Consider the following 451,163-nt stretch of genomic DNA (forward strand, 5'->3'; position numbering starts at 1 on the left):
GGTTGTCGTGGATTTGCGGCAGGGAAGCCGCGCGAAAGGACGTCCCCCAGGAACTCCGCAGGGCCAGGCCGTCGACGGGAGACCAGGTGATCCCGACCTTGGGATTGGTGGTCGTCCCGAAGTCGCTGTAGTCCTCGAACCGTCCCGCCAACGATAGTTCGAGACTGCGCACGCCAGGTCTCGCATTTTCGGCCCCGACGATCGGGATGCGGGCTTCAGCGAAGACGGCCTCGATATTGCGCGCCCGCTCTGGCGTGGAGGTGGAGACCGGAGCCGACGTCGAGGAGAACGTCGTGCTGCTAACCTGGAACGTCTCGCGCCGCGCCTGGGCGCCGACGGCGAACTGAACGTCGCCGCCCGGCAAGGCGAAGATCGGCCCTTGGACCAGAAGATTGGCGGACGACGCCCGACTGCGATCGTGCGTTTCCGAAAACCCGCTCGAGATGAAGTCGAGCACGGTCGCGGAGTTCGCGCTGCCGGCGCCGTAGGGATTGAAATAGCCGTCCCTTGCCGCGCGATAGGCGGTTACGGGATCGTCCGGTGTGACCCCGAGCGCCTCATTCAGGAACCGGGTGTTGACCCGTTCCGGAACCCGAACGGACCCCTCCTCGCCCGCGAAGGCGACGTACCCCTCGAGCGACCATCGCGCGCCGAGATCGTAGTTCGCCCCGGCCGTGACACCGAAGCTTTCCGAACCCAGAGACTGACGCGGATTCCCCAAGTCCCGGACGAAAGAGTATCCGACCATCTGGGACGCCGCGCCCGTCGGAGAGATGAAATACGGGTTGGCGGCCGTGACCGTCATCAAGCCGATGCTTGCAGGCCCGGCGTATTCGATGTCGCGCTTGTTGTACCGCGCATCGGCCGTCAGCTCGAGCCGGTCGCCGATCTGTTGGCGCACCGCGCCATAGGCCGCCTGGCGTTCGACCCCCGGCAGAAGATCAGCGCCCAAGGACGGCGCTTGAAGGTTTGCGGCGCCGGCGACGAAGTCCGCCGCGCTCTGCGCCGAGCCTGACGCATTCGGTCGGATGGCGAACTGGGAGACATAGGAGGCGGTGGCGGCGTTGAAGACGACAAGATTGCCTGGGGCCGAGAAGGTAAGGCGGCGATCCGTCCCCCCGAAGGGCCGCAGATTTCCGTCGGCGGTGTAGGGTCGGTCCTGCGAGTTCAACGCATTGATCGTCTGAACCTCATAGGCAAGATAGGCTGACCCGGAAGACCAGGAGCGACCGCCGACGACGGAGGCGACAAGATCCTCCGCTCCGCCTTCGGCCGCGGACGCCCGCAGGCGGGTTTCCAATCCGTCGAACGACCGGCGCATGATGACGTTCACGACGCCGGCGACCGCGTCCGCGCCGTAGAGGGCGGAGGCGCCGTCGAGCAGGACATCGACACGCTCCACAGCCGCCGAGGGCATGGCCGAAATGTCGGAGAAGTCGCCCCGGAAACCGGTTCCCGCCATCCGCCTGCCGTTCACCAGAACAAGCGTGGATGCGGGGCCCAGACCACGCAGGTTCACCCCCGTGGCGGCCACCCGGTTTGAGCCCTGGGTGTCGGAGTTGGCGAGCTGCACGCCGGGCGTCGCCGACCCCGCGTAGTTTTGTGGAAGGGCCGTCACGGCTTCCGCAACCGTCGCGAATCCGCGCGCGTCCAGCGCCTCGCGGTCGAGCGTCACCACCGGCGAAGACATCGGCCCGGACGACTTGAGCAGGGAGCCGGTGACGACGACGTCTTCGACCTGGGTGGTGACCTCCGCGCGCGGGCCGGCCGTGTCGGCGCGCCTCAGGAAGATGACGCCGGGGCGGACCTCGGACGGGCTCAGACCAGTCCCGGACAGAAGCCTTGCGAGCGCATCGTGCGCTGTAAATCGCCCGCTCAGTCCCTCCGTCCGAAGGCCCACGACCAAATCGCCGGAGAAGAAGATTTGCCTATCGGACTGGGTCGCGAACAAGTTCAGCGCGTCCCGCAGCGAACCCGCCGGAATGGTGAACTGGCGCGCGTCCTGGGCGCAGGCCGTCGCGCTGATGGATACGGCGCAGGCGACGATCGCGCTGCAGGACAATAGACTCAAGCGACTCATATTCAGGGCTCCCCTCGACGTCACGCGACGTCGAAGAGGAGGTGATCGAGGCCCCGGGCGACCCCGGAGCCTCGACGGATTTATTTTCCGCGTTCCGACAATCGGATCGAGCCGTTCGGCCCGGCCGACGGCTCCAGACCGAAAACGCCCGAGGCCGCTGCGACAAAGGCTTCACGATCCCCCGTCTTGAACACGCCGTTGACTGGCACGGTCGCGAGATCCTTCGCTTCCAGAACAACCTTTGCGGTGAGGTACCTGTTCACCTCGGCAACCGCTTCGTTCATCGGCGTGTCTCGGAACACGATCCGCCCCTCGGTCCAACTGGTGGCCGTGGGCACATCAACCGAGCGACTGGCTGTGCCGGCCGGGGACACTCGCGCCTCTTGGCCCGCCGCAAGTCGTAACGGCCTTTCCGGCCCGGACAAACGGGTGACATCCACCGCGCCGCTGACCAGAGTGACGCTGACGCCGGCGCCTTGCCGCTGGACGTCGAACACCGTCCCTATGGCCGTCACGCGCGCGTCGCCCGCCGCGACGACAAATGGTCGCTGAGCGTCATGGGCCACGGAAAACATCGCCTGTCCGCGTTCAAGATCGACGAGACGCTGGCCGTCGCTGAACCTGACCCTCATCCGGGAATCTGTGTCGAGGCGAACCGACGACCCGTCCGCCAACTGTACGACCCATTGCTCGCCCACGCCGGTCGTGAAGGTGGATCGCCCCTGCCACCACGTCCATCCGCCGATCACCAGTGCCGCAGCTGCGCCGAGGGCGGCCAAGCCCAGCAGTCTTCTGGTCGATCGATCCTCTGACGTCTTGCGGAGTCGACGCGACATGGCGTCGTTGAGCGCCTCGTTAATCTCCGGCCGGCCGGCGAGCTTCCGGCTTTCCGTCCAGATCAGCTCGACCCGACGATACGCGTCCGCGTTGGCCGGAGATTTCCGCCAGTCGAAAAACTCCCGGATCGTCTCTGTCGCGACGCTGCGCGCGCCGAGGCGTTCGTGCCACTCGGCCGCTTCCCGGTCCGCGGTTTCAACCCGTGCTTTCGGGTTGCCCATGATACGCCCCATTCCCTAGCGCCGAAGCTCTGCCGCGCATTGAGCCAAGGCCTTGGTCATGCGCCATTCGACGGTCTTCGGACTGATGTCCAGTTGCTCGGCGATCTGGTTGTTCGTCAAACCGCCAAATCTAGATAACACAAAGACATCCCGGAGAGGTTGTGGCAAGGCGAGCACGATTTCCTGAATCTGCACCGCCGCGTTCTGGGTCGGCTCCAGGGCCATTGTTCCCAACGGAGCGGCGCTGTCGAGTATCTGCCGCCGCCGCCGATGCTGACGATCCCCGCTGAGACCGATGTTAAAGGCGACCTTCAACAGGAATGCCCGGGGGTGACGGATGTCCATATCCGCCTCGATCGCTGCCACTCGTAGCCAGATTTCCTGGACCAGATCCTCAGTGTCCGCGCCGAACCGGCGACGAAGTCGCGCGACAAGCCAAGGTGAGTAGCGGCGGTAAAACCCCTCAAGCCGAGTGTGGCGGCGCGAGCCTGAACTAGTGGACACTCCGACGGGCTTCACATCCGACACGGCTACCTCCGCCCCACAACAAATCAAATGGCCTGCGGCTGAATCCTATCGGATGGGTTGAATGGTTACTATAGTGACTGGCAGAGTTTGCCGATTTACAGCCGCCTGTGGCGATGGAGCTGCGGGAGAAATTTGGGCTGAATGTCCGCCGCAGCCGGAAAGCCAAACGGATGACCATCGAGATTCTGGCCCACCAGAGCGAGCTTTCCTACAGTTATGTCGGAGAGATCGAGCGGGGACTTCGAAACCCAACTCTCGATGTCGTAGAGGCCTTGGCAAGAGGCTTGGACATAGACGTTGCCACTCTGTTTGAAAGCTAGGCCATCGGCAGGGCGCCAAACCTTTGAAGCATTCGGCTAAAAGGTAAATCAAAGAGCGTCTGGTTACTATAGTAACTGGCCTTGGCCTCCTGGCTGGTTGTGTTAACCCGATGGGGTTAGCCGTTATATTTGGACGAAACGTGCGTAAGCGGCGGGTGTCTAAAGGGATTACCTTAGAAGCGCTCGCTCACGATGTTGGTCTGTCCTACAGCTACGTTGGTGAGTTGGAACGCGGCAGACGCAATCCCACACTGAAGGTTATTGAACAGATCGCACGAGCGCTCGAAGTGGATGCTTTGGCCCTCCTGCAGGCAGAAGTCAGCCAGAGTCAGTAGCCGCAGTACCACCACAAACCCACATGCCTGATCCGACACCATCGCCCGCCCAGCCTCGATCAGTTCGGGCAGGCCGACCTGCAGGGGATCTAACTCCCGCGGCTCAGGTCCGCCCCCTTGCCTGCGACAAGCTGCGCGACGCCGTACGTCGATGGAAGCAGAGTCACGCTCTGATCTGGACGAACCCCAGCGTGCCCCGTTCGAAGTCTCGCGTAATGCTCGACTCCGTCCCCGTCGCGCACCACCGCCCAGGGCGAAGCACCTGCCTCATCATGAAACCCGGTCTTCACGACCACGCCCCGTACCCTGTCCTTCCCTAGAACCCGTACATCCCTAGCGCCCTCCAGCCGCCGCTGATTGAGGGTGCGGATGATGTCGCGCCGAACCTGAAGGGTCCGCAGTTTCGTCTCCATCTCGCCGTCGAGCCGATACCGCCGCCCGGACCGCGTCGCGAGCCCAAGCCGTTCCAGATGTCTCAGCCGCCCCCGTGTCAGAGCCGCCCAGGCATCGGTCGATCCGACCCCGTCATCGACCATCCCCATCTTGTCCGTCTCAGCGATCAGCCGCCGGTCGAAACCGGTGAAGCGGTCCGCCTCCGTCTCCTTCCAGATGCGTCGTTCGGCCTCGACCCGAGAGAGGTCCCCTAGGCGCTCCTGGGCCACCTCCTGGGCCCGCGCGCGGAATCCATAGCCAATGTAGTCGCGCGGAATGACGAGGTCTCGTCCATCCTCGCGACGACCCCGAACGAGCACATGGGCGTGGGGTTGATCGGTGTCGAAATGGCAGGTCGCCACCCATTTCAGGTTCGGCTCTCCGAGGTCCGCCGAGACCCGGCCCATGACCTCGCGGACATAGGATTTCATGTCGAGCCGATCGCCATGTTCCGGCGAGATGATGAACCGGAAATGATGCCGGTCCTGGCTCCACCCTTCCGTTTCAAAACCGGGTTGAACGCCATCGAGACTAGGGTCGAAAAACTCCGGCCGCGAGCCTTCCGCCCCGGCGCCCGCTCGCCCGAGGTAGGCCACATGCTTGGCGAGCGCGGCTGCCCGATCGGCGCCCTTGCCCATGTGCCGCGAGACCAGCGCCTTGACGATGACCTTCTGGCGAACGTCCAGACGAAAGGCGCGACCTGACCGGTTCTGAGCCGCCTTGAGCACCCCTGACCGGTTTCCCAGCGTAAAGGCCCTCGAACTCGCCAGACGCTTGAGCATGCCGCTTTTGACATCCATCCGCTCGGTCTTGAGGGAAAGGGGAAGGCCGACGTGCACCGCGTCGACGGTCCGCTCGGAACGGGCTGAGACCCGCCCCTCGATCGCGTCCCGGATCAGCATTCGCAGTCCTCCTGCACCGGCGCCGAGGCCTGGGAATACGACAACTCAGGACAAGTCGCCAATCACGGATCACGGCGTTTCTAACTATCGGACAGAATAGAAGAAAACAGCGCAGCCCAAAACATGCTTTTATCTTGCCCTCCGACCTCTTTTGCAGATTGTCATACATTCCGATCATCTCTCGACATGCCCGATCAATAGAAACCGCTTGGTTCGCTCCTGCGCCGGGATGTTCTCGTCGAGACCGCTCCGGAAGTCGGACGCCACCGGATGACAAACAAAAATCCGCCCGGCCGAAGCCGAGCGGGTCGTTGATCTCAGTCCGGATCTGTCAGGCTGCACGCGCCTTGATGGAGACGTGTCGCAGCCCGTTCTCCATCGCCTTCTGCCCGAGGTTGAGCGCCGGTCCGAACGGCCGCTGATCCTCCCGCATCCCCGCCACCGAATGGACCAGGGTCAGGCAAACTTCCGGCTCGAGCGCGATCAGCTCTTCGTTCGCCCGGAAGGGAGCCGCCTTGCCGTGCGCATCGAAATCCGCCCGAGCCAGGATGAGTTTCACCCCCTTCTGCTGGGCCCATCTGATCGCCAATTTCTCGGACCCCTTCGCCCCAGTCGTCGCCAGGGCCATGTCGGGCCACTCCTGCTTCGCCCAGTTGAGAGCGTCGAAGATCCGCCCCGCATCCTCCGCCGTGTCGGCCGTCGGCGCGCCCCGGAAGGCGATCACCGGACCGCCTGGATCGGCCTCTCCGGACTTCCGGTTGCGGATCGCCCGGATCGCCTGTTTGGCCTCGAGCTGCGCCGCCGTCAGATGGGTGCCGCGGCGCGAACCCCGCCAGGCCGTCCAGACCTCGCCGGTCGCGACTGTCCAGGTTTCGGAGGCTGCGTCCCGGATCAGTTCGCAGGCCTGCGTCGCGGCATCGCCCGCCTTGGCCTTCGCCGTCGCTTCCTGAAGCTCGGTGTCGGCCGCCTCCGATCCGTCGAAGTGTCGGTCGAGCGTTCTCATCGTGTCGCGCGCCCGATCCGCATCGCGTTCGATCCGTCCGGCCGCCGAGTGGAAGGCTCCGATCAACGCCTCCCCCAGAATGGTCTGATAGTCTTCCAGCGCGGTGTCAGAGATCACATCCACCAACTCGGTCATGAGCGCTCGCCCGAGCAGGACCAGGGCATCCTCCGTCGGGTGCGGACGATCCTCACCCAGGGACGCGGTCAGGTCGTCGAAGGCGGAGTCGGACTTCTGTGCAGCGGAGGCGATGAAGGGATGGTTGTAGAAGGTCATTGGAACATTCCTTGAGAATGCCGTGCGCCCCATGCGCAACGACCCCGGTCTTGGCCACAGTGGGGTCCCCGGCAGTCACCGGAGCGGAGGGCCGCTTGCCCTCCGTGGAGGGAATAAGGCGAAGCCGTTGACTTCCGGGGTGCTGTGACAAGATCGGAGGGCGTTGTGTGGGGGCAAGTCGTCGTCGCTCTTCGCGACGACGACACAACTCGGCGCCGTCGCGCCGATGCGGACGAATGGACATCGATCTTCCTGCCCGTCGACGTCGGCGAGCCGACGACGCTGCCCGGTCGACCGGAACGCAATCAGCTTCCTCGATGCCTACGACATCGGCATGTCCGTCAGCCTAGCGCCGCAGACCGTCCGCCGGTCTGCTTGTCCTAAACGGGCTCTACCCATCCGGCCGGCCGCCAGCCGCTGAGGAAGGCCTCGATCGCGACCTTGACCGGCCCGCTGATGTCGCGCTTTCCGGCCTCCATGTCCTGGATGCGCGCCTCCAGCTTCTCCGGCGTGCCGACCAGACGTAGTGCGCGCGCCATCGTCAGCGCATCCCAGCCCAGGATCTGGCGGGCGACCTTCAGTTCAGCGGAGGGGGACGCCATGATGTACCTTGTGCGGCCGGGGCCGAAAAGCGGGCGGCTTGATGGGGTCGGCCGGACAAATGACAAACGGCGACCTCGTCGAGGCCGCCGTTCGGGCTTGTGTAGACGTGGATTGCAGCGGCCACATGGCCAGGACGGCAGTCAGACCAGACCCGCCAGCCGCTCAAGGCTGCGGGTCGTCTCAAGCGCAGGCCGATACGCGATCTGGGCGTGCGGCGCGCAATAGGCCCCGCGGACGGCGGGCCGTCCGCAGAGACTGAAGCTGCGAGAGCCCGGATCTCCCAGAGGCCAGCGACAGTCGTGGCGGCGGACGGTCAGGAGGGACGCCCGGCCGGTCTCCGGGGGCTCCGGACAATCATCGGCCGGGCCCTCCTGTGGCGAAGGGGCCGGCAGGGTCGGAGCGCGGGAGGTCAAAGCCCGGGCGGGCTGCGGTTTCATCGTCGGCGGCGCGGCGGCGCGTCCGGCCGACAGGCCCATGCGATAGACCTTGCCCAGCACGGCGCTTCGACTGATGCCGTGCGCAAGCTCGTGAGCAATGTACTCGGCGGTCTTTCCTTCTCTCCAAAGGATCTTCAAGCGTTCGATACGGTCCTGGGTCCAGGCGGAGGCGGTCATTGGGGGGACTCCCGATGCGACGAGCCCGATCGGCTCGCCCCTCCCACCCTTCCTTTTTCTCCGGCAGACGAAGAACGGCCCGACGCTTGCGCGCCGGGCCGTTCAGGGAGGGAGCCGCTCCGATCAGAACGGGATGTCGTCGTTCAAATCGTAGCCGCCGGCCGGTTCCTGGACCTGGCGGCTTTCCGCCGCGTCGTCCTCGCCGTCGCGCTCCCGCCGATTCTTGAGGCGAATGTCGCCGACGATCAGGCGAAGGTCGTAGTGTTCGACCCCGTCCTTGCCGGTCCAGGTGTCGTTCTCGACATGGCCCTGGATCACGACCCGGCTGCCCTTCCTGGCGTACTGCTCGATGTAGCGTTCGGCGGTCGCTTCGTTGAAGCAGACGCAGTTGAAGCCGGTGGTGCGTTCGCCCGGCGTGCCGTCGCCGCGCCGGAAGCGGGTGGTCTCCAGCACGCGGAAGCTCGCGCGCTTCTTGCCCGAGCCCTGGGCGGAGAGGATGGAGGGGTCGGCGGCCAGATAGCCTTCGATGACGAGGGTCTGCATGGTCAGTCTCCTGTTGAATGTAGGGGGTTGAAAGGATCAGGCGGCGGCGCGGTCGGGCGAGCCGACCGAGGCGTCGCGGCCTTCGGCCCAGTCGAGGACGGTCAGCCGGTTGATCACCAACTCCTTGGCCGCCCGCTCCTTGCCGTCCCGGGCCGTGTAGGTGGTGTCGATGAAGGCGCCGATGACCACGGCCTCGCAGCCCTGGGCCAGTCCGCGAGCGATGACCTTCTCGTTCAGACCCTTGGACCAGCTGACGCAGTTGACCCCGACCAGCCGGTCCTTGCCGGCTGCGTCGACGCCACGCTTCTCGAGCAGCCGGAACACGGCCTTGCCGAAGTCGTCGCTGATCTGGGGATCCGCTGCGAGACGCCCGGTGAACATCATGGATTGCATGTCAGTCTCCTGTCGATCCGAAGCGCCGGGGAGCCGATCTCCCTCATCCCGCTTCACCCATGGCCTCCCTTCCTCCGTTACTTTCCGGTTCGGGCCTCCGCCCGGACGGTCTGCTCTGTCAGGTGATGCCCGTGCCAAGCCCCCCCGTGCTAGACTGACGCTTTGGGATCGACCCAGGAGGGACGGCATGGATCGGGAGCCTTTGTCGGCCAAGGACGCGCGCGACCTGGCGCGGATGTCCAAGGCGATCGTGGAGATCTGCGTCCGGAACACCGAACTCGAGACGCTCCACGCCGGACGGTTTCCGGTCTCGCGCACGGGCGACTTCAGCGACGTCGTGGTCATCACGCCGGACGGCGAGATTCCATGGGCCGAGCTCAGCCGGATTTCCGATCCGGAAATGAAGGCCCTGATGATCGAGATCGTCGACAGGGTCTTCACCTACATGCGTTTCCCCGAAGCCCTGGCCACGATCCCGGGCGGCCGCGCCTGGGATCCGCCCAAGTTGAACGAAGACCTGATGAAGACCGTGCGTCGCCGACAGCCCCTGCGAGACGCCGAAGGCTAGCTCAGGCCGGCGCTCAGGCTGCGGCGCCGTCGAGCATGGTCTGCACGGGGTGACGCCGGAGCACCGCCTCGACCACCCGCGGCCGATCTACGGGCACGAACACTCGCGGCGTGAAGGCGATGATTTCGACGAAGCAGCCCAACGAGACCAGGGCGTCGCGATCGGCGCGCGCCCCGACGATCTCCAGGCGCCAGCGGTCCATGACGCGAGCCCGCTTTAGCCAGAGGCCGCCTTCCAGCGAGAGCTGGACGCCTCGGTCGAGCACTGCTGCCCCGGTCGTCGAGCCGTCGGCCCAGGCTTCGCTCACGTCCGTCAGGCCGAGAGCGGCCTTCAGAGCGCGGGCCTGGACGGCGTTGAGGACACGGCCGAGCCAGCGCCGCCCATCGGGCGCGCGGACGCGACGAACGGAACAGCCCCTGGCTGGCAGCCGGCCCCAGATTGGCAGAAGCAGGCCGGTCGCCAGGGTCAGCTCGCGCCGACGCCACGGGTCCGTACCGGCGACCTCCTCGTCCCACGCCCGCCGCCAGTCCTCGACGATCGCAGGCTTCCAGGACGACTCCTCGAAGGCCTTCTCGGCCAGGGTCTGGCGGTCGTCGGGACGAATGAGCCGCACTGCCGTGACCAGGCGATCGTCGTCCGTGGCCGTCGTCAGGCCGAGCTCGGCTATCGCCGCCCGGCCCGACCTCTCGTTGACCACCAGCCGGTGAGCGATGTCACCCGCCAGGTTCAGGGCGTCGTCGGCGTTGAGGATCTCGCGCCGCACCTTCAGTGCGAAGGTGACCAGGGCCGTCTCGGCGCCGGTGGCGACATCGGTGCGGATCCTCTCCTGATCGACGACTTCCAGCTCCTCGGCCTCGATGTCCTCCAGGCCGCGATCCAGGTCCCCCGAGGCGGCCGCTCGCTCCAGGATGCCGGAGAGGATGCGGTCGAAATCGTCGAAGAGGGCGTTTTGATCGGCGATGCGCAGGGCCAGCAGCCGGTTCAGGAAGGTGTGGATGGGAGGCAGGTCGTCGGAAGGTTTGAGGCCGCCGTCCTCGTCCAGGAGCTTCAGGCTCGTCTTGGCCATAAAGGTCTCCAGCGTCATGGACGACAGCTCGCCGAAGGCCAGAGCTCCGTAGAAGACCAGCAGGGCGCGGCGCGCCCAGGGGCTTTCGAGGTTGTCCTCGGCCCGGAAAAGACCAGCCCCGGCGGTCCGGCGCTCTCCGCGCGTCAACGCGCCCAGGGAATCGAGGCGCCGGGCGATCGTGGAGGTGAAACGCTTTTCGCCCTGGATGTCGGTGGTCACGGGCCGAAACAGGGGCGCCGAGGCCTGGTGGGTCCGGTGGCTGCGGCCCAGCCCCTGGATGGCGGCGTCCGCCCGCCAGCCGGGCTCGACCAGGTAGTGGACGCGACGCTGGCGGTTCTCCGCCGACAGGTCGGCATGGTAGCTGCGGCCCGTCCCGCCCGCGTCCGAGAAGATCAGCACCCGCTTGCGTCCGGACATGAAGGCGTCCGTCTCGGCGCGGGCGGCGGAGGCGCCGCGCCGTTCCACCACGCGTCGGCCGTCCCGCACCACCACCCGGCGCGAGCGGCCGGTGATCTCGGCGACGGCGTCCGTGCCGAAGGCTTCCAGGAGGGCGTCGAGCACGCCGGGCACCGCGGGCAGGCAGGCCATACGCGTGATAAGGACCTGTCGGCGTTCGACGGCTTCCCGGCTGACGGCCGGTCGTCCGTCGACCATGACCGGGACCATGGTGACCCCGCCCCTGTCGTCCTCAATCGCTTCCATCAGATGGATCGGGAAGGCCTCGCGCAGATAGTCGAGGACGTATTCGCGGGGGGTCAGGTCGATCGACAGATTGTTCCACTCTTCGGGCGGGATGGAGGAGAGCCGGCGTTCCATCACCGCCTCATTGGTCGAGACGATCTGGACCACGGCCGAGCGGTTGGCAGCGAGGTCGTCACGGATGGAGGCGATCAGGCTGGGGGCCTTCAGCCCGGCGAGGAGATGGCCGAAGAAGCGCAACTTGGCGCCCTCGAAGGCGGAATGGACGGCGGAGGCCGCCTGTCCGCTCCTGGGCTTGCCCTCCGGGTCATTCAAACCGGTGGCCTTCAGCGCCTCGGCCAGGTTGGCGTGGATGACTTGGAACGCGTCGGCCCAGGCGTCCCAGATGGCGATGTCGTCGGGCGTCAGCGGATGGGCGAGCGGCTCGTATTCGACGCCCTCGAACGAAAGCGATCGCGCCACATAGAGGCCGAGCGCCTTGAGCTCGCGCGCCACCAATTCCATCGCCGCGACACCGCCTCGGTCCATGGCGTCGAGGAAGTCGGCGCGGGTCATGAACGGCGCCTCCGGCCCGCCCCACAGGCCGAGACGCCCCGCATAGGCGAGGTTCTCGGCCGTGGTGGCCCCGGTCGCCGAGACGTAGAGGATCCGGGCGTTCGGCAGACGGTTCTGCAGGGCGAGACCCGCCATGCCCTGCAGCGAAGCCTTCTTCGCCCCACGCGCGCCCTTGCCACCCCCGGCGGCGTTGGCCATGGCGTGCGCCTCGTCGAACGCGATGACGCCGTCAAAGTCCTCCCCTAGCCAGGCGACGATCTGGTCCAGACGCGACGGGCGCGCGGCCCGCGCGGGCTGGCGAAGGGTCGCATAGGTCGTGAACAGGATCCCGCGATCCAGCCGGATCCCGTCGCCCTGTTTCCAGCTCGAAAGCGGCACGATGTCATGGGCCCCGCCGCCGATCGCGCCCCAGTCGCGGCGAGCGTCCTCCAGAAGGGCGTCGTTCCGCGACAGCCAGACGGCCCGCATGCGGCCCTGGCCCATGTTGTCGGCGATGACGGCCGCGATCTGGCGGCCCTTGCCGCAGCCCGTTCCGTCGCCGAGGAAGAAGCCGCGGCGAAACCGGATCGCGTCCTCCGCATCGTCCCGGACGAGCACGACCTCGTGCGGCGCCTCGGCCGGGCGGAATCGCCCAGGCAGATGCCCGCCGTGGGCCTCGCCGGCGTAGATGACGCTCTCTGTCTGGGCGTCCGAGAGGCGAGCCTCGACCCGCATCGCCGGCGGCAAGACCGGACGATAGGTCGGCGCCGGGGGCGCGACCGAGGCCATTGGCCCGGACTCCACCAGAGGGGACGGATGCGGCCTCGGGTCCGGCAGGTCGATCCGCGCCAGGGCGTGGGCCTGGTAGAGGCCGACGTCGCGGCCCTCCCCGCTCCACGCCTTGACCGCATAGGCGAGCGGCGCCGCGCCCGCGAGGAAGCCAAGCCGGCCGGAGGGCAGAGCCAGGCCACGGTCCCTGGGCGTGAGGAGGGAGGTCGCGGCGAGCTCGATCCGGACGCGCGGCCTGGCTGAGGCGCGCGGAGACAGGCCGCGGATCAGGCCCGTCATCGCGTCCCAGTCGTCCGGCTGGTGCAAGAGCCCATCCCAGGTCCGCACCGGCGTGCGATCAACGACCAACAATCCGGTTTCGACGGATGTGCCATGTTTGGCGAAGGCGCGGCCCGGAAAGGCGATCGCCCCGACGACGGCGCCATGCGCCTCGAGCGCGCGGCGCATCACCGTGTCCGCCAGGGCCGTCAGGGGCACGATGGCCGCCATCCTCCCCCCGTCCGCCAGAGCCTTGAGACCGGTGACGAGGTGAGCCTCCAGGTCGGAGAAGGGTGGGTTGACGAGAACCACGTCGAACCGGCCGGCCTCGGGCAGCACGTCGGCGAGGTGGCGACCATCATGCCGCGTCCGCGCGGCCTGGGGGAACAGGCCGTCGAGGAGGCCGGCGCGGCCCGGCGCCCTCTCGTTCAAGGTCAGTGCGCCTCCGCAGACCTCGGCCAACACCGCGAGCAGCCCTGTGCCCGCCGAGGGCTCCAGCACACGGTCGCCGGGCCGCACCTGGGCGGCCAGGACCGCCATGGCCGCGAGCGGCGGCGGGGTCGAGAACTGGTCCAGCGCGACCTGTTCCTCGCTGCGACGGCTGTGGGTGAGGCCCAGTGCGGATACGCCGGCAAGGAGGGCGGCGATCTCGGCCGGTGCGTCTTCCAGCCTCGCGACCTGGGGGGCCAGGCGCCGGATCTGCATCACGGTCCCGGCCTCGATGGCGTCGTAGGCGTCGCGCCAGGTCCAGGCCCCGTCCGCGTCCGACGCGCCGAATGCGGTGGTCATGACATCGGCGACGAGACGCCGGTCGAGCGGCCGGGACCGCGCAAGGGCGATGGCGAGCGCCCGCGCCGCGGCGAGGACATTGGCCGATCGGTCGGACCGCGAAGGCGTGGCGAACAGGGACGGGGTGGTCGAGGCGGCAGGCATGGCGGGCATCCGGATCACCTGGAGCGGAGGGCGCCTCCCTCACGGTCCTCCAGGCTCGCCTCGCCCCGCCCTTCCCCCGCCTTTCCGGGTCCGCACGACAACGCCGCCCCGACCGAGGTCGAGGCGGCGCGTTCGTCGTGTGCGAAGGTTTAGGCTGCGGCGGGGTCGAGCGCGGCTTCGCCAGCGGCGGTGACGGCGAAGGCGCCGACGCCATCGTCATCGTCATCGGCCTCGTCGTTCAGCGCATCGGAAGGACCGTCCTCCGCCCCCTGACTATCCTCCGCGACCGCGCCTCCATCATCGACGGAGGACCGCCAGGACAGGCTCGCGGGGGCCCAGGTCCGCGTGGCCGCCTGTTCGACCACCCAATCGACCAGTTCCGTCTTCTTCAGGGTCCGGGCGCGCTCGTCCTCGGAGCCCATGGTCTCGAGCATGCCCAGCAGGAAGCCCTTGGAATGGGACTGCAGGAAGGGCGCATCGGGCGTCCAGTGCAGGCTGATGTCCGCATCGCACAGCGCGGCGAGTTCCGCCGCCTCGGCCCGGGCTGCCCGGCGGATCTGGAAAGTCTTCTCCTCCCGGACGTCGAGGCTGACGGCGGTGAGTTCGGCCAGCAGTCCCATCTTTTCGCCATGCGGCAGCCCATGGATCCAGGCGATCACGGTCTCGCCCGAGGCCTGCCAGTCGGCGCGACGATCGTCGAGGCGCTGGCGGACGTCGCCGTCGAGGGCCTCGATGACCCTCCCGGCCGAAGGGTTGAACCCCGTGGCCACGATCGCCAGGGCCGACTCCGACCGGGCCACGCGGCTGCGCAGGACGATCACCGTGAACAGGCGCGAGATCAGCGCCGTCAGGGCGGCGGACGGATCATCGGCCAGGGCCCGGATCAGGCCTCGCGTGGCGACGTCGGTGCGCGCCGCATGGAGGGCGTGGTTGACCCCTTCGGTCTCAGGTTCGGGCGCCTCGACCTCGGGCGAGATGTAGGCCGGCGGGGCGGCCGCACGCGGGACCGGATCGCCCCCGCCTCTCTCATCGTCGTCGGTCTCGGGCTCCTCCGGCGTGTAGCAGCGCACCTCCACGCCCGTGTCCGCCGCCGGCCACATCACCATCGTCGTCACGACGCGGCCGCCGCAGCCGGTCTGGTCGGAGGCGATCCGCGCGCGGATCATGTCCATGATGGCGAGATCGGCGATGTCCGGTCGGGCCGGGTCGGCCAAGGCCAGGCGCGCAGCCTCGACACGATCGTTGAAGACCTCGCGCTGGGCGCGATATCGCGCCATCTCCTCGGCCGGGAGGGATCCGCCATAGACATAGCCGAGCGCCTCCAGGTCCTCGGGCAGGTCCGGCTCCGGGCCAGCGGTGACGTGGACGGCGACGCCTTCCGCCTCGAACACGGCTGCGATGCCACGGGCGCGCCTCAGCCAGAGATCGGTCAGGATGTCAGGGTCGAGCAGGACGGGGACGAGTTCGCCGAAGAGATCGGTCTCGGTGCGGCCCCCGGCCTCGCCGTAGGTGGTCGGATGGACGAGGGCGCAACGGCGGTCGCGGGCGGTGACGCGAGCGTCGTCGAGCCGCTCGAGAACGCGCCAGTCCTGGAAGCCGTGACCGTCCAAGGCCGCCTCGGCGAGTTCCTCCTGCTCGGCCTTGTCCGGCAACCGCGCCAGCAGCCGCGCCTGCTTCAGGCTCATGCGGCCGCTCTTCAGGGCGACGAGCGCTGCGGACGGCAGGCCGGCGAGCGCCGCCAGACGCTTGATCTCGATCTCGGCATAGCCCAACGCCCTGGCGATCACCGCGACCGTCAGCTTCGACTTCAGCATCCGGCCGATCGCCGCGATGATGTCGGCGACATGGACGGGAACCGCAGTGTTGGTGAGAAGCACCGCCGCGGCCTGACGGGCCGGGTCGGTCTCGACGAAGACATCGACGGGATGGTCGTCGCCGATCTCGCCGGCCTCGAGGAGGAGGCCGAGCGCGAGCCGGCGCCGGCGCCCGTCGAGCGCCATCCACGGCTCTTCCTTCCTGCCGCGACCCGGGCGGACGGTCAGGGGCTGAAGCTGGCCGGCGGCCCGCATCGTCGCGGCGAGCGTGGGGATGTCGTCGTCAGGCGGCTCGTCGTGACGAAGGTTTTCCCGGGCGATGCCCAGATCGCCGAGACGGACTGTGCGTCGGTCGCGCTCGACGACAACGACAGGGGTGATAACGGGAGCGAGGTCGGTCATGGGATCATCTCCGCAGGGCGACGGGGCCCATCCCCGCCGCTCCGGCGCCCCCGAGCGCCCTCGCTCCTCCTTTCGCGACGCCGCGGGCGATCGCGTTCCAGTCCTCAAACGGCGGGTTGGGGCACCAGACCCGAACCTGGATTCCCAGCGTCCTGAGGCGATGGCTAAGGCGGGCGGCGGCGTCCTCGCCGACCATGCCCCGGTCTGCGGCGACCAGCACGCGACGGACGTCCGGGGGCGGGGTCCAGGCCGCGAGATTGTTCGCCGACATCAGGGCCCAGCCGGGAAGGCGGAAGCGGTCGATGGCGGACAGGGTGGTGACCACCCCTTCGCCGACCAGCATCTCCTCGGCCGCCGGCGACAGGCGAACCGCCGCGCTAGGCGGCACGACCCCCACCGTCTTGCGCGGCACGGCGAGGCCGACGACGCCCAGGCCGTTCGGCTCGAGATAGGTCACCTCGACGGCCGTCAGGCCCCCGTCCGCCGCGACGATTCGCGCGACGAGGGCCGGTCGCGTACGCCCGCCGGGCCGGTAGATGGAGACGGGGACGGCGGGATGGAAGCGCAGGTCGAGCGCCCCATCGCCGCCGTGGACGGCGCGGCGTCGCAGGTAGAGGGACGCGGGATCGGAGGGGCTTAACGGTCGAGCGTCATGCCACAGACGAGAGGCGGTCTCGATGCGCCGCCGGCGGTCCGGCGCCGGGGCCGACACCGGGGCGCGCCCCGCCCCCGTGAGACGCCCGGTATCGTCGATGAAACCCGAACTACGCAGGTGGTCGCGGATGGCCCTCCAGTCCGCCGCGCCGAACCCGTGGATGATGACCCGACCCTGGGAAAGGAGGAGCGAGACCGATCGATCGGCCTGGCTGTGGCCCGGCGCGGGCACATTGGCGCGCAGCCCGCTCTGGTAGAGGTCGCCGCCCAGGGCGGCGACGATGGGGTGAAGGGTCATGACGGCCTCAGAACAGGCCGAGTTGCTTGAAGCTCGCCGTCCCCTGACGCCCCAGGACCAGATGGTCGTGGACCTGGATGCCGAACAGTTTCGCAGCGTCGATGATCTGGCGGGTGACGACGATGTCCGCCTGGGACGGGGTCGGATCGCCGGAAGGGTGGTTGTGCACCACCCTAATGGCCGCTGTAACCAATTGATATTGCTCGTAAAAAGCGCCCCGTGGATGCAAGTGGAGCCGCTTATTGGGGGCGGTCCAAGGTGACCGATCGTGATCATCACGCCTGATCACCCGCAGGCTCGCTGAGTCGCTCAGAGGCACTGCAAGGCACTCTATTCCTTTTGTCCAAATCCTCAAGCTCCTCCACCGGGTAGAGGACGGCCTTTCCGATCTTGATGAACGAGGGGCCAATACGCTTCGTTCGCCAGTTTCGTAGGGTGCCAAGCGACACACCGCCGCGATAGCGGTCCACCACTTCCTCCGGCGTCAGAAACCTGCTGTCTGTCATATTCGCCTCCTGCGGCTCGTTGTGCGCGAGGCGGTTCTGATCGAAACGTTCCGCACTCCGGAGCACTCTCGGGATCGTTCAAGCGCGATGTCTCACGCTACTGCCCGCAAGAGGTTGCATTGAGTTTGTAGCGAGAAAAGCCCCCACGCTCGGGCGTCGATAGCCGAACCGCCGACGCTCCTGGGCCAGGGCCTTCAGCCGATCGCGCAGGGTGCCGTCGTCCGGTCGCGTCGCCTGATAGCGCACGCTCGTCCGGTCCACGCCCAGCACCCGGCAGGCCCGCCGTTCGCTCATCCCGTAAGCCGACTGCAGGTGCGCCGCCGCCGCTCGATGCGCAGCGGGCGTCACCACTTTTTTCCCAGCAGATCCTTCAGCGCGACGTTGTCCAGCATCGAGTCCGCCAGCATCCGCTTCAGCTTGGCGTTCTCCTCTTCCAGCGCCTTCAGCCGCCGGGCCTCCGACACGTCCATGCCGCCATACTTGGCCTTCCATTTGTAGAAGGTCGGCGAGCTCAGCCCGTGCTTCCTGCACAGGTCCGCCACCGGAACACCGGCCTCCTGCTCGCGCAGGATCCCGATGATCTGCTCTTCCGTAAACCGTGATCGCTTCATTCTGTCCGTCCTTTCGAGGGGCGGACTCTAGCTATTCGTGGAGGAGTTTCAGGGGGTCACGTCACGTATCATGAACGAAGCCTCGCACGGCGTGGACGTCGACCCTGACGCGGCCAAGCGAGCGGTGGAGGTTGGAACAGTCTTTCTCACCGAACTGAGAGCCATGGACACCCATAACTGAGGCATCAGGTTCGGCAGGCATTGAGTGACTTCAAAAGTTTCATGGAGAGCGACGCCGGCGCATCCGCACGATACCAATCACGGCTCGGGCGACGCATCCACATAAATCGAGCCGCAGTCAAAGAAGATGTCCCCCCGCGGATCGCACCGCCTTTCAAGCCGCTGTCGCCGAACAGCTTGGTTCCATTAAGCGTAGCACCTTTAGCGGTCAGGACCATGCGTGTGGCTATGGTGGGAATGATCGCCATGGGCGGCAGCACCCTCATGGTGATGTGCGGCATGCGCTGCCAGTGCCGCATAATGCACGGGGTCGGCGTCGAACTTCGCCTTGCAGCCGGCCGAGCAGAAGACGTAGCGCTCGCCTTCATACTCAGCCTTGTGAGCGGTCCTGGCGGGATCGACCACCATGCCGCAGACCGGATCATGGTCGACGTGACCGGACGGCGTTTCGCCGTCCGGCTCATGATGGTGATGATGGCCGTGCGCCCCAGTCACCTCGGCGGCGCGTTCGCTCTTCTGATCGTCGTCGGCCATTCATCACCTTTCACACGCCGCGCGTGCCTTCCGGTCTCTGTTCACTCCTCGATCAGATGGAACTCTTCGAGCAGCTTGGCGATCTCGGTGCCTTCGAGCTTCTTCATCAGCAGCTTGCGCAGGAAGGCCGGTCCGGGAAGGTCGATGCCCTTGCCGTCCCGCAGCGGACCGATCGCTGCCAGCAGCGTACGGATATCGTAGGTCGAGTTGAAGACTTCCGGCACGCCGCGCTCGACATTCATCAGGGTGTAGACGGCCTCCATCGGGGTCCTCACCGAATATTCCGTGGTGAAGATGCAGTCCCGCTGTTTCGATTCCGCGAACTGTCCGATGAAGGCGAAATTGACCGCGCCCTCCGGCACCACGTCCGGCCGGTCACCCGCCTGGCGCGGCATGAAGAAGGCGGTGATATAGGGCATCATCGTGGGCACGGTGCTGGCGCCGGAGGCTGCGAGCTCCGGAATGTCCTCGACCGGTACACCGAGATGGTAGAGCCACTCCTGGGTGATTTCCTCGCCGGTGCATTCCTGCATTGGCTTCTTCACATAGTCGCCGGGCTTGTCGACAAAGAGCGCGTAGAACCAGGCGATCATCTGGTCCTTGGGCTGCTTCTTGAAATGCGGCTGGCGATGAACCGTCCAGCTCAGCAGCCACGCCGAGTCCTTCACCGTGACGATACCCGCCGAGACGATCTTGCCGGTGAAGGGGTTGCGCTTGGTGATCTTCTCGACATAGGCCGGAATACGGGCATCGAGGGCGGTAATCGATGCCGAGGCCCATTTCGTTTCCGGGATATGGGCCCCGAATACGTCCGGGCGGCCGAAGGCCGGATCCTTCGCCGCGATCCGCCGCCACAGGTCCCAGGCCGGCGCCGGTCCTTCGTTGAGCTTCGCCGGCGTCTTGTGATCGCCATTGTCGGAATTCTCGGTCAATGAGCCGATGGTTATGAAGACGAGATCGTCTGGCGCGAGATCGACGCCGCCTTCGACGCCGCGCTCTTTCCAGTGAATGCGGGTCGCTTGCTTGCGGCCGGGCTGGATGTCGAAATCGACGTCGGTGACCTCGACGCCGTAGCGGAACGTGACGCCGTGATCGGTCAGCCACTTCACCAGCGGCAGGACCATGGATTCATACTGATTGTAGCGATTGAACTTGAGCGAGGAGAAGTCGGCGAGACTGCCGATATGATGGATGAAGCGGTGCAGGTAGAGCTTCATTTCCAGCGCCGAATGCCATTCCTCGAAGGCGAACATGGTGCGCCAATAGAGCCAGAAATTGCTCTTCAGGAAATCTTCGCCGAAGACCTCGTTGATGCGCTTGTTCTCCATCTCCTCGCGTGTCGCCAGGAAAACGGAGAGCAGGTCCTTCTGGGCCTTGTCGTTCAACGTCAGCAGCGCCTTGTCGGGCACGTCCTGGCCCTGGTTCTGCGTCGTACGCTGGAGCGAAAAGTTGGGGTCGTCCTTGTTGAGCCGGTAGAATTCGTCGAGGACGCTGGCATCCTCGATCTCCAGCGAGGGGATCGAGCGATAGAGGTCCCACAGGCACTCGAAATGCTCCTCCATCTCGCGGCCGCCGCGAATGACGAAGCCCTTCTCCGGCACATCAAGACCATCGAGCGCGCCGCCGGGGATTCCCAGCTCTTCCAATATGGTGATGCGATCGCCCGAAACGCCGCCGTCGCGGATCAGGAAGGCGGCGCCGGCGAGCCCCGCCAGCCCCGAGCCGACGAACCAGGCCGTCTTCTTGTCGGCCCCCTCGGGCTTGCGGGGACGCACGAAGGCTTCATAGTTTCCACTGCTATAGTGCATGGCGAACTCCTGTTCTTCTTGTTGGGATCAGTCTGCGGAGGGTTTGTAGCTGTAGAAGCCTTCGCCCGAGGCGATGCCGAGCCTGCCCTTGTCGATGTAGTTTTCCTTCAGCCATGCCGCGAGCGACTGGGCGTGCTCATCGCCATGCGACAGAATGTTGTAGGGGGTGTTCAAGCCGATGATGTCGTAGATCTGGAACGGCCCCATCGGCGCGCCGGTGGCGATCCGCCAGACCTTGTCGACATCTTCCGGCTCGGCATAGCCGCCGGCGGCGAGATCGGCCGCCGCGTTCAGGAACGGCACCAGCAGGGAATTGAGGACATAGCCTGCCTTTTCCTTGCGCACCGGGATCGGCACCATGCCGATGGCCGAGGCGAAGGCGATCAGGGCATCGAACACGGCCGGATCGGTGTCGTCGGTGCCCATCACCTCGGCGGTGTTGAACTTCCAGATGCTGTTGGCGAAGTGCAACGCCAGAAACCGGTCCGGGCGGCCGGTGAAGGCCTTGAGGTCGCTCGGCAACAGGGTCGAGCTATTGGTAGCGAAGATCGCCCTTTCCGGCGCAAGCCCCGCGAGCTTCTCGTAGAGCGCCTGCTTGATCGAGAGAAGCTCCGGAACCGCTTCGATCACGAGGTCCGCGTCCGCGACGGCCGAACCGAGATCGGCGGACAGGGTGATGCGCTGCAGGGACTCGGCGGCCTTGCCGTCGGCCGCACCGGCCACCTCCTTGCCATAGGTCTCGACGAGCATGGCAAAACGCTGCCTTGCCTGTTCAAGCGCCTCCTCGCTGGTGTCGTAGGCGGTAACGTCGAAGCCGCTATAGGCGGTCTGGAAGGCTATCTGGCTCCCGAGGACGCCCGTGCCGAGAACCGCCACTTTCCTGATATCGCTCATTCAATCTCCTTCTGCGCGGTATCGTCACCAAGAAACGGAGCCGCCACCTCCACCGGGACGCGGGCCAGCTTGCCGGTTTCCCGATCGACAAGGGCCCACTGGGTCAGCGAGGCGACGAGCGTCCGCCCGTCTTCATCATGGAATTCGACGCATCGTGCATAGCGCGCACCGCGCGGCACTCCGACGACCCAGGTGATCGCGCTGACCGCGTCTCCCGCCCGGACATTGCCGCGATAGTCGACCTCATGGCGCAGCACGACCGCGACGAACCGGTCGCGATCTTGCGGACGCGCGGCCGTCAGCCAGTGCGCCACCGACGCATCCTGGATCCAGGTCACCCAGACAGCATTGTTGACATGGCCGAGTTCGTCGATGTCGGCGTCCTGGGCGCGGAAGCGGATATGGAAGCGCCGATGCTCATCCACCTCGCCGACGAGCGGGTGTCCGTGCTCATCGCAGCCGATGCGTCGACGATCTGACACGATCCCGCTCACGAATACGCCTGCTCCTCATGCGACGAACCCAGTCCAGCCATGGCGCGGAAGAAGCCGACGAGCATCTCGTCGCGCGGCATGGCGCCTTCGACATCGCCCTGGACCGCCAGTCCCATCCAGAGCGCGTATAGACCGATGCCCGTCTGCATCGGCGGCAAGGCCGGACGCAGTGCGAAGCGTTGCGTTAGATCGGCAACGAGTTCACCGAACATCCGATAGCAGGCCGCCTTGCCCTCCCGGTGCCGCTCGGCGAAAGCCGGATCGCGCCGCGCGTGAAGCTGCAATTCGATCGAGAGGAGCGACCATTGCGCTTCACCGGCCAGCTTCGCGAGCCGGGCGGCCAGCACCTGGAGCGTTGCCTCGATATCATCGCCGGAGCAGTGCGCGACCAGGTCGCGAAGCAGTGTGACCTCATCCTGGATATGGCTCTGCAGGATCTCGACCAGCAGATCGTCCTTGCTGGCGAAGTTCGAGTAGAAGGCACCCTGCGAATGGCCGGCCGCGCTGCAGATGTTGCGGATCGACATGGCGGCGACCCCCTCCTCGATGATCGAGGTATGTGCGGCGGCGATCAGCCGGTCCCGCGTCTGGCGCTGCGTGTCCTTGCGCGTAAGCGGCATGGGTTCGTTCTCCAACCAACGGGCGAGACGTGCGAAACCTTTTCGGCGGTTCCGCGTTCTCAGTAAAACCAGATATCAAGTGATCTCCGAAATCAACGGCGATTTCGACCCGAAATCGTCCGCAGTATCGAAATTAAAACGCGAAGGAGTGCCCTTGGCTGAAACCTACATTGGCTATTCCCCGGACGTGGAGGTTCTCGGCGAAGACGAGGAGCGGCTGACCGCCGAAATCCTCGAGATCATGGCGAGCACTAACCGTAAGGCCTTCGAACGCCACCGCCATGCGGTGCGCGACGCCCATGCCAAGAGCCACGGGTTCCTGAAGGGTGAGTTGGTCATCCCGGAACTGCCGGAGCATCTGCGCCAGGGGCTTTTCGCTCGTCCCGCCACCTATTCCGTGGTGATCCGCCTCTCATCAGCGCCCGGAGATATTCACTCCGATACGATACCGGCTCCGCGCGGCATGGCGATCAAGGTCATTGGCGTGGCGGGGGAGCGGCTTCTCCCCGAAGACCAGGGCCGCAACCAGGATTTCCTGCTGGTCAATATCCCGACCCTGAGCTTCGGCACGATCGGTAAATATCGCCAGCTCATCGGCCTTCTGGAAAAGAATGCCCAGAACCCGGCCGTTCTCCAGCGCGCCATGGCCGGGGTGGCGCGGGGAGTGGAAGCCGCGGTCGAAGCGGTCGGCGTCGAGCCCGGCGCCACGCTGCGCGGTCTCGCGCGCGACAATGACCATCTGCTTGGCGAGACCTATCACTCGATGGCGGCGATCCGCTTCGGCGACTACATCGCCAAGATCAGCGCCGCACCGCTCTCCGACAATGTCCGGGCACTCGCCGGCAAGGATGTCGGCGCGGTGGAGGACGCCACCATGCGCGATCTGGTGGTCGAGCATTTCCGCGATCAGAGCGCGGAGTATCAACTGCGCGCCCAGCTCTGTACCGATCTCGAAAGGATGCCGGTCGAGGATGCGGCGGTGCTCTGGCCGGAAGATCTCTCGCCGCACCAGCCGATCGCCACGCTGCGCATTCCCCCTCAGGACGCCTATTCGCCAGCGCGGCGGGTCTATGGCGATGACGTGCTGTCCTTCAACCCCTGGCACGGCATCCGCGATCATCAGCCGCTCGGCTCGATCATGCGGGTGCGCATCGCCGCTTATGAACGTTCCGCCCGCTACCGCCACGAAATGAACGCGCAGCCGCGCGTCGAGCCGACGAACATCGACGCCATTCCGGACTGACGATCCGATCGTCAACCAAACTTACGAAAGGAGGCCAGCCATGGCCGAGACCGAAGAAACCCCTCAGATCGACGAAACCCGCCTTCAGGCCATCCGCCGCCGGATCGAGGAAGTGGCCGGCGACGCGCCGCAGCTCGCCAAGCTCGCCCTCGAGCAGATGGTGACGAAGCATAATCCAGACCTCAAGGGCACCGCCGGCTCCGCCGGCCGTGTCGGCGCTCAGTCCGGCAATGTCTCGGAGCTTACCGCCATCGCCAACCTCAAGCCAGGCGGCGCGGACCGGCTGAAACGCATCTTCGGGCTGGTGAACGGCAATTTCGACGGAGCACAGAAGGTCGGCACACTGCACAATATGCGCTTCGTCTTCTTCGACAACGACACGCGCATCCTGTTCGCCACCGCCTATGATGGCGACTGGGACACCTATATCAACGACTTCGCCACCAAGATCCCCGACCTGATGGACCTGCTCTTCGCCTCGGTCGAGGGCTGGCCGGGCATTGCGAGCCCCAAGGTCAAGGACTTCATCGCCGAGCATCAGATCACCGCCGCCGGCTGGTTCGTCGCCAACCCGCAGGTGACCGTCGTCGATGTGCGCCGGCTCCAGCGCATGGAGCATGCCGTCAACGAATTTCTCGACAAGGTGGGCTGAGCAATGGCGATCCTTCAGAAACTGAAAGAGCGCTTCCGGCGCGACAGCGTCACGCTCGACCTGCACGACATCCAGGCGCTGATTCTGCGAAGCCGGCCGGAGCCCTATGTCGGCATCCACGCCATGCTCCATTTCGACGAGGCCGAGGGCGCGCGCGACCTCCTCGGCCGGCTCGCGCCGCATGTCGCCTCGGCCGACAACTGGAGCGACGATCTCGATTTCTGGATCGGGGCCGCACTCAGCTTCGAGGGGCTGAAGGCGCTCGGCCTGCCGGAAGCACAACTCAAGACCTTCCCGCTCCCCTTCCAGCAGGGCATGCCCGCACGCGCGGAGCAGCTTCGCGACTTCGGGCCCAACGCGCCTGAAAAGTGGGAAGAGGTCTTCAAGCCGGGCAACTGCCATCTCGCGCTGACCATCTATGCCGTGAATGATGCGGCGCTCGACAAAGCGCTGGCGACAGCGCGCGCCGAACTCGACCGGAGCAGCGGCGTGACCCTGCTCGGCGAGCATCGCTTCGGTGCGCCGGATGGCGCGAAAAACCCGTTCGGCTTCCGGGATTCGATCTCCCAGCCCGCAGTGGAGGGCAGCGGCGTTGATCCGCTGCCAGGCGAGGAGCGGCCGATCAAGGCCGGCGAATTCATCCTCGGCTATGAGAGCGAGAACGGCCAGCCTCTCGGCATGCCGGAGCCCGCCGCGCTCGGCAAGAACGGCACCTTCGTCGTTATGCGCAAGTACAACAGCCGGGTCGGCTGCTTCAACGCCTTCCTCAAGGCGCATGGCGAGACGCCGGAGGAACGCGAGCTATTAGCCGCCAAGATGTTCGGGCGCTGGCGCTCCGGCGCGCCCTTGACGCTGTCGCCCGACCATGACGATCCCGACCTCGGCGCCGATCCGCAGCGCAACAATGACTTCACGTTCAAGGAAGACCCCAAAGGCCGCGTTGTGCCGCTCGGCTGCCATATGCGTCGACTCAATCCCCGCGATTCCGAGCTGACGCTGCTTACCGACGTCAACATCCACCGGATCATCCGCCGCTCCTCGACCTTCGGACCGGTCTATTCCGAGGATGTCGCGCCGGAAGACGATGCCGAAGGCGATCGCGGCCTGTTCTTCATCTTCATCAGCGCGCGTGCCTATGACACGATCGAGTTCATGCAGCAGGAGTGGATCAACCGAGGCAATTTCGTCGACCTTGGCGAAGAGCGCGATCCGATCGTTGGCCTGCATGAGGATGACGGCCGGTTCACGATCCCGCAGGCGTCGGCGCGCAAGCGCATCGACGGTGTGCAGACTTTCAATGTCATGAAGGGCGGCGAATATCTGTTCATGCCAAGCCTGTCCGCGCTCAAATGGCTGGCGGCCGGGAGCTGGGGTTAGGAACCCGCCGGTCAGTCGTTGGCCTTTGTGAAGATGAACGTGCAATTCATCAGGATCGCTGCGCTCGGCCTCACCATGATCTTTGCCAGTCGCGTCTGGCCCGATCGGTAATCCTGACGTCTGCAAAAACTGCCTCTAACGCATGATCGGCGAGGACGCTTCGGTCATCCGGACCGCTTGAGCGCAGGCCTTTCGGATCCCGGGTGGCTTTTGCTCTTCATAAGAGCTTGTCCTTCAGCAGCGTCTCAAGCCAATCGGCAAATACCTGCAGCCGGTGTGAAAGGTGCTGGCGGTGGGGATAGAGTAACGTCATAGGCATCAGCTCGGCTCGATGGCCGGGCATCACCTCGACCAATTCTCCCGCCTCAAGATGCTGTTTCACGTCATAGGCTGGGATCTGGATCATGCCGAGGCCTGCGAGGCAACAGGCGATGTAAAGCCCGTTGCTCGTGGCGGTCTCGACCTCGCGGTCGGTCATCCGCGTATGATGCCAGGCCCGGATCGTTCGGGTCTGCGTGACTGCCATCAAGTCCTCGGCGAAGCGATAATAGGCGCTGGCATGAGGGTTGGACGGTATCGGACCCCTATGGTCCGAGGCTTCACGCTCCAGGTAGTTTGTCCGATCTGTCGCGAAATAGTCGATGAGGAGCTGCTGCTGATCGCGCAACTCGCCCATCAAGGCTGCGTCGAAGGTGTCGAGGTTCCAGACGTCGATCAGCGTCGTCATTGCTCGGCCGACGCTTCCGCCAATGGCTCGGGCGCGAGAATGTCGGTCGACTCCCATGCCTCTCCCTGGGGCGTGGTGACAAACTCGCGATCCCAGACGCCCCAGTTCGTCGGAAGCGGGACCTGTGCGAGGGGATTGTGGACGTAGGTGAGTGGTCTGCCTTGGCGCGAAAGGTTGCCGAGCCCGACGCGCGACCAGAGAACGCCGGAGATGTCGGCGAACCGTTCGTCAAGAAATGCGGTCCGCGGTATGGGCTCGCGTTCGCGGTCGATGAAGGGCGCTGAATGGAATCCTTCCTCGACAACATTACCGGTCTCTCGATCGATCGTGATGAAGGCATCGCCGATCGGGAACAGCGAGGTCATGATGAGCGGCAGGGGCCTTTCGGCGACATACACACCGAAGCGGCTTGCGCTGATGGCGATGATCCGCACGTCGTCAGGGCCGATAACGCCCTGAGCAAGGTAGCGTGCGATCTGCTGCGCCTTCGTCCAGAACGCGCTCGTCGTGCGCAATTGCGCCTGTCGGATCGGCGCGGCGGAAAGACCACCACCTTCATTCATTGGGACAGGTCGCACAATCTGATCGGGACCGGGGTCGCCCTCGTCGGGCGTGATCGCTTCGATCCAGATGCGCCGTCCCTCTTCGACGACGCACAGATCCGGCTGACCGCCGGCGCGCTGACGCTCAACGACAGGCAGCAGCGCTCGGCCCGCTTCGAGCAGCGTGCAGCCAAGATACATTTCCCAGAACCGGCCATCGACGTCGCGCGCGAAGCCTTGGCGGAAGTCCGGATCAGCATAAGGCTCATAGGTCGCCCACAGCGATTCGATCAGCTCGTGAAGCTGCTGCTCGTGGCGGGATTCCGCCGCCCTGAGGTTCACGAAGCCGCGGTCGAGATTCTCTCCATTGACATCAAACAAGTGCGTCATCGGAGCTTCTACCGCAAGCCAACGACCTTGCGCCGAGCGACGGTGGGCTTGCCGGCTGGCGCGGCGACATCACCGAGATGGTGGATCGTGAATGCCGGACGAGCCGGCAGCTTCACGGTTAGTTCCAGCTTTCCGCCTATCGCCTCGACATAACTGCGAAGCGTCGAGAGATACATGTCCGCCTGCTTCTCAATCTTCGAGACCGAGGGCTGCTTGATGTTCAGCGCCGTCGCGATGTCGGCCTGAGCTTTGCCGGCGATCTGCCGCAGCTCGCGGAGGCCCTCGACCTCCTGCTTCATCTCTTCGTAGCGCGCCTCGATCTGCTCCTGCTGGTCGCGGGGTAGGGAAGCGATGATTTCGTCCAGGCTCCGGCCCATCGGATCAGTCCTTCTTTGCGGATTTCAGGTTTTCCAGATGTGCGGAAAACCGGCTGTCCGCCTTTGCAATAAGCTGCTTATAGAAGCGCTTCTGGCTGCCGCCCGATTTGTCGCCCGCGACGAGAAGGATGGCCTTCCGTTCGGGATCAAAGGCGAAGGCAGCACGCCATTCGCCATCGGCGGCCGAGAAACGCATCTCCTTCATGTTGGCGTGTTTCGAGCCTTTGAGCGTGTCAGCATACGGCCGACTGAGCTGCGGGCCGTATTCGCCTAGCAGCTTCGCGACCGCCAGCAATTCGGTCTGGACCTCGCGCTCGAAAGCCAGAAACTCCGCCTCGAAGGCATCATGCAGTCTGACGTTCCAAGTCATATAGCCTCCAAGCTATGTGGAGTCAATGGCGAGTTGGATCGCATCAGTTGCCGCCCTCAGCTACGCCGGCCTGGCGCAGCAGGTCGCCAAGACTGGCTGCACCGATGCGGCATCGCGCGATAACGCGATCAAAGGAGCGGACATGACCGCCGCGACCGCGCTCGGAGGTGCATACGACCTCACGTTGGAGAACCAGGCGTTCGAGCACCGCCTTCGCTGTGGGACCGCCGGGAGCGTGCAGCTCCGGGGCGTTGAAATCGGCGAGGCGGACTTCAATCCACTCATTGGGATCCGCCGTTCGCCCGACACAGAGGCCGTCGCCGTCCCCCACGTATCGGACGAGTCCCGAAAACTGGACGCCGGCCCGCGACGGGAGAGGGCCTTCGCACGGATCTGCGTGGGCGGGCGCGGCGTAGCAGAACGTCGCGGTCGCGGCGGCCAACACGAAAAGCCGACCGCTCACGCTGCCTTCTTCAAGGCGCCGGTGCCTTTCTTCTTCGCCAGCATCGCGCGAACGAACTTGTCCCACTTCGCCATGCCGGCGCGCTTCTCGGGCATGTAGTTCCAGCGGTCGTAGTTCTTGGAGCTGACGTCCTGAAGCGCGTGGTTCTGGAGACGGTCGCGGATTTCCTTGGAGACACCGGCCTTGCCGGCGAGCGTCTTGAAGGTGCGACGGAGATCGCGGTTCGTCACGTAGGGGATCACACCGCGATCGCGCTGGCGCCACATGAACGAGTAAAGCGTGCCATGGCTGACCGGCTTCGACGGGTCCGTCGCTGAGGGGAAGAACCAGCCATATTCGTTCACGTTGATGGATTGGAGCAACTCGGCGGCTAGCGACGGCACGGGGACGGCATGCGGCTGAAGGTTCTTGGTCTTCGACCAGTCAATGATCCGCTCCTTGGCATCCCATTGGTCGATATGGAGGCGAGCGATTTCCTGGACCCGCTGGCCGGTCAGCATGAGAAGTCGGACGGCGCGGGTGTAGGGCGGGTGGATGGGCGTGTCGGGGCTTTCCAGCCAGCGATAGAGCCGGACGAACTCGTCCTCGTCGAGCCAGCGCGTGCCCTGGACCTTAGGTTCGGTCGGAATGTCCGTGGCCGGATTGAAGGGAATTCGAAAGCGGCGCGGCGAAGTGTTCCGATAGTCGTTGTCGGACTTCATGCCCCAGCCATAGGCCGCGTGGAGATAGCCACGGACATGGTCGGCCATCGCGCGCGCGCCTCGGTCGTAGATTGGTCGGATGACTTCGACGATCTCTTCGGGATCGATCTCGCGGGCGAGACGATTGCGGCCAAGCGTGTCGGCGATCTTGTTCAGGCCCTTCTCCGTCTCCTTCCATGACGGCTTGCCTGCGGCTTTGAGCGACGCGACATAGCCTTCGAAAAGGTCGGCGACGGTGCCGGGACGGGTGTCCGTCGCGATCCTGATGCTTCGGCCCTTCTGGATAACGTCGGCATAGTCGCGCTTGTAGATTTCGCGCGCCTCGGCGAGGGACATGGAAGGGTAGGCGCCGATCTTCTTCTTGGAGCGCTTGCCGTCACGCCATTGCTGCGCCATCCAGTCGGCGGTCACGCGTTTGGGCATCGGCTTCAGGACGAGGACGAGCCGCCCGGTCCCGCGCCCTTCGCCATCGGCGAGGTTTTCTTGTTTCTGGCTCGCTTCGACACGCTTCAACGCATGTCGGATCGCGGTATCGGTCAGGCTTGGCATCACGTTTCTCCTGTCCCGCAACTGGGATCGGTCAAGGAGAAAGGGGATCGCTTGCTGGGAGCGGAATGCCGTTTCCTACCCCTTAAACCGCCCCCAATTTGACAAAACCGCCCCCACTACGCAAGGCTAAAAATTCGCGAATTTCCTAGTGATTCAGCATGCTTGTGCGTGATCCAACGTGATCGATTTGAGCGAGTGGGGTGGTTGTGCACCAGGATCAGGGACGAGGCGGACAGTTCGAGCGCCCGCCGGATGATTTCCCGCGGATAGACGGGCGCGTGGTCCACCGTGCCGTCGGCGACCAGTTCGTCGCGCAAGAGGTGATTGCGGCGGTCGAGAAAGAGGGTTCGGAACTGTTCCCGGGGCAGATGGGCCAGGGTCGTCCGGGCATAGGCTGTGAGCGCGTTCCAGGATGACAGGACCGGGCGGGCGCACGCCGTGGTCCGCGACAGCCGCACGCTCAGTTCGCGCAACAGCTTGAGATCCAGAATGGCCGCCGGACCCATCCCGGGCAGCCGGCCGAGTTCGGCGACCTCGGCGGCGGCGATATCGCCGAGCGACCCGAACCGATCGACGAGGGCCTCAGCGGTGGCGCCGACCATAGGCGCCGACAGGCATCGCCCAAGCAGCAGGCCGAGCAGGGCCAGGTCGTCCAGACTTGAGAGAGTTGACGGCTCGGCGGCGAAGGAGGGTGTAGCCGCAAGGGCCGGATATGCCGGCGCGCGGTCGGGAAGCGATCTCATGGCGACCTCCTGGTCTGCGCTCCCTGATCGGAGCGCCCGCCGCCGCCCTCGCTTTCCCTTTCGATCGACGGCGTCTTGGCGAAGCGGCGGACACGCTTCACCCTGTGCCCATGAAATGGCTCCTCGTTGTCGCCGGCCTCCTCCTCACCCCCGCCGCTGCCCGCGCCGACCCGTGCGAGGGCCGCCTGCCTGACCGGGCCGGCGAAACCTTCTCCGGGGTGGTCCGCTATGTCGGGGACGGCGACGGCCTGTGCCTTGGCTCCACGGCGGACCCGGCGACCTGGATCGAGGTGCGGCTGTCGGACTTTGACGCCCCGGAACTCAACAGCCCGGCCGGTCGCGGCGCCCGGGATCGTCTGGCCAGTCTGGTGCGGGGGCGCAGGCTAACCTGCGTCGCGGTCAGGGGCAGAAGCGGCCGGGTCGTCGTCTACGATCGCGTCGTCGCCGCCTGTCGCCTGAACGGGCGAGGGATTGGCGACCTGCTGCGGGAAGCCGGCGGCCGCGAAGGCGGCAACTAGGACCGACGGCGCGTTCGCTCGGCCTAGGCGCGATCCTCCAGGATCGAGTCCGACCGGCCCCCTATAGCTGACAACCGGGCGGGTGACCGGCCTTTCCGACGTCACGAAAACCATTGCAACTCCAGCCAAGCGACTATCATCGCAGGGCTAGATCGCGGCGCCCGAGCCACTCCTCAACATCGTCTGAAGCGTCGATTCTCCCTTGCCGACTGGCGCTCAAGGCGCTCAGCCATAACTCAGGTTCGACGCTGGCCGGTCGGCCCGGGCGACCGACTGTACAGCGCCAAGTTCACCACGAGCTGCCTGTGTATCGCCGCTCCGTCGAGCAGGAAGTTCTGCTCGTAGAACCGACCGTCCCGGATTTTGTGAAAACATGTTCGGCGCATTTCACGGTCGCGCCGTTGGGTTCGGCCCCCAACCACGTGGAGATGGGAACACCCGTGTGAAGAATATTGCCGCAATCCGATCGTCGTCCATGGCGACATCCTGCAGGTGAAGGTCCTGATGACGGCCTGCATGCGCGCCCACCTCTCTTCTCGCCGACCGGCGGGAAGAGAGACCAAGGCGTCGCGCCCGCGCCCTCGGAAGGGCGCGGGAGCGGTAGAACTCTTAGACGTGGGCGTTCTTTTCGGGGTTGAACCCGTCCCAACTCTCGAACACGTCCATGAAGCCCGGGACCGTATCCTTGCGGGACCAGTCGCGCTGGAGCTCGCACCACAGCTGAGTTTTGCTGATGAGCTTGCCGCCGGCCTGCTCGACGCGGCGCAGCCCGAGCTCATGCGCCGCCACGGAGGTGCCGCCGATCGCGTCGGCCACGACGTAGACGTCGAACCCTTCGCGCAGTGCGTCGAGTGCGGGGAAGGCAAGGCAGACCTCGGTCCACAGCGCGGTCATGATCAGCTTCTTGCGGCCCGTGGCGAGGACGGCTTGCTTGAATTCCACATCTTCCCACGCATTCACCGTCGTGCGGTCGATGACCGGCGTGTCAGGCAGCAGGTCCATGAGGGGTTGAATCGGCGCTTTGTTGAGGCCCGTCGCCACGTTCACCGACGAGTGGATGACCGGGACGTTGTAATTCACGACCGCCTTGACGGTGTGGACGATGTTGAAGAGCAGTTCCTCCTGGCCGATGGACCGGATCGAGCTGACCTGGATCGGCTGATAGTCGATCAGAAGAAAAGCGCAGTTTTGCGGCGTGAGGAGGTGATCGGTTTTCGGATCACGGATGGGTTCGCTAGCCATTACAGATACTCCTGGCGTTGAGATCGGGATGCGCCTGCGCGCAAGCACGCAGGCTGACGACGCCCGGCCGGGTCGGGGGATTGGGGGGAAGCCCGGCCAAGGCGACGATGGGGTCAAGGTAGCCCCCTCGCCTGTCGCCGTCCGCCTGGACCGGGAGAACTCAGTGTTCTCCAGTCCGGCGCCGCCGCTGGTCAGCCGACGGGCTAGACCTTCCCGGGGGCCCGCCCCTGGCAACCCCGTCACGAGCGGAAACCTGACACGGCGGCGCCGTGCGGACATCGCCCGAGCACCGGTCGCCAAGAAGGCTTCGGCGCGACAACACGAGACCAGAGACCGTCATGACGCTTCAGCGCCCCCGCTCCGCCCCGCCCCCCTCCTCAGCCCCGGCCGCCGCCTGGCTGGCGAAGGCGGGCGCGGTCGCCTACGTGATCTGGGGCCTGCTCCACGTTCAGGCGGCGTGGAAGGTCTACAGTCTCGGACAGCAGATGGCGGACGGCATGGAACGCGCGCGAGTTCTGCAGAACGCCTGGAACCTGCTCTGCTTCGCCCTGATAGCGATCGTAGCCGCGGTGGTCCTGAACTGGCGGAACAGTTCACGGGGCTGGTGGATCAACCTCGTGGCCGTGAGCGCCACCGATATCGGCTTCATCGCCGTCGTCCTGGCCCCGGGCTATATGCCGCTATTGGCGCTGCGATTGCTCAGGCCTTGGCCGAGCGCGGCGCGGACGTCGCCATCACCTACCAAAACTCCCCGCAGCGCGCGGACAGCGTCGTCGCTGCGATCCAGAAGGTCGGGCGCCGCGGCCTCGCCGTGAAGGCCGACAGCGCCGACACCGACGCCATCGAGAGCGCCGTAGCTGAGACGGTCAATGCGCTCGGCGGCTTGGACATCCTGGTCAATAGCGCGGCCATCGGACTAGCCGGTCCCGTCGCGGATCTGGACCTCGCTCAATTCCAGACCCTGATGGACGTGAATGTTCGCGGACCCGTCGCCTTTTCCAAGGCCGCGATCCCGCACCTCGGTCAGGGCGGGCGGATCATCTCGATCGGCTCCGCCTTGGGTGATCGGGTCCCCTTCCCTGGGGTGACGGCCTACGCCATGACGAAATCGGCTCTACTGTCCTTCACGCGCGGCCTTTCGCGGGAGCTTGGTCCGCTCGGCGTCACCGTGAACCTCGTCTCGCCAGGATCGACCGATACCGAGGCCAATCCGGCTGACGGCGAAGGCGCCGATTTTCAGCGCGGTCTGTCGTCCGTGGGACGCTATGCGGACCCGCGCGAAATCGCCGACGCCGTCGCCTTCCTGGCCAGCCCGGCGGCCAGCATGATCAACGGCACGGTTATAACGGTCGACGGCGGCGCGAACGCCTAGCCTGTCAAAGACGCCCGCATCGGCGCATTGCCGATGCGGGCGTTGACACGGGCGACGCCGTCGGTAGCGGCGCAGAGCAGCGGTTTATAACGTCGATCTGGCGTTGGAAGGCTCGCGGGTTCTGGGATCGAATCCCTACCGGTCGCTCCATGCCTCAAGGACTGAGAACGGCGCTTCACGACGTCTGCTTTGGAGCAGCAAGCAAGGCTGTGGCTTTCTGCGGCCAACCGAGCAGGCCGCGAAGCGTGATCCGATCATTCAGCAAACGGCGCGCGCTATCCGCCAAGCCGCCACCGTTAGGCTTCAGGGATCAGGGGTCCTTATTGACGCCGACCACACAGCTAACGGGATCCCTTTTCTACGCCGGTCCACACTTCAGCGCCTATCTCGCTACTTTCGAGACGGTATAACCACCTGATCGGCCAGCAGTCGGTCGAGCTTCAGGGCGACCGCGCCACCGTTCGCCAGCTACAGGATCAATCGCGCGTCGGTTGACCGCCCCATCGTTGATCCACCTACGCCCGGCCCCCCAGTCCGGGAGTTGATCGTCACCTGACCCCGGAGTTTCCATGACCAAGGCGTCTGATCTGTTCGTCGCATGCCTCGAACAGGAGGGTGTCGAATACGTATTCGGCGTGCCGGGCGAGGAGAATCTCGACCTTCTGGACAGCCTGTCCCGATCAAAACAGATCCGGCTGATCCTCACGCGCCACGAACAGGGCGCAGGATTCATGGCGGCGACCTATGGCCGGCACACGGGCAAGGTCGGCGTCTGCCTGGCGACGCTGGGTCCAGGCGCGACCAATCTCGTCACCACGGCCGCCTATGCGCAGCTGGGCGGCATGCCAATGATGATGATCACCGGCCAGAAGCCGATCAAGTCCTCCAAACAGGGACGATTCCAGATTCTGGATGTGGTCGACATGATGCGGCCGATCACCAAATACACGCATCAACTGGCCTCGGCCGACAACATCCCCGCCCGGGTGCGCGAGGCCGTGCGCCTGGCCCAGGAGGAAAAGCCCGGCGCGACGCATCTGGAACTGCCCGAAGACGTCGCCCGCGAACAGACCGACAACGGCCCGATCCCCGCGAGCCAGGTGCGCCGTCCCATTCCAGACCCCAAGTCGATCCAGATCGCGGCCGACCGGATTGCGCGGGCCAAATCCCCGCTTCTGATCGTCGGGGCGGGCGCCAACCGCAAGATGACCAGCCGGATGCTTACCGAGTTCGTCGAGAAAACCGGCATCCCCTTCATCACCACCCAACTGGGCAAAGGCGTCATCGACGAGCGCAATCCGAAATATCTCGGCTGCGCCGCTCTTTCGTCAGGCGACTTCGTTCATCGCGTCGTCGATGCGGCGGACGTCATCATCAATGTCGGCCATGATGTCATCGAGAAGCCGCCCTTCTTCATGACTGCCGAGGGTTGCGACGTGATCCACATCGGCTTCCGCACAGCCGAGGTGGATCCTGTCTATTTCCCCCAGATCGAGGTGGTCGGCGACATAGCCAACGCCATCTGGCAGCTGAAGGAAGCCCTTGACCCGCAGGCCGACTGGACATTCGCGGACATGGAGCGGTTCCGGCGCGCCGAGATCGCGCATTCCGCCGCCTCGGTGGGTGACACGCGCTATCCGGTCTATCCGCAATACCTGGTCGACCAGATCCGGCAGGTGATGCCGGACGACGGCATCGTCTGCCTCGACAACGGCGTCTACAAAATCTGGTTCACCCGGAACTACCCGGCCTACATGCCCAACACCATGCTGGTGGACAACGCGCTGGCCACCATGGGCGCCGGCCTGCCCTCGGCGATGGCGTCGGCCATGATCTGCCCGGGGCGAAAGGTCATGGCCGTCTGCGGCGACGGCGGCTTCATGATGAACAGCCAGGAGATGGAAACCGCCGTCAGGCTGGGGCTCAACCTGGTCGTTCTGGTTCTCAACGACAACAGTTACGGCATGATCCGCTGGAAACAGGCGCATATGGGTTTTGCCGACTGGGGTCTGACCTACGGCAATCCGGACTTCGTCAAATACGCCGAGTCCTACGGAGCACACGGGCACCGCGCGACCAGCGCGGAAGGCCTGCCAGACCTCTTGCGGGCCTGCCTCGATACGCCGGGCGTCCATCTGGTGGAGGTTCCGGTCGACTATGCCGACAACGACCGTATTCTGAACACTGACATTCGTGACCTGAGCGCCGCGCTCTAGGTCAACCGCCAGCCTATGCCGGAGCGATCCTTTGCCCTCCCTGAAGACGTCCTATCCGCTCTACCTGGCCAATGAGGCGCTGAGCCCGAACCAGGACCTCGAGGTCACCAACAAATACTCCGGCGAGGTGGCGACAAGGGTCGCCCTGGCCGACGCGGCGACGATCGACAAGGCCATCGGCGCGGCGGTTCAGGCCACGCGTCCGATGGCCGAGATGGCGGCCTACGAACGCCAGGCGGTCCTCGCCCATTGCGTGACTCGGTTCCAGGAACGGGCGGACGAACTGGCCTATGCCCTGTGCATCGAGGCCGGTAAGCCGATCCGGGACTCGCGCGGCGAGGTCAGCCGACTGATCGACACCTTCCGCATCGCGGCCGAGGAATCCGTGCGCATGACCGGCGAGGTCCAGCCGCTGGACATCTCCGCCCGCGCCAAAGGATATCAAGGCATGTGGAAGCGCGTTCCGATCGGCCCCTGCTCCTTCATCTCACCGTTCAACTTCCCTCTGAACCTTGCGGCGCACAAGATCGCCCCGGCGCTGGCCGTCGGCTGCCCCTTCGTGATGAAACCTGCGTCGAGGACGCCGCTGGGCGCCTTGATCATCGGCGAGGTGCTGGCCGAGACCGACCTTCCCAAAGGCGCTTTCTCCATCCTGCCGGCGACCCGCGACGGCGCGGATCTATTCACCACCGACGACCGGTTGAAGCTGCTTTCGTTCACGGGCTCGCCCGAGGTGGGCTGGGCCCTCAAGGCCAGATCCGGCAAGAAGAAGGTGGTGCTGGAGCTCGGCGGCAATGCTGCGGTGATCGTCGATCGCGATACCGATCTGGCGGACGCCACGGACCGGATCATCTTCGGGGCCTTTTACCAGTCGGGGCAGTCGTGCATCGGCGTGCAGCGCATCCTGATCCACGAGGACATCTACGAGGCCTTGCGGGACATGCTGGTCACCAAGGTCCGCGCGCTCGTCTCTGGCGATCCTCTGGACGAGAACGTCTTCATCGGCCCCATGATTGACGAGGGGGAGGCGCGCCGGCTTGAGAGCTGGATCGCCGAGGCTACCGCTGCGGGCGCGACCCTACTGTGCGGCGGCGGCCGTCAGGGCGCGATGTTGGAAGCGACGCTGCTGGAGGGCGTAGGTCGGGGCCTGAAGATCCGCGACGAGGAGGCGTTCGGGCCGGTCGCGATCCTGTCCCGTTTCTCCGATTTCGAGGTTGCGCTGGAAGAGGTCAACGACAGCCGGTTCGGCCTGCAGGCCGGTATCTTCACTCGCGACATCCACAAGGCGATGCGGGCCTGGGAGGTGCTGGAGGTCGGCGGCGTGCTCATCGGCGACGTTCCCAGCTATCGCGTGGACAACATGCCGTATGGCGGGGTCAAGGATTCAGGGCTGGGACGCGAGGGGGTCAAGTTCGCCATGGAAGACATGACCGAAATCCGCAACCTGGTGATCAGAAGGCACGGGTAGTCGCCATCGCTCCACATCCGGCGTTGAAGTCCGGAAGCCAGGGGCAGAGACGCTTTGGCCGACGACTGGATGATCGGATCGTGGCTGGCGGCCTCTTCGGATAAGCTCGCTCTTGCGACTCCGAAGTATGGTGGAGCGCATCACCATACGAGGACGGAACATGGGGCGGTTTACGTTGGCTGTCGAAGACATGCCTGAGGACCACTGGGATCTTCTGCTCGCTTTTACGGACCTTATCGAAACCGCGTTGCTCGAACCAAGCGTCAATCTCGAGCCCGCCTACGCATTTCTCCGGCGTCATTTTACGCGCGACACCGGTATGTCCGACCTTGTGCCAGACTTCGTCGAAGACAGCGCGGACCTGCCGGCGCTCACGCGATATCTGGCCAGAACTGGCCTTTCGATTGATGAGCAGATCGCCCACGTGCATGAGGCATTTGAACCCCTCGGCGAATACATGGAGCTCGTTTTTCGCCCGAGATCAACAAACTACGCTCGCACCTTTTGGCCCGACAAACCCAAAGACACGCCATTTGCACCCCTCCCAGGCAGTCTTCCTGTAGCGATCGAGCCAACTCCTTCTTCCTCAGAGGATGAGCCGTTCGATAACTTTGACATGCCGCTTACAGCGCGAGCGCAACGAGTGGTCCGGCTAGCGCCGATTGCTCTTGAAGGTCTGGAACGGCTGATCCGTGATCGGAGCATTCCGGGAGCCTCAAACGCATCTCAACCGCTTCTGTGGGAGGAGATCGACGCTCTCCACAGGCTCCATCGGGAACTCGGCGACCTGCTGCGTTTGGCCCGCGCAGGACGCCCTTTTGAAACCCAATGGGCTGCGGTTAGTGAGCTTTTCCAAGGCGTATTTCGTCTTGGAAAGGAAACTGGAGAACTCTTCGTCAATGGGCTCCCCCCGCTCGCGGCATCCGCCCTCCCCGCGCTAGGTACTTTAAAGGCGTGCGAGGCGATGCTCCATCTGGACACAACTTCTAGCGCGACCATTGCTGCGGGCGTGGTTGCCGGAACCTTTGCCTTGAAACCAGGAACGAAGAAAACATCGACCTAGGTGCGCGCTCATACGATCCGCATCCCCGGTCAGAACCGAAGACCAGGACTCGACTCGGCCTCCTCGCTTACTAAGAGATGATCCGGAAGCGGCCACGGCGTCGCGTGCCGGCCGATACGGTAGGGCGCCATCGACTCCGTCAGCGCCCAGGTCTCATTTCGATCCGTGGTCAGTTCAGGGCGCAAGTAGTTGGCGTATACCCAGCGGAAGCGCGGATTGTCGGGCGTGAACTGGTGGGCCTCTACCATGTTTCGAACGTGCCTGACGGTGTTCACGTCGCGTCCGCCCATGGTCTCGACGCCGACGTGGACGACACCAGGCCGGTCGGCCGGCAGCTGCCGCTCGGCCTTCGCAACCACCTGCCGGAAGTGCTTGGCCTTGTGCCGGATGGCGGCGGGCGAGGAACTTGTCCAGGTCACAACGCTCACACGGTAGATGGTATGGGCGTAGATTGGCCGCTTCTTCGCCGGGCGCCACCGGGCCGAGAAGCTGTGGTCGGCTTCGTGATCGTAGTTGCCGGAGACCAGTTCGATCATCCGGCTCGACCCGTAGAACACGTCGTCATGGGCCATGACCCGGCGCGCCAGATGCCAGGTCGGCGCGGCGATCGCACCGTCCGAGACCTGATCGGACCAGACTGCCCGCTTTTCGCGAAGGGCCGTCTCCACCCGGTTTACGAGATAGTCGGGCGGGACGTCCTGAAGTTCGACCTTGAAGTCGATTGTCAGGATGAAGGACGTGTCCAGGCGCTCCCTCAGGCGATGGACGGGCGCAGCGAGCGCCAAGCCAAGCTGACGCTCTTTGATGGCGTAGGCCGATGGCATGAGGCGCTTGCATTCGATGGCCCAGCGACGAGTGCCCCGGGAGGCATGCAAGTCCGGGGTCGGCGGTCCGCCACGGATTTCTTGTACGAACCGGGTGTCCCAGCCATGCCTGTTCCAGGCTAGGGCGACCAGCAGTTCATAAATGCCGGGCTCGGGCTGGCGCCGATCGCCCGTCATCAGGCGCGCGGCCCGGTCCTCGGCACCCGGTATCGCCCGCAATCGCCCCAACTCCAGGCCGAGGCGCTTCAGGTAGGGAACAGACCGAACCATGGCGTCCGGCACGAAGCTCTCGCGGTTGGCGGCGAAGGCCTCGCCCTGGACGATCCACCACGCCGCGGCGTCGGATGGATCAAAGGGATCGGCGTGTTGGCCTCGCTTCCAAGCTTCGAGCGCCGACGCAAGGTGAGCGCGCTGGACCTCAAGCCGGCCCTCCATTTCACTGACCGGCACGAAGCCTTTCAGCCAATCGACCGCGGCGCGCACGTCTTCGTCACGCCAATCGTGGCCCGTGCGCGGCGCGATCCAGTTTGGGTCGGGGAAAGGCATAGCCCACCATCAACGTTAAAGCTGTGGCGGGGCAAGAGGCCTCTCGTTGGCGGAGGGTGAGTGGCCTGTTGCCTCCGGGCCGCGACCGTCTAACTGTCGGCTGGGAGCTGTAAGGGAGGGTGCTTAAGCGGCAATGATAGAGCAGCGGCTAGAACCTCATGGCCTGGCTCAGTCTCGCTGCCGTCTTGTTCGCCACAAGCTTCAGCGGATCATCGCTCAGGTGCGCGTAGATCTCGGTCGTCCTCGCCTGCTTATGGCCGAGAACCTTTCCGACGAGGAACAGTGACGCGCCATCCGCGATGGCGAAGCTCGCGAAACTGTGCCGGAGGTCATGGAGTCGGACGGTCGTTAATGACCGGACTTCGCGAAGGTCGCCGCCCAGGTCGTGGATCCGCCGATGCAGGATCGCATCCGCTCTTGCCTTGACCTTGGTCCACAGATTGGGGAGGCCGACGAAGTGGCCGTCTCCCTTCAGGGCGGGCAGCACCCAGGGCGATCCCGTGCCAAGCGCCGGCGTCGTGTCCCCCGAGTTGTGGCCCCTCGACGCCTCGGGAGCTCGGGTCTCGTCCCAACGACGCCGGAGCACCGCGATCGCATCGTCGGCCAGCGGCACGACCTTGGCCCCAGTCTTTGACTCGGGGAGGCGCAGGCAGCCCTTGGACCAGTCGACGAAGTCCCATTGCAGCGTCAGGATTTCCGATTTGCGGCACCCGGTCAGCATCAGCAGGCGCACCGAGTCGGCCATGACGGCGTAGCGCTCGTCCTCGCGCTCAAACTCCGCCAAGGCCTCGGCGAGCGCGGCAATTTCCCGCTCGGATAGGTATCGCTCCTTTCGGATCGTTTTGAACCTTTCGACGCCTTTGGTCGGGTTCTTCTGGAGATACTCGGCCTTAATCGCGAACTCGTAGACCGCCCCGAGCGTGATCACCGCCATCGCGGCCACGCGCTTGCCGCCCCTCACCTTCGACCGACGACGGTGTCCAAGCATGACGTTTCTGGCCGTCTTGCCCTGAGAGATGTCGAACTGCATCCGCGACACATCCATCGCGGTGACGTCGCGGGCGAGATGCCGGCCGAGCAGCGGCTTGATGTGGCAATCGAACATGATGCGGTTCGTCTCCCAGCTTGAGTCCTTCTTATTCGGCTTCAGCGCGGGTCCCTGCTCGAGATAGAGGTCGGTCAGCGCTTCCACGGTCAGCGCGTTCCTGTCGGCGACCTTCTGGGCTTGGGGATCGACCCCGTCCCTCACGTCCTGAAGTTTCTCGATCGCCCGGTCACGCGCCTCATCAAGACCATACCCTCCGTCGGCCTTGCCAAGGGTGAGCTTCCGGAACCGGCCTCCCAGTCGATAAAAGAGGACATAGCTGCGTCCGCCTCCGGGCCTGACGCGAACTCCAAAGCCTGTGACCTGGGTGTCCCACACGCAGAACTCGGCGGCTGCGGGTTCTAGGTTTTCAATCAGTTTCTTCGTCAGTTTCGGCATCGAACGGCCCAAAAAAGGTAGCGTATGGGTAGCAGAAAGTGCGATTTGCTACCTGTTTCCGCGATTTGCACATCGTACCGGAAAACAGGATTTCTACAATCTTTTCCGTAAGTTGGAACAGAATGAGATGACCTGAAAAGGCATGAAATAGGAACATTATCCTAATGTCAGTCTCCTGGATATCCGAAGCCGTCGGGGAGCCGATCTCCCCAATCCCGCTTCACCCGGAAACTCCCTTCCTCCGCTCCTTTGGACGGTGTTCGGTCGCGCACGCGATCCTGGGTCTCACCGACATTGCCGAACCCACAATGTGATCCTATATTGGATCATATTAGGAGGCTTGTTCGATGTCCGATCCCCAGTGGACTCTGCCCGAAGCGGCGTTCGTCCTTGATCAACCGCTCGACGCGATCAAACGCGACGTCAACCGCCGACCGCTCAAGCCAGAGGCCTCAGGTCCGGCCAAGCGCGCCGTGCGATGCGTCGGCCTGACCGATCTCGTCTATCTCGACATGGTGGCCACCTATCGCCACACCCTGACGCCGTCCGCGCTCGACGACCTCTACGTCGCCGTGGCCAAGGAGCCCGCGCAGTCCGCCAGCGTCTCTGTCGGGCCGCTCATCGTGCAGTTGAAGCGGCATCGGACAAATGTCGCGCAACGCCTGAAGGCGCTGGAGGCCGTGGATCGCGCCATCGAGATCAAACACGGCGCTCCCGTCGTAAGAGGCACCGACATCGAGGTCCATCGCCTGGCGGCGCTCTCGGCAGGCGGAGCCACCGATGAGGAGATCCTCGAGGACTACCCGTCGCTGTCGCTCGCCAAGATCAAGGCGGCGACCGCTTATGCGCGCGCCCATCCCAAATCCGGTCGCCCTTACCCGGCGACGTCGGCGAAGCGCGCGATGCAGGGAGCCGACCTTGGCGGGCTCGAGCCGTTCATGCGGCCGAGGGGATGATCTATCTGCTTGACACCAACGTCGTCAGCCAGAGCAGCAAGCCCAAACCGTCCGCCAACATCCTGGCCTGGCTCCGGTCGGTCGATGACCACGAGCTCTGCATCAGCGCCATGACTGTCCGCGAGTTGCGATACGGAGCGGAGCGGGCGACAGCCGCTGACCATCCTGCCGCCGCGGCGATCACACAGGGCGTGGACGCGGTCATCGCCGCCTATGCGGGCCGCATCCTGCCCATCGACGAAGCCGTGGCCGCCGTCTGGGGCCGGATGCTGGCCGAGCGCGACGGCGACGAGGAGGATACCGCCCTGGCCGCGACCGCGCTGGTCCACGGTCTGACGCTCGTCACCGCCAATATCAAGGATGTGACGGGTCGCGGCGTCCCCCTTCTGAACCCGTCCCGGTCCCCGCCGAAGGCGACGCCGGTCTGACCCGCTCAGGCGGCCTGCCCGTCGAGGACGGTCTGAACCGGATGGCGGCGCAGCACCACCTCCAACACGGTCGGCCGCTCAACCGGGACGAAGACCCGAGCCGTGTAGGCGATGATCTCCACGAAACAGCCCGAGGCGACCAGGGCGTCGCGATCCGTCCGGCCTCCCACCACCTCGATGCGCCAGCGGTCCATAACGCGGGACCGCTTCAGCCACAGCCCGCCCTCCAGCGATAGCTGGACGTTGCGGTCCAGGATCGTGGCGGCGGTTCTCGCGCCGTCCGCCCAAACCTCGGCGACGTCGGTCAGACCCAGGCTCGTCTTCAGAGTTCGAGCCTGAACCTGGTCCAGAACCCGCCCCAGCCAGCGGCGTCCGTCCGGCGCCCGGACCCGGCGAACCGAGCAACCCCGCGCCGGCAACCGGCCCCAAATCGGCAACAGCAATCCCGTGGCAAGCGTCAGTTCGCGCGTCCGCCAAGGGTCGGTCCCGGCGACCTCTTGGTCCCAGACCCGCCGCCAGGTCGAAACCTCCGCTGGCTTCCACGCCGACTCCTCGAACGTCTTCTCGGCCATCGTCTGGCGATCGTCGGGCCGAACCAGCCGCACGGCGGTGATCAGGCGGTTCTCGTCCGTCGAGGTGGTCAAGCCGAGTTCCGCAATCGCGGCGCGGCCCGACTTCTCGTTGACGACCAGCTGGTGGGCGACATCCTTCGCCCAAGTCAGGGCGGCGTCGGCGACGAGGATCTCGCGCCTTACCTTGAGCGAGAAGGTCACCAGAGCCGTCTCGGCGCCGGTCGAGACATCGGTCCGGATCACTTCCTGATCCGTGACCTCCAGTTCCTCGGCCTCGATGTCCTCCAGCCCCCGGTCCAGTTCACCGGAGGCGGCGGCTCGATCGAGGATGCCGGACAGGATGCGGTCGAAGTCCGCGAACAAGGCGTTCTGGTCGGCGATGCGCAGCGCCAGAAGCCGGTTCAGGAAGGTATGGATCGGCGGCAGGTCGTCGGAGGGTTTGAGGCCGCCGTCGTCGTCGAGCAGCTTCAAGCTCGTCTTGGCCACGAAGGTCTCAAGCGTCATCGAGTCCAGCTCCCCGAAGGCCAGTGCGCCGTAGAAGACCAGCAATGCCCGGCGCGCCCAAGGGCTCTCCAGATTGTCCTCGGCGCGGAACAGGCCGGCTCCGGCGGTGCGCCGTTCGCCGCGCGTGAGCGCGCCCAGAGAGTCCAGCCGGCGCGCGATCGTCGAGGTGAACCGCTTCTCGCCCTGGATGTCGGTGGTGACGGGCCGGAACAGGGGCGCGGATGCCTGATGCGTCCGGTGGGAGCGGCCAAGGCCCTGGATGGCGGCGTCGGCCCGCCAGCCCGGTTCGACCAGATAGTGGACCCGCCGCTGCTGGTTCGGAGCCGACAGGTCGGCATGGTAGCTGCGGCCGGTTCCGCCGGCGTCGGAGAAGATCAGCACCCGCTTGCGGCCCGACATGAAAGCGTCGGTCTCGGCGCGGGCCGCGGAGGCGCCCCGCCGCTCCACGACGCGACGACCGTCCCTCACCACCACCCGGCGCGACCGGCCCGTGATCTCGGCGACCGCGTCGGTCCCGAAAGCTTCCAGCAGGGCGTCGAGCACGCCCGGCACAGCGGGCAGCAAGGCCATCTTCTCGATCAGGGCCTCGCGTCGGGCCAACGCCTCCTGACTGAGGGCGGGACGACCGTCGTCTATGACCGGGACCATGGTGACATTGCCGTCATCGTCCTCGACCGCCTCCATCAGATGCACGGGAAAGGCCTCGCGCAAATAGTCGAGGACGTATTCTCGCGGCGTCAGGTCGATGGAGAGGTTGTTCCATTCCTCGGGCGGGATCGAGGACAGCCGCCGCTCCATCACCGCCTCGTTTGTGGAGACAATCTGGACCACGGCCGAGCGCTCCGAGGCGAGGTCGTCGCGGATTGACGCGATCAGGCTCGGCGCCTTCAGGCCAGCCAGAAGGTGACCGAAGAAGCGCAGTTTAGCGCCCTCGAAAGCGGAGTGGACCGCGGAAGCCGCCATCGCGCTCTTCGGCTTGCCAGCCTCGTCGCTGAGACCGGTCGCCTTCAGCGCCTCTGCCAGATTGGCGTGGATCAGCTGGAAGGCGTCGGCCCACTGGTCCCATACGCCGACGTCGTCTGGCGTCAGCGGATGGACCAGGGGTTCGTACTCGACGCCCTCGAACGACAGCGATCGCGCCACATAAAGCCCGAGCGCCTTGAGCTCGCGTGCGACCAGCTCCATGGCCGCGACCCCGCCCCGGTCCATGGCGTCCAGGAAGTCGGCGCGGGACATGAACGGCGCTTCGGGCCCGCCCCACAGGCCAAGACGTGCGGCATAGGCGAGGTTCTCGGCCGTGGTGGCGCCCGTGGCCGAGACATAAAGTATCCTGGCGTTCGGCAGACGGTTCTGCAGCGCCAGCCCCGCCATGCCCTGCAGCGAGGCCTTCTTCGTCCCCCGCGCGCCCTTGCCGCCACCGGCCGCGTTGGCCATGGCGTGGGCTTCATCGAAGGCGATGACGCCGTCGAAGTCCTCGCCCAGCCAGGCGACGATCTGGTCGAGGCGGGAGGGACGGACGCCCCGCGCCGGCTGACGCAGGGTCGCGTAGGTGGTGAACAGAATACCCCGGTCCAGCCGGACCCCGTCTCCCTGCTTCCAGCTCGACAGCGGCACGATGTCGTGGGCCCCGCCGCCGATGGCGCCCCAGTCGCGCCGGGCGTCCTCCAGCAGGGCGTCATTGCGGGAGAGCCAGACTGCGCGCACGCGCCCCTGGCTCATGTTGTCTGCGACGATGGCGGCGATCTGCCGCCCCTTGCCGCAGCCGGTGCCGTCGCCGAGGAAGAAACCCCGACGGAAGGCGAACGCTTCGCTTTGATCATCGCGCACGAGCGCCACCTCATGCGGTGCTTCGCCGAGGCGGAACCGGCCGGGCAGGAAGGCCGCATGGGCCTCGCCGGCGTAGATCACCGTCTCCGTTTGGGCGTCGGAGATCCGGCCCTGGTTGAGCACCGCCGGCGGCAACACCGGCCGGTAGGTCGGCGCGGGCGGCGCGACTGAGGCCATGGGCCCGGATTCGACCAGGGGTGAAGGGTGAGGCCGGGGATCGGGCAGGACGATCCGCGCCAGGGCATGCGCCTGATAGAGGCCGACGTCCCGGCCCTCTCCAGCCCAGGGCCGCGCCTCATAGGCCAGGGGTGTTGCTCCGGCCAGGAAGGCCAGTCGGCCTGCGGGAAGGGCCAGCCCGCGGTCGCGCGGCGCGAGGAAGGCGGCGGCGTCCAACGTCAACCGCACGCGCGGGCGGGCGGTGCCGCGATTCGGAAGGCTCGCGAGAATCCGGGCGGTCGCCTCCAGATCCTCGGGTTGGTGAAGAAGGCCGTCCCAGACGGCTGTCCCGCCGCGATCCATAACCAGCAGGCCGGTCTCGACCGAGGTGCCGTGTTTGGCGAAAGCGCGCGCGGGAAACGCCACGGCGGCCACCATGACGCCGTGGCCTTCGAGCACCCGCCTCAGATCGGTGTCGGCAAGGGCGGTGAGGGGCACGATCGCCGCCATCCGGCCGCCGTCCGCCAGAACCTTGACCGACGCGATAAGATGGGCCTGAAGATCCGAGAACGGCGGGTTGCAGACCACGACGTCGAACGCCCCGGCGTCCCCGAGGAGGTCGGGTAGATGGCGGCCATCGTGCCGCCGGCGCGTCGCCTTGGCGAACAGTCCGTCGAGGAGCGCGGCGCGCGTGGGCGCAAGCTCGTTTAACGTCAGGCTCGCCCCGCACGCTTCGGCCACTACGGCCAGCAATCCGGTCCCGGCCGAGGGCTCCAGCACGAGGTCGCCCGGCCGAACCTGCGACGCCAGCACCGCGAGGGCGGCGAGTTGGGGCGGGGTGGAGAACTGGTCCAGCGCGACCTGTTCCTCACTGCGCCGGCTGTGGGTCAGGCCAAGCGCTGAGACCGCGGCGAGCAGAGCGGCGATCTCGGCCGGGGCGTCCTCGAGCCGGGCGATCTGCGGCGCGAGGCGGCGGATCTGAAGCACCGTCGCGCCCTCGATAGCGTCATAGGCGTCGCGCCAGGTCCAGCCGCCCTCGGCGTCGGACGCTCCGAACGCGGTGGTCATCACCTCGGCCACGAGACGTCGATCCAGCGGGCGGGAGCGGGCAAGATGGATGGCCAATGCACGGGCAGCGGCCAGGATGTTGGCGGGGAGATTCCCGACGGCGAGGTCGGCGAACAGCGACAGGTTGCGGATCGTTGACATGGAAGGCTCCGATCGCCTGGAGCGGAGGGCTCCTCCCTCTCGGTCCTCCAGGCTCGCTTCGCCCCGCCCTCCCTTCGTCTCCCCGACAGTCGCGTCGACGCGCACGACGACAGAGAAACACCGTCCCGGCAGGTCGCCGGGGCGGTGTTTCCGTGTGCGGATAATCAGGCGGCGGCGACGTCCAAGGCCGCCTTGCCCGCCGGAGTGACGACGAAGGCGCCGGCCCCTTCGTCGTCCTCATCGACGCCATCGCCGGCGGCTTGGTCCTCGATGTCCGGGGCATCCTGATCGGCGTCGATCGGGGCGGCCCATGACAGGGCGGCCGGAGCCCAGGTCCGTTGCGCGGCCTGTTCGGCCACCCAGTCGACCAGCTCGGTCTTGCGGAGCGTCTTCGCCCGCTCGTCCTCGGCGCCCATGGTGTCGAGCATGCCGGTCAGCAGGCCCTTGGAGTGGGGCTGCAGGAAGGGGGCGTCGGGCGTCCAGTGGAGAGTGATGTCCGCTTGGCAGAGAGCGGCCAGCTCCGCCGCCTCGGCCCGGGCGCTGCGGCGGATGGAGAAGGTCTTCTCCTCCCGGACGTCGAGGCTGATGGCGGTCAACTCCGCCAGCAATCCCATCTTCTCGCCGTGGGCAAGGCCGTGGACCCAGGCGATGACGGTCTCGCCGGACGCTTCCCAGGCCGTGCGACGATCCTCGAGCCGTCGACGAACGTCACCATCCAGAGCCTCGATGACCCGGCTGTTCGCGGGATTGAACCCGCTGGCGGTGATGGCCAAGGCCGAGTCCGACCGCGCGACGTGCGCGCGTCGAACGAGGACGGTGAACAGCCGCGCGATCAAGGCTGTAAGCGCCGCCCCGGGATCGTCGGCCAGCGCGCGGATCAGACCCCGCGTCGCCACATCGGTCCGCACGGCGTGAAGGGCATGGTTGACGCCTTCTGTCTCCGGCTCCGGAGCCTCGACTTCCGGCGGAACATAGGCCGGTGGCGCCGCGGTCCGACGCGCGGCCTCCGGCGCGGCGTCCTGATCCTCTTCGTCGATCTCGGGTTCCTCCGGCGTGTAGCAGCGGACTTCGACGCCTGCCTCCGCGGCCGGCCACAGGACCATCGTGGTCACGACCCGGCCCCCGCATCCAGTCTGGTCTGATGCAATCTTGGCGTGGATCATGTCGACGATCGCCAGATCAGCCACGTCGGGGTGCTCGACGTCTACCAGGGCGATGCGGGCCTTCTCGGTCCGGTCGTTGAACACCTCCCTCTGCGCCCGGTAGCGCGCCATCTCTTCGGCGGGGAGTGAACCGCCATACACATAGCCGAGCGCCTCCAGATCGTCGGGAAGCTCTGGCTCCGGGCCGGCGGTCACGTGAACCGAGATCCCTTCGGCCTCGAACACGGCCGCGATCCCACGTGCGCGACGGGTCCAGACCTCGGTCAGGATGTCGGGGTCGAGCAGGACCGGCGGCAGTTCACCGAACAGATCGCTCTCCGTCCGCCCCCCGGCGTCAGCATAGGCCTGAGGATCGACCAGGGCGCAGCGGCGATCGCGCGTGGTGACCCGGCTGTCGTCGAGCCGCTCCTTCACCCGCCATTCCTGGAAGCCCTGGCCGTCCAGCGTCATCTGGGCGATGTCTTTCTGCTCCTGAAGGTCCGGCAGGCGCGCCAGCAGCCGGGTCTGGCGAAGCGTGATCCGGCCCGCTTTCAGCGCCACCAGAGCGGCCGGCGCGACCCCGGACAAGGCGGCCAGCCGTTTGATCTCGATCTCGTCATAACCGAGCGCCCGCGCCATGGCGGTGATCGTCAGTTTCGACTTCAGCATCCGGCCAATGGCGGCGATGACATCGGCCACATGGACCGGCACGGCGGTGTTGGTCAAAAGCACCGCCGCCGCCTGGCGCGCCGGATCGGTCTCGACATAGGTCCGGACAGGATAGTCCTCGTCGATGTCGCCGGCCTCCAGCAGGCTCGCCAGCGCCAGACGACGACGACGACCGTCTAGGGCCATGAACGGCTGCTCCTTTTTGCCGCGACCGGGCCTGACGGTCACGGGCTGCAACTGACCGGCCGCCTTCAGGGTGGCGGCCAGGGTCGGAATATCGTCGTCGGGCGGTTCGCCATAGCGCAGGTTCTCTCGCGCGATGCCGAGATCCCCGAGGCGGACGATGCGTTCCACGGGCGTGAAGATGACGGCCGGGGTTGGGGTTTCAGGAACAGAGGTTGTTGAGGTGATGACGGGAACGAGGTCGGTCATGAGGTCTCTCCTGCCGGGCGACGGGGGCCATCCCCGTCACTCCGGCGCCCCTCAGAGCCCTCGCTCCCCCTTTGCGACGCCGCCGCGACCGCGACCTCGTTCCAGTCGCCGAACGGCGGCTCGGGCCATGACACCTCAACCTTGAGACCGTCATTCACCAGGCGGCGGCGGAGCCGGGCAGCCGCCGCCTCACCGGCCTCGCCACGGTCAGCGGCGATCAGGACCCGGCGCACCCAGGCGGGCGGGCTCCAGGCGACGAGGTTATTGGCGGCCATAAGAGCCCAGCCGGGAAGACCGAAGCGGTCGATGGCCGACAGGGTCGTGACCACCCCTTCGCCCACCAACATCTCTTCGGCCGCAGGCGAGAGGCGAACGGCCGCGCCGGGCGGGACCTGACCCACAGTCTTTCGGGCCAGGCGCAGACCGCCGGCGGGCAGACCATTGGTCTCGAGATAGGTCAGCTCGACCGCCGTCAGACGATCCTCGGCGTCGCTGACCCGGGCGATCAGAGCGGGACGCACGCGCCTACCACTCTGATAGACCGAGAGTGGCGCGGCCGGGTGCAGCCGAAGATTGGAGACCGCGTCCCCGGCCAGAACGGCGCGCCGCTGTAGATAGAGAGCGGCCGGACCGTGGGGCGGTCGCTCCGTCGTCGCGGTCCACAGACGCGATGCGGTCTCGACGCGAAGGCGCCGGTCCGGTCTCGGCGATGAGGACCGTCCGCGCCCGCCGCCGGTGAGCCGACCGGCGTCATCGATAAAGCCGCGAAGGCGAAGATCATCCCGTGCGGTGCGCCAATCGGCGCCGCCGAATCCGTGGATGATGACCCGATCATCGGCCAGCATCAACGAAACCGAACGGTCCGCCGTGCTGTGGCCGGGTGCGGGGATGCTGGCGCGCGAACCTCCGGCATAGAGGTCGCCGCCCAGGGCGGCGACAATCGCGTGAAGGGTCATGGCCGCCTCAGATCAGGCCGAGCTGTTTGAAGCTCGCCGTACCCTGACGGCCGATGACGAGATGGTCGTGCACTTGCAGGCCGAAAACGCCGGCGGCGTCCACGATCCTGCGGGTCATCTCGATATCGGCCCGTGACGGGGCCGGGTCGCCGGACGGATGATTGTGGACAAGGATGAGCGCCGAAGCCGAGAGTTCCAGCGCCCGCCGGACGACTTCACGGGGGTAGACCGGGGCGTGATCGACCGTGCCTTCGGCCCGGAATTCGTCCCGAAGCAGGATGTTCTTCTTGTCGAGATACAGGGCGCGGAACTGCTCTCTCGGTTCGTGGGCCAGGGCCGAGCGAACATAGGCGACCAGGGCGGACCATGATGACAGGACGGGGCGGCGGCAGGCCTCCGATCGGGCCAACCTGATACTCAGCCGGCGCAACATCTTGAGATCCGTGATCGTGGTCGCGTCGAGCGTGGCGGCCCGCGCCAGCTCGTGCGGATCCGCCGCGACGACGGCGGCGACCGTGCCGAACACCGCCAGCAAGGTCGCTGCAGCCTGCGCGATGTCACGCTCCGGCATGGTGCGTGTCATCAGCAGGGAAAGAAGGGTGGCGTCGTCCATCTCCTGCTCAAGGCCCGGCGACGCCGCGAACAGGTCTCCCGAACGCAGGCCGGAAGGCCTGAATGTTGATGAGGACAAGGGTCGCATCGCGGGGCTCCAGGGGCTGCTGGCCCCGGATCGGGGCGACCACCCCCCGCCCTTCCTTTTTCTCCAATGCCCGTTGGCTAAGAGGGGCGATGGCTTCAGGCTGCGCCCATGAAATGGCTCCTGATCCTCACTGGTCTTCTCCTCGCTCCCGCCGTCGCCCACGCGGATCCGTGCGAGGGCCGTTTGCCTGACCGCGCGGGCGCGTCCTTCTCCGGTCTGGTGCGCTACATCGGTGACGGTGACAGCCTGTGTGCGGGCCCCAACAGTGACCCCTCGACCTGGATTGAGGTCCGGCTGTCGGATTTTAACGCCCCCGAGCTCCACAGTCCGACCGGACGCGCTGACCGGGACCGATTGTCGGGCTTGGTTCGCGGACGTGTCCTGACGTGCGTGGCGGTTCGCGGTCGTAACGGTCGCGTCATCGTCTATGATCGGGTGATTGCCTCATGCCGCCTTAATGGTCGAAGGGTCGGCGACCTGCTGCGTGCCGCCGGTGGACGCGAAGGGGGAGATTAGGACGCGAGCCTGCTGGACCCCGCAAGCCCTGCCGAAATCCAACTTGGAGTGGCAGTCCCCTCGTCCATCCGCGCGCATGTCGGACCCCTTGGCCACTTCCCTTCCGAGTTCCCTGCGAGCCATCAGCTAGGAGGAAGTCGTCGGCTCGCGGGGGCCCAAGGTCATAGGCGGATCGCTGCGGCAAGTATGTGGATGCGAGGCGCCCTACGAGCGTCCCGTCAGGCGACGTCGCAAGTCGCGTTCGATGGTTTTCCTCTGATGCGGAGTGAGTTTGCGCCACCCCGCGACTTCCAACCGCGTGCGTCCACAGCCTGCGCAAAAACCGGAGCGGGCGTCGAAAGTGCAGACATCGATACAGGGTGTCTTGGCCATCCCACCTGTCTACCGGGCCAGGGAGACGACGGCCTGCCAGGTCAAGACCAGGCCGACGACAGCGATCAGAACCCCTGAAAAATAGGGCGCCTTTCGTGCAAAAGCCGCGAAACCTCCCGACCAGCGCTTCTCCGCATGCCGCATCCCGATCGCCGCTGCGACACCGACGGTGACCATGGTCGCCGCCAATCCGATCGAAAAGCACAGGACGAGGGTCGCACCCAAGGCCACCTGCTTCAGCTGCAGGCAGAGCAGCAGGACGGTGATCGAGGCCGGGCACGGGATCAGGCCGCCTGTCAGGCCGAAGAGCATGATCTGCCAAGTGGTCACCTTGCGGTTGGCGAACCGCTTCTTGATGTCGTTGGCGTGGGCGCGTTCGTGGGCGTCCTGATAGCCGGGGTCCGAGACATCAAGCCCGCCGTGGTCATGAGCGTGTTCGTGATCGTGTTCGGCGAACTCGACATCGAACTCGTGGGTGTGATTGCCGTGGCCCAGGACCAGCCTTGCGGTGAACGCATGGGGTTCAGGAATGACGTCTGCCGATTCGAGATAACCGTCGCGTGTCTCGAAGTGGAATGTCTGGACGGAGCCGTCCGCCCGGGTGGTTGCGACGATGACGTCGTCGGCCCTCGGAACCGGCCCTTTCTCCGGAGCGAACCGGAACCGTGGGGGCACGCCGTCCTCGAAGATACTCAGGCTGACGACGCCATGGCCGGTGTCGATCCAGCGCGTCTCGTCGTGGTCATGGTCGTGGTCACGATCATGCTCGTTGTGGACGGCGTTCTGCTCGCGCCATGTGGCGAAGAGCATCCATGCGGCGACACCGAGGATGATCACGGCCGAGGCCAGCTGGAACCAGCCCTCCGAGGCTTCGATGTCGAAAAACTGGCCGAAGTAGAGCCCGGTCAGGGCGATGGCCCAGACGATGGCCGTATGGGACAGCGTCGCCGACAAACCCAGCAGGATCGCCTGCCAGACCGTACCGCGCACCGCGACGATGAAGGCCGCCATCATCGTCTTGGAGTGGCCGGGCTCCAGCCCGTGCAAGGCTCCCAGCAGCAGGGCGGAAGGAATGAACAGCCAGGCATGGGCCGAGCCCTGCGCGAGCAGGTCTGCAAACGGGGTCATCGGCGTCTCACAGGTATTTGGTGATGTCTTTGAACTCGGCCATGGCCCGACGGGCCTCGGCCGGGTCGCCCTCGGCCGCATGGGCGAGGCAATGGTCGATGTGATCGTGGATCAGGGTCTTCTTGGCCGCCGCCACGGCCTTCTCGATCGCATGAAGCTGCTGGGCGAGATCCAGACACGTTCGCCCACCCTCGATCATGGCGATGGTCTTGCGCAGATGACCCTCGGCGCGCTTCAGCCGATTGATGATCTCGGGGTGGGATTCGTGGACGACGTGAGCCATGAGGCTATGCTATCCCCCTGGAGGGGATAAGACCAGCCTCTCTTGGTTACCCGCCGCAGGACGACGTTCGATGTTTTCACCGCTTCGCCATGCCGGTTACCGGCATCTGTTCATCGCCCAGGTCGCGGCCCTGCTCGGCACGGGCATGGCGACGGTGGCGCTGGGTCTGCTGGCGCATGATCTGGCCGGGGCCAATGCCGGCGAAGTCTTGGGGATGGCCCTGGCCATCAAGATGATCGCCTATATCGGCGTCGCGCCCTTCGCGAGCGCCCTGGCGGCCAGGCTTCCCCGCAAGGCCCTGCTGGTCTCGCTGGATGTCGTCCGGGCCTGTGTCGCCGGCGCCTTGCCGTTCGTTGGCGAGGCCTGGGAGGTCTATGCCCTGATGACGGTGCTGTACGTCGCCTCGGCGGCCTTCACCCCGGCGTTCCAGGCGATGATCCCCGACCTGCTGCCTGACGAGGCGGAATACACCAAGGCCCTGTCGCTCTCGCGCCTCGCGGCCGATCTCGAGAGCGTGGCCAGTCCCGTGCTGGCGGCCGTGCTCCTCGCCTTCATGAGCTACAACAATCTGTTCGCCGGGACGTCCCTCGGCTTCGTTATCTCGGCCCTTTTCGTCGTCACGGCTGCACTGCCGGTACTGACGCAGACGGCTCAGAAACCCTTCATCCAGCGGCTCACGGGCGGGGTTCGCCTGTTCGCTTTGACGCCACGTCTGCGCGGTCTGATCGCCATCAGCATCGCCGAGGCCGCCGGCGGGGCCATGGTGTTCGTCAACACGGTCGTCCTGGTGCAGTCCCGCTTCGCCATGTCCGGCCAAGCCGCCGCCTGGGCGCTAGCGGCTTTCGGGGCGGGGTCGATGGCGGCGGCGATCGCCCTGCCTCGCCTGCTGGACCGGGTCGCAGACCGGACCGCCATGTTGTGGGGCGCCGCGATCATGACCCTGGTGCTGCTTGGGGGATCGGTGCTGGCGACCACCTATGTCGCCCTGCTCATCCTCTGGGCCGTCATGGGCGTCGGCTATTCGCTGACCCTCACACCGGCGGGTCGCGCCTTGCGTCGGTCTTCCAACGCACAGGATCGTCCGGCCCTGTTCGCGGCGCAGTTCGCCCTGTCCCACGCCGCCTGGCTGATCGCCTATCCGGTCGCCGGTCTGGTCAGCGCGGCTGCGGACCCCAGCGCGGCCTTTCTGGTGCTGGCCGCCCTGTGCGCGTTCGGAACGGTCCTAGGATTTGTAGTCTGGCCTGCGAACGACCCGACGGACCTGCCGCATCGGCATGACGCACCGGCCGAAGACGATCCGCATCTGGACGGTCAATCCGGAGAGGCGTTGCACAGCCATCCCTTCGTCATCGACGAGCGCCACCCGCGATGGCCGACGACGAAGGAGTGAGCCCAAGGCGGGAGACATCCGACCGTAAGCCTCAGTCGACGAAATCGACGCTCTCGTAGTCGCCCGAGGTTTGAAGCGTGATGGTGACACGCTCGCCGCTGCGGTTACGCCAGAACCAGCCGTGATGACCCGCGAAAGCGGCCGTTAGCACCCCCGTCTCGCGGGCGGAGGTTCCCTTGCTATAGCCGTGATAGGTGATCCCTTGGCCGTCACCATGGGTGTCATAGTTCACCGCCGGGCCACTGGTGGACCAGGTGAAGTTCGCCTTCGCGCCGTCCCCCATGGCCATTTTGATCTCGGCCCCCTCGTCAGGCTCAAGGGTCAGGGACGTGCGATGGCTGCGACCCGCCGATGCGCCATTGGTTGTCGTAGCTGCGGCTGCCGTCTGGGTCGTGACCGCTGGCGGGACGGCTTCGGTCTTGGCAGACCTGGCCGGCTCCTGAGTTGCGGTGTCTGGTGAGCCCACTGGTGCGGCTGCCGGCAAGGCAGGCGCGGTCCTCGTGGATGTAATGACCGCCGCCGTTGAGGCCGCTTCAGCCGCAGCTTCAACGGCGAGTTGGCGCTTGATCCGGCCCATCTCGGTCAGCCCGAAGACCGAGCCGATGCGGGTAGGATCGACGCCGTACTCGGCTGGAAGGACCACGGTGACCAGCAGGGCCGAGGCGATGACGACGGCGACGCCGGTAGACTTGAGCAGCTTGGCCGTCGACGGCAGTTCGGCGGGATCGGGTTGATTGAGATTTTGCATGGAAGGTCTCCCGTCAGGCGACGAAGAAGCCGACGAGCTGATAGCCCGTCAGGATGAAACCGAGGATCATGAGGATGACGTTGGCCAGATAGGCGTGGCGCCCGAAGCTGGCGGTCCGGCGCCAGAATCCCATGGCGATCAGGATGGCTCCGAGCGCCAGAAGCTGGCCGATCTCCACGCCGATGTTGAAGGCGATCAGGTTGACCAAGAGGCCGTCTGAAGACAGCTGGAAGTCCTGCAGTTTGGTCGCCAGACCCAGGCCGTGGAACAGACCGAACGCCAGGGTCGCGGCCCTGGCGTCCGGCTGGACACCGAACCAGCGTCGGTAGGCCCCCATGTTGTCGAGCGCCTTGTAGACGACGGACAGGCCGATGATGGCGTCGATCAGATAACTGGAGACGTTGACGTTCAGCATCACGCCCAGCAGCAGGGTCGTCGAATGCCCGACGGCGAACATGGTGACGTAGAGGCTGATATCCTTGAGGCGGTAGAGGTAGAAGATCACCCCGAACAGGAACAGCAGATGGTCGTAACCGGTGACCATGTGCTTGGCCCCCAGATAGACGAAGGGCCAGAAGACGATGCCGGACGTCTCCTGGATGTAGCCCTTGTCCCCTGCCGCCACCCCGTGCGCCAGGGTGGCGGTGAACAGGTCGTTGAGGAAGAGCACCAACAGGCCTGCGCTCAGCAGGCCGATGGGCGTTCGCAACCAGGCGGTCGCGCGCTGGAGACGCGGGTTCATGAAGTCCTCCGGGAGTATGCGAAGGGAAGCCGCTCACGCCACGACCGTCTGACGCCGTTCGGCGAAGACGGGCGGCCGTGGACGAGGCTGTAGAGGGCGGGGAGCACGAGCAGGGTCAGCAGGGTCGAGGAGATGATCCCGCCGATGACGACCGTGGCCAGCGGGCGCTGGACCTCGGCGCCGGCTCCGACGTTCAAGGCCATGGGCACGAAGCCGAGGCTGGCGACGAGCGCCGTCATCAGCACCGGGCGAAGACGGGTCAGCGCCCCCTCCCGGATTGCCTCGCCAAGAGGCTTCCCTTCGGCGATCAAGCTGCGGATGAAGGTGACCATGACGACACCGTTGAGCACGGCGACCCCGGACAGGGCGATGAATCCGACCCCCGCCGAGATCGACAGAGGCAGCCCACGCAGCATCAGGGCGGCCACCCCTCCGGTCAGGGCCAGAGGCACGCCGGAGAAAACGATGGCCGAGTCCTTGACCGAGCGGAACAAGGCGAACAGCAGGCCGAAGATCAGCAGCAACACCGCGGGAACCACGAGTTGCAATCGTTTGGCGGCCGAGATCAACTGCTCGAACGTTCCGCCATAGGTGACCCAATAGCCGGCCGGTATGGCGACCTCAGCATCGACCCGGTCCTGAACCTCGCGGATGAACGAACCCAGGTCGCGGTCGCGGACATTGGCCGTGGTCACGATGCGGCGTTTGCCGTTCTCTCGGCTGATCTGGTTCGGACCCTTTGTGAGTTCGATCGTGGCGACCTCATTCAGGGGCACGAACTGACGCGGCTGTCCTTCGCCCGCCGGGAGCGGGACCTGGAGACGACCGATGGCGTTGGTGTCGGCGCGCAGACGCTCGGGCAGGCGGACAACGACGTCGAAACGACGGTCACCCTCGAAGATTTGCCCGGCGGTCGTGCCGCCCATCGAGGTGGAGATAACCGACTGGACGTCTTCGATGCTCAGGCCAAGGCGCGCCATGGCGGGTCGGTTGGGTGTGATCTGGAGCACCGGCAGGCCGGTGATCTGTTCGGTCTGGGGATCGGCGGCCCCGTCCACCGAGGCCACGATGGCTTCGATCTCGGCGCCGAGGCGCAGCAGTTCGTCGAGATCGTCGCCATAGACCTTGATGGCGACGTCGGCCCGCACCCCGCTCAGCAGTTCGTTGAACCGCATCTGGATCGGCTGGGTGAACTCGTATTTGCTGCCGGGAATCTCATTCACGGCCTCTTCCATCTCGGCGACGAGGTCGCCGCGAGACTTGCGAGGGTTCGGCCAATCCTTCCTGTCCTTCAGCATGATGAAGGTGTCGGCGACCGAGGGCGGCACCGGATCGGTGGCGACCTCGGCGGTGCCGATCTTGGCCACGACCCGCTCCACCTCGGGGAAGCGGGCGATGCGGGCTTCCAACGCAGTCTGCATCTGCACGGCCTGGGTCAGGCTGGTGCCCGGGATGCGCAGGGCGTGCATGGCGATGTCGCCTTCGTCGAGATTGGGCACGAACTCCGAGCCCATCCGCGACGCCCCGAACCCGGCGAGCAGCACCAGCACGACCGCAATGCCGATCATCAGGCTGCGGGTCCTGAGCGCGAAGTCGAGCGCCGGCTGATAACCCACCCGGGCCCAGCGCATCAGGAAGCTGTCCTTCTCCTCGACCTTGCCGGTGACGAACATGGCGACGGCGGCGGGTACGAAGGTCAGGGACAGCAGGAGCGCTGCCGTCAGGGCGATGACGACGGTGATCGCCATCGGGTGGAAGGTCTTCCCCTCCACCCCGGTCAGGGCGAAGATGGGGACATAGACCAGGGTGATGATCATGACCCCGAATAGCGAGGGCCGGATTACCTCGCTGGAGGCGGTCGCCGCCAGATCGAACCGTTCCTCGCGGGTCAGGATACGACCCAGGCGATGCTGGGCCTCGCCGTAGCGCCTGAGGCAGTTCTCGACGATGATGACGGCGCCGTCCACGATCAGGCCGAAGTCGAGCGCGCCGAGGCTCATCAGATTGCCGGAGGTTCCGGTCCGCACCATGCCGGTGATGGTCATCAGCATGGTGACGGGAATGACCGCCGCCGTGATCAGGGCCGCGCGGATGTTGCCGAGCAGCAGGAACAGCACGACGATGACCAGCAGGGCGCCCTCGACGAGGTTCTTTTCGACGGTGTGGATGGCGCGTTCCACCAGTTCGGTGCGGTCGTAGACCGGCGTGGCGACGACACCGGGCGGCAGGGCCTTGGCGGCTTCCTGCAGGCTGGCGGCGGCGGCCTGGGCGACGATACGGCTGTTCTCGCCAGCCAGCATGAGAACCGTCGCAAGGACCGTCTCCTTGCCGTTCTCGGTCGCGGCGCCGGTGCGAAGTTCCTGGCCCATTCCGATGTCGGCGACGTCCAGGATGCGGATCGGAACGCCCCCACGCGTGGCGATCACGATGTTGCCCAGGTCTTCACTCGTCGAAGCCTGCCCCGGCACCCGGATCAGATACTGTTCGCCGAAGCGCTCGACATAGCCCGCGCCGACGTTGGCGTTGTTGTTGTCCAGCGCTTCGACCACCTCGGCCATGGTCACCCCGTAGGCCGCCAGCCGCTGCGGATCGGGTGTGACGTGATACTGACGCTCGTAGCCGCCGACGGTGTTGACCTCGGTGACACCGCGCGTGTTGCGAAGCTGGGGCCGGATGACCCAGTCCTGAAGCGTGCGCAGGTCTTCGGTCGTATAGGGCTGGCCGTCGGGACGTCGTGCACCCGGCTCGGCCTCGACCGTATACATGAAGATCTCCCCGAGGCCGGTGGCGATAGGGCCAAGTTCAGGGGTGACGCCGGGGGGAAGCTGACCGAGGGCGCTTTGGAGGCGCTCATTCACCAGTTGGCGTGCGAAATAGATGTCGGTGCCGTCGTCGAAGATGACGGTCACCTGGCTCAACCCGTATCGCGAAACCGAGCGGGTGTATTGAAGGCCCGGAACGCCTGCGACGGCGGTCTCGACGGGGAAGGTGATGCGCTGTTCGGCCTCCAGCGGCGAATAGCCGGGGGCTTCGGTGTTGATCTGAATCTGGACGTTGGTGATGTCCGGAGTGGCGTCGATCGGCAGGCGCTGGAAGCTCCAGACGCCGATGGCGCAGGCCAGGAGGACGAGCCCCATGACCGCCCATCGGAAGCGGATCGACAGGGCGATGATGCGTGCAAGCATGGTTCTCGCGCCCCCTAGTGATCATGGCTCGCGCCGGACTTTTCGATGTCCGCGCGAATGAGGAAGGCGCCGTCCACGACGTATTCGGTTCGGGGTTCGAGCCCGCCAAGCACCTCGGTCCACTCGTCGGTCCTTCGGCCCAGTTCGAGCATCCGCACCTCATAGGTGTTGCCGACCTTGGCGTAGACGACCTGGAAATCGCGGAACGGCTGGATGGCCTTGGTCTGGACGGCGAGAGGCACTGCACCCTCACCGACCTGAACGGTGCCCTGTACTCCCAGGCCCGGCCGCCAGACGCCGCCCTGATAGGCCAGTTCGACATGGGCGATCAGGGTCTGGCTCATCGGATCAGAGCCGGGCAGGATGGTTTCGATGACGCCATTGAAACGGTGGTCACCTGCCAGACTGGTGACCTCGACCCGCTGGCCCCGGCGGACACGTTCTGCATCGCGCGGATAGAGGGCGAACTCGGCATGGAGGCGGGTTGGGTCGCCGATCACCAGCATCGGCTCGCCGCCCGCGCCGGTGATGGCCCCGGCGTTGACGTTCTTGGCCATGATGACGCCGGAGATCGGCGCGGTGACGGAATAGGTCTGGAGGCTCTCGCTGGACTCGACCCGCGCCACAACCTGGCCTCGCGATACGCGCTGGCCCAGTTCGACGTTCAACGCCATCACCCGACCCGGATAGCGGGCGAAGACATCGCTCTGGCCCTCAGGCGTGATCTCGACCCGACCGCTCAACGGCAGAGACTCGCCCAGGACTGCGGAACCGGCGCGCTGCGTGGTGACGCCACCGGCGCGGGCGGCGTCGGCTGAGATGACGGTGCGACCCTCATAGGACTGGTAGGCCCAGGTCGATCGCTTGCCGTTCTGGGTCGCCGCGACCGCCACGTCGAAGGAGTGCGGCTCGGAGACGACACCGGGGCTGGCGAGATAGTCCTCGGTCGGGATGAAGGTGAACCGATCGACCTTCGGCCCGAGACGGGTCAGGGCCATGGTCGCCTGGACCTGACGTGGATCGAGCGGCTTGTCCTTCAGATAGGGATAGAGCCGGAACAGGGGCTCTGGTCCTTCCTCGAAGATGGTGATCTCAAGGGCGAAGTCTCCGTCGCGGAGCATCCGGCCTCGGTGAGGGCCACGCTCATAGTCGGCGGCGGCAGCCTCGCCGTTTTCGCCTGCCTTTTCGGCGGGCTTGTCTCCGCAAGCGGCGGCGGCGAAGGCGAGGACGATCGCGGACGCAACGAGCCAGCGCCGCGAAGGTGTCAGGCGGATCATGGTTGAGTCTCCAGGGCGAGGATCAGGGCGCCGTGCGCGCCGGTCAGTCTGTCGAGGCGGGCGCGATCGATATGGAATTGCTTGAGCACCGCGACGCGGCGGGCGCGGGTCTGCAGCAGGGCGGTCTGGGCGGAGATGACGTCGTTGTAGGTGAAGCCGCCCCTGTTGAAGCCGTCGCGCACCAGAACGACGGCGCGCTCGGCCTGGGGAAGGGTTTCCTGCCCGATCCTGCGAGCTTCGCTGGCTCGGGCCATGACCTGAACCTGCAGGCGCGCGATCTCACGTTCACGGTCGATGCGGGCGGCGGCGAGATCACCCTCGGCGGCCAGCCCCTCCGCTCGGGCGCGGTCGATGGCCCCGAGGTTCTGGTCGTAGCGACCAAGGGGAATCGACGCGCCGACGACAAAGCCGAGGTCGTTGCCGTCCCCGAAGTGACGGACGCCGGCGCTGACCGTGGCGTCCGACCGGGCGCGGGCCGTCTCCACCGCCACCCGGGCGACGGCGATGTCGCGCTGTGCGACGAAGATGTCCAGGTCCGCCTGGGCGACCCCATCCGTGACGTCGAGCGCCGACCGGGTGTCGGCGAAGGTCTCGGCGCCAAGGGTGAAGTCCGATGACCCATCCCAGAACCGGGCCAGCGAAATGTTGGCGACCCGGACGGTAATCCCGGCCTGATCGAAGTCGATCTGGGCCTGAGCCAGTTCGGCCTCGGCGCGCGCCCCGGCGAACAGAGGATCGCGCGCCATGTCCACGCGGCGACCGACCTCGGTCTGGAACCGTTCGGCGAGGTCAAGGCGCTCGCGGGCGATCTCCAACTCGGCCTGAGCCGCCAGAGCTTCCGCCCAGGCGCGCTGCACCTGTTCGAGCCGGTCCAACTGGCGAATGCGCGCGGTGGCGTCGACCAGCAGCCCTTCGGCTTCGGCGAGAGAGACACGGGCGGACCTGTCACCGCCCCGCTCGAACCGTTGCTCGACTGTGAGCGTGGTCTCGGTCCGACGGAACAGGTCGCCTCCGCCGATGGTCGGAAAGTTCTCGACCATCACCCCAAGCGTGGGGTTGGGACGAACGTCCGCCTGACGCACGGCTGCCCGCGACGCCTGTCGCCGGGCCTGGGTCGGTGCCAGTGAGGGATCGACCAGGGCGGCTCGACGCAGCGCCTCGTCCAGCGACAGTACAGGCGCGGTGGACGTGGCCGCCGCATCCTGTGCGACAGCAAGGGTCGGCGGCAGCGAGGCCGCCAGAATGAGCGCGAGGGCCGACACGGCCGTCAGTCGCGCCCACGGCCCGGCAATGCCGGACGATGGGGTCTTCAAGGGATTCTCTCCGGGAAACGGGGGTGCACGCGCGACCGATTGGCCGCGTCGGATCAGATGATCGTGCGCGTCCGTCTGGGAGGGTATTCAGGCCCGTCGCCGTCGTGGGCCGGACGTGCGCCATCGCCCGCCGGCTGGATCAGCACGGCGTTCATGGCGACGAGGGGGCTCAGATCGCGGTTGAGGATCGGGATGGCGGTGTGGCTGTCGCCGCTCGTATGGTGGTGATGGCTTGCTGGACGCCCGGCCTCGCCCTCGTCTTCGCCGTCTTCGGCTTGATCCAGTGGATCCTCGGCCGGCGCGTCGGGGGCGATATGGACGTGCAGCGAGCCATGATCGACGTCCGCGATCTCTGCGTGATCACCGTGGCCGATCGCGACTGCCGGCCAATCCGACGCATGGGCAATCTGGTGCCGCCCTTCCTGAACCCCATGCAGGCTCAACGTCGCCACGAGGGCGGCGCACAGGCTGACGCAAATGGTGCGAAACAGGCGAGACAAGATTGAACGGCTCCTTCATCCGCCATAGTGCGACCCGATCCCAATGGCAACGGTCGAGGTTGCCGCATCACGATATGGCTAGGATTCGTCCTTCAGGTGGATACGTGATGGCGGAGGTCGGGAGCTCCGTTGACGGCTGCGACGATGCGAACATTGATCGATCCGCCAGTCGTGGTAAGGGGCGGCATGGGAGTGACTCACTATCATTCTCAAAATGTTTTCTTGGTGGGCTGCGGGTCGCTGCGGCGCCAGTGCGGCGCCGACCGGTCGGGATTGACCGACGCCGAGGCAGTACCCACGTCTCGTGGCCCGGGGTCAGGCCGGCGCTGCGGGCCGGGCTCGCCGGCTTTCGAACCGGCGTCGGATCCAGGTTCGCCCAGGTTTCTCAACGAGCAGATGCAGGGCCGCCGCGATCAGCGCCGTGACGACGAACAACCCTGCCAGTTCGACTGGCGTGATGCGGAAGGCGCTGTCGATGCCGCGCAGTTCGGCGACCACGCCCTTGAAGGCGACGAGGACGGGCATGTGCACGAGATAGAGGGCGAAGGAGGCTTCACCGGCGAAAACCAGCGCAGGGGCGGCGAGAGGCCCCTCGCAGTCCGCGCGTGCGAGCAGGGACCAGGTCAGGATAACGGGGGCTGAGAGGGCGACGATGATCCGGTCGTCCAACGACAGCTGCATAGCGCCGAGCAACACGAGGGTAGCAGCCAGGGCGGCGGCGATGGCGACGGGCCGGCTCCAGCGCCAGCGATGGCCCAAGCCGTAGAGCGCCATGCCGATCAGAAAGGCCGGCGCTATGCGCAAGATGCCCATGTCGTCCTCGGCCCGAGGCAGAACCTTGCCGAAGGTTGAGACGTAGGCCGCGTCGATGACAACATAGCTGACGATGCCCAAGCCGAGCAGGAACCAAGGACGATGTCTCATCCGGATGGAGAGAAGGGCGTAGGCCGGGAACAGCAGATAGGCGAACCATTCCGCCGAGAGCGACCAGGACGGGCCGCTCCAATTGTATCCGATTTCGCTTGGAAACCACGCCTGTACCAGGAACAGGGTCTTGAAGAAGCCCTCTGTCGTGTAGGTCGAGAGATCGAACGGAACGCCAGAGATTGAAGCTCCGAGCACCATGATCAGAACACCGCCTAAAATCGCCAGATGGAGGGGATAGAGCCGAGCCAAGCGGGCCACGAGGAAGCGCCTGTAGCTGAACGTTCCTGCGGCGAAAGCGGGGCCGTAGACGTGGGCCAGAATGAAGCCCGACAGCATGAAGAAGGCGTCGACCCCCAGCCGGCTTCGCTCGATGATCGGGCTGTAGCCCAGGGCCGGATCCCACTGAAGCTGGTAGTGGAACAGCACCACGCCCATGGCCAGGAAGGCCCGCAGGCTGGTCAGGGCCCTCAGATCAGCCGGGTAGCCTTCGTGAGTCGGAGAAACGGACGTCATGAACGATGGCCCCCACGGCGGGCGGCACAGGACGGACCGCTTAATTGGTATACGCATCGGTCGCCGCCATCCCTCATCCTCTCGCATCCGGGGGTCAGGCCTGCCGCGCTGGAGAAAAGGCCATGATCTGATCCTGCGCCGCTCGCGGGCTCATGGCGGTCGGCTTGCAGGTTTCATCGGAAGGCGGGATGACGCGTGCCACCGGCTCAGCCCACAGTTCAGCGCGGGCCGTGGTGAACGATGGCCTGGATCTCATCGAGCGCGGTTTTCTCCATGGGCGATGGATGGGCCGTCTATGCGGGCGCGCACGAAGACCACGTCGCCCACCCATGTCGCAATCCAGCTGACCGTGGCTCGCGCGGGCTCGGTCCGCGTGGTTCTGGACGACCGTCCGCCCTGAGCCGTCAGGCGATCGTCATCGGGCCTTCTGGCGCTGATCGGCCGGCCCTCGCCTCGTCATTCCGCCCTCTCCGACGGCCCTGTCGAGCCCTGAGGCCCAGCCGGACCGCATCGTGGCGGGCTTCAAAGAACAGCTCGGCGTCAAGGTATGTAAGCTGGATGCACGCCTTGAAGGGGCGCTCCTCAAGCCGTCTGAGGACCCGGCGCCCGGAGCCGTCGCCCGGGAGCCTGGGCGGTCGGCGCCTCAAGGTCCTGGCCTAGGCGCAGATGCAGGCTCCACGTCTTTGCTACGCGCCCGTGATTTTCCGTGGGTTTTTCGGCCTGTTCACCAGCCTGTGGGATCATCTCTTGGGCAAGTTTCCGGTCCGGGGTCCACACGCCCCGGGCAGGCCAGATCGGCGGTCGGCCCGACTACCCGAGAGGATATTTTAAGACGCTCGCCGAACCAATCCGACGGGATGTCTAGGGAAATGTCCTGCGCTACCGCGAGGCGCGTCCGAGAAGGTCGATCAGTTCTGTGGCCTTGGCCTTGCGATCGGAGAGATCGTCGCCGGTCATCGCCCCCATGACGCAGTGGTCAAGGTGGTCTCTGAGCACCTCGCTCTCGACGCGCAGCAGGGCCGCCCGTACGGCCTGGAGCTGGGTGAGGACCTCCACGCAGTAGCGGTCCTCCTCGACCATCCGGGCGATGCCGCGCACCTGGCCCTCGATCCGGTTCAGGCGGTTCAACACCTTGGGTTTTGTTTCCGTCTGCATCCAATTCCTCGCTCTGACCGTTCGACCATACCCCAGGACAGCGCCTTGCGCGATACCCCCTTAGGGTATATATGGCGTCCAGCTGTTTCAAGGAGCCCGCCATGTCCATGCCCTCCCCTTCGCATCCGCCCGACCACAGCTGCTGTTCGGCCAAATCGGCGGACAGCGGCGCGAAGGCGGTCGATCCGGTCTGCGGCATGACCGTCGATCCGGCGACCACAGCGCATCGGGCGGCCCACGACGATAAGGACTATTTCTTCTGTTCGGCGGGCTGCCGGACCAAATTCATCGCCGATCCGGACCGCTATCTCGGCGAGGCCCGGCAACCGGCGCCTGTCATCCCGGGCGCCATCTACACCTGCCCGATGCATCCGGAGGTGCGCCAGGAGGGCCCGGGCTCCTGCCCGATCTGCGGCATGGCGCTGGAGCCGGAGACCGTCACCGCCGAGGCGCCGGTCAATCACGAACTGATCGACTTCACCCGCCGCCTCTGGGTTGCCGCGGTCCTGACCCTGCCCGTCTTCGCGCTCGAGATGGGCGGCCATCTGACCGGACTGGCGATGCGGATTTCGGGCCAAACCTCCAACTGGATCCAGTTCGCGCTGGCGACGCCCGTGGTGCTGTGGGCCGGCTGGCCGTTCTTCCAGCGGGGCTGGGCTTCCCTCCGCAACCGCAGCCTCAACATGTTCACCCTGATCGCCATCGGCGTCGGCGCGGCCTGGATCTACAGCGTGGTCGCGGTGCTGGCGCCGGCTCTGTTCCCGGCGGCGGTCCGCCGGATGGACGGCAGCGCGCCGGTCTATTTCGAGGCAGCGGCCATCATCACCGTCCTGGTTCTGGTGGGCCAGATTCTTGAGCTGCGCGCCCGCGAACAGACGTCCGGCGCCATCCGGGCGCTGCTTGATTTGGCGCCCAAGACTGCGCGGCGGCTCCGTGACGACGGCGGCGACGAGGACGTCACGCTCGACATGGTCGCCGTCGGAGACCGGCTGCGCGTCCGCCCCGGCGAGAAGGTGGCGGTCGATGGCGAGATTCTGGACGGTCGGGTGACCATCGACGAGTCCCTCGTCACGGGTGAATCCATGCCGGTGACCAAGGACGTCGGCGACAAGGTCGTCGCCGGATCGCTCAACAAGACCGGCTCGTTCGTGATGCGGGCCGACAAGGTGGGCGCCGACACCCTTCTGGCGCAGATCGTCCAGATGGTGGCCCAGGCCCAGCGCAGCCGCGCGCCGATCCAGCGGCTGGCCGACAAGGTGTCCGGCTGGTTCGTGCCGGCCGTGATCGCCATCGCGGTTCTCGCCGCCGTCGTCTGGGGCCTGATCGGTCCGGAGCCGCGCCTGTCCTACGCCCTCGTCGCCGCGGTGTCGGTGCTGATCATCGCCTGTCCCTGCGCCCTGGGCCTGGCCACGCCGATCTCGATCATGGTCGGGGTGGGGCGCGGCGCCCACGCCGGGGTGCTGATCAAGAACGCCGAGGCGCTGGAGCGTTTCGAAAAGGTCGACACCTTGGTGCTCGACAAGACCGGTACCCTGACGGAGGGGCGACCGTCGGTGACGGCCATCCGGCCCGCCGCCGGGTTCGACGAGACCGAGCTTCTGAGACTCTCCGCCAGTCTGGAGCGGGCCAGCGAACATCCGCTGGCCGACGCCGTCGTCCGCGCCGCGACGGATCGCAAGCTCGCGCTGTCGGAGGCCTCGGAGTTCGACAGCCCGGTCGGGCGTGGCGTCACCGGGGTGGTCGACGGCCGCCGCGTGGCGCTCGGCAACGGCCGCTACCTCGGCGAGATCGGCGTCGATGTCGCCGCCCTCGAGGCCGAGGCCGAGGCGCTACGCCAGGACGGCGCCACCGCGATCTTCGTGGCCGTGGACGGGGCCGCGGCCGGCGTCCTCGGCATCGCCGACCCGGTCAAGGCGACGACCGCCGGGGCCATTCGCGATCTGAAGGCCGCGGGCCTGCGCCTGGTGATGATGACCGGGGATAACCGGACCACGGCCGAGGCGGTGGCGCGCCGGCTCGGCATAGACGACGTCCAGGCCGAGGTCCTGCCGCAGGACAAGGCGGCGGTCGTCGAGCGGCTGCGCGCCGAGGGCCGGATCGTCGCCATGGCTGGCGACGGGGTCAACGATGCCCCGGCCCTGGCCGCCGCCGATGTTGGTGTGGCCATGGGCGCAGGTTCCGACGTGGCGATCGAGAGCGCCGGCGTCACCCTGCTGGGGGGCGACCTCCAGGGCATCGTCCGGGCCCGCAAGCTGTCGAAGGCGGTGATGAGCAACATTCGCCAGAATCTCGTCTTCGCCTTCGGGTACAACGCCCTGGGCATCCCGGTCGCGGCGGGGCTGCTGTACCCGGTCTTCGGCCTCCTGCTGTCGCCGGCTCTGGCGGCGTTGGCGATGGCCCTGTCCTCCGTGAGCGTCATCGGCAATGCGCTGCGGCTTCGTGCGGTCAGACTTTAACGGGGGCGGCATGGGGGACCGGGGCCAGGAGAAGGCGACGACCGGCGTTTGCGCCATTACGCACTCCGGCAGCCGATCCCTCGCCTGATCCAACAGCGTTCGGGTATATTTGATCAAGGCGGAACCGTGTCGGAGGACCCGGATTTAACTGGCGTTCATGTCCGGTTGCGCAACGGCGCCGAGATCCCGGTTCAAGTCCGCGTCCCGCCGCCGCCCCGCGGCGCTTTCGTCAACTAGCCGCCGGCCGATTCGCCGGCGCCGCCCCACGCCGGAGACACCCGATGTTCAACCTGACCTTCACACGCTCGTCCGTTCTGCTCGCCGGCTGTTCCGCTCTCCTCGTGGCGGCGTGCAGCCCGGCCGCCGAGCCGCCGGCGGCCTCCAAGGCCGACGAGTCGGCGCAGACTCCGGAGCCCATGGCGATGGCGCAGACGCCCTTCTCCGCCGCCGAGGCGAGGATGCACGAGGCCATGAGGTCGGCGACGGGAGCCAGCGCCGGAGAGGCATGGGCCCGCAAGATGATCCCCCATCACCAAGGCGCCCTCGATATGTCCCAGATCGTGCTGCGCGACACGCGGGATGCCGACATTCGCCGGATGGCGCAGAAGACCGTCGAGATGCAGACCGGGGACATCGCCGAGCTCCAGCGTTGGCTCGAAACAAACGTGGGGGCCGCAGCCGGTGCGGCAGCGCCGGGCGGAGGCGGTGAGCCGCCGTTCGCGCCGGCCGAAGCGAAAATGATGGAGGCCATGATGGCCGCGACCGGGGTCGACACGGACCAGACCTGGGCTCGCAAGATGATCGCGCATCACCAGGGCGCCCTCGACATGGCCCAGGTGGTGCTGCGCGAAAGCCAGGACGCCGACATCCGGCGCATGGCGCAGAAGACGATCGAGATGCAGACCGCGGACATCGCGGAGCTGCGCGCCTGGCTGGAGGCTCATCCCGCCAGCGCAGGATGATCCGGCGTCGGCGAGAAGTCCCGTTGCAGATTTGCGAGTAGAGGAAGAACAATCGATGGAAAACATGAAGACCATGCACGCCATGAAGGGGAGCTACCGTTCCTTCGGCTTCGAGCTCGTCTTGGATTTCATCATCATGTACCTGGTGATGTACACGATGATCGCGTCCCTCAATCACTTCTATTTCAACCTCAACAACGTCTACATGACGCTGATGATGGTCTCGCCTATGGCGATCCTCATGCTGGTGTTCATGCGGTCGATGTATCCGTCGAAACGGACGAATCTGCTGATCGGCGGGGCTGCCGCCCTGGTGTTTGCGGTCAGCTTCTGGGGTATGCGGACCCAGGCGGCGGTGGGAGACACGGAGTTCCTGCGTTCGATGATCCCGCACCACTCCGGCGCCATCCTGATGTGCCAGCAAGCCTCGCTGACGGATCCGGAAGTGCTCGGTCTGTGCGAGGAAATCGTCCGCTCCCAGGAACAGGAGATCGCCCAGATGAAGGCTCTTCTGGCGCGGCGCTGATCCAGCGCTAGGCGACGGGAGTTTCCGGCCCGGTCGGCTCTGCGGCAGCGTGTCGCGAGGGGCGACCGGGTCGCCTGCGTAAAACCATATAGATCGTCGCCTCGCCGAGGCGCGGTTCTGACTTTAAGGAGTATCTTATGAAGCTGGATCGTCGACTGCTGCTGCGCGGCGCCGTCGCGGGCGGCGGTCTCGCCGCCTTGCAGGGCCTGATGCCCGCCTGGGCGCAGACGGGCTCGCCGGGGCTGCGGTCGGACCTGCCTACCCTGACTGGGCCGAATATCGATCTGACCATCGGTCAGACGCCCTTCACCGTGAACGGGCGCACCGCGACGGCCACGACCATCAACGGCGTGCTGCCGGCGCCGGTGTTGCGGCTGCGCGAAGGCCAGAACGTCCGTCTGGCGGTGACGAACACCCTGGACGAAGACACCTCGATCCACTGGCATGGGTTTCTTCTACCCTTCCAGATGGACGGGGTGCCCGGGATCAGCTTCCCAGGCATCAAGCCGCGCGAGACCTTCGTCTACGAGTTTCCGATCAGGCAGTCCGGCACCTTCTGGTATCACAGCCACTCCGGCCTGCAGGAGGCGCTCGGCCACTACGGGCCGATCGTCATCGATCCGGCCGGCGCCGATCCGGTCGCCTACGACCGCGAGCATGTGCTGGTCCTGTCGGACTGGAGTTTCATGCATCCGCACGAAATCCTCGACAAGCTGAAGAAGAGCCCCGGCTACTTCAACCGGCAGCGCACGACCCTGGCGGGCCTCTTCTCCGGCGAGGACCGCATGAGCCTGGAAGAACGGCGCATGTGGGGCCAGATGCGGATGGACCCGCGCGACATCCTCGACGTGAATGGGACGACCTACACCTATCTGATCAATGGACACGGCCCGCAGGAGAACTGGACCGGCCTGTTCCGACCCGGCGAACGGGTGCGACTGCGCATCATCAACGCCTCGGCCATGTCGATCTTCAACGTCCGCATCCCCGGCCTGCCGATGACGGTGGTCCAGGCCGACGGCGAGAACGTGCGTCCGGTCGAGACCGACGAGTTCCAGATCTCCGTCGCCGAGACCTATGACGTTATCGTCCGGCCGACCGAGGACCGGGCCTACACCATCGTGTCGGAAGCCATTGACCGTTCCGGCATGGGGCGGGCGACCCTTGCTCCGCGCCTGGGGATGACCGCCGAGGTTCCGCCGCTCCGCGAGGTTCCCAACCTGACCATGAAGGACATGGGCATGGGGGACATGGGCGGCATGGGCGGCATGGACCACGGCTCGATGGGGGGCCAGCCGGGCGGCGCCATGGCGGGGATGGATCATAGCGCCATGACCGGCGCCTCCGGCGGCACCATGGCCGGGATGGATCACGGCGCCATGGCGCCCCAGTCCACGGGTGCGATGACCGGGATGGACCACGGCTCCATGGCCGGCATGAACATGCGCGATCCCGCCAACGCCCCGCCGGACATGGCGGTGGGGGTCGGCGTGGACGCCATCGCCATGGCGCCGGCCAACCGCATGGGCGAGCGCCCGACGGGACTGGCCGACGTACCCCACCGCGTGCTGGTCTACACCGACCTGGTCTCGCTGACGCCCAACAAGGACCAGCGTCCCCCGTCGCGGACCATGGAGATCCACCTGACCGGCAACATGGAGCGGTTCATGTGGGGCTTCGACGGGAGGAAGTTCAGCGAACTGGTCGAGCCGATCCGCTTTGAGCGGAACGAGCGGGTGAGGGTGACCCTGGTCAACGACACCATGATGGCCCACCCCATCCATCTGCACGGCCACTTCTTCGAACTGGTGACCGGCGGACCGGCGGGCCACCAACCGCTGAAGCATACGGTCAACGTTCTCCCCGGCGGCAAGGTCACCTTTGACCTGACCGCCGACAATCCCGGGGACTGGGCCTTCCACTGTCACATGCTGATGCACATGCACGCGGGCATGTTCAACGTCGTCACCGTCCGCCCGATGTCAGGAGCCTCGTCATGATCCGTCGGTCCGTGGGTCTCGTCCCTCTGCTCCTCGCGGCCTCGGCCGGCCCGGTGTTCGCCCAGAGCCACGCCGGGCACGGCGCGGCGGCTAACGCCGTCCAGACCGCCGTCCAGCTGCCCGCCGGTTGCGTCCGGCGCGGCGCGCCGACGGCGGATCCGTCCCGCGTCGGAACGCCCGGGGCGCCGGTCTGCCCGACCGGCGCCGTGCCCGAGCGCGCGCCGGCGTCGGCGGATCCCCACGCCGGGCACGACATGTCGACGATGAGCCAGACCGCGCCCGCGCCGGCCATGCCGGCGGGACATGACATGTCGACCATGCAGAGCGGCCAACAGCCGGCCGCCGCCGGTCAGCCGGATCCCCACGCCGGGCACGACATGTCGACGATGCGGCAGACCGCGCCCGCGCCGGCCACGCCGGCGGGCCACGACATGTCGACCATGCAGAGCGGCCAGCGGCCGGCCGCCGCCGGTCAGCCGGATCCCCACGCCGGACATGACATGTCGACGATGGGCCAGACCGCGCCGGCGCCGGCCATGCCGGCGGGACATGACATGTCGACCATGCAGAGCGGCCAGCAGCCGGCCGCCGCCGCTCAGCCGGATCCCCACGCCGGGCACGACATGTCAACGATGCGGCAGACCGCGCCCGCGTCGGCCATGCCGGCGGGACATGACATGTCGACCATGGGGCAGATGCCCCCGGGTCATGACATGTCGGCCATGGCGATGCCGCCCGACGTGCCGACCAGCGCGGACAACCCGGGACGCCCTCCGGAAATGCCCCTTCCGCCCGGGGCGACCAGCGGCCCCGCTCACGCCGCCGATACCCTGTTCGATCCCGCGGAGATGGCGGCGGCCCGCGAACAGCTTCGCGTCGAGAATGGCGACGTGCGGACCACCGCGGTGATCATCGACCAGCTCGAAGCGACCTTCGCCGACGGCGAAGAAGCCTACGCCTGGGACGCCCAGGGCTGGACCGGCGGCGACATCAATCGCTTCTGGTGGAAGTCCGAAGGGGAGGGAGCCTTCGACGGCGAGGTCGAGGAGGCCGAGATCCAGGCCCTCTATAGCCGGGCGTTCCGACCCTTCTTCGACTTCCAGACCGGCCTGAGGCAGACCTACCGGCCCGAAGGCGACCGGACCGACCTGGTCGTCGGCATCCAGGGTCTGGCGCCCTACTGGTTCGAGGTCGACGCGGCGGCCTTCCTGTCCAACAAGGGCGAACTCACGGCGAGGGCCGAGGCCGAATACGATCAGCGCATCACCAATCGCTGGATCGTCCAGCCCCGGGCCGAGGTGGTGCTGTCGGCGGAGGACATCCCCGAACTCCGGATCGGGTCCGGCCTGTCGACGCTCCAGATCGGGGCCCGCTTGCGCTACGAGTTCCGCAAGGAATTCGCACCCTATGTCGGCGTCGAATGGACCAAGAGCTTCGGCAATACGGCGGACTTCCTGGAAGCTGACGGGCGAAGCTCGGAAGACACCCGGCTGGTCGTCGGCATTCGGGCGTGGTTCTAGCGAAGCGGCGGCGGGTCTTGTCTTGACGCCGGCGCCCCCACAGGCACGCAACGGGTCGGTTGTCAGGACGCCCCCGCCGGGGCCAGGGCCTCGCTACAGCCTGTGCCTTGCGCCGGCCGGTGACCGGCCCGGTGTTGTCCAATGACAGCGGGGCGGCGGATCCGGGCCGTCGTGATCGATCTGGATGACACCCTGCTCTCAGCCTATCGCCGCCCTGATCTGGCGTGGCGCAGCGTCTGTCAGGTATACCAGACCGAGCTTGGCGACCTCGCTCCGGACGTTGCAGCGCGCGCCCTGACGGAGGCGGGGCGGGCCTTCTGGAGCGATCCGGACAGCCACGCCGTGGGCCGCGCAGACCCGAAGCAGGCCCGGCGCGTCATCGCAGCCAAAGCCTTCGAGGCCTTGCGGCGCGACAGTAGTCCAACGGTATCTCCCGAGATCGCAGAGCGCATCGCCGACGCCTTCAGCCTCCATCGCGACCGGCAGATGCGGCTCGAACCCAAGGCGGACGCCGTGTTGGTCCAACTGCGGGACGCTGGATACCGGCTCGCGCTGCTCACCAACGGCGCCGGTCCACTGCAGCGCGCCAAGATCGAGCGTTTCGGTCTGGCTTCGCGTTTCCATCATATCCAGATTGAAGGCGAGGTCGGCGTTGGCAAGCCCGATCCGGGCGCGTTCAGGCGAGTGTTTGCCGCCTTGAACGTCGATCCGCCCGAGGTCTGTGTCGTCGGAGACAGTCTGGAATGGGACATTCGCCCGGCCAAGGCGCTGGGCTGTTTCACCATTCTGTACGACCCGGAGGCTGGCCAAGCTGTAGGACGCGGTTTCGGCGACGCCCACGTTGTGACCCGGACATTGGCGAGCTTGGCGCCCCACCTTCAGGAGCGTAGTTCGCCCCCCGGCCGGATGGATCGCGCCGGCCGGCGATCACGGCGCGCCGACTGAGCCCAGGGCTGAAAGACCATCGCGAGGGGTCAGCCGGGGAGCCGACCGCTGATCGACGACGGAAAAACGCCGCGCGGCAGGTCGCGCGGCGTTCCTTCCACATCCGGCTTCGGCCCCTCAGGAGGCGGGAGGCCGATCCCTCAGTGAACCATGAAACGGACGAGGCCGTTCATCTGGTGGCCGTCGGCGCCCTTCGCGGCCCAGGCGGCGGAATAGGATCCGGGGGCCAGGATGGGGAGGGGCGCGCTGACCGTGGTGACCGGCGCCGCGTCGTCGACCACAGCCACGTCGATGGACCGGGCGTCAGGGCCCGTCAGCCTGAGAGAGGTCAGGGTCATGGCGTGCGGGAACGTCGCCGAGAAGGTCGTCGGCGCGACCGCTAGCATGGCGTTGTCCGCGGGCGCGGTGACGACGCCGTTGGCGGGGGCCTGCATGGCGGCGTGATCCTGCGCCGACATGCCCGCGTGCGAATGGCTCTGGGCCTGGGCGAGGGAGACGGGAGCCAGCGCCGCCAGAGCGGCCAGGCTGGTGAGGATTGAACGGTTCATGAGAGACTTCCTGATGCTTACGTGGACTACTGGTTGGGCGGCATGGTCATGCCGTCCATCTTCGACATGTCATGGCCGGCCATCGGATCGGCCGGCGGCGGCGTCGGGGCGGGTGCTGGCGCCGGCGCGGGGCGGGTCGGTCGGGGCGTCGAGGCCCGGGGGGACGGCGCCGGGGCTGATGCGGCGGCCTGCGGCTGCGGGGTCGGCTCGGGCGTGGCGACCGGCGCGGCCTCCATCGGGGTCGTCGCCGAGGCGCCCGGCGCCGTCTGGGCCTCGACCGGTTGAGGGTCGGCGGCCGGCTGGCAGGCGCCCAAGGTGATCGCCGCTGCGGCGGCTAGGATCGGGACTCTCATGTGACAAGCTCCTGAAAGAAAAGGGCGATGATCGGGTCGATTTCCCGCGACGCCCTCATACTAGAATACGCGGACGGGCGCCGCATCCCTCGCCGCCTGGAGGTCGATCGACGGAGCGCCGCTGCGGCCCGAGCGGGGCTAAGGCGCGACGAAGGTTCCGAGGACCCTCGAGCTGATCACTCAAGAGCGGCCCGGACAGCGGGCGTGTCGTCCAGCGCCTCGGACAGCTTGCGACGAGCCCGCGCCACGCGGGTCTCCACGGTCTTGATGGAGACACCCAGCATCCCGGCCGTTTCCGCCTGACTGCGCCCCTCGATCGCCGTCAGCAGAAGCGGAGCCTTGAGGTGCGGCGGCAGATGGCTCACAGCCTCGTTCAACCGCGCCAGCCTTGCGCTGGCATCCATCCGGTCATCCACCGCCTCGGCCCCGTCCGGCACGGACATGGCTTCCGGCGACGACAGGTCGACGCCGCCCCGGATGAGCCGCCGAACGAAGCGGCGACGGCTCCAGTCCCGGCATTTATTGAGTGCGATGGTCCGGATCCAGGCCTCGAAGGGTCGGACCGGGTCGTAGCGGCGAATGTTGATCCAGGCCGCCGCATAGGTGTCCTGCAACAGGTCCCAGGCGTCCTGTTCATCGCCGACATAGCGCCGGACGAAACGGAACAGAGAAGTCTTGGTCTGCCGCATCAACTCGCTGAAGGCCGCCCGGTCCCCGCCGGCGGCGCGGGCTGACAGGTCGTTGGGGCTGTCCACGCGGAACGCTAGCCTTCGTCGGGCGCGAGGGCCTCGACGATACGGTCGTCGAATACCTCGGCCTGGGCCGGCGTCAGAACGGACCGCATCTCGAAGACGTGGGCGATCGTCTCCTTCTGCAAGGCGTCCATGGCGACGTGGAAATGGTCCACCGCCGCCTGGACCTGGGGACCGTCGCCGTCGCTCCGTGCGATCGCGCGCGCCAGTTCCTGATTGGCCGCGCGGACGTCCGCTTCGAGCGCGGGCCGGCGCGCGGCGAACCGGGCTTCGACTGCGTCGATGCGGGTCAGCTGGTCGGGCGAGAGCTTCAGGTCGTGGTGCACGATGTCGTGCAGGGATGGCGGTTCGCGCCGGCTCAGCACCCAGCTGGCGCTGATCCAAGTGCCCGCGCCGCTGGCGACCGCCGCCAGGACGGCCGTCAGGGCGATGGCCTGCCAGCCGCGCTTCATCGGCCGGTTTCCAGTCTCACCAGAGGCGACAGGCCCGCGTCGACCGTGAAAATGGCCATCTCCCCGGCCGGTCTGGGGGCGGCGACCGCGCCGACGCCGCCTGCCGTCAGGCCGGTGACCAGGGCCATGGCGACGGCCCCCAAACGCAGTTGCGACGCGAGCCTTTCGCCGCGAAGCGCGTCGACCCGGCTCCAGACGAGCGGTTCGAGCCCGTCGAGCGACCGGCCCAAGGGCGTCGCCGCCGATCCGGCCAAAAGATCATCCAAATTACGCGCCATCGAACACTCTCCTTGCGCCCCTAATCCCTACTACGCCGAAACAAGCCAAATCCCTCAAACGAGGGGACGGCCTCCCCGGTGCGTAGTTAGCAGAAGGGACGGGATGGGAGAGAACAATGTCGATACGCAAACTTCTGTCGGGGATCGCCCTGGTGGTGGCGCTGTCTGTCAGCGCGCCCGCGTTCGCGCACGAGGATCATGACAAGCAGGCCGCGGCCCGTGCCCAGGCCGCCGCGCCGGCGGGCGCCGTGCCAGAAGGCGGCGTGATGGCCATGCCGGGGATGGCTATGGACATGGACCACGGGGCCATGACGGCGGACGAGGGTCCCAAGCCAATGCCCCAGCGCCTGTATCGCTGGCTCGGCGCCATGCATCCCGCCGCCGTCCATTTCCCGATCGCGCTGTTCCTCGTCGCCGCGCTCCTCGAGATCGCCGCCCTGACGCTGCGTCGGCCGGTCCTGACCCAGGGCACGCGGGTGATCATCGCCCTGGCGGCGATCTCCGCGGTCGCCGCGGTGGCGCTGGGATGGTTCGCTATGGGGCTGCCCGGGAAGGACGATGTGACTCACCTCTACCATCGGTGGCTCGGCACCTCGATCGCCGCGCTCGGCCTGCTGAGCTGGTGGGCGAAGGAACAATGGGTCCGCCGGCCGGGGCGCGGGCGCGAGCTGATCTACATCGGTCTTTTGACCGTGACCGCCGCCGCCGTGGTGGTCAACGGCCTGCTGGGCGGGATGCTGACCCATGGCATGAGGCATCTGATGTTCTGACGGCCTTGGGGTCCGTCGTCGCCCGAACGCCTCGTTCTTCATCTACTTCGCCGGACCGGGTTCTACTGCGGCCGCGGCAAACCAGGAGACTGCACCATGATGTTCCGTTCAGCACTCGCCGGATCGGCGGTCGCCGCCCTCCTCGCGACCTCCGGCCAAGCGCAAGCTCAATCACAGGCGCCGGCCCGCTCCCACGCCCCCGGCTCGGCCCATACGCCAGGCTCGGCGCACGCCCCCGGCGATGCGCAATCCGCTGACGAGGCCCAGGTCCGAGCGGTCGTCACCGCCTACAAGGACGCCATCGAGCGGATGGACGTGTCGCAGACGCCGGCCCTGTTCTGGACCGACTCGGAGATCTTCGAGAACGGCGGCGTGGAGGGATCGTTCGCCTATTATCTGGAGCACCATCTCGGGCCCGAATTCGCCGATCTGGCCGGCTTCGACTTCCGCAACCACGAAATGAAAGTCGAGGTTGACGGCGACACCGCCTTCGTGAGCGAGACCTACACCTTCCACATCACCTTCAAGTACGGAGCCCGGGCCCCCATAGAGCGCCGCGGCGCCGCCACGAGCGTCCTGCGCAAGCGGGGTGACGAGTGGAGGTTCGACGTCTATCACTCCTCGGCCCGGCCCTTCCGCCCCGCCGCCTGATCGCGGCGGCGACCGTCATCGGCGGCCTCCAGATATCGCTCGCCAGAGGGACCCATGAGATCGATGCCCACCCTTTCACGCCGTGCGTTTCTGGCCGCGGGGGCCGGCTCCGTCGCCGTCGCGGCCTGCGCTCCGGGCGCCCGTTCATCGACCGAGCTCGCGGTCTACAAGACCCCGACCTGCGCCTGTTGCACGGCCTGGGTGGATCACATGCGCGCCGCCGGCTTCAAGGCGCGGGTCAACGAACTCCCGAGCCTTCGCTCTATACGCAGCACCCAAGGCGTGCCCGAGGCGCTCGCCTCCTGCCACACGGCCATGATCGGCGGCTATGTCCTCGAGGGCCATGTGCCGGCCGAGGATGTCCGCAAGCTTCTGGCCGAACGTCCCGAGGCCGTGGGCCTCGCAGTGCCGGCGATGCCGCTGGGGTCTCCCGGCATGGAGACGCCAGACGGCCAACGTGAGCCCTATGAGACCCTGCTGATCCTCAAGGGCGGCGGTACGCGCGTCTTCGCGCGTCACGGCTAGGCGAGGCCCAGGGATGAAGGTTCTCAAGCTCTCCACCCAGCTGCACAAATGGATTGCGCTCGTCGTCGGCCTTCAGGTGCTGTTCTGGGTCGGCGGCGGTCTGGTGATGACGGCCATTCCGATCGAGACGGTGCGCGGCGAACATCGGGCGGTTGACCTCAAGCCGAGCCCGCTGGAGCTCGGCGCGCTTCCGGCACTGAGCGAGATCGCGCGCCGAGCGGGCGTCGCGCCTGTCCAGGCGGAGCTTCACACGACGCCGCGGGGGGCGGCCTGGACCTTGAAGCCGGCGTCGGGCGAGCCAGTCGTCGTGTCCGCCGCGACCGGCCGGCCGTTCGGACCGATGTCGGCCGCCGACGCCTCGGCCTTCGCCAAGGGCGCGTACAAGGGCGAGGCGCGGGTTTCCGGCGCGGTTCTTCTGGCGACGGCGCCCGAGGAGACGGGACGCACCGGACCGCTGTGGCGGGTAGACTTCGCCGACCGCGAAAAGACGGCCTTCTACCTGTCGCCAGCGACAGGCGAAGTGGTGACGCGCCGCTCGGGCGTGTGGCGGATCTTCGACTTCTTCTGGCGACTGCACGTCATGGACTGGAACGACGGCGAGGACTTCAATCACCCCCTGATCATCATCACTACCGCCTTGACCCTGAGCATTGTGATTTCGGGCTTCATCCTGCTGTGGATACGGATCTCCCGCGACCTGAAAATGGCGCGTGCGGTTCGCAAGCGGGAGCCATGAGGCAGGCGACGGCTCGATCACAGGAAGCTCTGCCAAGAGACAACGACCGGACTTCACCACCGCGTCTCGCCGCCCTGACCACCGCCTGGCCGCCGCACATCCTGCGGCAAGAGGACGTCGCGGCCAACGGGGCCGAAATGTTCGCCACGACCCACGGCGGTTTCGAGCGGCTGGCGCCTATCTATCGAAACGCCTTGATCGACACACGGCATTCGTGCGTCCCAATGGACTGGTATCTGCAGCCGCACAGCTTCGCGGAGCGGAACGACCTGTTCCTGGAACACGCAGTCGCCCTGATGGCCGAGAGCACGACGAGCGCGCTGGAGCAAGCGGGGTGATCGCGACCTTGGCCGGTTTTGGACCACTCGGATCATCACCTGCCCGGCGCGCCGCTAGTCCGATCCGGCCCTTCCGGGTCATTCGTCATCCCAACTACTGGATCGCATCTCTTGAGATCGCCATCCTGCCGCTGGTTTTCGGCCAGGTCTGGATAGCAGTGGTGTTCACCGCGCTTAATGCCATGCTGATCACCTGGCGGGTGCGGCTGGAGGATCGCGCTCTTGCCTATCAGGCCTGTGAGCCAGAACGACCTGGATGCGAGGCGGGCCAGTCACCGACGATCAGGTCACGCGGTGCGAAATCTCGGTCAGAGCCCTGAGACCGGTTCCGAAGCGGGCGATTGATGCCCGGTGCCGTTCCAGTTCTCCGTAGGGCAGATAGCGCACATTGAGATCGGCGATCCGGCTGAAGGCCGGACGTTGCAACTGCGCCCGCACATCGTTTTCGCGGCTGTCGGGAGCGACCAGGAAAAGGCCGGCGGAGATGTTTAGTTCGCCTGACAGGGCGAGGTCCAGCATTCGCACGACACCGGAGTAGATCGTGGTGGAATGCTCGACCTCGAAGGCGGCCGCCACGCGGTCCGCGTCTCCCTCCAGCCAGAGTACGTCGATCAGCCGGATGGACTCGGCGCCTGGACCGTTCGCCAGCGACGGCGGTAGTTGTTCTAGGCAGCCCTCGCTCAGGCGTGCGCCCTCGTGCTGGCGCCCGCGGTCATTGGACGCGATCCAGACCCTGTAGCCCAGCGCGCGACCCAGATCACGGACCCAGGCCTGGATCTCTGTGTGGGTCCGGTCCGTCTCGCCCTGCTGGAGCGCGGTCTTCTCGAACTTGACCGCTTCGGCGCGCGCTTCGGCCAGCCGCGCGTCCCAGCCGCTGGCGGACAGACTCTCGTCGTCCAGGGGCGGCGCGGGATAACGGCCGGAGCCCACGTCGAACAGGAAGCCCGCGATCGCCCCGAGATCGTTGGACAGAAGATCGCTGTAGCGAGCGTTGAGGGCCAAAATTCCTTGCCGCATCGCAAGGTAGTGCTCCCAGCTCCCGAGCTTGACCTTTGATCCGGTGATCGCGTTGTAGCCGTTGACGATCGCGGTATTGAACGGCGAAACGTGGGTGGGATGGAGAAAATAGATCAGGTTGGCCACTGCAGGCCCGAGTCCCTTGATTCGGAGTTGGTCGATCGTGCGGATGCCCGCGAGAATTTCCGTTGCTGTCGAACAACAGCTGCAGTGATGCAGGAGCCGGCCGAAAGCGCGTTGATTGGCCGGGTTTTCGTAGATGTCCGGGATGCGAAGTTTGGGCTTCCAGAGGAAGGCATGGTCCGCGCCCTTGAAGATCTGCCGTTGTTCGGCCACCGAATGAACGATCGTCTCCAGCGACGACCCGCGATAGGCCACGCCGAACCGGCCTGCTTCGATCTCCTTGACGACCTGGCCGATGCCGCGACGGATGGAGCGGAAATTCTTCAGACGCTCGTCCCACAAGAACCAGGTCTGGTAGGTCGCAGCCGGGTCGCGCCGCCACTGTTCAATAAGATCACGAACTCGATCTGACACGGCGCGCCCCCCGATTTCTGACCAGTCTAGGCGGTTCCCGACGGCCGGGACAACGGCCATTTGCCGGTCCCCAAGCCGACACGCAGCTCCAGCGAAGTCGGCGCGCGCCAACGGCTACATCGCCATTTCCATGGCCGAGACCGGAGCCAGGGTTCCCATGATGGACACCAGGGCCAGCAGCCCCAGGGCGAGGAGGGTCTCCATCACCAAGCTGCGTTTCAGCCGTGAAATGGCGGGGCCAAGATACTCGGGATCGTCCAGGGCGCTGCCGAGGTGGGGCGTCAGATAAAAGCGGTTCGCGGCCGCCAGAACCAGCATGAGCGCGAAGAGCACGAGCTTGCCCGTCAACAGCAGACCGTAGGGCGTGCTCAAGAGGCCAGCGATACGATCGGGTCCGACCATGAACCAGCTGTTCACCAGTCCGCTCAGAACCAGGACGGCGACCGATGCGGATCCGACGCCGGCGAATCCGTGAAGGGCTCGATAGAGGATCCTATCGCCATCGACCGTTTCTGACCGCCGCCGCAACGTCAGGATCAGCAAGGCCGCGAGCGCGCCGAGCCACACCGCCGCCGCCCAGCTGTGCAGGATCGCGGCCGTCAGATGAACATAGCGCCCCGCGCCTTCGGTGGCCGCGCCGTGTCCCGTCCAGGCGAAGCTGGCGCCGACGATAAGACCGGCGACAGCGACGAATTTCCACAGGCCGCGGGACGGCTTGTCTTGAATGAGCGCAAGAAGCGCGAGCAACGCGGCCAGCGTCCGGACGAGAAAGGCGGGTCCGAGGCTCGTGCCCGTGAGCATGAAGCCGAGCGTCGCCGGCTTGAGACCTTCAGTCAGCGAGCCCGCCATCACAGCGGTCTGGGCCGCGAAGGCGGCGGCGGAGCCTATGGCGACCACGGCCGCCGCGCTGACCAGCAAGGATCTCGTCCAGCCGAGGGCCACCGCGTCCGACCCGCGCAACCCGTAGAGGAGGAACAGCGGCGTCCCGAGCAGGACGACCGCGCCGCCGTACTGCGCGAGCCGGAGCAGGATGACCAGAACGTCGAGCACGATGGGTCAGCGGACCGTGAAGGCGATGGCGCCGGTCATACGGTGGCCGTCGGCGGAGGCGGCATGCCAGTTGAGGCTGTAGGCGCCGGCCGCGAGCGGTCGCGCCGTCCGTCCCGAAACGGTCATGCCGTCATCGGAGACGGTGGTCGCGACCGGGAATTTGGCACCGGCGGCGTTCACGACCTCGAGGCCCGAGAAAGCGGGAACGACGCGTTCGCTGAAGGTGACCGTCAGCGAACGCGGCGAGGCGATGCTCGCGCTCGCCGCCGGGTTGGAGGCGACGACGCGCGCGTGGGCGGCAGCCTGCGTCGCCCCCAACAGCAGGGCGCCGACGGCGCCGACGACGGAAAGGATTTTGCGAGTGGTCATAGGGAGGCTCCGAAACCAGAGGGGTTCAATGAGTTATACGGGCGCCGGGGTTGAATCCCTCGTTCGAACTGCGGGCGGGCGCGCGCTGATCCGGAGCATTGCGTTGCGCGCGCCCGACGCCAGCCCGTCGGTCGCTTGACACGGCCGGCCGACGGGCGTGGGATGAACGCGCATGTGGAACCTCGTCCGCACCCTTCTGTTCGCCCTGGCGGTGGCCGGCTTCGTCGGCCAGTCGTCCGCGCACGCCACGCCGTTCCAGGTATTCGAAGCGACGGGCGGCATGGCGGACATGGATTGCGCCGAGATGATGGTGATGGCGGACGGGCCTTCCGGCGGCGCTACTAGCCCTTGCGACGAGATGACGCCCGACTGCATCGCCAAGATGGGCTGCGCCGCCGTCGCGGCGCCCATGCCGCCGGCGCCGACCGTTCAACGGCCTTCGGCTCCGCGGGGACTCCGGTTCGCAGCCGTCGATGTCGTGCGAGAGGGCGCAGGCCCGCTTCCACTGAAGAATCCGCCGAAACGGCTGGCTTAGAACGCTTTCGCTGAACGGTAGGCCGTGCGCGACGTTACGCCGCGGTAACCGATCGATCTGAGCCCTTCGCCGGTGTCCTGCCCTCACGGCGGGTCCGATGGTTTCGAGGAATTTCATGACCATTCGTTTGAGGACGGCGACACGCGCGTCTGCTTGTCAGCCGCCCCGTGTCCGCCTGCCGCGCGTCACGACGCGGCGAGCCGAGGCTTCGGCGCCCACCCGGTGCCGTGAGCTAACCGCAAGCTGGGCGATCCTTCCCGCTTCCGTTCTGCTCCTGAGCGTCTGGACCGCGCCGGCCCAGGCTGACCCCCAGACGTTCGACGAGGCCCTGGCCCGCGCGGCGTTCAGCGCACCCAGTCTGCGCGCCAGCGCATTGGGTGTCGACGCCGCTCGTGCGGCCGTTCCGGCAGCGGGGCTTCTGCCGGACCCCCGGCTCTCCGTCGGTCTCGACGGATATCCGGTGACCGGGCCGTTCGCGGGGCAATTCGATGAAGACTTCACCATGCTCAGGATCGGCGTCGAGCAGGAGGTGCCCAGCCGCGCGCGTCGTCGCGCCGAGCGAGACATCGCCGAGGCGGCGATCGGCGTCGCCGGCGCTGAGGAGTCCGTCGCGCGACGAGAGGTCCGGGTCGCCGTGGGCCTTGCGTGGATCGACCTGTTCTATGCCGAACGCCGCTTTGCGGCGTTGGAAGAGCTGCTGGCGACGTTGCAACCCCTGTGGGACGCCGCCCCGGCCGGAGTCGCGTCCGGCGCCTATCGGCCCGCCAACGCTCTCGGGCCCGTTCAGCTCAAAGCCGATCTTGACGATCGCCGCAGCAGTCTCGCCGCCGACATCGAGAAGGCGCGAGCCGAACTCGCCCGGTGGACGGGCGACGCCGATCCCGAGACGGTTGGCCCGCCGCCGCAGGACGATCTCGACCTGACCGCCTTGCGGAACGGCATCGCCCAGCTGCCGACCGTGCGGGCCTATGGAGCCGCCGCGCGCCGCGCCGAAGCCGAGGTCGACCTGGCCCGCGCCGGACGTCGCCCGGACTGGTCGTTCCAAGCCAGCTACGCCCGCCGCGATGAGCGGTTCGGCGATCTGTTCTCCGTCGGAGCGAGCGTGCGGCTGCCGATCTTTCCGGGGCAGAGGCAGGATCCCGTCATCGCCGCGCGCGCCGCTGATGCGCTGCGGGTCACCGCCGAGCGTGAGGACGCTGAGCGCGTGTTGACCGCGTCGCTGCGAAGCGCCCTGGCCGAATACGCGACCGCTCACGATCAATGGGTCCGGTCGCGCGACGTCGTTCTGCCCAGTGTCCTTCAGCGTTCCGATCTCGAAACCGCGAGCTATGCGGCGGGTCGGGCGGGCATCGTTGAAGTTCTCGAAGCCTTCACCGCCGTGGCCAACGCCCGGCTCGACACGCTCGATCGCGAGGCCGCCGTGATGCGTCAAGTGGTCGAGATCACTCTCACCTATGGGAACGACGACCGATGAACGCCCTTCGCAACAAACGCCTGGGCATCGCCATGGGCGCGCTTCTTTTGGTCGGGGTCGGCGTCGGGGCCGGCATCGTCGTCGCTCCGCGGCTGGATGGGGCCGGCGGTGAGACCGCCGAGGGGGGAGGGGAGCGCGAGATCCTCTATTGGTACGATCCCATGGTTCCAAACGAACGCTACCCGGGGCCGGGGAAGTCGTCCATGAACATGGAGACCATCCCCAAATATGCCGATGAGGGGGGAACGACCGCCACCCCCGGCGTTCGAATCGATCCGGCGCTGGCCCAGAATTTGGGGGTCCGGTATGCCACGGCTCGCCGTGGCGACCTTGAGGGCGATCTGAGCGCCACGGCGGTGGTCGATTACAATGAACGCGACATCGCCGTGGTCCAGTCGCGGGCCGACGGCTTCGTGCAGCGAGTCTACAACCGCGCGCCGGGCGATGTCATCGCTGCGGGCGCGCCTCTGGTCGATTTGCTCATCCCGACCTGGGGCGGCGCCCAGACGGAATATCTGGCCGTACGGCGCACCGGCAACACGCCCCTGATCCAGGCGGCGCGGCAGCGACTGGTGCTGATGGGCATGTCCGAGAGCCTGATCGCCTCGGTGGAGCGCAGCGGGCGGGCGCGAAACACGATCACGATCTCAACGCCCACTGGCGGCGTGATCAAGACCCTGGGCGTGCGCGCCGGCATGAGCGTGACCCAAGGCATGACCTTGGCCGAGATCAACGGCCTGGCCACCGTCTGGGTCAATGCCGCCATCCCGGAGGCGCTGGGGAGCCGGCTAAGGGTCGGACAGTCCGTCGAGGTGGCTTTGACCGCGTTCCCGGGAGAGCGGTTCACGGGTCGTCTGACCGCCCTGTTGCCGGAACTCGTCGGCGACAGCCGCACGGTCACGGGACGGATCGAAATGGCCAATCGCGGGGGCCGTTTGCGCCCCGGCATGTTCGGCCGGATCACCTTCGGCGGCGGTTCGACGACGGCGTTGCTCGTGCCGACCGAGGCGGTGATCCGAACGGGTGAACGGGACATTGTCATGCTCGCCCGGCCGGAAGGCCGGTATCAACCGGCCGAGGTCCGTGTCGGGCGAGAAGCCGGGGGGCAAACCGAGATCCTCGCCGGTCTCAGGGAAGGCGAACGGATCGTCGCGTCGGGGCAGTTCCTGATCGATTCCGAAGCCAGCCTGTCAGGCGTAACGGCGCGGCCGATCGGCCCGACGTCCCGGCCCGCCACCGCCGCCCCAACGGGCGCATCCATGGCCGCGCCCGCCTCGCGCGGGAGGTCGAGCCAATGATCGCCGCGGTCATTCGCGCCTCGGTCAAGGGGCGCTTCCTCGTCCTTATGGCCGCCGTCGCCCTGCTCGCCGCCGGCCTGTTCGCGGTTCGCAGCACGCCGGTCGACGCCTTGCCGGACCTGTCGGACGTGCAGGTCATCATTCGCACCAGCTACCCGGGGCAGGCGCCCCAGATCGTCGAGAACCAGGTCACCTATCCTCTGGCGACCACCATGCTGTCCGTACCCGGCGCGCGAACGGTTCGAGGCTATTCCTTCTTCGGCGACAGCTTCGTCTATGTGCTGTTCGAAGATGGGACGGACCTCTACTGGGCGCGTTCCCGGGTCCTCGAATACCTCAGCCAGGTGCAGGCGCGGCTTCCCGCGACCGCCCAACCGGCACTTGGTCCGGACGCCACCGGCGTAGGCTGGGTCTATGAATACGCCCTGGTCGATCGCACAGGCCGCAACGATCTGGCGCAATTGCGAAGCCTGCAGGATTGGTTCCTCCGCTACGAGCTGAAGACCGTGCCGGGGGTCGCCGAGGTCGCCAGCCTGGGCGGCATGGTGCGGCAATACCAGGTGGTGCTCGACCCCGTCAGGCTCGCGTCCTACGGCGTCACCCATCAGGCGGTGGTGGACGCTCTCCAGCGCGCCAACGGCGAGACGGGCGGCTCGGTGCTCCAGCTCGCCGAAGCCGAATACATGATCCGCGCCAACGGCTATCTGACCGAGCTCGACGACTTCCGGGCCGTGCCGCTCCGCACGGCGGCTGGAGGCGTGCCGATCAGCCTCGGGGATGTCGCGACCATCCAGATCGGCCCGGAGATGAGACGCGGCATAGCCGAGCTCAACGGCGAAGGCGAGGTCGCGGGCGGCGTCGTCATCCTTCGATCCGGCGCAAACGCCCGCGCCACGATCGCGGCCGTGACCGAGAAACTCGAGACGCTCAAAGCCGGACTGCCCCCGGGAGTCGAAGTGGTGACGACCTACGATCGCTCGCAGCTCATCGACCGGGCGATCGACAATCTGAGCGGCAAGCTGATCGAGGAGTTCATAGTCGTCGCCCTGGTCTGCGGCCTGTTCCTCTGGCACGCCCGGTCGGCGCTGGTCGCCATCCTGACCCTGCCGCTGGGCGTCCTGGCGGCCTTCCTGATCATGAATCTTCAGGGCGTGAACGCCAACATCATGTCGCTGGGCGGCATCGCCATCGCCATCGGCGCCATGGTGGATGCGGCGGTGGTCATGATCGAGAACGCCCACAAACACATCGAACGATGGGAACACGATCACCCGGATGAAAAGCTGGCGGGCGAAGATCGCTGGAAGGTCATCACCGAGGCGGCCGTGGAGGTCGGCCCCGCGCTGTTCCTGAGCCTGCTGATCATCACCCTGTCGTTCATCCCGGTGTTCAGCCTGCAGGCCCAGGAGGGCCGGCTGTTCGCGCCCCTAGCCTTTACCAAGAGCTATGCGATGGCGGCGGCGGCGATCCTGTCCATCACTCTCGTGCCGGTTCTGATGGGCTATCTGATCCGCGGACGGATCCCGGCCGAACAGAGCAATCCGATCAATCGCTGGCTCACGCGCATCTATCGCGGGCCATTGGACTGGGTGCTGCATCATCCCAGAAAGACCTTGGTGGCAGCCTTGCTGATCTTCGCCACCACCGCCTGGCCTCTTAGCCAGCTCGGCGGCGAATTCATGCCGGCGATGGACGAGGGCGACCTGCTGTATATGCCTTCGGCCCAGCCGGGTCTCTCCCCGGCCAAGGCCGCGGAACTGCTGCAACAGACGGACCGGATGATCCGCACCGTGCCCGAAGTGGCGACCGTGTTCGGCAAGGCGGGCCGGGCGGAAACCGCCACGGATCCGGCTCCGCTGGAGATGTTCGAGACCACCATCCAGTTCAAGCCGCGCGATGAATGGCGGCCGGGCATGACCCCGGAAAAACTGATCGAAGAACTCGATCGCGCGGTTCAGGTCCCCGGACTGTCCAACGTCTGGGTCCCTCCCATCCGAAATCGCATCGACATGCTGGCGACGGGCATCAAGAGCCCCGTCGGCGTCAAGGTGTCCGGCTCTGACCTGGCCGCGATGGACCGTATCGCGGCCCAGGTGGCCGATGTCGCCAGGACCGTACCGGGCGTGACCTCCGCCTTGGCCGAACGCCTGACCGGCGGGCGTTATGTCGACATCGACATCGACCGGCGCGCGGCGGCCCGCTACGGCCTGAACATCGCCGATGTCCAATCGATCGTATCGGGCGCCGTGGGCGGCGAGACGATCGGACAGACGGTGGAGGGGCTCGCCCGCTATCCGATCAGCGTCCGTTACCCGAGAGAATTGCGCGACAGTCTGGAGCAACTGCGCGCCCTGCCGATGCTGACGCCGTCGGGCCAGCAGATCACCCTTGGCACGGTCACCAATATCCAGATCGCGGACGGCCCGCCGATGCTCAAGTCCGAGAACGGCAGGCTGACCACCTGGGTCTATGTCGACACTCGGGGGCGCGACCTCGCGTCTGTCGTCGCCGATCTGCGTCAGGCGGTCGCCAGCGAGGTGGATCTCGCGCCGGGCGTCAGCATCGCCTACTCCGGCCAGTTCGAATATCTGGAACGGGCGGCCGAGCGGCTAAAGATCGTGGTTCCGGCCACGCTCGTGATCATCTTCATCCTGCTCTATCTGACCTTCGGGCGCTTCGACGAAGCCCTCCTCATCATGGGCACCCTGCCATTCGCCCTGACCGGCGGCTTCTGGTTGCTCTATCTGATGGGCTTCGATCAGTCGGTCGCGACCGGGGTTGGCTTCATCGCCCTCGCTGGCCTGTCGGCGGAGTTCGGCGTCGTGATGCTGATCTATCTCAAACATGCGCTGAAGGATCGAGGACCTGATCCCGACCGGGAGCAGGTCGAGGAGGCCGTTCGCGAGGGCGCCCTTCTGCGGGTCCGGCCCAAGGCGATGACGGTCGCCGTGATCTTGGGCGGTCTGTTCCCGATCCTGATCGGCCACGGCGCGGGGTCGGAGATCATGACCCGGATCGCGGCGCCAGTCATTGGCGGCATGATCACCGCGCCCCTCCTGTCGATGCTCGTCATCCCAGCCGGCTATCTCCTCCTGAGACGCCGGAAATCACGTCCCACCCAAACCCCCACCCAAGGAGCTACCCTATGAAAAACCTGTTCGTGAAGTCGGCCAGGCTCGCCCTCGGCCTGAGCCTGTCAGCCGGGGCGGTCATTGCCCTGGCGGCCTGCAGTCAGCAGCCGGCGACGGAGACGGAAACCCCAGCCGCCACCGGTTCCGCCGTTGCCCCCGCGGCGCCGGCGGAGATGGACGCCATGTCGTCGGCGGCCGGAGAGGAGTCCGCGACCGCGCGCGGGGTGATTTCGGCCATCGACGCGGAGGGCGGCAAGATCACGATCGAGCACGAGCCGATCGCCAGTCTGGAATGGCCCGCGATGACCATGGGCTTCGCGGCGTCACCCGCCCTGATTGACCAGGCGAAGGTCGGCGACCGGGTCGAGTTTGATCTGGTCGTTACAGGCAGCGCGGGCGAAGTGAAGGCGATTCGGCCGCAGTAATCCCCTGCTGCCGGACTGTCGTCGCACGGGGCGGCGGCGTCCGGGTTGACGACGCGGCGGGGAACCTTTGGCTTCTCCGCCGCGTCGAGCCTTTATGGGTTCAGCAGACGGCTTCAAAGCGGCGTGAAGATGGACAGTGCCGACTGTCCGAGTTGTTTCGGTCCGAACCCGAATGGGCTTCGAGGCGGCGCTCGGCGCGGGGATGTCGTGCGAACAAGCCGAACCGTGGACTGAGGGACCGCAGCGTTGGAACTCGCCTTGGAGTACCCGAGTTCGATCTTGAAGGAGGTGGGTGACATGAGCGACATGAACGGAATGCCCTCAAGGTCGGGCGAGGCACGCCTGTCGTGCCTGCTGAGGTCCATCGATCTGACTCCTCAACGACGGGCGCCCGCGTCGGATCTTCTTGGGCGGTCCCGCCGGGGCTCGGTGGCCGCCGCCCTGCTGCTGGTGCTCCTGGTGGTCGCCGTCGTGAGCTGGCGAATCGGTCCCGCCGGCGTGGCGTCCGGGGCGCGGGAAGAGCGCCTCGAGGACGACGCCGACGAGCCCGCGCGATCCGACCGCCGCGACGAGCGAGATCGCCGCGGCCGATCCGGGGGCCGGGACCGTGACTGACCCCATCCGGCGTCGTTTCCCGCCTGTGGCGCGCCGGTGAGCCCTGACGGCGCCTGGCGCGGGGGTCTGCAGATCGGCCCGGGCTGGGCGCGGTGGCGCGGCGCGGTCGGCGACAACGCGCTTCACCGGCACCTCGCGGCGCAGGCGGTGTTCGCCGACCGGCCGATCGCCGTCGAGACTGCGGGCGGCCGCGTCCTTCGCGCCACGGCGTTTCTCGTCGATCCGCTCGTGGGCCATCGGCTCGGCGCCGCGGCGCAGGCCGAGATCCTGTTTTTCGAGCCGGGAAGTCTGGGCGTGGAGGCGCGCGCGGCGCTTCGGGCCGTGCTCGTCCGCGCGTCCAGCGCCCACGTGCTGGCGGCCGAGGGCCGTCGGCGGTTCTGGTCGGACCAGGCGGGCGGAGCCGGAGGCGAGCCGGCCGCGCCCGCGGTGTCCTGGATGGCCGGCGTCCTGACGTTCATCGACGCCGCGCTCTCGGAAGGCCCCGTGCGGCTCGATGCGGCTGCGGGCCGCGCGGGTTTGTCGGCCGACCGGTTCCGTCACGTCTTCGCCGAAGCGCAAGGCTTGTCGTTCAAGCGGTTCGTCCTCTGGCGGCGGCTGCAGCTTGCGGCGACACTGCTGGCGGGCGGGGTCGACGTGACCACCGCCGCCCATGAGGCCGGCTTCTCCGACGGCGCGCACCTCGCGCGGACGATGAAGGCGATGTTCGGGGTGCAGCCGCGGCGCCTGGTCCCCTCCGGCTGAGCAGCCGCTTCGTTCAAGCGGCGAGCCCGAATCCAGGCGATGCTCGTCGCCATGAACCAGGACAGAGACTTCGTCCCCGCGCTCGGTCGCCACGAGCTCACCGGCGCCTACGACAGGGTGCTGGCCGTCATGACCCGGGAGCGTCGCTGGCGGTGCGCCCTGCTGTCGGAAGCCGATCCGCAGCCTGGCGAGACAATCCTCGACGTCGGCTGCGGCACCGGGACCTTCGCGATCCAGCTCAAGACGGCGTCGCCGGGATCGCGCCTCATCGGCGTCGATCCCGACAAGGCGGTGCTGGAGATCGCGCGCGACAAGGCTCGCCGGGCCGGGGTCCACGTGGAATGGCGAGCCGGCTACGGGGACGCGCTGACCGCGATCCTGCCGGGCGCGGCCGCGGACAAGGTGGTCTCGAGCCTGGTGCTGCATCAATGCCCGATGCCCGTGAAGCGGGCGATCCTCGCCGCCTGCCTGGGCGCGCTTCGACCCGGCGGCCGGCTGCATATGGCCGACGCCGGCCGCCAGGCGAATCCCTTGATGCGCCTGCTCTTCCGGCAGGTTCAGATGCTGGACGGCTTCGAGCACACCGAGCCCAATGCGCTCGGCGTGCTCCCGGACCTCATGCGCGAAGCCGGCTTCGAGGCCGTGAGCGAGACGCGGCGGATTCCCACCCCGACCGGGTCGATCTCCCTCTACGCGGCCGTGCGGCCGTAGGCCGCCGTCGGGGGCGCCGCGACGCCCTCGACAGCGAGCTCCGCCTGCCCGCGATGACGGCGGGCCCGAGCTCGGGCGGCCGCGGCGCGCGACGGAGGGCGCAACTTGCCGGGCGCCGGGCCGCTCCTGTACCGGTCGACGCCAAAGGAGGCCGAGCGCATGAACTCTATTCCAACCGGGTGCAGGGGTTCGTGCGTGTGGCGGTTTGCACGCCGCGCATCGCCGTGGCCGATCCGGCGGCCAACCTCCTCGAGACCCTGAAACTGGCGCGGGAGGGACACGCCCGCGGCGCCGACCTCATGCTGTTTCCGGAGCTGGGCCTGTCCGCCTATGCGATCGACGACCTCCTGCTCCAGGACGCCCTCCTTCAGGCGGTGAACGCCGCGCTCGCCGAGCTCGTGCAGGCGAGCCGGGACCTGCAGCCGGTGCTGGTGGTGGGAGCGCCCCTCGTCCGCAACGGACGGCTCTACAATTGCGCCGTCGCCCTCGCCCGGGGCCGCGTCCTGGGGGTCGTGCCCAAGAGCTTCCTTCCGAACTATCGGGAGTATTACGAGAACCGCTGGTTCGCCCCCGGCGCCGGCGTGCGCGGCCTGGACATCGCCGTCGCCGGGCAGAGGGCGCCGTTCGGGACCGACCTGATCATCGAGGCCAGCGACGTCCCGGACTTCGTCTTCCACATGGAGCTCTGCGAGGACTTCTGGGCCGCCACCCCGCCCTCGACCCTGGCGGCGCTGGCGGGAGCCACCCTGCTCTGCAACCTGTCGGCGTCCAACATCGTGGTCGGCAAGGCCGACGAGCGCGCGCTGCTCTGCGCCTCGCAGTCGATGCGATGCCAGGCCGCCTACCTCTACGCCGCGGCCGGGCCCGGCGAGAGCACCACCGACCTGGCCTGGGACGGGCAGGCGACCATCCACGAGCTCGGCCGTCTGCTGGCCGCGACCCGCCGCTTCCCGGACGTCGCCCAGATGGCCGTGGCGGACGTGGACGTCGAACGCATGCGCCTCGAGCGGCTGCGGACGCCCACCTTCAACAACGCCGCCGCCGCCGCCGGCCACCCCGAGCACGCTTTCCGGCGGATCGCCTTCGAGCATGCGGCGGAGCACGTCGATATCGGGCTGCTGCGGCCGCACGACCGGTTTCCGTTCGTGCCGGACGATCCGGCCCGGCTGGACCAGGATTGCTATGAAGCCTTCAACATCCAGGTGCAGGGCCTCGCCAAGCGCCTCGACGCGGCGGGCGTCAGGCGCGTCGTGGTCGGCGTCTCCGGCGGCCTCGACTCCACCCACGCCCTGATGGTCGCGGCGAAGGCCTTCGACGCCCTGGGCCGTCCGCGCACGGACATCCTGGGCTTCACCATGCCCGGCTTCGCCACCAGCGAGGGCACCAAGCGCAACGCCTGGGCCCTGATGCGAAGCCTCGGGGTGACGGGCGAAGAGATCGACATCCGGCCCGCGGCGCGGACGATGCTGGAGGCGATCGGCCACCCGTTCGCCCGCGGCGAACCGGTCTACGACGTCACCTTCGAAAACGTCCAGGCCGGGCTGAGGAGCGACTTCCTGTTCCGGCTCGCCAACCAGCGCGAGGGCCTGGTGCTCGGCACAGGCAACCTGTCCGAGTCGGCGCTGGGCTGGCAGACCTACGGCGTCGGCGATCACATGAGCCACTACAACGTCAACGGCTCGGTCCCCAAGACCCTCATCCAGCACCTGATCCGCTGGGTCGCGGCCACCGGGCAGTTGGACGAGGCGGCCTCGGCGACCTTGCTTGGCGTGCTGGGCACGGAGATCTCGCCCGAGCTGGTGCCGCAGGCCGCCGCGGACGCGCTTCAGAGCACGCAGTCCAGGATCGGGCCCTACGAACTGCAGGATTTCAACCTGTTCTACCTGACGCGCTACGGCCTGCGTCCCTCCAAGGTCGCCTTCCTGGCCTGGCACGCTTGGCGGGATCTCGAGGCGGGGGCGTGGCCGGCCCACTTCCCGGCCGCCTCGCGCGCCGCCTATGATCTGCCGACGATCAAGCAATGGCTGGAGGTGTTTGTCACCCGGTTTTTCGCCCTCAGCCAGTTCAAGCGCTCCGCCATGCCGAACGGCCCCAAGGTGATTTCGGGCGGCAACCTTTCGCCGCGCGGCGACTGGCGGGCGCCCTCGGACGCGAGCGCCCGGGTCTGGCTGGACGACCTGAAGCGCAATGTCCCATAGTTCGCCCCGCACGACGCCCCGCCGGTTTTCGGGCCAGGGCGGTCTGCTCGCGTCCTGGGGGCGCCAGGCCTGACGGCGGCCCGCGACATCGTCAGCGTCGTCAACGCCCGGCGATCCGGCTAGGATCGTCGCCTCGCTCGCCAGGATGCCGTCATGCCCGCCTCTTCGCCCTCCCCCTCCCGACGCGCCCTTCTGACGGCGCTGCCGGCCCTCGCCTTCGCCGGCCCGGCCCTCGCCGCGCCGCCGAAGCGGATGACCGCCTACAAGACGCCCTGGTGCGGCTGCTGCGGCGGCTGGATCGCGCACATGCGCCAGGCCGGCTGGACCGTCGAGGTCGTCGAGCGCGAGGATCTGGCTCCGATCCGGGCGCAGCACGGCGTTCCGGACCGGCTGGCCTCGTGTCACACGGCGGTGGTCGGCGCCTACGCCATCGAAGGCCACGTCCCCGCCGGCGATGTCGATCGGCTGCTCAGCGAACGCCCCGCCGCCAGGGCCTTGAGCGCGCCCGGCATGCCGGCGGGCTCGCCGGGCATGGAGGCCGCCGGCCGCGAACCCTATACGACGGTGCTGATCCTCAACGACGGCTCGACCCGCGTGTTCGGCCGACACAACGGCACCTGACCGCCGACCCGCGGCCGGAGGGCGTCAGGCGACCGGTTCACGGCCTGTCGGGTTGGCCCGCCCCAGCCGCTTCCGCCGGGTCGTCGCCGCCATCGGCGCCTCGCGAAAAGTCAGCCTGATGCGGGTGACCGCCGTGCTGGGCGCGATACTCGGCCGGGCTGAGACCCCTGCCCGTCATATGGAGCTTCGGCGGCGTCGCGGGAGCGTCCGGATCAGTCTCGCCGCGGGTCCTCGCGGTGTCGGGGCGCTCGCCATCGACATCCGGTTGATCGCCAGTCTGTTCGCCCATGACACCCTGCGCTCCGCTCCGGCGTCGCTTGCCGTGTCGGGATGCAATCCGCGAGCGGAGGCAGGGTTGCGCGGCGCCGGATAATCCCTGACCTTCGCTGGCCAGGGGCTGACCCGGATCCCTCCCGGCGCGGCCCTTCGAGCCCGGCTCTCTCCCGTCAGGCCTGTCGACGCGGCGTCCAGCGCAGCAGGCGCATGGCGTTGGCCGTGACCAGGACCGTGGCTCCGGTGTCGGCGAGGATGGCGGGCCACAGGCCCGTCACTCCGATCACGGTGGTGACCAGGAAGACGGCCTTCAATCCCAAGGCGATGGTTATGTTTTGCCGGATATTGCCCATCACCCCGCGGGACAGGGCGATCATGTCGGGAATGTCCCTGACCCGGCCGCGCAGGACGGCGGCGTCCGCGGTCTCCAGGGCCACGTCGGTGCCGCCGCCCATGGCGATGCCGACATCCGCCTGGGCCAGGGCCGGGGCGTCGTTGATGCCGTCCCCGACCTTGGCGACCACCAGACCTTCGGCCTGGAGCGCCTTGACGATCACCAGCTTGTCCTGCGGCAGCAGTTCGGCCCGGGGCTCGATGCCCAGCCCGGCGGCGACCGCCTCCGCCGTGCGGCGATTGTCGCCCGTCAGCATGACGGTGCGGATGCCCCGCGCCTTCAGGTCGGCCAGACCCTGGACCGCATCGGGCCGCGCCTCGTCACGCATGGCGAGGAACCCGGCCACCCCGCCTGCGGCGACAAGGACGGACACCGTCTTGCCCTCGGCGTTGAGGGCGGCGATGGCTGCGTCCTGGGCTGGCGAGATCGGCGCGCGCCGGGCCGCGGCCTGCGGCGAGCCGAGGAATATGCGTTCGCCGCCGACCTCGCCTTCGACGCCCTCCCCCGCAATGGCCTGGGTGGCCGACGCCGGCGGCGCCGTGATCTCATCCGCCTCGGCTCGGGCCAGGATGGCGAGGGCCAGCGGATGGCTTGATCCCGTCTCCAGCGCGGCCGCCAGGGTCAGCAGGGCGGAGGCGTCCCGCGTCCCGGCGACGACGTCGGTGACGACGGGCTTGCCGGCGGTCAAGGTCCCCGTCTTGTCGAAGGCGATCGCGGTGATCTTGCCGAGCGTTTCCAGCACGGCCCCGCCCTTCATTAGCAGGCCGCGCCGGGCGCCCGCCGACAGGCCGGCGGCGATGGCGGCCGGCGTGGATATGACCAGGGCGCAGGGGCAGCCGATCAGCAGCACGGCGAGGCCCTTGTAGATCCATTCGCTCCACGTTCCGCCGAACAGCAGCGGCGGCGTGACCGCGACGAGGGCGGCGAACACGAGCACGCCCGGCGTGTAGATTTTCGAGAAGCGGTCGATGAACCGTTCGGTCGGAGATTTCGATTCCTGCGCCTCCTCGACGAGACGCACCACCCGGGCGATGGTGTTGTCCGAGGCCGAGGCCGTCACGCGCACCCGCAGGACGCTGCCGCCGTTGATCGTGCCGGCGAACACAGGATCGCCCACGACCTTGCGTTTGGGCACGCTCTCGCCCGTCACCGGGGCCTCGTCGAGGTCTCCCGCGCCCTCGATGATCTCGCCATCCGCGGGAACGCGGTCTCCGGGCCGGACCAGGATGACCGCGCCCACCGCCACGGTCTCGGCGGCGACTTCCGTGGTCACGCCGTCCACCTCGACGAAGGCGGTCTTGGGCACGAGGGCGGCGAGCCCCTGGATGCTCTTGCGCGCGCGTCCGGCCGCCACCCCTTCCAGCATTTCGCCGACGAGGAACAGCAGGACGACGGCGGCGGCCTCTTCCGCGGCCCCGATGAAGACGGCGCCGACGGCGGCGATGGTCATCAGCATTTCGATGGAGAAGGGCGTGCCGTGGCGCGCCGCCGAAAAGGCGCGCGACGCGATCGGAATCAACCCCACGGCCAGGGCGGCGAGGAAGGCGTATCGTTCGAGGGAGGGGAACAGCGTGCCCAGTCCATAGGCGGACAGCAGCGCCAGGCCGCAGAGCGCGGTGAGGCGCGCCTTCCCGGTCCACCACCACGGGGCGCCCCCGGCCCCGGCGGCCGCCGGAGGCGGGCCGGCCGGCGCCGCAACGGATCCGGACGTCGGCGAGGCCGCTTCCCCGCTGTAGCCCAGGTTGCGCAGTTGCTGCAGGACCGCTTCGTCAGCGAGGTCTCCGTCATGCCTGATCTTCAGCACGCCGGTCTGCACCGCCACCGACACGTCCTCGACGCCCGGCAGCCTGCGGATCGCCGTGTCGATCTTGCGGCCGCAGCTGGCGCAATCCATCCCGGTCACCCGGTATCGGCTTTCGAGGGTTTGCGCCGTCATGTCTGTTCCTTGTGATCTCTACAGGGCAAGGCTACCTCCTCCAGCGACTGTAGATGCAAGCTAAAAATGAGCGCGCCGTTCGGTTGGAGTGAAGGGCGCCGTCCGCTGAACCTGGAGGCCGGGCCCAGCCCGTTGATGACCTCGCCTTGTCCGCACGACCGGGAGACCGCGCCGCCGACGGCGGCACAGGTGGAACGCGCTTTGGGCGCAGCCGCCGCCCGCGTGGCCGCCGCTGGGGACAGGCTGACGCGCCCCCGGCGCAGGGTGCTGGAGCTCCTGCTTATCGCGGGCTCTCCGGCCAAGGCCTATGATCTCGTGGCGACGTATCACCGGGAGGCCCGCGTCGCGAAGCCTGCGACGGTCTATCGGGCGCTGCAGTTCCTCGAGACCCGAGGACTGGTTCATCGTCTTTCCACCCTCAAATCCTACGTGGCCTGCGATCCCGAGCGGCCCGGCGCGCCGGCCCTTTACCTGCTGTGCGACTGCTGCGGCTCCTGTCGCGAGGTTCCCGCGCCCGACCTGGCTGCGCTGAACGCGGCCGCGACAGCGGCGGGCTACGAGATCGAACGGATCACGCTCGAAGGCCAGGGTCTGTGTTCGGCTTGCCGCCCGCCGCGCCCCGGCGCCGCCCGGGATCCGGTCCTCCAGACGGAGCCGGAGGCGGCCGCGGGGTCCGGGCCCGCAAGCATTGAGCCGCGCCCCTGATCAAGCCCGCGGCGGGTCGATGACGGCCTGGCCCGGGCGCCCGGCCGCGGCGACGCCGGGGCCCGCGGCCAGTTCCATGGCCCGTTCGGTGGCGGCGGCCGACATTCGGGTCGCCCCCCCCCGTCGGGACGGACTAAGCCAGGTCTGGACCGGTCGGTCGAAGCCGTAGCGAAACACGGCGGCGGCCACGAACGCCCCGACCAAGCCGATCGCCCACAGGACCCAGCGAACGCCGGACGACCACGCCTCCTGTCCAAGGGCGTCGAGCAGGCCGAACCAGACGATGCGGCTCACCTCATTCGTGAGGAACATCGAGAACGACATTAGGGCCAGATGCTCGATCAGCCGTGAAGGACTGCGCACCGGCACGGCGCCGGCGGCCCAGATGATCACGGTCATCAGGCCGAGCGACACCAGGCTGAAGGCGCCGAAGGCCTGCAGCCCCACGAGCGCGAAGGCGGCGGCGAGGCCGATCGCCCTGGCCCGGTGCGGCGCGACACAGACCCGCGAACCGTAGAAGGCCGCCGCGACTCCGAGCAGGAAGAGCGGCAGGGCGCGCAGGATGCCGTAGCGCATCGGCAGGCGGTAGATCGGATCGCCGAGCCACAGCGAGGCGGCGATATCGGCGGCGACGACGAGGAGCGTCGCGCCGATCACCATTGCGACCGGCGGCCAGCGCCACAGGGCGCGGCAGATCCAGGGCAGCAGGAGATAGCAGCCGATCAGGGCCGAGAGGGTCCAGGTCGGGGCGTTCCACCCCTGCCCGCCCGGCACGCCATAGGCCTGGACCAGTAGCACCTGCGCGGGCAGTTGCGACCAGTCGAACCAGCGCGGATTGCTGGGCGCGATCCCGGCCAGGGCGGCGCCGCCGACGAGCAGCACCAGGACGAGGCTGACCGCCAGGTGGGCCGGAATGACCCGCAGCAGGCGCTGGCGCGCATAGGCGCGCAGCGAGGCCTGTCCGGACGCGAGGCGATCACCGTAGATGCGGGCCAGGACATAGCCGGAGTCGATGATGAAGAAGTCGGTGAGCAGATAGCCGCGCTCGAAGACTGGATGCAATTGTCCGAGAGGCACAGGCGCGGCCTCGCGGAAATGGTAGAGGATGATCAGCGCCCCTACGATAAAACGCAGCGCGTCCAGCCAGCCGCCGCGCGCGATCCGGACGGGGCGAGGCGATGGCTCGGTCAGCGCGGCTTCGGGCATTCAGTCAGCCTTCCGTGGCGCAGACTTGGCGGCGGCGCTGCGGTGCTCATGTGGACGCAGGACGATCTGGTCTCGCGAAGCGTAGAGGACGGCCGTTCCCAAAACCCAAACGACGACCAAGCCTCCGACGACCATCAGTCCGGGCCTATCGCGGGGTCCAAACACAAACGAGCAGCCGATCACGCCGCCCAGAATGGCCCCGTAACCAAAATGCAGCGGCACCTTGTGTGCGCCCAGCAGCAGAAGGGCCATGCAGAAGACCAGGCCTCCTGCGAACAGGCTGACCCCGATGGCGACGAGCGTATCGAGCACGGGCCGTGGCTTCAGCGGGCGCGCCTGGAGCCGCCGCCTACCTCGTTGGCGATAGCGGCCTTCCCGCCAACGAATGCTCCGGCCGCGCACGGTGAAGCGTTTGCCGGCCATGCGTCAGGGCCTTGCGTTGGGCGCGGGCGTGTCCTCATGGCGCGCAAGAAGGATTCTCATCCGGACAATTTCGGATTCCTGGGCCGCAATGATCTCATCGGCCAGATTACGCACGTCGCGGGCTTCGCCATGCTCGACGGCGACCTTGGCCATTGCGAGCGCACCCTCGTGGTGGGCGATCATTCCGCGCAGGAAGTCGATGTCGGCGTCGCCCGTGTAGTTGATGCTCATGGCCTGGTGCATCTTCGCGCTGGCCTCGCGATAGGCGCGAGTCGATGGGCTGTCCGTGGTCTCGCCAGCGTGGCTTGCCTCGGTGTCGCTCGGGCGAGAGTCAGCCGCCGACGGCGCCGCAGGGACCTCGCGGGTTTGCCGCGAGATCATCCCGAAGGCGAAGACCGACAGGGCGAGAAAGACGGCGATGACGGAAATCCATCCGAAACGCTTCATGACGATGTCCTCGAGAGAGCCGGCGGGGCCACGGGGGCGGCCGGGATTGCACTGGGAAGGATGGGCGCCGTTCGGTCGCGGTAGCCGAGCAGGCGCAGAGCGTTGAACACCACCAGCAGGGTCGACCCCTCGTGGAGCGCCACGGCAGGGCCGATGCCAAGGCCGAGGATCGTCGCCGGCACAAGGAAGGCGACGATTCCGAGACTGACGTAGAGATTCTGGAGAATGATGCGCCGCGTCTGTCGGCTGAGACCGACGGTGAAGGGCAGCTGCGACAGGTCGTCGGACATCAAGGCGACGTCGGCGGTCTCAAGCGCAACATCGGAGCCAGCCGCGCCCATCGCGATACCGACGGTCGCCGTGGCCATGGCCGGGGCGTCGTTCACCCCGTCGCCGACCATGGCAATCTTGCCGTCAGCGCGAAGGCGTTTGATGGCGTCGACCTTGTCCTCGGGCATGAGGTCGCCCCAAGCCTCTGTCAGGCCGACCTGTCCGGCGATCGCCTGTGCGGCCTTCTGGTGATCGCCCGAGATCATGATCATTCGCCCGATGCCGAGGGCGCGAAGAGCGGTCAGCGTCGGCCGCGCTGCTGGGCGAGGCGTATCAAGAAGCCCAATGACACCGAGATCGCGCGTGCCGCGTCGCACCACCATCAGGGTTCGCCCCTGCAGTCGCAACTGAGCGACGACAGAGGTTGTTTCGTCGCCGAGCGGCGCTACGCCGTCGACGCCGAACATCTCCGGCTTCCCTATCCAGATCGTCTCGCCGTGCAGCTGGGCGGTCACGCCCTTGCCCGTCAGGCTCTTGAGGTCGATCGCGGCCGGGATGATCGTATCGCGCAAGCGTGCGCCACCGTCGCGCGCGATGGCCTCCGCCAACGGGTGGTCGCTGAGCCGTTCGACCGCCACAGCGACCGCCAGAAGATCGCCCTCCTTCGTCCCGCGCACCGTCATGACGTCGGTGATCCGCGGCCGTCCCTCGGTCAGGGTGCCGGTCTTGTCGAAGGCGATGGCGTTGAGCGAGCCGAGGTTCTCCAACGGCGCGCCGCCCTTGATCAGGACACCGGCGCGCGCCGCACGGGCGACGCCCGAGAGGACGGCGCTCGGGGTGGCGATGGCGAGCGCGCAAGGACTCGCGGCGACCAGCACGGCCATGGCGCGATAGAAGCTGTCGCGGAACGGCTCATCGACGACGACCCAGGCGAACAGCAGGACAAAGGCGAGCGCCAGCACCACAGGCACGAAGATGCGTTCGAACCTGTCCGTGAAGCGCTGGGTCGGCGACTTCTGCGTCTCGGCCTCACTCACCATCCGAACCACCTTGGCCAGGGTGGTGTCGCTCGATGTGCGGGTCGTCTCAATCTCGATGGCGCCTGAGCCATTGATGGTGCCCGCGAAGACGAGAGACGGCGATCCGACCTGGGCCGGTCTCGCCCGCGCCGCCTCGGGATCCGCGACGGGCTGCTTGTCGACAGGCATGCTTTCGCCGGTCACGGGGGCTTGGTTGATGCTTGTGGTGCCGACCACGACAAAGCCATCAGCGGGCAGTCGTTCGTTTGGACGCACCACCACGGTGTCGCCGACGACCAAATCTTCGACAGGCAATTCGACGACCTGCCCGTCGCGTCGCACATGGGCTGTCCGGGGGGCAAGCTCGGCCAGGGCCTCGATCGCGCGTTTGGCGCGGCCCATGGCGTAGTGTTCGAGCGCGTGGCCGATGCTGAACAGAAACAGCAGGAGAGCGCCTTCGGCCCAGGCCCCGAGCGCCGCCGCACCTGCGGCTGCGACGAGCATCAAGGTATCGATCTCGAAGCGCTTCTGGCGGAGGTTCTCGAACGCTTCTCGCACCGTAAAAAAGCCGCCGAAGATGTAGGCGATCAGGAAGAGGGCGAGGGGAATCCAAGCGGGAAGGCCCGTTGCGAGTTTCTCGAGGGCGAATCCAAGGCCCAGAGCAAGGCCACTTGTCAGGGCGAAGATCAGCTCCGTATTGGAGCCTAGAACGCCACCGTGATCGTGCTCCTCGGACTTGGTGTGGAGATGGTCCGGCAGTGTTGTGCTGGTCATAAATAGGGTCCCGTTGCGGGTTGGGAATCGCGGCTGCTTGCGGCGACCGCCGCGATCGAGGGGGCGGGATAGCGACACGGGCGAAGGCGCGCCGGGCCAGCGGGTTCCAGCGCGATCCGCTCGCAGGTGGTCATCCCGGTTCTCCCGACCTCAGGGCACGGGCACGACGGCATTAAAGCCCCCGAGCCGCTGGAGCTGCTCAATCGCTTCGAAAAGCGGAAGCGCTAGGAGAAAGACGAAGCCGTCGCGCACCGTGCGGACGAAGAATACCGGCCGGATCATGATTTCCGCCTCGTCGCGCCATAGGGAGAGCTTGGGCAGGAACCGAGGGGTGCGCTCACGGTAAGCTTGGTAGTCGTGTCCAAAGGCGTCGGAGAGGAAGCGTTCTTCGCGGCCGACCACGATGCGAAACACCACCCAGCAGGCTAATCCGAAGACCAAACCGACGCTAAGGCTGCCGGACTGGGCGCCGATGCCAAACGCGCCGATGAAGCTGAAGACGTACAGCGGATTGCGGCTGACCGAATACGGTCCTGCGGATATGATCTCCTGTTTCTTGCGGCCACCGATGTAAAGGGAACACCAAGCCCGACCGATGATGCAAACCATGATGGCGATCAGGCCCAGATGCTCGACAGGATGTTCGAGCAAGGGCCAGGATGTGACGAGCGCCGCGCAGACGACAAGAAGCAGGCCCCCGACGAGAATGCCCGCCTTGCGCCATCGTTGAACGGATTGGATATCGACCGCTGATCGACAGGCGTCATCAGGGGGCGAGGAGCCGGACAAAGCGGGGCTTGCGGGCTTGGAGACGCTGTCGGAGGGCTCGAGCGGCATCATTGCCCCTCCCCCTCAGCCGGACGATCCTTAGCCGCATCGCGCAGGATATCCACGCCGCCCTTCAACGCGATGGCGGCCACGAGGACGCCGACGACGAGGTCCGGCCACGCCTGGCCGAGCCAGAGCACCAGGGCCCCGGCGACGAGGATTCCCCCGTTGGAGGCGAAGTCGTTAAAGCTGAACGTCTCGGCAGCCTTCATGTTGACGTCGCCGCTGTGCTGACGGCGGATCAACTGCAGGCAGATCAGGTTGATGATCGCTGCGACGACCGAGAGTCCCATCATGGTCGGGCCGATCGGTTCGGTCCCGATGAGGAATCGACGACCCGCGTCCAGAAGGACGCCAGCGCCGAAGATAAGGAGCATGACGCCCGAGAGGCGCGCCGCCCCCCGCTTCCACGAACCAGGCCGACCGATCGCGAGAAAGCTGATCAGATAGACAGCAGCGTCCGAGGCGTTGTCCACTGCATTGGCCAGCAGAGCGCTGGAATCGGCGGACAAGCCGCCGATCCCGAGCGCTAATGCCAGGCCCGCGTTGAGCGCGAGAACCGTCAGCAACGTGCGTCGCTGCTGACGGTCATCCTGAGTGCGAGCAATCAATCCTCAACCCCCTCGTCCTTGCGATGACGCACCGCCTTGGCCGCGAAGGTCGGCAGGACCAGCAGGGTCAGGGCCGTCGCGGTCAGAAGGCCGCCGATGACGACCGTCGCCAGAGGCTTCTGAACCTCGGCCCCCGCGCCGTGGGCGAGCGCCATCGGGATGAAGCCGACAATGGCGACCAAGGCTGTCGTCAACACCGCACGCAATCGGCTGGACGCCCCTTCGATCGCCGCGTCCCGGGGCGCGAGCCCCGCCTGCAATCGCTCGCGAATGGCCTGCATCAAAACAAGTCCGTTCAGGGTCGCCACACCCGAGACGGCGATGAAGCCAACGGCCGCAGACACCGAGAACGGCATCCCTCGCATGAGAAGCGCCAAGGCGCCGCCGATCAAGGCCAAGGGCACGCAGGCGAAGACCAGCCCAGCCTCGGAGAACGACCCCAGAGCCATAAACAGCAGCACACCGATCAGGACGAAGACGATCGGAATAACCAGGCCCAGCCGTTGTTCGGCCCGTTTGAGGTTCTCGAACTGACCGCCCCAGGTCAGGCGGACGCCCGGCGGGAGCTGGATTTGGTCCACCTTGGTTTGTGCGTCGGTGACGAAGCCGCCCAGATCCCGGCCGCGAACGTTGGCCTGGACCACCATCCGTCGGCTACCGTCGTTGCGGCTGATCTGGTTCGGCCCCTCGGCGCTTTGGATACGGGCTACCGAAGACAGCGGCACGGTTACGCCTGTCGAAGAGACGATCGGCAGGGCCGCGAGCGCCGCCGGATCGTTGCGCGCATCGTCCGGAAGACGGACGACGACGTCGAAGCGACGGTCGCCCTCGAAAATCCGGCCGGCCTCCGCGCCGCCGATGGCGGCCGAGACCGCTTCAGAAACGTCGGCTGCGGACAGGCCGTAGCTGGCCGCCGCGAACCGATCGACGCTGACCGTGAGCGTCGGCAAGCCCGACGCTTGTTCGACGCGAACGTCGGCGGAGCCGGTGGTCTGCCGCAGTACGCCGGCCACCTCATCAGCGACCCGCTGCATGGTGTCGAAGTCATCGCCGTAGACCATGACCGCGAGGTCGGTCCGGACCCCGGAAATGAGTTCGTTGAAGCGGAGCTCGATGGGTTGGCTGAACTCGAAATTATTCCCGATCTGTTGGTTGGCGAGCTCTTCGAACCGCTCGAGCAAGGCTTCCTTCTCGAGACCTGAATCCGGCCAGTCCTTGCGGTCCTTCAGAACGATGACGCTGTCCGAAATGTTGGGCGGCATCGGGTCGACGGCAGCCTCGGCGGTGCCGGTCCTGGAGAACATGGTCTCGACTTCCGGCTGGGCGGTGATGACCCGTTCCAACGCCATCTGCATGGCGAGGGACTGTTCCAGCGACGCCGAGGGAACACGCAGCGCCTGCATGGCGATGTCGCCCTCGTCCAGAGTGGGGATGAACTCCCGTCCCAGGGACGAGAAGGCCAGACCACCGACAACAACCGCGCCGAGTGCCGAGATCAGCACGATCTTAGGACGATCGACGGCGGCGCGGATGGCCGGCTGGATCCAACGCCGCGCGTGGCGGAGCAGGAAGGTCTCATGTTCGTGGGCTTGGCCGTGTTCGTCGGTCTCGACCTTCTTGGGGTCCCGCACCAGCAGGGCCGTCATGGCCGGAACGAAGGTGAAGGAGAAGATGAAGGCGCCGACGAGCGCCAGCATGACCGTTGCGCCCATGGGGACGAACGTCTTGCCCTCGACGCCCTCGAGCATCAGCAAGGGGGTGAAGACGAGCAGGATAATCAGCTGACCGAAGGCGGCTGGCTTGACCATCTTGCGAGCTGCGGCCACGGCGACATCAAGGCGTTCCCGACGGGTCAGAGCCCGTCCCAGATCGATCCGCCGCTGCGACAGCATCAACAAGGTGCTTTCCACGACGATGACCGCCCCATCGACCAGAAGGCCGAAGTCCAGCGCGCCCAAGCTCATCAGGTTTCCACTGATGCCGAACCGGTTCATGCCGATGACGGCGAACAGGAAGCTGATCGGGATCATCAGCGCTGTGATGCTGGCCGCACGAATGTTGCCGAGCAGCAGGAACAGAACGACGATGACCAAAAGCGCGCCCTCGGTGAGGTTGCGCGCCACCGTCGAAATTGTCGAGTTGACCAGGGCGCTACGGTCGAGAACCGTTACCGCCTCGATCCCCGCGGGCAGCGTCTTGCGAACTTCCTCAAGACGCTCCCCGGCCGCCTGGGCCACGGTGCGGCTGTTGCCGCCCGCGATCATCAGCGCCGTACCGAGCACGGCCTCGTGGCCGTCACGGCTGGCGCCGCCCAGGCGCGGAGCCTGGCCGATCTCGACCGTGGCGACATCGGCGACCCGCACGATCAGGCCGTTCCGGTTGACGACCGGCGCCTGAGCCAGGTCCTCCACGGTTGAGGCCAGGGCGTCGGTGCGGACCGTCAGAGCTTCGCCAGCGCGTTGGATATAGCCCGCGCCGGCCTGGGTGTTGGCGCGATCAAGAGCCTGGATAAGGTCGCCCATGCCCAGGCCGTAGGCGGAAAGGCGCGCCGCGTCCGGACGGACCGCATACTCCTTCACATAGCCGCCGACGGTGTCGACGCCCGCGAGACCGGGGGCGGTCCGCATTTGCGGCGCGACGATCCAGTCCTGTACGGTACGCAGATAGGTGGCGCGCTGCTGCGGGGTCGAGAGCAGATCGCCTTCGGGCGTCAGATAGGCTCCGCCGGCCTGCCAGCCCGGCTCGCCAGGCTTGGCGAGGTTCTGACTGTTGAACGGCTTGTAGTCGATCGTCCACATCAGCACTTCACCGAGGCCCGTGGTGATCGGGGCCATGGTCGGCTCCACCCCGTCAGGCATGGCCTCCCGGGCGCCCGCGAGCCGTTCGGCGACCTGCTGGCGCGCGAAATAGATGTCGGTCTGGTCGGTAAAGATGACTGTGACCTGGCTGAAGCCGTTTCGGCTCAGGGATCGGGTCGTGGTCAGGCCGGGAATGCCGGCCATGGCGGTTTCAATCGGGTAGGTGACCTGCCGTTCGATCTGTTCAGGCGCGAGCGCCGGAGCGACCGTGGTCACCTGGACCTGGCGATTGGTGATATCCGGCACGGCGTCGATGGGAAGCCGTGTCAGCTCGAGGAGTCCGTAGGCCGCGACAAGCGCCGTGGCGAGAACCACGAACCATCGGAATTTGACCGAGAGTTCGATGATGAATTTGAACATGCGGTGCGCCCCTAGTGACCGTGCTCGGCCTCGCCCTTGGCGAGCTCGGCTTTGAGGAGGAAGGCGTTCGTGCCGGCGACCCGTTCAGCCCCGGTGAGGCCACGCAGGATTTCAGTCCGCCCCCCGGCCTGACGACCGGCGAGCACCGGACGGGCCTGGAAGCCGTTCGGGACCTGAACGAAGACGACGGTGTTGCCGTCGACGGTCTGGACGGACTCGGTCGGCACGGTGAGACCGCCCGTCGTCTCGCCCGTCACGATCGCCCCCGTGACGGCGGAACCGGCCGGCGGGAGGACAGAGCCCGTCGGCCGGGCCCGAATGACCGTGGCGCCGCTTTCGCCGCCCGCGCCTGCGGCCACGCCGGTGACGATGGCGTCGAAGTCGCCGCTGGGGCTGCTGACCCGCAGAGGCGCCCCGGCCCTTACATTGGCGGCCAAAGCAGGCGGCGCGTTGAAGACGAGCTCAACCCTGGCCGGGTTGGTGACCTCGGCGACAACGCCGCCAGGGGCGACGAAGCCGCCCGGTCCGACCTGGACGCTGGTCACGACTCCGGTGATGGGGCTGGTGACGCTGAGGCGGCCCGAAGCGTTGGGCGAGCCCGCCGCGCTGGACCGCGCGCGAGCCGCGCGGGCGCCGGCTTCGGCGCTGAGCAGTTGCGCGCGGGACGCCTCGACCTCCTGTCGGGCGACAACGCCCTGGTCCGCCAGATTGCGGTTGCGTTGATAAGCCTGGCGCGCCACTTCAGTTTCGGCGGCCGCCGCGTCTGCGTCCGCGCGGAACGTCGCCGCTTCACCGCTGACGACGCTCGCCAGGGGCTGACCGATCCGGACCGACTGGCCCGGAGCTACGAGAACCCGCTCGACCCGCCCGCCGACGGACGCCGCCACAGCGGCGCGCGCGTCGACCATGGGCTCGACCCGCCCGGAGAGCCGGGTTTCGGCGCCCCCTCCCCGACCGACGCCGACCACGATCAGGTTGGCGGCCTGGGCCTGGGCCGCGCTCAGAGCGACGAAGCCTTCCGGCGCTTCGGCCTCGCCTTCGTGGCCGGCTTCGCCCTCGGCATGGGCGCCCTCTTCTTCAGCGTGACCCGCCTCACCCTCGGCGGCGGCTGGAGCGGCGTCCGGCCCGCGCGTGAGCAGGAACAGCCCGCCTCCGCCAAGCAGAACGACGGCGGCGGCGCCGCCGATCAGCAACGTCTTGTTGGATGTGCGCTTGCGCATCATTGGGCTCCTTGGAAGGGGGCGCGGCCGTCCTGGCGCGCAAGTTCAATCTCGGCCTGGACGCGTGCAAGGCGCGCATCGACGGCCGAAGTTCGGGCAGAGATCAGGGCTGCACGGGTGACCCGCAGCTCGAGTTGGGAGATGCGCCCCGCTTCGGATCCGATCCGCGACAGACGGTAGGCCTCCTCGGCAGACGCCACCCCTGCATCGGCGGCGGAGACCCGGCTCACAGAGGCCGCGAGGCGCGCCCGCGCCGCGGCGCGATCGGCCTGGGCCTCCTGGCGGGCGCCCAGGAGCCGCGCATCCGCAGCCCGGAAGTCGGCCTGCGCCGCGTCGATGTTCCCGCGGTTGCGGTCGAACAGGGGCAGCGGCATGCTGACGCCGAAAGTCAGCGCCGTCGCGTCCTCCATCTCGTAGCGACGGACACCGACGCTGGCGTTGATGTCAGGACGCGAGCGGATCCGCTCGACGTCGATCCGGCGTTCGGCGGCCGCGCGCTGAGCCTCGGCGACGCGAACGGCCGGCGCCTCCGCCGGGGCCGCGAAGGTCGCGGCAGGCGCGAGGTCCAGCAGGCTGGTGTCGATCGTCGTGACCGGAGCCGCCAACATGGCGACTGCGGTCAGCCGCGCGAAGGCCGCGTCGCGCTCCGCGACGGCTTCATCGCGAGAGGCACGCGCCGCAGCCGCTTCGCTTTCCCCCTGGATGCCGCGCAGCAGCGGCTCACGGCCTTCCTCGACAAGAACAAGGGCGGCCCTCGCATCGGCGATGGTCAGGGTGAGGCTTTCCTCCGCGAGAGCAGCCCGCCTTTGGGCGGCTTCCGCATCGGCATAGACCTGAGCGAGCCTTCCGGCGGCGTCGATGATGGCGAGATCCCGCTGCAGCGCCGCGGTTCCGGCTTCCGCGCGGGCGACATTGACCCGCGCGGTCCGACGTCCCCACAGCTCGAGGTCCTGGCTGATCGACAAGGTGGTTTCGGCATTGGCGTAGCCCGAGAAGGGCCCCGTGCCGAAAGCGTTCTCGGCGTCGAGAGCGATCGTCGGATTAGGCCTCGCACGGGCCTGGCGGACACGTGCTTCGGCGGCGTCCGACAGGGCGCCGGCTTCAAGGGTGGCCGGGGTTTGACCCAGCTGGGCGAGCAGCTCGGCGAAGGACGGCGCGGGGTCAGCCCAAGCGGGACTGGCCAGCACGGCCGCGAATGCGGCCAACGCGCAGCCGACCGCGAAACGCGGCGGCCTGCGATATGAGGGAGGCATGATTCATCTTCCAGAAATTTGACACGAGTTCGCGCGCACGGCGGCGCAGACGTCCGGTCAGACTCTGGGAGGGCGCTTCAGGCCGTCGGGAGAGATCGACGACGGAAAATCACTCGAGGGGAAGGCGTGAACAGGCCGCGCGTGGATCTGCATCGCGATGTGGTCGGCGACATCCGCACGGGCAGTTCCGTTGTGGTGGCAGTGGCCGTGGGTGCAGACTCCGTGCCCAGCGCCAAGGTCGACCTGGTCGCCATCGCCCGCATCTTCAACGACCATGGCGTGAGCCGATGCCGTCTCCGGGACGCAGGTCGCGGCGTCAGCGATCGGGGCGACGAAAAACACGGCGGAGACCAGGGTCACCGCCAGTATCAGTCTTGCCCATGTCGCAATTGGCCACGCCATCGCGTGGTGGATACTTTCATTCGGGCGATCAAGCAATCTGTTACAGTGTTCGGGGGCTGCGACTGTTTCGAGTGACCACCAATCCGCGGTGAGGGAGAGGGAAAGTCGACATGCAAGGCCGAGAGTGGCGCGTCGTCGGCCATCTCGACCTATTCAGCAAAGTCGAGCGATCTTTAAGCGAGCGCACGCTGATCGCGTCCGATTCTTTCGCTGCGTCTGCAGGTGGATCGAGATTGCAGAATGCGCAATCTTCACCTGAGTAGCGCTCCCGCTATCAGGTCGGGCCATCGTGAACCGGTCAGCCAGACCGCTCCGCCGGTCGCCGCGACGCCAGGCTCTGGGTAAGGTCGTTGCGCGCGCATAGCCAGAGCGAGCGGACGTTGGCGTCGCCTGCGCAGTGGCTTACCAGCAGTAAGCCGGCCAGGGCGTTGGCGAAGAAGCCCAGAGGGCCCAGTCCGGTGATGCCACGGGACGGCGCCCCGGAGGTGGCTCGCGAGATCGCGTAGCTGAGGAATAACAGCACCAACGCAACGAGGCTGGCGCCTTGGCCATTGGCCGCCCCGGACTGCACGGCGACCGAACGTCCGATCACGGCCAGGCTGATGCCGTAGGTGGCGCGTCGGCCAGGAAGTTGAGCACATTGGCGCCCAGGGGGCGCCGAGCCTTGCAGGGACACGCCGCTGGCTATGGCCATAAAGGCGGCGCAGTTGACGGCGATCACCGCGATCATGATGCGCCGGTAGGCGGGGTGGCGCTGTCGAACCTGGAGGCCACGCCGCAACTGCAGCCGGGCGAGGAAGTGCACAGGACGAGAGGGGGTTCAGTCATCGGATTACCCTTTCGCGAGAAGCATGCATCTCCCAATGGCTAGACGATCATGCCGAGAATGCATGGCTTCCATGAAAGAAACGCCTGTCAGATAAAACCAGCTTGATCCTCTAGTAACTAGAGGGCCCAAAATCAGTTGAAATCCATTGGAGGCTTCATGATCACCATGCACCCGACGCGACGCGTTCCCGGCCGCCTGCAGACGATCGCCTTCGCGCTCGCGGCGCTGATCGCCGTCGTGGATCAGGCCGCCAAGGCCGCGGCGCGCGCTCAGCTGGACGCTCCGATCAACCTCACGCCGTTTCTCGCGCTGCGTCTCGGGTTCAACCCCGGCGTCACCTTCGGCCTGTTCGCCGGCTCAGGCGCCGTCGGCCGCTGGGCGCTGAGCGCCGTGGCCTCCCTGATCATCGGCGCCCTGCTGGCGTGGATCTGGCGCACGCGCAGCGCCGTGACGGCGGCCGCCGCAGGCCTCATCGCCGGTGGAGCGATCGGGAACCTCGTCGACCGGCTACGCTTTGGCGCGGTCACCGATTTTATCGATCTTCATTGGGGGGCGGCGCACTGGCCGACCTTCAACCTCGCCGATGCGGCCATTGTCTGCGGCGTCGCGCTGCTCCTCCTCACCGTCCGGGGCTCGGACAGCCGCGCGGCGTCCTCGACCCTGGGACGGGCGGCGCGATGAGGCTTCCCGCCGAACAGAGGGCGATCGCCGTCCGCTCGGCGCCGGCGATTCTCATCACCGCCTCAGCGGCGGCCTCCGCCTGGCTGCGGCTTTCCCCGCCCCTTCTCGGCGCGGCGCGCGACATGGCGACGGCCGATAGGCTGGCCTATGCCCTGCAGGCGAATCTCCCGGTCTTCCTGTGGCTCGCGGGGTGTTTGAGGGTGGTGGCCAGCATCCGGTTCCGGTCCGACGCCGACCGGCCGGGTCCGCCGATGCGGCGCCCGGCGCCAGGCTCGCCCTACCCGCCGCCGTGCTACAGAACTCGCTTGAACAGACCGTTCTGGCGGTGAGCGCCCACCTGGTGCTCGCCACCGTGCTGCGCGGCGAGGAGATGATCCTGCTGCCGGTGTTGGTCCCTCTTTATCTGGTTGGTCGGGGTTTCTTCGCCCTGGGTTACGCGCAGGGCGCGGCGGCCCCGGCCTTCGGCATGGCGCTCACCGGCGCCTCCACGATTGCCGCCTTCGGCATCGCCGTCGTCCTGATGGGGCTGGGCCGATGATCCCTCCCCGCCCCAGATGCCTTTCACCCGCCGTTACGAGCTGACGCGATGCCCCTCCCCTCTCCCGCCTCGTCCGGGTTGCGCCCCATCGGCAAACTGGCCGCCGCCACGGGCGTCAAGGTTCCGACCATCCGCTTCTATGAAGAAATCGGCTTGCTTCCGCCGCCGCCGCGCACCGCCAGCGACCGGCGCATGTATGACGACGCGGCGGAGCGCCGCCTGTCATTCATCCGGCATGCCCGCCAGCTGGGCTTCGATCTGGATTCGATCCGCTCCTTGCTTGATCTGTCGGATCACCCCGATCGGCCCTGCGCCGAGGCCAGCACCCTGGCCGAACGTCATCTCGCCGATGTGAAACAGAAGATCGCCCGGCTCCGCGCCCTCCAGCGCGAACTGTCGCGGATGACGACGGAATGCGCCGGGGGCCGGGTCTCCGCCTGCAAGGTGATCGAGGCGTTGCACGATCCATCCGCGCCGCTTTGACCCTGTGGAAGATCCGGAAGGCGCAAAGACCCCGGAGCCATTAGCCCACCGCGACGTTTGGAGGCGATTGGCGGCTCCCGTCGCGGACCGCCCGTCCTTCTGGAGGATTTCGATGACGCATCGGCCGACCTCGCGACACGGCGACCAGACCCTGGCCCTGCTGACAGACCCTTATCGGCGCCTTTCCCACCTGTTCGAGCAGGCCGGCGCCGACGTCGTCGAGACCCGCCTGGCGCTGAAGGAGACGACCTGTCTGAGAGGCCGCGAGGCGGCGCGGATCTTCTATGACGAGACCCGCATCGTGCGGGCGGGCGCCATGCCGGCGCCGGTCCGCCGCACGCTGCTCGGCGAGGGCGGCGTCCAGGGGCTGGACGGCGAGGCCCACCGCGCCCGCAAGGGCGTGTTCATGTCCCTGATGTCGCCAGCCCGTGTCGCGCGACTGGGCGAACTGTTCGAAGCGGAGTGGCGGCGCGCGGCCGTCGAATGGGCCGGCGAGGACGACATCGTGCTGTATGACGCCTTGCAGCCGGTGCTAACGCGGGCCGTCTGCGCCTGGGCCGGCGTGCCGCTCGAGCCGCACGAAGAGGCGAAACGGGTCCGTCACCTGAGGGCGCTGTTCGACGCGGCGGGATCGCGGGGCCCCCGGCATCTGTGGTCGAGGCACGCGCGTCGCCGCGTCGACGCCTGGCTGGGCTCGATCATTGAAGACATTCGCGCCGGCCGTCTGTCGCCGGATCCGGACACGGCCGCCCACGCCTGGGCCTGGACCCGCGCCGCGGACGGCGAACCGTTGCCGATCCACACGGCGGCGGTCGAACTGGCCAATGTATTGCGGCCGACTGTCGCGACCTCGGTCTACATCGTGTTTGTGGCGCACGCGATGCAGGCTCACCCGGATGCGGCCCGTCTGGCCGACGCCGACGCCGGACGTCGCCGCGCCTTCGTCCAGGAAGTCCGACGCTTCTATCCGTTCTTCCCGGCAGTGATCGGGCGTGTGCGCGCGCCGTTTCGCTGGCGCGACCTGGTCTTCCCGGAGGGCCGTCAGGTGGTCCTCGACCTCTATGGCTCCAATCACGATCCCGCACACTGGACTGATCCCGAGGCGTTCCGGCCGGAGCGGTTCAGCGACGGCTCCGGAGATCCGTTCGGTCTCATCCCCCAGGGCGGTGGGGATGCGGCGACCGGTCACCGTTGCCCTGGCGAAGGGATCGTCGTGGAGCTGATGGAGCGCGCCGTCGGCCTGCTCGCCGACCTGAACTACCGGCTGCCGGATCAGGATCTGGAGATCGACTTCCGCCGCCTGCCGGCCCTCCCCGGAAGCGGGTTCCGAATGGAGACGCGCGACGCGGCCCTCAATGAGGGGGGCGCCTGATGCCGCTTCCTCGGGCTGGCCGGGGCCCTTCTCTCCCATCCACTCGCAGCAAAGGCTGACGCCATGAGCCGTTCGACGACCTCCTACGACCTGGTGATCATCGGCGGCGGGCCGGGCGGATACCCGTGTGCGATCCGGGCGAGCCAGCTCGGCCTGTCGGTGGCGGTCATCGACGACCGCGAACTGCTCGGGGGGACCTGCCTGAACATCGGGTGCATTCCGTCCAAGGCGCTGCTCCAGGCCACCGAGCGGCTGGAGATGGCGCGCAATCTCGAAGCGTTCGGCGTCATGGTAGACAATGTGCGGGCCGATCTTGACGGTGTCATGCGGCACAAGGGCAAGGTGGTGACCGAGCTTGGCGAAGGGGTCGCCTACCTCCTGCGCAAGCACAAGGTCGCCCGCTTCCAGGGCCGCGGGCGGCTGCTGGCGCGCGACCGGGTGGAGGTGCGCGCCGCGGACGGCGCTTTCGAGGTGCAGGCCAGCAAGGCGGTGGTCATCGCCAGCGGATCGGAAGCGGCGACCTTGCCCGACCTGCCCATCGACGAGCGGCGAATCGTCACCTCCGCCGGCGCCCTGAGCCTGACGGCGGCGCCGCGCCATCTGGCGGTGATCGGCGGCGGCTACGTCGGACTGGAGCTGGGGTCGGTCTGGCGTCGGCTCGGCAGCGAGGTCACGGTCATCGAGGTGCTCGACCGGATCGCCTCCGGCGTCGACTCGGAGATGTCGGCGGCGCTGCACAAGGTGCTCGAGGCCCAGGGCTTCCAGTTCTGCCTTGGGCATAAGGTGGTCGGATCGCGGATGGAGGGCGACGACGTCGTCCTCGACGTCGAGCCCATGGGCGATGGCGCGCGAGGAACCATCAAGGCCGATGTCGTGCTGGTCTCCATCGGCCGACGGCCCGCAACCGCCAGGCTCGATCTGGAAACGGTCGGCATTGCGCCCGACCGCAGGGGCTTTATTCCGGTGGACGAAGGGTTCCGGACCAGCGCCGACGGGGTCTACGCCATCGGCGACGTCATCGGCGGCGCCATGCTGGCCCACAAGGCGGAGGAGGAAGGGATCGCCCTGGCCGAACGCCTGGCGGGGGGCGCGGGCCATGTGGACTACGGAACGATTCCGGCGGTCGTCTATACCTGGCCGGAACTGGCCTCAGTCGGGCGCACCGAGGACGACCTCAAGGCGGCCGGCGTGGCCTATCGCGTCGGGCGCTTTCCGTTCTCGGCAAACGCCATGGCCAAGGCGCGGTTGGAGAAGAACGGGTTGGTCAAGGTGTTGGCGGACGCCAGGACGGACAAGATTCTCGGCGTGCACATCCTGGGGCCGGACGCCGGCAGTCTGATCCATGAAGCGGTCGCCGTCATGCAATTCGGCGCGGCGGCCGAGGACGTGGCGCGGACGAGCCATGCGCATCCGACGCTTCCGGAAGCCTTGCGCGAGGCATGCCTGGCTGTGGCCGACCGCACGATCCACCTGTAACGAGCGCCGCGCCGCGTAGCTGCCCGGGCTGGCCACGCAGCGCCGTGGCGTCTCGGCGGACGGGGAGCCGTCGCCGCCTGCGAGCCCGGCCGCGTCGCGAATAAAGCGCGACAGTGCCGTCGCCTGAATGCTATTGCGAGCCGCTCACAACTAGGTCTCCCATGCGCCCTCTGCTCCGCCTTTTCGCCCTGATGCTTGCGATGGGGCTGTCCGCACCCGCCCTGGCCCAGGCGCCGTCCGCCTCCGAGGCCCAGGTCGCCTGGCGACTGCTCGACTATGTGGCGGTCGACTATGCCGGCGCGGTTGCCAATGGTCAGGTGACCAATCCGGCCGAATACGGCGAGATGATCGAGTTCGGCGGCCAGATCCGGACCCGCCTGGACGCCCTGCCGCCGAACCCGGCCAAGGCCGGCCTGATCCGTGACGCGGAGGCCCTGCAGGCGGCCATCCTCGACAAGGCCGACCCGGGGGTCGTCGGGGCCCGGGCCAAGGCGCTGGCCGGCGCGGTGCTGGCGGCCTATCCGAGCCCGCTCGCGCCTTCGTTCCCGCCTGATCTGGCCCGCGGCGCGACCCTCTATGCCGAGCAATGCTCGGTCTGCCATGGCGTGACCGGACGCGCCGACGGCCCGGGCGCCGAGGGGCTCGACCCGCCTGCGATCGCCTTCGCGGATGTGGAGCGCGCCCGTCAGCGCAGCGTGTTCGGCCTCTACCAGGTGATCGATCAGGGGCTCGAGGGCACGGCCATGGCCAGCTTCGCCCATCTGCCGGCCGAGGATCGCTGGGCCTTGGCCTTCTACGTGGGCCGGTTCGCCTTCACCGACGCCGAAGCCGCCGAAGGTCGACGCCTCTGGGAGAGCGACGCGGCGATCCGCGCCGCGTTCCCTGACCTGGCCGCCCTCACCCAGGCCACCCCGGCGGAGCTGGCGACAAGGATCGGCGAGACGAAGGCGCGGGCGGTCATCGCTCACCTGCGTCGCCATCCCGAGGCGACGGTTCGCGCCGAGGGATCGACCCTGACCCTGGCCCGGACGCGACTGGCCGAAAGCGAGGCCGCCTATCGCCGGGGCGACCGCAAGGCCGCGACCGACCTCGCCCTCTCGGCCTATCTCGACGGCGTCGAACCGGTGGAGCCGGCGCTCGGCGCTCGTGACGGCGCCTTGCTGCGGCGGGTCGAGACGGCCATGACCGACCTGCGCATCTCGATCAGCAGGCGCGCGCCGACCCAGGAGGTCGCGGACCGGGTCGCCCGCGCGAACGCCCTGCTGGACACGGCCGAACGCGCCCTCGCGCCCCAGGAGGCGGACAATCTCGCCAGCTTCCTCGGCGCTTTCACCATCCTGCTGCGCGAAGGGCTGGAAGCCATCCTCATCGTGGTGGCGATGATCGCCTTCCTGAGGAAGGCCGAACGGCCCGAGGTGCTGCGCTACGTCCACGGCGGCTGGGTGGCCGCGCTGGTCGCCGGCGGCGCCACCTGGGCGGCCGCGACCTTCTTCATCTCCATCAGCGGCGCCAGCCGGGAGCTCACCGAAGGATTCGGCTCGCTCCTGGCGGCCGTGGTGCTCGTCTCGGTCGGCATCTGGATGCATGGGAAGTCGCACGCCGACGCCTGGCAGACCTATATCCGCGACAAGCTCTCCCACGCGCTGTCGAAGCGGTCGGCCTGGTTCCTGTTCCTGCTGGCCTTCATCGTCGTCTATCGCGAGGTGTTCGAGACCATCCTCTTCTATGCGGCGATCTGGAGCCAGGGCGGCCATCTCGGCATGCTGGCCGGCGCCCTGACGGCGGTGGCCATCCTGGCCGTGGTGGCCTGGGCCTTGCTGGCCTACAGCATGCGCCTCCCGATCGGCCGGTTCTTCTCGCTGAGCTCGATCCTCATGGCCATCCTGTCGGTCGTCCTCGTCGGCAAGGGCGTGGCTGCGCTGCAGGAGGCGGGCTGGCTCGATGTCCATCCGCTGGAGTGGATCCCCCGCATCGAGATCCTCGGTCTTTATCCGACGGTCGAGGGCGTCGCCGTTCAGCTTCTGACGATTGCTATCCTCGTGGTCGGCTTCTCCCGGCATGCGGCGCCGAAGGGCGCGCGCCCAGCCTCTTGAGCGGGCGTCTCCGCCTGAGGCCCAACTGCGGCCCGCGGGTTTCGGAGCTCCTTGGGCGCCGATAGCCGCGCAGTCCGCGGATACCCAGGGTGCGGGGGCCGCCTATAGTGTGCGAGGCCTCCCTTGGTGCGGAGATTAGGCGTCCTATTCTCCGCACTTCACGCGGAGAACAGCCTTGCTCCTGCGGCGCATAACGCCCATATTCCCCGCAAGGAGTGCGGGGAATGGCGCAATACATCCATGAGATCGAAGGCTGGCCGCGTCTGGAATGGCGCGCTGACGCGCTTGCCGATCGCCTCCCAGCCGTCCGTCATCGCCAAGGCCTTCTGCTTGGCCGGATGCACACGCTCGGCTTCGACCTCCGCGCTGAAGCCGTCCTCGAGACCCTTACCGAAGATGTCCTGAAATCCAGCGAAATCGAAGGCGAGCTGCTCGACAAGGATCAGGTGCGATCCTCCATCGCCCGCCGCCTCGGCATGGATATCGGGGCCCTCGCCCCCGCGGATCGCAACGTCGAAGGCGTCGTCGAAATGATGCTCGACGCGACCCAGAACTTTGCGTCTCCGCTCACCGAGGAACGGCTGTTCGGCTGGCACGCCGCCCTGTTTCCGACCGGACGCAGCGGCATGACGAAGATCGTCGTCGGCGCCTGGCGCAACGAGAGCTCCGGCCCGATGCAGGTCGTCTCGGGCCCCTTCGGACGAGAGCGCGTGCACTATGAAGCGCCGCCCGCCGCCCGTCTGCAGGACGAGATGCGCGCGTTCCTCGACTGGTTCACTGACGAGCCGCGGACGGATCCGGTCCTCAAGGCCGCGATCGCCCACCTGTGGTTCGTGACCATCCACCCGTTCGACGACGGGAACGGCCGGATCGCCCGGGCGATCGCCGACATGGCGCTCGCCCGTTCCGAGAAAAGCGCCCAGCGGTTCTACAGCATGTCCGCCCAGATCCGGCTGGAGCGCAAGGACTACTACGCGACCCTGGAGACGACCCAGAAAGGCGCGCTGGACGTGACCCTCTGGCTGGACTGGTTCCTCGGCTGCCTCGATCGCGCATTCGACGGCGCGGAAACCACCCTGACCCATGTGATGCGCAAGGCGCGCTTCTGGGAGGCGCTCGCAGGTCAGACGTTGAGCGAGCGCCAGAGCACGGTCATCAACCGGCTGCTCGACGGCTTCGAAGGCAAGCTCACCTCGACCAAATGGGCGGCGCTGACGAAGTCCTCGCCCGACACGGCCTTGCGCGACATCAAAGATCTGGTGGACCGGGGCATCCTCGTGAAGGATGACGGCGGGGGACGCAGCACAAGCTATTCTCTGGTCGATCGAGGATAAGCGCCTCCCCATGGCGCCGGCGAGGCTCTGCGCCGTGCGGCTCCACTGAAGACCCTGCCTCGACAGGGAGGATCGCAATTAGCCAGTTCTGGCGCGTTACCGCCAAAAACGCAGCCTCAGGCCTGGCGTGCGATAGCAATGGCCGAGAGGTCGGACGCGGCATCCACCAAAACTCCGGCCGCCTTGCGCTCCGAATAGCGGTCCACGAGCTGAACGGCGTGGGGCCGGACCAGGATGGTGAAGCGCACCAGTTCCTCCATCACATCGACAATCCGCTCATAGTAGGCCGAGGGTTTCATCCGGCCGGCCTCGTCGAATTCCTGGAAGGCCTTGGCCACGCTCGACTGGTTGGGGATGGTGACCATCCGCATCCAGCGGCCCAGAAGGCGCAGAGTGTTGACGGCGTTGAAGCTCTGGGACCCGCCCGACACCTGCATGACGGCGAGCGTCCGGCCCTGGGTCGGGCGCATGCCGCCCAGGCTCAACGGCAGGTGATCGATCTGCAGCTTCATCAGTCCGGAGACCTGGCCGTGCCGCTCCGGGCTGCACCAGACCATGCCCTCCGACCACAAGGCGTGTTCGCGCAACTCGCGCACCGCCGGGTGGTCGTCGTCGCCGGGCGCGCCCGGCAGGGGCAGGTCGGTGGGGTCGAAGATGCGGGTCTCGCATCCCATTTGCTGCAGCAGGCGGGCCGCTTCCTCGACGCAGAACCGCGAATACGACCGCTCGCGCAGCGATCCGTACAGGAGAAGGATACGCGGCGCCGGCTCGGTCGGGCCCAGTCCACGGGCGGGATCGGCGGACAGATAGGCCGCGTCCAGAGCCGGCAGATGATCCGGGTCCGGCAGCGAGCGCAGGCGGGTGAAGGTCATCACAGGTCCTTGGTCAGACAGGCGGCCGACGCCGGCCAGACGTCCGCGAAGTCCGACGTGCGGACGAGCGATAGACCGGGCCGGTCCTATTAAGGTCACTACAGGACGGTGAACAGCAATCGCTCGGGACCGCGCCGAGACCGCGACACCCTGACCGTCGCCAAACCCCGCGGGATCCTTCAGAGAGTCAAAGGCGGCGGTTGACGGATACGAGGCAAGAAGCTGCGGGCAACAACATTCCAAGGCACTATTTTCCCGTGACCTGCTCGCGGGTCGATCTCCGCAAAAATTAGTTCGGTGTTTTCAGCAGATTTCAGGGGCCTTCACCGCAATGCGCCATGCCAATGGACAGGCGAGCGCTCGCCAGCAAAAGATTTTTGGTAGCGGTGTGGTAGCGGCGTAAAAAATAGGGTGGGCGATCCCGTTGGGATCGCCCTGCCATAACCTATTGATTGCCTTGGCAATCTCGACTGGAGCGGGCGAAGAGATTCGAACTCTCGACCCCAACCTTGGCAAGGTTGTGCTCTACCCCTGAGCTACGCCCGCAATCCGTAAGGCGCTACGTGTGCGCCCCGTCGAGGAGGGGGCGTATAGCGGAGGGTTGATCGGTCCTGCAAGAGTGAATTTGCAAAAAACGACCAGCCCCTGCGCTCGCCCCCTGCGCCTCAGCGCGGCGCCAGTCGGATGGCCCCGTCCAGGCGGATGCATTCGCCGTTGATATAGACGTTGCGGGCCAGCTCCAGCACCAGAGACGCATAGTCGGCCGGCGTGCCCAGGCGGCTGGGGAAGGGGATGGCGGCGGCCAGGCTGTCCTGAACCTTCTGGTCCATGCCAGCCATCATCGGCGTCCACATGATGCCGGGCAGGATGGTGTTGCAGCGCACCCCTTCCTGGGCCAGGTCGCGCGCGACCGGCAGGGTCATGGCGTACACCCCGCCCTTGGACGCCGAATAGGCCGCCTGGCCGATCTGGCCGTCCTGAGCCGCCACCGAGGCGGTGTTGACGATCAGGCCGCGCTCCCCGTCCGTCATCGGCTCCAGCGTGACCATGCCCGCCGCCGACTGCGACAGGACGCGGAAGGTGCCGAACAGATTGACGCGAACCGTGCGCTCGAACGCCGCCATGTCGTGAGCGCGGATCTCGCCGGTGTCCTTCTTGCGCGACACGGTCTTCTGGCCGGTGGCGATGCCGGCGCAGTTGACGGTCAGACGCTCCTGGCCGTGGGCGGCGCGCGCCTTTTCGAAGGCGGCCGCGACCGAGGCGTCGTCGGTCACGTCCACCTTGCAGAAGACGCCGCCGATTTCCTTGGCGACCTCCTCGCCACGCTCTTCGTTCAGGTCGAACAGGGCGACCTTGGCGCCGGTGGCGGCGATGGCGCGGGCCGTGCCCTCGCCAAGTCCAGAGGCCCCGCCCGTGACCACCGCGGCGATGCTGCTGTCGAGTTTCATCCTGATCGTTCCTATATTAGGTTGAACCTGAGTTTCGTTTGAGGATTTAGCGGCCATGACCGCCAAAGCCAAACCCGCCGATCCCGCCGACGCCATCGACCCGAACAAGGCGCTGGTCCCGTCCGTCGTGAAGGTCAACGAAATGCGTGTGACGCGCGGCTTCTGGCCCAAGATCCGGCGCACGGCCGCCCGCATCCCCTTCGCGGACCAGGCCCTGGCCGCCTGGTATGCGGCGCGCGATCCCGAGACCCCCCTGCCCGCCAAGGGCATGATCTTCGCCGGCCTGGCCTATTTCGTCATGCCCATCGACGCCATTCCCGATGTCTTCGCCGGCATCGGCTATACGGACGACGCTGCGGTGATCGCCGCCATCATCGCCACCCTGGGCGCCAACATCAAACGCCGCCACCGCGACCAGGCCGAAGACGCCCTGCAGCGGTTGAAGGCGAAATAGGCGGTCTGAAACGCCGGCGGTCATCCTCGCCCTTGTGGCCAGCATCCATACCGGGATGGCGACAACGGGTGGAAGTCGCCTGTCAGCTCTCCACCGTCACCACGATCTTGCCCATGGCCTTGCGGTCGCCGAGCGCCTGGATCGCCTCGCCGGCCTTTTCCAGCGGATAGGTCTTGGACACGTGCGGCTTGATCTTGCCATCGGCGTACATCTGCATCAGTTCGGCCATGTTGGCGGCGTGGCCCTTGGGATCGCGCGCGACGGCCGCGCCCCAGAAGACCCCGATCACCGACACTGACTTCAGCAGCGTCAGGTTCAGCGGCAGGGACGGAATGCCCGCCGGGAAGCCGACCACCAGATAGCGCCCGTTCCAGTCCATGGCCCTGAGCGCCGGATCGGCGTAGTCGCCCCCCACCGCGTCATAGACCACGTCGGCCCCGTCGCGGCCGGCGGCCAGCTTGAACTCGCCCGACAACTCCTTCTGCGCCGCCTTGTCCATCGGTCCCGACGGATAGATCAGGCCGTTGTCGGCCCCCAGGTCCAGGGCGAACTGCACCTTGTCGTTGGTCGAGGCCGCCGCGACAACCCGCGCGCCCATCGCCTTGCCCAGTTCCACGGCGGCGGCGCCCACGCCCCCGGCCGCGCCCAGCACCAGAAGCGTCTCGCCGGCCTTCAGCTGCGCCCGGTCCTTCAGCGCGTAATAGCTGGTGCCATAGGTCATGATCAGGGCCGCCGCCTCTTCGAAGCTCATGGCCTCGGGGATGGGGACGACCGTCCCGGCCCGCACCGCCAGCCGTTCGACCAGGCCGCCCCAGCCCGGCACGGCGATGACGCGGTCGCCCTTGCGCACGCCCTTGACGCCCTCGCCCACCGCCTCGATCACGCCCGCCACCTCGCCGCCCGGCGAGAAGGGGCGTTCGGGCCGGAACTGGTATTTGTCCGCGATGATCAGGGTGTCCGGGAAGTTGATCCCCACCGCCTTGACCTCGATGACGACCTCGCCGGGCTTGGGCGTGGGATCCAGCACCTCCTCCACGACCAGGGTTTCGGGACCGCCAGGCGTCTTGGACAGAACAGCGCGCATCTTTCCTCCTTGGCCGACATGGCGCGGCCTTCATCGCGACGCTAAACAGCGCCACGCCCGATTGAAAGAGGCGACGAAAGCAGGATCAGAAAGCCCCCATGACCGCCCTCATCCTCCACGGCGGCGCCGGCGCCCGGCGCGAACGCAACTACGACGCCGAGGTCGTGCATATGCGCGAAGTGGTCGAGGCCATGAAGGTCCGGCTGGACGCGGGCGACAGCGCCCTGGACGTCGCCACGGCCGCCGTGGTCATGCTGGAGGATTCGGGCCTCTATGTCGCCGGCAAGGGCGCCTCGCCCAACCTGGCCGGGGCCTATGAGCTGGACGCCAGCATCATGGACGGATCGACGCGCCGCGCCGGATCGGTCGCCGCGCTTCAGGGCTTCCGCAACCCGGTCGTCGCCGCCCGCGCGGTGATGGACAAGACCCCTCACGTCATGCTGGCGGGCGAAGGGGCGGCCCTGTTCGCCCACGAGCAGGGGCTGGAGATGATCGCCGACGAGGCCGGCTGGTTCACCGGCGCCGGCAAGGGCGAGGACAATCATCCGCCCGGAACCCTCAGCCACGGCACGGTCGGCGCCTGCGTGCTGGACAGCCAGGGCCGTCTCGCCGCCGCCACCTCCACCGCTGGCGTCTTCGGGAAGATGCCGGGCCGCGTGGGCGACACGCCGATCCCCGCCGCCGGAACCTGGGCTGACGACCGGGCCGCCGCCTCCTGCACGGGCCAGGGCGAGTATTTCATCCGCGTCGCCGCCGCCGCCCAGGCGGCCTGGCGCGTCGCCGCCGGCCAGACCCTGGCCGACGCGACCCAGGCCGTGATCGACCAGATCGGCGGCATGGGCGGCGACGGCGGCATGATCGCCCTGGACGCCGCTGGAAACATCGCCGCCCCCTTCAACAGCCAGGGCATGAAGCACGCCTGGCTGACCCCCGCCGGCGAGATCGGCGTGCGGGTCTTCCCCGACTGATCGGGCAGGCTGCTTCATTACATCTCAGTAAGGTGCAAGACGGCCAATCGCTGGTAGGGTCGGCGCGCCCGGCGTTCCGGGCTTCGGAGCCCCCCATGAAATTCCGCCTGACCGCCACGCTCAAAGCCGGGGCCGCCGCCTCGGCCCTCCTTCTCGGCCTCGCAGCCCCCGCCTTGGCCGAGACCGCCCCCGCCCTCGCCCCAGCGACGATGCAGGCGCCGCAGGGCGTGACCGTGCCCCCGCTGGGCTTCACCAAGCGCGTGCTGCCCAATGGGCTAGAGGTCTATACGGCGCGCGACGCCGACACCTCCAACGTGACGGTCCAGGTCTGGTACAAGGTCGGCTCCAAGGACGATCCGGCTGGCCGTTCGGGCTTCGCTCACCTGTTCGAACACCTGATGTTCAAGTCCACCAAGAACCTGCCGCCCGAGACCTTCGACCGGCTGACCGAGGACGTGGGCGGCTCCAACAACGCCTTCACCGCCGACGACACCACCGCCTATTTCGAGACCGTGCCCGCCAACCATCTGGAGCGGATGCTATTCGCCGAGGCCGAGCGCATGGGCTCGCTGGTCGTGGACGAACCAACCTTCGTCGCCGAGCGCGACGTGGTGAAGGAGGAATATCGCCAGCGCATCCTGGCCAATCCCTATGGCCGGCTGTTCGGCCTGTTCGTGCCGGAGACCATCTATCAGGACAGCCCCTATCGCCGTCCCGGCATAGGCTCGATCGAGGAGCTGGAGGCCTCGTCGCTGGACGACGTTCGCCGCTTCCACGCCACCTATTATCGGCCGGACAACGCCTATCTGATCGTGGCGGGCAACTTCGACCAGGCCCAGCTGGACCGCTGGGTCGACCAGTATTTCACCCCGCTGAAGAACCCGACCACGCCGATCCCGGCCAACCATGTGGTCGAGCCCGAGCCAACCGCGCCGCGCAACGTGACCTATTATGCGCCGAACGTGCCGCTGCCGGCCGCCGTCATCGCCTGGCCGACCGTCAAATACGCCGACGCCGACCGCGCGGCCCTGACCGTTCTGGACGGCGTGCTCTCGACCGGCGAATCCAGCCGTCTTTATCGCTCGCTGGTCTATGACAAGCAGATCGCGGCCCAGATCGGCTCCACCCCCGACTTCGCCCAGCAAGCCGGCAATCTGTCGGCCCTGGCGATCATGGCCCAGGGCCACACGGCCGAGGAAGGCGTCGCCGCCCTGAACGAAGAAATCGCCAAGCTGCGGGACGCCCCCGTCACCGCCGAGGAGCTGGCCGAGGCCAAGAACGAGATCGTCGCCAACACCCTGCGCAGCCGCGAAACGGTGGACGACCGCGCCACAGCGCTGGGCTTCTCGCTGATCAACACCGGATCGGCCGAGGCCGCCGACCAGGAGGTGGCCCAGATCCAGGCCGTCACCGCCGCCGACATCCAGCGCGTCGCCCGCAAATATCTGACGCCGCAACGCCAGTCGACGATCACCTTCCTGGCCGCCGACGACAAGAACCCGGCCTCGGTCCAGAAGATGAACGTGGATGCGCCGGTCAAGGTCGCCGACCTGGCCCCCGCCGGCGAGCCCGCCGTCCTGCTGCCCGAGGCCGAGCGCGCCCGCCTGCCCCAGCCGGGACCCGAGGTTGCGCCCACCACCCCGGCCGTGGCCGACTTCCGCCTGTCCAACGGCCTGCGCGTCCTGGTCGCCCCGACCGACGGCCTGCCGCTGGTCTCGGCCCGCCTCGGCTTCAAGGCCGGGTCGTCCGACGACCCGGCGGGCAAGGCCGGGGTCGCCGCCCTGACCGCCTCCCTGCTGACCCAGGGCACCAAGACCAAGACGGCGCCCCAGATCGCCACCCAGATCGAACAGCTGGGCGCGGCTGTCGGCGCCTCGGCCGGCGTGGACTTCTCGAACGTCTACGCCAATGCGCCGTCGAACGCCTTCCCCGCGACCGTCGCCCTTATGGCCGACCTGGTGAAGAACCCCGCCTTCGCCGGCGAAGAGCTGGAGCGCCAGCAGGCCCAGACGCTGGACGGCCTGCGCGTCGCCCTCAGCCAGCCGGCCGCCATCGCCGGCATGACCGTGGGCCGCGTCATCTATGGCGACGCCCCCTATGGGGCGCCGGGATCGGGCACGCCCCAGACGGTGCCGACCATCACGCCCGCCGACGTCGCCGCCTTCCACGCGGCTCGCTATCGCCCGTCGGACGCGACCCTGGTCTTCTCGGGCGACATCACGCCTGACGCCGCCCGCGCCCTGGCCCAGCAGGCGTTCGGCGACTGGCGCCCCAGCGGGGCCGCCCCGGCCGCCGCCGCCGATCCGGCCGGCCAGCCGCTTGCGCCGCGCATCGTCGTGGTGGATCAGCCCGGCGCCGGCCAGGCCGCCGTGGTCGCCGCCGTTCGCGGCGTCGCCCGCACCGATGCGGACTTCTTCCCCCTGACCCTGGGCAACAGCCTGCTGGGCGGCGGCTTCTCGTCGCGGCTGAACCAGGAAATCCGCATCAAGCGCGGCCTGTCCTACGGCGCCTCCTCGTCGCTGGGCGCGCGGGCCGATGCGGGCGTCTTCACCGCCTCGACCCAGACCAAGAACGAGACCGCCGACGAGGTCGCCGACCTGATCCTGGCCGAAATCGCCAAGCTGGGAACCGAGACCCCGACCCCGGCCGACCTGGCCCCGCGCCGCGCCACCCTGATCGGCGGCTTCGGCCGCTCGCTGGAGACGGTGGACGGCCTGGGGACCCTGGTCGCCAACCTGGCCCTCTACGACCTGCCGATGAGCGATCTGGCCGACTACGCCGGCCGGGTTCGCGCCGTCACCCCGGATCAGGTCCAGGCCGCCTTCGCCGAACACCTGCCGGCCAATCGCGCCAGCCTGGTCATCGTCGGCGACGGCTCCAAATTCCTGGACGCCCTGCGGGCCAAACACCCGAACCTGGAAGTCATCGAGGCCGGCGCCCTGAACCTGAACACCGGCGCGTTGAAGTAAGGGGCGCCAGAAGCAAACAGATCTCCCTCCCCCTTTGGGGAGGGTGATCGTAAAACGAACGGGCGGGGGCGGCCCGGCAAGGCCGCACCTTCCCGGTTGCAATACAGGACGGCGAGGCGTCCACCTGCCCTCCCCACCCGACCGCGCTTCACTCGCCCCCTACCCCTGTCGGGGAGGGCGAGGCGCCGTCTATTCGCCAACCATCGCAATCCGCCCCCCGCCGCCTCGCCTTTTCAAAGGCTTGCCCGCCAGCAGCGTCATTCGACCATACCCCGTCCGAAACGGGGTTATGATGGCCCGTGGTCTTTGACATCGCGATGCGCCGACTTGGACTCGTTGGACTGTTTTTTTCCGAGACCGACTTTCCCTTTCAAACGCGACCGAATTGCACGGTGCAATTTCGACCCGGCATTTTAAGCTTTAGTCTCAACGACTAAGGCCGAATTGCACGGCGTTGCACTGTTTTCGCCGAGTGCAATTTCACCATCTATACCGCCAGGCAAACCACCTGGGCCACGCGCAGGTCGCGCCGCAGGGCGTTCGACACCTGACCATAGTCCTCGGTCGTCACCGCCGGTCCGCGCGCCGCCTCCGCCAGGGTCTGTTCGCCCCGGATGGCGCGACCGAAGGTTTCGGGCGCGGTCGTATAGATCCGGCCCCGACGCGGCGCCTCGGCGATGGTCACCCCCACGACGCGCCCTTGGGAATCCAGCGCCGGCGCCCCCGACAGGCCCGACAGCGTCCCCTCCAGTCCATCGGTGCGCCCCACCTCGGCCCAGGCCAGCACCGGCTCCTCGCGCGCGCCGCGCCCGAACACCTTCAGCGTCTCGCGGCCCAGCAGGCGCGACGTCACCTCGCCCGGCCGCCCCTGAGGAAAGCCGGGGTGGAAGGCCCTCTGACCCTTTCTCAGCGGATCGCGCACCGCCACGGGCAGGGCCGCCGGTCCCCCGTCGGTGATCAGCAACGCCACGTCCGCGCGCGGCGCCAGGCGCACATCCGCCGCCACCGCCCGCCCCGGCCCGACCACCAGCGCCGGCTTGCGACAGCCCTCGACCACATGGCGCGCGGTTATCCAGCGTCCGCGCCCGGCGATGGAGAAGGCGGTGCCGGACGACGGCTGGAACGGCGTCTCGCCCGCCTCGATGGTCACGGCCGTGTCGAACGGCGTGATCGGCCCCAGAAGCGGTCCCTCCTCGACGTCCGTCGCCGCGGGCGCGGGCGGGGCATCGGCGTTCTCGCGCCGGCCCAGCGACACGGCCAGGAAGACGGCCGCCACCGCCCCGTAGATGGCCCAGTCCGGCAGGCGCGGAAACTGCATGATCGTCGGCCGGCCGATCAGCCGGTCAGGGCGGCGGACAGGATCACCGCCGTCGCCAGCTTGGCGCCCAGCAGCACCACCGCCGCCGAAATCTCTCCGTGCCGGATCCGTTCGGGCAGGCCGGTCAGCAACAGGTCCACGACCCGGAAAGCCAGAAGCTGCAGCACCACCGTCGCCACGCCCCAGATGGCGATGTCGCGCACCGAGGTCGACACCGCCAGCGACACCGCCAGCGGCACGGCCAGGCCCACCAATATGCCCGCAAAGGCGATGGCCGCCGCCGTATTGCCCTGACGGATCAGCGCCACCTCCTTCCACGGCGTCAGCATCGCATAGACCGACGCCCCCGCCGCCAGCAGCAGCAGGGTCACGATCAGGTGCACCACCATGACCGGAAAGCCCGAGGCGAAGGCCTGCACCTCGGCGCTAGACAGGACGTTCGACAGGGACGGATCCATATCCAGACGCCTTGCCCGATTGCCGCCCCAATCCGCAAGCGCGGCCGGGACACACTGGGTGACAATATGTATCCAATGGTTGTGTCCCTCCCATTCACAGAGAGGGGCGCAAACAGAAAAGGGCGGAGCCTTGCGGCCCCGCCCTTCTGCAGTTCAGCAGTGGTCAGCTCGGACTTAGAAGTCCATGCCGCCCATGCCGCCCATGCCGCCCATGTCGGGAGCCGCAGCGCCGCCCGACTTCTTGGGGGCGTCGGCGACAGCGGCTTCCGTCGTGATCAGAATGCCGGCGACCGAAGCGGCGTCTTGCAGAGCCGTGCGGACAACCTTGGCCGGGTCGATGACGCCCATCTGCACCAGGTCGCCGTATTCTTCGGTCTGGGCGTTGAAGCCGAACGACGCCTGATCGTTCTCCAGCACCTTGCCGACGACGATCGAACCTTCGACGCCCGCGTTTTCCGAGATCTGACGGATCGGAGCCTGCAGGGCGCGACGGATGATGGCGATGCCGGCGTTCTGGTCGGCGTTGTCGCCCTTGACCTCGGCCAGGATCTTCGACGCCTTCAGCAGCGCGATGCCGCCGCCGGGAACGATGCCTTCGTCAGCCGCGGCGCGCGTGGCGTTCAGGGCGTCGTCGACGCGATCCTTCTTTTCCTTGACTTCGACTTCGGTCGAACCGCCGACGCGCAGAACCGCGACGCCGCCGGCCAGCTTGGCCAGACGTTCCTGCAGCTTTTCCTTGTCGTAGTCGGACGTGGTGTCTTCGATCTGGCGCTTGATCTGGGCCACGCGGGCTTCGATCTCTTCCTTGCCGCCAACGCCTTCGACGATGGTGGTGTCTTCCTTGGTGATCGAGACCTTCTTGGCCTTGCCGAGCATGTCGAGCGTGACGCTCTCCAGCTTGATGCCCAGGTCTTCCGAGATGACCTGGCCGCCCGTCAGGATGGCGATGTCTTCCAGCATGGCCTTGCGGCGGTCGCCGAAGCCCGGAGCCTTGACGGCGGCGACGCGCAGGCCGCCGCGCAGCTTGTTGACGACCAGGGTCGCCAGGGCTTCGCCTTCGATGTCCTCGGCGATGATCAGCAGCGGACGGCCCGACTGCACCACGGCTTCAAGGATCGGCAGCATGGCCTGCAGCGAGGTCAGCTTCTTCTCGAACAGCAGGATGAGCGGCTCTTCGAGTTGAACCTCCATCTTGTCGGCGTTGGTGATGAAGTAGGGCGACAGGTAGCCGCGGTCGAACTGCATGCCTTCGACGACGTCGACGGTGGTGTCGGCGGTCTTGGCTTCTTCGACGGTGATGACGCCTTCGTTGCCGACCTTGGCCATGGCCTGGGCGATCAGCTCGCCGATTTCGCTATCGCCGTTGGCCGAGATGGTGCCGACTTGCGCGATTTCCGAGTTGTTCGAGACCGGCTTGGACTTGTCCTTGATCTCTTGCAGGACCAGGCCGACAGCCTTGTCGATGCCGCGCTTCAGGTCCATCGGGTTCATGCCGGCGGCGACGGCCTTCAGGCCCTCTTGCACGATGGCTTGAGCCAGAACGGTTGCGGTGGTGGTGCCGTCGCCCGCCTTGTCGTTCGTCTTCGAGGCGACTTCGCGGATCATCTGGGCGCCCATGTTCTCGAAGGCGTCTTCCAGCTCGATCTCTTTGGCGACCGACACGCCGTCCTTGGTCGAGCGCGGGGCGCCGAAGGACTTCTGGATCACGACGTTGCGGCCCTTGGGACCCAGGGTCACCTTGACGGCGTTAGCCAGGACGTTGACGCCCTTGAGCATCTTGTCGCGGGCGTCGGTGTTGAACTGTACGATTTTAGCGGCCATGCGGGCTGCTCCTATCTAGATTTTATTGAAGAAGGTCGTCGACGCGGGTGCTTAGGACAGCACGCCCAGAACGTCGGATTCCTTCATGATGATCAGGTCTTCGCCGTCGATCTTCACTTCCGTGCCCGACCACTTGCCGAACAGGATGCGGTCGCCGGCCTTCAGCTCAAGAGCATTGACCACGCCCTTGTCGTCGCGGGCGCCGGGGCCGACGGAGACGACTTCGCCTTCCTGCGGCTTTTCCTTGGCGGTGTCGGGGATGATGATCCCACCCTTGGTCTTGGATTCTTCTTCAACGCGCTTGACCAGCACGCGGTCGCCGAGCGGACGGAACGCCATCGGACTTCTCCCTTAAAACCCCCGGATCGGGGCGTTCTGAAACGGTTTGCGGCGCTCTCGCCATCGCCGTTTTGGCAGCCGACCAGCGAGAGTGCTAACGCGAGCGGGAGTTAGGCAGAGGTGGTGCGACCGTCAAGCGGTGCCGCCCGTTCGTCGCGCGAATTGTCTGTGACAAATGAACCGAAAATGAATGCCGACCTACAGGGTCGTTCAATTTGGGAGCGGTACAAACCATCCAACGCTGGATGCCTTCCCGCCCCGGAACGCAGATCGGCAAGCGAAAGGAGACCAAAATGTCCAAGCTGCTGAAGATCACCGCCGTCGTCGCCGCCCCGGTCGTGGCCATGACCCTGATGGCGGCTCCCGCCTCGGCCCAGTCGCGGGATCGCGACAACACCGGCCGCAACGCCCTGATCGGCGCGGCGGTGGGCGGCCTGGCCGGCGCCATCTACGGCAACGGCGACGGCAACTATATCGCGGGCGGCGCACTGGCTGGCGCGGCGGTGGGGGCTGTGGCCTCGAACCGAGGCTCCAGCTGCGAATACTATCGCGGCGGCCAGTGCTACCGGAACCAGGGTCACTGGGAGCGTGAACACGGCATCGACCGCAACCGCTCGGGCTATGACTACCGCTACGACGGCCGCCGCTACGACTCGCGTTACGACCGTCGCGATTATCGTCGGGACGACCGCCGCGACTATCGCTACGACCGTCGCTGGTAAGCGATCGTCAAATCGAGCTGAAGGCCCGACCGCCCGGTCGGGCCTTTTTCGCATCAGCCCATCAAACGCGTCATCAAGGCCGCCGTGGACGGGTCCAGATCGGCGGACGGACCGCCCGCATCAACGTCCTTCAAGATGGCCTTGGCCAGCACCTTGCCCAGTTCGACGCCCCACTGGTCGAAGCTGTTGATGTCCCAGATCACGCCCTCGACGAAGGTCTTGTGCTCATAGAGGGCCAGCAGGGCGCCCAGCGTATCGGGCGTCAGCCGGTCCATGACGATGGCCGTCGAGGGGCGGTTTCCGGTGAAGGTGCGGTGGGGCGCCAGGCGCGCGGCCTCCTCCTCCGACAAGCCCTGGGCCAGCCCTTCGGCCCTGGCCGCCTCGGTCGTCTTGCCCAGCATCAGGGCCTGCCCTTGCGCCAGGGCGTTGGACCAGAGCGGCGATTCCGGCGCGTCCTCATGGGTGCGGGCTACGATCACGAACTCGGCCGGCACGACGTCCGGCCCCTGATGGATCTGCTGGAAGAAGGCGTGCTGACCGTTGGTGCCGGGTTCGCCGAACACCACCGGGCAGGTCTGGCGCGTGACGGGGCTTCCGTCCCGGTGCACCCGCTTGCCGTTCGATTCCATCTCCAGCTGTTGCAGGAAGGACGGCAGGCGGCGAAGCGCATGGGCATAGGGCGCGACCGTGCGCGCCGGGCGGTTCAACCCATCGACGTTGAACACCTGGGCCAGGGCCAGGAGGATCGGCGCGTTCCGCTCCGGCGGCGCCTTGACGAAATGATCGTCCATCTCGGCGGCGCCGGCCAGCATCTGTTCGAACACGTCCCAGCCCAGGGCGATGGCGCACGACAGGCTGACCGCCGACCACAGCGAATAGCGCCCTCCGACCCAGTCGCGGAAGGCGAAGGTGCGGCCGCAGCCGAAGGCCGCCGCCCGATCCGGCGCCGCCGTCACCCCGATGAAGTGTTTCGTCATGCCTTCAGAAGGCAGGGAAGCGGCCAGCCAGGTCTTGGCCGCCTCGGCGTTGGCCAGGGTCTCTTGCGTCGTGAAGGTCTTGGACACCACCACGACCAGGGTCGTCTCGGGGTCCAGGCCGGTCAGGGCCTCGGCCATGTCGCGCGGGTCGATATTGGCCACGAACCGCAGGTCGATGGCCGGGTCCAGCGGACGCAGCGCATCCCATACCACGCGCGGCCCCAGGTCCGATCCGCCGATGCCGACATGGACGATGGCCTCGAACCTTCTTCCCGTCGCGCCCCCCTCGGCGCCCGACCGCACAGCCTCGGCATAGGCCCTCATGTCCGCCCGCACCGCATCCACCTCGGCCGAGACCGGCTCGCCCAGGGCCTTGAAGCCGGCGCCGGGCGCGGCGCGCAACGCCGGGTGAAGCACGGCCCGCCCCTCGGTCAGGTTGACGGCCTCTCCGGCGAACAGGGCCGCGCGCCGCCCCTCGACGTCGCTGGCGCGCGCCAGGTCCAGACAGGCTTCGAACGCCGCGCGGGTCCAGCTCTGCTTGGACAGATCGACATAAAGCCCCGCCGCCTCGACCGACATCCGCCCCAACCGGTCGGGATCGGCGGCGAACTGATCCACGATCCGCGCAGAGGCGGCCTCGGCGGCGGCTTGGTCGAAGGCGGTCCAGGCGGCGTCGCGGGTCATCGTCGTCTCCATCGGGAATGACAGGGTAAACACTCGTTTACGGCTGGGGCGTATTCAGGTTCAACGTCCCAGCGGACGCTGAAACAGGAAGTCACCTCAATGTCCTGCGGCCTTGCTCTCACGATCGCCCTGGCGATGTCCAATCCTGCCGTCGCCCTGGCCGCCGAACAGCCGGCGGCGGTTCCCGGCGCGCCGATCTCTGTGGCGGGCGAGCCGCTGTTCGCCGACATCATCTCGCGCTCGACCAGCCTGAAGGCCGTGGTGGACGGCTGGGCCGCCGCCAAGTCCGCCGACGACGCCGCCTTCTTCACCAGCCAGGCCTTCACCGGCTTCAAAGCGCAAACGGACCAACTGGCTGCGCTGGATATGCAGGGCCACCTGATCCTCAAGGAGCGCGGCACCGACGGCGACCTGAAATGCATCCTGCGCGGCATTTCCGAGGACATGCCCCGCAAGGTTCTGGCGGTGCAGGCCGCCGCCACCCCGGCGGACCGCGCGGTCGCCCTGTCGGAACTATCCTATCTGCTGAACGACAACGTCGAAGTCATCACCGCCCCGCCGAAACCGGCCGTCTGACCCGACCACGACAGTCGTGATTCCGCCCACGGAACGACGACGAGAGACTGTCGCTACAGAGCGTTCAGCGCCTGCAGCACGCCCTTGCCGTAGCGGTCCAGTTTCGACTGGCCGACGCCGGAAATGGCGCCCAGACTGTTCAGGTCGCCCGGCTCTGCATAAGCGATCTCCAGCAGGGTCTTGTCCTGGAAGATGACATAGGGCGGGACATGCTGCTCCGAGGCGCGGTCGCGGCGCCAGGCGCGCAGGGCCTCGAACCGGGCGCGCACGTCGGCGTCCATCGTCTCCAGCGCCGCATTGCGCCCCTCGCCGGAACGGTCGCGACGGCGCGGCGCCGTATCGGCTCTCAACGGCGCGCGACGCACCTCGATCTGACGTTCGCCCCGATAGACGGCGCGCACCGCCTCGGGATCGCCCAGCCCGACCAGAGGCTTGCCATCATTGGGATCCTCGGCCAGCAGACCTTCGAACAGCAGATGGTCGACGATCTCGCGCCATGAGGTCAGGGAGATGTCGCGCCCGATGCCCCAGGTGGACAGCTGCTGCTCCCAGGGCTGCACGTCCTTGGTGCGGGCGGTCAGGTGATCGACCACCCGGTTGCGCCCGAACCGACCGCCCAGCCGCTGCACCGCCGCCAGGGCCTTCTGGGCCGGGACGGTCGCGTCATAAAGCTGGGGCGGGTCGCCGCAGATGTCGCAGACGCCGCAGGGCTGGGCGTCATGCTCGCCGAAGTATCGCCGCACGGCCTGGGCCCGACAGACGGCGCCGTCCAGCATGGCGAACAGCTGGCGGGTCTTGCGCACCTGAACCTGTTTGACCTCTTCCGCCATCGGGCGGCTGTCCAGCCGACGCAGCGACCAGGCGATGTCGGACGGGCCATACAGGGTGATGCCCTCGGCCGGTTCGCCGTCGCGCCCGCCCCGCCCGATCTCCTGCCAATAGGCCTCCAGCGAACCGGGCGGATCGGCGTGGATGACGAAGCGGACGTCGGCCTTGTCCACCCCCATGCCGAAGGCGATGGTGGCGACCATAACGGCGCCCTCCTCGGCTAAAAACCGCTCCAGCCGCCTGTCGCGTTCGCGCGTTTCCATGCCGGCGTGATAGGCGATGGCCTTGGTTCCGGCGTCACGCAGCGCCTGGGCCACGCGGTCGCAGCCGTCGCGGCTGCCGCAATAGACCACGCCCGACTTGCCGCGCCGCTCGCGTACAAGTTCGATGACCCGCGCATCGGTCTTGGCGCGCGACGCGCTCTCCTTGCGTTCGGCCGAAAGCTGCAGGTTCGGACGCGCGAAACTGTCGACGAAGACCTGCGCCTCCTCCAGCCGCAGCGAGCGAAGGATGTCGTCGCGGGTGCGGGCGTCGGCGGTCGCCGTCACCGCGATGCGGGGCGTGTTCGGGAACCGCTCGGCCAGCAGGCCCAGATTGCGATAGTCGGGGCGGAAGTCGTGGCCCCACTGAGACACGCAGTGGGCTTCGTCGATGGCGATCAGGCTCAGCGGCAGTTCGGCCAGGCGATCCATCATGGCCCCCGCCGCCAGACCTTCCGGCGAGACGTACAGCAGGTCCAGTTCACCGGACCGCGCGGCCGCCCAAATGGCCGAACGCTCGTCCAGCGACACCCCCGAATCCAGCCGGGCCGCCGCCACGCCCTGCTGTTTCAGCGCCTCGACCTGATCGGTCATCAGGGCGATCAGGGGCGAGACCACCAGCCCCAGGCCGGGCCGCAGTATGGCGGGGATCTGATAACAGACGCTCTTTCCGCCGCCGGTCGGCAGGACGGCCAGCACATCGCCGCCGGACAGGATCTGTTCGACCACCTGACCCTGCAGCCCCCGGAAATCGGCGTGACCCCAGACGCGCGACAGCAGGGCCCGCGCGTCGTTCAGGTCAGGCGTCTGCATCGGGAAGAATTGGGGCTGCGTGGCCGGCATCCTTAAGCTGTGCACTCTTTGTTCCCGCACGCGAAGTCCCGCAGGCGGCGAAACGCGGCCTGCGGCCCCATCGGATGGGGATTGATCCGCAGTCCGCTCAGTGCGCCGGGGCTTCGGCGAACTGGCCGCCGACGCGGTAGCGCCACAGATAGGAGGGGGCGATGGCCGCCATGCCGGTGGCGTGATCCACGCCCAGCGCCGCCAGCCCCAGAGCCTCGGGCGCCACGACATTGTCGCGCTCCAGCATCAGCACCTGATCGCGCGTCAGCGGCGGCGTGACGCCGACGAACCGGCTCAGCTGCAGCAGCGAACCCAGAGGTTTGGCGACCGCGAAGGGCAAAGAGACCAGCATCCGGTCACGGCCCGTCTCGCGCCGCACCAGCTCCAACACCTCGCGGAAGGTGAAGACGCTCGGCCCGCCCAGTTCATAGGTGCGGCCGGCGGCGTCCGCGCGGGTCACGCCGCGCGCGATCGCCTCGGCGACATCGCCGACATAGACCGGCTGGAACCGGGTGTCGCCGCCGCCGATCAACGGCAGGAAGGGCGACATCGTCGCCATGGACGCAAAGCGGTTCAGGAAGCCGTCGCCGGCGCCGAACACCAGCGACGGACGCAGGATCACCGCATCGGGATAAACGGCGCGCACCGCCTGCTCGGCCTGGGCCTTGGTGCGGCCATAGGCCGAGGGGCTGGCGGCGTCGGCGCCGATGGCCGACATCTGGACCAGACGCTGAACGCCCGCCGCCTTGGCCGCCTCGGCGATGGTCTTGGCCGCCTGGGTGTGGACGGCGTCGAAGCCGCGCTTGCCGCCCGCGTCATGCAGGACGCCGACCAGATTGACCACGGCGTCCGCGCCGCGCACGGCGGCGGCCACCTCCGCCGGGTTGGTGACGTCGCAGCGCATGAACTGAATCTGGCCGGGATCGCCCAGCGGCTGGATCTCGATGGCCAGGACCGGGTTGCGCACGGCGATGCGGATGCGCCAGCCGCGCCGCGCCAGGGCGCGCACCGCCTGCGACCCGATGAAGCCCGACCCTCCGAAGAGAGTCACGACGCCGGGGGCGAGGTCAGCCATGGGAAAAGCTCCTGTCGAAATCCGTGTCGGCGGGATAGACGATAGGGCGCCGCACCGCAACGCGGGCCTTCACGGCCACGCTGGCGTTCTACCGGCGGCCGCCCATCTGAGGCCGATGAAGCTTTTCACCATTGGTTACGAGGGCGCGACCCAGGCGGAGGTGATCGCGCGGCTGAAAGCGGCCGGGGTCCAGACCCTGATCGATGTCCGCGCCGTCGCCGCCTCGCGCCGCGCCGGTTTTTCCAAGACGATCCTGGGCGAAAGCCTGAAGGCCGAAGGGATCGACTACCTCCACCTGCGCGGCCTGGGCACGCCCAAGGCCGGACGAGATGCGGCGCGCAAGGGCCGTGTCGACGAGATGCGCGCCATCTTCGCCGGTCACCTCGCCGAGCCGCAGGCCCAGATCGAGTACGAGCGGCTGAAGGCGCTGGCGGCCGACAAACCCGTCGCCCTGCTGTGCTTCGAGGCCGACCACGCCGGCTGCCACCGCGCCGTCCTGGCGGAACGGCTGGCGGAGGAAACCGGCGTGGCGGTCGTGGACCTCTAGGCTTACGGACGACCGACCAGCTGGTCGACAGAGCCGCTGGTGACCGGGTGATACAGCGGACGGGCCTCGGCGTAGATGCGGCGGGCGATCGGGCGGCCCCAGTCGCCTTCGTTCCACAGGGTCTGGAACAGCGGCAGGACGAACTTGCGGCGGCCCTGGCTGGTCAGGAACGTCTCGGCCGTGGCGACCGACGGCTGATAGCGATGGGCCAGGGCGATCTGCAGCCAGGCGAAGGTCAGTTCGGCATTGCCCTCGTTCGACAGGTTCAGCGTCCGCTCAAGATCGGCCAGCTGTGCATTAGTCAGCCAGTCAGCGCCGGTTCGCAGGCCGTCGGGACGCCAGCCCAGGAAGCGCTGGCGCTGCTGGGTGTTCCAGTCCGTCCACGGAATGGCCGAGGCCGCTCCCTTGTTCTTGAAGAAGGCGACGGCGGCCGCATCCACCGGCTCGAAGGCGTGGGACACCGGCGCGACGGCGTTGGACGGCAGGCCGGGCTGATAGACCCAGGCGTCCATCTGCAGTTGGCTTTCCAGCGCAGGGTCGCCCTTGATCAGATTGTCGCGGATGTCCTGCAGGAACATGGCCGTGGTCATCGGGCGATAGGCGTTGCGGTCGAAGTAGCCGCGCAGCCAGGCGTCGAACCGATCCCGCCCGACGGTGAGCTCGATGGTCCGCAGGAACAGGGCGCCCTTCTCATAGGCGATGTCGTTCATGCCGTCGTCGGGATCGCGGCCCTTCAGGTCCAGATGCAGGCGGGTGTCCGCCGCCGGCAGCGACTTCAGCGTGTCCTGCAGGCTGTCCCAGCCCAGAACCTGCTCCTGCATGGCCCGGTCGTGACCGTAGACGGACTCCATGATCCGGTTCTCGAAATAGACGGTGAAGCCTTCGTTCAGCCAGAAGTCGTTCCAGGTCGCGTTGGTCACCAGATTGCCTGACCAGGAGTGCGCCAGTTCGTGCGCCACCAACGACACCAGCGACCGGTCGCCGGCGATGATGGTCGGGGTTGCGAAGGTCAGCTTGGGGTTCTCCATCCCGCCGAACGGGAAGGAGGGTGGCAGGACCAGCAGGTCGTAGCGGCCCCAGCGATAGGGGCCATACAGCTTCTCGGCCGCCGTCACCATCTGGGCGGTCGGCTCCAGCTCCCACTGGGCGGCGCGCAGGCGGCTGGGCTCGGTCCAGACCCCGGTGCGGCCGTCGAACGGCGCAAAGGCGATGTCGCCGACGCCCAGCGCGATCAGATAGGGCGGGATCGGATTGTCCATCCGGAAGCGCCAGGTCTTCATGCCGTTTCCGGCCGGTTCGCCATTGGGCGTCAGGTGATCCGCGCTCATGACCACGGTCAGGTCGGCGGGCGCGGTGATGCGGGCGGAATAGGTCTGGCGGATGCCGGGGCTGTCCTGGGTCGGGACCCAGGTGCGGGTCAGGATCGCCTGGCCCTGGCTGAACAAATAGGGCTTCTGGCCGCCGGCCGTCTGGGCCGGGCTGAGCCATTGCAGCGCCGCGGCGTCGGGCCGGGTCGAATAGCGGATCGTGATCTTGCGGCGTTCATTGGCGGTGAAGGCCGGGAAATAGACGGTCAGGGGCTGGCCCCTGATGGCGTCGTTCTCGCCGACCACGAAGCGCAGCGGCTGTCCCGCCGCGTCGCGCACGTCCTGGATGTCCAGGTTGCGGATATCCAGGATCACCTCGTTGGCGCCGGGGATGGCCAGGATGTCCAGGGTCGCCGTGCCCGCCAGGGTCTTGGCCTGGAAGTCGGCGGTCAGGTCCAGCGCCACATCGACGACGCGGGCGATCTCAGGCCGGGCGTAGGTGTGACTGTCGACCGCTTCCGGGCCCGGCGCCGGGGCGATGGCGGGCGGGGCCAGGGACGCGCCGCCCGACGTGGTGGAGCAGGCGCTGACCCCCAGGGCGGCGGCGAGGGCGAGGGCGGAGACGAGGCCGAGCGCTTTGCGCTTCATCGGGATTTTCCTGGGCTGACCGTAACGATTGGCCGGACAACGCGCGGAAACGCCGAAAAGATCAAGTCTGGGCCATGCCCGATCAGGCCGGCGCCGAATGGTGCGCCCGGAACAACCGCCCGCGCTCGGCGAACAGGACCCACCCCAGGGCGGCCAGGCCGAACAGGGTGAAGCCCGCCGCCATCGGAACCGTGGTGCCGTTGAACTGCTGGCCCACCGCAAAGCCCAAGAGGGAGCCGGCGATGGTGGAGACGAAGCCCTGGATCGAGGCGGCGGTGCCGGCGATATGGCCCATCGTCTCCATGGCCATGGCGCCGAAGTTGCCGGCGATCAGCCCGAAACAGAACATGGTCAGGGTCTGCAGCACCGCGAAGGTCCAGATCGATTCATGGCCGCTGATCGCCACGACGGCGTGGACGGCGGAGATGGCGGTGAAGCCGATCAGGGCGGTGTGCGAAATCCTGCGCGATCCCAGCCTGACCACCAGCCGGGCGTTGACCAGCGAGGCCACGGCGATGCCGCCCGCGATCAGGGCGAAGACGGCCGGAAAGGCCGCCTCGGCGTCGAACACGTCGGCGAAGATCTGCTGGGACGAGTTTATGAAGCCGAACAGCGCCCCGGTGATCGCCGTCATGGCCAGCGTATAGCCGACGGCCGTGCGGTCGGTGACGGCGACCTTGTAGGCCGAGGCCAGGCGACGCATCTGGATCGGCAGCCGATCCTCGGGCTTCAGCGTCTCGGGCAAACGCAAGCAGGCCCAGACGATCAGGCCCACGCCCACCAGGCCCAGCCCCGCGAAAATCCACCGCCACGGGCCGACCAGCATGATCATCTGACCGATGGACGGCGCCAGGATCGGCACGCCCAGGAAGACCAGGAAGCTGAAGGACATGACCCGCGCCATGGTGCGGCCCTCGTAGCGGTCACGCACGATGGAGACGGCCAGAACGCGGGTGCAGGCGCTGCCCAGCCCCTGGCCGATGCGCGCCAGGATCAGCATGTCGAAGGTCGGCGCCAGGGTCGCCAGAAGGCTGAACACCACATAGAGGCCTACCCCGACCAGCAACACGGGCTTGCGTCCGAACCGATCCGCCAGCGGACCATAGATCAGCTGCGCCCCGCCAAAGCCCAGCAGATAGGCCGTGACCACCCACTGGCGACTGTTGGCGTTGGCCACGCCCAGGTCGTCGCCGATATGCGGCAAGGCTGGCAACATGGAATCGATGGCCAGGGCGTTCAGCGCCATCATCAGGGCGATAAGACAGACGAACTCGACGAAGCCGAGCTCCTTCTTGGCGGGCGCTGACGCGAGGGAAGTGGACATTCGGGCCAGATGCGCCCCCACGCCGCCCTCCGCAACCGCAGCCCTGTCATAAATTGCTGCAATGCAACGAAATCGGGTTTGAACGGCGGGCGCCTCGCCAAAGCCAAGAAGCTTCGCTAGAGGAAGTCATGACAGAACAGATGACAGCACAGGCGGCGCTGGACCGCCTCGAAACCCTCTACACCCAATCCGTGACCAACCTGCGCGAGGCCGTGCGGGATTTCGTCAACACCGGCGCGCGGCCCGATCCGCTGAAACGCGCCGAAGGGGTGTTCGCCTATCCCGAACTTCGCATCCGCTGGGACGGGGATCGTCCCCAGGACCTGGAGCCGCGCGCCTACGCTCGGCTGTCGAAACAGGGCAGCTACGCCACCACCATCACGCGGCCTGACCTATTCCGGCCCTATCTGACCGAACAGCTGGGCCTGCTGGAGCAGGAGTATAACGCCACCTTCGAAGTCGGCGTGTCGCGTCAGGAAATCCCTTTTCCCTATGTAACCGACGGTCTTGAGGTCGCGCTGGACCGATCGATGACGGCCGCACTGGCGCGCTGGTTCCCCACCACGGATCTGGCCCATATCGGCGACGAGATCGCGGACGGTCTGTTCGAGATGGGCGGCGACTTTCCCCTGTCGCACTTCGACGGTCTCAGGACGGACTTCTCGCTGGCGCGGCTGAAACACTACACCGGCACGCCGGTCGACGATGTTCAGTCCTATGTCCTGTTCACCAACTACAACCGCTATGTCGACGAGTTCGTGCGCTGGGCCATCGAACAGCTGCAGACGCGGGACAGTCCCTACGAAACCCTGTCCTGCGCCGGCGGCGTCGTCATCACGCGCGACACGCCAAACCCCGAGGCCGCGATCAGCGACACGGCCTGGAAGAAGCACCAGATGCCGGCCTATCACCTGACCGCGCCGGGCCATAAGGGCGTGACCCTGGTCAACATCGGCGTCGGGCCCTCGAACGCAAAGACGATCACGGATCACCTCGCCGTCACCCGCCCGCACGTTTGGCTGATGATCGGTCACTGCGGCGGCCTGCGCGCCAGCCAGACCATCGGCGACTATGTGCTGGCCCACGCCTATCTGCGCGACGACCATGTGCTGGACGCGGTCCTGCCGCCGGACATCCCCATCCCCTCGATCGCCGAGGTCCAGCGCGCCCTGTACGACGCCACCAAGTCGGTCAGCGGCATGCCGGGCGACGAGGTCAAGCTGCGCCTGCGCACCGGCACGGTGGTCACCACCGACGATCGGAACTGGGAGCTGCGCTATTCCAAATCGGCGCTGCGCTTCAACCAGAGCCGGGCCGTCGCCATCGACATGGAAAGCGCCACCATCGCCGCCCAGGGGTACCGGTTCCGCGTGCCCTACGGGACGCTGCTGTGCGTGTCCGACAAGCCCCTGCACGGCGAGATCAAACTGCCAGGCCAGGCCAACCGCTTCTACGAAGGTTCGATCTCCGAACACCTTCAGATCGGCATCCAGGCCGTGGACCTGCTGCGGAACGAAGGCCCGCGGCTGCATTCGCGCAAGCTTCGCGCCTTCGACGAGCCGCCGTTCCGATAGGGACAAGTCTCCTCCCCACCTGTGGGGAGGGGGACCACGCGAAGCGTGGTGGAGGGGCTCGCGAAGTTCAACAGGCGCCCGCGATGCGGCAAAGCCCCCCTGCGTCGCGGCGCGAAGGCGCGCCGCGCCACCTGCCCATGAAATGGGGAGGAGACAGTCTCAAACCGCCGCCTTTTCCAGTGCGCCCGGCTCGACCGGGCTGGGTGCCGTCGCGGCCTTGCGGGTGTCCTGGCGGCGCGGCAGGCGCCAGACCTGGTGCGACCGATAGCTGGCGCCATCCCAGGCCAGGGCCGTGACCGTGATGGCCTTGGCGTCCCAGTCGATCTGGTTGAAGCCTGGCGGCGCGCCCCTTTCGCGATGCGACAGGGTTCCGCATCCCACCGCATAGGAGCAGTGATCCGCCAGCGGGATCGGCATGGCGAAGGGCACATGGACATGGCCCGTCATGATCAGATCGACCCCCGCCTCGGCGAAGATCAGGGCCGCCTCGTCGCCGCGCTTGACGTCGCCGGTCATCGGCGTGCCGACCATTTCGATCAGCGGATGGTGGCAGGCCAGGATGCGCAGCGCGCCGATGGGCGCCTGGCGCAGGGCCTCGGCCGCGCGGCGCGTCTGGTCCAGGTCGATGACGCCCTTGGACCAGTTGGGCCGCGCCTGCCAGCCGCGCGCGGTGACGACGCCCCGCACCATGACCGCATCGCTGCGGAACTGGCCGTCATGGGCGGGAAAGCCGGTCTCGGTCTCGAAGGCGCGCCACGGATGAAAGACACGCGCCACGGCGTCCCAATAGGGCACGTCGTGATTGCCCACGATGACGAAGCGCGGCTCGGGCATGGCGCGCATCCAGGCGCCGGCGGCCTTGAACTCGTCGGGATAGCCCTTCTGGGTGATGTCGCCGGTGATCAGAACCAGGTCGTTGGGCGTGGCGTGGGCGTAATCCAGGGCGGCGGCGCACGCCTTCTTGTGCTCGCAGCCGAAATGGACGTCGGAGAACTGAAGAACGCGGCCCATCAGAGGCTGTCCTCGGCCGAGGGGGGCTTGGGCGCCAGGGCCTTGAAGGCCTTGGGCACGAAGCGGACCACGGCGTCGGGTTTCAGCAGCAGGGGCTCGCCGTCGATAACCGCCGGAATCTTGGAGCGGGCCCGCACCTCGATCAGTTTCGCTGGGCGGGTCGAGACGGCTGGATCCTGGCGCCAGTCGCTGAACAGCGCCGTCGCGGCCAGGCGGAAGGCCTGGGTCGTGTCGCTGGGATCCATGGCGGCCGCCTCCAGTCCGATAGGATCCTCCATCGCCTTGGAGATCATCGGACTGATCAGGACCAGAGCCTCGGTTCGGCGCTTTTCGCCGCCATCCAGCGTGAAGCGCAGCCGCCCCGAGAAGGCGCGTTTCAGCGCGCGGCGTCCATACTGCCAGGCCAGCTTGATCTTGCCGGTCCGCATGGCCTCGCGCGCCGGCGCCCACAGGGCCGGCGAACCCAGGATGGCCGCGCAATAGAAATATTCGCCCTGCACTTCGCCCCCCGACACCGGCTGGGCCTCGCCCTCCTCCAGCGCCCGCTTCAGCGCCAGTTTCCAGTCGGCCGTGCCGTAAAGCGCCTTGGGCAGCATGTTCATGGTCCCGCCCGGCAGGGGGGCGATCATGGGGCCGTCGGGCCGGGCCTTGGACGCGACCGAGCGCGCCGTGCCGTCGCCGGCCAGGACGAAGATCACGTCAGGCTTGGCCGCGAAGGCCTCGGCGATGGCCTCGTCGAAGCCGCCGCCCTCCAGGGTGACGACCTGGGCCTCCAGTTTGTAGTCGGCCATGATCGCCTCGACCTCGCCGGCCGCGCGCGGCCCCACGCTGCCGGACAGCGGATTGACCAGGACCACCGCATGGCGAAGCGGCGCGTGCGGCGTGAGGGATCGCGCCTCGGCGTCGGGCTGCGGGGTCGAGATTTCGGTCGATGGAGCGCTCATGACGGCCGAACGCCCCGTGGCCGCGCCCGTTCCGAACAAGCGTGGCCATATTTCGCTTTCGCTGCGGAACCTATGCCGCGACATCACGTTTCGGACCTCAGGGGCAGACACCCAGGGACAAAGGATTTCACCATGAACAAGGCGATTATCGCGATTGCCGGCGCCGGCCTGCTGGCTTCGGCCTGCGCCAGCGACCCTTACGGCTATAACAGCGGCCCGAACCAGACTGTTCGCCAAGGCGCCGTCGGCGCCGGCCTCGGCGCGGTCGCCGGCGCCATCATCGGCAACAACGTCGGCGGCGGCAATGCAGCCACCGGCGCCCTGATCGGCGGCGCTCTGGGCGGCGCGTCGGGCGCCATCCGCGGCTCCAACCAGGACCGCAACAACCAGCAGCGTTATCGCGACAGCCAAGGTCGCTACTACTACTGCTACGACAACCGCCAGGACGAGTGCTACTGGGACAACGGTCAGCGTCGTTATTGATCGCTATTGAAAACTTGTCGGTCGCGGAACTCGCCGACCGGCGCTAGGTTGAAGAGGCGGCTTGTCCACGGACAGGCCGCCTCTTTTGCGTAAAGGGCCGGTTCGCCGGCGGGAGGGCTGAGATGATGCGACCTATCGGATTTGCAAAAGGACTGGCGGCTGCGGCGATCCTGGCGACGGGGATCGTGGCGGCGTGCGCGCCGACGCCGAAACGCACCGCCCTGGTGGTGGGCGAATCGCTGTGCACGCCAGGTCGGTTCGACATCTATTTCGTCGAGAATCAGGCGCGGCTGACCGAACCGGCGGCCATGGTCCTGCGCGCGGCGGCGGCCAAGGCCAAGGATTGCGACGTGCGCCGCGTGCGCGTGATGGGCCTGGCCGACGCCACGGGCGCGGCCGAGGCCAATCTGACCCTGTCGCAACGTCGCGCGCGAGCCGTTGTCGCAGCCCTGACCGAGGCGGGGCTGCCGGCGCCGATCTTTGAACTGAGCGCGGCGGGCGATGCGGGCGCCGTGACCGCCTCGGGCAAGGACGAGCCGCTGCGCCGTCGCGCCGAGGTCGTCTACGAGGCCTATCCGCGCTGATCGACGCGGAGGACGGACCAGCGATGGCCGAGCGGCGCGCAAGACGTTAGGTTGCGCGCCTTCTTCCCTGTCGGAAACTGCGCGTGCGACCCTTCGCCTTCGTCCTCGGCCTTGCTCTGCTTCTGACGGCCGTCTCGGCACAGGCCCAGCCTATGGCCGGGCCGGCGTCCGGCCAGATCGCCTTCGGCCCGCAGCGGACCGAGCGGATCGAGGCCGAACTGGTCCCGATGTCGCAATGGGTCGCGCCGGGATCGACCACCGTCGTGGCGGTGCGCCAGAAGATCGCGCCCGGCTGGCACACCTATTGGCGCAATCCCGGCGATTCCGGCGGGGCCACCAGCCTGACATGGACCCTGCCCCAGGGCGTCACGGCCGATCCCATCCTGTGGCCCCTGCCCAGCCGCCAGCGGCTGATGAGCCTGATGAACTACGGCTATTCGGGCGAGGTGCTGCTGCCCGTGCCGATCCATGCCCCGGCCTCGGCTCGGCCCGGCGAAATCCTGACCCTGACGACGGACGCGCTGTTTCTCGTGTGCAGCGACCAGATGTGCGTGCCCCAGCCCATGACCCTGTCGCTGGCCCTGCCGGTGCGCGACGGCGCGGCCCCCCTGGCCCGATCCTGGGGCCCCGAGATCGAACGGTTGGTCGAGACCGCGCCGCGCCCGGCCGGGATCAAGGCGCGTCTGACCGCCCAGGGCGACCGGCTGACCCTGACCGCCACCGGTGGACCGCTGGCGGGCGGCGATGTCGGCCGGGCCTATTTCTTTCCCTATGACGGCGACCGCATCGACCATGCGGCGGCCCAGACCGGCCATGTCGGCCCCGATGGCCTAACCCTGGGCCTTGCCCCCGGAAAGCGCGGGGCGGAGGCCGCCTTGTCGGGCGTTCTGGCGACCGACAAGGGCGCGTGGGAGATCGAGGCGCGCCCCGGCCCGCCCCTGCCCGGCGCCCAGGGTCGCGGCGGCCTGTCCCCGCTTGCGGACGCCGACGCCAGGCCGCCGGGCGGCGGCGTCTGGACCTTTGTCCGGGCCCTGGGGTTGGCCCTGCTGGGGGGGCTGGTGCTGAACCTGATGCCATGCGTCTTTCCGGTGCTGGCGATGAAGGCGGCCTCGCTGTCGGCGGCGGCGCACGATCCGCGGCGCGCGCGCCGGGACGGCCTGGCTTTCACCGCCGGGGTGGTGATCAGCTTCCTGGCGCTGGCCGGCGCGCTTCTGGCGTTGCGGGCGGCCGGCCAGGCCATCGGCTGGGGCTTCCAGTTGCAGTCGCCGGGTGTGGTGGCGGCGCTGGCCCTGGTCATGTTGCTGGTCGGACTGAACCTGTCGGGCGTCTTCCATATCGGGGCGGGGTTGCAGAGCGCTGGTTCCGGGCCTCTGTCGCGCCTGCCCGGCGCGGCCGGCGCCTTTTTCACCGGCGTTTTGGCCGTGGTGGTGGCGGCACCCTGCACCGCCCCCTTCATGGCGGCGGCCCTGGGCGCGGCCCTGGTGCTGGCCTGGCCCCTGGCGCTGGCGGTGTTCCTGATGCTGGGGCTGGGCCTTGCCCTGCCCTATCTGGCGATCAGCCTGTCGCCCGGGCTTTTGTCGCGCCTGCCCCGGCCCGGCGCCTGGATGGAGCGACTGAAGGGCGTGCTGGCCTTTCCCATGTATGGCGCGGCCCTATGGCTGGTCTGGGTGTTCACGAAGCAGGGCGGCGTAAACGCCCTGGGCCTGTTGCTGACGGCCGCGCTGCTGCTGGCCTTCGCCGCCTGGCTGGCGGGTATAGCGCAGGACGCGCGTCAGAGCGGCCGACGGCCTGTGATGGCGGCGACCTGCGCGACCATCGCGGGGGTGCTGGCGTTGGGACTAGCCGGCGCCGCAGCCGGCGCGGCGCGGACGGCGGACATCGGACCTCGCAGGGAGGACGGTGCGCTGGACGCCCAGCCCTGGTCCGAAGCGGCGGTCGCCCAGGCGACGGCGGCAGGGCGGCCAGTGCTGGTCAATCTGACAGCCGACTGGTGCGTGACCTGCAAGATAAACGAGCGCGCCGCCCTCTCGTCGCCGCGCGTGGCCCAGGCGATGAAACAGGCGAACGCCATCTATCTGGTCGGGGACTGGACGCGCCGCGACGACGCCATCACGCGGGAGCTTCAGGCGCACGGCCGCTCGGGCGTGCCGCTCTATCTGGTCTATCGGCCGGGCCGCGCCGAACCGGACATCCTGCCGCAACTGCTGACGGAAGGCGTGGTGATCGAGGCTCTCAAGCCCTAAGATCAGGACAGGAAGCGTCGCACCGCCGACAGGAACGGTCCCGGCTGTTCGATCATGACCTGGTGCCCCGCACCCTCGATCCGCTCGAACCGGGGCGGCTGGCGCAGGCCCTGGAAACCGTAGCGATATAGGCCCTCCAGCCGGTTGCGCGGGTTCTCTGGATCGCGGGTCCAGCCATAAACCACCGTCACCGGCGCCGTGATCTGCGACAGGCGCGGCCTCAGGTCCACGGTCAGGGCTTCGTACAGACCCTGGGCCAGGACGCGGCGATCTCCGCCTTGAAGCCCCAGCCCCTGAAACACCATGTCCCCGGCCAGACCCATGTCCACGCCCAGCGTCGCCGCCTGGCTCTTCAACGCCTGGTCGCCGAACAGCAGCAGGGCCTGATAGCCCAGCCGGGCCAGCGGCTCGACCTGGGCCGAGGTGGCGCGAGAATCGACCAGGGACGGGAAGAAGGGCGAGGAATCGACCACCATCACCCGGCTGACGCCGTCGCCCATGTCGGCGGCGACGCGCAGGGCGATCTGGCCGCCCAGCGAGTGACCGATCAGGGCCGGACGCACCAGCCCCTGCTGGCGGATGTAGCGTTCGATTTCGGCGGCCGCCGGGCCGGCCAGGCCGCCCGTGGCGTTGCCCTGGATGTCCGTGCCGCCAAAGCCGCGCAGCGTGACCAGATGCACCCGGTAGCGATCGTCCAACCGATCCGCCGTCGACCGCCAGGCCGCGCCCGTCGATCCCAGCCCCGGAATGAAGACCACGTCCGGCCCCGATCCGCGCGTCTCCACGATGATCCGGTCGGAGGCGAAGGCCGGCGCGGGCGCTGTCTGCGGCTGGGCCTGGACAGCGACGGGGACGACCAGGAACAGGCAGGCGGCGAAGGCGGCGAACAGACGGCTCATCATTCCCGCCTAACGCCCGATCACGGCGATCGGTTGACGTCTAGCGCCCCTTGAACTCGGGTTTGCGCTTTTCGACGAAGGCGGACATCCCTTCCTTCTGGTCCTCAAAGGCGAACAGGGAGTGGAACAGTCGGCGTTCGAACTGGACGCCCTGGGTCAGGGTGGTCTCCAGCGCGGCGTTGACCATCTCCTTGTTGGCCATGACCGCCAGCGGGCTTTGCGAAGCGATGCGGGCGGCGATCTTGCGCGTCTCGTCCAGCAGGGTCTCGTGCGGGAAGACGCGCGAGGCCAGACCCGCGCGTTCCGCCTCGGCCGCGTCCATCATGCGGGCGGTCAGGACCATGTCCATGGCCTTGGACTTGCCCACCAGACGGGTCAGGCGCTGCGATCCGCCAATGCCGGGGGCGACGCCGAGATTGATTTCGGGCTGACCGAACTTGGCCTTGTCGCTGGCGACGATGAAGTCGCACAGCATGGCCAGTTCGCACCCGCCGCCCAGGGCGAAACCGTTCACCGCCGCGATGATCGGCTTCCTGAACCGGGTGACGCGGTCGTGGCCGAGGGCGAAATAGTTGGCCGTGTACATCTGGGCGTAGGTCTGATCCGCCATCTCCTTGATGTCGGCGCCGGCGGCGAAAGCCTTCTCGCCCGAGCCTGTCAGGATCAGGCAGCGCACGCTGTCGTCATGCTCGACGCTGTCGAGGAAGTCGGCGAGGTCCTTGAACAGGGCCGAATTCAAGGCGTTCAGCGCCTCGGGCCGGTTCAGGGTCACCACCGCATAGCCGTCTTCGTGGCGCTCGATCAGCAGGTTGGAATAGGCGTCGGACATGGTCGGTCTCCTTCTACGGCGGTCATACAGGCGCGAGGCGAGACCCGCTAGCGGCGCGGCATCAGCGCCAGGGTCAGGGCGGCGCGCGCCAGTTCGACCATGACGACCATGGCCAGCAGCAGATTGGCGGCGATCACCTGGCCGCGCGCGCCCGAAAGGTCCAGCGTCCAGCCGAAGACGGAAGACAGGGCCAGGATCAGCGCCGAGATCAGGATCAGGCCGACCAGCAGCATCAGGGCCACATGACCCGCCTTCAACGCCGCCTGGAGCGTCGGCCCGTCGTCCAGCACGCGGCAACGCCGACGCAACAGCCGCGCGATCAAGCCGGTTGCGGCGGCCTCGGCCACGGCGGCGATGGCCACGGCCGCCACGAACCACCAGATCAGGCCGCTCAGATCGCCGGCGCGCATCCCCTGAGCGAAGTGGACGAAATAGGCGCCCCAGACCAGGACGCCGACCACCAGACTGATCCAGAGATGAATCTTGCGCATGGGTCGAACCTTTCCGGCCTATTTTTTCTGGCAACTGGGGCAGTAGAAGGTGGAGCGGCCGCCCTGGACGATGCGGGCGACGACGCCGGTGCAGCCCTCGCCCCGGCACGGCTCGCCCTCGCGGCCATAGACGTCGAACCGATGCTGGAAATAGCCCTGGCCGCCCTCGGCGTTGGCGAAATCGCGCAAGGTCGAGCCGCCCGCCGCGATGGCGTCGTTCAGCACGTTGCGGACCTCGCCCGCCAGCCGTTCCAGCCGCGTCTTGGACACCGATCCGGCCTTGGCCAGGGGCGAAATACGGGCGCGGTAAAGCGCCTCGCACACATAGATGTTGCCCAGGCCCGCGACGATCCGCTGGTCCAGCAGACTGACCTTGATGGTCTGCATCTTGCCCGCGAAGGCCTCGACCAGATGGGCGCCGGAAAAACCGTTGCCCAGAGGCTCCGGCCCCAGGGCCGCGAACCAGGGGTGGGTCTCGATCTGCTCGGTCGCGATCAGGCCCATGAAGCCGAACCGGCGGGCGTCGGCGTAGCCGATGCGGGTCGCCGAGCCGTCGCGGATGGCGCAGCCGCTGAAATGCTCATGCTTGCCGGCGATGGGCGCCGCCTCCTCGAACTCGCCCAGCAACGTCCCGTCCAGGGTGAAGCGGCCGGTCATGCCCAGGTGCGTGATCCAGGTCTCGTTGGTGGACAGGGGCATCAGGAGATATTTGGCACGACGATCGATCCGCAGCACGGTCGCGCCCTCCAGCCGCTCCACGAACCGCTCGGGGAAGGGAAAGCGCAGGTCCGGGCGGTTGATCCTGACGCGCGACAGACGCGCGCCCTCCAGCACCGGCGTCAGGCCGCGTCGGACGGTTTCGACCTCGGGAAGTTCGGGCATGAAGGCGTGGTAGCTCGCTCGCGCGGCGAGGCCAAGGCGAGACAGCGGCTGCATTCCCACCCGCGAGACCTGTTGCCGCCTGCGACATAATGCGCTTACGGTCCCGCCGAACGTGGGAACCCTTCGATGACAGACGCCTCCGCCGCCCCGAAGGGCCGGCTTGAACTGACGCTCCGCGCCCTGGTGCTGGGCTGCCTGCTGGCGGTGATCTTCACCGCGGCCAACACCTATCTGGGCCTGCTGGTCGGCCTGACCTTCGCCTCGGCCATTCCGGCGGCGGTGATCTCCATGGCCGTGTTGCGGGCGTTCCGCACCTCGACCATCTGGGAGAATATGACGGTCCAGACCGTGGCCTCGGTCGGCGGGGCCATGAGTTCGATCATCTTCGTCCTGCCCGGTCTGGTGATGATCGGCTGGTGGCTGGAGTTTCCGTTCTGGCAGTCGGTCGCCATCTGCATACTGGGCGGCGTGCTGGGCGTCACCTTCTCCATCCCGCTGCGTCGGGCGCTGGTCGTCAACGGCGGCCTGCCCTACCCCGAAGGCGTCGCCGCCGCCGAGGTGCTGAAGGTCGGCTCGCGCGGGGCCGAACAGACCGAAAGCGCGGTGCGCGAGAACAAGTCGGGTCTCTGGGTCGTGGTCGCCGGGGCCGTGGTCTCGGCCGGCTACGCCCTTCTGGTGGCCGGCCGGGTGTTCGCCGGCGAGGCGGCCAAGTTCTTCAAGCTGCCGGCCGCCCTGGGCGGCGGCGCGACCGGCATGGGCTTCGGGATGCAGTTCGCGCTTCTCGGCGCCGGCCATCTGATCGGCCTGACCGTGGGCCTGGCGCAACTGTTCGGCCTGGTGCTGGCCTGGGCCATCGCCGTGCCGATCCTGACCAGCCCGGACACCATCGCCTGGCTGACGGCGCACGGCATCCCCTCCATCGCCTCGACCCTGCCCGCCGGCGTCCCGGCCGAGGAGCTGGCCACCACCGTCTGGGCGCGCGAGGTTCGCTTCATGGGCGCCGGCGTCATCGGCGTGGCGGCGATCTGGACCCTGATCAAGCTGGCCGGGCCGCTGATCGGCGGCCTGACCTCGGCGCTCGCCGCCAATGCTCGCCGCTCGCACGGCGAGGTTCTGGACCTGACCGAACAGGACCTGCCGATCAAGCTGGTCGGGGCGGTTTCGGTCGCCTGCCTGGTCGGCATCGCCGGCCTCCTGGCCTGGTTCGCCCAGAGCGCGCCGGCTCTGGCGTCCTCGACCCCGCTGCTGGTGATCGGCGGCCTGGTCTATGTGGTGCTGATCGGTTTCGCCGTGGCGGCCATCTGCGGCTATATGGCCGGTCTGATCGGTTCGTCGAACAGCCCGGTGTCGGGCGTCGGCATCCTGGCCGTGGTGATCGCCTCGCTTCTGATGCTGGGCGTCATGGCCATCGCGGGCGTGCCGGCCGACCCGTCGATCATCGCCTTCGCCCTGATCGTGACGGCGGTGGTCTTCGCCGTGGCCGTGATCGCCAACGACAATCTCCAGGACCTGAAGACCGGCCAGCTGGTCGAGGCCACGCCGTGGCGCCAGCAGGTCGCGCTGATCGTCGGCGTCGGCGCGGGCGCCCTGGTGATTCCCTTCATCCTGAACCTGCTGAACCAGGCCTTCGGCTTCGAGGGCGGCCCGCCCGCCATCGTCGAAGGCGCAAAGACCCTGGCGGCGCCCCAGGCCACCCTGATCTCGGCCCTGGCGCGCGGCGTCATCGGCGGCGACCTGCGCTGGGACCTGATCGGCCTGGGCGCGGTGATCGGCGTGATCATCATCGTGCTGGACGCCGTGGTCTCCAAGGCCACGAACGGCAAGGTCAAACTGCCGCCGCTGGCCGTCGGCATCGGCTTCTATCTGCCGGCCGCCGCGACCACCATGCTGGTGATCGGCGCGGTCTGCGGCTGGGTCTATGACAAGGCCGTCTCCAGCACCCGCTACGCCGACGTGGCGCGTCGGATGGGCGTGCTGCTGGCGTCGGGCCTGATCGTGGGCGAGAGCCTGTTCGGCGTCTTCACCGCCGGCGTCATCGTGGCCACCAGGGACGACGCGCCCTTCGCCATGCTGCCGGCCGGTTCGGCCTGGCCGGCCATGCTGGCGGGCATCGTCGGCTTCGCGGCGGCGGTGTTCGGCCTTTACGCCTGGACCCGAAGCCGGGCGCAGAAGGTCTAGGTCAAGCCCGCATCAAGCTGATCCAAAACGAAGGCGACCCGCTCGACGAGGGTCGCCTTCGGCAATTCTACGAGGTCGTATCCGTAGCTTGGATAGACGGCGACCATGGCGGCGAAGGTCCGTTCGGCCTCATCGAAATCCTGCCGTCGTTCCGCATCCTGGCCGAAGATTTCGGCCCAGGGCGGGGCGATGAAGACCTTGCGATGATAGCGCAGCGCCCGAGCGGCCCGATCCATGTCCTCCGGGATCGGCAGGCCGCACAGCGTCAGATAGCCGACCACATCCGGCACGCCGCGATCATGAAAGGTCAGCCTGGCGCTTGTTCGGCTGCGACCGTGTGCGGCGACGTCGTGGTCCAGCATTTTTCGGGCGAACAGGGCGCGATCCCGCCACGGCAGCGCGTCGCCGCCCCTGTCCCGTTCTTGGCGGATGATGGCCCGCCCGGCCTCGGGTTCGACCGCATATCCTTCCTGCGCCAAGGCCTCGAGCAAGGTGGTCTTGCCCGAGCCTGGACCGCCGGTCAGAACAACGCCGGTCATGCGCCTGTCGTCACGACCATCATATAGTTGATGCCCGCGTCGTCGGACTGGCTCCAGCGGTCGTTCAGCGGGTCGTAGTTCAACCCATAGGGGCCTTCGACCGTCACCGGCTCGGCGGCCAGCATGGCGCGGATCTCGTCGGGCTTCAGGAATTGGCGCCAGTCGTGCGTCCCGGCCGGAACCCAGCGCAGGATGTACTCCGCCGCAACCTTGCCCAGGGCCAAGGACTTCAGCGTTCGGTTCAGGGTGGCGACCATCATCACCCCGCGCCGCCGGACCAGGCGCGAACAGGCGCGCACGAAGCTTTCCGGGTCGGCGACATGTTCGATCACCTCCATGGTCAGCACGACATCGAACGGGCCGGCGCCTTCGGCCTCGATCTGTTCGACCGTGGCGGCGCGATAGGCGATATCCAGGCCGACCATGTCGGCGTGGGCGCGCGCGGTGCCGATGTTCTCACTGGAGGCGTCGATGGCCGAGACCTCGAATCCCATCCGCCGCATCGGCTCGGCGATCAGTCCCCCGCCGCAGCCGACGTCCAGCAGGGTCAGCCCCTCGAACGGTCGGATCGCGCCGGCGTCGCGGCCCAGCCTGACGCACAGTTGTTCGCGGATCAGCTTCAGCCGCGCCGGATTGAACCGATGCAACGGCGCGAACGGTCCCCTCGCATCCCACCATTCCGCCGCCTGGGCCGAGAAGCGGGCCACGTCGGCGGGGTCGATCGATGCGCCGAACGCGCCTTCCGACGAATTTTGCGAAAAACCCTGCCCCGAACGGGGTAGGCGAGGCGAGGCGGCGCCGTTAGAAGCGGTCATGACGCGAGGGATGAACCTTTGCGGCCTTTCACGCAAGCAGGGGGCGAAACGCCACGATGACGCGGCCCGACACGACACGACTGGTGATGAAGTTCGGCGGCACCTCCATGGGCGACCTCGAACGCATTCGTCGTGCGGCGCGCATCGTCGCCGCAGAGGCCGCGACCGGCAAGAAGGTGGCCGTCGTCGTTTCGGCCATGGCGGGCAAGACCAATGAACTGGTCGCCTGGACCGACGGGGCCGGCCCCGCCGGCGCGGGGCTGCCGCTGTCGGACGACGAATATGACGTGGTGGTCGCCTCGGGCGAGCAGGTGACGTCGGGTCTCCTGGCCATGACCCTGCGAAACATGGGTCTGAACGCCCGCTCCTGGATGGGCTGGCAGGTGCCGATCATCACCGACGACGCCCACGCCCGCGCCCGCATCATCGACATTCCGGGCGAGACGCTGGGCGCCGCAGTGGACGCGGGCGAGATCGCCGTCATCCCCGGCTTCCAGGGCGTGACGACCGACGGCAAGATCACCACCCTGGGCCGCGGCGGCTCCGACACGTCGGCGGTGGCGGTGGCGGCGGCGCTGGAATGCCCGTGCGACATCTATACCGACGTGGACGGCGTCTATACGACCGACCCGCGCATCGAGAGCCGCGCCCGCCGACTGAACCGCGTCTCCTTCGAGGAGATGCTGGAGATGGCCTCCCTGGGGGCCAAGGTGCTTCAAACCCGCTCGGTCGAGCTCGCCATGGCCAAACAGGTGCCGGTCCGCGTGCTGTCCAGCTTTATCGAACCTGACGAAAACGGCGCCCTGCCCCACGAGGCCGGCACCCTGATCTGCGACGAGGAGGAGATCGTGGAAAAACGCATCGTGTCCGGCGTGACCATGAGCCGCGACGAGGCCCGCATCACCCTGCTGGGACTGTCGGATCGCGTCGACGCCCCCGCCGACGTCTTCACCCGCCTGGCCGAGGCCAATGTGAACGTGGACATGATCGTCCAGAGCCAGGCGCGGACCGCAGGTACCGTCAACCTGACCTTCACCACCGGCCGCCGCGACGCCGTGCGCGCCGCCGACATCATGAAGGCGGCCCAGGGCGACCTGCCCTTCGAGGAAATCCGCGTCGACGAGGACGTGGCCAAGGTTTCGGTCGTGGGCGTGGGCATGAGAAGCCATGCGGGCGTGGCCCAGACCATGTTCAAGGCCCTGGCCGACAAGGGGGTCAAATTCCAGGCCATCTCGACCTCGGAAATCAAGATCAGCGTCCTGATCGACGCCGCCTACGCCGAACTGGCCGTGCGCGCCCTGCATTCGGCCTACGGCCTGGACGCGCTATAGGTGATCTGAAGAAAGCGCCTACATCAGACCAAAGGGCGCGGGAGACATGATGCCGGCAGGCGGCGCGATGACCAGGGGACCTCGGATCCTCCTGCGCCAGATCCGCGAGGCTCTGGGCGGGGCGGGTGCGGGCGCCACGCCGGCTCAGGACCGGCTGAACATGGTCGTTCGCATCATCGCCCGTTCGATGGTCGCCGAGGTCTGCTCCATCTATCTGCGGCGCGCCTCGGGCGAGTTGGAGCTGTTCGCCACCGAGGGTCTGAACCCCGAGGCCGTGCACACCACCCGGCTGCGGCCCGGCGAGGGCCTGGTGGGCGAGGTGGCGCGCATGGCCCAGCCGATCAGCCTGTCGGACGCGCCGTCGCACCCGGCCTTCTCCTACCGGCCGGAAACGGGCGAAGATCCCTATCACGCCTTCCTGGGCGCGCCCCTGCTGCGCGGCGGACGGGCCATCGGCGTCCTGGTCGTCCAGAACCGCACCGAGCGGCGCTATGACGAGGAGGAGGTCGAGGACATCCAGACCATCGCCATGGTCCTGTCCGAGACGGTGGCGTCCGGCGAACTGCTGGCCCAGGACGAACTGCGCGACGTCGAACTGGCGCCCCATCGGCCCGAGCGGCTGAAGGGCCAGAAGTTCGCCGACGGCCTGGCCTTCGGCCATGTGGTGTTGCACGAGGCGCCGCTGGCCCCCGAGCGCCTGCTGTCCGACGATCCTGCGATGGAGGAGGCGCGGTTGAAGCTGGCCCTGGCCACGCTGAAGACCGGGCTGGACGTCATGCTGGACAAGGGCCAGGGCCTGGCCGGTCCCTCGTTCGAGGTGCTGGAGACCTATCGGATGTTCGCCGACGACCGGGGCTGGAACCGGTCGCTGGAGGAGGCCGTCCGCAACGGCCTGACCGCAGAGGCGGCGGTGGACCGGGTCAGAAACGAACACCGCGCCCGCTTCGCCCAGGCGCGCGACCCCTATATCCGCGAGCGGCTGCACGATTTCGAGGATCTGGCCAACCGGCTGCTGCGGGTGCTGGCGGGCGACAAGCCGGGCGAGCGCGAACTGCCCGACGACGCCATTCTTGTGGCGCGCAACCTGGGCCCCGCCGACCTGCTGGAATATCCGCGCGACAAGCTGAAGGGGCTGTTGCTGGAGGAAGGTTCGGCCGCCAGCCACGCCGCCATCGTGGCCCGCGCGTTGCAGATCCCGTGCGTCGGGCGCCTGATGGGCCTGCGCGACCGGCTGTCGGAAGGCGACATGGTCATCGCCGACGGCGAGACCGGCGAGACCTATCTGCGCCCGCGCCCCGACATGCTGGAGGCGGTGCAGTCGCGGATGGCCGTGCGCGAACAGCGTCAGGCCGAGTTCGCCCAGTTGCGCGACACCCCCGCCGTCACCCTGGACGGCCAGCGCATCAGCCTGCTGACCAACGCCGGCCTGGCGGTGGACCTGGAGAACCTGAATGAGACGGGGGCCGAGGGCATCGGCCTGTTCCGCACCGAGTTCCAGTTCATGGTGTCGGACGAACTGCCCCGGCTGGACGCCCAGACGGCCCTGTACAAGCTGGTGCTGGACGCCGCCGGCGACCGCCCCGTCACCTTCCGCACCCTGGACATCGGCGGCGACAAGGTGCTGCCTTATCTGGAGGCCGAGCGCGAGGAGAACCCCGCCCTGGGGCGGCGCGCCATCCGCCTGGGCCTGGACCGGCCGTCCCTGCTGCGGATGCAGTTGCGCGCGCTTCTGGCCGCCGGGGCTGGGCGCGAGCTGCGCGTCATGTTTCCGATGATCGCCACGGTGGACGAGTTCCGGGCCGCGCGCGAACTGGTCGACATCGAATGCGCCTGGGCGCGGCGTCGCGGGCGGGCGCTGCCGGCCCTGCTGCGGGTCGGGGCCATGGTCGAATGCCCGTCGCTGCTGTGGCACCTGGACGCCCTGCTGCCGCTGACGGATTTCGTCTCTATCGGCACCAACGACCTGTTCCAGTATATGTACGCGGCCGACCGGACCAATCCGCTAGTGTCGGACCGTTACGACCCCCTGTCGCCGCCGACCCTGCGCGCGCTCCAGACCATTCAGAAGGCCTGCGCCGACACCGGCACACCCGTCTCCATCTGCGGCGAACTGGCCGGGCGGCCGCTGGAGGCCTTCGCCCTGATCACCCTGGGCTTCACCCGTCTGTCGGCGCCGGCGGGCGGAGTGGGGCCGGTCAAGCGGATGATCCTCTCGGCGGACCTGACGGCGGCGCGGCGGGGCATGACCAATCTTCTGAACCTGTCCACCGGCTCGGTCAGGAACGAGATCGAATCCCTGGCGCGCAAGCTGAACGTCTCGGTCTGACCTCGGGCTGGGCCGCATCGGCGGCGTTGCTGGCGAGGGCGCAATCGTCTATCTCGGCGGCTGTTGCACGACCGCTCGAAGGCGGTCCTTCCCGGACAGGGGTTCTGGCCTGATGGCGTCGAATGCGGGGATCGCCCCCGATGCGTTGAAGACCCATGCGGACGCGGCGGACCCGACCGCCGCCTTCGCCGACGCCGCCACCTTTGGCGAGGGTCTGCGCCACGCCCGCGAACGCTCGGGCAAGTCGATGGCGGAGCTGGCCGCCGAGACCAAGGTGCACCGTCGCTTCCTGACCGCCCTGGAGCAGGGGGACTGGTCTTCCCTGCCCTCGCGCGTGTTCGCTCTGGGCTATGTGCGGGCCTACGCCTCGGCCCTGGCGCTGGACGAACAGTTGGCGGTCGAGCGGTTCAAGCGCGAAAGCCCGGACACCTCCGTGCCGCTGAAGGCGCCCATCGGGATCGCCTTCGAGGATGTGCGCCGACATTCGCCGCGCATCGTCGCCGGCATCGCGGTGGTGGCCGTCGCCGTGATCGGCTGGAACGTGTTCCAGCGGATCAATCTGCGCCAGATCGCCCATCCGTCCGATATCGCCGTCGCCCCCAAGACCTGGGCCAGCGGAGATATGACCGATCCCCGGTTCGCGCTGAGCGCGCCGATGGCCGCCCCGCCCGATCAGACCACGCCTGCGCCCTATATCACCCGCGGCCTGGAGGCGGAGCTGACCGGCGTCGATCCGGCCGATCCCGCGGCCTTGGCCGCCGCCGCCGCCAACGCCGCGCCGGTGCAGAAGGCATTCAACCCGCGCGGGGCCGTCTATGGGGCGCCCGCCAACGCCTCCATGGTGGTGATCCAGGCCCGCACCGCCGGCGCACTGGTCGTGCGGCTGGGCGACGGACAGGCCCTGTTTGCGCGCCAGATGTCGCCGGGCGAGGCCTGGCGCGCCCCTGCTGGCGTCTCCGCCACCGTTGACGTGTCCGATCCGGCGGCCTTCGACGTCTATCTGAACGGCGAATACGGCGGGCCGCTGGCCGGTGTTCTGACGCCGCTGGCCCAGTTGAACAGCCGCGCCGACCAGGCGGCCAAGACCCTGGCGGCGGTCCAGGCGCGCGCTCAGGCCCAGGCCCAGGCGGCCCAGGCCCGCGCCCAGACCGGCGAGCGACCCGCCTCAGCCTCCCCCTCTTCGCCGCCGAACACCACATCCGCCTCCGTTTCCCCGACCATGCCGACGGCGCCGAACTGATCGGTCCGCCGTGGCGTCGCCGTCATCATCGGCCTATATGAGGACGCGATGAGCGACCATTCTCACATCCGTCCCTGGCGCCATATCGAGCGTCGCAAGAGCCGCCAGATCAGGGTGGGCTCGGTTTTGGTCGGCGGCGACGCCCCGATCAGCGTCCAGTCCATGACCAATACGCCGACGTCGGACGCCGCCGCGACGATCGACCAGATTCGCCAGTTGGAAGAGGCCGGCGCCGACATCGTGCGCGTCTCCTGCCCCGACGTGGAATCGACGGCGGCCTTCAAGACCATCGCGCGCGAGGCCAAGGTCCCCTTGGTCGCCGACATTCATTTCCACTACAAGCGCGGCATCGAGGCGGCCGAGGCCGGGGCCGCCTGCCTGCGGATCAATCCGGGCAATATCGGCAGCCCCGACCGGGTGCGCGATGTCATCCAGGCCGCCCGCGACAACGGCTGCTCCATGCGGATCGGCGTCAACGCGGGCTCGCTGGAAAAGGAACTGCTGGAGAAGTACGGCGAGCCCTGCCCCGACGCCATGGTCGAAAGCGCGCTGAACCACGCCCGCATCCTGCAGGACAACGACTTCCACGAGTTCAAGATTTCGGTGAAGGCGTCCGACCCCTTCCTGACCGTCGCCGCCTATCATCAGTTGGCCGAGGCCATCGACTGCCCCCTGCACCTGGGCGTGACCGAGGCGGGCCCCCTGCGCACCGGCACGATCAAGTCGGCCATCGGAATGGGCTCCATGCTGTGGGCGGGGATCGGCGACACCATCCGCGTGTCGCTGGCCGCCGATCCGGTCGAGGAGATCAAGGTCGGCTTCGACATCCTGAAGTCGCTGGGCCTGCGTCACCGAGGCGTCAACATCATCGCCTGCCCCTCCTGCGCCCGTCAGGGTTTCAACGTCATCGAGACGGTGGCGGTGCTGGAGGAGAAGCTGGCCCATATCTCCACGCCCATGAGCCTGTCGGTGATCGGCTGCGTCGTGAACGGACCGGGCGAGGCCCTCTATACCGACATCGGCTTCACCGGCGGCGGCAAGGGCGCGGGCATGATCTATCTGAACGGAAAGATCGCCCACAAACAGGCCAACGACGGCATGATCGACCACATCGTCGCCCTGGTCGAGGAAAAGGCGGCCGAACTGGATGCGGCCCGCTCGGCGGCCCTTCAGGCGGCGGAGTAGGACTGCGTCATCTCGCCTCACGGCGGCGCTCAACCTTCACCGTTCCGTGATTGACGCTCGATATTGAAAATGCAACCTAGGCTATAGGTCCGCCTGGGGAGATCGGACCCTGTTTCACCGAGGGGTTCCATGATTTCCAAGACTGTCGCGTGCCTTGGCGCGCGTGCGTTCACGCTGATCGGCGTGGCGCTTTTCTTGCCTGCGTGCGCCACCATGACGCGGGGATCCAGCCAGCAGTTCACCGTCGAAAGCACGCCGCCCGGCGCCCAGGTCAGCACGTCGAACGGTTTCGAATGCCAGGCTACGCCCTGCACCTTCCGCATGCCGCGCAAGGACGGCTTCAGCATCACGGTGGCCAAGGACGGCTATGTCGCCCAGACGCACGAGATCACCAGCAGCGTTTCAGGCGCAGGCGGCACGGCCATGGCGGGCAACATCCTGATCGGCGGCATCATCGGCGGAGCCATCGACGCCACCTCAGGCGCGATGAACGATCTCAAGCCCAACCCTTTGGTCGTCACCCTGCGTACCCCAGCGGAAGAGGCCGCGGCGACGCGGGCCGCTGCGACAGCGGCGCCGGCCGCCAGCAACCCCTGACGCGCCATTGACGACGGCGACGACGCGGCGGCGGACGCCAGTCCGCCGCCGTTTCTCGTTTCAGATCACCTTGAACAGGCGCAGGGCCTGATAGCCGGCCGAGAGCAGGACCACCGTGCCGACGCCGTAGGTCAGGACGCGGCGGGGGGCGATGCGGGCGATGACGCCGGCCAGGGGCGCCGCAATCAGGCCGCCGGCAACCAGACCCAGCACGGCCATGGCGTGGCTGGAGATGCCCTCGGCCTCCTGCCAATGGCCGGTCAGCAGGGCGACCAGGAAGGTGGCGGAAATGGCGGAGGTGACGAAGAACTCGGCCGTATTGGTCGTGCCGATCGATGCGCGCGGGTCCTGGCCCGTACCGACCAGGGTGGTGGTGACGGTCGGGCCCCATCCCCCGCCGCCGATCGCGTCGAAGAAGCCGCCGACCAAGCCCAGGGGACCAGCGAACTTTCTGGGAAAGATCCGTTCGCGCGTCTGGCGGGTGGCGCGCCAGATGATGACCAGGCCCATGACGGCCAGATAGGCGGTGATGAAGGGCCGCATGACGTCGCCGTCGATGCTGGTCAGGACGAAGGCCCCGATCCCGCCGCCGACCACGCCGCCCAGGGCCAGGGGCACGAACAGCTTCCAGTTCACGTTCTTGTTGACCGTGTGCGACCCGGCGGATGCGGCGGTGGTGAAGACCTCTGCGGCGTGCACGCTTGCCGAGGCGGTCGCGGGCGGCACGCCGAACGACAGCAGCACGGTCGAGGAGATCACGCCATAGGCCATGCCCAGGGCGCCATCGACGATCTGGGCCAGGAATCCGACGGCGAGGAAGAGAAGGAAATCTTGCATGGCGGCCCCAAAGACGCGCGAACGGTGCGGTCTATTTCCCTAGTGGGTCAATAGGAGAAGAAATGGCGGCCGCTTGCAGAAGCGTTCGCGCCTCGAACACCGCCGCCAGGGCGTCGCGCCCGTCGCGCAGCACGGGTTGCAGCGGGCAAGTCTCGACATCCGGGCAGGTCTCGCACGGGCCATAGGCGGTGCGCGAGGCGCAGGGCGCCAAGGCCAGCGCCCCCTCCAGAGCGCGGATCACATCGGCGAAGCTGATGCCGTCGGGCGGCGCCGCCAAGGCGTAGCCGCCCGATCGCCCGCGCCGGGACACCAGAAGGTGCTGTCGGCGCAGGTCCAGAAGAATGGCCTCCAGAAACTTGCGCGGGGCCGCCGACGCCTCTGCGATTTCGGCGATGGTCGCCGGCCCGCCCCCCGGCAGGCCGGCCAGATGGACCATGGCGCGCAGCGCATAGCGGGACCGGTTCGACAGCATGGCCTGAGATGGCGCGCCGCGCCGACGGGCGCAAGGCGGTCTTCACCCGGTCTGGCCCAGGCGAGCGACGGCCTCCAGGATTTGTGCGCCGTTGTAGGGTTTCAGCACCAGGGCCTCCGCAAGATCGGCGTGGCGGGCGGCGGCGCTGACGTCGCCGGAGATGAAGATGACCCGGACGTCCCAGCGCGAGGTCAGGACCTCGGCCAACTCCACGCCTGTCATCTCGCTGGACAGGTTGATGTCCAGCAGAGCCGCGTCGATGGCGTGGAGCGCGGCGGCGGCCTCGGCGGCGGCGGCGCTGTGGAACGGTCCGACGACGCTGTGCCCGGCCTCGGTCAGAAGCTCGGTCAGGCTGGCGGCGGCGTCGGCGTCGTCCTCGACCACCAGAAGCGTCAGCGCTTCGGCGTCAGAGCGCGGTGCGTCGCTCGAGGCGGCCGGCGCCTGGCGCGTCACCACGGCCCGCAGATCGCGCCACACCTCGGCCGACGGCCGGTCGGTGTCCAGGTCGTAGATGGCGGCCATGGCCTTCAGTTCGCGCGTATCCTCGGGCGACAGGTCGCCGCCGGTGTCGGCCAAGCGTGTGTCGTACAGCCGGCACAGACGCTCCACGCTGTCGGCGACCGGGTCGGTTTGGGTGGGCGCGTGATCGGGTTCGGTTACGGGCGGGCGATCGAACATGAAAAGTCCTCCTAACAGCCTTGCCTTCGAACCAGCTAAACGGCCAAGGCGGATTTCGTAACCGCGCCTGACGCCATCGTGACCGGGACGTTATCGCCGATCACGAACGCCTTATCGACCGGCGCTGGGCGGCGAAGCGGCTTGCAATCGACACGACCGCGCCTGGCGGCTAAGGACAGGCGCCCTGTCGCCCGCTTCCAGGATACCGTCTTTTGCGTCTGCCCCAGGCCCGTCTTGATCAGGTGCTCGACCGCTTTCACGAGGTCGAGGCCCGCATGGGCGCGGCGACCGACGGGGCCGAGATCGTGCGCCTGTCCAAGGAGCACGCCGAACTGAAGCCGGTGGCCGACGCGGTTCAGGGCCTGGCCCGCGCCCGCGCCGAAATGGCGGACCTGGAGGCCATGACCGCCGATCCGGAAATGGCCGCGATGGCCCAGGACGAGTTGCAGCTTCTGAACGACGCCCTGCCGGGGCTGGAGCGCGACGTCGCCCTGCTGCTGGCGCCGCGCGACGCCGACGAGAACGCCTCGGCCGTTCTGGAAGTCCGCGCCGGAACCGGCGGCGACGAGGCGGCCCTGTTCGCGGGCGACCTGTTTCGCATGTATTCGCGCTACGCCTCGACGCGCGGCTGGCGGATCGAACTGGATTCCGCGACCGAGGGCGACGCGGGCGGCTATAAGGAAATCATCGCCACCGTCACCGGCGAAGGCGTGTTCGGACGACTGAAGTTCGAAAGCGGCGTCCACCGTGTGCAACGCGTGCCGACGACCGAAGCGGGCGGCCGCATCCACACCTCGGCCGCGACGGTCGCCGTCCTGCCCGAGGTCGAGGACGTCGAGATCGAAATCCTGGACAAGGACATACGCATCGACACCTTCCGCGCCTCCGGCTCGGGCGGGCAACACGTCAACAAGACGGATTCGGCAGTGCGCATCACCCACCTGCCGACCGGGATCGTGGCTACCAGTTCGGAAAAGTCCCAGCACGTGAACCGCGACAAGGCGATGAGGAACCTGCGGGTGCGCCTGTACGACATGCAACGCCAGGCCAAGGATCTGGCGCGGGCGGATTCCCGCAAATCCCAGGTGGGATCTGGCGACCGATCCGAGCGCATCCGCACCTACAACTTCCCCCAGGGTCGGGTGACCGACCACCGGATCGGCCTGACCCTGCACAGCCTGCCGCAGATTCTGGAAGGCGACATCGACCCGCTGCTGAACGCCCTGATCGCAGAGGATCAGGCCGCCCGCCTGGCCGACCTGGAAGCCGAGTTCGGCTGATCAGCGCAGCAGCCCCAGCGTGGGCAGACAAAGAACCAGTGCGGTGACGGCGGTGAAACCGGCGAAGGCGTGAACGGTTTGGCGGCGACAGCGGACCACAAAGGCGCTGCGGCTCCATGCGCCCCGGCTGGCCCACAACAGATAGACGGCCTGTACAGTCCAGCCTGCGACAAAGGCCGACACCGCCCAGGTGCTGAGCAGGGCGAGAGACACACCCGACGCCAGCACCATCAGCCCGCCAAGGGCGGTCGCCAGTTCTTCGACATAGTCATCAAGGCGAATCCGCACGAAACGCGACAGCTCCGCCTGCAGGCGCCAGTTCAGCCAGGACTGGCTCAACAGCAGCAGCCCGCCCATGACATAGAACACCCCGATTGCGCGCGCAGCCCATTCCATGGCGAGAATATGGCCACCGTTTCTGCGCCCTGTAATCCAACAAAATACACAAGATGATCGATCAACGATGGATCGAAGCCTTAAAGACACAACCGACGATATGGGAGCGGGTGCACAACCCTACAACTAATCGCTGTTTATCGTTGTTGCCGTCATGATGCGCACCCCGGCGCTTTCGCATGGTGCGCTCCCTGCCCCGGCGGCATAATCTGTCACCCGCCCTCCAAGTGACACGAGCGCCCCATGGCCCTGGTCGAGATCACCCGTTTCCCGGATGTTTACGAAGCCGGTCTGGCGGCGGCGTTTCTGGCGGATCAAGGCATTCAGGTCGAAGTGACCGAACGCTTCCAGACCACCGTCGACCCTTTGATGCAGCGCGCGCTGGGACTGCGGCTCATGGCGCCGTCGGATCAGGTGGAGACGGCGCGTGATCTGCTGGCGCGTGCTGCGGGGGGTGAATTCGCCACTGAAGACGAAGATGATCTGGTCGCCCCAAGCCCGACGACCCGCAATCTTGGCCGGGGCCTGGCCCTGACGCTGGCGGTCATGGGCGCCTTCTGGGGAAACAGCCTTCCTCAGCGGCTGCGGACCATCCACTGGATCGGCGTGGCGTTGATCGCAGGCATTATCGCTCTGTCGCTGATCGTCGCCTTGAGCATCTGATCTCTGGCGAGATGTGAACTAGAGAAAAGGCGGCGAGAGCCTCGCCGCCTTTCCAGGTCTTACAGGTCCAGCAGGGCGCGCTGCGGATCTTCCAGCAGCTCCTTGATGCGGACCAGGAAGGTCACGGCTTCCTTGCCGTCCACGATGCGGTGATCGTAGCTGAGGGCCAGATACATCATCGGGCGGATCTTGACCTCGCCGTTGATGGCCATCGGGCGCTGGACGATGTTGTGCATGCCCAGAATGCCAGACTGCGGCGCGTTCAGGATCGGCGTGGACATCAGCGAGCCATAGGTGCCGCCGTTGGTGATGGTGAAGGTGCCGCCCTGCATCTGGTCCATGGTCAGGGCGCCGTCGCGGGCGGCCTTGCCCAGGGCGCCGATGCCCTTTTCGATGCCTGCCAGCGACAGGGTGTCGGCGTCACGCAGGACCGGGACCACCAGACCCTTGTCGGTGCCGACGGCGACGCCGATGTCATAGTGGTTCTTGTAGATGATGTCGGCGCCGTCGATCTCGGCGTTGACGGCCGGAATCTCGTGCAGGGCCGCGACCACCGCCTTGGTGAAGAAGGACATGAAGCCCAGCTTCACGCCGTGGCGCTTTTCGAACACTTCCTTGTACTGGGCGCGCAGGGCCATGACGTTGGTCATGTCCACCTCGTTGAAGGTGGTCAGCTGGGCGGCCGTGTTCTGGGATTCCTTCAGGCGACGGGCGATGGTCTGACGCAGGCGCGTCATCTTCACCCGCTCCTCGCGCGGCTGGTCGGCGCGCGGCGCGGCCGGCGCAGCGGCGGCAGGGGCTGGAGCCGAGGCCTGGCCGATGGCGGCGATGGCGTCGGCCTTGGTGATGTTGCCCTTCGGACCCGTGGCGGCGATGGCCTTGGGATCAAGGTTGTTTTCGCCGACGACACGCTGCACGGCGGGTGACAGGGTTTCGTTCTTGGAGCCCGAAACCTGGGCCGAGCCGGTGTTGGCCGGTGCGGCAGCGGGGGTCGGAGCGGACGCGGCCGGAGCCGAGGCGGCGCCCGAACCCGAGATGGAGCCGATCTTCTGGCCCGGCGTGACGGTCGCGCCTTCATCGGCGGCGATGGTCAGGACGCCGTCAGCGGGGGCCGACACCTCGACCGCGACCTTGTCGGTTTCGATCTCGACCAGCAGTTCGTCCTTCTTGACCGCGTCGCCGTTCTTCTTGACCCACTTGCCCATCGAGCCTTCAGCGACGCTCTCGCCCATGACCGGCACGGTGATGTCGATCGCGGCGGCAGCGGCCTGAGCGGCGGCGGCCGGCGCGGCCTTGGTGTCAGCCTTGGCAGCCTTCGCCGGCGCAGCGGCCGGAGCGGCGGCCGCGGACGCGCCTTCCGTCACCGAACCCAGGACCGCGCCGGGGACGACCGTGTCGCCCTCGGCCGCCTTGATGTCGCCCAACACGCCGTCTGCGGGCGAGACGACTTCCAGCGAGACCTTGTCGGTCTCAAGCTCGACCAGCAGTTCGTCCTTCTTGACCGCATCCCCGACCTTCTTGGTCCATTTGGCGATGGTGGCTTCGGTGACGGATTCACCGAGGGCGGGGGTCAGGATGTCGGCCATGTCAGGTCCAGCTCGTCTCTAGTTCGGTCTTTTGTACGTGTATCAGGCGAAGGCTTCAGTGGTGAAGGCTTCCAGTTCCTTAAGGTGTCGGCTCATCAGCCCGGCGGCGGTCGAGGCCGATCCGGGACGGCCGACGTAGCGGGCGCGCTTGGCCTTGATGTCCAGCTTGTCCAGGGTCAGCTCCAGCCACGGATCAACGAAGGTCCAGCCCCCCATGTTCTTCGGCTCTTCCTGGCACCAGACCAGTTCGGCGTTGGGGAAGCGGGCCAGTTCCTTGCGCAACGACTGCATCGGCCACGGATAGAACTGCTCCAGACGCAGGATGTAGACATCGTCCACCGCCTGACCGTCCTTGGACTTCTTCTCGCGCGCATCTAGCAGGTCGTAATAGACCTTGCCCGAGCACAGGATGACGCGACGGATGTCCTTGTCCGCCTTGATGGTGATCCCGGCGATCTCGGGCCGCGTCTGTGCGTCATCGTGCAGGACGCGGTGGAAGGCCGAGCCCTCCGCCAGCTCCGCCATGGACGAGACCGCCTTCTTGTGGCGCAGCAAGGACTTGGGCGTCATCAGGATCAGCGGCTTGCGGAACGGCCTGTGCAGCTGGCGACGCAGGATGTGGAAATAGTTGGCCGGGGTCGTGCAGTTGGCGACCTGCATATTGTCCTCGGCGCAAGCCTGCAGGAAGCGCTCCAGACGGGCCGAGGAGTGTTCCGGCCCCTGGCCTTCGTAGCCGTGGGGCAGCAGCATGGTCAGGCCGCTCATGCGCAGCCATTTGCGTTCGCCCGACGAGATGAACTGGTCGATCACCACCTGGGCGCCGTTTACGAAGTCGCCGAACTGGGCTTCCCACATGACCAGCGTATTCGGATCGGCCAGCGAGTAGCCGTATTCAAAGCCCAGCACCGCCTCTTCGGACAGGGCCGAGTCGATGACTTCAAAATTGGCCTGGCCTTCGCGCAGGTTGTTCAGCGGGATGTAGCGCTCTTCGGTCGTCTGATCGATGATGCCCGAGTGACGCTGCGAGAAGGTGCCGCGCACCGAATCCTGGCCCGACAGGCGGATCGGGAAGCCTTCGTCGACAAGGCTGGCGAAAGCCAGACTCTCGGCCGTGGCCCAGTCCAGGCCCTGGCCCGAGGTGATGGCTTCGCGCCGACCGTCGATGACCCGCTTCAGCGTCTTGTGCATGTCGACGCTGTTGGGAATGGTGGTCAGGCGGTGGCCCAGATCCGTCAGCTTGGCCAGCGGCACGGCGGTGTCGCCACGCAGCTCGTCCTTGGGCGTCTGGAAGCCCTGCCACTGGCCGTCCAGCCAGTCAGCCTTCTCGGCGGTCCAGGTCTTGCCGGCCTCGAACTGTTCGTCGAGGAATTTCTCGAACCGCTCGACCTCGGCGTCCACCTGCTCCTGGGTGACCACGCCCTCGGCGACCAGACGCTGCGAATAGAGTTCGCGGGTCGAGGGCTGGGCGCGGATCTTCGAATACATCAGCGGCTGGGTGAAGGTGGGATCGTCGCCTTCGTTGTGGCCGAAGCGGCGGTAGCAGAACATGTCCACCACCACGTCCTTGTGGAACTTCTGGCGGTATTCGGTGGCCACCTTGGAGGCGAAGACAACCGCTTCAGGGTCATCGCCGTTCACGTGGAAGATCGGCGCCTGGACCATCAGCGCCACGTCCGACGGATAGGGCGACGAGCGCGAGTTGCGCGGGCTGGTGGTGAAGCCGATCTGGTTGTTGATGACAAAGTGAAGCGTGCCGCCGGTACGGTAGCCCTTCAGCCCCATCAAGGCGAAACATTCGGCCACCACGCCTTGGCCGGCGAAGGCGGCGTCGCCGTGGATCAGCAGCGGCACGACCTTGGAGCGATCCAGCGCCCACTGGCCTTCCGGCACGCCCTCGTTGGCCTCGCGGATGTCGAACGCCTGTTTGGCGCGCGCCTTGCCCAGCACGACCGGGTTGACGATCTCAAGGTGCGACGGGTTGGCGGTCAGCGACAGGTGGACGTGATTGCCGTCGAACTCGCGGTTCGACGAGGCGCCCATGTGGTATTTGACGTCGCCCGAACCCTCGATGTCGCTCGGCACGGCCGAACCGCCCTGGAACTCGTGGAAGATGACCTTGTAAGGCTTGCCCATCACGGCGGCCAGCACGTTCAGGCGGCCCCGGTGGGCCATGCCCAGCACGACCTCGTCGACGCCCAGCGAACCGCCGCGCTTGATGACCTGCTCCAGCGCCGGGACCATGGCCTCGCCGCCGTCCAGGCCGAACCGCTTGGTGCCGGGGAAGCGTTTGTGCAGGAAGCGCTCGAAGCCTTCCGCCTCGACCAGCTTGGACAGGATGGCCAGCTTGCCTTCCTTGGAGAAGGCGTTCTGTTCGAACTTGTCGGCGCCCTCGAACCGCTGCTGCAGCCAGGATTTCTCCTCCGGCTCGGCGATGTGCATGAACTGGATGCCGACCGTGCCGCAATAGGTGCGCTTCAGGATGTCCAGCACTTCACGGATCGTGCCGGTCTGCAGGCCCAGCACCCCGTCCAGAAAGATCGGGCGGTCCAGATCGGCGCCCGTGAAACCGTAGAATTCAGGCGTCAGCTCGGGGTTCTCGACCGGCTGTTCGATGCCCAGCGGGTCCAGCTTGGCCTGCAGGTGGCCACGCACCCGATAGCTGCGGATCAGCATCAGGGCGCGGATGGAATCATGAGCGGCGGCGCGGATGACGTCGGCCGAAACCTCGGCCGGCGCAGCGGCGGCGGCGGCGGGCGCAGCAGCGGCGGCGGCAGGCTTCTTGGGATCGGGTTTGGGGGCCGGCCAGCGGCCGTCGAAGACGGCGGTCGCCTCGCTGGGCTCCGTGGCGGTGTCGCGGCCCCAGGCGCCGGCCTCGGCCGAGGCCTTCACGCTGGCGGCGTTGTCGCGAAGCTGGTCGAAGAAGGCCTTCCACTCCGCCGAGACCGAGCCAGGGTCGTTGGCCCATTTCTCGTGAAGCTCCTCGATATAGGCCGCATTGGACCCGTAGAGGAAGGAGGTCTCGGCAAAGACCTGGTTCAGCCGACCGGCATCGTCCGCCATCGTTTCGCAATCCCTGGGCCCGACGGACACATCTCCGTGAGGGGCGCGCCCGTCATATAGGCGTCGTTTCCTTATGGGTCATGACCGAAACGGGGCATTTTGGTAGGAATTTGGTCGCAGGCCCAAGAAAAAACGCCCCCAGCCTGAGCCGAGGGCGTCCATCGATGCGTCACACGGCATTTTTGATGCCGAAACGCCATCAGGCAGAGAGCATCAGCCCTTCAGCACGTCCACCAGGGTCTTGCCCAGGCGAGCCGGCGATTCCGACATGCGGATGCCGGCGGCTTCCATCGCCGCGATCTTGGATTCCGCATCGCCCTTGCCGCCCGAGACGACGGCGCCGGCGTGGCCCATCGTGCGGCCCTTCGGAGCGGTCCGGCCCGCGATGAAGCCGGCCATCGGCTTCTTGCGGCCCTTCTTGGCTTCGTCGATCAGGAACTGGGCGGCGTCTTCTTCGGCCCCGCCGCCGATTTCGCCGATCATGATGATCGAGGTGGTCTCTTCGTCGGCCAGGAACAGTTCCAGCACGTCGATGAACTCGGTGCCCTTGACCGGGTCGCCGCCGATGCCGACGGCCGTGGTCTGGCCCAGGCCTTCATTGGTGGTCTGGAACACGGCTTCATAGGTCAGGGTGCCCGAACGCGACACGATGCCGACCGAGCCCTTCTTGAAGATATTGCCCGGCATGATGCCGATCTTGCACTCGTCCGGCGTCAGGATGCCCGGGCAGTTCGGACCCAGGAGGCGCGACTTGGAGCCTTCCAGGCGGCGCTTCACCTTGACCATGTCCATCACCGGGATGCCTTCGGTGATGCAGGTGATGAAGGGAATCTCGGCGTCGATGGCCTCGATGATGGCGGCCGCCGCGCCCGACGGCGGGACGTAGATGACCGAGGCGTCAGCGCCCGTCGCGTCCTTGGCTTCGGCGACCGAGGCGTAGATCGGCAGGGTTTCGCCGTGCGAGCCCGTCCAGTTCGTGCCGCCCTTGGTCGGGTGCACGCCGGCGACCATCTGGGTGCCGTGATAGGCCAGGGCCTGTTCGGTGTGGAAGCCGCCGGTCTTGCCGGTCAGGCCCTGAACGATGATCTTGGTGTTCTTGTCGACGAGGATGGACATATTGGCTCGCTTCTTTGGTCAGGCGGGAAGGAAAGGGTTTTCAACGCGGACCGACCCGTAGGTCTGACCGTGATTCAAATCTTCGGAATAGAGAATTTTGGCTCCGATCTTCTCGGCGGCGGCGATGATCGCGCCATCCCAGTAGGACAGTTGGTAGCGACGCGCGTTGTCGACGCCCGCCACGACCACTTCGGGCGTGATCGGCTGGCAGGGCTTCAAGGCGATGACGCGAATCCACTCCCGCGCCTGATCCAAGGTGAGCGGCGGGGCGCCCCTGCGCGTGGCGATATTGTAGAATTCGGCCAGCACCTGGCCCGAGGTGCAATAGTCCTCAGTCAGCGCGATCTCGCGCGCCCGCTCCCAACGACGGCCCGCGTGCTGCTGCCCCAAGGCGGCGTAAAGCAGGATGTTGGTGTCGAGAAAGACCTCGGAATTAGCGATCAAACCGACGATCCCCACTGTAGATTTCGTCGCGCTTTCCGGGACGCCAATCGCCCATACGGCCCTCGGATTCGTCTATCAGCTTCAACAGCGCCTCGCGCGCCTCGTCCTTCGAGGTTTCCTGCTCGACCCACTGGGTCAGGAAACCGCGCACCGCCTCGTTGACCGTCGTCCGCTTCATGGCGGCCAGAACACGCACCTTGTCGAGCAGGGCGTCGTCGATGGCGAGGGTGATGTTTCGGGTCATGGGTTACACGGGTTATGTGGAGCACATAGGCCGTGGAGCCTGTACAGGCAAGTCAGTCGCGCACGGAACGCGGGGACGGCGGGATGTCCAGCAGCAGGCCCAGGACGCGCAGGGCCGCCTCCTGCACGCGGTTCATGCTGTAAAGCCGGGAGAACAGGGCGCACTCTCCGCCGGTCTCGCGCGCGGCGGCATAGGTCGCCTGTTGGCGACAACGGCGGCGCCCGATCTCGACCGTGTCGCCAGCGGCCAGGCGCCGATCCCACTTGGCCCGCCAGGCGTCCAGGCTGATGGCGTCGTAGTGCAGCAACCACACGGGCCGATTGGTGCGTGGGTCGCGGAGTCGCGCGGCCTTCAACGGAACCTCGTTCCGCTTGGCTTCGTGAATGCAGGGGGTGGTGCAGTCCAGACCGCGCCGCACCGCATATTTGCCCATGTGGTGGCCCAGCAGGCCGCGCACGAAGAAGGCGCCCCCGCCCGGATAGAGCAGATGGCCAAGCTCGGACCAGCACGGCCCGCTATAGGATTTGCGCGCCAGGACGGCGCCGTACTCGCGGTTCAGGTCGTCGCCGGCCCGCCACACCGCCTCGACCGTGGGAAAGACCGCCAGACCGCGCCCGGCGGGCACGGCCTGAAGCGCGGCGGCCAGGTCGACCGGCCCGAAGATCAGTTCGTCGATGTCCACGACCACCAGCCAGTCGGCCTGCAGGTCGCGATAGGCGTCGGCATAGACAATGCGTTGGCGGGCCTCGACCGAGGCGGGGCGACCGCCGCGCGCGCCCCAGAAGGCGTCGTCGCAGAGGGTCAGTTCATCGTCGGACAGGCCGACGGCGTTCGGCCGGGGGGCGGCCGAGGCGGGCCCGTCGAAATAGACCCGCACACGCTGGGCGCCCCTCGCCCGGTAATGATCGACGAAGACGCCGATGTGCCGTTCGGGGGCCAGGGCCATGGCGACGACATCGAACCGTGTCATCGTCTGGTCCCGGCCGCCGGTTATCGAAGGGTCAGCCGACCGCGGCGACGATCTTCTGGGCGGCGTCGTCCAGGTCGTCGGCGGCCTGAATGGTCAGGCCCGACTCGTTCAGGATTTTCTTGCCCAGCTCGGCGTTGGTGCCTTCCAGACGCACGACCAGCGGCACCTTGAGGCCCACTTCCTTCACGGCCGCGACCACGCCCTCGGCGATGACGTCGCACTTCATGATGCCGCCGAAGATGTTGACCAGAATGCCCTGGACGTTCGGATCGGCGGTGATGATCTTGAAGGCCGCCGCGACCTTCTCCTTGCCGGCGCCGCCGCCGACGTCGCAGAAGTTGGCCGGCTCCTTGCCGTACAGCTTGATGATGTCCATCGTAGCCATGGCCAGGCCGGCGCCGTTGACCATGCAGCCGATGTTGCCGTCCAGCGAGACGTAGGCGAGGTCCCACTTGGACGCTTCGATTTCCTTGGCGTCTTCCTCGGTCTCGTCGCGCAGGGCCTTGATGTCGTCGTGGCGGAACAGGGCGTTGCCGTCGAAGCTGACCTTGGCGTCCAGGACGCGCAGATGGCCGTCCTTCATGACGATGAGCGGGTTCACCTCCAACATGTCCATGTCCTTCTCGACGAAGGCCTTGTACAGGGCGGGGAACAGCGACTTGGCGTCTTCGGCGGCGGCGCCCGTCAGGCCGTAGGCGGCGGTGATGGCGGCGACGTCGGCGTCGGTCACACCCGCGCTCGGGTCGATCACGATGTTCTGGATCTTTTCGGGCGTGTCGTGGGCGACGGTTTCGATGTCCATGCCGCCCTCGGTCGAGACGACGAAGGCGATGCGGCCATAGGCGCGGTCGACCAGCAGCGAGCAGTACAGTTCACGATCAATGTCGGCGCCGTCCTCGATATAGAGGCGGTTGACCTGTTTGCCGGCCTCGCCCGTCTGGGCGGTGACCAGGGTGTTGCCCAGCATTTCCCTGGCGTGGGCGACAGCTTCCTCGACCGAGAAGGCCAGGCGCACGCCGCCCTTGGCGTCGGCCGGCAGTTCCTTGAACTTGCCCTTGCCGCGTCCGCCGGCGTGGATTTGCGACTTCACGACATAGAGCGGGCCGGGCAGGGACTTGGCGGCCGCCTCGACCTGATCGACCGACGTCACCGCGACGCCTTCGGCGACGGGGGCCCCGAAGCCTTTGAGGACCTGCTTGGCCTGATATTCGTGGATGTTCATGGAAACCGCCGCAATCTTCGCTGGGGAGAGTTGCGGGGCTTATAGGCCCCGCCCCTTCGCGGGTGCAACAGTATGTGAAGCGGGAATTTAGTCGACCCAGTCGCGTTTCAGCGTGCGTGAGGCCCCGATCAGCAGGATCGCCGCCAGCACATAGAAGCCCATGCCGGTGTAGATGGCCCAGCGCAGGCTCTCCTCGCCAAAGCGCGGCGCCAGAAGGTCGCTCATCCAGCCGAAATAATAGAAGCCGACCGCGATCCCCAGCAGATTGTTCAGCAAGAGGAACAGGGCCGAGGCGGTCGAGCGCATGGCCGCCGGCACCAGATGCTGGATCGCCGCCGTGATTGGACCCAGCCAAGCCAGGTTCAGCCCTGTCGGCAGCAGGAAGATGAAGAAGGCCAGCGTCAGTTGCTGCACATGGCTGCCGCCGCCGGGCAGGACCAGGCCGATCAGCCAAGGCGAGTTCATCGCCAGGATGAAACAGGGCGCGGAGATCAGGAAGGCGACGGCGGGCGTCAGCGGATAGGCGCCCTTGCCCCTTTTCGACAGTTTGTCGGCGATCATGCCGCCCAACCAGATTCCTAGGATGCCGCCGATCAGGGCGATGCCGGCGTAATAGACGCTGGTCTGTTTCAGGGTCAGGTCGAAGCTGCGCATGAAGAACAGGGGCAACCAGCCGGCGACGCCGTAGCCGCACACCGAAGACGAGGCCGCGCCGAGCGCCAAAAGCCAGAAGCTGGGCTTCCTGATCACCAGCGAGGCCGTGCGCCGCGCGATCATCAGCGAGACGCCGATCACCACGGCCAGCAGGCCGCCAAAGGCGAGCACCAGCGGATTGCCCAGCGACATTCCCATCAGCCAGTTCAGGGCGGCCAGCACCAGCAGGCCGACACCCAGGCCCAGCATGATCTGGGCGGCGATCTTGCCGGCCCGGTCCACGCCGAGGGGGGCGGCGGCCAGAGCCGCGACCTGGGCTTCGGTCTTGGCCACATCGGTCCCGCCCCGCTTGGGGTCGCGCACCGTCAGGCGCAGCAGCGGCGCAACCAGCACGCCCAGAAGGCCGACCACGATGAAGGCCGTACGCCAGCCATAGGTCGCCGCCAGCAGCCCCCCGACAAGCGTGCCCGCCGCCATGCCCAGCGGAATGCCGAAGGCGAAGGCCGCCATGGCTCGCGCCCGCTGATGCGGCGGGAAGTAGTCGGCGATCAGCGAATAGGCCGGCGCCACTCCGCCCGCCTCGCCGATACCGACGCCCATCCGGCACAGGAACAGCTGGCCGAACGACCCGGCCATGCCGCACAGGGCGGTGAAGCCCGACCATACGGCCAGGGCGCCAGTCATGATCCAGACCCGGCTGAATCGATCCGCCAGCCAGGCCAGGGGAATGGCCAATGTCGAATAGACCGAGGCGAAGGCGATGCCGCCCAACAGACCGAACTGGCTGTCCGACATGCCGAACTCGGCCTTCAGCGGCGCGGCCAGAATGCCGATGATCTGGCGATCCAGGAAATTCAGCATGTAGATCAGGATCAGGACCGCCAACACATAGTAGCGGTAGCCGGGCCGCTCCGGGCGCACCTTGTCCTCGACCGTCAGCGTATCCGTCGTCATCGGCGTTTCCCTGGGCATGTTCTTCTTGTTGAGGCGAGCCTAGCCGTAACTCCGCCTGCTGCAAAGCAAAGGGGCGGCGGCCCGGAAACCGCCGCCCCTCGTCCTCAGGCGTCTCTGATCGCGATCAGAACCGATAGGTCAGGCGCGCCGAATAGGTGGTCGGCGGGCCGTAGAAGGCGCTGATCGAGTTGTTGTAGGTCGCGCCGGGGAAGCTGTAGCCCCCGACCTTGTAGCGGACGTCGGTCAGGTTGCGACCGAACAGACCCACTTCCCAGCGCTTGCTGGGCGCGGTCCAGATCACGCTGGCGTCGGCCAGGACATAGCCCTTCTGGTCCAGGATCGGATCGGGCGCATCGAACAGATGGTAGTCCGAGCGATACGACAGCGACGGGGTGACGCGGATCTCGCCGCCCAGGACATCGCCGCGCCAGGTCATGCCGTAGTAGGCCGACCATTCCGGCGAGTTCTGGGGCTTGCGCTGGTCCGAGATATCGACCGGCGCGCCCGTGACCAGGGTGATGAACTCGTCGAACTCGTTCTTCAGATAGCCGAGTGAGAAGTTGGCGGTGATGTCGCCGGTCAGATAGGCCGAGCCTTCCAGCTCGAAGCCGTAGATGGTCGAGGCGCCGGCGTTGTCGACCACCGAGGCGATGCCGACGGCGGGCGGCGTGGCCACCTGCTGGGTCGTGATCTGCTGATCCTTGTAGTCGGAGTAGAAGATGGCCGAGGCGAAGTTCATACGCCGGTCGAAAGCCGAACCCTTCAGGCCGACTTCATAGGTCGTGACCGTCTCGGGCTGGTAGCCGTTGACCGTCTGAGGCACCAGGGCGGCGTCGCCGCGCATGTCCCAGCCGCCCGATTTGAAGCCCTGGCTGACCGAGGCGTAGCCGGTCATCTGGTCGGAGAAGTCATACGAGAGGCTGGCGCGCGGCGTGAACTTCTCGAAGGTGTCGGAGGCCGTGTAGTTGGTGCGGGTCGCAAAGACCGCGCGCGGCGCGCCGCCGGTCAGCGGGCTGCGGGTGGCGCCCAGATAGAACTGGCGCAGGACCGAGGCGTCCTTGTCGTCGCGGGTGTAGCGGCCGCCCAGCGACAGGTGCAGGCGGTCCGTCAGGTCGTAGCTGAAGTCGCCGAAGATCGAGAAGGACTTGGTGTCCACCGAACCGGCCGCCGCGATCGACAGGCCCAGATTGCCGGCGATGGTGTCGAATACGCCGGACGAGGTTCCGTCCAGATAATAGACGCCCGCCACGCCGGACCAGCGCCCGCCAGTGAACAAGGCCTGGAATTCCTGGGTGAACTGGTGGTCGGCATAGATGGCCGGCACGTCCAGGGTCGGGTTCGGCGTCTGGTCGAAGTCGATGACCGTCGCCGTGTCGCCCGAGCGATAGGCGGTGATCGACTTCAGCGTCAGCCTGTCGTTGACGCGGTATTCGCCGGTCAGGGCCACGCCCTCGGTCACGACCTTCTGCTCGCCGGTGATGCCGGCATAGGTGTCGTACTTGCCGGCGGGCGCGCGCCACAGGCCGTCGGAAGACGTGACTTCACGGTGGCCGTGGCGGGGGCTGGAGTCATCCTCGACACGATCCCATGCCAGGCGGAAGAACAGGTTGTCGTTCGGCGTCCACTCGGCGCTGGCGCGATAGGCGGTGACGTCCTTGTCGTACTGATCCTGACCGGTGTTCAGGTTCTTGCCGTAGCCGTCGTGCTGATAGGTGGCGACCGCCCCGCCGATGGCGAAGGTTTGACCGACCGGGACCGAACCCGACAGCAGGAAGTTGTGCTCGTTATAGGCGCCCACCTCGGCGCGGGCCGTCAGGCTGGGATCCTGGCCCAGACGTTTGGTGACGTATTTGATCGCGCCGCCGATGGTGTTGCGACCGTACAGCGTGCCCTGCGGACCGCGCAGCACCTCGATGCGCGAGATGTCGAAGATGTCCAGCACCGCCCCCTGCGGACGGGCCACATAGACGTCGTCGACATAGAGGCCCACGCCGGGCTCGAAGCCCCACAGCGGATCCTGCTGGCCCACGCCGCGAATGAAGCTGATCAGGGTGGAGTTGGAGCCGCGCGCGATCTGGACCGTGGCGTTGGGCGTCTGCTGCTGAAGCGCGGTGATGTTGACGGCGCCCGTCTGCTCCAGACGTTCGGCGCTGAGGGCCGAAACCGCGATCGGCACATCCTTCAGCTGTTCGTCGCGGCGGCGCGCTGTGACGACGATGTCGTCGACGGTCGCCGTGTCCTGGTTGGCGCTCGCCGCCTGGGCGCTCGTTTCGGCGTCCTGGGCGACAGAGGCCCCGGCAAGCACGCCCCACGCCGCCCCGGCCAGCAGCGCGCACTTCACATGACGGTTCATGATCTCAACCCCTTGTCGTTTTCCAGCCCGTGGACGCTTTTATTCAGCGTTCAATGATTTTCATGGAAACTGACCCGGTTTCGCCCGGCTGTCAAACGCCGTGCTGACGTGACGTCATCTGGCCGGTCGAGCGTGGCGCCGTTGCCATGGTCGTTGCGCCTTCGCGGGGGCGCGCCTAGCCTCTGCGGATGAGCAAGACCGACGCCGCCCTGCCCGCCCCTCGCCCCGTGGCCGCCGCGCGTCGAAAGGCGGCGGGCGCGGCGCCGACCAGACGCGGGCGCCCGCCCAAGGCCAAGGCCCAGGCGGCCGGGGAGACACGCGACCTGATCCTGGACGCGGCCGAGGACCTGTTCTCCAAACACGGCTTCTATGGCGTCACCATCCGCGAGGTGGCGCGCGAGGCGGGCGTGGATACCGCCCTGGTCCACTATTATTTCGGGGCCAAGCGCGCGCTGTTCGACGCGGTCTTCCTGCGCCGGGCCGAAGTGTGGAACGCAGACCGGGTCGCCGCCATCGACCGCTACGCCGAAGGCGCGGGCGAGGCGATGACGCTGGAGGGGCTGCTGGAGGCCTTCCTGCGGCCGCCGTTCGAATGGTCGCTGAAGGGCGGGCCGGGGTGGAAACACTATGCCGCCCTGGTGGCCCAGACCAACGCCAACCCCAGCTTCGGCGGCGAGACCATGGCCCGGTATTTCGACCCGGCCATCCACCGGCTGATCGAACTGATCGCGCGGGTCCTGCCGGACGCCAGCGAGGTGGATCTGTACTGGGGCTATCACAATCTGTCGGGCGCCCTGACCCTGACGCTGGGCGAGACGGGGCGGCTGGACCGGCTGTCGAACGGGCGGGCGCGCTCGGGCGATCTGGAGACGGCGGGCGACTATATGGTCCGGTTCGCGGCGGCGGGATTCCGGGCCGTGGTCGGGATGTCGCCGCGGCTGGACTGATCAGTTCGGACTGAAGAAGATCGCCCACATCAGCCGGCCAGGCAGGAAGGTGAAGGCGCCGGCGACGATCAGCCCGCCGACGAACATGCCCGTCATGGCGCGCCGATGGACGGCGACGCGGTGGCGGCGCGCGGCGTAGACCGCCATCGGCAGGGCGACCACGGTCCAGCCGCTGAGCAGATGGATCAGCGACAGGCCGCCGGGCCCGTTCGGATTGAGCTGGTGAATGAAGAACGAACTGATCGCCGTCGCGCCCATGGCCAGCACCCAGGCCCAGCCCAACGTCCGATGCAGCCGGTTCCCCTTGACCCCGACCAGCAGGACGATGCCGATCGCCAGCGCCGTCACGGCCGCCGCGACATGGATCTGGATCGTCGTCGGCGAAGCCGCAAACAGGTCCCAGCGCGGGACGCGCAGGCTGAACCCCATCCGCGCCCGCCGTCCGTTGTCGATCACCAGATAGGCGACAAGCGGGACGATCAGCAGCAACAGGGCCAGGACGGACGGCCAGAGACGGGATAGGCGAGGCATGGGGGAAATCTCCGTTTGCACCGCCCTGATCCGCCATGCCCACCGCCGCATCCTCGATTGCGCCAACGGCCATCCGGCTTGCGCCAACGCCCACCCATCTTTCGCCCGGCGAGAAATCGTGATCTCAAGGCGCGATCCTCCGATGCCGAAAGCCGCCATGACGACCCTTGCCGCCGAGCGCCGCCGAACCTTCCTGCGCGGCCTGATCGTCGCCGTTCTGGGCGGCGTCTTCCTGGCGATGACCGGGGCGTTCGGATCCGCAGGCGCCGCGTTCGGGCCACGGCTGGCCTATTGGGTCGTGGTCATGGTGCTGGGCGGGCTGTGGGGCCATCTGTGCAGCGCGCTGGTCGGCCGGTTCCTGGATACGGACGAGCGGCCGTGGCTGACTATCGCGGTCATGGTCATGGTGATCACAGGGCCGCTGTGCGTCATCGTCTGGGCGGCGACGGGGCTGTTCTTCGCCCAGCAACTGTACCCGCTGGCGGCCCTGCCGCAACTGGTCGTGCCGGTCCTGGTGGTGACGGCGGCGGTGACGACGCTGAACGTCTTCCTGGGACGCGCCCGGCCGATCCAGACCTATGCCACCCCGCCCGAGACGCCGGCCCGACCCGTGCGGTTTCTGGATCGGATGCCGATGAAGCTGAGAGGAGCGACGATCCGCGCGGTCCAGGCCGAGGACCATTATCTGCGCATCCACACCGACCGGGGGTCGGACCTGATCCTGATGCGGCTGTCGGACGCCGTGGAGGAGCTGGAGGGGTTGGAAGGCGCCCAGACGCACCGCAGCTGGTGGGTGGCCAAGGACGCCGTTCGGGGGGTCGAGCGCGGCGACGGCCGCGCCACCCTGACGCTGGACGGCGGCCTGTCGGCCCCGGTCAGCCGACGTTACGCCCGGATGCTGCGCGACGCCGACTGGTGGTGAACAGCCTAGCCAGCCGGGCGATCCACGACGGGGCCGCTTTCGCCCGCGCTCATGATGGCCGAAACGGAGGCGGCGCAACCCGTCAGGGTGTCGGCGCCGATTTCGACCCGCGCGGTCAGCGGATAGGTGCGGTCGCTCATCCCGTCTGAACATTCGGTGGCGATCAGGGTGACGTTCAGCGCCTGGTTCAGATCCGTCGAACTGGCGAAGGTCGCCACCGTCCCCTGGACCGTCGCGCCGCGATTGGGGGCGCGCTGGGTCGGTTGATCGACGCGGGTGTAGATCAGGGCGTCGGGGGTGATCTCGACGCTCCAGAAGGGTTCCGTGCCCAGGGCGCGAACCGGCTTGCCCAGGTCCACACCCGCCAGGACCGCGGCGACCTGAGGCTCCGGCGCGGCCTTGGGCTTGGCGTCGTCACGGTCATAGCAGCCCGCCAGGGTCAGGCCGCCAAGGACGGCGGACAGGGCGAGGGCGAACGGGATGGGGCGCATGGCGGTCTCCTCGACGAACGACCAAGGATTATGAAGGCAGGCCGCAGGTGAGAAGCCGGACGGCCTCGGTCAAGGGGCGACGCCGGGTTAAGGATTATGAAGGCAGGCCGCAGGTGAGAAGCCGGACGGCCTCGGTCAAGGGGCGACGCCGGGTTATGGTGCGGCCATGTCGATTCGCCCGACCGCATATGAGTTCTTCGCCGGCGGCGGCCTGGCCGGTCTTGGCATGGCCGGGATCGATACGATCTTCGCCAACGACATGGATCAGGCCAAGGCGAGGGCCTTCACGGCCAATCACCCCGAGACGCCGTTTCGGCAGGGCGACGTCTGGGGCCTGACGGTCGATGACCTGCCCGGACGACCGGACCTGGCCTGGGCCTCTTCGCCCTGTCAGGACGTCAGCCTGGCGGGCGCGCGCGGCGGGCTAGAGGCTGGGCGGTCGGGCGCCTTCTGGGGGTTCTGGCGGCTGATGCAGGGGCTGTCGGCCGAGGGGCGCGGGCCGCGCCTCGTGGTGCTGGAGAATGTGATCGGCCTGTTGACCTCTGGCCAGGGTCGGGACTTCGCGGCCGTCTGCGCCGCCATGGTCGAGGCGGGCTATACGGTCGGGGCGCTGGAGATGGATGCCGCCCACTGGCTGCCCCAGTCGCGGCCACGCCTGTTCGTGGTGGCCGTCAAGGGCGAGGCGCCGCGCGCGTCCGGGCCTGCCGCCCCCTTCCATTCGGCCCGTCTGGTCGCCGCCCACGCCCGCCTGCCCGAGATGGTCAAGGCGGCCTGGGCCTGGTGGTCCCTGCCCCGCCCGCCCCGGCGCAACCTTGATCTGGCCGCCGTGCTGGAGCTGGACGCGGCGGTCGCCTGGCTGGACGATCCCGAGGCGATCCTGGCGCTGGCCGCGCCCCTGCATAAGGCGCGGATCGCGGCGGCCCTGGCGTCGGGCCAGCGCACAGTCGGCGCCGCCTATCGCCGGGTTCGCATGGAGGACGGCCGCAAGGTGCAGCGGCTGGAGATCCGCTTCGACGGCCTGGCCGGATGCCTGAGAACGCCGGCGGGCGGATCGTCGCGACAATATGTGGTGGTGTGCGACCAGGGCCGGGTCAGGGTGCGACGCCTGACCGGGCGCGAGGCGGCGCGTCTGATGGGGGTTTCGGACGCCTATCGCCTGCCCGCCAGCGAAAGCGCGGCGCTGAAGCTGATGGGCGATGCGGTGGCCGTGCCGGTGGTGCGCGCTCTGACCGAGGGCCTGCTGGCGCCCGCGCTGACCGGACATCCGGCGGCGGCCTGAACCGCTGACGGCGGTGAAATTGCACCCTTGAGAAAAAACAGTGCAATGCGTGCAATTTTACGACAGCGCATTGTTTTTTATCGGATATTTCATGGGCCTGAATTGCACGAGTGCAAGATGGCGCAGTTTCACGCGGAAGTTGGACTCCAAAAAAACAGTCCAACGAGTCCAAGTGTCCCAGTCGTGCAGATGGCGATGTCAAAGACCGGGCGAGATTATAACCCGGTTTGAAGGTGTGGCGGGAAAGATGACGATCCGGCGGCTCAACTGTCTGAAAAGGCGGCTGTCTCTTTCGTCAAATAGGATGGCTGGAGCTTTGGCGACCATGTGCGCCCACCCACTCGCGCTTTTCCGGCCCATCCCGGCGAAGGCCGGAATCTCATCGTCTGGCCGAAAGACGCCTGAGATCACGGCGGTCATCCGACGCCGAGCGATGCGAAAGCACGGAGTCCCGGCGGTCGCCGGGATGAGCGGACCCGCGGGATAGCTGAACCGGCCGTGGCCCCTCGGGACGAGCCCGAGGGTGACGGGTTTCTGGTTTTAGCGCTGGACCCACTGGCCCTGGGCGTTGCGGTACCATTGGCCGGACGAGATGCGCGGCAGCAGCTGGGCCTCGAACATCCGGGCGCCGGCCACGTCCGCCGAAGTGCCGGCATCGGTCGCGCTGCGAGCATAGGCGGCGCGGCGGCCGGCGTTGGTGGCGTCCACGGCGGCGCGCAGGCCGGCGTCCGAGGTCGAGGTGCGGAAGCCCAAATAGCCGTCCGCCTGTTCGCCCACGACGCCGGCGGCCTTGGCCTGGTCGATCTGGGCCTTCTGGGCGCTGGTCTGGGCGATGGCGGCGCCGGCGAAACCGAGGGCGGCCAGGGCGGCGCCGACGACGAAGATTTTGCGTAAGGTCATGTCAGCCTGTCCTTTCAAGAAAAAACGGCGATCAGAAGAGATTGGGGTTCTGCTGCAGCAGCTGCTGCAGCTCCTGGTCCAGGCGGACGCGCACGTCGGCGTCCAGCTTGGCGTAGATCTGGATCGGCGCGACCTCCAGACGAATGGTGGGGGCGCAGGCCGACACGGCGACGACGACAGCCCCAAAGCCAAGGCCCGCCAACTGGCGCTTGTTGATCATGACATAGGCTCCGGTTCGGCCAAGGTTGATGAAGCTCAATAGCACGCCAAGGGGTGAACGCGCGCTGAATGACCGCGATGCCGCACGGCGATCACGGCCGACCCGCCGGGACAGGCGCGGGCGCGTCGGGCTGGGCCTGCTGCTGGGCCTCCTGCTGGCCTTGGCGGGCGCGATTGACGGCCATCAGGTCCGAGATCAGCTGGTTGGCGTTCAGGGTCGTGTCCAGCGTCAGGTCGATCTGGGTATTGGACGGCAGGGGCAGTTTGCGGTTCAGGAAGCTGCGGCTGACCAGTTCGGACAGGGTCAGGCGCAGTTCCTGGCGCTGGGGCGGATCATGTCGGCCGCGAATATGGAACAGGACCGCGATCCGGCCGCCGTCCAAACTGTTCACATCGGCGCTGAGTTGATCGAAGGACAGGTTCTCCATGGCCTGATAGGCCAGGTCCTCGACCATGTTCTCCGACACCTCCTCGCCGCCGCCGCTGGCCGCGACATCGGTCAGGACCTCGCGCTTGATCGACAGACGACCGGGCTGGACCGCCTCCAGCTTGCCGGCGGTGATCTTCAGGCCGCGCTTGGGGTCCATGATGAAGGGCAGCCGGCCCGAGACCACCGCGTCCAGCAGCACCTTGTCGTCGAAGCCGGTGTCGGCGATCAGGTCGCCCAGCTGCACCCGATCCAGCACGATCACGCCGCTGTAGGCCTGGGTCGCGTCCAGCGGGATGGTCAGGGGCTCGATGGAGATGGACCCGCCCCCGGCGACGATCTGGGCGCCGTCGATGACGATGCCCGCCTGGTCGATGGAGAAGGTCAGGTCCAGGGCCGTGACTTCCGCGCCGACCGACAGGCTGTCGGCCGTCAAATGCTGGTTCGGGGCCGTGATCAGGGGCGTCAGGCTGGTGAAGGCGACATCGCCCTTCAGCCCCTTCACCGCGCCGGCCGGGCTGACGAAATCCAGGCCGGGCGTGGTCAGGCGGCCGCTGGAGGTCGGTTCGGCGTCCTTGGTCCAGTCGAAGCGGCCTTCGAACCCGACCGAGCCCTCGACCGGCGACTGGATGAAGTCGGCGACCAGGGGGCTGAGCATGGCGGGCTGCAGGCCGTGTTCGGCGAAGACCACGTTCGGGGCGGAAATCACGATGCCGCCCGCGCCGATGCGTCCGTCATGGGCCAGGGTCAGCCGCCCCAGCGTATAGGCGGCCGCCTTGCCCGTTCCCTTCAGGTCGAAGGCGCCGCTCCAGCGTTCATTGGCCAGGGCCACCTCGCCGTTGGCGGCCAGCGGTTCGAACCGTTCGGGGGTCTCGGCGTCGATCACCCGCCCGTCCGCCACGCTGGCGCGCAGGCCGACGCCCGACTTGGCCCCGTCCACGGTCAGACGGCCGGCGGCGTCGGCGAACCGCATCCCCAGGAAGGGCGCCTGGGCCGACAGCCGGTCGAAACCGCCGGAGACGCGCCATACCCCGTCCCTGGACGTCAGCAACGGCCCCGCGTCGGGGCACAGCCGGCCCGCGACCTGGTGCACGTCGTTCTCGTCCATCTCCAGCCGTTCGACGGTCAGGTCCACGCAGTCCCTGGCGAAATAGGTCAGGCGGCCGTCGTTCAGGGCCAGGACGCCGCGCGTGCGGGCGTCGACGCCGCGCGCCAGGTCGAAGTCCAGCCGCGCCCGGCCGTCCAGCGTCGCCTCGAACCCACCCTCGGTCAGGCGCCAGTCCGGCACGGCGACGGCCAGTTCCGGCAGCCCCTTGCCGCGCGTCGCCGTCAACGTCAGGGCGCCGCCGCCCAGCCGGCCCGGCTCGGCCTGATAGACGCCCTGCCCCGCCTGGGCGATGGTCAGCACCCCGCCGTTGGCGGGCGCCAGCGTCACGGGACGCGGCAACTGCACCGACGTTCCGCCAGAGCCGGTCGAGAGCCGGATGGACGGGGCGTTCAGAGCGAAGGCGGACAGGGCGCGCTTCATCTCGCCCAGCTCCACGATGTCGTCGCGGGCGGCCGGGCCGAACAGGGGCCAGGCGCCGTCGGCGGCGCGCAGCGATCCTTGCGCGTCGATATGCACGGCGCCGTCGCTGACGACATCCAGGTCCAGATCGACGCGACCGCGTTTCAGGGCCAGATCGCCGAAGCCGAAACGGTCGAAGGCGGCGGCGAGGGGGCCCGTGGCCTCGAAGGCCGCATCCTTTCCGCCCAGGGTCAGGCCGCCGGACGACAGGACCAGATTCTGCACCTGGGTCTGGCCCGAGCGGGCCGAGCCGGCGGTCAGGGACAGCGGCGCCCGAACGCTCCAGCGCAGGGCGTCGTCGCGGGAAATCTCGACGCGCGCCTGGGACACCGCCGCCGAAACGGCGCCGGCGCCGAGGTCCGCCCCCTCGACCGCGCGGGCGTTCAGGCGGGCGTCGGCCGCGCCCTCCACGCGGAAGGTCTCTATCCAGCCGGACACCGCGCCCGCGAACCGCGCGGTCAGTTCGGCGTCGCGCGCCCGGGCGGACGGCGCGCCCAGGACATCGCCGGTCAGACGCGCGTCCAGCACCGCGCGCCCGTCGCCGCGTCGGATCTTCAGATCGGGATAGGGCAGGTCGCCGGTCAAGGTCAGGGCGGCCGTCTGGCCGTCGGCGGCAGGGGTGCGGAACCGGTCCGCGGTCGCGTTCAGCCGCACAGCGACGCGGTCGCCCGTGGTGGTCAGATCCAGGGCGGCGGCCAGGCCGGACGCCTCCACCTGCCCGCTCTTCAGGGCGCTGGTCGGCAAGCGCGCGGCCAGGCGCATCAGCTTGCCGTTGTCGACCCGCGCGTCGGCCAGCAGATCCACTGTCCCGTATTCGGTCGACAGCCGCCCGCGCCCACCCTCCACGATGACCAGGGGGCTGCGCGAATCCGGGCGGGGCGGACCGCCGGTGAACTCTTTCACCAAGGGGTCCAGCGACCCGAGAGACAGCTTTCCGCCCTTCCAGCTGGCGCGGACCACCGGACGGACCAGGCGGATGCGGCTGGGGGTGACGCCCAGGCCGGTCTTGGACCATGGCAGGGCGACGGCGTAATCGACCTCGGCCCGCTCCACCGTGACGTCGGGATTGTCGGGATCGCCGATACGGATGCGGCCCACGAAGCCGTCAAGCTCGATCCGCTCGACCTCGACGTCGGCGGGAATGCCGCGCTGGTCCAGCCAGCCGACCAGCACGTCGCGCGCCACCGCCCGGCGGTTAAGATACAGCAGGGCCGCCGCCACGCCGATCAGCAGGATCAGGATCAGCCCCACGGTCGCGGCGACGCGAGCGGCCCGGCGCGGGCGACGCGGCCCGGAACCGCGCTTGGGGGCGGGCGGGAACGATGGATCGGCGGAGGATGTCGGGGCGTCGGTCAAACGGGTCGATCGGCAGCTTTTTATAACGGCGTTGCGACCACCATCGCCATCCTGACCCCAAGCACAAGATCAAAGCGCGCCCCTTGGTCGAAAGCGGGCGAGTGAATGGCCGCCAAGCTGGGCGAGAAAGGGGCGTGGTCCGGCACGGCCGTCGCCAGAGGCGCGATCATGGTAAGCGCCGCGTTAACGCTTTGTAACAGTCTGCTTCCCAAAATGAGTCGAGCACGCTATACGACCGCCTTTCGCGCCACGGGCGATAGGCGCGGACTTCGAGAACGAGTAAAGCTTTGGCGCCGCTGGGCGTCGCAATACGACGGGGACCGATGGCTCAGTTCGACCCACGCCGCCAGCCTATGCGCCTGGCGCCGCATGCACTTACCGCCGTCGCCGCGATCTCGGTCGCGATGATCGCCGGCAGAGCCTATCAACCCGCGCAGGCCGAAGAAGTTCCCGCCATGAGTTCGGCCCAGATGGCCGCCATGGAGGCCAGGGCCTTCGCCGCCGCCAACGCCCCCGCCGGCCTGACCGCGCCGGAAGCCGTTCCCGTCCAGATCCGCCGTGGCGAGACCTTCGAACAGGCCGTGCGCCGCACCGGCGTCGCCCCCGCCGAAGCCAGCGCCGTCGCCGCCACCGTCGCCAACGCCTTCGATCTCGCCGACCTGCGCGCCGGGCTGAAGTTCGAGACCGCCATCGCCCGTCCCCGCGACGGCCGGGGCGACGCCCGCCTGATCGGCCTGACCATGCGCACCGGCCCGGCGTCCCAGCTGACCGTGTCGCGCAGCTTCGACGGCGCGCTTCGCCTGCGCTCGCTGGAGGAAAAGGTCACCCACGAGACCGTCGTGGTGAAAGGCGACGTGGAACGCAGCCTGTCGGCCAGCGCGCGCGAACTGGGCGCCACCGCCTCCATCGTGCGTTCGGCCAGCCGCCTGTTCGCCACCAAGTTCGACATGCAGCGCGACATCCGCGCGACCGACGAGTTCACCATGGTCTTCGACCGCGAGGTGACCGAGGCCGGGCGCACGGTGAACGTGGGCGACCTGATGTACGCCGAACTGCGCGGCGTGACCTTCTATCGGTTCAAGCCGGCGGGCGCCAAGGAGCCCCAGTTCTTCGACGCCAACGGCAAGAACCTGCGCTCGGCCATGATGCGCACCCCGCTGCAAAGCTTCCGCCGGGTCAGCTCCAACTTCGGTTTCCGCACCCATCCGATCTCGGGCTACAAGAAGATGCACCAGGGCATCGACTTCGCGGCCGGCACCGGCACCCCGGTCGTGGCCCCCGCCGACGGCGTTGTGGTCGAGGCGCGACGCTGGGGCGGCTATGGCAACTGGCTGCGCATCCGCCACAACAACGGGCTGGAAAGCGGCTACGGCCACCTGTCGCGCTACGGCTCGGGCATCCGCGCCGGCCAGCGGGTCAGCCAGGGCCAGATCGTGGCCTATGTCGGCTCCACCGGCGCCTCGACCGGTCCGCACCTGCACTATGAACTGTGGCGCAACGGCCAGCGGATCAATCCCGCCGGCGTCCGCACCCAGGAAGGCACCGAACTGGCCGGCGCCGACCTGGCCGCCTTCCGGGCCGAAAAGAGCCGCATCGACCGCATCATCGCCTCGGGCGGCCAGAAGCGTCCCGCGCTGCAGCAGGCCTCGGCCGAGGGTCTGCGTCCCGCACGCGGCTAAACCCGCACTTCAGCCGACCAGACGCGGCGTGGATCTCTGTTGATCCGGGCAGGAGAGGCCGTGGACGGTGACGTCGGCCTCGCCCAGCTTCAGGCCCAGCAGATCCAGGACCGGGTTCAGCACCCCGTCCAGAACCGGGCCCAATGGCGTCAGCAACAGCCCCAGGGCCTTGGTCAGGTCGCCCAAACCCAGGCCTAGGCCAGCCAGATTCACCGTCACCTCCAGCCGCTGCAAAAGGCTGGACACCAGGCCGGTCGCCAGACCGCGCGAAGTCATGGTCTTGGTCCGCTGGGCCTGGATGTCGGCCGCATCGAACCTCAAGGGGCGGAACCCGACATCGGCGATTTCGATATCCGCCTTGGCGGTGATCGACACCAGTCCCAGCACGGAAAGCAGGGTCGCCGGACGCGGTGTCAGAGCGGTCTTGAAGTCCGAGACCCGCGCTTCGTCCACCACCCCGACCGAAGCGCGCGCCAGCCCGGGCCGCACATCGACATCGACGCGCCGCGCCGGATCGCACGCCAGGGACTTCAGCCGCGCCTCGGACGGCGCCAACTGCACCAATATCGGCAGTTCGACCCGGGCCAGGCCCGATAGAGCCTGAGCCGTCCGCGCACGGACATAGAGCCGCGTCTGGGCGGTTCGAATGACCGGCTGACCATCGGACGTGACCGTCAGCCACGGGGACCGATTGGGCCGCTCGCCGATCGCCAGGGTCGTCTTCAGGTCGGCCAGACCGGCCGGCACATCCAGATTCAGCGCGACCTGGCGCTCTCCCCCGCCGATCTCCAACATCGCGAAAATCAAGTCCATGGCCGAAACGGAGGCGTCCAGCCCCTGGCGGATGCCGTCCGGCGCCTGGGCGTCGACCCCGATCAGATCGCCCAGTTCGACCTTCACCCCCGCCGAAACCGAGGCCAGACGGCCCAGCACCCCGCCATCGGATCCGCCGGCCAGCCCCTCCAGCACCTTCAGCACGCGGCCCGCATCAACCTGGGTCGCCAGCAATCGGTCGTAGTCGCCGACCTTGACCCCCAGATCGGTCGCCAGGGCGTCGGTGAATCCCAGCAGATTGACGTCCAGATCCACCAGCCGGCGATAGTCCATGACGCTGAGCGACACCTTCGATCCGGTCAGGCCGCTCAACAGCTGGTTGGCCACGCCGCCGTCCAACCGCGCCAGGCGAGACCCGATCGAGAACATGGCCTTGGGCGGAGCCCCGCCCATGCGCGCAGCGACGGCGCGGCGCTTGACCACGACCTTGTCCCGACCCAGCAGCAGAGAGGCGAAGAACATCGGCGCGGGGCTGGTCGCCTCCACCTGCGCGGCGTTCGCCGCGCCGCCGGGCCGAAAGCGCTGGGCGCGGTCGATCTTTGGATCGGGAGTATAGACGCCCAACGTGGTTGAGACGGACACCACCGCCTCGGGCGCGACATTGGCCTGGACCGTCCGGTCCGCCGCATCCCGCACCGCGCCCTCGCCACGATCCAGCACACGCACGGCCGACAAGGCCGCCAGGTCCGCAGCGCCCTGCACCCTGCGGATGTGCAGCACCAGAACGCCCAGATCGATGACCGCAGCAGTCAACAGACACAAAAGCCCGCCCGCAACCGCCGCTATCACCGCGACCGCGCCGCGCCGATCCTGGGCGAAACGGGCGGAGAAACGGATCACGACGGATCGCCGACCTGGATCACGGCGACGCGGCGGATGACCGCCGGCGGCCGGGGCAGCATGCCGCCCATCAGCATCAGGGGACTGTCGCTGGCGTCATAGACCACGACGACACGCAGCCGCCCGGCCTCCTCCGCCACCTGGACGGTCGTGCGTTCAGGCTTCAGCGCCACGCCATGCACGGCGCCTGCCACCTCGCCACGCACCAGTCCCTCGCGCTCGGCCGCATTCAGCCCCCCGATCGCCGCCCGCGCCCCCTCCGACGCCACCGCCTGAACCGTCTGCGCCGTCAGAAACCAACCGCCATAAACGACGATCCCAATCAGCAGCAGGATCAGGACCGGCCCCACCAGGGCGAACTCCACCGCCGCCGCGCCTTGACGCCCCTGGAACCGTCTTTCGTGAAGACTGAAGCGATACATACGCATCCCAACCTCAAGATCACCCTCAGGTTGTAAAGCGCTCACGGTTAAGAGTTCGTGTGGCCGTTGGGTTTACAGGCCGAGACATGACCTGACTTAAGGCGATGCGCTGTTTCGAATGCCCGAAACCTGCGGTCGCCAGTGCGCTACGGCCTCCTCGATCGGCCGCAAATACGCGGCAGGAAGCTGCAAACAGCATTAAGTTCAAAGGTATGGCGTCGTCTTAAGGCTTCACCCAAGCATGCTGGAAAACCCTCTCGCGAAACGACCGCGCTTGAAGACAAAGCGGCTTCGTACACCGTCTTGGGCCAATATGAGCGCGCCCAGCACGCCGTAGCGGGCGCCGAGGTGGGGCGGCTGGATGTCGTCCCGCAGAGCGTCTTCGCCGATAAGGTGAGGCGCCAGAAGATCAGCGCCGGACCAAGCCGACTTTGGCGTCTTCAGAATGCGGCCATAGTCGGTCGCGTCGGGCGCAACCCGAACCGGGCCGAAACTGGCCGAAACTGGCCACCCCCACGCCCTTCGGACCCTCGCTGTAGGTGCGGGCGCGCGACATATCCGCGACGGCGGTCATCGTCGCCTGTGGCGTCGTCGTCTCGATGCGAACGACCGCGCTCAGATCGTTGGCGCCGCTGCCGAAGCCGACCAGGGTCTTGGCGCCGCCGATCTCTGTTCCTGCATAGGCGCCATAAGGCGACGCTCCATTAGATCAGCTCGCTGGGTGCCGGGGTTGGAGATTTGGCCGCAATCTCGCGCCACATCAACGTTGGGACAATCTAAGTGCGCGGCGCGCTTTTCCAGCGCCTCGCGGCGCTCTCCGGGAAGACCAGAATTCGCCTAACCGTGACATACGAAAAGAGATGGCGCACCGCCTTGGACGAAGCTGAGAACTATTCCGCCGTGGTCGGCTGGGCAGCTTGATAGACCTGAATATCTGCATTCTGGTCGGAAGCCATGGTCGCAAACCGACCCTTTGTGGACATTGCCCAAAGCGGTTGGGCTTGAAACAATCCCACCAGCACCGCGATGTTCTGAAGCTCGCCGAGCAGCGAAGAGCTCAGTTTCGCACCGCGCTTGATGGCCACTTCGAGCGACCGGGATACCTGAGCACTGCGGCCAGTCCTCCACCGCGCCTCTGCTGGAGCTCGACCGCGCCACCATCGACTGCGGCCAGTTCGCGCGCAATCGACAAACCCAGCCCAACACCGCCCGTTTCCCGGTTCCTTGAGCCTTCCAAACGATAGAAGGGCTCGAACACCACCTCTAGGTCAGAGGCGTCAAGGCCAGGCCCACGGTCCAGCACACGCACGATCGACCATTCGGGGTCAGCATCGACCTCTACTACGACGTCTTCACCGTAGCGCAGGGCGTTTTGCACCAGGTTGAGCAGGACGCGGCGGACTCGCTCGGGGCCTGCCTCAACCGGGGCTCGGCCCGTTACGCTCAGCGACACTGATCCAGGCGCGAACTCGTCAGCAACGTGCTTGGCCACCTCAACCAAATCAACCGTGACAGTCTGCGCGGCAACGCCCGACTGAGCCGCCGCATACTCCAGGATTTCCGAGATCATGGCATCCATGCGCGCAATGTCCTGAACCATCCGGTCACGGGCGGACGGCGGGGCCTGTTCGGCGCGCAGCCGAAGGCCGGTCAGGGGCGTGCGCAAATCATGCGCCACGGCGGTCAACATGCGCATGCGCTGGCGCAGTTGGCCCTCGAGCCGGGTGCGCATCGCGTCCAAGGCGGCGGCGACCGCTGTGACCTCGCTGGGACCGCTAGAAAAATCAGCGAGGATCGGGCGTTCGATCTGAACTTCCGCGGCCGCCAGGGCCAAGGCGCGGACCGGTCGCGTAAGCCGGCGCGCAGCCCACCAGGTGATCGGCGCGATCAGCAACAGGCTGAGCCCCAGCATCAGCGCCAAGCGTGCGATCCATCGCCCCATGGCGTTCTCGGCGGGGCGAATGACAATCCACTGGCTGCTGGATTGTCGCCACGCCGCCTCGAAGGCTGGCAGGCTGAAGTCAGGGGACATGAGCGCGGCGCCCACCATAGCGTTCACACTCGAAGACGACATGGCGGACCGGCGCACAACGGTCTCGCCCGTCGGTGTCGCCATCCTCACTGTGACACTGGATTGCGAAGAGGCAGGAGCCGACGCGGCGTCGAGGCGGACGCGGACGCGCTCGATATCGCCGCCCATCGTGGCCGCGATCCCGGACCCCAAGAGCGCGCCCGTTCCCGCTGTGGTCTCGAACGGCGCTTCACGCGTCTCGACCCGCCGCCAGCCCTCCTGGCGGGCGACATCCGGATCCCGAAGCGCCTGGGCGACCCGAAACGGACTCATCCTCGACGGCGCCGGAGGCGGCGTCACCAGGACGACCGCGACGCTGACTGCCTGGACCAGCAGGACGATCGCCAACGCCAGAACGCCGATCTGGAACAAGATCGACCGGGATGTCACTGGCGCATCACCGGCACGGCGAGCCGATACCCCTCCCCACGCACCGTCTCGATGAAAGCGGCTGCCGGTCCCAGCTTCCTGCGCAGGCGGCTGACCGCCAGATCGATCGTCCGGTCGAAGGAGTCAGCGCCGGTCTCGTCGAGCAGGTCCAGCAGCTGCTCCCGCGACAACAGCCGGCGGGGTCGGTCCAAAAAGATGCGGAGCAGCCTGTAATCTCTCGCCGTGAGGGCGACCATCTCGCCCTCCGGCGAAAGTAGAAGCCGTTCGTTGACATCCAGGGTCCAGTTTTCGAACACAAGCTGGCGGGTCTGTCCGGTCTTCTCGGGCGGCCGGCCGCGCCTCAGCACCGCGCGCACCCGCGCCAGCAGCTCCCGGGGGTCGAAAGGCTTCGCCAGATAGTCCGATGCGCCCAGTTCCAGCCCCACCACCCTGTCCACGGTCGAGCCGAGCGCGCTGAGCATGAGGACGGCTTGGCCGTCCCGCGCAAGCCGCCGGCAGATCGACAGCCCGTCTTCTCCCGGCAGCATCAGATCGAGTACGATCAGATCGGCAGGCTTCTCGACCAGTTGCCGATCCATCTCCCGAGCATCCACCGCCCCGCGCGTGGCGAAACCCTGATTGCAGAGATATTCGCACAGGGCGTCGCGGACGCTGTGGTCGTCATCGACCACGATCACGGCGGGCGGCGCCATAGAAGCTCCTGAGTGCATCGTCAGAGAGTGGGCTGTCCGTGTAGCCGGTTTATGTCCGGCCTTCATCAGGCCGACAAGATCGTGACATCAGCCGGCGCTGCGAGCCGGTCATCTGAGACTTATCAGATGGAGGCTCCCATGTTCAGATTCCACGCCGCGTTCGCCTGCGGCGCCGCGATCGCCTTAGCAACGCCCGCCTCGGCCGAAGACCTATGCGCCAAGGCGCGGACCGCCTTGGGTCCCGCTGCCGCCGGCCTCGCCTGCGTGGGCACATCGGCCGGCGTCGCTCTTGCCGCTGACATGGACAGGGCTGCGCAGCTGTCGCGGCTGGGCGAAGCCGGGGAAGGACGCTTCAGGGCCCACTTTGGCCGGGATGCCCCGCTCTATATCATACTGGAGGCCGTCGAGTTGGACGGCGTCCCCGATCCGAGGGCGGAGCTCCAGGGGGCTGGGTTCGCGCGGGCGCTGATCTGGTTCACCCATGCGGACTACGTTCGACAAGTTACAACGGCCACCCGTACCAGCGCTGAGGCTGCTGCCCGGCGGCAAGGCCTGGATGAGCAAACTGCTTCTGCCGCTGGGGACCGCGCGGTGGCCGCGCGGCGTTTGGGGCGGCTGGAATTGGACGCCAGGGAGGCTCAGGTGGTGCCGCACGAACTGGGCCACGGCTGGTTCATCAGCGCCTTCTGGCCCGGTCATCAGGGCGTCGCCCAAGGTCACTACGGCGGCCCCGGCCCTGATTGGCTCGACGAGATTTCGGCAATGCTGATGGAAAGCGGAGACGGCGCGGAGGAGCGGCGGAAGGTATTTCGCGACGCTTATCAAGGGCGAGGCTCCGGCGCTTTGGCCACTTACCCCGTCGCCCATCTGATCGACCTGCCCCGCTTCCTGTCACGCGAGCATCCCGCCCAGAGCCGTCCGGACATACGGCCGACCGAAAGTTCGCCTGCGGGCGGGGTTACGATGCGGGTGATCACATCCAGCGACCAAGCCGCGCTGGCCAGCGTCGCCGAGGCCGCCATGTATTATCCGCAGGGCCGGATGTTCGCGGACTTTCTGCTCGACCGAACCGGAGACCCGCTGGTGTTCAAGACCATCGCCGAGGGCTTGGCTGAAGGTCAGAACTTTGAGGGCTGGCTGGCCGCCAACGGCTCCGCGCGCGATCTGCCTGGATCGCTAGCTGAACTGGACGCGGCCTGGCGCGAGTGGCTGAATGCACGTTTCGGCCCACCGTTGTCGAAGTCTCCCCAAAGCGGAAACTGAGCGCCAGACTCGGCCGTCCGATTGAGAAGGCTATCAGGCATTGGCAAATCTGGGATTGGGTGCACCCTGAAGGGGATGAGTCGAACGACTTGTTCTCTCAGCTCGCGGATTGGAACCTGATTTTGAGGGACACGTCCCTCGGTCAGGTTTCTCCCGCCAAGCCTGCCTCTCTCCCCGAAAACACCTGCGAGCGCCCTGTAATGGGCCGCCAGATGTACGGGGCACGAAATGGCAAGGCGAAGACCGCCTAGCCCGATATCGGGCATTTTCAATAACGAGTCAGGGAGCCGGATAGCTGATGAGGCTCCAGCTGCTCCGGCCCGCTCGCTTCAGCCCGTTTCGCTCCGCATGTCGTTTGAGGAAAAAATGCGGCTCGATCGGGAAGCGGCAGGTATGTCGCTCGCCGCCTATATTCGCTGGCGGCTGTTTGATCCCGAGAGCCCTGCGCCAAAGTCGCGGGGTAAGCATCCGGTCAAAGACCATCAGGCCCTGAGTCAGCTTTTGGCGCTGCTTGGTCAGTCGCGGCTTGCCAACAACATGAACCAGCTCGCGAGAGCTGCGAATTCCGGCAGTCTGCCCTTTACCCCTGAGACGGAGCGACTTTTGAACGAAGCGGCGGCGGACATTGCCGAGATGCGGAAGCTGCTGCTGGAGGCTCTCAATCTGGAGCCGTCATGATCTTGAAGGGCTCACAACGCAGCGGCGGAAAACAGCTTGGGCTTCATCTCCTTCGGGAGGATCAGAACGAGCATGTCGAGGTCCATGAGGTTTCCGGTTTTGTGTCCGAAACCGTTCTCGGGGCCATGAAAGAGGCTCAAGCCCTCTCAAAGGGCACTCGCTGCCAGCAATATCTTTTCTCTGTGTCCCTTAATCCCCCGGCGTCTGAAAGCGCCGGGGTCGAAGTTTTCGAGCGGGCTCTTCGCCTGATCGAGGAGAAGATGGGACTCATCGATCAGCCTCGTGTCATCGTCTTTCACGAGAAGGAGGGGCGTCGTCACTGCCACGCGGTCTGGTCGCGGATCGACGCCCAGACGATGAGCGCGAAGCCGCTTCCCTTTTTCAAAAGCAAGCTGCGCGATGTGGCGAAGCAGCTCTTCATCGAAAACGGATGGGAATTGCCGAAGGGCTTCGAGAGCCGGGAACAGCGCGATCCGCGAAACTTCACCTTGGAAGAGTGGCAACAGGCCAACCGAGCTGGTCTCGATGCGAAGCAGCTCAAAGGTTTGGCCCAGGAAGCGTGGGCGATGTCGGACAATAGCGCCGCCTTTACCCGCGCTCTTGAGGAGCGCGGCCTGTTTCTGGCGAGAGGCGACAGGCGTAGCCATGTCGCGGTTACGCTCAACGGTGACGTCTTCGCCTTGTCGCGTCTGACAGGCGTGAGGATGAAAGAAGTCGCGGCGCGACTTGGCGACCCCGCTTCGCTGCCGAGTATCTCCGAGCGCCTCTCTGCGCTGGGTGGCGACATGGCCGCTCGTATGAAATCTCATATTGCTGAAGCCAAGCGCATCGCATCGAGTGCGATGAAGCCGCTGCATGAGCGAAAACAGGCTCTTCAGACGCAGCATAAGGTAGAGCGCCAGCGTTTGCAGGCAGGCCAGGCCAAGCGGCTAAAATCCGAGCAGGCCGACAGGGCTTCGAAGATCAGGCACGGCATCAAGGGCGCGTGGGACGTGCTGACAGGACGCTATTGGAAGCAGCGCCGCGAGAATGAACGCGATGCGCTTCTGGCTGTCCAACGCGACCGGAACCAGAGAGACGAACTGCTTCGCCAACAGATGGCGGAGCGGCGAGCGCTTCAGGTCGAGATAGCTGCCAAGCGTACTCAGCACGCAACGCAAGTGCTTAAGCTTTACAGGCACGCGGTCGAGTTTCGAGAGATGGCCCGAGCCGGGCAGAGCAGAGACTATGGGCGCGGGCTGGAGCTAGGACGCTAGGCAGTTTGATCCATTTTACCTTGATAGCAGGGGTCGATTTTTCTATATTTGCCATAGGCGTGTGCTGCGTGCGCCCGGGCTATCGCTCGAATACGGAGAAACGTTAACCCGTTGCTCCGGAGTGTGCATGCAAGCCAATCATCAGCCGAAATCTCATTTTTCCAAGTCAGTCCTGAGACGCTTTCTCGATAGTTCTTCGAGTGGTGGTCTCGTTTTGATGGCTGCTGCGGCCCTTGCTCTTATCGTCGCCAACTCTCCGCTCGGCGGGGTCTATGCAAACCTTTTGCATAGCTATGTCGGAGGCCTATCAGTCCTTCATTGGGTAAATGACGCGCTGATGGCGGTTTTTTTCCTGATGGTCGGTCTTGAAATCAAGCGGGAGGTGCTCGACGGGGAGTTATCGACTTGGTCTCGCCGTGTGCTCCCCGGAGCGGCGGCTCTGGGTGGGATGATCGGCCCTGCGCTGATCTATCTCGCATTCAATCAGGGTAATCTCGGGCACCCGAATGGTTGGGCGATCCCAGCGGCGACGGACATTGCCTTTGCGCTTGGCGTGCTTTCGCTGCTCGGGTCTCGCGTTCCGACGTCCCTCAAGATTTTCCTGACCGCTCTCGCAATCATCGATGATCTCGGGGCCGTGGTTATCATCGCGCTTTTCTACACGAGCGGATTGCAGCCTCTGATGCTGGCTGCTGCGGCGGCAGTAACAATCGCACTCTTCCTGCTCAACAAGCGAGGTGTCACAAGTCTGATCCCGTATATCGTCCTGGGCGGGGTTCTCTGGTTTCTCGTCTTGCAATCCGGTGTTCATGCGACGCTCGCGGGTGTTGTGCTCGCACTGACAATCCCGCTCAAGCGCTCCAAGGCTGCGCCCGATGACGCATCGTCGCCCCTTCACAAACTGGAGCACGGTATCGCGCCTTGGGTGACGTTCGTCATTCTACCGATCTTTGGTTTCGCCAATGCTGGTGTGTCGCTCGCTGGTGTATCTGCTAACGATCTCACTCAGCCTGTGCCGCTTGGGATTGCTGCCGGACTGTTCCTCGGAAAGCAGGTCGGCATCTTTGCAATGGCTGCGCTGGTGATCCGTATGGGCTGGGCCGAGCTTCCTAAATACGCAAGCTGGATGCAGCTTTACGGTATCTCTCTTTTGTGTGGGATTGGCTTCACGATGAGCCTGTTCATCGGTCTGCTGGCATTCCCCGAGAGCATCGAGCTTCAGAGCGGGCTTAAGATCGGCGTCCTTTGCGGGTCGATCCTTTCTGGAGTTCTTGGCTATCTGCTTCTGCGAGGCTCCCGCCCGAGGCTCCCGGCTGAAGACTAAGGCGGCAATCAGGATCGTTGAATAGCTAGCGCGGCGATGAGTGAGCTCTCCTCTCGTCGCCGTCACATTGTCCGGCATTTCCAGACCGTACCCTTCTCGGAGCATTTGGCTGCAAGGCGCTGCGGCCTTCTGCACTGACGTTGCGATCCGTAGGATGCAGTCCTTTCCGATGCGGATTCACGTCCCTCCAACGCAGCCCATTGTGGGCGGCGACGAATGGAGGACAGCATGTTCAAATTCACTCGCAGCGATCTCGCTATAAAATCCAACTCCCAGCTTTCCGCGCTCTTCATGCTTGCAACGGAGCGTCTTTCGGTCGAGGCCGAACCGAAATCCGAAGCGGCTGAAGCAAACGCGCTACTCGCACTCATAAAGGCCGAGATGCGCCGCCGCTTGGAGCCCTAAGCGTCAGCTCGGGGCTTTTTCCCACTTCGGGGCATGCGCTTCCCTACAGGGCGCAATGACCTTGGAGAGGATGCCCTGTGCCTGATCGCAAAGCCGCACTCATGCTTGACTGGTCCGATCGCTACCTCTCGGGCGATGCTGCGGCCGTCTCGATCGTGCTGTCTGAAGTGACTTGGAACGCGCTCATCCGTTTGACAGGCGAGCGATATGCAGATGGCGTTTTCGACGCCATGCCTCTCACGCAAAGGATCGAGCTCTTCTTCGATGAGCTCATCTATGAGCGGGTGCTCTGCGAGGAGCCGTCTGACTGGTCCAGCGACGATGGCGGTGACGATATCCCGTTCTGAAAGACTGACGGCATAGGCCTTCAGAACAGCGAGAGCTGCGCTCTCGCGGACTGTGCTTCACGCCATTCCTGTTTGCCTGACGCATGATCGAGCCATGCCTCGACGAAAGCCTCGGGGCTGTCATATCCATCGACGGCTGCAACATGGGTAAAATGAGATTTGTAGCCCGTCTCGGTAATGGGAAGCGGAGCCCGTTCCGGCTTCACGCTCATCACCTCAAGATGTGCCATGTGCGTATGGTCGTCATAGACGAGGTAGTTCCTTTTCCAGCGAATCTCGATTTCGATGCCGTTCCAGTTTGAGCGGGTGATGACATAGTCGCGCTTCATGTCTGCCTCCTTGAGCTTGGGTTGCGCTGCAACCCTTGCCCGTCGGCGAGACCGGGGGAGGAAAGACGCCAGCCGAGTTTGTCGGAGGGGGATCACCCAACCTGCACGGAGGAAGGTTGGGGAAACCGACAAAGTCCCATCTTGGCTTGGGCTGGCGTCGCGCCAGGGACGGAGGCCCCTTAGCTCTTCGCGATAGGGATAGTCACCCGAGAGGGCCGAGATTCCGGCAAAGCCGGAAGCTCGGGGCGTAAGCCTAAAGCCCGTCCCGAATGGGATCGCCCAGCTAGTGCGATAGCCCCACTGGTAGATGGCTCTTGTCGTGACGGCCAACCTTTCCGACAAGCGTTTTCCCGGCTTCGTTCATGCCAGTTACATCGACCTCTGCGCCAAGTCGGCGGTACCGGAAGACGACCTTATCGACTGCGGCAACACCCGTCAGATCCCAAAGATGAGCATCTGTCATGTCGATTTCGACGCGCTTCGGATGGCCGTGATATTCGAAAGCCGCTGCAAAATAATCGGCTGATGCGAAGAACAACTGTCCTGAAACGCGGTAGCGGAGAACGCCTTCCTCCGGCGTTTCGATTTCTTCGACGCGGATAGTCTTTCCGACCTTGCGCATGAAGAACACTGCCGAGAGCAGCACACCCAGGATGACACCCTTGGAGAGGTCGTGCGTCAGAACGACTGTGACCGTCGTTGCGATCATGACGATTGAGGACTGAACAGGCGTCGAACGGAGATTTACAACCGACTTCCAATCGAATGTACCGATCGACACCATAATCATAACGGCGACGAGTGCGGCCATCGGGATTTGCGCGACCCAATCGCGCAGCACGAGGATGAGAAAGAGAAGGAACAGGCCAGCCCAAAGGGTCGAGAGCCGCCCGCGAGCGCCTGACGTGACATTGATAATCGACTGCCCGATCATGGCGCAGCCAGCCATGCCGCCGAAGAGGGAAGCGGCGATATTGGCAATGCCTTGGCCACGCGTTTCGCGGTCCTTATCCGACGCAGTGTCGGTCAGGTCGTCGATAAGGTTAGCGGTGAGGAGAGACTCCAAGAGGCCCACGAACGCAAGCGTACCGGCCACTGGCGCGATGATCGTGAATGTTTCCCAAGTCAGGGGAACAGCAGGCAAATGGAAGACTGGCAGCGTAGAGGGCATTTGGCCCATGTCGCCGACTGTGCGGACGTCCAGGCCCATCATGATCGCTGCGGCGCTCAGCACCACGATAGAGACCAATGCGGAGGGGACCGTTTTAGTAACGAGCGGAAAGCCGTAGATGATGGCGAGGCCCGCGCCGACCATTGCGAAGGTCTGCCAGTTTGCGCCGATCAGTTCCGGCATCTGCGCGAGGAAGATCAGGATCGCGAGAGAGTTCACGAAGCCTGTCATGACTGACCGCGAGACAAACTTGATGTAACGGCCCAGCCGCGCGATGCCGATCAGTATCTGGAAGACCCCCGTAAGCAGCGAAGCTGCAAAAAGATATTCAATCCCGTGATCCTTCACGAGAGTGACCATCAGAAGAGCCATAGCTCCCGTGGCTGCTGAAATCATTGCGGGACGCCCGCCCACAAAGGCGATTGTCACAGCGATGATGAAGCTTGCGTAGAGGCCAACTGCGGGATCGACACCCGCGATGATGGAGAAGGCGATCGCCTCAGGAATGAGCGCGAGGGCAACGACCGTACCAGCGAGGATATCGCGGCGCGGGTTGGCAAGCCATTGCTGGCGAGCCGAAGCTAATATTGTCATGTGTATTCAGTTCGGTTGGATGGGCAAGAGAGGGCTTTCCCTCCAATCTCACCCGGTGTCCCTGAGGGATCGGCGCCCAGGATAGCCACCCGGTCCAGCCGGGTCCATTTCGCAGGCGCGATATTATCGTTTTGCGATGCGAAGAGCAATCGCTTTGTTTAGGACGATAATCCCAGAGGTTCCAGGGTTTGCGGCCCGAGACAGATTTTACCAGAGAACGGTTCCACGTCCTCTAATCGCTGGCCGCGATATGGCGTGAAGCTGATGTGTGGACGGATCAATCGCCTTTGCTCGTCCCTGAGGGCGATGCTGCGACATTCACCAACGAGGATTCGTGATCTGAGTCGAAGCACGACAAGCCCGCCGAAATTTGCGATTGTTCGATGAGCATCTGAGCGTAGCGTTAGTGGCGATGAAATCACCTCGCAATGATCCTTCTGCGCCCATCCGGTCGTGACATGCCACCCAGACGGCACGAGGTCGTCAAAGCCCTGCTGACGAGCCCAGTCCGCCAACTCGTCGGCGTTAAGCAACTTGCGCCCGATCCATTTGCCAGGGCGATGCATAGAGCTTAACCTACGCCACCTTAGCAGCGGGTGGCTGTTCCAGCCTTTCACGGCGATCTTTGGCGGTCGCGTCGTTCCGCTTCACGAGCAGCTTGTTGTACTCGTCGATTGCATCGATCTCTTTCAGAATTTCATCCTTCTTGGGAAGCGGCAGCTGGTCTGCGCCAGCCTGATCGTGACCTGAATATTTCGAGACGCGCTTCATATTCACGAAGACGGTCTTGTGGTCGTCGTCTCCAACGATGACGTTTCGCAGGCTCTGCGTTTGGACAGCCGAGCTGTAGCGCTCGACGACTCTGCCGAGAAGAATCTCTTCAACCAGCCGCTCCCATGTTTCGCGGAGCAGGGCGTAGAAATCCTTGACGGCAACCCGATACGCTTCCACGTCTGTGTCGGTGCGGGCCGCAAGCGCCTCGGCCTTGGGCCGCAGAACTTTGTTGATGCGATCTCGCACTTTTCGGCTCGACCAAGGCTCGGATTCATCGGTGACAAGGCCGAAGCCTTCGGCGCTCGTCTTCGAGATTTCACGTCGAGCGGTCGGGATATTTGCCTCGTTCGCGAGAGAGAGCATCTCGTTGTAGAAGAGCAGATTGTGAGTGAAGACGATGACCTGCTTGCCTTTGGCGGCTTCCGCAACAAGGCGGGAGGCGACCCGTCTGATACGCAGGTGATCCAAGGAAGACACGGGGTCATCGAAGACAAGCCCATGGTTGGCTTCGTCCGCTCCAACCTCGGCAAGGAAGCAGGCAAGAGCTAGGGCCCGCTGTTCGCCTTCGCTGAGGATATCGGTGTTTGCAGGCTGGCCGATCGCTGCCTTGATCTTCACCTCGAAAAGGCTGTTGCCGTCTGAGCTGCGATCATTGACCTCGAAAGGCATATGTCCGAGGTCGAGCGCGTCGATTTCTGCCTTGATGCGTGTTCCCAGCCCCGAAGAGACGATTGCGCGACGTACATTGGTGATGTGCGTAGAGAGCTGGCCTGTTCCCACGAGCTTAACGCACTCCAGCGTCCGTTTCAGAGCGGTCAGGTCGGTGAGGCGCTCAAGGACGGTCGGGAGAACGGACTTCAGCCATTTGCTGTCGCCAAGCTCAACAACCCGTTTCTGACTAGCTGCCCGCTGCGTATCTAGCGCAGCGCTGTCGTTGAGCTCTTCGGCCTGGGCTGTCAGTGCTGCGACTTCCGCCGACAGGTCATGTTCGAGAGAGGCAGGAAGCTCCGGTGCTGCGTCAAACTCCGCAGCTTCCGAAGCCGCGAGAAGCGACGCGCGTCTGACGCCTGCTGCTTCGAGAAGTGCGAGCATTCTGCCCTTCAGCGCCAACCTGGCAGCTGACATTGAGCCATAATCCGTGAGCGCTTCCTCGACGGTCTTCGCATCCGGCAGGTTGAGCGCTTCAATCTCGCTGCGGGCAGTCTTCAGAGCTTCGGACGCGCTCGCTGCCGCCTTGGCTGCTTCATCTGAAACAAAGGATCTGAATCGCTGAAGCCTCGCTGCTGCCTCTGCCCCAAGCGGCTGCTGGCAAAAGGCGCATGGGTCGCCTTCGGAGGTCGGAAGGTCTTCGAAGCCTATCGAGGTGATGTATGACTGAGCATGGGCGTACATCAGGCTCCACGGGCCTTTGCCTACGTCCTTCAGGGGTTCTTCCGCAAACTCACCAGCGGCGGCGATTTCAGCCGCTTTCACTGCGTCCGAATTCGCCCGATGCTTCGCTTTAATGGAGGCTGCGGCATCAGCGGAGAGGCCCGCTTCGAGCGAGCCTGTGATCTCGGCAAACCGCTCGACCAGTTTCAGTGCCCGCTCCGTCCGCTTGGCAAGTGCGACGGGGTCTTCTGCCAGCGACTTGGTCAGCTCTTCCAGCTCGGCCTCATGCGCGTCTGTGAACTCCGCGAGGGCCGTGATCTCTTCCTCTGTTGGCAGGTTTTTCGCGGTGGTCGTCAGACGGGGGAAGAGCTTCGCGACAGGGCCATCCGGCGCATAGCCCACAGGGAGAGCCACTCTACACTTGGCTTCCAGTGCCCGCTTTTCTTGCGTGAACGTATCCGTCATCTCACGGCGGTGCGCGGCGTGTCGTTCGAGCAGCGAAATTTCTGCGGGCAGAAAACCGATGCGGTTTTCTTGGCCGACATAAAGATGTGCGTTTCGGGTATCAAAAACCGATATGCTTCGGACGGCTTCGGGAGACGGCTCGCCGTCAGTCCACGGAGCGTCAATCGGCTTTTCTGCGCCGTCGGGTAGATATCGGATTAGAGCCGTCGCGGGTGGCTTCTGTCCTTCTTTGAACACGTCGCCCTGAAGACGATCGCTCGAAAGGCTGCGACAGACCTTTTTCGTGATGCGGCAATAGCCGCTCTTCCCGCTGCCATTGTCGCCATAGATGAGCGTGATGCCGTCAGTCGCGAATGAAAGCTTTTGATCGGGAGCAATGCGCCCGAGGTTTGTCACTGGACCGAGGGAGCACAAAAGCGACCGAGGCCCTGCGATCGGCCCGAAGGTCAGATGATCTTTTGACAGATGCACATGATCGAGCGCGGTCTCTGTTGGAAAGCCTCCGGCGACACGAACTCGCGCCTCGACTTGGGCGCGATCATCCGCGCTAATGCCGTGACCGGGGGACTGAGCATGTCGGCGCAGGGCGTCGCGAGCCCAGTCGGGTTGCCTGTCGATCCAGCCTAAGAATCCAGTGTCTTCGCTCATTTCAGAACTAGAACACTGATCGTCCAGCTTTTCCAGATGCGCGTATCGGTTGTCCCCGCGTTTAAGGGGTCCAACAGCCTACGCTGTGGATAGGAATACGGTCCTATACCAAAATCGGCGACGTTCCTGTTATGTTCCTAAGATGGGAACATATCAAGGGGACGACACGACGGGCTTTCAAAGCCCGGCACAGGACTATGTAGAGCCAGTCGTCGATCTGGCTGCACTGCTCGATCTTCGACGACCGGGCCTCTACCCGGTGCGTGTTCATGGACATGAGCTGCGCTCGCGAGGCATCCACGCCGGAGACATTCTGATTGCGAACGCGGCGGCAGAGCCCGTTTCGGGCAAGGTCTGCGTCGCCTTCCTTCAGGGCGAAGTGATGCTCGCCACTCTCACGCTCAAAGATGAGGCTTGGTGGCTGAGGCCGTCGTCAGGCGACGCGGTGGCCGTCGCTGAAGACGTCGAGATATGGGCGATCATCTCTGCCCTCGTGCGGGTCGGGGTGTAGCGATGTTTGCGCTCATCGACGGCAACAGCTTCTACTGCTCCTGCGAGCGAGCCTTCGATCCCAAGCTGGCCGGGAAGCCAGTGGTCGTTCTCTCCAACAACGACGGATGCGTGATTGCCCGCACGAATGAGGCCAAAGACCTTGGTCTCAAGATGGGCGATCCGTTTCATCTGGTCGCAAAACGTCCCGAGCTGAAGTCGGTCGTCTGGAAGAGCTCCAATTATGTTTTGTATGGCGACATGAGCCGTCGAATGTTCGACGTGCTTGCGTCGAGCGTACCGCGTGTCGAGCCGTACTCGATCGATGAGATGTTCCTCGATTTCGAGGGACTCCCGATGGACCTCGTAAGCTTGAGCGTGGAGCTAAGGGCTCGCGTGAGACGCATCGCCAAAATACCGACCTGCGTGGGGATAGGCCCGACAAAGACGATTGCCAAACTCGCGAACAAGGTCGCGAAGGGCGACCGGAATGGGCCGGGGGTGACCGATCTATCGACGGCAGATGCCCGCGCTTTGATCTACCCGACGCTACCTGTTTCGGAAGTCTGGGGGATGGGTCCAGCTTCTGTGGCGAAGCTGAGGAAGCTCGGCGTAGAGAGCGTTGCGGATTTGGTCGCGCTTGATGCCGAGCAGGTGCGGGACATGCTGACCGTGACCGGGCAGCGCACCCATGCCGAGTTGCGCGGGATATCGTGCATCCCTTTCAGTGAGGCTCCGCCGAGCCGAAAAAGCATCGCGTGTACCAGAAGCTTTGGACGGGCGGTGACAGATTGGGACGAGATGCGCGAGGCAGTCGCCGCCTACACCACACGCGCAGCCGAAAAGCTGCGACGCTTCGGCCTGAAGGCGGGGGCGATGCAGGTCTTCATGCGGACAAACGAATTCAATGGCGATCCTTGGTACTCGAACCAGGCCGCTTTCGATGTTGAGCCGACCGCAGACGCTTTCGCTTTGATCGGGGCGGCGACGAGAGCCGCTCGCGGGCTGTGGAGGAACGGGTATCGCTACGCCAAGGCCGGGGTTGTGCTGATTGATCTCTACAAACCTGACGAGCTGCCGATCGGCGATCTCTTCGCGTCTCGTGATCCAGAAAAATCGAAAGCGCTCATGACCGCACTTGATGCTGTGAATAGTCGATTTGGGAGAGGTACTTTGCGACCGGGCGCGGTCGCTCGCGAGGCGGGCTGGTCCATGCGGCGGAGCAGTCTCTCTCCCTGCTACACGACGCGGCTGTCTGATCTGCTTGCAGTGAAGGCATAGCTGGAAGCCGTGCCTTGCAATAATTCGATATTTCTGGAATAGTCGAATCATGCAGAATGAATCCGCTCTACAGGCGTTTGCCGCCCTTGGACAGTCGAGCCGCCTCGACGTGTTCAGGCTTCTTATCAAGCACGAGCCGCAAGGCTTGATCGCGGGTGAGGTGGCAAAAGCCACAGGCCTCCCGGCGAGTACGCTTTCGACGCATCTCGCCGTGCTGGAGCGATCGGGCCTTGTTTTCTCAGCCCGCGACGGACGGACGATCACCTATCGGGTCGATATCGATCAGGTGCGATCGCTTGTCCTCTATCTGGTTGCGGATTGCTGCGGCGGCGCGGCCGATCAGTGCGAACCCTTCCTGAAAGAGGTGCTGCCATGCTGCTGAACGACACCGATATCGTGATCTATCATAACCCTGCATGCGGCACGTCCCGGAACACGCTCGCGCTCATCCGGCATGTCGGCATCGAGCCTCATGTGATCGAGTACCTGAAGACTCCGCCGACGCGTGAAATGGTCAAAGCGCTCGTTCGCCGGATGGGGGTTCCTATCCGTGACGTGCTCAGGGAGAAAGGAACCCCTTTCGCTGAGCTCGGGCTTGGCGACGAGGGCAAGACCGATAGCGAACTGCTTGATGCGATCGAGGCTCATCCGATCCTTCTCAATCGGCCTATCGTGGTCGCCCCAAAAGGCGTGAAGCTCTGCCGCCCTTCCGAGGCGGTTCTCGATCTGCTTCCAGAGGGTAACTGGAAGCCGTTCGCTAAAGAGGACGGCGAAGTGGTGATTGATGAAGCTGGACGGAGGGTCGCATGACCAACTCGCCAGCGGCCAAGCCGCGACTTTCCTTTCTCGATCGCTATCTGACATTCTGGATTTTCGCCGCGATGGCACTGGGCGTAACGCTGGGCGTCTTCATCCCCGGCCTGCCGCAGCTACTCGACAGCATGTCGGTCGGCACGACCAACATTCCCATCGCAATCGGTCTGGTGCTGATGATGTACCCACCGCTTGCGAGGGTGAAATACGAAGAGCTTCACCGCGTCTTTGCCGACAAGAAGGTGCTCGCCCTGTCGCTGGTTCAGAACTGGATTATCGGCCCGGTTCTGATGTTCGCCCTCGCGGTGCTCTTTCTTCGTGACTACCCGGAATACATGACGGGGGTCATTCTGATTGGCCTGGCGCGATGCATCGCGATGGTTCTGGTCTGGAACCAGCTCGCCCGCGGCGACAATCAGTATGTCGCCGGGCTCGTCGCCTTCAACTCGATCTTCCAGATTGTGTTTTTCAGCGCCTATGCGTGGCTCTTCCTGAGGGTGCTGCCTCCACTCTTCGGGCTTGAGGGCAACGTCGTCGATGTGAGCTTCCTGACGATCGCTGGAGCTGTGCTCGTCTATCTCGGTCTGCCATTCCTCGGCGGATTTCTGACGCGGCGCGTCCTGATCGCTCGCCGTGGGTCTGAATGGTACGAGAAGAGTTTTCTGCCGCGCATTGGCCCTGTGACGCTAATCGCGCTGCTCTTCACGATCGTCGCGATGTTCAGCCTTAAGGGCGGTGACGTTGTAGCGCTGCCCCTCGACGCTCTGCGGATCGCCGTACCGCTCGTCATCTATTTCGTGGTGATGTTCGTCATCAGCTTCCTCATGGGGAGGCTCATCGAAGCTGATTATCCGCGAACGACCGCGCTCGCATTCACGGCGGCCTCGAACAATTTCGAGCTCGCAATCGCTGTGGCGATTGCAGCCTTCGGGCTTGCGTCGCCTGTCGCCTTCGCTGCGGTGATCGGTCCGCTGGTTGAGGTTCCCGTACTCATAATTCTGGTGTCTGTCGCGCTCCGTTTGGGCCGCCGCTACTTCGGAACAACGCTGCCGAAGGAGGCCTGCTGATGCCCGCGACTTACACCCGATTAAGAGAGCTTCCAGACCCCGATCATCTGCCGGCGCTCGATCCCGCGTTTCTGCATCAGCGCCCCGGACTTGGCCTCGGTCCAGATCAGCCGCCGCCGCGCATACTCCTGCTGTATGGCTCGCTTAGAGAGAGGTCGTTCTCGCGTCTCGCGGTTGAAGAGGCGGCGAGGCTGCTGCGCCTGATGGGCTGCGAGACCCGGATATTCGACCCCCGTGATTTGCCGCTGCCCGACCAGGTGAACGGCGACGATCATCCGGCTGTTCATGAACTGCGCGAGCATGCGTTTTGGTCTGAAGGCATGGTGTGGTGCAGCCCCGAACGTCACGGCCAGGTCTCGGGGATCATGAAGGCTCAGATAGATCACCTGCCGCTTAGCATCGGCGGCATGCGCCCGACGCAAGGGCGGACCCTCGCCGTCATGCAGGTCTCGGGTGGATCGCAGAGCTTTAATGCCGTGAACACGCTGCGGCTGCTGGGGCGCTGGATGAGGATGATTACGATCCCTAACCAGTCGAGCGTCGCCAAAGCCTTCACGGAATTCGACGAGGCAGGCCGTATGAAGCCATCCTCGTATTACGATCGCATCGTGGACGTGATGGAGGAATTGGTTCGTTTCACGGTCCTGACCCGGACGCATGCTGACACGCTTGTAGATCGGTATTCCGAGCGGAAGGAGGCGGGACAGCCTGTTGACGTTTCGGCTGACCTCTCGGCTATCGCGATCGGTGCCAACAAGACTCTCTGATATTAGAGCGGTCCAGGCTGCATAGTCTGGTCGAAGGTCGAGGAGCCGAAACTCCTCGCCGGGTTCAGCGACGGAAGCGCTGACGGCATCCAATCGGCGGACGGTTGGTCACGGATTGCACAAGGGCAGGAACGCCCTTTGCTCGTCTCCAAGTGCGAAAACTTGGTGCAGGTCCATGGCGGCATACGCATGGTCGATCGGTGTCCAGAGGCGTCGCGAAAGCGCCTCGGTCATGGGGGTGTCGGGGGAGCTCGAAGGCTCTGCTGACTGGTGATGCATCGGCCAAACGATGCGATGGCGCGTAGCCGAAACCCCGACTGAAGGGAGTGGGTTGAGGTGAGCGCCATAGGCCGGGGGGATCCAACGGGGGCGCGCAGCGGGCCCCCTTGGCAAGTGAGCGTGTAGTTACACGCACATCTTGCGGTCAGCGTAAGCCCGGCTTTCTTACTGACTTTTGCCCATAGCAGACCGGACGCTTCCTATTGTGAGCGCGGGTATGACGCCCACATTCTATGCAGGAGGTTCGGAAAAGCGCCATGACATCCATCGTCATCCCGCCGGACCATGTCCTTCTAAGCGCGTCCTTCCTTCGTCGCATTGCCTCTCTGCTTGCTTCACTGGATATCCCGCGCCGAAGCATCCCCGACTGGATCGCAGACACGCTCTACGAATACAGGGGCAAGGTCACTCATTCCTCCGGCGATCGCTTCGACATCCGCTCGGTAGACGTGGATGAAGCCTTCGGAAACGAGGGTTCGTTCAGGTGGGTCAGTGACTTCCTCAAGCTGAAAGATCAGTCGTGGAAGCAGTCGCCGCAAAAGCGCGTTCTGGCCCGCATTCGCCTGATCGTCCTGTGTCTGATCCTTTCGGGCCTTCTCGAGTCATGGGGCGAGCCGGAGCGAGCGCCTGATGAAAGCGGGCCGAACAGCTTTGGCAAGTATCGCCAACGCGCCGCCAGGATTCTTGTCGGCGTTTCTCGCGTTGATGCGATGCGTGTCCTGTCTGGGATTTTGGAAGGCGCTGCATCTGGCAAGTTCTGGTCGCGTGTGACAATGCTGATTGCTTCTCGCGATGTTCGAGGTGATAGCGTTTCTCCCACAAACAAGCATGAGATGGACTTCAGTGTTCTGAACCCTAAGAAAGGATCAGGGCATGAAGTACCAAATCGATTACTCGGCATCCGGGTCGGCGGAGGGATCAAACCCGCAACCAAGGCCAGAGGACGAAAGCGGTCGTCATCTCGTGCGGTATCAAAAGCGTCGCCGCTTCGTCCTCCCCGACATCGCTAAAACGGCGTCGACATTCGTCCTGGCCGGGGCCGTGTTCTTCGGCGCGGAGGCCATGGCTCCCGGCGCGTTCAAGCCTTCGACCCTGATGGGGACATACGATGCGAGGGTCAGCTCTGCCGTGAAGGCGGCGGAGCTGACGCAGCAGGCCCGATACGAGGTGTGGCTGGCGGAAGCGAAGCTGAGCGTCGATCAGCAGCTTGAGCAGTATCGAGCGCTGAACCAAGGCGTTCTCGCGAACTATCAGGCGACCTATGATCGGGGGCGGATCATGGCGGAAGCGACGGCCCGCATCCAAAGTCAGTATGTCGCGGCGCGAATGAGCCAGACGCAATCGACGCAAGCGACCGACGTCGCGATCGTAAACTGGACGCGCTTCTTCGGTCGTGTGGCGGAGACGCTGGAACCCGGAGCAGGAGCGGCGGCCCTGGGTTACGCCGACAACCTGAGCGCCCAGCTTTCGAATGAGCTGACGGCTGCGGCGACGCAGGGCGTCACCATTGATGTCGAGGGCTGGGACACCGGACTCAAGCCAGTCGGTGAGCTTCAACAGGAGTTCGCCGCTCTGAAGCCGATCGTGTTGCCGCCTCCGCCTACCCTGGGCGAGGCGTCCGAGACGACGCGCTAATGCGCCGTAATCCGTTCATGACCGGGATGCAGGGCTTCATGGCCATGCATCACCAATCGGTCCGAATGGATCGCGAGCGAGAGGCGCAGCGACGCGCTGACGAGGCTGAAGCAGAAATGGCGTCCGCTCGACCGAGCGGACGCCTTGGCGATTCCAGGCTGGCGGACGCTGCCGATGTTGCAAAGGCCGGGTTGTACGATCGTCGGGGTCTTTTTCTCGGCGCGTTCGAGGGTAGGCCGATATTCTTCGCGGGGGACGGGCCGATGCTCACCTATCTGCGAACGGGCGGCGGTAAGGGCCGCGATTTGCTGCTTCCGAACATGGCGCATGTTCGTGATCGAAGCTTGGTCATCATCGACGTGAAGGATGGCGAGAACCAATATGCATCTGCCGAGCATCGCGCCGCGACGCTCGGCACAAGGTGCATTTTCCTCAATCCTTTCGGCATGAGGGGGGTGCCAGACACGCCTATCAACCCGCTTCAAATCCTGCTCGATATCGTCAACGCAGGCGGATCGATCGACAGCGAGGCGAATGAGATCGCGCAGATATTGCTGCCGCCTCCGGTGAAGCCGGGAGACGATGCCTGGGTCCGCAAAGGTGCGCTCCGCCTTCTTGCGATGAGGATGGAGTATCTGGCTCTGTTCGAGCCGGAGCTCTGCTCGCTTTCCGGTCTCTGGCGGTTTGTGAACGCAGACCATCATGCGACGAGTGCGGCCTACGCCATGATGTCGTCCTGCGGCGTGGAGGCGATTGAACGCAAAGCGGGCGCGTTCGAGCGCACCTATGCGAAAGCGCCCAAGCAGTACGAGGCTTACAAAGCCGATGCGATCGAGGCGTTAGAATCTTTCGAGCCCGGCAAGGCGTTCGAGCGCTCGACCAGCGCTCATACTTTCGATTTTTCGCGCCTGAAGCACGAGCCGCACTCGGTCTATCTGATGGTGCCGTCCGACAAGATCGGCGTCGCTGCGCCTTGGGTGAGCCTTGTGCTCAACTACGCAATCGAGACGATCGCCAAAGAAGCCGGGCCGCTGCGGACGACCTTCCTGCTCGACGAGTTTCCTCAACTGCCGCCAGCGCCTGCGATCATGAAGGCGCTGCGCCTCTATCGTGGCAAAGGCATTCAGCTTTGGTTCTTCGCGCAGGGGCGCTTTTCCATGGCTGAGAAATGGTCGCGGGAGGCGGTGAAAGAGTTTGAGGATCAGGCGGCGGTCATCACCATGAAGAACGTGAAGGAGCCGGACCTGATCCGCGACCTTCAGCTCTGGTCCGGCAATGCGACGGTGTTGATGAAGGCTGTGAGCCATAGCGGCGGACCAGTGGAGGTGGCCGGGACTAATCTCGGTGAGCAGAAGCGCTTCGTCTTGCAGAGCGAGAATATCCTCGGCCTTCAGGAGGACGAGCATCTCCTTCGGGTCGCTTCCATGCCTCGGCTGCTCGTCGCGGAAAGTGTACCGTTCTATGAAGTCGAGCCGTGGGCGCGGCAGATGCGCGATGTGCGCGACCTCCACACAGGCATGAAGTAAAGTTGCATTTCTGCAACAGTTATGTATAATAGTTATAAGCAGTCATTTCGGTTCGAAAGAATATGTCTGCATGTTTGAAAGTTCGGGGGAGCTTTCTCCCAACTGCTCGAACGGTCTAACCTAGAGAAACACTTTCACGATGCTTTGTGGAGCATCTTCGTGATGGTGGTTAGATATGGCGACGCAGACTCATTTATCGCCAGATGACATCGCTCGGTATCGCGAGATCATCGGCAGCATGGATATCGACGACGGACAAAAGGACGACGTCATTCGAGTCGTCCACGGTATCATGCAAGCCTTCGTGGACATCTCTTTCAGTAACGATCCTGTACAAATATCGGTGGGAAGCCGTCTTGTAGACTCTTTCCGCGCTGGTGCTGCGCGTGGTAATCTTCCGACAGATGAGAAACAACCAATCTCTCCCGCTTTGACTGAAGGTCAGGCTGCGGGATTAGAGCCGTGAAGAGGGCGGAGACGTGTCGAGAGCGAGCGAAAAACAAGCTGTAATCTATTGCCGGGTAAGCTCCACGAAACAGACGACACGGGGCGACGGCCTTGCCAGCCAGGAAACGCGATGCCGCGAATACGCGAAGTATCGCGGTCATTCCGTGGTGAAGGTCTTCAAAGACGATATGTCGGGAAGCGTCGTGGGGCGTCCCGGCATGAAGGACATGCTCGCCTATCTGCGGGCTCACCGGAAATCTCAGCTCGTCGTCATCATCGACGACATCAGCCGCTTGGCTCGTGGCCTTGAAGCCCATCTGCGGCTCCGCGCCGACATCGGCTCGGCTGGGGGCATTCTGGAGTCGCCCTCGATCGAGTTCAAAGAGGATTCAGACAGTCAGCTCGTCGAGCATCTGCTCGCGAGCGTTTCACAGCATCAACGCCAGAAGAATGGGGAGCAAACCCTCCACCGGATGCACTCGCGAGTGCTGAATGGATATTGGGTGTTTCAGGCTCCGTGGGGCTACACATACGGACGTGCCCCGAACGGCGGCAAGATGCTCGTTCGGTCCGAGCCTCTCGCGACGATCATACAGGAGGCCTTTCACGCCTTTGCCAGCGGGCGGCTCGCCTCGATCGGTGAGGTGAAGCGTTTCTTCGAGTCCCATCCCGAGTTTCCGCGCACGAGGCATAACGTCGTCCGGCACGAGCGCGTTCGCCAAATTCTCACGCAGCCGATCTTCGCTGGTTATATCGAAGTGCCTCGCTGGAAGGTGTCGCGTCGTAAAGGGCAGCACGAGGCGCTGGTTGATCTGGAAACTTTCGAGCGGGTTCAGGAGCGCTTGCTCGGGAAGCCAAGAGCTCCGGCTCGTGTGGACCTCAACGAGGATTTTCCGCTTCGCGGCTTCATCGCCTGTGACGACTGCGGCCACGCGTTGACGGCTAACTGGTCGAAGGGAGAGTTCCGGTCCTATCCGTACTACCTGTGCCGTCAGCCTGGCTGCGTGAGCAAAGGTAAGTCCATCGCTCGCGACAAGGTCGAGAACGCCTTCGTCGAGCTGCTGCGATCTCTGACGCCAGCTCGGGAGCTGTTTGATCTTGCCTCAGCCGTTTTCCGCGACGTGTGGGACGGGCAGAGGGCGCGAAGTGGTGAGCGCAAGACTGTGTTGAAGCGCGAGCTTGCTGACATCGAGAAGAAGGTGACAGCCCTCGTTGATCGGATTGTCGAGAGCGAGAGCCAGACGGTAGCTGCTGCGCTCGAACGCCGACTCGAAGAGCTTGAAAATCGGAAGCTCATTCTGAGCGAAAATATCGCGAAATGCGGAGCGCCTATCCGAGACTATGACCAAACTTTTCGAACGGCGATGGTGTTTCTCGCAAGCCCTTGGAATCTTTGGAAGTCAGACCGCCTTGAGGACAAGCGGGCCACCCTAAAACTGACCTTCTCCGGCAATCTGAGATACAGCCGTCAAGAAGGTTTTCGAACTCCACAAACGTCGTTGCCCTTCAAGGTGTTAGGCAACTTATCGACGTTGGGAAGAGAAATGGCGCACCCGGAGCGATTCGAACGCCCGACCCTCAGATTCGTAGTCTGGAGGAACGCACTGCAAAAACAATGTGTTACGTGAGTGTGATTGTAACAATCACTGCCTCGCTGCTTCTTTAGGCCATCGAGGTTACAGATCGCACGAGATCACCTCTGGCGCAGGCTGTTCGCCCAGATGCAGGCGCACGGCCCTCGGTTCACCTAGATCAGCTCTGCTCCGCCCGAACCCAATCGTGGGTGCTGGCGTCTACGCCATCCAGCAGCCCCCGGGGCTACTCGACGGGAACACCCTCGCCACCGGCTTCGCCGGCGCGGGGCGCCCGCCAGGCATCTCCTTCCAGCCCTCTAAGATGACCAAGTTCGAACAGCGAGGTCATGGCGGCCTGGTCGAAATCGAGGCTCGACGATTCAGCCTCCGTCGGGATGTCCGTGATGAACAAATCGAGGTGGTTCGCGCCGGCGAATGTGACCGCGGCGGCGAGTTCGCGGGCCGTGGCCGCCTTGCTCGACGTGATGTAGGCGCGGCCGAGGATTGCGGAGATGCGGCCGGATGTCACCGCATACTGCCGCTCCGCCTGACCGTTGATGATGATGAAGACGCGACCTGCAGCTCCGTTGTCCCTGCCAGAGCGCTCCAGCGCCGCCGTGACCGGCCCGCCCGGGCTCGCCAGGAAAGGAACCGTGACGCCCCCATCTACGTGCATCCCACGCACGATGGTTCCGTCCGTCTGGACCGTGGCGATCAGCACCGGGGGGAAGACGCCGGGAATGCTGGCTGAGGCAAGCAGAACCTCACGGAACAGCGCGAGGGCATTGGCATCGCCCTGCGTCGCGATCTGCCCCATGTCCCAGACGACCGCCGCTTCCGCGTCCAGGTTCGTCGTCACCACAAGGAGGCGCCGGCCTCTCGCATGCTCTTCGGCGACGCGCCTCAAGAGCTCAGGCGTGACGTGCGTGTTCACCAGGTCGGACAGAATGCGGGGACTCAACAGACTGGGCGCGGTCAGAGCGCTCAGGCTGCGCCAGCTTACGAGCCCTTCGGTCTGGCCGCCGGTGTATGCAGCCCGGAGCTCGTCGTCCCAATCGCTGCCAAGGAAAGCGAAGGGCGCTGTGAGGGCGCCGGTGCTGACGCCTGTGACGAGGTCGAACGCCGGACGATCTCCCCGCTCGCTCCAGCCTGTCAGGACGCCCGCGCCGTATGCCCCGTCAGCGCCGCCGCCCGAGATGGCGAGGATTGTGGACGCCTGACCGTGTGCCCGCACAGCCCGGTCCATCGCCGCCCCGAGCGCCTCCCGGGCGGCTGCGTCTTCCAGGTTGAGACGGGGATCAACGCCGCGGCTCAGGGCAGTGTCCGCCAGTCGGATCGGCGCGGTGCCCCTTGGCAGGGTGCCGCACGCTCCCAGCACCAGAACGCCAAGCATGCTGAGGACGGCAGCCCTGAGGCGGTGCGTATTCATCGTTCCAGTCAAACTCACTTCGCCCACCGGCTCAACTGCCGCGGTGCACTTGCCGGACAGCGCGCCAGCACCGCGGCCGGACGATATCGACAAGACATATGCAGCAAGCCGATGGACCATTGACCAACCGGACACAGTTGTCCATATGAGACTCGATGTCCCAGATTCGTCAGATGCGCAGCGATGTGGTCCGCCACCGGGCTGCATTAATGGATGCGGCCGCAAAGGTCTTCGCCACTCATGGCGTAGATGTCGCCCTGGATGCGGTTGTCGAAGCAGCCGGCGTTGGTCGGGCGACGCTCTACCGTCATTTTCCGCACCGGACAGCGCTGCTCCTGGCCCTGTTTGATCGGGAGATCGCCCCGGTCCTGGCGCCCCGCTCCGGCAGACCGGACGACGCCCTGATCACCATGATCAAGGAAGTGGGACTTGCGAGCTCTGGCTCGGCGGTGCTCGCCGACGCCTGGCGTGCGATCGCCCCGGACAACCCGGAACTTCGGCAACGCCAGAGAGATATACAGGCCGCGTTGGAGCAACCTTTGGCTGATGCGCTCCAAGCCGGTCGGGTCCGGCCCGGCCTGACGATGACAGACGTGATCCTGATCATCCGGATGGTGGCCGGAGTTGCGCGCCACGCCCCGGGAGACGATCAGGCGGCAGACCGCGCGATTGACCTGGTGCTGAACGGCATCCGGCCGCAACGCTGATGGCCTCCAGCCGCCGCCGGATAGGCGATACCATCGGCGAGACGCCTGACTGGGCGCCCCACGAACGCCCCATGATTCCAGGGTCGCCGTCGACGCCGCATATGCCGCCTCAAACCCGGGTGGCCTTCGGCCTCACCGGCCTTCTGCTGGGGGTCACCGGTGGTATGGGCACCGCTGCCCTGAGCGCCAACCTTCCGGCCATTCAAGGCGCCTTCGGCCTGGATGTGCGGCAAGGCGCCTGGCTTGGCGCGGTCTATGGGATGTTCAACATCTCGATGAACCTGCTGCTGATCAAATATCGCCAGCAGTTCGGCCTGACGTCGTTCACCAAGGTGTTCCTGGCCCTCTATGCCGTCGCCACCCTCAGCCACCTTTTCATCGGCGACTACCCGGGTGCACTGGCGGTGCGTGCCATCAGCGGCATGGCCGGCGCCGCCATGGGCTCCCTGGCCGTAATGTATATGATGCAGTGTCTGCCGCCCAAGGCGACGCTGAAGCTGCCGGCGCTATTGCTGGGGCTGGGCACAACTCAGCTGGCCGGGCCGATCGTCTGGATTGTGTCCCCCGAACTCCTGGACGTCGGCGGCTGGCGGAGCCTTTATCTGCTGCAGAGCGGCCTGGCCCTCGCCTGCCTTGCAGCGGTGCAGATGTTGCGGCTGCCGCCCGGCATTCGCGTGCACGTCTTCGAATGGCGAGATGCGATCACGATGGTCCTGTTGGGGTCGGGGCTCGCCCTGCTCGTGGCGGTAGCGGCCGTGGGCCGGGTTGACTGGTGGACCGAGGCGCCATGGGTCGGTTGGGCGCTGGCGGCCTGCGTCGCCCTGTTGTCCGCCGGCGCGGTTCATGAGCACTACCGCGAACATCCAATCATCGACACCCGCTGGGTCTTCAGCTTCGGTTTCCTCAACTTCGCCCTTTCGATCATGCTGGCCCGGGTGCTGCTGATCGAGCAGCCCTTCGGGGTGACGGGCCTTGTGCAGGTCGTGGGCATGGGAGCAGATCAGACCCAAGGCCTCTACGCCGTGGTGTTGGCCGCGGCGGTGGCGGGGGTGCTCTTCGGCGCCTTCAGCCTGATGATCTCCAACAAATTGCTGCCGGTGCAGCTTCTGCTGTCGCTGGTTCTGATCAGCGTCGCCGCCTTTATGGATTCCGGTGCAACGGCAGACACCCGCCCGGCCAGCCTCTTCCTGAGTCAGGGATTGATGGGCTTCGCGGGGGCCCTGTTCATGGGGTCGGCTCTGGTTCTTGGGCTAGGCCAGCTCATGGCCCGCGGCCTAGGCTCGCTCATCACCTTCGCCATGATGTTCGGCGTGACCCAGATGGTGGGCGGCATGGCCGGCGGGGCGGCGCTCGCGACCTTTCAAACCATACGCACCCAGCACCACGCCGCCTATCTGGCGGATGGCGTGGTGGCCTCCAATCCCGCAGTGGCCCAGACCCTGCAGATGTATGCGGGGGCCTATGGATCGACGATCGCCGATCCCGCACTGCGCTCGGCCCAGGGCGTCTCGACCCTCGCTCAGCAACTGATCCAGCAGGCCAATATTCTCGCCTTCAACGACGTCTTCCTCGTTATCGCCTGGGGCGCCATCGCGCTCCTCGTCCTCAACATCCTCATGTTCGTCAATCAGGGCCTGAAAGCCCGTTCGGCGGCCACGACCAGTGACAGCGCCTCTGGCGCCGTCGCCATCTGACGGAAACCCATGACCGACCAACCGCCCGCCTCGCCCGCCGCCACGCCGCGACAGCCCGAGGATGAGAATCTGACCGCCCCCCTCGCCCCTGAGGCGACAAAGAAGCGCCGCTTCACCCCGCGCGCTGCGATCATCACTGCCGTGCTCGCCCTCGCGGCGGTGTTGCTGATCCTCTTTGCCTGGAAGCTGCCCCCGTTCTCATCGTCGGTCGAGCGGACCGACAACGCATATGTCCGCGGCCAGGTGACCGTCATTTCCCCGCAGGTGAGCGGCTATATCGTCGAGGTGCTGGCGAGCGACTTCCAGTCTGTGGAGGCGGGTCGGCCCCTGTTCCGGATCGACGACCGCGTCTATCGCCAGCGACTGGAGCAGGCCAAGGCCAATCTGGCCGGCGCTCAAGCCCAACTGGCCAACTCAGCCCAGACCGGCGCCTCGCGACAGGCGACCGTCGGAGCCCGCGACGCCGAGCTGGCTTCGGCCCGCGCTCAGCTTCAACGCGCCCAGGCGGACATGGCGCGCGTGGCCGACCTAGCCGCAGACGGCTCGGTTTCCCTGCGAGAGCGCGACCAGACCGAGGCGGCGCTGCAGAGCGCCCGCGCGGCGGTGCGGCAGGCCGAAGCGGTTCGCGAAGTCGCGCGTCAGGACGTCACCTCGGTGGGCGTATCGCGCGAGGGACTGGAGGCTTCCGTCGCCGCCGCTCGCGCCGCCGTCCGGCTGGCCGAGATCGACCTCGCCAACACCATCATCATTGCGCCCGAAGCCGGTCAGCTTGGGCAGATTGGCGCGCGGCGCGGGCAGTATGTGACCGCCGGCAGTCAGCTCGTGTCCCTGGTGCCTCCGCAGTTCTGGGTCATCGCCAACTTCAAGGAGCGCCAGGCGGGCCGTATGATCGAAGGTCAGGCCGCAACCGTCACCGTCGACGCTCTCGGCGACCGTCGCTTTTCCGGACGCATCCAGCAGATCTCGCCCGCGACGGGTTCGGAGTTCGCCGTCCTGCCGGCTCAGAACGCCACCGGCAACTTCACCAAGGTCGCCCAGCGCCTGCCCGTCCGCATCGTGTTGAACGCGGGACAGGAAGGCCTCGCCAGGCTGCGTCCCGGCATGTCGGTCGTGGCGCGCGTGGATACGGCGTCTCCGGCTCGGGGGACCCGCTGATGCGCCGGCTCCTTTTGATCGGCGCATCAGCGCTCGCTGTGTCCGCCTGCGCAACGACGCCCTCGCCTCATCCTGACTCAGCGGCAGTGATCCCGCCGATGGCGTGGCAGGCGGTCGCGTCGGGCGAACATGCCGTCGAGCCCGGCTGGTGGCGCGCCTTTGGCGACCCGGCGCTGACCGCGGCCGTCGAGGCGGCGCTGGTCCGCAACGTCGATCTCGCCATCGCCGAGGCGCGCGTGCGCGAGGCCGAGGCCCTGGCTCGTCAGGCACGGGCGGGACTGTTTCCGACGCTGGACGGCTCAGGCGGCGCCCAGCAGGCGCGGACCCTCAGCGTCTTTGGGCAACCCTCCGAGGCCGCGACAGGCCAGGCGCAGTTGCAGGTCGCCTATGAGGTCGATCTTTGGGGGCGGGTTCGCAACGCCGACGCGGCGGCCCGGGCGTCGCTTCAGGCGAGCGAGTTCGGGCGCGACGCCCGGGCCCTCTCGGTCGCCTCGGCTACCGCCCGCGCCTATGTGACCCTGCTGTCGCTGGATGCGCAGCTGGAGATCGCGCGCAGCACTCTCACCTCGCGTGACGAGGCGCTGCGTCTGGCGACCCGTCGGGCCGACGCGGGCCAGACATCCCGCCTTGAGCTGACCCAGGCCGAGTCGGAACAGCGTGCAGCCGCGCGGCAGATTCCCGCTTTGGAGCTGGCGATCCGCCGTCAGGAAAACGCCGTGCGCCTGCTGGTCGGGGATATGCCGGGTCGGGTAGAGCGCGGACGGCTCGAGGACCTGGTTCTGCCGGCTCCCTCTCCGGGCCTGCCCTCCGCCCTGTTGTCGCGACGGCCGGATGTCGCCCAGGCCGAGGCCCAGTTGATCGCGACCGACGCCAGTCTCGCGTCCGCCCGGGCCGCGCTCCTGCCACAGGTTCGATTGACCGGATCGCTGGGCGAACTGCTGGTGGAGTCCCTCGATCCCACCGCCGTCTGGAGTCTTGGCGGCAGCATTCTGGCGCCCCTGTTCGACGGCGGTCGCCTCGCCGCGGGCGCCGAGGCGGCTGAATCCCGGCGAGACCAGTCGGCGTTCGGCTATCGTGGGGTCGTGCTAGGCGCTTTCTCAGAGGTTGAGAACGCGCTCGAAGGCGTTACCAGGCTGGAGCGGCAGGCGGAGGAGGCGCAGGCCCAGCGGGCCGCCCTGCAGAACGCCCTGTTCCACGCCCGCAACCGTTACCGGGCCGGCTATGCGTCCTATCTTGAGGAACTCGACGCACAGCGAGGCTTATTCAATGTCGAGCTCGGTCTGGTCCAGCTTCAGGAAAGCCGTTTGCTGAACGCCGTCACTCTATACCAAGCCCTTGGTGGCGGATGGACCGAACAGTCCGGCTGATGGCAGTCGGGTGCGATGAGACGACCGAGGAATTCCTGTGCCAACGACTATCGACATGGACGAGGATCTAAAGAGGGTCACCGTCGTCGTGCCCCCCGGCACGCGCTGGACGTCTTTTGAACAGGCTGCGATGATCGCGGTGACCCGGGCCCCTGTCATGACGGATTGGGCCTGGATCATCGACGATCAGGGTCCAATGGACGATATCGACGTCGCCGGCATGATGCGTATCGGCGAAACTTTTCGGCGTCTGGCTCAAGAGCCCCTGCGAAGAACCCACACGGTGGTCGTGACGACCGACCGCTTTTTCGGCACATGGGCTCTGGTGGTCGATCTCAACTACGGCATCCGAAAGCATCACGCGGCGCCGTCGTTGGCGGCAGCTGTCGCTTTGCTGGACCAACTGGACGCTCGTCCACTGCCCCTCTCACTGCATCTGCAATAATCTCAGCCTGTCATATTAGGCATTGCGGGGCTCGGCGGCCGCTGTGTCGTCGGGCCCCGGTTAGAACCACCGCCCCACCCTCCTTTTGCCATGGCCTGGATGTAGCTACCTGAGAGCGGGCCGATCAAAGCTTGGCTAGAGTCGAGGGCGTGTAAAAACGTGCTGAGCTACGGCGGGGCGGGTGTGGCGACGAGGCGCAGAGCGCCACGTCTCAGGCCCTGATCGCCTCCATCAACGGCTTCGTTCCCAGCACCGTCATCACCCGTTTCATGTTGTAGGCCAGGATGTGGAGGCTGATCTCGGTCTTCACGTTGGGCAACCGCTTCATCAGGAAGTGGGTGTGGCCCATCCAGGCCTTGATGGTGCCGAAGGGGTGTTCGACCAGGCTTCGCCGTTCGCGCATGGCTCTGGGCCTCAGATCCATTCGGGTTTGAAGGGCATCGATCACCGCCTCATGCTCCCAGCGCGTGACCTTTCGCTCGACCGCAGGCGTGCATCGGGCCTTGATGCTACAGCCTGTGCAACTGGCCCGATCCCAGTATCGATGCAGCGTCATGCCTCTTTCGACGACGCTCATGTGGTACGGAAGCAGGGAGCCGGCCGGGCAACGGTAGACGTCTTGATCTGGCAGATAGACGAAGTCCTGCTTGCCGAAGCGTCCATTCGCCTTTGCGCCTGATGTCAGCGTCTTTGGCACGAAGGGCGTCGCGCCCAAAGCCTCGCAGGCCAGGATTTCCTCGCCGGAGAAGTAGCCCCGGTCCGCCAGCACATCGAGCCTCTCCACGCCCATAGCCTCCTTGGCCTGACCCGCCATGTTCGCCAGCTGTTGCTTGTCCGAGCCGGTCATCACCACCTCATGGGCGACGATCAGGTGATGCTCGCCCTCGACGGCGGACTGGACGTTGTAGCCGACGATGCCGCTCCCCCGGCCTGACGTCGCCATGGCGCGGGCGTCGGGATCGGTCAGGGACACCTGGCCGTCAGGCGACGCCTCGACCTCAGCCTCCATGACCTTCAGCATCGCCATCTGGGCGCGAAGGCGATCGATCTTCTCGACCAGCCTCACCGAGCGCGCTTCCACGCCGTCCCCCTCGTGCCGATCAGCCGTGTCGAGGTCTTCGAGGTAGCTGGCGATGTGCTCGGCGACCTGCTCGATCCGCCGCTTCACCTTGTAGGCGGTGAAGTTCTTGTCGCGGGTGTTCACCGCCTTGAACTTGGAGCCGTCGATGGCGACCAGGGCCGCGCCGAACAGGCCAAGCTGGCGGCACAGAACCACGAACTGCGCGCACGCCGCCTGGATCGCAGGGCCATTCGCGGCGGAAGTCGGCGATAGTCTTGTGGTCCGGCGCCAGCCGCCCCGTCAGCCACATCAGCTCGACGTTGCGCTGAGCCTCCCGCTCCAGCCGCCGGCTCGACTGCACCTTGTTCAGGTAACCGTAGACATAGAGCTTCAGCAGTATGGCCGGGTGATAGGCCGGCCGGCCCGTCGCCGCCGGCGTCATGCCCTCGAAGCCCAGACCCTTCAGATCCAGCTCGTCGATGAAGACATCCACCACCCGGACTGGATTATCCTCGGCCACATAGTCGTCGAGACATTCGGGAAGCAGCGTCTGCTGCCGGCGATCGGCACCCTGAACGAAGCGGCTCATACCCACCTCCTGAAGACCTCAGGAGGCTACCCTAATTCGCTCGAGCTGGAGGCGTTTTCACACAGCCTCAGTCGGAAGCGGTCTGAGGCCAATGAGCTTCAGACCCACAAGCCGAAGAAACCCGAGGCTTTTCAACGTCCGCAGAAGGCCGCCGAACGCCTGTTACAAACCAGAGGGCTGCGGCCGTTCATCGACGATGGGGCATAAACTGCAGAATTCACGAAGTAAATGGCGCGCCCGGAACGATTCGAACGTCCGACCCTCAGATTCGTAGGCTAGCACAATTCTATCTGAAATCAGCCCGTTACACGTCTTAGGCTGTAACGCTCGCGGCCACGGTCGGTCTGATGAATTCGGCCGCTACAGACGCTCTTATGGCAGTATCAATGCCAAGAGTTGATCAGTCACAACCACTAGAAAAGCAGACTGTCTTAAGGCCGGCGGGCCTGCCGGGTGCTGGTCGCAGATCGGACGAGCGTCCGCTACCAAGCGACGCGATCGGACGATGGCGCCCTGCGCGATCGGCTGAAGGCTCTGGCCCAAGAGCGGCGGCGGTTCGGCCACGGACCTTTTTGCAGCCAGTAGAAAACAGCCTGCCGAGAGGGAGAGACCTGCCGCATCGCAGACGGTCGGCACCTCATCGCGTGAACACCCGTCTCCATTCGGGGAGCCCGACACATAATTATGTATTGTACGGGATATAATTGCGAGTTATGGAATTACTTCGTATTATCTCGCTATCTTCGGAGTGTCTCCTCATGACGGTTATCTACACAGCGCAAGTGACGGCCACGGGTGGACGGCAAGGCACGTTGCGCAGCGACGACGGCATTCTCGACATGCGGCTTGCCACACCCAAGAACCTGGGCGGCAAGGGTGACGCGACCAACCCCGAGCAGCTCTTTGCAGCAGGATACGCTGCCTGCTTCGGCAACGCGATGATCCACCTGACCCGCGACAAGGGCTTCAAGGTGCGCGACGAGGACGTGACGGTGGTCGCGAAGGTGGGTCTCGGTCATGAAAATCCACGCAGCGTGTTCCTGACTGCCGAACTCGACGTGACCATCGCGGGTGTCACGCAGGAGCAGGCGGAGGAGATCATCCGTATTGCACATGAAGGCTGCCCTTATTCCAAGGCGACGCGTGGCAACATCGACGTGAAGCTGAGCGTTCGAGCGGTATGACCGGCGAGGAGGCTTCTGGACAGGACGACGATCCGCTGCAACTGGACAGGCAAGTGTGCTTCCCGCTCTATGCGGCCACCAACCTCCTCAATCGCCTCTACCACCCCGTGCTGCAATCGATCGGACTCACCTATCCGCAGTATCTCGTGATGCTGGTGCTGTGGGAGCATGAGGTGCAGACCGTAGGTGCGCTTGGCGCCCGGCTTTATTTGGATAGCGGAACCTTGAGTCCCTTGCTGAAGCGGCTGGAGGCCACGGGGTTGGTCATGCGCAGACGAGATCCAGCGGATGAGCGGAAAGTATTGGTCGCCCTTACCGATCAGGGACGCGCGCTGCGGGCACGAGCGCTCGATGTTCCCAGCACCATCTCCGGCGGTTACACGCCGGAGGGCATCGAGCAGCTTCGCGACAGCGTGCGGGCGCTCGTGTCGGCTCTTGCGGAAAGAGACGGGCAGATACGTCTGTCGAGCGTCGCTGCTCGGACAGCGGAGGGATCATGATCTACCCGGCGCGAAGCGCCCGATCCGTCCAGCCAGATGGTGAAATGAAAGGGCACCCTCAGTTGTCGTAATAGGTGGAACGCGCATGAATAATCCTCGGCCATCCGCCGATCCTCACCGGCTCGTCGTCGTCGCCGGCGGTGTCGCCGGCCTCGACATTGCCTCCCATCTCGCTGTCAAGGCGACTGGCAGCAAACGCCTCAGGGTGTGTGCGATCGCCGAGTTGGCCAGACCGAACGGATGAGGCTGGCGGACACGAGGACGTCTAGCATGGAGCGCGCGCCAATCCTGCGCGACCGGAGCCTTGTTCCAATAGGCGCCGAGCAAGGCCACAAGCATGACCGCCGCTCCACCTTGCCGCGCACCTCGCCAACGAACCGGGGCGAACCAAAGCCGGAAACACGACGGCGTCCGTACTGCGCAGCCACCCCGGCCAAGGGCCCAGTAGTGGATCGCAACGACGCAGAAGATCGCCAGAAGAACGACAAAGACATTCGCACCGAGGCGCGCTGCCCGCTTCAAACGTGTATCCTTGCTTTATGCTAATGCCGTTCAGGCGGACACCCGGCTGGATCGAGCCCCCATGCAACTAGTACGTCGAGTGTCAAATCTGCTAGCGACTTGGTGACATGCAATCGATCCGTTCCCTTTGTTCTGCCCTAATGGCCCGGACCCGCTGGGGGGACATGTGGTTCCGGCGCGCGCTGGCCCTGGTCGTCCTGACGACCGTCGGTTTCGGCCTGCAGGCCTGCGCGACTGCGCCCTCCGGCGTTCTCGTGCCGGTGACCACCCTCCCCGAAGGGGCACGGGAGGTGAGTATGCTGGTCTATTCCGTGCGCGCGCAGACAGACGAGCCCGGGGTGGTTTATTCGAGCAGAAGAGGCGAGCTCTTGACGTCCGTCGTGATGGACGTCTCGATCCCGCCCGATCATGAGATCGGCGCTATCGAATGGCCGCGTGCGCGCCAGGCAGACCCCGGTCGGGAGTTTGCGACTCTTTCCATCGCACCCGTCCCCGATGACGCCTCAGCGGAGGCTTGGATGACGGCGCAGCAGACCGAGGGACACCTTCTGGTGTTCGTCCATGGATTCAATGTGCCGTTCGACAGGGCCGTCTATTCCCTGGCCCAACTAACGAATGACTCGGGTATCAAGGCCGCGCCGATCCTTTTCACCTGGCCCTCGCTGGGTCGGGTGTGGGGCTATGTGTATGATCGCGAAAGCGCCAACTATTCCCGCGACGCCCTTGAGCGGCTTCTCAGACTCGCCGCACACAATCCCGATGTGAAAGAGATCACTATCCTGGCTCATTCGATGGGGAGCTGGATCGCGGTTGAGGCCTTGCGCCAATATGCGATCCGGGAAGGAGCCGTAGATCCGAAGATCGACAACGTGATCCTCGCGGCGCCGGATCTCGATGTAGACGTCTTTGCCCAGCAGTTTGCGGCCCTGGGCTCCGACCGGCCGCACTTCACTTTCCTGGTATCGCGCGATGATCAAGCGCTGAGGATTTCGCGGCTCCTCGCCGGGGGCGTCCAGCGCGTTGGCGCGCTCGACCCATCGGTGGAGCCCATCCGCAGCCTACTTGAGCAGGCCGGGGGCATCACCATCATCAATCTGGCCGACATTCGCGGCCGCGATCGCCTGAACCACTCGGTCTTCTCCCAGAGCCCTGAGGTCGTCCGTCTCCTGGGCGGAAGTCTGGTCTCGGGGCCGGGGTTGTCGGGGACCTCGGACCTCCCCTTGGGTGCGATTGTGCTGGATGTCGCCGAAGCCGTCACTTCGGACCTGTCGCAGAAGAGGCCTGTCGCCCACCGCGTGCCGCAGCCGTTACACGCCCCCGACGCCGCCCTGTCTTCGACGCTCGCGCCAGCCAGCCCGCTCCAGGTGGAGGCGGGCGGTCCGGTCACCGAACGCACCGAGCCGCCTGCCCTTCCGCGCGATGCTCCGGATGATTGAGCAGCGAAACCGCAAGGCGGCGATCTTCAACGCCGTAGCCCTGTTCACGCTAGTCGTTCTCGCTGTCGTCTGGACCGTGACGGCCTTGTCGTTCCAATCGCCCCAGCCGTGGCGCTGGATCTGGGTTTTCGTGACCCTGGGTTCGGGGATTACGATCTTGGCCGTCGGGCGCTCGCGGCCCGCCCTGGGCTGGGGATTGGTGGTTGCAGCGCTGCTTGCCGTCGGGTTCTGGTGGAGTTCGATCCGGCCGTCCAGCGACCGCGACTGGGCGCCCGACGTCGCACGTGGCGTCACCGCCGAAATCGGAGGCACCCGGGTCGTGGTTCACAATGTCCGCGATTTCGACTGGCGCACCCGGACGGAGTTCACGCCGCATTGGGAAACCCGGACCTACGACCTGGATGATCTCATCTCGGTCGATTTGATCAACTCGGTCTGGGCCAATCCCGCGGTCGCCCACACCCTGATCCGCTTCAGCTTCTCGCAGGGCGAGCCCCTGGTGTTCTCGGCGGAGATACGTCGCGAAGGCGACGAGGTCTTCTCCGAGATTGGCGGCTTCTTCAAGCAATTCGAACTTGTGCTCATCGCCGCCGACGAGCGCGACATCGTACGCCTGCGCAGCGATGTGCGCGGCGAGACTGTCTCTCAATTCCGGCTACGGATGACGCCTTACCAGGCCCGCGCCCTGTTCCTCAACTATCTAAACGCTGGCAATGCCCTCGACCGGGAGCCGCGGTTCTACCAAACCGTCACCACCAACTGCACCACCGTGATCTACAAGCTGGCCAAGCTGGTGCAGCCGGGCATACCCGCTGACTGGCGCATTCTCGTTTCCGGTTATCTGCCCGACTATCTCTACGACCACCACCTGATCCGGACGGACCTCCCGCTGGCCGAGGTCAGGCGCCAAGCCATCCTCCGCGCGGGGCCATAGAAACGCCCGGATTGATCACATCAAGGCGGGTTTCGAACTTAAGCCCAAGCTTGTTGTATCGGCATCTTTCGCGAAGGTTACCAGGGATCAACCTAACCTTCTCCATTTCAAGCGCCCGTGTTCTTGCCGAAGAAGCGGCGATTGCGCTCGACAAAGTCCCGGATCATCCCGGCTAAGGGTCCGCCTCTCCAGCCTTTCAGATGAATGTAGCCCGCGATCGCCCCCACTGCGGCGCCCAGGCAGTCCACGATCAGGTCCCACATCGTGTCTATCAGCCCGGACTTCTGCGTGTTCATCCCGAAGGTCTGATCCAGGAAGAACTCCCAAATCTCCCACGCCGCTCCGATCGTTACGGCGAAGCAGAAGCCGAAGAAGGATACGGTGACCGGCGCGGCCGTGAGCTTTTCGCCGCGCACCAGGATGAGCATAAGGATCACCCCAACCAATCCGAAGGCTACTGCGGAGCCCGTGTGGAGGACGATGTCCCACCACCAATAGCGTTCGTAGAAGTTCCTGACTTCCCCCAGGAACAAGGTCGCACAGAGGAAGGCTGCGACGGCGGCCGCGAACCCGGGTGGAATGTCGATCTTCACCCAGCGGCCCAGGAACGCGGGCAGCAGAGTCAGGAGAAAGGTGCCGACCCCGGCGAAAGTGACGGAGTAGTCTTCGGTGAAGAGCCCCCGCAGGGCCGCCCCCAGCAAGATGAACCATACGGCATAGGTGACGAACTTCGAGCCGGGCATCTGAACTTTCGGGTAAGACGCTCCGGCGCTGGCTGGGAACGATTGGCGAATGCCTAATCCCGGCAGAACTTTACGGTTCCATCAGCGCATAAGCGTGCAAAGGCATCTGCGACAACGCAGCCCGCAGTTTCGGTCGTGTGTCGGGGGTTCGCTGGGTCGTCGCGCGGCAGAGCTGTCCGTCTAGAGCAGGGCTGAACCGATCCCCACGCGCCGCAAGCGGCAGCAAGAGCAAACAGAGTGGACGAGGGAAACCTTGAGCGGGGACGGTCGGATTGAACCTCAGACTGCCAAAGGCCAAATAATGCCGATGGTTCAGTGGGATGAAGGCTTGTCGGGGAGCTTGTTACAGTTTCAGAGGATCAGTCGAGCATTTCGCGAACTGACTAACTAGCTGAATAGCATGAGAAAATGGCGCGCCCGGAACGATTCGAACGTCCGACCCTCAGATTCGTAGTCTGGAGAAAACCGTCTGAAAAACAGAAGCCTAGTCTTTGGGCATTGTAACACCAAAGCCTGTGATCGACTTGCCATGCATCGATGTTTCAATTCGGGTCAGTCTGCAAATCTACATGACTGTAGGTCGCGCCAGCCAGCGGTCGGGTCGCCCCAACGGGCGGTGGTCACGCAGGATGATAGCGCAAAGCGTCCACGATGATCTGGAAGGCAGCGAGGTTCTGACGACGGCTGGGGTAGTAGAGGAAGTAGCCGTCGAAGAGGGGGGACCAGTCGCCCAGGATCACCTCCAACTCGCCTGTGGAGATGCGGGACGCGACGATGTCCTCCGGCACATAGGCGATCCCCAAACCGCTGACGGCGGCGTCGATCATGGCGTAGGAGTTGTTGAAGGTCACTTGGCCATCGACGCGGACGCGCAGAGCCTGACCGTCCTTCTCGAACTCCCAGGCATAGAGGCTGCCCGCCGACTCGTGGCGCATGTTGATGCACGAGTGGGCGACGAGGTCCTTGGGATGGATCGGCCTGCCGTGTTCGGCCAGATAACCGGGTGATGCGATGGCGACGAGACGCCAATCCGGACCGATGCGCACGGCGATCATATCTTTCTCGACGCTTTCGCCCAACCGGACGCCAGCGTCGAACCGCTCCTCGACGATGTTGCGGAAGGTGCTGTCGAGGATGAGTTCGACCTTGATGTCGGGATAGGCGGCGAGCACCGGCTTCAGCTTGGGCCAGACCACGCTATCCAGGGCATGATCGGAAAGGGTCAACCGGATTGAACCTGCCGGCCTATCCCGGACGCTGGTCAGGCTTTCGATCTCCTGTTCGATCTCCGCCAGGCGGGGCGTGATCGTTTGCAGCAGACGCTCGCCCGCCGCCGTGGGCGCGACGCTGCGGGTCGTGCGGGTCAGCAGCCGGATGCCGAGCCGGGACTCAAGTTGCCGGATAGCATGGCTGAGCGTGGATTGGGCAATGCCGATCCGGGCGGCGGCCTTGGTGAAGCTGCGCTCCTCAGCAACGATCTGGAACCAGGTCAGTTGATTCAGGTCCGGTCCGGCCATGGACGGTTTCCTCGATTATTCGTCTGTATCGATTAGTTCATGCCGATCTCTATGGCTAATCGCTTTGAACGCCAGCGCCTAGTTTGTCTCTCAACGATAGAGGGAGACCACCATGGTCGCGGCCACCGCACCGGCACCTGAAGCCACGACACCGACAGCCGCCTGGGGCGCAGTGTTATCTATGGCGCTTTGCGTGGCGCTTTTGATCGCCTCGGAATTCATGCCCGTCAGCCTGCTGACGCCCATGGCCGAGGGGCTCGGCGCATCGGTCGGCCAGACCGGTCAGGCTGTCTCGATCAGCGGCTTGTTCGCCGTCATCGCCAGCCTGACCGTGAGCACTGTCGCGGGGCGATTGAACCGCAAATGGGTCCTCGTCGGCCTGACGAGTCTGATGGGTCTCTCGCTGGCGCTGGTCGCTGCGGCTCCGAACTTCGAGGTTCTGATGGCCGGGCGCGCCCTGCTGGGCCTCTGCATCGGCGGGTTCTGGGCGCTGGCGACCTCAGTCATCATGCGCCTCGTCCCAGCGTCGGACGTGCCGCGCGCCCTGGCCCTGATGTATGGTGGCCAAGCCATCGCCGCTGCCTTCGCCGCGCCGATCGGCAGTTATCTCGGCGGCCTGTTCGGCTGGCGCGAGGTGTTCTGGGCGCTGACGCCGCTCGTGGCCGCCAATCTCGTCTGGCACCTCATCGCCCTGCCGTCTCTGCCCGCCCATGGACAGCGAGCGATCGGCGACATGATCGACCTGCTTCGTCGCCGGTATTTCCTGATCGGCCTGATCGCTTCAATGCTGTCTTGGGGCTCGGCCTTCACCCTCTTCACTTATCTGCGCCCCTTCCTTGAACAGGTGACCGGCGTCGGCGTCACCGGCCTGTCGGTCCTTCTGCTCGCGCTCGGCTGCGCCGGCTTCTTGGGTACCTGGGCCTCGGGCCGCTTCATCAAAGGCGACGTGTCCAGGCTTCTGCGCCTGCCGGCCCTGGTCATGGGCGCGGTCACTGCGGGCCTGCTGCTCGTCGGCGGTTGGCCGATCGCAGCCGGGCTTCTCCTGGTCGGCTGGGGCGCGATGAACACCGCCATGTCGGTGATCTGGATGACCTGGATGTCCCAAAACGCCGAAGATGCGCCCGAGGCCGCTAGAGGCCTGATGGTCGCCGCCGTTCAGGCCTCGATCCTGCTCGGCTCGCTCATCGGCGGCCTGTTGCTCGACCACATCTCGATCGACGCCGTCCTGATCGCCAGTGTCGCCCTCGCCGCCATAGCGGTGCTGATCGTCCGCGACGGTCGCGCGCTCCTGAAACCCCGCTGAACCCAGACCCGGAAGCCCAACATGACCCCAACTTCCACCGAACCTCAAACCCGGCCGTCCCACGCGATGGACCGCCGGGACCTGATGAAACTGACCGGCGCCGGCGTGACCGCCCTGGCCGTCGCGTCCCTCCTTCCCGCCCCCGATGCAAAGGCAAAGACCATGACCAGCGACTGGGACAAGGTGTTCCCCCGCAACGAAACCGTCGACCATCAGAAGGTCACCTTCACCAACCGGTACGGCATCACCCTGACGGGCGACCTGTATCGACCCAAAGGCGGGGACGGCCAGCGCCTGGCCGCGCTTGCTGTCAGCGGGCCGTTCGGCGCGGTGAAGGAGCAGTCGTCCGGCCTCTATGCCCAGACTATGGCGGCGCGCGGCTTCGTCGCACTTGCGTTCGACCCGTCCTTCACCGGCGAGAGCGGCGGCGAGCCCCGCAATGTGGCTTCGCCCGACATCAATACCGAAGACTTCATGGCGGCGGTCGATTTCCTCGGCCTGCACCCGTCAGTCGATCAGGAGCGGATCGGCGTCATCGGCATCTGCGGCTGGGGCGGCATGGCGCTGAACGCCGTCGCGGTGGACAAGCGGGTCAAGGCCGTCGCGACCAGCACGATGTACGACATGTCCCGCGTCATGTCGCGCGGCTACAACGACAGCGTCACGCCAGAGCAAAGGACGCAATCGCTGGAGCAGATGAGCCGCCAGCGTTGGGCGGACGCCCAGACTGGCGCGCCCGCCTATGGCCCACCGTCGCTTGAACTGACGGGCGGTGAGCCGCAATTCGTGGTCGATTACGCGGACTACTACCGAACGCCTCGCGGCTATCATCCCCGCGCCGTCAATTCGGGCAACGCTTGGACGCAGACAAATCCCCTGTCGTTCATGAACTTTCCGCTGCTGACCTACATCGCGGAAATCTCGCCCCGGCCGATCCTGCTGATCCACGGCGAGAACGCCCACTCGCGCTATTTCAGCGAGACCGCCTTCGCGGCGGCGGCGGAGCCGAAGGAACTGCTGATCGTCCCGGGCGCCAGCCACGTCGATCTCTACGACCGCGTCGATCTGATCCCGTTCGATCGGCTGACAAGCTTCTTCGAGGAGCACCTGTCGTGATCGCCTCGCTTCTTGCAGCCACGGCGGCCGTGTTCAGCGGCGAAACTCACATGCAAACGCAAGGAAACGCCTCCGTCATGGACATCACCCGCCAGGCCGACATGACAACCATCGACGGTCCCGCCGAATGGTTCACCGGCCGCGTCACCATCAGCGGCCAGTTCCAGCGTGAGGTGCCCTCGCGCGTCGGCGGCGCCGTAGTTCGTTTCGAGCCCGGCGCCCGCACGGCCTGGCATGTCCACCCGCTGGGCCAGACCTTGATAGTCACCGAAGGCGTCGGCTGGACCCAGATCGAGGGCGGCCCAAAGCTGGAGTTCCACGCCGGCGACGTCCTGTGGTGCCCGCCCGAGCACAAGCACTGGCACGGCGCCACGCCGCACGAAGCGATGACGCACATTGCCATCCAAGAAAGCCTGAACGGCTCTCCCGTTACCTGGATGGAGCATGTGACCGACGAACAATATCTCGCCGAACCGTCGGCGACCGCAGCAGAGGCAGACTGACAATGACCGACAACATCACCGGCAAGACCATCGTCATCACCGGCGCATCCAGCGGCATGGGCGCAGCGGCAGCGCATCACTTGGCCGGCAAGGGCGCCGCCGTCGTCCTCGGCGCCCGTCGTTCCGACCGCATCGACAGCCTGGCGGCCGAGATCACGGCTGCAGGCGGCAAGGCCATCGCCGTCGAGACGGACGTCACGAAGCGAGACGATCTGAAGCGGCTCGTGGACGCCGCCATCAAAACCTATGGCCGCATCGACGTGATCATCAACAACGCCGGCGTCATGCCCCTGTCTCCGTTGGAGCGCGTGAAGGTGGACGAATGGGACCAGATGATCGACGTCAATCTGAGGGGCGTACTCTACGGCGTCGCCGCCGCGCTACCGCACATGATCGCCCAAAAGTCAGGCCACATCATCAACGTCTCGTCGGTCGCGGGCCACAAGCTGTTCGGCGGTTCGGCCGTCTATTCCGCCACCAAGTTCGCAGTGCGCGCCTTGTCGGAGGGGCTCCGGCAGGAAATGGCGTCCCACAACATCCGGACCACGATCATCTCTCCTGGCGCGGTGAAGACCGAACTCCTCGACCACATCAGCGAGACTGACGTCCAGAAGGCCAATCAGGACTACGTCGGCCAGATCGGCGTACCTCCCGAAACACTGGCGCGTTTGGTGGCCTTCGCTATCAACGAACCCGAGGATGTCGGAATCAACGAAATACTGTTCCGCCCAACTGCGCAGGAACTGTGAAGCACGCGACCTGGGCGATGGATGCTGCCAGGCGTCGTCCATCGCAGTGGCGATAACGGCTCGATAGCAACGCCGTCATGCGAACCAGTCGATCGCAGTTTTTCAGGCTAGATGTCGATCACAGCGGCCGCTGCGGCGGCGGCAACCTCGGCGGCGATCTTGGCCTCGATAATCTGCTCAATCTCAGCGTAGAGGTCCTGCTCGGCGTCGCCTGCATCCATGGTGACGACTAAGCTGTATCGAGCGAGCTGATTTGCAATCTCCGCTTTCGTGGACTGTTTCCACCAGCCTCCGACGGGAAACACCGCGATACAGTCGCGCTCAATCAGATCGGCGGCAGTGCAGGACCACTCGTCACTGTGTAGGGACCCTGCGGACACCGTCTTTGGTCCGAACAGTCGATCGGTATCATTCTCGGCCAGATCGAGGTCTTCCGGAGAAGCGTGCGATGCATCGCTCAGGCGGCTTTGAAAAGCCTCCATGGACTCGCCCTTCCTGCGGAGGTCAAAACGAAGACCGAAGGATCGGTAGCGCCCCGGAGAAAGTGGCGTGTCAGCACTTGGATTTGGATCGACGAAGTAGGACAGCGTCACTCGCAGTCGAACAATATGGTCAGCCAGAGCCGCCAATCCTGTCTTAGGCCATGGCAGTTGGTAGACGTGATGGGCGTTCATCTGCGTCGGTGCGCCCTTCACCTTTGCATAGGGCTGGAGGACTGATTGGGACACCAGGCCCAACGAGGTCGCTGTAGAATGGCGAGCGCGATCTAGGCTCGGAACGCCATAGCCGAACCTGCGAGCAATCTTTCGCTTTTCGCCCTTCGTTGTTGCCGCATCAAAGGCCGCCCGCATAGGTGCGGTCCATTTCGCGCTATGAATTAGCAGCGCACGAACCGTTTCCGGCCAATACTCATCGTTATCAGCATGTAGGCGGGCGGCCACTCCGGCGATCTGCGCGGCTGCCGCGCTGGTGGCCCAGGTGACTGCGAGCGGCGCATTTGTGACTTCGCTGCCCGTGGTCAGCAGCGAAACAGACGGTATGCCGCTCAACATACCGTTGTCTGCGGGATCGACGCCTCGATTGCCCGCTTCCACGACGAGTTCCGGTTTCATCGGGGACACCCCGTGATTCCAAGCGGCCGATACCTTGCTATATGGGCTCAGTTCGTCGACCCCGACGGCGCAGCCCCAACCTTGATAACTGGTTTCGGTCAGATCAGCCTTTTGTGTCACGCCGCCGATGGTCAAGGCGTTCCACGACTGACCAGGATCCTCAACTTCGTGGGTATCCCAGTCTTCTAGGTCATCCAGCTTAAGCCCGTCAGGGATATTACCTGCCGCGATGACGAACAGACGGCGTCGCCGATCTTGGTCCTCGGACGCTTCGGTCCCATACGCGGACTGATCGATAGCGGCGCTCCAACTCGAAGCGTTCGGTCCGGTAACACCATCGTGCCCGATGGCCAGACAAAAGACGCGCGCACGTTCCGGACTGGTGATCTCGGGATACGCAACCGCTCGAAGCGTAAACAAGCCGTAGTTGGATGGGGCTGTGTCGGGGAAAGGCGCTGGAGGCACCAACTTCACCGACTCCAGCGAAATCTCCAAGGGTATCGGCTCGATCGATTGGATCGGCAGGGTCAAGTCGCCATAGGCAGCGAGACCGGCGAGTTCGGTTCCATGCCCATCATGGTCCTCCGTTCCCCAATCAGGGTTCACAGCGTGCAGATCGGCCGCTGCCAGAATTGGCTCCAGCAGCGGGTGGGCTCGATTGACGCCGGTGTCGAGCAGGCAGACCGAGGGAGCGCGTTCCCCTCGAACATCATCTACGCGATCGACCATTGCAGCGACCCACCCATCCTGGTCGGCACGGGGCTGGCTCATAAAGTGGGCCGCCGTGTCGCGACCAAGCCGAAGTTCAGCAACCGCATCGGTGCTACTGACCAAACGGGCCATCGCCTCAGCGTTGGCGTGGACGAAGACCAAAAGTCGTTCGGGGAATGACAGCCGATCACCGGAGACCGGGAGGTTTAGTTTTTCCGCCTTCACCTCGAGGTTCTGAACCCGATCTGGCCAACACCAGCACTCCCACCATTCAGAATCAGGGCCCGCCGGGATCGGCCGTTTGTCCACCCAAAGGGTCTCGAGCCTTGCCGCCGCCAAACGTTCAAGGGAAACAAAGCGGGCTTTGTTCTTCGGCTCCCCGCTCTTTTCGGCTCGATCCCGACCGTACTCGGTCAGCTTCTCGTCAAGGAAATCGCGGGCCTCGTCCGGCACGAAGATGGCCCCCACTACGCGCCCTTCCGAATCCCGTTGCGCTGTCGCAAGGCGGACGCCAGGCGTTTTCCACTCAAGGTCGGGGAGAGATGCATCGACCGCAGTTTCGAAGGCCAGATAGGCGCCGACCACGCCTACGGCATCTTGGCGATGGCTGAGAAGACCATCGGCGGTCGCCCACGCCGCTGCCGCGTCTCGCTTCAGCGCCTCGGCATGTTGGTCGTAGGTTCGGCCGTAGTCCTTGCCGCCGCCCCCGCCGCCAGGGGGCCTCTTATAAGGCGCTTCAGTAGCAAAGCGCTCGACGCGCAGATGTGGCCTCTGTTTGCCGTCCGCCATTAGAATCAGCGCCTCCCGAGGCGGACGCTGCACCTATTCGTTGAATATGTCAGCCATGGCTTCACGCATGCCGCGCCGCGCATCAAGGGCAGCAACCAAGGACGCCTGGTCGACAGTTTTCCTGTCCGACAGGATCGCTTCACGTAGAGCCTCCTCGACGGCACGAGAGATTTCTCCCTGGCTCAAGCCATGCGCAGCTTCCGCTACCGCCGACCAGTTGAGGGACCGCCCAGCCAATTTGCGAAGGCGACGACGGACAATGTCCCGCACTCCATCCGGGTCAGGCAAACCGTATTCGATGATTTCGTCGAAACGCCGGATCAAGGCTCGGTCGAGCAACTCAGGGTGGTTCGTAGCCGCGACGATGAGGCTATCGGTCGCGTTGGGCTCTTCAAGGAACTGCAAGAATGAGTTCAACACCCGGCGAATTTCGCCGACATCATTGCCGGCGGATCGCTTGCCGCCGATCGCATCAAACTCATCGAACAGATACACGCCACGCATCTGGGCGATCTGATCGAAAACAGCCCGCAGCTTTGTTGCCGTCTCGCCCAAGAATCGGGTGATGACGGCGTCCAGTCGTATCGTGAAGAGCGGCAGGTTCAGTTCGCCGGCGATGGCACTGGCTGTTAGCGTCTTGCCCGAACCTGGTGGTCCAACCAGGAGCAGCTTCGAACTGGGCCGAAGCGCATGCTCGCGCAGCCGCCCGCGCGCGATCTGCTGACGAACCATTCTGTCGAGACGATCCTGCACAGCCGGCGTCAAGGTCATGTCGGCAAGTCGCGTCTTCGGTTGCGCAACGGTGATCAGCCCTTCGAGATCGCCGCGCGTCTTGACCAAGAGGCTCGTGGGTGCCGGCGCAGCCGTCTGCTCCCTCGGAGAGGAGTCGAGCAGCTTCCGAAGCATCTCGGCATTCTTGATGTGACCTTGTCGCGCCTCGGTGGCAGCAATCTGCAACGCAATCGTGCGGACGCGCTCCTCGTTTCCTTCGAGGTGGCCGGCGAGCAGTGCGATGACCTGTTTGGCGGCGGGCATGTTTCGAGTCAGCGGGGAAAAGGTGCTTCGCACCTTAGACCATCGCTGCCGGAGCGTTAACGCCGATTTACGAAGGAGTCCGAAACGCGCGGCTTTATCGGGGCAACCGCCTCATCCGAGATTCAGTGTGGCTTCGATGGTGTCCACGAAAGCCAATTCGGCTGGGTCGATCTGACCATCCGCATCCACGATCCGTCGCAGCGAACGCCGCAGGAGTCTGCCGTCTTCCGGACTGACGCGCGACAGCGACCGGAAGAAGCTGGCGTGATCGGGCGCTAGAAGCGAGAGGCGGCCACGCAACAAGTCCTCATCCAGGGCACCGTCCTCGTAGCGATCGAAGATGTGAACCAGAAGCTGGTCCTGTTCATCAGGATCGAACCTGCCATCCGCCGCCCCGACGACGGTCAGGATCGTCAGATCATCGGAACACAGGCGGAAGGCCCTGGCCTCGTGGCTCTCGGCGACGGTCAGCAGCGGGTGGCCGAGGAAGAAGGCGACAGGATCGCCGTGAACCTCACCGGTCGAGACGTCGAACACCTCCATGACCCTGTCCAGGGAGAACCGGCGCGCCCGCTGGCGAAGATGACAGAAGCACAGCAACATCGGACCCGAGCGACCCGTCTCGATCTTGCGGACCGTGACGATCCGTTGGGATACGTTCCCAGCGGCATCCTCGTAGACAAGATGGAAGACGATCGGCGCCGTCTCCGCCCCGTCGCCGGCGATTGCCATTTCAACGCTGTCCTCAGCGTCGGCGACTGAGGCTTTACCGCCGACGTTCAGGAATCGGGTCGCGGCGGCCTGGGTCGCGAGCGCGGCCTTCACCGTCACGAAATGATCCAGGCTCACCCAACTCATGCTGCGACCTTCCGCACGATCAGGTCTCCCCTGACCGTCACCACGCCAGCGGCTTCGAGGCGGCCGACGCCGGCTTTCAGGACTTCCTTCAACTGGGCGCTGGTGGCCGAAAAACCGAAAGCCCGCGACGCAGCCTGGACCAAGTCGTCACGGCCCGCGCCGTAGTTGGCGTCGATGATGGTCAGGAGCACATGATCGATCTCGGCTGGCGGCAGGACTTCAGGCTTCCGCAGCGACAGTGACGTCACCATCGAGCGATCCCTGCCGACGACGGCTTGATCGGGCGTGGAGTAGAAGGGACCGCCGAGGATCAGGCCGTGCTGAACCGCCGCCGTCACAGCCCGTTCGACGGCCGCTCTGATACGTGATCCAGCCCGGCCGAGACCCCAGAGAATGCGTATGCGGGCTGTTATCTCGTCGAGATGGATGGGACCTTCGACCTGAACGACCTGGACCACGTACGCGGTCATCTGGGCCAGGGAGGTCTCGTGAGGCTCGACCGCGCGGTTCACCGGGAAGTCAGCCTCGACGTACAGATTGCGGTCTGACACGAAAGCCGAGCCGGCCTCCATCACCGCCGTGACGACCTCGAAGTCGGCATCGATCTGCTCGGCTTCGAACGAGACCGGCACGGCGCGGGCGGGCTTGTATCCGTCCTCGTCGCGTGCCGACCACTCGGCCCTGGCGAGGGCGATGGCGTCCTCGATCTTCTTCAGTGCGGCCTGCGGCCGCAGATACCAGTCGGCGCTCCAGACCCGGTGAATGATCCACCCATGGGCTTCCAGGACCTGCTGACGCAGACGATCCCGGTCCCGCGCTGACCGCGACGAATGGAACTGGGCGCCGTCGCACTCGATACCGAGGGTGAATCGGCCCGGCTTGTCGGGGTCCGATACGGCGAGATCGACGCGGAAGCCCGACGCGCCGATCTGTCGCTTGACGTCGTAGCCCAAGGCTTGGAGTCGCTCGCAGACCTGGATTTCGAACTCGCTGTCGAAATCCTCGCCGGTGACTTCGCCGAGGCCGAAGTTGCCGGTCTCGGCGAAGGTCAGGAACAGTTTGAGGGCGGTGACGCCCCGGGCTCTGGACCGTTCGAGATCGATGTCGGCGCCGGTGAAGTTGCAGAAGACCTCGCATCGCAGCTTCGCCCGCGAGATCAGGACGTTCAGCCGCCGCTCGCCGCCCTCGCCGCTGAGGGGGCCGAAGGCGTGGGCGAGGTACCCCGTCTCGGTCTTGCCGTAGCCCACCGAGATGAAGATGACGTCGCGCTCGTCGCCCTGGATGTTCTCCAGGTTCTTGACGAAGAAGGGCTCGTTGGAGGCACCGCTGAAGAAGTCCTCGACGTCGGGGTTGGCCCGCCGCAGCAGTTCCAGTTCCTTCAGGACGGCCTGACGTTGCGCGACCGAGAAGGTGGCGACGCCCAGGGTCTGCTCGGGGCTCGTCCGCGCGTGGTGGATGACGGCCTCGGCGATCGCCTTGGCTTCCTTCGGGTTGGTCCGTGTGCCGCCCCTGTCGTAGGCGGTGTCCTTCATCAGGTTGAACTTCAGCCCCATGCCGGCGACGGCGTCATAGGGGCTAGGCACGATGAACAGCTTGTTCTCGTAGAACTCCCGGTTCGAGACCGCGATCAGCGACTGGTGCTTGGACCGGTAGTGCCAACTCAGCATCCGATGGGGGACCCCCTTGGCCAGACAGAGTTCAAGGATGCTTTCGGCGTCCTTGGCCTGGATGGTGATCCCGTCGTCGCTTTCCTCGGGGTCCTCTTCGCCCGTCAGCTTCTTGAAGAAGGCGGTCGGCGGCAGTTGGCGCTCGTCGCCGACGACGACGATCTGGTTGACGCGTGCGATGGCGCCCAGGGAATCCACGGGCTCGATCTGGCTGGCTTCGTCCATGACCAGGAGGTCGAACTGCATGCCACCCGGTTTCAGGAACTGGGCGACGGACAGTGGGCTCATCATGAAGACCGGCTTGAGTTGCTGGATCGCAGGCCCAGCCTGTTCCAGCAGAACGCGGATGGGCTTGTGGCCTCTTTTTTTGGCCATCTCGGCGTTGAGGATGCCGAGCGGACCGATGCCGCTGGCGCCACGGGGCCGACCTTCGGCGTGGGCGGCGACGATCTGCTCCTGGGCCAGACCGATGCGCGCCTTGTCGAGTTGGCGGAAAGAGGCGACCTGGTTGTTGTGACCGTCGCCATCGAAGCTGCGCAGTTCTGGCCAGGCGGCGAAGAGCGTAACACGCAGGACTTCCGCATAGGCGCGCTCGAAGGCTGGGTGGAGGGTCTTATGGTCAAGTTGGCCGTCATGAAGGCCATCGACCAGACTGTAGGCGCCGAGATCGCCCAAGGCCCTGGCGCGTGATGCGAAGGCGATGAAGCGGCTGATGCCTTCCAGGTCCCCGATCCATTCTGTCAGACGACTGGCGAGACCATCGAGCGCAATGGCCGAGACTGCGATAACGCCGAAGGCCCTTTTGAGGTCGAGGTCGAGTTCGGCGACCATGCCGTCCAACCGCGCTTCCAGGTCCGGGAGGGCCTTCGAAAGACCAACCCGCGCCTTCTCGATCGGCGCGATGTCCTCGACGTCCGATAGCCGTGCCCACATGTCGGACGGCAGAGCGCCGTGAGCGCGTCGCCAGGCCAAGATGGCGTCCAGTTGGCTCCAATCCGATCGCTCTCCCTTCCAGGCAGACCCGAAGGCTGCGCCGGCCGGCTCGGCGACGACGAAGGCGGCCTTGGCGCTCTGGGCGGTGGTCATGCGGTCGATCAGCGCGACCCGCTCGGATGGCGTCTTGGGCAGGGGCGCGGTCAGGTAAGAACGGAGGAGCGCGATCTGCGCGCGATAGCCGCCGTCGAGGAAGCGGAAGAGGCCAGCGCCCTTGGTGACGATCGAGGTGCGGATGACGCCGAAGTCGGCGGTCCGACCGGCTTCATTGAACGCCTGCTCGGCATTGGCCCAGGCGGCCACATAGGCGCGACCGGCTTCGATCAAACGCTGAAGCCCGTCGAGGTCGTTCCACGGTGCCGACGTCAGCGTCGAACGATCCAGACCCGAGGGTAGCGGCGTCACCGACAGGTAGGCCATCGACCGTTTCAAGTCGCCGACGGTCTTGGGCGCCTCGGCGCCCAAGACCTCTGTGGCTACGCTGGCGTGCCGTTCTGCATCGGCCTGCGCAGTGGCCAGCGCCCGGATGCGCTCTCCCAGCGCCTGCCGCTCGACAGGATCGAGCGCATCACGACGGACGCCGCGCCACACGTTCGCGGGCGCAGGACCCAGTGCGCGAGCACGTTCCGCCACATCGGCGATAACGGCCCGCCTCGCGACAAGGTCGTCTCGGGTCCACTGATCCGCGCCGACCAGCAAGTAGCCCGAAGGAGCCGTCGATTCCTGGGACCGCGCCAACAAGCCCAGGATCGCCTGGGGCGTGAGACCGCTGGGCTTGAGGGGTTCGTGTAGGCGCCTCGCGAAGGCGTTTAGGAACCCGCTGGTCTCACCCAGCTTGTCGATGACGCTAAGGTCTCCACGCGCCGGCTTGTGTTGTGCGTCGCGCGTCCGTTTGAGTTCTTCCAGAACCGTGCGCTTGTTGACCTTGTTCGAATGCAGTTCGAGCGTCAGCGGGCCGAGTCCAACCTGACGCAGGCGGCGGTGGACGACGTCCAGGGCCGCCATCTTCTCGGCGACGAAAAGTACCTTCTTCCCGCGCGCCACGGCGGCGGCGATGATGTTGGTGATGGTCTGCGACTTGCCCGTGCCGGGCGGCCCCTTAACCACCAGGGACCGTCCGCCGGCGGCCTCGGCGATGACCACCGTTTGCGAACTGTCGGCGTCAACGACGTGATGGAGTTCCAGCGGCTTGATGATGTCGTCGATGGCGTCATGCTCGCCGACGAGGGGATCGCTCTCCGGGAAGCCGTCGCGCAGAAGGGCGCCGATCATCTCGCGGGTGTCAATGCTGGCCTCGGCGGGCCAGTTGTCGGGGTCGAGGTCCCGATACATCAGGAATTTCGAGAAAGAGAAGAAGCCCAGCACCATGGCGTCGGGCAGGACCTCCCAGCGCTTGTTGTTGGACACCGTCTCGGCGATCCGGGCGCAGTAGCCCGCCAGATCAACCTCGTCCTCGTCCTCGTCCTTGAAGTCCTCGATGGTCAGGGCGAACTCGGCCTTCATCTTGGCCTGCAGCGTAAGGTTGGGGGAGGGCGGCTCGTCGCGCCATCGCAGCTTGAACTTGTCGGCCGCGCTGGAGCGCTCCAGCTTCACGGGCAACAGGACCAATGGCGCGTGCCGGGCGACGTCGGACGTGTCGCTGTCGAACCAGCGCAGCAGCCCGACGGCCAGGTAAAGGATGTTGACACCCTGTTCCTGCTCCAGGGTCTGGGCGTCATACCAGACGTCGAAAAGGCGCTTCTGGAGACCTTCGGATGTCAGGCGGGTCTGGAGCCGGGTATCACTGTGACGAGAGGCGACGCCGCGTTCATCAGTGGCATCGTCGCCCGGCTGCGGAATGCCGCCTGTGACGTCGTCATCAGGATCGAGTTCGGCGCGGTCGGCCTCGCTCAGTTGAATCCCGGGAACGAAGCTGAGCGCCTTGTTCGACGTGAGAAGCCGGAACACTTCCTCCGCCCTCTCATCCACGATCTCTATCGCGCGGTTGTTCTTGGTCCGAAGCGGGGTGTTCAGGAGGCGGTTTCGCGTCGAGAGATCAAGGAGCGCATTGCGCTCCTTTAGCAATCTGTCGCGAATTGAAATGATGGCTTCGCCGTCGGCCATGCGCCTGCCTCCCCCGAGGGTTGTGTGACAGGAACCCTATAATCAATACGGGAGGCTGCGCCAGCGCAGACTGCGACATTGACTCCGCAGGAACTGCCCATCCACCTGACACGCGCAAAGTGCCCGCGTTGGACGTGCCTGCCCCCTACTCTATGACGGACAACCCATCAGCTTTCGACGGCGGGGGCCCATCAGTCCAATGCCATGTCTCTTGCGTCCTTTGCCTCGCCTGCATCGTTTGGCCTGGTATGGCCGGGATGCCGGTCGGCACCGGAAAATCTGTGCCGGACGGCACGAGATTGATGGTGAAGCGGTGCGGGGCGCCTGCGAAGTTGACCTCCACGACGATCTGCCGCCGTGTCCCCTCCGGGATCAGCAATTGGTCAGCGAAGACATAGCCGCCAAACGCGGCCCCTGAATCGATCGTGGTGGTTTGGAGGACGCTTCGCCCCCAAGCAGACATCGCGTAACGCAGTCGACTTTCGATCGTCGCCGAGTCCACCGCGTACGAGCCCGACGCTGTGCGATATGCGATCTGGCGGCGCGTACGATCGGGAAGACCTGCTGTGTCACGATAGGCTAGGTACCCCTCGACGCCAGCCTCGAACCAGGCGGCGTTAAGGTCGCGCTGGGCCTTTACGCGTTCCTGGCGGCGGAGAAAATTATAGTCTTGGACGTAGAGCGGAGTCCCGTCCTCCAAGAGGATGCGAACGTCCTCAGTGCCGAAGTTGACGGGCGCGTTGCTGGTGTTGAAAGCCGCCACCGCGAAGAACATCTTTGACGTCGCGTTATATCTGACCGGCAGCAACATGACGGAACCGGCAGGGCCATTTGAAATCATGGCTGCGTTGCCGCGCGAGAACCGGACGCCGACGCCGAACTCACCGCTCGGGACCATGCGATATTCGGGTTCGACAGAGGCGCATCCAGCCAAAGCGGCGCCCGCCATCAGCGTTACTAGCAGCTTCGATTTCATCGACGTTTCCCACCAACCGCGCCGAGGATGCCTACGAGCAAACCGATGATCGCCCCGACGGGCCCGGCCACGAAGAAGCCGACCACGCCGAATATGATGCCCATCAGGCAACCCATTTCGCATCCCCATCAAGATAGGACATCTATGTCCTAGAGGGGTTACCGCTCCGCTAACACCATTGCACCGATGGAGTGGGAGAAGATCGTCGGCGCGAATGTCAGACGCCTGCGCAAGGAGCGTGGGGTCAGCCAGGAGGTGCTTGCGGGAGACGCAGGACTCGCAATGCGCCATCTTGGCCGCATCGAGCGGGGTACCGGTAATCCGACGGTGAGGGTCCTAGGCAAGTTGGCCGAGGTCCTTGGTGTCCACCCGACGGAATTTTATCGCGCCGAGTAGCGTTCCGAGTTCGAGGTCGCCTCAACAAACCTACCTTGTCATCATATACCAAGGGATGAGTGATTTTGGTTTCATCACTTGGGCGAACCGCTGCTCAGCACGATCAATTCCCGCCTCGAGGGCCTCGCTGAAAACGGGGCTGGCGATCTTGAGCAGTTTCTCGAACGTCAGCCGGTTTTCCGCCTCAGCGGCGTTTCCCGTGTGACGGAACCAGATTTTCGGAGCGATCGTCACCAGCCGGTGATCACCTTCGCGGTGCTTTTTCACCTTCGGCTTACTCTCAAGGTCGATCACCCCTTCCCCTATGAACTGGTCTAGATGAACCAGCAGGGCGACGCGGCCGTCACTGCCGTCTGGACACTGAACCTGGAGGTGCAGGTCGTCACCCTGGTTCTTCATGAAGGCCCCATGGGAGAGGCGTATGAAGTCGCCGCCCAGCGCCTTGTTGATGCGAGCCACCAGGTCGGGGTTGGCATTCGCCTCGTCTCTAAACGCGCGGCGGATTCCCCTGTAGGTGATGCCGTTGGGGGTACGCTCATATTCCATTTCGACACATTCCTTTCTTAACCTAGACGGTTAAGCAAGACGCGGTCCGCCGGCGCCGGGAGGGGGGCGGCTGGGGGTGAACCCCCCAGCCCCTGCCGCCCCCCTCCCTCCGGGCCCCCGGGGCGTCGAAGTCACGCTTTGTACGTAGCGTGACTCCAAATTCGAGGCTGCGTCTGGGTTTGAGCGGCGCGGATGGATTTCGTGACTCCTTTCAGGGAGTCACGATTGCCGTTTGGCGTCCGTCCGCCGCCGCGCCAATGCGGGCTGTTCGGGCGACGTCAATCGTACGCCGGACCCCATGCCCGCCACCGCAGGGATGAACGTCACGCCCAATGACTGGAGAGTCGCCACCATCAGCTTGGCGTTTGCGGTGTTCACCGGCGCCGGGCCGTTGCTTCCTTCCGCGCGCTTGATCGTGTTCGGCGCCAGCCCGGTGCGTTCAGACAGGTCGAGAACAGACATGTTCACCAATCCGCGAGCAGCGCGCAGCTGGGCCCCTGTCGGATGATCCGCCGGCTTCGTTCGTTGCACGCGCATGATTCAATTTGACTCTTTAGACCAAGTTTGAATTCGTAGGCTCGTTCTGATGAAGGAGTCTTACATGTCCATTTACGATCCGCCTAACCCCGCCTGCCCCATCCACGGCACCCATCTTCAGCGCGCGACCTGTGCGGCGTGCAACGCCGCCTATATGCGCGGCTATCTTAAAGCCCAGCGACGCCTGAGACCGGCCATCGCGCTCCACAGCCGTGCGCGTCAACGGGCGGCCCGTCGCGGTCTTCCTTTCAATCTGAATGTGAGCGACGTCGTCGTCCCGCCGATCTGCCCGGCGCTGGGCGTGCCGATCATCATCGGCGAGACGCGATCGCCCTACTCGCCGTCGCTGGATCGTATCCGTCCCGCTCTTGGCTACGTCCGCGGAAATACGCGCGTGATCTCCGACAAGGCGAACCGCCTCAAGGGGGCGCTCGATGTCGAAGGGCTGATCAAGCGGGCTGTGGCTTCGGTTGATCAGCGCCGTGAAGACTATGCACGCCTGGCCGCGTACCTCGACCGGGAACTCCTGCTCGCCGACGTTCGGCGCAAAGCGGCGCTGGCGGGGCGCGTGGGCGAGGAATGGACAAAGGTGGCCAACTTCCTGGAGGCGGCGTTCGTTCGCGCTGATTGGAAGCGCTGATGCCCCACCAGCCTGGTCACCGCGAAGGGTTGCAGCGTCATTTTATGGGGATCGAGGTCACTCCAGGCCACCAGCGCGTCCTCGTGGGCACCAAGCCGCTAGACGACGGCTGGGTCATGTCGATCATCAAGATCGATGGGTGCACCGATGAAGCCGAAGCTGTTTGGCTCGGCCAGTGCATTCAGTCTGACCTGATTGAGTACATCAGCATCGCCAACGACGAGGTCACGCCGGTTGAGGCGGTCAGGGTCGAGACCGGCCAGATTGCCCCCGGCACTGGCTGGACTGTAGCCGTCTACGTGATCTTGGGGTCGCGCGAAGAGGCGGCCGCGATGTTCGACTTCATGACAGCCTACGCCACGGAAGCCCCCACATGGATGCACTGAGCGGCATAACGCAGAACATTCCTTTACAATAACAATGTGTTGGATGGATATGGTGGTTGCGTTTGCAGCCGAGCCTGCTATCATCGGCCTCAATCAAGTTCTCCCTCGGCAGTGACGACAACCGAGGGGGCAGCCGCTCAATCCCGAGCCCAGACACCTATTGCCTGTCGTCAAATGCGCCCTCGTCCCTCCCCGTCCGCCGACAAGACGTCAACAGACTGGTCCCGACTTAAGGCCGTCGCCTTCCACCTGCTGCCCCCCGGACAGATCGGCCAGGAGGGCAGACCGTCTGCATCCCCAGCGTCTTGGCCTCTGCTGCTCACGAAGGAGCAGTTGAGCGCCTACCTGGCGCTGTCGTGGTCCACTATCTCCAAGATTTGCACAGTGGCTCCTGTTGATGTCGGAGCCAGCGTGATCCGGTACAACCGTCTTCAGATCGACGAATGGGTTGCGAGCCTGCCACCCAAGGCGATTAAGCAGGCTGCGCCGGCGGCTCCGTCGCTTCCGGACCTGGAAACCAAGAGCGACGAACGGCGAGCCTCAGCACTGGATAAGGTTCGGGCGCGCACCCTCCTTCGTCACGGCCAAAGCCACCGTCCTACGAGCGATGGAGCGCGCGATGGACAAGGTTAGGTACGTCCAGCGCATCCGACGCCCGAACGGCGCCGTTGATCTCTATTTCCGCAAGGGAGACCACCGTGAAGGCCCCCTGCGGTCGCTCGATGGGTCTCCAGAACTAAGAGCCGAGGTCGAAGCAATTCTCGCCCGACTCGCGAGGGCGCAAGCTGCTCAGGCGCCGAAGGCGGGGACTGTCGGCGGTGCGATCCAGCGCTACAGGAAGTCAGCCGATTTCATCCGGCCCGCCCAGTCGACGCAGAAGGAATACGAGCGCCTGCTCGCTGAAATCGAAGCAGATGTCGGCGACGTTCGCCTAACTGAAGTCGATAAAGGCTGGATTAGAGACCTGCGTGATCTGTGGGCGCCGCGCGGCCACAAGGCCACGAATGACCGAGTTCAGGTGCTCAAGAATGCCTTGATGCCTGCCGTTGAGGATGGCCGCATAAAGACTAGCCCCTTCTTGGGACTGAAAAAGCTGACACCGCCTCATGACGCCGATGAGGTGAATCTTGCCTGGACAGACGAGGAAGTGGACGCTTTCATCGCGCTGGCCCTCCAGCGCAACATGCCGGGCTTGGCTCGTGCCGTGGCTCTGGGGCGCTGGGGCGGCTTCCGTCGGGGTACAATCTGCAACATCCCGCTGAACGCTAGGGTAATTGCGCAAGACGGTGACGGCTTCTCCCAGCGTCGGCTCTACTGGACGACCGAGAAGCGCAAGGTCTTGTGCGACAAGCGCGAAGACGGCCGTCTCTCTGCCTTTCTGGAAGGCACGCCCGCCCGGGCCCTTACCATCGCATACGACCAGCGAGGTCACCCTTGGAAGGAGCGCTCTCTGAACCAGGCCGTCGCTCGTCTGATCGATACGCTTGCTCTAACCAAGCGCGCCCGTCCCAACCTCACACCTCATGGCCTACGCCATGCCCGAGGGCTTGAACTGGCGTACGCGGGTGCATCTGATGCCGAAATCATGGCGCAGCTTGAACACACCACCGAACGGGCGGCGAGGATTTACCGTCGGCAGGCGGAGCGCCGCCGCATGGCGGACAGTGGGCAAGACCGGGTCGATAATGTCGTAGCGCTCAAGGCCGAGAGAAGGCGGTCTTCGAACGGGGCGTGAACGCAGACTGTAACGAAGGGTGTAAAACCGCTGTAACAGCGCGGCTAATCGCTCACACGCCGGCTACCAAGTCATTGAAGGAAATGGCGCACCCGGAGCGATTCGAACGCCCGACCCTCAGATTCGTAGTCTGATGCTCTATCCAGCTGAGCTACGGGTGCGGCTGCCTTGCGGCGAGGGCGGGTCTTTAGCGGGTGGATCGGCCGGACGCAAGCGGGGGAATGCAGTTTCTGTACATCGAACGGTTGGCGCGGGGCGGCGGACCGCTTAGGCGTTAGGGCGATGGCCGGCCGCCCGGTCTTTTTCGCCTTGTCCTGGAATATCCCATGCGCCCTCTTCGTCGCCGACTGGCCGCCCTGCTCGTTCCCGTGATCCTGGCGGGATGCCAGACGGGCGCGGCGCCGAACGCGGGCGCGGTCGCGACCGTTCCGACGTCCGCCCAGGTCAGAAGCGATACGGCGCGTGGACCCTTCGTGGCGGCGGCCAATCCGGTGGCGGCGGAGGCGGGGATGGCGGTGCTGCGGCGCGGCGGGTCGGCGGTGGATGCGGCGGTGGCCATCCAGGCGGTGCTGGGGCTGGTGGAGCCGCAGTCGTCGGGACTGGGGGGCGGCGCCTTCCTGATGGCCTATGACGCCGGGACCGGCGCGGTGACGGCCTATGACGGGCGCGAGACGGCGCCGGCGTCGGCGACGCCGGAGCTGTTCTATGAGAACGGCAAACCCCTGCCCTTCATCGACGCGGTGCTGTCGGGGCGTTCGACCGGCGCGCCGGGGGCGGTGGCCATGCTGGCCATGGCCCAGAAGGATCACGGCAAACTGGCCTGGCGCGATCTTTTCGGGGACGCCGAACGGCTGGCGCGCGACGGCTTCACGGTCAGCCCGCGTTTGGCCGGCATGATCAACGGCGACGCGCCCCAGGCGAAGACCCGATGGGCGACGACCTATTTCACCCGGCCGGACGGACGACGCTATCAGGCGGGAGACACGCTTAGGAACCCCGCCTACGCCGAGACGGTGGCGCGGTTGGCGGCCCAGGGACCGGGGGTTCTGTATGGCGGACCGATCGGGGGGCGGATCGCGGCCACGGTGCAGGAGGGGCCGCGTCCCGGCGGCCTGACCGAGGCGGACATCGCCGCCTATCGCCCCTTGCGTCGCGACGCCCTGTGCCGGCCCTATCAGGCCTATGTGGTCTGCGTGCCGCCGCCGCCGTCCAGCGGCGTGGCCCTGCTGCAATTCCTGGGCATGGCGGAGGATACGCCCGATCTGGACAAGGGCGCGCAGAGCCCCGAGGCCTGGGTGGCGTTCGGGCGTCTGCAGCGGCTGATGTATGCGGATCGCGACCGCTATATCGGCGACAACGATTTCGTCGGCGTGCCCATAGCGGGCCTGCTGGATCCCGACTATGTGGCGCGGCGCGCGGCGCTGGCGCCCCAGGTGAACGGTCCGGTCGAGGCCGGAGCGCCCACCGGATCGCCGCCGCGCGGCGCCGACCGGACCGCCGAGCCGGGCGGCACCTCGCACTTCGTGGTCGTCGACGCCTGGGGCGATGCGGTCAGCATGACCACCACGGTCGAGAGCCTGTTCGGCAATGGACGGATGGTCGACGGCTTCTTCCTAAACAACCAGTTGACGGATTTCTCCTTCACCCCGACCGAGGACGGGCATCCGGCGGCCAATGCGGTGGCGGCGGGCAAGCGGCCCCGGTCATCGATGACGCCGGTTCTGATTCTGGATGGGCAGGGGCGGCTGATCGGGGCCATCGGCTCGCCCGGCGGGTCCAGCATCCTGGCCTATGTGGCCAAGGCCCTGGTCGGGACGCTGGAGTGGAAACTGTCGATGCAGGACGCCATCGCCCTGCCCAATCTGGTGGTGCGGGGCGATATGGTGGGCGCCGACACCCAGATGATGTCGCCGGACGTCCGTGACGCCCTGGACGCGGCGGGCATGTCGTTGCGGCCGAACGCAACCGAGACGTCGGGCCTTCACGGGGCGATCTGGCGCAATGGACGGTGGGATGCGGGGGCGGATCCGCGTCGCGAAGGCGTGGCGGTGGCGGAGGCGGAGGCGCGCTGAAGCCTTAGCGACTGGGGCGGATCGACAGTTGGAAGGCCAGCAGGCCCTCGCTGACGTCGGTGTCCAGTCCGTTCATGCCGCGCAGGCCCTTGCCGGCGTCGATCTCGCGATAGACGACGCCGATGGAGGTCTGCATGTCGCCCTTGCGATAGGCCACGCCGACCGAGGCGTCGCCCAGAAAGCTGCCCTTGTCCTGGGTGTAGCCGGAGCGAGCGTAGTCGCCGTCGCGCGTGCGGGCGAAGTTGTAGCCCACGGCTCGGCCTGAACCGGCGGCGTAGACATACCAGCGGGGACGTTCCCCGAAGCGTTCGGCGCCGCTGGGGGCCAGACGCTCCAATCCTTCGCCGATCTTGAGGGTTACGCCCGCCTCGGCCGACCGCCCCTCGCTGCCGACGCCGAGGCCGGCGTGGGGGGTCAGGCTGACTTCCAGGCCCGAGGCGGTATGGCCGTGGGCGCCGCGGAAGCCGCGCACATAGCGCAGGTCGTAGGCGTCGGGGGACAGTTCGGCCCGGTCGATGGGCGTGACCGGCAGGGGCGAGCCGTCGGCGCGGCGAAGACGGCCGGCGGTTTCAAGCGTGACCCGGTCGGTGAAAGCGGCGCGGTCGATCCAGACGTCGCGGCGGCTGGCCGCCTCCAGCCCCGAGCGATCATCATGCTGGAAGACGGGCGGCAGTTCGATGTCGCCGCCGAAGCGGGCGTCGGGCGCGACGCGGAAACGGATCTGGTCGGTCAGGCGGGCGACGGCGTTGTCGGCGGGCGTGTCGAAGGCGTTGGGCGCCCAGGTCTGGGCGTAGGCGACATCCGCGCCCATCCCGACCGAAGCCAGGACGCCGCAGGCCCCCATCATCAACACCTTGGAACGCATTCGGTCTCCCCACCGATCCGCTGGCGATCACCCTGCAACCAAGAGACGCAGGAGTCCAACGGAGTTTTCGACACGGTTTCGTCGCTTTTCAACGGCGATCCCGAGCGGAGGGTTCCAGAACGAAAAAGGCCCTGCGGTCGCAGGGCCTTTCCAAGGGCGTTGGTGCGCCAGCCTTACTGGCAGGCCAGGCACTCGTCGTAGTCGGTCTTGGGCATGGAGAAGAGGTCGGGCTGGTTCGGATCGACCACCTCTTCGGCCTTGTCCTCGGCGCCGGCGAAGGCGGCGCGCTGAACCGACTTGGAGCGCAGATAGTAGAGCGACTTCACGCCGCGTTCCCACGCGGACCAGTGCAGCATGTGCAGGTCCCACTTGTTGACGTCGCCGGGAATGAACAGGTTCAGCGATTGGGCCTGGCAGATTTCCGGCGCGCGGTCGGCGGCCAGTTCGACCACCCAGCGCTGGTCCAGTTCGAAGGCGGTCTTGAACACACCCTTCTCGTCCTCGTTCAGGTCGTCGATGTGCTGGACCGAACCTTCATGCTCCAGGATCGAGTTCCAGACGGCCTCGGTATTGATGCCCTTCTCGTCCAGCAGACGCTCCAGATAGGGGTTCTTGACCGCGAACGAGCCGGACAGGGTCTTGTGCGTATAGATGTTGGCGGGGATCGGCTCGATGCCCGCCGACGTGCCGCCGCAGATGATCGAGATCGAGGCGGTCGGGGCGATGGCCAGCTTGTGGCTGAACCGCTCCATGACGCCACGGTCCTGAGCATCCAGGCAGGGGCCTTTCTCTTCGGCCAGGGTGCGGCTGGCCTTGTCGGCCTCGCGGCGCAGATGCTTGAACAGGCGCATGTTCCACGACTTGGCCATGGCGCTTTCGAAGGCGACGCCCTGACCTTGCAGGAAGGAGTGGAAGCCCATCAGACCCAGACCCACCGAACGCTCGCGCTTGGCCGAATAGACGGCGGCGGCCATGGCGGGCGGGGCGCGGCGGATGAAGTCCTCAAGCACATTGTCCAGGAACCGCATCAGGTCCTCGATGAAGCGGGGCTCCTCGCGCCACTCCAGGAAGGTCTCGGCGTTGACCGACGACAGGCAGCAGACGGCGGTGCGGTCCACGCCCAGATGATCCTTGCCGGTGTGCAACATGATTTCGGCGCACAGGTTCGACTGTTTGACCTTCAGGCCCAGGTCGCGCTGGTGCGGCGCCATCTGGCGGTTCACGGTGTCGGAGAAGATCAGATAGGGCTCGCCGGTCTGCATGCGGATGTCGAGCAGCTTGGTCCACAGCGAGCGGGCGTCTACGGTCTTCAGAACCGCGCCGTCCTTGGGCGATTTCAGATCGAAGGTTCCGCCGACCTTGACCGCCTCCATGAACTCATCGGTGACGTTGATGCCGTGGTGCAGGTTCAGGGACTTGCGGTTGAAGTCGCCCGAGGGTTTGCGGATTTCCAGGAACTCTTCGATCTCAGGGTGGTGGATGTCGAGGTACACAGCGGCCGAACCACGGCGCAGCGAGCCTTGCGAAATCGCCAGGGTCAGCGAGTCCATCACGCGGATGAAGGGGATGATGCCCGAGGTCTTGCCCGCACCCTTGACCTTCTCGCCGATGGAACGGACGCCGCCCCAGTAGGTGCCGATGCCGCCGCCGTTCGAGGCCAGGGCCACGTTCTCGTTCCAGACGTTCTGGATGCCGTCCAGACTGTCCCCCACCGCGTTCAGGAAGCAGGAGATGGGCAGGCCGCGATCCGCGCCGCCGTTCGACAGGACGGGTGTGGCGGGCATGAACCACAGGCGGCTCATATAGTCATACAGCCGCTGGGCGTGTTCGGCGTCGTCCGAAAAGGCGGTCGAGACGCGGGCGAACATGTCCTGATAGCTTTCGCCCGCCAGAAGGTAGCGGTCTTCCAGCGTCTTCTTGCCGAAGTCGGTCAGCAGGGCGTCGCGCGAACGGTCCACCTGCACCGATTTCACGACGGTCAGATGGGGGCGTTCAGGCGTCGGCGTCGCCGCAACGCCTTGGAATTCCGTCGTCTTCAATGCCTCGCCGCCAGCCATGATCATCCGCGTCCTGAACAGAAATCGCCTAGAGCCACCTGCGCCATAACCACATCATCTTGTGGGTTCGGCGCTCCCTGAGCCCACATATAGGGCGCATATGCCTAATGACCCGTCAACGGGCTTGACGGTCGGTTTATGAGCGAATCGGTCGAACAAGTCGCGCAGGCATGTGGAAAAGCCAGCAAGCAAGCCAGCACGCCCCTTTTGCATCCTCGCGACAGCGAGATCACGACCGCGTGATCGGAACATCCCGCCAGCTTGGCCGTTCGCCTGCCCATGACACTCGCAGACGTTCGCGCCGTTTTGAGACGTATCCTGACAGTCGCTCGCACCGAGGTCGCGGCCCTGACCGCCCTTTTGGTCATGGCGGGCGGGGTGTGGAGTTTCGTCGAGATCGCCGACGACATGAGTGAGACGGACGGCCAGGCCTTCGACCAGCACGTCCTGGCGCTGATGCGACCCTATGCCGACGATCCCGGCCGGCCGTGGGGTCCGTGGTGGCTGAAGGAGGCGGCGGCCGACATCACCTCCCTGGGCGGCATATCGGTGCTGGGTCTGTTCGCCCTGATCGTGATCGTCTTTCTGCTGAGCCAGAGGAAATGGCTGTCGTCGCTTCTACTGGTGTTGGGGCTCGCCGGCGGGGTAGGGCTGAGCGAAGGCTTGAAGGCGGTGTTCGAGCGCGAACGGCCGCCCGCGGCCATGCAGGCGGTGGAGACGATCAACGCCAGCTTCCCCTCGGGCCATGCCCTGCTTTCCACCGTGTTTTATCTGTCGGTTGCGGTCATGCTGACCCGCGCCTTTCCCAAGCGGCGGTTCAAGGCCTTCGTCCTGGGCGTGGGCATACTGATGGCCCTGCTGGTCGGGCTGACCCGCATCTATCTGGGGGCGCACTGGGCGTCGGACGTGCTAGCCGGATGGGCTGTGGGCGCGGCCTGGGCCATGGCGCTGTGGCTGATCGCTTATGGCGTGGCCCGGCTGCAGCGGGGGCGTCACGCCGCGCTGCAGGACCACGAGATGCTGGACCGAACCGAGGCCCCGACCAAAGTCTAAGGCCCCTCTCCCTCCACGACAGAGGATATTGGGCCTGGACGCCCCCGCAAGGGTCACGAGAGGGGCGCAGACGGAGACACGCCATGGACGACGCCGCCCGCCTCTACGCCGAACGGTTGAAAACCCCCGATCAGGCCGCCGCCCTGATCGCTTCGGGGGCCAAGGTGGCCATGGGCCTGGGCGTGTCCCAGCCGCCGGCCTTGCTCCAGGCCCTGGCCGACCGGGCCGAGCGCGGCGAGGTCGAGGACGTCAACCTCTACTATCTGCTCAGCACCGCCATCGCCGGCCAGACGGTGCTGCGCGACGAACTGATGGGCCGCATCCGTCCCTGGAGCCTGTTCCACACTGCCATCGAGCGCGGGCTGGAGCAGCGGGCGCGCGACGCGGGCAGACCCAATCCGGTCCAGTTCATCCCCACAGGGTTTCAGCAGTCGCCGCGCCTGCTGTGTCATGAGGTGGGGGTGGATACGCTGATCTGCGCCGTGTCGCCGATGGACGAGGACGGCTTCTTCTCGTTCGGCACGAACACCGACTATTCCAAGCCGGTGTCAGAGACGGCCCGGACGGTGATCGTCGAGGTCAATCCGCACATGCCGCGCGTGTTCGGCGACTGCACCGTCCATGTGTCGAAGGTCGCGGGCATTGTCGAACACGCCGCTCCGCTGCTGGTCGTGCCCAAGGCCCAGCCCTTGCCCGCCGACCGCATCATCGGCCGGATCATCGCCGATCTGGTCGAGGATGGCTCCACGCTGCAGATGGGCATCGGCGCCCTGCCCAACGCCGTCTGCGACGCCCTGAAGGACCACCGTGACCTGGGCGTCCATACCGAAATGCTGACGCCCGGCCTGGTCGAGCTGATGCAGGCGGGAGCGGCCAATCACGGCCGAAAGACCCTGCACCCCGGCGTCGGCGTCTTCGCCTTCTCGATGGGCGACCAGAACACCTACGACTTCCTGGACGGCAATCGCGAGATGGAGGCCCATCCGGTCTCCTATGTGAACGATCCGGCGGTGATCGCCCGAAACGCCAGGATGATTTCGGTCAACGCCACGCTTCAGATCGACCTGTCCGGCGCCTGCTGTTCGGAGTTCCTGAACGGTCGCCAGTTCACGGCGGCGGGCGGCCAGCTGGACTTCGTGCGCGGCGCCTATGGGTCGGAGCGCGGCAAGTCGATCATCGCTTGCCATTCCACGGCGGCGAAGGGCGCGGCGTCGCGCATCGTGGCGCGTCTGGACGGGCCGGTGACGACGCCGCGCAACGACACACACATCGTCGTCACCGAACACGGCTGGACCAATCTGAAGGGCAGGTCGACCAGCGAACGGGCGCGCGCCCTCATCGCCCTGGCGGCGCCCGAGTTCCGCGAGGGCCTGGCGCGCGAGGCCCAGGCTCAGGGCCTGATCTGAGCTCGCGCCCTTGGGTTCCACTTCTTGCCGACGACGGCTAGGCTTTCGGCCATGACCCAACCGCTTCTGTCGATGGACCACGTCAGCGTCGCACGCGGAGACCGCACACTGCTGAACGGCGTCAGCCTGATCCTCCCCGAAGGCCGCCACACCGCCATCCTGGGCCGCAATGGGTCGGGCAAGTCGACCCTGGTCAAACTGATCACCCGACAGCTCTATCCCACCGCCGGCGTGGGCGGCGACGGCGGTCTGGGCGAGGTCCGCATTCTGGGCCGCGCCCATTGGGACGTCTTCGAGCTGCGCAGCCTGCTGGGCGTCGTGTCGCCCGCCGTCCAGTCCGACTTCACCAGCGACGAGGGGCTGGAGGTGTTCGATGCGGTGGTGTCCGGCTTCTTCGCCGCACGGGGGGTGTGGAAGCACAAGGTGACGGAGCCGATGCGTCGGGCCAGCCGCGAGGCGCTGGAGCGGATGGGCGCTGGCCACCTGACCGGGCGGACGATGGCCACCCTGTCGACCGGCGAGGCGCGCCGCGTGCTGATCGCCCGCGCCCTGGTCCACCAGCCCCGCGCCCTGCTGCTGGACGAACCCTGCAGCGGGCTGGACCCGGCGACGCGGCGACAGTTTCTGGAGGCTCTGCGCGACGTGGGGCGGTCGGGCGTGACCCTGGTGCTGGTCACCCACCACATCGAAGAAATCCTGCCCGAGATCGACCATCTCGTCCTGCTGCGCGATGGCCAGGTGCTGGCGGACGGCGCCAAGGACGACCTGCTGACCCGTCCGGTCCTCAGCGACCTCTTCGGCCTGCCGACCACGGTCGAACGACGCGGCGACTGGTTCTGGGCGCATCTGGATTGAAGCGGAGCGTCCTGCGGCGGCTTGCCGGAGGAGGACGAAAGGGAGAAGCTGGAAACTTCATGCTGCGCCCCTTCCTTCTGATCCTGGCTCTGATCGCCACGCCAGTCGGCGCGGGCGCGGCCCAGAGAGCCTATGCGACGCAAGGCGACTGCGCCGGGCGGCCGATGACCACGGTGCGGATGGCGCCGGGCTATTGCCTGGGCCTGGTGTGGCAGGGCGACGGGGCGGACGGGCCGCGAATGCCGCGCGGGCTGCTGGCCCTGTCCGGCGGCGACTGGCTGGTCACCGACCTGGGCGGTTGGCAGGCCGGGCGGGGCTCCGTCTGGCGCCTGGCGTTCACACCGGACGGATCGCCGCGTTGGCGCAGATTGGCCCAGGGTCTGTCCATGCCCCACACCGTGGCGCGCGGGCCGGACGGCCGCATCTATGTGTCCGAAATGAACCGCATCCTGACGCTGGACCCGGAGGCGGCCGATCCGGCGGCGACGGTGCGGACCGTGATCGGCGGCCTGCCGGACAACCGGCTGCACGACAACCGCCACCCGCTGTCCAGCTTCGTTTTCGATGGCGACGGGGCGCTGCTGGTCAATGTCGGCGCGCCCAGCGATAGGTGCTTGGACGACAGGGGCCGGCCGCGCACGACGACCTCGGGCGCCTGCGCCGACAGCGCCGAGACGGCCCAGGTTCGGCGTCACGCCTATCTGGGGAACGGCCGGTGGGACGAGGCCGGCGCGGTCTTCGCCTCGGGCCTGAGGAACTCCATCGCCCTGGTCCGGCATTCGTCGGGCACGATCCTGCAGGGCGAGAATTCGGTCGACCTGACCACGCCGGATCATCCCTATGACGAGATCAATGTGCTGCGCCCAGGCGGCCATTACGGCTGGCCCTACTGCATGGACCTGGCGACGCCCCTGCCGGGATGGAGCGCGGCGCAGGCGCGGTGCGGCCAGAGGGATCGGCCGTTGGCCCTGCTGCCGCCGCACGCCGCGCCGCTGGACCTGATCTATTACGACGGGGCGATGTTCCCTGAACTGCGCGGCCGGCTGTTGATGAGCTGGCATGGCTATCGCCGCACGGGCGGACGGATCGTGGCGGCCGAGACGGACGGCGAGGGGCGGCCCCTGACCGACATCGGCGGCCGCTACGCCATCTATCCGCGCGGCGCCCTGTCCTATCCGGCCGGCGCGCCCAGCATACGCGGCAAGGTGCTGACGCCGGGCTGGGACGCGGTCGCGGGCCGTCAGCCGCGCGGCTCGCCTGTCGCCCTAGCGGTCGCGGCCGACGGGTCGATCTGGATCGCCGACGACCGCAGCCGGGCGATCCTCAGGATCGCCCGGGCCGATTGAGACCCTAGCCCTCGCGCGCCTCGCGCTTGGCCAGGACACGAAGACGCAGCGCATTCAGCTTGATGAAGCCCGCCGCGTCCTTGTGGTCATAGGCCTGGACGCCTTCCTCGAAGGTCACCAGATCCTGGTCGTAAAGGCTGTTGGGGCTTTCGCGGCCGATGACCGAGACATTGCCCTTGTACAGCTTGACCTTGACCGAGCCGGAGACCTTTTCCTGGCTCTTGTCGATGGCGGCCTGCAGCATCTCGCGCTCAGGCGAGAACCAGAAGCCGTTGTAGATCAGCTCGGCGTATTTCGGCATCAGCTGATCCTTCAGGTGCATGGAGCCGCCGTCCAGGGTGATGCTTTCGATGCCGCGGTGCGCCGCGATCAGTATGGTCCCGCCGGGGGTCTCATAGACGCCGCGCGACTTCATGCCGACGAAACGGTTCTCGACCAGGTCCAGACGGCCGACGCCGTTGTCGTGACCGTACTGGTTCAGCGCGGTCAGGATCGTCGCGGGCGACATGGCCTCGCCATTGATCGAGACGGGATCGCCCTTTTCGAAGCCGATCTCGATGACGGTCGCCACGTCCGGCGCGTCTTCAGGGCTTATGGTGCGCTGGTGGACGAACTCGGGGGCCTCGACCGCCGGGTCTTCCAGCACCTTGCCCTCGGACGAGGAGTGCAGAAGGTTGGCGTCGACGCTGAAGGGCGCCTCGCCGCGCTTGTCCTTGGAAATCGGAATCTGGTTCTTTTCTGCGAAGTCCAGCAGAGCCTCGCGGCTGCGGAACTCCCACTCGCGCCATGGGGCGATGACGCGGATGTCGGGCTCCAGCGCATAGTAGCCCAGCTCGAACCGGACCTGGTCGTTGCCCTTCCCGGTCGCGCCGTGACAGACGGCGTCGGCCCCGACCTGACGCGCGATCTCGATCTGGCGCTTGGAGATCAGCGGGCGGGCGATGGAGGTGCCCAGCAGATAGTCGCCTTCGTACTGCGCATTGGCGCGGAACATGGGGAAGACGAAGTCGCGCACGAACTCTTCACGCAGGTCGTCGATGAAGATGTTCTCGGGCTTGATGCCCAGCTTCAGCGCCTTCTCTCGCGCCGGGCCCAGTTCCTCGCCTTGGCCCAGGTCGGCGGTGAAGGTCACGACCTCGGCGTTATATTCGGTCTGCAGCCACTTCAGGATGATCGAGGTGTCCAGACCGCCCGAATAGGCGAGGACGACTTTCTTGACGGGCTTGTCGGCGGGTGCGGACATGGCGGCTCTTTCAGCAAGGGGCGGTCAGTCGGGGAGTTGACGCGCGCATAAGACCGGGGGTCCGGCGATGCAACCTTTTCCAAGCAAGGTCGGACGTCGAACATGAAGCTTTGGTCATGTTTCATTCCGTCGCGTTGCCAGCCGATCGACCCGCGTTATGGTCCGTTCACCTGAAATCCGAGGATGATCTATGCGCCGCACCGGCTCTCTCGTCGCCGCCGCCGCCCTTCTGGCGGTGTCCACCCCCGTCTGGGCCTCCGTCGCGCCCGCGCCCGCCGTCCAGGCCGCCGCGCCCGCCCCGCGCGCCGCGCCGGTCGCCGACCTGGTCGCCGCCGTGGACATTCCCTACACCAGGTTCACGCTGGACAACGGCCTGACCGTCTTGGTTCACGAGGACCACAAGGCGCCCGTCGTCGCCGTGTCCGTCTGGTACAATGTCGGCTCCAAGGACGAACCGGCGGGCAAGACCGGCTTCGCCCACCTGTTCGAACACCTGATGTTCGGCGGGTCGGAGAATGCCCCGGGCAGCTATTTCACGCCGATGCGCAACATGGGCGCGACCGACATGAACGGGACCACCTATTTCGACCGCACCAACTATTTCGAGACGGTCCCGACCCCGGCGCTGGAACAGGCCCTGTTCATGGAAAGCGACCGCATGGGCTATATGCTGGGCGCCATCAGCCAGGAGACGCTGGATCTGCAGCGCGGCGTCGTCCAGAACGAAAAGCGTCAGGGCGACAACCAGCCCTATGGCCTGAGCCAATACAAGCGGCTGGAGGCCCTGTTCCCCGAAGGCCACCCGTATCGACACACCACCATCGGGTCGATGGCCGACCTGGACGCCGCCTCGATGCAGACGGTCCGCGACTGGTTCACCTCCAACTACGGCCCGAACAATGCGGTCCTGGTGCTCGCCGGCGACATCACGCCCGCCAAGGCGCGCGAACTGACCGAGAAATATTTCGGCCCTATCGCGCGCGGCCCGGTCAACAATCCGGCTCAAGCATCGGTGCCGACCCTGGCGGCGCCGATCAACGAGACCTCTCACGATCGCGTCTCCAACGCCCGTGTCTGGGTGAACTGGGCGGTGCCGGGCATGCTGGACCCCGACTCCGTGCCTCTGAGCGTCGGCGCCGAAGTGCTGGGCGGCCTGGCCTCCTCGCGCCTTGATAACGAACTGGTGCGCGGCGAACAGACCGCCGTCTCGGTCAGCGCCAACAACAGCGACTTCCACCGGGTCGGCATCTTCGAGATGAGCGCCATGGTGAAGCCCGGCGAAGATCCCGCGGCTGTCGAGGCGCGCATGCGCGAGATCCTGAACGGGCTGATCGCCAACGGTCCGACCCAGGACGAGATCAACCGCGTTGTCACCCAATACGCCTCGCGCCGCATCCAGGGCCTGGAACAGGTGGGCGGCTTTGGCGGCAAGGCCACGGCGCTCGCCGAGGGCCAGCTCTATGCCGGCGATCCCGAGTTCTACAAGAAGCAGCTGGCCGCCTACGCCGCCGTCACGCCGGCCCAGGTTCAAGCCGCCATGCAGAAGTGGCTGACCCGTCCGGCCTATACGCTGACCACCCTGCCCGGCCAGCGCGAAGCCTATCAGGAGGCGGCCGCCTCGCCGTCCGGTGCCAACCATATCCCGGCGCCGGAAATCCAGCGCAAGGCGCGCATGGCCAAGCCCGAGATCGGCCAAGTCGCCAACGTCGACTTCCCGGCGGTCGAGCGCACCCGTCTGTCGAACGGCATGGAGGTGATCTACGCCCATCGCGACGCCACCCCGACCACCAAGATCGCCATCGACTTCGACGCGGGCCTGGCCGCCGACGACCGGGCCAAACTGGGTCTGCAGACCCTGATGCTGGACCTGATGGACGAGGGCACCCAGACGCTGAACGCCACCCAGCTGGCCGAGGCGCAGGAGGCCCTGGGCGCCACCATCACCACCGGCGCGACCATGGACAGCTCGCTGATCCAGTTGTCGGCCCTGACGCCCAACCTTCAGCCGTCGGTGGCCCTGATGGCCGACGTCGTGCGCCGCCCCGCCTTCGCCCCGGCCGAGCTGGAGCGGCTGCGCGCCACCCGCCTGTCGCGCATCGCCGCAGAGCGCACCCAGCCGGCGGCGCTGGCCAGCCGCGCCCTGCCCGAACTGATCTATGGCGCCGACAGCCCCTACGGCCGTCCGTTCAGCGGCGCGGGCGACGAAACCAGCGTCAAGGCGATCACCGAGGCGGACATCCGCACCGACTACGCCAGGTGGATCCGGCCGGACAACGCCAAGATCTTCATCGTCTCGGACAAGCCGCTGTCCGAAGTGACCCCGATCCTGGACGCCGCCTTCGGCCAGTGGGTGCCGCCGGCGTCCGCCAAGCCGGTCAAGGATTTCTCGGCCCCCATCCCGGCCGCGACACCCAAGATCGTGCTGATCGACCGTCCACAGTCGCCCCAGTCCTACATCATGGGCGGCGAGGTTCTGGGCGTCTCGGGCAAGGATGATCTTCTGGTGCTGAACGCGGCCAACAATGTGTTGGGCAACGATTTCCTGTCGCGCATCAACACCGACCTGCGCGAGACCAAGAGCTGGTCCTACGGCGTCAACGCCTCGGTCAATCCGTTCGCCGGGCGCGTGCCCTATCTGGTGACCGCCCCGGTCCAGGCCGACAAGACCGGCCCCGCCATCGAAGCCTTGAACCAGCAGTTCAAAGACTTCCTGTCGGGCGGCAAGGGTGTGACGGCCGAAGAGCTGCAACGCACCATCAACGGCAACACCCGCCGTCTGGCCGGCAGCTACGAGACGTCGTCGGCGGTGCTGGCGGCCATGCGTCAGAACGATCTGCTGGGTCGGCCCGACAACTATCCCGAGACGGTCGCGGCGCGCACCAACGCCCTGACGGCGGCCCAGCTGGACGCCGCCGCCAAGGCCGCAATCGACCCGTCCAAGTTCGTCTGGATCGTGGTCGGCGACGCCTCGGTGGTCAAGCCGCAGCTGGATGCCCTGGGCATTCCGGTCGAAGTCCGCTCGGCGGCGCCCGCCGCCCAGTAAAGACGACGGCAGACCGAAACGGCGAAGGCCCGGAGAGCGATCTCCGGGCCTTTTTTCCATGCTTCCCTCTGTTCCCGTCATCCTCGGGCTAGACCCGAGGGTGACGGGGGCGTTCAATCCAGCGTCGCGCCGGTCGTGCGCATGATCTCGGCGCGCAGTTCGGGCAGGCCCAGGCCCTTCTCGGACGAGGTCAGGGCCACGACCGGGAAGGCGGCGGGGCGTTTGGAGATGGCCTTCAGCGTGGCCTCCTGAACCTTCTCGCCTTCGCCCTTCTTCAGCTTGTCGGCCTTGGTCAGGACGATCTGATAGCTGACCGCGGCCAGGTCCAGGGCGTCCAGCGCCTCCGTGTCCACGCTCTTCAGCCCGTGGCGGCTGTCGATCAGAAGATAGACCCGCTTCAGCGTCACCCGGCCGCGCAGATAGTCGCGACCCAGATCCTGGAACTTCTTGACCGTGGTCTTGGACGCCTTGGCCCAGCCATAGCCCGGCAGGTCGACCAGACGCAGCTTGCCGTCCAGATCGAAGAAATTGACCTCGCGCGTGCGGCCCGGCTCGTTGGAGGCGCGGGCCAGCTTGTGCATGCCGACTAGGCCGTTGATCAGGCTGGACTTGCCGACATTGGATCGGCCGGCGAAGGCGATTTCGGGCAGGTCGGGATCGGGCAGTTGCTCGATCTTGGCTGCGCCCATGACGAAGGTCGCGGGCCGCGCAAACAGGATGCGCGCGACCTCGATCTCCTCAGGGGTGAACTCGGTCTCGTCGATCACGCCGGCGATTTCTTGAAGCGGGCGAGGAAGGCGTCGATGGGGTTCTCGGCCTTGTAGCGATGCATGATGACGTACTGCTGCAGGATGGTCAGGACGTTGGACCAGGCCCAGTAGATCAACAGGCCCGCCGCGAACGGCGCCATGATGAAGGTGAAGATCAGCGGCATGAACTGGAAGATCTGACGCTGGACCGGATCGGCCGCCGGCGGATTCATCGCCGTCTGCAGCCACATGGTCAGGCCATAGGCGATGGCCAACAGGCCCAGGTGCAGCGGCCCGGCCAAGAGGCCGCCGATCAGCGGCGCCATCGAAGGATCCCACGGAATCAGGCCGAACAGGTTCCAGATCGACGACGGATCGCGCGCCGACAGGTCGTGAATGAAGCCCAGGAACGGTTGGTGGCGCATCTCGATGGTGACGGTCAGCACCTTGTACAGGGCGTAGAAGACCGGAATCTGGAGCACCAGCGGAAGACAGCCGGCGACCGGATTGATCTTCTCGCGCTGATACAGCGCCATGGTTTCCTGCTGCTGCTTCTGCGGGTCGTCTTTGAACTTCTTCTTGATCTCCTCCATCTTGGGCTGGAGGTTCCGCATCTTGGACATCGAGGCGTAGGCGTTGTTGGCCAGCGGGAACATGACCAGTTTGACGATGACGGTCAGGGCAAGAATGGCGACGCCGAAGCTGCCGACCAGGCCATAGACGTTCTCCAGGATCCAGAAGATCGGGCGCGTCAGGAACCAGAACATGCCCCAGTCGATCGCATAGACGAAGCGCGGCAGGTTCAGGCTCTGCTCATAGGATTTCAGCACCTCGGCGCGCTTGACCCCGGCGAACAGGCGCTGGGTCTCGGTCGCGGTGGAGCCGGGCTGGACGGTGCGGGTCGTGCCCAGCAGATTGGCTTCCAGCTGCTGGCCGGCGCCTTCGCCGCGCACGCGGAACTCGGTTTCAACCGCCTCGTTCTGCTGGGGCAGCAGGGCCGCCAGCCAGTATTTGTCGGTGATGCCCAGCCAGCCGCCGGTCGAGGCGTTCTCGATCCGGGGCTCCTTCAGCCAGTCCTTGTACTTCTTCTGCTCGGTCCGATAGTCGCCGGGCTTGCCGAAGGTGCCGATGGCGCCCTCGTGGACGATATGGGAGGAGCCGGCTGCCGGCGGCACGCCCTGGCGCTGGACGCTGCCGTAGGGGGCGATGGTTATGGCCTGGGTTCCCAGGTTCTGGACCGTGTCCTGGATCGAGAAGACGTATCTGTCGTCCACCGACATGACGCGGGTGAAGCGCAGGCCCTGGCCGTTGTCCCAGGTCAGGGTGATCGGCGTGGTCGGCGTCAGGGTCGAGCCGTTGGTCAGGCGCCAGACCGTGTTCGGCCCCGGCACGCCGCCGGCCACGTTCGGGCCGGTCCAGCCGAACTGGGCGAAATAGGCGTTCTGCATTCCCTGCGGGCGGAACAGCTCCACCGGCTGTGGCTTGTCCTGGACCTCGCGGTAGTCGGTCAGGAAAAGGTCGTCGATCCGCCCGCCCTGCAGCGACAGCGAGCCCTTCAGCGTGCCCGACTGGATCGGCACCCGCGCGGCGCTGCTCAGCGCCTGGCTGCGGTCGGTGACGAAGGTGGGGCCTTGCGGGCTCAGCGCCGTGCGCGCGGCGTTCTCGGCCGTCTGCGACTGTTCGGCGTGCGCCTGCTGCTGCACCGCCCGACGCTCGGCCTGCGGACGCAGGACGGCGAAATAATAGATCCCCATGATCAGGGCCGAGCACACGATGAAGGTGATCGTGTTGCGCGTGTTCTCGTTTTTCATGGAATCTGGCGGTCCTGGCCGGAAGGGGCGCGGGCGGGCGAAGGCTTGTCAGCCTTGGGTGTCGCCAGCCTTGTAAGGGTGGATTTCACGTCGTCAAGCAAACGGTCCCACGCGCGCTCCGTCGTGCCCATGCGGGCGATGAAGACATAATCGCTGCCGGGCACGCCGTGACGGGCCAGCATGGCCCGCGCGGCCTCGCGCAGACGGCGTTTGGCGCGGTTGCGAACAACCGCCCCGCCGATCTTCTTGGTGGCGGTGAAGCCCAGGCCGATGTGCGGCGAACCGTCGCCGCGATCCAGCCTCTGGATCACCACGGCGCCGCGCGCCTCGGAAACGCCTTTGGCGGCCGCCAGGAACTGGGGCCGCCGCAACAGACGCTTGATCTGTAAAGGGTCGCTCATGCGTCCAGAGACCGGGACGCGATAAGCCGCTTACGCCGTCAGGCGCTTGCGGCCCTTGGCGCGACGGCGCGCAACGATCTTCTGGCCGTTCTTGGTGGCCATCCGGCTGCGGAAGCCGTGACGGCGCTTGCGCACGAGTCGCGACGGCTGATAGGTCCGCTTCACGGTCGGCTCCTGACGTTAAAAGGTTGGGCGACGGGGCAAGAGGCGTCCGCCGCAGGAAGGGCGGGCGTATAAGTCGCATGATCGCGCGAGTCAACGCTCGGTCGGCAATTCGGGAATGACGGACCTATGGCGAAACGAACGGCGAAGGAGTGGGCCCTGCGGCTGGCGCCGCTCATGGCCATCGCCGGCCTTGTGGTCGCCTTCTTCGTCCTGGGCTGGAACCGCTATCTGTCGATGGATCTGATCCGCGAACACGGATTGAACCTTCAGGCCTATGCTCGGGATCACTTGTGGATCGCGCTGGCGGCCTTCGTCGCCGTCTACGCCCTGGCGACCGCCTCGACCATTCCGGGGCCGGTCTTCCTGACCCTGCTGGGCGGGATGATGTTCGGCCCCTATGTCGGCGCCCTGGCCCAGTCGACGGGGGCGACGATCGGCTCGGTCGTCATCTATTATGTCTATCGCACCTCGATCGGAACCTGGCTGCGCGCCAAGTTCGAGGCGGACGCCGGCTTCATGGATCGGCTGGCCAAGGGGATCGACAGCAACGCCTTCACCACCCTGTTCACCCTGCGGGTGATCCCCAGCGTGCCCTTCGTCCTGGTCAACGCCACGGCGGGAATGATGGCCGTGCCCTTGCGGCCCTATGTGATCGCCACCTTCATCGGCCTGTTGCCATCGACCTTCATCTACACCTGGATCGGATCGCAGCTGGGCGATCTGTTGCGCGCGGGCGTGCGGCCGGACCTGCCGCTGCTGCTGCACCAGTTCTTCTGGCCGTTGATGGGGGTGGTCTTCCTGTCGCTGCTGCTGCCCATCGGCATCAAGCTTTTCCAGATGATCCGTGCACGGCGGATCGCGGAGACGCCGGCATGAGCGCCCTGTTCGACCGGATCGCCGCGCGGCTGAACCTGTCGCCCGAACAGGCGGCGACCTGGCGCGAGCGCCTTACACCGCGCGCGCCCGACGGCCTGTCGGCGCGGCTGCTGCTGCTGACGGTCGCCTTCACCCTGGCGGTGGAGGCGCTGATCATGGGGCCGAACCTGGCGGCCTTCCACGAACGCTGGCTGCGCGACCGCTTGCAGGCCGCCGAACTGGCCTCGGTCGGGGTCGAGGCCCTGCCCTATAGCGCGGTGGAGGACGACACGGCGGCCGAGTTGATGCGGATCGGCGGGGTCCAGGCCGTGGCCCTGACTGAACAGGGGGTGCGGCGCCTGCTGCTGCAGGCCCCCAACCTGCCCCGCGCGCCCGAACTGATCGACCTGCGTCAGCAGGACAGCTGGGCGCGGCTGACCGACCCCTGGCGCACCCTGTTCGGTCATCCCGACCGTTCGCTGCGGGTCCAGGCCAAGCCGCGCTATCGCTCGGGCGACTTCATCGAGATCGTCACCCCGGCCCAGCCGCTGAAGCTGGAGCTGAAGGCCTTTCTGCTGAACAGCCTTCTGGTGTCGCTGCTGATCTCGGCGACGGCGGGGGCGCTTCTCTATGGTGGTCTGGCGCTTCTGGTGCTGCGCCCCCTGCGGCGCGTGACCCGGTCGATGGAGCGGTTCGCCGCCGATCCCGAAAGCGAGGCCGAAACCCCTTCCGACCGGCACGACGAGATCGGCCGGGTCGAGCGCGAACTGAGCCGGATGCAGGAGGAGGTGCGCCATTCCCTGCGCTCACGCGCGCGTCTGGTGGCTCTGGGCGAGGCGGTGGCCAAGATCAACCACGACCTGCGCAACATGTTGACCTCGGCCCAGATGGCGTCGGACCGGCTGGCGTCGTCCGCCGATCCCCAGGTCGCCAAGGCCCTGCCCCGACTGGAGCGGGCCCTCAGTCGCGCCGCCAGCCTGTCGCGCAACGTGCTGGAATACGGCAAGAGCGAAGAGCCGGCGCCGCAGAAGACCCGCGTCGTCCTGACCAAGGCCCTGACCCTGGCGGCCGAGGACGCAGGGCTGGACCCCGACGGCGTGCGTCTGGTCAAACAACTGCCGGCGCGGTTCGCGGTGGAGGCCGACCCTGACCAGCTGTATCGCATCCTGGTCAATCTGATGCGCAACGCCCGTCAGGCCATCGAGGCCGATCCCGCCCGCCCGCCCGAGCGACGTGGCCGGGGCGCCATCACAGTCAGCGCCTTCGGCGACGACGGCTTCTGCGTGGTCCGCATAGCCGACGACGGGCCGGGCATTCCGCCGCGTTTGGCCGAACGCCTGTTCGAGCCGTTCGTCAGCTCCAAGACCTCGGACGGCACGGGCCTAGGCCTGACCATCTCTCGCGAGCTGGCGGCCCTGCACGGCGGGGATTTGAGGCTGGTCGAGGCGGACGGGGCAGGCGCGGTCTTCGAACTGCGCCTGCCGTCCTGAGCGCCGGTTGCGCCTATTCCAGTCCGTCGTCGGACACGACGAAGGCGCGGTTCTCGGCCTTGGCCTGGGCGGCCAGCTCCTCCTGCACCAGATGCCAGCGCCGCAGCCGCTCATAGTCGATGGCGTGTTCGGGCGAGGCGTCCAGCCAGTGGCGGAAATCCTCGATCTGCAGTCGGGCGTCGGCCGCCGACGAATCCGGCAGGGCCGGCACATTGGGCAGCTGGCGCGCGACTTCGGCGGGAATGGGGAAGTCGCCGGACGAGGTGCTCAGGATCATGCGTCGTCTCTGATCGGATGTCGGAAGGGCTCTGGACCGACCATGCCGCGAAGCGGCGCGGCGCGCCACCTTTTCGTGCGTGCGGCGTTGTCCCACCAGACAGGATATGGCCAAGCTGTATGCCGCAGCGGCCTTCCATCAAGGAGTAGATCGATGACCCTTCGCCCCCCGCTTCTGGTTCTGGCCCTGGCGGTCGCAGCGTCGCCGACCTTGGCCCAAACCGCGTCACAGCCCCGCCCCTATGCCGGAGCGGACGCCTATCGCGACCAGCGCGCCCTGCCCGATCCGGCGGATCGCGACGCCCTGTTGAAGGCGCGCGGCGAGGCCTATCACCGCGCGGGCGACGACAAGCAGACCGAAGAGGAACTGCGCGCCACCCGCGCCCTGAACGACGAGATCGCCGCCCGGAACGCCCTGGCCGACAAGGCCGACGCCGACGCCCGCCTGGACTACGACGCCGCCCTGGCGCGTCACGAGATCGCGGTGCGCCAGGGCGAGGAGCAGGCTCGCGCCGCCGCCGAGGCGACCCGCGCCGCCCAGGACCAGTACGACCGCGACTACGCCGCCTGGCGCGAACGGGTCCGCCTGTGCCAGTCCGGCGTCCGCGCGGCCTGCGGCACGCCGGTCGGACCGGCGCGCTAGGGTCGACGCATCGTTCATGGCGCAGGCTCCCTTTTCAGGACAGCCTACGCCCGAAAGACGACGGGTGTCAGCCCGCGACCAGGCTCATGTCGCGCCGGGCCATCATGCGGTCGAACTCGGTCCAGACGCCGTCGGCGCCGTGCCAGTTTCCCTGCGTCGCCGCCTTGGAATATTCGGTGGCGCGGGCCTCGAAGAAGTTGGCGTGCTCAACCCCCGACAGCAGGGACTGCAGCCACGGCAGCGGATTTTCCGTCACCCCATAGACTTCCGGCAGCTTCAACTGGCGCAGGCGCCAGTCGGCGATGAAGCGGATGTATTGCTTGATGTCGTCGGGCGTCATGCCCTGGACCGAACCCATTTCGAAGGCCAGGTCGATGAACTTGTCCTCCATGTTCACCACCGTCTTGCAGCAGTCGACGATGTCGTCGGCGACGGTCTTGGTGACGGCGCCCGTCTCCTTGTTGAAGGCGTGATAGAGCTTGATGATGCCCTCGCAGTGCAGGCTCTCGTCGCGCACCGACCAGGACACGATCTGGCCCATGCCCTTCATCTTGTTCTGGCGCGGGAAGTTCATCAGCATGGCGAACGACGCGAACAGCTGAACCCCTTCCGAGAAGCCGCCGAACATGGCCAGGGTGCGGCAGATGTCGGCGTCGGAATCGACTCCGAACTGGCCCATATAGTCGTGCTTGTCCCGCATGGCCTCGTATTCCATGAAGGCGCCGAACTCGCTCTCGGGCATGCCGATGGTTTCGAGCAGCAGGGCGTAGGCCGCGATATGGATGGTCTCCATATTGGCGAAGGCGGCCAGCATCATCTTCACCTCGGTGGGTTTGAACACCCGGCCGTAGCGCTCCATGTAGTTGTCCTGAACCTCGATGTCCGCCTGGGTGAAGAAGCGGAAGATCTGGGTCAGCAGATTGCGTTCATTGTCGTTCAGGGTCGAGGCCCAGTCCTTGACGTCCTCGCCCAGAGGCACCTCTTCGGGCATCCAGTGGACCTGCTGCTGCTTCTTCCACATGTCGAACGCCCAAGGATAGCGGAACGGCTTGTAGGCGGCGGATGGGGTCAGAAGACCGGCGCGGTCGGGATGGATGATCGGGGTGATGGCGTTCATCGAACTGGACCTGAGAGCGATTCTGAAGACGCATTCACCATGCGACTCCCACGCTTCGGCGCCAAGCCGAAATTGGTCTATGTTGCGATCACATTTCGTTCGACCCGCTACATATAGTAGATTGGCCACAGCAAACTGGGGAGAGGTCTGGGGATGAAATATCGCATCTACGGCGCGGCCGGTTCCGGTTCTGTCCCGGTGGAAGCGGCGCTGACCCTGATCGGCGCGCCCTATGACGTGGTCGTGGACGCCCCCACTTGGGAAGGGGATCATCAGCGCGACCGCGTGGCGCCCGTCAATCCGATGCGACAGTTGCCGGCCGTTATCGCGCCGGACGGCGAAGTCATGACAGAGAGCGCGGCCATCCTGATCTGGCTGGCCGAACGGCATCCGCAGGCGGGGCTGGCGCCGGCGGCGGGCGATCCTGAGCGCGGCCAGTTCCTGCGCTGGATGACCTTCATCCCGGCCTCGATCTATTCGATGTACTGGGTGCGCGACATTCCCGCGCGGCTGGCCGGCGACGACCCTGACGATCAGTCGCGCATCCTCGAGCGGACGGCGGATCGGATCGCCGAATGCTGGCGCACGATGGAGGACCAGTTGTCGCCCGGCCGTTTTCTGCTGGGCGAGCGGATGACGATGCTGGACCTCTATGTGACCGTGGTCAGCCGCTGGCGGCCGATGCGGCGGCGCTTCTACGCCGAAGCGCCGCGAATGTCCGAGGTGGTCCGGCGGATCGACGCCCTGCCCGAACTGGCCGACTTCTGGGCCGCGCGCTTTCCATTCGAGGACGGTTGGGAAGGCTGAGGCGTCAAGCCGCCCGCGCCGCATCCGCCCGCTTGGAGACTGTGTCGAACACCGCCTCGATGGCGGCGTAGAGCTTGGCCTGGGTGACGGGCTTGGCCAGATGGCCGTCCATGCCGGCGGCAAGGCATCGGGCCGCATCCTCGGGCATGGCCTCGGCGGTCACCGCCAGAACGGGCACATCGCAGGTCGGAGCGTCCATAGCGCGCAGGGCGCGGGTGGCGGTCAGACCGTCCATCACCGGCATCCGCACGTCCATCAGCACAAGGTCGAAAGCCTGGTCCTGGAGCGCCTCCAGGGCCTGCTCGCCGTCGCTGGCCTCGGCCGTTTCGCAGTCCGCCGCCTGAAGCATGATCCACAGCAGATCGCGATTGGCGGGATGGTCGTCGACGATCAGAACCCGCGTACGCCGGCTGTGGAGCGGCTCCATCGCCTCATCCTCCTCGGTGGCGACGCTCGGCGCCGGCACGGTCAGGGTGATGGTCGAACCTTGCCAGAGGACGCTTTCAACCGTCACGGTCCCGCCTAGACAGTCGATATGGGTCTTGGCGAGGGCCAGCCCCACCCCTGCGCCTTCATGGGCGCGACTGGTCGTGGCGTCGGCCTGTTCGAACAGACGGAACACGCCCGCGCGCGTCTCCTCGTCCATGCCGCAGCCTGTGTCGGACACGTCCAGGATCAGCCGGTCTTCGGTCCGGCGCACCGTCAGGCCCACCCGACCGCGCGCCGTGAACTTGACCGCGTTCTGCGCCAGATGGTGCAGGGTCTGACGCAACCGCCGAGCGTCGATCAGGATGCGCCCCTCGGCTTCCGGCGCGATGCGGACGTCGAACTCCAACCCCTTGACCCTGGCCCATTCGCGGGCGGGTCCGACGGCCTCCTCGATGACCTCTCGCAGGTCATTGACCCTGGGCGCCACCTCGACCCCGCCGCGCGACACCTCAAGCAGATCCTCGACCAGACGCAGCATCGCCTCGCCGCAATGGCGAACGGCGTCGACCTGACGGACGCCCTCGGCATCCAGGCTGGCGTTGCGCGACAGCAGGTCGGCATAACCCGTGACGCCGGTCAGGGGCGTACGCATTTCGTGGCTCATCATCGCCAGGAACCGGCTCTTGGCGGCCCGATCCGCTTCGGCGCGCTTTCGCGCAGCCAGTGCGACCTCGGTGCGCGTCTTCAGGCGCTCGACCAAACGCCGCCGTTCACTGGACAAGGTGGTGATGGGCAAGGCCGTGCCCAGCAGCGCCAACAGAAACAGATGGAAAACGCCCATCTGCCGCATCGCGATGGGAACGCCCTGCATCTCGGGCGTGGGCGCCAGTCTTGTCAGGGTGATCGGCCCATGCCCTGTCAGGGTCGCAGCGGCCGCCCAGACGGAGATCAGAATCACCGCGGTCGCCGTCCAGGGCGGCGACAGGCGGAAGGCCAGCAGAATGAGCGGCGGGAAGACCAGGAACAGCACAGGCGCCTGGCTCTGGCTGAATACAGCCGCCGTCAAGCCGACGACCAGACCAGCCAGCAGCGCAATCTCGGGCAGACGCGCCACGCCGTCGGCGCGGAACCTGTGCTGTCGCGCCATCAGCAACAGAGAGGGGGCCACGATCAGCATGGCCAAGGCCTCCATCTCGAACAGATAACGCAGCCGATAGGCCAGTCCGCCAAAGGGCGTGTGCCCCATGACCAGGATCAGAAGGCCCGAAAGCGCCGTGCTGAGGGCGACGGCGGGAATCAGGGCTAAGGCGAACCGCAGCAGCCGGCGCGGGCGGCGCATGTCCAGCGCCGCGCCGCCGAATCGACGCGCCAGCAGGGTCGTGACTACAACCTGGATAAGGTTGAACAGGGCGTTGGCCCACAGAAACACGCCTGGGTCGCCTCGCACCAGGTTGCCCAGAAGATTCACGGCGACCGCCGCCCCCATCACCTGAACCGCCTGCTTGCGGGGCAACTGCAGCAAGGCCGCCACCAGCACGGCATTGGCCGGCCATAGGATGGTCACGGAAAAGGTCTGCGCCATCCAGAAACCGGCCAACTGGCAAACGCCGAACAGGGCCAGATAGGCCCAGGCGGGCGGGCCAGCGACACGGCCGGCTTCATGGCGAAACAGGCGCCACGGGACGGGTTTCATGAAGCGCGTCGTGCTGGTCATGCAATGAACATCGCACGCAGGTCTTAATGATCCCGGCGCCGCCGACTTAGGTATTTTCCCGGAACCGGGGCGGGGCGTCGTCGTTCCCTTGCCCTCGCCAGGGAGGGCGCAGCCGATGTCCGACGTGATCGCCGAACCGACGTTCGAACCGCCAGCCGACGCCCTGGCCTTCTACGCGGAAAGCCTGGGCCTGCTGAAGGAAAGCGGCATCCCCTTCCTGCTGTCCGGCACCTATGCGGTGACGGCCTATACGGGCATCCGTCGTCCAACCAAGGATCTGGATGTCTTCTGCAAGCCCGGCGACTATCCCCGCATCCTGGCCTTCTTCCAGAAGCACGGCTATCGCACCGACGTCGAGGACGAGCGCTGGATCGCCAAGGTCTGGAAGGACGAGAAACATTTCTTCGATGTCATATTCGCCATGTCGAACGGCACCATCGCCGTGTCCGACAGCTGGTTCAGCGAAGATAGGATCACCGTCTATGGCCATCAGGTCCAGATCACCCCGCCCACGGCCCTGATCCTGTCCAAGGTCTTCATCCAGGACCGCTATCGCTATGACGGGGCGGACGTGAACCACGTCATCCTGAAACAGTCCGACGCCATCGACTGGAAGAGCCTGCTGGATCAGATGGACCTCTATTGGGAGGTTCTGGCGGCCCATCTGCTGAACTTCCGCTTCGCCTATCCGACCGAGCGCGACCGCATTCCGCGCTGGTTGATGGAGGAGTTGGTCGAGCGGCTGACGGCTCAGATCGACCTGCCGGCGCCGCGCGTGAAGGTGTGTCGCGGCCGGCTTTTCAGTCCGCGCGACTATGTCGCCGACGTCGCCGAATGGGGCTTTGGCGACGTGGTCGGCAAGGGGCTGGAGGAACGCCACGACCCGGTCAATCTGGGCCACTGAAAGAGAGAGAGCCGCCATGACCGACGCGACCGTCGATCCGCAGACGCCCCAGCCGGGCCTGGAACCCGGCCCGGCCAAGAAGATGCGCGTCGCGGCCGTCGGCGACCTGCACGTCGGGGAGACCAGCGAACGCCCTTATCGCGACCTGTTCCAGCGGGTCGCGGACGACGCCGACGTCCTGTGCCTGTGCGGCGACCTGACCAACTACGGCAAGACGCCCGAGGTGGAGCGGCTGCTGGAGGATCTGAAGCTCTGCACCATCCCCATGGTCGGCGTCATGGGCAATCACGAGCACGAATGCGGCCAGCCGGAAGAGGTCGAACGGATGCTGACAGACGCCGGGGTCAGGATGCTGAACGGCGAGGCGTATGAGATCGACGGCGTGGGATTTGCCGGCGGCAAGGGGTTCGTCGGCGGCTTCGGCCGCTATATGCTGTCCTCTTTCGGCGAGGCTTCGATCAAGCGGTTCGTGCAGGAGGCGGTCGAGGACGCCAATCTGCTGGAAAACTCGATCCGCAAGCTGCGCACCGAGCGTTCGGTCGTCCTGCTGCACTATGCGCCCGTGGTCGAGACGGTAATGGGCGAACCGCCAGAAATCCATGCCTTCTTGGGGTCTTCGCGCCTGGCCGAAACCATCGACCGTTATGACAACGTCAGCCTGGTGGTCCACGGCCACGCCCATCGCGGCGGGCCGGAGGGGCGGACCAACCGGGGCGTTCCGGTCTACAACGTCGCCCTGCCGGTGCTGAAAACCCTGGGCGACACGCCCTATCGGGTCTTTGAAATCTGACACTTGTGGTCCACGGTAAGCGCTCTTGGGCCTGACCACAGGCCCCTTGCGGCCGCTTTCGGCCTCGCCCCGGAGTTCTTCCATGCGTCTTCTGTCCTGCACCGCCGCCGTCGCGGCCCTGGTCCTGAGCGGCCCGACCCTGGCCCTCGCCCAGACGGCGACCGCCCCGGCCCCCGCCGCCCAGCCCGCCGCTCCCGCCCCGGCCGAGGCCGCCGAAAGCCCGGAAGCCGCCGCCTTCGAAGCCAAAGGCGAGGCTTTCGAAACCAGCATGGAAACCATGGCGACGGAAATGCAGGCGGCCGCGGCCCAGGCCGACAAGGCCAAGGCCAAGACCGATCTGGACGCCCTGCAGGCGCGCTATCAGAGCCAGGCCGACACCTTCGCCAATGAACTGCAGACCTATGCGGTCGCGCAGGGCGCCCCGGCCGATCAGATGGCCATGGCCGCCACCCAGATCAAATCCATCCCCGCCATGGTCCGCGCCAAGGCGGAGGAAGCGGCGGCCGCTCCGGCCCAACCGCAGTAAGGCCGCCTTACCGCGATTTCACTTGAGACAGGGCCGCCGAGAGCGGAGTTTGCGCGGGTCATGTTTGGGGGAGCTGTCCCATGATCCGTCTTCTCGGCCTCGGCGCCGCCCTGCCTCTGGTGCTGATAAGCCTCGCCTCGCCCGCCGCAGCCCGCGTTCAGGACACGCCGCCTTCGGCGGCCGAAGCCCGTCTGGAGGCCGCCTCCAGCGCCTTCGAGGCGCGGATGGAGGAGTTCGGCAAACGAGCCGAGGCGCTTTCCGAAGACCCCAGTCTCAGCGAGACGCAGCGGGGCAGCCGCATCGCCGCACTGTGGAGCGAATACGCGCCGGACGTCGCCGCCTTCACCACTGAGACAGCCAAACACGCCGGCGAAATGGCGGCCGAAGCGCTCAAGAACATCGACGTCGACACCCTGGTCGCCGACGCCCTGAACGACCCGGAGGTCAAACAAGCGATCGAGGATGGCGCACGCTATGGCTCGGTTGTCGGAACCGGCATCGCGCAGAACGGAACCTGGGCCAATCCCGACCCCGAACAGATGGTCACCTATGGACTGATCGCCCAGTATGCGCTGGACCAGGCCGCCGACGCCGTCGGCCCTGAAGCGGTCGAAGCGCCCGAGGCGGTTGAGGCCCCCGCGCCGCCAGAACCGCCCGCACCGCCCCAAACGCCCCGTCGTCCGCGCGCCTGATTTCCGGGGGCGGCTGACGCGCACGGCTTGACCGCGCACGGCGGACCAGCGACATCGCGCCACATGTCCGCCCTGCCCGTCGATCCGCACCTGTATTCGACCTTCTTGGGCGTCATGGCGGTGATGGCCGTCACGCCGGGTCCGGCCAATCTGTTCGCGGTGGCGACGGGGGTGGAGAAGGGCCGCGCCTCCGCCCTGGTCGGGGTGCTGGGCATGAATGCGGCGACCCTGGTCTGGTTCGGCGCGGCGGCGCTGGGCCTGGGAGCCCTGGTCAAGGCTTTTCCGGCGGCGTTCAAGGTCATCGCCGTGTTGGGCGCCCTCTATGTCGCCTGGCTGGGGATCAAGGCGTTGCGCGGCGCCTTCGCCACCGCCGCCCAGCCCGACCATGTCGTGGTTCGCCGGGGGCGCAGCGCCCTGGTCGACGGTTTCGCGGTCCAGATCGCCAACCCCAAGGCCATCCTGTTCTTCACCGCCGTCCTGCCGCCCTTCGTGGACGTCAGCCGGCCGGTCGCGCCCCAGATGGCGCTGTTCGCCGTCGCCGCCATCGGGATGGATATGATGTCGATGAGCGCCTATGCCCTGTCCGGCGCGGCCCTCTCGCGGCGGATGCAGCAGCCCCGCTTTCGCAAGGGGTTCGGCGTCTTCGTCGGCGTGCTGTTGATGACCGCGGCGGTGCTGATCGTCGCAAGGCTCTAGAAATGGCGACGCTTCGGCCTAGATTGGATCGGGAACGCCGCCGTTCATGCTCCGTTCAGCCGTCAGCGCGCCCGAATGGGCGATCAAGGAGTTTGATTTCATGAAAGCCCTACCCTTAAAGACCCTGGCGATGACGGTGGCTGCAGGGCTGGCCCTCGCCGCCTGCGCCACCGCCACGCCGTATCAACCCGCCGGCCTGAACGGCCAGCGCGGCGGCTATGCCGAACAGCGGCTGGAGAACAACCGCTTCCGCGTCAGCTTCTCTGGCAATTCCGTCACCTCGCGAGATCAGGTCGAGATGGGCCTGCTGCTTCGCTCGGCCGAACTGACGGCCGAAAGCGGTTATGACTGGTTCGCCACCGTCAACCGCGCCACCGACCGCGACACCCGCTTCGTCGGCACGCCCGATCCCTTTTACTCGCGCTACAACAGCTTCTACGGCCCCTATTGGGGTCCATCGTGGCGCTACTATCGCGGCGGCTTCTGGAGCCCGTGGGATCGTTGGGGCTGGGGCGCCAGCGACTTCGACGTTCGCCAGGTCGACCGTTTCGAGGCCAACGCCGAGATCGTCATGGGTCGGGGCGCCAAGCCCGCCAACGACCCCAACGCCTTCAACGCGCGCGAGGTGATCCAGAACCTGGGTCCGCAGGTCACGCGCCCGACCTCGTAAGCCACGGCTTTCGCGGCCGTATGATCAAGCCCTCTCCTCGACGGGAGAGGGCTTTTGTCTATCCGACACGCGGCGACTTGAGCCGACGCTTGTTGGAGTGGGTGGCCGGGGCGGCGCCCAGGTTCTCCGGCACCTCGCCCTTGAAGTAATAGCGCTGCCACGCCTCCTTGGCCGCGTCGGGATCGCCGCCAGCCAGCCGCTGGTTGAAGTCCGTCCGTGCGCGGTTCCAGGCCTCGAACTGCCCCTTCATCACCGGGTTGGATTCCAGGGTGCGGATGATGGGCTGGAACTGCTCGACCTTCTTGTGCTCGATCAGATTGATGAAGCAGAAGGGCTCGCCCTTCTCGAAGGTGATCCGGCCCGGCCGGGTGAAAATCCAGTTCATCGTGAAGGGGAAGGGCAGCCAGTCGGTCTCGATCAGGCCGACCAGAGGCTGGATGCCGTCCTTCACATGGTTCGGCGATCCCGAACACATCATCCCCCAGCCCGGCGGCGTGCGGAACAGATATTGGGGATGCATGGTCATGACCCCGCGCGAGAAGTGCGAGGTGACGAAATGGTCCAGGTCGTGCTGGGGCCGGTCCGGCGTGATGACGATGTCTTCCTGGCGCGGGCCGCCATTCCACTCGGCCGAGAAGCCGAACGGGCACAGGATCTCCCACCCCGTGGTGTTGGCCATGTTCAGCGGCAGGCAGCGATAGGGGTGGCGGCTGATGAAGGCGTCCATCCAGTTGCGCGACTGGCGGCCGGGCACAAGGTCCGGCGGCCGGGCCGACATCGGATAGCATTCCAGTTCCAGCGGGCGCGTATTGACGGTATCGACCATGGACATTTCCTAACGTCCGAAATCCAATGGCTCAACCATGACTGACGCACCCGCGCCCACGCCGGCTTTCGACCGCGACCGACTGACCGCCTGGCTGGCCGACACCGGCGTGGACCATGTGACCCACGACCACCCGGCCGTCTTCCGCGTCGAGGAGGGGATGGACCTCAAGGCTAACCTGCCCGGCGCCCACACCAAGAACCTGTTCCTGAAGGACCACAAGGGCCGGCTGTGGCTGATCTCCGCGCGCCAGGACACGGTGATCGACCTGAAGCGCGCGGCGGGCGCCATGGGGTCGGGACGGCTGTCGTTCGGAAACGAGACCCTGCTGTGGGAGACACTGGGCGTCCGCCCCGGCTCGGTCACGGCGCTGGGCCTGATCAACGACGCAGACCGCCGAGTGACCTTTGTGCTGGACCAGCGCCTGTGGGACGCCGCTGTCGTCAACTTCCACCCTTTGACCAATACGGCGACCACCGCCTTGGATCAGACGGCGTTCCGGCGAGTGCTGGCGCTGCTGGAGAGGGAGCCGGTGGTGGTGGACTTTGGGGCGTTTAATTTTTCATGATTCCTATGACGAAATCGGCTGCCCCGTCCGCCCATTTTCGGCTTCGGAACTTCATCTGCAACTTTAGCTACTCTGTTCTCTACGTAACGGTCCGGCCTGCTTCGAGCGGATACGGATTATAGGTTATCGTCACGCCGAAGGACCGTCTTGAACGGCGTTGACTAGCCGACGCGCTTCCCTCCCTACTGCACCTTCGCAGGTTGAGGTGAGGTCCATGTTTTCGAGACTGCAGGCCCGGACTTGGGCGCCAGCTACGCTAAGCTTGATCGTTCTGGTCATGACCGTCGGAATGGCGGAGCCTCAGCAGAGTTCGGAGAGACCTGCTGTTCGTAATGAGACCGACACCGACGACGCTATGGTCTCCCTGCCTGATGGTCGCAGACTTCACCTGAAATGCACCGGGGCAGGCGAACCTACAGTCATCTTGGATGCGGGACTTGGCTTGGATTCTTCCATTTGGGCGCGGGTTCAGCCAAGTCTCGCTAAGATAACCCGGGCCTGCGCCTATGACCGCGCCGGCTATGGCCGAAGCGATCCCGGCCCGCTGCCACGCGACTTCGCCCGGCGCACCAGCGACTTACTCGAACTGCTAGACGCCACTATGGAGACAGGGCCGTTCGTCTTGGTGGCGCATTCGGCCGCCGAAGTTTCTGCGCGCCTCGCCATAGCGCAACGATCGGAAATCTTCGCTGGGTTGGTCCTCGTTGATCCGGGCGCCAATTTGGAGACTTTAACAGGCATCGGACCAGTATGGGCCAGCGCGCATCAGGCGGGGCAGGCTGCGGCGCTGAAATGCATCCGCGCCACAGCGGCCGGTGAAATGAGGCCCGGAAGCGCCATCTACATCGAGTGCGGCTCTCCGCCGACAGATGGGCCGTTGGGGAGCCGGCAAATGGCGGCAGCAGTTCTTTCGGAAAACGAGCCTGATCCGACTGGCGTAAGCAAAGTGGAGACTGCGGCAGGCTCGTTAGGCGATATGCCGCTGATCGTCCTGACGGCGGGGAATAAGTTCGGAGTAAATGAGGGTGCGGCGCCGGCTGAGATCATTGGTTTGCGTCGCGCATGGTCAGAGGCCGGCGCGCGAATAGCGGCCTCATCGACCCGGGGCGAACAGCGGATGGTTCAGAACGCCTCCCACGTGATCCAGTATGAAGAACCGGAAGCTGTAATCGATGCCGTCAGAGACATTCTGAAGATGAGACGCCCTGAGAGCGCCAGCGCGGCCCCAAACTCTTGAAATGGACCGGCGTGATCGTGCTGGCGAGTTTGGCGGCCTGCTCATCTCAGGGAGCCGCGCCATTGGGTCCGAACATCTGCTGGCGAATGCTGAAAGGCGCTGACGAGAAGCCACGATTCGACATTGTTGGACGCGATGTTCCAAATCTCGAGAGCTGCGCTGTTCGGCTTGAAGGCGCCAGGTTGATGGAAGGAGGGCCGATATCTGGCGCCTACAATGGGCACTTCATCTTCGCCACGGCGGAACAAATTACCGCGGCCAGGAGAATGGACGGCGTGCGAGTTCGCGTTTTTGAGGCTGAGGACCGGCGAGAGATCCAAGCGGGTCTTCGGATGCTTATCGAGCGCCAAGCAGCGGTGATCTCGCCCGAGTCGCCCTCCTCAACCGAATAAAGTCTTCCATCGTTTGAAGTCAGTCATTGTCGTCTCGAAATAGGGTCGGATCATCACTCCTTGCAGAACTCTGGATAGTCGCCTCACCGGAATGGTTGTTTGGGCGTCTGAAATCCCGGCGCGACCAAATCGCCGCTTGATGCCGACGCATCCCGACGCCATCTGAACCGTTGATACTGACCGATCTTTGCGCGGACCTCGCCCATGACCCTGCTCGACCCGACCCTGACCCCTGACGCCGCCGGCGACCTGATCAAGGAAGGCGCCGACGCCTCCTTCATGACCGACGTCATCGAGGCGTCCAAGCATCAGCCGGTCATCGTCGATTTCTGGGCGACCTGGTGCGGGCCGTGCCGGACGCTGGGTCCAGCCCTGGAAAAGGCCGTGCGCGCCGCCAAGGGGGCGGTGAAGATGGTCAAGATCGATGTCGACGCCAACCCGGCCTATGCGGGTCAACTGCGGGTGCAATCGATCCCCACCGTCTATGCCTTCGTCAACGGCCAGCCGGTCGACGGCTTCCAGGGCGCCATCCCCGACAGCCAGATCAAGGCCTTCATCGACAAGCTGACCGGCGGTCAGGGCGGCTCGACCGAGACGGCGCAGTTGCTGGAGCTGGGCGAAGAATCCCTGGGCCTGAACGATCTGGGCGGCGCCGCACAGGCCTTCGCCCATGTGCTGCAGATCGAGCCCGAGAACGAAAAAGCCATCGCCGGCATGGCGCGTGTCTATCTGGCCGACGGCGACCGCGAACAGGCGCTCCAGACCATCGCCATGGCCCCGCAGGAGTCCAAGGAGCCCACGGTCCAGAGCGTGCGCGCGCAGCTGGCCCTGGCGGCGAGAGCCCCGTCCGGCGCCGCCGCCGAACTGGAGGCCCGGGTCGCCGCTGACCCGAACGACCATCAGGCCCGCTTCGATCTGGCCGAGGCCCAGAGCGCGGCGGGCGACTTCAAGGGCGCGGTCGACAATCTGCTTCACATCGTCAAGGCCGACCGCGAGTGGAACGACCAGGCGGCGCGCAAGCAGTTGCTGGTCATCTTCGAGGCGGCCGGCCTGACCTCCGACGTCGCCAAGGACGGGCGACGCCGACTGTCGTCCATCCTGTTTTCGTAAGCGCATCGAGGGCTTCATGCCGCAGGGCTATGTCAGGGCGCTCGATCTGCCGCAGGTGATCCCGGTCTTTCCGCTGGGGGGGACCATCCTGCTGCCGCGCGGCCAGTTGCCGCTGAACATCTTCGAGCCGCGCTATCTGAACATGGTGGACGACGCCATGGCGGGGGATCGGATGATCGGCCTGATCCAGCCCAACGGCGGCACGGCGGTCCATCCGACCTTGTCGTCTGTCGGCTGCGCCGGACGGATCACCAGCTTCGCCGAGACGTCCGACGGCCGGTATCTGATCACCCTGACGGGGGTTTCGCGGTTCCGTATCGCCGCCGAACTGCCGTCCAAGGCCCCCTATCGCCAGGTGCGCGCGGCGTTCGACGCCTATGAGGCCGATCTGACGGCGCCGGCCGACGAGCCGGATTTCGACCGCCACGCCTTCCTGGACGCCCTGCGCGCCTACATGGCCCACCGCCTGCTCGATATCGACTGGGAGACGGCCGAGACCGCGCCGATGGAGGCCCTGGTCAACAGTCTGTCGATGGCCCTGCCGTTCGAACCCGCCGAAAAACAGGCGTTGCTGGAGGCCATGGGCCTGATGCCCCGCGCCGAGGCCCTGACCGCGCTTCTCCGCATCGACGCCGCCGATGGCGGTGACGACGCCGCGCCGTCCATTCAGTAGCGCGATGCGACAAGGCCCCCTACAACGGCCTAAAGTAGCGCTAAGCGCGTTAGGTCCAGAAAAATGAGTGACGCCTTCAACACCCCCGTGTCCGTCGACCCCCGCCTGCTCGAGGTGCTGGTCTGCCCCGTCACGCGCGGCAAGCTGACCTATGACCGCAGCGCCAATGAGCTGATTTCGGCGGGCGCCAAACTGGCCTATCCGATCCGCGAAGGCGTGCCGATCATGCTGGCCGAAGAAGCGCGTCAGATCGACTGATTTCACACTCCGCTCATCCCCGAGAAAGCGGGGACCCAGCACTTTGGGCGATAAAGCGTTTTCGATGGACGCGCTTGGCCAATCCAACGCACTGCCGAGCGAAAGAACTGGGTCCCCGCTTTCTCGGGGATGAGCGGAGGGGTTTGAAGCAGAGCTTCGCCACTCCATTTCCCTAGCGCCTGCCCACGTAGAGAAAGCCTCGCCGATGCTCAGAATCGCCATCCAGATGGACCCGATCGAGGCCGTCGACATCACCTCGGACACCAGCTTCCTGATGGCCGAGACCGCCCAGGCGCGCGGTCACAAACAGTGGGTCTATGACTTCCGCACCCTGGCGCTGGAGGAGGGCCGTCTCTACTGCCGCGCCCGCCCGATCACCGTGCGGCGCGAAGCCGGGAACCACGTCGATTTCGGCGACTGGGAAAAGCTGGACCTGGCCGAAGACGTTGACGTCATCCTGATGCGTCAGGACCCGCCGTTCGACATGGCCTATGTCACCGCCACCTATCTGCTCGAGACGGTCCATCCCAGGACGCTGGTGGTCAACGACCCGGCCGAGGTCCGTTCGGCGCCTGAGAAGCTGATGGTCACCGCCTTCCCCGGCCTGCAGCCGCCGACGCTGATCTCCGCCGATCCCGTCGCCTTGACGGCCTTCCACAAGAAGCATGGCGAGGTGGTGCTGAAGCCTCTGCACGGCAATGGCGGCTCGGGCGTGGTCAAGCTGCGCGCCGACGATCCGAACCTGGACGCCCTGATCGAGATCCACGCGGCGGGCAGCCGCGACCCGCTGGTGATCCAGAAATTCATCCCCGCCGTGTCCAAGGGCGACAAGCGCATCATCCTGATCGACGGCGAACCGGTCGGCGCCATCAACCGCGTTCCGGCGGCGGGCGCCGTGCGCTCCAACCTGCACGTCGGGGGCACGGCCATGCCGGTCGAACTGACGCCGCGCGATCTGGAAATCTGCGCCGCCATCGGCCCGACGCTGAGGGCGCGCGGCCTGATCTTCGTCGGCATCGATGTGATCGGCGACTATCTGACCGAAATCAATGTCACCTCGCCCACTGGCGCCCAGCAGCTGAAAGCCTTCACCGGCATAGACGCCACCGCCCTGATGTGGGACGTCATCGAGAAGAAGCGGGCCGCACAGGTTGCGTGAGCGCCACTTGAATTAGATTTCAGTTCATGGTTCGTTCTTCCTTTAAGCGGGGGAGCGAACATGGTCGCGCGGGTCGTTACAGTCGCCTTCGATGGGGTGGAGGCCCGGCGCGTGGACGTCGAGGTCCAGCTGATCGGCAACGACGGACCGACCATTTTCAATATCGTGGGCCTGCCTGACAAGGCGGTGGCCGAAAGCAAGGAGCGGGTGCGCGGGGCCTTCGCCGGCATCGGTCTGGCCCTGCCCGCCAAGCGGATCATCGCCAATCTGGCGCCCGCCGACCTGCCCAAGGAAGGCAGCCATTTCGACCTGCCCATCGCCCTGGCCCTGATGGCGGCCATGGGGGTGATCGCGCCCGATGCCCTGGACGGCTGGGCGGCGATCGGCGAGCTGGGGCTGGACGGCCAGATCGCGCGCGTCGGCGGGGCCCTGCCCGCCGCCGTGGCCGCCGACGCCATGGGGCTGGGCCTGATCTGTCCCGAGGCGACGGGGCCGGAAGCCGCCTGGGCCGGCGGAGCGCGCATCTTGGCGCCGCGCTCTCTGATCGGGCTGGTCAACCATTTCAAGGGAACCCAAGTGCTGCGTGCGCCCGAACCCGGCCCTCTGGCGGCCGGCCGGGCCGTTGCCGACCTGCGCGAGGTCAAGGGCCAGGAAAGCGCCAAGCGCGCGCTGGAGATCGCGGCGGCGGGCGGGCACAACCTGTTGTTCGTCGGCCCGCCGGGATCGGGCAAGTCGATGATGGCGCAACGCTTGCCAGGCCTTCTACCGCCGCTGACCTCGCAGGAGTTGCTGGAGACTTCAATGATCTGGTCGGTCGCCGGTCTGATCGAGCGCGGCGCCCTGACACGCGACCGGCCGTTCCGCAGTCCGCACCACTCCGCCTCCATGGCCGCCCTGACCGGCGGGGGTGTAAAAACCCAAGAGAGGATGTCCGACTTTCAATAGCGGGTGTCAGAAGTTCCGAAAATAGCTATATAACAATGCCTTACCCTGACGCTTCAGAACTGGGCGTCTAATTATACAGGGCGGCCTAGCTGTCGTATCGAAGAAGGTTGTTAACCTTTGACCACGGGGTGAGGTCTTTGACGCCGGAGTGGGGTCGGCTGAGGTTTTAGGTGTCGGTCCAAGGCCTGATGGCGGCGGCGCGTTCGTCCGACGAGGCGTAGGGTCTCGCGTAGGCTCCTTCGCGCAGCGTGGTCTGGATGGAGCGCTCGGCCTTGCCGTTGGTGCCCGGGGTGTAGCGCCGCGTTCAGACGTGGCGAGCTCCGGCCTGCTTGAGGGCGGCGGCGAACAGTCTGGAGTGATAGGCCGAGCGTTGTCGGTCATGACCCATTCGGCCGACGCGACGCCATGCCGGTTCAGCCAGTCTAGGGCTCTGCGAAGGAAGGCGGTCGTGTCCTGCTGACCTTCGGAGGGCAGGATCTCGGTGTTGGCCAGCCGTGAAGCGGCATCGACACAGATGTGCAGGAAGTCCCAGCCCGCCTTGCGCGAGCAGCCGGCCCTCCGGTCGCCAGTGGCGCGGTGGCCGGCCCGCTCGAACCGGGCTAGCTTCTAGATGTCGAGGTGGATCATCTCGCCGGGGCGACTGCGTTTCTAGCGGACGATCGGCGACCTGAGCTCCAGCAGCGTCAATCGACCCAGCCCGAAGCGGCGCAGGATCAGTCCGACCGACGAACGCGCCATGCTCAGCCGTCGGGCGATCTGCGGCTCGGTCAGCCGCTGGCGGCGCAGGCGCTCGAGCTCCGCCATGCGCTCCGCAGGCGTCCTGCGCGGACATCGCCCCGCCACCGAGCTGCGGTCGCGATGCCTGCGCTCACCTCCGAGCCGATGCCGGCCCAACCATTTGCGCGCGGTCCTGACCGACACCCCCGCCGCTTCCGCTGCCGACCGGTCCTGTTGCTGCGCGCCTGGCCTTTGAAATCCACCTCGTCGTTGCGCGTCTTCGGCGCCTACAGTTTACTGGCCGATCCTCAGGATCCGCGGCGTCGCTCTTGGGGTTGAATCTCTTCATCGACGCCCAAGCTTCGACGCAACTTGATCAGCTCCGCCGCACGGCCGCTCCCGCCAGCAACGCAGATCAGCTAGCAACCCCTTGGGCTCCCAAGTTGGCTGAGGGACTAGACGGGGGCACGTCACCGCTTAGGTGACTTGAACACCTAACCCCGTCATTACGAAATCGACTCAGGCGCGGCCAAGAAACCGAGGTTCAGCATAGCTTCTTGAGGCGATCCGCACGCAGCAAAGCACAGTTACCCGTGCCGCTCCCAGACTGTCTTGACTCGATTGTCTGCTCGGTTCCGAAGTTACGCGCGCTAACTCAGGACCTGTCCACAACTCCACCTCCGCATACCGGATTTTGCTGTGTCCTAGCGCGTAACCCGGCACCGCGGGTGACGGCGGGGACAGGCGGCCTTCGGCGTCACTTTGGGGTTGTAGTTTGCTACTTGGTAACCGACGTCCGCCGGAGTTACGGTCTGAGTTCTGTGAGGGCCACTAAATCAGTTGACGAACAGCTCCTCTTCGAGCGAGGCAAGGTCGCAGGGAGTAGCAAACCCTGCGGCTGCAAGCGGTCAGGCTTCGCGGTCGAACATCCCTAGCGAGTGGCATCCCGATGAACGAGCACTCACCGACTGACGGCACCGAAATTTCGCCCGGCCTGTTCAGGCCTGAAGCTATTGATGCCAACTCCTCGCGTTTCGGCGTTCCGGTCAAGACCATTGGTGTTGCGGGATGGGTTCTCACCAGCTTCCTGCTGGCCATCGTCTTTGTGGCTGCCTTCTTCCTCGCCACCGCCAACTATGCGCGAAAGGAAACGGTGATCGGTACGCTGACTCCCACGGCCGGCGCTCAGCGGCTTACCGCTGTCCGAGCGGGAGTCGTAGATGAAGTACTCGCTCGAGAAGGTCAGGCGGTGACCGCTGGAACTCCTCTCATTTCCCTCTCTTTCGATTCGACCGTAGAGGGCGGCGAAGGGCTAGGAGCTCTTCTCCAGGAAGCCGCGCGCGATGAATCGAGCGCATTGGCCTTCCAGCAGTCGGCGCAGACCGCAACGATCGACAGCCAACTGCAGGAGCTTGCGGCCCGCCGCGCGGGAATCGTAGATCGGCGCGCCCAGCTGACGGTTGATCGAGATCTGCAAACTCAACGCATAGGGCTCGCCCAGGAAACAGTTGAAGCTGCTCGATCGTTATTTGATCGACAGCTTATCGCAGCCCTCCCTATGCGTCAGAGGGAAGAAGCATTGCTAACGGCCCGGCAGCAGTTAGGAGCTATCGACCGCGATTTACTGGACCTTGCGTCGCAGATAACACAAATCGACGCACAACGCCGAAGGTTGGCGGCCGAGCGGGCCCAAGGTGCGGCGCAGGTTGCTCAGTCCGTCGCACGCCTCAGTGAGAGACAGGCGACCCTTCTTGGACAACGTGGACAGGTTCTTACTGCCCGGACGGGCGGCCGGGTCGCCGCTCTCTCCGTCCGACCGGCCATGCCTGTTCAGCCTGGGCAAACGCTGGCGATTGTCCTTCCAGAGGGGGCGGGTCTGGAGGCCGAGCTTTGGGTGCCTTCTCGAGCGGTAGGCTTTGTCCGCGCCGGAGACAGGGTGCGGATAATGTTCGACTCCTTTCCATACCAGCGCTTCGGCGTTGGGCGAGGGAGGGTCAAATTGGTCACGCGTTCGCCGACACAACCCTCCGAACTGCCCACCCCGATAGAAACGAAGGAGCCACTATACCGTGTACTGGTAACGTTGGATCGCCAAGATGTGCACGCTTATGGACACGCATGGGCGCTCGCTCCGGGTATGCGTGTTACGGCAGACCTAGTACTTGACAACAGGCCCCTGGCGGCGTGGCTTTTTGACCCGGTGCTGGCGGCGCGCGCGCGGCGATAGGCGGTTTGTGGGCGAAGGGAGACGTCCTCCGATCACAACGGCGTTACAGTGCCTAAGCCCCATAGACTCGGCGATGATGGCCCATACAAATGTCTCGCCACGGTTGTGGCGCAGTTTCAAATGGAGGGTGCAAGTGCGGAGATTGTCTCAAGCCGAAATGGGATTTGTGAGTGGTGGAAGTCGCATCAAACGGCCGGTCACGGTCAACGTCGATATTGACGGGGACGGCGTGTTTGATACGACCGGTGTTGTAGAGAACGGAACTCTGACGACGGCGGACGGGACCGAGTATAAGTCGTACATCTGGATGCCGAGCCCCGACTATCAGTGGGGCGCGTTCTGGGCGAATGATGCCGGGGATTGGCGCAGCACTGATCAAGGAGCGTTGGCCTACGATCTCTGGATGGCGCAAAGCCAAGAACAAACGGCTGAGACCATCCAAGATGCGATTACCTTCACGGAGATCCTCACCGACTTTCTGGATCCGAGAACTTGGCTCGACATAATCGCCGGCGATGCGGCTGAGCAAGCGGAGGAAGATCAGGATCGGATCGAAAATCAGTTGGAAGAGCTGCAGGAACAGGCTCCCAATCCATAAACTGTTTGTAGCCTAGGGAGAGCAATACGTCGTGATTTCATCTGTTCGACTTTTGCTCTCCTTACTTGTCCCGCTGGCGGCATGTAGTGAGCGTCCCCCGGAAGCAACTATAGCTCGTGACGGCGGTATCGTTAGATACTCCGGCATGATTACCCCAGAATCCGCCACAAGGTTGATTCCTCTTCTGCGTGGAGCGGACAAGCTTGTAATTTACAGCCAGGGCGGAAATGTCGATGCTGGGATTCAAATCGGCAACGCTATTGTCGATAACGGCACAGCCGTGGAAGTTCAGACGCTTTGCAGTTCATCCTGCGCGCACTATATCTTTGCGGTCGCGACTGAAAAGATTGTTCCAGACAGAGCTGCGGTCCTTTTCCATACTTCACCGTTCACTTGGGATCGGTTGGCAAGAGACGGTCGGATAACTGATCAGCGTATGATCAACGACAACGATGCCCGACTGGATCGGGTCGTAGCGCTGTACAATCGTGCGAATGTTTCGGTGGACGTCCTAATCTGCGCTTCCGAGGTTATCGGCGTCAGAGAAGAGACGATCAGGCCAAGTCCTCTTGGAGGACTCCGAGCAAATACACGGTTCGCCGGGGTCTACTTTAGCGACGAAATGCTGAGGGAATACGGCTTTGTCAATTTGGCGCAAGCCCACGACCTCTCCGACGGCGGACGTTTGGCTTTCAAGCTTGAAGGCACTTTCATTAAGGTGGTTCGCCCTGGTGATTGCTGACCCGATCGGCTCCCAAGGCAGCGCTTTTGAACTTACGCAGCGCACGACTTCTCCGGTCGCTCAGCTTCGTCGTCAAGCAGGAGAGCGAGACTGAAAGCGGTTATCCAGACAGAAGCCTCGGAGTGCGGTCTCGCGTGTCTTTCGATAGCATCGGCTCGTCTCGGCGGACCGGTGCCTCTCCACGAGCTTCGACGTAAACACCCCGTTTCGGTTCGCGGACTGACGCTGGCTGAGATCGCGGATGTCGCCGCCTCCATGAACATGTCAGCCCGGGCCGTTCGTTGTGAACTGGACGAGATTTCAGATCTCGGCCTGCCGTCCATACTCCACTGGGGACTGAACCATTTCGTTGTCCTCCATAAAGCGCGCGCCGATAGGGTGGTCATTGACGATCCTGCCGTAGGTCGTCGCACGCTAACTCTTGACGAGGTATCGCGACAGTTTACCGGCGTTGCTTTAGAGCTTAGCCGGACGCCCGCTTTCTCCCGGCGTACGCAGCGATCGCAGTTGAGCCTGTGGTCGCTCTTCCGTTGGAGCCCGGCCCTCTTGGGAGGGCTGGCTCAGACGTTAGTACTATCGCTGCTGATGCAGGCATACGTCTTAGCTAGCCCGTTTTACATGCAGCTCGCGATCGACGAGGCGGCGCTGAAAGGTGACCTCGGTTTACTCGGGGCGCTCGCTATCGGCTTTGGACTCTTCGCCCTTTTCAACGTAGGCGCGGAAGTCATTCGCGGGGTAGCAGTCCAACGCGTCTCGGCAATGTTGGGGTGGGATATGACGGTGCGCCTCTATAGGCACATGGTCCGTCTGCCGCTCCCATGGTTTCAGCGACGACGGCTGGCGGACACCCTGACGAGGTTCGAGTCGATCCTGCCGGTGCGTCAGTTGATCGCCAATGGCTTGATCACCAGCATCATCGACGGGCTACTTTCAGTTACTACCCTGATCATGATGGCAGTATTCGCGTGGCCTCTGGCGTTAGTCGCTGTCGCCGCGTTTCTCGTCTATGTGGTCATCCGCTTGGCGACAATCCCCCTGAGTCTTCGGCTCGCGTCGGAAGCTCTGGTCGCGCAGATTGCCGAACAGGGGAAGCGGATTGAAACTCTGCGGGCTATCCAGACTATCAAGGTGCTTGGCGCAGAAACAGAAAGAGAGGGGGATTGGGCGAACCGCTATGCGGACCTAGTCCGGACATCGCAAACCAATGTTCACGCCAATATCTTCTTCAAAGCACTGCAAGGGACCTCCGAAGCAATCGCTTACGTCGCGATCATCTATCTCGGTGCCAGAAACGTGATTTCAGGCGAGATGACAGTCGGGGTGCTCTTCGCCTTCATGTCGTACCGTCAGCAATTTCAGCAGCGTACAACTGGCGTCTTCGAGACTTTCGTGAACTGGCGCATGCTGGATCTGCATTCGGAGCGATTGTCGGATATTGCTCTCACCCCTGTTGAGAAAGGCATTGAGCGGTCGTCTGCTGGCCAGCCGGAAGTTGAAGGCCGGATCGAGCTGGACAGCCTCGCTTTTCGCTACGCTCCGCACGAACCGTACATTTTCCGGAGTATCAATCTGACAATCGAGCCTGGAGAATTTGTCGCTTTCGTGGGGCCGTCTGGCGCCGGGAAAACCACGCTGATGAAGGTGTTGACGGGCCTTTATCCGGCAACGCACGGGGAAGTTCGACTCGACGGACGCAGCTTGGACTCTTGGGGGCCGAGGGCCGCTAGAAGATCACTCGGCGTCGTGCTCCAGGACGACGAGCTGTTGTCCGGTTCGATTGCTGAGAACGTCGCCTTTTTCAGTGAACAGATCGATATGGATCGGGTTCTGGAATGTCTGAGGTTGGCGGCAATTGATGCAGAGGTTCTAGCCATGCCAATGCAGATGGAAACTTTTGTCGGCGATATGGGGGCTGCGCTTTCTGGCGGACAGAAGCAGAGGGTGCTCCTCGCGCGCGCATTGTACCGGCGTCCCAAGATCATGGTGTTGGACGAAGCCACGAGTCACTTGGATGTGGGATGTGAAGAGGCCATTAATTCCGCGCTGAAGGCGCTATCCATCACTCGTCTGGTTGTCGCCCATAGACCTCAAACCATCGCTGCGGCTGATCGAGTTGTTCTCATCCAGGACGGCAAGGTCGCGCTAGATAGGAAGACCCACACGGCCGCTGCATAACCGACCAAGCCGCAGAATGGGACGGAGCTGGCGGCGGTATTGGGGACTCGCTGAGCGACTGGTCCCGAGGAAGGAGCGCCAGGATGTGCGAAAGGGCTTCGGATCAGATTAACAGAATAAGGGTGCCCAACCGCCCCCCCGACATGATGCCACGATGCGGGTGAAGCGCTTGAGGTTAGAACGCCGACTGCTTGGCCGCCCCGGCCTCGACCGCCTTCAGCAGCTCTAGAAACCCAAGAGAGGATGTCCGACTTTCACTAGCTGGTCTTCGACATTCCGACAGTCTTTTAAAATAACGGCCTACGCTGAGCGTTCAGAACTGGGTGTCCACTTATCCACGGCAGCCTAACCATTCCCCTTGTTGCCCTGTCCTCCGCCAACTTCTGGCCTCGCGCGGCGTCTCGAAGCAGCGGAAACTGGTGTCCATGAGACCTACGCCCACGCCGCCGCACGCCTTCCCTGACCTGCTAGCTGAACGTTGGACTTCACGTTGGCTTCCCGCTGGCAATGGACGACTGACTGTCTCAAGCCTAGGGGAAATCAGACGCGCTCCTGATCGCCCGGATGCCTTTGAGATCGAATGCTATTTCGAAGGTTCCGATGGCGCGTCACGGGGTTGGGCTCCGTTCGAACAACTAGGCCAGCTAGCCAGCGGGGCGATTTTCGAGCGAGGCGAGTTCATGGGGCTGACGCCTTCTCCTCAAGGGCTCGTGACTCAAAGCCTTAAGGCGTCCGGCACGGCCGTATTGGAGGCTCTCAACGAACAGCCCCTCAGTGTGGACCGCGAAGAGCGCTATCGCCTGTCGGAAGTGACGCACATCGCCCAAGAGCCTTGGGGGCAGCGTCATGAGGAACCCCCTATCTGCATCGCTTATGACGGCGATCACCAAGTGCTCATCCCTTCGTTCGAGCTCCTCCGGTTCTACTTCGGCCCCCTGAGCCTCGGTGCCAATGCTTTCATGGCAGCAGCTGCTCAAGACCCGGGTCAGGATTTGGCCGACTTCAACGCAACCGGGTTCGTCGATGACGATGTATTCCGGCTTGCTCCCAACGAAGCGCTTCTAGACCGAGGGAGCGCTCTCCATTTGGCGATGCTTCTAGCTAGTCCAGACTTGGGCGAGCTTTGGATGAACACTGCGCTCGGGCTAACATTCGCCAACGGACGAGACTATCCGAAGTATCCAGTCGTCCTAGCTCCAGCGCAGGCTCGACGATTGAGGTTGGCAGGTCGAAACGTCGATATCCAGCAGGGCCTCCTTCCGGCGACGGCCCGCGCTTTCAAGGCATCGCGTATTCTTAGCGACGAGCGGCCGCCGCCCTTCAAGCGGCTTATCGTTCGGCTCCCGAGGAACGGCAGCTTGGGATCAGAGGACGAGTTCGAGTTATCGCGGCAAGGGCAGCGTCGAAGCGCGGTTCTTCAAGGCAATCTAATGCTCGACAACAGCCGCCGGCCCGGGCTGTCGGCCCTAGCTGGATCTACGTTGTTCCAGTCAATGCTGGCAGCTTTCCCGAAATTCTCGGGGGTGAAGATCGTCTATGAACAGGCACCGTCTCGATCGAGTGTGCGCCAAACCATCACCAAGATCTCGGCCCCTGTTGATACTCTTTCGATGCTGCCGATCGCAGCTGGGGGTCGCGTCGGTGCGCTGAAACTTCGACCGACTCGTTTGGCGGATTCAGCGACCGCAGAGAGCGACCGACCGACCCAAACGCTGCTGGACAAGTCCTTTGATGAGGCTCGGGCCGTCAGCGTTGCGGTCGAGAAGCTCCACTTTCCTCTACCCACCTTCATCCAGGCTTTCTCTGTCCTCTCGCGGATCGGGACCGGGTCTTTGCTGTTCCAGGACCCCCTAGCATCCTCAGCAAAAGAGGCATCGCTTCTTGAGGCCCCGGGCTCGTGGTTTGAAACCAGTCGCGCGCGCCGGCCCCGACGTATGGCGGTCGGCTTGATGTTGATCGAAGATCGACCGATTTACGCGTTTGAGCTCGAGCGATGGTCGTCGCACGAGCGGATCAGTCTTTTTCTAGCCCTGAGAAGCGACGGCCTGACGATGTCCCGAGCGAACCTCAGTGCGGTGTTCCGATACGCAGCGCGCAAGCTAGGAGAACGAACAGCTGCCGACGTAGAGCGAGGTGTCTGGCCGGCGGAAGGGTTTGCAGACATTGTGGGTAGAACTGTTCCACACAGGGTGCGGCGGCGGTACCCAAGCTGCTTGGCAGAAGATCTCGACGATCTGGCGCGGGCGATGGCGACCGGCCTGCCACTGGCCTAACGCGCCAACCTTAGCGGCCTAGGCGGCAACGCGCATGGCGGTCTCCTCCTGGAAACTCAGCCGGTTAGAAACGCAAACTGTATTCGATTGAGGATCTCGGCGACGCGAGGCCGACAGTTCCCCGAAGGAGACTTCCTGCAAGCGATGATCGACTACACTTCGGCAGTCTCCGGCGCCCCTCGCCTCTATCGTTTGTCTACGAGTTGATCCAGGCTGGCTTGGTGACCAAGTGGGAAGCCCACAAGGCAGCTGTTCGGATCGGCACCTAGCGTAGCCCTTCGGCACTTCGGAGTGGCGGTCCTATAATGATCAGCGTGACGTTGAGGTCTGCTGCATCGGCCGAGACCAAGAGCCGACTGAAGGCACGTGCGAGGACACTCTCCGGCACCACTGAACCCGATTAGGATCGGTCGGGTTTCTTCGGACCCGTTCCGTCAACATCCGGCTCAGGAAGGTACCGCAGAATCCGGTCGCTCGCGAAGAACAGCACGACGGCACCGCAGAACCCGAGAAGGATCTGATGCTCCATCACTCGTCCCCATCCGAGGATTGGTACAAGGCCGAAGGCAAACGACGCTAATGCCAGGTTGCCTAGCAGCCGCGCGCGCATAATCAGGAGAACCGATTTCTGGTGAGGTTCAAGCGGCATGCAAATCTCCGAAGCGCGGATTGTCTGTCGAAGGGCCGCTCTAGGCAAGTGTTCCTAGCGCTCTCCCGCCACACCAGGGAGGCGTACTAAGGCTGCGTCGTCAGCCCGTCCCGGCTTAGCGAGCGATAGAGCGTGCTTCGGGAAACCCCCAACGACGCCGCAATGCCTTCCATCGTCTGCTCAGGATGCTTCAAAAGTAGCCGGGCTTGAGCGATCTGGCGTCCCGACAGCGCACGCTTGCGACCGCCCTTCCGTCCTCGTGCTCGGGCGGCCGCCAAGCCAGCCATCGTCCTCTCGCGAATGAGATCCCGCTCCATTTCCGCCAGCGCCGCCATCATGTGGAAGAAGAACCGCCCCGCAGGCGTCGTCGTGTCGATCCCATCCGTAAGGCTGCGAAACTCGACGCCGCGGCTGCGCAGTGCGCTGACAAAGTCCACCAACTGCCGAACAGTTCTGCCCAAGCGGTCAAGCTTCCACACCACAAAGACGTCATTCTCGCGGGCATGGGAGAGCGCGTCAGTCAAACCTGCGCGCTGAGTACGAACGCCAGAGGCGGTCTCTGAGAAGACCCTTTCGCACCCAGCTTGGCGCAGGGCGTCGATTTGAAGGTCCGGGTTCTGGTCAGCGGTCGAAACCCGCGCATAGCCGATCAACATGGTGCAAAACTCATCTTCGGTTGTGTGAGTGACACATAGATTGCGCGACAGAGTTCCGCCATGCTCGGTGCCTTGATCCGCCTAGCCTCTCACGCGGATGTCTGGTGATGTCTCACAAACGTTCGTTTGCGCTACATTACCGAAACGCTTGGCGTGTGAACCAACTCCAGCTATCTTGTGGCTAACAACAAGTTTGGAGCGTGGATAACTTGCAGTACACGCCTGGTCAGGTAAGACAGGCCTTGGGCCTCCCTCAGGAGACCCTCCGGCACTGGCGTGCCGTATTTTCCTCTTTGGACGGAATTCGCGGGCAGGGGCCGGCCTATCGCCCAAGCCAAATACTGGCGTTGGCGATCATCAAGCGGCTCGTCGACGATTGCGGATTGCCGGTCGGCGCCCTGAAAGGCGTGGACGCCGAGCTGTTCGAGGTTGCGCAAAGCCGGCACTGGACTGTGCTTGAGCAAGGCAGTCTCCTCGTGTTTCCGGGCCGCGGGGCTGTTGAATTCATTGATGGACGCGCAGCCGTTGCGGGCGACCAGCCTTTTATCCTGCTCCCGCTGGCTCCCGTGATCGCGCAACTGCGTCGGGCGCTGACCGGGATGGAGGTTCTCGACGACCAGCAGTCGTTCGCCTTCCGACCGGTGCCGATGTCTCAGGATCCCGCAAAGGCGAGGCGGGCATGACGCCTGTTCGGATCATTCGTGATCAGTTCGCCGCCATCGGCTATGCCGATGACGCGATCCTGGTCGACTACGCCTTCGCTGACGTCCTTTCCTCCGCAGCGGACACCCAAACTGTGGCGCTGGCAGCGTTCACCCAGACCCCGCCTTCGTACCGGACGGCTGCCTTTGGCGTGGTTCAATGCGAATCAGGTCCCTCAGACCTGACGCCATATAGAGCTTTGGGCGCGCCGGCGATCTTCGTCATCTCCGGCGAGAACGTGGAGCTATGGCAGGTCAAGGCCGATGGTCCGCAGCGGCGGCTAGCAACGGCGCGGGTCGATGATCTTGCGACCTTGTTTGCGCAGAACGCTGAACACTGGAATCCCAAGGCCGTTCATCGGGCCAAGGCGATCACGCCACAGGCCCCGGGCGGGCAGCTGGACTTCATTGACATCGGCCTGATGGTGGCGATCGAGGGTGAGGTCCATGTCAAGCTGGACCAACTGCTGCGCCAGACACTGTCCGGCGTGCTCGACGCCAGAGGCCGGCCCAATATCGACGCGCGCGTACTGTTCCAAGCGACGTTCCGGTTCCTGGCCGCGAAAATCCTCGCAGACCGGGGCCACGGCGCGGCCTTGGTTTGGGACGGTGACGACGTCAGGTCGGTTCTGGAAGGGATTGAGGCCTATTACGGGCTCGGCGGTCCGTCACTGGCCGCCTCGTCGCGGGCCTTGGCGATCCTGGATGAAGTCTGGCGCGGCATACGCGGAGGCATAAACTTCCGGAACATCTCCGCCGACGATCTTGCGTTCGTCTATGAGAACACCTTCGTGACTTCCGAGGTGCGGGCCGAACTGGGCACTCACAGCACGCCGCGGCAAATGGCCGAGCATGTCGTACGCCGCCTAGAACTCTGGCGTGAGTCCGAGCGGTGCAAGGTCTACGAGCCATTCACCGGGGCGGGGATCCTGCTCGTCTCGGCTCTTCGCCAGCTTCGGGACGCATTGCCGCTCGACTGGAGCGACGTGCAGCGGCACGCCTTTCTTACTGAACGGCTAACCGGCGACGAGATCGACGAGTTCGCCTGCGAGGTCGCCAAGCTCTCGCTGATCCTGGCCGACTACCCGAACCACAACGGCTGGGACATTGGCCAAGCCGACCTTTTCGACGGCTCGCGTCTGACGGACCGCATCGACAGCGACACCTTCGTGCTGTGCAATCCGCCGTTCGAAGTCTTCGCGCTGGCTGACCGGCAGACCGATCTGGCTCAACGCGACCTGTCAAAGCCGGTCGCCGTGCTGCAGGCCGTTCTTGACGCCAAACCGGCCGGTCTCGGCTTCGTCTTGCCCGCCGCCTTCGCAGTGGAGCGCCAGTATCTGAAGATTCGCCAGAGGCTCGAAGAGGACTTCGGCACCGTCGAAATCGTCGAGGTGCCCGACGGCGTGTTCAACGCCTCGTCGACCGCAGCCGCCTTGCTGATCGCCCGAGACCGTCGGCCGGCTGACGCCGAACGGCGCATCGTCCTGCGCTCGAGTGAGGTCACGCAGCGCGACCGGATCCCGTTCCTCAGGGCCGGCGTCATCACCCGTTCGCGCGAGCAGGTGCGCTGGGTGCCAGAGGCGCCAAGCGGGGACCTTTGGATTCCCGCCCTGCAGGAGCTGTGGACCTATCTTCAGGACCATCCGCGACTTGACGCGTCTCTGAAAATGCACCGGGGCGTCGAGTGGATCCTCGACCAAAGCCAGACGTGGCGGGATACGCCGGCCGAGGGTTTCAGAAGGGGGCTGCATTCGGCGCGTGGACGGCTCCAGTACGCCGATCAGCCCGCCGTATGGCTGGACTGCCGGCCTGAGAACTCGCGTTTCGGAGGCCTCGGCTTTGACTGGTCGGCGACCAAGATCCTGCTCAATGCAGCGCGGATCAGCCGCGGCCCATGGCGGCTGGCGGCGTCGCTAGATGAGGCGGGCCTAGTGGCTTCGCAGCAATTCATCGGCGCCTGGCCTCGCCAGCCCATGAGCCGGGCCGAGCTGCTGTCCATCACCGCCCTCCTCAACGGCCCCGTTGCCAACGCCTTCGCCGCCATCTTCACGTCAGGCAAGGGCCTACGGCTCGGCACGCTGGGACGTCTCCCCCTCCCGCAGGCTTGGGCACCGGAGTTGCCGGAGTTGGTCGAAGGCTATCTGGCCGAACTGAACCGCAACGAGGTTTTGCTTCGTCCGGGCCGGCTGGAGTCCATGCTCGTCGAAATCGACGCCGCCGGGCTCCGCAGCTATGACCTGCCGCGGCGGCTAGAACGCGATCTTCTCGCTTGGTTCGAAGGCGCTCGCCGGCCTGTGCCCCACCCGTTCCCGGGTTGGGGCGACCTGACCGCCGCGCAGGGCTTGAGCCTGTCCGAGATGCTGGAGGGCCGGGGCGCGCGCCATGCCGGCAACTGGGTGGGACAGCTGTTCCGTCCGCTGCCCGTCGAGGAGGCCGAGGACTTGCAGGCCTGGGCAGGCTGATCCGTGGCGGGATATCTGTTTGACACGTCCATGCTGATCGCGCTCACCAATGCCAGAAGCCCGTTCCACCAGCCGGCCAACGACTTCTTGGCCTCGCTGGCGGGTGAGGACCTGCAGTTCGTGTCCTCGGTCAGTTTGGGCGAACTGCAGTCAGGCGTGGACAGCATTTTTGCCATCAAGGGCCAGCGTCCGGTCACCGCCCAGCAGACCCTCAAGCAAGCAGAGGCCTACGACCTGCTCGTCGTCGACCGCCATGTCGCCCTGTCTTACGGGCGGCTGAAGGCGGCGATGGTGGCGAAATTCTTGCCCAAGGCTAGTCAGAGGCGTTCGCACCTGGAGGACTGGATTGATAACGCCACCGGCGCGCGTTTGGCCGTCAACGAGAACGACCTGTGGATCTGCGCTCAAGCCCACGAGCGCGACATCTGCGTCGTTGCCTGCGACCACGACTTCGAACGCGTCCAAGCGGCCGAGCCGACCCTTAAGCTGAAGCTCGTCACGTCCTACGATCTTCCCGACGCGGTTTAGCACCATGCCGATCGATCCCGTCACCCGGCTGGCCTTCTCCGTATTCGAGAACCGGGGCGTCTACGCCCTTCTGCTCGGATCGGGCGTGTCTAGCGCCGCCGGGATTCCGACCGGTTGGGATATCACCATCGACCTGATCCGGCGGGTCGGACTGGCCGACGGCGCCGGACCGCAAACTGACTGGGCAGCCTGGCATCGCCAAACCCGCGGCGAGGAGCCCAACTATTCGACCCTGCTGGGCCAACTGGCCGCCACCCCGGCCGAACGGCGCAGCCTGCTGCACAACTACATAGAGCCGTCGGCGGCCGACCGGGAGGAGGGGCGGCGCCTACCGACACCTGCCCACCGCGCCATTGCCGAAATGGTCCAAGCCGGCTTCATCCGCGTGATCATCACTACCAACTTCGACCATCTGCTGGAGACGGCGCTGCGGGAGCGCGGTGTCGAGCCCATCGTGATCGCTTCTGAGGATGCGCTCGCCGGAGCCGTGCCGCTGGCGCATGCGGGCTGTTACATCCTCAAACTCCACGGCGATTATCAGGATGCGCGCATCCTCAATACAGAGGCTGAGCTGGACGCCTATCCGCCGGCTTACGACCGGCTTCTGGATCGCATCCTAGACGAGTTCGGGCTGATCGTGTGCGGCTGGTCGGGCGAATGGGATCCCGCCCTGCGCGCCGCCATCAACCGCGGGCCCGGCCGGCGCTATGCCACCTACTGGGTGAGCCGCGGCGCGCCGGCGCCGGCGGCGGAGGCCCTCATCGCGCACCGGGACGCCCGCCTCATCGCAGGTGACGCGGACGAGGTCTTCCAAGGCCTTTGGCGACGGCTTGAAACGCTGCGCTTGACCGGAGCCGAGAACCCGCTCGATGTGGATCTGCGAGTGGCCACTGCCAAGCGCCACCTCAGCCGACCCCACGAACGCATCCAGCTTGATGCCCTGTTCGAGGAGGAGCTCAGGAGGCTCGCTGACCAACTCGCTGTGGCCGAACTCCTCACGCAGCCGTCGGGCGGTGACATTAAGGCGGAGATCCGCCGCCAGACCGCGACCTATGAAGCCGCCATGGAACCTCTGGCCTGCATGACTGGGGTTCTAGGGCGCTGGGGTGATGATGCCGAACAGCCCCTCGTGCTCGACATCCTGCGCCGCCTCTATCGCGAGAGCTGGAAGGTTAGGGGAGGCTACACCGCGCTAGTCGGCCTACGCGCCTATCCGGCCGTGCTCGCGTTCACCGCATATGGACTCGGGCTGGTCCGGGCCGGGCGTTGGTCGGCGCTTTACCGGTTTCTCCAGACCCCGCTTGAGCGGGAATACGACGAGGCCGAATCCGTTGTCTCGACGCTGTTCCTCGATGCATGGCCTGACGGTGGCCAGCGCGATGTCTGGCGTTCCTTGGAAGGCATGGAGCGTCACTATACGCCCCTCAGCGACCACCTGTTTGCGATATTCGAGCGCTGGAGCCCCCGGTTCTTGGGCCTGACGCCCGATTTCGCACGCGACTATGACCGCTTCGAAATGCTGGCGGGCGTCGTTTTCTTGGATCGTCACGAACTGCCCACACTGCAACGATCCCTAGCTGATCCGCAGCGGCATGGTGAATATGTCCCCGTGGGCCGGTCGTCTTGGAAGCGCGAGAGCGGCCGAGTGAAGGCTGAACTCGACGGCGCGGCTCGCGAGGATCTGCTCGCGGCTGGGTTCGGCCGGCGTGATGCAGAATACCTCACCGCCGCGCTCGATACTGTCCTGGCGAATGCCTCGGACATGCGCAGGTGGGGCTGAGAGGCCGGGCCGTGTAGCGGTCAGGCCGAAAGGATGCGGCCGAGCCCGTCTTGATGCCGCAGTCGGGAGGCACTGTAGCCGCTTGTCTCCCCGGGCGTTCACGTTATGGTCTCGCTGGCACAGGAGTGAGCCATGACCCTCGTCGATCTGACGTTTCTTCAATTCCAGCTGATCGCCCTTATTGATGCGGACCGGCACCGCGACGTCAGCTTCGAGGATGTCTACGAAGCGCTGGATGCACAGGACCTGTTCGGCTGGTTGCGTCGGCGTTTCGCCAGCCAGATCGATATCAGCTTCTATGAGGGTGACCGACAGGCGGCGGGCACCCAAGTAGAGGCGGCCATAAATGCAGCGTCCGAAGGCCTACGGGGACGAGAGCGCAAGAAAACCGGCGTAGAGAATAACGGCATCTGCCTTTTGCTCGCTTTGGTCACCGAGGCGATCCAGCGGCGCTAGGAAACCCCGCGCCGCCATTTACAACTGGCGTGTTCATGCTCGATGACGATCTCAGCCTCCGGGTACGCCGGCTCCTCTCGGGGCAGCACCGGATCGACGACCTTGATCGGCTTTATCTGGGTCAGCGGCAGCGCTCCGGAAACCGCCCTGCCTTCCGCGAGGTCGGTGATTTCGTCGCGCACCGGGACGGTCGCGACAAGGGTTTACTGACGCAGACGGCGCGCGACGTCTTCGTCAGCTTCGACGTCTGGAGTCTCGGGCTGAGAGGACTGGAGCCGTCCCGCGACGACATCGTCCGCGCCGCTGAAGCGAACCTTCGCCTCGCCTCCGACGAACAGCTTAGGGCAGGTTGTGGGGTAGGACGTCAGACGGTCCGCAAGCGGCTCACCGCCGTCATCGAAAAGACCGGCCGCGGTGAGCGGCTGAAAGCTTCCGAAATCCAGACCCTCCAGTATCTGGGCAACCACTTCATCTGGAAGCCCGCGTTCACTGGCGACCAGCTTTTCGAAGAGTTCGCTGCCGTCCTGAGGGCGAATGGCCTGATCGAAGATGCCGATGCGGCGGCGCTGGAAGGTGCAAAGGCCTTCATATTGCTGCACGCCCTAGCGGTGATGCATGGCTCCGCGATTGTTCTTGATAGGGGCGGCCGGGCGCGGCTGTTTGCGGGCTACGCCAACAAAGACCGCTGGCTGGAGGTGAAGGTCGAACTCACCATGCCCGGGTTCGATAAACCGGTGTGGGCTCCGATCGCAATGTTCTACACAGACCTGCAACCGGAGGGGCACTGTCATCCCGACCTGGTCCTTGGCGAAGACCCGATCATGATTGACCATTGGGATTTCCCTCTCGACGTCGCCCAGAACCGCCTAACTCGCTTGGCGTGAGGTTGTGGGGGCGTCACGGAGGCCGCCGCGTCGCCTAACCGGGCTACCTACAGAAATCGTAGGACGGGGTCGGCATAGACGAACGGAGCCGCTCCCCCCTTCCCGTCTGGTAGCGCCCATGACTTCCAGACGCCGGCCTCGCCGAAGAGCCCCACCATCATCCATGGCCACCCCCGCAAAAGGGGTGCTGTCAGACCGATCATGCGATGCCGTTCGATGACGTGGAGGGCCTCGATAGACCGTTCTGGCCCCGTCCAGGCAGGCGGCGAAGGGTCGCCTCCGTAGAGCTGGGCGAGATGATCTCTCAGCTGCCGCGACCGCGCGCCGGTCGTGACAGTCTGAATCAACCGCCGTAGCGCCCCAAAATAGGCGAGCGGATGGCTGGCTTCCAAGGCGTCGCGAGGTTCTGCCCCCTCGATCATCGCTTCGAAGCGGGACTGCAGCCCCAAAACTGCGGCGTTGGCCTCCAAATGTGAACCTGAGCGCCGGTCAGTTCCACATAGGTGGCAGACCGGGGTCGGAGCTCGGTGCGGTGCGGCCGGGGCTTGGCAGCCTTCGCAGCGGTCGTGGAGAATGCAGTGATGGTCCAAGCATGCCGTGGTGAAGGCCAGTCGCCATCTCTTCCGGTAGTATGGATCGCTGTCCGACGAGAGACATTTCGGGCACCACTGTGTTCCCGCGCGCCGCCTGGTTCGGTGATAGATCCCCAGAGGCAGAATCCAGGGCCGCCAAGCGTTCGCGTCGATCTCCTCGACTACGACCCCCACATACTTGGACAGCAACGTCGCTTCGATCTGATGGACGTGGACGCCTGTCAGCCGCGCCAGATCTCCGAGCATCGCTGCGCCGGCCATACGATCAACGTCGCGGTTCCAGATCTGCAGTCTCGGCCAAACAGCATGGCAAAAAGTGTGGAGCTTGGGCGCGTTGCCATAGGCCAGCCGACAAAGCCAGGAGGAGAACAGCTCATCCGGCTGTGGCCTTGGTCGCCAGGGAAGGAGCTCCACCGGGGTCAGGTTACGACCGGCATGCGGTCGAGCTTTAATGCAGTTTCTGCCTCGCGCCGGCGGAGCGATGGTCGGGTCCAGCCCAGGCCCTGCAAGAACTTCAGGTCGATGCGGCCCCGGTCGGTTCGAATAGCGGCCGAGGCCGCGCGCCGCAGCAGCCGCTGGGTCTCTTTTAAGGTCCCCTCCGATTGGGCCCAAATCCACGGAGCCAAGGATTCGCTGGCAAGATCCGACGGCTCAGGCAGCGGGAGGCTGTTCTCGATCGCTGCCAGCAGATCAAGATAATCACTGTTCAGTGTCCACCGATTCAGCGGCAAAGGCTCAAACCGTCGGTCCAGCTGTGCATCCCAGCGCATGGCGTAAAGCGCTTCGGCCAAGCCGCAGCAGACGACGACGCAGCCCAGTTGTTCGCCGACATCCTTGATCAGGTTCATCATGCGGTTCTTGTCGTCCCGCTGCCCGAACGTGATGTGGTGTAACTCGTCGATGATCAGCATGCGGACGCCGATACGACCGAGAAGCCTGAGCAGGAGCGGGTAGAGCTGATCCAGACTATTGCTCTGGCTGTATTTGGCTCCCAGCTTGTCTAGCACGGTCCGCACATACCCCACGGGAGAGCCCGTGACCGACATGCGAGTGTAGAGCACAGGCATGGTCATCACGCTGGCTGCCGAATCGTTGGGCCGAGCGTGACGATCATTAAGCTTTTTCACGAGCCGGCTTTTGCCGTTGCCGGTCGGCCCGACGATCAGGAAATAGTCCGTGCCCTCGCACTCACCGGTGAGCGCATCTTGGAGCGCTTCTTCAAGTCGAGCCTCAATGGCGGCCGCATCACGATGCCATATGAATTCCGGCTGCATCCGTAGGTGCGCCAGACTTGCCTGCGGCCCTTGCGCCAACGCAAGCGCGGTTTTTCGGGTCAGTGTGCGTCCGTCGGTCATTCTTCGATCCTCAGCGTAATGCGCTGGGCGGGCGCGAAAATCTCCTTGGAGAAAATAGGCGAGGGCGGTTCGCTCACGGGATCATCACTCACGTCGCCCCGCTCAAGCTCCGCCATCATCGCCGCCTCATCCTGTCGTCGGTCCTCCCGCCGCCGCCGGCCTTTGGCTCGCTTGGTCTTCACGGCGCCATCCACGATGGCTTCCCGACGATCGCGCGAAGCATCCCGGGACTTATCATCTGAAGGATCAGCGTCGCCGCGCTTTACCCGGGCCCAGTGCTGCAGTTCTTCGACCGTCCCCGGAGGCGCGTCCAGATCGGTCAGGCGTATCTCGTGATAATCCCCGGATTCTGGGTGTTTGAAGTAGGCGCGATTACCGTCCCAGGAAGCCTGTCGAATGACGAAGTGGCGTTTGTCGTTCGCGTCCAGAAACGGCCGCAGGTCCTCAGACCAGTATCTTAGGTTTCCGATCGACACGCCGTACCGTTGGATGGTGCGCTTATGCAGATCTGCAAAGTCGAGAAAGAGCTTCTTACGATTGTTGATGATGGGCGGCTGACCGATGCCAAGCGTTCCGTCAGTGCCTTCGATGCCCCGCTTCCAGCGCAGGTCTGGCCGCTGCTTTGTCGTGGAATGCGGCCGCTTGTGGTACTCCCCGGTAATGTATTCGGCGAGCCAGCATTCGAGTTCGCGGATGGTCATCACCGCGGTCTCATTGGGGTCCATGGTTTGTTTTCGGTCGTACCAGCGACTCCGAGCCGTCGCCCCCGGCAGGAGCTTCATCTCGTCCATCGAGGTTCTCATGTAACGCTCGATGATCCCGCCAAAGTGCGCGAAACCCTTCAGGCGATGCTGCTGCAGAATCCCTCGCTCCAGACAGCCCGCCGCCAGCGCTTGTGAGTGAAATTCGGCGGCGTTGTCAGTGTAGATCTCCGCAGGCACGCCGTACATCGGCCATTCGCCTTGGCAGCCGATTTCGCGCATCCACTCGTCCTTGGGCAGCATGATGCGGGTCAGGAGAAAGGCGACCGTCGATGCGGACGGGTAACGCCAACTCAGAACAAAACCCAAGACTGCTCGGGAGTGCTCATCAAGGGCCGCGGTGTACCAAGGACGCCCTACCGGATGCCGGTCAGCGCTGTTCGAGCAGACAAGATCGATCAACGTGTGGTCGATCTGGATGCGCTGTAGCGGAAAGGATGTCTCTGGCGTCGACCCATGGAGGGGCTCGAACTTCTCGCGGGCGATCTTCGCTCCATATTTCTGTTTGACGCGCTCTCGCTCTGGTACGGCGGCCAGCCAGTTAGCGATGGTATTGGGAGCCGATTGCTCGAGGCCCCGCTTGCGCTGTGCCCGACGCACCGCCTCGATGAGTGCGGAGGCAGTGCTCTCAGGGAATTTTCTGTCCCATGATCTGAGGATCTCTCTGAAAACCGCGTGCTGCGCGATCTTCCGCACCCGGCCTCTGCCGCCTGACGGGCGCGTGGGAAGAAGGGAGGTTAGTTCACCGGTTCGTTCATAGCTGGTCCGATACCGACGGACCTGTCGGACGGACATTCCAAAATCGTTCGCCGCTGCATTGAAGTCGTTGCGCGACGGTCGTTCCGGCAACGCAAGCAGGATTTCCCGGCGCCGCTCTGCCAAGCGCCGGTCGGCCTCGGACAGAAACAGGGGATCGTGAACCGGCGCGTTCTGCGAAACGGCTAGCTTCCGGCTACGGTCGCTGCTGCGCGGCCTCATTCAGGCACAGCCACGATTCGTAGCTAATCGGGACTCCCAGTTCGACATCCAACACCCGGCGCGCAATCAAGTGGTAGATGCCAGAGAGGACCGCAGCATGGTTAAGGTTGCGTTGCTCGGCCCGTTCGAGAACGGTCCTTAATTGGAGCTCCCGGGCGGAGTCGAACAGGTTCAGGCACTGAGCAAGGAAGGCCGGTTCATAACGCTTGTCGAGGTGGGCCGAGAGGATTTCAGCGTTCCGCAACCAAGCCCCTGACGCCATCCGTTTGTCGGTGATCACATGGAAGGCCCGGTCAGGTGCCTGAAAGGCCCAAGTCCGGGCGGCCGCCAGCGGGGCGCGTAGCCGACGACGATCACGAAACAGGTCGCGCCGCGCCTTTACCTCGACCAGCAACGCTTTGAACGGCAGTCCCGCGGACTCAGAAAACTGAACCAAGAAGTCCGGAGTGTAACGACGCCGCGATCCAGAGGCCGTGTCTGTGAACAGCAGGGAAAAGGGCTGTGCCCGCACCCGCAAGACACGGCGGTCGAACCTGAGGAGGGCGAGAAAGCGACGCTCAAGGTCGGATTCAAAAGGGACCAGAGGGCCGCCGTCCACTATTGTCATAACGCCACGTACGGCGCTTACCGCCCGCGGGTCGCGGGGCTCCAGCTCGACTGTTCGGACGTCGCAGACTCGGGAGGCCCAAGGGGCAAATGGGGCTGTCGGTGACACCCACTTCTGAAAATGTTCAGTCATTGTTCTACCTGTGAGGACATCGTCTTTTGGATTTTCACAGGGGGCCTGCGCGCAAAGCCGGGCGAGGCGTCGTTGGCCCACAACGGCGTCCTGTTCCTTGATGAGCTGCCTGAGTATTCCGCCCAGGCCCTGGATTCGCTGCGACAGCCGCTGGAGACGGGCGAGATCGTGGTGGCCCGCGCCAACGCCCATATCCGATATCCGGCGCGGTTCCAGCTGGTGGCGGCCATGAACCCGTGCCGCTGCGGCATGGGCGGGGCCGGGCGCGGCGCCTGCGGCAAGGCCCCGCGCTGCCAGCGCGATTACCAGAACCGGATTTCCGGCCCGATGTTCGACCGGATCGACCTGACGGTGGAGACGCCGCCCGTCACCGCCGCCGACATGGCCCTGCCTCCGCCTGCCGAAGGCACGGCCGAGGCCAAGGCCCGCGTCGCCGCCGCCCGCGCCATGCAGGAGGACCGGGTTCGCACCGCTGGACTTGATCCCTCGCAAGGATTGAACGCCCGCGCCTCCGGCGATGCGCTGGATCGATTCGCCACGCCGGACGAAGCCGGCCGACTGCTGCTGATGCGTGCAGGCGAAGCGGGCGGGCTGACGGCGCGCGGGTGGACCCGCACCCTGCGTCTGGCGCGCACCATCGCCGATCTGGATGGGGCGAACGGGGTGCTGCGTCGCCATATCGCGGAGGCGCTGATCTATCGCCGCAACACTGTCGGCGCCGAGGCCGATTTCGACCGCCGCCTCGCCCATCGCGGTGATGCGCCGTTCGGCCTGCGCGAGAGCGACGTCCAACAGGCGGCCTTCACCCACGACTGAACCAGAGGCGGGACGGATCCTTAACCCCAGGCGCTTACCGTCGTCGGTCATGGAGACGGCGATGGCGCGACGCGGGACGACCGAGAAGACCAAGGAGGCGACGGCGCCGAACGCGCCGGCGCAGCAGTTCCTGCGGTTGATGAGCCATGAGATGCGCACGCCGCTGAACGGCGTGCTGGGCATGATCGGCCTGTTGGAACGCACGACCCTGGACGGCGCCCAGCGCGCCTATGCCGAAAACGCTCGCCAGTCGGCCGAACATCTCTTGGGCCTGGTCAACGACCTTCTGGATTACGCCCGGCTGGAGGCCGGGGCGCTGGAGTTCGATCCGGCCCCCGTCGATCTGGAGGGCCTGGTCCGGGGCGTCGCCGAACTGCTCAGCCCGCGCGCCCATGACAAGGGGTTGGAGATCGTCTGGTCCGTCACCGCCGACGCGCCCGACATCCGCGCCGACGAGGGGCGGCTGCGCCAAGTGCTGTTCAACCTGGCGGGCAATGCGGTGAAGTTCACCGAGGCCGGCGGCGTCCGCATCACGGTCGAACGGGTCGGCGGCGACGATGCTCGGCCGCGGCTGGCCTTTCTGGTGGACGACACCGGCCCAGGCGTGCCGTCGACCGCCCGCGCCCGCATCTTCGAGGAGTTCGGTCACGCCGACGCCTCCGACGCCGTGCGCCACGACGGCGCCGGCCTGGGGCTGGCCGTCGTGCGCAAACTGGCCCTGGCCATGGGCGGAACGGTCGCCGTCGAAGATCGCCCGGACTCCGCGACCGGCGGAGCCCGTTTCCGTTTCGAAGCCGTCTTCGACGCCGTGAAGACCGCGCGCAAACAGCATCTGCAGGCGCGCGCGGTCGCCGTCCGCTCTCGCGATCCCTTCGTGCTTTCTGCGGCGCGCGCCCAGATCGAGGCGTCCGGCGGGTCGGTCCGCGACGATGCGTCTGTGATCCTGCTCGACCATGTTCCGGCGAAACCCGGCGAGACCATGCCTCTGCCGCAAGGCGGCAGGGTCATCGTCATGCTGAAACCCGGTGAACGCGACCTGATCGCCGCCTATCGGGCGGCCGGGGCCCACGCCTATCTGATCAAGCCGCTGCGCCGAACCTCTCTCGTCGAGCAGGTGCGGGCCGCCGCCGGCGATGCGCCCAATGACACCGGCGCATCGAAACCTGACGAGGACGACCGCGTCGCCCCGGCCCGATTCGCCGGGGTGCGCGTGCTGCTGGCCGAGGACAATCCGGTCGGCGCACTCCTGGCCCGCACCCTTTTGCGCCGCGAAGGCTGCGTGGTGGAGACCGCCGCGACGGGCGAGGAGGCCGTGGCCGCCGTGCACCGCGCCCGCTACGACCTGGTGTTCATGGACATGCGGATGCCGGGAATGGACGGCCCCGCGGCCGCTCGGGCCATTCGCGCGACCGGAGACCGGACGCCCATCCTGGCCCTCACCGCCAACGCCTTCGCCGAGGACCGCCGCCTGTGTCTGGAAGCCGGCATGGACGACCATATCGTCAAGCCGCTGGACGCCGAGGCCCTGCGCGCAGCCCTCGCCCGCTGGACGAAACGCGACATCCGCGCCAAGGTCGGCCGAGTTTAAGGCGTCCGCGTTCCGGCCGCTGCCGGAGCCGCCCATGACCGACCAGTCCACCCGCGCCGTGAACGGCAAGCCCGCCGGGCGTTTCGGCGGCCTGGCCGTCTACGGCGAACGTCGCGTCTTCATCATGCTGTTGCTGGGCTTTTCGGCGGGCCTGCCCAATCTGCTGATCTTCGACACCCTTTCGGCCTGGCTGCGTGAGAGCGGCCAGACGCTGGAGGTGATCGGCTTCTTCGCCCTGGCCACACTGTCCTATTCGCTGAAGTTCGTCTGGGCGCCGCTGATCGACCGGACGTCCGTGCCCGGACTGACGCGGCTGCTGGGCCACCGACGGGCCTGGATGCTGGTGACCCAGGCCGTGATCGTGTTCGGCCTGTGGTCGATCTCGACCCTGAACCCCGCCAACGCCCTGATCGCGGTGGCCGGCTTCGCCGCCCTGGTCGGCTTCTTCGGGGCGACGCAGGACATCGTCATCGACGCCTGGCGGATCGAGGCCGCCGACGACAGCCGACACGGCGCCATGGCCGCCGCCTATCAGATGGGCTACCGCGTCGCCATGATCGTGGCGGGCGCCGTGCCGCTGGTTCTGGCCGACCTCTATAACTGGAACCTGTCCTACGCCGTCATGGCCGCCCTGATGGGCTTCGGCATCGCCGGCGTCCTGTTCGCGCCGCGGGAAAAGGCCCATTCCATCCGCGCCATCCCGGTCGGCGGCGTGCCGTCCCGCCCGGGATTTGAAGTGATCGAATGGATCGTGCGTTTGGCCGTCATCGGCGTGGCGGCGACGGTGCTGGGATCGGGCCTGACCGGCCAGTCGGCCCCGCTGAACGCCCTGTTCGGCCTGTTCGGCCTGGGTGCGGACGGCAAGGCGGCCGTGGCGGCGGCCCTGTCAGCCAAGCCCGAGGGCGTCTATCTGCAGTTCGGCCTTGTGGTGTTGGGGCTGGCGGTCCTGGTCGTCGCCTGCTGGCCCGTTCCCGGCGTCAGAACGAGACCAGGCGCCTATCTAGCCGGGTCCTTCGGCGAGCCGCTCGTGGATTTCTACAGGCGGTTCTCCGGCGTCGCGACACTGATCCTGGCGCTGATCTGCGTCTATCGCCTGTCCGACTTCGTCCTGAACATCATGCCGCCCTTCTATATCGACCTGGGCTTTTCCAAGACCGAACTGGCCGAGGTGCGCAAGGTCTTCGGCGTGGTCATGACGACCCTGGGCGTTTTCCTCGGCGGTTGGTCGGTCGCCAAGCTGGGGCTGATCCGCACCATGGTCATCGGCGCCTTCATGAGCCCGGTGTCCAACCTGATCTTCGCCTGGCTGGCCACTCAGGGACACAGTCTGCCGGCGCTGACGGTCGCTATCGGCGTCGACAACGTGTCCGGCGGCTACGCGGGCACGGCTTTGATCGCCTATATGTCCAGCCTGACGTCGATCGGCTTCACCGCGACGCAATATGCGCTGTTCACCTCGCTGTACGCCCTGCCCGGCAAGCTGATCGCCTCCCAGTCGGGACGGATTGTGGAGGCGTCGGCGCGCGCGGCCGAAGGCGACGGTCCCTTCGCCGCGCTCAGAAGCCTGTTCGCCGATATGCCCCAGGGGGTGCTGGCCACGGGCGCCGCGACAAGCGGCGTCAGTCCGGCCGCGCTCGGCGCCGGCTATATCGCCTTCTTCCTCTATTCCTTCGTCATCGGCCTGTTCGGAATCGTCCTGGCCTTCGTCGTGGCCGGCAAACAGACGGCGCTGGAGGCGCGGCGCAAGACAGAGGCCGAAGCCGAAGATAAGGTCGCGACGACCGAGGGCCAGCCGTCCTGAAGCCTCAGCGCTTCAGGAAGCCGCCGATCATGTCGCCCAGGCCGCCCGGCAGTTTGGCCAGAAGGTCGTCGGCGCCGTCGATCTGACCGCCGGGGGTCAGGCGGTCGATGGCCTCGGGCAACAGGCCCGCCAGGGTCTCGCCGGCCTGCTGGGGCGAGACGCCCATCTTGGCGGCGATGTCGGCGATGGGGCCGTGGCCGATGACGGCGGTGATCTGTTCGGCGGTGACGCCGGCGTTCGCGCCCGAACCGACCCACGAGCCGATGACGTCGCCCAGGCCCGCCTGACCGAACTTCTCGGCCAGGCCGCCGACGCCGCCCTGGCTCTTCAACAGGTCGCCGAGGCCGCCCGCAGCGTCCTGGCCCAATCCGTTCACCACATTGTCGAGAAAGCCCATCGTTCGGTCTCCTGTCTGATGGCGTACCCTAACATCGTCATGCGACGGATACGAGAAAGGCCCGTCGGATCTCCGACGGGCCTTTCCAGATCGAGCGTTCGCCGAAGCTTAGCGCTTGGCGTCGTTGGCGCCCTGGGTCACGGCCGAACCGGCGGCCGAGACGTCGCGACCGGCGCCGGCGATGGTGTTGCAGGCCGAAACGGCCAGGGCGGCGGCGACGATGGACAGGGTGATGATCTTGCGCATTTGGGGAACCCCTTTGTTGGTATGGTCAAGCTCCGTCCAAACGCCGATCCGGGCTTCGGGTTGCATTCCTCGAAACGAGATATGCGCCGCCAGGATTTCAGGGCGCGCCCGCGCGGCGCAATGCCGCCACGCCTGAGGCGCCTGACGCTTGTGTCGGCCCGACGATGGCCCGAAGGTGCCCCCCTGTTTTTGGAGGGGTTGTTCATGCGTCGTCTTTTGATCTCGTCCGCCGCCATGATGGCGGTGCTGGCCGCCACGCCCGTCATGGCGCAAGCGCCGGCGACACCGCCCGCCGAACAGGCCCTCAGCGAGGACGCGCGGCTGAACGCCTTCTTCGAACAGGCCTTCCAGGCGCGGATCGCGCTGAGCCCGCAGCAGATGACGTCGCTGGGGATCAAGACAGACTACGACAAGCTGGACGATGTGTCGGACGCCGCCGCAGACCGCGCCCTGGCTCTGCAGGAAGCCCAGTTGGCGCAGATGAAGGCCCAGTTCGATCCGCAGAAGCTGGGGCCGCAGGCGCGGCTGTCCTGGCGAATGTTCGAATACGGCGTCGATCAGGCGCGGCTGTCGAACCAGTGGCGCGACTGGGGCTTTCAGTTCGCGGCCAACGGCAATCCGACCACCAGCCTGCCGGTCTTTCTGATCAACAACCACCGCGTCGCCAGCGTCGCGGACGCCGAAGCCTATGTCGCGCGCATCCGGGCCGCCGAGGTGCAGATGGATCAGGTCGCCGAGGAACTGCGTCAGCGCGCGGCGGCGGGCGTCGTCTCGCCCCGGTTCGTCTTCGCCCCGTCCATCGCCAACACCCGCAACGTCATCTCCGGCTCCCCGTTCGACGAAGGCGCCGACAATCCGGTCTGGGCCGACTTCAACAAGAAGGTCGCGGCGCTGGAGACGGATCAGGCGACGAAGGACCGGCTGCTGCCGGAAGGCCGCGCCGCCTTGACCGGCCCCTACAAGGCCGGGTTCGAGACCGTTCTGACAGCCCTGGCGGAGGTTCAGCCCCAGGCCGACAGCGACGCGGGCGTGTGGCGCCTGCCGCAGGGCGAAGACTATTACAACGCCCGGCTCAAGCTTTCGACCACCACCGACCTGACCGCCGACCAGATCCACCAGATCGGCCTGGCCGAGGTGGCCCGCGTCCAGGCCGAGATGGAGACGATCAAGACCCAGGTGGGCTTCACTGGCTCGCTGCAGGATTTCTTCGTCTTCCTGAAGACCGATCCGCGCTTCCAGTATCCGAACACGCCCGAAGGCAAGGAACAGTATCTGACCGACGCGCGCGGCTTCATCGCCCAGGTTATGGCGGCGGCGCCGCAATGGTTCTCGACCCTGCCCAAGGCGGCGCTGGAGGTGCGGGCGGTCGAGCCGTTCCGCGAGGCGACGGCATCGATCGCCTTCTACAACTCGCCCGCGCCGGACGGGTCGCGGCCGGGCATCTACTACGTCAATCTGTCGGACATGACCCAGGTGCTGAAGCCTCAGATCGAAGGCATCAGCTATCACGAAGGCGCGCCCGGCCACCATTTCCAGATCGCCTATGCCCAGGAGATCGAGGGGCTGCCGCGCTTCCGCCGGTTCGGCGGCTATGGCGCCTATGCCGAAGGCTGGGGCCTGTACGCCGAACGTTTGGGCAAGGAGATGGGCTTCTATCAGGACCCCTATTCCGACTTCGGCCGCCTCTCGACCGAGTTGTGGCGCGCGGTGCGGCTGGTGACGGACACCGGCCTGCACGCCAAGCGCTGGAGCCGGGAACAGGCGATGGACTATTTCCGCCAGAACTCCCTGCTGTCGGAACGCGACATCGAGAAGGAGGTCGAGCGCTACATCACCAACCCTGGTCAGGCGACCAGCTACAAGATCGGCGAGCTGAAGATCGAGGAACTGCGCGATCGGGCCAGGACGGCGCTGGGCGACCGTTTCGACATCAAGGACTTCCACGCGGTCGTGCTGGGCTCCGGCTCGGTTCCACTGGACGTGCTGGAGGATCAGGTCAACGCCTGGATCGCGGCGGGCGGCGGGGCGCCGACGACCTGACCCGGCTCGCCTTTCCGGTCACGGAGCGGTAAAGGGCGCGCGACATGCCCTTCACCGCAACCGTCCTGACCATGTTTCCCGACGCCTTTCCCGGCCCGCTCGGCGTGTCGCTGATCGGCACGGCCTGGCGCGAGAAGGGCTTGTGGAGCCTGGAAACGGTTGACATTCGCGCCTTTTCCACAGATACGCGCGGCTTCCTGGACGACACCCCTGCGGGTGGCGGGCCGGGTGCTGTGCTTAAGGCGGACGTTGTGGCTCGGGCGGTCGATAGCCTGCCGGGACCCAAACGGCCGCTTTTGTACATGAGCGCCAGGGGCAGGCCCCTGACCCAGGCGCGCGTCAAGGCATGGGCCAAGGCCGACGGGATCGTCGTGCTGTGCGGCCGTTTCGAGGGGGTGGATCAGCGGGTGCTCGACGCACGCGGGTTCGAGGAGGTCTCGGTCGGAGACGCGGTTCTCGCCGGCGGCGAGGCGGCGGCGATGGTCGCGATCGAGGCGTGCGTAAGACTGATCCCCGGCGTGCTCGGTTCAGGCGACAGCCTGTCGTCCGAAAGCTTCGAGGACGGGCTTCTGGAACACCCGCAGTACACGCGACCGCGGACGTTCGAGGGGCTTGAGATACCCGAGGTGCTGCTGTCGGGCGATCACAAGAAGATCGCGGGATGGCGCGAGGCGCAGCGGGAGACGACTACGCGGGAGCGGCGGCCGGACCTCTGGCAGGCGCATCTCGCCAACTCACAGCTAAAGGGCGCAAAGCCCGAGGAGAAATGAAATGAACATCGTTCAACAGCTGGACGCCGAAGAAAAAGCCCGCGTCCTGGGCGAACGCAAAATCCCGGAATTCCAGCCCGGCGACACCCTGCGCGTCAATGTGAAGATCAAGGAAGGCGAGCGCGAGCGCGTTCAGGCCTTCGAAGGCGTCTGCATCGCCCGCGACGGCGGCGGCATCAGCGAAACCTTCACGGTCCGCAAAATCTCGTTCGGCGAAGGCGTCGAGCGCCGCTTCCCCATCCTGTCGCCGAACATCGAGTCGATCGAAGTGAAGCGCCGCGGCGTCGTGCGTCGCGCCAAGCTCTATTATCTGCGCGATCGTCGCGGCAAGTCGGCGCGTATCGCCGAACGCCAGACGGTCCGCCCGGCCAAGGGCGCCGTGGTCCCGGAAACGGGTTCGGCCGACAAGGCCGGCGAAGAAGCCTAAGTCGCGGCTTCCGACCCAAGACGACAAAGGCCCCGGCGAACGCCGGGGCCTTTTTTCGTTTCACACTGATGTCAGGCGCTATTGCGGGAACAGGGGATTGTCGGCGTCCCGCTGACCCTGAAGACTGTGTTTCAGCGCCTCCATCTGGTCATGCTCGATCTTGACGGCGGCATAGGCGCGACGGACCGTTTCACGCGTGGTGGCGGAAATGCCGGTGTCCTCCAGCGCCTTTTCGTATTTGCCGGCGATGAAACCTTCGCCCGAGTTGATCGAGCCGACGACGGAATCGTCGTTACGCAGCAAGGCGTGCTTCACATCAAGAAAGGCGCGGTGCGCCTTGGCCAGGATGGAGCCGTGCGGTTCGGGATCGCCGCCCAGGCCGCGCACGGCGGCGGACAGGTCTTCGACCACCTGCTGGCGCTCGCCGGCCCGGCGCTCGAACAGGGTGCGATAGTGAGGATCCTGGGTCTGTTCGGCGGCCTCGCGATAGCCGTCTGCGCTGTCCAGGGTGGTGTCGATCAGGCCGTTCAGGACCTTGATGTCATGGGCGTTGGGATTGGTCATCTCGGTCTTCCTTCCGCTGTTGCGGTCGAACGGCGAAATGGCCGGGCGAGACGAAGGTTTCGCCCTGCGACATCAAAGTTTGGTGCGAAGGGACCACAGCTCCGGGAAACAGCGCTTGGTCAGGGTCGAGGCCAGATAGGCCGCGCCCTCGGTGCCGCCCGTGCCGCGACGCCGACCGATGATCCGCTCGACCGTGACGACGTGCTTGTGCCGCCAGGTCAAAAGGGCGTCGTCCAGATCGACCAGCTTCTCGGCCAGCTGATACAGCGCCCAGTAGGTTTCGGTGTCGCGATAGACCTCGAGCCAGGCCGCCTCGACGGCGTCCGATGGGTCATAGGGCCGGGTCACGTCGCGGTTCAGAACCTCGCTCGGCACCGGCAGCCCGGCCTTCGCCAGCTGGGCCAGGGCGTCGTCGTACAGGCTGGGGGCCGCGATGGCCGCCTCCAGCGCGGCAAGGGCCTCGGGCCGGTCGACGTGGAAATTCAGGAAGCTGGCGTCCTTCAAACCCAGCATGGCCTCCAGCCGACGGAACTGATCGCTCTGGAAGCCCGAGGAGGAGCCGAGCGATCCGCGGAACCGCAGATAGTCGGCGGGGGTCATGGTCGACAGGATATCCCAGCTCTGGGTCATCACCGCCTGGATGCGCGACACCCGCGCCAGACTCTTGTAGGCCGGCACCAGATCGCCGCCCCGCACCATGGACTGGGCCAGCGCCACCTCGTGCAGGATCTGCTTGAGCCACAGTTCCTTGGTCTGGTGGATGACGACGAACAGCATCTCGTCGTGCTGGTCCGACAGCGGATGCTGCGTCGAAAGCAGGTCGTCCAACGCCAGATAGCCGGCGTAGGTGATGTCGCTGGATTGGGTCATGCCCGCCTATCGCCCGCAGCGACGGACGGCGCAAGCCGGAGGGTTCTTAATGCTGGCTCTGGATCGAGACGTTGGCGGCCATCTGCCGGCCGGCGTCGAAGGCGTCGCGGGCGCCTTTGTAGATGAAGCCGTAGGTCGGATAGACCGTGGTGCCCAGATCATTGATCGGATTGTACCAGACCTTGACCTGCGACCAGTCGTTCGAGGGCGAGACGTCGACGACGGTGACGTTCTCCTCGACCTTGCCGCGGCTGCCGCCCCAGTTGGCGTGGGTCACGCGGACCACGCGGTCGGTCAGGATGTCGGAGACGACGGCGACGTGGCCCCGGCTCATGCGGCCCTCGGGGCGGAAGACCAGGACCGAGCCGGTCTCAGGCGCCTTGCCGGTGCGGAAGTTGGCGGTGGCTTGGCGCCACCAGGTCCAGGCGTCGCCGAAGATGTTGATGCCCGAGAACATGCGGGCGAAGGTTACGCACTGCCAATACGGCTCATCGGCCTTTGCGGTGGACGGGACGGCCCCCAGCGCGAAAAAACCGAGGGTCGCCGCAACCGCGGCGGCTTTGAGCCGTTTCGTCATGCCTAGGGTATCCCGACCCGTCTATGAGGCGCCCTTTAGGCCATGGGATCACGGCCCGTAGCAAGTTGTTTCGGCATATCGCCGTGCGGCAGTCTGTGGATTGCGCTGTGGGCTTTCTTTTCGGCCAATCCGCGCAAAGCCTTGCGCGCCGGGCGTTCGACCAGATGGTAGGATACCGCCGCAGCGACCGGCAGCAGCGCCACGACGCCCAACCACACGAAAATTTGAAACTGCTTGTCCGGCGCATCGAACAGCTTGGCGGCCAGCCCGACCGAAAGCAGCTTCCAAGGCACGCAGACCATATAGACTGAATAGCTGATCTCACCCAGATAGACGGCGGGCCTGGACGCCAGCCACCCGGCCCGTTCGTTCGGCAGAGAGGCCAGCGATAGGATCAAGGCGCCGGACAACAGCACGGTTACGCCGTCCCATAGACCCAGTGCCGCGCTGAGGATCATCAGACCGAAGGATACGGCCGAACACAGCCACGGCGCCTTCAGCGGGGCGCGACGATAGACCAGATACAGGGCGCAGCCGAGGGCGAAGCACGGCACGATCCGCAACGCGCCCCACTGGATGGTCGCCTCGGTCAGGGAAAAGCCCGCGACCTGGTGGAACCCGAAATACAAGATGACCATGAAGGCGGCGGCGCCCAGGGCCGCCGCGACCGGCCGCGCCCGCAGCCGCCAGAACACGAAGGCGAAGAGCGGGAAGCACAGATAGGCGAACCACTCCGCCGAGATGGACCAGGACGGATGGTTCCACCCCGCCACAGGCGCCAGTCCCCAGGCATGGAGCATCAGCAGGTTGGCCGGCAGAGCCGCCCAGTTCCGCACGTTCGGGTCCACGCCCATGCCCGCAGCCATGGCCACGGTCGCCAAAACACCCACCCCGATCAGGGTGAACAGGTGCAAGGGATAGACTCGCGCCACCCGCGCCCACAGGAAGCCCCGATAGGAAAACCGCTTCTCGCCCGCCGCCTGGAGATAGACGTGTGACAGGATGAAGCCGGACAGGACAAAGAACAGCTCCACCCCCAGATAGCCCTTGCCGACCAGGTTCGACGGGCCCGCCCCGGCCAGGTTTTCCCAGAAGGTGTAGATGGCCACCCAGATGGCGGCGCCGAACCGCAGGGCGGTGATCGGTCGGAGATCTGCGGGCGTCTGAACGGGGGTCATGGCGTCACCTTGGCACATCAGCCTTTTCGAACCGTGAAGGCGCGCAAGGGTTGTGCCGCGCCGCCTTCACCCGGCCCAGACGCCATGGAAGCCCGCCGGCAGGACCGCGTCCGCCTGCCAGGTCGCCACCGGCCCATCCTCGATTCGCGCTACGTCGAAGACGTGCAGTTCGGTGCGGCCGTCGCGAAGATTGACCGACGGCCCGACCAGCCAGGCGTCACGTTCGGCGCTCGCCCCCGGCTTGGGCACGAAGACCGCCTCCTCAACCACCTGATCAAGGCCGAACTCGAAGGCGTGCGAGCGTCCGCTGTCCCAGTCATGGACAGCCAGGCCGGTCGGCAGGGGCCGGCCCCGCGTCTCGCCCGACGTATGGGCGGTAAGGCTGCGCCGCAAACCCGCGCGACGGGGATCGGCCTTGGGGAATTCGCCGACGACGGCGCTGTCGTTCATGTCGGCCCGACCGTCTGGATAAAGGGTGATCAGCGCCAGCTTGGCCGGATCTCCCGGCACGACGCCGCGCCCCTCGACCAGCACCCGCGCCCCGTCCACGGCGAAACGCGGATCGCGGCTGGCCGCCACGTCGAAGCGGATCGTTCCGTCCCGCTCGGCCCAGGCGTCGCCCAGATGGAAGTGGAAGAAGCCGGGCAGATCATAGATGCGGCGGCTGGACAGGTCGTCCTTGTCCAGCACCATCACCTGCGTCCCCATCTCGGGCCGCCACGCCAGCCCCGAGATCACCGGCATCGCGTGGGTTTCGAACACCCAAGGCTGAAGCACCAAGATGATGTGGCGATCGGTGGCGGTGAAGTCGTGCATATAGCTGGCGCGCGGCAAGGCGATGACCTGGGCGTCGTTCAGGCTGCGGTCTGGGTTCAGCCGCCAGATCACGGCCCGGTCGCCTGCCAGCCCCACGTTCCAGATCGAACCGTCCCGGCCATAGCGCGGATGGGCCTGGAACGGCATGCCCTTCAGATCGTCGCGCAAGGTGACGAACCCTTGCGTCGACAGGTCCGAGGCGCTCATGGCCAGGGGCGAGCCCGCCTCCCACAACGCCCAGATGCGGTCGCCGGCGACCATGACGGCGGTGTTGGCCGCATTGGCGTCGTCGTTGGAGCCGATGCGCGCGCGCGCATCGCCCCTGGTGCCGAAGCCGGGCGTGACCACGGAGTCAAGGTCGGTCTCGGTGCGACGCTTGGGCGTATCGGCGAACCGGGCCTCCAGCGTCGCCTGGCCGTCCTGGATGCGGAAGGCGCGCATCATGCCGTCACCGTCGAACCAATGGGTGGCCGAGCCGCCCGGCCGCCGGAATTTGGCGGGCCCATTGCGATAGAGGGCGCCCGCCAGGCCCGCCGGCGCGCGGCCGTGGATCAGGCGCATCGCCTGGCGCGGCAAGTCCGCGGCGACGTCGGCGGTGGCCACGGCCCAGTCGGCGCCGGCGGCGGCGTCGAGGGCGGCGGCGGCCCGAACAACCTCGGGCGTGGCCACGGCGGCGGACAGGGCGGCGGCGCCCATCAGGAAGGAACGGCGGGAGGGGGTCATGGTCGGCTTTCCGGCTTCGGCGATGTCTGCGGGCGCTTATTTGAGATCGATGGACTGGACGGCCTCATCGGTCAGGGCGAAGCGGGCGCGGTCCCAGCCGGCCGGCCCCATGTTGCCCACCGCATTGTTGGAGAAGGCGAAGGGCTCGGTCGGCATGCCGAAGGGATTGGTGTTCATCTTGCCGTCGCCGTTCAGGTCGTGAAAGGCGCGCACGGCGTAGTCGCCGTCGGGCAGGCTGTCGAAGGTGACACTGGTCTGACCAGCCGCCGCATCCACCATGGCCGCCTTGGCCGGCGCGCCTTGCCCGCCATAGCCGGCCGCGCTGTCATACAGGGCGACCATGATCTTTCCCTGATGGGCGGCGGCGGGAAACTGGATCGTCAGATCGGCGGCCGGGGCCGGCGAGGCGACGGCGGCGACCAGCAGGGCCAGGGTCGGGGTGATGGCGGCGAGGGTTTTCATATGCGGCGTCCTGATCGGGTGAGAACCGACGGCCGGCTCTCGATGACCAAACCCTGCCGACGCCCCCGCCGCGCCGCCACTTGACTTGCGGCGATGAACGCCCCGCCTTCGCCAACGACCGGCCCCGTCCACTGACGAAGCGCGAACGAACGCCCTATTTCATCGCCGCCAACACATGGTCGGTGATCAGCGTATCGGCCAGACCGTGCGGATTGCGGACGTTGAAGTTCTCGGTCGTCACAACCACCACCGCGTCCAGATCGGGAATGATCGCGACCTTGTTTCCACCCATGCCCGACATAGTCCAGGCGGGATGCGGCGCGCCCGCGACCGAATGGGTCGGCAACCAGATCAGATAGCCATAGTCGCCCTTTTGCGGATCGACGTTGGCGTGGGGCGTGGTCATGGCCCGGGTCCAGACCTCAGGCAGGACCTGACGACCTTCCCACCGCCCCTGGTTCAACAGAAGCTGGCCGAGGGTCAACAGATCGCGGCTGCGCAGTCCCAGGCCGCCACCGCCCTGAGCCAGGCCGGTCGGCGATATCTGCCAGCGCTCACCCTCGATCCCCAGGGGTCCGAACAGAGCGTCGCGGGCGAAATCCTGCAATGGCCTGCCGGTCGCCGACTGGACCACGGCGCCCAGGGTCGTCACCCCCGCGGTGCAGTAGGAGAAGGCCCGGCCATAGGGCTGGTTTTCGGGACGCGGGATCCAGTCGGGAAAGCCGCGCACCGGCAGGTCCATGGCGAACTTCACCCAATCCTCGATCAGATACATCCGCTCCTCGTTGCCGCGCGAGAATGAGTTGTCGTCGTCGCATTCCAGCAGTGAGCTCATGGTCAACAGGTCTTCGATGGTCATCGCCGCCTTGCGCGGATCGGGATTGTCGAACGGCCCGTGGTCCGCGACAAAGGGCAGGACGGGAGCGTCGATCCCGGCGATGTCGCCCCGCGCAATGGCGGCGCCGACCAGCATGGCGGTCACCGTCTTGGTCACGGATCGAGTGTTGCGCCGTCCTTCGCGTCCCGCCGCGTCGAAATAGACCTCGTGCACCAGACGTCCGTGGCGTGCGATCAGGATGCTGGTGATCTTCTGGAAGCTTCCGGCGCGGACGGCCGCATCCATCGTCGCCAGACCTTCGGCCGACACCTGCTGGGTTTCCGGTTGGGCGACGGGCCAGTTCGGTTCCGCAAGGGCGGGAGCAGCGGCGAACACGAACCCGAGGGTCGCGAGAAACAGGTTACGCATGACGATCCTTTAGGGAGTGAAGCGGCCCGCAATCTCATCTGACGATGGCGGTCGTCTTGAACAGATGAAACCGATTCCGCTCTAGGCGAACAACGCGCGATAGCGCGCTGGCGTCAGCCCGTAGATCAGACCGAACTCGCGGGTCAGATGGCTCTGATCGGCATAACCTGCGCCCACGGCCAACTCGGCCAGGTTCCGGCCGCGCGCGATCTGCCCAGCCGCCCGATCTGCGCGCGCCCGGCGGATGGCCGCAGCGGGGGAGCAGCCGAAGTGACGGCGGTAGCGGCGCGCCAGGGAAACAGGATGGACCCCGACGATGCGGGCCACTGTCGCCACCTCCAGTCCAGGTCTGTCGGCCAGATCGTGCAGGACCTCGTGGGCGCGCCACAGCCATTCGGGCGCGGGATCCTCGGCCAGTTCGGCGGGCGACAGAACCGCGCTCGCCAGGTCCAGGGCCAGGCTCTCGATGACCACCGCATCCCCTGCCGCAAAGCGAGCTGCGACCCCGACCAGCCGCCGCGCCGCCCCCTGGGCGCCCGCACCGCGCAAACGCATAGGACGGCCCCGATGCGCCCCCTTCGGCGGATCGAAACTGACCGACAGGAACCGTCCGCCGGCCACGTCGAAGCAGTCGTTGTGTTCGACCCCGGCAGGGTTCCAGACCAGAGCCCCGGGATCGAAGGCGGCGTCCCCTGGCGTCAGCGGATCGTGGGCCAGGCTGCGATAGCCGCCGTCCAGCGCCAGGATGAAATGGGCGTCGTCATGGACGTGGCCCTCGACGGCCTCGGGCGGCCGACTGGCGATCCACAGCCCGACACGAAAGCCGCCGGACTCGATCGTGCGCGCGGCGGCGCCGAAGAAATCGCCCGACGGCAGATGTGGTCTGGCCATGAGCATCCCCCGAGCGACGACGCGCATCTTGCGCAGGATTCAGCAAAAGAAAAGGCCCGGAACCTGGGTTCCGGGCCTGCCTCTCTCGATGCCGCGAACCCGGACCTAGTCCAGGGTGCGCTTGATCTCTTCGACCGTGAAGCACTCGATGTAGTCGCCTTCCTTGATGTCCTGGAAGCCCTGGAACTGCATGCCGCACTCCTGGCCCGAGGGCACCTCGTTGACCTCGTCCTTGAAGCGTTTGAGCGTGTTGAGCACGCCCAGCTCCAGCACCACCACATCCTCGCGGATGATGCGGACGCGGGCGCCCTTGCGCACGACGCCTTCGGTGACGCGGCAACCGGCGATCTTGCCGATCTTGGAGATGTCGAACACCTGCAGGACGGCGGCGTTGCCCAGGAAGGTTTCCCGCTGCAGCGGCGCCAGCATACCCGACAGCACGCCCTTCATGTCGTCCAGAAGGTCGTAGATGATCGAATAGTAACGGATCTCCACGCCTTCGCGCTCGGCCAGGTCGCGCGCCTGTTTCGAGGCGCGGACGTTGAAGCCCAGGATCGGCGCACCGGCCGACTTGGCCAGGTTGACGTCGCTCTCGGTGATGCCGCCGGCGCCGGAATAGACGATGCGGGCGCGGACTTCGTCGTTGCCCATCTTCTCCAGCGAGGCCGCGATGGCTTCGCCCGAACCCTGGACGTCGGACTTGATGACGACCGGCAGTTCGCTGATCTTCTTGGAGCCCAGCTTGGCCATCATATCGACCAGCGAAACCGAGCCGCCCGAAACCTGAGCCTTCTCACGCTTCACGCGCTGACGATATTCGGTCAGTTCGCGGGCGCGGGCCTCGGAATCCACCACGGCGAAGACGTCGCCGGGAGACGGAGCCTCGTCCAGACCCAGGATCTCGACCGGGACCGAAGGACCGGCTTCGGTCAACTGCTCGTTGCGCTCGTTCAACAGGGCGCGAACCTTGCCCCACGAACCGCCGGCGACGACGATGTCGCCGCGCTTCAGCGTGCCGCGCTTGACCAGGACGGTGCCGACAGGGCCGCGACCCTTGTCCAGCTTGGCCTCGATGACCACGCCTTCGGCCGAACGATCGGCGTTGGCGCGCAGGTCCATGACCTCGGCCTGAACCAGGATGGCTTCGAGCAGGCCGTCGAGATTCATCCGCTCCTTGGCCGACACCTCGATGATCTGGGTGTCGCCGCCCAGGCTCTCGGCGATGACCTCGTACTGCAGCAGTTCGTTCACGACCTTCTGCGAGGTGGCGCCGGGCTTGTCCATCTTGTTTACGGCGACGATCAGCGGGGCTTCGGCGGCCTTGGCATGCTGAATGGCCTCGATGGTCTGGGGCATGACGCCGTCGTCGGCGGCGACCACAAGCACCACGATGTCAGTCACATTGGCGCCACGCGCCCGCATGGCCGAGAAGGCGGCGTGGCCAGGCGTGTCCAGGAAGGTGACCTTCTGGCCGTCTTCCAGACGCACCTGATAGGCGCCGATGTGCTGGGTGATGCCGCCGGCTTCGCCGCCCGCGACGTCGGTCGTGCGCAGGGCGTCCAGCAGCGAGGTCTTGCCGTGATCGACGTGGCCCATGATCGCCACGACGGGCGCGCGCGTCTCGGTGGCGCCCTCGTCGTCGGCCTCGGCCAGGAAGCCGGTTTCAACGTCGGATTCGGACACGCGCTTGACCGCCATGCCGAACTCCTCGGCCACCAGTTCGGCGGTGTCGGAATCGATCACGTCGTTGATCTTCATCATCATGCCCTGGCGCATCAGGAATTTGATGATGTCGACGCCGCGCACGGCCATCCGGTTGGACAGCTCCTGCACGGTGATGACGTCGGGAATGACCACTTCGCGCGGACGGTTCGGCGCGTCGGTCGATCCGCCCTTGCGCTTTTCCTTCTCGCGTTCACGGGCGCGGCGCACCGAGGCCAGCGAGCGCATCCGCTCGGCGGCGTCGCCGTCGCCGACCACCGACTGGATGGTCATGCGGCCTTCACGGCGCTTGGGCTCGCCGCGCGTGCGGCTGACAGCCTTGCCGGCGTCGGAGAAACGCTTGTCGCGATCGTCGTCGCGGCCGACCGGACGACCGAAGCCGGCGCCGGGCGCGCGGCTCGGACGGGCCACTTCCGGCGTCGCGGGCGGCGCGTTGGGCGCGGCGCGGCCGCCGGGGCCGGTGCGCGGGCCGCCTGGACGGGCGGCGCCGGGGGCGGGACGGGGGTTCAGGGCCGAATAGCGGACAGGCTCGGCCGGCTTGGCGCCCTGCGGACGTTGGCCGCCGGGCCGGGCGCCTTGCGGGCGATCGCCCTGGGGACGCTCGTTCGACTGCGGACGATCCGAATAGGACCGTTCGCCGCCGCCCATCGCCTGCTCACGGGCCGAGCGTCCGCCGAAGGCGGGGCGTTCGGCGGGGGCGCGTTGCGGATTGCCGGGCTTGGGCACACGCTGACCGAAGTTGACGGTCGGGCGCGCAGGGGCGGCCGGACGGGCCGGAGCGGCGGGCGCCGGGGTCGCGGCCGTCGTCGGCGCGGGCGCAGCCGGCGCCGGAGCCGGAGCCGGAGCAGCAGGCTTGGGGGCGGGCTTGGCGGGCTGAGGCGCGGCGGCGGCCAGTTTGGCGGCCTCGGCGCGGGCGGCCTCGGCGGCGGCCTTGGCGGCGGCGGCTTCGTCGCGCGCGGCCTGGGCGGCGCGTTCGGTGGCGGCGGCCTGCTCGCGCGCAGCGGCGTCAGCGGCGGCCTTGGCGGCGGCGTCGGCCGCAGCCTTGGCGGCGTTGGCCTGGGTGGCCAGGGCGATGGCGCGGCGGCGCGCTTCCTGCTCTTCGGCCGACAAAGCCCCTCCGGCGGGTTGCGACGGACGCTGACCCTGCGGACGCGGCGCCTGGGCGCTCTGTTGCGGACGCGCGACGTCGAAGCCCTGCGGCCGTTGCGGACCGCCGGCGCCGGCGCGACGCTTGGTCTCGACCACCACCGTCTTGGAGCGCCCGTGACTGAAGCTCTGTTTCACCGTGCCCGTCGAAACCGAGCCTGCGGCGCGCGGCTTCAGGCTCAGCGGGGCGCGCGGCCCCGACTGGGAGGGCGTGCCCCCCGCATTGCCTTGTCCCGCGCCTTGGCCCTGGTTGGTCTTGTCGTTTTCGTCGCTCATCCGGTCGCTTTACTAGGGGCGGAAAAGCCCGCCGTCGTCTCAATACCCATGAACGACCGTGAGCCCGTCTCCGCCCTTGGAGACAGGCCCTCGGCCGTCAAAATCCTCAGCTCGCCCCTATCGGGGTTGCTCCCGCCGATCCGTCCTCGCCACCGGGAATATCCCAGTGAGGGGGGCGAAGCGGCCGAAATCCGGCCAGTCGTTCGACCTCAATGGTCCACCGATCGGCCCTTCCGCCCGCAAGCAGGACGGCGTGTATCGCATTTTCCAGCCCAAGGGCCAAACTCAAATCGTCCGCCGTGAATGCGCCGCAGATCTTGCAGGTCTGATGGCGGGCCAATGCGAGGATTTTGCCACGCCCGTCAGCCGAACCGTCAGCGGCTTCCAGCACCCAGGCGGCCTTGCCCGAACGGATGCTGGCGGCGGACTTTTCAAAGCCGGATATAAGCACGCCTTCGCGCCGGGCAAGACCCAGCAGGTCGAGACAGCGCCTAACCAGCAGCCGTTCGACGATATCGGCCAGGTCGGCCGGGGCGGTCAGTTTTGTCTTGGCGGCGCGGGTGAAGCCGTTCTTCTTGACCGCCGCCTCGACGGAGGCGCGGCTGGCTTCGACCCACAGGCCGCGACCGGGCAGCTTCCTGCCCAGGTCGGGAACCACCTGGCCGTCAGGCCCGGCGACGAAACGGATCAGACGAGATTCATCCATGACCTGGTGCGAAACCAGGTCCCGGCGTTCCCTATCGATCGTCGCGTCGCGCAAGCTCATGTACGGCCAGGTCCTTCATCAGGCGTCGCGCGACTGGTCGGCGTCGGACGACGCATCGTCCTCGGCGGCCGTGTCGGCGTCGGCTTCCGGCGCATCGCCGAAGACCTGGTCGGGATCGTATTCGCCCTCGGCGTAGTCGCCGTCTTCCTCGTACTCTTCCGGCTCGGGCTGCGGCAATTCCGAGGCGTCGATCCAGCCGGCGGCGACGCGGGCCTGCAGGATCAGCAGTTCGGCGTCTTCCTGGGCCAGGTTGAAGCTTTCCAGCACGCCCGGGACCTTGACCCGTTCGCCGTTCTTGACCTCATAGCCGCCGCGAATTTCGTCGGTGGCCAGATCGGCCAGATCCTCGACCGTCTTGACGCCGCCTTCGCCCAGGGCGACGGCCATGGCCAGGGTCACGCCCGGCACGTCGAGAACCGCGTCCTCGACGCCCAGTTCGACGCGCTTGGCGTCCAGCTCGGCTGCCTTCTTGTCCAGGAATTCGCGGGCGCGGGTCTGCAACTCCTCCGCGGTCTCCTCGTCGAAGCCTTCGATCTCGGAGACTTCATAGGCGTCGACATAGGCCAGGTCTTCGACCGTGGCGAAGCCTTCGGTGACCAGCAGCTGGGCGATGACCTCGTCCACGTCCAGAGCTTCCTGGAACAGGGCGGTGCGCTCGGCGAACTCACGCTGGCGACGCTCGGAATCCTGGCTTTCGGTGATGATGTCGATCTGCCAGCCGGTCAGCTGCGAGGCCAGACGGACGTTCTGGCCGCGACGACCGATGGCCAGCGACAGCTGCTCATCCGGCACGACCACTTCCACGCGGCCGGCTTCTTCGTCCAGCACGACCTTGGAGACTTCGGCCGGGGCCAGGGCGTTGACGATGAAGGTCGGCTCGTCCGGGTTCCACTGGATGATGTCGATCTTCTCGCCCTGCAGTTCGGCGACCACCGCCTGAACGCGCGAGCCGCGCATGCCGACGCAGGCGCCGACCGGGTCGATGGAGCTGTCGTTGGACAGGACGGCCATCTTGGCGCGCGAGCCGCTGTCACGTGCGGCGGCGCGGATCTCGATCACGCCGTCGTAAACCTCCGGCACTTCCTGGGCGAACAGCTTGGCCATGAAGCCCGGATGGGCGCGCGACAGCATCACCTGCGGACCCTTGGCCTCAGGCCGGACGTCGTAGATGTAGGTGCGGATGCGGTCGCCGATGTTGAACACTTCGCGCGGAATGGACTGGTCGCGGCGCATGACGCCCTCGCCCCGGCCCAGGTCGACGATGGTGTTGCCGTATTCGACGCGCTTGACCGTGCCGTTGACGATTTCGCCGACGCGGTCCTTGAACTCTTCGTACTGGTTGGCGCGCTCGGCCTCGCGGACCTTTCCGGTCACGACCTGGCGGGCCATCTGGGTCTGGACGCGGCCGAACTCGAACGGCGGCAGGTGTTCGACGTATTCCTTGCCGACCTCGGCTTCGGGGTCGCGCTTCTGGGCGTCGCGCAGACGCACCATGGCGCTGTCGTTGAACTCTTCCAGTTCGTCTTCCGGCATCCAGTCGTCGGCGACGATGGTGACGTGGCGCGTCAGCGACAGTTCGCCGGTCTTGTGGTCGATCTTGGCGCGGATGTCGTGGTGGGCGCCGTAACGCGACTTGGCGCCCTTCTGGATCGCCTCCTCGATCGCCTCGATGACGATTTCACGGTCGATGTTCTTCTCGCGCGCGACCGCATCCGCGATCTGCAGCAGTTCGAGGCGGTTGGCGGAAATACCGGTGACGGCCATCAGGCGTTGTCCTCAGAAGGGGTCGTGGTGTCGGTTGTTGCTTCGACGGCGTCGCCCAGAGACGCATCTTGGGGCAGGCCGTCGTCTTCAGGTTCGCCGCGTGCGGCGCGAATGGCGGCGCCCCGTTTCATCAGGGCGTCGGTCAGAACCAGTTTGGCGTCGCTGACCCAGTCGAACGGGATCAGGGCGGTGTCTTCCTCGCCGTCCAAGTCGATCAGGACGTTGCCGTCCTCAAACCCGGCCAGCACGCCCTTGAACCGCTTGCGGCCCTCGATCATGCGGTCGGTCTCCAGACGCGCCTCCTCGCCTTCGAACAGTTCGAAGTCGACGGGACGGGTCAGCGGGCGGTCGATGCCGGGCGACGACACCTCCAGCAGATATTCGCCGGGGATGGGATCAGAGGCGTCGAACACCTCCGACACAGCGCGGCTCAGCTTGGCGCATTGTTCGACGGAAATGTCGTGATCCGTCGGACGCTCGGCCATGATCTGCAGGCGCTGGCGCTTGGCGCCGGACATCAGGCGGATGCGCACGACGTCAAGGCCAAGCGACTCCGCGATGGGGTCGATCAGCTCAAGCAGTTGGCGGTCCTGGGCGGTTTTTGCGCGCAAGCGTCGAATATCCAAAACAAAAGCGGCGGTCCGTCCGGGCCGCCGCTTGGAACGACGCCGTTGGACGCCGGTCTAACGATGTGAGGGGGCATATAGGGGTTTCAAGCGCGCTTGTCAGCCCTCTTTGACGGGCGCCCTCCGTGCCTGAGGCGAAAATAGAGGGATCCCGCGAGGAAACCCGCCGCCAGAATAGCCGCCACGACGCCGCCCAGTGTCGGATCCCAAGGCCAGCCGGGGGCCTCGTCATACGCCCGCCCCTGCTCCATCAGAAACAGCCAGGGTGAAAACAGGAAGCTGAAAACGCCAGACAGACGACTGCAGACGACGGCCGTCACCACATAGGCGCCTGCCGTGAGCAGACCGGCCAGACCCCACATCCACCATCCGCCCGACCGCAGCGTGCGCTCGGCCAGCCAGCATCCCATCGCACCGAACAGGCACGATGGGATCAGACCCCATAGGGTCACCATGGCGATCAGCGCCGCCAGGGCCACCAGGGTCTGGATTGCAAACCCCAATGACGCCGTGATTTCATTCGCAGGCGACGCAGTATCGAAAAGCGCGCCCGCCAGCGCCCAGACCAGAACAAGGATCAGGGACAGACCCGGGGCGCACAAAGCGCTGAGACAAAGGCCGGACAGACGGATCCCACCGCCAGACCACTTCATGTCGGCCCTCCTGAACGCCCTGATCGGTTCAACCGGCGATACTTGTCCGCCCTGACGGCCGTCCGTCAATCGTGACGGAGATCACACGCGCCGATACTCAAGGAAGACCGGCGTGGTGTCGCCCAACCTCTTTTCTTCATAGCGGGTCACGACGTGATCCGTGGGCGGGACGAACCAGTCCTGGTCGGCCGGGCCGATCCGATCCAGGCCGGGCGTGCGTTCCAACCGCTCAAGCGCCCATTCGGCGTAATCCAGCCAGTCGGTGACGAAACGCACAGTTCCGCCGGGCTTCAGGATGCGGGCGAAGGCCTGGGCGGTCTCATCCTGCAACAGACGGCGCTTGTTGTGGCGCGCCTTGTGCCAGGGGTCGGGGAACAGGATCAGCACCCGATCCACCGAGGCGTCCGGCAGGGCGTCCACCACGTCGCGCGCATCGTCGGCGTGGATGCGGACATTCTTCAGTCCGCCTTCCTCGACGTGCCGCAGAGCCGAGGCCACGCCGTTCAGGAAGGGTTCGCAGCCGATGACCAGGGCGTCGGGCCGCGTCGCTGCCTGGGCGGCCATATGCTCGCCGCCGCCGAAGCCGATCTCCAGCCAGACCTCGGTCGCCTCGGGCATCATCGTCTTGGGGTCCAGCGGCCCAGCCTTGGGATCGGGTACGGCGATCGCGGGCAGCAGGGTCTCCATCAGCGCCGCCTGACGCGGCTTGATCGGGCGGGCCTTGATGCGGCCGAACGACCGCAGCGGGCGGTCCAGATGCGGATTGTCGTCTTCGGGGGGCAGGTCGGCGCTCATGCGCCTGCCGTTAGCCGTCGCGGCGTCAAGCGTCTAGGCGAGCCGTCCGGCGAAGGCGGAAAACCTTTTGACGGTGCGGGCCGAACACCCTTCTATGACGGCCGCAAGACGCGTCGGGCTGTCGCGTCATCGGGAAAAGGGGAAACGATGATCGGACATCATCTGCGGGGCGCCAGCCTCGCGGCCATAACGTGCGCGGTGCTGGGCCTGTCGGCCTGCGCGACCACGGGCCGGCCCTCGGACCAGAACGCGGCCGCCAAGCCCGCGCGGGATCGCACCCTGGATGCGGGTCTGGACCCCGCGACGACGTTGGATCCCTACCCCTCGACCTATCGGCCCCTGCCGCGCGAAAACTTCGCCGTGGTCGGCGCCACCGTCCTGACCGGCACGGACCGCAAGATCGACAACGGCGTGGTCGTGGTCACGGACGGCAGGATCGCCGCCGTCGGCGACGCCTCTACCCCCATCCCTGCGGGATACAAGGTCGTGGACGCGCGCGGCCGATACGTCACCCCCGGCGTCATCGACGTGCACAGCCACCTGGGGGTCTACCCCTCGCCCGGCGTTCAGGGCATGAGCGACGGCAACGAGGCGACCAGTCCGAACACCGCCCAGGTCTGGGCTGAGCACTCCCTCTGGCCCCAGGATCCCGGCTTCAACACCGCCCGCGCCGGGGGCGTGACGACGATGCACATCCTGCCCGGCTCGGCCAATCTGTTCGGCGGGCGCGGCGTGACCATCCGCAACGTGCCCTCAGTCACCATGCAGGGCATGAAGTTCCCGGCCGCCCCCTATACGGTCAAGATGGCCTGCGGCGAGAACCCGTCGCGCGTCTATGGCGGCAGGAACCAGAGCCCCGCGACCGGCATGGGCAATATGGCCGGCTATCGCGCCGCCTTCATCGCGGCGCGCGAATACAAGGCCAAGTGGGACAAGTGGCATGAGACCGGCGAGGGAACGGCCCCGACCCGCAATCTGCAGAACGAGACCCTGGCGGGCGTTCTGGACGGCTCGGTCCTGATCCAGAACCACTGTTACCGCGCCGACGAGATGGCGCTGATGATGGATATGGCCAAGGAGTTCGGCTACCGCATCGCCACCTTCCACCACGCCACCGAGGCCTACAAACTGGCGCCGCAACTGGCCCAGAACGGCATATGCGCAGCCATGTGGACCGGCTGGTGGGGCTTCAAGATGGAGGCGCTGGACGCCATCGAGGAGAACGCCGCCCTGGTCGACGCTCAACCCGGATCGTGCGCCGTCATCCACTCCGACGACGCCCTGCTGACCCAGCGCCTGAACCAGGAGGCCGCCGCCGCCCTTTCGGCAGGCCGCCGCGCCGGGCTGAACATTTCTGAAGAACACGCCATCGGCTGGTTCACCTCCAACGCCGCCAAGGCCATTGGCATCGCCGATCAGACCGGGTCGCTGACGCCGGGCCTGCGCGCCGATGTGGTGATCTGGAGCGCAGATCCCTTCTCCATCTACGCCCGCGCCGATCAGGTCTTCATCGACGGCGCCCTGACCTTCGACCGTTCCAACCCCGCCTATCAGCCGACCAGCGACTTCGAACTGGGCCAGCCCGGCTACGGTCTGACCGCCGCCAACGTCAGGGAAGGAGCCCGCTGATGCGTCTCTCGTCCATTCTCGCCGGCGCCGCAGCGGCCCTGGCGCTCGCCGCGCCCGCCTTCGCCCAGGAAACCGTGGCCATCGTCGGCGGCCGCATCCTGACCGGGACCTCGGTGATCGAAAGCGGCACGGTCGTCCTGCGCGACGGCAAGATCGTCTCGGTCGGCACCGGCGCCGCCCCATCGGGCGCCCGCGTCATCGACGCGGCCGGCAAGACCGTGGCGCCCGGATTCGTGGCCGTGGATTCGGGCCTTGCGGGCACAGAGGTCGGATCGGTGCGCGGCACCAACGAACTGAGAAACAGCGCCAATACGCTCAGCGCCGCCTTCGACATCTCCTATGGGCTGGACCCCTGGTCCTTCACCCTGCCGGTCGCGCGGTTGGGCGGCATCACCCGCGCCGTCGTCGTGCCCCAGCATCCCGGCTCTTCGGGTGGTCATGTGCATGAGGACGAGACGGCCGGCGCCGGCGACGGCGGCTATCAGACGCCTGGCCTGTTCGCCGGCCAGGCCGCCATCATCAACCTGGGCCCCAATCTGGCCGGCGGCGGGGCCGACATCCTAGTCAAGCCGCGCGTGGCCATGGTCGCCCCGTTCGGCGAAGCGGGGGCGGCGGTCGCCGGCGGCGCGCGCGGCGCCCAGTTCGTCCTGTTCAAGGAGACGATGGCCGAGGTGCGCCTCTACGCCCGCAACAAGTCCGCCTACGACCGGGCGGCCCTGCGCAATCTCAGCCTGTCGCGCGCGGACCTGGAGGCCCTGATCCCGGTGGCCAACGGGACCCTGCCGCTGATCGTCACCGTGCACCGCGCATCCGACATCCAGCAGGTGTTGCGGCTGGCGCGAGAAGAGGGGATCAGGCTGATCCTGGACGGCGCCGAGGAAGGCTGGCTGGTGGCGGGCGACATCGCCTCGGCCGGCGTGCCGGTGCTGCTGAACCCCATCGACAACCTGCCCTCCGATTTCGAGATGCGGGCCGCGCGGATGGAGAATGCAGCGGCCCTGAACGCGGCCGGCGTGCTGATCGCCATCAAGGGTAACGAAGGCTCGACCCACCGCGCCCGCGACGCCCGCTACAACGCCGGCAATGCGGTGTCGCACGGACTGCCCTATCAGGCCGCCATCGCCGCCCTGACGGTCAATCCCGCCAGGATCTTCGGCATGGCGGGACAGTTCGGCCAGATCGCGCCAGGCGCCGCCGGCGACGTGGTGGTCTGGTCCGGCGATCCGCTGGAGCCGCTGAGCCAGCCCTCGGCCATCTTCGTCAACGGCGTCGAACAACCGCTGACCAGCCGCCCGCTGTTGCTGCGCGACCGCTATCGCCAACAGACGCCGATGCCGCCGGCCTATCGGAACTAAGGGCGTCCTTGGTCGAAACCAAAAGGCGGGACTTCGGTCCCGCCCTTTATGTATTCCCGTCCCGTCATCCCAAGGCTTGTCCCAGGGATGACGGCGTGGGAGTGGGCTTGGGAAGATGCGCCGGACAGGTGACGCCCATCCCAGTCCGCGCTAGGTCGTTCGACATGCCCACGACGCTCTACATCGACGCCGACGCCTGTCCCGTGAAGGAGGAAGTCTATCGCGTCGCCCGCCGCTATGGGCTGAAGACCTATGTCGTCTCCAACACCTGGATGCAGGTCCCGCGCGAGGCGCTGATCGAACAGGTGGTGGTGGACGCCGGCCCGGACATCGCCGACGACTGGATCGCCGAACGGGCGACCGTGGGCGATGTGGTGATCACCGCCGATATCCCTCTGGCCGACCGCTGCCTGAAGTCAGGCACCCAGGCGCTGAAATCCAACGGCCAGCCCTTCACCCCCGATTCGATCGGCTCGGCCCTGGCTGGGCGGATGGTGGGCGAGCATCTGCGGTCGATGGGGGTGGCGACGTCCGGCCCGCCGCCCTTCTCGGCCGCCGACCGTTCGCGTTTCCTTCAGGCGCTGGATCAGGCCGTGGTCAAGGCGCGCAAGGCCGCCCCATGACCACCGTCATCCCCGAGGACGAGCTGGAGTTTCACTTCTACCGCGCCGGGGGTCCGGGGGGGCAGAACGTCAACAAGGTGGCCACCGCCGTCCAGATGCGGTTCGACGTCAGAAACTCGCCCTCCCTGACCGAGCCGGTCAAGACGCGTCTGATGAAGCTGGCGGGCAGTCGCCTGACGCAGGAGGGCGTGATCCTGATCAACGCCGTGCGGTTCCGCACCCAGGAGCGCAACCGCGCCGACGCCATGGCCCGGCTTCAGGAGATGGTGGACGCCGCCTCGGTCCGTCCGGTCTTTCGCGTGCCGACCCGCCCCACCAAGGCGTCCAAGGAGCGACGGTTGAAGGCCAAGACCAGCCGCGGCGCCATCAAGTCCGGCCGGGGAAGGCCCAGCCACGACGACTGACGCGCGCGGAACATCTTCGGTGCGTTATCGTTCACCCCTTACGGCAACGGTTGGAAGAGGCGCGGATGCAGCGATTTCGGGCGATGACGATGGGGCTGGCGGTTGCCGGGACGCTCGGCGCCTGCGGCCAGTACGAAATCCGCAAGAAGGACGACGCCGAGCCCGCCCCGGCGGCTCCGGCGCCTGCGCCGGCCCAGTCCGAACAGGACAAGGCCGTCATCGCCGCCACGCCCCAGGTCTCGCTTTCAGAAAAGGATCGGCGGCAGATCGAGGAAGTGGCCGGCAACTATCTGGATGACGCCGCCAAGGAACTGGCCAAGGGGTTTTCGCCCATGCCGGGCGTGCAGGACATCGTGGTCGCCCTCCAGCCCACCCAGGTTCACCCCTGGGCCGTGCCCCTCAAACGCGGCGAGACCTATCGCATCATCGCCGAATGCGATTCCGAATGCTCGGACCTGGACATGGAACTGGTCGATCCGGCCGGCAAGATAGTCGAACGCGACACCCTGCCGGACTCGGCGCCCGTCATAAACATCCGACCGGCCGCCGACGGAACCTACACCGCGCGCGTGATCATGAAGACCTGCACAGTGGCGCCCTGCTACGCGGCGGCGCGCCTGTACCACCAGACCGGCCCCATCCCGGACGACGACGCGCCGCCCGCGACGGAGGCCTGAGGGATCAGCTTTCGGCCGGGCGGAACAGCAGGGCGGCGATCTTGTCGTCGGCATCGAAGCCGATCACCCATTCGGTCGCCTGATTGTCGAAGGTGACCTTGAACTTCTGGGCCTCGCCTTCCTGACGTTCGTATTCGACCGTCTTCACCGCGCCGAAGCTCTTGATCAGCGAGCTTACCTGTTCGGCCTGCTGGCGGATTTGGGCCGCCAGATTGGGCGTGAAGTCGGAATAGTCGAAACCGGCGCCCTGGACGTCGGCGATCACGCCGCGAAGCGCCTCTTCGGCCCGGGCGATGTCCGGCGCGGCGGCCGATGTCGCCGAAGTCGCCGGCGGCGCAGCCTGCGCCGGGCGCGCGGGGGCGACCTGCGGCTGGGATTGGGTTTGGGCGGGGCGGTCGAAGGCGTTCGGCACCGAGGCCGCGGCCGCCTGGGCCAGGGCCGGCGCGGGCGTCAGGATCAGGGCGGCGCCCAGCAGGGTCTTGGTCAGGATCGTCGTCATGATAAGGGCTCCGGTCAGGTCAGATAGGGCCAGAGCGAAAGGCCCAAAGCCGTCAGGGCCGCGATGACCGCGACGGTGACGGAAGCCGTCAGCCAAGCCGGAGTTCCCGACTTTTCCATGACCACCGTGGTCGGACGCGGCGGCTCCTGCACCAGGCGCGAGATGGCGCGCGCCGCCGCGATCATGTCGTCCAGGGCGTCGCGAGCCTGAGCTTGGGGGCCCAGTTCGCGTCGGATCCAGCGCTCGACCACCGGCTGGGCCGCCTTCCACAGGTCGTGGTCGGGTTGCAGGCGGCGCGCCACCCCTTCGACCGAGACCATGGTCTTCTGCAGCAGGATCAGTTCAGGCCGCAGGCTCATGTCAAACAGGGCGGTGATCTCGAACAACTGGCCCAGCAGGCGACCCATCGACACCTGGCTGGCGGCGCGGCCGATCACCGGCTCGCCCACCGCGCGCAGGGCCTGGGCGAAGGTCTCGACCGAATGATGGGCGGGAACGTATCCGGCCTCGAAATGGACGCGGGCGATGCGGTCGTAGTCGCGGCTGATGAAGCCCCACAGGATTTCCGCCAGATAGCGTCGCTCCGCCGGTCCCAACCGCCCGACAATGCCGAAGTCGATGGCCGTCAGGTGGGCCGGCGCGCTGGCGAACAGATTGCCCTCGTGCAGGTCGGCGTGGAAGGCGCCGTGGTCCAAGGCTTGGACCAGGAAGGCGCGCACCACATTGTCGGCCAACTGATCTTTGTCGATGCCGGGCAGGTCCATCAGGGCAGGGTCGGTCATGGGCACGCCTTGCGCCCATTCCAGCGTCAGCACCCGCTTGCCCACCCCGTCCCAGATCACGGCGGGGGCCGACATATACCCGTCCTTGGCCATGACCTCGGCCATCTCGCTGGCGGCGGCGGCCTCCAGCCGCATGTCCAGCTCCAGGTCCAGCGAGTTGGCGATGGTCTCGACAAAGGCGGACGGCTCCAGCCGGCGCGCCATCGGAACCAGCCGCCAGACCAGCCGCGCGGCCAGCCGCATGGAATCCAGCCCATTGGCGACGCGGCGCTCCACCCCCGGCCGCAGCACCTTGACCGCGACGGCTCGCCCGTCGGCCAGGGTGGCGCGGTGCGCCTGGGCCAGGGAGGCGGCGGCGACCGCCGGCCCCAGGTCGGTGAACAGGCTTTCGACCGGCCGACCTAGTGACTTCTCGATCTCGCGGCGGGCTTCGGCTTCCGGGAAGGGGGGCAGGGCGTCCTTCAGACGCCCCAGGTCGCGCGCGAACTCCAGCCCGAAGATGTCCGCGCGCGTGGCCAGAACCTGACCCAGTTTGATCGCCACCGGTCCCAGATGCTCGAACGCCTTGCCCAGCCTCTGGCCCGGCCGCCCCTGACGTCCGGCGCGGCCGGAAAACATCTGCAAGAACCGCGCGAACGGCCGCGTCCAGGCGGGCAGCAAGGGCGTGACTTCGCGCGGGACCAGGGCGTCGTGGCGCGCCAGCACCCACAGCCACCCCATCAGCCGCAGGAAGGCGGCGACCGGGTTCTGCACCGCCACGGTCGCGGGCGGCGGCGGGGCCGTGCGATAGATGCGGCCGGTCAGATCGCCCACCCGTGGTGGATGGCGGCGATTCCGCCCGACAGATTGGTCACGGACACGCGGCGGAAGCCCGCGTCCTCGATCAGGCCCTTGAACGCCTGCTGGTCGGGGAAGCGGCGGATGCTCTCGACCAGATACTGATAGCTGTCACGATCCTTGGCCACCCAGCCGCCGATGCGCGGAATGGCGTGGAAGGACCAGGCGTCATAGACCTTGCGGATCGGCGTGGTCGTGGGGCGCGAAAACTCAAGGCACAGGAACCGCCCCCCCGGCCTCAACACGCGCCGCGCCTCGGCCAGAGCCTTGTCGATATGGGCCACGTTGCGGATGCCGAAGCTGATCGAATAGGCGTCCACCGAAGCGTCCGGCAGCGGCAGGTTCATCGCGTCCCCGACCGACCAGCTCATCTCCGGCTCGCCGCCCTTGTGGACCCCGGCCAGGATCATCTCGGCGTTGTAGTCCAGCACGATGACATTGGCGTCCTCGCCGCCGCGCCGCTCCTGGGCCGCGCGGGCCATCTTCGAGTAGCGACGGGCCATGTCGCCGGTGCCGCCCGCCACGTCCAGAATGGTCTCGCCGGGACGGGGGTTCAGCTTGGCGGCGGCGATGTCCTTCCAGATGCGGTGGACGCCCACGCTCATCAGGTCGTTCATCACATCGTAGTTTGAGGCGACGGAATCGAAGACCCCGCGCACCATCTTCACCTTTTCGCGCGCATCCACGTCGCGAAAGCCGAAGGAGGAACGATCACCCTGCGAATGCGGGCCGTGGGAGGAGGCGTCGGTCATGCGCATCGTCTAGCGCGTCGCCGCGCCGCCGTCACCCGATCAGACGGGCGATCAGGCGGCTTCCGGCTGAGGCAGCTCCAGATCCTTCATCACGTCGCGCATCAGGCCGTAGCAACCGCACGAGGCGGCCTCCAACCCATCGCGATCCAGAACCTTGACCCAGCCCCGTCCGCGCTGGATCAGCGACTTGGCCTCCAGCACCGAACCGACCTCGGACACGGTGGCGCGCCGCACGCCCAGCATTCCGGCGATATCGGCCTGGGTCAGGTCGAAACGGTCGTCCTCGGCCCGGTCGTGCAGCGTCAGCAGCCAGCGCGCCAGCCGCTCGTCCAGCCGGTGCTGGGCGTTGCAGGCCGCCGCCTGCTGGACCTGGGCCATCAGCCCCTCGGTGAACCGCGACAGGGCCAGACGCAGGCTTTCGCTCTTGTCCAGCGCCTCGCCGAACACCTCGGACGAACAATAGGCGGCCAGGCCGTCGCGCTGGGAGATGGCGCGGCTGGCGGCGCGGGCGTTGAAGGGGCCGCATGTCACGCCGACCAGACCTTCACGGCCGATGGCGGCCGTCTCCACCATCTTGTCGTCGGGCAGAACGGTCATCAGCGACACCACGCCCTTGATCGGGAACCACACCCGGTCGACGGCCTCGCCGGCGTCATACAGCATCTGGCCGCGCGTGATCTCGCCCTGCTTCAGATGGGGTTCGATCCGCTTGCGGTCGGCCGCGTTCAGGGCGGCGATCCACAGATTGTCCATCGTCGTCTCCCTGTCGCCTGAACCGGGAACCTAACGCCCAAGCTTGACCAGATGTTCCCGGCGCTTGCCGCCCGGCCGCGGGCGCCTTACGCCAAAGAAAAAGAGGAAACGCGATGACCGACACCCGCCTTGACGTTGGGGAAATCCTGCCTGGTCTGCCCGCCTGGCGCGCGGCGGACGGGGATCGCCAGGCCATTCGGCGCAGCCTCGCCTTCGACGATTTCAACGCCGCATTCGGCTTCATGGCGCGCGTGGCGTTGATGGCGGACAGGATGGACCATCACCCCGAATGGTCCAATGTCTACAATCGCGTCGACATCCTGCTGACCACCCACGACGCAGACGGCGTCACCGACCGCGACGTGACCTTGGCCCGCTTCATCGACGCCGCAGCCGCCGGCATGGGGGTGCGGTCGTGAGCGCGCATCGCCCCGGCCGCGTCGCCGGCAAGACCGTCCTGATCACCGGCGCCGCCGGCGGTCTGGGCGAGGCCATGGCCCTGATGATGGCCCGAGAGGGCGCGCGCGTCGCCGTGACCGACATCGACGGCCCCCGCGCCGAGGCCCTGGCCGCGCGGATCAATGCAGAAATCGCCGGAGCGGCCTTCGCCTATGCTCACGATGTGGCCAGCGAGGCCGAGTGGGAACGGGTCATCACCGCCGCCGTCGCCGACCTCGGCGGCTTGTCGGTCCTGGTCAACAACGCCGGCGTCGGCGGCCCGCTGGCCTTCGTCGAACAGGACACGGTCGAGAACTGGCGACGTCAGTACGAGATCAATCTGCGCTCGATCATGCTGGGCGCCAAACACGCCATGCCGCATCTGCGCGCCTCCGCCCCCGCTTCCATCATCAACATCTCCTCCATCGCCGGCCTGGCCGCCGCCCCCGGCATGGGCGCCTACAACGCCACCAAGGCCGCTGTCTGGATGTACACCAAGACCCTGGCGCTGGAGGCGGCCAAGGCCGACTGGAACGTGCGCTGCAACTCGGTCCACCCGGTCTTCATCAAGACCCCGATCCTGGACCCCTTCATCGCCATGGCCGGCGGCGATCAGGACAAGGCCCACGAACGGCTGGCGCGCGGCATTCCACTGAAACGGATCGGCGAACCCGACGACGTCGCCTACTGCGTCCTCTACTTGGCGTCGGACGAATCCAAGTTCGTCACCGGCTCCGAGTTCAAGATCGACGGCGGCATGACGGCGCAATAAGCCCGCCGGACGCGTATTCAGGATTGAGGCCGCCCGCGCCATGCTGTAAGCGGCCCTTTCCGGCGTCACGCCGCGCACGCACCCGTAGCTCAGCTGGATAGAGTGCTGCCCTCCGAAGGCAGAGGTCACAGGTTCGAATCCTGTCGGGTGCGCCACCTTCCTTGTCTCAAACGCATGCAGGCCATGACCTGCGCTCTCCATGTTTTTTCATCGCACGGGATTGGGGAAAATCATGACCGGCTTGACCGGATGTGACGTTATCTCATAACAAACTCCCTTCCTCCCTTGAAGGTCCCCGTCATGCGTTCCTCCCCCGCCTTGCGCTCGCTGCTTCTGGCTGCGGTCGGCTCCACCGTGCTGGCCGGCGCCGCCGCCGCGCAATCGACCGCCAATACGCCGACCACGGTCGACGACGTCATCGTCACGGGCGTCCCTTATGGCGTCAGCCAGCGGGCGGCGGTCATCGCCACGGACGTGGTGGACGAGCAGACCCTGGCCACCGCGCCGGCCGCATCCCTGGGCGACCTGCTGAACGGCCGTCCTGGCGTCCGCTCCACCGACTTTGCGCCGGGCGCCAGCCGTCCGGTCATCCGGGGTCTGAGCGGGCCGCGCGTCCAGGTGCTGACCAATGGCATCGGCCTGATCGACGCCAGTTCGGTGTCGCCCGACCACGCCGTGGCGGCCGATCCCGCCGAGGCCAACCGTATCGAGATCATCCGCGGCCCCGCCACCTTGGTCTATGGCGGCTCGGCCATCGGCGGCGTGGTCAATGTGCTGGACGACCGCATCCCCACCGCCATCCCCGAGGGCGGCGTCGAGGGCGTGGTCTCGGCCCAGGCGTCCAGCGTCGACGACGGCCGCAGCGCCTTCGGCCGCGTCACCGTCGGTTCAGGCAACTTCGCCTTCAACATCGATGGGGTGAAGCGCAAGACCGACGATTACGACATCCCCGCCCCGGCCATCTCCGCCCGGCGCGCCGCCGCAGAAGGGATCGCGCGCGGCGACGGCGACAAACAGCCCAACAGCTATACCGACCTGCAGACCTGGGGCGTCGGCGGATCCTACATCGGCGACAAGGGCTTCGCCGGCGTCTCCTACAAGGACACCGAAAGCGAATACGGCACGGTCGCCGAGGAATCCGTCTTCATCAAGCTGCATCAGAAGCGCTGGGATGCTCGCGGCGAGTATCGGTTCGACGACGGCCCCTTCTCGGCCCTGCGTGGCTCTTACGGCCATGCCGACTACACCCACACCGAGTTCGAGGATGTGGACGAGCCAGGCACGGTGTTCAACTCCGACGGCTGGGAGGCGCGCGCCGACCTGGTTCAGCGGCAACGCGGCGGCTGGAACGGCGCCTCGGGCGTCCAGGCCCTGTCGCGGAACTTCCAGGCCATCGGCGAGGAAGCCTTCGTGCCCACCGTCGATATCGACGAGGTCGGCGTCTATACCGTGCAGCGACTGGATCTGGGCAATCACGGTTTCGAAGGCGGTCTGCGCTATGACCGGCGAGAGTTGTCGGGCACGCCCATCGGCGAAACCAGCGAGGTGAACCGCACCTTCGACAACTGGTCCGCCTCCGCCGCCGCCTTCCTGCGCCCCGCGCCCGGCCTGTTCCTGGGTCTCAGCCTGGCCCACAACGAACGCGCGCCGAGCGAGGTCGAACTGTTCGCCGATGGCGTTCACATCGCCACCGCCGCCTATGAGACGGGCGACCTGAACCTGAACAGCGAAAAGGTCACCACGCTGGAGGGGACCGCCCACTATGATCACGGCCGGTTCACGGGCGATCTGCACGTCTATCATTCCTGGTACGACGGCTTCATCGACGAGCGGCCGACAGGCGAGCTGTTCCTGTTCGAGGAAGAGAACGAGACCTTCCCCGTCTATCGCTTCGTCCAGACCGGCGCGAAGTTCTACGGGTTCGAGCTGGAGGGCGCCTACGCCCTGTGGCAGGATGGCGATCGCAAGCTGTCGCTTGAAGGGTCCGCCGACTACGTTCACGCCCAGACTGATTTCGGTCCGGCGGCGCGCATTCCGCCCTACTCCGTCACCGGCCGGCTGGCCTGGACCTCGGCCCGCTTCGACGCCAGCGCCGAAGTGCGGCACGTGGGCCAGCAGGATCGCGTCGCCAATGCGTTCGAACTGCCGACCGACGATTATACCCTGGTCAACGCATCCATGGCCGTGCGCCCCTTCACCCAGCAGAACGTCACCGTCTTCGCCGAGGCGCGCAACCTGACCAACGAGGAGGCCCGCGAACACGCCTCCTTCCTCAAGGACATCGCCCCCCTTGCCGGCCGCAACCTGCGTGTCGGGGTGGCCTACAGGTTCTGATTTTTAGGAAACTGATCGCCAGGCCTAGGACCTGTCCACGCCTTCAGCGTGGGCAGGTTTTTTGTTTCGAAAGCAGATTCGAAAGCAGAGACGTCTTGTGCGCCTCTCGCTCTCTTGGGCCTCTAGCAGCAGTCGAACTTGCGATGGAAATGGCCGCTACCGTTATCCGCACCAAGATCGAGCAGCGCATGCTTGACGGGCTCCGCGGCAAGCGGATGGCGCCAGGGGCGGCCGCAGAAGCCGTCCGCGCGTTCGGCGCAGAGACCGCCCGACTTGATCACGATCACCTCGCCACCAGCGCCGCCGATAAGGCGAGCCCGGCGAAGGTCGCGCGGGTGATCCGACGGCTTTCCCGAAGTCATCTGGGACTGAATGCGGACACCGGCGCCTCCATGACTTCCACGACCGCGGCGCCATCTTGCGGGCCCAGCAGGCGGACACGACCACTTCGCGCGTAGACTGCACGCCAATGTAACCGAGACCCATCCCAAGAAGGTCACGCGTCCGGCCGAAACCTTGACTTCAGCCTCGAAGCGCGATGACGCCGCCACGGCTCTTCGACCCTTGATCGAAAAGGCAGTGCTGAAGCTCGGCGATCAGCATGGCGAGAGCCTCCCCTGCACGACGTGCTCGTCGCAACCATGGCTTGGCTGCACGACAAGCCTCGGCCCCTAAACCACAACACCCCCGGCGCTTACGCGACGAGGGTGTCGTTATCTTTGGGTGCGGGAGTAGGATTTGAACCTACGACCTTCAGGTTATGAGCCTGACGAGCTACCGGGCTGCTCCATCCCGCGTCAAACGGGTTTTCGGTAAGGAAGAGTGTGTTCGAGAAGGGCCGTTTGGCCTTTGCGCAATCGTTCTGTCCGCCTGGTAGACCCGGCGGCGACCTACTCTCCCGCGCCTTGAGACGAAGTACCATTGGCTCTGGAGGGCTTAACGACCGAGTTCGGGATGGGATCGGGTGGGGAACCTCCGACATAGCCACCGGGTCAACCAGGGGGACAGAAGGATTGCAAATCCGAGCTCAAGTCGCGCTAGGGCGTCAGCTTGAACAAGGATGAAGAAGACATTGTCTGAGATGACCTTTCGGAGGTCATCATCGAATGAGTTTTGCTGAGAAACGATCAAACCGATCGGATTATTAGTACCAGTAAGCTTCATGGGTCGCCCCACTTCCACACCTGGCCTATCAACGTGGTAGTCTTCCACGATCCTCAGCGAAGCCTTGTTTTGAGGTTAGTTTCCCGCTTAGATGCTTTCAGCGGTTATCTATTCCATACTTAGCTACCCTGCTGCACAGCTGGCGCCATGACAGGTACACCAGAGGTATGTCCATCCCGGTCCTCTCGTACTAGGGACAGATCCTCTCAAGCTTCGAACACCCACGGCAGATAGGGACCAAACTGTCTCACGACGTTCTGAACCCAGCTCACGTACCACTTTAAATGGCGAACAGCCATACCCTTGGGACCTGCTCCAGCCCCAGGATGTGATGAGCCGACATCGAGGTGCCAAACTTTGCCGTCGATATGGACTCTTGGGCAAAATCAGCCTGTTATCCCTAGAGTACCTTTTATCCGTTGAGCGATGGCCCTTCCACTCGGGACCACCGGATCACTATGGCCGACTTTCGTCTCTGCTCGACTTGTCAGTCTCGCAGTCAGGCGAGCTTATGCCATTGCACTCGACGAGCGATTTCCGACCGCTCTGAGCTCACCATCGCGCGCCTCCGTTACACTTTGGGAGGCGACCGCCCCAGTCAAACTACCCACCACGCCATGTCCCGGGACCGGATAACGGCCCTCGGTTAGACGTCAACGACAGTAAGGGTGGTATTTCAAGGACGACTCCACCAGAGCTGGCGCCCCGGTTTCATAGTCTCCCACCTATCCTACACATACGGTCGCTAACGCCAAGGCGAAGCTATAGTAAAGGTTCATAGGGTCTTTCCGTCTGACCGCGGGAACCCCGCATCTTCACGGGGAATTCAATTTCACTGAGCCTGTGCTGGAGACAGTGGGGAAGTCGTTACGCCATTCGTGCAGGTCGGAACTTACCCGACAAGGAATTTCGCTACCTTAGGACCGTTATAGTTACGGCCGCCGTTTACCTGGGCTTCAGTTCGGAGCTTTCACTCCTCCCTTTAACCTTCAGGCACCGGGCAGGCGTCAGACCCTATACGTCGCATTGCTGCTTCGCAGAGCCCTGTGTTTTTGCTAAACAGTCGCTACCCCCTGGCTTGTGCCACTCATTCCTGCTTGCGCAAGGTGAGTCACGCTTATTCCGAAGTTACGCGTGCAATTTGCCGAGTTCCTTCAGCACAGTTCTCTCAAACGCCTTGGTATGCTCTACCTGACCACCTGTGTCGGTTTCGGGTACGGTCTCTGCTGGAGTTATTTCCTGGGACAACGCCCCCGCACACACAATCCAATAAGTGGGTACGAGTTAAGCCATCCGTCACTTCCAGCTGGTGCAGGAATATTTACCTGCTTCCCATCGACTACGCTTTTCAGCCTCGCCTTAGGGGCCGACTAACCCTGCGCAGATTAGCTTTACGCAGGAACCCTTGGTCTTTCGGCGAGAGTGTCTCTCACACTCTTATCGTTACTCATGTCAGCATTCTCACTTCCGATACCTCCAGCCAGGCTCACGCCTGACCTTCACCGGCTTACGGAACGCTCCGCTACCGCTTGCAGTAAACTGCAAACCCATATCTTCGGCGCACGGCTTGAGCCCCGTTACATTTTCCGCGCAGGATCGCTTGATCAGTGAGCTGTTACGCTTTCTTTAAAGGATGGCTGCTTCTAAGCCAACCTCCTGATTGTCAAAGCAATCCCACATCGTTTCCCACTTAGCCGTGACTTGGGGGCCTTAGATGATGGTTAGGGTTGTTTCCCTTTTCACGACGGACGTTAGCACCCGCCGTGTGTCTGCCCGATAGTTCTCTTGGGTATTCGGAGTTTGGTTAGTATTGGTACCGCTCGCGCAGCCCGCAACCATCCAGTGCTCTACCCCCCAAGGAATTCGTCGGACGCTCTACCTAAATAGATTTCGCGGAGAACCAGCTATGTCCAGGTTTGATTGGCCTTTCACCCCTATCCACAAGTCATCCCAGAATTTTTCAACATTCACGGGTTCGGTCCTCCAGTTAGTGTTACCTAACCTTCAACCTGCTCATGGATAGATCACCTGGTTTCGGGTCGTCATACGTCGAACTTAGCGCCCTATTCAGACTCGCTTTCGCTGCGCCTACACCTAACGGCTTAAGCTTGCTCGACACATGAAGTCGCTGACCCATTATACAAAAGGTACGCCGTCACCGCGCTTGGCGGCTCCGACTGCTTGTAGGCTTCCGATTTCAGGATCTGTTTCACTCCCCTTGTCGGGGTGCTTTTCACCTTTCCCTCACGGTACTTGTTCACTATCGGTCGTAGAGGAGTACTTAGGCTTGGAGGGTGGTCCCCCCATGTTCAGACAGGATTTCACGTGTCCCGCCCTACTCGAGTCTCTTGCTGTTTGATGACTACGGGGCTTTCACCCACTATGGCCGACCTTTCCAGATCGTTCGTCTTTATTTCACAAGAGCACTGGCCTGGTCCCGGTTCGCTCGCCACTACTACGGGAGTCTCGGTTGATGTCCTTTCCTCCGGGTACTGAGATGTTTCAGTTCCCCGGGTTCGCTTAATGAAGCCTATGTATTCAGCTCATTATACCTTTCAACAATCCGCCAATCGCTGCCCCGAAGAGCAGAGTTGGAAGACTGTAAAGGTGGGTTTCCCCATTCGGAAATAACCGGATCAAAGGGTGCTAGCGCCTCCCCGGTTCTTATCGCAGCTTGCCACGTCCTTCATCGCCTCTCTACGCCAAGGCATCCGTCAGAAGCCCTTCAACGTTTGATCGTTTCTCAGCAAAACTCATGCTTGGTTTATTCCGCCCGACTGGAAAGATGCCGGGGGACCAAGCCTGATTTTTGTCAGACAATGTCTTCTTCTCGAACACGACCTAAAAGCTCAGGGGAGCCGGTCTAGTTCTTCCTTCACGATTTCAATGCCAGTCGGCTTTTCAGCCGGTGGCAAACCATTTGCGATGCGCGCCTTGGGTCATTCGCCGTCCCGCATCTGCGGGATGGTGGAGCCAGACGGAGTCGAACCGACGACATCCTGCTTGCAAAGCAGGCGCTCTACCAACTGAGCTATGGCCCCATTCCGAGGAACGGTGCGAAGCCCAGGAGAGCTGTCGGCGATGCCGTCTTGAGGCTGAGAACCCCCAGCGAACCAGAAGTCCTGGTAGGCCCGGGCAGACTCGAACTGCCGACCTTACGCTTATCAGGCGTACGCTCTAACCACCTGAGCTACGGGCCTATGGCAGCGACAGCCAGGCTAAAAGCCCAGGCTCGCGATCGCGTCACCAACTCAACGACCCGTATGGTCGAGGCGTCGATGACGAAAGTGGAAAGAGAAACGGAGACGGCGGCGTTCCGCCGTTTAGTGGAGCCTCAATAGACAGTCTCGTGAGAGACGGCCTGGAGAAGCATCCTTAGAAAGGAGGTGATCCAGCCGCAGGTTCCCCTACGGCTACCTTGTTACGACTTCACCCCAGTCGCTGACCCTACCGTGGTCGCCTGCCTCCTTGCGGTCAGCGCAGCGCCTTCGGGTAGAACCAACTCCCATGGTGTGACGGGCGGTGTGTACAAGGCCCGGGAACGTATTCACCGCGGCATGCTGATCCGCGATTACTAGCGATTCCAACTTCATGCCCTCGAGTTGCAGAGGACAATCCGAACTGAGACGACTTTTAAGGATTAACCCTCTGTAGTCGCCATTGTAGCACGTGTGTAGCCCACCCTGTAAGGGCCATGAGGACTTGACGTCATCCCCACCTTCCTCCGGCTTAGCACCGGCAGTCCCATTAGAGTTCCCAACTAAATGATGGCAACTAATGGCGAGGGTTGCGCTCGTTGCGGGACTTAACCCAACATCTCACGACACGAGCTGACGACAGCCATGCAGCACCTGTGTCCTAGTCCCCGAAGGGAAAGCCACGTCTCCGTGGCGGTCCAGGCATGTCAAAAGGTGGTAAGGTTCTGCGCGTTGCTTCGAATTAAACCACATGCTCCACCGCTTGTGCGGGCCCCCGTCAATTCCTTTGAGTTTTAATCTTGCGACCGTACTCCCCAGGCGGATTGCTTAATGCGTTAGCTGCGTCACCGAAATGCATGCATCCCGACAACTAGCAATCATCGTTTACGGCGTGGACTACCAGGGTATCTAATCCTGTTTGCTCCCCACGCTTTCGAGCCTCAGCGTCAGTAATGAGCCAGTGTGTCGCCTTCGCCACTGGTGTTCTTCCGAATATCTACGAATTTCACCTCTACACTCGGAGTTCCACACACCTCTCTCATACTCAAGACACCCAGTATCAAAGGCAATTCCGAGGTTGAGCCCCGGGATTTCACCCCTGACTTAAATGTCCGCCTACGCTCCCTTTACGCCCAGTAATTCCGAGCAACGCTAGCCCCCTTCGTATTACCGCGGCTGCTGGCACGAAGTTAGCCGGGGCTTCTTCTCCGGGTACCGTCATTATCGTCCCCGGTGAAAGAATTTTACAATCCTAAGACCTTCATCATTCACGCGGCATGGCTGCGTCAGGCTTTCGCCCATTGCGCAAGATTCCCCACTGCTGCCTCCCGTAGGAGTTTGGGCCGTGTCTCAGTCCCAATGTGGCTGATCATCCTCTCAGACCAGCTACTGATCGTCGCCTTGGTGAGCCTTTACCTCACCAACTAGCTAATCAGACGCGGGCCGCTCTAAAGGCGATAAATCTTTCCCCCGAAGGGCACATTCGGTATTAGCACAAGTTTCCCTGAGTTATTCCGAACCTAAAGGCACGTTCCCACGTGTTACTCACCCGTCCGCCACTAACTCCGAAGAGTTCGTTCGACTTGCATGTGTTAGGCCTGCCGCCAGCGTTCGCTCTGAGCCAGGATCAAACTCTCAGGTTGAGTTGACTTCTGACCTAAGCATCGGATCGACTAAAAGTCGTCCTTGGCATTAGTTCTACGTATTTTATTGACGAGTTCCCACGTCATCGATCCGAAGACCGACGCATGGTATCTTTTCAAAAAGACCGCAGATAGTCAGTGTCGTATGATGACCTCGAAGGTCATCGCAAGAACACCGCCGCCTGCGTTTCTCTTTCCATATCAACAATGTCAAAGACCAGAACCACCGAAGCGGCCCGACTTGTTTAGCGCCTCGTCGTCGGCGGAGGCGGCGATTTAGAGAACCGCGAACCCCGTGTCAACCGCTCTTTTCAGAGATTTTGCAGACCGAAGAGCGAACCCTTCAAACCGCAAAAAACCGCCGGAGAAAACCAAGAGGCTTGCCCCTTCACCAAACCGGCGATTCGATTGAAGCGCGGAACCTATTCAAACCAACCCAGGAAAGCAAGAAGTTTTTCAACTCTTTCTTCCCCTCAAAACCCCGGGAAACCAGTCCCCAAGGCCCCGTAGGCCGGCCCGTTTCCGAGCGAGGCAGCCCTATACGGGCACCACTTTTGCTCAGCAAGAAGAATCTGGAAAAGCGACGAAGATTCTCACGGAATCGGGCTCGGCGAACGCCGCCCGATCCCACCACGCCCCCCGTGGGATCAGGCCCCGCCTAGCCTGGACATCAATGCAGGGTCTTTTTCAGCCAGAGCGACCTCAGCCTCGAACGCCCGCTGCGCCTCCGCTTCGTCGTCGAACAGGCTCGGCCCGTCAGTCCTCAGGCTGACGACGGCGAATCCGTCTTCGCGCTGTTCGAGGGTCACGCCGCTGCGGGCGTGAAGGATTCGCGTTTGCGTGGGGTCGGTCATCGGTCGGCTCTCCGCGTTTCGAAGACAACGCGCTTGGGAGTGGAATCGTCCCGTCAGTCACACGCCGGAAAGACGCTCTTCGATTCGGACGAGGAGTTCAGCGTCATCCAGGCCGTCCAGACCGATCATCTTGAGCCGAGACTGGCCGCCCCGCGTCAGGGCGACGGCGGATTTCGGCAGATCCAGACTGTTGGCCAGAAAACGGATCAGGGCCTCGTTGGCTGCGCCATCGACGGGTCGCGCACGAACGCGGACCTTGAGGATCCGGCGACCCGACGCATCCACGTCCCAGCCGTCGATTCTGTCCATCGCGGCGCCGGGCTGCAGCTTCACGGCCAGGGTCGCCATTCCATCGCTCCCAGATATGCAAAAGGCGCGACATCGTCTCCGACATCGCGCCCTTGGCGGAGTTATCGTCCAGGCGTCAGCCCAGGGCGGCCATCAATTCAGGCACGGCGGTCTTGTAGTCCGCGACAAGGCTGTAGTCGGCGACCTGGAAGATCGGCGCGTCGGGATCCTTGTTGATGGCGACGATGGTCTTGGAATCCTTCATGCCCGCCAGGTGCTGGATCGCGCCGGAGATGCCCACGGCGATATAGAGCTGTGGGGCGACCACCTTGCCGGTCTGGCCGACCTGATAGTCGTTGGGCGCATAGCCGGCGTCGACCGCCGCGCGCGAGGCGCCGATGGCGGCCCCCAGCTTGTCGGCCAGAGGCTCCATCACGGCGTGGAACTCGTCCGCCGAGCCCAAGGCGCGGCCGCCCGAGACGATGATCTTGGCGGTGCCCAGTTCGGGGCGGTCCGACTTGACCATTTCCTCGGAGACGAAGGCGGTCTTGGACGCCTCGGCGCCAGCCACGCTCTCCACAGGGGCCGAGCCGCCCTCTGCGGCGGCGGCGAAGGCGGTCGGGCGCACCGTGATCACCTTCTTGGCGTCCGACGACTGGATCGTCTCCAGCGCATTGCCGGCGTAGATCGGCCGGACGAAGGTATCGGGCGAAACGACTTCGACGATATCGGAGATCGGCGCCACGTCCAGCTTGGCGGCGAGGCGCGGGGCGAAGTTCTTGCCGTCCGTAGTCGCGGGGGTCAGGATGGCGTCGTAGCCGTCAGCCAGCGGAAGGACGGTCGCTTCGACCGCCTCGGCCAGCATCTTGCCCAGACCCACGCTTTCGGCCAGCAGAACCTTGCGCACGCCGGCGATCTTGGCCGCGCTGTCGGCGGCGGCCTGGGCGCCTTGTCCCAAGACCAGAACGTCCACGTCGGACGACAGACCCAGAGCGGCTGTCACGGTCTTGTTGGTGGTGTCGCGAACGGCGGAACCGTCGTGATCGGCGATGACGAGGACAGCCATATTACAGCGCTCCCGCGGACTTGAGCTTGGAAACCAGTTCGGCGGCGTCGGCGACCTTGACCCCGGCGGAACGCTTGGGCGGTTCGGTGACCTTCACGACCTTCAGACGATCGGCGACATCGACGCCATAGTCGGCGACCGCCTTCACGGCGATCTCCTTCTTCTTGGCCTTCATGATGTTGGGCAGGGACGCATAGCGCGGGGTGTTCAGACGCAGGTCCACCGTCACTACGGCAGGCAGTTCAGCCGCAACCGTTTGCAACCCGCCATCGACCTCGCGCGTCACGGTCGCCTTGCCGCCTTCGACGACCAGCTTGCCGGCGAAGGTCGCCTGGGGCCAGTCCAGCAGGGCGGCCAGCATCTGGCCCACCGCATTGTTGTCGCCGTCGATGGACTGTTTGCCCATCAGGACCAGGTCCGGCTTTTCTTCCTCGACCACCGCCTTCAGCAGTTTGGCGACGGCCAGGGGCTCCAGGTCGCTGTCCGACTGGACCAGGATTCCCCGGTCCGCGCCCATGGCCAGGGCCGTGCGGATCGTTTCCTGGGCTTGGGTCACGCCGATGGAGACGACGACGATCTCGTCCGCCGTTCCGGCCGCGTGATGCTCCTTGCCTTCCTTGAGACGAACCGCCTCTTCGACGGCGATCTCGTCGAAGGGATTCATGCTCATTTTGACGTTGGCCAGATCGACGCCCGACTGATCCGCCTTGACGCGGGCCTTGACGTTATAGTCGATCACCCGTTTGACGGGGACGAGTACCTTCATGGGTCTATCCGTGAAATCGCCTGAATGTAGAGGCAGGACATGGAGCGGTCGCGAAGGCCTGTCAACGTAACGCGGGGTCAAGCTGTAGCTGCGATCCTCACCTAACGGACCACCAGATGAAGCGTTTCCTGACCTTCCCCCGCCTGGCGATGATTTTCTTCGGCCTGTTCGGCGTCGCCATCGTGGGGATTTTCGTGCTTCAGGACTATTGGGTCGCGCCGGGCAAGCGGTGCGAGGCGGCCGGCAAATGGTACGACATGGAAAGCCGCATCTGCGCCCAGCCCATCTCCATCGCCCAGATCACCGGCCGTCCGAACGGCGTGTCGCGCGAGGAGGCCTCGGCCGAGAAGAACCGCGAGCTGGTCCGCATCGAGCATGAGCTGGCCGCCGAAAGCCGCGCCCGCGCCGCCGACGCCCAACGGCAGAAGGCGGCCCTGGCCGCAGCGCGACCGGCGGCCTGATCGTAAAAGCCCTAACGGGTCGCGCCCGGCTTCCACTTGATGTCGCCGGCGCCATTGGCGTTGGCGCGACGGGCGGCGACGAACAGATGGTCCGACAGCCGGTTCAGATAGCGTACGGCCGCGCCGTTCACCGCCTCCCCGGCCTCCACCAGACGCACAGCCTCCCGCTCCGCCCGGCGACAGACGGTGCGCGCCATGTGCAGATGCGCCGACAGCGGCGCACCGCCCGGCAGGATGAAGCTGTCCAGGGCCTTGAGGCTCTCGTTCATCCAGTCGATTTCCTGCTCCAGCCGCTCGACCTGGCTGTCGATGATCCGCAGCGCCTCCCACGCCGGGGGCGGATCGAGCGGCGTGGCCAGGTCGGCGCCCAGGTCGAACAGTTCGTTCTGGATACGGCCCAGCATGGCGTCGATCCGGTCGTTCTGACCGCTGTTCAGCCGCGCGATGCCGATCACGGCGTTCAGCTCGTCCACCGCCCCATAGGCCTCGACCCGAGCGTCGGTCTTGGACACGGGCGCGCCTGACGCCAGCCGCGTCTGACCGCCGTCGCCGGTGCGGGTGTAGATCTTGTTCAGCGTCACCATGGTCAGCCTCCCCGCGTCGCCTTCCACACCATGCCGATCACCAGCAGCAGCACCGCCACGGCCTGCAGCCCGACGCGCAACCGCATCAGCCGGTTGGAATGGGTCCGCGCATAGGCCCCGCCGCGAAACAGCGAATAGAGACCCAAGCCCAGGGTGATCGTCACGGCGACGATGGCGGCGACGATCAGAAGGTCGAAAATCTGCATGGCCTTGTTCTAGACCCGGATCGCAACCGGGCGCCAGCGCAAGCCTTCGGGCCGGAAGACGATACGGCTCCGCTTGCGACGGATGGGCGCACCCCCCTTGGACGATCTTTGCGAATGCTGTTGAGAGGCGCTCGCAAGTATTTTGGGGCTGTTTCACCATGACGATTTCGACCCGCGCACGCCTGCTGGCTGGTGCTTCGCTCGCCTTCGGCCTGACCGCGAACGCCACCCTGGCGCAGACGTCCCAGCCCTCCAACGCGCAACCGTCGGAACTGGGCGAGATCGTCGTGACCGCCTCGGGCTTCGAGCAGCGGATCAATCAGGCCCCCGCCTCGATCAGCGTCATTCCCCGCGCCGAGATCGAGGAGGTGCGGGCTGTCTCCATCGCCGAAATCCTGAACAACGTCGAAGGCGTCGACACCGGCGCCGCCGTCGGCAAGTCGGGCGGCCAGACCATCAACATCCGGGGCATGGGGTCGGACTACACCCTGATCCTGATCGACGGCCGCCGCCAGAACACGGCCGGCAGCGTCACGCCCAATGGCTTCGGCGAGACCGCCACCAGCTTCCTGCCGCCTGTCTCGGCCATCGAGCGGGTCGAGGTGGTGCGCGGCCCCGTCTCCACCCTTTACGGGTCCGACGCCATGGGCGGGGTGGTCAACATCATCACCCGCAAGATCGGAGACGCCTGGCACGGATCGGCGAGCGCCCATTACACCCTGCAGGGCGACGGGGAGTTCGGGGACATTCGCGGCGGCGACGTCTATCTGGCCGGGCCGTTGGTCGCGGACCGCGTCGGCGTCTCGATCCGGGCGTCGCGCTCGGAGCGGGAGCAGTCCAGGCTGACCTATGAGACCGTCGCGGGCGTCCAGACCCCGGTGTCCGGCTTTGGCCGAAGCGCCACGGCCAACCAGATCTGGTCCGCGGGCGGCCGCGTGGCCTTCAATCTGCATCCCGACCATGACCTGTGGATCGACGGCGACGTGAGCCGCCAATGGTATGACAACTCCAAGGGCCAGATGGGCACCGCCACCACCGCTGGCGGCTATGACAAGTTCCTGGAGTTCAACCGCGATCAGATCGCCCTGGCCCACAACTGGCGCCTGCCGTTCGGCGTGCTGGAATCCAGCTATTCGGTCGCCCGGACCGAGACACGGGGTCGGATCATTCCAAACGGCGTCGCCGGCGCCGGCGGCGGCCGCACCCTGGAGAGCGAGAATCGCATCTTCGACACCAAGCTGTTTTCGCAATGGCGCAACCACACCTTCACCGTTGGCGGCCAGCATTGGGACGCCGAAATGACGGACGGCGTGGTGTCCGGCACGTTCAACCACACCCAATGGGCCGTCTTCGCCGAGGACGAATGGCGCTTCACCGACAGCTTGGCCCTGACCCTGGGCGCCCGCCATGACGACCATTCCACCTTCGGCTCGCACTTCAGTCCGCGCGCCTATCTGGTCTGGAACCCCAGCGCCGTCTGGACCGTGAAGGGCGGCGTCAGCCAGGGCTTCAAGACCCCGCGCCTGGAGCAGTTGGCCTCGGGCGTCAACGGCTTCGGCGCCCAGGGCCGCCTGCCGCTGCTGGGCAGTCCCGGCCTGATGCCGGAAACCTCGACCTCGACCGAGTTCGCGGTCCTTTACGACGATCACCAACGCCTGCGCGCCGGCGTGACCGTCTTCCACAATCAGTTCGATGACAAGATCGCCACCGGCGTTCCGATCGCCAACTGCCTGTTCCGCCTGACCCAGGCTCAGTTCGACGTTGGCGGCTACAATAGGTCTGGCTGCTATGACGTGGGTTTCTACACCGCCTACATCTCCACGGTTCCGACCTTCGGCCAGAGCGTCAACATCGACGAGGCGGTGACGAAAGGGATCGAGGCCACGGCCCGCTTCCGCTTCGACGACGCCTGGACGCTTCAGGGCAACTACACCTTCACCGATAGCGAACAGAAGTCGGGGGCGGCGGCCGGCCAGCCTCTGACCGACACGCCCGAGCATATGCTGAACGCCAATCTGCGCTGGAACGCCACGGATCGCCTGAACCTGTGGCTGCGCGGCGAATATCGCTCATCGCGTTATCGCGGCGCGGGCGACGCCCAGACGGCGCTTGGCGACTACAAGGCCTACAGCCTGTTCCACCTGGGCGGCGCCTATCGGATCGACGACAATCTGACGGTCAACGCCGTCGTCTATAATGTCTTCGACAAGGACTTCGTCAGCCTGCTGCCCTACGGAACCCCGGTGGCCTATGCGCCGGAGTTCGCCAACAACCAGGAGCCGCGCCGTCTGTGGGTCTCTGTCACCGCCGCCTTCTGATCGCGCAATCGGGGATCGCCTAAGGGGCGCCAGGGCGACCCCTGTTCTTTTTTGAAACACCCTAAGCCCTTGGTCACGATTTCGCGTCTAGCCTTGACGACATGACCGATCGCGCCGTCCGCAGTCTTGAACATCTGAAGGGCTCGGCCTCCACCGCGCGGGTGCTGAACCTGCTGCGCGTTTGGCAAGAGAACGGCGACAGCGGCCCGGACGGCGCCGTCCGCAATCCCGAATGGGCCAGCTTCCCTATCTTTCGCACCATGGCGCTGAATCGCGCCCTAATCATAAAACACCGTGTGCGGCGCAACGAGACGGACCTGTTCACCGGCCGCCGCCAGGTTGTGACCAAGGTGGTCATCCCGATCGACGATACCGACCTGAAGACCGGCGGCCGCTACGTCTTCGTCAATCAAATCGGTTTCGAGCGGATGATGATGGAGGCGTTCGGCGTTCCAGCGAACCATCCGGACATCGAGACCCTGCGTCTGATCGACAAACTGCCGTCGCTGGATCCCTTCCTGCTACGCGAACAGCTTCGGCGGGGCGGGCTGGATCCCGCCCCCTGCTATTTCTCGATCAGCGAAAGCGATCTTCAGCGGATGCTGGCCTTCGTGCGCAGCGAGATCGAACCGCTGGTCACCCTCAGCCTGGGCTCGGACACCGTGGCGGTGAACGCGGATTCGGCCGGAAGGATGGCGGCCAAGATTCTTTCAAACACGCCCGGCGATCAGCTGGACGCCCTGCGGCAGACCCTGCGCCTGGCGCCGGAGCAGTACCAGGAGGGCGTCTTCTGCTGGAAAGGCTTCCTCTATTACAAATGGACGCTGGCGGCCCTGCTGAGCGACGTGGCCAACGTCGCCGAGGCTGTCCGCACCATCCGCCCGGTCGGCAAGATCGACCGCGCCGCCAAGGAATATCTGGCTCGCAGCCGCGACGTCCTGCGCGGCCGCATCATCAAGACCTGCGACGAGGTCAGCCGCACCTTGCGCATCTATGACGACGCCTACGCCAAACTGACCCAGGAAGGCCAACCCACCGCCTTCCGCGACTTCCTGCTGGATGCGCCCTCCATGTTCGCCAAGCTGGGCGACCAGTTGGGCGCCGTGCAACACATCGTCAGCTACTGGCGCTTCCGCTTCGGTCCCGCAGCCCCGCCGGTCAACGTGGAAGAGCTGATGGACATCTTCATGGACTTCGAAATCGGCCTCCTGGGCCGCGGCGAAGTCCCAGACGACATCGGCGTCGTCGCCGCCTAATGCTCGTCAGTGGGCTTCGTCCCAGTTGGCGGCGGCGCGGGCGTCGACGACCAGGGGGACGGTCAGGGCGACGGCGGGTTCGGCGGCGTTCTCCATGATGCGGCGGATCACGGGGATGGCGCGCGCGGCCTCGGCCTCCGGCGCCTCGAACACCAGTTCGTCGTGGACCTGGAGCAGCATCCGCGTCTTCAGTCCGGCCTCGGCCAGGGCGCCCGGCATGCGGATCATGGCCCTGCGGATGATGTCGGCGGCCGCGCCCTGGATCGGGGCGTTGATGGCGGCGCGCTCGCCGAACTGACGCTCGGCCCCCGACTTGGACAGGATGGCGGGAATGTGGATGCGACGGCCGAAGACGGTCGAGACGAAGCCGGTCTGGCGCACCTCGGCCTTGGTGCGGTCCATATAGTCGCGGATGCCGGGGAAGCGTTCGAAATAGGTCTTGATATAGGCCCCGGCCTCGCCCTGATCGATGCCCAACTGGTTGGCCAGGCCGAAAGCCGAAATGCCATAGACGATGCCGAAGTTGATCGCCTTGGCGCGACGGCGCGTCTCTGACGGCATACCCTCGACCGGCACGCCGAACATTTCGCTGGCGGTCGCGGCATGGATGTCCAACCCGGCCTTGAACGCGCGTTGCAGCTCAGCGATGTCGCCAATATGGGCCAACAGACGCAGCTCGATCTGGCTGTAGTCGGCGCTGATCAGCACATGGCCGGGCGCGGCGATGAAGGCCTGGCGGATTTCGCGCCCCGTCTCGGTGCGGATCGGAATGTTCTGAAGATTCGGGTCCGACGAGGCCAGACGCCCAGTCGAGGCGGCGGCCAGTTGATAGGAGGTGTGGACCCGATCGGTCTTGGGGTCGGCGGCGGCGATCAGGGCGTCGGTGTAGGTGCCTTTCAGCTTCGACAGCTGGCGCCAGTCCAGAATGGTGCGCGGCAGGTCGTGGCTCAGCGCCAGATCTTCCAGCACGCTGGCGTCGGTCCCCCACTGGCCGCTGGCGGTCTTCTTGCCGCCCGGCAGGTTCAGTTCGCCGAACAGGATGTCGCCGATCTGACGCGGCGAGCCGATGTTGAAAGGCCGGCCGGCGATCCGCTCGGCCTCGGCCTCCAACTCTGCCATGCGCAGGCCGAACTCGCTGGACAGACGTTTCAGTCGCTCGGGATCGATGCGGACGCCCGCCGTCTCCATGTCGGCCAGCACTGTCGGCATTCCCCGCTCCAGCGTCTCATAGACGGTGGACAGGCCTTCGCGCGCAAGGCGCGGCTTCAGGATGCGCCACAGGCGCAGCGTCACGTCGGCGTCCTCGGCGGCGTATTCCGACGCGGGTCTCAGGGCGACGTGCTTGAACGACTTCTGGCTCTTGCCCGTCCCGGCCACCGACTTGAACGGAATGGGATCGTGGCCGAGATGCAGCCGCGCCAGGTCATCCATGCCGTGACCGTGCAGACCGCCCTCCAATACATAGGAGATCAGCATGGTGTCGTCATAGGGCGCGACGCGGATGCCCCGGCGCGCCATGACGGCGATGTCGTATTTGGCGTTCTGCAACACCTTCAGGACCGACGGATCTTCCAGCAGGGTCTTCAGCCTGGCCAGGGTCGTCGGCTTGTCCAGTTGATGGATCGGCTCGCGCGGCTCGGCCGCGTCGCCGAACAGACCGCCCTCGCCCGCCTGCGGCTCATGCTCATGGGTCAGGGGGATGTAGCAGGCTTCGTTCGGCCCGACCGCCAGGGACACGCCGCACAGGCCGGCGTGGGTCGCGGACAGGGCGTCGGTCTCCGTATCGAAACCAACGACGCCGACCTCGGTCGCGCGCGCGATCCAGCGGTCCAGCGCCGCCTCGGTCTGGACGCATTCGTAGGCGGCGTGATCGAAGCTCTGAACCTCGGCCGGACCTTCCACCGCCTGGCCATAGCGCGGCGTGGCCACCGGCGCCGACAGGGTGGGCGCGCGTTTCGGCGCAAAGGCCGACACGTCGCTGGGGCCGGCCTTGCCGTCGCCGACCCGGCGCTGCAAGGAGCGGAATTCCATCGCCTCCAGGAAGGCCGACAGGGTCGCCGGATCGGGATCGCGCACCGCGAAATCGTCGATGGCTTCGGGCGCCGGCGCGTCGCAGGTCAGGCGCACCAGGTCGCGCGACAGCCGGATCTGGTCGGCGAAATCGATCAGGGTCTGGCGACGCTTGGGCTGTTTGATTTCGCCCGCCCGCGCCAACAGGGTGTCCAGGTCGCCGTATTCGTCCAGCAATTGGGCCGCCGTCTTCGGCCCGATGCCCGGCGCGCCCGGCACATTATCCACGCTGTCGCCGATCAGGGCCTGAAGATCGACCATCTTCTCGGGCCCGACGCCGAACTTCTCGAACACCTCCGGCTCGGCCAGACGCCGATCCTTCATCGGGTCCCACATCACGACGCCGCCGCCGATTAGTTGCATCAGGTCCTTGTCGGACGACACGATCACCGCCTCCCCGCCCCTGTCGCGAGCCTTGCAGGCGTAGGTGGCGATCAGGTCGTCGGCCTCGTAGCCGGGCAGTTCGACGCAGTGCACCCCGAACGCCGCCGTCGCCTCGCGCACCAGCGGGAACTGCGGCACCAGATCCTCGGGCGGCGGCGGACGGTGGGCCTTGTACTGGTCGTAAAGGGTGTTGCGGAAGGTCTTTTCCGAGTGGTCGAAGATGGCGACCAGATGGGTGGGGCCATCCGCCCCCTTCATATCCTTCAACAGCTTCCACAACATGTTGCAGTAGCCCTGGACCGCGCCGACTGGCAGGCCGTCGGACTTTCGCGTCAGCGGCGGCAGGGCGTGATAGGCGCGGAAAATATAGGCCGAGGCGTCGATCATCCACAGCCGCAGCGCGGGGCCGTCCTGCGTCAGGGGGCGGTCGTGGTCGATCTCGGGAGCGGCGGCTTCAGTCATGGCCGGAACATAGGCGGCTGGAGCCTCCGCGTCAGCCGCTAGAATTCCTTCCAGCTCGATCCCGGGTCGCGCTGCCCAGGCTGGGCCTGCTGCTGGCCCCAGGACACCATCATGAAGGCCTTGTGGCTACGGATGCGATAGGCGCCGATCATCGGCGTAATCGCCCCCAGCGGAGCGCCGGTCTTGGCCTCATACAGAAAGCCCGAGAACTCGGCCACGCCCACCCGGTCGCGGTGGCTATAGACCGACAGCTCAGGCAGGGAGACGACATTGAAGGTCTCGTTGATCGGGATGCGCATCTCGGGAATGCCGAAGACGCGCCGCATCTGTTCCAGCGACAGGGCGCCGGCCCGGATCTCGAACACGGCGTTGGCCTCGTCCCTGTTCCGGGCCAGGCTGAAGCCGGCGTCGGAGATGGCGCCGCGCATGGCGCTGACGGCATAACGGGCGCCTTCGCCCTGGAAATAGGCGTCGTCCACGAACACCGAAGCGCCCAACGGCAGGGGCAGGACCAGACCCTCTATGGCCCGGTCGGACGCCCGCGCCAGCAGCAGCTGCTCGGTCGCCGTGCGGCCCGTGTTGCTCTCGGTGGTCGAGGCGCAGGCCGATAGGGCCAGCGCCGCGGCCGACAGGGCCGCGACCGGCCGCCACCGCATCACCAGACCCCGGTGTTGGGCATCGAAGCCCACGGCTCGGCCGGCGCCAGGGGTTCGCCTTCCTGAAGCAATTCGATGGAGATGCCGTCAGGCGAACGGACGAAGGCCATGTTGCCGTCGCGCGGCGGCCGGTTGATCGTCACGCCGCCGTCCATCAGCGTCTGGCAGGCGGCGTAGATGTCGTCGACCTTATAGGCCAAATGGCCGAAGTTGCGGCCGCCCTCATAGTCTTGCGGATCCCAGTTGAAGGTCAGCTCGACCTCGGGACAGCGTTCCGCCGAAGACTGAGCCAGGTTCTTGGGCGCCGCGAGGAAGATCAGGGTGAACCGGCCCGCCTCGTTCTCGGTGCGGCGCACCTCCTGAAGGCCCAGAAGGTCGCAGTAGAAACGCAGCGAGGCGTCGATGTCCTTCACCCGGACCATGGTGTGCAGATAACGCAAGGGCGGGGCTCCATCCGAACAGGGTTTCGGCGATCCCTATAGACCCGGACCGCCCGACATCCGACTGAACTGAGGTTACGACCTCTTAGTGCGCCTCGGCCGCGCGGGCCGCCGGGCTCAGGTATTCGTTCTCGTCGTGCGGATGGGCCGACAGGACGAAGCGGCGGTCGCAATAGCCGCATTCGATGAAGTCGTCCTCGCCCATGTCCATATAGACCAGCGGATGCCCCAGGGCCCCGCCGCCGCCGTCGCAGGCCACGCGCTTGGTCGAGACCACGATCTCTTCGGGCGGCGGGATGATGGCGTCGGAATGGCGGGGGGGCATGGTGCGGTCCGATGTGGCAGGCTTGCGCGCTTCCTAGGCGGACCTGCCCCCAAGGTCAAACCTCGGACGCCGCCGCCGCGCGCCGACCCAGAAGGCGGTTCAGCATCGCCTTGCGCTTCTTGAACAGCGTCAGCCCCAGGCAGGCGGCGCCGACCCACAGACCGATCTCGCCGATCAGCAGGAGGGCCGCGCCGACGATGGCCGCATGGGTCATGTCGATCTGATCGGTCTTGCCAGCCCAGAGCGCCAGACCCCCGCCCACATAGCCGATGGCGCAAACGCCCATGGCGACAAAGCCGATCAGGCGAGTGCGGGTCCACTTGGGCGGGGTCTGAATTGCGGGAACAGTCATGGTCGTCTCCATCAAGTGGGGTTGTCTTTATGACAAGCACGCTAGACACAGCACACGGCAAAGTCAAGCGACATTGACATCCGGTCGCGTACGCTTGTCATGCAGTGGTCCAGACACAGGTTGGCGAATGCGGCCCCGCCCCCTACCTATGCCGCTCGCCGTCCTGCCCGAGTGAATAGCCGACCATGTCCGAGACCTACGCCCTGCCCAACAACGCCATCGAGGTGCGGGGCCTCAAGAAGACCTATGCCGGGTCCAAGAAGGCCGCGCCCAAGACGGCGCTGCGCGGCGTCGATCTGGTCATTCCGCGCGGCTCGGTCTTCGGCCTGCTGGGACCCAATGGCGCCGGGAAATCGACCCTGATCAACATCCTGGCCGGGGTGGTGAAGAAGTCCGAAGGCGCGGTGAAGATCTGGGGCCGCGACATCGACAAGGAGCCGCGCGACGCCGCAGCCGCCCTGGGCGTGGTGCCGCAGGAGATCGTCGCCGACGTCTTCTTCACGCCGCGCGAATCGCTGGAGGTGCAGGCGGGCTTCTACGGCGTGCCGAAAAACGAGCGCCGCTCCGACGAACTGCTGGCGGCGCTGGGCCTGTCGGACAAGGCCAACGCCTATGTCCGCGCCCTGTCCGGCGGCATGAAACGCCGCCTGATGGTGGCCAAGGCGCTGGTGCATAATCCGCCCATCCTGATCCTGGACGAGCCGACGGCCGGCGTGGATGTCGAACTGCGCCGCCAGCTGTGGGCCTACGTCCGTCGCATCAACGAAGAGGGCGTCACCATCGTCCTGACCACCCACTACCTCGAAGAGGCGCAGGAGCTTTGCGACACCATCGCCATCGTCAACCGGGGCGAGGTGGTGGCCTGCGAGCCGACGCCGCAGTTGCTGCGACGCCTGGACAGCCGCAATGTCGTGGTGACGCCCGAGACGCCCCAGGCGACGCCGCCGGCGCTGGCGGGCTTCGAAGTCACGCCCCGACCGGGCGGCGCCTTCGCCGTCGCCTACAAGAAGGGTCAGTCGTCGGTCGAACAGGTCATCAACGCCGTGCGCGCCGCCGGTGTGACCATCGCCGACATCACCACCGAAGACCCGGACCTGGAGGACGTCTTCCTGGCCCTGACCTATGGCGACAAGTCCCGCGTCGATCCGACGAAGGACTGACGGCTAAAGGCCGTCCTCGCTCCTTATCCAGCCCTATGGCCTGACCCGAGGATGATGAGGATGGCGAAGTCCCTCTCACTGAACCTCAGACAGAAACGCGAAGATCGCCGCCCGGGCCTCGGGCTCGTCCAGCATGGGCGCGTGACCGACGCCGGGGACCTCGACATAGACCATGGACGGCGCGGCCTTTTTCATCCTGTCCGCGATCTCGGCGCTGAGCAGATCGGAGTTTCCGCCCCGCACCAGAAGGGTGGGCTTCTTCTTCGCCAGACGGCGGAAGTCGGGCCACAGGTTCGGAACCAGCGCCTTGGCGCCCGCCGCTCTGATCGGCACGGCGATGTCGGGATCATAGTCCAGACCGATCTCGCCGTTCGGATGCTGGCGGAAGATGCGCCGCGCGAACCCATCCCAATCGGCGTCCGAATAATGCGGGAAGGCCACGCCGTTGATCCGTTTGGCGTAGGCGGCGGCGTCGGCCCAGGTTTCGATCTCGACCGGCTGACCGCTGTAGCCGGCGATCCGCGCCAGACCTTCGGCCGCCACCTCCGGGCCGATGTCGTTGAGGATGGCGGCGACGACGGCCTTGGGCCTGGCCGCCGTCAGGGCCATGGTGATCAGCCCGCCCATCGAGGTGCCGAGGAAGACCGCCCGACCGATCCCCGTCTGATCCATCAGGGCCAGCACGTCCTGGGCATAGACATCGGGCGTATAGGTCATCGGATCTGGCGCGCGATCCGACAGGCCGCGCCCGCGCACATCGACCGCCAGCACCCGCCGCCCGCTCTGGGCCAGCAGGGGCGCTATGGCTTCGAAGTCGGCGCTGTTGCGGGTCAGGCCGTGGATGGCGATGACCGGTGGCCGGGCCACGCCCGGAGCCGGAGCATAATCGCGTGCAAACAAGCTCAGCCCATCCGGCGATGTCCAGCGACGTTCAACAAAGGCCACGGGCGTCTCCTTCAGCAACACGCACAGGCCATATATTCACGGTGCGAGGAATTGCGAAAGGCAGCTGCACTCAGCCCGCGGTCAAGCCTTGCACAAAGACGTCCAGATCACCGCCCTCGAACAGATGGCCTGAAACCCCCGCCCGCCGCGCCGCCTCAACATCGGTCGGCTGATCGCCGATCATCAGGGATCGGGCGGCATCGATCCCATGGTCGGCGATCGCGCGCAGCAACATCCCGGGATTGGGCTTCCTGTCCGGGTGGTCCGGGTGGCGATAGCGCTCAACCACCGCATCGGCGTGATAGGGCGCGGCGTAGACGGCGTCGATCACGCCTCCATCCTGCGCCAGGCGCCGCGTCAACAGGCCGTTGAAGTCATGCATCTGCTCTTCGGTGAACAGGCCGCGCGCCACGCCCGACTGGTTGGTGACGATCACCGTCAGATAGCCCAGTTCCTTCAAGCGTCGCACAGCCGCGGCCGCACCGGGGATCAGCGCCAGATGCTCCGGCTTGTGCGGATAGCCGCAGTCTTCGATCAGCACCCCGTCACGGTCGAGGAAGGCCGCAGGGACGCCGCTCATGGCTTGTGTCTCAACAGTTCGGAAAAGGCCGTCATCAGGTGATACAGGCTGGAAGCGGGGGCCGCCTGATCGGACGACCGTCCCTCCGCATCATAGCTGTCCGTCCAGAGCCCCCGGATACGGGTCGCCAGATGGGTGTCGAACACGGCGTCAACCCGCTCGCCCAGGTCAGGCTCAGCGAACGCCAGCGCCGTGCGGATCGCCTCGGTCTGGGCCCACAGACGCCGCCCGCCGTCGATCACGCCGCCGGACGGATCGATTTCGCGGACGAGGCCTAAGGGTGTCCGGCCCTGCTTCACGGCCCGGCGATGCAGGGCGTCAGCCGCTGTCCCCCCATCCAGACCGAGCGCCTTCGCCTGACGCAGAAGCCAGGCCCATTCCTCGAGGTGTCCCGGCTCTATGATATGGCCCAACTGCGGGTCGGGCGCCCAGGCCTGGGTGAAATACTCGCGGATCGCGCCGTCGATCACGAAATGATCGCGACACAGGGCCAGAGACACGCGCGCCGCCGTCTCGAACGCGGCGTCTGGCGCTGTCGCCTGCCAGGCCAGCATGGCCTCCAGCATATGCATGTGCGGATTCTGGCGCCGAGGCAGGCGCGGCGGCAGGGCGTCGTGCCATCCCCCGTGCGGCGCGCGCATCAAGGCCTGGATCGCCGCCAGGGTCTCAAGCGCCAAGGGCCGGGCGCGCGTGTCGCCCAGCACCCTGTGCGCCGCCGCCAGGGCGAACAGGACGAAGGCCAGGTCATAGAGATCAGCCGTCGCGTCAACCACCGCGCCCTCATCATCGGCGGCGCTGATCCACAGGCCGTCGTCGCGCCGACACAGGTCGATCATCCGGTCCAATCCCGTCTGAGCCACGGCGCGCCCCGCCTCCCAGCCCAGAGCCGCCGCTTCGCAGAAGACATAGACCTGGCGCGCCTGAACGCGGGTGCGTCGGCGCAGGCCCGTCACGGGACGGGCGTCGAAATCCAGTTGCTCGAAGAACCGCCCGTCGGCGCTGACGCCACGATCCGCCCAGAGCGGCAGGGCGTCCTTGAACAGCCAGTTCGAGACCCTGGATTTGGCGACGGCAAGCCTGATCATGGCGCTGGCTTAGGGCGCAACCGGTCGGGCGCCAAGGGGCGTGGACGTTGCAAAGGGCAACGCGAAGTGAGCTTGCGCCGTTTGGCGCAGGCGGCCGATCTTGCTAGGAGGACGCCCACATTCGCGGACCGCGCCAGCGGACCGCCGCCGCATCCGCGTGGAGAGCGACCCATGATCCCCTTCATCGACCTTCAGGCCCAGCGCCTTCGCCTTGGCGGCAAGATCGAGGCCGCCGTTCAGGACGCCGTCGTCGGCGGCGCCTGGGTCATGGGTCCGCAGGTCCGTCAGTTCGAGGCCGATCTGGCCGCCTTCGGTCAGGCCAAGCACGCCTTGGGTTGCGCCAACGGCACGGACGCCCTGGCCCTGCCGCTGATGGCCTGGGGCGTGGGGCGCGGCGATGCGGTCTTCGTGCCCAGCTTCACCTTCGCCGCCACCGCCGAGGTGGTGCCGTGGTTCGACGCCGAGCCGGTCTTCATCGACGTGGACGCCGACACCTACAACATGGACGCCGGTCACCTGGAGGCCGCCATCGAGGCGACCCTGAAGGAAGGCCGCCTGACCCCGCGCGTGGTCATCGCCGTGGACCTGTTCGGTCAGCCCGCCGACTATGCAGCCATCAAGGCCGTCTGCGACAAGCACGGGCTGAAGCTGATCTCGGATTCGGCGCAAGGGTTCGGCTGCACCATCCATGGCGAGCATCCGCTGAAATGGGCCGATGTCACCACCACCAGCTTCTTCCCGGCCAAGCCCCTGGGCTGCTACGGCGACGGCGGCGCAGTGCTGACCAATGACGACGAACTGGCCCAGTTGATGGATTCCATCCGCGTGCACGGCAAGGCCGTTGCGGTGGACCTGAAGGACCGCACCTTCGATCACGATCCCAAATATCTGAACATGCGGATCGGCCTGAACAGCCGTCTGGACACCATCCAGGCCGCCGTCCTGATCGAAAAACTGAAGGTCTTCAGCCAGGAGATCGAATGGCGAAACGCCGCCGCCGCCCGCTATAACGACGGCCTGCGCCCGCACGTCGCCAAGGTTCCCGACGTCCCGACCGGCAACATCTCCAACTGGGCGCAATATACGATCGAACATCCGAACCGCGACGCCCTGGCCGCGCACCTGAAAGAACAGGGCGTGCCGACGGCGGTCTATTATCCGATCCCGCTGCACCTTCAGCCCGCCTATGAACACTATCCGCGCGGTCCCGAGGGCCTGCCGGTGACCGAGCGCCTTAAGGATGTGGTCATCAGCCTGCCGATGCACGCCGATCTGGACACCGCGACCCAGGACCAGATCATCGCCGCCGTCGCCAGCTTCAAGGGTTGAGTCCATGCCGAACATCGCCCCCCTCAAGATCGGCGTCGCCGGCGCCGGCGTCATGGGCCGCAATCATGCGCGCGTCGCCGCCGAAATGCGCGAGTTCGAGCTGACCACCGTCTTCGACCCGGACGCCGTGACGGCGGAAGGCGTCGCCGCCGCCTATGGCGCATCGCCGGTCACGACGGCGCAGGCCTTTGTCGAGGCCGGTCTGGACGCCGCCGTGGTCGCCACGCCCAACCGTTTCCATGCCGAGGTCGGGGTGGCCCTGCTGGAAAAGGGCGTCCACGTCCTGGTGGAAAAGCCCATCGCCGCCAACGTCGCCGACGCCCAGCGCATGATCGACGCGGCCAAGGCCAACAATCGCGTCCTGATGGTCGGTCAGGTGGAGCGGTTCAATCCGGCGGTGGAGGCGGTCAAACGCGCCCTCGCCGACGACGAGATCATCTCCATCCAGATCACCCGCGTCGGGCCATTCCCACCGCGTATGGGCGAGGTCGGGGTTGTCATCGACCTGGCCGTGCATGACATCGACATCATCCGCCACCTGACGGGCGCCGAGATCACCGAGGTCCAGCCACAGTTGGCCCGCACCCGCGCCGACCGCGAGGACACGGCCCTGCTGCAGTTCCGCCTGGACAATGGGGTGATCGCCCACATCACCACCAACTGGGTCACCCCCTACAAGACCCGCACCCTACAGGTCGCGACCAAGACCAAGTTCATCGTCGCCGACCTGATCACCCGTCAGGTCACCGAATATTTCGGCCAGCAGCCCGACGGCTCGTATTCCACGCGGATGCTGAATAGCTGGCCCGCAGAACCTTTGAAGAAAGAGTTGGAAGCCTTCGCCCGCGCCATCACAACCGGCGAGACGGCGGCGGTGACGGGCGAGGACGGCCTGCGCAATCTCGAGGTCGCCCTACGCTGCCTGGGCGAAGCCTGATCGTCGCCAAGCCCCTTTATCGCCGCAAAACCTGAGGAAGAGGGAAGCATGCGCCGTCTGAACCCCCGATTTCTCGGCCTTTCGGTCGTCCTCGCCGCCCTTGTGCTGGCGACGTCGCCGGCCCAGGCGGACACCCGCTTTCTGTCCTACAACGCCTCGGATCGCATCACCCAGGCCCTGACCAAGGGCGTGACGCTGGAGGTGCGGCGCGGTCTGTTCGGGGCGGTTCAGGTCGAGCGTCTATTCTCCACCACCGCGCGCGGCACGGCCGGCTTTACACGCGGCGGCCCCGAGGCGGCGCGGCGCGCCCTGCCGCAAGGCGCATCGGAGAACGACATCTACGCCGTCGATCAGGACGGCGACGGTCGCGGCCTGTCGCGCGCCCTGTGCCCCGGCGCCGACGAGGTCTGGCTGATCATGAGCCGGGTTCGCGCGCCCCGCCCCCTGACCATGCAGGCGGTGGGCCGCTGGTCGGACGGCGCCTATCGCCACTGCGTCACCTTGCGCTACGACTGGCGCGGCGAATGGGCCACGGCGCCCACGCCGTCCGCGGCGCCAAACTGATCCGCCGCCGGACTGTTTCATAATAGGCACGTGCAAGCGGACTTTATGACGATTTGACTTTTATACTCGACAGTGACACTTTCGGCACAGGAACGGCGGCGGCCGTTCTACCGCCACGGAAGATATCCCCCTCCCCGGCGGCGAGAGAGACGAACCTCCCATAGCCCGGCCCGTCGTGGCCGGGCTTTTTTTACGCTCCGCGCCTGCTAGACGAAGGCATGACCCTTCGCCTCGCCACTTGGAATATCAACTCCGTCCGCCTGCGCATCGACCAGGTCGCCCGGTTCGTCGCCGAACGTGCGCCCGACGTCCTGATGCTGCAGGAGATCAAATGCACGACGGACCAGTTTCCCCGCGCCGCCTTCGAGGAGATGGGCCTGCCGTATCTGCGCGTAGCAGGTCAGAAGGGCTGGCACGGCGTGGCCATCGCCAGCCGCCTGCCGCTTGAGGACAGCGACACCTTCCAGGTCTGCAAGCTGGGCCACGCGCGCTGCGTTTCGGCCCGCGTCGCCGGGATCGACGTGCAGAACTTCTACATCCCGGCGGGTGGCGACGTTCCCGACCGGGCGCTGAACCCCAAGTTCGATCACAAGATGGACTTCTACGAACAGCTGACCGAGATCGTGGCGCGTCAGGACAAGGCGCGGCCGCTGGTCATGGCCGGCGATTTCAACATCGCGCCCGGTGAAGGCGACGTGTGGAACCACCGCTATATGTCCAAGATCGTCAGCCACACCCCGATCGAAGTCGAGACGCTGAACCGGCTTCAGGCCACGGGTGGTTTCGCGGACGTGCTGCGCGACCGCTTCCCCGAGCCCCAGAAGCTGGCCAGTTGGTGGAGCTATCGCGCCGCCGACTTCCGCAAGTCCAATCGGGGCCTGCGCCTGGACCACATCTGGACCTCGCCCGGCCTGACGTCTGCGGTGGTCAGAGACACAGCCCGCATCCACGACGACGTGCGCGAATGGGAACGCCCCAGCGACCACGCCCCCGTAACCGTCGATCTGGACCTCTGATCGTCAAAACACGGCGACTGGCCTGGTCCGCCTTGCGGAGCCGCCGCGCGTGTCCACCGCCCTCGCCGCCCGCGCCAGGCGGGCTACCGCCTCGTCCAGCGCGACCTCGGGCAAGGTGTAGGGCAGGCGCAGGCGGCGTTCGAAAGCCCCGTCGACGCCAAAGCGCGGGCCGGCGGCGAGACGCAGACCCTCCGCCTCGGCCTGGATCGTCACGGCGGTGCTGATTGGGGAAGGCAAACGCGCCCAGAAGGACAATCCCCCGGCAGGTGTCGGACAGACCCAGTCCGGCAAATGTTCCGCCAGCCGCGCCCGCAGGTGATCCCGTCTCGCGCGCAACATCGGCCGGCGCACGGCCAGGGCCGCGCCAGCGTCGTTCAGCAGCTCCACCGCCGCCAGTTGTTCCAGGATCGGCGCCCCCAGGTCGAAGCTGGCGCGGCTTTGGGCGAGCCGCTGGATCACGGCGCGATCAGCCCGGATCCAACCGATCCGCAGCCCGCCCCACACGCTCTTGGACAGGGAGCCCAGCCGCACCACCCGGGGCGCGTCGACGGCCGAGGCGGTGAGCGCGGGCGGGCCGCTCAGCGTCAGCTCGACAAGGGTTTCGTCCAGCACCAGAAGGGTCTCCGTCCCCCTCAGTCCCGCCAGCAGACGGGCACGATCCGCCGCCCGCATCATCCGCCCGGTCGGATTATTGTGGTCCAGCACCAGATAGGCCATCGCCGCATGGCTGCCGCGACAGGCCTCGACCAGGCCCTCGACATCCCAGCCCGCCTCCCCCTCCCCGTCCGGCAACGCCACCGGAACGGGGCGGGCCCCGGCCGCCAGTATGGCGTCGATGGCCTGCGGATATGTGGGATGATCGAACACCACCGACGCGCCGGGCCTCGTCGTCAGCCGCAGCATATGCACCAGGCCATTGTGGGCGCCATGAGTGATCAGGATCTGGCCCGGCGAGGTCGCAAGGCCGCGCCGCCGATAGCCAGCCGCCACCGCCTCGCGCAAGACCTCCAACCCCGTGGTCTCGTAGCCGTGACCGGGCAGGTTCGCCGGCAATCGCTCCAGCGCCCGCACATAGGCGGCATGAACATTCGGGTCGGCCGGCAGAACCGCCGAGGTCAGGTCGATCAAGCCCGTCCCGGCGTCTCTCTCCTCGATCGGCGCACGGCCCGGCCTCGCTCCGCTGGGCAGGCTGGTGCGCGCCGCCTCACCTTGGCCGCCTGTCAGAAGGCCGTCATCCCTCAATCGACCATAGGCGGCCGAGACCGTCGTCCGGCTCAGCCTCAGCGCCCGCGCCAGCTCGCGTTCGCCCGGCAGACGCGCCGCCAGCGGCAGTCGCCCATCCAGGATGAGCAGCCGAACCGCGCCAGCCAGTTGGCGATAGGCTGCGCCGCCGCCCGGCGCGCGCCATGCGCCGAGGTGGCGGGTCAGGGAGACGGGACTGATGACGCGAGCGGACATCACGCCAGAATGTCACAACTGGCCCTTTTTTCAAAAGCCAGTTCGGGCCACTGGGTTCGTCATGACCCGCCGCCTTTTCCAGCTGTTCTCCGGCCTCATTCTCTATGGCCTGTCCATCGCCCTAATCGTGCGCGCCGACCTGGGGCTGGACCCTTGGGACGTGTTGAACCAGGGCGTGTTCGAGCGGTTCGCGCGGCCGGCGGGGATCAGTTTCGGCCTGGTGGTCAATCTGATCGGTTTGGCCGTTCTGCTGCTGTGGATCCCGCTGCGTCAAAAGCCCGGCGTCGGCACAATCGCCAATGTGCTGGTCATCGGAACCGTCGCCAACGTCGGACTGGACTGGATTCCGACCGACCTGAACCTGTGGCTGCGCGCTGGCCTGTTGATCGCCGGCATCGTTCTGAATGGGGTGGCGAGCGGAGCCTATATCGGCGCGGGCCTCGGCCCTGGTCCGCGCGACGGCCTGATGACCGGCATCGTGGCGCGCACCGGCTGGCCGGTGAAATGGGTGAGGACCGCCATCGAACTGAGCGTCATCGCGGTCGGTTGGCTGCTGGGCGGCTCGGTCGGACTGGGCACGGTGCTCTACGCCGTGACCATCGGTCCACTGGTCCACGTCTTCCTGCCGCTGTTCACCATTCGCCCGAAGGCGAGCGACTGAACCTTAAGGCTGCAGCCGGTATCCGCCCGCGTCGGTCAGCAGCAGGCGGGCATGGCCCGGCTCCGGCTCGATCTTCTGGCGCAGGCGATAGATGTGGGTTTCCAGCGTGTGGGTCGTAACCCCGGCGTTGTAACCCCAGACCTCGGTCAGCAACTCTTCGCGCGACACCGGCTTGGCGCCGGCGCGATAGAGATATTTCAGGATGTTGGTTTCCTTTTCGGTCAACCGCACCTTTTTGCCCTTGGCGTCCATCAGCACCTTGGCGGCGGGCCGGAACTCGTACGGGCCGATGGTGAAGACCGCGTCCTCGGACTGTTCGTGGCTGCGCAGATGGGCGCGGATGCGCGCCAGCAGCACGGCGAAACGGAAGGGCTTGGTCACATAGTCGTTGGCGCCCGCGTCCAGCCCCAGGATGGCGTCCGCGTCCGCCGACTGGGCCGTCAACATGATCACCGGGGTCGAGATCCCGTCCTTGCGCAACAGGCGACAGGCCTCGCGCCCGTCCATGTCGGGCAGGTCGACGTCCAGCAGGATCAGGTCGGCGCGAATCTCGCGTCCCATCCGCACCCCGTCCGTGGCGGTCGCGGCCTGCTGGGTGCGAAACTCCTCGTGCAGGTTCAACTGCTCGGCCAAGGCCTCGCGCAGGTCGTCGTCGTCGTCGATGATCAGGATGGTCTTGGGCGTAGGCATGGGACAGACAATGGCGAGGCTTGGCCCCCGCGCCAAGGCTTGGGGGTGCGAATATTCACATCGGGTTACGGGCTAGAGCCCCTTTAGGGCCGATTTCGTTCCCCGAACAGCGCCGTTCCGACCCGCACATGGGTCGCGCCGCAGCGGATGGCGGCCTCGTAGTCGCCGCTCATACCCATCGAAAGAACCGACAGGCCATTGCGTTCAGCCAAGGCGCGCAGCATCGCGAAGTGCGGCTCAGCGTCCTGATCCGCCGGGGGAATGCACATCAGTCCCTCCACGGTCAGCCCATAGACGGCCCGCGCCGAGGCGATCAGGGTGTCGGCTGCCTCAGGGGAAACACCGGCCTTCTGCGGCTCGGCGCCAGTGTTGACTTGAATAAGGACGCGCGGCGATCGGCCGCGTTTGCCCGCCGCCTCGGCCAGGGCGCGAGCCAGTTTCTCGCGATCCAGGGTCTCGATCACGTCGAACAGGGCGACCGCGTCCTCGGCCTTGTTGGTCTGCAGCGGCCCGATCAGCCGCAGCTCCAGGTTCGGCGGACCGGCGATCCGGTCGGTCCAGCGGCCTTGCGCCTCCTGTACGCGGTTCTCGCCGAAGACCCGCTGGCCGGTCGCCAATATGGCGTCGATGGCCTCGGCCGTCTGCGTCTTGGATACGGCGGTCAGGACGACGCCGGCGGGGTCGCGCCCGGCTGCCCGGCAGGCGGCCTCGATCCGCGCCCGGACCTCGGCGACCCGTTCGGCGATGGACGGCGGGGCGGAAGCGGGGGAAGAAGGGGTCATGATCCTGCCGGCCGGTTACAGCGACGATGCGCGAACGCTCTGGGATGTCGCGACCGCTCTAAACCGCGCCGCCGCCGCTGTCAGCCCGCGCGCCGCCGCCCTTCCCCCCCTGCTGTTCTTCACCGATCCCGACCGCACCCCACGCCCGTGGGACACGGCGGCCCGACTGCCCGCCGGCTCGGCCGTGGTCTATCGCGCGTTCGGGGTGCCGGATGCACTCGAGACCGGCCTGAAACTTCGCGAGGCGACGACCAGGGCCGCGGTCCGGCTTCTGGTCGGACAGGACGCCAACTTGGCCGAGGCGGCGTCGGCGGACGGCCTGCATCTGCCCGAACGGGCGGCGCACCGTGCGCCGGCGATGCGCGCGGCCCATCCCGACTGGCTGCTGACCGCCGCCTGGCATGGTGGAGCCACACTGACGGAAGGGTTGGACGCCTTGGTCCTGTCGCCCGTCTTTCCGGCCGGCGGAGCGTCGGCGTCGAAGCCGGCCCTGGGCGCCGAGGCTTTCAGCGCGCGGGCGGCGCAGGCCGGCCTGCCGATCTATGCGCTGGGCGGCGTCGACGTGACCAACGCCAGCCAGATCGTCGGCGCCTGCGGCCTGGCGGGCGTCGATGCGATCCGGTCGGCCTTTGGCGCGCCGCCGCGGATCAGAACTTGAAGATGGTTTCCAGACGCACGCGCGGCTGGGCGCGGCTGTTGGTTTCGGGCGCACGGGCCGGGTCGGCCTCGGGCGTGGCCACGGCGGCGGCGGCCCCGACGCGCAGGCGGTCGTTCAGACGATAGTAGGCGCCCGCCTCGACGTCGCCCCAGTCGGTTTCGCGGCCGACGGGCTGGTTCAGGTTGAAGTCCAGGCCCCAGCGGCCACGGTCGTTCAGGCGAAGGCCGCGACGCTGCGGCGCGGGCGTATTGCGTTGGGCGGCCTGGGCTTCCGACAGCGAGACCGTGCCGGACGCGCTCTGGGCGAGCGCCGACGTCGACCCGACAACCGCCGTCGTCGCCATCATCACAGCCAGGAAACCACTGAGACGCATAACCAAACCCTTCGAACCCCGCCACACGGCGACGTTTCATCCCCGGACCGACCTTATATGGTCGTGAACGCGGCGATTAGACACCGGGCGTCAACCCGGTCAACGGAATGACCGCTCGATAACAAGGTTCCCCATCATTGTTGTCGGCTTATGTGGCTCAAGCGTCACGGGATTTGGGCCGGTTCGGGTCGAATGACGCAGCTTTGTCGCAAAAGGGGCGGGCCGCCGAAGGTCGTAGGCTGCGACTTCGCCTTGTCATCGCCCCTTTTCACCGTGTTATAGAGCCGTGCAGTCGGCGTTTCATCACGTCGTGCGCCCGTGCGAGCGAGGGCTCCCACGTCCCTGAGTTTACGGAGACTTCTCTTGATGAGCCTCAACAAGGCCCTGGTTCGCAACGTCGCGGTCGTGCTGGTGTCTGGCGTGGCCCTGGGCGCGTCGCTTTCGGCCTGCTCGAGCGTGCCCTTCGTCGGTGGCAAGAAGTCCGCGCCCAAGACGAACGCTCAGCAGGGCATCGGGGTGAACGCCTATCTGTGGCGCGCCTCGCTCGACACCCTCAGCTTCATGCCGCTGCTGACCGCCGACCCTTGGGGCGGCGTTATCAACTACGATTGGTACATCAACCCCCAGACGCCGAACGAGCGCTTCAAGGCGACCGTCTTCATCCTGGACACCCGTCTGCGCGCCGATGCGCTGAACGTGACGGTGACCAAGGAAGTGAAGGGCGCCGACGGCCAGTGGACCGCCGCCCCGGTCGCCGCCCAGACCGAGGCTGATCTGGAAAACGCCATCCTGACCAAGGCGCGCCAGCTGAACCTGTCTAATGCGGGCTGAAGGTCCCCATTAGTTTCTTTTTAGCGCTACGGCCCTTCGGACGAGTTCAGCGCGCCGCGCCCGAGCGTTCGTGGGGCGCATTACTTCTTGGGCGCTGTCGTCCTTCGGGCTAGTTCAGTCGGGAGGGCGTCAGCGCCCTTTTCGACTTTCAGGACGACCGTGGCCCGTTACGAACCCAAGACCGCCGAACCCCGCCAGCAGGCCCGCTGGGCCGAAGCGTCCGCCTTCGTCACGAAGGACACCGGCCGTCCGAAATACTATGTGCTGGAGATGTTCCCCTATCCGTCGGGGAATATCCACATGGGCCACGCCCGCAACTATGTGATGGGCGACGTGGTGGCGCGGTCCAAGCGGGCCCAGGGCTTCGATGTCCTGCACCCCATGGGCTGGGACGCCTTCGGCATGCCGGCCGAGAACGCGGCGATGGAGCGCGGCATCCATCCCAAGGGCTGGACCTATTCCAATATCGCCAACATGCGCGAGCAGCTGAAGCTGCTGGGCCTGTCGCTGGACTGGTCGCGCGAGTTCGCGACCTGCGACCCGGAATACTATGGCAAGCAACAGGCCTGGTTCCTGGAGCTGTATCGGCGCGGCCTGGTCTATCGCAAGGACGGTGTCGTCAACTGGGACCCGGTCGACAACACCGTCCTGGCCAATGAACAGGTCATCGACGGCCGCGGCTGGCGCTCGGGCGCCTTGGTCGAGAAACGCAAGCTGAACCAGTGGTTCCTGCGCATCACCGACTATGCCGACGACCTGATCGAGGGCTTGAAGACCCTGGACCGCTGGCCCGAGAAGGTCCGGTTGATGCAGGAAAACTGGATCGGAAAGTCAAGGGGCGCGACCCTGTGGTGGACCATCGCCGAGGCGCCGGACTTCCTGCCCGCCTCGCCCGAGGGTGAACCGAACCACGCCCGCGATCCGATCGAGGTCTACACCACCCGCCCCGACACCCTGTTCGGCGCCAGCTTCCTGGCCCTGGCGCCCGACCACCCGCTGACCAAGGCCATCGCCGAGCATCGGCCGGATGTGGCGGACTTCATCAAGGCCTGCGCCCAGACCGGGACCAGCGAGGCCGAGATCGAAAAGGCCGAAAAGCTCGGCGTCGATCTGGGCGTCCGCGTCCGCCACCCGTTCGCCCCGGACAAGACCCTGCCCGTCTGGTCGGCCAACTTCGTCCTGTCCACCTATGGCTCGGGCGCCATCTTCGGCTGCCCCGCCCATGACCAGCGTGACCTGGACTTCGCCCGCAAATACGATCTGCCGGTGACGCCGGTGGTCAAGCCTGACGATGTGGACGCCATCGAGATCGGAACCGAGGCCTATGTCGGACCGGGCCGGATCTTCAACTCCGGCTTCCTGGACGGGATGGATGTGGAGGCCGCCAAGGCCGCCGCCATCGCCAAGATGGAGGCTGCCGGCCAGGGCCGCGCCGAGACCATCTATCGCCTGCGCGACTGGGGCGTCTCGCGCCAGCGCTACTGGGGTTGTCCGATCCCGATCATCCACTGCCCGTCCTGCGGCCCGGTGGAGGTTCCGGCCGACCAGCTGCCGGTCGAACTGCCCGACGACGTGACGTTCGACGTGCCGGGCAATCCGCTGGATCGCCACCCCGAGTGGAAACACGTCAAATGCCCGTCATGCGGCTCGGACGCGACGCGCGAGACCGACACGCTCGACACCTTCGTCGATTCCAGCTGGTATTTCGCCCGTTTCACCGACCCGACCGCCGCGGCGCCGATCGATAAGGCCGCCGCCGACCGCTGGCTGGCGGTGGATCAGTATATCGGCGGGGTCGAACACGCGGTTCTGCACCTGCTCTATGCCCGCTTCGTGACCCGCGCCCTGTCGGACGCCGGCATGTTGTCGGTCAAGGAGCCCTTCGCCGGCCTGTTCACGCAAGGGATGGTGGTCCATGAGACCTATCGCCGGCCCGACGGCGCCTGGGTCGAGCCGACCGACGTCGAACTGACCAACGACAATGGCGTGCGCGCCGCGCGCCAGCTGTCGACCGGCGAGACCCTGGTCATCGGCGACATCGAAAAGATGTCCAAGTCCAAGAAGAACGTCGTCGCCCCGGCCGAAATCCTGGAAAGCCACGGCGTGGACGCCGGCCGCCTGTTCGTCCTGTCCGACAGCCCGCCCGAGCGCGACGTGCAATGGACCCCCGGCGGGGTGGAGGGCGCCAGCCGCTTCGTCCAGCGCGCCTGGTCGCTGTTCGACGCCTATGATCCCGCCTTCGCCGGCGAGGACAAGGCCAACGCCGACCTGCTGCGCGAGACGCACAAGGCCATCAAGGCCGTGTCCGAAGGGGTCGAGGGCTTCCGCTTCAACTCGGCCATCGCCAAGCTCTACGCCTTCGTCGCCACCATCCGCGACAGCGCCCAGGCCGGTGGCGACGCTCGGCGCCAGGCTCTGTCGGCGCTGGCCCGTCTGATCGCGCCCTTCACCCCACACCTGGCCGAGGAATGCTGGACCCGTTTGGGCGAGGACGGGATGGTTCTGGACGCGCCGTGGCCCGTGTGGGACGCTGCGCTCGCGGCCGACGACGAGGTGGTCCTGCCCATCCAGATCAACGGCAAGCGTCGCGCGGAAATCCGCGTGCCGCGCGGCATGGAGCCCGCCGAGGTCGAGCCGCTGGTCTTGGCCGACGAGACGGTGCAGGCGCGGCTGGAGGGTTTGAGCGTGAAGAAGATCGTGGTGGTCAAGGACCGCATCGTCAATCTGGTGGCCGGCTGATGCGCGGCACGGCGGGGCTAGCCGTTCTGGCTTCGGTCGCGGGGTCGCTGACCCTCTCGGCCTGCGGCTTCACGCCCCTGTACGGCGAGGCGGCCGTGGGGTCGTCGCTGCGCCGCATCGTGGTGACCACCCAGGACGACCGCCTGGGCTATCGGCTGCGCGAGCAGCTGGAGGACGCCTTGGCGTGGGATCGGGCGGCGACGCCGCTTTATCGCCTGACCACCCAGGTCGAACAGAACCGCCGCTCGCTGGGCCGACGCATCGACGACACCGCGACCCGCTACGAACTGACGGTCAAGGCGACCTGGACCCTGACGCCCGCCTCCGGCGGCGCGCCGGTCACCGGAACGGAGACGGTCACCACGACCTACGCCGCCGCCGACCAGCCCTATGCCGCCATCGCCGCCCAGCAGGACGGCGAGGAGCGCGCGGCGTCGGAACTGGCTCGCCTGATCCGGCTGGACCTCATGCAGGCCCTGTCCAACCCGTGATCCTGGCCAAACGCCCTGAGATCGAACGCTTCCTGAAGGCGCCCGATCCGGCGATCCGCGCGGCGGTCATCCACGGCAAGGACCGGTCGGGCGTCGCGGAGCGAGCGGAGACGCTGTGTCGAACGGTCACGACCGACCTGAACGACCCCTTCAATGTCACTGTCCTGACCGACAGCGACATCGACAGCGACGAGACCCGGCTGGAAGAGGCCCTGACGGCCATGTCGCTGATGGGCGGGCGCCGGCTGGTTCGCATCCGGCTGTCGGCGCTGAAGCCCGGCGTGGACAAGGCGGTCGCCGCCGCGCTGAAGATCCATGCCCAGGGCGGCTACAATCCCGACGCCATGCTGGTGGTCGAGGCCGACCAGCTAGGCCGCGAATCGGCGCTGCGGAAAGCGGCGGAAAAGGAAGACGGCGCGGTCGGCATCGTCTGTTACGAGGACGAGACCGGCGACGTGGCCCGAATGGTGCGCGAGGCCCTGGCCGGTGACAAGGTCGGTCTGACCTCCGACGCCCTGGATCGGTTTGTCGCCCGCCTGCCCCGCGAGCGCGGCCTGATGCGTCAGGAGATCGAGCGTCTGGCCTTGTTCATCGGACCCGGATCGGGCCGCACCTTGGACATGGACGCCTTGGAACAGCACCTGGGCGTTGAACCCGACGCCTCGCTGTCCGACGCCGCCCTTCAGGCCTTCGGCGCCCGCCCCGCCCCGGCCCAGTCGGGCCTGAGACGCGCCTTCGCCGAGGGGGAATCCTCGGTCATGGCCGTGCGGTTCGCAGCCATCCATCTAGGAAAGCTACGTCGAATCAACATCTTGCAGGCCAACGGCGCGAACGCCAAGGAAGCAGCCAAGGCCGCCGGCGTCTTCTGGAAACAGGAGGCGGAAATGCTGCGTCAGGCCCGCTCCTGGCGTCTTGAGGCGCTGGACGAGGTGATGGACAGCATCAACAGCGCCGACGTCGCCACCAAGACGACCGGGATGCCGGATCAGCTGATCGCCGAACGCCTACTGCTCGAAATCGCCAGCCGCGCTCGGCGACTGGGGCTTTAACCGCGCTTCGACGCGCGACGGAAGGCGGGCTTGGCCATAGCGACATTGCGCGCGGCGACGGACTTTTCCTCGGCCTTGGCGCCGATCTGGGCGTTGAAGCCATGCCTCGTCTTGGATTTCTTGGCGGCGAGCGCCTGTTTCAGCTTCTCGGCGGCCGTGGGCATATTCTGATCGGTCATCCGCCCACCCTATCACATCCGCGCCTCAACCCCGCATCAGGCGCCGGCACAGATCATCCAGCTGTTCCAGCGTGCCATAGCGGATGGTCAGCTCGCCCCTGCCGTCGCGGTCGGTCAGCTGGACATTCAGCCCCAAGGCGTCCGCCAGATCCTGCTGCAGGGCGACCACATCCGCCGATCCGCCGCCGCCGCTCGCCTTGCCGCCGCCTGACCGCGCCTTGGGCGCTTTCGGCCCCTCGACCGCGCGCCTTGCCAAGGCCTCGGTCTCGCGCACGCTCAGGCCATCGACAAAGGCGATGTCGGCCAGTTGGCCGGGATCGGGCGTGTTGATCAGCGCCCGCGCATGGCCCGCCGACAGCTTGCCCTCACGCACATAGAACAACACCCGCTCCGGCAGCTGGAGCAGGCGCATGGTATTGGCCACATGGCTACGGCTCTTGCCGACCACGCCCGCCACCGCGTCCTGGGTGCGACCGAACCGCTCCATCAGCACCCGGTAAGCTTCGGCCTCCTCCAATGGGTTAAGGTCGGCGCGCTGAACGTTCTCGACGATGGCGACCTCGAACACCTCCACGTCGTCCATCTCGTGGACCACGATCGGCACCTCGGTCAGACGCGCGGCCTGTGAAGCGCGCCAGCGACGCTCGCCGGCGATGATCTGCCACACGCCCGCCTCGCCCGGCTGTGTGCGCACCAGGATCGGCTGAAGCACGCCCTTGTCGCGGATCGAGGCCGTCAGCTCCTCCAAGTCCTCCTGGCGGAAGACCTTGCGCGGCTGGTCCGGGTTGGGTTTCAGGCTCTCGATGGGCGCGCGCCGCACACCGGCGGGCGTCGGGGCATCGGCGGCCACCGGCGCCTCCGCGTTCTCGCCCATCAACGCGGACAGGCCGCGGCCCAGACCTCTTTGTCGTTCAGCCAAGATACTGCTTCCGTTTCTTCTAGAGTTCAGGCGGCCAGCTTCAGCCGCTGCCGCTCGCGCTTCACGACCTCTCGGGCCAGGCGGAGATAGGCCTGGCTGCCGGCGCATTTCAGATCATAGATCAAAGCCGGCTTGCCGAAAGACGGCGCCTCGGCCACGCGAACGTTGCGCGGAATGACGCTCTCATAGACCTTGTCGCCGAAATGGGCGCGGACATCGTTCGCCACCTGGCCCGACAAGGCGCTTCTGCGGTCGAACATGGTCAGGACAAGGCCCTGGATTTCCAATGACGGATTGAGGCTGTGCTTGACCATGTCGATGGTCCGCATCAGCTGGCTCAAACCCTCCAGCGCGAAGAACTCGCACTGCAACGGGACCAGAACGGCATCAGCCGCCGCCATGGCGTTCAAGGTCAGCAGGTTCAGAGACGGCGGGCAGTCGATCAGCACATAGTCATACGCGGTAGGGCCGTCATCGTGCGCCCTTAGCGCGTCGCGCAGGCGGTAAGAGCGACGATCCGCCTGGCTCAGCTCGATTTCTACACCCGACATATCGGCGTCCGCTGGCACGATCCACAGCCCAGGAACCGTGGTCTGCACAGCCGCATCGTCGATGGACCGCTGGTCCACAACCACGTCATAGATTGTGACCCGCCGTGTTTCACGTGGAACACCCAAGCCTGTGGAGGCATTGCCCTGCGGGTCCATGTCGACGATCAGCACGCGCTCGCCGATCGCCGCTAACGCGGTGCCCAGATTGATTGCAGTCGTGGTTTTGCCCACGCCGCCCTTTTGATTGGATACTGCGAGAACCCGTGCGGGCTGCTTCTTACGACCGGCTGCGGGCACGTCGAACACTCCGAATTTTCACGATACGGCCGCGCGGGTCGCTCTGCGACGGGGCCAGTTCCGCATCGAAATGCCAGGATTTCCGCGCTTCGATCAACTCGGATTCGGCCTTCTCCCCCTTCAGGAACAGACCTTGTGCACCTCTTTCAAAGTACGGCTGTGCATAACCTAGCAGCCGATCCATCGGCGCAACGGCCCGAGCCGTCACGATGTCGCACCTGATCCGCTGTTCCTCCGCTCTGCCGTTGATGACCGTGGCGGGAAGCTCCAGCGCATCGACCACCTCTTGCAGGAAGCGACAGCGCTTGCCCAACGAATCGATCAGCCAGACGTGCGCGCCAGGGCGGCCCTTGGCCAGGACCGCCAACACCACCCCCGGGAAGCCCGCCCCGGCCCCAAGGTCCGCCCACGTCAAGGCCTGAGGCGCCTCTTGCAGCAACTGGGCGCTGTCCCAGGCATGACGGTTCCAGAAGTCCGGCAGGCTGTCCGGCCCGACCAGGTTCATCACGGCATTGGCGTCTGCGAGCCGGATACGAAACGCCTCCATATCCGAAAGCTGCGTTTCGGTGGCTCGGGCGCGCGCCCCAAAGGCGGTCTTTTCCGGTTCCAGCATTACGCGGCGACCGTCGCGCGAGGCCCGCGCTTTACATAGGCGAGCAGGGCCGTCAGGGCCCCAGGCGTCATGCCCTCGATCCTGCCAGCCTGGCCCAGGGTGATCGGCCGGACCCGCAACAGTTTCTCCCGCACCTCATTGGACAGTCCACCGATCGCTGCATAGTCCAGATCAAGCGGCAGGGCTAACGCCTCCTCGGTTCTCAAGGCTTCAGCGTCGAGGGACTGGCGGTCCAGATAGTTGGCGTAGCCCGCGTCGATCACAACCTGCTCGCGGACCTCGTCGGACCATCGCGCAATCTGCGGCACAGCCGGCAGGAACTGGTCCAACGCCACACCGGGGAAGGCCAGCAGTTCGCGCATTGACCTGCGCCGGCCATCAGCATTCACTGTGATCCCCAGCCCGCCCGCCTCGTTCGGCGTGAACAGTGTTTCACGTGAAACAGCGCCCGCTTCCGCAAGCGCGACCGCCTTGGTTTCAAACCGCTGGCGGCGCGCCTCTCCGACAATACCCAGCTCGATGCCTAATGGCGTCAGCCGCTGATCGGCGTTGTCCGCTCGCAGGGTCAGACGATACTCTGCGCGGCTGGTGAACATCCGATAGGGCTCTGTAACCCCGCGCGTCACCAAGTCGTCGATCATCACGCCGATATAGGCCCGGTCCCGCCCGAGGATTACAGGCGGTTGGCCGGCGGAAGCCCGCGCGGCGTTCAGCCCAGCCATCAGGCCCTGGGCCGCCGCCTCCTCATATCCGGTCGTGCCGTTGATCTGCCCCGCAAGATAAAGGCCCGGCCGCTTCTTTACTTCCAACGCCGGGGTCAGTTCTCGCGGGTCGACATAATCATACTCGATGGCGTAGCCGTAGCGAAACACCTCGACCGCCTCGAGACCGGGAATGGTCCGCAAGAAGGCGAGCTGAGTAGCCTCCGAAACGGAGGTGGAGATGCCGTTCGGATAGACCGTTGGATCGTCCAAACCTTCCGGCTCCAGGAAGATCTGATGACTGGTCTTGTCTTCGAACCGAACCACCTTGTCCTCGATGGACGGGCAGTAGCGAGGCCCCCGCCCCGACAGGCGACCGCCATAGACGGCGCTTTCGCCCAGGTTCTCGGCGATGATGCGGTGTGTCTCTTCGGTTGTGTGGGTCACGCCGCAGGCGATCTGGGGCACGGTTATGGCGTCGGTCATGAAGGAAAAGGCGGATGGCTCCTCGTCCGCCTGCTGCATTTCCAGCCGGTCCCAAGCGATCGTGCGACCATCCAGCCGCGCCGGGGTGCCCGTCTTTAATCGACCCATCACCAAATCGGCGGCATGGAGGTCTGCCGCCAGTCCGGTCGAAGGATCTTCGCCATGCCGTCCGGCAGGGATACGCTCGTCCCCCCGGTGGATGACCCCATTCAGGAATGTGCCCGTGGTCAGCACGACTGCGACAGCGCGGATCGTCTCGCCCGCCCCCGTCACCACACCAACAACCCGGTCGCCCTCAAGACGCAAGCGTTCGGCCGTTCCGGCCATCAGCGTCAGATTAGGCGTTGCGGCCAACTCAGCCTGCATAGCCTCGCGGTAAAGACGACGGTCGATCTGGCTGCGCGGACCGCGAACGGCCGCACCCTTAGACCGATTCAGCAATCGAAACTGAATCCCCGATACATCGGCGAGACGCCCCATTACCCCATCCAGGGCGTCGATCTCTCTCACCAGATGGCCCTTCCCCAGGCCGCCGATGGCCGGGTTGCAGGACATCTCGCCAATCGTCTCCAGCTTCTGCGTCAGCAGGAGAGTTCGAGCGCCCGCTCGCGCAGAGGCCGCGGCCGCTTCACAGCCCGCGTGCCCGCCACCGATAACGATGACGTCGCACACGCTTTCAATGGGATCGTTCATCCGCGCCACATAGGCCAAGTGGACGCTTTTCGCCAGCCACAGACGCACCACCGTCTAAGCTGTTTCACGTGAAACAGCGGTATGGCTAAAGGGCTATTTGCCGATGCAGAAGGTAGAGAAGACCTGACCCAGTATGTCTTCCACCCCGATGGCGCCGGTCACGCGCGCCAGGGCTTCCGCGGCGCGACGCAAATCGTCACCCGCCATTTCGGGCGCGATATCTAATGCAATACGGCCAGCCTCGACGGCGACGAGGGCTTCCATCAGACGAAGGCGGTGCCGTTCACGGGTGACGGCCGGGAAGTCTGAACCGGCCAGATCAAACGACAGCCTGGCGGCGATCCAGTCATGCAATGCGGCAAGCCCCTGCCCGGTTGTCGTGCTTATGCTCAGTACCTCCAGACTATCGCCAAGGTCCTGGCCGCATAGATCGCTCTTGGTCGCAACGATCAGATCGCCAGCACGGGCGTAGTCAGCGGCAGCCCCGGTCGCGTCGCCCGGCGCCCGCACCCAAAGGCGGAGGTCGGCCTGATCCGCCCGCGCACGGGCCCGACGAACCCCTTCGGCCTCAACGGGATCGTCGCTATCGCGCAGCCCCGCCGTATCGGACAAGGTGACGGCATAGCCGCCGATCACCAGTTCCGCGTCCAGCACATCGCGCGTCGTTCCTGCAATCGGCGTAACGATGGCGGCTTCTCGCGCGATCAAGGCGTTGAACAGCGAGGACTTACCCGCGTTCGTCTCCCCGATCAGGACGATGCGATAACCATCCCGCACCCGCTCTCCTCTCCGGCCGGTGTCGATGGCCCGGCGCAGATCGTCGATCAGCCGGTCCAGCACCGGGCCGGCGGTCTGCGCCAGATTGTCGGGAACCTCTTCGTCGGGGAAGTCGATCTCGGCTTCCACCAGCGCAAGGGCGTGAAGCAGGTCGCGACGAAAACCAGCGTAGGACTCGCTCAGTCGCCCGTCGAGCTGGCCCAGCGCCTGTTTGGCCTGAGCAGTCGTCTCGGCGTCGATCAGATCTGCGACCGCCTCGGCCTGAGCCAGATCCATGAGGCCGTTCTGGAAGGCGCGGCGGGTGAATTCGCCGGGCTCAGCCGGTCGGACGCCCAGCGCGATCAGGGCGCGGCTGGCGGCCTCCACCACGGCTCGTCCCCCGTGAAGATGAAGCTCGGCCGCGTCTTCGCCCGTATAGGAATGGGGGGCCACGAAGCGCAGCACCAGCGCCTGGTCAATGGTAGCGCCTCTATGGGTGAGGCTGCGGACCGAGGCCATGCGCGGCTTGAGCCGATGCGCGCCCAGTGAGGCCAACGTCGATTCGACGCCGGGACCCGACAATCGAACTACGGCGATGGCTCCACGACCAGGAGGCGTGGCGAGGGCGAAGATGGTGTCGGTCATCAGGTCTCCTCCCATTCGAGCGCGATCATCGGCGCGTCGCGTCCTCCCCGCTTTATGGGAGGCGATCGCCGGTCACTTCACGGCCGCTTCCATCAGGCGCCGGAAGTGATCCTGGGCCTGCAGGCCGAAGCTGGTCCAGGTCTTCATCAGCTCCTCGGGCTGCATGGCGGAGATATTGTCCTGCATCCGTTTCTGCATTTCGGCGACCATGGCGTCATTCAGCGGGGTGACGTCGGGCAGGCCAAGAAAGGCCCGCGCCTCGGCCGGCGTGCAATCGACTTCGACATTGATCTTCATCGGCCTTAACTCCGTTTCACGTGAAACAGTGCGCCCGATGGCGGGCGCCGTCTCAGGTGTTCATCGACTGGAAGAAGTCGGCGTTGTTCTTGGACTGACGCAGCTTGTCGAGCAGGAACTCGATGGCGTCCTGCGGCCCCATCGGATTCAGAATGCGGCGCAGGACATAGGTCTTGGCCAGCTGGTCCTTGGGCGTGATCAGGTCTTCCTTACGGGTGCCCGACTTCAGCACGTCGATGGCGGGGAAGATGCGCTTGTCGGCGACCTTGCGGTCAAGCACGATTTCCGAGTTGCCGGTGCCCTTGAACTCTTCAAAGATCACCTCGTCCATGCGGCTGCCGGTGTCGATCAGGGCCGTGGCGATGATGGTCAGCGAACCACCCTGTTCCACATTCCGCGCGGCGCCGAAGAAGCGCTTGGGACGCTGCAGGGCGTTGGCGTCGACACCGCCGGTCAGCACCTTGCCCGACGACGGGACGGTGGCGTTGTAGGCGCGGCCCAGACGGGTGATGGAGTCCAGAAGGATCACAACATCCTTCTTGTGCTCGACCAGACGCTTGGCCTTTTCGATCACCATTTCTGCGACGGCGACGTGGCGGGTGGCGGGCTCATCGAAGGTGGAGGCGACCACCTCCCCCTTCACGGTGCGCTGCATGTCGGTGACTTCTTCCGGGCGTTCGTCGATCAGCAGGACGATCAGGAAGACCTCCGGATGGTTCTTCTCGATCGACTTGGCGATGTTCTGCAGCATCACTGTCTTGCCCACGCGCGGCGGGGCGACGATCAGGCAGCGCTGGCCCTTGCCCAAAGGCGCGACAATGTCGATGACCCGGCCCGAACGGTCCTTCAGGGTCGGGTCCTGGATTTCCATGTGCAGCCGCTCTTCGGGATAGAGGGGCGTCAGGTTGTCGAACAGGACCTTGGTCTTGACCAGTTCCGGGTCTTCCAGGTTGATCGTGTCGACCTTGAGCAGGGCGAAGTAACGCTCACCCTCACGCGGGCCGCGCACGGCGCCGTGGACGGTGTCGCCCGAGCGCAGGCCGAAGCGGCGGATCTGCGACGGCGAGACATAGATGTCGTCCGGGCCGGGCAGATAGTTGGCGTCGGGGCTGCGCAGAAAGCCGAAACCGTCCGGCAGGATCTCCAGAACGCCGTCGGCGATGATCTCGACTTCTTCGTCGGCCAGGGCCTTGAGGATGGCGAACAGCAGGTCCTGTTTGCGCAGGTTCGAGGCGTTCTCGACCTCCAGCTGTTCGGCGAAGGCGACCAGGTCGGCCGGCGTCTTCTCGTTCAGTTCCGCCAGGGTGATACGGCCGTTCGCGACGACGGGTTCGCCGTCCTCGTCCTCGTCGGCCGTGGTGTCCACGCCGGAATCGGCGCCCGCCGCCTCGCCGGCTTCATGCTGGGCCCCGTGATGGATCGGGGCTTCGGCCTCGACGCCTTCGTTTTCGGGGGTGTCGGGATTGGTGTCGCGGACGTCGGTCATGATGCAGGCTCGCGGGCGCTCGCAGACGGTCGCTGCGGCGTCGGGTCTCTAGGATTGTCTGGCCTTTCGGCCGGTGGAGGGCGCGACGGCCTCCTGCTGGTCGAACCGGCAGGCGTCGCGAAGAAGAGAGGGACCGCCGACGCCAGGGTCGAACGGTTCGCCACCAGCCGAACCACAGCCGGCGACCCAGGTCAAGCGGAGCCGACTAGCCGAACCGCCATTCCGTCGTCACCGACAGGACCATAATGATGGCCAGGACGAACGGAACCTCATTGGTCATCCGCCAGAACTTTCCGGAATATTTCGACGTGCCGGCCGCGATCTTCTTTCGCTGCGCGGCCAGGAACCCGTGCCAACCGCTGAGCAGGAAGACCCCGACCAGCTTCGTCACCATCCACGGCTCGGCCAGGAACGCCGCGCCCCGCGCCGCGACGTCGATGTGGATCAGCCACAGGCCGAACGCCCAGGCCAGGATCATCGCCGGATTGACGATGATGCGCAGAAGCCGCGTCTGCCACAGGCGAAGCAGGCCCTGCATCTCGCCGCGCAACGGTTCGGGCTTGGCGTTCTGCTCGACGTCATAGGCGTAGAGGCGCGGCAGGAACAGCAATCCGGCCATCCAGGCGATCACGGCCAGAATGTGCAGGCCCCGCGCCAGATCATACAGGTTCATGCCGCGTGTCTCCCGTTACGATGCGGACAGGCCTTCCAGTCCGCCTTGCACCCCTGGCCGTGCGGCGCGACGCCGGTTCGGCCCAAGGCCCCCACGGTCGCCTCGGCCAGGGCGTCGATGAACAGCGGCTCGATCCCGACGGCGGGCGCCCGCAGATAGGGTTGAACGCCTTTGGCATGGGCCAGTTCGGCGTATTCGATATCCAGCTCGACCAGGGTCTCAATATGTTCGGAGACGAAGGCGATGGGGGTGACGACCACTCCGACCCCGTCGTCGGCCGCCGTCTGGATCGCCTCGGGCGTGGACGGCCCCAGCCATTTCATCGGTCCGACCCGGCTCTGATAGCAGAGGGCGTGCTCGATGGGGCCGCGCAGGGCCTCGATCTCCGCGACCACGGCGGCGACGGTCGTCTCGACCTGCTCCTGGTAGGGATCGCCCTTGCCGCTGACCAGCTTTTCGGGAATGCCGTGGGCGGAAAACAGCACCCGCACCGGGGCGTCGCCCGCCTCGTCCAGCTTCTGAACGATGGCCTGGGCCTGGGCCGCGATCCAGCCAGCCGCCTGTGGATAGCAGCAGACCGCCCGGCTGACGCCCGATCCGGCGTAGGTCGCCATCCAGAGTTGTAGCGACGACTGGGTCGTGGTCGTCGAATACTGCGGATAGAGCGGCAGCAGCACCACTTCGTCAGGCCCGAACACGGCGACGTCGGCGGCCGTTTCCTCGGTCAGCGGGTTCCAGTAGCGCATGGCGATGAACACCCTGACCTCGTCGCCCGCCATGCGGTCGGCCAGAGCGACCTGCAGCGCCTGGGCCTGGGCCGTCGTCTCGGCCAGCAGCGGCGAGCCCCCGCCCATCAGGCGATAGTTGGCCTGGGCGGCGACCTCGCGCCGGCTGGAGATCAGTCGGGCCAGCGGCGTTCTCAACAGGCCAGGCAGGCCGATGATGGCGGGGTCGTTGAACAGGTTGAACAGGAAGGGTTTGACCGAGGCCTGATCGTCCGGTCCCCCCAGATTGAACAGGACCACGGCGATCCGCCGCCCCTTGAACCCCGCCCCATGCCGCGCAGCGCTCATTGGGCGCCGATCCGCTTCAGCACCTGTTCGACATGGTCGATAGGCACGTCCGGCAGGATGCCGTGGCCCAGGTTGAAGATCCAAGGCCCCCGCCCCCAGGCCTCCATCAGCTGATCGACGCGGCGGTCCAGCATTTCGCCGCCCGCGCGCAGCAGCAACGGGTCTAGGGCGCCCTGGATAGGCTTGATCTGCTGCACCCGTTTGCCGATCTCCAAGGGACAGGCGGTGTCGAGCGCGACGCCGTCCACCTCGACCTGTTCGGCATACCGCTCTGCAAGCGTCGCAGAGCCGCGTGGGAAGCCGATCATGGGCACGGTGACCCCCAGCTCCCGCGTGCGCTTCACAAGCGCCTGGTGGGGCTTCAGGACCAGACGTTCGAACAGATCATCGGGGAGCCCTTCGGCCCAGCTCTCGAAGATCTTGAGCACCTGGGCGCCGCTGTCCGCCTGCATCTTCAGATACCGGGCCGTGGCCTCGACCAGAACCTCCAGCGTCTCGTCCACGCGCTTGGGATCGGCGTAGGCGTAGGTGCGGGCCTGGGCGCGCTCGCCCTTGCCGATGGTGCGATGCTCGCCGTCCAGCATATAGGTCGCCACCGTCCAGGGCGCGCCCGCGAACCCGATCAGGGCGCGCTCGGGCTCAAGCGCCGCACGGACGATCGACAGGGTTTCACCCACAGCCGACAAATGCTCGCCCGCCGACGGCGCCAGCTCGGCCATTCGGCCGGGAATGGGCATTTCGCCAAGCCGGGGCCCCTCGCCCGTTTCGAACCAGACGTCCTGGCCCAGGGCGCGGGGGATCAGCAGAATGTCGGCGAAGACGATGGCCGCATCGAAGCCGAACCGGCGCATGGGCTGAAGCGTCGCCTCGGCCGCCATCTCTGGATTCAGGCAAAAGGCGATGAAGTCCGGCGCCTCGGCCCTCAGCCGGCGGTACTCCGGCAGATACCGCCCGGCCTGGCGCATGAACCAGACCGGCGGACGATCCAACGTCTCTCCTCGGAGAGCCCGGATCATCAAGGGTGTCTGATCGGCGTTCTGGGTCGGATCGGTCATGCCGGACGATTAAGGTCACAGCCCCCCGCTCTCAATCCCTAATCAGAATAAGAATTAAAAGATTCGAAGTGGCAGGTAGGGCGGTGGAATGACGGGGATGACCTCGGCTCTTACAACGGAACAAAAACGGATATCCCCGGCCCGACTATCGTTAACGGGGATGATCTCGCCGACTGGAACGCCGGTGGATAATCCCTAACGAAACCTTAACGAGCAAGGCTTTGCGGGACTTTGAGCCTGTGAACGCGGTTAAGCGTCGTTAACCCTTCATTAGGATTTCCACAGCGAAGGCGAAACGGGTTTTCCGCCTTGGGATGAACCGGCCGCGTGCGGATGATGCGATCCACCCTCATCCCCGCTCGCGGCGCGAACGCTGAGCGGCTAAGACAAACGGCGCCCCGGCGATCCCCCGCCGTCCCCGAAGTTTCAACAGGGAGACCGACCGCATGAGCCCTGCCCGACCGTCCGGCGTCCGGCCGTCCAATCCGGGCCGTTTGGCCACCTATTTCCACGTCCATCTCGTGTCGGATTCCACCGGCGAGACGCTGAACGCCATGGCCAAGGCGGTCACCGCCCGCTTCGACGGCGTCATACCCATCGAGCACATCTACGCCCTGGTCCGTTCCGACAAGCAGATGGATCGGGTGTTGCAGGAGGTGGCCTCGGCCCCCGGCGTGGTTCTCCACACCCTGGTCGACCGCGATCTGCGCGAACAGCTGGAAGAGGGCTGTCGTCGCCTGGACATGCCCCAGATCGGCGCGCTCGATCCCCTGGTGGGGGCCATGTCGCGCTATCTCGGGGCGGCCCTGTCCACCCGCGTCGGCGCTCAGCACGCCCTGGACCACGACTATTTCAACCGCATCGCGGCTCTGGATTTCGCCATGGCCTATGACGACGGCCAGGGCTCGCTGGAGCAGTTGGAGGGGGCCGATGTGGTGCTGTGCGGCGTCAGCCGAACCTCCAAGACCCCGACCTGCATCTATCTGGCCCACCGGGGCATCCGCGCCGCCAATGTTCCCCTGGTGCCGGGTCAGGAGGACGGCGAGCGGCTGACAAGGTTGAAGAATCCCCTGGTCATCGGCCTGACCGTCTCGCCGGATCGGCTGGTCCAGATCCGGCGCAACCGGATCGACAATCTGAACGCCAACCCCTCTTCCGCCTACACCGACCAGGAAGCCGTGCGCGACGAGACGATCAAGGCGCGCCGGGCCTTCGAACGGCGCGGCTGGCCCACCATCGACGTCAGCCGGCGGTCGGTCGAGGAGACGGCGGCCGCCATCACCAACCTGCTCAGCGAGCATCGCAACCAGAAGATAGGAACCAGCTGGTGAGCGAGACGACACAGCCTCTGATCCTGGCGTCCAAGAGCACGGCCCGGCGGGCCATGCTGGAAAACGCCGGCGTGTCGTTCAGAGCGCGCGTCGTCGGCGTGGACGAGGATGCGATCAAGGCCGCATCCGGCGACCTGGACCCCGCCACCCTGGCCGTCCGCCTGGCCGAGGCCAAGGCCCTGGCCGTATCACGCGACGATGAGGACGCCTGGGTGTTGGGGTCGGACCAGACCCTGGCCTTCGAAGGCGGTCTGGTGTCCAAGGCTCGGTCGCTGGACGAGGCGCGCGAGCGCCTGAAGGCCATGAGCGGCCGGTCGCACCAGCTGCATTCGGGCGCCGCCCTGGCGACCAAGGGCCAGATCGTGTGGTCGGGCGTCGATACGGTTCAGATGCGGATGCGCGATTTTTCCGACGCCTTCCTAGACGCCTATCTGGCGGCCGAGGGCGAGGCCCTGCTGTCCTGCGTGGGCTCCTATCGGCTGGAAGGGCTAGGCGCGCAGTTGTTCGAAGCGGTGGACGGCGACTATTTCACCGTCCTGGGCCTGCCGCTGTGGCCCGTTCTGGCGGAACTGCGCCGGGCCGGGGTGCTGATCCGATGACCGTCCAGGCCGGGGTCGTCGGCTGGCCCATCGCCCATTCGCTCAGCCCCCTGATCCACAACACCTGGATCGCGGCGGCGGGCCTGGACGCCGCCTACGTCGCCCATGGACCGGAGACGCCGGACCAGTTCGCGGCCTTGCTGGACCAGGGGCGCGCGGGCCGGCTGCGCGGGCTGAACGTCACCGCCCCCTACAAGGAACAGGCCTTCGCCGCCGCGGATCGCGTGTCCGACGCCGCCCGCCTTGTCGGGTCGGCCAATCTGCTGGTGTTCGAGGACGGGCGCATCGCCGCCGACAGCACCGACGGTCATGGGCTGATGAACGCCCTGGCGGAGCAGGCGCCGGCTCTGCAAGTCGCCGGGCGGGCGGTGGTGATCCTGGGCGCCGGCGGGGCGGCCCGCGCGGCGGCGGGCGCCCTTGCGGCGGCCGGGGCTGGCGTCCGCATCGTCAACCGCTCGCGCGACCGGGCCGAACGCCTGGCCGCCGATCTGGGCGCGGGCGTGACGGTGGTCGAGGGGGCGGACGCCTTCGCCGACGCCGTGCTGGTGGTCAATGCGCTCAGCGTCCGGCCCGATCTCGATGTGGCGCGGCTGCAGGCGGACACGGTGGTCATGGACATGACCTATCGCCCGCTGGAGACGCCGCTGCTGGCCGCCGCCCGGGACCGCGGTCTGACGGGCGTCGATGGCCTGGCCATGCTGATCGGCCAGGCGCGCCCGTCGTTCGAGGCGATCTTCGGCCGCCCGGTTCCCCAGACCGACGTGCGCGAGCGGGTGCTGAACCATCTGGGAGAGACGGTGTGATCCTGATCGGCCTGACCGGCTCCATCGGCATGGGCAAGTCGACGACCACGGCCATGTTCGCCGACAGGGGCGCCGTGGTCTGGAACGCCGACGATGCGGTGCACCGGCTCTACGCCCCCGGCGGCGGGGCCGTGGCGGCTGTGGGCGCTGCCTTCCCCGGCGTGGTGGTGGACGGCGCGGTGGACCGCGCGCGCTTGGCCGAGGCTCTGGGACGCGACGAAACCGCCTTCAGACGGCTTGAGGCCATCGTCCATCCGCTGGTGGCGGCGGGCCGCGCCGACGATCTGGAGGCCGCGCGGGCGGTGGGCGTGGGCCTGGCCGTGCTGGACATCCCCTTGCTGTTCGAAACCGGCGGCGACGCCGGGGTGGATGCGGTGGTGGTGGTGTCTGCCGATCCCGCCATCCAGGCCGAAAGGGTTTTGGCGCGCCCCGGCATGACGCGAGAACGGTTCGAGGCGATTCTGGCGCGCCAGCTGCCCGATGCGGAAAAGCGCGCGCGCGCCGATTTCGTCATCGACACCGGCCAGGGTCTGGACGCCGCTCGCGCCCAGGTCGACGCCGTCGTCGATGCCGTGCTGGATCCGGCGTGGATATCTCCGCGTCGCGGGCGTCCCGCTCTTTCGCCGGACGCCGAACGCCCCCATTAAGGGCGCATGGCGCGCGAGATCGTTCTGGACACCGAAACCACCGGCTTCGACCCCAAGACGGGCGACCGGCTGATCGAGGTGGGCTGTATCGAGTTGCAGGATCTGCTGCCGACCGGCCGCACCTTCCACCGCTTCGTCAACCCTGAGCGGCTGATCCCCCCCGATGCGATCCGGGTGCACGGCATCACCGACGAGAAGGTCAAGGATGCGCCCAAGTTCGCCGAGATCGCCGACGATTTGATCGAGTTCATCGGCGACGCGCAGATGATCGCCCACAATGCGGCCTTCGACCGGAACTTCATCGACTTCGAATATAATCGCTGCGGCCGGCCCATCACCGGCGAGGCGCGCTGGATCGACACGCTGAAATTGGCCCAGAGCCGGTTTCCCGGCATGCCCAACTCGCTGGACGCCCTGTGCAAACGCTACAAGGTGTCGCTGATCGAGCGCACCCTGCACGGCGCCCTGATCGACGCCCGGCTGCTTGCGGAAGTCTATCTGGAACTGCGCGGCGGCAAGGAGCGGGTGCTGGACCTGTCGTCAGGGCCCGTTGGTCGCAGTCAGGGCGGTGTCGCGCAGGTGGCCGCCTATGGTCCTCGCCCTCGCCCCCTCGGCCCTCGCTCCACGCCAGAGGAACAGGCCGCCCACATCGCCTTCCTGGCCAAGGTGCTTAAGGACCGCTCGTTGTGGGACGCCTACGGCCTGCCGGTTCACGAGGACGCGGCATAGCCAAGACTATCCTGAAACCTGCCGTCATTCCGGGACTTCGCGAAGCGAGGAACCCGGAAGCCACCCCGGGAAGTCGGGCAGCCAGTAGCCATCTCCAGAGCCGGATTGCGAACCTGGGTTTCCGGGTTCGGCCTTCGGCCGCCCCGGAATTACGCAAGAAATCTGTTTTGACGTCGTGGCCGCGTCGCGAACATGGCAGGGCGGCGATCGCCCTCAGGCATCAGGCCTGTCTGAAGCCCAGCACATCCTGCATGTCGTAGAGGCCGGGGCGGCGGGTGCGGACCCAGGCGGCGGCGGCGACGGCGCCGCGAGCGAACAGCGACCGGTCGATGGCCGAATGGCTGAGGGTCAGAACCTCGTCCTCGGAGGCGAACAGCACCGTGTGTTCACCCACGATCCCGCCGGCGCGGATGGAGGAGAAGCCGATCTTGCCCGTCTCCCGCTCGCCTTGAACGCCGTCGTAGGGGGCGGTGCGAAGCTCGGCCAGATCGGCGAACCGGCCCTCGGCCGCCGCCTCGCCCAGCATCAGGGCGGTGCCGGACGGAGAATCCACCTTGCGACGGTGGTGCGCCTCGGTGATCTCGATATCCCAGTCCCGGGCGTCCAGCCGCTGGGCCGCGTGCTGGACCAGGCCGATCAGGATGTTCACACCCAGGGAGAAGTTGCCGCTCTTGACGATGGCGACCTTCTCGGCCGCCTTCAGCAGGTCGTTCTCCTGCTCGGGAGTGAAGCCGGTCGAGCCGATGACCAGGGCCGGCCCGCCGTTCTCGGCCGCCTTTTCAGCCAAGGCGACCGAGGCGTCCGGCGTTGAGAAGTCGATGATCACGTCGCACAGCGACAGGTCCGCGGTCTCGCCCCAGTCGAAACGGGCGGCGACCACTACGTCCTCGCGCGCGTCCAGCACCTGGGACACCGCGCGGCCCATCCGGCCGCGATAGCCGGAGATGCCGGCATGGAAGATTGCGCTCAAGCCGCGTTTTCTTTCGACCCGTCCGCCTCCTGGTTCCCCAGGATGTCGGCCCAGAAACGCTTCGCCTTTCCGGCGAAGCTGGAATTGCGGGGGTTCTGCCCTTCCCCGAACGACAGGGCAAGCTCTTCCAACAACTCACGCTGGCGCGCGGTCAGATCGGTGGGCGTCTCGACGAACAGCTCGACCACCAGATCCCCGCGATTGCGGCCGTTCAGATGCGGCATCCCCTTGCCCTTGATGCGAACGGTCTTGCCGGTCTGGGCGCCGGCGGGCACGGCGACCGAGGCCTTGCACTTGCCGTCGCAGGCCGTGGACACAAGGCACGGCGCGTCGATCTCGCCGCCCAGGGCCGCCACCGTCATCGGCACGGGCACGGTGACCAGAAGGTCCAGATTGTCGCGCTCGAACAGGTCGTGCGGCGTCACCGAGATGAAGACGTACAGGTCGCCGCGAGGACCGCCGCGCTGACCGGCGTCGCCCTCGCCCGACAGGCGGATGCGCGAGCCGTCGTCCACGCCGGCGGGAATTTTCAGGTTCAGGGTGCGGGTCTTCCGCACCTGGCCGTGGCCGTGGCAGGTCGGGCACGGGTCGGCGATCATCTGCCCCTGGCCGTGGCACCGAGGGCAGGTGCGCTCGACCTGGAAGAAGCCATTGGCCTGGCGCACGCGGCCGGCGCCCTGACATGTGGTGCAGGTCACTGGCTTGGTGCCCGGCTTGGCGCCTGACCCCTCGCAGGTGTCGCAGGTCAGGGTGGCGGGGATGTCCAGTTCGACGTCCTCGCCCTTGTAGGCCTGCTCCAGGGTGATCTCCAGATCGTAGCGCAGGTCCGATCCGCGACGCGGCCCGCCCTGCTGACCCCGACCCTGGCGGCCGCCGAAGGCGTCGCCGAACGCATCGCCGAAGACCTGGGAGAAGATGTCGTTGATGTCGGAAAAGCCCTGCTGGCCCTGACCGAACGGATTCCCACCGCCGCCGCCGTTCACGCCCGCATGGCCGAACCGGTCATAGGCGGCGCGCTTGTTCGGGTCCGAAAGCACCGTATAGGCCTCGGACACTTCCTTGAACTGGGCCATGGACTCTTCCGAACCGCCGTTGCGGTCGGGGTGATGGATCATGGCCAGCTTGCGGTAGGCGGCCTTCAGGCCGGGCGCGTCGATCGTGCGTTCGACGCCAAGAACCTCGTAATAGTCACGCGCCATCGGGCGTTCGTCCTCATACTTCCCCTGCCGGGCTCCGCCCCGCCTCTGCGGGCGATGACGGAACTACGGTGTCCCGGCTGACATGGGGGCCGGGACGAATGATGCAAGTTTCATGAAAAGACCCCGCCTATCGCAAGACAAGCGGGGCCATATCATTTCAGCGACCTGTGGCGGATCAGGCGCTCTTCTTGTCGTCGCCGTCCGTGTCCGAGACGTCCTCGAACTCGGCGTCGACAACGCCGTCGTCGGCCGGGGCGGCTTCTCCCTCGCCCGCGCCCTGCTGCTGGGCGTACATCGCCTCGCCCAGCTTCATCGAGGCCTGGACCAGGGTGTTGGTCTTGGCGCGGATGTCTTCGGCGTTCGTGCCTTCGCGGGCGGCCTTCAGCTCGGCCAGTCCGGTCTCGATGGCCGTTTTCTCGTCCGCGCCGACCTTGTCGCCGTGTTCGGCCAGAGCCTTTTCGGTCGAGTTGATCAGGCTGTCGGCCGCGTTCTGGGCCTCGACCAGGTCCTTGCGCACCTTGTCGGAGGCGGCGTTGGCCTCGGCTTCCTTGACCATCTTGTCGATGTCGGCGTCCGACAGGCCGCCGTTCGCCTGGATGCGGATCGACTGTTCCTTGTTGGTCGCCTTGTCCTTGGCCGAGACGTTGACGATGCCGTTGGCGTCGATGTCGAAGGCGACCTCGATCTGCGGCATGCCGCGCGGTGCGGGCGGAATGCCCATCAGGTCGAACTGGCCCAGCATCTTGTTGTCCGCCGCCATCGGACGCTCGCCCTGGAAGACCCGGATCGTCACGGCCGACTGGTTGTCGTCGGCGGTCGAGAAGGTCTGGCTCTTCTTGGTCGGGATGGTGGTGTTGCGTTCGATCAGGGGCGTGAAGACGCCGCCCAGGGTCTCGATTCCCAGGGTCAGCGGCGTCACGTCCAGCAGCAGCACGTCCTTGACGTCGCCTTGCAGCACGCCGGCCTGAACGGCGGCGCCCAGGGCCACGACTTCATCGGGGTTCACGCCCTTGTGCGGCTCCTTGCCGAAGAAAGCCTTCACCGCTTCCTGCACCTTGGGCATGCGGGTCATGCCGCCGACCAGGACGACTTCGTCGATGTCCGAAGCCTTCAGACCGGCGTCGGCCAGGGCCTTCTTGCACGGCTCGATCGTGCGCTGAACCAGATCGTCGACCAGGGATTCCAGCTTGGCGCGCGTCAGCTTGATGTTCAGGTGTAGCGGACCCGAGGCGTTCATGGTGATGAACGGCAGGTTGACCTCGTACTGGGTCGTGGTCGACAGCTCCTTCTTGGCCTTTTCGGCCTCTTCCTTCAGGCGCTGCAGGGCCAGCTTATCCTGGCGCAGATCGACCGACTGCTCCTTCTTGAACTCGTCGGCCAGATAGTCGACCAGGCGCAGGTCGAAGTCCTCGCCGCCCAGGAAGGTGTCGCCGTTGGTGGACTTCACCTCGAAGACGCCGTCGCCGATCTCCAGGATCGAAACGTCGAAGGTGCCGCCGCCCAGGTCATAGACGGCGATCTTCTGACCGTCGTTCTTCTCCAGCCCATAGGCCAGGGCCGCCGCGGTCGGTTCGTTGATGATGCGCAGCACTTCCAGGCCGGCGATCTTGCCGGCGTCCTTGGTGGCCTGGCGCTGGCTGTCGTTGAAATAGGCCGGCACGGTGATGACGGCCTGGGTCACCTTGTCGCCCAGGAAGGCTTCGGCCGATTCCTTCATCTTCTGCAGGATGAAGGCCGAAATCTGCTGCGGGGAATAGTCCTTGCCGAAGGCGCGCACCCAGGCGTCGCCGTTCGGACCCTTGACGATCTCGTAGGGCACCATGCCCTTGTCCTTGGCGACCACCGGATCGTCGAAGCTGCGGCCGATCAGGCGCTTGATCGCGAAGAAGGTGTTGGAGGGGTTGGTCACGGCCTGGCGCTTGGCGGGTTGGCCCACCAGCACTTCGGCGCCGTCCTGGATCGCCACGACCGACGGGGTCGTGCGGTTGCCTTCGGCGTTCTCGATGACCTTGGGGGTCTTGCCATCCATGGCGGCCACGCAGGAGTTGGTGGTGCCGAGGTCGATGCCGATAATCTTGGCCATGGGCGTTCTTTGTCTCTCTCGTTCAGCGGGCGATGCGGCGGCCTTCGACGAAGCGCCGCGCGTGACCGCCCCCGGTTGGGTTGGCGTTGTAGGGGCCGGATAGCCCCAGTTTTCGCGGGGTTTCTCCGAAGCTGGCCCCGATATGGGAAAATCCCCCGGCCCCGCAAGGGCGATCTGCGATTCCTTCGGTTCGAAGAACGATGAAATTCAACGATGCTCGTTGGTCGATCCTGAGGCATAAGGGCGGCGTGGCGATGGTCAGGGGAGCGTCGCCGAGGGAAGGGAAAAAACCATGACCCGAATGATGCTGAAAACCGCCGTCGCCGTGGCGATGCTTGCGGGCGCGGGAACCGCCATCGCTGCGCCGCCGTCGCAACCGACCGCCCAGCCGGCGCCGATGCAATCGCGCGACGGCTATGATCGCCATGTCACCATCCAGAACCGCACCGGCTGGACGATGCTGCGTTTCTACGCCTCGGACTCGCGCACAGACGACTGGCAAGAAGACATCCTGGGTTCCGACGTGCTGGAAGACGGCCAGAATGTCCGCATCAACATCGATGACGGCTCGGGCGCCTGCGTCTATGATTTCAAGGCCGAGTTCACCAACGGCCAGGAGCTGACGCGGTCGCGTATCAATGTCTGTGAGATCAGCGACTACACCTACACCCGCTGAGGTCGGAACCGCCGTGGAGGGCTTTCGGCTGTGGCCGGACGCCTTCGATGCGGCGGGGCAGGCGGCGCTGGTCGCGGACGTGTTCGAACGGCTCGAGCAGGCGCCGCTCTATCGGCCGATCACGCCGGGCGGACGGCCCTTCTCGGTCGAAATGAGCAATTTCGGTTCGCTGGGCTGGGTCTCGGACCGGGCCGGCTATCGGTATCAGGCGACGCACCCCGCGACGGGGCGCGCGTGGCCCGCGATCCCGACCGTGTTGCTGAACCTGTGGCGCGACACGGTGAGCTGGGCCGAGCCGCCCGACGCCTGTCTGGTCAACCTCTATCGCGAGGGGGCCAAAATGGGCCTTCATCAGGATCGCGACGAGGCCGATCTCGGGGCGCCGGTCCTGTCGGTGTCCCTGGGGGACGCCGCCCTGTTCCGCATAGGTCCGGCCGAGGGCGGGCGCACCACCAGCCTTCGGCTGAACAGCGGCGACGTCTGCGCCCTGACGGGGCCGGCCCGTCTGGCGCGGCATGGGATCGACCGCGTGCTGGCGGGGTCGTCGCGGCTGATCCCCGGCGGCGGGCGGCTGAACCTGACGCTGCGACGGGCCGGCGTCAGTCCAGGTTGATCTTTTCCCCGCCGGCGCCGCCCAGCCGCCAATAGCCGGCCGCCTTCATCGTCTTTGGCGAGAACCCACGCGCCAGGACGTGGGCGCGCAGAGTCTTGGCGACAGCGGCCTCGGCGGCGATCCAGATATAGGCGTCGGACGGATCGACCCCAGCCAGAGCCGTTTCGACCGCCGTAAGCAGGGTTTCGGTCCGGCCGCGCGGTGCGCCGTCCCGGGTCCCCCAGGTCAAGGCGACCTCGGCCTGGCTGTGCAGGTCCAGGCGCGACGCCGCATCCGCGACCTCGATAACCGCATGGGCGCGAACTCCGGCGGGCAACTCCTCCAGTCGGCGGGCGATGGCGGGCAGCGCGGTTTCGTCGCCGATCAGCACATGGTCGGCGAAGGCGGTCGGTACGACGAAGGACCCGCGCGGCCCGCCGATCCCCAGGACCGAGCCGACCTTGGCGCTCATCGCCCATTCGGTCGCGGGCCCGCCATGTCCGGTCACGAAGTCCATCGTCAGCCGGTTCGTCGCCCCATCATAGCCGCGGGGCGTATAGTCGCGCGCGACCGGGCGCGGTTCGGGAAAGATCGGTCCGTCCGGCCCCGCCGTGGGCATGACCGGGGTCTGCCCCTCGGCCGCCGGGAAGATCTTCACATGATCGTCGAACGCCGCCGAGATGAAACCCGCCAGTTCCGGCCCCTCCAGCACGATGCGGCGAAGATCGGGCGTCAGGTCATGGACCGCGGCCACGTTCAGGGTGCGAAACTTCAGGTCGTGGCGCACCCGACGGGTGATGCGAAGCGCGTCGGTCATGCCTTCTCCACCTTGTCTGCGGCCTCGGCCAATATGGTCGCGATGGCCTGGACCTGGTCCTCGGTCAGGGCGGCTTCGCCGGTCAGCCGCGCATGGATGGTGTGGCGCAGGCGCCCGATGGCGTCGTGGATGGCGGCCGGCCGCATGGCGCGGGCGGAGAACTTGTTCATGGTCGCCTCGGCGGCCTTCAGCACCTCTTCGTTTTCCGCGAGCATGGCGCGGCCGGCGTCGGTAATGGCGTACCGCTTCTTGCCGCCATGGGCCTCGGACTCCAGCGCGCCCATCTCCTCCAGCAGGGTCAGGCTGGGATAGATGACGCCAGGGCTGGGCGAATAGGCGCCGCCCAGTTTCGCCTCCACCGCCTTGATCAGCTCGTAGCCGTGGCTGGGCTTCTGGGCGATCAGCGACAGCAGCACCCAGCGCAGCGTGCCGTGGTCGAACAGACGACCGCCGCCGCGCCGGCCGTGGCCGTGACCGCGCGCTTCCCGCCCTTCCCAACCCGGTCCGAAATCGGCCCCGCGCGGCCCGCGCATTCCCCGACCGAAGCCGTGGCCGAAACCGCCGTGTCGGTCGTGGCGTCCGCCGCATCCGTCGCGTCGGCCTTTGAGGATCCCCATGGATCGCATGATCGATTCCTTTTCGATATATCTATTCACCTCGGTTCAGATATATCTGAATATCGAAATGTGCAAGGGGGCTGGCTTTCGCCTTCAAGCTGCGGCGTAAAAGAGGGATGGACGACCTGAAGCGCCGCTGGGCCCGCCTTGAACCGCACTTGACCGTCGTGGGGCCGGACGACGCCCTGCCGCGACCTGCGGTTCTGCTGTTTCATGGCTGCGGGGGGCTGCGCGATCACCTGCCGCGCTATGCCGAGGTCGCCAGGGCGGCGGGATGGCGCGCCTTCATCATCGATTCCTACGGTCCGCGCGGCTGGGGCCGGGCTTTCACCCTCACGGCGGTCTGCACCGGCTTGTCGTTCCGGGGTTACGAGCGGGCGGGCGATGTGCTGGCGACGATCCAGGGCGTGTCCGCCCGGCCCGATGTGGATAAGACGCAACTGGTTCTGGGCGGCTGGAGCCACGGCGGCTGGTCGATCATGGAGATGATGAGCGCGGACCGCACGCCCAATACGCTGGGCGTCTCCAACCCCGGCGACGTGGACCTGTCAGGGGTCAAGGCGGTCTGGCTGATGTACCCCTATATCGGGCCGTTCGCCTTCAACAGGATGAAGCCCTGGCGGCATTGCCCCAAGGTTCTGGCCGTCACCTGCAAGAGCGATCACCTGACCACGGTGCGAAACGCCGACCGGGTCAACGCCATGATCCGAAACTGCGGTTCCGAGGTCGAAAGCTGGGTCGCCGTCGGCACCCACGCCTTTGACGAGCCCACCAACAACGGCCCCATGCGCCATGATCCGCAACTGACGCTGGAGGCGCTACGTCGCTTCGGGGCCTTCCTGAAAGACGTGGCTCCGCATAACTGAATTATGGCGTTGAAGCAGAGCAAGCCCATGAAGTTCATCGTTTCAAAACAGGAACACGTGGCGTTGATCTTTGCCGGCGGCGTGCTGTCGGGCGGCCTGCTGACCGCTTTGGCGATCTGGATGAGCCTGCGGGTCTGAAAATAATCTCAGGCGTCTGACTTGACGGACGGCCCATCACGTAACAATTGAAGTTACATGAAACGCGACAGCCGTCTCTCCAACATCCTTCACGCCCTGCTGCACATGGCCGAGCATGAGACGCGGCATGGGGCGCCGATGACCTCGGACATGCTGGCGACCTGCCTTTCGACCAACCCGGTCGTGGTGCGCCGGACCATGGCGGGTCTGCGTGAACAGGGGCTGGTGGTGTCAGAGAAGGGCCACGGCGGCGGCTGGCGACTGGCCCGACCGCTGAATCAGGTGACGCTGGGACAGGTTAATCTGGCGCTGGGCGAGCCGGGTCTATTTCCCGAAACCCCGCCGGTCGAGACCGACGGCTGTCTGGTCGAGGCGGCGGTCAACGACGCCCTGGCCGAAACCTACGCCGCCGCGCGCGCCCTGCTCACGGCGCGGCTGAACGACATCACCCTGGCGGATCTGGCGGCGGACTTCTCGCGCCGGATGGCCGCCCATCCTCAAAGAGATCGCCTCCATGCCCACCACGGGAAAGCCTGAACCCATGCCGCATGACGCCGTGATCATCGGGGGCTCCTACGCCGGTCTGTCGGCGGCCATGCAGCTGGCGCGGGCGCGTCGCCGGGTGCTGATTGTCGACGACGGCAGGCCCAGAAACCGCTTCGCCGCGCGGGCTCACGGGTTCCTGAGTCAGGACGGCAAGCCAGGCGCCGAGATCGCCGCCGTCGCCCGCGCCCAGGTGTCGGCCTATCCCACCGCCGCCTTCCGCATGGCCGAGGCGGTTGAGGTCGAACGGATCGACGGCGGCTTCTCGGTCGCCTTCGCGGACGGCACGCGGACCAGCGGGCGGCGGCTGCTGCTGTCACACGGGGTCGAGGACGTGCTGGCCGATATTCCGGGGGTCAAGGAACGCTGGGGGCGCACGGCCCTGCACTGTCCCTGGTGCCACGGCTATGAGGTCGGCGGCGGCCCCATCGGCGTGCTGGGACGGGGCGAGCACGCCGTGCAGTACGCCGTCACGGTCGCCGAATGGGGGCAGGTGACCCTGTTCATGGACCTGTCCAACCCGTTGTCGCCCGAAGACGCCCGTCGGCTGGATCGACGCGGGGTGATGATGGAGCCGACGCCCATCGCCTCGCTGGAGGGCGAAGCGCCCGCCCTGACCGGCGCGCGCCTGACGGATGGGCGGGTCATACCGCTGAAAGCGATCTTTGTCGGGGCCAGTGTCCGCGTGGCCAGCCCCTTTGCGGAACGGCTGGGCTGCGAGATGATCGACACGCCCATGGGCCGTATCGTCAAGGTGGACGGGTTGCAGCAGACATCCCAACCCGGCGTTTTCGCCGCTGGCGATCTGGCGCGCGCGGCGTCGAACATCACCCTGGCGACGGCGGACGGCATGACGGCGGCCCACGCCCTCTTCCGCTCGCTGGTCGAGGAAGAGACGGCCTGACAGCAACCGACGGTCACCTCCAAAACGTTATTCCGGGGCGTCCGCAGGACGAACCCGGAACCCAGGAGGCTCGCGATTCAGAGTCGAATGCGCCCAGCAAAGGTGCTGCAGCCCTGTGTTCCGGGTTCTTCGCTTCGTTCAGCCCCAGAATGACGATCTAAGATTTTCAACCGACTGAATGTCGATTGAACCTAGCCCAGCCGGGCCTCGATGTTGATCCTGGCCCGCACCGAATGGGCCATTTCGCAGTGGTCGTGGGCCTGGTGGTGCAGGGCGTCGATCTCGGCTTGGTCCGGCTCGCGCCCGCTGAAGCTGGTGTAGGGGCGTAGAGTGACCTCCGCCAGATAGCGGCGGCCGTCGTCGTCCTTGCCCATCTTGCCCGACGCTTCGTCGGCATAGGCGTCCACCACCAGGCCGGCGTTGGCGGCGAAGGCCAGGAACCACAGCATGTGGCAGCTGGACAGGGAGGCGATCATCGCTTCCTCCGGGTCGACGGCCGAGGCGTCCGACATCGGCAGGGGCACGCTGGACGGCGCCGATGATCCCGGCACCACCGCCCCGCCGTCGAAGGTCCAAGTGTGGGCGCGGCTGTAGCGTTTGTCGAGGAAGGGCTGGTCGCCGCGCTCCCAGATGATCTTGGCCTCATAGACGCCCATGCCGTCCTCCTGTCAGTCCGCCAGAATCGTATAGGTCATCCGCGCCCGAACCTCGAAGCCCAGCGAGCGATAGAAGGCGATGGTCGCCTCATGATCGGCGAAGGCGTGCAGGAAGGCGGTCTCGCCGCTCGCCAGAATCTCGGCCACCACAGCGCGCGACAGGGCCGCGGCCAGACCCTTTCCCCGGTGGTCGGGGTGGGTGCAGATGCCGCTCAGTTCGGTGAAGCCGTCGACCCGTAGACGACGCCCGGCCATGGCGATCAGTTCACCGTCCTGCTTCACCCCGATGAAGGGGCCCAGCTTGCGGGTGGACGAGCGGAACGGGCCGGGCTTGGTCAGGGTGGCCAGCGCCAGCATGGCCGGGGCGTCGGCCTCGGTCAGGGTTTCATAGGTCACAGAGCGGCTGCTGGCGGTCAGGGCCTGGGCCGTCATCTGCACCAGAGGGATGCGGCTGGAGACAGCAACCCCGCTAGGCAGAACATCCGCGATCGCGGCGCCTTCCACCTCGATCAAAGCCGAGCCCGGATAGGCGCGCGCCAGTTCGCTCAAGGCCGCGATGCTGTCGGACGTGTCGTCGGCGCAGGCCAGAAAGACCCCGACCTCAGGGTCGATGCGCGCCGCGTGAGCGTTGGAGTCCAGCGTCGCGAAGGACGACAGCCGGGTGTTCAGGGCGTTCCAGACACCCCGGTCGAGGGGATGGCTCATGACCGATGTCTCTGCGGCGGCGCAGCTCAGGCGCGCCAGAAGCCGACGATTTTCTTGACCTCGTCGACCACGGGGTCGGCGACCTGGGCGGCGCGTTCGGCGCCCTCCTTCAGCACCCGGTCGATCTCGGTCGGATCATCCAGCAGGCGGCGCATTTCCGCCGTGACGGGCGCCAGGGACGACACGGCCAGATCGGCCAGCGCCGGTTTGAAGGCGCCGAAGCCCTGACCGCCGAACTCGGCCATCACCTGTTCGCGGGTCTGGCCCGACAGCGCCGCATAGATGGCGACCAGGTTCCTGGCCTCGGGGCGGTCGTTCAGTTCTTCCAAGGTTTCCGGCAGGGGCGCCGGATCGGTCTTGGCCTTACGTATTTTCGACGCGATGGTGTCGGCGTTGTCGGTCAGGTTGATGCGGCTGTTGTCGGACGGGTCCGACTTGGACATTTTCGCCGCCCCGTCGCGCAGGGACATGACGCGCGTCGCAGGTCCCTGGATGACGGGTTCGGGCACGGGGAAGAAGCCGGGCACGCCGAAGTCGTTGTTGAACTTCTGGGCGATGTCGCGGGTCAGTTCCAGATGCTGCTTCTGATCCTCGCCGACCGGCACTTCGGTGGCCTTGTACAGCAGGATGTCGGCCGCCTGGAGCACCGGATAGGTGTAGAGGCCGACCGAGGCGCGTTCCTTGTGCTTGCCCGACTTCTCCTTGAACTGGGTCATCCGGTCCAGCCAGCCCAGGCGGGCGACGCAGTTGAAGACCCAGGCCAGTTCGGCGTGGGCGCGCACCGACGACTGCGGAAAGATGATCGACTTGGCCGGATCAAGGCCAGAGGCCAAATAGGCGGCGGCGATCTCGCGCGTCTGGGCGGCCAGCTTCTCCGGCTCCTGCCAGACGGTGATGGCGTGCATGTCGGCGACGAAGACGAAGACCGGCGCGCCCTGGTCCTGAAGCTCGACGAACCGCTTCAGGGCGCCGAGGTAGTTGCCCAGGTGCAGGGCGCCGGAGGCCTGGATGCCGGACAGGATGCGGCGCGGGCCGGTATAGGCCGGGGCGGCGGGGGCCGGGGTCGGGTCAGTCATGGATCGAATCTCGGAAAAACAACATCAGGCGTGGCGAAGGGAACGGCGGTTCAGCCGCGCCATCGCAGGTCGAAAATGAGGCCCGAGTTCATCATGGCCTCGCGCTTATCGGTTCGGCGCCGGTCAGTCCAGACCGGAGACTGCGCCGCCGCCCGGCTCGCGGCGCAGGGTCGCCTTCAGTTCCGACAGGGTGACGGCGCGGAACAGGAACAGGCAGGCGCCGTAAAGGCCCGCGCCCACGCCGCAGACGATCAGGACCGCGATCTCCTTGGCCAGGAAGATGCGGCTGAGCTGCGGGTAGAAGACGTCGGCGGCGAACAGCAGGGCGGCCATCATGACGCTGGCGGCGACTACGCGGGCGAAACGCGACAGGAAGGCGGGCGACGGTCGCCAGCTGTTCTCGCGGATCAGCACCCCGCCCAGCAGGCCGACGTTGATCCAGGCCGAGGTGCTGGTGGCGATGGCCAGGCCCAGCACCCCGTCCCAGCCCTGGGCGCGGAACCAGAAGAAGAGGCCCGACCCCAGGATGACGGTCACGATCACGCTGGCCACGGCGAAGATCATCGGCCGGCGCGTGTCCTGGCGCGCGAAGAAGGGCGGGGTCAGGACCTTGGCCAGCACAAAGGCGGGCACGCCCCAGGCGAACTGGCGCAGCACATCGGCTGTGCGGGCGGCGTCGGCCGAGGTGAAGGCGCCGCGCGTCACCGTGGCGTCGATGATGAAGAAGGGAATGACGAACAGGGCGACCGCCGCCGGCAGGGTGAAGGCCATGGCTAGGTTGATGCCGTCGTCCAGCGTCTTCTGCCCGCCCTCGTGATCGCCGGAAACGAAGGCCTTCGTCAGACGGGGAACGAGAGCCAGCCCGATGGCCACCCCGACCAGGCCCAGCGGCAGCTGATACAGGCGGTCGGCGTTATACAGCACCGAACGGGCGCCCTCGTCCGATCCGGTCAGAAACTGCGACACCAGCGAATTGATCTGCAGCGCGCCGCCCGCCAGCGCGCCCGGCACGGCCAGCGCCAGGGTGTGGCGGACATTGGGCGTGATGCGGGGCAGGCCGATCTTCAGCTTTATACCCAGCCGCCGCACGCCCCACCACAAGAGACCGGCCTGGATCAGTCCCGACACCGTCACCGCCGCCGTCACCATCAGCAGCACGGTCTCCTGCGGAATAGGCAGGATCATCGGCGGCAACAGGGCGGCCAAAGTGCACAGGTTCAGGAAGACTGGAACGGCCGCCGACAGGGCGAACCGACCGCCGGTGTTCAGCACGCCCGACAGCAGCGACGCCACCGTCATGCAGGCCAGATAGGGCATGGCCAGCTGGGTCGCGATCACCGCCGCGCGCAGCACCTCGGGCTGACCCCGATAGGCCGACAGCATCCACGGCATGATCCATGGCATGATCACCTGCAGCAGGATGCAGAAACCTGCGACCACCGCCAGCATGAAGCTGAGCGCCTCGGACGCGGTGACGGCGGCGGCCTCTTCGCCCTCGCGCGTCCGCACGCCGCCATAGACCGGCACGAAGGCCTGGGCGAAGGCGCCCTCGGCGAACAGCCGTCGGAACATGTTGGGCAGCATCAACGCGGTGGTGAAGGCGTCCATCATCGGCCCCTGACCGAACCGCGCCGCCAGGGCCATGTCGCGCACGAAGCCCAGAATTCGGCTGCCCAGCGTCAGGCTGGACTGGACCAGGGTGTTGCGGGCGAGGCTCATGCGGACATTCGACAGGGCGCGGAAGACAAATGTCGCTTAGCGCGCTTGTTCGCCCGGCGATACGGGCTTGCGCGCCCGCCGGCCCAGTTCGGAGACGTCGCGGGCGCTGGCCCTCGCGGAACGGACCTTGCGCCCGGCCGGCGCAGGCGCGCGGCTGTCCAGAACCGCCTCCAGCGCCGTACGCAGTTCGGCGATCCGCTGTTCGGACGTCAGTTTGCGCCCCTTGCGATCCACCACATAGAAGCTGTCCACCGCCCGCTCGCCATAGCTGGCGACATGGGCCGAGCGGATGCTGAGACCCTCGTCGTTGAACACGCGCGACAGATCGGCCAGGAGGCCCGGCCGGTCGGCGCACGACACCTCGACCACGGTGGCGAGTTCGCTGGCGTGGTGGTCCACCATGACCACGGGACGAACCTCGAAGGCGGCCTTTCGGGCGTTGCCGGCCGGCTGGGGCGGCTGGCCGATCCGACCCTCCCCGCGCGCGGCCTTCTCCAGCGCCTCGACCAGGGTTTTCACCCGGCGCGGCTCGGCCTGGCCATAGGGCAGGCCCGCCCCGTCCTGAACCCGGAAGACATCCAGGACCACCCCGTCCTCGGTCGCCACGCGCGCGTCGGTGACGTCGGCGCCCAGGGCGGCCATGGTCTGGGCCAGGTCGGCGAACAGGCCGGGCCGATCGGCGGCGGCGATGGAGATTTCGGTGGCCTGGACCGGCAGTCCCTCGACCGGCGAGACCGGCGCGGCCTCGGCCGCCGCCCCGGTCCGGCGCGCGCGTTCGACCAGGGCCGGATGGACCGACAGCGGATCCTCTCGCGCCACATCCTCGCCCCGGAACAGGGCCGCGACCTGATTGTAGAGGGTGCGCATCAGCTGACCCTTCCAGCCGTTCCACACCCCCGGCCCCACCGCCCGGATGTCGGCGACGGTCAGGACCAGCAGCATCCGCAGCCGCTCGGGATCGCCGACCAGTTCGGCGAAGGCGCGGATGGTGGCGGGATCGCTGAGGTCGCGCTTCTGGGCGTAGTCGCTGAGCGCCAGATGGCTGCGCACCAGCCAGACGACCAGTTCGATCCGGCGGGGATCGACGCCCAGCCGTTCGCAGGCCCGGCGCGCGGCGATGGCGCCGTCCTCCAACTGCCCGCGCTCGCCGCCCTTGCCCACATCGTGCAGCAGCATGCCCAGCATCAGGGCTTCCATGTCCGAGATCAGATGCACGATCTCGCTGGCCATCGGGTGGTCGGTCTTCAGCTTTCCGCGCGCGATGTCGTTGATGACGCCGATGGCCTGCAGCGTGTGCTCGTCCACCGTATAGGCGTGGTACATGTTGAACTGGGTCTGGCCGACGATCCGACCCCATTCGGGCAGAAACCGGCCCAGCAGACCCGTCTCGTTCATGATGGTCAGCACACGGTAGGGCCGCTGTCCGTGCGCCAGCACCTCCAGGAAGGCCCGCGACGCCGAAGGGTCGCGCCGCAGGCGGGGCGTGATTAGCGACAGCGACCGCGTGACCGCCGAAAAGGCGTCCGGGTGCAGGTCCAGGTCCTGCCTGTCGGCGACTGCGAACAGGGTCAGCAGCTTGACCGGGTCGGCGGCGAACACCTCCGACCCCTCTACCGACAGTCGCCCCTGGTCGATCCAGAAGCCGTCGATCTCCAGCTTGCGGCGCGCCGGTCGAAAAGGGGTCATCAGGCGCGACAGCCCTTGCGCCGTCTTCTGGTGCCGCGCCTCCAGCTTGGCCGACATGGCGCGGGTCAGGGCGCCGACGTCGCGCGCCACCAGGAAATAGCGGCGCATGAACCGCTCCACCGCCGGCTCGTCGCCGCGTCCGCGCCAGCCCATGCGCCGCGCGACCTCGGGCTGCATGTCGAAGGTCAGCTTCTCTTCGGCCCGCCCCGCGATCAGATGCAGATGGATGCGCACGCGCCACAGGAAGTCGAAGGCCTCGTCCGAGGTCCGGCGTTCGCGCGGGGTGAACAGCTCGTCCATCACCGTCGCGCCCAGCCGGCTTTCGGGCGCCAGGGACCGGGCGATCCAGTACAGGGTGTTCAGATCGCGCAGCCCCCCCTTGCCGTCCTTGACGTTGGGTTCGACCTTGTAACGTGTTGAGCCCGCCTTCTCGTGCCGCACAGCCCGTTCTTCCAGCTTGGCGGCGATGAAGGGGCGCGGGTCGGACTTGGACACCATGTCGCGAAACCGGCCGATCATCAGCTCGGACAGGCGCTGATCGCCCGCCAGGTGACGCGCCTCCAGCAGGGTGGTCCGCACCGTCATGTCGGTGCGCGACAGCGACAGACATTCCTCTACCGAGCGCACGGACGGCCCGACCTTCACCCCCAGATCCCACAGGACGTAGAGGACGAATTCGATCACGCTCTCGCCCCGCGGCGTGGCCTTGGCCGGGCGCAGGAACAGCAGGTCCAGGTCCGAAAAGGGCGCCAGCACGCCCCGGCCGTACCCCCCCACCGCGACCAGCGACAGCCGTTCGCTCTCGACCGCGGAGACCGGAAACAGCACCTGGGTCGCCACCCGCCACAGGGCGATCAGCATCTCGTCGGCGGCCGAGGCGTACAGGCGGGCGACCTCGCGCCCCTTCAGTCCGGCGTCCAGCTTGCGTTCGGCGCGGGTGCGGGCGGCGTCATAGGCCTCGCGCAGAACGAAAGAGACCGCCGCGCGCGGATCCTGCGCGGCGGCGGCCTCGTCTAGTCGGTCGTCCAGGCTGGGCGAAGCGGAGGTCATGTCGCCGATATAGGCCTCAAACCCCCGCCGCGTCAGTCGGCGATTATTCCGGGCGAACGCGCTTCTTGCGGAACGACGGGTTCAGGATCTGCTTGCGCAGGCGGATCGACTTGGGCGTCACCTCGACCAGTTCGTCGTCGTCGATGTAGGCGATGGCCTGTTCCAGGGACATCTGGCGCGGCGGGGTCAGGCGAACGGCCTCGTCCTTGCCGGCGGCGCGGACGTTGGTCAGTTGCTTGCCCTTGATCGGGTTGACGTCCAGGTCGTCCCAGCGCGCGTTCTCGCCGATGATCATGCCCTGATAGGTCTTTTCACCGGCGCCGACGAACATGACGCCGCGATCTTCCAGGTTCCACAGGGCGAAGGCCGCCGTTTCACCGTCCGAGTTCGAGATCAGCACGCCCTTCAGACGGCCGGCGATGGCGCCCTTGTGCGGCTCGTAGTGGCTGAACACGCGGTTCAGCACGCCCGAACCACGCGTGTCGGTCAGGAACTCGCCCTGGTAGCCGATCAGCGAACGCGACGGCGCCTTCAGTTGGATGCGGGTCTTGCCGGCGCCCGACGGACCCATGTCGGTCATTTCCGCCTTACGGGCCGACAGCTTCTCGATGACGATGCCAGAGAATTCGTCGTCCACGTCGATCATGACGTCTTCGATCGGCTCCAGCTTCTCGCCGTTCTCGCCGGTCTGGAACACCACGCGCGGACGCGAGATCGAGACCTCGAAGCCCTCGCGACGCATGTTCTCGATCAGAACGCCCAGTTGCAGTTCGCCGCGGCCGGCGACCTCATAGGCGTCGCCGCCTTCGGTCGTGGTGACGCGGATGGCGACATTGGCCTCGGCCTCCTTCAGCAGGCGGTCGCGGATGACGCGCGACTGGACCTTGTCGCCTTCGCGGCCGGCCAGCGGGCTGTCGTTGACCGAGACGGTCATGGAGATGGTCGGCGGGTCGATGGGCTGGGCGTCCAGCGGCTCGGTCACTTCCATGGCGCACAGGGTGTCGGCGACGGTGGCCTTGGACATGCCGGCGATGGCGACGATATCGCCCGCTTCCGAACCCTCGTCCAGCGGCTGGCGCTTCAGGCCGCGGAAGGCCAGGACCTTGGTGATGCGGCCGCGCTCGATCTCCTTGCCGTCGCGATCCAGGGCGTGGATCGCCATGCCGGGAACGGCCTTGCCGCTCTCGATACGGCCGGTCAGCAGGCGGCCCAGGAAGGGATCGCTTTCGATCAGCACGTCCAGCATGCGGAACGGCTTGTCCTTGTTGGCCTGGACGGCGGGCGGCGGCACGTGGTCGACGATCAGGTCGAACAACGGGGCCAGGTTGTCGTTGGGCTGGTTCAGATCCAGCGTCGCCCAGCCGTTGCGGCCCGAGGCGTAGATGTGCGGGAAGTCCAGCTGCTCGTCCGTCGCGCCGATCGCGGCGAACAGGTCGAAGGTCTCGTTGTGGACGCGGTCCGGATCGGCGTGGGCGCGGTCGACCTTGTTGATGCACAGGATCGGACGCAGGCCCATCTTCAGGGCCTTGGTCAGCACGAACTTGGTCTGGGGCATGACGCCCTCTTCGGCGTCGACCAGGATGACGCAGCCGTCCACCATGCCCAGGATACGCTCGACCTCGCCGCCGAAGTCGGCGTGGCCGGGGGTGTCGATGATGTTGATACGGGTTTCGCCGGCCTTGCCGTTCCAGAGCACCGAGGTGCACTTGGCCAGGATGGTGATGCCGCGTTCCTTCTCCTGATCGTTGGAGTCCATGGCGCGCTCGGTCGTCGCCTCATTGGCTCGGAACACGCCGGACTGCGCGAGGAGTTGGTCAACCAGGGTCGTTTTGCCGTGGTCAACGTGGGCGATGATGGCGACGTTGCGCAGGTTCATGAAGGGCTCGGCCGGACTGTGTTCGGTCGCGGAGGATCCGCGCCGCTGCAAGGGATGCAGGCATTGGGGGGAGAAAGTTTCGCGCGCCTCTTACAGGCAAGAGCGGTGAAACGCCAGAGCGGGCGTTCGCGGCGTTGTTTCCAAGCTTACCGATATTTCATCCGCTTGGCCGCATCCGCCGCCGTCTGACGTCGCCTCCTTCCAGCAACGGACCTGAAGCCAGGTCGTGCCGATGCAGGAGATGACGACGATGACCGCGATGCTGGGACTGATGCTGGTTGGCGCCTTGCTGGGCGACCCCGCGCCGGACATGCGGGTCGAGGCGCACGGGCTGGACATGGCCCGGCCAGGCGATCCGATGATCCTGGCGGGCCGCATCCAGGCCGCCAGTCGCGACTGGTGCGCCGCGCACCGCGCCTTCCTGACGCCGGATTCCGTGGGCGACCCGCGCGTTTGCGAGCGGGAAATGCGCCGCCGGGCGTCCAACGCCATACCCCGGTCCCAACGCCTGGCCTTCGTACGCGCCGGCGGACAGACGGCGCTGAACCGGCCTTAAAGCGGCCTGAGCATATAGCGGGCGTCCGGGCCATAGCTGGCCAGCTTGGCCGCCATGGCTTCGGCGGACTGTTCGACGAACCCATGCCGGGACCAGAAGCCCACCGCGTCATTGACCGCCACCAGGGCGATCATGGGCCAGCCGTCCTCTGTCGCCTGTTCTGCCAGCCGTTCAACAATGGCGCCGGTGACGCCCCCGCCCCTCGCCTCGGGATGAAGCGCCAGGTCGTGGAGATAGATCAGGGTCGGATCGGCCGGCAGGCCCTCGATCACCGTATTCAACGGCGGGGCGCTGTCGGCCTTCCACGGATAGGCGATCAGATAGCCGCGCGCCGGCCCGTCTCCGTCCGCCAGCACGAAACATCCGCGCGGATAAAGCGCCAGACGGTTCTCGAAACAGGCCCGATCCTCGAAATGATCGGGAAACGACAGCCGCGCCACATCGACCACAGCCGGGATGTCGTCCGGCCGCATGGGCCGCCAGTTCAGCCCGCTTTCGGTGCTGGGCAGCGCGCGTTCAACTCCGACTTGTGGGAGCGCCATCGAATGATCCTTTCCTGCCCGTCCATCACGCCTTCGATACAAGCGTTCAGGGTCTCGCCGTCCCGTTCATAGACGAGGCGTTTGGGAAAGTCGTCGTCGGCGGCCTGCTCGAAAACGACGCGGCCGCGACCAGACGCGGCGGCGCCCCGACCCTGTCCGCGAAACGCCGTTGCAGCGCCTGCCGTTCGCGCGCGTCCCGAACGAGTGTTCGTCGTTCCGCCTCTCCCGCCTCGACCGCGGCGCGGACGTCGTGATCCAGGCTCCACCTCTCACGGCGCCGCCCGTCTTCCAGCCAGGGACGGAGGGCCTTGGGCGGCGCGAACTCCCTGTAGTCATCCTCCCCCAAGGGCGACTCAGTTCACCTTGGTCGGATCGGGCGGGGCTTCGGGCAGGGCCGAGACGGGGACGCCGTCGTCCTTCAGCTTCCTGACGTCGGCGGGCGTGGCCTCGCCGTAGATTTCTCGCTTTTCGGAGCGGCCTTCGTGGATGTCGCGCGCCTCGCGGGCGAAGGCGTCGCCGACATAGTCGAAGTTCGCCTCGACATGGGCGCGAACCTCGCGCGCCGCCTCCATCATCATGGTCTGCATCTTGCGCATGATTTCGGGCGCCGCCGGGTCCGGCGCGGCGTCCGCGCGCTTCGTTCCGCTGATCGAGGGCGACATGACCGCCTTCTCGACCCCGCGCGAGCCGCAGAACGGGCATTCGACCAGGCCGCGCGCCGCCTGGTCGTCATAGTCGGACGACGAGCCGAACCAGGCCTCGAACCCGTGGTCGTGGTCGCATTTCAGGGCGTATCGGATCATGGACGGATCAGGCGGGCGGCAGGAAGTCGCGGTCGTGGGTCAGGGCGGGTATGGCGGCGCGGGCGCGCGCCACGGCCTCCATGTCCAGTTTCGCCCGCACGATGCAAGGGTCGTCGTGGTCAGCCCTGGCGATCACCTCGCCCCACGGCCCGACGACGGTCGAACGGCCCCATGTCCGCCGGCCGTCCTCGTGCAGCCCGCCCTGTGCGGGCGCCAGCACATAGGCGCCGGTTTCGATGGCGCGGGCGCGCAGCAGCGTCTCCCAATGCGCCTCGCCGGTCGGGGCGGTGAAGGCGGCGGGGACCGCGATCATCGACGCGCCCGCCTTGGCCAGCTCGCGATGCAGATGGGGAAAGCGGATGTCGTAGCAGATGGTCAGCCCCAGCCGACCCCAGGGCGTATCCGCGACCGCCGCTGCATCGCCGGGCCGCACGGCCGCGCTTTCGCGATACCGTTCGCCGTTCGGCAGATCGACGTCGAAGACGTGAAGCTTGTCATAGCGCGCGGTGATCGCGCCCGAGGGGTCGACCAGCATAGAGCGATTGGCCGCCCGCGCATCCCCGACACCGCCGGACCGCACGATGGCCGATCCGATCAGCAGCCAGACGCCCAGTTCCGCCGCCAGACGGCGCAGGCCCAGAACCGCTGCGTCCCGGTCCTCATCGGTTATGGCCGCGTCGCGCCGGTCGCGACGCTGCTCCAGCAGATTGGCGCCCTCGGGCGTCAGGACGAAGCGCGCGCCACCTGACGCCGCCTCGCGGATCAGGGGTTCGACATGGGCCAGCCCCGCCGCCGCCGTCGCCGGGGTGCGGGTCTGAACCAGGGCGATGTCGATCCCCCCGCTCATGACGTCAGGCGGCCAGCAGGGCGTCCAACTTGCCGTCGCGGTCCAGCGCGTGGATGTCGTCGGACCCGCCGACGTGCCGGCCGTCGATGAAGATCTGCGGGAAGGTCATGCGACCTCCAGATTTTTCGACCATCTCGGCCTTTTTGGCAGGATCGTTGGAAGCGACGATCTCGGTATAGTCCGCGCCCTTCTTCTTCAGCAGCGACATGGCGCTGAAGCAGTAGGGGCAACCGGGCTTGGTGTAGATGACGACGTCGGCCAAAATCTAAATCTCCAGAACTGAGGGCAAGGCGAGCCTTGGGGCCTACATAACGATTTCGCGGGCGTTTCGCACCCGGGCCACGACCGCCAGGTCCACAGCGCGCGCTCCGGCGTCCAGCAGGGCGCGCGCGCAGGCCTCGGCGGTGGCGCCCGTGGTCAACACATCGTCGATCAGAAGGATGCGTCGCCCCCGGACGCGCCTCCGCCCCGCCTCGGTCACGACGAAGGCCGTCTTCACGTTCATCCGCCGCCCGCGTCGGCTCTTTCCCCCCTGGCTGGTGGTGTGGACCGTTCGAACGAGGGCGTCGGGCAAATAGTCGCGCCCTGCGCTGCGGGCGAGGGGCCGGGCGATCTCGGCCGCCTGATTGAACCGGCGCGACAGCAGCCGGAGTCGATGCAGCGGCACCGGAACGACGGCGTCCGCCGCCTCGACCAGTTCTGCCGACGCCCGGCCGATCCAGCGGGCGAACAACGGCGCGAACTGCTGCTGGTCTCCGTGCTTGTAGCGCAGGATCAGGCCGCGCGACGCCTCGTCGTACAGACACGCGGCCCGCGCCCGTTCGAAGGCATAGGGCTGGGCGATGCAGGCCGCACAACGAGACTCGGCGAAGGCGCCGCCGTCATAGTCGAACGCGGCCCCGCAGCCGTCGCACACCGGCGCCTCCAAAAACCTGATCCGGCTCCAGGCGTCGGGCGTCAGGCCGGCGGCGGCCGTCGCTTCGCGGCTGTCATGGGCCATCGGCGGCAGGATCAGATCGGCCAGCGCCCGTCCCCAACCGACACTGTTCGTCCGCAACCGTCGTCCCGCCCCTTCCCAGGCGCGCCGCCAGCCCCCATCCTGCAACGTCATGACCGTCCCCTACTCTCCTTCCGAAGCCCCCCCGCGCATCTTCGACGCCAAGCGCCGCCAGGACCGCTTGACGCGCTCGGCCGGCCGCTTCGACCAGGCCGACTTCCTGCATGTCCGCGCAGCCGAGAACGCCGCCGAGAGCCTGGAAGCAATACTGCGCGATTTTCCCGTCGCGGTCGATCTGTCCGCCCATCCCGGCGTGTTCGATCAAGCGGTGCGCGCCAGCGACGCGGCTGGAAGGGTCGGCCCCGTCATTGCGACCCTGGATCTCGCGCAGCGGGCGGCGCCCGGCGCCCAAGCCCTGCCTCTGGACGCAGACTCGACCGATCTGATCGTCTCCCTCCTCACCCTGCATTGGGCCAACGACCTGCCCGGCGCCCTGGCCCAGATCAGGCGCGCCCTGAAGCCGGACGGCCTGTTCATCGGGACGCTTTTCGGGGCGGGGACGCTGAAGGAGCTGCGGGGCGTCCTGACCGAGGCGGAACTGGCCGAGCGTGGCGGCGCCCAGGCGCGGGTCTCGCCCTTCGCCGACGGCTATGACGGGGCGGCCCTGCTGCAGCGGGCCGGTTTCGCCCTGCCCGTTTCCGACGTGGATCGGTTCACGGTCCGCTACCGCGATCTGTTCGCTCTGGTTCGCGATCTTCGCGCCATGGGCGAGACCAATGTGCTGCAGGGGATGGTGCGTCCGCTGAACCGTCGCATCGTCGCCCGCGCGGCGGCCCTCTACGCCGAACGCTACGGCCTTGAGGACGGCCGCATTCCCGCGACGTTCGAGATCATCCACCTGGCCGGCTGGAAACCGCACGAAAGCCAGCAGAAGCCCCTGCCGCGCGGCTCGGCCAAGACGCGGCTCGCCGATGCCTTGGGCGTTCGGGAAATGACGGGCGAGGAACCGAACTAACCGCCGAGCGCGGCGCTCAGCTTGGCGAAGGTCACGGCCAGAAGGCCGTCGTCGATGTTCATCATCAGTCCGATCGAACCCATCAAGGCCACGAAGATCAGCCCGCAGATCAGGCCGTATTCAATGGCGGTGGCGCCGCTGTCGTCGCGCAGAAACCGGCCGATAAGACGTCGCATGGCCAGCCTCCCTGGTCGGCGATGGTTACAACAGGTCGCGCAGCCAGGCGACCAGGGGCTCGTCCGCCGGCGGCATGGGATAGTCCGAAAGCGCATTCGGCTTCACCCAGGCCAGACCGTCGTGTTCACGCGCCGTGACCACGCCGTCCCATCGTCGGCACAGGTACAATGGCATCAACAGGTGAAACGAATCGTAAGCGTGGCTGGCGAAAACGAACGGGGACAGACAGTTTTCGCTGACCTCGATGCCCAGCTCTTCCTTCAACTCACGGATCAGCGCCTGTTCGGGCCTTTCGCCCGGCTCGACCTTGCCGCCCGGAAACTCCCAAAGGCCAGCCAGTTTCTTGCCTTCGGGCCGTTTGGCGATCAGCACCCGCCCATCGACGTCGATCAGGGCGACGGCGACGACCAGGACGATAGGAAGGGAGGTTTCGGTCACGAGCGATAATCGCCGTTGATCTCAATGTAGCCCTTGGTCAGGTCGCAGGTCCACACGGTCGCCGACGCCCGGCCCGAACCCACGTCGACGGTGATGTCGATCTCGGGGTTCTCCATATAGGCGGTCATCTTAGCCTCGTCATAGGTCGGGGACGGCGCCCCGTCGACGGCGGCTTCGTGTGGGCCGAACCAAATGGCCAGATGGTCGCGGTCGACCGGCTCTTCGGTCTTGCCCACGGCCATGACGACCCGGCCCCAGTTGGCGTCCTGACCGGCGATGGCGGTCTTGACCAGGGGGCTGTCGGCGATGGACTTGGCCAGCTTTCGTGCTGATGCCGGGCTGGCGGCGCCGTCCACCGTCACCTTGACGAACTTGGTCGCCCCCTCGCCGTCGCGCACCAGCTGGTGCGCCAGATCCAGCATCACCCTGTCCAGCGCGGCCGAGAAGCTCTTAAGGCGGCGATCCCCGACCCGCCCGATGCGCGGCGCGCCCGATGTGCCGGTGGCGAACAGCAAGGCCGTGTCATTGGTCGAAGTGTCGCCGTCCACCGTCACCGAGTTGAAGGTGGTGCGCACATGCAGGCCCAGCAGCGCCTGCAGCACATTGGGATGGATGTCGGCGTCGGTGACGATGAAGGCCAGCATGGTCGCCATGTCCGGCGCGATCATGCCCGACCCCTTGGCGATCCCGGCGATACGGACCTTGTAGCCCTCGATCTCTGCCTCGGCGTAGGAACCCTTGGGGAAGGTGTCGGTGGTCATGATGCCGCGGCCAGCCCTGGCCCAGGCGTCCGCGTCCAGCCCGTTTTCGATCTCGGGCAGTTTGGCGATGATCTTCTTTTCGTCCAACACCACGCCGATCACGCCGGTCGAGGCCAGCATGACGTCGCGCTGACGGCATCCGAAGCGTTTGGCGACCTCGGAGGCCGTGCGCCGCGCCGCATCGGCGCCCGCCTTGCCCGTGAAGGCGTTGGCGCAACCGGCGTTGACGACCAGGGCGCGCACATCCTTGCCGCCCTCGGCCGATCCCAGCTGTTTCTTGCACCAGTCGACCGGCGCCGAGCCGATCTTGTGGCGAGTGAAGACCCCGGCGCAGCTGGTTCCGCGCGCAAAGCGGAACACGACCAGATCGTCGCGCTCGTGCTTGTAGAAACCCGCGCGGGCGGTGGCGATCTCCACCCCGCCGATGGGCGGAATGGTCGGGAAGGGCACGGCCAGCGGCGAGAGCGCCAGGCCGGGCTTGCCGGCGGCGGCGGGCGCTTGCGTCGTCGGTGCAGGTTCCGATCCCGGCGCGCGCGTCGCACGCTTCAGCGCCGTGGCGAAGGGGTCCAGCGCCTTTTCCAGCGCATGCTCGATCTTCTGGCCGGTCGTGGAGGGGGGCTTGGTCATGGTCGGCAGCCGGTTCTCAAGGTTGGGCGGGCGCGGCGGAGGTGGGATGAGCGGGCGGCGTCGGCTGACCGGGCAGGCGGACATCGACCTTGGCCTTGCCGCGAAGCTGTTCCAGCAACTGGCGCACGCCCTCGTAGGTCAGATAGCGCACGATCTGCGGCCGGGCCTGCTCCAGGGTGGGCGGCGTCTCCTTGCGCCGGTCCTCGACCCGCAGCACCGCCCATCCGCCTTCGGTCTGGAACGGCCCGACCAGGGCGCCCGCCGGCTTGTCGCGCAGGGCGTCGGCATAGGCCTGGGGCATCACGTCCGGCGTCGAATAGCCCAGGTCGCCGCCCGAGAACCGCGTCGCTTCGTCGATCGAGCGTTCCATGGCCACCGCCTCGAACCCGGCGCCCTGGCCCAGGATGCCGATCACCGCGTCGGCGTCGGCCTTGGTGCGCGACAGGATCAGCCGCACGCGGATCTCCTCGGCGTTCTTGGCCAGCCGAAGCTGTTCGTTGTAGAGCGTCTGCACCGCCTGGTCGGACACGGCCTTGTCGACCACGCTCTCCACCAGCATGTCGCCGAGGATGCGTTCGCGCGTCGCCTCCAGCCGGCGCTGGGCCAGGGGCGAGGAATCCAGTCTGCGCCGCTGCGCCTCGCCGGCCAGCAGCTTCTGGTCGATCACCTCGTCCAGCACGCGGCGGAACAGGTCCGAGGTGATGTCCAGCGGCTCGCCCTCGCCGATCAACCCTTGCGCCACCGCCTCGCGCTTGACGTCCGAGGCCCAGATGGTCCGGTCCTGCACCGTCGCCACCGCCCGGTCGCCCGGCTCGGGCGGACGATCGCCCCCGCCGCGCGAACAGGCCGCCATCGCCAGACCGGCGGCCAGAAGCACCGCCAGGACCGGGATTTTTCGCAGGTGTGAGGGTCGCCGGAATGGGTTCAAGGGGGCGCTCCGTCGAAGGCGGCCTAAAGCCCCTCGCGTTGACAGGGGTTAGGCCGGTGCTTAAGTCCGCCCTGCGCCCAAGTCGAGGGGTTTTGATCGTCTGCGCGGCCCTTCGCGCGCGCCCGGTTCCGGCGCGCCGCGGCCGTCATCGGTCCGGGCCTCTCTCGCGGCGTCCCTATCGCCGCCCTCACGGGATTTCAGAGCCGCTCAGCTCGCAGACGCTCGACCGCTACCGGACCCATCATGCTCGGCTTCGCCAAGAAATTTTTCGGCTCTTCCAACGACCGCAAGGTCAAGTCCTTCCAGGACCACGCCCAGCGCATCAATGCGCTGGAGCCCAAGTTCGCGGCCCTGTCCGACGACGAACTGCGGATGATGACCGACGCCTTCAAGGATCGTCTGGCGAACGGCGAGACGCTGGAGAAGATTCTGCCTGAAGCCTTCGCCGTGGTGCGCGAGGCCTCCAAGCGTGTGCTGGGTCAGCGTCAGTACGATGTGCAGCTGGCGGGCGGCATGATCCTGAACGAAGGCGGCATCGCCGAGATGCGGACCGGCGAAGGCAAGACCCTGGTCGCCGTGGCGCCGGTCTATCTGAACGCCCTGACCGGCAAGGGCGTGCACGTCATCACAGTGAACGACTATCTGGCGCGCCGCGACGCCGAGACGATGGGCAAGGTCTATCGCTTCCTGGGGCTGGAGGTCGGGGTGATCGTCAACGGCCTGAGCCAAGGCCAGCGCCAGCAGGCCTACAACGCCGACGTCACCTACGGCACCAACAACGAATTCGGCTTCGACTATCTGCGCGACAACCTGGTCTATGACCGTCGCGAGATGGTGCAGCGTCCGCACAACTTCGCCATCGTCGACGAGGTCGACTCCATCCTGATCGACGAGGCGCGCACGCCCCTGATCATCTCGGGGCCGACCGAGGACCGCTCGGATCTCTACAAGGTGCTGGACGGCCTGATCAAAGAGCTGATCAAGGACAAGGATGCCTATGAGCTGGACGAGAAGCAGAAGCAGGTTCTGCTGACCGAACTGGGGTCCGAGCGGATGGAGGAGGCGCTGGAGCAGGGCGGCCACTTCGCCGAGGACACCACCGGCCTCTATGACGCGGCGAACATCACCCTGGTTCACCACGCCAACCAGGCCCTGCGCGCCAACACCCTGTATCAGCGCGACAAGGACTATATCATCAAGGGCGGCGAGATCGTCCTGATCGACGAATTCACCGGTCGTATGATGACCGGCCGTCGCCTGTCCGAAGGTCTGCACCAGGCCATAGAGGCCAAGGAGGACGTCAAGATCCAGCCCGAGAACCAGACCCTGGCCTCGGTGACGATCCAGAACTACTTCCGCCTGTACGAAAAGCTGTCGGGCATGACCGGCACGGCCGCGACCGAGGCCCAGGAGTTCGGCGACATCTACAAGATGGACGTGCTGGAGGTGCCGACCAACCGCCCGATCCAGCGCAAGGACTTCGACGACGAGGTCTATCGCACCCACGCCGAAAAGAACCAGGCCATCGCCCGCCAGATCGCCGAGTGCCACTTGGCCGGCCAGCCGATCCTGGTCGGCACCGTGTCCATCGAGCGTTCGGAACAGCTGTCGGAGCTGCTGAACCGCTACGAGCACAAGGTCGAAGTCTCTCGCACCTTGAAGAAGGACTACGCGGGCAAGACCAAGGAAGCCGAGAAGATCGGCGACGCCGCCTATGACATCACCTACGAGACCCGGCTGCGCGGCATTCCGCACAGCGTCCTGAACGCGCGCCAGCACGAACAGGAAGCCTATATCGTCGCCGACGCCGGTCTGCCGGGCGCGGTGACCATCGCCACCAACATGGCCGGCCGCGGCACCGACATCCAGCTCGGGGGCAACCTCGAGATGAAGATGCAGAAGTGGATGCTGGAACAGCGCAACATGGCTGTCGAAGTGACCCACGAGATGGAAGCCGCCAAGGAGGCCGAGTTCAAGGCCGAGATCGCGGTGCAGAAGGACCGCGCCCTGGCCGCCGGCGGCCTGTTCGTTCTGGGCACCGAGCGCCACGAAAGCCGCCGTATCGACAATCAGCTGCGCGGCCGCACCGGCCGTCAGGGCGACCCCGGCGTGTCGAAATTCTACCTGTCCTGCGAGGACGATCTGCTGCGCATCTTCGCCGGCGACCGTCTGGACTCGATCATGAAGACCTTCGGCGTGGCGGAGGGCGAGGCCATCACCCATCCCTGGCTGAACCGCGCCATCGAGACCGCCCAGAAGCGCGTCGAAACCCGCAACTACGACATCCGCAAGAACCTGCTGAAATACGACGACGTCGTAAACGATCAGCGCAAGGCGGTGTTCGAGCAGCGTCAGGAGTTCATGGACTCCGAGGACCTGTCGGAACTGGTCGGCGACTTCCGCCGCGACGTGGTCTCCGACCTGGTCGAACGTTACATGCCGCCCAAGGCCTATGCCGAACAGTGGGACATCGACGGCCTGGACGAGAAGGTCCGCTCGACCCTGGGTCTGGAGCTGCCGCTGCACGACTGGGCCGCCGAGGAAGGCGTTTCGAATGAGGAGATCGAGGAGCGGCTTCTGGCCGCCGCCGACGCCCGCGCCGCCGAACGTCTGGAGCAGATCGGCGCGGAACAGACGCGCGGTCTGGAAAAGCAGTTCATGCTGCAGATGATCGACATGCAATGGCGCGAGCATCTGGTCCATCTGGACCACCTGCGCGGCGTTATCGGCCTGCGTGGCTATGGCCAGCGCGACCCGCTCAACGAATACAAGACCGAAGCCTTCTCGTTGTTCGAGAACCTGCTCTATGACCTGCGCCACAACGTCACGCGCTGGCTGATGACGGTCGAGTTCCGTTTCCAGGCCCCGCCCGAACTGCCCGAGTTCCAAGAAATCCACCTGAACCCCGGCACCGGCGAGAACGAGATGGCCAATCCCTCGGCCCAGAACCCGGAAGAAAACCTGATCGGCGACGACCGGGCCAGACTGCCGGTCGAAATGCTGCCGCCAGGCTGGGAAATGACCGGCCGCAACTCGCCCTGCCCCTGCGGGTCTGGCCGCAAGTTCAAACACTGCCACGGCGCGCTGGTCTGATCGCGCGTGCCGTGGGTCACGGCTTGAGCGCTTGGTGACAGGCCGGTTTGGTCGGTAAAGAGGAGGGATGGCTTACAAATCCCTCTTCTCCCGCGCCCTGTCGGCGGCGCCGGATCGGCTGCATTTCGCGGCGCACAGCCATCATCTGTGGCCCGACGCCAGTTTCGAGGCCCAGCAGCAGGCGTGGCTCGACGCCAATCGGCACGCGGATCACAAGTGGGACCTGGTGTTCGGCCGGGTGATCCCCGAGGCCCAGGCCCACGTCGCCGCCGAGTTGAACCTGCCCTCGCCCGACAGCGTCGTCTTCTCCTCCAATACCCATGAGTTCCTGCTGCGCCTGTTTTCGGGCGTGGAGCGGGCGCCGGTGCGTATCCTGTCAACCGACGGCGAGTTCCACTCCTTCCGGCGTCAGGCGGATCGGTGGGAAGAGGTCGGAGCGGCGGTGGTGACGCGGGCGCCGCTGGCGCCCTTCGACACCTTCGCCGACCGTTTCGTCGCCGAGGCCCAGACGGGCGCCTACGACTGGATCGTAGTCAGCCAGGTCTTCTTCCGCACTGGCGGTCTGTTCGACCGGATCGGGGATCTCGCCGCCCTGGCCCGACCTGAAGGTCCGTGGGTTCTGGTCGACGGCTACCATGGTTTCATGGCGACCCCGACCGATCTTTCGGCGGTGGCGGACCAGGTCTTCTACGTCGCGGGCGGCTATAAATACGCCATGGCGGGCGAGGGCGCCTGTTTCCTGCACGCCCCGCCAGGCTTCTGCCCCCGGCCGGTCGTCACGGGCTGGTTCGCGGAGTTCGGCGATCTGAGCGGACCACCCGGCGGGGTCCAGTACCGCAGCGACGGCGGCCGGTTCTGGGGCGCGACCTTCGACTGTTCGGCGCTGTACCGCTTCAATGCGGCGCGACGGATGTTGGCCGCCGAAGGTCTGGACACCGCCGCCGTCGCCGCCCACGCCCGCGGCCTGGCCGCCCGGTTCCAGTCGGCGGTGATCGCGGGACGCGCTGGGCCGCTGTCCGAGGCTGAAATCCTCAATCCGGTCGAGGGCCTGGCGCCACGCGCCCGTTTCCTGGCATTGCGGCATTCCGACGCCCCCGCCTGGTGCACGGCCCTGAGACAGGCGGGCATCGTCACCGATGTCCGCGACGACGTCATCCGGTTCGGCTTCGGCCTTTATCAAGACGCCGATGACGTGGATCGGCTGATCGCCGCCTCGGCCGCCCTCTGATCAGTAGAAGGTGGTGTCTTCCTGCTGGGTCGGCGCCGGCGCCGCGCGCGGGGAGGGTCGTGAGGATGGGGACGATGGCCTGGTCGGCGTGTGTGTCGGGTTCTGCGCCTGGGCGGGCGGTGCGACGGGCGATCGGTTTGGCGCATCGACCGGCGGAATGGCGGGCAGGTCGGGATAGGGCATGGCCGACGTCGCGCCTTGCGGCGCGATCTGGTCTTCGTCGGGCCCTGGCGCCTCGTTGTTCGGCGCGCCCAGTCGATCCGGGGCCCCGACGTCGTCGCGGATGAAGGCCCAGGCCCGGCTGTCGGCGCAGCCGCAGGCCTTCAGAAATCCGTCCCTGTCGCGCCACAGGATCAGCGGATAGCTGAGCTTGACCCCGGACTCGCGCAGCAACCGGCCTAGCTGTTCGTCGAACCGGCGCCCGGCCTCGACCACGGCCGAGCGCGCCAGATTGCCGTCCGCCTGGGGCAGGCCGGCGGCGGTCCAACTGCTGGACGGGGTGGCCATCCAGCGTTCGTAAAGCGGCCAGTCCCGGCTCAGCCAAAGCTCGGCGACCGTGGCCCGTTCGGCGGCGGTGGACCGCGGCGTCCCCTCGGCATCGGGCCGGGCGAACAGGATGAACCGGGTCTCTACCCCCGCCGCCTTCAGCTTGGGCGCCTCGTCACGCAGATAGCGATGCCCGGACGCGCTGTCGCGATAGGTGACGATGTAGAGCGGCTGGCCCCCGCTGCCGTCCGACACCCAGGACGCCTCGTCCAGCAGCCTCTGCACCTCGCCGGGATTGCGGCTGATCGTGACGGGCTGGAACCTGGAATAGAAGTTCCAATAGGCCCAATAGCCCGCGCCCGCGAGCATCAGGCCGATCACCGCCGCGACGATGGACCCCATGATAAATCGACGCATATCGACCCGGTGCTCCAGCTTCACCTTTGAACGCGATCAACGCTTAACACTGAAATCCGTTGTCTGCGCCGTGGCGTGTTTCAGGCCGCCGCGCGGCGGGGCCAAAATGTCGCGAAAAATCGCGCGCGCGCGCCCTTGAACGGCGAAACGGCCTTCCCATCTCCCAGTTCGAAGCTGCGGGACACCCCCCCTCCGTACCGCAGCGAAGCGAGATCGGCGCCCTCCCCTCCCCTCCAGGCGCCGCTCGCGCAGGCCGCCGGACTCCCCCAGTCCGGCGGCTTTCTGCTTTGTGGCGCCGCACAATAATTCCAAGCTTATCACCGATCATTACAATGATCGGTCGCCAGGGGCTTCCCGCGCGACCGGTCCTGGCCTAGTCAGCAGTTGTGGCGCCACGTCGCGCCGCTTCTCCAGCGGCCCCGCCGCGTTGTTCGAGACTGCTCGTCCATGACCGCCCCCGATCTGCGCCAACCCGTCGTCCAGCCGATCACCGAGGCCGCGTTGGAGGCGGCCTTCGCCCGGATCGTCGGAACCGGGCCCGGCGCGACGGAGAAGGTCTATCTGGCCCAGGCGTACGAGGATTACGCCGCTGACGAGACGCCCGAACTGGGCGGCGAGGACCTGGCCGCCCTGCTGGCCGCGTCCTGGACGGCGGCCAGGGCCTATGGCGCCGAAGCGACGGCCCCGGCCATCACTGTCGGTCCGATGCATGGGGTGGACGGCAAGGCGCTGGACTATGACCTGGTCCGCATCGTCCAGGCGGACGCCCCCTTCCTGGTCGACAGCGTCATGGGCGCCCTGGCCGAGGCCGCCGTCTCGGTGCGCGCCCTGTTCCACCCGGTGGTCGATCTGGACGGTCGTCGCCTGTCGATCATCATGCTGGTCATCGACAGCGTGCCGCAGGAGCGTCGCGACGTCCTGGGCGAGGGCCTGGCCCAGAGCCTGGCCGACGTCCACGCCGCCGTCGCCGACCACGAGGCCATGACGGGCCTGATGCGCCAAGCGGTCCAGCGTCTGGAGACCACCCCGCCCTCGGCCGTCGATCAGGCGGTGCTGGACGAGAACATCGCCTTCCTGAAATGGCTGAAGAGCGACCATTTCGTCTTCCTGGGCGCGCGCGACTACGACTATCCGCGCACCGCCAACGGCGACTACGAGGCCGAGGCGCCTCTCAGCCAGTCCGGCCAGGGCCTTGGCATACTGGCGGACCCCGAGCGCACCGTGCTGCGCCGCGCGTCCGAGCCCGCGGTCCTGACGCACCAGATGCGCCGCCAGCTGGATCTGTCGGAGCCGGTCACGGTGGCCAAGGCCAACGCCCGCTCGCGCGTGCATCGCCGGGCTTACATGGACTACGTCGGGGTCAAGCGTTACGGCGCGGACGGCAAGGCGACGGGCGAAACCCGCTTCGTCGGCCTGTTCACGTCCGAGGCCTACGACCAGTTGGCGACCGAGGTGCCGCTGCTGCGCCGCAAGGTGGCCAACGCCCTGGCCCGCGCGGACAAGGCGCCGGGCAGCCACAACGAAAAACGCCTGAAGAACATTCTGGAGAACTATCCTCGCGACGAGCTTTTCCAGATCAGCGAGGACGAACTGCTGTCCATCGCCCTGGGCATACTGCATCTGTATGACCGGCCGCGCATTCGCCTGTTCTCGCGCCAGGATCCGTTCGACCGCTTCGTTTCGGTGCTGTGCTTCATCCCGCGCGAGAAGTTCGACGCGGCGGTGCGCGAGCGCATCGGCCAGATCGTCGCCCGCGCCTGGGGCGGCCGTATCTCGGCCTGGTATCCGCAACTGTCCGACGCGCCCCTGGTGCGCGTTCACTACATCATCGGCGTGACGCCCGGCGATCACCCGGTCCCCGATCCGGTCCAGCTGGAGGCCGACGTGGCCGAGGCGGGTCGCGGTTGGGTCGATCGCTTCGAGGCGGGCCTGCGCCGTTCGGGGGTGGAAGAGGTTTCGGTCGGGCCGGTCAGCGCCAAATGGGCGCGGGCCTTCGGCGCGGGCTACCGCGACCGCTACGACGCCGACGAGGCGGCGGTGGACCTGCAGTTCATGACCCGGTTGAACGACACCGGCGCGCCGGGGGAGGGGGAGCCCGTCGCCGTGCGCGCCTTCCGCAACCCGGACGACAGCCGCCTGCAGTTCCGCTTCAAACTGTATCGTCGCGGCTCGGCCGTGCCCTTGTCCGACGTTCTGCCGATCCTGGCCGACATGGGCCTGAAGACGCTGGAGGAATATGGCAACGCCATCCGTCCGCTGGGCGACACCGAGATCCACATCCATGAGTTCCTGATGGAGGATCCGCGCGGCGAGGCCCTGGTCTTCGACGATGTGAAGGGGCCGTTCGAGGACGCCTTCGCCGCCGTCTGGACCGGCCGCAACGAGAGCGACGGCTTCAATCGTCTGGTGGTCGAACTGGGCGTCGAATGGCGCGAGGCGGCCCTGATCCGCACCCTGGCCCACTATCGCCAGCAGACAGGCCTCGATCCGTCCCAGACCGTGCAGGAAGAGGCGCTGCGCGAGTATCCCGACGTGGCCCGCGCCCTGCTGTCGCTGTTCAAGGCCAAGTTCGAACCGGCCGTCGGCGGATCGGCCGACGACCGCGCTTCGGCCGTCGCCGAGCTTGAAGGCAAGATCGCCGCCCTCCTCCAGGAGGTGAAGAGCCTGGACCACGACCGCGCGCTGCGGCGCATCGCCGCCCTGATCGGCGCGATCAAGCGCACCAACTATTTCCAGTTGGACGCCGACGGTCAGCCCAAGCCGCACATCGCCATCAAGATCGCCTCGCGCGAGCTTGAGGACCTGCCCCTGCCCAAGCCGTTCCGCGAAATCTTCGTCTGGGCCCCGCATGTCGAGGGCGTTCACCTGCGCTTCGGCCCCGTTGCGCGCGGCGGCCTGCGCTGGTCCGACCGCCGCGACGACTTCCGCACAGAGGTTCTGGGGCTGGTGAAGGCGCAGCAGGTCAAGAACGCCGTCATCGTGCCGGTCGGATCCAAGGGCGGCTTCTATCCCAAGCAACTGCCCCGCACGACGGACCGCGAGGCCATCCAGGGCGAGGCCATCCGCGCCTATCGGACCTTCCTGTCCGGTCTTCTGGACATCACCGACAACATCGCCGCCGATGGTTCGGTGGTGCGTCCGGCCAATGTCGTCGCCTGGGAGCAGGACGATCCCTATCTGGTGGTCGCCGCCGACAAGGGCACGGCGACCTTCTCCGACATCGCCAACGGCGTCTCGGCCTCCTATGGCTTCTGGCTGGGCGACGCCTTCGCCTCGGGCGGGTCGGTCGGCTATGACCACAAGGGCATGGGCATCACCGCGCGCGGCGCCTGGGAGGCGGTCAAGCGCCACTTCCGCGAGATGGGCAAGGACATCCAGACCGAACCCTTCACCATGGTCGGCGTCGGCGACATGTCCGGCGACGTCTTCGGAAACGGCGCCCTGTTGTCCAAGGCCACGCGCCTGGTCGCCGCCTTCGATCACCGCGACATCTTCATTGATCCGAACCCGGATCATGTGACCGGATGGACGGAGCGCAAGCGCCTGTTCGACCTGCCGCGTTCGTCCTGGCAGGACTATGACAAGGCCCTGATCTCGGAAGGGGGCGGCGTCTTCTCGCGCTCGGCCAAGTCGATCCAGCTGACGCCCCAGATCAAGGCCGCCCTGGACATTTCAGACGATGTTCTGGACCCGATCAGCCTGATCCGCGCCATCCTGAAGGCGCCGACGGAACTGCTGTATCTCGGCGGCATCGGCACCTATGTGAAATCGCCCGCCGAGACCGACGCCCAGGTCGGCGACAAGGGCACGGACGCCCTGCGGATCAATGGTGACGAACTGCGGGTCAAGGTGGTGGGCGAGGGGGCCAACCTGGGCTTCACCCAGGCCGGCCGGATCGTGTTCGGCCTGAATGGCGGCCGCATCAACACCGACGCCATCGACAACTCTGCCGGGGTCGACACCTCCGACCACGAGGTCAACATCAAGATCCTGGTCGGCTCGGCCGTGACCAACGGCGTCCTGCCGATGGAAGAGCGCGCCCCGCTTCTGGCCTCGATGACCGACGAGGTGGGGCTGAAGGTTCTGGCGCATAACTACGACCAGACCCTGGCCCTGACCCTGCAGCAGGCGGAAGGGGCCGGAGCCCTGGACGCCCAGCAGCGGTTCATGCAGGCGCTGTCGGCGCGCGGCAAACTGGATCGCAAGGTCGAGGGCCTGCCCAACGACGTCCGCGTCAGGGAAATGATGGCTTCCGGGGTCGCCCTGACCCGCCCTGAACTGGCGGTCCTGACGGCCTACGCCAAGCTGGAGTTGTCCGACGAGATCGTGGCGTCGAGCGCGCCCGAGGATCCGTTCTTCGAACAGATTCTCGTTCGCTACTTCCCCGACGCTCTGGCCCGGTTCGAGCCGGAGATGAAGAGCCACCGGCTGCGGCGCGAAATCATCGCCACCGTCATGTCCAACGAGGTCGTCAACATGTGCGGCCCGACCTTCCCCGACCGCCTGCGCGGCTCGGCGGAATGCGACACCACGGCCCTGATCATCGCCTTCGAGGCCGCGCGCCGGGTCTTCCGCCTGGACCAGGCGTGGGACGCCGTTTCCGCCCTGGACCTGAAGATTTCGGCCGAGGCGCAGACCGCCCTCTATCGCGAAATCGCCGTGGTCTTGCGTCGCCAGACCTTCTGGATGGCCCGTCGCGCCAAGACCGGCGTCTCGGTCCAGGGGTTGATCGACCGCTATCGCCCCATCGCCGACGCCCTTCAGGCCGAGGGCGCGCCGGTGCTGTCGCGGTTCGAACAGGGGCGGCTGGATGCGCGGGTCAAGACCTTCGCCGACATGGGCGCGCCCGAGGATCTGGTGCGCAGCATCGCCATCATGCGGCCGCTGGTCGCCGCCTCCGACATCGGCGACCTGGCGCAGGAGGCCGGATGGCCGGTCGCGGCCATGGCGCGCCTGTATCACCAGGTCGGTGCGGCCTTCGATTTCGACCGTCTGCGCGCCGCCGCCGGCTCCATTCCGTCTGCGGATCATTTCGACCGTCTGGCCGTGCGTCGCCTGATCGAGGATTTGATGAACGAACAGGCCGCCTTGACCCGCGCCGTCGCCGGCGCCTCCGATCCGTCGGTCGGCGTCAGCGAGGATGCGGCCGAGGGCGCCGTGGACGCCTGGATCGGCTCCAAACAGGCGGCGGTGGAGGGCGTGCGCGCCTCGGTGGACGAGATCGAACAGTCCGGCTCGGGCTGGACGTTCGCCAAATTGACCATCGCCAACGCCACGATCCGCGACCTGGCCTCGGCTGCGACGCGGGGCTGATGCGGTTCTGAGCCAGAGGCGGCTTGACGGAATCTCCGTTCAGCCGCCTCTTCTCGTCCGACATCAGGCTGGGGAGGCCGCAATGCCGAGAAAATTCCTCGTCGTCGTCGACGACAGTCCCGAGTTCGAGGCGGCCCTGCGCTTCGCCTCGCGCCGGGCCAAGTCGACGGGCGGGCGCGTGGTCATGCTGCGCGTCCTGCCGTCCGACAGCGACGCCCACTGGTCGGGCGCGCGTGAAGAGATCGCCCGCCAGCAGCGCGAGGAGGCGGAAGGCCTGCTCAATCGCCTCGGCGAGGAGGCCATGGCCCGTTCGGGCGCCGCGCCCGTCTTCCTGATCGAGACCGGCGACGCCCAGGGCGCCATCAAAAAGGTCGTCGCCGCCGACCCCGACATCAAGATTCTGGTCCTGGCGGCCAGCGCGGGCTCGCGCGGACCCGGCCCGCTGGTCTCGGCCATCATCAAACACGGGGCCCAGATCGGCGGCCGCAAACTGCCCGTCACCATCGTCCCCGGCGAACTGACAGAGGATGAGATCGAGGACCTGGCTTAAGGTTCAGGAACGGGGAGGGGGTCAGCCCTTCGGAACCAGACGCCACATCCGCAAGGGGTGGCGCACGGTTCCGGCCTCGGCCCCCGCGGCGTCCCCACGCCCCATATAGAGGTCAGCCCGCACGGGACCGCGAATGGCCGAACCGGTGTCCAGCGCCATCGCCAGGCCGCGATAGCTGGCGCTGGCGCCGCGTAGATTGCCGCCGTCGGCCTCCAGCCAGACCAGTTCGCCATAGCGCCAATGGGCGGGATCGACCGCGATGGCCCGGCGTTCGGTCAAGGGCACGCCGGCCGCGCCGGCCGGATGGCCGTTATCGTCCGGGTCCAGACGGAAGAAGATGTAGCGCGGATTCAGCGCCATCACGGCCTGGGCCTGATAGCCCCGGTGGTCGGCCAGCCAGCCCCGGATCGCATCGCCCGAGGTGCCGTTCTGCGGCAGCAGTCCTTGCTGCGCCATCGGCCGGGCGATGCCGACGAAGGGCTTGCCGTTGTCGGCCGCGTAGGCGGCGCGGCCTCGCGTCCCGTCCTCGAACGTCAGATAGCCCGAGCCCTGGATCTGCAGGAAGAACAGGTCCTCGGCCCGCATCCAGGCCAGCGCCTGATCGGCCCGCGCGGCGGATTCGATATAGGCCCGGTCGCCCGCCGCGCGCGGATTGGCGGGCTTGGGCAGGACGGGGGCTGAAAACTCCGCGTCTGGCCGGCGGCGCGCCGGATACTCAGGCGCGAAATAGGAGGTCAGCAGGCCGGGCCGCCCGTCGGCGGTCGCCGCTGGCACGGCGCTGAAACTGGCCTCGAAGAAGGCCCGCGCGTCCGAGGGGGTGACGGTCATGGTCGTCGCCATGGCCTTGGCGCGGGCGCAGACCCTGCGCGCGGCGTCCTCACGCGCCGCGCCGCACCCGTCCACATAGGCGCGGAAGGCGGCCAGATGATCCTCGTCGTTCCATCCGGGCAGGACAGCGGGGCTCAAGGCGTTGGACGCCGCCGCCGGCGGTCCGCTCGGATTTGGCGATGGCGTATAGGGAACAGGCCCGCCGGGGATTGCGCCCGGCGTCGGCCGGTGCGGCGTCATCGGCGCCGACGAACAGGCGGCCAGCACCATCAACGCGGCCAGGCCAAGCGATCCGCCGCCCAGACCTCTCAGGCCGGGCATCAGGCGTTGGCCGGCTCGACGCGCGCCAGGACCCAGTTCGGATCGGCCGCCCCCAGGGTGCGCTCAAACGTCCAGTGTTCGGCGGTGCGGCGTTCCTCGACCAGCGGCTCGCCGGTCTCGGAATCGGCGGTCTCGCCCGAGGCCTTGGTGACCCGGCTGCGCAGTTCGGCCAGGAAGCGCACCTTGGCCACCGCCCGATCGCCCTCGGCCGTCGCCCCTTCCAGGTCGGCGCGGGGGGGGAACAGGAACTCGACCGATTCCGTCTCGCCGCGCGTCTCCCGCGCCGCGATGCCGGCTTCGAACGAGGCCATGACATTGGGCTTCAGCAGGGGCTTCAGGGCCGCCCGGTCGCCCGAGGCGTAGCCGCGCACGATGGTCTCATAGGCCTGTCGCGCCCCGTCTAGGAACCGCGCCGGGTCGAAGGCCGGATCACGCGCCTTCAGGGTGGCGACGGAGGCCAGGGTGGCGGGGTCGATGGCGGGCGCCGCCGGCGCCTCGTTCGGCGTCGGGCCGGTCACGGCCGCCTTGGCGTCCTCCTGCGGCTGACGCCCGACCCGCTTGCCCAGCACATTGTAAAGCTGGAACAGGACGATGGCCGCGATTACGGCGAAGACGACGATCTGGAATTGGACCGGCAGGTTCAAGGCGGAATTCCTGTAGCGGGCGACGGGCGCGCCGGACGGATGTCTGGCGTGATTAGGGTGTCATATAGGGCGAAGCAAGGCGAACCGCGCCCCCAATCGCGCGCGCGACATTGCGGCCAAGCGTCCCGGCATGGTAGTCGCGGCGCCTCATTGCCGCCTTATCGGCCGCCATCCGTTTCCAGAAACCGCTTCGAAGACCGCTCCATGACCGACGCCGCCCCCCCTGCTGAAGGCCAACCCCAACAAGGCGATCAGGCCCAGGCTCAGCAGGGCCAGCCCGCCGGCCCCGGCTTCCGCATCCTGGCTCAGTACGTCCGCGACTTCTCGTTCGAGAACCCGCGGGCCCCGGAATCCCTCCGCATCGACGGCAAGCCCGCCATCGACCTGGGCGTCGAAATGGCCGCCCAAGGCCGCCCTGACGGCCTGTTCGAGCTGGACCTGAAGCTGTCGATCAAGGCGACCCACGAAAACCAGCCCGTGTTCCACGTGGAACTGGTCTATGGCGGCCTGTTCCAGCTGGCCAATGTTCAGGAGCAGGATATCGAGCCGCTGCTGCTGATCGAATGCCCGCGCTACCTGTTCCCGTTCGCACGCGAGATCATCTCGGGCGCTACGGCCGACGGCGGCTTCTATCCTCCGTTCCAACTGGACCCCATCGACTTCGCCGCCATCTACATCGCGCGCCAGCAGCAGATCGCCCAGCAGCCCGTCGAAACCGGCCAGGCCTAAGCCGCTCGTGCCCGCGCCTGAACGGCCGGGACGCAAACGAACCCTAGCCGCCGGCGAGGACATCGCCGGCGGCATCGCCCTGCGGATCGGGGCGGCGGGCTGTTTCTCGGTCATGGCGGCGGTGCTGAAACTGGCGTCGCTGGACGGGGTCGTAGCGCCCGAGATGCTGTTTTACCGCGCCTTCTTCGGCCTGCCGGTCGTACTGATCTGGGTCATGACCCGCCAGGGCGGCCTCAGCGCCCTGTCTACCCGGCACCCCTGGGCCCATGTAGGCCGCAGCGCGCTGGGCATAGTGTCGATCCTGTGCGTGTTTCAGACGCTGACGCTGCTGCCTCTGGCCGACGCCACGACCCTCAGCTTCACCGCCCCCATCTTCGCCACCCTGCTGTCCTTCCTGATCCTGAAGGAGGCGGTTGGCGCGCGCCGCTGGGCCGCCGTCGCCGTGGGCTTCATCGGCGTGGTCATCGTCATGCGGCCCATTCCCGGCGTCATAGGAGCGGCGGATCACGCCGTGCCAGTCCAGGGCATCGCCTTCGGTCTTATCGCCGCCCTGCTGACGGCGGGCGTGACCATCACCCTGCGCCAGTTGCGCGACACAGAACACGTCGCCGCCATCGTCTTCTGGTTCTTCGTCGGTTCGTCGCTGGTCGGGGCGATCCTGCTGCCCATCGTCGGCCATTGGCGTTCGCCTACGACCTTCGCCCTGCTGGTCGGATCGGGCATCGCCGGCGGCCTGGCCCAGCTGTTCATGACCGCCTCGCTGCAGAAGGCGCCGGTCGCCGTGGTCGCGCCCTTCGACTATCTGCAGATCGTCGGCGCCATCGTCTTCGGCTGGTGGCTGATGTCCACGACCCCGACCCTCAGCACCCTGGCCGGCGCCGCCCTGATCGCCTCCAGCGGTCTCTACACCGCCTGGCGCGAACACCTCCGCCGCCGTCAGGCCCTGATCCAGTCGACCGCGCCGCTGGTTTAGCGCTGCTCGCGCACCTCCGTGGGTTCGAACAGCATTTCTGTGTCTTCTGGATCGAGATAGCGGCCCTTGGCGACCCGGCGCAGCGTGCGGCAGAACTCAGAACCATCCTTGCGGGAAATGCAGAGGTCTGCGCCGCACATACGATACAGGCCCTGTTCTGAGCCGCCCCACCCGCCGCGGAACCGATATCGACCGTCCGGCAAGAACGCATACACGCCCTCGTCCAGAACAAGGGATGTGACGGTCGTATTTTGAATCTCATCGATAGGAAACACTGACGCCGGGCATTTAGCCGGACCTAGACTCTGCGACTCGGACGACTGCGCCGTCGTGGGTTGAGGAGGATTCGAAGCTTCAGAACACCCAGCCAGAACAAGCGTGACAACGACGCTGAGGAGTTTCGTATCCAACCGCCCCATTGCCCTCGGCCTCGTCCTAACGCCCCGTCGAGCCGAAGCCGCCCGCGCCACGCGCGGTTTCATCCAGCGTCTCGACCTCGACCCAGTCGGCGCGTTCGTGGCGGGCGATCACCAGCTGGGCGATGCGTTCGCCGCGTCGGATGACGAAGGGCTCGGCGCCGATATTGGCCAGGATCACGCCGCACTCGCCGCGATAGTCGCTGTCGATGGTGCCGGGCGCATTGGGGCAGATGATGCCGTGTTTCAGCGCCAGACCCGAGCGGGCGCGCACCTGAGCCTCATAGCCCAGCGGCAGGGCGATCTTCAGGCCCGTGGGCACCAGAACCCGCTGGCCGGGCGCCAGGGTCATCGGCTGGTCCTCGGGCACGGCTGCGCGCAGGTCCATGCCCGCCGATCCGGCCGTCTCATAGGCAGGCAGAGGCAGGCCCTCGGAATGCGGCAGGCGCTGGATCTGGACGGCGGCGGGTTCGGTCATTCGGAGGCCTTGAAGTGATCGGCGATGCGGGCGGCGACGGCGCGGGCGATGGCGGTCTTGGACTGGCGCGGCCAGGCTTCGGTCTTGTCGGCGGTGACCAGCAGAACGGCGTTGCCGTCCGATCCGAACACATCGTCCGACACGTCATTGCCGATGATCCAGTCGCAGCCCTTGCGTGACAGCTTGGCCCGCGCATTGGCCTCCAGATCGGTCGTCTCGGCGGCGAAACCGATCACCAGACGGGGGCGGTTCGGGCCGGGCGCGGCGATCCCCGCCAGGATGTCGGGGTTCTCGATCAGGGCCAGTGTGGGCGGGCCGCCCGGCCCCTTCTTGATCTTTCCGCCCGCGATGATGTCCACGCGCCAGTCGGCGACGGCGGCGGACAGCACGGCGATATCGGCGGGCAGTTGGTCCTGCGTCGCCGCCTGCATCTCCAGCGCGCTTTCCACATACACTCGCGTCACGCCGGGCGGCGCGCCGAGCGCCGTCGGGCCGGACACCAGCGTCACTTCGGCGCCCAGTTCCGCCAGGGCGGCGGCGATGGCGTAACCCTGCTTGCCGCTGGAGCGATTGGTCAGGCCGCGCACCGGGTCGATCGGCTCGAATGTCGGCCCGGCGGTGACGACCGCCTTCCGGCCCGCCAGAGGCCGCCCGGCGGCGCCCGCCGTCAGGCCGATGATGGCGTCGAGAATGGCCGCAGGCTCGGCCATCCGGCCCGGCCCGAATTCGCCACAGGCCATCTCGCCGTCGTCCGGCCCCACGACCGCGACGCCGTGGAAACCGTCGAAAGCCTTCAGCCGCTCGACATTGGCCTGGACCGCCGGATGCAGCCACATCCGTACATTCATGGCCGGGGCCAGCAGCACCCGCTTGTCCGTGGCGATCAGGGTGGTGGAGGCCAGATCGTCGGCCAGACCGTTCGCCGCCTTGGCGATCAGGCCCGCCGTCGCCGGGGCCACGACCACCAGATCGGCCCAGCGCGACAGCTCGATATGGCCCATGGTGGTTTCTTCTTCGGGGTGGAAAAGACCCGACCGCACCGGATGGCCCGACAACGCCGCCAGCGACAGGGGGGTGACGAACTCGGCCCCGGATTCGGTCAGGATCACCCGCGTCTGGCCGCCCGCCTTGGCGATCAACCGCACCAGCTCCAGCGACTTGTAGGCGGCTATGCCGCCGCCGACGATCAGCAGGATCTTGCGATGGGAAAGGGCGCGGCTGTCCATGGATCAGGTCTAGCGATCCTCCATGACCGCGTCGAGACGGAGCGTAGGAACATTGCGCGAACAGCCAAGTTGTGCTTTCTTCGCGTCAAGCGGGTATATGAAGGGGCGCGGAGATGAAGACGACGATTAGGGGCGTGGCTGCGCTGGCGCTGGGCGGATTGCTGCTGGCCGTGGGGGCTTGCGACCGATCTTCGGCGGTGGAGACGCGTGATCGCTCGACCGAGGCCAAGCCCATGGCTCTGGCGGACACGGCTGGATCGGTCGCCGAAACGGCGTCCGCGGCCGAGCCGAAGCCCGTCCTGACCGCCAACCGTCGCGAGACGGTCGACGCCAAGATCGCTCGTCTCTACGACCGCAACGGCGCCGACTTCGGGGCCCGCTCGGCCGAGGACTATCTGGCCAAGGTGACGGCCTTCACCACCAAGCCGCCGCGTGACGTGGAGACGGTCAAACGCCCGAACGGCGACACCCTGCTCTATCAGGCATCCACCAACACCTTCGCCGTGGTGGCGCGCAACGGCACGCCGCGCACCATGTTCAAACCGACGACGGGCGCGGCCTATTGGGACGAGCAGAAGACGGCGGCCCCCACCTTCGGGCAGAGGCGCCAATCGACGGGGGCGGCGGGCTGATATAGAGGGCGGGGTTCGACTGACGCACCGGATGCCGCCTCATGGCCGACAAAGCCCCGCTGAAAACCGCTCTCATCTATGACTTCGACGGCACCCTGGCCCGGGGAAACATGCAGGAGGTGAGCTTCATCCCCTCGGTAGGCATGGACATCGGCGCCTTCTGGAGCGAGGCCGAGCGTCTGACCAAGGACGCAGACGGCGACGGCATCCTGATGTATATGCAGCTGATGCTGCACCATGCGCGCCAGAATGGCGCGCCCGTCACGCGCGAGACCCTGCGCGATCACGGCCGCGAGGTCGCCCTGTTCGAAGGGCTGAAGGATCTCAGCTGGTTCGACCGGATCAATGCGTTCGGCGCCCGCTACGGGTTGGAGATCGAACACTACATCATCTCCGCCGGGCTGGAGGAGATGATCGAGGGCACCCCGATCCGCCCGGCGCTGAAGCACGTCTTTGCCTCCCACTATGTTTATGACGACAAGGGAGAGGCCGCCTGGCCCGCAGTGGGCGTCAACTACACCACCAAGACCCAGTATCTGTTCCGCATCAACAAGGGCGTGAACAACCATTGGGAGCATGAGCGGATCAACCACTTCATTCCCGACGACGAGCGCCCTGTGCCGTTCGAACGGATGATCTTCATCGGCGACGGCGACACCGACGTGCCCACCATGAAGATGATGCACACCAAGGGCGGCTTCTCCATCGCCGTCTATGATCCGCGCTCGAACGAGAAGGACCAGAAGAAGGTCTATTCGCTAATCTCCGAGGACCGGGTGAACTTCGTCGCCGCCGCCGACTATCGCGAGGGTTCGGCCCTGGATCTGATCGTCAAGGGACTGGTCGGCCGCATCGCCATCAACGCCGGGACCATGCCCGCCGGTCTCTGATCCGCGATCAGCGCCCGCCCGCGCGCCGCCAGGCGTCGCGCGCGCCCGCCATACGCGCCGGCACCAGTCCGCGCAGCGAAACGGCGCCGGTCTGGCGCAATCCGGCCTCGTGCCGCCTCTGCCAGACCAGAACGCCGGGATAGGCGACGCCCTCCGCCACATCGATGACGGCGATCTCGGCGGGCAGGGCGGTTCCCCGGTCCAGACGCAGCCTCATGCCGCCGTCCGACAGGTCGATTATGATGCACCCCATCTCCAGACCTGGTGCAGACACCACGCCGGCGACATTGATCAATCTGCGTGGATGAAGGCGACGATCCGCGCGGCCTGCCTGGGCGCGTCCCGGCTCGCCGCGCCTGAGTTTGAAACCGAACAAGCCACATACTCTGAACGCTACAGATGACCCGCAAAGGCGACGGGATGGCGGTCTCGGTCAAGCGTGACGGTTAGATCCGCGCCGACTCCGCTGTCCAGCATGCGCCGCGTCAACCTTTCATAGAATCGGACGAAATCGGCGATGGCGGCGCGACGTTCCGGCGAAAGTTCACGCACGCCCAACAGCTCGGCCTCCTGTTCGCAGCGCCAATCCAGCACCCGCCCGAAATCGGGTGCGCGCAGAAAAATCAGGCGATCCAGACGTTCTGTCAGCGCCCCATAGTCGTGGGCCAGTCTATCATTGCTTTCACGCCGCCAACGCCCGTCGCCGTCGCTGACGCGCTCAAGATCGTTGATGGGCTCCGCCAGCTCTTTGGGCGTCTCAGGCCGGGCGCCCAGGCACCAGCCTTCCAGGATGACGGCGGCGGGACGTCCCTCGAACACCGGCCAGTGCGCCGCTGGCGCGCGATCATCAGCCCGCTTGTCAAAGCGCGGCAAGGGCGTAGCGTCGCCCGGTTCGGCGCGTCGCAACCGATCCAGCACGCGGTTCAGCAGACCCAGATCGTGGGTTCCGGGCGGACCGCGCGTGGCGAACAGCGGATGCACGCGGGCCGCCAGCGTCCGACGTTCGGCCTGGGTCAGATAGACGTCATCCAGCGACAGGGTCGCGCAGCCGAACCGTTCGGCGACGACCTGCGCCAGGGTCGACTTGCCAGAACCTTGCGAACCGGCGATGCCCAGGATGGGCGGCGGCGCATCCCCATCCGCGTGTTCGATCCAGCGACCGATGATCTCGACCAACCCGGGATCGACCCGGGCCATGTCAGTGCTGGTTTTCCGGCAGACGCACGATCAGGCCGTCCAGCGCGTCCGAGACCCGGATCTGGCAGGACAGGCGGCTGTTGGGTTCAACCTCTTCGGCGAAGTCCAGCATCGACTCCTCCATGGCGCTGGGCTTGCCCGTCGCTTCGCGCCAAGCCTCGTCGACATAGACATGACAGGTGGCGCAGGCGCAGGCCCCGCCGCAGTCCGCGTCGATGCCCGGCACATTGTTGCGGATCGCGCCTTCCATGACGCTAAGGCCGTTCTTGACCTCGACCGGGTGCTCGGTCCCGTCGTGTTCGATGTAGGTGATCTTGGCCATGCGCCGCTCTTAACCGAGGGTGGGCCGGAGGCAAGGGCCTCCGGCGTCCGATCCTCAGGCCGCCTTCTTGCGGCTGGGGGCGACCATCAGCTTCTTGGTCTCGGCGATGGCCTTGGCCGGGTTCAGCCCCTTGGGGCAGACCTGGGCGCAGTTCATGATCGTGTGGCAGCGATACAGTTTGAAGGGGTCTTCAAGGTCATCGAGGCGCTTCTGGGTCGCGTCGTCGCGGCTGTCCGAAATCCAGCGATAGGACTGCAGCAGCGCCGCCGGGCCGAGATACTCTTCCTGGTTCCACCAATAGCTGGGGCAGGAGGTCGAGCAGCAGGCGCACAGGATGCACTCGTACAGGCCGTCCAACTTCTCGCGCTCGGCTGGGGTCTGCAGGCGTTCCTTCTCGGGGTCCGGCTCGTCCGATTGCAGATAGGGCTGGATCGAGTCGTACTGGGCGTAGAACAGGCTCAGGTCCGTCACCAGATCCTTGACCACCGGCTGGTGCGGCAGGGGGGCGATGGTGATGTTGTGCGAGGAGCATTCCTCCCAGCCCTTGGTGCAGGCCAGGGTGTTGCGCCCGTCGATGTTCATCGAGCAGGAGCCGCAGATGCCTTCGCGGCACGAACGACGGAACGACAGGGTCGGGTCGATCGTGTTCTTGATGTGGATCAGGGCGTCCAGCAGCATCGGGCCGTGATCGCTGGTCGGCACCTCATAGACGTCCCAGCGCGGATCGGCGTCGACCTCGGGGTCGTACCGATAGACCTTGTAGGTCTTGACGTCCTTTGACCCCGGCGCGGCCTTGTGAACCTTGCCCTTGGTGGGCTTGGAGCCTTTGGGGAGGGTGAGCTGAACCATCTTAGTAAACCCGTGCCTTGGGCTCGATGTACGAGACTTCGTCGGTCATGGTGTAGTTGTGGACTGGACGGTAGTCGATCTGGACGCCCTCGCCCGGACGCTTCCAGGCCAGGGTGTGCTTCATCCAGTTGACGTCGTCGCGATCGGGATAATCCTCACGGGCGTGAGCGCCGCGCGATTCCGTGCGGTTCAGGCCGCCCTCGATGGTGACCAGAGCCTGAGCGATCAGGTTGTCGTACTCCAGCGTCTCCATCAGATCCGTGTTCCAGATCAGGCCGCGATCCGTGGTCTTGATGTCGGCGCCGGCGGCGTCGATGGCGCGCAGCTTCTGGACGCCTTCTTCCAGCGTCTTGCCGGTGCGGAAGACGGCGGCGTCGGCTTGCATGGCCTGCTGCATCGACAGACGCAGTTCGGCGGTCGGGGTCGAGCCGTCCGCGTAGCGGAAGCGGTCCAGGCGGGCCATGTGGGCGTCGGTCTGGGCCTTGGAGGCCGACGGCACGGCGGACGCCTTGTCCACCACCTCGCCGCAGCGCAGGCCGACGGCTCGGCCGAACACCACCAGGTCGGTCAGGGAGTTGGAGCCCAGGCGGTTGGCGCCGTGCACCGAGACGCAGGCCGCCTCGCCCACGGCCATCAGGCCCGGAACCACGCTGTCGGGGTTGCCGTCGCGCAGCGTCAGCACCTCGCCGTGATAGTTCGTGGGGATGCCGCCCATGTTGTAGTGGACGGTCGGCAGGACCGGGATCGGCTCCTTGGTCACGTCCACGCCGGCGAAGATCTTGGCGCTTTCGGAAATGCCGGGCAGGCGCTGATGCAGGATCTTCGGATCCAGGTGATCCAGGTGCAGGAAGATGTGGTCCTTCTTGGGACCCACGCCGCGGCCTTCGCGGATTTCGATGGTCATGGAGCGCGAAACCATGTCGCGCGGGGCCAGGTCCTTCACGGTCGGCGCATAGCGCTCCATGAAGCGCTCGCCTTCCGAGTTGGTCAGGTATCCGCCCTCGCCACGCGCGCCCTCTGTGATCAGGCAGCCGGCGCCATAGATGCCGGTCGGGTGGAACTGGACGAACTCCATGTCCTGCAGCGGCAGACCGGCGCGCAGCACCATCGCATTGCCGTCGCCGGTGCAGGTGTGAGCCGAGGTGGCGGAGAAATAGGCGCGGCCGTAACCGCCCGTCGCTAGAACCACCATCTTGGCGCGGAACTGGTGAAGCTGGCCATTGTCGAGCTGAAGCGCGGTGACGCCGGTGCAGGCGCCGTCCTGCATGATCAGGTCCAGCGCGAAATATTCGACGAAGAACTTCACCTCGCGACGGACCGACTGGCCGTACAGGGTGTGCAGGATGGCGTGGCCGGTGCGGTCGGCGGCGGCGCAGGTGCGCTGCACCGGGCCTTCGCCGAAGTTGCGGGTCATGCCGCCAAAGGCGCGTTGATAGATCTTGCCTTCGTCGGTGCGACTGAAGGGCACGCCCCAGTGTTCCAGCTCATAGACCGCCTTGGGGGCGTTGCGGACCAGATATTCGATGGAGTCCTGGTCGCCCAGCCAGTCCGACCCCTTGACGGTGTCGTACATATGCCACTGCCAGCTGTCTTCGCCCATGTTGCCGAGCGAGGCGGAGATGCCGCCTTGCGCCGCCACGGTATGCGAGCGGGTCGGGAAGACCTTGGTCACGCAGGCGACCTTCAGCCCCTGCTGTGCGGCGCCCAGTGCGGCGCGCAGGCCCGAGCCGCCGGCGCCGACGACGACGACGTCGTATTCGTGATCGATAAGTTCGTAAGCAGCCATCGGTCTATTCAGGCTCCGAAGCCGGCGGGCAGCGGCGCCGAGCCCAGCGCCAGCCGCACGATGAAGAAGACGCTGGCGGCGGCCAGCACGACGAAGACGATGTTCAGCAGGGCGACCAGCAGGCCGCGTGTCCCTGCGTTCGGCACATAGTCTTCAAGGATCACCTTCCAGGCCAGGCTCAGATAGCCGAAGAAGACCACCGCCGCGATCGCCATAAGGGCCGCGTTCAGCGGATTGGCGAACCAGGCCAGAACGGCGTCATACCCGGCGCCCGCCAGGCTGAAGCCGGTCGAGGCGACCCACAGGCCCAGCGGCAGCAGGGCGATCAACAGCACCCGCTCGGTCAGCCATTCTCCGGCGCCGTGGCGCTCGGAAACCTTGACGTTGTTCTTGAACTTGACGGCGCCGCTCACAGCGAAACCCTCCCGGCGACGAACAGGACGACCCAGAACAGCACGGCCAGCGGGACGGGCGCCCAGACCGCGATGTTGGACAGCAGATTGGCCGATCCCAGGGTCAGCCCGTTGCCGGTGTCGTTATAGGTGTGACGCGCGCCGTTCAGCACGAAGGAGAACAGCACCACCGTCAGGCCGAAGCCGACGAACAGGCCCAGCGGCGATCCGGCCAGTATAAGGAAGTCCGCGTAACGTTCCGGGCCGAACGCCATCGCGCCCAGCCAGGCGACCACGAACAGCACGCCCACGGTCGCGGCGATGATGGTCGCGCGAAACAGGATGGAGGCGGCCATGGTCACGTGCCAGCGCCATACGCCCATGTGCGGCGAAAGCGGCGTGACGTGACCGTTCGGTTGGGTGACGAAACGACCCGTCCGGTCGTTTGCTGCGCCACCCGGCTTCGGGCTGGGCTTGGTCATGCGAATGGTTCTCAAAAGCGAATGAATTCAATCGCCGTGTGCGGTTGCGGAGGCTTTTGTGACCCCGGGCGGCCGGTGTCAACGCACGGCTGGCCATAAGGGACGATTGTTGCGTCTCTAACCCTTGCCGTTCGCCCGAATCACGTTTTCGCGCGAAGGCTTGCCGGCTCTAGGCGATCGGTCCCGCGATTTGGCAGGGTGGGCGCATGATCCTGTTCGCCCTCCTCGCCGCAGCAGCCTTGGCCCAGACGCCTCAAGCCGCGGGGCTTCTGGACGCCACGCCTGAAACCTATCAGGCCCCCGTGGTCCGGCCGTTCGAGCCGCCGTCCGACTTTGGTCGGGAAATCGAAGCGCAGGGCGACGCCGGCGGCGACTGGCGACGCAGCCCGTTGACCGCGGCGGTCGTCGTTGAGGCCTATGCCGGCGATTATGAAGTCAGTCCTGGCGACGGGCAGACCGCCTACGACCAGGGCGTCGCCCAGGCCGAGATCGACGCTGACCATCTCTCCGGTCCGCTGGACGGGCGCTGGCGTGTCGCGGACGCCGACGGCAAGCCGCTGTTGTCCTTCGCCCTGACCGACCGGGGCGAGGGTCGACGCATCGAAGGCGCCTGGCGCCGGCTGGACGCGCGGGCGGCGCCGACCGCTGATGGTCCGGCCGGTCCTGCCAGGTTCGACGGCGCAGCCGCCGTGGTGCCGCTGGCGGACGGCGAACTGCATCTGCGGGCCGCCGGCCGCGGCTGGAGCGGCGAACTGGTCCAGAACGGTCGCGCGCGCGCCGTGACGGTCGCTCGTCCCGGCTAGGCTGGCGGCGGCAGATTAGCCACCTTATATGTGACGAATGACACAGAACACGCCCCGTCCCGTCCTTCGCCTGCACCCCGCCGTTCGCGACGACATCGGCGACCTGACCACGCGCCGCCCCGTGCCCGGCCCCGGTGTGGACCAGATCGATCCCTTCCTGTTCCTGAACCACCACGGACCCCAGACCTATGCGCCCGGCAATGCGGGCCTGCCCTTCGGGCCCCATCCGCACCGTGGCTTCGAGACCGTCACCTTCATTCTGGACGGCGAACTGGCCCATAACGATTCCGGCGGCGGAGAGAGCATCATCTCGGCGGGCGGCATCCAGTGGATGACCGCCGGCTCGGGCCTGATCCACGCCGAACTGTCGCCAGCCGCCTTCAAGCGTGACGGCGGCCCGATGGAGATTCTTCAGCTGTGGGTGAACCTGCCGTCGCGGTTGAAGATGACCAAGCCGGCCTATGTCGGCCTGCAGAAGCCCGACATCCCGGCCTTCGTCACCGAGAATGGAGTCACGGTCGAGCCGGTCTCGGGCGAATGGCTGAGCGTCGAGGCGCCGATCCAGTCGCTGATCGACATCCATCTGGCTGTCGTTCGTCTGCCGACCGGCGCGGCGTTCGAGACCCCCGTCGCGCCCGGCCGCAACGTCTTCCTTTATGTCGTCAAGGGCGAGGTCTCCGTCGCCGGCACCGCCGTGCCGCAATGGAACCTGGCCGCCCTGGGCGACGGCGATGCGGTTCAGATCACCGCCGTATCGGACGCCGTCGTCCTCCTGGGCCACGCCGAACCCATCGGCGAGCCGGTCTTCAGCCACGGCCCCTTCGTCATGAACACCCGCGAAGAGATCATCCAGGCGGTCCAGGACTATCAGGCCGGCAAGTTCGGGCCGCCGCCGCGCGTCTGACGGCGGCCCGGAGGCGGGGATGCGTTCCCCGCCAAAACCCTATATGACGCCGGTTCCTTAGCGACCGCCGAGCCGAAGACACGTCCCTATGCCCAGCCTGAACGAGATCCGCGCCACCTACCTCGACTTCTTCGCGGCCGACGGCCACGAGAAGGTGCACTCGGCGCCGCTGGTGCCGCAGAACGATCCGTCCCTGTTGTTCGTCAATGCGGGCATGGTGCCGTTCAAGGACTATTTCACGGGCGCGGCCAAGCCGCCCTATCCGCGCGCCACCTCCTCGCAGAAATGCGTCCGCGCGGGCGGCAAGCATAACGATCTGGACAACGTCGGCTATACCGCCCGCCACCTGACCTTCTTCGAAATGCTGGGGAACTTCTCCTTCGGCGACTATTTCAAGGAACACGCGATCGACCGGGCGTGGAAGCTGGTCACGCAGGAGTTCGGCCTGGACGCCAAGCGCCTCTTGGTCACCGTCTATATCGACGATGACGAGGCCGCCGCCATCTGGAAGAAGGTCACCGGCTTCTCCGACGACAAGATCATCCGCATCGCCGGCTCTGACAACTTCTGGGCCATGGGCGACAGCGGTCCCTGCGGCCCCTGCACCGAAATCTTCTGGGACCACGGCGACAAGATCGCCGGCGGCCCTCCCGGCAGCCCGGACGAGGACGGCGACCGCTACGTCGAGATCTGGAACAACGTCTTCATGCAGTTCGAGAAGGAGAACGACCAGATCGTTCGCAACCTTCCCAAGCCCAGCGTGGACACCGGCATGGGCCTTGAGCGGATGACCACCGTCCTCCAGGGCGTCCATTCGGTGTTCGAGACCGACCTGTTCAAGACCCTGATCGCGGCCTCCGAAGACGCCACCTCGACCAAGTCCGAGGGCGAGCGCGCCGCCAGCCACCGAGTCATCGCCGACCACCTGCGCTCGTCGTCCTTCCTGATCGCGGACGGCGTCACGCCGTCCAACGAAGGTCGGGGCTATGTGCTGCGCCGCATCATGCGCCGCGCCATGCGCCACGCCCACCTGCTGGGCGCCGCCGACCCGCTGATGCACCGTCTGGTCCCGACCCTGGTGGCGCAGATGGGCGACGCCTATCCCGAACTGGCCCGCGCCCAGCCCTTCATCGAGGACACGCTGAAGCAGGAAGAGATCCGCTTCCGCACCACGCTCGGCCGCGGCATGACCCTGTTCGACACGGCGGTTCAGGGCTTCAAGCCCGGCGACATGCTGGATGGCCAGACCGCCTTCACCCTGTCCGACACCTATGGCTTCCCTCTGGATTTGACCCAGGACGAGGCCCGTCGTCGCGGCTTCTCGGTCAATGTCGACGGGTTCGAGGCCGCCATGGCCGAACAGCGCCAGCGCTCGCGAGAGAACTGGAAGGGCTCGGGTCAGACGGCCAACGCCGGCGAATGGCTGGCCGTGCGCGACCGCATGGGGCCGACCGTCTTCACCGGCTATGAAGCCGTCGAAGGGTCGGGCGAGGTCCTGGCCATCCTGAACGGCGGCGCTCCTGTCGAGGCGGCCGGGGCCGGCGACATCGTCGAGGTCCTGTTCGACACGACCCCCTTCTACGCCGAGAGCGGCGGTCAGACCGGCGACCAGGGAACCCTGGAGTGGCCGGGCGGCGCAGCGGAAGTGCTGGACGTCAAGAAACACGCCGGCGACCTTCACGTCCTGTCCGTCCAGATCACGGCTGGCACGCTTCAGATCGGCGCCCGCGTGGCGCAGAGCGTTGACGCCGACAAACGCCTGACCACGCGCGCCAACCACTCGGCCGCCCACCTGCTGCACACGGCGCTCAAGAATGTCCTCGGCCCGCAGGTGGCGCAGAAGGGCCAACTGGTCGACGCCGAGCGCGCCCGCTTCGACTTCAGCCATTCGGCCCCGGTCACCGAGGAGGAGCTGGCCGCCATCGAGGCCGAGGTCAACGCCGTGATCCGTCAGAACGTCCCGGCGGAGACCAAGCTGATGGCTCCGGCCGACGCCATTGAGGCCGGCGCCATCGCCCTGTTCGGCGAAAAATACGGCGACGAGGTTCGCGTCCTGACCCTGGGCCGTTCGCTGGTTTCGGACAACGCCCCCTATTCGGTCGAACTGTGCGGCGGCACCCACGTCGCCCGCACCGGCGACATCGGCCTGTTCAAGGTGGTTCAGGAAACCGGCGTCGCCGCCGGCGTCCGCCGCATCGAGGCCCTGACCGGCGAGGCCGCGCGCCTTTATCTGGAAGGTCAGGCCAAGGTGGCCCGCAACCTGGCTCGCGACTTCAAGATCCAGCCGTTGGACGTGCCGGCGCGCGTCGAGACCCTTCAGGGGTCGGTCAGGACGCTGGAGAAACAGGTCGCCGAGTTGAAGAAACAGTTGGCCCTGGGCGGCGGTTCGGGCGCGTCCTCCGCGCCGGAGGAGATCGGCGGCGTCAAGCTGATCGCCCGCGTCCTGGATGGGGTGGACGGCAAGGGTCTGCGCGGCGTGGCCGAGGACTTCCGCAAACAGGTCGGCACGGGGGTCGTCGCCCTGATCGGCGTGACCGAGGGCAAGGCCGCCGTCACCGTCGCCGTCACTTCGGACCTGACCGGCACGGTCAACGCCGCCGAACTGGCCCGCGCCGCCGTCCTGGCCATGGGCGGCCAGGGCGCGGGCGGCAAGCCCGACTTCGCCCAGGGCGGCGCCCCGGACGGCGCCAAGGCCGAGCACGGTCTGGCGGCGGTGCGCGCGGCGCTGGGCTGAGCCGACAAGGCCCTTCGTCCGCCGGACGACGGGCCATCGATCCTATTGGCGAGAGAAAAAGGCCGCGTTTTCAACAGCGTGTTTGGCAGCAGCGTCCATCTGCCGGCCGCCGCTCGAACTGCGCGTATAATCGCCGGTCAGAAGGGGATCGTCGCCATGCGCAGGACAAGCCAGTCGGCTTATTCGTCAGGTCGAAATTGAACTTTGCACCATTTTACGGTGTGCAGTGCAATTGGGCCGCCGCATCACATCATCGGATCGGGCGTCAGATCGACGCCGGCCAGCTTCCAGTTGAACGGCCCGCGACGCTCCAGGATCAACACCAGTTCCTCTTCCGGCTTGTCGTCGCGCGTCAGGGTCACGGCGAAGCGGTTCAGCCCGCGATAGGCCCATGACTGGCGCACCTTGTCCTTGGGCGCGGCGGGCGTGTCGTCGGCGGGCGCCGGCCGTTCCGGCGCCGGCGTCTCGCCGGACCGCACCAGGGCCGCAACCCCCTGCGGCGTGACGAAGTTGTCGACCGCCCCGTCCACCAGCGACGGCGCCACCAGCATCCCCAGGGCCGCCAGCCCCCGGTCGCCCTTGGCCCGTTCGCGGATTTCCAGTCGCGCGCGGGCGTTCAGTTCGCTCTTCAGGCTGGCGCGAAAGGCGGGGAAGTCCACCTGCCGTTCCAGCGCCCCCGCATCCCCGGCCCGCGCCGCCCGCACGATCCCCTGCGCCGCCAGGAAGGGCGAGACGAACAGGGCGACGGCCAGGGCGACGATCCCGGCGATGACGGCCCCGATGACGATCTTGCGGGTCATGATCCCTCCTTTGGGAAACGGATGATGAGGCGGCTCATGGACGACCGACCTGGGCGGGCGCGGCCAGCGGCGCTGCGCCCTCGGGCAGGCCGATATGGACCAGCTTCCATTCGAACGGCCCTCGCCGCTCGAAGGTGAACAGGGTGCGCGATCCGCCCTGATCGGCGACCGCCATCCGCACCCGGTTGACGCTCCAATAGGCGGGGCGCGGCCAGGGCTTCTTGACCTTTGCGCCCGGCGGCGTCGCAGCGTGCGTCCGCTGGTTGGCGTAGCGCCCCTCGCCCCTCAGCAGGCCCGAAAGGGCCGCCGGCGTCAGATAGGCGTTCACATCGGGCTGACGCTGCAGCGGGTTCTGCTGCTCAAACTGTCGTCGGAAGGCGCCGATGGGATCCTCCAGGAAGGACGGCGCCGGCGCCATCGCCTCGGGCCGCCCCGCCAGCTGCGGCCTCAGCGACTGACGGACTGCGCCGAAGTCGATCAGTCGCGAAAGCCCCGCCACATCGCTGGCCTCCGCCGCCGAACGTATGGCGAAGAAGCCCACCGCCGGCGCGGCGAAGAAGGCCAGCACCGCCACGGCGAGCGCCGCCAGCACCAGATTTCCGAACAGCCGCTTCACGAACGCTTCCTCATTATCGCCGATCATGCACGCCCCGGCTCCCGGCACAACGAAAAGCCCCGACGGATCGCTCCGTCGGGGCCTTCATTCTTGTCTATCCTATCGCGCATCGCGCGACTTGAGACAGTCCTCCCCGGCGAAGCTGGGGGAGAAGATCAACCTTAGCCGACGTCCGGCAGGGCGGTCTTGAGGTTTTCGGCCACCTTGTCGAGGAAGCCTTCGGTGGTCAGCCAGCCCTGTTGGTCGCCGACCAGCAGCGCCAGGTCCTTGGTCATGAAGCCAGCTTCGACGGTGTCGACGACGACCTTCTCCAAGGTGTCGGCGAACTGGTCCAGGGCCGCGTTGCCGTCCAGCTTGGCGCGGTGCTTGAAGCCGCGCGTCCAGGCGAAGATCGAGGCGATCGAGTTGGTCGAGGTGGCCTCGCCCTTCTGATGCTGGCGATAGTGGCGGGTCACGGTGCCGTGGGCGGCTTCCGTCTCCAGCACCTTGCCGTCCGGGGTCATCAGGACCGAGGTCATCAGGCCCAGCGAGCCGAAGCCCTGCGCCACCACGTCGGACTGCACGTCGCCGTCGTAGTTCTTGCACGCCCAGACGAAGCCGCCCGACCACTTCATCGCGGCCGCCACCATGTCGTCGATCAGACGGTGCTCGTAGGTCAGGCCGCGCGCCTTGAACTCGGCGGCGTAGTGTTCGTCGAACACTTCCTGGAACAGGTCCTTGAAGCGGCCGTCATAGGCTTTCAGGATCGTGTTCTTGGTCGACAGATAGACCGGATAGTTGCGCTGCAGGCCATAGGCGAACGAGGCGTGGGCGAACTCGCGGATCGAGGCGTCCTGGTTGTACATGGCCATGGCCACGCCGGCGCCGGGCGCCTTGTAGACCTCGTGTTCGATCACTTCGCCGTCCTCGCCGACGAACTTGATCGTCAGGGTGCCGGGGCCGGGCATCAGGAAGTCGGTGGCCTTGTACTGGTCGCCGAAGGCGTGACGGCCGACCACGATGGGCTGGGTCCAGCCCGGAACCAGGCGCGGCACGTTGGAGCAGATGATCGGCTCGCGGAAGACCACGCCGCCCAGGATGTTGCGGATGGTGCCGTTCGGCGACTTCCACATCTTCTTCAGGCCGAACTCGGCGACGCGCGCCTCATCGGGGGTGATGGTGGCGCACTTGACGCCCACGCCGTGCTTCTGGATCGCGTGGGCCGCATCGATGGTCACCTGGTCGTCGGTGGCGTCGCGGTGCTCCATGCCCAGGTCATAGTAGTCCAGCTCCAGATCCAGGAACGGGAAGACCAGCTTGTCCTTGATCATCTGCCAGATGATGCGGGTCATTTCGTCGCCGTCGATGTCGACGATGGGGTTTTCGACCTTGATCTTGGCCATGCGCGTGTCCGCCTGTGACTGTGGGAAGGAATATCGTGGCGGCGGTATAGCGGGGCGGGGCGTTCACGCAAAGCCCGACCCGGCGTTAACCCTGCCCGGAAAAAGCCATCCGCGGCCAAGCTGAACCAGATGCGCCCGTTCGGAGTCTTTCAGGGCCCGAAACGACGACGGACGACGGAATGACGGATGAAGAGCGCGACCTTGTCGAGCAGTGGATCATGGTCTTTTGCGAGGCGCCGCCAGTGATCGACGCGGAACTGATGCGCCGGCTGATCGCTGAGCATCAAGCGGGGCCGCAGGGAGCACAGCCATGCCGGAAAAGACGTTCAAGGCCGGTGATCGCGTAAAATGGGATCATAGCCAGGGCGCGACCACCGGCAAGGTGCTCAAGAAGGTCACCTCTGAAACCCGCATCAAGGGCCATAAGGTCGCCGCTTCTCCCGATAACCCGGAATATATCGTGGAGAGCGCCAAGACCGGCGCACGCGCGGCCCACAAACCGTCGGAGTTGAAGAAGGCATGATCGCTTCCCGAATGATGGTCGCCGTCGGGGCGTCCGCCCTCGCCCTGGCCGCCTGCGGCGACAAGGATTCAACGAAGAAGACCGGCGCCCCCGCGGCCCCCGCCGCATCCGCCCCGACGCCCGCCGCCGCGCCGGTGCTTCAGATCGCCAGCGAGACCAAATCGTTCCGCGACTGGAGCGCCACCTGCGGCAATGACGGAACCTGCTGGGCTTTCGGCTTCACCTCCGGGTTCAATGGCGGCTGGGTTCGCATCATGCTCGACCCTGGCCCGGACGCCAGGCCCCAGGTGGTGTTCGGCTACTGGCCGCACGACGATGCTAAGGGTCTGGCGCGTATCGGCCTGACCATCGACGGCCGCAACTTCGCCGCCGATCTGAACGCGGCCAGCGAGGACGACGCCCCGATCGGCCAGATCCCCGGCGACGTCCGGCCCGTCATCGACGCCTTGGCCCAGGGCAAGGTCATGACCATTCGCGGAGTCTCCAGCCAGGATATCTCCCTGCATGGCGCAGCGGCCGCCCTGTTGTGGATCGACGAGAAGCAAGGGCGCCTGGACACGCCCACGGCCCTGATGCGACGCGGCGAAAAGCCGGCCTCCACCGTGCCGGTCGCGCCTGACTTGCCCACGGTGGCGGCTGCGCCGCCCGTGAGCCAGGCGGGCTTCGGCGATCAGAACCAGACCCTGCCCGCCGCCCTTCGCGGCCTGACCGAGGTCGGAAACTGTCTTAAGGAATCCGCCATGCCGGCCGTCAGCGACATGGTCATGTCCGCCCGGCTGGATGCGCGCACCGAGCTGTGGGCCGTGCCCTGCGGCTCGGGCGCCTACAACCTGACCCACAACTGGTATCTGACCGGACCGGGCGGGCGCGATCCCCGACCGGCGGCCCTGATCGGCACGGCCGGGCCGGGCGCGGATCCGAACGCGCCCGACAACTCGACCGTCAATGGAGAATACGATCCCGGTTCGCGCACCCTGTCCAGCTTCGCCAAGGGGCGCGGCATCGGCGATTGCGGGACCTTGCAGACCTGGACCTGGACCGGCCAGCGCTTCGTTTTGACACGCGAAAGCACGATGGGCGAATGCGCGGGCGTGCCGTCCGACTTCTGGCCTGTCGCCTGGCGCACGCGGTGAACGACCCAGAGGTTCTGGTCATCGGCGCCGGCCCCGCCGGCTTGACGGCCGCGACCTACCTCGCCCGCTTTCGTCGCCAGACCTTGGTGATCGACGGCGGACGACCGCGCGCCTGCTGGATCCCGCTCAGCCACAATACCCCCGGCTTTCCCGCCGGGGTCTCCGGCCCCGACATCCTGGCCCGGATGCGCGAACAGGCCGAGGAATATGGCGCCGTCCTCTCGGCGGGCCGAGTGACGACCCTGGCCCCGGATGGCCAAGGCTTCGTCGCCGAAGTCGAGGGCCAGACCCTGCGCGCCCGCGCCGTCCTTCTGGCCACAGGCGTCGTCGATCATCACCCTGACCTACCAGACGTTGAGCGGGCGGTTCAGCGGGCGCTGGTGCGCATCTGCCCGATCTGCGACGGCTATGAGGCGACCGGCAAGGTCGTCGCCGTCATCGGGCGCAGCGACAAGGGCGCGCGCGAGGCCGCCTTCATGCGGACCTATTCCGACCGGGTCACCCTGATCCACATCGGTCCGCCGGACGCCCTGACACGGCGTGACGAGCTGGACCGGCTGGGCGTCGAACTGATCTTCGCTCCGCTGGAGGCCGTACGGCTGGAACAGGATCGGGTGACGGCCCTGACCTGGAAAGGGCCGGGCGGATCGGTCCAGACGCGGGCTTTCGACCTGGTCTATTCGGCGCTGGGAACGTCGCCGAACGCCGAACTGGCCCAAGGCCTGGGGGCGCGCCTGTCCGACGACGGCCGGCTGGAGGTCGATCTGCACCAGGCGACCAGCGTGCCCGGCCTCTACGCCGCCGGCGACGTGGTGCGCGGCCTCAACCAGATCGCCGTGGCCACCGCCGAGGCCGCCGTCGCCGCCACCGACATCCACAACCGCCTGCGCCAGATCGACGGCCTGACCGTCGCGGATTAGGCCAAACCTCTAGGCGCGGCCGCCCACGATCCGTTCCAGCACCGCCAGCGGCAGCGACCCGTTCTCCAGAACCTTGTCGTGGAAGGCGCGCAGGTCGAAGTCGGGCTTGGCTTCGGCCTCCTTGCGCAGGCGGGCGATGACCGTATGGCCGACCTTGTAGGAACAGGCCTGGCCGGGCCAGACGCAGTAGCGGTTGATCTCGCTGTTCGACGCATCCAGCGGCTTGGCGCCCGAGGCCGCCATATATTCGACCGCCCGTTCCCGGCTCCAGCGCTCGGAGTGCAGGCCCGTGTCCACCACCAGACGCACGGCCCGGAACAGATAGGACATCAAAAAACCGACCCGGCCCAGCGGATCCGTCGCATAGGCGTCCAGGTCGTCGGCCGCCACCGCCTCCGCATACAAGGCCCAGCCCTCGTTATAGGCCGAGAAGCCGCCCGCGCGGCGCCATTGCGGCAGCTCGCCGGACTCGCGCTGCAGCGCCACCTGCAGGTGATGCCCTGGCGAGGCCTCATGATAGGTCAGGGTCGGCAGGGCGAAGCGCGGCCAGTTCCCGCTGTCGCGCAGGTTGATGTAATAGGCGCCCGGTCGCGACCCATCCAACGGCGGTCCCTGGTAATAGCCGCCCGGCGCACCCGATTGGATCGACACAGGCACGCGACGGATTTCGACGTGCGACTTGGGCAGGCGGCCGAACACCTGAGGCAGTTTCGGCTCCAGATCGGCGACCAGCCGGTTCAGCCAGGCCAGCAGTTCGGCCTTGCCTGCGTCGGTGTTGGCGAACAGCTGGGCCGGCTCCTTGTTCAGGGCCTGGATGCGTTCGCCGACCGTGCCCTGGGTATAGCCCTGGGTCTTCAGGATGGCGTCGATCTCGGCGCTGATTTCGGCCACCTGTTCGCGGCCCAAGGCGTGGATTTCGCGGGCGGTCAGGGTCGTGGTCGTATTGGCCTTGAGCCCTGCCGCATAGAAGGCCTCGCCGTCCGGCAGACGCCAGACCCCCGCGTCATGGGTGGCGCGGGGACGCAAGGCTTCCAGCGCCGCGATCTGGGCGGCCAGGGCCGGTTTGACCTTCTGGTCCATGATCGCGGCGGCGCGACCGTCATAACCCGCCAGGCCCAGATCGCCCGTCTTGCGCGCCAGCGACTTCAGCATGGCCATGTCGGCGACGGGCGTGTCGCGCAGGGCCCGAATCTGCGGCAACATCCGGTCGATGATGAAGTCGGGCGGGATGGCGCCCAGACCAGCGTCTTCCTCTATCTTGGCCGTCTCGCCGTCCAGTACGCCCGAGAAGGCTTCCAGCCGCGACAGGAAGGCGTCGGCGCCGGCCGCATCCTCGACCCGGTGCTGATTGTCCAGGAAGTCCGGCGTGCTGAAATAGGCGCCCGACAACTGGGTCACGACATAGGGCGACGGTCGCCCCGGCCCCGCCCCATAGTCGAAGCGCGCCGTCTCCGCCGCCGTCTCCGCGCCGAAGGCGGCGATGGCGTAGTTCAGCGCCCCGGCCGACGACAGACCGGCCTGGTCGAAGCCTTTCAACTGGCCCCAGCGATCCAAGGCCTTCGCACGATCTTTGCGGATGGCGTCCGGCCCGGTCTCGCTGAGCCTTGACGACAGGCTGGCGCGCGCGCCCCGATCCAGACCCAGGTTGGTGGCGCGCTCCGGGCTGTCGTCGATATCGGCCTCGAACCAGCCGTCCAGCAGACCATTCAGCCGTCCATCCGCGTCGGTCTGAAGGGGCTCGGCCTGAACCAGAGTCGGCGCGACCGCCACAGCGGCGGCGGTCAGCAAAAGGCGGCGACGGTCGATCATGCGGCGAACTCTCGGTGACGGACCGCGCCCGCGCCGAGGCGGTCCCTGTTTGTCTTCGACGTCGGTCCGGCGCGACCGGGATGCGATCAGGCCTGGGCCGCGACCCAACCGTTGACGATCCGCTCCAGCACCGACAGCGGCACGCCGCCGGCGGCCAGGGCCGTGTCGTGGAAACCCTTGATGTCGAACCTGGACCCCAGGGTGGTCTTGGCCGTCTCGCGCAGCCGAACCCATTCGTTGTGCCCGACCTTGTAGGCGCAGGCCTGGCCGGGCCAGCCGCAATAGCGTTCGACCTCGGACGTCGCCGCCCCCTCCTGGTCGCCATAGGCCTCCATCATGTAGCGGATTCCCTGTTCGCGGCTCCAACCCTTGGAGTGGATGCCGGTGTCGACCACCAGGCGCGCGGCGCGGAACATCAGCGACTGAAGATAGCCGACCTGCCCGACCGGATCGTTCTCATAGGCGCCCAGTTCGTCGGCGAGCTGTTCGGCGTAAAGCCCCCAGCCCTCGACATAGCTGGAGAAGCCCAACAGGTTCATCAGAAGCGGCGCCGACGGGCTCTCTTGCTGCAGGCTGATCTGCAGATGGTGACCCGGCGTGGCCTCGTGATAGGTCAGGGTCGGCAGGGACCAGGACGGCCATTCCGCCGTGTCCTTCAGATTGATCCAATAGATGCCCGGCCGCGTCCCATCCAGGCTGGGCGCGTTGTAATAGCCCATCGGCGCGCCCGCCTCGATCTCGGGCGGCACGCGCTTGATCTCGACCTTGGCCTTGGGCAGGCGGCCGAAGGCGTTGGGCAGGCGGGCCTGCATGTCCGCCATCTGGGCGTTCAGCTTGGCGATCAGCTCGGCCTTGCCCGCATCGGTATTGGCGTAGATGTATTTGGGATCGTCCCCCAGGGCGGCGATCCGCTGGGCGACCGACCCCTGCGTCAGCCCTTGCGCCTTCAACAGGCCATCGGCGCGCGCGGTCAATTCGGCCATCTGTTCGACGCCGGTGCGGTGGATCTCGTCGGCGGTCAGTCGGGTGGTCGTGATGTAGCGCAGGCTGTTGGCGTAATACTCCTCGCCCTGCGGCAGGCGGCGCACCGACGCCTCGTGCACGGCGTTCGGCTGGGCGGCCTTCAGCACCGCGTTCTGCGCCGCCAGGGCCGGATAGACCCGTGTTTCGATCAGACGCTGGACCTGGGCGCCCCAGTCGCCGCTCAGGCCCTTGGCCTGGGTCCGGTCCACCACGGATTGGGTCAGGGGGGAGGTCGCCGCCGAAGTGCCCAGGACGCCATCCTGTTGGCGGATCGCCTTGGCCAGGATGAAGTCGGGCGGCACGACCCCCAGCGCATACTCCTCCTTCAGCCGATCCGTTTCGGCGGCCAGGACATCGGCGAAGGCGTTGACCCGCACCACATAGGCGTCGGCGTCGGCGGCGGTCTCGATGGTGTGCTGATTGGCCAGGAAGTCCGGCGTGGACTGATAGGCGCCGCCCTGCTGGCTGACCCGATACGGATTGGGCCAGCCGCCCTGGCCATAGGGGATGTCGTAGGTGGCGATGACCCCGTCCAGATTGTCCTTGATGCTGTCGTAATAGTTCAGGTCGCGGGGCGACAGTGCGCGGCGGTCGATGCGGGCCAGGTCGGCGGACTGCTGGCGGATGAAGGCGCGCTGGCCCTCCTCCTCGGCGCGGGTCGGGGCGGTCAGTTGCGACTTGGCGGCGGCGCGCCCGCCCTTGTCCAGGCCGAAGGCGGTTACGACCTCAGGCGCGCGATCCAACGTGCCCTCGAACGCCTTGTCCATGAAGATTTTGAAGGCGCCGTCCGCCGCTCCCGCCGTCCCGCCGTCCTGCGGCCGGCCGAAGGCGGTCGCGCCCCCAAGGGCCGAAAGGCCCGCGCCTAGGGCGGCGGACTGAAGAAGGCGGCGGCGATCCAGCATGACGTTCTCCCCACGGACGATGCGGCAATGGAGACCGCACGAGTGGATGCGGCAAGTGAAATCGCCGCAAGGTCAGTCCGGTTGGCGAAGAAAAAGGCCCGGCGGATTGTTCCGCCGGGCCTCGTTCAGTCTTGGTATCGAAGTCGCTTAGTCGCGACGACGACGGCCGCGATCGCCACCCCGATCACCGCCCTCGCGCTTGGGACGACCGCCGGTGTCTTCCGACAGCGGGGCCTCGCCGCGCTCGGCGCGTTCGGCGTTGATCTTGTCGGTGATGTCCTCGCCGGTTTCCTGATCCACGACCTTCATCGACAGCTTGGTCTTGCCGCGATCGTCGAAGCCCAGGAACTTGA

At 66.3% G+C, this 451,163-nt stretch carries 416 protein-coding genes, 7 tRNA genes, 3 rRNA genes, 6 pseudogenes and 1 other annotated feature (2 of these 433 only partly in view); of the genes and pseudogenes, 194 read left to right on the forward strand and 238 right to left on the reverse strand.

What is annotated here, in order from left to right; all coding sequences use genetic code 11:
- The 3 genes from ACYX4P_RS01115 to ACYX4P_RS01125 all read right to left on the reverse strand — a co-directional run.
- Positions 1-2,080 carry the 5' portion of a TonB-dependent receptor domain-containing protein gene (locus ACYX4P_RS01115; RefSeq protein ID WP_314187561.1) on the reverse strand. The gene continues 866 nt to the left of window position 1, outside the view, so only the first 2,080 of its 2,946 coding nucleotides appear in the window; it begins with the start codon at positions 2,078-2,080; the stop codon falls past the left edge of the window.
- Positions 2,081-2,160: 80 nt separating this feature from the next.
- The gene (locus tag ACYX4P_RS01120) at positions 2,161-3,138 is read right to left on the reverse strand and encodes a FecR family protein (protein ID WP_314187560.1); all 978 of its coding nucleotides are present in this window, start codon (positions 3,136-3,138) and stop codon (positions 2,161-2,163) included.
- 15 nt (positions 3,139-3,153) lie between these two features.
- Positions 3,154-3,666 carry an RNA polymerase sigma factor gene (locus tag ACYX4P_RS01125; protein WP_476070175.1) on the reverse strand — a complete coding sequence of 171 codons (513 nt, stop codon included), beginning with the start codon at positions 3,664-3,666 and terminating at the stop codon, positions 3,154-3,156.
- Positions 3,667-3,836: 170 nt separating this feature from the next.
- Here ACYX4P_RS01125 and ACYX4P_RS01130 point away from each other — a divergent pair, with 170 nt between their 5' ends.
- Complete coding sequence (locus ACYX4P_RS01130) at positions 3,837-3,986, forward strand: helix-turn-helix domain-containing protein (RefSeq protein ID WP_476070176.1); 150 nt, start codon at positions 3,837-3,839, stop codon at positions 3,984-3,986.
- A gap of 110 nt (positions 3,987-4,096) precedes the next feature.
- Positions 4,097-4,321: a helix-turn-helix domain-containing protein gene (locus ACYX4P_RS01135; protein WP_291537371.1), complete on the forward strand. Its 225-nt coding sequence runs from the start codon at positions 4,097-4,099 to the stop codon at positions 4,319-4,321.
- A gap of 89 nt (positions 4,322-4,410) precedes the next feature.
- Here ACYX4P_RS01135 and ACYX4P_RS01140 read toward each other — a convergent pair whose 3' ends face one another.
- The 6 genes from ACYX4P_RS01140 to ACYX4P_RS01165 form a co-directional block, all read right to left on the reverse strand.
- Positions 4,411-5,655, reverse strand: coding sequence for a DUF3363 domain-containing protein (locus ACYX4P_RS01140; protein WP_291537372.1), 1,245 nt, complete (start codon positions 5,653-5,655; stop codon positions 4,411-4,413).
- Between the two features lie 331 nt (positions 5,656-5,986).
- Positions 5,987-6,931, reverse strand: coding sequence for a DUF2493 domain-containing protein (locus ACYX4P_RS01145; RefSeq protein WP_291537373.1), 945 nt, complete (start codon positions 6,929-6,931; stop codon positions 5,987-5,989).
- Positions 6,932-7,311: 380 nt separating this feature from the next.
- The gene (locus ACYX4P_RS01150) at positions 7,312-7,533 is read right to left on the reverse strand and encodes a hypothetical protein (RefSeq protein WP_291537374.1); all 222 of its coding nucleotides are present in this window, start codon (positions 7,531-7,533) and stop codon (positions 7,312-7,314) included.
- Positions 7,534-7,674: 141 nt separating this feature from the next.
- Complete coding sequence (locus ACYX4P_RS01155) at positions 7,675-8,148, reverse strand: GcrA family cell cycle regulator (protein ID WP_291537375.1); 474 nt, start codon at positions 8,146-8,148, stop codon at positions 7,675-7,677.
- Between the two features lie 123 nt (positions 8,149-8,271).
- Positions 8,272-8,691, reverse strand: coding sequence for a single-stranded DNA-binding protein (locus ACYX4P_RS01160; protein WP_291537376.1), 420 nt, complete (start codon positions 8,689-8,691; stop codon positions 8,272-8,274).
- Positions 8,692-8,727: 36 nt separating this feature from the next.
- Positions 8,728-9,084: a single-stranded DNA-binding protein gene (locus ACYX4P_RS01165; RefSeq protein WP_066629722.1), complete on the reverse strand. Its 357-nt coding sequence runs from the start codon at positions 9,082-9,084 to the stop codon at positions 8,728-8,730.
- Between the two features lie 187 nt (positions 9,085-9,271).
- Here ACYX4P_RS01165 and ACYX4P_RS01170 point away from each other — a divergent pair, with 187 nt between their 5' ends.
- Positions 9,272-9,652, forward strand: coding sequence for a hypothetical protein (locus ACYX4P_RS01170; RefSeq protein ID WP_291537377.1), 381 nt, complete (start codon positions 9,272-9,274; stop codon positions 9,650-9,652).
- 13 nt (positions 9,653-9,665) lie between these two features.
- Here the strand turns inward: ACYX4P_RS01170 and ACYX4P_RS01175 are convergent, their stop codons facing one another.
- From ACYX4P_RS01175 to ACYX4P_RS01225, 11 genes and pseudogenes are all read right to left on the reverse strand, one after another.
- On the reverse strand, positions 9,666-13,940 hold the full coding sequence (locus tag ACYX4P_RS01175) for a strawberry notch-like NTP hydrolase domain-containing protein (protein ID WP_291537378.1): 4,275 nt from the start codon (positions 13,938-13,940) through the stop codon (positions 9,666-9,668).
- Positions 13,941-14,080: 140 nt separating this feature from the next.
- On the reverse strand, positions 14,081-16,147 hold the full coding sequence (locus ACYX4P_RS01180) for a ParB/RepB/Spo0J family partition protein (protein ID WP_291537379.1): 2,067 nt from the start codon (positions 16,145-16,147) through the stop codon (positions 14,081-14,083).
- A gap of 4 nt (positions 16,148-16,151) precedes the next feature.
- Positions 16,152-17,099 carry a DUF7146 domain-containing protein gene (locus ACYX4P_RS01185; RefSeq protein WP_291537380.1) on the reverse strand — a complete coding sequence of 316 codons (948 nt, stop codon included), beginning with the start codon at positions 17,097-17,099 and terminating at the stop codon, positions 16,152-16,154.
- A gap of 7 nt (positions 17,100-17,106) precedes the next feature.
- The gene (locus ACYX4P_RS01190) at positions 17,107-17,418 is read right to left on the reverse strand and encodes a JAB domain-containing protein (RefSeq protein ID WP_367142103.1); all 312 of its coding nucleotides are present in this window, start codon (positions 17,416-17,418) and stop codon (positions 17,107-17,109) included.
- Complete coding sequence (locus ACYX4P_RS01195; RefSeq protein ID WP_291537382.1) at positions 17,375-17,605, reverse strand: helix-turn-helix transcriptional regulator; 231 nt, start codon at positions 17,603-17,605, stop codon at positions 17,375-17,377. The genes ACYX4P_RS01190 and ACYX4P_RS01195 overlap by 44 nt, the downstream gene beginning before the upstream one ends.
- Positions 17,606-17,758: 153 nt before the next feature.
- Positions 17,759-18,216: pseudogene (locus tag ACYX4P_RS01200) on the reverse strand (transposase); the annotation flags it as partial.
- Positions 18,217-18,597: 381 nt separating this feature from the next.
- Positions 18,598-18,930, reverse strand: coding sequence for a YHS domain-containing protein (locus tag ACYX4P_RS01205; protein WP_312571263.1), 333 nt, complete (start codon positions 18,928-18,930; stop codon positions 18,598-18,600).
- A gap of 41 nt (positions 18,931-18,971) precedes the next feature.
- Positions 18,972-20,738 (reverse strand): oleate hydratase, encoded by a 1,767-nt coding sequence (locus ACYX4P_RS01210; protein WP_007407174.1) that lies wholly within the window; start codon positions 20,736-20,738, stop codon positions 18,972-18,974.
- 27 nt (positions 20,739-20,765) lie between these two features.
- Positions 20,766-21,632: a 3-hydroxyacyl-CoA dehydrogenase gene (locus ACYX4P_RS01215; RefSeq protein WP_007407172.1), complete on the reverse strand. Its 867-nt coding sequence runs from the start codon at positions 21,630-21,632 to the stop codon at positions 20,766-20,768.
- Positions 21,629-22,126 carry an acyl-CoA thioesterase gene (locus tag ACYX4P_RS01220; RefSeq protein WP_224761176.1) on the reverse strand — a complete coding sequence of 166 codons (498 nt, stop codon included), beginning with the start codon at positions 22,124-22,126 and terminating at the stop codon, positions 21,629-21,631. Before ACYX4P_RS01220 ends, ACYX4P_RS01215 begins: the two co-directional genes overlap by 4 nt.
- Positions 22,123-22,746 (reverse strand): TetR/AcrR family transcriptional regulator, encoded by a 624-nt coding sequence (locus ACYX4P_RS01225; RefSeq protein WP_007407173.1) that lies wholly within the window; start codon positions 22,744-22,746, stop codon positions 22,123-22,125. Before ACYX4P_RS01225 ends, ACYX4P_RS01220 begins: the two co-directional genes overlap by 4 nt.
- Positions 22,747-22,825: 79 nt before the next feature.
- Here ACYX4P_RS01225 and ACYX4P_RS01230 point away from each other — a divergent pair, with 79 nt between their 5' ends.
- Genes ACYX4P_RS01230 through ACYX4P_RS01240 form a run of 3 tightly spaced genes read left to right on the forward strand, consistent with a single transcriptional unit; the run spans position 22,826 to position 26,018 of the window.
- On the forward strand, positions 22,826-23,989 hold the full coding sequence (locus tag ACYX4P_RS01230; RefSeq protein WP_218015899.1) for a catalase family protein: 1,164 nt from the start codon (positions 22,826-22,828) through the stop codon (positions 23,987-23,989).
- Between the two features lie 40 nt (positions 23,990-24,029).
- On the forward strand, positions 24,030-24,641 hold the full coding sequence (locus tag ACYX4P_RS01235; RefSeq protein ID WP_066624052.1) for a hypothetical protein: 612 nt from the start codon (positions 24,030-24,032) through the stop codon (positions 24,639-24,641).
- Between the two features lie 3 nt (positions 24,642-24,644).
- Positions 24,645-26,018, forward strand: coding sequence for a Dyp-type peroxidase (locus ACYX4P_RS01240; RefSeq protein ID WP_191554977.1), 1,374 nt, complete (start codon positions 24,645-24,647; stop codon positions 26,016-26,018).
- A gap of 217 nt (positions 26,019-26,235) precedes the next feature.
- Here the strand turns inward: ACYX4P_RS01240 and ACYX4P_RS01245 are convergent, their stop codons facing one another.
- The 7 genes from ACYX4P_RS01245 to ACYX4P_RS01275 form a co-directional block, all read right to left on the reverse strand.
- Positions 26,236-26,745, reverse strand: coding sequence for a LysR substrate-binding domain-containing protein (locus ACYX4P_RS01245; RefSeq protein WP_224761175.1), 510 nt, complete (start codon positions 26,743-26,745; stop codon positions 26,236-26,238).
- Positions 26,742-27,677: a hypothetical protein gene (locus ACYX4P_RS01250; protein WP_191554976.1), complete on the reverse strand. Its 936-nt coding sequence runs from the start codon at positions 27,675-27,677 to the stop codon at positions 26,742-26,744. Before ACYX4P_RS01250 ends, ACYX4P_RS01245 begins: the two co-directional genes overlap by 4 nt.
- A gap of 8 nt (positions 27,678-27,685) precedes the next feature.
- Positions 27,686-28,054 (reverse strand): XRE family transcriptional regulator, encoded by a 369-nt coding sequence (locus tag ACYX4P_RS01255; protein ID WP_030538437.1) that lies wholly within the window; start codon positions 28,052-28,054, stop codon positions 27,686-27,688.
- Positions 28,055-28,058: 4 nt separating this feature from the next.
- Positions 28,059-28,424, reverse strand: coding sequence for a type II toxin-antitoxin system RelE/ParE family toxin (locus tag ACYX4P_RS01260; protein WP_191554975.1), 366 nt, complete (start codon positions 28,422-28,424; stop codon positions 28,059-28,061).
- A 43-nt stretch (positions 28,425-28,467) separates the two neighbouring features.
- Entirely contained in the window at positions 28,468-28,887 is a 420-nt protein-coding gene (locus ACYX4P_RS01265; RefSeq protein ID WP_030538435.1) for a thermonuclease family protein, read from the reverse strand.
- Positions 28,884-30,137 (reverse strand): tyrosine-type recombinase/integrase, encoded by a 1,254-nt coding sequence (locus ACYX4P_RS01270; protein ID WP_191554974.1) that lies wholly within the window; start codon positions 30,135-30,137, stop codon positions 28,884-28,886. The genes ACYX4P_RS01265 and ACYX4P_RS01270 overlap by 4 nt, the downstream gene beginning before the upstream one ends.
- A 116-nt stretch (positions 30,138-30,253) precedes the next feature.
- Complete coding sequence (locus tag ACYX4P_RS01275; RefSeq protein ID WP_291537816.1) at positions 30,254-30,880, reverse strand: JAB domain-containing protein; 627 nt, start codon at positions 30,878-30,880, stop codon at positions 30,254-30,256.
- Between the two features lie 110 nt (positions 30,881-30,990).
- On the opposite strand from ACYX4P_RS01275, the gene ACYX4P_RS01280 reads away from it, so the two are divergent.
- Entirely contained in the window at positions 30,991-31,398 is a 408-nt protein-coding gene (locus ACYX4P_RS01280) for a thermonuclease family protein (RefSeq protein ID WP_314524912.1), read from the forward strand.
- 609 nt (positions 31,399-32,007) lie between these two features.
- On the opposite strand, the gene ACYX4P_RS01285 is transcribed toward ACYX4P_RS01280, so the two are convergent.
- On the reverse strand, positions 32,008-32,640 hold the full coding sequence (locus ACYX4P_RS01285; RefSeq protein WP_191554971.1) for a hydrolase: 633 nt from the start codon (positions 32,638-32,640) through the stop codon (positions 32,008-32,010).
- 338 nt (positions 32,641-32,978) lie between these two features.
- On the opposite strand from ACYX4P_RS01285, the gene ACYX4P_RS01290 reads away from it, so the two are divergent.
- The 5 genes from ACYX4P_RS01290 to ACYX4P_RS01310 all read left to right on the forward strand — a co-directional run bounded on the left by ACYX4P_RS01290 (position 32,979) and on the right by ACYX4P_RS01310 (position 38,759).
- On the forward strand, positions 32,979-33,455 hold the full coding sequence (locus ACYX4P_RS01290) for a hypothetical protein (protein ID WP_291537832.1): 477 nt from the start codon (positions 32,979-32,981) through the stop codon (positions 33,453-33,455).
- The gene (locus ACYX4P_RS01295; protein WP_224761173.1) at positions 33,347-34,012 is read left to right on the forward strand and encodes an SDR family NAD(P)-dependent oxidoreductase; all 666 of its coding nucleotides are present in this window, start codon (positions 33,347-33,349) and stop codon (positions 34,010-34,012) included. Before ACYX4P_RS01290 ends, ACYX4P_RS01295 begins: the two co-directional genes overlap by 109 nt.
- Positions 34,013-34,581: 569 nt before the next feature.
- A complete protein-coding gene (locus ACYX4P_RS01300) occupies positions 34,582-36,228 on the forward strand; it encodes an acetolactate synthase large subunit (protein WP_191554970.1) in 1,647 nt (548 codons plus the stop codon).
- Between the two features lie 31 nt (positions 36,229-36,259).
- Positions 36,260-37,696 (forward strand): aldehyde dehydrogenase family protein, encoded by a 1,437-nt coding sequence (locus ACYX4P_RS01305; protein WP_191554969.1) that lies wholly within the window; start codon positions 36,260-36,262, stop codon positions 37,694-37,696.
- A gap of 175 nt (positions 37,697-37,871) precedes the next feature.
- Positions 37,872-38,759 carry a hypothetical protein gene (locus tag ACYX4P_RS01310; RefSeq protein WP_312595150.1) on the forward strand — a complete coding sequence of 296 codons (888 nt, stop codon included), beginning with the start codon at positions 37,872-37,874 and terminating at the stop codon, positions 38,757-38,759.
- 29 nt (positions 38,760-38,788) lie between these two features.
- Here the strand turns inward: ACYX4P_RS01310 and ACYX4P_RS01315 are convergent, their stop codons facing one another.
- Positions 38,789-40,129, reverse strand: coding sequence for a hypothetical protein (locus ACYX4P_RS01315; RefSeq protein WP_191554967.1), 1,341 nt, complete (start codon positions 40,127-40,129; stop codon positions 38,789-38,791).
- Positions 40,130-40,277: 148 nt separating this feature from the next.
- On the reverse strand, positions 40,278-41,612 hold the full coding sequence (locus ACYX4P_RS01320; RefSeq protein ID WP_191554966.1) for a tyrosine-type recombinase/integrase: 1,335 nt from the start codon (positions 41,610-41,612) through the stop codon (positions 40,278-40,280).
- 347 nt (positions 41,613-41,959) lie between these two features.
- Between ACYX4P_RS01320 and ACYX4P_RS01325 the strand changes: the two genes are divergently transcribed.
- Entirely contained in the window at positions 41,960-42,568 is a 609-nt protein-coding gene (locus tag ACYX4P_RS01325; protein ID WP_291537800.1) for a DUF433 domain-containing protein, read from the forward strand.
- Entirely contained in the window at positions 42,565-42,996 is a 432-nt protein-coding gene (locus tag ACYX4P_RS01330; protein WP_035305778.1) for a type II toxin-antitoxin system VapC family toxin, read from the forward strand. The genes ACYX4P_RS01325 and ACYX4P_RS01330 overlap by 4 nt, the downstream gene beginning before the upstream one ends.
- A 5-nt stretch (positions 42,997-43,001) precedes the next feature.
- On the opposite strand, the gene ACYX4P_RS01335 is transcribed toward ACYX4P_RS01330, so the two are convergent.
- From ACYX4P_RS01335 to ACYX4P_RS01365, 7 genes are all read right to left on the reverse strand, one after another.
- Entirely contained in the window at positions 43,002-47,264 is a 4,263-nt protein-coding gene (locus ACYX4P_RS01335) for a strawberry notch-like NTP hydrolase domain-containing protein (RefSeq protein WP_476070177.1), read from the reverse strand.
- A gap of 164 nt (positions 47,265-47,428) precedes the next feature.
- Positions 47,429-49,507: a ParB/RepB/Spo0J family partition protein gene (locus tag ACYX4P_RS01340; RefSeq protein WP_476070178.1), complete on the reverse strand. Its 2,079-nt coding sequence runs from the start codon at positions 49,505-49,507 to the stop codon at positions 47,429-47,431.
- Positions 49,504-50,463, reverse strand: coding sequence for a toprim domain-containing protein (locus ACYX4P_RS01345; RefSeq protein WP_291537792.1), 960 nt, complete (start codon positions 50,461-50,463; stop codon positions 49,504-49,506). Before ACYX4P_RS01345 ends, ACYX4P_RS01340 begins: the two co-directional genes overlap by 4 nt.
- 7 nt (positions 50,464-50,470) lie before the next feature.
- A complete protein-coding gene (gene radC / locus ACYX4P_RS01350) occupies positions 50,471-51,076 on the reverse strand; it encodes a RadC family protein (protein WP_052004993.1) in 606 nt (201 codons plus the stop codon).
- Between the two features lie 807 nt (positions 51,077-51,883).
- The gene (locus ACYX4P_RS01355; RefSeq protein WP_081836171.1) at positions 51,884-52,051 is read right to left on the reverse strand and encodes a DUF1289 domain-containing protein; all 168 of its coding nucleotides are present in this window, start codon (positions 52,049-52,051) and stop codon (positions 51,884-51,886) included.
- A gap of 9 nt (positions 52,052-52,060) precedes the next feature.
- Positions 52,061-53,179: a nickel/cobalt efflux transporter gene (locus ACYX4P_RS01360; protein WP_271145752.1), complete on the reverse strand. Its 1,119-nt coding sequence runs from the start codon at positions 53,177-53,179 to the stop codon at positions 52,061-52,063.
- 7 nt (positions 53,180-53,186) lie between these two features.
- Positions 53,187-53,462: a metal-sensing transcriptional repressor gene (locus ACYX4P_RS01365; protein WP_035308120.1), complete on the reverse strand. Its 276-nt coding sequence runs from the start codon at positions 53,460-53,462 to the stop codon at positions 53,187-53,189.
- Between the two features lie 70 nt (positions 53,463-53,532).
- On the opposite strand from ACYX4P_RS01365, the gene ACYX4P_RS01370 reads away from it, so the two are divergent.
- Complete coding sequence (locus ACYX4P_RS01370; protein WP_035308117.1) at positions 53,533-54,852, forward strand: MFS transporter; 1,320 nt, start codon at positions 53,533-53,535, stop codon at positions 54,850-54,852.
- Positions 54,853-54,883: 31 nt separating this feature from the next.
- Here ACYX4P_RS01370 and ACYX4P_RS01375 read toward each other — a convergent pair whose 3' ends face one another.
- The 8 genes from ACYX4P_RS01375 to ACYX4P_RS01410 form a co-directional block, all read right to left on the reverse strand.
- Positions 54,884-55,600, reverse strand: a complete 717-nt coding sequence (locus ACYX4P_RS01375; RefSeq protein ID WP_035308115.1) for a hypothetical protein — start codon at positions 55,598-55,600, stop codon at positions 54,884-54,886.
- Between the two features lie 13 nt (positions 55,601-55,613).
- A complete protein-coding gene (locus ACYX4P_RS01380) occupies positions 55,614-56,342 on the reverse strand; it encodes a HupE/UreJ family protein (protein WP_476070179.1) in 729 nt (242 codons plus the stop codon).
- Positions 56,339-59,527 carry an efflux RND transporter permease subunit gene (locus ACYX4P_RS01385; protein ID WP_035308111.1) on the reverse strand — a complete coding sequence of 1,063 codons (3,189 nt, stop codon included), beginning with the start codon at positions 59,525-59,527 and terminating at the stop codon, positions 56,339-56,341. Before ACYX4P_RS01385 ends, ACYX4P_RS01380 begins: the two co-directional genes overlap by 4 nt.
- A gap of 14 nt (positions 59,528-59,541) precedes the next feature.
- The gene (locus ACYX4P_RS01390) at positions 59,542-60,804 is read right to left on the reverse strand and encodes an efflux RND transporter periplasmic adaptor subunit (protein ID WP_035308110.1); all 1,263 of its coding nucleotides are present in this window, start codon (positions 60,802-60,804) and stop codon (positions 59,542-59,544) included.
- Complete coding sequence (locus ACYX4P_RS01395) at positions 60,801-62,117, reverse strand: TolC family protein (RefSeq protein WP_052004992.1); 1,317 nt, start codon at positions 62,115-62,117, stop codon at positions 60,801-60,803. Before ACYX4P_RS01395 ends, ACYX4P_RS01390 begins: the two co-directional genes overlap by 4 nt.
- A 53-nt stretch (positions 62,118-62,170) precedes the next feature.
- Complete coding sequence (locus ACYX4P_RS01400; protein ID WP_088582500.1) at positions 62,171-62,617, reverse strand: hypothetical protein; 447 nt, start codon at positions 62,615-62,617, stop codon at positions 62,171-62,173.
- A gap of 315 nt (positions 62,618-62,932) precedes the next feature.
- Entirely contained in the window at positions 62,933-64,057 is a 1,125-nt protein-coding gene (locus ACYX4P_RS01405) for an acyltransferase family protein (RefSeq protein WP_088582501.1), read from the reverse strand.
- 879 nt (positions 64,058-64,936) lie between these two features.
- Positions 64,937-65,212, reverse strand: coding sequence for a metal-sensitive transcriptional regulator (locus ACYX4P_RS01410; RefSeq protein ID WP_088582502.1), 276 nt, complete (start codon positions 65,210-65,212; stop codon positions 64,937-64,939).
- A gap of 107 nt (positions 65,213-65,319) precedes the next feature.
- Here ACYX4P_RS01410 and ACYX4P_RS01415 point away from each other — a divergent pair, with 107 nt between their 5' ends.
- From ACYX4P_RS01415 to ACYX4P_RS01440, 6 genes are all read left to right on the forward strand, one after another.
- Positions 65,320-67,668, forward strand: coding sequence for a heavy metal translocating P-type ATPase (locus ACYX4P_RS01415; RefSeq protein ID WP_409360161.1), 2,349 nt, complete (start codon positions 65,320-65,322; stop codon positions 67,666-67,668).
- Between the two features lie 281 nt (positions 67,669-67,949).
- Positions 67,950-68,630 (forward strand): DUF305 domain-containing protein, encoded by a 681-nt coding sequence (locus tag ACYX4P_RS01420; RefSeq protein WP_052004990.1) that lies wholly within the window; start codon positions 67,950-67,952, stop codon positions 68,628-68,630.
- 55 nt (positions 68,631-68,685) lie between these two features.
- Positions 68,686-69,156, forward strand: coding sequence for a DUF305 domain-containing protein (locus ACYX4P_RS01425; RefSeq protein WP_112863190.1), 471 nt, complete (start codon positions 68,686-68,688; stop codon positions 69,154-69,156).
- A gap of 137 nt (positions 69,157-69,293) precedes the next feature.
- Positions 69,294-71,156 carry a copper resistance system multicopper oxidase gene (locus ACYX4P_RS01430; protein ID WP_112863189.1) on the forward strand — a complete coding sequence of 621 codons (1,863 nt, stop codon included), beginning with the start codon at positions 69,294-69,296 and terminating at the stop codon, positions 71,154-71,156.
- Positions 71,153-72,676: a copper resistance protein B gene (locus ACYX4P_RS01435; RefSeq protein WP_312572909.1), complete on the forward strand. Its 1,524-nt coding sequence runs from the start codon at positions 71,153-71,155 to the stop codon at positions 72,674-72,676. Before ACYX4P_RS01430 ends, ACYX4P_RS01435 begins: the two co-directional genes overlap by 4 nt.
- A 171-nt stretch (positions 72,677-72,847) precedes the next feature.
- Positions 72,848-73,621 carry an HAD family hydrolase gene (locus tag ACYX4P_RS01440; protein WP_164952667.1) on the forward strand — a complete coding sequence of 258 codons (774 nt, stop codon included), beginning with the start codon at positions 72,848-72,850 and terminating at the stop codon, positions 73,619-73,621.
- 140 nt (positions 73,622-73,761) lie between these two features.
- Here ACYX4P_RS01440 and ACYX4P_RS01445 read toward each other — a convergent pair whose 3' ends face one another.
- The 5 genes from ACYX4P_RS01445 to ACYX4P_RS01465 form a co-directional block, all read right to left on the reverse strand.
- Positions 73,762-74,169, reverse strand: a complete 408-nt coding sequence (locus ACYX4P_RS01445; RefSeq protein WP_052004988.1) for a copper resistance CopC family protein — start codon at positions 74,167-74,169, stop codon at positions 73,762-73,764.
- A 26-nt stretch (positions 74,170-74,195) separates the two neighbouring features.
- Positions 74,196-74,522, reverse strand: coding sequence for a hypothetical protein (locus tag ACYX4P_RS01450; RefSeq protein ID WP_135194141.1), 327 nt, complete (start codon positions 74,520-74,522; stop codon positions 74,196-74,198).
- Positions 74,523-74,698: 176 nt separating this feature from the next.
- The gene (locus tag ACYX4P_RS01455; RefSeq protein WP_245159370.1) at positions 74,699-75,277 is read right to left on the reverse strand and encodes an RNA polymerase sigma factor; all 579 of its coding nucleotides are present in this window, start codon (positions 75,275-75,277) and stop codon (positions 74,699-74,701) included.
- 8 nt (positions 75,278-75,285) lie between these two features.
- Entirely contained in the window at positions 75,286-75,726 is a 441-nt protein-coding gene (locus ACYX4P_RS01460) for a Spy/CpxP family protein refolding chaperone (protein WP_312572907.1), read from the reverse strand.
- Complete coding sequence (locus ACYX4P_RS01465) at positions 75,723-76,004, reverse strand: hypothetical protein (RefSeq protein WP_088582506.1); 282 nt, start codon at positions 76,002-76,004, stop codon at positions 75,723-75,725. The genes ACYX4P_RS01460 and ACYX4P_RS01465 overlap by 4 nt, the downstream gene beginning before the upstream one ends.
- 116 nt (positions 76,005-76,120) lie before the next feature.
- Between ACYX4P_RS01465 and ACYX4P_RS01470 the strand changes: the two genes are divergently transcribed.
- From ACYX4P_RS01470 to ACYX4P_RS01495, 6 genes are all read left to right on the forward strand, one after another.
- On the forward strand, positions 76,121-76,774 hold the full coding sequence (locus ACYX4P_RS01470; RefSeq protein WP_088582507.1) for a DUF2231 domain-containing protein: 654 nt from the start codon (positions 76,121-76,123) through the stop codon (positions 76,772-76,774).
- 96 nt (positions 76,775-76,870) lie between these two features.
- Positions 76,871-77,425 carry a YybH family protein gene (locus ACYX4P_RS01475; RefSeq protein WP_088582508.1) on the forward strand — a complete coding sequence of 185 codons (555 nt, stop codon included), beginning with the start codon at positions 76,871-76,873 and terminating at the stop codon, positions 77,423-77,425.
- A 54-nt stretch (positions 77,426-77,479) separates the two neighbouring features.
- Positions 77,480-77,950, forward strand: coding sequence for a DUF411 domain-containing protein (locus ACYX4P_RS01480; RefSeq protein WP_306418727.1), 471 nt, complete (start codon positions 77,480-77,482; stop codon positions 77,948-77,950).
- 13 nt (positions 77,951-77,963) lie between these two features.
- Complete coding sequence (locus tag ACYX4P_RS01485; protein WP_088582510.1) at positions 77,964-78,686, forward strand: PepSY domain-containing protein; 723 nt, start codon at positions 77,964-77,966, stop codon at positions 78,684-78,686.
- Positions 78,683-79,024, forward strand: a complete 342-nt coding sequence (locus ACYX4P_RS01490; RefSeq protein ID WP_088582511.1) for a hypothetical protein — start codon at positions 78,683-78,685, stop codon at positions 79,022-79,024. The genes ACYX4P_RS01485 and ACYX4P_RS01490 overlap by 4 nt, the downstream gene beginning before the upstream one ends.
- Positions 79,021-79,344, forward strand: a complete 324-nt coding sequence (locus ACYX4P_RS01495) for an isoprenylcysteine carboxylmethyltransferase family protein (RefSeq protein WP_205678542.1) — start codon at positions 79,021-79,023, stop codon at positions 79,342-79,344. The genes ACYX4P_RS01490 and ACYX4P_RS01495 overlap by 4 nt, the downstream gene beginning before the upstream one ends.
- Here the strand turns inward: ACYX4P_RS01495 and ACYX4P_RS01500 are convergent.
- The 3 genes from ACYX4P_RS01500 to copC are packed head-to-tail and all read right to left on the reverse strand — an operon-like array spanning position 79,307 to position 81,997.
- Positions 79,307-80,638 (reverse strand): type II restriction endonuclease, encoded by a 1,332-nt coding sequence (locus ACYX4P_RS01500; RefSeq protein ID WP_240612156.1) that lies wholly within the window; start codon positions 80,636-80,638, stop codon positions 79,307-79,309. The genes ACYX4P_RS01495 and ACYX4P_RS01500 overlap by 38 nt on opposite strands.
- Before the next feature lie 54 nt (positions 80,639-80,692).
- Positions 80,693-81,628, reverse strand: coding sequence for a copper homeostasis membrane protein CopD (gene copD / locus ACYX4P_RS01505; RefSeq protein ID WP_088582512.1), 936 nt, complete (start codon positions 81,626-81,628; stop codon positions 80,693-80,695).
- A 6-nt stretch (positions 81,629-81,634) separates the two neighbouring features.
- Positions 81,635-81,997, reverse strand: a complete 363-nt coding sequence (gene copC / locus ACYX4P_RS01510) for a copper homeostasis periplasmic binding protein CopC (protein ID WP_088582513.1) — start codon at positions 81,995-81,997, stop codon at positions 81,635-81,637.
- A 172-nt stretch (positions 81,998-82,169) separates the two neighbouring features.
- On the opposite strand from copC, the gene ACYX4P_RS01515 reads away from it, so the two are divergent.
- The 11 genes from ACYX4P_RS01515 to ACYX4P_RS01565 all read left to right on the forward strand — a co-directional run bounded on the left by ACYX4P_RS01515 (position 82,170) and on the right by ACYX4P_RS01565 (position 94,119).
- On the forward strand, positions 82,170-82,532 hold the full coding sequence (locus tag ACYX4P_RS01515) for a hypothetical protein (protein ID WP_088582514.1): 363 nt from the start codon (positions 82,170-82,172) through the stop codon (positions 82,530-82,532).
- A gap of 115 nt (positions 82,533-82,647) precedes the next feature.
- The gene (locus ACYX4P_RS01520; RefSeq protein ID WP_112863186.1) at positions 82,648-84,006 is read left to right on the forward strand and encodes a TolC family protein; all 1,359 of its coding nucleotides are present in this window, start codon (positions 82,648-82,650) and stop codon (positions 84,004-84,006) included.
- On the forward strand, positions 84,003-85,304 hold the full coding sequence (locus ACYX4P_RS01525) for an efflux RND transporter periplasmic adaptor subunit (RefSeq protein ID WP_112863185.1): 1,302 nt from the start codon (positions 84,003-84,005) through the stop codon (positions 85,302-85,304). Before ACYX4P_RS01520 ends, ACYX4P_RS01525 begins: the two co-directional genes overlap by 4 nt.
- Positions 85,301-88,453: an efflux RND transporter permease subunit gene (locus ACYX4P_RS01530; RefSeq protein ID WP_112863184.1), complete on the forward strand. Its 3,153-nt coding sequence runs from the start codon at positions 85,301-85,303 to the stop codon at positions 88,451-88,453. Before ACYX4P_RS01525 ends, ACYX4P_RS01530 begins: the two co-directional genes overlap by 4 nt.
- On the forward strand, positions 88,450-88,860 hold the full coding sequence (locus ACYX4P_RS01535) for a copper-binding protein (RefSeq protein WP_035307582.1): 411 nt from the start codon (positions 88,450-88,452) through the stop codon (positions 88,858-88,860). The genes ACYX4P_RS01530 and ACYX4P_RS01535 overlap by 4 nt, the downstream gene beginning before the upstream one ends.
- Positions 88,861-89,157: 297 nt before the next feature.
- Complete coding sequence (locus ACYX4P_RS01540) at positions 89,158-89,475, forward strand: hypothetical protein (RefSeq protein WP_135194148.1); 318 nt, start codon at positions 89,158-89,160, stop codon at positions 89,473-89,475.
- A 36-nt stretch (positions 89,476-89,511) separates the two neighbouring features.
- Positions 89,512-90,216: a helix-turn-helix transcriptional regulator gene (locus tag ACYX4P_RS01545; protein ID WP_052004914.1), complete on the forward strand. Its 705-nt coding sequence runs from the start codon at positions 89,512-89,514 to the stop codon at positions 90,214-90,216.
- A 39-nt stretch (positions 90,217-90,255) separates the two neighbouring features.
- Positions 90,256-90,927, forward strand: coding sequence for a class I SAM-dependent methyltransferase (locus ACYX4P_RS01550; RefSeq protein ID WP_230307678.1), 672 nt, complete (start codon positions 90,256-90,258; stop codon positions 90,925-90,927).
- 179 nt (positions 90,928-91,106) lie between these two features.
- On the forward strand, positions 91,107-93,125 hold the full coding sequence (locus tag ACYX4P_RS01555; protein WP_476070180.1) for an NAD(+) synthase: 2,019 nt from the start codon (positions 91,107-91,109) through the stop codon (positions 93,123-93,125).
- 153 nt (positions 93,126-93,278) lie between these two features.
- The gene (locus ACYX4P_RS01560) at positions 93,279-93,746 is read left to right on the forward strand and encodes a DUF411 domain-containing protein (RefSeq protein WP_035307575.1); all 468 of its coding nucleotides are present in this window, start codon (positions 93,279-93,281) and stop codon (positions 93,744-93,746) included.
- A gap of 52 nt (positions 93,747-93,798) precedes the next feature.
- Positions 93,799-94,119, forward strand: a complete 321-nt coding sequence (locus ACYX4P_RS01565; protein WP_035307574.1) for a hypothetical protein — start codon at positions 93,799-93,801, stop codon at positions 94,117-94,119.
- A gap of 73 nt (positions 94,120-94,192) precedes the next feature.
- On the opposite strand, the gene ACYX4P_RS01570 is transcribed toward ACYX4P_RS01565, so the two are convergent.
- Complete coding sequence (locus ACYX4P_RS01570) at positions 94,193-96,349, reverse strand: heavy metal translocating P-type ATPase (RefSeq protein ID WP_088582517.1); 2,157 nt, start codon at positions 96,347-96,349, stop codon at positions 94,193-94,195.
- A gap of 66 nt (positions 96,350-96,415) precedes the next feature.
- Between ACYX4P_RS01570 and ACYX4P_RS01575 the strand changes: the two genes are divergently transcribed.
- Positions 96,416-97,054, forward strand: a complete 639-nt coding sequence (locus tag ACYX4P_RS01575) for a Fur family transcriptional regulator (RefSeq protein WP_240612159.1) — start codon at positions 96,416-96,418, stop codon at positions 97,052-97,054.
- On the opposite strand, the gene ACYX4P_RS01580 is transcribed toward ACYX4P_RS01575, so the two are convergent.
- The 9 genes from ACYX4P_RS01580 to ACYX4P_RS01620 all read right to left on the reverse strand — a co-directional run bounded on the left by ACYX4P_RS01580 (position 97,055) and on the right by ACYX4P_RS01620 (position 108,275).
- Entirely contained in the window at positions 97,055-98,260 is a 1,206-nt protein-coding gene (locus tag ACYX4P_RS01580) for an acyltransferase family protein (RefSeq protein WP_105625181.1), read from the reverse strand. It lies immediately after the preceding gene.
- The gene (locus tag ACYX4P_RS01585; RefSeq protein ID WP_112863181.1) at positions 98,261-98,683 is read right to left on the reverse strand and encodes a hypothetical protein; all 423 of its coding nucleotides are present in this window, start codon (positions 98,681-98,683) and stop codon (positions 98,261-98,263) included.
- 3 nt (positions 98,684-98,686) lie between these two features.
- Positions 98,687-99,130, reverse strand: a complete 444-nt coding sequence (copM, locus tag ACYX4P_RS01590) for a CopM family metallochaperone (RefSeq protein WP_088582518.1) — start codon at positions 99,128-99,130, stop codon at positions 98,687-98,689.
- The gene (locus ACYX4P_RS01595; protein ID WP_425331944.1) at positions 99,127-101,271 is read right to left on the reverse strand and encodes a heavy metal translocating P-type ATPase; all 2,145 of its coding nucleotides are present in this window, start codon (positions 101,269-101,271) and stop codon (positions 99,127-99,129) included. Before ACYX4P_RS01595 ends, copM begins: the two co-directional genes overlap by 4 nt.
- 72 nt (positions 101,272-101,343) lie before the next feature.
- Positions 101,344-102,033 carry a methyltransferase family protein gene (locus ACYX4P_RS01600; RefSeq protein ID WP_008264189.1) on the reverse strand — a complete coding sequence of 230 codons (690 nt, stop codon included), beginning with the start codon at positions 102,031-102,033 and terminating at the stop codon, positions 101,344-101,346.
- A complete protein-coding gene (locus ACYX4P_RS01605; RefSeq protein ID WP_008261511.1) occupies positions 102,030-102,590 on the reverse strand; it encodes a cation efflux transmembrane domain-containing protein in 561 nt (186 codons plus the stop codon). The genes ACYX4P_RS01600 and ACYX4P_RS01605 overlap by 4 nt, the downstream gene beginning before the upstream one ends.
- Positions 102,591-102,628: 38 nt before the next feature.
- Positions 102,629-105,850 (reverse strand): efflux RND transporter permease subunit, encoded by a 3,222-nt coding sequence (locus tag ACYX4P_RS01610; protein ID WP_088582520.1) that lies wholly within the window; start codon positions 105,848-105,850, stop codon positions 102,629-102,631.
- A gap of 11 nt (positions 105,851-105,861) precedes the next feature.
- Complete coding sequence (locus ACYX4P_RS01615; protein ID WP_040349349.1) at positions 105,862-107,070, reverse strand: efflux RND transporter periplasmic adaptor subunit; 1,209 nt, start codon at positions 107,068-107,070, stop codon at positions 105,862-105,864.
- The gene (locus ACYX4P_RS01620) at positions 107,070-108,275 is read right to left on the reverse strand and encodes a TolC family protein (RefSeq protein ID WP_258522572.1); all 1,206 of its coding nucleotides are present in this window, start codon (positions 108,273-108,275) and stop codon (positions 107,070-107,072) included. Before ACYX4P_RS01620 ends, ACYX4P_RS01615 begins: the two co-directional genes overlap by 1 nt.
- A 189-nt stretch (positions 108,276-108,464) precedes the next feature.
- Here ACYX4P_RS01620 and ACYX4P_RS01625 point away from each other — a divergent pair, with 189 nt between their 5' ends.
- Entirely contained in the window at positions 108,465-108,800 is a 336-nt protein-coding gene (locus ACYX4P_RS01625) for a hypothetical protein (RefSeq protein ID WP_156796407.1), read from the forward strand.
- A 223-nt stretch (positions 108,801-109,023) separates the two neighbouring features.
- On the opposite strand, the gene ACYX4P_RS01630 is transcribed toward ACYX4P_RS01625, so the two are convergent.
- Positions 109,024-109,455: a hypothetical protein gene (locus ACYX4P_RS01630; RefSeq protein WP_008262257.1), complete on the reverse strand. Its 432-nt coding sequence runs from the start codon at positions 109,453-109,455 to the stop codon at positions 109,024-109,026.
- A 255-nt stretch (positions 109,456-109,710) separates the two neighbouring features.
- Here ACYX4P_RS01630 and lspA point away from each other — a divergent pair, with 255 nt between their 5' ends.
- The 7 genes from lspA to ACYX4P_RS01665 all read left to right on the forward strand — a co-directional run bounded on the left by lspA (position 109,711) and on the right by ACYX4P_RS01665 (position 117,531).
- Positions 109,711-110,235: a signal peptidase II gene (gene lspA / locus ACYX4P_RS01635; protein ID WP_008258720.1), complete on the forward strand. Its 525-nt coding sequence runs from the start codon at positions 109,711-109,713 to the stop codon at positions 110,233-110,235.
- 190 nt (positions 110,236-110,425) lie between these two features.
- Positions 110,426-110,773: an MAPEG family protein gene (locus ACYX4P_RS01640; protein WP_153923203.1), complete on the forward strand. Its 348-nt coding sequence runs from the start codon at positions 110,426-110,428 to the stop codon at positions 110,771-110,773.
- A 48-nt stretch (positions 110,774-110,821) separates the two neighbouring features.
- Positions 110,822-111,256 carry a MerR family transcriptional regulator gene (locus ACYX4P_RS01645; protein WP_040349346.1) on the forward strand — a complete coding sequence of 145 codons (435 nt, stop codon included), beginning with the start codon at positions 110,822-110,824 and terminating at the stop codon, positions 111,254-111,256.
- 112 nt (positions 111,257-111,368) lie between these two features.
- On the forward strand, positions 111,369-112,628 hold the full coding sequence (locus tag ACYX4P_RS01650) for a cytochrome P450 (protein WP_008261169.1): 1,260 nt from the start codon (positions 111,369-111,371) through the stop codon (positions 112,626-112,628).
- A 63-nt stretch (positions 112,629-112,691) separates the two neighbouring features.
- The gene (gene lpdA, locus ACYX4P_RS01655; RefSeq protein WP_088582523.1) at positions 112,692-114,104 is read left to right on the forward strand and encodes a dihydrolipoyl dehydrogenase; all 1,413 of its coding nucleotides are present in this window, start codon (positions 112,692-112,694) and stop codon (positions 114,102-114,104) included.
- Positions 114,105-114,265: 161 nt separating this feature from the next.
- Entirely contained in the window at positions 114,266-116,197 is a 1,932-nt protein-coding gene (locus ACYX4P_RS01660) for a cytochrome c/FTR1 family iron permease (RefSeq protein WP_088582524.1), read from the forward strand.
- 224 nt (positions 116,198-116,421) lie between these two features.
- Entirely contained in the window at positions 116,422-117,531 is a 1,110-nt protein-coding gene (locus tag ACYX4P_RS01665) for a Fic family protein (protein ID WP_035307547.1), read from the forward strand.
- A gap of 116 nt (positions 117,532-117,647) precedes the next feature.
- On the opposite strand, the gene arsH (ACYX4P_RS01670) is transcribed toward ACYX4P_RS01665, so the two are convergent.
- From arsH (ACYX4P_RS01670) to ACYX4P_RS01680, 3 genes are all read right to left on the reverse strand, one after another.
- Positions 117,648-118,403: an arsenical resistance protein ArsH gene (gene arsH, locus ACYX4P_RS01670; protein WP_035307546.1), complete on the reverse strand. Its 756-nt coding sequence runs from the start codon at positions 118,401-118,403 to the stop codon at positions 117,648-117,650.
- Positions 118,404-118,874: 471 nt separating this feature from the next.
- Positions 118,875-118,949, reverse strand: a tRNA-Gly gene (locus tag ACYX4P_RS01675).
- Between the two features lie 119 nt (positions 118,950-119,068).
- Positions 119,069-119,851 (reverse strand): SDR family NAD(P)-dependent oxidoreductase, encoded by a 783-nt coding sequence (locus ACYX4P_RS01680; protein ID WP_248120139.1) that lies wholly within the window; start codon positions 119,849-119,851, stop codon positions 119,069-119,071.
- Between the two features lie 55 nt (positions 119,852-119,906).
- Between ACYX4P_RS01680 and ACYX4P_RS01685 the strand changes: the two genes are divergently transcribed.
- Positions 119,907-120,305 carry a YkvA family protein gene (locus tag ACYX4P_RS01685; protein ID WP_248120138.1) on the forward strand — a complete coding sequence of 133 codons (399 nt, stop codon included), beginning with the start codon at positions 119,907-119,909 and terminating at the stop codon, positions 120,303-120,305.
- An 82-nt stretch (positions 120,306-120,387) separates the two neighbouring features.
- Here ACYX4P_RS01685 and ACYX4P_RS01690 read toward each other — a convergent pair whose 3' ends face one another.
- Complete coding sequence (locus ACYX4P_RS01690) at positions 120,388-121,389, reverse strand: NADPH:quinone oxidoreductase family protein (RefSeq protein ID WP_248120136.1); 1,002 nt, start codon at positions 121,387-121,389, stop codon at positions 120,388-120,390.
- 98 nt (positions 121,390-121,487) lie between these two features.
- Between ACYX4P_RS01690 and ACYX4P_RS01695 the strand changes: the two genes are divergently transcribed.
- Positions 121,488-122,357, forward strand: a complete 870-nt coding sequence (locus ACYX4P_RS01695) for an isoaspartyl peptidase/L-asparaginase family protein (protein WP_248120134.1) — start codon at positions 121,488-121,490, stop codon at positions 122,355-122,357.
- Between the two features lie 95 nt (positions 122,358-122,452).
- Positions 122,453-125,326: a M16 family metallopeptidase gene (locus ACYX4P_RS01700; protein WP_248120132.1), complete on the forward strand. Its 2,874-nt coding sequence runs from the start codon at positions 122,453-122,455 to the stop codon at positions 125,324-125,326.
- Positions 125,327-125,813: 487 nt separating this feature from the next.
- Here the strand turns inward: ACYX4P_RS01700 and ACYX4P_RS01705 are convergent, their stop codons facing one another.
- The 4 genes from ACYX4P_RS01705 to ACYX4P_RS01720 all read right to left on the reverse strand — a co-directional run bounded on the left by ACYX4P_RS01705 (position 125,814) and on the right by ACYX4P_RS01720 (position 129,262).
- On the reverse strand, positions 125,814-126,644 hold the full coding sequence (locus tag ACYX4P_RS01705; protein WP_248120130.1) for a S1 family peptidase: 831 nt from the start codon (positions 126,642-126,644) through the stop codon (positions 125,814-125,816).
- A 17-nt stretch (positions 126,645-126,661) separates the two neighbouring features.
- Entirely contained in the window at positions 126,662-127,102 is a 441-nt protein-coding gene (locus ACYX4P_RS01710) for a DUF350 domain-containing protein (protein ID WP_248120128.1), read from the reverse strand.
- A 174-nt stretch (positions 127,103-127,276) separates the two neighbouring features.
- Positions 127,277-128,923: a chaperonin GroEL gene (gene groL / locus ACYX4P_RS01715; protein ID WP_248120126.1), complete on the reverse strand. Its 1,647-nt coding sequence runs from the start codon at positions 128,921-128,923 to the stop codon at positions 127,277-127,279.
- Between the two features lie 51 nt (positions 128,924-128,974).
- The gene (locus ACYX4P_RS01720) at positions 128,975-129,262 is read right to left on the reverse strand and encodes a co-chaperone GroES (protein WP_122466564.1); all 288 of its coding nucleotides are present in this window, start codon (positions 129,260-129,262) and stop codon (positions 128,975-128,977) included.
- 293 nt (positions 129,263-129,555) lie between these two features.
- Here ACYX4P_RS01720 and ACYX4P_RS01725 point away from each other — a divergent pair, with 293 nt between their 5' ends.
- Entirely contained in the window at positions 129,556-129,984 is a 429-nt protein-coding gene (locus ACYX4P_RS01725) for a hypothetical protein (RefSeq protein WP_248120118.1), read from the forward strand.
- Positions 129,985-130,037: 53 nt separating this feature from the next.
- Here the strand turns inward: ACYX4P_RS01725 and pgi are convergent, their stop codons facing one another.
- Positions 130,038-131,645: a glucose-6-phosphate isomerase gene (pgi, locus tag ACYX4P_RS01730; RefSeq protein ID WP_248120116.1), complete on the reverse strand. Its 1,608-nt coding sequence runs from the start codon at positions 131,643-131,645 to the stop codon at positions 130,038-130,040.
- Between the two features lie 99 nt (positions 131,646-131,744).
- On the opposite strand from pgi, the gene ACYX4P_RS01735 reads away from it, so the two are divergent.
- Positions 131,745-132,221 (forward strand): hypothetical protein, encoded by a 477-nt coding sequence (locus ACYX4P_RS01735; protein ID WP_248120114.1) that lies wholly within the window; start codon positions 131,745-131,747, stop codon positions 132,219-132,221.
- A gap of 53 nt (positions 132,222-132,274) precedes the next feature.
- Here ACYX4P_RS01735 and recQ read toward each other — a convergent pair whose 3' ends face one another.
- The gene (recQ, locus tag ACYX4P_RS01740; protein WP_248120112.1) at positions 132,275-134,152 is read right to left on the reverse strand and encodes a DNA helicase RecQ; all 1,878 of its coding nucleotides are present in this window, start codon (positions 134,150-134,152) and stop codon (positions 132,275-132,277) included.
- 97 nt (positions 134,153-134,249) lie between these two features.
- Positions 134,250-135,227 (reverse strand): complex I NDUFA9 subunit family protein, encoded by a 978-nt coding sequence (locus ACYX4P_RS01745; RefSeq protein WP_248120110.1) that lies wholly within the window; start codon positions 135,225-135,227, stop codon positions 134,250-134,252.
- On the opposite strand from ACYX4P_RS01745, the gene ACYX4P_RS01750 reads away from it, so the two are divergent.
- Positions 135,226-135,774 (forward strand): DUF488 domain-containing protein, encoded by a 549-nt coding sequence (locus tag ACYX4P_RS01750; protein WP_313431431.1) that lies wholly within the window; start codon positions 135,226-135,228, stop codon positions 135,772-135,774. The two genes, ACYX4P_RS01745 and ACYX4P_RS01750, sit on opposite strands and share 2 nt — an antisense overlap.
- A 2-nt stretch (positions 135,775-135,776) precedes the next feature.
- Here the strand turns inward: ACYX4P_RS01750 and ACYX4P_RS01755 are convergent, their stop codons facing one another.
- Complete coding sequence (locus ACYX4P_RS01755) at positions 135,777-137,729, reverse strand: M1 family metallopeptidase (RefSeq protein ID WP_248120094.1); 1,953 nt, start codon at positions 137,727-137,729, stop codon at positions 135,777-135,779.
- Between the two features lie 82 nt (positions 137,730-137,811).
- Complete coding sequence (locus ACYX4P_RS01760) at positions 137,812-139,053, reverse strand: multidrug effflux MFS transporter (protein ID WP_248120092.1); 1,242 nt, start codon at positions 139,051-139,053, stop codon at positions 137,812-137,814.
- Positions 139,054-139,181: 128 nt separating this feature from the next.
- Between ACYX4P_RS01760 and ACYX4P_RS01765 the strand changes: the two genes are divergently transcribed.
- On the forward strand, positions 139,182-140,627 hold the full coding sequence (locus tag ACYX4P_RS01765; RefSeq protein WP_248120090.1) for an AMP nucleosidase: 1,446 nt from the start codon (positions 139,182-139,184) through the stop codon (positions 140,625-140,627).
- A gap of 159 nt (positions 140,628-140,786) precedes the next feature.
- On the opposite strand, the gene ACYX4P_RS01770 is transcribed toward ACYX4P_RS01765, so the two are convergent.
- The gene (locus ACYX4P_RS01770) at positions 140,787-141,638 is read right to left on the reverse strand and encodes a metallophosphoesterase family protein (protein ID WP_248120089.1); all 852 of its coding nucleotides are present in this window, start codon (positions 141,636-141,638) and stop codon (positions 140,787-140,789) included.
- Complete coding sequence (locus tag ACYX4P_RS01775) at positions 141,638-142,582, reverse strand: diacylglycerol/lipid kinase family protein (protein ID WP_248120086.1); 945 nt, start codon at positions 142,580-142,582, stop codon at positions 141,638-141,640. The genes ACYX4P_RS01770 and ACYX4P_RS01775 overlap by 1 nt, the downstream gene beginning before the upstream one ends.
- A gap of 132 nt (positions 142,583-142,714) precedes the next feature.
- Between ACYX4P_RS01775 and ACYX4P_RS01780 the strand changes: the two genes are divergently transcribed.
- The 3 genes from ACYX4P_RS01780 to ACYX4P_RS01790 all read left to right on the forward strand — a co-directional run bounded on the left by ACYX4P_RS01780 (position 142,715) and on the right by ACYX4P_RS01790 (position 145,892).
- Positions 142,715-143,065, forward strand: coding sequence for a YMGG-like glycine zipper-containing protein (locus tag ACYX4P_RS01780; RefSeq protein WP_476070181.1), 351 nt, complete (start codon positions 142,715-142,717; stop codon positions 143,063-143,065).
- 122 nt (positions 143,066-143,187) lie between these two features.
- On the forward strand, positions 143,188-143,649 hold the full coding sequence (locus ACYX4P_RS01785) for an OmpA family protein (protein WP_248120084.1): 462 nt from the start codon (positions 143,188-143,190) through the stop codon (positions 143,647-143,649).
- 83 nt (positions 143,650-143,732) lie between these two features.
- Positions 143,733-145,892, forward strand: coding sequence for a protein-disulfide reductase DsbD family protein (locus ACYX4P_RS01790; RefSeq protein WP_312570580.1), 2,160 nt, complete (start codon positions 143,733-143,735; stop codon positions 145,890-145,892).
- A 2-nt stretch (positions 145,893-145,894) separates the two neighbouring features.
- Here ACYX4P_RS01790 and ACYX4P_RS01795 read toward each other — a convergent pair whose 3' ends face one another.
- The 4 genes from ACYX4P_RS01795 to mutM are packed head-to-tail and all read right to left on the reverse strand — an operon-like array spanning position 145,895 to position 148,993.
- Entirely contained in the window at positions 145,895-146,791 is an 897-nt protein-coding gene (locus ACYX4P_RS01795; RefSeq protein WP_248120082.1) for an alpha/beta fold hydrolase, read from the reverse strand.
- A gap of 40 nt (positions 146,792-146,831) precedes the next feature.
- Positions 146,832-147,620, reverse strand: coding sequence for an enoyl-CoA hydratase-related protein (locus ACYX4P_RS01800; RefSeq protein WP_248120080.1), 789 nt, complete (start codon positions 147,618-147,620; stop codon positions 146,832-146,834).
- 47 nt (positions 147,621-147,667) lie between these two features.
- The gene (locus tag ACYX4P_RS01805) at positions 147,668-148,111 is read right to left on the reverse strand and encodes a hypothetical protein (protein ID WP_248120079.1); all 444 of its coding nucleotides are present in this window, start codon (positions 148,109-148,111) and stop codon (positions 147,668-147,670) included.
- A gap of 18 nt (positions 148,112-148,129) precedes the next feature.
- Positions 148,130-148,993, reverse strand: a complete 864-nt coding sequence (gene mutM, locus ACYX4P_RS01810) for a bifunctional DNA-formamidopyrimidine glycosylase/DNA-(apurinic or apyrimidinic site) lyase (protein WP_248120077.1) — start codon at positions 148,991-148,993, stop codon at positions 148,130-148,132.
- Between the two features lie 126 nt (positions 148,994-149,119).
- On the opposite strand from mutM, the gene ACYX4P_RS01815 reads away from it, so the two are divergent.
- The gene (locus ACYX4P_RS01815; RefSeq protein ID WP_248120075.1) at positions 149,120-151,171 is read left to right on the forward strand and encodes an OPT family oligopeptide transporter; all 2,052 of its coding nucleotides are present in this window, start codon (positions 149,120-149,122) and stop codon (positions 151,169-151,171) included.
- Here the strand turns inward: ACYX4P_RS01815 and ACYX4P_RS01820 are convergent.
- Positions 151,168-151,710: an AAA family ATPase gene (locus tag ACYX4P_RS01820; protein ID WP_248120073.1), complete on the reverse strand. Its 543-nt coding sequence runs from the start codon at positions 151,708-151,710 to the stop codon at positions 151,168-151,170. The genes ACYX4P_RS01815 and ACYX4P_RS01820 overlap by 4 nt on opposite strands.
- A complete protein-coding gene (ubiG, locus tag ACYX4P_RS01825) occupies positions 151,707-152,525 on the reverse strand; it encodes a bifunctional 2-polyprenyl-6-hydroxyphenol methylase/3-demethylubiquinol 3-O-methyltransferase UbiG (protein ID WP_248120071.1) in 819 nt (272 codons plus the stop codon). The genes ACYX4P_RS01820 and ubiG overlap by 4 nt, the downstream gene beginning before the upstream one ends.
- Before the next feature lie 56 nt (positions 152,526-152,581).
- On the opposite strand from ubiG, the gene ACYX4P_RS01830 reads away from it, so the two are divergent.
- The 5 genes from ACYX4P_RS01830 to ACYX4P_RS01850 all read left to right on the forward strand — a co-directional run bounded on the left by ACYX4P_RS01830 (position 152,582) and on the right by ACYX4P_RS01850 (position 159,204).
- Positions 152,582-153,856 (forward strand): aspartate kinase, encoded by a 1,275-nt coding sequence (locus tag ACYX4P_RS01830; RefSeq protein ID WP_248120069.1) that lies wholly within the window; start codon positions 152,582-152,584, stop codon positions 153,854-153,856.
- Between the two features lie 67 nt (positions 153,857-153,923).
- Entirely contained in the window at positions 153,924-156,182 is a 2,259-nt protein-coding gene (ptsP, locus tag ACYX4P_RS01835; RefSeq protein ID WP_374321935.1) for a phosphoenolpyruvate--protein phosphotransferase, read from the forward strand.
- A gap of 112 nt (positions 156,183-156,294) precedes the next feature.
- On the forward strand, positions 156,295-157,422 hold the full coding sequence (locus ACYX4P_RS01840; RefSeq protein ID WP_248120066.1) for a helix-turn-helix domain-containing protein: 1,128 nt from the start codon (positions 156,295-156,297) through the stop codon (positions 157,420-157,422).
- 48 nt (positions 157,423-157,470) lie between these two features.
- Positions 157,471-158,607, forward strand: coding sequence for a flavodoxin-dependent (E)-4-hydroxy-3-methylbut-2-enyl-diphosphate synthase (ispG, locus tag ACYX4P_RS01845; RefSeq protein ID WP_248120064.1), 1,137 nt, complete (start codon positions 157,471-157,473; stop codon positions 158,605-158,607).
- Between the two features lie 129 nt (positions 158,608-158,736).
- A complete protein-coding gene (locus tag ACYX4P_RS01850; protein WP_292075158.1) occupies positions 158,737-159,204 on the forward strand; it encodes a PEGA domain-containing protein in 468 nt (155 codons plus the stop codon).
- Positions 159,205-159,264: 60 nt separating this feature from the next.
- Here the strand turns inward: ACYX4P_RS01850 and ACYX4P_RS01855 are convergent, their stop codons facing one another.
- The 3 genes from ACYX4P_RS01855 to ACYX4P_RS01865 are packed head-to-tail and all read right to left on the reverse strand — an operon-like array spanning position 159,265 to position 161,191.
- On the reverse strand, positions 159,265-160,041 hold the full coding sequence (locus ACYX4P_RS01855; RefSeq protein WP_248120060.1) for a sulfite exporter TauE/SafE family protein: 777 nt from the start codon (positions 160,039-160,041) through the stop codon (positions 159,265-159,267).
- Positions 160,042-160,072: 31 nt separating this feature from the next.
- Positions 160,073-160,513 carry an RrF2 family transcriptional regulator gene (locus tag ACYX4P_RS01860; RefSeq protein ID WP_248120059.1) on the reverse strand — a complete coding sequence of 147 codons (441 nt, stop codon included), beginning with the start codon at positions 160,511-160,513 and terminating at the stop codon, positions 160,073-160,075.
- A gap of 42 nt (positions 160,514-160,555) precedes the next feature.
- Complete coding sequence (locus tag ACYX4P_RS01865) at positions 160,556-161,191, reverse strand: response regulator (protein ID WP_248120057.1); 636 nt, start codon at positions 161,189-161,191, stop codon at positions 160,556-160,558.
- Positions 161,192-161,403: 212 nt separating this feature from the next.
- Between ACYX4P_RS01865 and prfA the strand changes: the two genes are divergently transcribed.
- Positions 161,404-162,471 carry a peptide chain release factor 1 gene (gene prfA, locus ACYX4P_RS01870; protein WP_248120055.1) on the forward strand — a complete coding sequence of 356 codons (1,068 nt, stop codon included), beginning with the start codon at positions 161,404-161,406 and terminating at the stop codon, positions 162,469-162,471.
- On the opposite strand, the gene ACYX4P_RS01875 is transcribed toward prfA, so the two are convergent.
- The gene (locus ACYX4P_RS01875) at positions 162,472-162,867 is read right to left on the reverse strand and encodes a hypothetical protein (protein WP_248120053.1); all 396 of its coding nucleotides are present in this window, start codon (positions 162,865-162,867) and stop codon (positions 162,472-162,474) included. It lies immediately after the preceding gene.
- A gap of 243 nt (positions 162,868-163,110) precedes the next feature.
- On the opposite strand from ACYX4P_RS01875, the gene ACYX4P_RS01880 reads away from it, so the two are divergent.
- The gene (locus ACYX4P_RS01880; protein WP_248120051.1) at positions 163,111-163,530 is read left to right on the forward strand and encodes a putative signal transducing protein; all 420 of its coding nucleotides are present in this window, start codon (positions 163,111-163,113) and stop codon (positions 163,528-163,530) included.
- Positions 163,531-163,589: 59 nt separating this feature from the next.
- On the opposite strand, the gene odhB is transcribed toward ACYX4P_RS01880, so the two are convergent.
- From odhB to ACYX4P_RS01925, 9 genes are all read right to left on the reverse strand, one after another.
- Complete coding sequence (gene odhB / locus ACYX4P_RS01885) at positions 163,590-165,116, reverse strand: 2-oxoglutarate dehydrogenase complex dihydrolipoyllysine-residue succinyltransferase (RefSeq protein ID WP_248120049.1); 1,527 nt, start codon at positions 165,114-165,116, stop codon at positions 163,590-163,592.
- A 42-nt stretch (positions 165,117-165,158) separates the two neighbouring features.
- Positions 165,159-168,176, reverse strand: a complete 3,018-nt coding sequence (locus ACYX4P_RS01890; protein ID WP_248120047.1) for a 2-oxoglutarate dehydrogenase E1 component — start codon at positions 168,174-168,176, stop codon at positions 165,159-165,161.
- 213 nt (positions 168,177-168,389) lie between these two features.
- Entirely contained in the window at positions 168,390-169,292 is a 903-nt protein-coding gene (gene sucD / locus ACYX4P_RS01895; RefSeq protein ID WP_292022187.1) for a succinate--CoA ligase subunit alpha, read from the reverse strand.
- An 18-nt stretch (positions 169,293-169,310) separates the two neighbouring features.
- Positions 169,311-169,736 (reverse strand): PIN domain-containing protein, encoded by a 426-nt coding sequence (locus tag ACYX4P_RS01900; protein ID WP_248120043.1) that lies wholly within the window; start codon positions 169,734-169,736, stop codon positions 169,311-169,313.
- Positions 169,726-169,980, reverse strand: a complete 255-nt coding sequence (locus tag ACYX4P_RS01905; RefSeq protein WP_248120041.1) for a hypothetical protein — start codon at positions 169,978-169,980, stop codon at positions 169,726-169,728. Before ACYX4P_RS01905 ends, ACYX4P_RS01900 begins: the two co-directional genes overlap by 11 nt.
- A 52-nt stretch (positions 169,981-170,032) precedes the next feature.
- On the reverse strand, positions 170,033-170,950 hold the full coding sequence (locus ACYX4P_RS01910) for a hypothetical protein (RefSeq protein ID WP_248120039.1): 918 nt from the start codon (positions 170,948-170,950) through the stop codon (positions 170,033-170,035).
- A gap of 31 nt (positions 170,951-170,981) precedes the next feature.
- Positions 170,982-172,172: an ADP-forming succinate--CoA ligase subunit beta gene (gene sucC, locus ACYX4P_RS01915; protein WP_476070182.1), complete on the reverse strand. Its 1,191-nt coding sequence runs from the start codon at positions 172,170-172,172 to the stop codon at positions 170,982-170,984.
- 87 nt (positions 172,173-172,259) lie between these two features.
- Positions 172,260-173,780 carry a spinster family MFS transporter gene (locus tag ACYX4P_RS01920; RefSeq protein ID WP_248120035.1) on the reverse strand — a complete coding sequence of 507 codons (1,521 nt, stop codon included), beginning with the start codon at positions 173,778-173,780 and terminating at the stop codon, positions 172,260-172,262.
- A gap of 124 nt (positions 173,781-173,904) precedes the next feature.
- Positions 173,905-176,133: a TonB-dependent receptor gene (locus tag ACYX4P_RS01925; RefSeq protein WP_248120033.1), complete on the reverse strand. Its 2,229-nt coding sequence runs from the start codon at positions 176,131-176,133 to the stop codon at positions 173,905-173,907.
- A gap of 188 nt (positions 176,134-176,321) precedes the next feature.
- Here ACYX4P_RS01925 and ACYX4P_RS01930 point away from each other — a divergent pair, with 188 nt between their 5' ends.
- A complete protein-coding gene (locus ACYX4P_RS01930) occupies positions 176,322-177,080 on the forward strand; it encodes a TetR/AcrR family transcriptional regulator (RefSeq protein ID WP_248120031.1) in 759 nt (252 codons plus the stop codon).
- Here the strand turns inward: ACYX4P_RS01930 and ACYX4P_RS01935 are convergent, their stop codons facing one another.
- Positions 177,081-177,611, reverse strand: coding sequence for a DUF2306 domain-containing protein (locus ACYX4P_RS01935; protein WP_248120029.1), 531 nt, complete (start codon positions 177,609-177,611; stop codon positions 177,081-177,083).
- Here ACYX4P_RS01935 and ACYX4P_RS01940 point away from each other — a divergent pair.
- The gene (locus tag ACYX4P_RS01940; RefSeq protein ID WP_313441314.1) at positions 177,610-178,533 is read left to right on the forward strand and encodes a LytTR family DNA-binding domain-containing protein; all 924 of its coding nucleotides are present in this window, start codon (positions 177,610-177,612) and stop codon (positions 178,531-178,533) included. The two genes, ACYX4P_RS01935 and ACYX4P_RS01940, sit on opposite strands and share 2 nt — an antisense overlap.
- 5 nt (positions 178,534-178,538) lie before the next feature.
- Here the strand turns inward: ACYX4P_RS01940 and ACYX4P_RS01945 are convergent, their stop codons facing one another.
- Positions 178,539-179,024 carry a COG3650 family protein gene (locus ACYX4P_RS01945; RefSeq protein ID WP_248120025.1) on the reverse strand — a complete coding sequence of 162 codons (486 nt, stop codon included), beginning with the start codon at positions 179,022-179,024 and terminating at the stop codon, positions 178,539-178,541.
- A gap of 166 nt (positions 179,025-179,190) precedes the next feature.
- Between ACYX4P_RS01945 and ACYX4P_RS01950 the strand changes: the two genes are divergently transcribed.
- Complete coding sequence (locus ACYX4P_RS01950; protein ID WP_248120023.1) at positions 179,191-180,303, forward strand: DNA cytosine methyltransferase; 1,113 nt, start codon at positions 179,191-179,193, stop codon at positions 180,301-180,303.
- 540 nt (positions 180,304-180,843) lie between these two features.
- Here ACYX4P_RS01950 and ACYX4P_RS01955 read toward each other — a convergent pair.
- The 3 genes from ACYX4P_RS01955 to ACYX4P_RS01965 form a co-directional block, all read right to left on the reverse strand.
- Positions 180,844-181,203, reverse strand: a complete 360-nt coding sequence (locus ACYX4P_RS01955; protein ID WP_282438951.1) for a YdbL family probable chaperone protein — start codon at positions 181,201-181,203, stop codon at positions 180,844-180,846.
- Positions 181,204-181,234: 31 nt separating this feature from the next.
- The gene (locus tag ACYX4P_RS01960; RefSeq protein ID WP_248120021.1) at positions 181,235-181,423 is read right to left on the reverse strand and encodes a YnbE family lipoprotein; all 189 of its coding nucleotides are present in this window, start codon (positions 181,421-181,423) and stop codon (positions 181,235-181,237) included.
- A gap of 91 nt (positions 181,424-181,514) precedes the next feature.
- Complete coding sequence (locus tag ACYX4P_RS01965) at positions 181,515-184,772, reverse strand: intermembrane phospholipid transport protein YdbH family protein (protein WP_248120019.1); 3,258 nt, start codon at positions 184,770-184,772, stop codon at positions 181,515-181,517.
- Between the two features lie 323 nt (positions 184,773-185,095).
- Between ACYX4P_RS01965 and ACYX4P_RS01970 the strand changes: the two genes are divergently transcribed.
- Complete coding sequence (locus ACYX4P_RS01970; RefSeq protein ID WP_248120017.1) at positions 185,096-186,451, forward strand: M23 family metallopeptidase; 1,356 nt, start codon at positions 185,096-185,098, stop codon at positions 186,449-186,451.
- Between the two features lie 9 nt (positions 186,452-186,460).
- On the opposite strand, the gene ACYX4P_RS01975 is transcribed toward ACYX4P_RS01970, so the two are convergent.
- From ACYX4P_RS01975 to ACYX4P_RS01995, 5 genes are all read right to left on the reverse strand, one after another.
- Positions 186,461-188,125: a TadG family pilus assembly protein gene (locus tag ACYX4P_RS01975; RefSeq protein WP_248120016.1), complete on the reverse strand. Its 1,665-nt coding sequence runs from the start codon at positions 188,123-188,125 to the stop codon at positions 186,461-186,463.
- A complete protein-coding gene (locus tag ACYX4P_RS01980) occupies positions 188,122-188,553 on the reverse strand; it encodes a TadE/TadG family type IV pilus assembly protein (RefSeq protein WP_248120014.1) in 432 nt (143 codons plus the stop codon). The genes ACYX4P_RS01975 and ACYX4P_RS01980 overlap by 4 nt, the downstream gene beginning before the upstream one ends.
- Before the next feature lie 884 nt (positions 188,554-189,437).
- Complete coding sequence (locus ACYX4P_RS01985; protein ID WP_292047830.1) at positions 189,438-189,632, reverse strand: hypothetical protein; 195 nt, start codon at positions 189,630-189,632, stop codon at positions 189,438-189,440.
- The gene (locus tag ACYX4P_RS01990) at positions 189,605-190,990 is read right to left on the reverse strand and encodes a sensor histidine kinase (protein ID WP_292047833.1); all 1,386 of its coding nucleotides are present in this window, start codon (positions 190,988-190,990) and stop codon (positions 189,605-189,607) included. The genes ACYX4P_RS01985 and ACYX4P_RS01990 overlap by 28 nt, the downstream gene beginning before the upstream one ends.
- 14 nt (positions 190,991-191,004) lie before the next feature.
- A complete protein-coding gene (locus ACYX4P_RS01995; RefSeq protein ID WP_292047835.1) occupies positions 191,005-191,700 on the reverse strand; it encodes a response regulator in 696 nt (231 codons plus the stop codon).
- A gap of 51 nt (positions 191,701-191,751) precedes the next feature.
- Between ACYX4P_RS01995 and ACYX4P_RS02000 the strand changes: the two genes are divergently transcribed.
- From ACYX4P_RS02000 to ACYX4P_RS02025, 6 genes are all read left to right on the forward strand, one after another.
- The gene (locus tag ACYX4P_RS02000) at positions 191,752-192,963 is read left to right on the forward strand and encodes a hypothetical protein (RefSeq protein ID WP_313431405.1); all 1,212 of its coding nucleotides are present in this window, start codon (positions 191,752-191,754) and stop codon (positions 192,961-192,963) included.
- 366 nt (positions 192,964-193,329) lie between these two features.
- Positions 193,330-193,641 carry a MobC domain-containing protein gene (locus ACYX4P_RS02005; RefSeq protein WP_234792283.1) on the forward strand — a complete coding sequence of 104 codons (312 nt, stop codon included), beginning with the start codon at positions 193,330-193,332 and terminating at the stop codon, positions 193,639-193,641.
- Positions 193,638-194,897, forward strand: coding sequence for a relaxase/mobilization nuclease domain-containing protein (locus tag ACYX4P_RS02010; RefSeq protein WP_069336968.1), 1,260 nt, complete (start codon positions 193,638-193,640; stop codon positions 194,895-194,897). The genes ACYX4P_RS02005 and ACYX4P_RS02010 overlap by 4 nt, the downstream gene beginning before the upstream one ends.
- 127 nt (positions 194,898-195,024) lie before the next feature.
- Positions 195,025-196,221, forward strand: a complete 1,197-nt coding sequence (nhaA, locus tag ACYX4P_RS02015) for a Na+/H+ antiporter NhaA (protein WP_069336967.1) — start codon at positions 195,025-195,027, stop codon at positions 196,219-196,221.
- A 228-nt stretch (positions 196,222-196,449) separates the two neighbouring features.
- On the forward strand, positions 196,450-196,626 hold the full coding sequence (locus tag ACYX4P_RS02020) for a hypothetical protein (protein ID WP_170828678.1): 177 nt from the start codon (positions 196,450-196,452) through the stop codon (positions 196,624-196,626).
- A gap of 77 nt (positions 196,627-196,703) precedes the next feature.
- A complete protein-coding gene (locus tag ACYX4P_RS02025) occupies positions 196,704-196,973 on the forward strand; it encodes a hypothetical protein (protein ID WP_170828677.1) in 270 nt (89 codons plus the stop codon).
- 20 nt (positions 196,974-196,993) lie between these two features.
- On the opposite strand, the gene ACYX4P_RS02030 is transcribed toward ACYX4P_RS02025, so the two are convergent.
- The 3 genes from ACYX4P_RS02030 to ACYX4P_RS02040 all read right to left on the reverse strand — a co-directional run bounded on the left by ACYX4P_RS02030 (position 196,994) and on the right by ACYX4P_RS02040 (position 202,325).
- Entirely contained in the window at positions 196,994-197,302 is a 309-nt protein-coding gene (locus ACYX4P_RS02030) for a hypothetical protein (RefSeq protein WP_069336964.1), read from the reverse strand.
- A gap of 283 nt (positions 197,303-197,585) precedes the next feature.
- Positions 197,586-199,067 (reverse strand): SulP family inorganic anion transporter, encoded by a 1,482-nt coding sequence (locus tag ACYX4P_RS02035; RefSeq protein WP_069336963.1) that lies wholly within the window; start codon positions 199,065-199,067, stop codon positions 197,586-197,588.
- 55 nt (positions 199,068-199,122) lie between these two features.
- Positions 199,123-199,176: a sequence feature (sul1 is cis-regulatory element that is thought to sense ions involved in sulfur or methionine metabolism; They are found in Alphaproteobacteria), on the reverse strand.
- Between the two features lie 467 nt (positions 199,177-199,643).
- On the reverse strand, positions 199,644-202,325 hold the full coding sequence (locus ACYX4P_RS02040) for an AAA family ATPase (protein WP_069336962.1): 2,682 nt from the start codon (positions 202,323-202,325) through the stop codon (positions 199,644-199,646).
- A gap of 142 nt (positions 202,326-202,467) precedes the next feature.
- Here ACYX4P_RS02040 and ACYX4P_RS02045 point away from each other — a divergent pair, with 142 nt between their 5' ends.
- The 11 genes from ACYX4P_RS02045 (at position 202,468) to ACYX4P_RS02095 (ending at position 212,257) form a co-directional block, all read left to right on the forward strand.
- Positions 202,468-202,836 carry a LexA family protein gene (locus tag ACYX4P_RS02045; RefSeq protein ID WP_069336961.1) on the forward strand — a complete coding sequence of 123 codons (369 nt, stop codon included), beginning with the start codon at positions 202,468-202,470 and terminating at the stop codon, positions 202,834-202,836.
- A gap of 2 nt (positions 202,837-202,838) precedes the next feature.
- Entirely contained in the window at positions 202,839-204,095 is a 1,257-nt protein-coding gene (locus ACYX4P_RS02050) for a Y-family DNA polymerase (RefSeq protein ID WP_069336960.1), read from the forward strand.
- 49 nt (positions 204,096-204,144) lie between these two features.
- A complete protein-coding gene (locus tag ACYX4P_RS02055; RefSeq protein WP_069336959.1) occupies positions 204,145-204,477 on the forward strand; it encodes an ArsR/SmtB family transcription factor in 333 nt (110 codons plus the stop codon).
- Positions 204,468-204,905 (forward strand): arsenate reductase (glutaredoxin), encoded by a 438-nt coding sequence (arsC, locus tag ACYX4P_RS02060; protein WP_069336958.1) that lies wholly within the window; start codon positions 204,468-204,470, stop codon positions 204,903-204,905. The genes ACYX4P_RS02055 and arsC overlap by 10 nt, the downstream gene beginning before the upstream one ends.
- Positions 204,902-205,975, forward strand: a complete 1,074-nt coding sequence (gene arsB, locus ACYX4P_RS02065) for an ACR3 family arsenite efflux transporter (protein ID WP_069336957.1) — start codon at positions 204,902-204,904, stop codon at positions 205,973-205,975. The genes arsC and arsB overlap by 4 nt, the downstream gene beginning before the upstream one ends.
- Positions 205,975-206,742 carry an arsenical resistance protein ArsH gene (gene arsH, locus ACYX4P_RS02070; protein WP_069336956.1) on the forward strand — a complete coding sequence of 256 codons (768 nt, stop codon included), beginning with the start codon at positions 205,975-205,977 and terminating at the stop codon, positions 206,740-206,742. The genes arsB and arsH (ACYX4P_RS02070) overlap by 1 nt, the downstream gene beginning before the upstream one ends.
- A 536-nt stretch (positions 206,743-207,278) precedes the next feature.
- A complete protein-coding gene (locus ACYX4P_RS02075; RefSeq protein ID WP_170828676.1) occupies positions 207,279-208,031 on the forward strand; it encodes a hypothetical protein in 753 nt (250 codons plus the stop codon).
- A 31-nt stretch (positions 208,032-208,062) separates the two neighbouring features.
- A complete protein-coding gene (locus ACYX4P_RS02080; RefSeq protein ID WP_476070183.1) occupies positions 208,063-208,656 on the forward strand; it encodes a hypothetical protein in 594 nt (197 codons plus the stop codon).
- Entirely contained in the window at positions 208,656-210,182 is a 1,527-nt protein-coding gene (locus ACYX4P_RS02085) for a type IV secretory system conjugative DNA transfer family protein (protein ID WP_081331682.1), read from the forward strand. The genes ACYX4P_RS02080 and ACYX4P_RS02085 overlap by 1 nt, the downstream gene beginning before the upstream one ends.
- Positions 210,183-210,357: 175 nt before the next feature.
- Positions 210,358-210,648, forward strand: coding sequence for a hypothetical protein (locus ACYX4P_RS02090; RefSeq protein WP_139149987.1), 291 nt, complete (start codon positions 210,358-210,360; stop codon positions 210,646-210,648).
- A gap of 13 nt (positions 210,649-210,661) precedes the next feature.
- Entirely contained in the window at positions 210,662-212,257 is a 1,596-nt protein-coding gene (locus tag ACYX4P_RS02095; RefSeq protein WP_476070184.1) for a recombinase family protein, read from the forward strand.
- Between the two features lie 190 nt (positions 212,258-212,447).
- Here the strand turns inward: ACYX4P_RS02095 and ACYX4P_RS02100 are convergent, their stop codons facing one another.
- Positions 212,448-213,632: a patatin-like phospholipase family protein gene (locus tag ACYX4P_RS02100; RefSeq protein ID WP_312571838.1), complete on the reverse strand. Its 1,185-nt coding sequence runs from the start codon at positions 213,630-213,632 to the stop codon at positions 212,448-212,450.
- 155 nt (positions 213,633-213,787) lie between these two features.
- On the opposite strand from ACYX4P_RS02100, the gene ACYX4P_RS02105 reads away from it, so the two are divergent.
- From ACYX4P_RS02105 to ACYX4P_RS02125, 5 genes are all read left to right on the forward strand, one after another.
- Positions 213,788-214,339, forward strand: a complete 552-nt coding sequence (locus tag ACYX4P_RS02105) for a TetR/AcrR family transcriptional regulator (protein WP_312571839.1) — start codon at positions 213,788-213,790, stop codon at positions 214,337-214,339.
- A gap of 101 nt (positions 214,340-214,440) precedes the next feature.
- Positions 214,441-216,033, forward strand: coding sequence for an MFS transporter (locus tag ACYX4P_RS02110; protein ID WP_312571840.1), 1,593 nt, complete (start codon positions 214,441-214,443; stop codon positions 216,031-216,033).
- A gap of 9 nt (positions 216,034-216,042) precedes the next feature.
- Positions 216,043-217,188, forward strand: a complete 1,146-nt coding sequence (locus ACYX4P_RS02115) for an HlyD family secretion protein (RefSeq protein WP_312571842.1) — start codon at positions 216,043-216,045, stop codon at positions 217,186-217,188.
- A complete protein-coding gene (locus ACYX4P_RS02120; protein ID WP_312571843.1) occupies positions 217,188-218,555 on the forward strand; it encodes an efflux transporter outer membrane subunit in 1,368 nt (455 codons plus the stop codon). Before ACYX4P_RS02115 ends, ACYX4P_RS02120 begins: the two co-directional genes overlap by 1 nt.
- 55 nt (positions 218,556-218,610) lie before the next feature.
- Positions 218,611-219,000, forward strand: coding sequence for a hypothetical protein (locus tag ACYX4P_RS02125; protein WP_312571844.1), 390 nt, complete (start codon positions 218,611-218,613; stop codon positions 218,998-219,000).
- A 211-nt stretch (positions 219,001-219,211) separates the two neighbouring features.
- Here ACYX4P_RS02125 and ACYX4P_RS02130 read toward each other — a convergent pair.
- Positions 219,212-220,649 (reverse strand): annotated as a pseudogene (locus ACYX4P_RS02130) (IS1182 family transposase).
- A 438-nt stretch (positions 220,650-221,087) separates the two neighbouring features.
- On the opposite strand from ACYX4P_RS02130, the pseudogene ACYX4P_RS02135 reads away from it, so the two are divergent.
- The 5 genes and pseudogenes from ACYX4P_RS02135 to ACYX4P_RS02155 form a co-directional block, all read left to right on the forward strand.
- Positions 221,088-221,213 (forward strand): annotated as a pseudogene (locus tag ACYX4P_RS02135) (IS3 family transposase); the annotation flags it as partial.
- A gap of 194 nt (positions 221,214-221,407) precedes the next feature.
- A complete protein-coding gene (locus ACYX4P_RS02140; protein WP_312571711.1) occupies positions 221,408-221,833 on the forward strand; it encodes an organic hydroperoxide resistance protein in 426 nt (141 codons plus the stop codon).
- Complete coding sequence (locus ACYX4P_RS02145; RefSeq protein ID WP_312571712.1) at positions 221,830-222,333, forward strand: MarR family winged helix-turn-helix transcriptional regulator; 504 nt, start codon at positions 221,830-221,832, stop codon at positions 222,331-222,333. Before ACYX4P_RS02140 ends, ACYX4P_RS02145 begins: the two co-directional genes overlap by 4 nt.
- Positions 222,334-222,962: 629 nt before the next feature.
- Entirely contained in the window at positions 222,963-224,291 is a 1,329-nt protein-coding gene (locus ACYX4P_RS02150) for an alpha/beta fold hydrolase (protein WP_314136846.1), read from the forward strand.
- Complete coding sequence (locus ACYX4P_RS02155; protein WP_312571715.1) at positions 224,284-225,225, forward strand: Lnb N-terminal periplasmic domain-containing protein; 942 nt, start codon at positions 224,284-224,286, stop codon at positions 225,223-225,225. The genes ACYX4P_RS02150 and ACYX4P_RS02155 overlap by 8 nt, the downstream gene beginning before the upstream one ends.
- Before the next feature lie 107 nt (positions 225,226-225,332).
- Here the strand turns inward: ACYX4P_RS02155 and ACYX4P_RS02160 are convergent, their stop codons facing one another.
- The 3 genes from ACYX4P_RS02160 to ACYX4P_RS02170 all read right to left on the reverse strand — a co-directional run bounded on the left by ACYX4P_RS02160 (position 225,333) and on the right by ACYX4P_RS02170 (position 227,485).
- Positions 225,333-225,968: a DUF2238 domain-containing protein gene (locus ACYX4P_RS02160; protein ID WP_312571717.1), complete on the reverse strand. Its 636-nt coding sequence runs from the start codon at positions 225,966-225,968 to the stop codon at positions 225,333-225,335.
- 409 nt (positions 225,969-226,377) lie between these two features.
- A tRNA-Ser gene (locus tag ACYX4P_RS02165) sits at positions 226,378-226,452 on the reverse strand.
- Positions 226,453-226,588: 136 nt separating this feature from the next.
- Complete coding sequence (locus tag ACYX4P_RS02170; protein WP_312571718.1) at positions 226,589-227,485, reverse strand: LysR family transcriptional regulator; 897 nt, start codon at positions 227,483-227,485, stop codon at positions 226,589-226,591.
- 193 nt (positions 227,486-227,678) lie between these two features.
- Between ACYX4P_RS02170 and ACYX4P_RS02175 the strand changes: the two genes are divergently transcribed.
- From ACYX4P_RS02175 to ACYX4P_RS02190, 4 genes are read left to right on the forward strand one after another with little or no spacing between them, the layout of a single operon-like run.
- Positions 227,679-228,788 carry an MFS transporter gene (locus ACYX4P_RS02175; RefSeq protein ID WP_312571720.1) on the forward strand — a complete coding sequence of 370 codons (1,110 nt, stop codon included), beginning with the start codon at positions 227,679-227,681 and terminating at the stop codon, positions 228,786-228,788.
- Between the two features lie 21 nt (positions 228,789-228,809).
- Positions 228,810-229,904 (forward strand): alpha/beta hydrolase, encoded by a 1,095-nt coding sequence (locus ACYX4P_RS02180; RefSeq protein ID WP_312571721.1) that lies wholly within the window; start codon positions 228,810-228,812, stop codon positions 229,902-229,904.
- On the forward strand, positions 229,901-230,407 hold the full coding sequence (locus ACYX4P_RS02185; RefSeq protein WP_312571723.1) for a (R)-mandelonitrile lyase: 507 nt from the start codon (positions 229,901-229,903) through the stop codon (positions 230,405-230,407). The genes ACYX4P_RS02180 and ACYX4P_RS02185 overlap by 4 nt, the downstream gene beginning before the upstream one ends.
- A gap of 2 nt (positions 230,408-230,409) precedes the next feature.
- Positions 230,410-231,156, forward strand: a complete 747-nt coding sequence (locus tag ACYX4P_RS02190) for an SDR family oxidoreductase (protein ID WP_312571725.1) — start codon at positions 230,410-230,412, stop codon at positions 231,154-231,156.
- Positions 231,157-231,263: 107 nt separating this feature from the next.
- On the opposite strand, the gene ACYX4P_RS02195 is transcribed toward ACYX4P_RS02190, so the two are convergent.
- The 5 genes from ACYX4P_RS02195 to ACYX4P_RS02215 all read right to left on the reverse strand — a co-directional run bounded on the left by ACYX4P_RS02195 (position 231,264) and on the right by ACYX4P_RS02215 (position 241,400).
- Entirely contained in the window at positions 231,264-233,768 is a 2,505-nt protein-coding gene (locus tag ACYX4P_RS02195) for a S8 family peptidase (protein ID WP_312571727.1), read from the reverse strand.
- A 33-nt stretch (positions 233,769-233,801) separates the two neighbouring features.
- A complete protein-coding gene (locus ACYX4P_RS02200) occupies positions 233,802-234,803 on the reverse strand; it encodes an AAA family ATPase (RefSeq protein WP_312571728.1) in 1,002 nt (333 codons plus the stop codon).
- A 111-nt stretch (positions 234,804-234,914) separates the two neighbouring features.
- Positions 234,915-235,634, reverse strand: coding sequence for a tellurite resistance TerB family protein (locus ACYX4P_RS02205; protein ID WP_312571730.1), 720 nt, complete (start codon positions 235,632-235,634; stop codon positions 234,915-234,917).
- A gap of 23 nt (positions 235,635-235,657) precedes the next feature.
- Positions 235,658-240,424 (reverse strand): DUF3320 domain-containing protein, encoded by a 4,767-nt coding sequence (locus ACYX4P_RS02210; RefSeq protein ID WP_314136847.1) that lies wholly within the window; start codon positions 240,422-240,424, stop codon positions 235,658-235,660.
- Between the two features lie 145 nt (positions 240,425-240,569).
- On the reverse strand, positions 240,570-241,400 hold the full coding sequence (locus ACYX4P_RS02215; RefSeq protein WP_312573085.1) for a hypothetical protein: 831 nt from the start codon (positions 241,398-241,400) through the stop codon (positions 240,570-240,572).
- Positions 241,401-241,586: 186 nt separating this feature from the next.
- On the opposite strand from ACYX4P_RS02215, the gene ACYX4P_RS02220 reads away from it, so the two are divergent.
- Positions 241,587-241,796 carry a helix-turn-helix domain-containing protein gene (locus ACYX4P_RS02220; protein WP_312573086.1) on the forward strand — a complete coding sequence of 70 codons (210 nt, stop codon included), beginning with the start codon at positions 241,587-241,589 and terminating at the stop codon, positions 241,794-241,796.
- 30 nt (positions 241,797-241,826) lie between these two features.
- On the opposite strand, the gene ACYX4P_RS02225 is transcribed toward ACYX4P_RS02220, so the two are convergent.
- Together ACYX4P_RS02225 and ACYX4P_RS02230 are read right to left on the reverse strand one after the other, a co-directional pair.
- Entirely contained in the window at positions 241,827-242,342 is a 516-nt protein-coding gene (locus ACYX4P_RS02225) for a hypothetical protein (RefSeq protein WP_314136850.1), read from the reverse strand.
- 219 nt (positions 242,343-242,561) lie between these two features.
- The gene (locus ACYX4P_RS02230; protein WP_312571292.1) at positions 242,562-242,879 is read right to left on the reverse strand and encodes a helix-turn-helix domain-containing protein; all 318 of its coding nucleotides are present in this window, start codon (positions 242,877-242,879) and stop codon (positions 242,562-242,564) included.
- Positions 242,880-243,138: 259 nt separating this feature from the next.
- On the opposite strand from ACYX4P_RS02230, the gene ACYX4P_RS02235 reads away from it, so the two are divergent.
- From ACYX4P_RS02235 to ACYX4P_RS02245, 3 genes are all read left to right on the forward strand, one after another.
- Positions 243,139-243,519, forward strand: a complete 381-nt coding sequence (locus tag ACYX4P_RS02235; protein ID WP_476070185.1) for a hypothetical protein — start codon at positions 243,139-243,141, stop codon at positions 243,517-243,519.
- Positions 243,519-243,905 carry a hypothetical protein gene (locus tag ACYX4P_RS02240; protein ID WP_314136854.1) on the forward strand — a complete coding sequence of 129 codons (387 nt, stop codon included), beginning with the start codon at positions 243,519-243,521 and terminating at the stop codon, positions 243,903-243,905. Before ACYX4P_RS02235 ends, ACYX4P_RS02240 begins: the two co-directional genes overlap by 1 nt.
- A gap of 619 nt (positions 243,906-244,524) precedes the next feature.
- The gene (locus tag ACYX4P_RS02245) at positions 244,525-245,640 is read left to right on the forward strand and encodes a tyrosine-type recombinase/integrase (protein ID WP_476070186.1); all 1,116 of its coding nucleotides are present in this window, start codon (positions 244,525-244,527) and stop codon (positions 245,638-245,640) included.
- 84 nt (positions 245,641-245,724) lie between these two features.
- Here ACYX4P_RS02245 and ACYX4P_RS02250 read toward each other — a convergent pair.
- A tRNA-Arg gene (locus ACYX4P_RS02250) sits at positions 245,725-245,801 on the reverse strand.
- 165 nt (positions 245,802-245,966) lie between these two features.
- On the opposite strand from ACYX4P_RS02250, the gene ACYX4P_RS02255 reads away from it, so the two are divergent.
- The gene (locus ACYX4P_RS02255; RefSeq protein ID WP_248120011.1) at positions 245,967-247,712 is read left to right on the forward strand and encodes a gamma-glutamyltransferase family protein; all 1,746 of its coding nucleotides are present in this window, start codon (positions 245,967-245,969) and stop codon (positions 247,710-247,712) included.
- Between the two features lie 4 nt (positions 247,713-247,716).
- On the opposite strand, the gene ACYX4P_RS02260 is transcribed toward ACYX4P_RS02255, so the two are convergent.
- The gene (locus ACYX4P_RS02260) at positions 247,717-248,577 is read right to left on the reverse strand and encodes a lipid A-modifier LpxR family protein (protein ID WP_248120009.1); all 861 of its coding nucleotides are present in this window, start codon (positions 248,575-248,577) and stop codon (positions 247,717-247,719) included.
- 173 nt (positions 248,578-248,750) lie between these two features.
- Positions 248,751-250,640 carry a ribonucleoside-diphosphate reductase subunit alpha gene (locus ACYX4P_RS02265; RefSeq protein ID WP_248120007.1) on the reverse strand — a complete coding sequence of 630 codons (1,890 nt, stop codon included), beginning with the start codon at positions 250,638-250,640 and terminating at the stop codon, positions 248,751-248,753.
- A 300-nt stretch (positions 250,641-250,940) separates the two neighbouring features.
- Between ACYX4P_RS02265 and ACYX4P_RS02270 the strand changes: the two genes are divergently transcribed.
- The 4 genes from ACYX4P_RS02270 to ACYX4P_RS02285 all read left to right on the forward strand — a co-directional run bounded on the left by ACYX4P_RS02270 (position 250,941) and on the right by ACYX4P_RS02285 (position 255,294).
- On the forward strand, positions 250,941-251,687 hold the full coding sequence (locus tag ACYX4P_RS02270) for a phosphatase PAP2 family protein (protein ID WP_312571283.1): 747 nt from the start codon (positions 250,941-250,943) through the stop codon (positions 251,685-251,687).
- A gap of 83 nt (positions 251,688-251,770) precedes the next feature.
- A complete protein-coding gene (locus ACYX4P_RS02275) occupies positions 251,771-253,093 on the forward strand; it encodes an acetyl-CoA hydrolase/transferase family protein (RefSeq protein ID WP_248120004.1) in 1,323 nt (440 codons plus the stop codon).
- Between the two features lie 51 nt (positions 253,094-253,144).
- Positions 253,145-253,948, forward strand: coding sequence for an ABC transporter ATP-binding protein (locus ACYX4P_RS02280; protein WP_248120002.1), 804 nt, complete (start codon positions 253,145-253,147; stop codon positions 253,946-253,948).
- A 59-nt stretch (positions 253,949-254,007) separates the two neighbouring features.
- Complete coding sequence (locus tag ACYX4P_RS02285; RefSeq protein ID WP_292046038.1) at positions 254,008-255,294, forward strand: PQQ-dependent sugar dehydrogenase; 1,287 nt, start codon at positions 254,008-254,010, stop codon at positions 255,292-255,294.
- A 4-nt stretch (positions 255,295-255,298) separates the two neighbouring features.
- Here ACYX4P_RS02285 and ACYX4P_RS02290 read toward each other — a convergent pair whose 3' ends face one another.
- Complete coding sequence (locus ACYX4P_RS02290) at positions 255,299-256,537, reverse strand: argininosuccinate synthase (protein ID WP_248119998.1); 1,239 nt, start codon at positions 256,535-256,537, stop codon at positions 255,299-255,301.
- Between the two features lie 190 nt (positions 256,538-256,727).
- On the opposite strand from ACYX4P_RS02290, the gene ACYX4P_RS02295 reads away from it, so the two are divergent.
- Positions 256,728-259,580, forward strand: a complete 2,853-nt coding sequence (locus ACYX4P_RS02295; protein WP_248119995.1) for a M16 family metallopeptidase — start codon at positions 256,728-256,730, stop codon at positions 259,578-259,580.
- 113 nt (positions 259,581-259,693) lie between these two features.
- On the opposite strand, the gene yihA is transcribed toward ACYX4P_RS02295, so the two are convergent.
- The 4 genes from yihA to rpmH are packed head-to-tail and all read right to left on the reverse strand — an operon-like array spanning position 259,694 to position 262,706.
- On the reverse strand, positions 259,694-260,347 hold the full coding sequence (gene yihA / locus ACYX4P_RS02300) for a ribosome biogenesis GTP-binding protein YihA/YsxC (RefSeq protein ID WP_248119994.1): 654 nt from the start codon (positions 260,345-260,347) through the stop codon (positions 259,694-259,696).
- Positions 260,344-262,140, reverse strand: a complete 1,797-nt coding sequence (gene yidC, locus ACYX4P_RS02305) for a membrane protein insertase YidC (RefSeq protein WP_248119984.1) — start codon at positions 262,138-262,140, stop codon at positions 260,344-260,346. The genes yihA and yidC overlap by 4 nt, the downstream gene beginning before the upstream one ends.
- Positions 262,137-262,541, reverse strand: coding sequence for a ribonuclease P protein component (gene rnpA, locus ACYX4P_RS02310; RefSeq protein ID WP_248119982.1), 405 nt, complete (start codon positions 262,539-262,541; stop codon positions 262,137-262,139). Before rnpA ends, yidC begins: the two co-directional genes overlap by 4 nt.
- A gap of 30 nt (positions 262,542-262,571) precedes the next feature.
- A complete protein-coding gene (gene rpmH / locus ACYX4P_RS02315; protein WP_003164000.1) occupies positions 262,572-262,706 on the reverse strand; it encodes a 50S ribosomal protein L34 in 135 nt (44 codons plus the stop codon).
- 126 nt (positions 262,707-262,832) lie between these two features.
- Here rpmH and ACYX4P_RS02320 point away from each other — a divergent pair, with 126 nt between their 5' ends.
- Positions 262,833-263,582, forward strand: coding sequence for a TVP38/TMEM64 family protein (locus ACYX4P_RS02320; RefSeq protein WP_248119980.1), 750 nt, complete (start codon positions 262,833-262,835; stop codon positions 263,580-263,582).
- Positions 263,579-265,051 carry a sensor histidine kinase gene (locus ACYX4P_RS02325; RefSeq protein ID WP_248119978.1) on the forward strand — a complete coding sequence of 491 codons (1,473 nt, stop codon included), beginning with the start codon at positions 263,579-263,581 and terminating at the stop codon, positions 265,049-265,051. The genes ACYX4P_RS02320 and ACYX4P_RS02325 overlap by 4 nt, the downstream gene beginning before the upstream one ends.
- Positions 265,052-265,064: 13 nt before the next feature.
- On the opposite strand, the gene ACYX4P_RS02330 is transcribed toward ACYX4P_RS02325, so the two are convergent.
- Entirely contained in the window at positions 265,065-265,328 is a 264-nt protein-coding gene (locus ACYX4P_RS02330; RefSeq protein ID WP_248119976.1) for a hypothetical protein, read from the reverse strand.
- A gap of 153 nt (positions 265,329-265,481) precedes the next feature.
- Between ACYX4P_RS02330 and ACYX4P_RS02335 the strand changes: the two genes are divergently transcribed.
- Entirely contained in the window at positions 265,482-265,970 is a 489-nt protein-coding gene (locus tag ACYX4P_RS02335; RefSeq protein ID WP_292046435.1) for a hypothetical protein, read from the forward strand.
- Between the two features lie 67 nt (positions 265,971-266,037).
- On the opposite strand, the gene ACYX4P_RS02340 is transcribed toward ACYX4P_RS02335, so the two are convergent.
- On the reverse strand, positions 266,038-267,087 hold the full coding sequence (locus ACYX4P_RS02340; RefSeq protein WP_248119972.1) for a ribonucleotide-diphosphate reductase subunit beta: 1,050 nt from the start codon (positions 267,085-267,087) through the stop codon (positions 266,038-266,040).
- A 153-nt stretch (positions 267,088-267,240) separates the two neighbouring features.
- Here ACYX4P_RS02340 and ACYX4P_RS02345 point away from each other — a divergent pair, with 153 nt between their 5' ends.
- Positions 267,241-267,894: a glutathione S-transferase family protein gene (locus ACYX4P_RS02345; RefSeq protein ID WP_374321374.1), complete on the forward strand. Its 654-nt coding sequence runs from the start codon at positions 267,241-267,243 to the stop codon at positions 267,892-267,894.
- Positions 267,895-267,898: 4 nt separating this feature from the next.
- Here the strand turns inward: ACYX4P_RS02345 and ACYX4P_RS02350 are convergent, their stop codons facing one another.
- A complete protein-coding gene (locus ACYX4P_RS02350) occupies positions 267,899-270,016 on the reverse strand; it encodes a response regulator (protein WP_314137174.1) in 2,118 nt (705 codons plus the stop codon).
- A 136-nt stretch (positions 270,017-270,152) separates the two neighbouring features.
- Between ACYX4P_RS02350 and ACYX4P_RS02355 the strand changes: the two genes are divergently transcribed.
- The 6 genes from ACYX4P_RS02355 (at position 270,153) to ACYX4P_RS02380 (ending at position 274,315) form a co-directional block, all read left to right on the forward strand.
- On the forward strand, positions 270,153-270,941 hold the full coding sequence (locus ACYX4P_RS02355; protein ID WP_248119970.1) for a nucleotidyltransferase family protein: 789 nt from the start codon (positions 270,153-270,155) through the stop codon (positions 270,939-270,941).
- Positions 270,942-270,957: 16 nt separating this feature from the next.
- Entirely contained in the window at positions 270,958-271,731 is a 774-nt protein-coding gene (locus tag ACYX4P_RS02360; protein ID WP_248119969.1) for a metallophosphoesterase family protein, read from the forward strand.
- An 82-nt stretch (positions 271,732-271,813) separates the two neighbouring features.
- On the forward strand, positions 271,814-272,257 hold the full coding sequence (locus tag ACYX4P_RS02365; protein WP_248119968.1) for a hypothetical protein: 444 nt from the start codon (positions 271,814-271,816) through the stop codon (positions 272,255-272,257).
- A gap of 80 nt (positions 272,258-272,337) precedes the next feature.
- Complete coding sequence (locus ACYX4P_RS02370) at positions 272,338-272,949, forward strand: hypothetical protein (RefSeq protein ID WP_248119966.1); 612 nt, start codon at positions 272,338-272,340, stop codon at positions 272,947-272,949.
- 63 nt (positions 272,950-273,012) lie between these two features.
- Positions 273,013-273,645, forward strand: coding sequence for a LysE family translocator (locus ACYX4P_RS02375; RefSeq protein WP_248119964.1), 633 nt, complete (start codon positions 273,013-273,015; stop codon positions 273,643-273,645).
- A 100-nt stretch (positions 273,646-273,745) separates the two neighbouring features.
- Positions 273,746-274,315 (forward strand): CC0125/CC1285 family lipoprotein, encoded by a 570-nt coding sequence (locus ACYX4P_RS02380; protein WP_248119962.1) that lies wholly within the window; start codon positions 273,746-273,748, stop codon positions 274,313-274,315.
- A 58-nt stretch (positions 274,316-274,373) separates the two neighbouring features.
- On the opposite strand, the gene ACYX4P_RS02385 is transcribed toward ACYX4P_RS02380, so the two are convergent.
- Positions 274,374-275,141 carry a DUF6065 family protein gene (locus ACYX4P_RS02385; protein WP_292049054.1) on the reverse strand — a complete coding sequence of 256 codons (768 nt, stop codon included), beginning with the start codon at positions 275,139-275,141 and terminating at the stop codon, positions 274,374-274,376.
- Between the two features lie 37 nt (positions 275,142-275,178).
- Here ACYX4P_RS02385 and ACYX4P_RS02390 point away from each other — a divergent pair, with 37 nt between their 5' ends.
- From ACYX4P_RS02390 to ACYX4P_RS02425, 8 genes and pseudogenes are all read left to right on the forward strand, one after another.
- Positions 275,179-275,709, forward strand: coding sequence for a prolyl-tRNA synthetase associated domain-containing protein (locus ACYX4P_RS02390; RefSeq protein WP_292049044.1), 531 nt, complete (start codon positions 275,179-275,181; stop codon positions 275,707-275,709).
- Between the two features lie 262 nt (positions 275,710-275,971).
- Positions 275,972-276,946 (forward strand): alpha/beta fold hydrolase, encoded by a 975-nt coding sequence (locus tag ACYX4P_RS02395; RefSeq protein WP_292049042.1) that lies wholly within the window; start codon positions 275,972-275,974, stop codon positions 276,944-276,946.
- On the forward strand, positions 276,943-277,338 hold the full coding sequence (locus ACYX4P_RS02400; protein ID WP_314137171.1) for a hypothetical protein: 396 nt from the start codon (positions 276,943-276,945) through the stop codon (positions 277,336-277,338). Before ACYX4P_RS02395 ends, ACYX4P_RS02400 begins: the two co-directional genes overlap by 4 nt.
- A gap of 204 nt (positions 277,339-277,542) precedes the next feature.
- Positions 277,543-278,448, forward strand: a complete 906-nt coding sequence (gene trxA, locus ACYX4P_RS02405; RefSeq protein WP_248119939.1) for a thioredoxin — start codon at positions 277,543-277,545, stop codon at positions 278,446-278,448.
- A gap of 16 nt (positions 278,449-278,464) precedes the next feature.
- Positions 278,465-279,121 carry an LON peptidase substrate-binding domain-containing protein gene (locus tag ACYX4P_RS02410; protein ID WP_248119937.1) on the forward strand — a complete coding sequence of 219 codons (657 nt, stop codon included), beginning with the start codon at positions 278,465-278,467 and terminating at the stop codon, positions 279,119-279,121.
- 63 nt (positions 279,122-279,184) lie between these two features.
- Positions 279,185-279,379, forward strand: a complete 195-nt coding sequence (locus ACYX4P_RS02415) for a Trm112 family protein (RefSeq protein ID WP_248119935.1) — start codon at positions 279,185-279,187, stop codon at positions 279,377-279,379.
- Positions 279,380-279,584: 205 nt separating this feature from the next.
- Complete coding sequence (gene gshB / locus ACYX4P_RS02420; protein WP_248119933.1) at positions 279,585-280,538, forward strand: glutathione synthase; 954 nt, start codon at positions 279,585-279,587, stop codon at positions 280,536-280,538.
- A gap of 60 nt (positions 280,539-280,598) precedes the next feature.
- A pseudogene (locus tag ACYX4P_RS02425) lies at positions 280,599-281,447 on the forward strand (ATP-binding protein); the annotation flags it as partial.
- Between the two features lie 684 nt (positions 281,448-282,131).
- On the opposite strand, the gene ACYX4P_RS02430 reads toward ACYX4P_RS02425, so the two are convergent.
- Both ACYX4P_RS02430 and ACYX4P_RS02435 read right to left on the reverse strand, forming a co-directional pair.
- Positions 282,132-282,287, reverse strand: coding sequence for a hypothetical protein (locus tag ACYX4P_RS02430; RefSeq protein WP_292047883.1), 156 nt, complete (start codon positions 282,285-282,287; stop codon positions 282,132-282,134).
- 30 nt (positions 282,288-282,317) lie between these two features.
- Positions 282,318-282,404, reverse strand: a pseudogene (locus ACYX4P_RS02435) (hypothetical protein); the annotation flags it as partial.
- A 745-nt stretch (positions 282,405-283,149) separates the two neighbouring features.
- Here ACYX4P_RS02435 and ACYX4P_RS02440 point away from each other — a divergent pair.
- The 5 genes from ACYX4P_RS02440 to ACYX4P_RS02460 all read left to right on the forward strand — a co-directional run bounded on the left by ACYX4P_RS02440 (position 283,150) and on the right by ACYX4P_RS02460 (position 290,215).
- On the forward strand, positions 283,150-284,427 hold the full coding sequence (locus ACYX4P_RS02440; protein ID WP_292047882.1) for a beta-barrel domain-containing protein: 1,278 nt from the start codon (positions 283,150-283,152) through the stop codon (positions 284,425-284,427).
- Between the two features lie 142 nt (positions 284,428-284,569).
- Positions 284,570-285,025 (forward strand): hypothetical protein, encoded by a 456-nt coding sequence (locus ACYX4P_RS02445; RefSeq protein WP_292047881.1) that lies wholly within the window; start codon positions 284,570-284,572, stop codon positions 285,023-285,025.
- Positions 285,026-285,170: 145 nt separating this feature from the next.
- Entirely contained in the window at positions 285,171-285,767 is a 597-nt protein-coding gene (locus ACYX4P_RS02450) for a Clp protease/crotonase-like domain-containing protein (protein ID WP_292047879.1), read from the forward strand.
- A 102-nt stretch (positions 285,768-285,869) separates the two neighbouring features.
- Positions 285,870-287,942 carry a peptidase domain-containing ABC transporter gene (locus tag ACYX4P_RS02455; RefSeq protein ID WP_292047884.1) on the forward strand — a complete coding sequence of 691 codons (2,073 nt, stop codon included), beginning with the start codon at positions 285,870-285,872 and terminating at the stop codon, positions 287,940-287,942.
- Between the two features lie 680 nt (positions 287,943-288,622).
- Positions 288,623-290,215, forward strand: coding sequence for a hypothetical protein (locus ACYX4P_RS02460; protein WP_292047878.1), 1,593 nt, complete (start codon positions 288,623-288,625; stop codon positions 290,213-290,215).
- A gap of 400 nt (positions 290,216-290,615) precedes the next feature.
- On the opposite strand, the gene ACYX4P_RS02465 is transcribed toward ACYX4P_RS02460, so the two are convergent.
- Both ACYX4P_RS02465 and ACYX4P_RS02470 read right to left on the reverse strand, forming a co-directional pair.
- A complete protein-coding gene (locus tag ACYX4P_RS02465; RefSeq protein WP_292047877.1) occupies positions 290,616-290,864 on the reverse strand; it encodes a hypothetical protein in 249 nt (82 codons plus the stop codon).
- An 86-nt stretch (positions 290,865-290,950) separates the two neighbouring features.
- On the reverse strand, positions 290,951-291,520 hold the full coding sequence (locus tag ACYX4P_RS02470; protein WP_292047876.1) for a recombinase family protein: 570 nt from the start codon (positions 291,518-291,520) through the stop codon (positions 290,951-290,953).
- 200 nt (positions 291,521-291,720) lie between these two features.
- Between ACYX4P_RS02470 and ACYX4P_RS02475 the strand changes: the two genes are divergently transcribed.
- The 6 genes from ACYX4P_RS02475 (at position 291,721) to ACYX4P_RS02500 (ending at position 298,331) form a co-directional block, all read left to right on the forward strand.
- The gene (locus tag ACYX4P_RS02475) at positions 291,721-292,203 is read left to right on the forward strand and encodes a MerR family transcriptional regulator (protein ID WP_292047875.1); all 483 of its coding nucleotides are present in this window, start codon (positions 291,721-291,723) and stop codon (positions 292,201-292,203) included.
- Positions 292,200-294,683, forward strand: a complete 2,484-nt coding sequence (locus ACYX4P_RS02480; RefSeq protein WP_292047874.1) for an N-6 DNA methylase — start codon at positions 292,200-292,202, stop codon at positions 294,681-294,683. The genes ACYX4P_RS02475 and ACYX4P_RS02480 overlap by 4 nt, the downstream gene beginning before the upstream one ends.
- Positions 294,684-294,713: 30 nt before the next feature.
- The gene (locus ACYX4P_RS02485) at positions 294,714-295,211 is read left to right on the forward strand and encodes a PIN domain-containing protein (protein WP_476070187.1); all 498 of its coding nucleotides are present in this window, start codon (positions 294,714-294,716) and stop codon (positions 295,209-295,211) included.
- Between the two features lie 4 nt (positions 295,212-295,215).
- A complete protein-coding gene (locus ACYX4P_RS02490) occupies positions 295,216-296,991 on the forward strand; it encodes an SIR2 family protein (protein ID WP_292047872.1) in 1,776 nt (591 codons plus the stop codon).
- Positions 296,992-297,123: 132 nt separating this feature from the next.
- On the forward strand, positions 297,124-297,447 hold the full coding sequence (locus tag ACYX4P_RS02495) for a hypothetical protein (protein ID WP_292047871.1): 324 nt from the start codon (positions 297,124-297,126) through the stop codon (positions 297,445-297,447).
- A 35-nt stretch (positions 297,448-297,482) separates the two neighbouring features.
- Complete coding sequence (locus tag ACYX4P_RS02500; protein ID WP_292047870.1) at positions 297,483-298,331, forward strand: hypothetical protein; 849 nt, start codon at positions 297,483-297,485, stop codon at positions 298,329-298,331.
- Between the two features lie 47 nt (positions 298,332-298,378).
- On the opposite strand, the gene ACYX4P_RS02505 is transcribed toward ACYX4P_RS02500, so the two are convergent.
- The 4 genes from ACYX4P_RS02505 to ACYX4P_RS02520 form a co-directional block, all read right to left on the reverse strand.
- The gene (locus ACYX4P_RS02505) at positions 298,379-299,338 is read right to left on the reverse strand and encodes a TniQ family protein (protein ID WP_292047869.1); all 960 of its coding nucleotides are present in this window, start codon (positions 299,336-299,338) and stop codon (positions 298,379-298,381) included.
- A 5-nt stretch (positions 299,339-299,343) separates the two neighbouring features.
- Positions 299,344-300,279 carry a TniB family NTP-binding protein gene (locus ACYX4P_RS02510; RefSeq protein WP_292047868.1) on the reverse strand — a complete coding sequence of 312 codons (936 nt, stop codon included), beginning with the start codon at positions 300,277-300,279 and terminating at the stop codon, positions 299,344-299,346.
- Positions 300,276-301,736: a Mu transposase C-terminal domain-containing protein gene (locus ACYX4P_RS02515; protein ID WP_292047867.1), complete on the reverse strand. Its 1,461-nt coding sequence runs from the start codon at positions 301,734-301,736 to the stop codon at positions 300,276-300,278. Before ACYX4P_RS02515 ends, ACYX4P_RS02510 begins: the two co-directional genes overlap by 4 nt.
- Positions 301,737-301,992: 256 nt before the next feature.
- Positions 301,993-302,625 (reverse strand): TnsA endonuclease N-terminal domain-containing protein, encoded by a 633-nt coding sequence (locus ACYX4P_RS02520; protein ID WP_292047866.1) that lies wholly within the window; start codon positions 302,623-302,625, stop codon positions 301,993-301,995.
- 171 nt (positions 302,626-302,796) lie between these two features.
- On the opposite strand from ACYX4P_RS02520, the pseudogene ACYX4P_RS02525 reads away from it, so the two are divergent.
- The 3 genes and pseudogenes from ACYX4P_RS02525 to ACYX4P_RS02535 all read left to right on the forward strand — a co-directional run.
- Positions 302,797-303,573, forward strand: a pseudogene (locus tag ACYX4P_RS02525) (ATP-binding protein); the annotation flags it as partial.
- Between the two features lie 61 nt (positions 303,574-303,634).
- Complete coding sequence (locus tag ACYX4P_RS02530) at positions 303,635-305,161, forward strand: response regulator (RefSeq protein WP_248119923.1); 1,527 nt, start codon at positions 303,635-303,637, stop codon at positions 305,159-305,161.
- Positions 305,162-305,195: 34 nt separating this feature from the next.
- On the forward strand, positions 305,196-306,962 hold the full coding sequence (locus tag ACYX4P_RS02535) for an AmpG family muropeptide MFS transporter (protein ID WP_248119921.1): 1,767 nt from the start codon (positions 305,196-305,198) through the stop codon (positions 306,960-306,962).
- A 4-nt stretch (positions 306,963-306,966) separates the two neighbouring features.
- Here the strand turns inward: ACYX4P_RS02535 and ACYX4P_RS02540 are convergent, their stop codons facing one another.
- Both ACYX4P_RS02540 and ACYX4P_RS02545 read right to left on the reverse strand, forming a co-directional pair.
- Complete coding sequence (locus ACYX4P_RS02540) at positions 306,967-307,359, reverse strand: YidB family protein (protein ID WP_248119919.1); 393 nt, start codon at positions 307,357-307,359, stop codon at positions 306,967-306,969.
- 108 nt (positions 307,360-307,467) lie between these two features.
- A complete protein-coding gene (locus ACYX4P_RS02545) occupies positions 307,468-307,605 on the reverse strand; it encodes an entericidin A/B family lipoprotein (protein ID WP_248119917.1) in 138 nt (45 codons plus the stop codon).
- Between the two features lie 204 nt (positions 307,606-307,809).
- Between ACYX4P_RS02545 and ACYX4P_RS02550 the strand changes: the two genes are divergently transcribed.
- The 3 genes from ACYX4P_RS02550 to rplS are packed head-to-tail and all read left to right on the forward strand — an operon-like array spanning position 307,810 to position 310,842.
- A complete protein-coding gene (locus tag ACYX4P_RS02550) occupies positions 307,810-309,645 on the forward strand; it encodes a DUF885 domain-containing protein (RefSeq protein ID WP_248119915.1) in 1,836 nt (611 codons plus the stop codon).
- Between the two features lie 44 nt (positions 309,646-309,689).
- Positions 309,690-310,415, forward strand: coding sequence for a tRNA (guanosine(37)-N1)-methyltransferase TrmD (gene trmD, locus ACYX4P_RS02555; RefSeq protein WP_248119913.1), 726 nt, complete (start codon positions 309,690-309,692; stop codon positions 310,413-310,415).
- Between the two features lies 1 nt (position 310,416).
- Positions 310,417-310,842 (forward strand): 50S ribosomal protein L19, encoded by a 426-nt coding sequence (gene rplS / locus ACYX4P_RS02560; RefSeq protein WP_248119911.1) that lies wholly within the window; start codon positions 310,417-310,419, stop codon positions 310,840-310,842.
- Positions 310,843-310,920: 78 nt separating this feature from the next.
- On the opposite strand, the gene ACYX4P_RS02565 is transcribed toward rplS, so the two are convergent.
- The 14 genes from ACYX4P_RS02565 to trmB all read right to left on the reverse strand — a co-directional run bounded on the left by ACYX4P_RS02565 (position 310,921) and on the right by trmB (position 325,917).
- The gene (locus ACYX4P_RS02565) at positions 310,921-311,406 is read right to left on the reverse strand and encodes a PA2169 family four-helix-bundle protein (protein ID WP_248119909.1); all 486 of its coding nucleotides are present in this window, start codon (positions 311,404-311,406) and stop codon (positions 310,921-310,923) included.
- 72 nt (positions 311,407-311,478) lie between these two features.
- Positions 311,479-312,276, reverse strand: a complete 798-nt coding sequence (locus ACYX4P_RS02570; protein ID WP_248119907.1) for a tryptophan 2,3-dioxygenase — start codon at positions 312,274-312,276, stop codon at positions 311,479-311,481.
- 46 nt (positions 312,277-312,322) lie between these two features.
- The gene (locus ACYX4P_RS02575) at positions 312,323-312,853 is read right to left on the reverse strand and encodes a CHAP domain-containing protein (RefSeq protein ID WP_292047864.1); all 531 of its coding nucleotides are present in this window, start codon (positions 312,851-312,853) and stop codon (positions 312,323-312,325) included.
- Between the two features lie 35 nt (positions 312,854-312,888).
- Complete coding sequence (locus ACYX4P_RS02580) at positions 312,889-314,031, reverse strand: acyltransferase family protein (RefSeq protein WP_248119903.1); 1,143 nt, start codon at positions 314,029-314,031, stop codon at positions 312,889-312,891.
- Positions 314,032-314,097: 66 nt separating this feature from the next.
- The gene (locus ACYX4P_RS02585) at positions 314,098-315,570 is read right to left on the reverse strand and encodes a carotenoid oxygenase family protein (protein ID WP_292075183.1); all 1,473 of its coding nucleotides are present in this window, start codon (positions 315,568-315,570) and stop codon (positions 314,098-314,100) included.
- A 36-nt stretch (positions 315,571-315,606) separates the two neighbouring features.
- Positions 315,607-316,032 (reverse strand): DUF2141 domain-containing protein, encoded by a 426-nt coding sequence (locus ACYX4P_RS02590; protein WP_248119894.1) that lies wholly within the window; start codon positions 316,030-316,032, stop codon positions 315,607-315,609.
- Between the two features lie 154 nt (positions 316,033-316,186).
- Complete coding sequence (locus tag ACYX4P_RS02595; protein WP_248119892.1) at positions 316,187-317,278, reverse strand: serine hydrolase domain-containing protein; 1,092 nt, start codon at positions 317,276-317,278, stop codon at positions 316,187-316,189.
- Between the two features lie 81 nt (positions 317,279-317,359).
- Complete coding sequence (locus tag ACYX4P_RS02600; protein WP_292049439.1) at positions 317,360-318,169, reverse strand: helix-turn-helix domain-containing protein; 810 nt, start codon at positions 318,167-318,169, stop codon at positions 317,360-317,362.
- A gap of 105 nt (positions 318,170-318,274) precedes the next feature.
- The gene (infB, locus tag ACYX4P_RS02605; RefSeq protein ID WP_248119888.1) at positions 318,275-321,313 is read right to left on the reverse strand and encodes a translation initiation factor IF-2; all 3,039 of its coding nucleotides are present in this window, start codon (positions 321,311-321,313) and stop codon (positions 318,275-318,277) included.
- A gap of 106 nt (positions 321,314-321,419) precedes the next feature.
- A complete protein-coding gene (locus tag ACYX4P_RS02610) occupies positions 321,420-322,079 on the reverse strand; it encodes an RNA-binding protein (RefSeq protein ID WP_248119886.1) in 660 nt (219 codons plus the stop codon).
- Between the two features lie 18 nt (positions 322,080-322,097).
- Positions 322,098-323,843, reverse strand: coding sequence for a transcription termination factor NusA (gene nusA, locus ACYX4P_RS02615; protein ID WP_248119884.1), 1,746 nt, complete (start codon positions 323,841-323,843; stop codon positions 322,098-322,100).
- Positions 323,843-324,454 (reverse strand): ribosome maturation factor RimP, encoded by a 612-nt coding sequence (rimP, locus tag ACYX4P_RS02620; protein WP_248119883.1) that lies wholly within the window; start codon positions 324,452-324,454, stop codon positions 323,843-323,845. The genes nusA and rimP overlap by 1 nt, the downstream gene beginning before the upstream one ends.
- 101 nt (positions 324,455-324,555) lie before the next feature.
- The gene (locus ACYX4P_RS02625) at positions 324,556-325,122 is read right to left on the reverse strand and encodes a hypothetical protein (RefSeq protein WP_248119881.1); all 567 of its coding nucleotides are present in this window, start codon (positions 325,120-325,122) and stop codon (positions 324,556-324,558) included.
- Between the two features lie 81 nt (positions 325,123-325,203).
- Positions 325,204-325,917: a tRNA (guanosine(46)-N7)-methyltransferase TrmB gene (gene trmB, locus ACYX4P_RS02630; protein ID WP_248119879.1), complete on the reverse strand. Its 714-nt coding sequence runs from the start codon at positions 325,915-325,917 to the stop codon at positions 325,204-325,206.
- Between the two features lie 147 nt (positions 325,918-326,064).
- On the opposite strand from trmB, the gene ACYX4P_RS02635 reads away from it, so the two are divergent.
- From ACYX4P_RS02635 to ACYX4P_RS02655, 5 genes are all read left to right on the forward strand, one after another.
- Positions 326,065-327,546, forward strand: coding sequence for an amidohydrolase (locus ACYX4P_RS02635; protein ID WP_248119877.1), 1,482 nt, complete (start codon positions 326,065-326,067; stop codon positions 327,544-327,546).
- Entirely contained in the window at positions 327,546-328,901 is a 1,356-nt protein-coding gene (locus ACYX4P_RS02640; RefSeq protein ID WP_248119874.1) for an amidohydrolase family protein, read from the forward strand. The genes ACYX4P_RS02635 and ACYX4P_RS02640 overlap by 1 nt, the downstream gene beginning before the upstream one ends.
- Positions 328,902-329,065: 164 nt before the next feature.
- Entirely contained in the window at positions 329,066-329,524 is a 459-nt protein-coding gene (locus ACYX4P_RS02645) for a YaiI/YqxD family protein (protein WP_248119871.1), read from the forward strand.
- Positions 329,521-329,928 (forward strand): alternative ribosome rescue aminoacyl-tRNA hydrolase ArfB, encoded by a 408-nt coding sequence (arfB, locus tag ACYX4P_RS02650; protein ID WP_248119869.1) that lies wholly within the window; start codon positions 329,521-329,523, stop codon positions 329,926-329,928. The genes ACYX4P_RS02645 and arfB overlap by 4 nt, the downstream gene beginning before the upstream one ends.
- 65 nt (positions 329,929-329,993) lie before the next feature.
- Positions 329,994-330,605 carry a PPC domain-containing protein gene (locus tag ACYX4P_RS02655; protein WP_248119866.1) on the forward strand — a complete coding sequence of 204 codons (612 nt, stop codon included), beginning with the start codon at positions 329,994-329,996 and terminating at the stop codon, positions 330,603-330,605.
- A gap of 4 nt (positions 330,606-330,609) precedes the next feature.
- Here ACYX4P_RS02655 and ACYX4P_RS02660 read toward each other — a convergent pair whose 3' ends face one another.
- The 4 genes from ACYX4P_RS02660 to ACYX4P_RS02675 all read right to left on the reverse strand — a co-directional run bounded on the left by ACYX4P_RS02660 (position 330,610) and on the right by ACYX4P_RS02675 (position 334,228).
- The gene (locus ACYX4P_RS02660) at positions 330,610-331,104 is read right to left on the reverse strand and encodes a hypothetical protein (RefSeq protein ID WP_248119864.1); all 495 of its coding nucleotides are present in this window, start codon (positions 331,102-331,104) and stop codon (positions 330,610-330,612) included.
- Positions 331,105-331,118: 14 nt separating this feature from the next.
- On the reverse strand, positions 331,119-332,606 hold the full coding sequence (gene ubiB, locus ACYX4P_RS02665; RefSeq protein WP_248120213.1) for a 2-polyprenylphenol 6-hydroxylase: 1,488 nt from the start codon (positions 332,604-332,606) through the stop codon (positions 331,119-331,121).
- An 80-nt stretch (positions 332,607-332,686) separates the two neighbouring features.
- Positions 332,687-333,475 carry a class I SAM-dependent methyltransferase gene (locus ACYX4P_RS02670; RefSeq protein ID WP_248119862.1) on the reverse strand — a complete coding sequence of 263 codons (789 nt, stop codon included), beginning with the start codon at positions 333,473-333,475 and terminating at the stop codon, positions 332,687-332,689.
- 51 nt (positions 333,476-333,526) lie between these two features.
- Positions 333,527-334,228, reverse strand: a complete 702-nt coding sequence (locus ACYX4P_RS02675; protein ID WP_248119860.1) for a Crp/Fnr family transcriptional regulator — start codon at positions 334,226-334,228, stop codon at positions 333,527-333,529.
- A 113-nt stretch (positions 334,229-334,341) separates the two neighbouring features.
- Here ACYX4P_RS02675 and ACYX4P_RS02680 point away from each other — a divergent pair, with 113 nt between their 5' ends.
- The 4 genes from ACYX4P_RS02680 to ACYX4P_RS02695 all read left to right on the forward strand — a co-directional run bounded on the left by ACYX4P_RS02680 (position 334,342) and on the right by ACYX4P_RS02695 (position 337,772).
- Entirely contained in the window at positions 334,342-334,647 is a 306-nt protein-coding gene (locus tag ACYX4P_RS02680; RefSeq protein ID WP_248119858.1) for a 4a-hydroxytetrahydrobiopterin dehydratase, read from the forward strand.
- Entirely contained in the window at positions 334,644-335,438 is a 795-nt protein-coding gene (locus ACYX4P_RS02685) for an SDR family oxidoreductase (RefSeq protein ID WP_248119855.1), read from the forward strand. Before ACYX4P_RS02680 ends, ACYX4P_RS02685 begins: the two co-directional genes overlap by 4 nt.
- 78 nt (positions 335,439-335,516) lie before the next feature.
- Positions 335,517-335,593 (forward strand) — tRNA-Arg (locus ACYX4P_RS02690).
- A 145-nt stretch (positions 335,594-335,738) separates the two neighbouring features.
- Positions 335,739-337,772: a TonB-dependent receptor gene (locus tag ACYX4P_RS02695; RefSeq protein WP_312573031.1), complete on the forward strand. Its 2,034-nt coding sequence runs from the start codon at positions 335,739-335,741 to the stop codon at positions 337,770-337,772.
- 122 nt (positions 337,773-337,894) lie between these two features.
- Here ACYX4P_RS02695 and ACYX4P_RS02700 read toward each other — a convergent pair whose 3' ends face one another.
- The 11 genes from ACYX4P_RS02700 to ACYX4P_RS02750 form a co-directional block, all read right to left on the reverse strand.
- On the reverse strand, positions 337,895-338,059 hold the full coding sequence (locus tag ACYX4P_RS02700) for a hypothetical protein (RefSeq protein WP_248119834.1): 165 nt from the start codon (positions 338,057-338,059) through the stop codon (positions 337,895-337,897).
- A 433-nt stretch (positions 338,060-338,492) separates the two neighbouring features.
- Positions 338,493-338,569: transfer RNA gene (locus ACYX4P_RS02705), tRNA-Met, on the reverse strand.
- A gap of 80 nt (positions 338,570-338,649) precedes the next feature.
- Positions 338,650-338,764: ribosomal RNA gene (gene rrf / locus ACYX4P_RS02710) — 5S ribosomal RNA — on the reverse strand.
- Between the two features lie 131 nt (positions 338,765-338,895).
- Positions 338,896-341,674 (reverse strand): 23S ribosomal RNA (locus ACYX4P_RS02715).
- Between the two features lie 227 nt (positions 341,675-341,901).
- A tRNA-Ala gene (locus ACYX4P_RS02720) sits at positions 341,902-341,977 on the reverse strand.
- A gap of 82 nt (positions 341,978-342,059) precedes the next feature.
- Positions 342,060-342,136: transfer RNA gene (locus ACYX4P_RS02725), tRNA-Ile, on the reverse strand.
- Positions 342,137-342,315: 179 nt separating this feature from the next.
- Positions 342,316-343,776 (reverse strand): 16S ribosomal RNA (locus ACYX4P_RS02730).
- The 16S, 23S and 5S rRNA genes sit together here with 3 tRNA genes alongside, the layout of an rRNA operon.
- A 647-nt stretch (positions 343,777-344,423) precedes the next feature.
- Complete coding sequence (locus tag ACYX4P_RS02735) at positions 344,424-344,630, reverse strand: hypothetical protein (protein WP_248120760.1); 207 nt, start codon at positions 344,628-344,630, stop codon at positions 344,424-344,426.
- Between the two features lie 57 nt (positions 344,631-344,687).
- Positions 344,688-344,978 carry a DUF167 domain-containing protein gene (locus ACYX4P_RS02740; protein ID WP_248120758.1) on the reverse strand — a complete coding sequence of 97 codons (291 nt, stop codon included), beginning with the start codon at positions 344,976-344,978 and terminating at the stop codon, positions 344,688-344,690.
- Positions 344,979-345,054: 76 nt separating this feature from the next.
- A complete protein-coding gene (locus ACYX4P_RS02745) occupies positions 345,055-345,984 on the reverse strand; it encodes an electron transfer flavoprotein subunit alpha/FixB family protein (RefSeq protein WP_312571881.1) in 930 nt (309 codons plus the stop codon).
- A 1-nt stretch (position 345,985) separates the two neighbouring features.
- The gene (locus ACYX4P_RS02750) at positions 345,986-346,750 is read right to left on the reverse strand and encodes an electron transfer flavoprotein subunit beta/FixA family protein (RefSeq protein ID WP_248120754.1); all 765 of its coding nucleotides are present in this window, start codon (positions 346,748-346,750) and stop codon (positions 345,986-345,988) included.
- A gap of 116 nt (positions 346,751-346,866) precedes the next feature.
- Here ACYX4P_RS02750 and ACYX4P_RS02755 point away from each other — a divergent pair, with 116 nt between their 5' ends.
- On the forward strand, positions 346,867-347,211 hold the full coding sequence (locus ACYX4P_RS02755; RefSeq protein WP_248120752.1) for a hypothetical protein: 345 nt from the start codon (positions 346,867-346,869) through the stop codon (positions 347,209-347,211).
- 11 nt (positions 347,212-347,222) lie between these two features.
- Here ACYX4P_RS02755 and ACYX4P_RS02760 read toward each other — a convergent pair whose 3' ends face one another.
- On the reverse strand, positions 347,223-347,795 hold the full coding sequence (locus tag ACYX4P_RS02760) for a cob(I)yrinic acid a,c-diamide adenosyltransferase (RefSeq protein ID WP_248120750.1): 573 nt from the start codon (positions 347,793-347,795) through the stop codon (positions 347,223-347,225).
- Positions 347,796-347,797: 2 nt separating this feature from the next.
- Positions 347,798-348,001: a twin transmembrane helix small protein gene (locus ACYX4P_RS02765; RefSeq protein WP_292046534.1), complete on the reverse strand. Its 204-nt coding sequence runs from the start codon at positions 347,999-348,001 to the stop codon at positions 347,798-347,800.
- A gap of 158 nt (positions 348,002-348,159) precedes the next feature.
- Here ACYX4P_RS02765 and ACYX4P_RS02770 point away from each other — a divergent pair, with 158 nt between their 5' ends.
- Positions 348,160-350,319 (forward strand): TonB-dependent receptor domain-containing protein, encoded by a 2,160-nt coding sequence (locus tag ACYX4P_RS02770; protein ID WP_248120746.1) that lies wholly within the window; start codon positions 348,160-348,162, stop codon positions 350,317-350,319.
- A gap of 101 nt (positions 350,320-350,420) precedes the next feature.
- Positions 350,421-351,575, forward strand: a complete 1,155-nt coding sequence (locus ACYX4P_RS02775) for a hypothetical protein (RefSeq protein ID WP_248120744.1) — start codon at positions 350,421-350,423, stop codon at positions 351,573-351,575.
- Between the two features lie 6 nt (positions 351,576-351,581).
- Here the strand turns inward: ACYX4P_RS02775 and polA are convergent, their stop codons facing one another.
- The 5 genes from polA to ACYX4P_RS02800 all read right to left on the reverse strand — a co-directional run bounded on the left by polA (position 351,582) and on the right by ACYX4P_RS02800 (position 356,264).
- Positions 351,582-354,491 carry a DNA polymerase I gene (gene polA, locus ACYX4P_RS02780; RefSeq protein WP_248120742.1) on the reverse strand — a complete coding sequence of 970 codons (2,910 nt, stop codon included), beginning with the start codon at positions 354,489-354,491 and terminating at the stop codon, positions 351,582-351,584.
- Between the two features lie 38 nt (positions 354,492-354,529).
- Positions 354,530-355,147 (reverse strand): DUF6655 family protein, encoded by a 618-nt coding sequence (locus ACYX4P_RS02785; protein WP_248120740.1) that lies wholly within the window; start codon positions 355,145-355,147, stop codon positions 354,530-354,532.
- Positions 355,147-355,587 (reverse strand): VOC family protein, encoded by a 441-nt coding sequence (locus tag ACYX4P_RS02790; protein WP_248120738.1) that lies wholly within the window; start codon positions 355,585-355,587, stop codon positions 355,147-355,149. The genes ACYX4P_RS02785 and ACYX4P_RS02790 overlap by 1 nt, the downstream gene beginning before the upstream one ends.
- Before the next feature lie 85 nt (positions 355,588-355,672).
- A complete protein-coding gene (locus ACYX4P_RS02795; protein WP_248120736.1) occupies positions 355,673-355,912 on the reverse strand; it encodes a zinc-finger domain-containing protein in 240 nt (79 codons plus the stop codon).
- 55 nt (positions 355,913-355,967) lie between these two features.
- Positions 355,968-356,264, reverse strand: coding sequence for a hypothetical protein (locus tag ACYX4P_RS02800; protein ID WP_248120734.1), 297 nt, complete (start codon positions 356,262-356,264; stop codon positions 355,968-355,970).
- A 185-nt stretch (positions 356,265-356,449) separates the two neighbouring features.
- Between ACYX4P_RS02800 and ACYX4P_RS02805 the strand changes: the two genes are divergently transcribed.
- A complete protein-coding gene (locus ACYX4P_RS02805; RefSeq protein ID WP_248120732.1) occupies positions 356,450-357,424 on the forward strand; it encodes an ABC transporter ATP-binding protein in 975 nt (324 codons plus the stop codon).
- Positions 357,425-357,499: 75 nt separating this feature from the next.
- Here ACYX4P_RS02805 and ACYX4P_RS02810 read toward each other — a convergent pair whose 3' ends face one another.
- The 3 genes from ACYX4P_RS02810 to ACYX4P_RS02820 form a co-directional block, all read right to left on the reverse strand.
- Complete coding sequence (locus ACYX4P_RS02810; RefSeq protein ID WP_292075099.1) at positions 357,500-358,369, reverse strand: alpha/beta fold hydrolase; 870 nt, start codon at positions 358,367-358,369, stop codon at positions 357,500-357,502.
- A gap of 70 nt (positions 358,370-358,439) precedes the next feature.
- A complete protein-coding gene (locus tag ACYX4P_RS02815; protein ID WP_248120730.1) occupies positions 358,440-358,949 on the reverse strand; it encodes a D-glycero-alpha-D-manno-heptose-1,7-bisphosphate 7-phosphatase in 510 nt (169 codons plus the stop codon).
- Positions 358,946-360,034: an AGE family epimerase/isomerase gene (locus ACYX4P_RS02820; protein WP_248120728.1), complete on the reverse strand. Its 1,089-nt coding sequence runs from the start codon at positions 360,032-360,034 to the stop codon at positions 358,946-358,948. Before ACYX4P_RS02820 ends, ACYX4P_RS02815 begins: the two co-directional genes overlap by 4 nt.
- 171 nt (positions 360,035-360,205) lie before the next feature.
- Here ACYX4P_RS02820 and ACYX4P_RS02825 point away from each other — a divergent pair, with 171 nt between their 5' ends.
- From ACYX4P_RS02825 to xth, 4 genes are all read left to right on the forward strand, one after another.
- Positions 360,206-361,363: a DegT/DnrJ/EryC1/StrS family aminotransferase gene (locus ACYX4P_RS02825; protein WP_248120726.1), complete on the forward strand. Its 1,158-nt coding sequence runs from the start codon at positions 360,206-360,208 to the stop codon at positions 361,361-361,363.
- Between the two features lie 4 nt (positions 361,364-361,367).
- Positions 361,368-362,300, forward strand: coding sequence for a Gfo/Idh/MocA family protein (locus tag ACYX4P_RS02830; protein WP_248120725.1), 933 nt, complete (start codon positions 361,368-361,370; stop codon positions 362,298-362,300).
- Between the two features lie 48 nt (positions 362,301-362,348).
- Positions 362,349-362,864 carry a hypothetical protein gene (locus ACYX4P_RS02835; protein WP_248120723.1) on the forward strand — a complete coding sequence of 172 codons (516 nt, stop codon included), beginning with the start codon at positions 362,349-362,351 and terminating at the stop codon, positions 362,862-362,864.
- 218 nt (positions 362,865-363,082) lie between these two features.
- Positions 363,083-363,880 (forward strand): exodeoxyribonuclease III, encoded by a 798-nt coding sequence (xth, locus tag ACYX4P_RS02840; protein ID WP_248120721.1) that lies wholly within the window; start codon positions 363,083-363,085, stop codon positions 363,878-363,880.
- Between the two features lie 3 nt (positions 363,881-363,883).
- Here xth and yczR read toward each other — a convergent pair whose 3' ends face one another.
- The gene (gene yczR, locus ACYX4P_RS02845) at positions 363,884-365,338 is read right to left on the reverse strand and encodes a MocR-like transcription factor YczR (protein WP_248120720.1); all 1,455 of its coding nucleotides are present in this window, start codon (positions 365,336-365,338) and stop codon (positions 363,884-363,886) included.
- 61 nt (positions 365,339-365,399) lie between these two features.
- Here yczR and yczE point away from each other — a divergent pair, with 61 nt between their 5' ends.
- A complete protein-coding gene (gene yczE, locus ACYX4P_RS02850; RefSeq protein ID WP_248120718.1) occupies positions 365,400-365,999 on the forward strand; it encodes a membrane protein YczE in 600 nt (199 codons plus the stop codon).
- Positions 366,000-366,002: 3 nt separating this feature from the next.
- Here the strand turns inward: yczE and ACYX4P_RS02855 are convergent, their stop codons facing one another.
- Both ACYX4P_RS02855 and ACYX4P_RS02860 read right to left on the reverse strand, forming a co-directional pair.
- A complete protein-coding gene (locus tag ACYX4P_RS02855; protein WP_476070188.1) occupies positions 366,003-366,689 on the reverse strand; it encodes a response regulator transcription factor in 687 nt (228 codons plus the stop codon).
- Between the two features lie 83 nt (positions 366,690-366,772).
- Positions 366,773-367,471, reverse strand: a complete 699-nt coding sequence (locus ACYX4P_RS02860) for a YggS family pyridoxal phosphate-dependent enzyme (RefSeq protein WP_248120716.1) — start codon at positions 367,469-367,471, stop codon at positions 366,773-366,775.
- On the opposite strand from ACYX4P_RS02860, the gene ACYX4P_RS02865 reads away from it, so the two are divergent.
- Positions 367,470-368,129, forward strand: a complete 660-nt coding sequence (locus tag ACYX4P_RS02865) for a thiamine phosphate synthase (protein WP_248120714.1) — start codon at positions 367,470-367,472, stop codon at positions 368,127-368,129. The genes ACYX4P_RS02860 and ACYX4P_RS02865 overlap by 2 nt on opposite strands.
- On the opposite strand, the gene ACYX4P_RS02870 is transcribed toward ACYX4P_RS02865, so the two are convergent.
- A complete protein-coding gene (locus tag ACYX4P_RS02870) occupies positions 368,119-368,502 on the reverse strand; it encodes an NtrZ family periplasmic regulatory protein (protein WP_248120712.1) in 384 nt (127 codons plus the stop codon). The two genes, ACYX4P_RS02865 and ACYX4P_RS02870, sit on opposite strands and share 11 nt — an antisense overlap.
- A 366-nt stretch (positions 368,503-368,868) precedes the next feature.
- Here ACYX4P_RS02870 and ACYX4P_RS02875 point away from each other — a divergent pair, with 366 nt between their 5' ends.
- The 4 genes from ACYX4P_RS02875 to holA all read left to right on the forward strand — a co-directional run bounded on the left by ACYX4P_RS02875 (position 368,869) and on the right by holA (position 373,612).
- Entirely contained in the window at positions 368,869-369,333 is a 465-nt protein-coding gene (locus ACYX4P_RS02875; protein ID WP_248120710.1) for a DUF3576 domain-containing protein, read from the forward strand.
- 159 nt (positions 369,334-369,492) lie between these two features.
- Complete coding sequence (gene leuS, locus ACYX4P_RS02880) at positions 369,493-372,072, forward strand: leucine--tRNA ligase (protein WP_248120708.1); 2,580 nt, start codon at positions 369,493-369,495, stop codon at positions 372,070-372,072.
- Positions 372,072-372,563, forward strand: coding sequence for an LPS assembly lipoprotein LptE (lptE, locus tag ACYX4P_RS02885; RefSeq protein WP_248120706.1), 492 nt, complete (start codon positions 372,072-372,074; stop codon positions 372,561-372,563). Before leuS ends, lptE begins: the two co-directional genes overlap by 1 nt.
- Positions 372,560-373,612 carry a DNA polymerase III subunit delta gene (holA, locus tag ACYX4P_RS02890; protein WP_248120704.1) on the forward strand — a complete coding sequence of 351 codons (1,053 nt, stop codon included), beginning with the start codon at positions 372,560-372,562 and terminating at the stop codon, positions 373,610-373,612. The genes lptE and holA overlap by 4 nt, the downstream gene beginning before the upstream one ends.
- Here the strand turns inward: holA and ACYX4P_RS02895 are convergent.
- The 11 genes from ACYX4P_RS02895 to hemE all read right to left on the reverse strand — a co-directional run bounded on the left by ACYX4P_RS02895 (position 373,609) and on the right by hemE (position 384,036).
- Complete coding sequence (locus ACYX4P_RS02895) at positions 373,609-373,791, reverse strand: hypothetical protein (protein ID WP_248120702.1); 183 nt, start codon at positions 373,789-373,791, stop codon at positions 373,609-373,611. The two genes, holA and ACYX4P_RS02895, sit on opposite strands and share 4 nt — an antisense overlap.
- Positions 373,792-373,816: 25 nt before the next feature.
- Entirely contained in the window at positions 373,817-374,710 is an 894-nt protein-coding gene (locus ACYX4P_RS02900) for a ParB/RepB/Spo0J family partition protein (protein WP_248120700.1), read from the reverse strand.
- Between the two features lie 26 nt (positions 374,711-374,736).
- Positions 374,737-375,558: a ParA family protein gene (locus tag ACYX4P_RS02905; RefSeq protein ID WP_248120773.1), complete on the reverse strand. Its 822-nt coding sequence runs from the start codon at positions 375,556-375,558 to the stop codon at positions 374,737-374,739.
- The gene (rsmG, locus tag ACYX4P_RS02910) at positions 375,539-376,171 is read right to left on the reverse strand and encodes a 16S rRNA (guanine(527)-N(7))-methyltransferase RsmG (RefSeq protein WP_248120698.1); all 633 of its coding nucleotides are present in this window, start codon (positions 376,169-376,171) and stop codon (positions 375,539-375,541) included. The genes ACYX4P_RS02905 and rsmG overlap by 20 nt, the downstream gene beginning before the upstream one ends.
- Positions 376,171-378,051, reverse strand: a complete 1,881-nt coding sequence (gene mnmG, locus ACYX4P_RS02915; protein ID WP_312570433.1) for a tRNA uridine-5-carboxymethylaminomethyl(34) synthesis enzyme MnmG — start codon at positions 378,049-378,051, stop codon at positions 376,171-376,173. The genes rsmG and mnmG overlap by 1 nt, the downstream gene beginning before the upstream one ends.
- Positions 378,052-378,144: 93 nt before the next feature.
- Positions 378,145-379,452, reverse strand: a complete 1,308-nt coding sequence (gene mnmE / locus ACYX4P_RS02920) for a tRNA uridine-5-carboxymethylaminomethyl(34) synthesis GTPase MnmE (protein ID WP_248120696.1) — start codon at positions 379,450-379,452, stop codon at positions 378,145-378,147.
- Between the two features lie 72 nt (positions 379,453-379,524).
- Positions 379,525-379,749, reverse strand: coding sequence for a DUF6489 family protein (locus ACYX4P_RS02925; protein ID WP_248120694.1), 225 nt, complete (start codon positions 379,747-379,749; stop codon positions 379,525-379,527).
- Between the two features lie 52 nt (positions 379,750-379,801).
- Complete coding sequence (gene rho / locus ACYX4P_RS02930; protein WP_248120693.1) at positions 379,802-381,235, reverse strand: transcription termination factor Rho; 1,434 nt, start codon at positions 381,233-381,235, stop codon at positions 379,802-379,804.
- Positions 381,236-381,440: 205 nt separating this feature from the next.
- Positions 381,441-381,908, reverse strand: coding sequence for a CopD family protein (locus ACYX4P_RS02935; protein ID WP_248120691.1), 468 nt, complete (start codon positions 381,906-381,908; stop codon positions 381,441-381,443).
- Positions 381,905-382,981: a ferrochelatase gene (gene hemH / locus ACYX4P_RS02940; RefSeq protein ID WP_248120689.1), complete on the reverse strand. Its 1,077-nt coding sequence runs from the start codon at positions 382,979-382,981 to the stop codon at positions 381,905-381,907. The genes ACYX4P_RS02935 and hemH overlap by 4 nt, the downstream gene beginning before the upstream one ends.
- A complete protein-coding gene (hemE, locus tag ACYX4P_RS02945; protein WP_248120687.1) occupies positions 382,978-384,036 on the reverse strand; it encodes a uroporphyrinogen decarboxylase in 1,059 nt (352 codons plus the stop codon). Before hemE ends, hemH begins: the two co-directional genes overlap by 4 nt.
- Positions 384,037-384,482: 446 nt before the next feature.
- Here hemE and ACYX4P_RS02950 point away from each other — a divergent pair, with 446 nt between their 5' ends.
- From ACYX4P_RS02950 to dnaQ, 5 genes are read left to right on the forward strand one after another with little or no spacing between them, the layout of a single operon-like run.
- Positions 384,483-385,367, forward strand: a complete 885-nt coding sequence (locus ACYX4P_RS02950; RefSeq protein WP_248120685.1) for a pyruvate, water dikinase regulatory protein — start codon at positions 384,483-384,485, stop codon at positions 385,365-385,367.
- A 53-nt stretch (positions 385,368-385,420) separates the two neighbouring features.
- A complete protein-coding gene (locus ACYX4P_RS02955) occupies positions 385,421-385,966 on the forward strand; it encodes a Maf family protein (RefSeq protein ID WP_248120769.1) in 546 nt (181 codons plus the stop codon).
- Positions 385,963-386,769, forward strand: coding sequence for a shikimate dehydrogenase family protein (locus ACYX4P_RS02960; protein WP_248120684.1), 807 nt, complete (start codon positions 385,963-385,965; stop codon positions 386,767-386,769). The genes ACYX4P_RS02955 and ACYX4P_RS02960 overlap by 4 nt, the downstream gene beginning before the upstream one ends.
- On the forward strand, positions 386,766-387,416 hold the full coding sequence (gene coaE / locus ACYX4P_RS02965) for a dephospho-CoA kinase (protein ID WP_248120682.1): 651 nt from the start codon (positions 386,766-386,768) through the stop codon (positions 387,414-387,416). Before ACYX4P_RS02960 ends, coaE begins: the two co-directional genes overlap by 4 nt.
- Before the next feature lie 6 nt (positions 387,417-387,422).
- Entirely contained in the window at positions 387,423-388,145 is a 723-nt protein-coding gene (gene dnaQ / locus ACYX4P_RS02970) for a DNA polymerase III subunit epsilon (protein ID WP_248120680.1), read from the forward strand.
- A 220-nt stretch (positions 388,146-388,365) separates the two neighbouring features.
- On the opposite strand, the gene dapB is transcribed toward dnaQ, so the two are convergent.
- The 3 genes from dapB to dnaK form a co-directional block, all read right to left on the reverse strand.
- Positions 388,366-389,115: a 4-hydroxy-tetrahydrodipicolinate reductase gene (dapB, locus tag ACYX4P_RS02975; protein ID WP_248120678.1), complete on the reverse strand. Its 750-nt coding sequence runs from the start codon at positions 389,113-389,115 to the stop codon at positions 388,366-388,368.
- The gene (gene dnaJ / locus ACYX4P_RS02980; RefSeq protein WP_248120676.1) at positions 389,112-390,314 is read right to left on the reverse strand and encodes a molecular chaperone DnaJ; all 1,203 of its coding nucleotides are present in this window, start codon (positions 390,312-390,314) and stop codon (positions 389,112-389,114) included. Before dnaJ ends, dapB begins: the two co-directional genes overlap by 4 nt.
- A gap of 175 nt (positions 390,315-390,489) precedes the next feature.
- On the reverse strand, positions 390,490-392,397 hold the full coding sequence (dnaK, locus tag ACYX4P_RS02985; RefSeq protein WP_248120674.1) for a molecular chaperone DnaK: 1,908 nt from the start codon (positions 392,395-392,397) through the stop codon (positions 390,490-390,492).
- 292 nt (positions 392,398-392,689) lie between these two features.
- Between dnaK and ACYX4P_RS02990 the strand changes: the two genes are divergently transcribed.
- The gene (locus tag ACYX4P_RS02990; RefSeq protein ID WP_248120666.1) at positions 392,690-393,073 is read left to right on the forward strand and encodes a hypothetical protein; all 384 of its coding nucleotides are present in this window, start codon (positions 392,690-392,692) and stop codon (positions 393,071-393,073) included.
- On the forward strand, positions 393,036-393,686 hold the full coding sequence (locus tag ACYX4P_RS02995; protein WP_248120665.1) for an alpha-ketoglutarate-dependent dioxygenase AlkB: 651 nt from the start codon (positions 393,036-393,038) through the stop codon (positions 393,684-393,686). The genes ACYX4P_RS02990 and ACYX4P_RS02995 overlap by 38 nt, the downstream gene beginning before the upstream one ends.
- Here ACYX4P_RS02995 and ACYX4P_RS03000 read toward each other — a convergent pair.
- Together ACYX4P_RS03000 and ACYX4P_RS03005 are read right to left on the reverse strand one after the other, a co-directional pair.
- Positions 393,673-394,482 carry a siderophore-interacting protein gene (locus ACYX4P_RS03000; RefSeq protein ID WP_248120664.1) on the reverse strand — a complete coding sequence of 270 codons (810 nt, stop codon included), beginning with the start codon at positions 394,480-394,482 and terminating at the stop codon, positions 393,673-393,675. The two genes, ACYX4P_RS02995 and ACYX4P_RS03000, sit on opposite strands and share 14 nt — an antisense overlap.
- Entirely contained in the window at positions 394,479-395,108 is a 630-nt protein-coding gene (locus ACYX4P_RS03005; protein WP_248120663.1) for a PadR family transcriptional regulator, read from the reverse strand. The genes ACYX4P_RS03000 and ACYX4P_RS03005 overlap by 4 nt, the downstream gene beginning before the upstream one ends.
- Positions 395,109-395,215: 107 nt before the next feature.
- On the opposite strand from ACYX4P_RS03005, the gene ACYX4P_RS03010 reads away from it, so the two are divergent.
- The 3 genes from ACYX4P_RS03010 to ACYX4P_RS03020 all read left to right on the forward strand — a co-directional run bounded on the left by ACYX4P_RS03010 (position 395,216) and on the right by ACYX4P_RS03020 (position 397,550).
- Positions 395,216-395,965 carry a dienelactone hydrolase family protein gene (locus tag ACYX4P_RS03010; protein WP_248120661.1) on the forward strand — a complete coding sequence of 250 codons (750 nt, stop codon included), beginning with the start codon at positions 395,216-395,218 and terminating at the stop codon, positions 395,963-395,965.
- 195 nt (positions 395,966-396,160) lie between these two features.
- Positions 396,161-396,640, forward strand: coding sequence for an Rrf2 family transcriptional regulator (locus tag ACYX4P_RS03015; protein WP_248120659.1), 480 nt, complete (start codon positions 396,161-396,163; stop codon positions 396,638-396,640).
- Entirely contained in the window at positions 396,618-397,550 is a 933-nt protein-coding gene (locus ACYX4P_RS03020) for an NAD(P)/FAD-dependent oxidoreductase (protein WP_292046086.1), read from the forward strand. Before ACYX4P_RS03015 ends, ACYX4P_RS03020 begins: the two co-directional genes overlap by 23 nt.
- Before the next feature lie 191 nt (positions 397,551-397,741).
- Here the strand turns inward: ACYX4P_RS03020 and ACYX4P_RS03025 are convergent, their stop codons facing one another.
- The 6 genes from ACYX4P_RS03025 to typA all read right to left on the reverse strand — a co-directional run bounded on the left by ACYX4P_RS03025 (position 397,742) and on the right by typA (position 406,318).
- On the reverse strand, positions 397,742-398,206 hold the full coding sequence (locus ACYX4P_RS03025) for an OsmC family protein (RefSeq protein WP_248120656.1): 465 nt from the start codon (positions 398,204-398,206) through the stop codon (positions 397,742-397,744).
- A 12-nt stretch (positions 398,207-398,218) separates the two neighbouring features.
- Complete coding sequence (locus ACYX4P_RS03030; RefSeq protein WP_292046087.1) at positions 398,219-398,911, reverse strand: GNAT family N-acetyltransferase; 693 nt, start codon at positions 398,909-398,911, stop codon at positions 398,219-398,221.
- Positions 398,912-398,937: 26 nt separating this feature from the next.
- Positions 398,938-399,987: a tryptophan--tRNA ligase gene (gene trpS / locus ACYX4P_RS03035; protein WP_248120652.1), complete on the reverse strand. Its 1,050-nt coding sequence runs from the start codon at positions 399,985-399,987 to the stop codon at positions 398,938-398,940.
- Between the two features lie 123 nt (positions 399,988-400,110).
- Positions 400,111-401,706, reverse strand: a complete 1,596-nt coding sequence (gene murJ, locus ACYX4P_RS03040; protein ID WP_248120650.1) for a murein biosynthesis integral membrane protein MurJ — start codon at positions 401,704-401,706, stop codon at positions 400,111-400,113.
- A gap of 36 nt (positions 401,707-401,742) precedes the next feature.
- Positions 401,743-404,442 carry a [protein-PII] uridylyltransferase gene (gene glnD / locus ACYX4P_RS03045; protein ID WP_248120648.1) on the reverse strand — a complete coding sequence of 900 codons (2,700 nt, stop codon included), beginning with the start codon at positions 404,440-404,442 and terminating at the stop codon, positions 401,743-401,745.
- 43 nt (positions 404,443-404,485) lie between these two features.
- Positions 404,486-406,318 (reverse strand): translational GTPase TypA, encoded by a 1,833-nt coding sequence (typA, locus tag ACYX4P_RS03050; RefSeq protein ID WP_248120647.1) that lies wholly within the window; start codon positions 406,316-406,318, stop codon positions 404,486-404,488.
- 250 nt (positions 406,319-406,568) lie between these two features.
- On the opposite strand from typA, the gene ACYX4P_RS03055 reads away from it, so the two are divergent.
- Positions 406,569-406,874, forward strand: a complete 306-nt coding sequence (locus tag ACYX4P_RS03055) for a UrcA family protein (protein WP_248120645.1) — start codon at positions 406,569-406,571, stop codon at positions 406,872-406,874.
- On the opposite strand, the gene ACYX4P_RS03060 is transcribed toward ACYX4P_RS03055, so the two are convergent.
- The 5 genes from ACYX4P_RS03060 to ACYX4P_RS03080 all read right to left on the reverse strand — a co-directional run bounded on the left by ACYX4P_RS03060 (position 406,871) and on the right by ACYX4P_RS03080 (position 410,177).
- The gene (locus ACYX4P_RS03060; protein ID WP_248120643.1) at positions 406,871-407,416 is read right to left on the reverse strand and encodes a GNAT family N-acetyltransferase; all 546 of its coding nucleotides are present in this window, start codon (positions 407,414-407,416) and stop codon (positions 406,871-406,873) included. The genes ACYX4P_RS03055 and ACYX4P_RS03060 overlap by 4 nt on opposite strands.
- A 353-nt stretch (positions 407,417-407,769) precedes the next feature.
- Complete coding sequence (locus ACYX4P_RS03065) at positions 407,770-408,219, reverse strand: DUF1178 family protein (RefSeq protein WP_248120641.1); 450 nt, start codon at positions 408,217-408,219, stop codon at positions 407,770-407,772.
- A gap of 7 nt (positions 408,220-408,226) precedes the next feature.
- Positions 408,227-409,066, reverse strand: coding sequence for a carbon-nitrogen hydrolase family protein (locus ACYX4P_RS03070; protein WP_248120640.1), 840 nt, complete (start codon positions 409,064-409,066; stop codon positions 408,227-408,229).
- A 4-nt stretch (positions 409,067-409,070) separates the two neighbouring features.
- Positions 409,071-409,328, reverse strand: a complete 258-nt coding sequence (gene grxC, locus ACYX4P_RS03075) for a glutaredoxin 3 (protein WP_248120638.1) — start codon at positions 409,326-409,328, stop codon at positions 409,071-409,073.
- Positions 409,329-409,370: 42 nt separating this feature from the next.
- Positions 409,371-410,177, reverse strand: a complete 807-nt coding sequence (locus ACYX4P_RS03080; protein ID WP_248120636.1) for a ComF family protein — start codon at positions 410,175-410,177, stop codon at positions 409,371-409,373.
- Here ACYX4P_RS03080 and ACYX4P_RS03085 point away from each other — a divergent pair.
- Complete coding sequence (locus tag ACYX4P_RS03085) at positions 410,176-411,078, forward strand: class I SAM-dependent methyltransferase (protein WP_248120634.1); 903 nt, start codon at positions 410,176-410,178, stop codon at positions 411,076-411,078. The two genes, ACYX4P_RS03080 and ACYX4P_RS03085, sit on opposite strands and share 2 nt — an antisense overlap.
- On the opposite strand, the gene ACYX4P_RS03090 is transcribed toward ACYX4P_RS03085, so the two are convergent.
- The 4 genes from ACYX4P_RS03090 to ACYX4P_RS03105 are packed head-to-tail and all read right to left on the reverse strand — an operon-like array spanning position 411,075 to position 413,934.
- Positions 411,075-411,254: a Flp family type IVb pilin gene (locus tag ACYX4P_RS03090; RefSeq protein ID WP_248120632.1), complete on the reverse strand. Its 180-nt coding sequence runs from the start codon at positions 411,252-411,254 to the stop codon at positions 411,075-411,077. The genes ACYX4P_RS03085 and ACYX4P_RS03090 overlap by 4 nt on opposite strands.
- Before the next feature lie 25 nt (positions 411,255-411,279).
- Positions 411,280-411,693, reverse strand: coding sequence for a (deoxy)nucleoside triphosphate pyrophosphohydrolase (locus tag ACYX4P_RS03095; RefSeq protein WP_248120630.1), 414 nt, complete (start codon positions 411,691-411,693; stop codon positions 411,280-411,282).
- Positions 411,690-413,081, reverse strand: a complete 1,392-nt coding sequence (gene argJ, locus ACYX4P_RS03100) for a bifunctional glutamate N-acetyltransferase/amino-acid acetyltransferase ArgJ (RefSeq protein ID WP_248120628.1) — start codon at positions 413,079-413,081, stop codon at positions 411,690-411,692. Before argJ ends, ACYX4P_RS03095 begins: the two co-directional genes overlap by 4 nt.
- A gap of 16 nt (positions 413,082-413,097) precedes the next feature.
- Complete coding sequence (locus ACYX4P_RS03105) at positions 413,098-413,934, reverse strand: peptidylprolyl isomerase (RefSeq protein WP_248120768.1); 837 nt, start codon at positions 413,932-413,934, stop codon at positions 413,098-413,100.
- A 318-nt stretch (positions 413,935-414,252) separates the two neighbouring features.
- Between ACYX4P_RS03105 and secA the strand changes: the two genes are divergently transcribed.
- Together secA and ACYX4P_RS03115 are read left to right on the forward strand one after the other, a co-directional pair.
- On the forward strand, positions 414,253-417,102 hold the full coding sequence (gene secA / locus ACYX4P_RS03110; protein ID WP_248120626.1) for a preprotein translocase subunit SecA: 2,850 nt from the start codon (positions 414,253-414,255) through the stop codon (positions 417,100-417,102).
- A gap of 67 nt (positions 417,103-417,169) precedes the next feature.
- Positions 417,170-418,330 (forward strand): aminotransferase class V-fold PLP-dependent enzyme, encoded by a 1,161-nt coding sequence (locus tag ACYX4P_RS03115; protein WP_248120625.1) that lies wholly within the window; start codon positions 417,170-417,172, stop codon positions 418,328-418,330.
- Here the strand turns inward: ACYX4P_RS03115 and ACYX4P_RS03120 are convergent, their stop codons facing one another.
- Entirely contained in the window at positions 418,331-419,233 is a 903-nt protein-coding gene (locus tag ACYX4P_RS03120; RefSeq protein ID WP_248120623.1) for a hypothetical protein, read from the reverse strand. It lies immediately after the preceding gene.
- Positions 419,234-419,680: 447 nt separating this feature from the next.
- On the opposite strand from ACYX4P_RS03120, the gene ACYX4P_RS03125 reads away from it, so the two are divergent.
- Both ACYX4P_RS03125 and ACYX4P_RS03130 read left to right on the forward strand, forming a co-directional pair.
- Positions 419,681-424,546 carry an NAD-glutamate dehydrogenase gene (locus ACYX4P_RS03125; RefSeq protein WP_248120621.1) on the forward strand — a complete coding sequence of 1,622 codons (4,866 nt, stop codon included), beginning with the start codon at positions 419,681-419,683 and terminating at the stop codon, positions 424,544-424,546.
- A gap of 82 nt (positions 424,547-424,628) precedes the next feature.
- Entirely contained in the window at positions 424,629-425,096 is a 468-nt protein-coding gene (locus ACYX4P_RS03130) for a universal stress protein (RefSeq protein ID WP_248120619.1), read from the forward strand.
- 21 nt (positions 425,097-425,117) lie between these two features.
- Here ACYX4P_RS03130 and ACYX4P_RS03135 read toward each other — a convergent pair whose 3' ends face one another.
- Both ACYX4P_RS03135 and timA read right to left on the reverse strand, forming a co-directional pair.
- Positions 425,118-426,245, reverse strand: a complete 1,128-nt coding sequence (locus ACYX4P_RS03135; RefSeq protein WP_248120617.1) for an MltA domain-containing protein — start codon at positions 426,243-426,245, stop codon at positions 425,118-425,120.
- The gene (timA, locus tag ACYX4P_RS03140; RefSeq protein ID WP_248120766.1) at positions 426,245-426,883 is read right to left on the reverse strand and encodes a TIM44-related membrane protein TimA; all 639 of its coding nucleotides are present in this window, start codon (positions 426,881-426,883) and stop codon (positions 426,245-426,247) included. The genes ACYX4P_RS03135 and timA overlap by 1 nt, the downstream gene beginning before the upstream one ends.
- Positions 426,884-427,093: 210 nt before the next feature.
- Between timA and secB the strand changes: the two genes are divergently transcribed.
- Positions 427,094-427,618: a protein-export chaperone SecB gene (secB, locus tag ACYX4P_RS03145; protein ID WP_248120615.1), complete on the forward strand. Its 525-nt coding sequence runs from the start codon at positions 427,094-427,096 to the stop codon at positions 427,616-427,618.
- A gap of 7 nt (positions 427,619-427,625) precedes the next feature.
- Positions 427,626-428,591 carry a DMT family transporter gene (locus ACYX4P_RS03150; protein WP_248120613.1) on the forward strand — a complete coding sequence of 322 codons (966 nt, stop codon included), beginning with the start codon at positions 427,626-427,628 and terminating at the stop codon, positions 428,589-428,591.
- On the opposite strand, the gene ACYX4P_RS03155 is transcribed toward ACYX4P_RS03150, so the two are convergent.
- From ACYX4P_RS03155 to coaBC, 3 genes are all read right to left on the reverse strand, one after another.
- Positions 428,588-428,866 carry a hypothetical protein gene (locus ACYX4P_RS03155; RefSeq protein ID WP_248120611.1) on the reverse strand — a complete coding sequence of 93 codons (279 nt, stop codon included), beginning with the start codon at positions 428,864-428,866 and terminating at the stop codon, positions 428,588-428,590. The genes ACYX4P_RS03150 and ACYX4P_RS03155 overlap by 4 nt on opposite strands.
- 160 nt (positions 428,867-429,026) lie before the next feature.
- On the reverse strand, positions 429,027-429,485 hold the full coding sequence (gene dut, locus ACYX4P_RS03160) for a dUTP diphosphatase (RefSeq protein WP_248120609.1): 459 nt from the start codon (positions 429,483-429,485) through the stop codon (positions 429,027-429,029).
- On the reverse strand, positions 429,482-430,711 hold the full coding sequence (gene coaBC, locus ACYX4P_RS03165) for a bifunctional phosphopantothenoylcysteine decarboxylase/phosphopantothenate--cysteine ligase CoaBC (RefSeq protein WP_248120607.1): 1,230 nt from the start codon (positions 430,709-430,711) through the stop codon (positions 429,482-429,484). Before coaBC ends, dut begins: the two co-directional genes overlap by 4 nt.
- A 113-nt stretch (positions 430,712-430,824) precedes the next feature.
- Between coaBC and ACYX4P_RS03170 the strand changes: the two genes are divergently transcribed.
- A complete protein-coding gene (locus tag ACYX4P_RS03170; protein WP_248120605.1) occupies positions 430,825-431,343 on the forward strand; it encodes an S-type pyocin family protein in 519 nt (172 codons plus the stop codon).
- A 41-nt stretch (positions 431,344-431,384) separates the two neighbouring features.
- Positions 431,385-432,233, forward strand: coding sequence for an HAD family hydrolase (locus ACYX4P_RS03175; RefSeq protein WP_248120604.1), 849 nt, complete (start codon positions 431,385-431,387; stop codon positions 432,231-432,233).
- Between the two features lie 7 nt (positions 432,234-432,240).
- Here ACYX4P_RS03175 and ACYX4P_RS03180 read toward each other — a convergent pair whose 3' ends face one another.
- The 7 genes from ACYX4P_RS03180 to sdhC are packed head-to-tail and all read right to left on the reverse strand — an operon-like array spanning position 432,241 to position 437,261.
- Positions 432,241-432,609, reverse strand: coding sequence for a PilZ domain-containing protein (locus ACYX4P_RS03180; RefSeq protein WP_248120602.1), 369 nt, complete (start codon positions 432,607-432,609; stop codon positions 432,241-432,243).
- A 17-nt stretch (positions 432,610-432,626) separates the two neighbouring features.
- A complete protein-coding gene (locus ACYX4P_RS03185; RefSeq protein WP_248120600.1) occupies positions 432,627-433,430 on the reverse strand; it encodes a kinase in 804 nt (267 codons plus the stop codon).
- Between the two features lies 1 nt (position 433,431).
- The gene (locus ACYX4P_RS03190; protein WP_248120598.1) at positions 433,432-433,752 is read right to left on the reverse strand and encodes a 2Fe-2S iron-sulfur cluster-binding protein; all 321 of its coding nucleotides are present in this window, start codon (positions 433,750-433,752) and stop codon (positions 433,432-433,434) included.
- A gap of 54 nt (positions 433,753-433,806) precedes the next feature.
- Positions 433,807-434,601 carry a succinate dehydrogenase iron-sulfur subunit gene (locus tag ACYX4P_RS03195; RefSeq protein ID WP_248120596.1) on the reverse strand — a complete coding sequence of 265 codons (795 nt, stop codon included), beginning with the start codon at positions 434,599-434,601 and terminating at the stop codon, positions 433,807-433,809.
- Between the two features lies 1 nt (position 434,602).
- Positions 434,603-436,387 (reverse strand): succinate dehydrogenase flavoprotein subunit, encoded by a 1,785-nt coding sequence (gene sdhA / locus ACYX4P_RS03200; protein ID WP_248120594.1) that lies wholly within the window; start codon positions 436,385-436,387, stop codon positions 434,603-434,605.
- Between the two features lie 8 nt (positions 436,388-436,395).
- The gene (gene sdhD, locus ACYX4P_RS03205; RefSeq protein ID WP_248120592.1) at positions 436,396-436,800 is read right to left on the reverse strand and encodes a succinate dehydrogenase, hydrophobic membrane anchor protein; all 405 of its coding nucleotides are present in this window, start codon (positions 436,798-436,800) and stop codon (positions 436,396-436,398) included.
- Positions 436,797-437,261: a succinate dehydrogenase, cytochrome b556 subunit gene (sdhC, locus tag ACYX4P_RS03210; protein ID WP_248120590.1), complete on the reverse strand. Its 465-nt coding sequence runs from the start codon at positions 437,259-437,261 to the stop codon at positions 436,797-436,799. The genes sdhD and sdhC overlap by 4 nt, the downstream gene beginning before the upstream one ends.
- A 206-nt stretch (positions 437,262-437,467) precedes the next feature.
- On the opposite strand from sdhC, the gene ACYX4P_RS03215 reads away from it, so the two are divergent.
- The 3 genes from ACYX4P_RS03215 to alaS all read left to right on the forward strand — a co-directional run bounded on the left by ACYX4P_RS03215 (position 437,468) and on the right by alaS (position 441,702).
- The gene (locus tag ACYX4P_RS03215) at positions 437,468-438,064 is read left to right on the forward strand and encodes a hypothetical protein (protein WP_248120589.1); all 597 of its coding nucleotides are present in this window, start codon (positions 437,468-437,470) and stop codon (positions 438,062-438,064) included.
- Positions 438,065-438,101: 37 nt separating this feature from the next.
- Positions 438,102-438,968 carry a pirin family protein gene (locus tag ACYX4P_RS03220; RefSeq protein ID WP_248120587.1) on the forward strand — a complete coding sequence of 289 codons (867 nt, stop codon included), beginning with the start codon at positions 438,102-438,104 and terminating at the stop codon, positions 438,966-438,968.
- Positions 438,969-439,056: 88 nt separating this feature from the next.
- A complete protein-coding gene (alaS, locus tag ACYX4P_RS03225) occupies positions 439,057-441,702 on the forward strand; it encodes an alanine--tRNA ligase (RefSeq protein ID WP_248120585.1) in 2,646 nt (881 codons plus the stop codon).
- A 245-nt stretch (positions 441,703-441,947) separates the two neighbouring features.
- On the opposite strand, the gene ACYX4P_RS03230 is transcribed toward alaS, so the two are convergent.
- From ACYX4P_RS03230 to ACYX4P_RS03240, 3 genes are all read right to left on the reverse strand, one after another.
- A complete protein-coding gene (locus ACYX4P_RS03230) occupies positions 441,948-442,502 on the reverse strand; it encodes a DUF2939 domain-containing protein (RefSeq protein ID WP_248120583.1) in 555 nt (184 codons plus the stop codon).
- Between the two features lie 34 nt (positions 442,503-442,536).
- Positions 442,537-443,145, reverse strand: a complete 609-nt coding sequence (locus tag ACYX4P_RS03235) for a DUF2939 domain-containing protein (RefSeq protein WP_292075108.1) — start codon at positions 443,143-443,145, stop codon at positions 442,537-442,539.
- Positions 443,146-443,279: 134 nt separating this feature from the next.
- The gene (locus ACYX4P_RS03240) at positions 443,280-444,500 is read right to left on the reverse strand and encodes an NADP-dependent isocitrate dehydrogenase (protein WP_248120580.1); all 1,221 of its coding nucleotides are present in this window, start codon (positions 444,498-444,500) and stop codon (positions 443,280-443,282) included.
- 310 nt (positions 444,501-444,810) lie between these two features.
- Between ACYX4P_RS03240 and ACYX4P_RS03245 the strand changes: the two genes are divergently transcribed.
- Genes ACYX4P_RS03245 through ACYX4P_RS03255 form a run of 3 tightly spaced genes read left to right on the forward strand, consistent with a single transcriptional unit; the run spans position 444,811 to position 447,076 of the window.
- Positions 444,811-445,023, forward strand: coding sequence for a hypervirulence associated TUDOR domain-containing protein (locus ACYX4P_RS03245; protein WP_248120576.1), 213 nt, complete (start codon positions 444,811-444,813; stop codon positions 445,021-445,023).
- Positions 445,020-446,156: a DUF1176 domain-containing protein gene (locus ACYX4P_RS03250; RefSeq protein WP_476070189.1), complete on the forward strand. Its 1,137-nt coding sequence runs from the start codon at positions 445,020-445,022 to the stop codon at positions 446,154-446,156. Before ACYX4P_RS03245 ends, ACYX4P_RS03250 begins: the two co-directional genes overlap by 4 nt.
- Positions 446,105-447,076 (forward strand): NAD(P)/FAD-dependent oxidoreductase, encoded by a 972-nt coding sequence (locus ACYX4P_RS03255; protein WP_248120572.1) that lies wholly within the window; start codon positions 446,105-446,107, stop codon positions 447,074-447,076. The genes ACYX4P_RS03250 and ACYX4P_RS03255 overlap by 52 nt, the downstream gene beginning before the upstream one ends.
- A gap of 9 nt (positions 447,077-447,085) precedes the next feature.
- Here the strand turns inward: ACYX4P_RS03255 and ACYX4P_RS03260 are convergent, their stop codons facing one another.
- The 3 genes from ACYX4P_RS03260 to pnp all read right to left on the reverse strand — a co-directional run.
- A complete protein-coding gene (locus tag ACYX4P_RS03260) occupies positions 447,086-448,885 on the reverse strand; it encodes a DUF885 domain-containing protein (RefSeq protein WP_248120570.1) in 1,800 nt (599 codons plus the stop codon).
- A gap of 86 nt (positions 448,886-448,971) precedes the next feature.
- A complete protein-coding gene (locus tag ACYX4P_RS03265; protein ID WP_248120568.1) occupies positions 448,972-450,810 on the reverse strand; it encodes a DUF885 domain-containing protein in 1,839 nt (612 codons plus the stop codon).
- A gap of 147 nt (positions 450,811-450,957) precedes the next feature.
- Positions 450,958-451,163: the final stretch of a polyribonucleotide nucleotidyltransferase gene (pnp, locus tag ACYX4P_RS03270; protein WP_248120567.1), read on the reverse strand. 2,029 nt of this gene lie beyond the right edge of the window; only the last 206 of its 2,235 coding nucleotides appear in the window; its start codon lies off the right edge, out of view; its stop codon occupies positions 450,958-450,960.

The organism is Brevundimonas sp. ABV4_179, assembly GCF_056311945.1.

Bases quoted from the DNA above. Each gene is read 5' to 3' on its own strand.
- ACYX4P_RS03260 (WP_248120570.1), bottom strand. From the start codon at position 448,885: ATGATCGACCGTCGCCGCCTTTTGCTGACCGCCGCCGCTGTGGCGGTC.
- ACYX4P_RS02045 (WP_069336961.1), top strand. From the start codon at position 202,468: ATGGGAACATATCAAGGGGACGACACGACGGGCTTTCAAAGCCCGGCA.
- ACYX4P_RS01480 (WP_306418727.1), top strand. From the start codon at position 77,480: ATGAGATCGATGCCCACCCTTTCACGCCGTGCGTTTCTGGCCGCGGGG.
- ACYX4P_RS02785 (WP_248120740.1), bottom strand. From the start codon at position 355,147: ATGCGGTGGCGGCCGGTCGCGGCCCTGTCGGCCGCGGCGCTGGCCCTA.
- ACYX4P_RS01180 (WP_291537379.1), bottom strand. From the start codon at position 16,147: ATGACCGACCTCGCTCCCGTTATCACCCCTGTCGTTGTCGTCGAGCGC.
- ACYX4P_RS03175 (WP_248120604.1), top strand. From the start codon at position 431,385: ATGGCCGACAAAGCCCCGCTGAAAACCGCTCTCATCTATGACTTCGAC.
- ACYX4P_RS02520 (WP_292047866.1), bottom strand. From the start codon at position 302,625: ATGACAATAGTGGACGGCGGCCCTCTGGTCCCTTTTGAATCCGACCTT.
- ACYX4P_RS02460 (WP_292047878.1), top strand. From the start codon at position 288,623: ATGGGGCTGACGCCTTCTCCTCAAGGGCTCGTGACTCAAAGCCTTAAG.
- ACYX4P_RS03230 (WP_248120583.1), bottom strand. From the start codon at position 442,502: ATGACCCGCAAGATCGTCATCGGGGCCGTCATCGCCGGGATCGTCGCC.
- ACYX4P_RS01540 (WP_135194148.1), top strand. From the start codon at position 89,158: ATGAGCGACATGAACGGAATGCCCTCAAGGTCGGGCGAGGCACGCCTG.
- ACYX4P_RS01680 (WP_248120139.1), bottom strand. From the start codon at position 119,851: ATGAAACTCGACAGCAGCATCGCCGCGGTGGTCACGGGCGGGGCCTCT.
- odhB (WP_248120049.1), bottom strand. From the start codon at position 165,116: ATGGCCGACATCCTGACCCCCGCCCTCGGTGAATCCGTCACCGAAGCC.
- ACYX4P_RS02625 (WP_248119881.1), bottom strand. From the start codon at position 325,122: ATGAAGTGGTCTGGCGGTGGGATCCGTCTGTCCGGCCTTTGTCTCAGC.
- ACYX4P_RS02415 (WP_248119935.1), top strand. From the start codon at position 279,185: ATGAGTGACGCCTTCAACACCCCCGTGTCCGTCGACCCCCGCCTGCTC.
- ACYX4P_RS01815 (WP_248120075.1), top strand. From the start codon at position 149,120: ATGACAGACGCCTCCGCCGCCCCGAAGGGCCGGCTTGAACTGACGCTC.
- rsmG (WP_248120698.1), bottom strand. From the start codon at position 376,171: ATGCTGGAACCGGAAAAGACCGCCTTTGGGGCGCGCGCCCGAGCCACC.
- ACYX4P_RS02580 (WP_248119903.1), bottom strand. From the start codon at position 314,031: ATGACCCCCGTTCAGACGCCCGCAGATCTCCGACCGATCACCGCCCTG.
- ACYX4P_RS01185 (WP_291537380.1), bottom strand. From the start codon at position 17,099: ATGACCCTTCACCCCATCGTCGCCGCCCTGGGCGGCGACCTCTACCAG.
- ACYX4P_RS02355 (WP_248119970.1), top strand. From the start codon at position 270,153: ATGTCCGACGTGATCGCCGAACCGACGTTCGAACCGCCAGCCGACGCC.
- ACYX4P_RS01725 (WP_248120118.1), top strand. From the start codon at position 129,556: ATGTCCAAGCTGCTGAAGATCACCGCCGTCGTCGCCGCCCCGGTCGTG.
- ACYX4P_RS01850 (WP_292075158.1), top strand. From the start codon at position 158,737: ATGATTTCCAAGACTGTCGCGTGCCTTGGCGCGCGTGCGTTCACGCTG.
- ACYX4P_RS02935 (WP_248120691.1), bottom strand. From the start codon at position 381,908: ATGAACCTGTATGATCTGGCGCGGGGCCTGCACATTCTGGCCGTGATC.
- ACYX4P_RS02820 (WP_248120728.1), bottom strand. From the start codon at position 360,034: ATGATCAGGCTTGCCGTCGCCAAATCCAGGGTCTCGAACTGGCTGTTC.
- ACYX4P_RS02170 (WP_312571718.1), bottom strand. From the start codon at position 227,485: ATGGCCGGACCGGACCTGAATCAACTGACCTGGTTCCAGATCGTTGCT.
- ACYX4P_RS01235 (WP_066624052.1), top strand. From the start codon at position 24,030: ATGGCCGAGACCGAAGAAACCCCTCAGATCGACGAAACCCGCCTTCAG.
- ACYX4P_RS01735 (WP_248120114.1), top strand. From the start codon at position 131,745: ATGTCCTGCGGCCTTGCTCTCACGATCGCCCTGGCGATGTCCAATCCT.
- ACYX4P_RS01525 (WP_112863185.1), top strand. From the start codon at position 84,003: ATGAACGCCCTTCGCAACAAACGCCTGGGCATCGCCATGGGCGCGCTT.
- ACYX4P_RS01710 (WP_248120128.1), bottom strand. From the start codon at position 127,102: ATGGATCCGTCCCTGTCGAACGTCCTGTCTAGCGCCGAGGTGCAGGCC.
- ACYX4P_RS02140 (WP_312571711.1), top strand. From the start codon at position 221,408: ATGACGGTTATCTACACAGCGCAAGTGACGGCCACGGGTGGACGGCAA.
- ACYX4P_RS01760 (WP_248120092.1), bottom strand. From the start codon at position 139,053: ATGTCCACTTCCCTCGCGTCAGCGCCCGCCAAGAAGGAGCTCGGCTTC.
- ACYX4P_RS02055 (WP_069336959.1), top strand. From the start codon at position 204,145: ATGCAGAATGAATCCGCTCTACAGGCGTTTGCCGCCCTTGGACAGTCG.
- ACYX4P_RS02750 (WP_248120754.1), bottom strand. From the start codon at position 346,750: ATGAAGGTACTCGTCCCCGTCAAACGGGTGATCGACTATAACGTCAAG.
- ACYX4P_RS02040 (WP_069336962.1), bottom strand. From the start codon at position 202,325: ATGAGCGAAGACACTGGATTCTTAGGCTGGATCGACAGGCAACCCGAC.
- secB (WP_248120615.1), top strand. From the start codon at position 427,094: ATGACCGACGCCGCCCCCCCTGCTGAAGGCCAACCCCAACAAGGCGAT.
- ACYX4P_RS02875 (WP_248120710.1), top strand. From the start codon at position 368,869: ATGAGCCTCAACAAGGCCCTGGTTCGCAACGTCGCGGTCGTGCTGGTG.
- ACYX4P_RS02675 (WP_248119860.1), bottom strand. From the start codon at position 334,228: ATGGACAATCTGTGGATCGCCGCCCTGAACGCGGCCGACCGCAAGCGG.
- ubiB (WP_248120213.1), bottom strand. From the start codon at position 332,606: ATGGGGTGGCTGTGGGTGCTGGCGCGCCACGACGCCCTGGTCCCGCGC.
- ACYX4P_RS03185 (WP_248120600.1), bottom strand. From the start codon at position 433,430: ATGGCCCGGGTCGATCCCGGGTTGGTCGAGATCATCGGTCGCTGGATC.
- lspA (WP_008258720.1), top strand. From the start codon at position 109,711: ATGATCACCATGCACCCGACGCGACGCGTTCCCGGCCGCCTGCAGACG.
- ACYX4P_RS01780 (WP_476070181.1), top strand. From the start codon at position 142,715: ATGAACAAGGCGATTATCGCGATTGCCGGCGCCGGCCTGCTGGCTTCG.
- ACYX4P_RS02695 (WP_312573031.1), top strand. From the start codon at position 335,739: ATGCGTTCCTCCCCCGCCTTGCGCTCGCTGCTTCTGGCTGCGGTCGGC.
- ACYX4P_RS02540 (WP_248119919.1), bottom strand. From the start codon at position 307,359: ATGGGCTTTCTCGACAATGTGGTGAACGGATTGGGCCAGGACGCTGCG.
- ACYX4P_RS01855 (WP_248120060.1), bottom strand. From the start codon at position 160,041: ATGCAAGATTTCCTTCTCTTCCTCGCCGTCGGATTCCTGGCCCAGATC.
- ACYX4P_RS02870 (WP_248120712.1), bottom strand. From the start codon at position 368,502: ATGCGTCTCAGTGGTTTCCTGGCTGTGATGATGGCGACGACGGCGGTT.
- ACYX4P_RS02010 (WP_069336968.1), top strand. From the start codon at position 193,638: ATGATCTTGAAGGGCTCACAACGCAGCGGCGGAAAACAGCTTGGGCTT.
- typA (WP_248120647.1), bottom strand. From the start codon at position 406,318: ATGAACCTGCGCAACGTCGCCATCATCGCCCACGTTGACCACGGCAAA.
- ACYX4P_RS02115 (WP_312571842.1), top strand. From the start codon at position 216,043: ATGACCGACCAACCGCCCGCCTCGCCCGCCGCCACGCCGCGACAGCCC.
- ACYX4P_RS02995 (WP_248120665.1), top strand. From the start codon at position 393,036: ATGTCTGTGAGATCAGCGACTACACCTACACCCGCTGAGGTCGGAACC.
- ACYX4P_RS03265 (WP_248120568.1), bottom strand. From the start codon at position 450,810: ATGCTGGATCGCCGCCGCCTTCTTCAGTCCGCCGCCCTAGGCGCGGGC.
- sucD (WP_292022187.1), bottom strand. From the start codon at position 169,292: ATGTCCATCCTCGTCGACAAGAACACCAAGATCATCGTTCAGGGCCTG.
- ACYX4P_RS02570 (WP_248119907.1), bottom strand. From the start codon at position 312,276: ATGACCCAATCCAGCGACATCACCTACGCCGGCTATCTGGCGTTGGAC.
- ACYX4P_RS03125 (WP_248120621.1), top strand. From the start codon at position 419,681: ATGACCGCCCCCGATCTGCGCCAACCCGTCGTCCAGCCGATCACCGAG.
- ACYX4P_RS01830 (WP_248120069.1), top strand. From the start codon at position 152,582: ATGACGCGGCCCGACACGACACGACTGGTGATGAAGTTCGGCGGCACC.
- ACYX4P_RS02110 (WP_312571840.1), top strand. From the start codon at position 214,441: ATGCCGCCTCAAACCCGGGTGGCCTTCGGCCTCACCGGCCTTCTGCTG.
- ACYX4P_RS01610 (WP_088582520.1), bottom strand. From the start codon at position 105,850: ATGTTCAAATTCATCATCGAACTCTCGGTCAAATTCCGATGGTTCGTG.
- ACYX4P_RS03010 (WP_248120661.1), top strand. From the start codon at position 395,216: ATGGACGACCTGAAGCGCCGCTGGGCCCGCCTTGAACCGCACTTGACC.
- ACYX4P_RS01380 (WP_476070179.1), bottom strand. From the start codon at position 56,342: ATGAACCCGCGTCTCCAGCGCGCGACCGCCTGGTTGCGAACGCCCATC.
- ACYX4P_RS01285 (WP_191554971.1), bottom strand. From the start codon at position 32,640: ATGGCTAGCGAACCCATCCGTGATCCGAAAACCGATCACCTCCTCACG.
- ACYX4P_RS02190 (WP_312571725.1), top strand. From the start codon at position 230,410: ATGACCGACAACATCACCGGCAAGACCATCGTCATCACCGGCGCATCC.
- argJ (WP_248120628.1), bottom strand. From the start codon at position 413,081: ATGACCAAGCCCCCCTCCACGACCGGCCAGAAGATCGAGCATGCGCTG.
- ACYX4P_RS01770 (WP_248120089.1), bottom strand. From the start codon at position 141,638: ATGGGCCGCGTTCTTCAGTTCTCCGACGTCCATTTCGGCTGCGAGCAC.
- ACYX4P_RS01445 (WP_052004988.1), bottom strand. From the start codon at position 74,169: ATGAACCGTTCAATCCTCACCAGCCTGGCCGCTCTGGCGGCGCTGGCT.
- groL (WP_248120126.1), bottom strand. From the start codon at position 128,923: ATGGCCGCTAAAATCGTACAGTTCAACACCGACGCCCGCGACAAGATG.
- ACYX4P_RS02075 (WP_170828676.1), top strand. From the start codon at position 207,279: ATGACATCCATCGTCATCCCGCCGGACCATGTCCTTCTAAGCGCGTCC.
- yczE (WP_248120718.1), top strand. From the start codon at position 365,400: ATGACCCGCCGCCTTTTCCAGCTGTTCTCCGGCCTCATTCTCTATGGC.
- ACYX4P_RS02590 (WP_248119894.1), bottom strand. From the start codon at position 316,032: ATGAAAACCCTCGCCGCCATCACCCCGACCCTGGCCCTGCTGGTCGCC.
- ACYX4P_RS02450 (WP_292047879.1), top strand. From the start codon at position 285,171: ATGATTACCCCAGAATCCGCCACAAGGTTGATTCCTCTTCTGCGTGGA.
- ACYX4P_RS02440 (WP_292047882.1), top strand. From the start codon at position 283,150: ATGAACGAGCACTCACCGACTGACGGCACCGAAATTTCGCCCGGCCTG.
- ACYX4P_RS01240 (WP_191554977.1), top strand. From the start codon at position 24,645: ATGGCGATCCTTCAGAAACTGAAAGAGCGCTTCCGGCGCGACAGCGTC.
- polA (WP_248120742.1), bottom strand. From the start codon at position 354,491: ATGACTGAAGCCGCCGCTCCCGAGATCGACCACGACCGCCCCCTGACG.
- ACYX4P_RS02740 (WP_248120758.1), bottom strand. From the start codon at position 344,978: ATGGCGACCCTGGCCGTGAAGCTGCAGCCCGGCGCCGCGATGGACAGA.
- ACYX4P_RS03090 (WP_248120632.1), bottom strand. From the start codon at position 411,254: ATGCGACGTCTTATCGGCCGGTTTCTGCGCGACGACAGCGGCGCCACC.
- ACYX4P_RS01910 (WP_248120039.1), bottom strand. From the start codon at position 170,950: ATGACACGGTTCGATGTCGTCGCCATGGCCCTGGCCCCCGAACGGCAC.
- ACYX4P_RS02370 (WP_248119966.1), top strand. From the start codon at position 272,338: ATGATCCGTCTTCTCGGCCTCGGCGCCGCCCTGCCTCTGGTGCTGATA.
- ACYX4P_RS02680 (WP_248119858.1), top strand. From the start codon at position 334,342: ATGACCGACACCCGCCTTGACGTTGGGGAAATCCTGCCTGGTCTGCCC.
- radC (WP_052004993.1), bottom strand. From the start codon at position 51,076: ATGGACGACGCCACCCTTCTTTCCCTGCTGATGACACGCACCATGCCG.
- ACYX4P_RS02275 (WP_248120004.1), top strand. From the start codon at position 251,771: ATGGACGACGCCGCCCGCCTCTACGCCGAACGGTTGAAAACCCCCGAT.
- ACYX4P_RS01280 (WP_314524912.1), top strand. From the start codon at position 30,991: ATGAAATGGCTCCTCGTTGTCGCCGGCCTCCTCCTCACCCCCGCCGCT.
- copC (WP_088582513.1), bottom strand. From the start codon at position 81,997: ATGACCACTCGCAAAATCCTTTCCGTCGTCGGCGCCGTCGGCGCCCTG.
- ACYX4P_RS01930 (WP_248120031.1), top strand. From the start codon at position 176,322: ATGAGCAAGACCGACGCCGCCCTGCCCGCCCCTCGCCCCGTGGCCGCC.
- ACYX4P_RS03250 (WP_476070189.1), top strand. From the start codon at position 445,020: ATGATCGCTTCCCGAATGATGGTCGCCGTCGGGGCGTCCGCCCTCGCC.
- ACYX4P_RS02200 (WP_312571728.1), bottom strand. From the start codon at position 234,803: ATGCCCGCCGCCAAACAGGTCATCGCACTGCTCGCCGGCCACCTCGAA.
- ACYX4P_RS02660 (WP_248119864.1), bottom strand. From the start codon at position 331,104: ATGACGACGATCCTGACCAAGACCCTGCTGGGCGCCGCCCTGATCCTG.
- ACYX4P_RS01360 (WP_271145752.1), bottom strand. From the start codon at position 53,179: ATGACCCCGTTTGCAGACCTGCTCGCGCAGGGCTCGGCCCATGCCTGG.
- ACYX4P_RS01270 (WP_191554974.1), bottom strand. From the start codon at position 30,137: ATGCCAAGCCTGACCGATACCGCGATCCGACATGCGTTGAAGCGTGTC.
- ACYX4P_RS02575 (WP_292047864.1), bottom strand. From the start codon at position 312,853: ATGACGAAACGGCTCAAAGCCGCCGCGGTTGCGGCGACCCTCGGTTTT.
- lptE (WP_248120706.1), top strand. From the start codon at position 372,072: ATGCGCGGCACGGCGGGGCTAGCCGTTCTGGCTTCGGTCGCGGGGTCG.
- ACYX4P_RS03080 (WP_248120636.1), bottom strand. From the start codon at position 410,177: ATGACGTTGCAGGATGGGGGCTGGCGGCGCGCCTGGGAAGGGGCGGGA.
- ACYX4P_RS02955 (WP_248120769.1), top strand. From the start codon at position 385,421: ATGCTGGAAAACGCCGGCGTGTCGTTCAGAGCGCGCGTCGTCGGCGTG.
- ACYX4P_RS01750 (WP_313431431.1), top strand. From the start codon at position 135,226: ATGGGAAAAGCTCCTGTCGAAATCCGTGTCGGCGGGATAGACGATAGG.
- ACYX4P_RS03055 (WP_248120645.1), top strand. From the start codon at position 406,569: ATGACCGCGATGCTGGGACTGATGCTGGTTGGCGCCTTGCTGGGCGAC.
- ACYX4P_RS01275 (WP_291537816.1), bottom strand. From the start codon at position 30,880: ATGAGATCGCTTCCCGACCGCGCGCCGGCATATCCGGCCCTTGCGGCT.
- ACYX4P_RS02265 (WP_248120007.1), bottom strand. From the start codon at position 250,640: ATGATCATGGCTGGCGGCGAGGCATTGAAGACGACGGAATTCCAAGGC.
- dnaQ (WP_248120680.1), top strand. From the start codon at position 387,423: ATGGCGCGCGAGATCGTTCTGGACACCGAAACCACCGGCTTCGACCCC.
- ACYX4P_RS01385 (WP_035308111.1), bottom strand. From the start codon at position 59,527: ATGCTTGCACGCATCATCGCCCTGTCGATCCGCTTCCGATGGGCGGTC.
- ACYX4P_RS01500 (WP_240612156.1), bottom strand. From the start codon at position 80,638: ATGGCCGTTGTCCCGGCCGTCGGGAACCGCCTAGACTGGTCAGAAATC.
- ACYX4P_RS02655 (WP_248119866.1), top strand. From the start codon at position 329,994: ATGCAGCGATTTCGGGCGATGACGATGGGGCTGGCGGTTGCCGGGACG.
- ACYX4P_RS02100 (WP_312571838.1), bottom strand. From the start codon at position 213,632: ATGAATACGCACCGCCTCAGGGCTGCCGTCCTCAGCATGCTTGGCGTT.
- ACYX4P_RS03220 (WP_248120587.1), top strand. From the start codon at position 438,102: ATGACACAGAACACGCCCCGTCCCGTCCTTCGCCTGCACCCCGCCGTT.
- ACYX4P_RS01940 (WP_313441314.1), top strand. From the start codon at position 177,610: ATGGGGGAAATCTCCGTTTGCACCGCCCTGATCCGCCATGCCCACCGC.
- ACYX4P_RS01320 (WP_191554966.1), bottom strand. From the start codon at position 41,612: ATGCCGAAACTGACGAAGAAACTGATTGAAAACCTAGAACCCGCAGCC.
- ACYX4P_RS01530 (WP_112863184.1), top strand. From the start codon at position 85,301: ATGATCGCCGCGGTCATTCGCGCCTCGGTCAAGGGGCGCTTCCTCGTC.
- ACYX4P_RS01615 (WP_040349349.1), bottom strand. From the start codon at position 107,070: ATGCGCAAGCGCACATCCAACAAGACGTTGCTGATCGGCGGCGCCGCC.
- dnaK (WP_248120674.1), bottom strand. From the start codon at position 392,397: ATGGCCAAGATTATCGGCATCGACCTCGGCACCACCAACTCCTGCGTG.
- ACYX4P_RS02805 (WP_248120732.1), top strand. From the start codon at position 356,450: ATGTCCGAGACCTACGCCCTGCCCAACAACGCCATCGAGGTGCGGGGC.
- ACYX4P_RS01960 (WP_248120021.1), bottom strand. From the start codon at position 181,423: ATGATCAACAAGCGCCAGTTGGCGGGCCTTGGCTTTGGGGCTGTCGTC.
- ACYX4P_RS01435 (WP_312572909.1), top strand. From the start codon at position 71,153: ATGATCCGTCGGTCCGTGGGTCTCGTCCCTCTGCTCCTCGCGGCCTCG.
- ACYX4P_RS02480 (WP_292047874.1), top strand. From the start codon at position 292,200: ATGACGCCTGTTCGGATCATTCGTGATCAGTTCGCCGCCATCGGCTAT.
- ACYX4P_RS02530 (WP_248119923.1), top strand. From the start codon at position 303,635: ATGGCGCGACGCGGGACGACCGAGAAGACCAAGGAGGCGACGGCGCCG.
- ACYX4P_RS01345 (WP_291537792.1), bottom strand. From the start codon at position 50,463: ATGACCCTTCACGCGATTGTCGCCGCCCTGGGCGGCGACCTCTATGCC.
- ACYX4P_RS01315 (WP_191554967.1), bottom strand. From the start codon at position 40,129: ATGCCTTTCCCCGACCCAAACTGGATCGCGCCGCGCACGGGCCACGAT.
- ACYX4P_RS02260 (WP_248120009.1), bottom strand. From the start codon at position 248,577: ATGCGTTCCAAGGTGTTGATGATGGGGGCCTGCGGCGTCCTGGCTTCG.
- ACYX4P_RS01420 (WP_052004990.1), top strand. From the start codon at position 67,950: ATGTTCAACCTGACCTTCACACGCTCGTCCGTTCTGCTCGCCGGCTGT.
- ACYX4P_RS02645 (WP_248119871.1), top strand. From the start codon at position 329,066: ATGCCCACGACGCTCTACATCGACGCCGACGCCTGTCCCGTGAAGGAG.
- ACYX4P_RS01340 (WP_476070178.1), bottom strand. From the start codon at position 49,507: ATGACCGACCTCGTTCCCGTCATCACCTCAACAACCTCTGTTCCTGAA.
- ACYX4P_RS02345 (WP_374321374.1), top strand. From the start codon at position 267,241: ATGAAATATCGCATCTACGGCGCGGCCGGTTCCGGTTCTGTCCCGGTG.
- ACYX4P_RS03025 (WP_248120656.1), bottom strand. From the start codon at position 398,206: ATGGGCGTCTATGAGGCCAAGATCATCTGGGAGCGCGGCGACCAGCCC.
- ACYX4P_RS02670 (WP_248119862.1), bottom strand. From the start codon at position 333,475: ATGACCGACGCCTCCTCCCACGGCCCGCATTCGCAGGGTGATCGTTCC.
- ACYX4P_RS02340 (WP_248119972.1), bottom strand. From the start codon at position 267,087: ATGAACGCCATCACCCCGATCATCCATCCCGACCGCGCCGGTCTTCTG.
- ACYX4P_RS02225 (WP_314136850.1), bottom strand. From the start codon at position 242,342: ATGGAATATGAGCGTACCCCCAACGGCATCACCTACAGGGGAATCCGC.
- ACYX4P_RS01225 (WP_007407173.1), bottom strand. From the start codon at position 22,746: ATGCCGCTTACGCGCAAGGACACGCAGCGCCAGACGCGGGACCGGCTG.
- ACYX4P_RS01920 (WP_248120035.1), bottom strand. From the start codon at position 173,780: ATGACGACGGATACGCTGACGGTCGAGGACAAGGTGCGCCCGGAGCGG.
- ACYX4P_RS02160 (WP_312571717.1), bottom strand. From the start codon at position 225,968: ATGCCCGGCTCGAAGTTCGTCACCTATGCCGTATGGTTCATCTTGCTG.
- ACYX4P_RS02500 (WP_292047870.1), top strand. From the start codon at position 297,483: ATGCTCGATGACGATCTCAGCCTCCGGGTACGCCGGCTCCTCTCGGGG.
- ACYX4P_RS03115 (WP_248120625.1), top strand. From the start codon at position 417,170: ATGGCTTACAAATCCCTCTTCTCCCGCGCCCTGTCGGCGGCGCCGGAT.
- ACYX4P_RS02760 (WP_248120750.1), bottom strand. From the start codon at position 347,795: ATGGTGACGCTGAACAAGATCTACACCCGCACCGGCGACGGCGGTCAG.
- ACYX4P_RS02245 (WP_476070186.1), top strand. From the start codon at position 244,525: ATGGACAAGGTTAGGTACGTCCAGCGCATCCGACGCCCGAACGGCGCC.
- ACYX4P_RS01245 (WP_224761175.1), bottom strand. From the start codon at position 26,745: ATGACGACGCTGATCGACGTCTGGAACCTCGACACCTTCGACGCAGCC.
- ACYX4P_RS01120 (WP_314187560.1), bottom strand. From the start codon at position 3,138: ATGGGCAACCCGAAAGCACGGGTTGAAACCGCGGACCGGGAAGCGGCC.
- ACYX4P_RS01745 (WP_248120110.1), bottom strand. From the start codon at position 135,227: ATGGCTGACCTCGCCCCCGGCGTCGTGACTCTCTTCGGAGGGTCGGGC.
- ACYX4P_RS01935 (WP_248120029.1), bottom strand. From the start codon at position 177,611: ATGCCTCGCCTATCCCGTCTCTGGCCGTCCGTCCTGGCCCTGTTGCTG.
- ACYX4P_RS03215 (WP_248120589.1), top strand. From the start codon at position 437,468: ATGATCCTGTTCGCCCTCCTCGCCGCAGCAGCCTTGGCCCAGACGCCT.
- mutM (WP_248120077.1), bottom strand. From the start codon at position 148,993: ATGCCCGAACTTCCCGAGGTCGAAACCGTCCGACGCGGCCTGACGCCG.
- ACYX4P_RS02090 (WP_139149987.1), top strand. From the start codon at position 210,358: ATGGCGACGCAGACTCATTTATCGCCAGATGACATCGCTCGGTATCGC.
- hemH (WP_248120689.1), bottom strand. From the start codon at position 382,981: ATGAGCGCTGCGCGGCATGGGGCGGGGTTCAAGGGGCGGCGGATCGCC.
- ACYX4P_RS03195 (WP_248120596.1), bottom strand. From the start codon at position 434,601: ATGGTTCAGCTCACCCTCCCCAAAGGCTCCAAGCCCACCAAGGGCAAG.
- ACYX4P_RS01570 (WP_088582517.1), bottom strand. From the start codon at position 96,349: ATGACGGCGCAAACCCTCGAAAGCCGATACCGGGTGACCGGGATGGAT.
- trmB (WP_248119879.1), bottom strand. From the start codon at position 325,917: ATGAGCGCCGACCTGCCCCCCGAAGACGACAATCCGCATCTGGACCGC.
- alaS (WP_248120585.1), top strand. From the start codon at position 439,057: ATGCCCAGCCTGAACGAGATCCGCGCCACCTACCTCGACTTCTTCGCG.
- ACYX4P_RS01700 (WP_248120132.1), top strand. From the start codon at position 122,453: ATGAAATTCCGCCTGACCGCCACGCTCAAAGCCGGGGCCGCCGCCTCG.
- ACYX4P_RS02230 (WP_312571292.1), bottom strand. From the start codon at position 242,879: ATGCGCGTGCAACGAACGAAGCCGGCGGATCATCCGACAGGGGCCCAG.
- ACYX4P_RS01405 (WP_088582501.1), bottom strand. From the start codon at position 64,057: ATGACGTCCGTTTCTCCGACTCACGAAGGCTACCCGGCTGATCTGAGG.
- coaBC (WP_248120607.1), bottom strand. From the start codon at position 430,711: ATGGACAGCCGCGCCCTTTCCCATCGCAAGATCCTGCTGATCGTCGGC.
- ACYX4P_RS01875 (WP_248120053.1), bottom strand. From the start codon at position 162,867: ATGGAATGGGCTGCGCGCGCAATCGGGGTGTTCTATGTCATGGGCGGG.
- ACYX4P_RS01195 (WP_291537382.1), bottom strand. From the start codon at position 17,605: ATGACAGACAGCAGGTTTCTGACGCCGGAGGAAGTGGTGGACCGCTAT.
- ACYX4P_RS03190 (WP_248120598.1), bottom strand. From the start codon at position 433,752: ATGGCCAAGATCACCTACATCGAACACGACGGGACCGAGCACCCGGTC.
- ACYX4P_RS01145 (WP_291537373.1), bottom strand. From the start codon at position 6,931: ATGACCTTCTACAACCATCCCTTCATCGCCTCCGCTGCACAGAAGTCC.
- ACYX4P_RS01980 (WP_248120014.1), bottom strand. From the start codon at position 188,553: ATGCGTATGTATCGCTTCAGTCTTCACGAAAGACGGTTCCAGGGGCGT.
- ACYX4P_RS02490 (WP_292047872.1), top strand. From the start codon at position 295,216: ATGCCGATCGATCCCGTCACCCGGCTGGCCTTCTCCGTATTCGAGAAC.
- infB (WP_248119888.1), bottom strand. From the start codon at position 321,313: ATGAGCGACGAAAACGACAAGACCAACCAGGGCCAAGGCGCGGGACAA.
- ACYX4P_RS01630 (WP_008262257.1), bottom strand. From the start codon at position 109,455: ATGATCGCGGTGATCGCCGTCAACTGCGCCGCCTTTATGGCCATAGCC.
- arsC (WP_069336958.1), top strand. From the start codon at position 204,468: ATGCTGCTGAACGACACCGATATCGTGATCTATCATAACCCTGCATGC.
- ACYX4P_RS02155 (WP_312571715.1), top strand. From the start codon at position 224,284: ATGATTGAGCAGCGAAACCGCAAGGCGGCGATCTTCAACGCCGTAGCC.
- ACYX4P_RS03120 (WP_248120623.1), bottom strand. From the start codon at position 419,233: ATGCGTCGATTTATCATGGGGTCCATCGTCGCGGCGGTGATCGGCCTG.
- ACYX4P_RS02855 (WP_476070188.1), bottom strand. From the start codon at position 366,689: ATGCCTACGCCCAAGACCATCCTGATCATCGACGACGACGACGACCTG.
- ACYX4P_RS02085 (WP_081331682.1), top strand. From the start codon at position 208,656: ATGCGCCGTAATCCGTTCATGACCGGGATGCAGGGCTTCATGGCCATG.
- ACYX4P_RS01585 (WP_112863181.1), bottom strand. From the start codon at position 98,683: ATGGCCGGCAAACGCTTCACCGTGCGCGGCCGGAGCATTCGTTGGCGG.
- ACYX4P_RS02030 (WP_069336964.1), bottom strand. From the start codon at position 197,302: ATGAAGCGCGACTATGTCATCACCCGCTCAAACTGGAACGGCATCGAA.
- ACYX4P_RS01575 (WP_240612159.1), top strand. From the start codon at position 96,416: ATGAGCGCGCCGTTCGGTTGGAGTGAAGGGCGCCGTCCGCTGAACCTG.
- ACYX4P_RS01485 (WP_088582510.1), top strand. From the start codon at position 77,964: ATGAAGGTTCTCAAGCTCTCCACCCAGCTGCACAAATGGATTGCGCTC.
- ACYX4P_RS02005 (WP_234792283.1), top strand. From the start codon at position 193,330: ATGCGGCTCGATCGGGAAGCGGCAGGTATGTCGCTCGCCGCCTATATT.
- ACYX4P_RS02285 (WP_292046038.1), top strand. From the start codon at position 254,008: ATGCTGCGCCCCTTCCTTCTGATCCTGGCTCTGATCGCCACGCCAGTC.
- ACYX4P_RS03060 (WP_248120643.1), bottom strand. From the start codon at position 407,416: ATGGCGCTCCCACAAGTCGGAGTTGAACGCGCGCTGCCCAGCACCGAA.
- ACYX4P_RS01255 (WP_030538437.1), bottom strand. From the start codon at position 28,054: ATGGGCCGGAGCCTGGACGAAATCATCGCTTCCCTACCCCGCGACCAG.
- ACYX4P_RS01995 (WP_292047835.1), bottom strand. From the start codon at position 191,700: ATGGCGCCGCCCGCCGTGATCGTGGTCGATGACGACCACAGCGTCCGC.
- ACYX4P_RS01470 (WP_088582507.1), top strand. From the start codon at position 76,121: ATGTCGATACGCAAACTTCTGTCGGGGATCGCCCTGGTGGTGGCGCTG.
- yczR (WP_248120720.1), bottom strand. From the start codon at position 365,338: ATGTCCGCTCGCGTCATCAGTCCCGTCTCCCTGACCCGCCACCTCGGC.
- ACYX4P_RS01465 (WP_088582506.1), bottom strand. From the start codon at position 76,004: ATGGCGCGTAATTTGGATGATCTTTTGGCCGGATCGGCGGCGACGCCC.
- ACYX4P_RS03085 (WP_248120634.1), top strand. From the start codon at position 410,176: ATGACCGTCCCCTACTCTCCTTCCGAAGCCCCCCCGCGCATCTTCGAC.
- sdhA (WP_248120594.1), bottom strand. From the start codon at position 436,387: ATGGCTGCTTACGAACTTATCGATCACGAATACGACGTCGTCGTCGTC.
- ACYX4P_RS02195 (WP_312571727.1), bottom strand. From the start codon at position 233,768: ATGGCGGACGGCAAACAGAGGCCACATCTGCGCGTCGAGCGCTTTGCT.
- nusA (WP_248119884.1), bottom strand. From the start codon at position 323,843: ATGGCCGTCACCGGTATTTCCGCCAACCGCCTCGAACTGCTGCAGATC.
- ACYX4P_RS01665 (WP_035307547.1), top strand. From the start codon at position 116,422: ATGGCGCAATACATCCATGAGATCGAAGGCTGGCCGCGTCTGGAATGG.
- ACYX4P_RS02220 (WP_312573086.1), top strand. From the start codon at position 241,587: ATGGAGTGGGAGAAGATCGTCGGCGCGAATGTCAGACGCCTGCGCAAG.
- ACYX4P_RS03070 (WP_248120640.1), bottom strand. From the start codon at position 409,066: ATGAGCGGGGGGATCGACATCGCCCTGGTTCAGACCCGCACCCCGGCG.
- ACYX4P_RS01330 (WP_035305778.1), top strand. From the start codon at position 42,565: ATGATCTATCTGCTTGACACCAACGTCGTCAGCCAGAGCAGCAAGCCC.
- ACYX4P_RS01490 (WP_088582511.1), top strand. From the start codon at position 78,683: ATGAGGCAGGCGACGGCTCGATCACAGGAAGCTCTGCCAAGAGACAAC.
- ACYX4P_RS02290 (WP_248119998.1), bottom strand. From the start codon at position 256,537: ATGTCCGCACCCGCCGACAAGCCCGTCAAGAAAGTCGTCCTCGCCTAT.
- ACYX4P_RS01370 (WP_035308117.1), top strand. From the start codon at position 53,533: ATGTTTTCACCGCTTCGCCATGCCGGTTACCGGCATCTGTTCATCGCC.
- ACYX4P_RS01135 (WP_291537371.1), top strand. From the start codon at position 4,097: ATGGGGTTAGCCGTTATATTTGGACGAAACGTGCGTAAGCGGCGGGTG.
- ACYX4P_RS03170 (WP_248120605.1), top strand. From the start codon at position 430,825: ATGAAGACGACGATTAGGGGCGTGGCTGCGCTGGCGCTGGGCGGATTG.
- mnmG (WP_312570433.1), bottom strand. From the start codon at position 378,051: ATGAACGATCCCATTGAAAGCGTGTGCGACGTCATCGTTATCGGTGGC.
- ACYX4P_RS02375 (WP_248119964.1), top strand. From the start codon at position 273,013: ATGTCCGCCCTGCCCGTCGATCCGCACCTGTATTCGACCTTCTTGGGC.
- ACYX4P_RS02240 (WP_314136854.1), top strand. From the start codon at position 243,519: ATGCCCCACCAGCCTGGTCACCGCGAAGGGTTGCAGCGTCATTTTATG.
- ACYX4P_RS01390 (WP_035308110.1), bottom strand. From the start codon at position 60,804: ATGATCCGCCTGACACCTTCGCGGCGCTGGCTCGTTGCGTCCGCGATC.
- ACYX4P_RS02800 (WP_248120734.1), bottom strand. From the start codon at position 356,264: ATGACTGTTCCCGCAATTCAGACCCCGCCCAAGTGGACCCGCACTCGC.
- ACYX4P_RS02545 (WP_248119917.1), bottom strand. From the start codon at position 307,605: ATGCGCAAGATCATCACCCTGTCCATCGTCGCCGCCGCCCTGGCCGTT.
- ACYX4P_RS01325 (WP_291537800.1), top strand. From the start codon at position 41,960: ATGTCCGATCCCCAGTGGACTCTGCCCGAAGCGGCGTTCGTCCTTGAT.
- ACYX4P_RS02255 (WP_248120011.1), top strand. From the start codon at position 245,967: ATGCGCCCTCTTCGTCGCCGACTGGCCGCCCTGCTCGTTCCCGTGATC.
- recQ (WP_248120112.1), bottom strand. From the start codon at position 134,152: ATGCCGGCCACGCAGCCCCAATTCTTCCCGATGCAGACGCCTGACCTG.
- ACYX4P_RS01860 (WP_248120059.1), bottom strand. From the start codon at position 160,513: ATGCTGTCGAACCGGTCCCGCTATGCGCTGCGCGCCATGGTCCATCTG.
- ACYX4P_RS02105 (WP_312571839.1), top strand. From the start codon at position 213,788: ATGTCCCAGATTCGTCAGATGCGCAGCGATGTGGTCCGCCACCGGGCT.
- ACYX4P_RS01950 (WP_248120023.1), top strand. From the start codon at position 179,191: ATGTCGATTCGCCCGACCGCATATGAGTTCTTCGCCGGCGGCGGCCTG.
- ACYX4P_RS02865 (WP_248120714.1), top strand. From the start codon at position 367,470: ATGATCCTGCCGGCCGGTTACAGCGACGATGCGCGAACGCTCTGGGAT.
- ACYX4P_RS03245 (WP_248120576.1), top strand. From the start codon at position 444,811: ATGCCGGAAAAGACGTTCAAGGCCGGTGATCGCGTAAAATGGGATCAT.
- ACYX4P_RS01820 (WP_248120073.1), bottom strand. From the start codon at position 151,710: ATGACCGGCGTTGTTCTGACCGGCGGTCCAGGCTCGGGCAAGACCACC.
- ACYX4P_RS01160 (WP_291537376.1), bottom strand. From the start codon at position 8,691: ATGCAGACCCTCGTCATCGAAGGCTATCTGGCCGCCGACCCCTCCATC.
- ACYX4P_RS01785 (WP_248120084.1), top strand. From the start codon at position 143,188: ATGATGCGACCTATCGGATTTGCAAAAGGACTGGCGGCTGCGGCGATC.
- ACYX4P_RS02535 (WP_248119921.1), top strand. From the start codon at position 305,196: ATGACCGACCAGTCCACCCGCGCCGTGAACGGCAAGCCCGCCGGGCGT.
- ACYX4P_RS03020 (WP_292046086.1), top strand. From the start codon at position 396,618: ATGCCCACCACGGGAAAGCCTGAACCCATGCCGCATGACGCCGTGATC.
- dnaJ (WP_248120676.1), bottom strand. From the start codon at position 390,314: ATGGCGCGTGACTATTACGAGGTTCTTGGCGTCGAACGCACGATCGAC.
- ACYX4P_RS01515 (WP_088582514.1), top strand. From the start codon at position 82,170: ATGTGGAACCTCGTCCGCACCCTTCTGTTCGCCCTGGCGGTGGCCGGC.
- ACYX4P_RS01695 (WP_248120134.1), top strand. From the start codon at position 121,488: ATGACCGCCCTCATCCTCCACGGCGGCGCCGGCGCCCGGCGCGAACGC.
- ACYX4P_RS01425 (WP_112863190.1), top strand. From the start codon at position 68,686: ATGGAAAACATGAAGACCATGCACGCCATGAAGGGGAGCTACCGTTCC.
- ACYX4P_RS02770 (WP_248120746.1), top strand. From the start codon at position 348,160: ATGACGATTTCGACCCGCGCACGCCTGCTGGCTGGTGCTTCGCTCGCC.
- ACYX4P_RS03255 (WP_248120572.1), top strand. From the start codon at position 446,105: ATGCGCGGGCGTGCCGTCCGACTTCTGGCCTGTCGCCTGGCGCACGCG.
- lpdA (WP_088582523.1), top strand. From the start codon at position 112,692: ATGAGCCGTTCGACGACCTCCTACGACCTGGTGATCATCGGCGGCGGG.
- ACYX4P_RS02550 (WP_248119915.1), top strand. From the start codon at position 307,810: ATGCGTCGTCTTTTGATCTCGTCCGCCGCCATGATGGCGGTGCTGGCC.
- ACYX4P_RS02585 (WP_292075183.1), bottom strand. From the start codon at position 315,570: ATGACCCCCTCCCGCCGTTCCTTCCTGATGGGCGCCGCCGCCCTGTCC.
- ACYX4P_RS02635 (WP_248119877.1), top strand. From the start codon at position 326,065: ATGATCGGACATCATCTGCGGGGCGCCAGCCTCGCGGCCATAACGTGC.
- ACYX4P_RS01215 (WP_007407172.1), bottom strand. From the start codon at position 21,632: ATGAGCGATATCAGGAAAGTGGCGGTTCTCGGCACGGGCGTCCTCGGG.
- ACYX4P_RS01140 (WP_291537372.1), bottom strand. From the start codon at position 5,655: ATGCTGATCCGGGACGCGATCGAGGGGCGGGTCTCAGCCCGTTCCGAG.
- ACYX4P_RS02600 (WP_292049439.1), bottom strand. From the start codon at position 318,169: ATGGCCAGACCACATCTGCCGTCGGGCGATTTCTTCGGCGCCGCCGCG.
- ACYX4P_RS02640 (WP_248119874.1), top strand. From the start codon at position 327,546: ATGCGTCTCTCGTCCATTCTCGCCGGCGCCGCAGCGGCCCTGGCGCTC.
- ACYX4P_RS02335 (WP_292046435.1), top strand. From the start codon at position 265,482: ATGACCCTTCGCCCCCCGCTTCTGGTTCTGGCCCTGGCGGTCGCAGCG.
- dut (WP_248120609.1), bottom strand. From the start codon at position 429,485: ATGACCGAACCCGCCGCCGTCCAGATCCAGCGCCTGCCGCATTCCGAG.
- rnpA (WP_248119982.1), bottom strand. From the start codon at position 262,541: ATGAGCGACCCTTTACAGATCAAGCGTCTGTTGCGGCGGCCCCAGTTC.
- rho (WP_248120693.1), bottom strand. From the start codon at position 381,235: ATGACCGACGTCCGCGACACCAATCCCGACACCCCCGAAAACGAAGGC.
- ACYX4P_RS01580 (WP_105625181.1), bottom strand. From the start codon at position 98,260: ATGCCCGAAGCCGCGCTGACCGAGCCATCGCCTCGCCCCGTCCGGATC.
- arsB (WP_069336957.1), top strand. From the start codon at position 204,902: ATGACCAACTCGCCAGCGGCCAAGCCGCGACTTTCCTTTCTCGATCGC.
- ispG (WP_248120064.1), top strand. From the start codon at position 157,471: ATGAGCGACCATTCTCACATCCGTCCCTGGCGCCATATCGAGCGTCGC.
- ACYX4P_RS02925 (WP_248120694.1), bottom strand. From the start codon at position 379,749: ATGAAGATCAATGTCGAAGTCGATTGCACGCCGGCCGAGGCGCGGGCC.
- ACYX4P_RS02735 (WP_248120760.1), bottom strand. From the start codon at position 344,630: ATGACCGACCCCACGCAAACGCGAATCCTTCACGCCCGCAGCGGCGTG.
- ACYX4P_RS01375 (WP_035308115.1), bottom strand. From the start codon at position 55,600: ATGCAAAATCTCAATCAACCCGATCCCGCCGAACTGCCGTCGACGGCC.
- ACYX4P_RS01600 (WP_008264189.1), bottom strand. From the start codon at position 102,033: ATGATGCCGCTCGAGCCCTCCGACAGCGTCTCCAAGCCCGCAAGCCCC.
- ACYX4P_RS01550 (WP_230307678.1), top strand. From the start codon at position 90,256: ATGCTCGTCGCCATGAACCAGGACAGAGACTTCGTCCCCGCGCTCGGT.
- ACYX4P_RS01450 (WP_135194141.1), bottom strand. From the start codon at position 74,522: ATGAGAGTCCCGATCCTAGCCGCCGCAGCGGCGATCACCTTGGGCGCC.
- ACYX4P_RS02330 (WP_248119976.1), bottom strand. From the start codon at position 265,328: ATGATCCTGAGCACCTCGTCCGGCGACTTCCCCATTCCCGCCGAAGTC.
- ACYX4P_RS02595 (WP_248119892.1), bottom strand. From the start codon at position 317,278: ATGCGTAACCTGTTTCTCGCGACCCTCGGGTTCGTGTTCGCCGCTGCT.
- ACYX4P_RS02350 (WP_314137174.1), bottom strand. From the start codon at position 270,016: ATGAAACCCGTCCCGTGGCGCCTGTTTCGCCATGAAGCCGGCCGTGTC.
- ACYX4P_RS02495 (WP_292047871.1), top strand. From the start codon at position 297,124: ATGACCCTCGTCGATCTGACGTTTCTTCAATTCCAGCTGATCGCCCTT.
- ACYX4P_RS01800 (WP_248120080.1), bottom strand. From the start codon at position 147,620: ATGTCCGACGCCTATTCCAACCTGCTGATCGAGCGCCACGAAGACGGC.
- ACYX4P_RS02380 (WP_248119962.1), top strand. From the start codon at position 273,746: ATGAAAGCCCTACCCTTAAAGACCCTGGCGATGACGGTGGCTGCAGGG.
- sdhC (WP_248120590.1), bottom strand. From the start codon at position 437,261: ATGACCAAGCCCAGCCCGAAGCCGGGTGGCGCAGCAAACGACCGGACG.
- ACYX4P_RS01905 (WP_248120041.1), bottom strand. From the start codon at position 169,980: ATGACCCGAAACATCACCCTCGCCATCGACGACGCCCTGCTCGACAAG.
- ACYX4P_RS01765 (WP_248120090.1), top strand. From the start codon at position 139,182: ATGACAGAACAGATGACAGCACAGGCGGCGCTGGACCGCCTCGAAACC.
- ACYX4P_RS02960 (WP_248120684.1), top strand. From the start codon at position 385,963: ATGACCGTCCAGGCCGGGGTCGTCGGCTGGCCCATCGCCCATTCGCTC.
- ACYX4P_RS03000 (WP_248120664.1), bottom strand. From the start codon at position 394,482: ATGACCGACGCGCTTCGCATCACCCGTCGGGTGCGCCACGACCTGAAG.
- ACYX4P_RS01165 (WP_066629722.1), bottom strand. From the start codon at position 9,084: ATGCAATCCATGATGTTCACCGGGCGTCTCGCAGCGGATCCCCAGATC.
- ACYX4P_RS02020 (WP_170828678.1), top strand. From the start codon at position 196,450: ATGTTCAAATTCACTCGCAGCGATCTCGCTATAAAATCCAACTCCCAG.
- ACYX4P_RS02125 (WP_312571844.1), top strand. From the start codon at position 218,611: ATGGACGAGGATCTAAAGAGGGTCACCGTCGTCGTGCCCCCCGGCACG.
- ACYX4P_RS02215 (WP_312573085.1), bottom strand. From the start codon at position 241,400: ATGAAATCGAAGCTGCTAGTAACGCTGATGGCGGGCGCCGCTTTGGCT.
- ACYX4P_RS01795 (WP_248120082.1), bottom strand. From the start codon at position 146,791: ATGAGCCGTCTGTTCGCCGCCTTCGCCGCCTGCCTGTTCCTGGTCGTC.
- ACYX4P_RS02485 (WP_476070187.1), top strand. From the start codon at position 294,714: ATGCTGATCGCGCTCACCAATGCCAGAAGCCCGTTCCACCAGCCGGCC.
- ACYX4P_RS01650 (WP_008261169.1), top strand. From the start codon at position 111,369: ATGACGCATCGGCCGACCTCGCGACACGGCGACCAGACCCTGGCCCTG.
- murJ (WP_248120650.1), bottom strand. From the start codon at position 401,706: ATGAGCCTCGCCCGCAACACCCTGGTCCAGTCCAGCCTGACGCTGGGC.
- ACYX4P_RS02365 (WP_248119968.1), top strand. From the start codon at position 271,814: ATGCGTCTTCTGTCCTGCACCGCCGCCGTCGCGGCCCTGGTCCTGAGC.
- ACYX4P_RS03135 (WP_248120617.1), bottom strand. From the start codon at position 426,245: ATGCCCGGCCTGAGAGGTCTGGGCGGCGGATCGCTTGGCCTGGCCGCG.
- ACYX4P_RS01690 (WP_248120136.1), bottom strand. From the start codon at position 121,389: ATGCGCGCTGTTCTGTCCAAGACGCCTGGCGGTCCCGAAACCCTGGTC.
- copM (WP_088582518.1), bottom strand. From the start codon at position 99,130: ATGAAGCGTTTCGGATGGATTTCCGTCATCGCCGTCTTTCTCGCCCTG.
- ACYX4P_RS02385 (WP_292049054.1), bottom strand. From the start codon at position 275,141: ATGGTCGATACCGTCAATACGCGCCCGCTGGAACTGGAATGCTATCCG.
- ACYX4P_RS02145 (WP_312571712.1), top strand. From the start codon at position 221,830: ATGACCGGCGAGGAGGCTTCTGGACAGGACGACGATCCGCTGCAACTG.
- ACYX4P_RS02775 (WP_248120744.1), top strand. From the start codon at position 350,421: ATGACCGATCGCGCCGTCCGCAGTCTTGAACATCTGAAGGGCTCGGCC.
- ACYX4P_RS03130 (WP_248120619.1), top strand. From the start codon at position 424,629: ATGCCGAGAAAATTCCTCGTCGTCGTCGACGACAGTCCCGAGTTCGAG.
- ACYX4P_RS01335 (WP_476070177.1), bottom strand. From the start codon at position 47,264: ATGTCAACGATCCGCAACCTGTCGCTGTTCGCCGACCTCGCCGTCGGG.
- trxA (WP_248119939.1), top strand. From the start codon at position 277,543: ATGACCCTGCTCGACCCGACCCTGACCCCTGACGCCGCCGGCGACCTG.
- ACYX4P_RS01925 (WP_248120033.1), bottom strand. From the start codon at position 176,133: ATGAACCGTCATGTGAAGTGCGCGCTGCTGGCCGGGGCGGCGTGGGGC.
- ACYX4P_RS02390 (WP_292049044.1), top strand. From the start codon at position 275,179: ATGACTGACGCACCCGCGCCCACGCCGGCTTTCGACCGCGACCGACTG.
- ACYX4P_RS01840 (WP_248120066.1), top strand. From the start codon at position 156,295: ATGGCGTCGAATGCGGGGATCGCCCCCGATGCGTTGAAGACCCATGCG.
- ACYX4P_RS01300 (WP_191554970.1), top strand. From the start codon at position 34,582: ATGACCAAGGCGTCTGATCTGTTCGTCGCATGCCTCGAACAGGAGGGT.
- ACYX4P_RS03005 (WP_248120663.1), bottom strand. From the start codon at position 395,108: ATGCGATCCATGGGGATCCTCAAAGGCCGACGCGACGGATGCGGCGGA.
- ACYX4P_RS01250 (WP_191554976.1), bottom strand. From the start codon at position 27,677: ATGACGCACTTGTTTGATGTCAATGGAGAGAATCTCGACCGCGGCTTC.
- ACYX4P_RS01705 (WP_248120130.1), bottom strand. From the start codon at position 126,644: ATGCAGTTTCCGCGCCTGCCGGACTGGGCCATCTACGGGGCGGTGGCG.
- ACYX4P_RS02755 (WP_248120752.1), top strand. From the start codon at position 346,867: ATGAAGCGTTTCCTGACCTTCCCCCGCCTGGCGATGATTTTCTTCGGC.
- ACYX4P_RS02610 (WP_248119886.1), bottom strand. From the start codon at position 322,079: ATGAGCTTGCGCGACGCGACGATCGATAGGGAACGCCGGGACCTGGTT.
- ACYX4P_RS03240 (WP_248120580.1), bottom strand. From the start codon at position 444,500: ATGGCCAAGATCAAGGTCGAAAACCCCATCGTCGACATCGACGGCGAC.
- ACYX4P_RS02745 (WP_312571881.1), bottom strand. From the start codon at position 345,984: ATGGCTGTCCTCGTCATCGCCGATCACGACGGTTCCGCCGTTCGCGAC.
- xth (WP_248120721.1), top strand. From the start codon at position 363,083: ATGACCCTTCGCCTCGCCACTTGGAATATCAACTCCGTCCGCCTGCGC.
- ACYX4P_RS01660 (WP_088582524.1), top strand. From the start codon at position 114,266: ATGCGCCCTCTGCTCCGCCTTTTCGCCCTGATGCTTGCGATGGGGCTG.
- ACYX4P_RS01155 (WP_291537375.1), bottom strand. From the start codon at position 8,148: ATGACCGCCTCCGCCTGGACCCAGGACCGTATCGAACGCTTGAAGATC.
- ACYX4P_RS02830 (WP_248120725.1), top strand. From the start codon at position 361,368: ATGCCGAACATCGCCCCCCTCAAGATCGGCGTCGCCGGCGCCGGCGTC.
- secA (WP_248120626.1), top strand. From the start codon at position 414,253: ATGCTCGGCTTCGCCAAGAAATTTTTCGGCTCTTCCAACGACCGCAAG.
- ptsP (WP_374321935.1), top strand. From the start codon at position 153,924: ATGACCAGGGGACCTCGGATCCTCCTGCGCCAGATCCGCGAGGCTCTG.
- ACYX4P_RS02815 (WP_248120730.1), bottom strand. From the start codon at position 358,949: ATGAGCGGCGTCCCTGCGGCCTTCCTCGACCGTGACGGGGTGCTGATC.
- ACYX4P_RS03030 (WP_292046087.1), bottom strand. From the start codon at position 398,911: ATGAGCCATCCCCTCGACCGGGGTGTCTGGAACGCCCTGAACACCCGG.
- ACYX4P_RS02210 (WP_314136847.1), bottom strand. From the start codon at position 240,424: ATGGCCGACGGCGAAGCCATCATTTCAATTCGCGACAGATTGCTAAAG.
- ACYX4P_RS03065 (WP_248120641.1), bottom strand. From the start codon at position 408,219: ATGATCCGATACGCCCTGAAATGCGACCACGACCACGGGTTCGAGGCC.
- ACYX4P_RS01365 (WP_035308120.1), bottom strand. From the start codon at position 53,462: ATGGCTCACGTCGTCCACGAATCCCACCCCGAGATCATCAATCGGCTG.
- nhaA (WP_069336967.1), top strand. From the start codon at position 195,025: ATGCAAGCCAATCATCAGCCGAAATCTCATTTTTCCAAGTCAGTCCTG.
- ACYX4P_RS03015 (WP_248120659.1), top strand. From the start codon at position 396,161: ATGAAACGCGACAGCCGTCTCTCCAACATCCTTCACGCCCTGCTGCAC.
- ACYX4P_RS01210 (WP_007407174.1), bottom strand. From the start codon at position 20,738: ATGCACTATAGCAGTGGAAACTATGAAGCCTTCGTGCGTCCCCGCAAG.
- ACYX4P_RS01720 (WP_122466564.1), bottom strand. From the start codon at position 129,262: ATGGCGTTCCGTCCGCTCGGCGACCGCGTGCTGGTCAAGCGCGTTGAA.
- ACYX4P_RS01415 (WP_409360161.1), top strand. From the start codon at position 65,320: ATGCCCTCCCCTTCGCATCCGCCCGACCACAGCTGCTGTTCGGCCAAA.
- ACYX4P_RS02295 (WP_248119995.1), top strand. From the start codon at position 256,728: ATGCGCCGCACCGGCTCTCTCGTCGCCGCCGCCGCCCTTCTGGCGGTG.
- ubiG (WP_248120071.1), bottom strand. From the start codon at position 152,525: ATGACCGCTTCTAACGGCGCCGCCTCGCCTCGCCTACCCCGTTCGGGG.
- ACYX4P_RS02050 (WP_069336960.1), top strand. From the start codon at position 202,839: ATGTTTGCGCTCATCGACGGCAACAGCTTCTACTGCTCCTGCGAGCGA.
- ACYX4P_RS01130 (WP_476070176.1), top strand. From the start codon at position 3,837: ATGACCATCGAGATTCTGGCCCACCAGAGCGAGCTTTCCTACAGTTAT.
- ACYX4P_RS01460 (WP_312572907.1), bottom strand. From the start codon at position 75,726: ATGAAGCGCGGCTGGCAGGCCATCGCCCTGACGGCCGTCCTGGCGGCG.
- ACYX4P_RS01535 (WP_035307582.1), top strand. From the start codon at position 88,450: ATGAAAAACCTGTTCGTGAAGTCGGCCAGGCTCGCCCTCGGCCTGAGC.
- hemE (WP_248120687.1), bottom strand. From the start codon at position 384,036: ATGACCGATCCGACCCAGAACGCCGATCAGACACCCTTGATGATCCGG.
- glnD (WP_248120648.1), bottom strand. From the start codon at position 404,442: ATGACCTCCGCTTCGCCCAGCCTGGACGACCGACTAGACGAGGCCGCC.
- ACYX4P_RS03235 (WP_292075108.1), bottom strand. From the start codon at position 443,145: ATGATCGGCGATAATGAGGAAGCGTTCGTGAAGCGGCTGTTCGGAAAT.
- ACYX4P_RS02835 (WP_248120723.1), top strand. From the start codon at position 362,349: ATGCGCCGTCTGAACCCCCGATTTCTCGGCCTTTCGGTCGTCCTCGCC.
- ACYX4P_RS02990 (WP_248120666.1), top strand. From the start codon at position 392,690: ATGACCCGAATGATGCTGAAAACCGCCGTCGCCGTGGCGATGCTTGCG.
- ACYX4P_RS02360 (WP_248119969.1), top strand. From the start codon at position 270,958: ATGACCGACGCGACCGTCGATCCGCAGACGCCCCAGCCGGGCCTGGAA.
- ACYX4P_RS01260 (WP_191554975.1), bottom strand. From the start codon at position 28,424: ATGACTTGGAACGTCAGACTGCATGATGCCTTCGAGGCGGAGTTTCTG.
- ACYX4P_RS03105 (WP_248120768.1), bottom strand. From the start codon at position 413,934: ATGGCGGCCTGTTCGCGCGGCGGGGGCGATCGTCCGCCCGAGCCGGGC.
- ACYX4P_RS01355 (WP_081836171.1), bottom strand. From the start codon at position 52,051: ATGGCCAAGACACCCTGTATCGATGTCTGCACTTTCGACGCCCGCTCC.
- ACYX4P_RS01970 (WP_248120017.1), top strand. From the start codon at position 185,096: ATGGCTCAGTTCGACCCACGCCGCCAGCCTATGCGCCTGGCGCCGCAT.
- ACYX4P_RS02180 (WP_312571721.1), top strand. From the start codon at position 228,810: ATGACCCCAACTTCCACCGAACCTCAAACCCGGCCGTCCCACGCGATG.
- arsH (WP_035307546.1), bottom strand. From the start codon at position 118,403: ATGACCTTCACCCGCCTGCGCTCGCTGCCGGACCCGGATCATCTGCCG.
- ACYX4P_RS02510 (WP_292047868.1), bottom strand. From the start codon at position 300,279: ATGACCGACGGACGCACACTGACCCGAAAAACCGCGCTTGCGTTGGCG.
- ACYX4P_RS01880 (WP_248120051.1), top strand. From the start codon at position 163,111: ATGGCCCTGGTCGAGATCACCCGTTTCCCGGATGTTTACGAAGCCGGT.
- ACYX4P_RS02795 (WP_248120736.1), bottom strand. From the start codon at position 355,912: ATGCCCCCCCGCCATTCCGACGCCATCATCCCGCCGCCCGAAGAGATC.
- ACYX4P_RS01430 (WP_112863189.1), top strand. From the start codon at position 69,294: ATGAAGCTGGATCGTCGACTGCTGCTGCGCGGCGCCGTCGCGGGCGGC.
- ACYX4P_RS02280 (WP_248120002.1), top strand. From the start codon at position 253,145: ATGACCCAACCGCTTCTGTCGATGGACCACGTCAGCGTCGCACGCGGA.
- ACYX4P_RS02430 (WP_292047883.1), bottom strand. From the start codon at position 282,287: ATGGCGGAGCTCGAGCGCCTGCGCCGCCAGCGGCTGACCGAGCCGCAG.
- ACYX4P_RS01175 (WP_291537378.1), bottom strand. From the start codon at position 13,940: ATGCCCGCCATGCCTGCCGCCTCGACCACCCCGTCCCTGTTCGCCACG.
- sucC (WP_476070182.1), bottom strand. From the start codon at position 172,172: ATGAACATCCACGAATATCAGGCCAAGCAGGTCCTCAAAGGCTTCGGG.
- ACYX4P_RS01475 (WP_088582508.1), top strand. From the start codon at position 76,871: ATGATGTTCCGTTCAGCACTCGCCGGATCGGCGGTCGCCGCCCTCCTC.
- trpS (WP_248120652.1), bottom strand. From the start codon at position 399,987: ATGACTGACCCGACCCCGGCCCCCGCCGCCCCGGCCTATACCGGCCCG.
- ACYX4P_RS02410 (WP_248119937.1), top strand. From the start codon at position 278,465: ATGCCGCAGGGCTATGTCAGGGCGCTCGATCTGCCGCAGGTGATCCCG.
- ACYX4P_RS01150 (WP_291537374.1), bottom strand. From the start codon at position 7,533: ATGGCGTCCCCCTCCGCTGAACTGAAGGTCGCCCGCCAGATCCTGGGC.
- ACYX4P_RS02950 (WP_248120685.1), top strand. From the start codon at position 384,483: ATGAGCCCTGCCCGACCGTCCGGCGTCCGGCCGTCCAATCCGGGCCGT.
- ACYX4P_RS02325 (WP_248119978.1), top strand. From the start codon at position 263,579: ATGAGCGCCCTGTTCGACCGGATCGCCGCGCGGCTGAACCTGTCGCCC.
- trmD (WP_248119913.1), top strand. From the start codon at position 309,690: ATGCCCTTCACCGCAACCGTCCTGACCATGTTTCCCGACGCCTTTCCC.
- ACYX4P_RS01755 (WP_248120094.1), bottom strand. From the start codon at position 137,729: ATGAAGCGCAAAGCGCTCGGCCTCGTCTCCGCCCTCGCCCTCGCCGCC.
- ACYX4P_RS02565 (WP_248119909.1), bottom strand. From the start codon at position 311,406: ATGACCAATCCCAACGCCCATGACATCAAGGTCCTGAACGGCCTGATC.
- ACYX4P_RS01685 (WP_248120138.1), top strand. From the start codon at position 119,907: ATGACCGCCAAAGCCAAACCCGCCGATCCCGCCGACGCCATCGACCCG.
- ACYX4P_RS02000 (WP_313431405.1), top strand. From the start codon at position 191,752: ATGTCCGGCCTTCATCAGGCCGACAAGATCGTGACATCAGCCGGCGCT.
- ACYX4P_RS01170 (WP_291537377.1), top strand. From the start codon at position 9,272: ATGGATCGGGAGCCTTTGTCGGCCAAGGACGCGCGCGACCTGGCGCGG.
- ACYX4P_RS02320 (WP_248119980.1), top strand. From the start codon at position 262,833: ATGGCGAAACGAACGGCGAAGGAGTGGGCCCTGCGGCTGGCGCCGCTC.
- ACYX4P_RS02120 (WP_312571843.1), top strand. From the start codon at position 217,188: ATGCGCCGGCTCCTTTTGATCGGCGCATCAGCGCTCGCTGTGTCCGCC.
- ACYX4P_RS02470 (WP_292047876.1), bottom strand. From the start codon at position 291,520: ATGTTGATCGGCTATGCGCGGGTTTCGACCGCTGACCAGAACCCGGAC.
- ACYX4P_RS01520 (WP_112863186.1), top strand. From the start codon at position 82,648: ATGACCATTCGTTTGAGGACGGCGACACGCGCGTCTGCTTGTCAGCCG.
- ACYX4P_RS01560 (WP_035307575.1), top strand. From the start codon at position 93,279: ATGCCCGCCTCTTCGCCCTCCCCCTCCCGACGCGCCCTTCTGACGGCG.
- ACYX4P_RS01645 (WP_040349346.1), top strand. From the start codon at position 110,822: ATGCCCCTCCCCTCTCCCGCCTCGTCCGGGTTGCGCCCCATCGGCAAA.
- arfB (WP_248119869.1), top strand. From the start codon at position 329,521: ATGACCACCGTCATCCCCGAGGACGAGCTGGAGTTTCACTTCTACCGC.
- ACYX4P_RS02035 (WP_069336963.1), bottom strand. From the start codon at position 199,067: ATGACAATATTAGCTTCGGCTCGCCAGCAATGGCTTGCCAACCCGCGC.
- ACYX4P_RS01890 (WP_248120047.1), bottom strand. From the start codon at position 168,176: ATGGCGGACGATGCCGGTCGGCTGAACCAGGTCTTTGCCGAGACCTCC.
- ACYX4P_RS02765 (WP_292046534.1), bottom strand. From the start codon at position 348,001: ATGCAGATTTTCGACCTTCTGATCGTCGCCGCCATCGTCGCCGTGACG.
- ACYX4P_RS01775 (WP_248120086.1), bottom strand. From the start codon at position 142,582: ATGAGCGCTCCATCGACCGAAATCTCGACCCCGCAGCCCGACGCCGAG.
- ACYX4P_RS01290 (WP_291537832.1), top strand. From the start codon at position 32,979: ATGACGCTTCAGCGCCCCCGCTCCGCCCCGCCCCCCTCCTCAGCCCCG.
- ACYX4P_RS02465 (WP_292047877.1), bottom strand. From the start codon at position 290,864: ATGCCGCTTGAACCTCACCAGAAATCGGTTCTCCTGATTATGCGCGCG.
- ACYX4P_RS02860 (WP_248120716.1), bottom strand. From the start codon at position 367,471: ATGACCCCTTCTTCCCCCGCTTCCGCCCCGCCGTCCATCGCCGAACGG.
- ACYX4P_RS01865 (WP_248120057.1), bottom strand. From the start codon at position 161,191: ATGTTCGATCGCCCGCCCGTAACCGAACCCGATCACGCGCCCACCCAA.
- ACYX4P_RS02825 (WP_248120726.1), top strand. From the start codon at position 360,206: ATGATCCCCTTCATCGACCTTCAGGCCCAGCGCCTTCGCCTTGGCGGC.
- ACYX4P_RS01805 (WP_248120079.1), bottom strand. From the start codon at position 148,111: ATGCGCAAGATTCATCTCTGGATCAGTCTGGTGGTCGGCGTCCTGGTC.
- ACYX4P_RS01945 (WP_248120025.1), bottom strand. From the start codon at position 179,024: ATGCGCCCCATCCCGTTCGCCCTCGCCCTGTCCGCCGTCCTTGGCGGC.
- ACYX4P_RS01205 (WP_312571263.1), bottom strand. From the start codon at position 18,930: ATGGCCGACGACGATCAGAAGAGCGAACGCGCCGCCGAGGTGACTGGG.
- pgi (WP_248120116.1), bottom strand. From the start codon at position 131,645: ATGACCCGCGACGCCGCCTGGACCGCCTTCGACCAAGCCGCCGCCGAG.
- mnmE (WP_248120696.1), bottom strand. From the start codon at position 379,452: ATGACCGACACCATCTTCGCCCTCGCCACGCCTCCTGGTCGTGGAGCC.
- gshB (WP_248119933.1), top strand. From the start codon at position 279,585: ATGCTCAGAATCGCCATCCAGATGGACCCGATCGAGGCCGTCGACATC.
- rplS (WP_248119911.1), top strand. From the start codon at position 310,417: ATGAACATCGTTCAACAGCTGGACGCCGAAGAAAAAGCCCGCGTCCTG.
- ACYX4P_RS01410 (WP_088582502.1), bottom strand. From the start codon at position 65,212: ATGCAGACGGAAACAAAACCCAAGGTGTTGAACCGCCTGAACCGGATC.
- ACYX4P_RS01955 (WP_282438951.1), bottom strand. From the start codon at position 181,203: ATGACCTTACGCAAAATCTTCGTCGTCGGCGCCGCCCTGGCCGCCCTC.
- ACYX4P_RS02895 (WP_248120702.1), bottom strand. From the start codon at position 373,791: ATGACCGATCAGAATATGCCCACGGCCGCCGAGAAGCTGAAACAGGCG.
- arsH (WP_069336956.1), top strand. From the start codon at position 205,975: ATGCCCGCGACTTACACCCGATTAAGAGAGCTTCCAGACCCCGATCAT.
- ACYX4P_RS02150 (WP_314136846.1), top strand. From the start codon at position 222,963: ATGCAATCGATCCGTTCCCTTTGTTCTGCCCTAATGGCCCGGACCCGC.
- yidC (WP_248119984.1), bottom strand. From the start codon at position 262,140: ATGAAAAACGAGAACACGCGCAACACGATCACCTTCATCGTGTGCTCG.